The 457,642-nt window shown below is 71.8% G+C and carries 409 protein-coding genes, 4 tRNA genes, 3 pseudogenes and 2 riboswitches (1 of these 418 only partly in view); of the genes and pseudogenes, 170 read left to right on the plus strand and 246 right to left on the minus strand.

Going from position 1 to position 457,642, the window contains the following annotated elements; all coding sequences use genetic code 11:
- Together ftsE and prfB are read right to left on the minus strand one after the other, a co-directional pair.
- Positions 1–517: the 5' portion of a cell division ATP-binding protein FtsE gene (ftsE, locus tag J3P30_RS01340; RefSeq protein WP_210479169.1), read on the minus strand. The gene continues 812 nt to the left of window position 1, outside the view; 517 of the gene's 1,329 nt are visible here — the first part of the coding sequence; its start codon is at positions 515–517; its stop codon lies beyond the left edge, outside the window.
- 132 nt (positions 518–649) lie between these two features.
- Positions 650–1,771, minus strand: a complete 1,122-nt coding sequence (gene prfB / locus J3P30_RS01345) for a peptide chain release factor 2 (RefSeq protein ID WP_210479170.1) — start codon at positions 1,769–1,771, stop codon at positions 650–652.
- A gap of 89 nt (positions 1,772–1,860) precedes the next feature.
- Between prfB and J3P30_RS01350 the strand changes: the two genes are divergently transcribed.
- Positions 1,861–3,105 carry an MFS transporter gene (locus tag J3P30_RS01350; RefSeq protein ID WP_210479171.1) on the plus strand — a complete coding sequence of 415 codons (1,245 nt, stop codon included), beginning with the start codon at positions 1,861–1,863 and terminating at the stop codon, positions 3,103–3,105.
- Positions 3,106–3,154: 49 nt separating this feature from the next.
- Here J3P30_RS01350 and J3P30_RS01355 read toward each other — a convergent pair whose 3' ends face one another.
- From J3P30_RS01355 to J3P30_RS01365, 3 genes are all read right to left on the minus strand, one after another.
- Positions 3,155–4,423, minus strand: coding sequence for an RNA polymerase sigma factor (locus tag J3P30_RS01355; protein ID WP_210479172.1), 1,269 nt, complete (start codon positions 4,421–4,423; stop codon positions 3,155–3,157).
- A 107-nt stretch (positions 4,424–4,530) separates the two neighbouring features.
- Positions 4,531–4,956, minus strand: coding sequence for a YciI family protein (locus tag J3P30_RS01360; RefSeq protein ID WP_246852679.1), 426 nt, complete (start codon positions 4,954–4,956; stop codon positions 4,531–4,533).
- 89 nt (positions 4,957–5,045) lie between these two features.
- Complete coding sequence (locus J3P30_RS01365; RefSeq protein WP_210479173.1) at positions 5,046–5,462, minus strand: YciI family protein; 417 nt, start codon at positions 5,460–5,462, stop codon at positions 5,046–5,048.
- Positions 5,463–5,648: 186 nt separating this feature from the next.
- Here J3P30_RS01365 and J3P30_RS01370 point away from each other — a divergent pair, with 186 nt between their 5' ends.
- A complete protein-coding gene (locus J3P30_RS01370) occupies positions 5,649–6,701 on the plus strand; it encodes an LLM class flavin-dependent oxidoreductase (protein WP_210479174.1) in 1,053 nt (350 codons plus the stop codon).
- A gap of 314 nt (positions 6,702–7,015) precedes the next feature.
- On the opposite strand, the gene J3P30_RS01375 is transcribed toward J3P30_RS01370, so the two are convergent.
- On the minus strand, positions 7,016–8,092 hold the full coding sequence (locus J3P30_RS01375; protein ID WP_210479175.1) for a Gfo/Idh/MocA family protein: 1,077 nt from the start codon (positions 8,090–8,092) through the stop codon (positions 7,016–7,018).
- Between the two features lie 233 nt (positions 8,093–8,325).
- Between J3P30_RS01375 and J3P30_RS01380 the strand changes: the two genes are divergently transcribed.
- Positions 8,326–8,814: a DUF6220 domain-containing protein gene (locus J3P30_RS01380; RefSeq protein ID WP_210479176.1), complete on the plus strand. Its 489-nt coding sequence runs from the start codon at positions 8,326–8,328 to the stop codon at positions 8,812–8,814.
- Complete coding sequence (locus J3P30_RS01385; protein ID WP_210479177.1) at positions 8,811–10,700, plus strand: multicopper oxidase family protein; 1,890 nt, start codon at positions 8,811–8,813, stop codon at positions 10,698–10,700. Before J3P30_RS01380 ends, J3P30_RS01385 begins: the two co-directional genes overlap by 4 nt.
- A gap of 1,127 nt (positions 10,701–11,827) precedes the next feature.
- Here J3P30_RS01385 and J3P30_RS01390 read toward each other — a convergent pair.
- Genes J3P30_RS01390 through J3P30_RS01405 form a run of 5 tightly spaced genes read right to left on the minus strand, consistent with a single transcriptional unit; the run spans position 11,828 to position 13,271 of the window.
- Positions 11,828–12,277, minus strand: coding sequence for a pilus assembly protein TadG-related protein (locus tag J3P30_RS01390; RefSeq protein ID WP_210479178.1), 450 nt, complete (start codon positions 12,275–12,277; stop codon positions 11,828–11,830).
- A complete protein-coding gene (locus tag J3P30_RS01395; RefSeq protein WP_210479179.1) occupies positions 12,274–12,711 on the minus strand; it encodes a TadE family protein in 438 nt (145 codons plus the stop codon). The genes J3P30_RS01390 and J3P30_RS01395 overlap by 4 nt, the downstream gene beginning before the upstream one ends.
- Positions 12,683–12,826: a hypothetical protein gene (locus J3P30_RS14995; protein WP_246852680.1), complete on the minus strand. Its 144-nt coding sequence runs from the start codon at positions 12,824–12,826 to the stop codon at positions 12,683–12,685. The genes J3P30_RS01395 and J3P30_RS14995 overlap by 29 nt, the downstream gene beginning before the upstream one ends.
- A gap of 35 nt (positions 12,827–12,861) precedes the next feature.
- Positions 12,862–13,083, minus strand: coding sequence for a TadE/TadG family type IV pilus assembly protein (locus J3P30_RS15000; protein WP_307807351.1), 222 nt, complete (start codon positions 13,081–13,083; stop codon positions 12,862–12,864).
- A 14-nt stretch (positions 13,084–13,097) separates the two neighbouring features.
- Positions 13,098–13,271: a hypothetical protein gene (locus J3P30_RS01405; protein WP_210479180.1), complete on the minus strand. Its 174-nt coding sequence runs from the start codon at positions 13,269–13,271 to the stop codon at positions 13,098–13,100.
- 150 nt (positions 13,272–13,421) lie between these two features.
- Here J3P30_RS01405 and J3P30_RS01410 point away from each other — a divergent pair, with 150 nt between their 5' ends.
- The 5 genes from J3P30_RS01410 (at position 13,422) to J3P30_RS01430 (ending at position 18,910) form a co-directional block, all read left to right on the plus strand.
- A complete protein-coding gene (locus tag J3P30_RS01410; RefSeq protein WP_210479181.1) occupies positions 13,422–13,760 on the plus strand; it encodes a YciI family protein in 339 nt (112 codons plus the stop codon).
- 272 nt (positions 13,761–14,032) lie between these two features.
- A complete protein-coding gene (locus J3P30_RS01415; RefSeq protein WP_246852681.1) occupies positions 14,033–15,319 on the plus strand; it encodes a sugar ABC transporter substrate-binding protein in 1,287 nt (428 codons plus the stop codon).
- The gene (locus J3P30_RS01420; RefSeq protein WP_210479182.1) at positions 15,319–16,245 is read left to right on the plus strand and encodes a carbohydrate ABC transporter permease; all 927 of its coding nucleotides are present in this window, start codon (positions 15,319–15,321) and stop codon (positions 16,243–16,245) included. Before J3P30_RS01415 ends, J3P30_RS01420 begins: the two co-directional genes overlap by 1 nt.
- 9 nt (positions 16,246–16,254) lie before the next feature.
- The gene (locus J3P30_RS01425; RefSeq protein WP_210479183.1) at positions 16,255–17,157 is read left to right on the plus strand and encodes a carbohydrate ABC transporter permease; all 903 of its coding nucleotides are present in this window, start codon (positions 16,255–16,257) and stop codon (positions 17,155–17,157) included.
- 16 nt (positions 17,158–17,173) lie between these two features.
- The gene (locus J3P30_RS01430) at positions 17,174–18,910 is read left to right on the plus strand and encodes a SidA/IucD/PvdA family monooxygenase (RefSeq protein ID WP_210479184.1); all 1,737 of its coding nucleotides are present in this window, start codon (positions 17,174–17,176) and stop codon (positions 18,908–18,910) included.
- 43 nt (positions 18,911–18,953) lie between these two features.
- On the opposite strand, the gene J3P30_RS01435 is transcribed toward J3P30_RS01430, so the two are convergent.
- Entirely contained in the window at positions 18,954–20,621 is a 1,668-nt protein-coding gene (locus J3P30_RS01435) for a GTPase (protein ID WP_210479185.1), read from the minus strand.
- Positions 20,618–22,327: a GTPase domain-containing protein gene (locus tag J3P30_RS01440; RefSeq protein ID WP_210479186.1), complete on the minus strand. Its 1,710-nt coding sequence runs from the start codon at positions 22,325–22,327 to the stop codon at positions 20,618–20,620. The genes J3P30_RS01435 and J3P30_RS01440 overlap by 4 nt, the downstream gene beginning before the upstream one ends.
- 142 nt (positions 22,328–22,469) lie before the next feature.
- On the opposite strand from J3P30_RS01440, the gene J3P30_RS01445 reads away from it, so the two are divergent.
- Together J3P30_RS01445 and J3P30_RS01450 are read left to right on the plus strand one after the other, a co-directional pair.
- On the plus strand, positions 22,470–23,093 hold the full coding sequence (locus J3P30_RS01445; protein WP_210479187.1) for a DUF4126 domain-containing protein: 624 nt from the start codon (positions 22,470–22,472) through the stop codon (positions 23,091–23,093).
- A gap of 20 nt (positions 23,094–23,113) precedes the next feature.
- Positions 23,114–23,944, plus strand: coding sequence for a hypothetical protein (locus J3P30_RS01450; protein WP_210479188.1), 831 nt, complete (start codon positions 23,114–23,116; stop codon positions 23,942–23,944).
- A 15-nt stretch (positions 23,945–23,959) separates the two neighbouring features.
- Here the strand turns inward: J3P30_RS01450 and J3P30_RS01455 are convergent, their stop codons facing one another.
- A complete protein-coding gene (locus J3P30_RS01455) occupies positions 23,960–25,735 on the minus strand; it encodes a DEAD/DEAH box helicase (RefSeq protein ID WP_210479189.1) in 1,776 nt (591 codons plus the stop codon).
- A 120-nt stretch (positions 25,736–25,855) separates the two neighbouring features.
- Here J3P30_RS01455 and J3P30_RS01460 point away from each other — a divergent pair, with 120 nt between their 5' ends.
- Positions 25,856–26,698: a hypothetical protein gene (locus J3P30_RS01460; RefSeq protein WP_210479190.1), complete on the plus strand. Its 843-nt coding sequence runs from the start codon at positions 25,856–25,858 to the stop codon at positions 26,696–26,698.
- Here J3P30_RS01460 and surE read toward each other — a convergent pair.
- The 3 genes from surE to J3P30_RS01475 form a co-directional block, all read right to left on the minus strand.
- Positions 26,695–27,447: a 5'/3'-nucleotidase SurE gene (gene surE / locus J3P30_RS01465; RefSeq protein WP_210481808.1), complete on the minus strand. Its 753-nt coding sequence runs from the start codon at positions 27,445–27,447 to the stop codon at positions 26,695–26,697. The genes J3P30_RS01460 and surE overlap by 4 nt on opposite strands.
- A 2-nt stretch (positions 27,448–27,449) precedes the next feature.
- Positions 27,450–28,379 (minus strand): PfkB family carbohydrate kinase, encoded by a 930-nt coding sequence (locus tag J3P30_RS01470; RefSeq protein WP_210479191.1) that lies wholly within the window; start codon positions 28,377–28,379, stop codon positions 27,450–27,452.
- 107 nt (positions 28,380–28,486) lie between these two features.
- Positions 28,487–29,191: an alpha/beta fold hydrolase gene (locus J3P30_RS01475; RefSeq protein WP_210479192.1), complete on the minus strand. Its 705-nt coding sequence runs from the start codon at positions 29,189–29,191 to the stop codon at positions 28,487–28,489.
- Positions 29,192–29,370: 179 nt separating this feature from the next.
- On the opposite strand from J3P30_RS01475, the gene J3P30_RS15495 reads away from it, so the two are divergent.
- From J3P30_RS15495 to J3P30_RS01495, 4 genes are all read left to right on the plus strand, one after another.
- Positions 29,371–29,871, plus strand: a complete 501-nt coding sequence (locus tag J3P30_RS15495) for a hypothetical protein (protein WP_210479193.1) — start codon at positions 29,371–29,373, stop codon at positions 29,869–29,871.
- Between the two features lie 71 nt (positions 29,872–29,942).
- Positions 29,943–30,533, plus strand: a complete 591-nt coding sequence (locus J3P30_RS15500) for a sigma-70 family RNA polymerase sigma factor (protein WP_307807352.1) — start codon at positions 29,943–29,945, stop codon at positions 30,531–30,533.
- Position 30,534: 1 nt separating this feature from the next.
- On the plus strand, positions 30,535–31,377 hold the full coding sequence (locus tag J3P30_RS01490; protein WP_210479194.1) for a hypothetical protein: 843 nt from the start codon (positions 30,535–30,537) through the stop codon (positions 31,375–31,377).
- Between the two features lie 173 nt (positions 31,378–31,550).
- Positions 31,551–32,180, plus strand: coding sequence for a hypothetical protein (locus J3P30_RS01495; protein WP_210479195.1), 630 nt, complete (start codon positions 31,551–31,553; stop codon positions 32,178–32,180).
- A 41-nt stretch (positions 32,181–32,221) separates the two neighbouring features.
- Here the strand turns inward: J3P30_RS01495 and J3P30_RS01500 are convergent, their stop codons facing one another.
- From J3P30_RS01500 to J3P30_RS01515, 4 genes are all read right to left on the minus strand, one after another.
- Positions 32,222–32,479: a hypothetical protein gene (locus J3P30_RS01500; RefSeq protein ID WP_210479196.1), complete on the minus strand. Its 258-nt coding sequence runs from the start codon at positions 32,477–32,479 to the stop codon at positions 32,222–32,224.
- 86 nt (positions 32,480–32,565) lie between these two features.
- Positions 32,566–33,501, minus strand: coding sequence for a type II secretion system F family protein (locus tag J3P30_RS01505; protein ID WP_307807353.1), 936 nt, complete (start codon positions 33,499–33,501; stop codon positions 32,566–32,568).
- Positions 33,489–34,343 (minus strand): type II secretion system F family protein, encoded by an 855-nt coding sequence (locus tag J3P30_RS01510; RefSeq protein ID WP_210479197.1) that lies wholly within the window; start codon positions 34,341–34,343, stop codon positions 33,489–33,491. The genes J3P30_RS01505 and J3P30_RS01510 overlap by 13 nt, the downstream gene beginning before the upstream one ends.
- Positions 34,340–35,569: a CpaF family protein gene (locus J3P30_RS01515; RefSeq protein WP_210479198.1), complete on the minus strand. Its 1,230-nt coding sequence runs from the start codon at positions 35,567–35,569 to the stop codon at positions 34,340–34,342. Before J3P30_RS01515 ends, J3P30_RS01510 begins: the two co-directional genes overlap by 4 nt.
- A gap of 739 nt (positions 35,570–36,308) precedes the next feature.
- Here J3P30_RS01515 and J3P30_RS01520 point away from each other — a divergent pair.
- The gene (locus J3P30_RS01520; RefSeq protein WP_210479199.1) at positions 36,309–37,094 is read left to right on the plus strand and encodes a hypothetical protein; all 786 of its coding nucleotides are present in this window, start codon (positions 36,309–36,311) and stop codon (positions 37,092–37,094) included.
- 102 nt (positions 37,095–37,196) lie between these two features.
- Here J3P30_RS01520 and J3P30_RS01525 read toward each other — a convergent pair whose 3' ends face one another.
- A complete protein-coding gene (locus tag J3P30_RS01525; RefSeq protein WP_246852682.1) occupies positions 37,197–37,466 on the minus strand; it encodes a hypothetical protein in 270 nt (89 codons plus the stop codon).
- A 547-nt stretch (positions 37,467–38,013) separates the two neighbouring features.
- The gene (locus tag J3P30_RS01530; protein ID WP_210479200.1) at positions 38,014–38,808 is read right to left on the minus strand and encodes a hypothetical protein; all 795 of its coding nucleotides are present in this window, start codon (positions 38,806–38,808) and stop codon (positions 38,014–38,016) included.
- A 294-nt stretch (positions 38,809–39,102) separates the two neighbouring features.
- On the opposite strand from J3P30_RS01530, the gene J3P30_RS01535 reads away from it, so the two are divergent.
- Positions 39,103–40,350: a hypothetical protein gene (locus J3P30_RS01535; RefSeq protein ID WP_210479201.1), complete on the plus strand. Its 1,248-nt coding sequence runs from the start codon at positions 39,103–39,105 to the stop codon at positions 40,348–40,350.
- 63 nt (positions 40,351–40,413) lie between these two features.
- On the opposite strand, the gene J3P30_RS01540 is transcribed toward J3P30_RS01535, so the two are convergent.
- Positions 40,414–41,226: a DUF1206 domain-containing protein gene (locus J3P30_RS01540; protein WP_210479202.1), complete on the minus strand. Its 813-nt coding sequence runs from the start codon at positions 41,224–41,226 to the stop codon at positions 40,414–40,416.
- 49 nt (positions 41,227–41,275) lie between these two features.
- Positions 41,276–42,376: an alpha/beta hydrolase gene (locus J3P30_RS01545; protein WP_246852683.1), complete on the minus strand. Its 1,101-nt coding sequence runs from the start codon at positions 42,374–42,376 to the stop codon at positions 41,276–41,278.
- A gap of 91 nt (positions 42,377–42,467) precedes the next feature.
- Between J3P30_RS01545 and J3P30_RS01550 the strand changes: the two genes are divergently transcribed.
- Positions 42,468–42,552 (plus strand) — tRNA-Leu (locus J3P30_RS01550).
- A gap of 442 nt (positions 42,553–42,994) precedes the next feature.
- Entirely contained in the window at positions 42,995–43,741 is a 747-nt protein-coding gene (locus J3P30_RS01555; RefSeq protein WP_210479203.1) for a DedA family protein, read from the plus strand.
- A gap of 57 nt (positions 43,742–43,798) precedes the next feature.
- Here the strand turns inward: J3P30_RS01555 and J3P30_RS01560 are convergent, their stop codons facing one another.
- From J3P30_RS01560 to J3P30_RS01580, 5 genes are all read right to left on the minus strand, one after another.
- Positions 43,799–45,043, minus strand: coding sequence for an Nramp family divalent metal transporter (locus J3P30_RS01560; RefSeq protein WP_210479204.1), 1,245 nt, complete (start codon positions 45,041–45,043; stop codon positions 43,799–43,801).
- A gap of 125 nt (positions 45,044–45,168) precedes the next feature.
- Positions 45,169–45,759: an RdgB/HAM1 family non-canonical purine NTP pyrophosphatase gene (rdgB, locus tag J3P30_RS01565; RefSeq protein WP_307807354.1), complete on the minus strand. Its 591-nt coding sequence runs from the start codon at positions 45,757–45,759 to the stop codon at positions 45,169–45,171.
- Positions 45,756–46,496: a ribonuclease PH gene (rph, locus tag J3P30_RS01570; protein ID WP_210479205.1), complete on the minus strand. Its 741-nt coding sequence runs from the start codon at positions 46,494–46,496 to the stop codon at positions 45,756–45,758. Before rph ends, rdgB begins: the two co-directional genes overlap by 4 nt.
- Positions 46,493–47,338 carry a glutamate racemase gene (gene murI, locus J3P30_RS01575; protein WP_210479206.1) on the minus strand — a complete coding sequence of 282 codons (846 nt, stop codon included), beginning with the start codon at positions 47,336–47,338 and terminating at the stop codon, positions 46,493–46,495. Before murI ends, rph begins: the two co-directional genes overlap by 4 nt.
- A gap of 9 nt (positions 47,339–47,347) precedes the next feature.
- Positions 47,348–47,572, minus strand: coding sequence for a hypothetical protein (locus J3P30_RS01580; RefSeq protein WP_210479207.1), 225 nt, complete (start codon positions 47,570–47,572; stop codon positions 47,348–47,350).
- Positions 47,573–47,809: 237 nt separating this feature from the next.
- Here J3P30_RS01580 and J3P30_RS01585 point away from each other — a divergent pair, with 237 nt between their 5' ends.
- Entirely contained in the window at positions 47,810–49,126 is a 1,317-nt protein-coding gene (locus tag J3P30_RS01585; RefSeq protein WP_210479208.1) for a nicotinate phosphoribosyltransferase, read from the plus strand.
- A gap of 89 nt (positions 49,127–49,215) precedes the next feature.
- Here J3P30_RS01585 and J3P30_RS01590 read toward each other — a convergent pair whose 3' ends face one another.
- Genes J3P30_RS01590 through J3P30_RS01600 form a run of 3 tightly spaced genes read right to left on the minus strand, consistent with a single transcriptional unit; the run spans position 49,216 to position 51,954 of the window.
- A complete protein-coding gene (locus J3P30_RS01590; protein ID WP_210479209.1) occupies positions 49,216–49,470 on the minus strand; it encodes a DUF3039 domain-containing protein in 255 nt (84 codons plus the stop codon).
- Positions 49,471–49,514: 44 nt separating this feature from the next.
- Complete coding sequence (locus J3P30_RS01595; RefSeq protein ID WP_210479210.1) at positions 49,515–51,086, minus strand: hypothetical protein; 1,572 nt, start codon at positions 51,084–51,086, stop codon at positions 49,515–49,517.
- A gap of 22 nt (positions 51,087–51,108) precedes the next feature.
- Positions 51,109–51,954 carry an ABC transporter ATP-binding protein gene (locus tag J3P30_RS01600; protein ID WP_307807535.1) on the minus strand — a complete coding sequence of 282 codons (846 nt, stop codon included), beginning with the start codon at positions 51,952–51,954 and terminating at the stop codon, positions 51,109–51,111.
- A gap of 1,019 nt (positions 51,955–52,973) precedes the next feature.
- Between J3P30_RS01600 and J3P30_RS01605 the strand changes: the two genes are divergently transcribed.
- From J3P30_RS01605 to J3P30_RS01620, 4 genes are read left to right on the plus strand one after another with little or no spacing between them, the layout of a single operon-like run.
- The gene (locus J3P30_RS01605; RefSeq protein WP_210479211.1) at positions 52,974–53,666 is read left to right on the plus strand and encodes an NTP transferase domain-containing protein; all 693 of its coding nucleotides are present in this window, start codon (positions 52,974–52,976) and stop codon (positions 53,664–53,666) included.
- A gap of 54 nt (positions 53,667–53,720) precedes the next feature.
- On the plus strand, positions 53,721–54,527 hold the full coding sequence (locus J3P30_RS01610; protein ID WP_374058538.1) for an ABC transporter permease: 807 nt from the start codon (positions 53,721–53,723) through the stop codon (positions 54,525–54,527).
- A gap of 1 nt (position 54,528) precedes the next feature.
- Positions 54,529–55,308 carry an ABC transporter ATP-binding protein gene (locus tag J3P30_RS01615; protein WP_307807355.1) on the plus strand — a complete coding sequence of 260 codons (780 nt, stop codon included), beginning with the start codon at positions 54,529–54,531 and terminating at the stop codon, positions 55,306–55,308.
- A gap of 50 nt (positions 55,309–55,358) precedes the next feature.
- Positions 55,359–56,207, plus strand: a complete 849-nt coding sequence (locus tag J3P30_RS01620) for a hypothetical protein (protein ID WP_210479212.1) — start codon at positions 55,359–55,361, stop codon at positions 56,205–56,207.
- Positions 56,208–56,231: 24 nt separating this feature from the next.
- On the opposite strand, the gene J3P30_RS01625 is transcribed toward J3P30_RS01620, so the two are convergent.
- The 7 genes from J3P30_RS01625 to J3P30_RS01655 all read right to left on the minus strand — a co-directional run bounded on the left by J3P30_RS01625 (position 56,232) and on the right by J3P30_RS01655 (position 63,948).
- The gene (locus J3P30_RS01625) at positions 56,232–57,509 is read right to left on the minus strand and encodes a CDP-glycerol glycerophosphotransferase family protein (RefSeq protein ID WP_307807356.1); all 1,278 of its coding nucleotides are present in this window, start codon (positions 57,507–57,509) and stop codon (positions 56,232–56,234) included.
- A 91-nt stretch (positions 57,510–57,600) separates the two neighbouring features.
- On the minus strand, positions 57,601–58,482 hold the full coding sequence (locus J3P30_RS01630; protein ID WP_210479213.1) for a glycosyltransferase family 2 protein: 882 nt from the start codon (positions 58,480–58,482) through the stop codon (positions 57,601–57,603).
- Positions 58,469–59,299, minus strand: a complete 831-nt coding sequence (locus J3P30_RS01635; protein WP_210479214.1) for a CDP-alcohol phosphatidyltransferase family protein — start codon at positions 59,297–59,299, stop codon at positions 58,469–58,471. Before J3P30_RS01635 ends, J3P30_RS01630 begins: the two co-directional genes overlap by 14 nt.
- Before the next feature lie 2 nt (positions 59,300–59,301).
- Complete coding sequence (locus tag J3P30_RS01640; protein ID WP_246852684.1) at positions 59,302–60,384, minus strand: glycosyltransferase family 2 protein; 1,083 nt, start codon at positions 60,382–60,384, stop codon at positions 59,302–59,304.
- Positions 60,385–60,931: 547 nt separating this feature from the next.
- Positions 60,932–62,494, minus strand: coding sequence for a trypsin-like peptidase domain-containing protein (locus J3P30_RS01645; protein WP_210479215.1), 1,563 nt, complete (start codon positions 62,492–62,494; stop codon positions 60,932–60,934).
- A 96-nt stretch (positions 62,495–62,590) separates the two neighbouring features.
- Complete coding sequence (locus J3P30_RS01650; protein WP_210479216.1) at positions 62,591–63,103, minus strand: hypothetical protein; 513 nt, start codon at positions 63,101–63,103, stop codon at positions 62,591–62,593.
- Positions 63,104–63,405: 302 nt separating this feature from the next.
- Positions 63,406–63,948, minus strand: a complete 543-nt coding sequence (locus tag J3P30_RS01655) for a hypothetical protein (RefSeq protein ID WP_210479217.1) — start codon at positions 63,946–63,948, stop codon at positions 63,406–63,408.
- A 71-nt stretch (positions 63,949–64,019) separates the two neighbouring features.
- Here J3P30_RS01655 and J3P30_RS01660 point away from each other — a divergent pair, with 71 nt between their 5' ends.
- Positions 64,020–65,219 carry a pyridoxal phosphate-dependent aminotransferase gene (locus J3P30_RS01660; RefSeq protein ID WP_210479218.1) on the plus strand — a complete coding sequence of 400 codons (1,200 nt, stop codon included), beginning with the start codon at positions 64,020–64,022 and terminating at the stop codon, positions 65,217–65,219.
- A gap of 27 nt (positions 65,220–65,246) precedes the next feature.
- On the opposite strand, the gene J3P30_RS01665 is transcribed toward J3P30_RS01660, so the two are convergent.
- The 5 genes from J3P30_RS01665 to J3P30_RS01685 all read right to left on the minus strand — a co-directional run bounded on the left by J3P30_RS01665 (position 65,247) and on the right by J3P30_RS01685 (position 71,278).
- Positions 65,247–66,098 (minus strand): carbon-nitrogen hydrolase family protein, encoded by an 852-nt coding sequence (locus J3P30_RS01665; protein WP_210479219.1) that lies wholly within the window; start codon positions 66,096–66,098, stop codon positions 65,247–65,249.
- Between the two features lie 64 nt (positions 66,099–66,162).
- Positions 66,163–67,023, minus strand: a complete 861-nt coding sequence (locus tag J3P30_RS01670) for an Fpg/Nei family DNA glycosylase (protein WP_210479220.1) — start codon at positions 67,021–67,023, stop codon at positions 66,163–66,165.
- 118 nt (positions 67,024–67,141) lie between these two features.
- Positions 67,142–67,450 carry a Dabb family protein gene (locus J3P30_RS01675; RefSeq protein WP_210479221.1) on the minus strand — a complete coding sequence of 103 codons (309 nt, stop codon included), beginning with the start codon at positions 67,448–67,450 and terminating at the stop codon, positions 67,142–67,144.
- Positions 67,451–67,530: 80 nt separating this feature from the next.
- The gene (locus J3P30_RS01680; RefSeq protein WP_210479222.1) at positions 67,531–68,892 is read right to left on the minus strand and encodes an FAD-binding oxidoreductase; all 1,362 of its coding nucleotides are present in this window, start codon (positions 68,890–68,892) and stop codon (positions 67,531–67,533) included.
- 157 nt (positions 68,893–69,049) lie between these two features.
- The gene (locus tag J3P30_RS01685) at positions 69,050–71,278 is read right to left on the minus strand and encodes a glycoside hydrolase family 3 C-terminal domain-containing protein (RefSeq protein ID WP_210479223.1); all 2,229 of its coding nucleotides are present in this window, start codon (positions 71,276–71,278) and stop codon (positions 69,050–69,052) included.
- 172 nt (positions 71,279–71,450) lie between these two features.
- On the opposite strand from J3P30_RS01685, the gene J3P30_RS01690 reads away from it, so the two are divergent.
- A complete protein-coding gene (locus J3P30_RS01690) occupies positions 71,451–72,524 on the plus strand; it encodes a LacI family DNA-binding transcriptional regulator (RefSeq protein WP_210479224.1) in 1,074 nt (357 codons plus the stop codon).
- A 16-nt stretch (positions 72,525–72,540) separates the two neighbouring features.
- Here the strand turns inward: J3P30_RS01690 and J3P30_RS01695 are convergent, their stop codons facing one another.
- The 7 genes from J3P30_RS01695 to J3P30_RS01725 all read right to left on the minus strand — a co-directional run bounded on the left by J3P30_RS01695 (position 72,541) and on the right by J3P30_RS01725 (position 80,747).
- On the minus strand, positions 72,541–73,389 hold the full coding sequence (locus J3P30_RS01695; protein WP_246852685.1) for a fumarylacetoacetate hydrolase family protein: 849 nt from the start codon (positions 73,387–73,389) through the stop codon (positions 72,541–72,543).
- A 42-nt stretch (positions 73,390–73,431) separates the two neighbouring features.
- Positions 73,432–74,916 carry a carboxylesterase/lipase family protein gene (locus J3P30_RS01700; protein ID WP_210479225.1) on the minus strand — a complete coding sequence of 495 codons (1,485 nt, stop codon included), beginning with the start codon at positions 74,914–74,916 and terminating at the stop codon, positions 73,432–73,434.
- A 64-nt stretch (positions 74,917–74,980) separates the two neighbouring features.
- The gene (locus J3P30_RS01705; RefSeq protein ID WP_210479226.1) at positions 74,981–76,444 is read right to left on the minus strand and encodes an aldehyde dehydrogenase (NADP(+)); all 1,464 of its coding nucleotides are present in this window, start codon (positions 76,442–76,444) and stop codon (positions 74,981–74,983) included.
- Entirely contained in the window at positions 76,441–77,517 is a 1,077-nt protein-coding gene (locus J3P30_RS01710) for a mandelate racemase/muconate lactonizing enzyme family protein (RefSeq protein ID WP_210479227.1), read from the minus strand. Before J3P30_RS01710 ends, J3P30_RS01705 begins: the two co-directional genes overlap by 4 nt.
- Positions 77,514–78,428, minus strand: a complete 915-nt coding sequence (locus tag J3P30_RS01715) for a 5-dehydro-4-deoxyglucarate dehydratase (protein WP_210479228.1) — start codon at positions 78,426–78,428, stop codon at positions 77,514–77,516. Before J3P30_RS01715 ends, J3P30_RS01710 begins: the two co-directional genes overlap by 4 nt.
- Positions 78,421–79,332, minus strand: a complete 912-nt coding sequence (locus tag J3P30_RS01720; protein ID WP_210479229.1) for an NAD(P)-dependent oxidoreductase — start codon at positions 79,330–79,332, stop codon at positions 78,421–78,423. The genes J3P30_RS01715 and J3P30_RS01720 overlap by 8 nt, the downstream gene beginning before the upstream one ends.
- Positions 79,329–80,747 carry a Gfo/Idh/MocA family protein gene (locus tag J3P30_RS01725; RefSeq protein ID WP_210479230.1) on the minus strand — a complete coding sequence of 473 codons (1,419 nt, stop codon included), beginning with the start codon at positions 80,745–80,747 and terminating at the stop codon, positions 79,329–79,331. The genes J3P30_RS01720 and J3P30_RS01725 overlap by 4 nt, the downstream gene beginning before the upstream one ends.
- 137 nt (positions 80,748–80,884) lie before the next feature.
- Here J3P30_RS01725 and J3P30_RS01730 point away from each other — a divergent pair, with 137 nt between their 5' ends.
- On the plus strand, positions 80,885–81,550 hold the full coding sequence (locus J3P30_RS01730) for an alpha/beta hydrolase (RefSeq protein WP_210479231.1): 666 nt from the start codon (positions 80,885–80,887) through the stop codon (positions 81,548–81,550).
- Here J3P30_RS01730 and J3P30_RS01735 read toward each other — a convergent pair.
- The 6 genes from J3P30_RS01735 to J3P30_RS01760 form a co-directional block, all read right to left on the minus strand.
- Entirely contained in the window at positions 81,539–82,519 is a 981-nt protein-coding gene (locus J3P30_RS01735; protein WP_210481819.1) for a LacI family DNA-binding transcriptional regulator, read from the minus strand. The genes J3P30_RS01730 and J3P30_RS01735 overlap by 12 nt on opposite strands.
- Before the next feature lie 132 nt (positions 82,520–82,651).
- On the minus strand, positions 82,652–83,665 hold the full coding sequence (locus J3P30_RS01740) for a M24 family metallopeptidase (RefSeq protein ID WP_307807357.1): 1,014 nt from the start codon (positions 83,663–83,665) through the stop codon (positions 82,652–82,654).
- Between the two features lie 61 nt (positions 83,666–83,726).
- Positions 83,727–84,482, minus strand: coding sequence for a cupin domain-containing protein (locus tag J3P30_RS01745; RefSeq protein WP_210479233.1), 756 nt, complete (start codon positions 84,480–84,482; stop codon positions 83,727–83,729).
- Positions 84,479–85,420 carry a PmoA family protein gene (locus J3P30_RS01750; protein ID WP_210479234.1) on the minus strand — a complete coding sequence of 314 codons (942 nt, stop codon included), beginning with the start codon at positions 85,418–85,420 and terminating at the stop codon, positions 84,479–84,481. The genes J3P30_RS01745 and J3P30_RS01750 overlap by 4 nt, the downstream gene beginning before the upstream one ends.
- A complete protein-coding gene (locus J3P30_RS01755) occupies positions 85,417–86,529 on the minus strand; it encodes a Gfo/Idh/MocA family protein (RefSeq protein WP_210479235.1) in 1,113 nt (370 codons plus the stop codon). Before J3P30_RS01755 ends, J3P30_RS01750 begins: the two co-directional genes overlap by 4 nt.
- A gap of 215 nt (positions 86,530–86,744) precedes the next feature.
- On the minus strand, positions 86,745–87,677 hold the full coding sequence (locus tag J3P30_RS01760) for an aldo/keto reductase family oxidoreductase (RefSeq protein WP_210479236.1): 933 nt from the start codon (positions 87,675–87,677) through the stop codon (positions 86,745–86,747).
- A 201-nt stretch (positions 87,678–87,878) separates the two neighbouring features.
- Here J3P30_RS01760 and J3P30_RS01765 point away from each other — a divergent pair, with 201 nt between their 5' ends.
- Positions 87,879–88,607 (plus strand): hypothetical protein, encoded by a 729-nt coding sequence (locus J3P30_RS01765; RefSeq protein ID WP_210479237.1) that lies wholly within the window; start codon positions 87,879–87,881, stop codon positions 88,605–88,607.
- A 49-nt stretch (positions 88,608–88,656) separates the two neighbouring features.
- On the opposite strand, the gene J3P30_RS01770 is transcribed toward J3P30_RS01765, so the two are convergent.
- Complete coding sequence (locus J3P30_RS01770; RefSeq protein ID WP_246852870.1) at positions 88,657–90,516, minus strand: amylosucrase; 1,860 nt, start codon at positions 90,514–90,516, stop codon at positions 88,657–88,659.
- A 260-nt stretch (positions 90,517–90,776) separates the two neighbouring features.
- On the opposite strand from J3P30_RS01770, the gene J3P30_RS01775 reads away from it, so the two are divergent.
- Entirely contained in the window at positions 90,777–92,264 is a 1,488-nt protein-coding gene (locus tag J3P30_RS01775; RefSeq protein ID WP_210479239.1) for an NAD(P)/FAD-dependent oxidoreductase, read from the plus strand.
- Complete coding sequence (locus tag J3P30_RS01780; protein ID WP_210479240.1) at positions 92,261–93,118, plus strand: alpha/beta fold hydrolase; 858 nt, start codon at positions 92,261–92,263, stop codon at positions 93,116–93,118. Before J3P30_RS01775 ends, J3P30_RS01780 begins: the two co-directional genes overlap by 4 nt.
- On the opposite strand, the gene J3P30_RS01785 is transcribed toward J3P30_RS01780, so the two are convergent.
- Entirely contained in the window at positions 93,115–94,521 is a 1,407-nt protein-coding gene (locus J3P30_RS01785) for an LssY C-terminal domain-containing protein (RefSeq protein ID WP_210479241.1), read from the minus strand. The genes J3P30_RS01780 and J3P30_RS01785 overlap by 4 nt on opposite strands.
- A gap of 252 nt (positions 94,522–94,773) precedes the next feature.
- On the opposite strand from J3P30_RS01785, the gene J3P30_RS01790 reads away from it, so the two are divergent.
- From J3P30_RS01790 to msuE, 6 genes are all read left to right on the plus strand, one after another.
- Positions 94,774–96,408: an ABC transporter substrate-binding protein gene (locus tag J3P30_RS01790; RefSeq protein WP_210479242.1), complete on the plus strand. Its 1,635-nt coding sequence runs from the start codon at positions 94,774–94,776 to the stop codon at positions 96,406–96,408.
- Positions 96,386–97,405 (plus strand): ABC transporter permease, encoded by a 1,020-nt coding sequence (locus tag J3P30_RS01795; RefSeq protein WP_210479243.1) that lies wholly within the window; start codon positions 96,386–96,388, stop codon positions 97,403–97,405. Before J3P30_RS01790 ends, J3P30_RS01795 begins: the two co-directional genes overlap by 23 nt.
- Positions 97,402–98,253, plus strand: coding sequence for an ABC transporter permease (locus J3P30_RS01800; RefSeq protein ID WP_210479244.1), 852 nt, complete (start codon positions 97,402–97,404; stop codon positions 98,251–98,253). Before J3P30_RS01795 ends, J3P30_RS01800 begins: the two co-directional genes overlap by 4 nt.
- Positions 98,254–99,957 (plus strand): ABC transporter ATP-binding protein, encoded by a 1,704-nt coding sequence (locus J3P30_RS01805; protein WP_210479245.1) that lies wholly within the window; start codon positions 98,254–98,256, stop codon positions 99,955–99,957.
- A 14-nt stretch (positions 99,958–99,971) separates the two neighbouring features.
- Positions 99,972–101,396 carry an LLM class flavin-dependent oxidoreductase gene (locus J3P30_RS01810; RefSeq protein WP_210479246.1) on the plus strand — a complete coding sequence of 475 codons (1,425 nt, stop codon included), beginning with the start codon at positions 99,972–99,974 and terminating at the stop codon, positions 101,394–101,396.
- Between the two features lie 205 nt (positions 101,397–101,601).
- On the plus strand, positions 101,602–102,264 hold the full coding sequence (msuE, locus tag J3P30_RS01815) for an FMN reductase (protein WP_210479247.1): 663 nt from the start codon (positions 101,602–101,604) through the stop codon (positions 102,262–102,264).
- A gap of 70 nt (positions 102,265–102,334) precedes the next feature.
- Here the strand turns inward: msuE and J3P30_RS01820 are convergent, their stop codons facing one another.
- From J3P30_RS01820 to J3P30_RS01860, 9 genes are all read right to left on the minus strand, one after another.
- Entirely contained in the window at positions 102,335–103,219 is an 885-nt protein-coding gene (locus J3P30_RS01820; protein ID WP_210479248.1) for a carbohydrate kinase, read from the minus strand.
- Between the two features lie 22 nt (positions 103,220–103,241).
- Entirely contained in the window at positions 103,242–104,486 is a 1,245-nt protein-coding gene (locus J3P30_RS01825) for a glycoside hydrolase family 32 protein (RefSeq protein WP_210479249.1), read from the minus strand.
- 1 nt (position 104,487) lies between these two features.
- Positions 104,488–105,486: a glycosyl hydrolase family 32 gene (locus tag J3P30_RS01830; protein WP_210479250.1), complete on the minus strand. Its 999-nt coding sequence runs from the start codon at positions 105,484–105,486 to the stop codon at positions 104,488–104,490.
- Positions 105,486–106,538 (minus strand): LacI family DNA-binding transcriptional regulator, encoded by a 1,053-nt coding sequence (locus tag J3P30_RS01835; RefSeq protein ID WP_210479251.1) that lies wholly within the window; start codon positions 106,536–106,538, stop codon positions 105,486–105,488. The genes J3P30_RS01830 and J3P30_RS01835 overlap by 1 nt, the downstream gene beginning before the upstream one ends.
- Positions 106,539–106,868: 330 nt before the next feature.
- On the minus strand, positions 106,869–107,801 hold the full coding sequence (locus J3P30_RS01840) for a carbohydrate ABC transporter permease (RefSeq protein ID WP_210479252.1): 933 nt from the start codon (positions 107,799–107,801) through the stop codon (positions 106,869–106,871).
- Positions 107,801–108,760: a sugar ABC transporter permease gene (locus J3P30_RS01845; protein ID WP_307807358.1), complete on the minus strand. Its 960-nt coding sequence runs from the start codon at positions 108,758–108,760 to the stop codon at positions 107,801–107,803. Before J3P30_RS01845 ends, J3P30_RS01840 begins: the two co-directional genes overlap by 1 nt.
- A gap of 74 nt (positions 108,761–108,834) precedes the next feature.
- A complete protein-coding gene (locus J3P30_RS01850; protein WP_307807359.1) occupies positions 108,835–110,127 on the minus strand; it encodes a sugar ABC transporter substrate-binding protein in 1,293 nt (430 codons plus the stop codon).
- 357 nt (positions 110,128–110,484) lie between these two features.
- Positions 110,485–111,504, minus strand: coding sequence for a LacI family DNA-binding transcriptional regulator (locus J3P30_RS01855; protein ID WP_210479253.1), 1,020 nt, complete (start codon positions 111,502–111,504; stop codon positions 110,485–110,487).
- 320 nt (positions 111,505–111,824) lie between these two features.
- Positions 111,825–112,775 (minus strand): helix-turn-helix transcriptional regulator, encoded by a 951-nt coding sequence (locus tag J3P30_RS01860; protein ID WP_210479254.1) that lies wholly within the window; start codon positions 112,773–112,775, stop codon positions 111,825–111,827.
- A 125-nt stretch (positions 112,776–112,900) separates the two neighbouring features.
- Here J3P30_RS01860 and J3P30_RS01865 point away from each other — a divergent pair, with 125 nt between their 5' ends.
- On the plus strand, positions 112,901–113,734 hold the full coding sequence (locus J3P30_RS01865; protein ID WP_210479255.1) for an aldo/keto reductase: 834 nt from the start codon (positions 112,901–112,903) through the stop codon (positions 113,732–113,734).
- 31 nt (positions 113,735–113,765) lie between these two features.
- Positions 113,766–114,359 carry a hypothetical protein gene (locus tag J3P30_RS01870; RefSeq protein ID WP_210479256.1) on the plus strand — a complete coding sequence of 198 codons (594 nt, stop codon included), beginning with the start codon at positions 113,766–113,768 and terminating at the stop codon, positions 114,357–114,359.
- Positions 114,360–114,374: 15 nt separating this feature from the next.
- On the opposite strand, the gene J3P30_RS01875 is transcribed toward J3P30_RS01870, so the two are convergent.
- Entirely contained in the window at positions 114,375–115,406 is a 1,032-nt protein-coding gene (locus J3P30_RS01875; RefSeq protein WP_210479257.1) for a 6-phosphofructokinase, read from the minus strand.
- Positions 115,407–115,438: 32 nt separating this feature from the next.
- The gene (locus J3P30_RS01880; protein WP_210479258.1) at positions 115,439–116,110 is read right to left on the minus strand and encodes a helix-turn-helix domain-containing protein; all 672 of its coding nucleotides are present in this window, start codon (positions 116,108–116,110) and stop codon (positions 115,439–115,441) included.
- 94 nt (positions 116,111–116,204) lie between these two features.
- On the opposite strand from J3P30_RS01880, the gene J3P30_RS01885 reads away from it, so the two are divergent.
- The 3 genes from J3P30_RS01885 to J3P30_RS01895 all read left to right on the plus strand — a co-directional run bounded on the left by J3P30_RS01885 (position 116,205) and on the right by J3P30_RS01895 (position 120,340).
- Positions 116,205–117,005, plus strand: a complete 801-nt coding sequence (locus J3P30_RS01885; protein ID WP_210479259.1) for an alpha/beta fold hydrolase — start codon at positions 116,205–116,207, stop codon at positions 117,003–117,005.
- Positions 117,006–117,071: 66 nt separating this feature from the next.
- The gene (locus tag J3P30_RS01890) at positions 117,072–117,983 is read left to right on the plus strand and encodes a PfkB family carbohydrate kinase (RefSeq protein WP_210479260.1); all 912 of its coding nucleotides are present in this window, start codon (positions 117,072–117,074) and stop codon (positions 117,981–117,983) included.
- Complete coding sequence (locus tag J3P30_RS01895; protein ID WP_210479261.1) at positions 117,980–120,340, plus strand: glycoside hydrolase family 65 protein; 2,361 nt, start codon at positions 117,980–117,982, stop codon at positions 120,338–120,340. The genes J3P30_RS01890 and J3P30_RS01895 overlap by 4 nt, the downstream gene beginning before the upstream one ends.
- Positions 120,341–120,378: 38 nt before the next feature.
- Here the strand turns inward: J3P30_RS01895 and J3P30_RS01900 are convergent, their stop codons facing one another.
- The 3 genes from J3P30_RS01900 to J3P30_RS01910 form a co-directional block, all read right to left on the minus strand.
- A complete protein-coding gene (locus J3P30_RS01900) occupies positions 120,379–121,047 on the minus strand; it encodes a histidine phosphatase family protein (protein WP_210479262.1) in 669 nt (222 codons plus the stop codon).
- Between the two features lie 229 nt (positions 121,048–121,276).
- The gene (locus tag J3P30_RS01905) at positions 121,277–121,921 is read right to left on the minus strand and encodes a histidine phosphatase family protein (RefSeq protein WP_210479263.1); all 645 of its coding nucleotides are present in this window, start codon (positions 121,919–121,921) and stop codon (positions 121,277–121,279) included.
- 55 nt (positions 121,922–121,976) lie between these two features.
- Complete coding sequence (locus J3P30_RS01910; RefSeq protein ID WP_210479264.1) at positions 121,977–123,215, minus strand: ROK family protein; 1,239 nt, start codon at positions 123,213–123,215, stop codon at positions 121,977–121,979.
- A 117-nt stretch (positions 123,216–123,332) separates the two neighbouring features.
- Between J3P30_RS01910 and J3P30_RS01915 the strand changes: the two genes are divergently transcribed.
- The 4 genes from J3P30_RS01915 to J3P30_RS01930 all read left to right on the plus strand — a co-directional run bounded on the left by J3P30_RS01915 (position 123,333) and on the right by J3P30_RS01930 (position 128,300).
- Positions 123,333–124,610 (plus strand): extracellular solute-binding protein, encoded by a 1,278-nt coding sequence (locus J3P30_RS01915; protein WP_307807360.1) that lies wholly within the window; start codon positions 123,333–123,335, stop codon positions 124,608–124,610.
- 33 nt (positions 124,611–124,643) lie between these two features.
- A complete protein-coding gene (locus tag J3P30_RS01920; protein WP_210479265.1) occupies positions 124,644–125,612 on the plus strand; it encodes a carbohydrate ABC transporter permease in 969 nt (322 codons plus the stop codon).
- Between the two features lie 58 nt (positions 125,613–125,670).
- Positions 125,671–126,588, plus strand: a complete 918-nt coding sequence (locus J3P30_RS01925; RefSeq protein ID WP_210479266.1) for a carbohydrate ABC transporter permease — start codon at positions 125,671–125,673, stop codon at positions 126,586–126,588.
- 74 nt (positions 126,589–126,662) lie between these two features.
- Positions 126,663–128,300 (plus strand): glycoside hydrolase family 13 protein, encoded by a 1,638-nt coding sequence (locus tag J3P30_RS01930; RefSeq protein ID WP_210481823.1) that lies wholly within the window; start codon positions 126,663–126,665, stop codon positions 128,298–128,300.
- Between the two features lie 16 nt (positions 128,301–128,316).
- Here the strand turns inward: J3P30_RS01930 and J3P30_RS01935 are convergent, their stop codons facing one another.
- From J3P30_RS01935 to J3P30_RS01960, 6 genes are all read right to left on the minus strand, one after another.
- Positions 128,317–128,682, minus strand: a complete 366-nt coding sequence (locus J3P30_RS01935; protein WP_210479267.1) for a UBP-type zinc finger domain-containing protein — start codon at positions 128,680–128,682, stop codon at positions 128,317–128,319.
- A gap of 194 nt (positions 128,683–128,876) precedes the next feature.
- Positions 128,877–130,925, minus strand: coding sequence for an acyl-CoA dehydrogenase (locus J3P30_RS01940; protein WP_210481824.1), 2,049 nt, complete (start codon positions 130,923–130,925; stop codon positions 128,877–128,879).
- Positions 130,926–131,243: 318 nt separating this feature from the next.
- A complete protein-coding gene (locus J3P30_RS01945; RefSeq protein WP_210479268.1) occupies positions 131,244–131,981 on the minus strand; it encodes a glutamine amidotransferase in 738 nt (245 codons plus the stop codon).
- Between the two features lie 39 nt (positions 131,982–132,020).
- The gene (gene rlmN / locus J3P30_RS01950) at positions 132,021–133,226 is read right to left on the minus strand and encodes a 23S rRNA (adenine(2503)-C(2))-methyltransferase RlmN (RefSeq protein ID WP_210479269.1); all 1,206 of its coding nucleotides are present in this window, start codon (positions 133,224–133,226) and stop codon (positions 132,021–132,023) included.
- 155 nt (positions 133,227–133,381) lie between these two features.
- Positions 133,382–133,957: an NADPH-dependent FMN reductase gene (locus tag J3P30_RS01955; protein ID WP_210479270.1), complete on the minus strand. Its 576-nt coding sequence runs from the start codon at positions 133,955–133,957 to the stop codon at positions 133,382–133,384.
- A 101-nt stretch (positions 133,958–134,058) separates the two neighbouring features.
- Entirely contained in the window at positions 134,059–135,450 is a 1,392-nt protein-coding gene (locus J3P30_RS01960; RefSeq protein WP_210479271.1) for an HNH endonuclease signature motif containing protein, read from the minus strand.
- 258 nt (positions 135,451–135,708) lie between these two features.
- Here J3P30_RS01960 and J3P30_RS01965 point away from each other — a divergent pair, with 258 nt between their 5' ends.
- Both J3P30_RS01965 and J3P30_RS01970 read left to right on the plus strand, forming a co-directional pair.
- Positions 135,709–136,608 (plus strand): alpha/beta hydrolase fold domain-containing protein, encoded by a 900-nt coding sequence (locus J3P30_RS01965; protein ID WP_246852687.1) that lies wholly within the window; start codon positions 135,709–135,711, stop codon positions 136,606–136,608.
- Between the two features lie 185 nt (positions 136,609–136,793).
- Entirely contained in the window at positions 136,794–137,108 is a 315-nt protein-coding gene (locus J3P30_RS01970; RefSeq protein WP_210479273.1) for an L-rhamnose mutarotase, read from the plus strand.
- 81 nt (positions 137,109–137,189) lie between these two features.
- Here the strand turns inward: J3P30_RS01970 and J3P30_RS01975 are convergent, their stop codons facing one another.
- Genes J3P30_RS01975 through J3P30_RS02000 form a run of 6 tightly spaced genes read right to left on the minus strand, consistent with a single transcriptional unit; the run spans position 137,190 to position 143,254 of the window.
- The gene (locus J3P30_RS01975) at positions 137,190–137,864 is read right to left on the minus strand and encodes an HAD-IA family hydrolase (protein ID WP_210479274.1); all 675 of its coding nucleotides are present in this window, start codon (positions 137,862–137,864) and stop codon (positions 137,190–137,192) included.
- Positions 137,865–137,870: 6 nt separating this feature from the next.
- Positions 137,871–138,299, minus strand: a complete 429-nt coding sequence (locus J3P30_RS01980; RefSeq protein WP_210479275.1) for a MarR family transcriptional regulator — start codon at positions 138,297–138,299, stop codon at positions 137,871–137,873.
- A gap of 38 nt (positions 138,300–138,337) precedes the next feature.
- A complete protein-coding gene (locus J3P30_RS01985) occupies positions 138,338–139,090 on the minus strand; it encodes a maleylpyruvate isomerase family mycothiol-dependent enzyme (protein ID WP_210479276.1) in 753 nt (250 codons plus the stop codon).
- Between the two features lie 15 nt (positions 139,091–139,105).
- Positions 139,106–141,334 carry a glycoside hydrolase family 3 C-terminal domain-containing protein gene (locus tag J3P30_RS01990; protein WP_210479277.1) on the minus strand — a complete coding sequence of 743 codons (2,229 nt, stop codon included), beginning with the start codon at positions 141,332–141,334 and terminating at the stop codon, positions 139,106–139,108.
- Complete coding sequence (locus J3P30_RS01995) at positions 141,324–142,166, minus strand: fumarylacetoacetate hydrolase family protein (RefSeq protein WP_210479278.1); 843 nt, start codon at positions 142,164–142,166, stop codon at positions 141,324–141,326. The genes J3P30_RS01990 and J3P30_RS01995 overlap by 11 nt, the downstream gene beginning before the upstream one ends.
- The gene (locus J3P30_RS02000; RefSeq protein ID WP_210481825.1) at positions 142,163–143,254 is read right to left on the minus strand and encodes a cupin domain-containing protein; all 1,092 of its coding nucleotides are present in this window, start codon (positions 143,252–143,254) and stop codon (positions 142,163–142,165) included. Before J3P30_RS02000 ends, J3P30_RS01995 begins: the two co-directional genes overlap by 4 nt.
- Before the next feature lie 72 nt (positions 143,255–143,326).
- On the opposite strand from J3P30_RS02000, the gene J3P30_RS02005 reads away from it, so the two are divergent.
- The 3 genes from J3P30_RS02005 to J3P30_RS02015 are packed head-to-tail and all read left to right on the plus strand — an operon-like array spanning position 143,327 to position 146,345.
- Complete coding sequence (locus J3P30_RS02005) at positions 143,327–144,214, plus strand: carbohydrate ABC transporter permease (protein WP_210479279.1); 888 nt, start codon at positions 143,327–143,329, stop codon at positions 144,212–144,214.
- A complete protein-coding gene (locus tag J3P30_RS02010; protein ID WP_210479280.1) occupies positions 144,211–145,029 on the plus strand; it encodes a carbohydrate ABC transporter permease in 819 nt (272 codons plus the stop codon). Before J3P30_RS02005 ends, J3P30_RS02010 begins: the two co-directional genes overlap by 4 nt.
- Positions 145,026–146,345, plus strand: a complete 1,320-nt coding sequence (locus J3P30_RS02015) for a sugar ABC transporter substrate-binding protein (RefSeq protein ID WP_210479281.1) — start codon at positions 145,026–145,028, stop codon at positions 146,343–146,345. Before J3P30_RS02010 ends, J3P30_RS02015 begins: the two co-directional genes overlap by 4 nt.
- Before the next feature lie 99 nt (positions 146,346–146,444).
- On the opposite strand, the gene J3P30_RS02020 is transcribed toward J3P30_RS02015, so the two are convergent.
- Positions 146,445–147,905 (minus strand): DUF1593 domain-containing protein, encoded by a 1,461-nt coding sequence (locus J3P30_RS02020; RefSeq protein ID WP_210479282.1) that lies wholly within the window; start codon positions 147,903–147,905, stop codon positions 146,445–146,447.
- A 103-nt stretch (positions 147,906–148,008) separates the two neighbouring features.
- Between J3P30_RS02020 and J3P30_RS02025 the strand changes: the two genes are divergently transcribed.
- Positions 148,009–148,683 carry a MerR family transcriptional regulator gene (locus J3P30_RS02025; protein ID WP_210479283.1) on the plus strand — a complete coding sequence of 225 codons (675 nt, stop codon included), beginning with the start codon at positions 148,009–148,011 and terminating at the stop codon, positions 148,681–148,683.
- On the plus strand, positions 148,680–149,852 hold the full coding sequence (locus tag J3P30_RS15680; RefSeq protein WP_374058539.1) for a hypothetical protein: 1,173 nt from the start codon (positions 148,680–148,682) through the stop codon (positions 149,850–149,852). Before J3P30_RS02025 ends, J3P30_RS15680 begins: the two co-directional genes overlap by 4 nt.
- Positions 149,853–149,954: 102 nt before the next feature.
- On the opposite strand, the pseudogene J3P30_RS02030 reads toward J3P30_RS15680, so the two are convergent.
- The 4 genes and pseudogenes from J3P30_RS02030 to J3P30_RS02045 form a co-directional block, all read right to left on the minus strand.
- A pseudogene (locus tag J3P30_RS02030) lies at positions 149,955–150,746 on the minus strand (Gfo/Idh/MocA family protein); the annotation flags it as partial.
- A 108-nt stretch (positions 150,747–150,854) separates the two neighbouring features.
- Positions 150,855–152,219 carry a PP2C family protein-serine/threonine phosphatase gene (locus tag J3P30_RS02035; protein ID WP_210479285.1) on the minus strand — a complete coding sequence of 455 codons (1,365 nt, stop codon included), beginning with the start codon at positions 152,217–152,219 and terminating at the stop codon, positions 150,855–150,857.
- Between the two features lie 241 nt (positions 152,220–152,460).
- Positions 152,461–152,826: a hypothetical protein gene (locus tag J3P30_RS02040; protein ID WP_210479286.1), complete on the minus strand. Its 366-nt coding sequence runs from the start codon at positions 152,824–152,826 to the stop codon at positions 152,461–152,463.
- A 150-nt stretch (positions 152,827–152,976) separates the two neighbouring features.
- On the minus strand, positions 152,977–154,194 hold the full coding sequence (locus J3P30_RS02045) for an MFS transporter (RefSeq protein WP_210479287.1): 1,218 nt from the start codon (positions 154,192–154,194) through the stop codon (positions 152,977–152,979).
- Positions 154,195–154,276: 82 nt separating this feature from the next.
- Here J3P30_RS02045 and J3P30_RS02050 point away from each other — a divergent pair, with 82 nt between their 5' ends.
- Positions 154,277–155,347, plus strand: coding sequence for a LacI family DNA-binding transcriptional regulator (locus tag J3P30_RS02050; protein ID WP_210479288.1), 1,071 nt, complete (start codon positions 154,277–154,279; stop codon positions 155,345–155,347).
- A 5-nt stretch (positions 155,348–155,352) separates the two neighbouring features.
- Here the strand turns inward: J3P30_RS02050 and J3P30_RS02055 are convergent, their stop codons facing one another.
- Entirely contained in the window at positions 155,353–156,015 is a 663-nt protein-coding gene (locus J3P30_RS02055) for a class I SAM-dependent methyltransferase (RefSeq protein ID WP_210479289.1), read from the minus strand.
- An 87-nt stretch (positions 156,016–156,102) separates the two neighbouring features.
- Between J3P30_RS02055 and J3P30_RS02060 the strand changes: the two genes are divergently transcribed.
- Positions 156,103–156,594 (plus strand): hypothetical protein, encoded by a 492-nt coding sequence (locus tag J3P30_RS02060; RefSeq protein WP_307807362.1) that lies wholly within the window; start codon positions 156,103–156,105, stop codon positions 156,592–156,594.
- Positions 156,595–156,603: 9 nt separating this feature from the next.
- Here the strand turns inward: J3P30_RS02060 and J3P30_RS02065 are convergent, their stop codons facing one another.
- Positions 156,604–156,843 carry a hypothetical protein gene (locus tag J3P30_RS02065; protein ID WP_210479291.1) on the minus strand — a complete coding sequence of 80 codons (240 nt, stop codon included), beginning with the start codon at positions 156,841–156,843 and terminating at the stop codon, positions 156,604–156,606.
- Positions 156,844–156,874: 31 nt separating this feature from the next.
- Between J3P30_RS02065 and J3P30_RS02070 the strand changes: the two genes are divergently transcribed.
- The gene (locus J3P30_RS02070; protein ID WP_210479292.1) at positions 156,875–157,330 is read left to right on the plus strand and encodes a MarR family winged helix-turn-helix transcriptional regulator; all 456 of its coding nucleotides are present in this window, start codon (positions 156,875–156,877) and stop codon (positions 157,328–157,330) included.
- 15 nt (positions 157,331–157,345) lie between these two features.
- Here J3P30_RS02070 and J3P30_RS02075 read toward each other — a convergent pair whose 3' ends face one another.
- On the minus strand, positions 157,346–158,362 hold the full coding sequence (locus J3P30_RS02075; RefSeq protein WP_307807363.1) for a LacI family DNA-binding transcriptional regulator: 1,017 nt from the start codon (positions 158,360–158,362) through the stop codon (positions 157,346–157,348).
- A 134-nt stretch (positions 158,363–158,496) separates the two neighbouring features.
- Here J3P30_RS02075 and J3P30_RS02080 point away from each other — a divergent pair, with 134 nt between their 5' ends.
- The 5 genes from J3P30_RS02080 (at position 158,497) to acs (ending at position 166,557) form a co-directional block, all read left to right on the plus strand.
- Positions 158,497–160,530: a beta-galactosidase gene (locus tag J3P30_RS02080; protein ID WP_246852689.1), complete on the plus strand. Its 2,034-nt coding sequence runs from the start codon at positions 158,497–158,499 to the stop codon at positions 160,528–160,530.
- 104 nt (positions 160,531–160,634) lie between these two features.
- Entirely contained in the window at positions 160,635–161,870 is a 1,236-nt protein-coding gene (locus J3P30_RS02085; RefSeq protein ID WP_210479295.1) for a maltose ABC transporter substrate-binding protein, read from the plus strand.
- Positions 161,871–161,941: 71 nt separating this feature from the next.
- Positions 161,942–163,552, plus strand: coding sequence for an ABC transporter permease subunit (locus J3P30_RS02090; RefSeq protein ID WP_210479296.1), 1,611 nt, complete (start codon positions 161,942–161,944; stop codon positions 163,550–163,552).
- Positions 163,549–164,433 (plus strand): sugar ABC transporter permease, encoded by an 885-nt coding sequence (locus tag J3P30_RS02095; RefSeq protein ID WP_210479297.1) that lies wholly within the window; start codon positions 163,549–163,551, stop codon positions 164,431–164,433. Before J3P30_RS02090 ends, J3P30_RS02095 begins: the two co-directional genes overlap by 4 nt.
- 126 nt (positions 164,434–164,559) lie before the next feature.
- Positions 164,560–166,557, plus strand: a complete 1,998-nt coding sequence (acs, locus tag J3P30_RS02100) for an acetate--CoA ligase (RefSeq protein ID WP_210479298.1) — start codon at positions 164,560–164,562, stop codon at positions 166,555–166,557.
- A gap of 29 nt (positions 166,558–166,586) precedes the next feature.
- Here the strand turns inward: acs and J3P30_RS02105 are convergent, their stop codons facing one another.
- The 4 genes from J3P30_RS02105 to J3P30_RS02120 form a co-directional block, all read right to left on the minus strand.
- Positions 166,587–167,057, minus strand: a complete 471-nt coding sequence (locus J3P30_RS02105) for an iron chaperone (RefSeq protein WP_210479299.1) — start codon at positions 167,055–167,057, stop codon at positions 166,587–166,589.
- A 155-nt stretch (positions 167,058–167,212) separates the two neighbouring features.
- Entirely contained in the window at positions 167,213–168,043 is an 831-nt protein-coding gene (locus tag J3P30_RS02110) for a CoA ester lyase (protein ID WP_210479300.1), read from the minus strand.
- A gap of 221 nt (positions 168,044–168,264) precedes the next feature.
- Positions 168,265–168,648: an NAD-binding protein gene (locus J3P30_RS02115; protein WP_210479301.1), complete on the minus strand. Its 384-nt coding sequence runs from the start codon at positions 168,646–168,648 to the stop codon at positions 168,265–168,267.
- Positions 168,645–169,172 carry an NAD(P)-binding domain-containing protein gene (locus J3P30_RS02120; protein WP_210479302.1) on the minus strand — a complete coding sequence of 176 codons (528 nt, stop codon included), beginning with the start codon at positions 169,170–169,172 and terminating at the stop codon, positions 168,645–168,647. Before J3P30_RS02120 ends, J3P30_RS02115 begins: the two co-directional genes overlap by 4 nt.
- Before the next feature lie 226 nt (positions 169,173–169,398).
- Between J3P30_RS02120 and J3P30_RS02125 the strand changes: the two genes are divergently transcribed.
- Positions 169,399–169,638 carry a hypothetical protein gene (locus J3P30_RS02125; protein ID WP_210479303.1) on the plus strand — a complete coding sequence of 80 codons (240 nt, stop codon included), beginning with the start codon at positions 169,399–169,401 and terminating at the stop codon, positions 169,636–169,638.
- Here J3P30_RS02125 and J3P30_RS02130 read toward each other — a convergent pair.
- From J3P30_RS02130 to J3P30_RS02145, 4 genes are all read right to left on the minus strand, one after another.
- Positions 169,599–170,276, minus strand: coding sequence for a DUF998 domain-containing protein (locus J3P30_RS02130; RefSeq protein ID WP_210479304.1), 678 nt, complete (start codon positions 170,274–170,276; stop codon positions 169,599–169,601). The two genes, J3P30_RS02125 and J3P30_RS02130, sit on opposite strands and share 40 nt — an antisense overlap.
- A 146-nt stretch (positions 170,277–170,422) precedes the next feature.
- The gene (locus J3P30_RS02135; RefSeq protein ID WP_210479305.1) at positions 170,423–172,168 is read right to left on the minus strand and encodes an alpha/beta hydrolase domain-containing protein; all 1,746 of its coding nucleotides are present in this window, start codon (positions 172,166–172,168) and stop codon (positions 170,423–170,425) included.
- 64 nt (positions 172,169–172,232) lie between these two features.
- On the minus strand, positions 172,233–172,697 hold the full coding sequence (locus J3P30_RS02140; protein ID WP_210479306.1) for a GNAT family N-acetyltransferase: 465 nt from the start codon (positions 172,695–172,697) through the stop codon (positions 172,233–172,235).
- Positions 172,698–172,744: 47 nt separating this feature from the next.
- The gene (locus tag J3P30_RS02145; RefSeq protein ID WP_210479307.1) at positions 172,745–174,058 is read right to left on the minus strand and encodes a UDP-glucose/GDP-mannose dehydrogenase family protein; all 1,314 of its coding nucleotides are present in this window, start codon (positions 174,056–174,058) and stop codon (positions 172,745–172,747) included.
- 252 nt (positions 174,059–174,310) lie between these two features.
- Between J3P30_RS02145 and J3P30_RS02150 the strand changes: the two genes are divergently transcribed.
- The 16 genes from J3P30_RS02150 to J3P30_RS02225 all read left to right on the plus strand — a co-directional run bounded on the left by J3P30_RS02150 (position 174,311) and on the right by J3P30_RS02225 (position 194,174).
- Complete coding sequence (locus J3P30_RS02150) at positions 174,311–175,699, plus strand: Coenzyme F420 hydrogenase/dehydrogenase, beta subunit C-terminal domain (protein WP_210479308.1); 1,389 nt, start codon at positions 174,311–174,313, stop codon at positions 175,697–175,699.
- A 242-nt stretch (positions 175,700–175,941) separates the two neighbouring features.
- The gene (locus tag J3P30_RS15010) at positions 175,942–177,396 is read left to right on the plus strand and encodes an O-antigen ligase (RefSeq protein WP_210479309.1); all 1,455 of its coding nucleotides are present in this window, start codon (positions 175,942–175,944) and stop codon (positions 177,394–177,396) included.
- On the plus strand, positions 177,393–178,412 hold the full coding sequence (locus tag J3P30_RS02160; RefSeq protein ID WP_210479310.1) for a glycosyltransferase: 1,020 nt from the start codon (positions 177,393–177,395) through the stop codon (positions 178,410–178,412). Before J3P30_RS15010 ends, J3P30_RS02160 begins: the two co-directional genes overlap by 4 nt.
- Complete coding sequence (locus tag J3P30_RS02165) at positions 178,409–179,908, plus strand: lipopolysaccharide biosynthesis protein (RefSeq protein WP_210479311.1); 1,500 nt, start codon at positions 178,409–178,411, stop codon at positions 179,906–179,908. The genes J3P30_RS02160 and J3P30_RS02165 overlap by 4 nt, the downstream gene beginning before the upstream one ends.
- Entirely contained in the window at positions 179,905–181,188 is a 1,284-nt protein-coding gene (locus tag J3P30_RS02170) for a polysaccharide pyruvyl transferase family protein (RefSeq protein WP_210479312.1), read from the plus strand. Before J3P30_RS02165 ends, J3P30_RS02170 begins: the two co-directional genes overlap by 4 nt.
- 42 nt (positions 181,189–181,230) lie before the next feature.
- Entirely contained in the window at positions 181,231–182,343 is a 1,113-nt protein-coding gene (locus tag J3P30_RS02175) for an acyltransferase family protein (RefSeq protein WP_210479313.1), read from the plus strand.
- Entirely contained in the window at positions 182,340–183,218 is an 879-nt protein-coding gene (locus J3P30_RS02180; RefSeq protein ID WP_210479314.1) for an alpha/beta hydrolase, read from the plus strand. The genes J3P30_RS02175 and J3P30_RS02180 overlap by 4 nt, the downstream gene beginning before the upstream one ends.
- Before the next feature lie 19 nt (positions 183,219–183,237).
- A complete protein-coding gene (locus J3P30_RS02185) occupies positions 183,238–184,596 on the plus strand; it encodes a polysaccharide biosynthesis tyrosine autokinase (RefSeq protein ID WP_210479315.1) in 1,359 nt (452 codons plus the stop codon).
- A complete protein-coding gene (locus J3P30_RS02190; RefSeq protein ID WP_210479316.1) occupies positions 184,596–185,732 on the plus strand; it encodes a glycosyltransferase in 1,137 nt (378 codons plus the stop codon). Before J3P30_RS02185 ends, J3P30_RS02190 begins: the two co-directional genes overlap by 1 nt.
- Positions 185,729–186,808, plus strand: a complete 1,080-nt coding sequence (locus tag J3P30_RS02195) for a hypothetical protein (RefSeq protein WP_210479317.1) — start codon at positions 185,729–185,731, stop codon at positions 186,806–186,808. Before J3P30_RS02190 ends, J3P30_RS02195 begins: the two co-directional genes overlap by 4 nt.
- Positions 186,805–187,767 (plus strand): glycosyltransferase family 2 protein, encoded by a 963-nt coding sequence (locus J3P30_RS02200; protein WP_210479318.1) that lies wholly within the window; start codon positions 186,805–186,807, stop codon positions 187,765–187,767. The genes J3P30_RS02195 and J3P30_RS02200 overlap by 4 nt, the downstream gene beginning before the upstream one ends.
- A gap of 19 nt (positions 187,768–187,786) precedes the next feature.
- Complete coding sequence (locus J3P30_RS02205; RefSeq protein WP_210479319.1) at positions 187,787–189,334, plus strand: Ig-like domain-containing protein; 1,548 nt, start codon at positions 187,787–187,789, stop codon at positions 189,332–189,334.
- A 140-nt stretch (positions 189,335–189,474) separates the two neighbouring features.
- Positions 189,475–190,809 (plus strand): right-handed parallel beta-helix repeat-containing protein, encoded by a 1,335-nt coding sequence (locus J3P30_RS02210; RefSeq protein WP_210479320.1) that lies wholly within the window; start codon positions 189,475–189,477, stop codon positions 190,807–190,809.
- A gap of 176 nt (positions 190,810–190,985) precedes the next feature.
- Positions 190,986–191,957, plus strand: a complete 972-nt coding sequence (locus tag J3P30_RS02215) for a glycosyltransferase (RefSeq protein WP_210479321.1) — start codon at positions 190,986–190,988, stop codon at positions 191,955–191,957.
- A 25-nt stretch (positions 191,958–191,982) separates the two neighbouring features.
- On the plus strand, positions 191,983–193,113 hold the full coding sequence (locus tag J3P30_RS02220; RefSeq protein ID WP_210479322.1) for a polysaccharide pyruvyl transferase family protein: 1,131 nt from the start codon (positions 191,983–191,985) through the stop codon (positions 193,111–193,113).
- The gene (locus J3P30_RS02225; protein WP_210479323.1) at positions 193,110–194,174 is read left to right on the plus strand and encodes a glycosyltransferase family 4 protein; all 1,065 of its coding nucleotides are present in this window, start codon (positions 193,110–193,112) and stop codon (positions 194,172–194,174) included. Before J3P30_RS02220 ends, J3P30_RS02225 begins: the two co-directional genes overlap by 4 nt.
- Before the next feature lie 7 nt (positions 194,175–194,181).
- On the opposite strand, the gene J3P30_RS02230 is transcribed toward J3P30_RS02225, so the two are convergent.
- Positions 194,182–194,364 carry a hypothetical protein gene (locus J3P30_RS02230; RefSeq protein WP_210479324.1) on the minus strand — a complete coding sequence of 61 codons (183 nt, stop codon included), beginning with the start codon at positions 194,362–194,364 and terminating at the stop codon, positions 194,182–194,184.
- 215 nt (positions 194,365–194,579) lie between these two features.
- Here J3P30_RS02230 and J3P30_RS02235 point away from each other — a divergent pair, with 215 nt between their 5' ends.
- Positions 194,580–194,870 carry a hypothetical protein gene (locus J3P30_RS02235; protein WP_210479325.1) on the plus strand — a complete coding sequence of 97 codons (291 nt, stop codon included), beginning with the start codon at positions 194,580–194,582 and terminating at the stop codon, positions 194,868–194,870.
- A gap of 37 nt (positions 194,871–194,907) precedes the next feature.
- Here J3P30_RS02235 and J3P30_RS02240 read toward each other — a convergent pair whose 3' ends face one another.
- A complete protein-coding gene (locus J3P30_RS02240; RefSeq protein ID WP_210479326.1) occupies positions 194,908–196,395 on the minus strand; it encodes a sugar transferase in 1,488 nt (495 codons plus the stop codon).
- A gap of 210 nt (positions 196,396–196,605) precedes the next feature.
- On the opposite strand from J3P30_RS02240, the gene J3P30_RS02245 reads away from it, so the two are divergent.
- The 3 genes from J3P30_RS02245 to J3P30_RS02255 are packed head-to-tail and all read left to right on the plus strand — an operon-like array spanning position 196,606 to position 200,926.
- Positions 196,606–197,202 (plus strand): TetR/AcrR family transcriptional regulator, encoded by a 597-nt coding sequence (locus J3P30_RS02245; RefSeq protein WP_210479327.1) that lies wholly within the window; start codon positions 196,606–196,608, stop codon positions 197,200–197,202.
- On the plus strand, positions 197,202–198,932 hold the full coding sequence (locus J3P30_RS02250) for an ABC transporter ATP-binding protein (RefSeq protein WP_210479328.1): 1,731 nt from the start codon (positions 197,202–197,204) through the stop codon (positions 198,930–198,932). The genes J3P30_RS02245 and J3P30_RS02250 overlap by 1 nt, the downstream gene beginning before the upstream one ends.
- A 44-nt stretch (positions 198,933–198,976) precedes the next feature.
- On the plus strand, positions 198,977–200,926 hold the full coding sequence (locus tag J3P30_RS02255) for an ABC transporter ATP-binding protein (RefSeq protein WP_210479329.1): 1,950 nt from the start codon (positions 198,977–198,979) through the stop codon (positions 200,924–200,926).
- Between the two features lie 18 nt (positions 200,927–200,944).
- Here J3P30_RS02255 and J3P30_RS02260 read toward each other — a convergent pair whose 3' ends face one another.
- Positions 200,945–201,757 (minus strand): alpha/beta hydrolase, encoded by an 813-nt coding sequence (locus J3P30_RS02260; RefSeq protein ID WP_210479330.1) that lies wholly within the window; start codon positions 201,755–201,757, stop codon positions 200,945–200,947.
- A gap of 131 nt (positions 201,758–201,888) precedes the next feature.
- Here J3P30_RS02260 and J3P30_RS02265 point away from each other — a divergent pair, with 131 nt between their 5' ends.
- Together J3P30_RS02265 and J3P30_RS02270 are read left to right on the plus strand one after the other, a co-directional pair.
- Entirely contained in the window at positions 201,889–203,139 is a 1,251-nt protein-coding gene (locus J3P30_RS02265) for a flavin-dependent oxidoreductase (protein ID WP_210479331.1), read from the plus strand.
- Positions 203,136–203,600 carry a DUF3237 domain-containing protein gene (locus J3P30_RS02270; protein ID WP_307807364.1) on the plus strand — a complete coding sequence of 155 codons (465 nt, stop codon included), beginning with the start codon at positions 203,136–203,138 and terminating at the stop codon, positions 203,598–203,600. Before J3P30_RS02265 ends, J3P30_RS02270 begins: the two co-directional genes overlap by 4 nt.
- Before the next feature lie 6 nt (positions 203,601–203,606).
- Here J3P30_RS02270 and J3P30_RS02275 read toward each other — a convergent pair whose 3' ends face one another.
- Positions 203,607–204,716 (minus strand): ROK family protein, encoded by a 1,110-nt coding sequence (locus J3P30_RS02275; protein ID WP_210479332.1) that lies wholly within the window; start codon positions 204,714–204,716, stop codon positions 203,607–203,609.
- Between the two features lie 205 nt (positions 204,717–204,921).
- On the opposite strand from J3P30_RS02275, the gene J3P30_RS02280 reads away from it, so the two are divergent.
- The 6 genes from J3P30_RS02280 to J3P30_RS15505 are packed head-to-tail and all read left to right on the plus strand — an operon-like array spanning position 204,922 to position 212,536.
- A complete protein-coding gene (locus J3P30_RS02280; RefSeq protein ID WP_210479333.1) occupies positions 204,922–206,193 on the plus strand; it encodes an ABC transporter substrate-binding protein in 1,272 nt (423 codons plus the stop codon).
- Positions 206,194–206,217: 24 nt separating this feature from the next.
- Complete coding sequence (locus tag J3P30_RS02285; protein WP_210479334.1) at positions 206,218–207,132, plus strand: carbohydrate ABC transporter permease; 915 nt, start codon at positions 206,218–206,220, stop codon at positions 207,130–207,132.
- Complete coding sequence (locus tag J3P30_RS02290; RefSeq protein ID WP_210479335.1) at positions 207,129–207,980, plus strand: carbohydrate ABC transporter permease; 852 nt, start codon at positions 207,129–207,131, stop codon at positions 207,978–207,980. Before J3P30_RS02285 ends, J3P30_RS02290 begins: the two co-directional genes overlap by 4 nt.
- A gap of 3 nt (positions 207,981–207,983) precedes the next feature.
- Positions 207,984–209,279: an ADP-ribosylglycohydrolase family protein gene (locus tag J3P30_RS02295; RefSeq protein WP_210479336.1), complete on the plus strand. Its 1,296-nt coding sequence runs from the start codon at positions 207,984–207,986 to the stop codon at positions 209,277–209,279.
- Position 209,280: 1 nt separating this feature from the next.
- Entirely contained in the window at positions 209,281–211,470 is a 2,190-nt protein-coding gene (locus tag J3P30_RS02300; protein ID WP_210479337.1) for an alpha-galactosidase, read from the plus strand.
- 25 nt (positions 211,471–211,495) lie between these two features.
- A complete protein-coding gene (locus J3P30_RS15505; protein WP_210479338.1) occupies positions 211,496–212,536 on the plus strand; it encodes a zinc-binding alcohol dehydrogenase in 1,041 nt (346 codons plus the stop codon).
- Between the two features lie 124 nt (positions 212,537–212,660).
- Here J3P30_RS15505 and J3P30_RS02310 read toward each other — a convergent pair whose 3' ends face one another.
- Both J3P30_RS02310 and J3P30_RS02315 read right to left on the minus strand, forming a co-directional pair.
- Complete coding sequence (locus J3P30_RS02310) at positions 212,661–213,422, minus strand: hypothetical protein (protein ID WP_210479339.1); 762 nt, start codon at positions 213,420–213,422, stop codon at positions 212,661–212,663.
- Between the two features lie 238 nt (positions 213,423–213,660).
- A complete protein-coding gene (locus J3P30_RS02315) occupies positions 213,661–214,254 on the minus strand; it encodes a dihydrofolate reductase family protein (RefSeq protein ID WP_210479340.1) in 594 nt (197 codons plus the stop codon).
- 177 nt (positions 214,255–214,431) lie between these two features.
- On the opposite strand from J3P30_RS02315, the gene J3P30_RS02320 reads away from it, so the two are divergent.
- Positions 214,432–215,361 (plus strand): DMT family transporter, encoded by a 930-nt coding sequence (locus J3P30_RS02320; RefSeq protein ID WP_210479341.1) that lies wholly within the window; start codon positions 214,432–214,434, stop codon positions 215,359–215,361.
- Between the two features lie 73 nt (positions 215,362–215,434).
- Entirely contained in the window at positions 215,435–217,141 is a 1,707-nt protein-coding gene (locus tag J3P30_RS02325) for an FAD-dependent oxidoreductase (RefSeq protein WP_210479342.1), read from the plus strand.
- A 45-nt stretch (positions 217,142–217,186) separates the two neighbouring features.
- On the opposite strand, the gene J3P30_RS02330 is transcribed toward J3P30_RS02325, so the two are convergent.
- From J3P30_RS02330 to J3P30_RS02355, 6 genes are all read right to left on the minus strand, one after another.
- On the minus strand, positions 217,187–218,677 hold the full coding sequence (locus tag J3P30_RS02330) for an NAD(P)/FAD-dependent oxidoreductase (protein WP_246852690.1): 1,491 nt from the start codon (positions 218,675–218,677) through the stop codon (positions 217,187–217,189).
- A 254-nt stretch (positions 218,678–218,931) separates the two neighbouring features.
- A tRNA-Met gene (locus J3P30_RS02335) sits at positions 218,932–219,005 on the minus strand.
- Positions 219,006–219,178: 173 nt separating this feature from the next.
- The gene (locus J3P30_RS02340; RefSeq protein ID WP_210479343.1) at positions 219,179–220,159 is read right to left on the minus strand and encodes an aldo/keto reductase; all 981 of its coding nucleotides are present in this window, start codon (positions 220,157–220,159) and stop codon (positions 219,179–219,181) included.
- Positions 220,160–220,182: 23 nt separating this feature from the next.
- Positions 220,183–221,046, minus strand: coding sequence for an aldo/keto reductase (locus tag J3P30_RS02345; RefSeq protein WP_210479344.1), 864 nt, complete (start codon positions 221,044–221,046; stop codon positions 220,183–220,185).
- A gap of 186 nt (positions 221,047–221,232) precedes the next feature.
- Entirely contained in the window at positions 221,233–224,199 is a 2,967-nt protein-coding gene (locus tag J3P30_RS02350) for a UPF0182 family protein (protein WP_210479345.1), read from the minus strand.
- Between the two features lie 10 nt (positions 224,200–224,209).
- Positions 224,210–225,313 (minus strand): S16 family serine protease, encoded by a 1,104-nt coding sequence (locus tag J3P30_RS02355; RefSeq protein WP_307807365.1) that lies wholly within the window; start codon positions 225,311–225,313, stop codon positions 224,210–224,212.
- A gap of 207 nt (positions 225,314–225,520) precedes the next feature.
- On the opposite strand from J3P30_RS02355, the gene J3P30_RS02360 reads away from it, so the two are divergent.
- Together J3P30_RS02360 and J3P30_RS02365 are read left to right on the plus strand one after the other, a co-directional pair.
- Entirely contained in the window at positions 225,521–226,843 is a 1,323-nt protein-coding gene (locus tag J3P30_RS02360; RefSeq protein ID WP_210479346.1) for a zinc-dependent metalloprotease, read from the plus strand.
- A gap of 203 nt (positions 226,844–227,046) precedes the next feature.
- Positions 227,047–227,901 (plus strand): TOMM precursor leader peptide-binding protein, encoded by an 855-nt coding sequence (locus J3P30_RS02365; protein WP_210479347.1) that lies wholly within the window; start codon positions 227,047–227,049, stop codon positions 227,899–227,901.
- A 31-nt stretch (positions 227,902–227,932) separates the two neighbouring features.
- Here the strand turns inward: J3P30_RS02365 and J3P30_RS02370 are convergent, their stop codons facing one another.
- From J3P30_RS02370 to nudC, 3 genes are read right to left on the minus strand one after another with little or no spacing between them, the layout of a single operon-like run.
- Entirely contained in the window at positions 227,933–229,426 is a 1,494-nt protein-coding gene (locus J3P30_RS02370; RefSeq protein WP_210479348.1) for a DUF2252 domain-containing protein, read from the minus strand.
- Between the two features lie 56 nt (positions 229,427–229,482).
- A complete protein-coding gene (locus J3P30_RS02375) occupies positions 229,483–231,189 on the minus strand; it encodes an ATP-dependent helicase (protein WP_210479349.1) in 1,707 nt (568 codons plus the stop codon).
- Between the two features lie 31 nt (positions 231,190–231,220).
- Positions 231,221–232,168, minus strand: coding sequence for an NAD(+) diphosphatase (gene nudC, locus J3P30_RS02380; protein WP_210479350.1), 948 nt, complete (start codon positions 232,166–232,168; stop codon positions 231,221–231,223).
- A gap of 63 nt (positions 232,169–232,231) precedes the next feature.
- Here nudC and J3P30_RS02385 point away from each other — a divergent pair, with 63 nt between their 5' ends.
- The gene (locus J3P30_RS02385) at positions 232,232–233,281 is read left to right on the plus strand and encodes a phosphotransferase (RefSeq protein WP_210479351.1); all 1,050 of its coding nucleotides are present in this window, start codon (positions 232,232–232,234) and stop codon (positions 233,279–233,281) included.
- A 138-nt stretch (positions 233,282–233,419) separates the two neighbouring features.
- On the opposite strand, the gene J3P30_RS02390 is transcribed toward J3P30_RS02385, so the two are convergent.
- Both J3P30_RS02390 and J3P30_RS02395 read right to left on the minus strand, forming a co-directional pair.
- A complete protein-coding gene (locus J3P30_RS02390) occupies positions 233,420–236,587 on the minus strand; it encodes an ATP-dependent DNA helicase (protein WP_210479352.1) in 3,168 nt (1,055 codons plus the stop codon).
- Complete coding sequence (locus J3P30_RS02395) at positions 236,584–239,688, minus strand: ATP-dependent DNA helicase (RefSeq protein WP_210479353.1); 3,105 nt, start codon at positions 239,686–239,688, stop codon at positions 236,584–236,586. The genes J3P30_RS02390 and J3P30_RS02395 overlap by 4 nt, the downstream gene beginning before the upstream one ends.
- Positions 239,689–239,789: 101 nt before the next feature.
- Here J3P30_RS02395 and J3P30_RS02400 point away from each other — a divergent pair, with 101 nt between their 5' ends.
- Together J3P30_RS02400 and J3P30_RS02405 are read left to right on the plus strand one after the other, a co-directional pair.
- The gene (locus J3P30_RS02400; protein WP_210479354.1) at positions 239,790–240,014 is read left to right on the plus strand and encodes a DUF3107 domain-containing protein; all 225 of its coding nucleotides are present in this window, start codon (positions 239,790–239,792) and stop codon (positions 240,012–240,014) included.
- Positions 240,015–240,021: 7 nt separating this feature from the next.
- Positions 240,022–240,339 (plus strand): hypothetical protein, encoded by a 318-nt coding sequence (locus J3P30_RS02405; RefSeq protein WP_210479355.1) that lies wholly within the window; start codon positions 240,022–240,024, stop codon positions 240,337–240,339.
- 114 nt (positions 240,340–240,453) lie between these two features.
- Here the strand turns inward: J3P30_RS02405 and J3P30_RS02410 are convergent, their stop codons facing one another.
- Positions 240,454–241,098, minus strand: coding sequence for a ferritin-like fold-containing protein (locus J3P30_RS02410; protein ID WP_307807366.1), 645 nt, complete (start codon positions 241,096–241,098; stop codon positions 240,454–240,456).
- 206 nt (positions 241,099–241,304) lie between these two features.
- On the opposite strand from J3P30_RS02410, the gene J3P30_RS02415 reads away from it, so the two are divergent.
- Together J3P30_RS02415 and J3P30_RS02420 are read left to right on the plus strand one after the other, a co-directional pair.
- The gene (locus J3P30_RS02415) at positions 241,305–242,738 is read left to right on the plus strand and encodes a DEAD/DEAH box helicase (RefSeq protein WP_210479356.1); all 1,434 of its coding nucleotides are present in this window, start codon (positions 241,305–241,307) and stop codon (positions 242,736–242,738) included.
- Between the two features lie 28 nt (positions 242,739–242,766).
- On the plus strand, positions 242,767–244,626 hold the full coding sequence (locus tag J3P30_RS02420; RefSeq protein WP_210479357.1) for a glycoside hydrolase family 2 protein: 1,860 nt from the start codon (positions 242,767–242,769) through the stop codon (positions 244,624–244,626).
- Here the strand turns inward: J3P30_RS02420 and J3P30_RS02425 are convergent.
- On the minus strand, positions 244,599–245,459 hold the full coding sequence (locus J3P30_RS02425; RefSeq protein WP_210479358.1) for a PHP domain-containing protein: 861 nt from the start codon (positions 245,457–245,459) through the stop codon (positions 244,599–244,601). The genes J3P30_RS02420 and J3P30_RS02425 overlap by 28 nt on opposite strands.
- Before the next feature lie 92 nt (positions 245,460–245,551).
- On the opposite strand from J3P30_RS02425, the gene J3P30_RS02430 reads away from it, so the two are divergent.
- From J3P30_RS02430 to J3P30_RS02440, 3 genes are read left to right on the plus strand one after another with little or no spacing between them, the layout of a single operon-like run.
- Positions 245,552–246,415 carry an LLM class flavin-dependent oxidoreductase gene (locus J3P30_RS02430; protein WP_210479359.1) on the plus strand — a complete coding sequence of 288 codons (864 nt, stop codon included), beginning with the start codon at positions 245,552–245,554 and terminating at the stop codon, positions 246,413–246,415.
- Positions 246,416–246,460: 45 nt separating this feature from the next.
- Positions 246,461–247,471, plus strand: coding sequence for an endonuclease/exonuclease/phosphatase family protein (locus J3P30_RS02435; protein WP_210479360.1), 1,011 nt, complete (start codon positions 246,461–246,463; stop codon positions 247,469–247,471).
- Positions 247,472–247,493: 22 nt separating this feature from the next.
- Positions 247,494–248,945, plus strand: coding sequence for an aminopeptidase P family protein (locus J3P30_RS02440; RefSeq protein ID WP_210479361.1), 1,452 nt, complete (start codon positions 247,494–247,496; stop codon positions 248,943–248,945).
- A gap of 109 nt (positions 248,946–249,054) precedes the next feature.
- Here J3P30_RS02440 and J3P30_RS02445 read toward each other — a convergent pair whose 3' ends face one another.
- A complete protein-coding gene (locus J3P30_RS02445) occupies positions 249,055–249,582 on the minus strand; it encodes a general stress protein (protein WP_210479362.1) in 528 nt (175 codons plus the stop codon).
- Positions 249,583–249,659: 77 nt separating this feature from the next.
- On the opposite strand from J3P30_RS02445, the gene J3P30_RS02450 reads away from it, so the two are divergent.
- From J3P30_RS02450 to J3P30_RS02460, 3 genes are read left to right on the plus strand one after another with little or no spacing between them, the layout of a single operon-like run.
- Complete coding sequence (locus J3P30_RS02450; protein WP_210479363.1) at positions 249,660–250,991, plus strand: magnesium transporter MgtE N-terminal domain-containing protein; 1,332 nt, start codon at positions 249,660–249,662, stop codon at positions 250,989–250,991.
- Positions 250,975–251,538 carry a DUF1003 domain-containing protein gene (locus J3P30_RS02455; RefSeq protein ID WP_210479364.1) on the plus strand — a complete coding sequence of 188 codons (564 nt, stop codon included), beginning with the start codon at positions 250,975–250,977 and terminating at the stop codon, positions 251,536–251,538. Before J3P30_RS02450 ends, J3P30_RS02455 begins: the two co-directional genes overlap by 17 nt.
- Positions 251,535–252,680: an Mrp/NBP35 family ATP-binding protein gene (locus J3P30_RS02460; protein WP_307807367.1), complete on the plus strand. Its 1,146-nt coding sequence runs from the start codon at positions 251,535–251,537 to the stop codon at positions 252,678–252,680. Before J3P30_RS02455 ends, J3P30_RS02460 begins: the two co-directional genes overlap by 4 nt.
- Before the next feature lie 201 nt (positions 252,681–252,881).
- On the opposite strand, the gene J3P30_RS02465 is transcribed toward J3P30_RS02460, so the two are convergent.
- Positions 252,882–253,253: a Sec-independent protein translocase TatB gene (locus tag J3P30_RS02465; RefSeq protein WP_210479365.1), complete on the minus strand. Its 372-nt coding sequence runs from the start codon at positions 253,251–253,253 to the stop codon at positions 252,882–252,884.
- Positions 253,254–253,359: 106 nt separating this feature from the next.
- Between J3P30_RS02465 and J3P30_RS02470 the strand changes: the two genes are divergently transcribed.
- The gene (locus tag J3P30_RS02470) at positions 253,360–253,986 is read left to right on the plus strand and encodes an O-methyltransferase (protein WP_210479366.1); all 627 of its coding nucleotides are present in this window, start codon (positions 253,360–253,362) and stop codon (positions 253,984–253,986) included.
- Positions 253,987–254,236: 250 nt separating this feature from the next.
- Here the strand turns inward: J3P30_RS02470 and J3P30_RS02475 are convergent, their stop codons facing one another.
- The 3 genes from J3P30_RS02475 to dapE all read right to left on the minus strand — a co-directional run bounded on the left by J3P30_RS02475 (position 254,237) and on the right by dapE (position 256,800).
- Complete coding sequence (locus tag J3P30_RS02475) at positions 254,237–254,410, minus strand: DUF3117 domain-containing protein (protein WP_210479367.1); 174 nt, start codon at positions 254,408–254,410, stop codon at positions 254,237–254,239.
- Between the two features lie 102 nt (positions 254,411–254,512).
- A complete protein-coding gene (locus tag J3P30_RS02480) occupies positions 254,513–255,742 on the minus strand; it encodes a hypothetical protein (RefSeq protein ID WP_307807368.1) in 1,230 nt (409 codons plus the stop codon).
- The gene (gene dapE / locus J3P30_RS02485; protein WP_210479368.1) at positions 255,718–256,800 is read right to left on the minus strand and encodes a succinyl-diaminopimelate desuccinylase; all 1,083 of its coding nucleotides are present in this window, start codon (positions 256,798–256,800) and stop codon (positions 255,718–255,720) included. The genes J3P30_RS02480 and dapE overlap by 25 nt, the downstream gene beginning before the upstream one ends.
- A gap of 75 nt (positions 256,801–256,875) precedes the next feature.
- Between dapE and dapD the strand changes: the two genes are divergently transcribed.
- Positions 256,876–257,835, plus strand: coding sequence for a 2,3,4,5-tetrahydropyridine-2,6-dicarboxylate N-succinyltransferase (gene dapD / locus J3P30_RS02490; RefSeq protein WP_210479369.1), 960 nt, complete (start codon positions 256,876–256,878; stop codon positions 257,833–257,835).
- A gap of 166 nt (positions 257,836–258,001) precedes the next feature.
- Here dapD and J3P30_RS02495 read toward each other — a convergent pair whose 3' ends face one another.
- From J3P30_RS02495 to J3P30_RS02515, 5 genes are all read right to left on the minus strand, one after another.
- Positions 258,002–259,300, minus strand: a complete 1,299-nt coding sequence (locus J3P30_RS02495) for a citrate synthase (protein ID WP_210479370.1) — start codon at positions 259,298–259,300, stop codon at positions 258,002–258,004.
- A gap of 110 nt (positions 259,301–259,410) precedes the next feature.
- Positions 259,411–259,734, minus strand: a complete 324-nt coding sequence (fdxA, locus tag J3P30_RS02500; RefSeq protein ID WP_210479371.1) for a ferredoxin — start codon at positions 259,732–259,734, stop codon at positions 259,411–259,413.
- Positions 259,731–260,177, minus strand: coding sequence for a hypothetical protein (locus J3P30_RS02505; protein WP_210479372.1), 447 nt, complete (start codon positions 260,175–260,177; stop codon positions 259,731–259,733). Before J3P30_RS02505 ends, fdxA begins: the two co-directional genes overlap by 4 nt.
- Before the next feature lie 158 nt (positions 260,178–260,335).
- Complete coding sequence (locus J3P30_RS02510) at positions 260,336–260,800, minus strand: hypothetical protein (RefSeq protein ID WP_210479373.1); 465 nt, start codon at positions 260,798–260,800, stop codon at positions 260,336–260,338.
- 108 nt (positions 260,801–260,908) lie between these two features.
- Complete coding sequence (locus J3P30_RS02515; protein WP_210479374.1) at positions 260,909–261,301, minus strand: VOC family protein; 393 nt, start codon at positions 261,299–261,301, stop codon at positions 260,909–260,911.
- 184 nt (positions 261,302–261,485) lie between these two features.
- On the opposite strand from J3P30_RS02515, the gene J3P30_RS02520 reads away from it, so the two are divergent.
- The gene (locus J3P30_RS02520; protein ID WP_210479375.1) at positions 261,486–261,818 is read left to right on the plus strand and encodes a YciI family protein; all 333 of its coding nucleotides are present in this window, start codon (positions 261,486–261,488) and stop codon (positions 261,816–261,818) included.
- Between the two features lie 252 nt (positions 261,819–262,070).
- Here the strand turns inward: J3P30_RS02520 and typA are convergent, their stop codons facing one another.
- From typA to J3P30_RS02560, 8 genes are all read right to left on the minus strand, one after another.
- Positions 262,071–263,978 carry a translational GTPase TypA gene (gene typA / locus J3P30_RS02525; protein WP_210479376.1) on the minus strand — a complete coding sequence of 636 codons (1,908 nt, stop codon included), beginning with the start codon at positions 263,976–263,978 and terminating at the stop codon, positions 262,071–262,073.
- A 255-nt stretch (positions 263,979–264,233) separates the two neighbouring features.
- The gene (locus J3P30_RS02530) at positions 264,234–266,282 is read right to left on the minus strand and encodes a fructose-specific PTS transporter subunit EIIC (RefSeq protein WP_210479377.1); all 2,049 of its coding nucleotides are present in this window, start codon (positions 266,280–266,282) and stop codon (positions 264,234–264,236) included.
- Positions 266,283–266,293: 11 nt separating this feature from the next.
- A complete protein-coding gene (locus J3P30_RS02535; RefSeq protein ID WP_210479378.1) occupies positions 266,294–267,265 on the minus strand; it encodes a 1-phosphofructokinase family hexose kinase in 972 nt (323 codons plus the stop codon).
- Positions 267,262–268,050, minus strand: a complete 789-nt coding sequence (locus J3P30_RS02540) for a DeoR/GlpR family DNA-binding transcription regulator (RefSeq protein WP_210479379.1) — start codon at positions 268,048–268,050, stop codon at positions 267,262–267,264. The genes J3P30_RS02535 and J3P30_RS02540 overlap by 4 nt, the downstream gene beginning before the upstream one ends.
- 224 nt (positions 268,051–268,274) lie before the next feature.
- Positions 268,275–270,032, minus strand: a complete 1,758-nt coding sequence (locus tag J3P30_RS02545; protein WP_210479380.1) for an ABC transporter ATP-binding protein — start codon at positions 270,030–270,032, stop codon at positions 268,275–268,277.
- Complete coding sequence (locus J3P30_RS02550; protein ID WP_210479381.1) at positions 270,029–271,000, minus strand: ABC transporter permease; 972 nt, start codon at positions 270,998–271,000, stop codon at positions 270,029–270,031. The genes J3P30_RS02545 and J3P30_RS02550 overlap by 4 nt, the downstream gene beginning before the upstream one ends.
- Positions 270,990–271,919 carry an ABC transporter permease gene (locus J3P30_RS02555; RefSeq protein WP_210479382.1) on the minus strand — a complete coding sequence of 310 codons (930 nt, stop codon included), beginning with the start codon at positions 271,917–271,919 and terminating at the stop codon, positions 270,990–270,992. Before J3P30_RS02555 ends, J3P30_RS02550 begins: the two co-directional genes overlap by 11 nt.
- 119 nt (positions 271,920–272,038) lie before the next feature.
- On the minus strand, positions 272,039–273,685 hold the full coding sequence (locus tag J3P30_RS02560; protein WP_210479383.1) for an ABC transporter substrate-binding protein: 1,647 nt from the start codon (positions 273,683–273,685) through the stop codon (positions 272,039–272,041).
- 181 nt (positions 273,686–273,866) lie between these two features.
- Between J3P30_RS02560 and J3P30_RS02565 the strand changes: the two genes are divergently transcribed.
- Entirely contained in the window at positions 273,867–274,232 is a 366-nt protein-coding gene (locus J3P30_RS02565; RefSeq protein WP_210479384.1) for a thiol-disulfide oxidoreductase DCC family protein, read from the plus strand.
- Positions 274,229–275,005, plus strand: a complete 777-nt coding sequence (locus J3P30_RS02570; RefSeq protein ID WP_210479385.1) for a CPBP family intramembrane glutamic endopeptidase — start codon at positions 274,229–274,231, stop codon at positions 275,003–275,005. The genes J3P30_RS02565 and J3P30_RS02570 overlap by 4 nt, the downstream gene beginning before the upstream one ends.
- A 16-nt stretch (positions 275,006–275,021) precedes the next feature.
- On the opposite strand, the gene gcvP is transcribed toward J3P30_RS02570, so the two are convergent.
- From gcvP to cutA, 7 genes are all read right to left on the minus strand, one after another.
- Positions 275,022–277,958 (minus strand): aminomethyl-transferring glycine dehydrogenase, encoded by a 2,937-nt coding sequence (gcvP, locus tag J3P30_RS02575; RefSeq protein WP_210479386.1) that lies wholly within the window; start codon positions 277,956–277,958, stop codon positions 275,022–275,024.
- Positions 277,955–278,326: a glycine cleavage system protein GcvH gene (gene gcvH, locus J3P30_RS02580; protein WP_210479387.1), complete on the minus strand. Its 372-nt coding sequence runs from the start codon at positions 278,324–278,326 to the stop codon at positions 277,955–277,957. Before gcvH ends, gcvP begins: the two co-directional genes overlap by 4 nt.
- Entirely contained in the window at positions 278,323–279,525 is a 1,203-nt protein-coding gene (gene gcvT, locus J3P30_RS02585) for a glycine cleavage system aminomethyltransferase GcvT (protein WP_210479388.1), read from the minus strand. The genes gcvH and gcvT overlap by 4 nt, the downstream gene beginning before the upstream one ends.
- Positions 279,526–279,569: 44 nt before the next feature.
- A riboswitch (glycine riboswitch) is annotated at positions 279,570–279,665 on the minus strand.
- Positions 279,666–279,760: riboswitch (glycine riboswitch) on the minus strand.
- Positions 279,761–279,790: 30 nt separating this feature from the next.
- Positions 279,791–280,378, minus strand: coding sequence for a copper resistance CopC family protein (locus tag J3P30_RS02590; RefSeq protein WP_210479389.1), 588 nt, complete (start codon positions 280,376–280,378; stop codon positions 279,791–279,793).
- A gap of 84 nt (positions 280,379–280,462) precedes the next feature.
- Positions 280,463–280,831, minus strand: a complete 369-nt coding sequence (locus J3P30_RS02595) for a VOC family protein (RefSeq protein WP_210479390.1) — start codon at positions 280,829–280,831, stop codon at positions 280,463–280,465.
- A gap of 36 nt (positions 280,832–280,867) precedes the next feature.
- On the minus strand, positions 280,868–281,332 hold the full coding sequence (locus tag J3P30_RS02600) for a hypothetical protein (protein ID WP_210479391.1): 465 nt from the start codon (positions 281,330–281,332) through the stop codon (positions 280,868–280,870).
- 254 nt (positions 281,333–281,586) lie between these two features.
- Entirely contained in the window at positions 281,587–281,958 is a 372-nt protein-coding gene (gene cutA, locus J3P30_RS02605; protein ID WP_210479392.1) for a divalent-cation tolerance protein CutA, read from the minus strand.
- 67 nt (positions 281,959–282,025) lie between these two features.
- Here cutA and J3P30_RS02610 point away from each other — a divergent pair, with 67 nt between their 5' ends.
- Positions 282,026–282,691 carry an alpha/beta family hydrolase gene (locus J3P30_RS02610; protein WP_210479393.1) on the plus strand — a complete coding sequence of 222 codons (666 nt, stop codon included), beginning with the start codon at positions 282,026–282,028 and terminating at the stop codon, positions 282,689–282,691.
- Positions 282,692–282,851: 160 nt separating this feature from the next.
- Positions 282,852–283,427 carry a GNAT family N-acetyltransferase gene (locus tag J3P30_RS02615; protein WP_210479394.1) on the plus strand — a complete coding sequence of 192 codons (576 nt, stop codon included), beginning with the start codon at positions 282,852–282,854 and terminating at the stop codon, positions 283,425–283,427.
- Between the two features lie 46 nt (positions 283,428–283,473).
- Here the strand turns inward: J3P30_RS02615 and J3P30_RS02620 are convergent, their stop codons facing one another.
- Together J3P30_RS02620 and J3P30_RS02625 are read right to left on the minus strand one after the other, a co-directional pair.
- Positions 283,474–284,115 (minus strand): LON peptidase substrate-binding domain-containing protein, encoded by a 642-nt coding sequence (locus tag J3P30_RS02620; RefSeq protein ID WP_307807370.1) that lies wholly within the window; start codon positions 284,113–284,115, stop codon positions 283,474–283,476.
- A 349-nt stretch (positions 284,116–284,464) separates the two neighbouring features.
- The gene (locus tag J3P30_RS02625) at positions 284,465–284,809 is read right to left on the minus strand and encodes a hypothetical protein (protein ID WP_210479395.1); all 345 of its coding nucleotides are present in this window, start codon (positions 284,807–284,809) and stop codon (positions 284,465–284,467) included.
- A gap of 506 nt (positions 284,810–285,315) precedes the next feature.
- On the opposite strand from J3P30_RS02625, the gene J3P30_RS02630 reads away from it, so the two are divergent.
- Positions 285,316–287,193 (plus strand): S8 family peptidase, encoded by a 1,878-nt coding sequence (locus J3P30_RS02630; RefSeq protein WP_210479396.1) that lies wholly within the window; start codon positions 285,316–285,318, stop codon positions 287,191–287,193.
- Positions 287,194–287,203: 10 nt separating this feature from the next.
- Here J3P30_RS02630 and J3P30_RS02635 read toward each other — a convergent pair whose 3' ends face one another.
- Positions 287,204–287,482 carry a hypothetical protein gene (locus J3P30_RS02635; RefSeq protein ID WP_210479397.1) on the minus strand — a complete coding sequence of 93 codons (279 nt, stop codon included), beginning with the start codon at positions 287,480–287,482 and terminating at the stop codon, positions 287,204–287,206.
- A gap of 510 nt (positions 287,483–287,992) precedes the next feature.
- Between J3P30_RS02635 and J3P30_RS02640 the strand changes: the two genes are divergently transcribed.
- On the plus strand, positions 287,993–290,626 hold the full coding sequence (locus J3P30_RS02640) for a DUF4062 domain-containing protein (protein ID WP_210479398.1): 2,634 nt from the start codon (positions 287,993–287,995) through the stop codon (positions 290,624–290,626).
- 102 nt (positions 290,627–290,728) lie between these two features.
- Here J3P30_RS02640 and J3P30_RS02645 read toward each other — a convergent pair.
- Positions 290,729–291,151: pseudogene (locus tag J3P30_RS02645) on the minus strand (DUF933 domain-containing protein); the annotation flags it as partial.
- Between the two features lie 520 nt (positions 291,152–291,671).
- Here J3P30_RS02645 and J3P30_RS02650 point away from each other — a divergent pair.
- A complete protein-coding gene (locus J3P30_RS02650; RefSeq protein ID WP_210479399.1) occupies positions 291,672–292,232 on the plus strand; it encodes an NYN domain-containing protein in 561 nt (186 codons plus the stop codon).
- 406 nt (positions 292,233–292,638) lie between these two features.
- On the opposite strand, the gene J3P30_RS02655 is transcribed toward J3P30_RS02650, so the two are convergent.
- The 4 genes from J3P30_RS02655 to ychF form a co-directional block, all read right to left on the minus strand.
- Positions 292,639–293,391 carry a nuclease-related domain-containing protein gene (locus J3P30_RS02655; RefSeq protein WP_210479400.1) on the minus strand — a complete coding sequence of 251 codons (753 nt, stop codon included), beginning with the start codon at positions 293,389–293,391 and terminating at the stop codon, positions 292,639–292,641.
- Positions 293,392–294,516: 1,125 nt separating this feature from the next.
- On the minus strand, positions 294,517–295,833 hold the full coding sequence (locus J3P30_RS02660; RefSeq protein ID WP_210479401.1) for a hypothetical protein: 1,317 nt from the start codon (positions 295,831–295,833) through the stop codon (positions 294,517–294,519).
- Positions 295,834–295,903: 70 nt separating this feature from the next.
- Positions 295,904–296,476: a sigma-70 family RNA polymerase sigma factor gene (locus J3P30_RS02665; protein ID WP_307807371.1), complete on the minus strand. Its 573-nt coding sequence runs from the start codon at positions 296,474–296,476 to the stop codon at positions 295,904–295,906.
- A gap of 85 nt (positions 296,477–296,561) precedes the next feature.
- Positions 296,562–297,632: a redox-regulated ATPase YchF gene (gene ychF, locus J3P30_RS02670; protein WP_210479402.1), complete on the minus strand. Its 1,071-nt coding sequence runs from the start codon at positions 297,630–297,632 to the stop codon at positions 296,562–296,564.
- A gap of 114 nt (positions 297,633–297,746) precedes the next feature.
- On the opposite strand from ychF, the gene J3P30_RS02675 reads away from it, so the two are divergent.
- A complete protein-coding gene (locus J3P30_RS02675) occupies positions 297,747–298,346 on the plus strand; it encodes a 3'-5' exonuclease (protein WP_210479403.1) in 600 nt (199 codons plus the stop codon).
- A 159-nt stretch (positions 298,347–298,505) separates the two neighbouring features.
- Here the strand turns inward: J3P30_RS02675 and J3P30_RS02680 are convergent, their stop codons facing one another.
- A complete protein-coding gene (locus J3P30_RS02680) occupies positions 298,506–299,999 on the minus strand; it encodes a CoA-acylating methylmalonate-semialdehyde dehydrogenase (RefSeq protein ID WP_210479404.1) in 1,494 nt (497 codons plus the stop codon).
- A gap of 196 nt (positions 300,000–300,195) precedes the next feature.
- Between J3P30_RS02680 and J3P30_RS02685 the strand changes: the two genes are divergently transcribed.
- The 6 genes from J3P30_RS02685 to J3P30_RS02710 all read left to right on the plus strand — a co-directional run bounded on the left by J3P30_RS02685 (position 300,196) and on the right by J3P30_RS02710 (position 306,513).
- Positions 300,196–301,668 (plus strand): DNA recombination protein RmuC, encoded by a 1,473-nt coding sequence (locus J3P30_RS02685; protein WP_210479405.1) that lies wholly within the window; start codon positions 300,196–300,198, stop codon positions 301,666–301,668.
- Positions 301,669–301,862: 194 nt separating this feature from the next.
- Positions 301,863–302,456: an XRE family transcriptional regulator gene (locus J3P30_RS02690; RefSeq protein WP_210479406.1), complete on the plus strand. Its 594-nt coding sequence runs from the start codon at positions 301,863–301,865 to the stop codon at positions 302,454–302,456.
- A gap of 263 nt (positions 302,457–302,719) precedes the next feature.
- Positions 302,720–303,352, plus strand: coding sequence for an acyl-CoA dehydrogenase (locus J3P30_RS02695; protein ID WP_210479407.1), 633 nt, complete (start codon positions 302,720–302,722; stop codon positions 303,350–303,352).
- Positions 303,352–303,858: a signal peptidase I gene (locus J3P30_RS02700; protein ID WP_246852907.1), complete on the plus strand. Its 507-nt coding sequence runs from the start codon at positions 303,352–303,354 to the stop codon at positions 303,856–303,858. Before J3P30_RS02695 ends, J3P30_RS02700 begins: the two co-directional genes overlap by 1 nt.
- Positions 303,855–304,769, plus strand: coding sequence for a hypothetical protein (locus J3P30_RS02705; protein WP_210479409.1), 915 nt, complete (start codon positions 303,855–303,857; stop codon positions 304,767–304,769). The genes J3P30_RS02700 and J3P30_RS02705 overlap by 4 nt, the downstream gene beginning before the upstream one ends.
- Complete coding sequence (locus J3P30_RS02710; RefSeq protein ID WP_210479410.1) at positions 304,762–306,513, plus strand: choice-of-anchor G family protein; 1,752 nt, start codon at positions 304,762–304,764, stop codon at positions 306,511–306,513. The genes J3P30_RS02705 and J3P30_RS02710 overlap by 8 nt, the downstream gene beginning before the upstream one ends.
- A 19-nt stretch (positions 306,514–306,532) precedes the next feature.
- Here the strand turns inward: J3P30_RS02710 and glpX are convergent, their stop codons facing one another.
- Positions 306,533–307,465, minus strand: a complete 933-nt coding sequence (gene glpX / locus J3P30_RS02715) for a class II fructose-bisphosphatase (protein ID WP_210481834.1) — start codon at positions 307,463–307,465, stop codon at positions 306,533–306,535.
- Positions 307,466–307,688: 223 nt separating this feature from the next.
- Between glpX and fbaA the strand changes: the two genes are divergently transcribed.
- Positions 307,689–308,714 carry a class II fructose-bisphosphate aldolase gene (gene fbaA / locus J3P30_RS02720; RefSeq protein ID WP_210479411.1) on the plus strand — a complete coding sequence of 342 codons (1,026 nt, stop codon included), beginning with the start codon at positions 307,689–307,691 and terminating at the stop codon, positions 308,712–308,714.
- A gap of 45 nt (positions 308,715–308,759) precedes the next feature.
- Here fbaA and J3P30_RS02725 read toward each other — a convergent pair whose 3' ends face one another.
- Positions 308,760–309,266, minus strand: a complete 507-nt coding sequence (locus J3P30_RS02725; protein ID WP_210479412.1) for a DUF6264 family protein — start codon at positions 309,264–309,266, stop codon at positions 308,760–308,762.
- Positions 309,263–310,300: a 4-hydroxy-3-methylbut-2-enyl diphosphate reductase gene (locus tag J3P30_RS02730; protein WP_374058563.1), complete on the minus strand. Its 1,038-nt coding sequence runs from the start codon at positions 310,298–310,300 to the stop codon at positions 309,263–309,265. The genes J3P30_RS02725 and J3P30_RS02730 overlap by 4 nt, the downstream gene beginning before the upstream one ends.
- A 62-nt stretch (positions 310,301–310,362) precedes the next feature.
- Between J3P30_RS02730 and xseA the strand changes: the two are divergent.
- From xseA to J3P30_RS02755, 5 genes and pseudogenes are all read left to right on the plus strand, one after another.
- Positions 310,363–311,683 (plus strand): annotated as a pseudogene (xseA, locus tag J3P30_RS02735) (exodeoxyribonuclease VII large subunit).
- Positions 311,623–311,847, plus strand: coding sequence for an exodeoxyribonuclease VII small subunit (locus J3P30_RS02740; protein ID WP_210479415.1), 225 nt, complete (start codon positions 311,623–311,625; stop codon positions 311,845–311,847). Before xseA ends, J3P30_RS02740 begins: the two are co-directional and overlap by 61 nt.
- A complete protein-coding gene (locus J3P30_RS02745; RefSeq protein WP_210479416.1) occupies positions 311,844–312,488 on the plus strand; it encodes a DUF4245 family protein in 645 nt (214 codons plus the stop codon). The genes J3P30_RS02740 and J3P30_RS02745 overlap by 4 nt, the downstream gene beginning before the upstream one ends.
- A gap of 38 nt (positions 312,489–312,526) precedes the next feature.
- Positions 312,527–313,147, plus strand: a complete 621-nt coding sequence (locus tag J3P30_RS02750; protein WP_210481835.1) for a carbonic anhydrase — start codon at positions 312,527–312,529, stop codon at positions 313,145–313,147.
- Positions 313,148–313,180: 33 nt separating this feature from the next.
- Positions 313,181–314,575, plus strand: coding sequence for an aspartate ammonia-lyase (locus J3P30_RS02755; RefSeq protein WP_210479417.1), 1,395 nt, complete (start codon positions 313,181–313,183; stop codon positions 314,573–314,575).
- A 7-nt stretch (positions 314,576–314,582) separates the two neighbouring features.
- Here J3P30_RS02755 and trxA read toward each other — a convergent pair whose 3' ends face one another.
- The 9 genes from trxA to J3P30_RS02800 form a co-directional block, all read right to left on the minus strand.
- Positions 314,583–315,020, minus strand: coding sequence for a thioredoxin (gene trxA, locus J3P30_RS02760; protein ID WP_246852693.1), 438 nt, complete (start codon positions 315,018–315,020; stop codon positions 314,583–314,585).
- 2 nt (positions 315,021–315,022) lie between these two features.
- Positions 315,023–315,316: a glutaredoxin family protein gene (locus J3P30_RS02765; protein WP_210479419.1), complete on the minus strand. Its 294-nt coding sequence runs from the start codon at positions 315,314–315,316 to the stop codon at positions 315,023–315,025.
- A complete protein-coding gene (locus J3P30_RS02770; protein ID WP_210479420.1) occupies positions 315,313–316,032 on the minus strand; it encodes a peroxiredoxin in 720 nt (239 codons plus the stop codon). The genes J3P30_RS02765 and J3P30_RS02770 overlap by 4 nt, the downstream gene beginning before the upstream one ends.
- A 53-nt stretch (positions 316,033–316,085) precedes the next feature.
- The gene (locus J3P30_RS02775) at positions 316,086–316,574 is read right to left on the minus strand and encodes an Hsp20/alpha crystallin family protein (RefSeq protein WP_210479421.1); all 489 of its coding nucleotides are present in this window, start codon (positions 316,572–316,574) and stop codon (positions 316,086–316,088) included.
- A 121-nt stretch (positions 316,575–316,695) separates the two neighbouring features.
- Positions 316,696–317,241: an OsmC family protein gene (locus J3P30_RS02780; RefSeq protein WP_210479422.1), complete on the minus strand. Its 546-nt coding sequence runs from the start codon at positions 317,239–317,241 to the stop codon at positions 316,696–316,698.
- A gap of 87 nt (positions 317,242–317,328) precedes the next feature.
- Complete coding sequence (locus tag J3P30_RS02785) at positions 317,329–317,877, minus strand: prepilin peptidase (protein ID WP_246852909.1); 549 nt, start codon at positions 317,875–317,877, stop codon at positions 317,329–317,331.
- A 97-nt stretch (positions 317,878–317,974) separates the two neighbouring features.
- A complete protein-coding gene (locus J3P30_RS02790; protein ID WP_307807538.1) occupies positions 317,975–319,291 on the minus strand; it encodes a PhoH family protein in 1,317 nt (438 codons plus the stop codon).
- 235 nt (positions 319,292–319,526) lie between these two features.
- Positions 319,527–320,657, minus strand: coding sequence for an aminotransferase class V-fold PLP-dependent enzyme (locus J3P30_RS02795; protein WP_210479424.1), 1,131 nt, complete (start codon positions 320,655–320,657; stop codon positions 319,527–319,529).
- A gap of 23 nt (positions 320,658–320,680) precedes the next feature.
- Positions 320,681–321,466, minus strand: coding sequence for an isoprenyl transferase (locus tag J3P30_RS02800; protein ID WP_210481837.1), 786 nt, complete (start codon positions 321,464–321,466; stop codon positions 320,681–320,683).
- Positions 321,467–321,603: 137 nt separating this feature from the next.
- Between J3P30_RS02800 and J3P30_RS02805 the strand changes: the two genes are divergently transcribed.
- Positions 321,604–322,341 (plus strand): hemolysin III family protein, encoded by a 738-nt coding sequence (locus tag J3P30_RS02805; protein WP_246852912.1) that lies wholly within the window; start codon positions 321,604–321,606, stop codon positions 322,339–322,341.
- A 23-nt stretch (positions 322,342–322,364) separates the two neighbouring features.
- Here J3P30_RS02805 and J3P30_RS02810 read toward each other — a convergent pair whose 3' ends face one another.
- The gene (locus J3P30_RS02810; RefSeq protein WP_307807372.1) at positions 322,365–322,670 is read right to left on the minus strand and encodes a hypothetical protein; all 306 of its coding nucleotides are present in this window, start codon (positions 322,668–322,670) and stop codon (positions 322,365–322,367) included.
- 24 nt (positions 322,671–322,694) lie between these two features.
- On the opposite strand from J3P30_RS02810, the gene J3P30_RS02815 reads away from it, so the two are divergent.
- Together J3P30_RS02815 and greA are read left to right on the plus strand one after the other, a co-directional pair.
- Positions 322,695–323,117, plus strand: coding sequence for a DUF4307 domain-containing protein (locus J3P30_RS02815; protein ID WP_210479426.1), 423 nt, complete (start codon positions 322,695–322,697; stop codon positions 323,115–323,117).
- Between the two features lie 102 nt (positions 323,118–323,219).
- A complete protein-coding gene (gene greA / locus J3P30_RS02820) occupies positions 323,220–323,711 on the plus strand; it encodes a transcription elongation factor GreA (protein WP_210479427.1) in 492 nt (163 codons plus the stop codon).
- Positions 323,712–323,749: 38 nt separating this feature from the next.
- On the opposite strand, the gene J3P30_RS02825 is transcribed toward greA, so the two are convergent.
- A complete protein-coding gene (locus J3P30_RS02825; protein ID WP_307807373.1) occupies positions 323,750–324,256 on the minus strand; it encodes an ASCH domain-containing protein in 507 nt (168 codons plus the stop codon).
- Between the two features lie 76 nt (positions 324,257–324,332).
- Here J3P30_RS02825 and J3P30_RS02830 point away from each other — a divergent pair, with 76 nt between their 5' ends.
- Positions 324,333–326,414 carry a TPM domain-containing protein gene (locus J3P30_RS02830; RefSeq protein ID WP_210479428.1) on the plus strand — a complete coding sequence of 694 codons (2,082 nt, stop codon included), beginning with the start codon at positions 324,333–324,335 and terminating at the stop codon, positions 326,412–326,414.
- Positions 326,415–326,460: 46 nt separating this feature from the next.
- Positions 326,461–327,201, plus strand: coding sequence for a PspA/IM30 family protein (locus tag J3P30_RS02835; RefSeq protein WP_210479429.1), 741 nt, complete (start codon positions 326,461–326,463; stop codon positions 327,199–327,201).
- Between the two features lie 49 nt (positions 327,202–327,250).
- On the opposite strand, the gene ilvA is transcribed toward J3P30_RS02835, so the two are convergent.
- Complete coding sequence (gene ilvA, locus J3P30_RS02840; RefSeq protein WP_210479430.1) at positions 327,251–328,498, minus strand: threonine ammonia-lyase; 1,248 nt, start codon at positions 328,496–328,498, stop codon at positions 327,251–327,253.
- Complete coding sequence (locus J3P30_RS02845) at positions 328,491–329,732, minus strand: AI-2E family transporter (RefSeq protein WP_210479431.1); 1,242 nt, start codon at positions 329,730–329,732, stop codon at positions 328,491–328,493. Before J3P30_RS02845 ends, ilvA begins: the two co-directional genes overlap by 8 nt.
- A gap of 88 nt (positions 329,733–329,820) precedes the next feature.
- On the opposite strand from J3P30_RS02845, the gene J3P30_RS02850 reads away from it, so the two are divergent.
- Complete coding sequence (locus J3P30_RS02850) at positions 329,821–331,020, plus strand: winged helix-turn-helix domain-containing protein (RefSeq protein ID WP_210479432.1); 1,200 nt, start codon at positions 329,821–329,823, stop codon at positions 331,018–331,020.
- A 198-nt stretch (positions 331,021–331,218) separates the two neighbouring features.
- On the opposite strand, the gene J3P30_RS02855 is transcribed toward J3P30_RS02850, so the two are convergent.
- From J3P30_RS02855 to eno, 8 genes are all read right to left on the minus strand, one after another.
- Entirely contained in the window at positions 331,219–332,100 is an 882-nt protein-coding gene (locus J3P30_RS02855; RefSeq protein ID WP_210479433.1) for a M48 family metallopeptidase, read from the minus strand.
- Between the two features lie 32 nt (positions 332,101–332,132).
- Positions 332,133–332,699 (minus strand): LemA family protein, encoded by a 567-nt coding sequence (locus tag J3P30_RS02860; protein ID WP_210479434.1) that lies wholly within the window; start codon positions 332,697–332,699, stop codon positions 332,133–332,135.
- A 257-nt stretch (positions 332,700–332,956) separates the two neighbouring features.
- A tRNA-Leu gene (locus J3P30_RS02865) sits at positions 332,957–333,031 on the minus strand.
- Between the two features lie 5 nt (positions 333,032–333,036).
- Positions 333,037–334,458: an NAD(P)/FAD-dependent oxidoreductase gene (locus J3P30_RS02870; protein WP_210479435.1), complete on the minus strand. Its 1,422-nt coding sequence runs from the start codon at positions 334,456–334,458 to the stop codon at positions 333,037–333,039.
- A 49-nt stretch (positions 334,459–334,507) separates the two neighbouring features.
- On the minus strand, positions 334,508–335,782 hold the full coding sequence (locus J3P30_RS02875; protein WP_307807374.1) for a S8 family serine peptidase: 1,275 nt from the start codon (positions 335,780–335,782) through the stop codon (positions 334,508–334,510).
- Positions 335,779–336,318, minus strand: coding sequence for a DUF501 domain-containing protein (locus J3P30_RS02880; RefSeq protein ID WP_210479436.1), 540 nt, complete (start codon positions 336,316–336,318; stop codon positions 335,779–335,781). The genes J3P30_RS02875 and J3P30_RS02880 overlap by 4 nt, the downstream gene beginning before the upstream one ends.
- On the minus strand, positions 336,315–336,857 hold the full coding sequence (locus J3P30_RS02885; protein ID WP_307807375.1) for a septum formation initiator family protein: 543 nt from the start codon (positions 336,855–336,857) through the stop codon (positions 336,315–336,317). The genes J3P30_RS02880 and J3P30_RS02885 overlap by 4 nt, the downstream gene beginning before the upstream one ends.
- A gap of 17 nt (positions 336,858–336,874) precedes the next feature.
- Positions 336,875–338,155 (minus strand): phosphopyruvate hydratase, encoded by a 1,281-nt coding sequence (eno, locus tag J3P30_RS02890; RefSeq protein ID WP_210479437.1) that lies wholly within the window; start codon positions 338,153–338,155, stop codon positions 336,875–336,877.
- Positions 338,156–338,253: 98 nt separating this feature from the next.
- Between eno and J3P30_RS02895 the strand changes: the two genes are divergently transcribed.
- The gene (locus tag J3P30_RS02895; RefSeq protein WP_246852694.1) at positions 338,254–338,667 is read left to right on the plus strand and encodes an MmcQ/YjbR family DNA-binding protein; all 414 of its coding nucleotides are present in this window, start codon (positions 338,254–338,256) and stop codon (positions 338,665–338,667) included.
- 230 nt (positions 338,668–338,897) lie between these two features.
- A complete protein-coding gene (locus tag J3P30_RS02900) occupies positions 338,898–339,734 on the plus strand; it encodes an aldo/keto reductase (protein WP_210479438.1) in 837 nt (278 codons plus the stop codon).
- Positions 339,735–339,975: 241 nt separating this feature from the next.
- Here the strand turns inward: J3P30_RS02900 and hisS are convergent, their stop codons facing one another.
- From hisS to J3P30_RS02930, 6 genes are all read right to left on the minus strand, one after another.
- Positions 339,976–341,214, minus strand: coding sequence for a histidine--tRNA ligase (gene hisS / locus J3P30_RS02905; RefSeq protein ID WP_210479439.1), 1,239 nt, complete (start codon positions 341,212–341,214; stop codon positions 339,976–339,978).
- 584 nt (positions 341,215–341,798) lie between these two features.
- Positions 341,799–342,437 carry a MazG family protein gene (locus J3P30_RS02910; protein WP_307807376.1) on the minus strand — a complete coding sequence of 213 codons (639 nt, stop codon included), beginning with the start codon at positions 342,435–342,437 and terminating at the stop codon, positions 341,799–341,801.
- A 62-nt stretch (positions 342,438–342,499) separates the two neighbouring features.
- On the minus strand, positions 342,500–343,297 hold the full coding sequence (locus tag J3P30_RS02915) for a GNAT family N-acetyltransferase (RefSeq protein ID WP_210479440.1): 798 nt from the start codon (positions 343,295–343,297) through the stop codon (positions 342,500–342,502).
- Between the two features lie 45 nt (positions 343,298–343,342).
- Positions 343,343–343,837, minus strand: a complete 495-nt coding sequence (locus tag J3P30_RS02920; protein ID WP_307807377.1) for a GNAT family N-acetyltransferase — start codon at positions 343,835–343,837, stop codon at positions 343,343–343,345.
- 9 nt (positions 343,838–343,846) lie between these two features.
- Positions 343,847–344,410, minus strand: a complete 564-nt coding sequence (locus J3P30_RS02925; RefSeq protein ID WP_210479441.1) for a TetR-like C-terminal domain-containing protein — start codon at positions 344,408–344,410, stop codon at positions 343,847–343,849.
- Positions 344,403–345,203: an alpha/beta fold hydrolase gene (locus tag J3P30_RS02930; RefSeq protein WP_246852695.1), complete on the minus strand. Its 801-nt coding sequence runs from the start codon at positions 345,201–345,203 to the stop codon at positions 344,403–344,405. The genes J3P30_RS02925 and J3P30_RS02930 overlap by 8 nt, the downstream gene beginning before the upstream one ends.
- Before the next feature lie 107 nt (positions 345,204–345,310).
- Here J3P30_RS02930 and J3P30_RS02935 point away from each other — a divergent pair, with 107 nt between their 5' ends.
- The gene (locus J3P30_RS02935; protein ID WP_210479442.1) at positions 345,311–346,489 is read left to right on the plus strand and encodes a Na+/H+ antiporter NhaA; all 1,179 of its coding nucleotides are present in this window, start codon (positions 345,311–345,313) and stop codon (positions 346,487–346,489) included.
- A gap of 37 nt (positions 346,490–346,526) precedes the next feature.
- Here J3P30_RS02935 and mfd read toward each other — a convergent pair whose 3' ends face one another.
- From mfd to J3P30_RS02960, 5 genes are all read right to left on the minus strand, one after another.
- Positions 346,527–350,099: a transcription-repair coupling factor gene (gene mfd, locus J3P30_RS02940; protein WP_210479443.1), complete on the minus strand. Its 3,573-nt coding sequence runs from the start codon at positions 350,097–350,099 to the stop codon at positions 346,527–346,529.
- A 151-nt stretch (positions 350,100–350,250) separates the two neighbouring features.
- Positions 350,251–350,832, minus strand: a complete 582-nt coding sequence (gene pth / locus J3P30_RS02945) for an aminoacyl-tRNA hydrolase (RefSeq protein ID WP_210479444.1) — start codon at positions 350,830–350,832, stop codon at positions 350,251–350,253.
- Positions 350,833–350,846: 14 nt separating this feature from the next.
- Positions 350,847–351,464: a 50S ribosomal protein L25/general stress protein Ctc gene (locus J3P30_RS02950; protein ID WP_210479445.1), complete on the minus strand. Its 618-nt coding sequence runs from the start codon at positions 351,462–351,464 to the stop codon at positions 350,847–350,849.
- A gap of 172 nt (positions 351,465–351,636) precedes the next feature.
- Positions 351,637–352,149: a gluconokinase gene (locus J3P30_RS02955; protein WP_307807378.1), complete on the minus strand. Its 513-nt coding sequence runs from the start codon at positions 352,147–352,149 to the stop codon at positions 351,637–351,639.
- Positions 352,150–352,175: 26 nt separating this feature from the next.
- Entirely contained in the window at positions 352,176–353,204 is a 1,029-nt protein-coding gene (locus tag J3P30_RS02960; RefSeq protein WP_210479446.1) for an SDR family NAD(P)-dependent oxidoreductase, read from the minus strand.
- A 56-nt stretch (positions 353,205–353,260) separates the two neighbouring features.
- On the opposite strand from J3P30_RS02960, the gene J3P30_RS02965 reads away from it, so the two are divergent.
- Positions 353,261–353,833: a helix-turn-helix domain-containing protein gene (locus J3P30_RS02965; RefSeq protein ID WP_307807379.1), complete on the plus strand. Its 573-nt coding sequence runs from the start codon at positions 353,261–353,263 to the stop codon at positions 353,831–353,833.
- 10 nt (positions 353,834–353,843) lie between these two features.
- On the opposite strand, the gene J3P30_RS02970 is transcribed toward J3P30_RS02965, so the two are convergent.
- A complete protein-coding gene (locus J3P30_RS02970) occupies positions 353,844–354,377 on the minus strand; it encodes a gluconokinase (protein ID WP_307807380.1) in 534 nt (177 codons plus the stop codon).
- A 108-nt stretch (positions 354,378–354,485) separates the two neighbouring features.
- On the opposite strand from J3P30_RS02970, the gene J3P30_RS02975 reads away from it, so the two are divergent.
- The gene (locus J3P30_RS02975; RefSeq protein WP_210479448.1) at positions 354,486–355,487 is read left to right on the plus strand and encodes a Gfo/Idh/MocA family protein; all 1,002 of its coding nucleotides are present in this window, start codon (positions 354,486–354,488) and stop codon (positions 355,485–355,487) included.
- 7 nt (positions 355,488–355,494) lie between these two features.
- Here J3P30_RS02975 and J3P30_RS02980 read toward each other — a convergent pair whose 3' ends face one another.
- The 16 genes from J3P30_RS02980 to uxaC all read right to left on the minus strand — a co-directional run bounded on the left by J3P30_RS02980 (position 355,495) and on the right by uxaC (position 381,456).
- The gene (locus J3P30_RS02980; RefSeq protein WP_210479449.1) at positions 355,495–356,469 is read right to left on the minus strand and encodes a Gfo/Idh/MocA family protein; all 975 of its coding nucleotides are present in this window, start codon (positions 356,467–356,469) and stop codon (positions 355,495–355,497) included.
- A gap of 42 nt (positions 356,470–356,511) precedes the next feature.
- Positions 356,512–357,327 carry an SDR family NAD(P)-dependent oxidoreductase gene (locus J3P30_RS02985; RefSeq protein WP_210479450.1) on the minus strand — a complete coding sequence of 272 codons (816 nt, stop codon included), beginning with the start codon at positions 357,325–357,327 and terminating at the stop codon, positions 356,512–356,514.
- A gap of 35 nt (positions 357,328–357,362) precedes the next feature.
- A complete protein-coding gene (locus J3P30_RS02990; RefSeq protein WP_307807381.1) occupies positions 357,363–360,017 on the minus strand; it encodes a family 78 glycoside hydrolase catalytic domain in 2,655 nt (884 codons plus the stop codon).
- A gap of 53 nt (positions 360,018–360,070) precedes the next feature.
- Positions 360,071–361,429, minus strand: coding sequence for an MFS transporter (locus tag J3P30_RS02995; RefSeq protein ID WP_307807382.1), 1,359 nt, complete (start codon positions 361,427–361,429; stop codon positions 360,071–360,073).
- 39 nt (positions 361,430–361,468) lie between these two features.
- Positions 361,469–362,707, minus strand: a complete 1,239-nt coding sequence (gene manD / locus J3P30_RS03000) for a D-mannonate dehydratase ManD (protein ID WP_210479452.1) — start codon at positions 362,705–362,707, stop codon at positions 361,469–361,471.
- Positions 362,708–362,738: 31 nt separating this feature from the next.
- Entirely contained in the window at positions 362,739–364,532 is a 1,794-nt protein-coding gene (gene uidA, locus J3P30_RS03005; RefSeq protein ID WP_210479453.1) for a beta-glucuronidase, read from the minus strand.
- Between the two features lie 163 nt (positions 364,533–364,695).
- Complete coding sequence (locus tag J3P30_RS03010) at positions 364,696–367,131, minus strand: glycoside hydrolase family 3 N-terminal domain-containing protein (protein ID WP_210479454.1); 2,436 nt, start codon at positions 367,129–367,131, stop codon at positions 364,696–364,698.
- 35 nt (positions 367,132–367,166) lie between these two features.
- Positions 367,167–370,232 (minus strand): glycoside hydrolase family 2 TIM barrel-domain containing protein, encoded by a 3,066-nt coding sequence (locus J3P30_RS03015; RefSeq protein ID WP_210479455.1) that lies wholly within the window; start codon positions 370,230–370,232, stop codon positions 367,167–367,169.
- Complete coding sequence (locus J3P30_RS03020; protein WP_210479456.1) at positions 370,229–371,464, minus strand: glycoside hydrolase family 1 protein; 1,236 nt, start codon at positions 371,462–371,464, stop codon at positions 370,229–370,231. The genes J3P30_RS03015 and J3P30_RS03020 overlap by 4 nt, the downstream gene beginning before the upstream one ends.
- A complete protein-coding gene (locus tag J3P30_RS03025) occupies positions 371,461–372,948 on the minus strand; it encodes a glycoside hydrolase family 43 protein (RefSeq protein WP_210479457.1) in 1,488 nt (495 codons plus the stop codon). Before J3P30_RS03025 ends, J3P30_RS03020 begins: the two co-directional genes overlap by 4 nt.
- A gap of 2 nt (positions 372,949–372,950) precedes the next feature.
- Positions 372,951–373,814, minus strand: coding sequence for an ATP-binding cassette domain-containing protein (locus J3P30_RS03030; RefSeq protein ID WP_210479458.1), 864 nt, complete (start codon positions 373,812–373,814; stop codon positions 372,951–372,953).
- The gene (locus J3P30_RS03035) at positions 373,811–375,595 is read right to left on the minus strand and encodes a dipeptide/oligopeptide/nickel ABC transporter permease/ATP-binding protein (RefSeq protein WP_246852696.1); all 1,785 of its coding nucleotides are present in this window, start codon (positions 375,593–375,595) and stop codon (positions 373,811–373,813) included. Before J3P30_RS03035 ends, J3P30_RS03030 begins: the two co-directional genes overlap by 4 nt.
- The gene (locus J3P30_RS03040; protein ID WP_210479459.1) at positions 375,592–376,533 is read right to left on the minus strand and encodes an ABC transporter permease; all 942 of its coding nucleotides are present in this window, start codon (positions 376,531–376,533) and stop codon (positions 375,592–375,594) included. Before J3P30_RS03040 ends, J3P30_RS03035 begins: the two co-directional genes overlap by 4 nt.
- Positions 376,534–376,817: 284 nt before the next feature.
- A complete protein-coding gene (locus J3P30_RS03045; RefSeq protein ID WP_210479460.1) occupies positions 376,818–378,392 on the minus strand; it encodes an ABC transporter substrate-binding protein in 1,575 nt (524 codons plus the stop codon).
- A 266-nt stretch (positions 378,393–378,658) separates the two neighbouring features.
- A complete protein-coding gene (locus tag J3P30_RS03050) occupies positions 378,659–380,059 on the minus strand; it encodes a mannitol dehydrogenase family protein (RefSeq protein WP_307807383.1) in 1,401 nt (466 codons plus the stop codon).
- Positions 380,056–381,456, minus strand: a complete 1,401-nt coding sequence (gene uxaC, locus J3P30_RS03055) for a glucuronate isomerase (RefSeq protein ID WP_210479461.1) — start codon at positions 381,454–381,456, stop codon at positions 380,056–380,058. Before uxaC ends, J3P30_RS03050 begins: the two co-directional genes overlap by 4 nt.
- 106 nt (positions 381,457–381,562) lie before the next feature.
- On the opposite strand from uxaC, the gene J3P30_RS03060 reads away from it, so the two are divergent.
- The 3 genes from J3P30_RS03060 to J3P30_RS03070 all read left to right on the plus strand — a co-directional run bounded on the left by J3P30_RS03060 (position 381,563) and on the right by J3P30_RS03070 (position 384,893).
- Complete coding sequence (locus tag J3P30_RS03060) at positions 381,563–382,591, plus strand: LacI family DNA-binding transcriptional regulator (RefSeq protein WP_210479462.1); 1,029 nt, start codon at positions 381,563–381,565, stop codon at positions 382,589–382,591.
- An 83-nt stretch (positions 382,592–382,674) separates the two neighbouring features.
- Positions 382,675–384,129, plus strand: coding sequence for an NADP-dependent phosphogluconate dehydrogenase (gene gndA, locus J3P30_RS03065; protein WP_210479463.1), 1,455 nt, complete (start codon positions 382,675–382,677; stop codon positions 384,127–384,129).
- Positions 384,129–384,893, plus strand: a complete 765-nt coding sequence (locus J3P30_RS03070) for an SDR family NAD(P)-dependent oxidoreductase (RefSeq protein WP_210479464.1) — start codon at positions 384,129–384,131, stop codon at positions 384,891–384,893. Before gndA ends, J3P30_RS03070 begins: the two co-directional genes overlap by 1 nt.
- Before the next feature lie 31 nt (positions 384,894–384,924).
- Here J3P30_RS03070 and J3P30_RS03075 read toward each other — a convergent pair whose 3' ends face one another.
- The 5 genes from J3P30_RS03075 to J3P30_RS03095 all read right to left on the minus strand — a co-directional run bounded on the left by J3P30_RS03075 (position 384,925) and on the right by J3P30_RS03095 (position 390,312).
- Positions 384,925–386,313 carry an FAD-binding oxidoreductase gene (locus J3P30_RS03075; RefSeq protein ID WP_210479465.1) on the minus strand — a complete coding sequence of 463 codons (1,389 nt, stop codon included), beginning with the start codon at positions 386,311–386,313 and terminating at the stop codon, positions 384,925–384,927.
- Between the two features lie 22 nt (positions 386,314–386,335).
- Entirely contained in the window at positions 386,336–387,313 is a 978-nt protein-coding gene (locus J3P30_RS03080; protein ID WP_210479466.1) for a ribose-phosphate diphosphokinase, read from the minus strand.
- Positions 387,310–388,737 (minus strand): bifunctional UDP-N-acetylglucosamine diphosphorylase/glucosamine-1-phosphate N-acetyltransferase GlmU, encoded by a 1,428-nt coding sequence (glmU, locus tag J3P30_RS03085; RefSeq protein ID WP_210479467.1) that lies wholly within the window; start codon positions 388,735–388,737, stop codon positions 387,310–387,312. Before glmU ends, J3P30_RS03080 begins: the two co-directional genes overlap by 4 nt.
- A gap of 196 nt (positions 388,738–388,933) precedes the next feature.
- Entirely contained in the window at positions 388,934–389,335 is a 402-nt protein-coding gene (locus J3P30_RS03090) for a type II toxin-antitoxin system VapC family toxin (RefSeq protein WP_210479468.1), read from the minus strand.
- Positions 389,336–389,589: 254 nt separating this feature from the next.
- Complete coding sequence (locus J3P30_RS03095) at positions 389,590–390,312, minus strand: hypothetical protein (protein WP_210479469.1); 723 nt, start codon at positions 390,310–390,312, stop codon at positions 389,590–389,592.
- 212 nt (positions 390,313–390,524) lie between these two features.
- On the opposite strand from J3P30_RS03095, the gene J3P30_RS03100 reads away from it, so the two are divergent.
- Complete coding sequence (locus J3P30_RS03100; protein WP_210479470.1) at positions 390,525–391,019, plus strand: GNAT family N-acetyltransferase; 495 nt, start codon at positions 390,525–390,527, stop codon at positions 391,017–391,019.
- On the opposite strand, the gene J3P30_RS03105 is transcribed toward J3P30_RS03100, so the two are convergent.
- From J3P30_RS03105 to J3P30_RS03120, 4 genes are all read right to left on the minus strand, one after another.
- Positions 391,016–391,942 (minus strand): hypothetical protein, encoded by a 927-nt coding sequence (locus tag J3P30_RS03105; RefSeq protein WP_210479471.1) that lies wholly within the window; start codon positions 391,940–391,942, stop codon positions 391,016–391,018. The two genes, J3P30_RS03100 and J3P30_RS03105, sit on opposite strands and share 4 nt — an antisense overlap.
- Positions 391,943–392,192: 250 nt before the next feature.
- Entirely contained in the window at positions 392,193–392,378 is a 186-nt protein-coding gene (locus J3P30_RS03110; protein ID WP_210479472.1) for a hypothetical protein, read from the minus strand.
- Between the two features lie 73 nt (positions 392,379–392,451).
- Positions 392,452–393,246, minus strand: a complete 795-nt coding sequence (locus J3P30_RS03115; RefSeq protein WP_210479473.1) for a hemerythrin domain-containing protein — start codon at positions 393,244–393,246, stop codon at positions 392,452–392,454.
- A 172-nt stretch (positions 393,247–393,418) separates the two neighbouring features.
- Positions 393,419–393,490, minus strand: a tRNA-Gln gene (locus J3P30_RS03120).
- Between the two features lie 88 nt (positions 393,491–393,578).
- On the opposite strand from J3P30_RS03120, the gene J3P30_RS03125 reads away from it, so the two are divergent.
- Positions 393,579–394,076, plus strand: coding sequence for a MarR family winged helix-turn-helix transcriptional regulator (locus J3P30_RS03125; RefSeq protein ID WP_210479474.1), 498 nt, complete (start codon positions 393,579–393,581; stop codon positions 394,074–394,076).
- Positions 394,077–394,119: 43 nt separating this feature from the next.
- Positions 394,120–394,413, plus strand: coding sequence for a DUF4287 domain-containing protein (locus J3P30_RS03130; RefSeq protein WP_210479475.1), 294 nt, complete (start codon positions 394,120–394,122; stop codon positions 394,411–394,413).
- An 18-nt stretch (positions 394,414–394,431) separates the two neighbouring features.
- On the opposite strand, the gene J3P30_RS03135 is transcribed toward J3P30_RS03130, so the two are convergent.
- The 6 genes from J3P30_RS03135 to rsmI form a co-directional block, all read right to left on the minus strand.
- Entirely contained in the window at positions 394,432–396,246 is a 1,815-nt protein-coding gene (locus J3P30_RS03135; RefSeq protein ID WP_210479476.1) for an ABC-F family ATP-binding cassette domain-containing protein, read from the minus strand.
- A gap of 71 nt (positions 396,247–396,317) precedes the next feature.
- Complete coding sequence (locus J3P30_RS03140) at positions 396,318–397,247, minus strand: 4-(cytidine 5'-diphospho)-2-C-methyl-D-erythritol kinase (protein ID WP_210479477.1); 930 nt, start codon at positions 397,245–397,247, stop codon at positions 396,318–396,320.
- Positions 397,248–397,299: 52 nt separating this feature from the next.
- The gene (gene rsmA / locus J3P30_RS03145) at positions 397,300–398,157 is read right to left on the minus strand and encodes a 16S rRNA (adenine(1518)-N(6)/adenine(1519)-N(6))-dimethyltransferase RsmA (protein WP_210479478.1); all 858 of its coding nucleotides are present in this window, start codon (positions 398,155–398,157) and stop codon (positions 397,300–397,302) included.
- On the minus strand, positions 398,154–399,110 hold the full coding sequence (locus J3P30_RS03150) for a TatD family hydrolase (RefSeq protein WP_210479479.1): 957 nt from the start codon (positions 399,108–399,110) through the stop codon (positions 398,154–398,156). The genes rsmA and J3P30_RS03150 overlap by 4 nt, the downstream gene beginning before the upstream one ends.
- Positions 399,107–400,702, minus strand: a complete 1,596-nt coding sequence (metG, locus tag J3P30_RS03155; RefSeq protein ID WP_210479480.1) for a methionine--tRNA ligase — start codon at positions 400,700–400,702, stop codon at positions 399,107–399,109. Before metG ends, J3P30_RS03150 begins: the two co-directional genes overlap by 4 nt.
- 70 nt (positions 400,703–400,772) lie before the next feature.
- The gene (rsmI, locus tag J3P30_RS03160; protein ID WP_210479481.1) at positions 400,773–401,591 is read right to left on the minus strand and encodes a 16S rRNA (cytidine(1402)-2'-O)-methyltransferase; all 819 of its coding nucleotides are present in this window, start codon (positions 401,589–401,591) and stop codon (positions 400,773–400,775) included.
- Positions 401,592–401,667: 76 nt separating this feature from the next.
- Here rsmI and J3P30_RS03165 point away from each other — a divergent pair, with 76 nt between their 5' ends.
- Positions 401,668–403,284, plus strand: a complete 1,617-nt coding sequence (locus J3P30_RS03165) for a dolichyl-phosphate-mannose--protein mannosyltransferase (protein ID WP_210479482.1) — start codon at positions 401,668–401,670, stop codon at positions 403,282–403,284.
- Between the two features lie 28 nt (positions 403,285–403,312).
- On the opposite strand, the gene J3P30_RS03170 is transcribed toward J3P30_RS03165, so the two are convergent.
- Genes J3P30_RS03170 through J3P30_RS03185 form a run of 4 tightly spaced genes read right to left on the minus strand, consistent with a single transcriptional unit; the run spans position 403,313 to position 408,004 of the window.
- Positions 403,313–405,160: a thioredoxin domain-containing protein gene (locus J3P30_RS03170; protein ID WP_210479483.1), complete on the minus strand. Its 1,848-nt coding sequence runs from the start codon at positions 405,158–405,160 to the stop codon at positions 403,313–403,315.
- Positions 405,157–405,978: a sulfite exporter TauE/SafE family protein gene (locus J3P30_RS03175; protein WP_210479484.1), complete on the minus strand. Its 822-nt coding sequence runs from the start codon at positions 405,976–405,978 to the stop codon at positions 405,157–405,159. The genes J3P30_RS03170 and J3P30_RS03175 overlap by 4 nt, the downstream gene beginning before the upstream one ends.
- A complete protein-coding gene (locus J3P30_RS03180) occupies positions 405,975–407,168 on the minus strand; it encodes an MFS transporter (protein ID WP_246852931.1) in 1,194 nt (397 codons plus the stop codon). Before J3P30_RS03180 ends, J3P30_RS03175 begins: the two co-directional genes overlap by 4 nt.
- Positions 407,165–408,004, minus strand: coding sequence for an aldo/keto reductase (locus tag J3P30_RS03185; protein WP_210479485.1), 840 nt, complete (start codon positions 408,002–408,004; stop codon positions 407,165–407,167). The genes J3P30_RS03180 and J3P30_RS03185 overlap by 4 nt, the downstream gene beginning before the upstream one ends.
- A 238-nt stretch (positions 408,005–408,242) precedes the next feature.
- Between J3P30_RS03185 and hrpA the strand changes: the two genes are divergently transcribed.
- The gene (hrpA, locus tag J3P30_RS03190) at positions 408,243–412,094 is read left to right on the plus strand and encodes an ATP-dependent RNA helicase HrpA (RefSeq protein ID WP_210479486.1); all 3,852 of its coding nucleotides are present in this window, start codon (positions 408,243–408,245) and stop codon (positions 412,092–412,094) included.
- Positions 412,095–412,173: 79 nt separating this feature from the next.
- On the opposite strand, the gene J3P30_RS03195 is transcribed toward hrpA, so the two are convergent.
- From J3P30_RS03195 to J3P30_RS03210, 4 genes are all read right to left on the minus strand, one after another.
- Positions 412,174–412,695: a DUF1697 domain-containing protein gene (locus tag J3P30_RS03195; protein ID WP_210479487.1), complete on the minus strand. Its 522-nt coding sequence runs from the start codon at positions 412,693–412,695 to the stop codon at positions 412,174–412,176.
- Positions 412,696–412,699: 4 nt separating this feature from the next.
- Positions 412,700–414,229 carry an MDR family MFS transporter gene (locus tag J3P30_RS03200; protein ID WP_307807384.1) on the minus strand — a complete coding sequence of 510 codons (1,530 nt, stop codon included), beginning with the start codon at positions 414,227–414,229 and terminating at the stop codon, positions 412,700–412,702.
- Positions 414,230–414,407: 178 nt separating this feature from the next.
- Positions 414,408–415,397, minus strand: coding sequence for a ribonucleotide-diphosphate reductase subunit beta (locus J3P30_RS03205; RefSeq protein WP_210479488.1), 990 nt, complete (start codon positions 415,395–415,397; stop codon positions 414,408–414,410).
- Between the two features lie 154 nt (positions 415,398–415,551).
- Positions 415,552–418,056, minus strand: a complete 2,505-nt coding sequence (locus J3P30_RS03210) for a ribonucleoside-diphosphate reductase subunit alpha (protein WP_210479489.1) — start codon at positions 418,054–418,056, stop codon at positions 415,552–415,554.
- 361 nt (positions 418,057–418,417) lie between these two features.
- On the opposite strand from J3P30_RS03210, the gene J3P30_RS03215 reads away from it, so the two are divergent.
- On the plus strand, positions 418,418–419,626 hold the full coding sequence (locus J3P30_RS03215) for an MFS transporter (RefSeq protein WP_210479490.1): 1,209 nt from the start codon (positions 418,418–418,420) through the stop codon (positions 419,624–419,626).
- 259 nt (positions 419,627–419,885) lie between these two features.
- Positions 419,886–420,716, plus strand: coding sequence for an aldo/keto reductase (locus tag J3P30_RS03220; RefSeq protein WP_210479491.1), 831 nt, complete (start codon positions 419,886–419,888; stop codon positions 420,714–420,716).
- Positions 420,717–420,739: 23 nt separating this feature from the next.
- On the opposite strand, the gene J3P30_RS03225 is transcribed toward J3P30_RS03220, so the two are convergent.
- Positions 420,740–421,561 (minus strand): SGNH/GDSL hydrolase family protein, encoded by an 822-nt coding sequence (locus tag J3P30_RS03225; RefSeq protein WP_210479492.1) that lies wholly within the window; start codon positions 421,559–421,561, stop codon positions 420,740–420,742.
- A 91-nt stretch (positions 421,562–421,652) separates the two neighbouring features.
- Positions 421,653–422,636 carry an aldo/keto reductase gene (locus J3P30_RS03230; protein ID WP_210479493.1) on the minus strand — a complete coding sequence of 328 codons (984 nt, stop codon included), beginning with the start codon at positions 422,634–422,636 and terminating at the stop codon, positions 421,653–421,655.
- 132 nt (positions 422,637–422,768) lie between these two features.
- Here J3P30_RS03230 and J3P30_RS03235 point away from each other — a divergent pair, with 132 nt between their 5' ends.
- On the plus strand, positions 422,769–423,653 hold the full coding sequence (locus J3P30_RS03235) for a DUF4349 domain-containing protein (RefSeq protein ID WP_210479494.1): 885 nt from the start codon (positions 422,769–422,771) through the stop codon (positions 423,651–423,653).
- A 34-nt stretch (positions 423,654–423,687) separates the two neighbouring features.
- Here J3P30_RS03235 and J3P30_RS03240 read toward each other — a convergent pair whose 3' ends face one another.
- Both J3P30_RS03240 and J3P30_RS03245 read right to left on the minus strand, forming a co-directional pair.
- Positions 423,688–424,476, minus strand: coding sequence for a hypothetical protein (locus J3P30_RS03240; protein WP_210479495.1), 789 nt, complete (start codon positions 424,474–424,476; stop codon positions 423,688–423,690).
- Positions 424,477–424,595: 119 nt separating this feature from the next.
- Positions 424,596–425,006 (minus strand): hypothetical protein, encoded by a 411-nt coding sequence (locus tag J3P30_RS03245; protein WP_210479496.1) that lies wholly within the window; start codon positions 425,004–425,006, stop codon positions 424,596–424,598.
- 64 nt (positions 425,007–425,070) lie between these two features.
- On the opposite strand from J3P30_RS03245, the gene J3P30_RS03250 reads away from it, so the two are divergent.
- Positions 425,071–425,973, plus strand: coding sequence for an aldose 1-epimerase family protein (locus J3P30_RS03250; protein ID WP_307807385.1), 903 nt, complete (start codon positions 425,071–425,073; stop codon positions 425,971–425,973).
- 26 nt (positions 425,974–425,999) lie between these two features.
- On the opposite strand, the gene J3P30_RS03255 is transcribed toward J3P30_RS03250, so the two are convergent.
- The gene (locus tag J3P30_RS03255) at positions 426,000–426,161 is read right to left on the minus strand and encodes a hypothetical protein (RefSeq protein ID WP_210479498.1); all 162 of its coding nucleotides are present in this window, start codon (positions 426,159–426,161) and stop codon (positions 426,000–426,002) included.
- Positions 426,162–426,283: 122 nt separating this feature from the next.
- Between J3P30_RS03255 and J3P30_RS03260 the strand changes: the two genes are divergently transcribed.
- The 3 genes from J3P30_RS03260 (at position 426,284) to J3P30_RS03270 (ending at position 430,150) form a co-directional block, all read left to right on the plus strand.
- Positions 426,284–426,463: a DUF2795 domain-containing protein gene (locus J3P30_RS03260; protein ID WP_210479499.1), complete on the plus strand. Its 180-nt coding sequence runs from the start codon at positions 426,284–426,286 to the stop codon at positions 426,461–426,463.
- A gap of 179 nt (positions 426,464–426,642) precedes the next feature.
- Positions 426,643–428,076, plus strand: a complete 1,434-nt coding sequence (locus J3P30_RS03265; RefSeq protein WP_210479500.1) for a lipase maturation factor family protein — start codon at positions 426,643–426,645, stop codon at positions 428,074–428,076.
- A gap of 67 nt (positions 428,077–428,143) precedes the next feature.
- Complete coding sequence (locus J3P30_RS03270) at positions 428,144–430,150, plus strand: glycoside hydrolase family 15 protein (protein WP_307807386.1); 2,007 nt, start codon at positions 428,144–428,146, stop codon at positions 430,148–430,150.
- 3 nt (positions 430,151–430,153) lie between these two features.
- On the opposite strand, the gene J3P30_RS03275 is transcribed toward J3P30_RS03270, so the two are convergent.
- Positions 430,154–431,509: a glucose-6-phosphate dehydrogenase gene (locus tag J3P30_RS03275; protein WP_210479501.1), complete on the minus strand. Its 1,356-nt coding sequence runs from the start codon at positions 431,507–431,509 to the stop codon at positions 430,154–430,156.
- Positions 431,510–431,643: 134 nt separating this feature from the next.
- Between J3P30_RS03275 and J3P30_RS03280 the strand changes: the two genes are divergently transcribed.
- Positions 431,644–433,425: a thiamine pyrophosphate-requiring protein gene (locus J3P30_RS03280; protein ID WP_210479502.1), complete on the plus strand. Its 1,782-nt coding sequence runs from the start codon at positions 431,644–431,646 to the stop codon at positions 433,423–433,425.
- A 14-nt stretch (positions 433,426–433,439) separates the two neighbouring features.
- Here J3P30_RS03280 and J3P30_RS03285 read toward each other — a convergent pair whose 3' ends face one another.
- Complete coding sequence (locus tag J3P30_RS03285) at positions 433,440–434,003, minus strand: mismatch-specific DNA-glycosylase (RefSeq protein ID WP_210479503.1); 564 nt, start codon at positions 434,001–434,003, stop codon at positions 433,440–433,442.
- A gap of 73 nt (positions 434,004–434,076) precedes the next feature.
- Complete coding sequence (locus J3P30_RS03290) at positions 434,077–435,792, minus strand: hypothetical protein (protein WP_210479504.1); 1,716 nt, start codon at positions 435,790–435,792, stop codon at positions 434,077–434,079.
- A gap of 248 nt (positions 435,793–436,040) precedes the next feature.
- On the opposite strand from J3P30_RS03290, the gene J3P30_RS03295 reads away from it, so the two are divergent.
- The 3 genes from J3P30_RS03295 to J3P30_RS03305 are packed head-to-tail and all read left to right on the plus strand — an operon-like array spanning position 436,041 to position 437,724.
- A complete protein-coding gene (locus J3P30_RS03295; RefSeq protein WP_210481853.1) occupies positions 436,041–436,334 on the plus strand; it encodes a DUF503 domain-containing protein in 294 nt (97 codons plus the stop codon).
- 16 nt (positions 436,335–436,350) lie between these two features.
- On the plus strand, positions 436,351–437,148 hold the full coding sequence (locus J3P30_RS03300; protein ID WP_210479505.1) for a polysaccharide deacetylase family protein: 798 nt from the start codon (positions 436,351–436,353) through the stop codon (positions 437,146–437,148).
- 48 nt (positions 437,149–437,196) lie between these two features.
- Positions 437,197–437,724, plus strand: a complete 528-nt coding sequence (locus tag J3P30_RS03305) for a hypothetical protein (RefSeq protein ID WP_210479506.1) — start codon at positions 437,197–437,199, stop codon at positions 437,722–437,724.
- A gap of 48 nt (positions 437,725–437,772) precedes the next feature.
- Here J3P30_RS03305 and J3P30_RS03310 read toward each other — a convergent pair whose 3' ends face one another.
- Positions 437,773–438,021, minus strand: coding sequence for a zinc-ribbon domain-containing protein (locus J3P30_RS03310; RefSeq protein ID WP_210479507.1), 249 nt, complete (start codon positions 438,019–438,021; stop codon positions 437,773–437,775).
- 141 nt (positions 438,022–438,162) lie between these two features.
- Between J3P30_RS03310 and J3P30_RS03315 the strand changes: the two genes are divergently transcribed.
- Positions 438,163–438,837, plus strand: coding sequence for an endonuclease/exonuclease/phosphatase family protein (locus J3P30_RS03315; protein ID WP_210481854.1), 675 nt, complete (start codon positions 438,163–438,165; stop codon positions 438,835–438,837).
- 29 nt (positions 438,838–438,866) lie between these two features.
- On the opposite strand, the gene J3P30_RS03320 is transcribed toward J3P30_RS03315, so the two are convergent.
- From J3P30_RS03320 to J3P30_RS03335, 4 genes are all read right to left on the minus strand, one after another.
- On the minus strand, positions 438,867–439,322 hold the full coding sequence (locus J3P30_RS03320; RefSeq protein WP_210479508.1) for a VOC family protein: 456 nt from the start codon (positions 439,320–439,322) through the stop codon (positions 438,867–438,869).
- 71 nt (positions 439,323–439,393) lie between these two features.
- Positions 439,394–439,888, minus strand: a complete 495-nt coding sequence (locus J3P30_RS03325) for a hypothetical protein (RefSeq protein ID WP_210479509.1) — start codon at positions 439,886–439,888, stop codon at positions 439,394–439,396.
- A 37-nt stretch (positions 439,889–439,925) separates the two neighbouring features.
- Positions 439,926–440,354: an OsmC family peroxiredoxin gene (locus J3P30_RS03330; protein WP_210479510.1), complete on the minus strand. Its 429-nt coding sequence runs from the start codon at positions 440,352–440,354 to the stop codon at positions 439,926–439,928.
- Between the two features lie 101 nt (positions 440,355–440,455).
- The gene (locus tag J3P30_RS03335; RefSeq protein ID WP_210479511.1) at positions 440,456–441,310 is read right to left on the minus strand and encodes an SMP-30/gluconolactonase/LRE family protein; all 855 of its coding nucleotides are present in this window, start codon (positions 441,308–441,310) and stop codon (positions 440,456–440,458) included.
- A 112-nt stretch (positions 441,311–441,422) separates the two neighbouring features.
- On the opposite strand from J3P30_RS03335, the gene J3P30_RS03340 reads away from it, so the two are divergent.
- The 7 genes from J3P30_RS03340 (at position 441,423) to J3P30_RS03370 (ending at position 450,145) form a co-directional block, all read left to right on the plus strand.
- Positions 441,423–442,607, plus strand: coding sequence for a fumarylacetoacetate hydrolase family protein (locus J3P30_RS03340; RefSeq protein WP_210479512.1), 1,185 nt, complete (start codon positions 441,423–441,425; stop codon positions 442,605–442,607).
- 119 nt (positions 442,608–442,726) lie between these two features.
- Positions 442,727–444,439, plus strand: coding sequence for an IlvD/Edd family dehydratase (locus J3P30_RS03345; protein ID WP_307807387.1), 1,713 nt, complete (start codon positions 442,727–442,729; stop codon positions 444,437–444,439).
- Positions 444,439–445,848 carry a glycoside hydrolase family 5 protein gene (locus J3P30_RS03350; RefSeq protein WP_210479514.1) on the plus strand — a complete coding sequence of 470 codons (1,410 nt, stop codon included), beginning with the start codon at positions 444,439–444,441 and terminating at the stop codon, positions 445,846–445,848. Before J3P30_RS03345 ends, J3P30_RS03350 begins: the two co-directional genes overlap by 1 nt.
- A complete protein-coding gene (locus tag J3P30_RS03355; protein WP_210479515.1) occupies positions 445,848–446,942 on the plus strand; it encodes a zinc-binding dehydrogenase in 1,095 nt (364 codons plus the stop codon). Before J3P30_RS03350 ends, J3P30_RS03355 begins: the two co-directional genes overlap by 1 nt.
- Positions 446,939–447,712 carry an SDR family NAD(P)-dependent oxidoreductase gene (locus J3P30_RS03360; RefSeq protein ID WP_210479516.1) on the plus strand — a complete coding sequence of 258 codons (774 nt, stop codon included), beginning with the start codon at positions 446,939–446,941 and terminating at the stop codon, positions 447,710–447,712. The genes J3P30_RS03355 and J3P30_RS03360 overlap by 4 nt, the downstream gene beginning before the upstream one ends.
- A gap of 13 nt (positions 447,713–447,725) precedes the next feature.
- Positions 447,726–449,174: an aldehyde dehydrogenase (NADP(+)) gene (locus J3P30_RS03365; RefSeq protein WP_210479517.1), complete on the plus strand. Its 1,449-nt coding sequence runs from the start codon at positions 447,726–447,728 to the stop codon at positions 449,172–449,174.
- A 23-nt stretch (positions 449,175–449,197) separates the two neighbouring features.
- A complete protein-coding gene (locus tag J3P30_RS03370; protein ID WP_210479518.1) occupies positions 449,198–450,145 on the plus strand; it encodes an aldo/keto reductase in 948 nt (315 codons plus the stop codon).
- A 522-nt stretch (positions 450,146–450,667) separates the two neighbouring features.
- On the opposite strand, the gene J3P30_RS03375 is transcribed toward J3P30_RS03370, so the two are convergent.
- A complete protein-coding gene (locus J3P30_RS03375; RefSeq protein ID WP_210479519.1) occupies positions 450,668–451,747 on the minus strand; it encodes an NAD-dependent epimerase/dehydratase family protein in 1,080 nt (359 codons plus the stop codon).
- 62 nt (positions 451,748–451,809) lie between these two features.
- Entirely contained in the window at positions 451,810–452,169 is a 360-nt protein-coding gene (locus J3P30_RS03380) for a tautomerase family protein (protein ID WP_210479520.1), read from the minus strand.
- 490 nt (positions 452,170–452,659) lie between these two features.
- Here J3P30_RS03380 and J3P30_RS03385 point away from each other — a divergent pair, with 490 nt between their 5' ends.
- From J3P30_RS03385 to J3P30_RS03400, 4 genes are all read left to right on the plus strand, one after another.
- Complete coding sequence (locus tag J3P30_RS03385) at positions 452,660–454,021, plus strand: ABC transporter substrate-binding protein (RefSeq protein WP_210479521.1); 1,362 nt, start codon at positions 452,660–452,662, stop codon at positions 454,019–454,021.
- Between the two features lie 128 nt (positions 454,022–454,149).
- Entirely contained in the window at positions 454,150–455,103 is a 954-nt protein-coding gene (locus J3P30_RS03390; RefSeq protein WP_210479522.1) for a carbohydrate ABC transporter permease, read from the plus strand.
- Positions 455,104–455,105: 2 nt separating this feature from the next.
- Positions 455,106–455,894, plus strand: coding sequence for a carbohydrate ABC transporter permease (locus J3P30_RS03395; protein WP_210479523.1), 789 nt, complete (start codon positions 455,106–455,108; stop codon positions 455,892–455,894).
- Positions 455,881–456,588, plus strand: coding sequence for a ThuA domain-containing protein (locus J3P30_RS03400; RefSeq protein WP_210479524.1), 708 nt, complete (start codon positions 455,881–455,883; stop codon positions 456,586–456,588). The genes J3P30_RS03395 and J3P30_RS03400 overlap by 14 nt, the downstream gene beginning before the upstream one ends.
- On the opposite strand, the gene J3P30_RS03405 is transcribed toward J3P30_RS03400, so the two are convergent.
- Complete coding sequence (locus J3P30_RS03405; RefSeq protein WP_210479525.1) at positions 456,552–457,604, minus strand: LacI family DNA-binding transcriptional regulator; 1,053 nt, start codon at positions 457,602–457,604, stop codon at positions 456,552–456,554. The genes J3P30_RS03400 and J3P30_RS03405 overlap by 37 nt on opposite strands.
- Between the last annotated feature and the right edge of the window lie 38 nt (positions 457,605–457,642).

Raw genomic sequence — 457,642 nt, forward strand, 5'->3', positions numbered from 1 at the left:
TCGCCGGGTCCAGGTTGCCCGTCGGCTCGTCCGCGAGGAGGATCGCCGGCTTGTTGACCACCGCGCGGGCGATCGCCACGCGCTGCTGCTCACCGCCGGAGAGCTCGTGCGGGAGCCGCTCCTCCTTGCCGGCGAGGCCGACCATCTGCAGGACGTCCGGCACGGCCTCCTGGATGAAGCCGCGGGACTTGCCGATCACCTGGAGGGTGAACGCCACGTTCTGGAACACGGTCCGGTTCGGCAGGAGCCGGAAGTCCTGGAAGACGACGCCGAGCTTCCGCCGGAAGTACGGCACCTTCCGGTTCGAGATCGACGCCAGGCGCTGCCCCAGGACGTGGATCTCGCCCGCGGTCGGCTTCTCCTCCTTGAGGATCAGCCGCAGGAAGCTGGACTTGCCGCTCCCGGACGCGCCCACGAGGAACACGAACTCCCCGGCGCGGATCTCGACGTCGACAGCGTTCAGCGCGGGCCGTGACGTGCCCGGGTACAGCTTGGTGACGCGATCGAAGCGAATCATGGCGTCTCCCACCGTATGCAGGGGGCCTGGCTATTCCCGGAGCGACACCCGGGAACAGCCCGTTCCTGCCCCGCCCTCACCTGGAGCCGAGCCGGGTCGATCGAGGAGCGGACGACCTCCGCCATGGGCTCCTCAGGCTGCGGCCTTCTGCTTCCGCCAGCGGATCCCCGCCGTGAGGAAGCCGTCGAGGTCGCCGTCGAAGACGGCGCTCGGGTTGTTGACCTCGTACTCGCTGCGGAGGTCCTTGACCATCTGGTAGGGAGCGAGGACGTAGGAGCGGATCTGGTCGCCCCAGCTCGCCGTGATGTTGCCGGCGAGCTCCTTCTTCTTGGCGTTCTCCTCCTCGCGCTTCAGCAGCAGGAGGCGCGACTGCAGGACGCGCATGGCGGCGGCCCGGTTCTGGATCTGGCTCTTCTCGTTCTGCATCGACACGACGGTCCCGGTCGGGATGTGCGTGATGCGGACCGCGGAGTCGGTGGTGTTGACCGACTGCCCGCCGGGCCCCGACGAGCGGAACACGTCGACGCGGATCTCGTTCTCCGGGATGTCGATGGACTCGGTCTCCTCCATCAGCGGGATGACCTCGACCGCGGCGAAGCTCGTCTGCCGCTTGCCCGCGGCGCCGAAGGGCGACATCCGCACGAGGCGGTGCGTCCCGGCCTCGACCGACAGGTTGCCGAACGCGTAGGGGGCGTCGACCTCGAAGGTCGCCGACTTGATGCCCGCCTCCTCCGCGTAGCTCGTGTCCATGACCTGCACCGGGTACTTGTGCTGCTCGGCCCAGCGCAGGTACATGCGCAGCAGCATCTCGGCGAAGTCCGCGGCGTCCACGCCGCCCGCGCCGGCGCGGATCGTGACGACGGCCGGGCGTGCGTCGTACTCCCCGTTGAGGAGCGTCTGGACCTCGAGCTCGCCCAGCATGCTCTGCAGCGCGGCGAGCTCCGCCTGCGCCTCCTCCCCGGTCTCGGCCGCGATCTCGTCGTCCGGCTCCCCGTTCGCGAGCTCGACGAGCACCTCGAGGTCGTCGAGGCGCCGCTGGATCTCCGTCAGCTTGGCGAGCTGGGACTGGGCGTGGCTGAGCTCGCTCGTCACCTTCTGGGCCCGCGCCGTGTCGTCCCACAGGTCGGGGGCGCCCGCCTGCTCGGAGAGGGTCGCGACCCGGGCGCGGATCGCATCCACGTCGAGGACCGCTTGGATGTCGGAGAAGGTGGAGCGAAGATCCGCGATCTGAGCGGAGAAATCCAGTTCGGCCATGTCCCGACCAGACTACCCGCCGCCTCCCTGACCGCTCCGGCCCGCGAGGACCGGAGCGCCCTCGGGCGACGCGTAGGGTCGAGGAAGACATGACGGCGAACGGCTCCTCCTTCTCCTGGCGGTCGACCGTCCTCGCGGCGTTCCTCCCGACGGTCCTCTTCTCGATCGGCGAGGGAGCCATCCTCCCGGTCATCCCCCTCGTCGCCGACGATCTCGGCGCCTCGCTCGCGATCGCGGGCGTCATCGCCGCGATGATCACGGTCGGGGAGCTCATCGGCGACATCCCGAGCGGAGCCATCGTCGCGAAGATCGGCGAGCGGGTCGCGATGATCGGGGCCGCGGCCCTCGCGGTCGGCGGATCCGTGCTCGCGCTGCTCGCGACCTCTCCCCTCGTGCTGGCGATCGGCATCCTCCTCGTCGGACTGGCCACCGCGGTCTTCGCTCTCGCGCGCCACGCGTTCCTCACGAGCTTCGTGCCGATCCAGTACCGCGCCCGTGCCCTGTCGACGCTCGGCGGGACGTTCCGGCTCGGCTACCTGGTCGGCCCGTTCCTCAGCGCGGGCGCCATCTCGCTCACGGGATCGCCGGCCGTCGCGTTCTGGATCTTCGTCGTCAGCTGCGGCGCCGCGACGATCGTGCTGCTCACCCTGCCCGACCCCGAGTCGACCTTCGGCGCCGTGCGGCTCGCCCGCACGGAGGAGCGGACCGAGGGACGCCGCCTCGTCTCGGCGGAGGCGCACGGACTCTTCCGGACCCTCGTCCGCAGCAGGGCCGTCCTGCTCCGGCTCGGCTCGGGGGCCGCCCTCATCTCGGCCCTGCGCGCGAGCCGGCAGGTGATGCTGCCGCTCTGGGCGGTGAGCATCGGCGTCGGCGAGGTCGAGACCGCCGCGATCATCGGCCTCGCGGGCGCGGTGGACTTCGCGCTGTTCTACTCGGGCGGGCACATCATGGACCGGTTCGGCCGGCTCTGGGTCGCCGTTCCGTCGATCGTCGGTCTCGCCGTCGGGCACATCGCGCTCTCGCTGACGCACGACGTTCCGGGCCGGGTCGGCTGGTTCATCGCCCTGGCCGTGTTCCTGGCGCTCGCGAACGGCATCGGGTCCGGCATCCTCATGACGCTCGGAGCGGACCTCGCGCCGCCCGCGAACCCGGCTCCGTTCCTCGGCGCGTGGCGCTTCACGAACGATGCCGGAGGCGCGATCGCGCCGCTGCTGATCGCGGGCATCACGGCCGTCGCATCCCTGCCGGTCGCCGTGGCGGTGCTCGGCGTCCTCGGATTCGGCGGGGCCGCGTCGCTGCTGCGCTACGTCCCGCGGTACTCGTCGCACCGCTGACGCCTCCCGGCGCGCCGCCGGCCACCGTCCGGTCCCTGTCCGGCGAGGGTCAGCGCCGGCCGACTGCCGCCCGGGCCAGCAGCACGGCCCGCGTCCGCTCGTTGCCGGCGAGCTCCGCGGCCCGCGCGAACTCGGCCGACGCCTCCTCGCCGCGCCCGAGGCGCTCGAGCAGATCCGCTCGGACGCCGGGGATCAGGTGCCACGATCGGAGCGTCTCCCGCTCGGCGAGCCGGTCCACCACGGCGAGCGCGCCGGCGGCATCGCCCGCCATCGCGACCGCGACCGCGCGGTTGAGCTCGACGACCGGGGACGGCGCCGCCGCCAGGAGCCGGTCGTACACGGCGACGATGCGTCCCCAGTCGGTGTCCGCGGCGGTCGGCGCGACCGCGTGGCTCTCGGCGAGCTCGGCCTGGAGACCGTAGGGCCCGAGCTCTGGGGCGAGGCGCCGAGCCCGCTCCAGCGATGCCCGTCCGCGGGCGATCGCGCTGCGGTCCCAGCGGCGCCGGTCCTGGTCAGCGAGCAGCACGGGCTCCCCGCTGCGGTCGACGCGGGCGGCGAACCGGGACCCCTGCAGCTCCATGAGCGCGACGAGGGCGTGGACCTCGGACTCGCGCGGCAGCAGGCCCGCCACGATGCGCGCGAGGCGGAGCGCCTCACGGCAGAGGTCCGGCCGGAGGACGTCGGGCCCCGCGGTGGCCGAGTACCCCTCGTTGAAGACGAGGTAGAGCACCTCGAGCACGGCGCCCAGCCGCACGGGGAACTCCGCGGGGTCCGGCACCTCGAACGGCACCCCCGCGTCCGCGATCGTGCGCTTGGCGCGGGAGATCCGCTGGCCCATCGTGGCCGAGCCGACGAGATACGCCCTGGCGATCTCGTCGGTGCTGAGGCCGCCGACGACGCGGAGGGTGAGCGCGACCCGCGAGGCCCGGGACAGGACCGGGTGGCACGCGGTGAAGATGAGCCGCAGCACCTCGTCGTCGAGAGGTTCGAGCGCGTGCTGCTCCGGTCCGTCCTGCTCCTCCTCCTCGAGGCGGTGGGCGAGCTCGGCGACGTGCTCGCCGAACCGGTCGGCACGCCGCCAGGAGTCGATCGCGCGGCGCCGGGCCACCGTCGTGAGCCAGGCGGCCGGACTCCGGGGAACACCGGTCCGCGGCCACTGCTCGAGCGCGTCGAGGAGGGCCTCCTGGGCGAACTCCTCCGCGGCGTCGAGGCTGCCGAGGGAGCGGGTGAGGACCGCGACGACCTTCGCGGACTCGATCCGCCAGACGGCGTCGATCGCCGCCCGGCTCGCGTCGGCCGCCCGGGCGGGAGCGGTCACGGCGCCGGAGCCGACGGCCGCATCGTCGCCGAGGCCCTCGGCGGCAGCGCGGAGCCGGGCCGCCTCCGATGCGGAGGACGGCCCGGACGGGCTCGGCGGCGGCGTGCTCAGTCGAGCTTCTCCCCCTGCGCGATCCGGTACTCGCGCTCCTTCTGGATCGCGGGGAGGTCCTGCGGGAACTCGTCGATCGACGGGATGCGGCGGACCACGATGTTGCCGCTGCGCAGCGGCGCCTTCCGCGCCCACTCGACCGCCTCCTCCTGCGTGGCGCACTCCAGGATCCAGAAGCCCTGGAAGACCTCCTTCGTCTCCGCGAAGGGGCCGTCGGTCACGGTGCGCTCGTCACCCTCGAAGTCGATGCGCGTGCCCTCGTCGTCGGGTGCGAGTCCGTCGCCGCCGGCCATGACGCCGGCCGCGATGAGCTCGTCGTTGTACCGGCCCATCTCCTCGATGATCTGAGCCATCTCCTCGGGCGACATGTCCTCGGCCGACACGGCGGACCGGGGCTGCGACATCACCAGCATGTACTTCATCTTCTCTCTCTCCTTCGTCGGTTGTCGGGGCGGTTCCCGCCCTCACCTCTACGTCGATCGGGCGGACCCGATTTCGACATGGCCTCGGCTCAGGCCGTGCGGACCTCGCCGTGCTCCTCGCGCCACTGGCGCTCCTTCTGCACGTACTCGTCGTCCTGATCGAACTCGTCGACCGTGAACACCTGGCGGACCTCGACCTCGCCGGACGTGAGCGGCACCCGGCGCGCCCACTCGACGGCCTCCTCCTTGGAGGCGACCTCGAGGATCCAGAAGCCGGCGAGCAGCTCGGTCGTCTCGGCGAACGGGCCGTCGACGACGGAGCGGTCTCCGCCGGAGAAGCGCACGCGGGCTCCGTCCGCGCTGGAGTGCAGGCCCTCGCCGGCGAGCAGGACGCCCGCCTTGATGAGCTCGTCGTTGTAGCGGCCCATGTTCGCGATGGCCTCGGAGTCCGGCACCGCGCCCGACTCGCTCGCCTCGTCCGCCTTGAGCAGCAGCATGTACTTCATCTCGTGTCCCTTCCGACGGGGCGGCGGTTCCCGCCCTCACCTCCACGTCGATCGGACGTCGCGCTTTTCGACACGGACTCGGACACCCGCATCAGTCTGCCCTGACTTCCGCCCCGGCGACGGGAGCGGTAGGACGGAGGTTGCGGCCGGCAAGCGCCCGGCCGGACGGGACGGAGAGAGGCAGTCATGGCGGACACCCTGGAGCTCGGGCTCGACACCTTCGGCGACGTGACGCGCGGCCCGGACGGCGCCCCGACCTCGTATGCGCAGGTGATCCGCGACGTGATCGAGGAGGGGGTCCTCGCCGACGCCGTCGGGGTCGACTTCTTCGGCGTCGGGGAGCACCACCGTGCCGACTTCGCGATCTCCGCGCCGGACGTCGTGCTCGCGGCGATCGCCGGACGGACGACGCGCATCCGCCTCGGCTCCGCGGTCACGGTGCTGAGCTCGGACGACCCCGTCCGGGTCTTCCAGCGCTTCGCCACGCTGGACGCGGCATCCTCGGGACGCGCGGAGGTGATCCTCGGCCGCGGCTCGTTCACCGAGTCGTTCCCGCTCTTCGGCTACGACCTGAGCCAGTACGAGGAGCTGTTCAGCGAGAAGCTCGACCTGTTCACCGAGCTGCTCCGCGAGGGACCCGTCACCTGGAGCGGCACCGTCCGGGCCGGCCTCGTGAACCAGGAGGTGTACCCGAAGACCGAGTCGGGGCACCTCAAGACGTGGATCGGCGTGGGCGGGAGTCCCGAGTCGGTCGTGCGGGCGGCCCGGCACCGCATGCCGCTGCTGCTCGCGATTATCGGCGGCGACCCGCGCCGCTTCGCCCCGTACGCCGACCTGTACCGGCGGGCCCTCACTCAGCTCGAGGTCGAGGAGCTGCCGATCGGCGTCCACTCGCCCGGCCACATCGCGGAGACGGACGAGCAGGCGCGGAAGGAGTTCTTCCCGCCCTACAAGGCGATGCGCGACACGATCGGCCGCGACCGCGGGTGGCCGCCGATGCGTCCCGAGGAGTTCCAGCAGGAGATCGAGCACGGCTCGCTCTACGTCGGCTCCCCGGAGACGGTAGCGGCGAAGATCGCGCGGACCGCCCAGGCCATCGGCATCGCGCGCTTCGACCTGAAGTACAGCGCGGGACCCCTGCCGCACGCGGCGATGATGCGCAGCATCGAGCTCTACGGGACCCAGGTCATCCCCCGCGTCCGCGAGCTGCTCGCCGAGCACGAGCCGATCGCGCTCTGACGCCGTCTCCTCGCGCTCGGCCGTCGGCATATCTCCCCACGACTCGCGCTCAACAGGCGAAGTCGCCGTCAACAGGCCGACGCGCCGCCGTTCCACCTGTTGGGCGAGAGAACGCCTGTTGAGCGCCAGGAAGGACGGTTAGCCTGCGGCCACGAGGGCGCGGAGGAACTCTGAGGACCGGCGGGTGTCCTCGGCCACCGACCGCTGCGGCGCCATCTGTCCGGATGCCTCAGCTCGAGGGTGAGCCCGTGTAGCCGGGGAGGGCATCCGCGAGTGCGCTGAAGTCGAGGAGCGCCGTGGCCACTCCCGCCGGATCACCGGCGCACCTCCACGACCGTCGGCCGCCCGGTGCGCGCGGTGTCGTAGACGCCACGGACGCAGCGGAACTCGTCGACCGCGATCGGGCCGATCGCCGCCAGGGACGGCCGGCCGCGCAGCGCGGCTACGAAGTGGACGAGGGGCCGGTCGAAGATGCTGAGGTCGTCCCGCTCGGGCGGCTCCACGGTCTCCTCACGCGGCTCGCCCTCGGCGTCCGTCCGCAGCTGGACGGGCTGATGCGAGTCGAACGGCGTCCACCGCAGCGCTGCGAGCGTGCCCTCGAGCTCGGCGCGCGCGAACTCCTCCCCGTGCGTCGCGTTCGCCCGCTGGTAGTTGACGCGCAGCACCGACCCGTCCTGCCGGGTGACCCGAAGGGCGGCTCCCGCCGTCGACTCGGTGTCGTGCACCACGCCTTCCGGGTCCGCTCCCGTCCTCGTCTTCGCCATCCAGGCGTCCACCATCTCGACGCGCGTGGGCTGCAGCAGGTCGAAGAGGGTCGACATGTCATAGGGCCCCCAGTCCATGACGACACCTCCGCCGCTCATGCGGCTGTCGAGGAACCACCGGCTCGACGGCTGGTACTCGATCCCCGCCCGGCTGCGGGGCGATCGGGTCACGAAGTCGAGGTGCACGAGGTCACCGAGGACGCCGGTCGCCATCACCGCCTTCACCGCCTCGTTGTGCGGAAGGCCGCGGAAGCGGGTGCTGCACGAGCCGAACAGGACGCCGTGCTCGGTCGCCACCCGCAACATCTCCTCGGCCTCGTCGACAGTCATAGCGAGGGGCTTCTCGCAGAGGACGTGCCGGCCGCTGCGGGCGGCGGCGACCGCGGGCGCGAAGTGGAATCGCGGCGGGGTCGCGACGATCGCGACGTCGTCCTCCCGTGCCTGCTCGGCCGCCAGCATCTCCTCGGCGGAGGCGTAGCCGGTGGCCTCGGGGAACGCCTCGAGGAAGCCGGCGAGCGTCTCGGCGTTCGGGTCCGCGACCCGGAGCTCGACCGGCTCGCCCAGCTTCGCGGCCGCCGCGACGTGGGTCCTGGCGCTCACGCCGGCGCCGATCAGGTACAGCCGCATCCGGTCCACTCCCTCGTGTCCGCGGCGTGGTCACGATCCCACACCGCGCCGATCCTAATCCCGCTCACGACGCGGAAGGAGGGGGAGGAACGATGCCAGGTTAAAGGCACATTGCAGGCCCTTCGGTCTCTGTACCGGAGCGCCGTGCACGAGTACCGTGCGGTGCTGTCCGTCGGCGTGACGGGCCTCTTCGGGGCGAGAGGATGCCCCGCCCAGACCCGGATCGAGGGAAGATGCGCAAGGTTTTCTTCGTCGTCACCATCCTGCTCACGGCCGCCACCGCGCTGCAGATCTACTTCGCGGCGATGGGGGTGTTCAGTGTCCCGGACGACCACCTCTTCGGCATCCACGCGACCAACGGCCGCATCGTGCTGCCGATCCTCGTGCTGCTGACCATCCTGACGGCGGCCCTGGCCCGCGCCGGCAAGCGCACCATCTGGCTGAGTGTCATCGTGCTCGGCCTGCTCATCCTCCAGACGCTGATCTTCATCATTGGCGGCATGGTCTTCGGCATCGGCCCCGAGAGCACCGAGATCCCGCTCGCCGCGACCCTCTTCATCAGCCTGCACGGCCTGAACGGCCTCGCGATCATCGCCCTCAGCGCGACCCTCATGAACCGAGCCCGGCGCCTCGTGAAGACCGGGGACACCGGACGGCCCTCCGCTCCCGGCGCAGCCGCGACTACGGCCCCCGCCGAGGTGAACACCGTTCCCAGGGCGTGAGCACCTCCCTCCTCCTCCTGCTCGACCTCGCGGTCGGCGCCCTGTGCGCCGCCGCGTGGATCGGCGCCGCGGTGCTCGCCGCGATGCCGGCCGCGCGGCGGCGCACCACCGCGACGGCGAGCCTCGCCGGTCTCGGGGTCCTCCTCGCCCTCGGACAGCTCGGGACCGGGCTCCTGCTCGCGGCCCGCGGCTGGGGCTTCGCGCAGGAGAAGCTCGTCTTCGCCGTCCCCCTCCAGCTCGCGGTGGGCGTCGCCGCGGCGGCGATCGCGGTCCCCGCGCTGCTGCGAGCGCGGTCGGCTCCCCTGCCGGCGCTCGCCGTCCCCGCCCTGGTCGGCGCCGCGGCCTCCGCGGCGGCGGGCATCCTGGCCCGCGTACTGATCGGCTACCCGCTCTCGCCGCTCGCGGCCGTCGGACTGGCGCTCCTCGTGCCCCTCGCCGTCTGGCTCACCTGGGCCGTGCTGCGCCGCGAGCGCCGGCAGCTGATCGGAGCCTCGGCACTCGTCACCCTGCTGCTCGCCGGCTCGCTCGGCTTCGCCTGGCTCACGGACGTCGCCGCACCCGGCGCGCTCTCGAGCCACGCGCACGCCGCCGCCGCGGCCCCCGACGGCGTCTCCGTCACCGACCTGCGGACGCCGGCGGACGCCCCCGGCACGCTCCGCCACTTCGACCTGACCGCGCGCCACGAGACGGTGACCTCCCCCGGCGGCACGGAGATCACGGCGCAGAGCTTCGGATCCCTGCCCGGGCCGGAGCTGCGCGTCGCGGTCGGCGACCTCGTCGAGGTGACCCTCCGCAACGAGGACATCGAGGACGGCGTCACGCTGCACTGGCACGGGTACGACGTCCCGAACGGAGAGGACGGCGTCGCCGGCGCGACTCAGGACCCTGTGCTTCCCGGCGAGTCCTTCACGTACCGTTTCGTCGCGGACGAGCCGGGCACGTACTGGTACCACACCCACCAGTCGTCGGCCGAGGGCATCCGGCGCGGTCTCTTCGGCATGCTCGTGGTGCTGCCGGCCGACGGCATCCTGGAGGCCGTGGACCTCACCGTTCCGCTGCACACCTTCGGCTCGAGCGTGTGGCTCGGCGAGGCGGACACGCACCGAGTCCGGGAGACCGCCGAGGGCTCCAGCGTCCGGCTCCGGTTCGTCAACACGGACCAAGTGCCGCACCGCTTCCGGGTCACGGGAGCGGCGTTCCGCGTGGTCGCGGTCGACGGCCGGGACGTCCCGGGGGGCACGGAGGTCACCGACTCCGCTCTGCGCGTTCCTGCGGGCGGCCGCATCGACGTCGCGCTCGAGGTCCCCTACGACGGCGTACTCGTGACGACGGACGCCTCCACCCGGGCGTCGCTCGCCCTCGCGCCCGAGGGATCCGACCCGTCCGCGCTCGAGGCGCCGAGAGGGCTGCCCGATCTCGACCTCCACGCCTACGGGGACCGCGCGGGCCTCGTCCTGCCGGAGCGGATGACCGAGGAGACCCTCGTGCTCGATCGGCTCCCCCGTGTCTTCGGCGGGCTGCCCGCCAACGCCTACGTCGTCAACGGCGCCGTGTTTCCGCACATCCCCAACATCGAGGTGACGGAGGGGCAGGTCCTCAAGCTGACCGTCCTCAACCGGGGCCGGGACACCCATCCCATGCACATCCATGGGCACCACGTCCTCGTGCTCTCCCGCAACGGCGTCCCCGCGACGGGCGCGCCCCTCTGGCTCGACACGTTCGACGTCGAGCCGGGCGACAGCTGGGAGGTCATGCTCGTGGCGGACAACCCGGGCATCTGGATGGACCACTGCCACAACCTCGATCACGCGGAGCAGGGCATGGTGATGGCGATCGCGTACGACGGGGTCACGACGCCGTTCGAGCACAAGCAGATCTCCGGCTGACCGCGGTTCGGGCGACGGGCGCGCTTGCGTGACGGGGTCTTCTCTCGGACTTTGGTCCCTGTGGATCAGTCGGCTCGAGTGCCAATCTCGTCAGCTTCAGGTAGCACCGGCCCCTCGAATCGGCCGAGCTCCGACAGGCGCGCTGGCGTCGGCGTCAGCGCTGCTGAGGGGGTCCTGGCCGCGTCCGCACGGGCACTTCCGTCGTGCAGACAGGGGCCACGAGGGCGACGGGGAAACCGATGGAACAGCCGCAGTCAGGCAAGGACGACCGGATCAGGAGGCGCCCGGGCGCCGCCGGGCCGCAGAGCAAGGATTCGCCACCGCAGCACGGCGAGACCGACGAAGGCGTATTCGAGGATCCCAGGTCGGGCGGCGGCTCAGACTTCGACGGCCCTCCGACGGCTGGCGACGGAGGCGCGGGCGGGGGAACGGGCACCACGCCGCAAGATACCCTGGGCGAGGGCGGAGACCCACGCCGCATTGCCCATGAGGTGCTCGGACAGACTCACGCCCTGTTCGACACGGCGCACCGGGAGGAGGTCGCCGACTACTGGTGCCCCGTCGAGCTTCAACCGGTGGTTCGTGCGACTCGGGCGCCTCTGGCGGAGGCGATCGGTCGCGCTCACGCAGCGGTCGCATCGGGCGAACATGACGCTGCGCTTGCCGAAGCCGGTTTGGGAGGGGCTCTTGCGCAACCTAAGCGGCGACCCTCCGCTTGATTCTGGAGCGACTGCATCAGGCATGGACCGACAACGACGGGGAAGGCGTGCGGAGATTCCTCAAGGTGGGTGCCGGGGCGGTACAGACCGTGATCGGAAGCGTCGCCCGAGAAGTCCCTGGCGGCGAGGTGATCGCTGAAGCTGCTGGCGGCATCGTCTCTGCCATCGACTTCTTCGAAGCCAGAGGCACCAAGGACGGGGCTCGAGGCTTTGGAGACGGATGACCGACGCCTCGTGGGGTGTCGAGGAACACCAATGAGGAGGGCACCAGCATCGGTCGGTTCGCGGCCCCCGGTGCCGTTCCAGCTCCTGAGCTGGGCCGACTCACTGAGCCGGGGGCGAAGATCCGGGCGTTGAAAGAGCGGACCTCGTCGTCGGGATTGAGAGTTCCCCTGGCCCGCTCGCACCTCAGCGGAGAGCGGTGCGGGCCGTCGAGGTGACGCTGATCCGGATGCCCTCCGGAAGTAGCGGCGACCCCAGCGGCGGACGCCAGACGGCGGACAGGGTGACCTCGGCGCTCGTTCCGTCGGGGCTGCCCGCGCCCTCGAGCTCGAGACCCTCGACGGGCGCCGGGACCGAGGTCAGGTAGCTGCGCGCCGCCTCCCGCACCTGAGTCGACGTGAGAACGGGCCGGACCTCGCCGTCCTCGCCGACCGCGACGGAGTCGAGCGGGAACGACTGAGCCGCAGTGAGCGCGGCCGCGTCCGCCAGCGTGTAGAGGCGCTTGCGCTCGAGGTAGAGCGAGCTCGCTCCTGCGACGACGACGATCAGCGCGAGCGCGATCGCGACGAAGCCGGCGAGCAGCGGAAGGATCGATCCCTCGTCCGGTCCCAGCGGTCGGGGCGGGCGTGCGGTCATCGCTCGCCGGCCTCGAAACGGGCGACGGGAAGGGTCGCGGTTCCCTCGACCGGGATCGTGACCGGCAGCCCGTCGGGAACGAGAGGCAGGGCGACGGCCGCCCTGACGAGGACCATGATCTCGGCCCCTCGCTCGCCGCACTCCCCCGCGGGCCTGCAGGTGACCTCGACCTCGGCTCCGTCGCGCACCCCGAAGTCCTCGAGGGCGAGGGCGACGACCTGCTCCGCCTGCTCGCCGACGGCCGGGTCGCCGACGCCCCGGGAGAGCACCAGGGCCGCGCCGCGCGCCGCTCCCTCGGTCGCGAAGGCCGCGGCCTGCAGCGCGCCGAGGGTCACCACGAGGTAGACGAGAGGGACGAGGAGGAGCACAGCGCCGGCGAGGAACTCGATCCCCGCGGATCCCTCCTCAGGGTCCGCTGTCCTCGAGCGGGGCACGGCCTTCCACCTCCACAGCATCCTCGATGCCGAACAGCCCGAGCACCGGAAGCGGCGCCGTCACCGCCACTTGCGCGATCGCCATGCCCGCAAGGTCCGACTGCTCGGCCGTCACCTCCACCGGATAGGCGGGCCCGAGTGCCGCCTCGATCAGCTGCCGTGTCCGCTCGGCCCCGCTCTCGAGCGATCCTCCGCCGAGCGCCGCATGCCGGCCCCCTCGGCGGCCGCATCCGTCACCGTGTTCCGCACGTGGAGGGCGAGTCCGAGCTGCAGCACCGACAGCACGAGCAGGACGAGCACGGCGCCGACCATCACGAACTCGGCCGGGGCCGAGCCATCGTCGGACGCTCGGCCAGTGTGCCGATCGGGCACGGCCAGGACGCGGCTCAGAACGAGCTGACGCGGTCGATCGCCTGCTCGAAGACTGTGGTGAGCGCCGGTCCGGCGACACCCCACAGCACGAGCACGAGACCCGCGGTCATCAGGGTGATCAGCACCCACCCGGGGACGTCGCCGCGGTCATCCGCGAGTCGATCGGCAGTGCGGTTGAGGAAAGACATCGGGCACCTCCGCCGACATGATGTCGTCGTGCCCGGTCCGACTGCCGCACCTCTCCACAGGTGCGCCCGCGGTGGGGCGATGGTCTGCCGGGGTGCCGGACTCGCCATCCTGCCGTTGCCGCACCTGCCCCTCACGGGCACCATCGACACGTGACCAAGTACCTCATCTCCTTCCCGAGCCGGGCGATGGTGATCACGGAGGAGGAGCTCCCGATCGTGAGCGCCGAGTCTCACGCCGCGATCGAGGAGGCGAAGGCCGCGGGCGTCTACGTCTTCGGCGGAGGAATCGCGGAGCAGGTCGAACCGGTGCTCGTGTCGGCCGACGGCGCGGTCACGCCCGGGACCTACCCGGGCAGCGACCTCACGGGTGGGTTCCTCGTGCTGGAGCTGCCGAACCGGGAGGACGCGGTCGAGTGGGCCAGGAGGATCGCGGCGGCCTGCCGCTGCTCACAGGAGCTGCGCGAGTTCGGATACGACCCCGCGAGCTAGTGCCGAACCCGGCACCACCACCTCTTCCTCTGTCGGTGCCCCCTTTCGTAGGCTGAGACCTCCCAGCCCCGCCTCTTTCCCCCAGAGAGGACGGACCACCCCTTGCCGCACCGCGACCCCCTCGGAACTCGCGCGAGCGCCTCCGCCGCAGCGCCATTCGTGCCGCTGGCCCACCTCGTGAGCGATACCTGACGCCGACCGACGAGCTCGGACGGGCGGGATCCATCCGCTGATCCGCCGAGCCACGAAGAACAGGATGGGAAGGGGCGATGATGCCGAAGAGAAGAGTCATGCTCGCGGCGGCGATGGCGCTGCCGCTCACCCTCGCGGGCTGCGCGGGGTTCACCGGAGGTGGCGGGAACGACGAGGAGGAGGGGAGCCTCACCTTCACGACCTGGGCGAGCGAGGCCGAGCAGGCCGCGTTCGAGTCGCTCATCGAGGACTTCGAGGCCGCCAACGAGGGGACCGACGTCAAGCTGAACGTCGTCCCCTACGAGCAGATGTTCACCAACATCGACGCCCAGTTGAGCTCGGGCGAGGCGCCGGATGTGTGGCGCGTCGACTACGGCAACCTCGGCGTGTACTCGAGCCAGGAGCAGCTGCTCGACCTCAGCGAGTACTTCAGCGACGACGAGATCGACGCCTTCGTGCCGGCGATGTGGGAGGCCGTCTCCTACGACGGCGTGCCCTACGGGGTGCCCCACCAGACGGACGTGTCCGCGCTGATGGTCAACGTGCCGCTCCTCGCGCAGGCGGGGATCACCGACATCCCGACGTCGCTCGAGGACGCGTGGACGTGGGAGGAGTTCGCCGACGTCGCGACGAAGCTCCGGGCGGCGCTGCCGGCCGAGCAGTTCCCCTTCGCCTACAACTGGCAGCTGGGCGGCACGCCCCGGTGGTTGAGCTGGCTGTTCCAGGCCGGCGGCGCGCTGCTCGAGGAGGACGGCACGACCCCGGCCATCGACTCGCCCGAGGGGGCGAAGGCGCTCGACTTCACGAAGAGCTTCTTCGCGAACAACTGGGTGCCGCCGACGAGCTCGGTCAAGTCCTCCACCTACGCCGACTCGCTCTTCGTGGAGGGGACGACCGCGATGGCCTTCGTCGGGTCCTTCCTGGTGCCGGACGTGGAGAACCTCGCCGACTTCGAGTGGGCGGTGACGCCGATGCCGGTGGACGAGCGCGGCGCGACGGACCTCGGCGGCAACGCCCTCGTCGCGACGGCGGACACCGACCAGCCGGAGCTGGCGGCGGAGTTCCTCAAGTTCATGGTCGAGGCCGAGAACATGACCGCCTTCTGCGCGGCGACGAACGAGCTGCCCACGCGCGTCGACATCGCACCCGACTCGATCGAGTTCACCGTCCGTCCCGACGTGATGCCCGTCTTCGTCGAGCAGGCGACGACGCTCGAGCCGAGCGACGTGAAGCAGCTGACCTCTCCCTACCTGGCCGAGATCGCGGTCGCCCTCCAGGATCAGCTGGAGCTGGCGTTCGTCGGCGGGCAGAGCACCGAGGAGACCCTCGCGAACATCAGCGCGGCGGCCGCCGAAGCCACCAGCTGATGACCGTCGCCTCTGGTCGCGTCCGGGAGGGGAGCCGAACCCCCTTCCGGACGCGAGCGCGGTGGCGTGACTGGCTCGCGGGCTACGGGTTCCTCGCCCCGAACCTGCTGCTCATGGCGGTGTTCCTGTTCCTGCCGATCGTCTGGGCCATCCAGCTGTCGTTCCAGGAGTCGCGCGGCTTCGGGACGCCGGAGTGGGTGGGGCTGGACAACTACGCCAAGATGGCGGCCGACCCGGTCTTCTGGCAGAGCCTCGGCAACACGCTGCTGTTCACCGCGGTCACGGTGCCGCTGGAGCTGGCCGCCGGGCTCGGCCTCGCCGTCGTGCTCAACTCGGTGCTGCCCGCGCGAGGACTGTTCCGCACCATCATCGTGCTCCCCCTCGTGATCAGCGGCGTCGCCTCCGGGATGATCTCGGTCATCCTCTTCTACGAGTCGAACGGGCTGATCAACAAGGTCCTCAGCGCCGTGGGTCTGTCGCCGGTGGGCTGGCAGTCGGACGGCGGCGCCGCGATGGTGTCGGTGATCCTCACCGCGGTCTGGCTCCGCGTCGGCTTCAACATGATCATCTACATCGCCGGCCTGCAGAGCGTCTCCCCGGAGCTGTACGAGGCAGCGCGCATCGACGGCGCGTCCGCGTGGCAGCAGTTCCGATCGGTCACGGTGCCGCTCGTCGGCCCGTCGACCTTCTTCCTGCTGATCATGAACGTCATCGCGTCGTTCCAGGTCTTCGACCTGGTCTTCGTGATGACCGGCGGCGGCCCCGGGTACTCGACCTCGGTCCTCGGCACGTACGCGTACCGGAACGGCTTCCAGATCCGCGAGCAGGGGTACGGAGCGGCACTCGGCATCGTCATCCTGCTCGTCACGCTCCTCTTCACCTGGGTGCAGTGGCGGACGAGCCGCACCCGCGACCTGGTCGAGTAGGAGAGCGCCATGACGACATCGACCCTGTCTCAGATCGCCCCCGTCGGCCAGCCGACGACCGAGGTGCAGCGGGGCCGCGGACCCGTCCGTCGACACGGCTCCACCGCGGGCCTCGTGGTCCGCATCGTCATCGCGGCGGTGGCCTCGGCCATCGTCTTCTTCCCGCTCTACTGGATGCTCGTGGTCGCCTTCTCCCCGCCCGGGGAGGTGTTCGAGCGGGGCGTGCGGCTCTGGCCGAGCACCCTGACGCTCGAGAACTTCGCGAGCATCTTCGAGCGCTACCCGGTCGGCGAGTGGTTCGTGAACTCGGTCGTGATCGGCGCCTTCGTCACGGCGCTCACCGTGTCGCTCAATCTCATGGCGGGCTACGCGTTCGCGAAGATCCGCTTCCCGGGCAGCACGGCGCTGTTCCTCCTCGCGCTCGCGACGATGATGATCCCGGTGCAGGCGATCATGGTCGCCCAGTTCCGCGTCGTGAACGGGCTCGAGATCTACGGCACGTACTGGTCGGTGATCCTGCCGAGTGCCGCGGCCGCGTTCGGGATCTTCCTCGCCCGCCAGTTCATCCTGTCGATCCCGCAGGAGCTCATCGAGGCGGCCCGGATCGACGGCGCCGGTCACGTCCGGGTGTTCCTCCGGATCGTGCTGCCGCTGAGCAAGCCGCTCGTCGCCGTGCTGACCCTGCTGACGCTGCTCGGCAGCTGGAACGACTTCGCCTGGCCGCTGATCGCCCTCAAGGACAACGCACTGTTCACGCTCCCGGTCGGGCTGCTCTACATGAAGGGACAGACCACGCCGGACTACAGCGCGATCATGGCGATGGCTCTGATCTCCGTGCTCCCGATGGTGATCCTGTTCCTCGTCTTCCAGCGCTACTTCGTCCAGGGCTTCGCCCGGAGCGGCATCCGGTGACCGTATGGTCCGCTCCATGGCGGCGAAGCGAGGACGCAGCCCGACGCCGCCGGAGCGCTTCCCGCAGCCGCCTCAGCTCATCACCCCGTACTCGCAGCTCGGGATGCCGAGCGAGCGGCGACCGTGGTGGGCTCCCGCCGGCTGGCTCCTCGTCGCGGTGTCCACGCTGGTGTTCTACGCGGTGTTCCTCGTGCTGTCCCCGCTGATCCTCATCTGCGTCGTGGCGCGGCGGATGTGGGCACGGCGACTGCGCTACCGCAGGGACCCCCGGAACCTCCGCATCGCGATCGTCGGCGGCGGCTGGAGCGGGCTGCAGTGCCTGCAGCGGTTCAAGGCGCTCGGCGTGCACGACGTGGACGTGTTCGAGCGGTACGACGAGATCGGCGGGACCTGGTCGAGAAACCTCCGCTATCACGGGCTGCAGATCCACGGCAGTATGACGGTCACCTCGTTCGACGGCCTTCCCTACAGCGACGACCCCGACGTGCAGGGCGGGAAGGTGATGGCCGAGGAGGTGGAGCGGTACATCCACCGCTACGCCGACGCGTTCGACCTGCTCCCCCACGTCCGGCTGCACTCCAACGTCGACTCGGTCCGCTACCGGTCGGCGGATCGCACCGGCACCTTGACGATCACCGACACCCGGACCGGGGCGGTCCGGACGTCGCGCCCGTACCACCTCGTGATCTGGGCCTCGATGTCCGCGTACGGCGAGGTGCCGCGCCTCCCGGGCGCCGAGGAGTACCGGGGCCGGCAGCTGCACACGACGCAGTTCTCGCCGGAGGAGTTCGAGGACATCGTGCGCCACAACCGCCGGGTGGTGGTGGTCGGTGGCGGCAAGGCGGCGTGCGACGTCGTACTGGGGTTTCGGCGAGCCGGCTACGAGAACTTCGAATGGGTGATGCGGAAGCCCTACCTCTTCTACAAGTTCGAGGCGCTGCTGCACGACGCGTCCCCGATGGACCGGATCCGCGGTCTCTCCTACCTCGCCACGGTCCTGTGGCTGGGCGTCAGCAGGCGGCTGGGCGCCGTGCTGCACTGGTCGTCCGGCCACCTGTGGACCTTCGGCGCGCCGCACACGGACTTCACCCACTTCCACGGCGGCGTGCTCTGCGCGACCCAGCGCCGGGACCTCGACGGCGCCCCGCACACGGTAGGGGATCCGGTCCGCTTCGATGCCGACGGCATCGTGCTCGCCGACGGCCGGAGCGTGCCGGGCGATGTGGTCGTCTGGGCTACCGGCAACAGGAGCGGGATCGACACGCTCCGCCTGGAGAAGGACGGCGAGCCGTTCACCCTGAGCCCGCGGGCGAAGCTCTACAACCACTTCATCGTGCCCGACCTGCCGGTCCTCGCCTCGTCGACGGCGCTCTGGACGACGTGGGGTCCGATGCGTGCCACCAACTCCGCGGACCTCGCCGTGTACCACCTCTGCGTGCGCGAGGAGCGCAGCGAGCAGGAGATGCAGCGCGCCGCGCGGCGTCAGCTGAGCGACAACAGCATCCTCCACTCCTTCATCTGGGCGAAGGGGGACTGCTGGCTGCAGCAGTGGGTCTACTTCCACATCGACCTGATGCTCCAGGGGGTCACCCCGGTGGACGCATTCCTCAAGCACGCCATCGAGATCTTCGTCCTCGCGAAGGAGACACCGCTCGCGTTCGACATCCTGCCTCGCACCGGGCCGTTCACGAGGAGTGACCGATCCGCTCACGGGCGGCACGCGGCCGGCGTCCCGCTGGGAGCGCCCGAGTAGCGGCCCGCTTCGAGGGCGGGTCAACGAGTGGGCGGGAGGCCCGTCAGCTGCCCGCGCGGTCCAGGTTCTCCCGCGTCGATCGGTGCCGCTCCAGCACGCGGGCGATGGGCGCGACGATGCGGGCCTCCGCGACCTCCCCGACCGACGTGCGGAGCCGCGCGCCGATCATGCGTCGGCGGCGCCGGGCGCCGACCCGCGCCCACCAGCGCGCGAGCCCCGCGAGCAGGATCCCGAGCACCGCTCCGCCGATCAGCAGGATCAGCGGCCAGGGCACGATGCCGACCGCCGGCGTCTCGGGACGCGGCAGGCCCAGGAACCCGAGGACGTTGAGGCCGAGCAGCCAGAGGAGGCCGGCGATCGCGACGAGGCCGAAGAGCCACTGCAGCACGTTCGCCACCCCCCACCAGACCGGGCGGCGCGCCCGCAGCGAGGTGCCGACGACCGCCTGGTCGAGCGCGTCGGAGAGCTCGTCGCTGTGCCCGGTCGCGGCGTCGTCGACCGCCCGCTCCCACGGGTCGGGGAGGCCGTCGGAAGCGCTCCGCACGAACGTCCGCGTGGCGACCTCGACGGCGGATCGAGCCGAGCCGGTGGGCGTCGGGATCGACGACCGCGCCAGCACCGCCCGCACGTCGTCGCTCTCGCTGCCGTCCACGGTCCCTCGCGGCGCGGCCGAGCTGTCCAGCCGCAGCCGGCGCAGCGGGTCGGTGCGGAAGCGGCCGACCCAGCGCGTGAAGAGCCAGCCGGAGGAGGCGACGGCGGCGCGCCGGTAGTCGCGGCTCACGGCGTCGAGCACCACGGGCACGCCGGCGGCCCGGCCGAGGGACCGGTCGAGGTCGTCGCGCGGCAGGCGGTCGACCCTCTTCTCGGTGTCGGCCACGCCGGTGCGCAGCGAGCGGGCCACGGTGACGACGTCGGCGGTCAGCCTCCGCAGGTAGGCGGCTCGGGTGGCGACGTGGTCCGCGATGCGCCGCTCGAGGTCCCCGACGCCGGCGCCCGTGCGCACCGACGTGGTGAGGACCCTCGCACCGGAGATGCCGTCCCGCGCGAGCAGCCGCCCGAGGTCGGCCGCGCACTCCTCGACCGCGTCCGGCGGGAGCCGGTCGGCCTGGTTCAGCACCGCGAGCGTCACCGCCTCGTGCTGGGCGAGGAGCCGCACGAAGTCGTCGTGCAGGCGGGCGTCCGCGTACTTCTGCGGGTCCGTGACCCAGACGAAGACGTCGACCAGCTGGAGGACACGTTCCGCCTCGATGCGATGGGACACCTCGCGGGAGTCGAAGTCCGGCAGGTCGAGCAGGACCAGGCCGTCGAGGGCCTTCCCGCCATCGGCTGCGGAGTCGACGACGTGCCGGGCGTCGACCTTCAGCCAGTCGAGCAGCGCGGACGCGTCGCCGCCGCCCCACACCGCTGCGGTGGGCTTCGAGGTCGTCGGACGCCGGGCCCCGATCCTCGCGACGTCGGCTCCGACGAGCGCGTTGAACAGGGACGACTTCCCGCTTCCGGTCGCCCCGGCCAGCGCCACGACCGTGTGACTGCCGGAGAGGGTCGTCCGCTCCCCCACCTTGTCCACGACCGCCCTGGCGCGGGCGACCTCGGCGGGGTCCAGCTCGCCCCCGCCGGACTGCAGAGCGGCGTCCAGTGCGGCGACGCGCGTCCCGAGGTCCTCGCCCGAGTCCGGACCCGCCTTGGCTCTCCCGGCGCGGATGGGGCTCACCGCGCCGCCTGAACTGCCGCGGCGGCGGTGGCGAGCGCCTCGCTCTGATCCGGGGAGACCCCGACGCCCTCCACGGCGTCCTCGAACCTGTCCAGCTCGTCGGCGTACACGTCGGCGACCCGCTCGATGAGCCGCTCGCGGGCCTTCTGGGCCAGCTCGCGCACCGCCTGGTCGCCGAAGATCGCCTCCAGCAGCTTCTGCCCGGCGACGGCGGTGCCACCCGCGATCCCGACCTCGATCAGCGCGAGCCCCGCGGTGCTCGCGAAGGCCACGAGCATCAGGACGACGCCGAGGCCGTTCACGCCGTACGCCATGAGGCGGGCTGTCACGCGGCGGTCCTTGCCCTCCTCGCGGACCATGTCGAAGATGTCGCCCTGCCAGTCCCGCACCAGGCGCTCGATGCGCGCGTCCAGCCCTGGACTGGCGCGGCCCAGCGCCGGATGGATGGCGAGCAGCTGCTCACCGCCGGGCAGCGAGCGCCAGGCCCGGGCGGCCGCGGTGGCGGCGAGCTCCGCGTGGTTGCTGACGAGCAGCGCAGCGCTCGACTGGAGCGCCTCGCCCAGCACCTCGGTCTTCGGCGGCTCGCCCTTGAAGAACGAGGTGACCCGGTCGCGCAGCCGGGAGACCGTGGACTCCACCTGGCGGAAGAACTCGCCCGTGCCGACGAACTCCTGCCAGCGCGCGAGCACCTCGCCGCGCAGCAGGGTGCCGTCCTGCATGCCGTCCCGGACCTGGACGAGTGCGTCGTCGTAGGCCCTTCGCGCGGCCTCCGTCAGCTCGCGCGCGGCGGCGCTCTGCTCGATGGACGCCGCGACGAGGGACGCGACCCGCGCATCCAGCGACTCGAGGGCGCCCTGCAGGGTCTGGCGGACGACCGCTGCGCGCGCCTGCGCATCCCCCGCGAGCCCGCCGAGCCAGCCCCGGATCGCGGCCGCCTGGTCTCGCGGCAGGAGCCCCTGTTCGAGCCGGGACTCCGCGATGGCGAAGATCGGCGCCTGCTCGAACCCCTGGTCGCGCAGCATCTCGGCGAGGTGCGTGCGGATCTCGTCCATCGCCTCGGCGGGGACCCGGTCGAGGACGATCGCGACCGACGTGCCGCGCTCCCCGGCCTCGCGCAGCAGGTCCCAGGGCACCGCGTCGGCGTACCGGGCCGCCGTGGTCACGAAGATCCACAGGTCGGCGGCGGCCAGCAGCTGCGCGGCGAGGTCCCGATTCGCGGCCACGACGCTGTCGATGTCGGGAGCGTCGAGGATCGCGAGACCCCGGCCGATCGCGTCGGTGGCGACGAGCCGGACGGAGCCGGTGCCGGAGTCGGCAGTCGAGGCCCCGGTGACCCGGGCGAGCCCCGGCAGTATGCGCTGGTCGAGGAACCAGTCGGCGTCCGCCGGATGGTGGATCAGCACGGGCGACCGGGTCGTGGGACGGAGCACGCCCGGCTGGGTGACCTCGCGGCCGACGAGCGAGTTGACGAGGGTCGATTTGCCCGCGCCCGTCGAGCCGCCGACGACGGCGAGCAGCGGGGCGTCGATCGACGACAGGCGCGGAAGGATGTAGTCATCGAGCTGGTCGAGCAGGCGGGTCCTGATCGGGCGAGCGGCGCGGCTCGCGGGGAGGTCCAGGGGAAGGGTCGCCTGGTCGAGCGCGTCCCGGAGGCGCCCCACTGCAGAGAGGAGCGGAGCGCTGCCGACCGCGGAACCCTGGGACACGTCGCCATCCTCCCCCGCCGCGCGCGCCCCCGGACACCCCTAGACTCGCGCCCTGGGACCCTCCACCGGCTCACGATCCGGGTTGCCGCGTGCCCAGCGCTCGCGCACCCTGCATCCGTCAGGATGGGGACGGAGGTCGACGATGCTCGAGGCCCTGACCGGCACAGGACTGGCGGCTGCCGCCGGGCTGAACGCCTACATCCCCATGCTCGCCCTGGGCCTGCTGTCGCGGTTCACCGACGTGATCGGGCTGCCGGCGGGGTGGGCGTGGCTCGAGAACGAGTGGACGCTCGGGATCCTCGCCGTCCTCTTCCTCATCGAGGTGGTCGCCGACAAGGTGCCCGCGGTCGACCACGTCAACGACGTGGTGCAGACCCTTGTCCGTCCCGCCTCGGGCGGCATCGTGTTCGGCTCCGGCACATCGGCCGCGACGCCGGCCGTCAGCGACCCCGGCCAGTTCTTCTCCTCAGGCAGCTGGGTGCCGGTCGCAGCGGGGGTGGGCCTCGCCCTCCTCGTGCACCTGGCGAAGGCCGCGACCCGTGCGGCGGCGAACGCCGCGCTCGCGGGCATCGGCGCACCGGTGCTCAGCACGGCCGAGGACGTCGTGAGCGTCGTACTGGTGATCGCCGCCCTCCTGCTCCCCGCGCTCGTGCTGCTCGTGCTCGCCGCGCTCGTCGTCGGACTGGTCCTCCTCGTCCGCCAGACGCGTCGACGGGTGCGGCGGCGCCAGGACGCGCCCCTCGGCATCGCCGGCCCATGGCGCTGACGCGCCCCTAGCATGGCGACGTGACTGCGCCCGCCGAACGAACCTCCCCCGTCCGGCTGCGGGCCGCGCGGGTGCTCGCCGCGGTCCTGTGCCTCGTCGCCGCGGTGCCGTACTTCGGCGTGATCGACCTCGTGACGCTCGTGGGCTGGGTGAACCCGGAGTACCTGTGGCCCGTCCCCCTCGACGTGAGCTGGGGCGCTCTCTTCACCTTCTTCCTCGCCGGCGGGTATGCATGGGTCGCCCTCGCCCCGCACCGGTCGGCGCCCGGCCTGGCGGCGCTGGTGGTCGGCGGCCTCTCGCTGGTCGCCGGGGCGGCGGGAGGGACGGATTTCCGGCCGCTCCCCGTCGCGATCGCGGTGCTCGTCTCCGCGGTGGCGCTCGCCCTCCTCACCGGACTCCGCTCGGATCCTCCGGCATGGCGCATCTCCTGGCCCTACCTGGCGCTCGCGCTCCTCGGCGCGGCCCTCTGGGTGCCGTACGTCCTCTCCGCGCTCGAGCAGTCCCGGCTCGGCATCGGCCGGGAGATCACCAACGGTGTCGACCACTGGCCCGTGCAGGCGGCCGCCGGGCTGGCGATCCTTGCCGGGAGCGCCGGACTCGCCGTCTGGCGTCCGGGACGCTCGATGCTCCGCGTCGCGACAGGGCTGTCCGCGGGCCTCATCGGCGTCGCCGCGCTCGCCTACCCGGAGCGGGAGGGGGCGACGGAGGGCGTGCTGTGGGCCATCGTCGCGGTGCTCTGGGCCTTGGCCCTCATGGTCGTCCCGGTCGCCCCGACCTCGCGGAAAGCCGCAAACCCGTCGCCGCCGGTCGACGACTCGCAGCGCGAGCCCGATCGGACGCTGCAGGTCTGACGGCACCGCCCCGCGTCAGTGCTGGCGCGGCTTCCGCCCCGGACGCTCCGCACCCGCTGTCCGCCGCGGTCCACGATCGGGACGGAGCTGGATCAGCTTCCCGCTGATCCGCGTGCCGCTCAGCCTGTCGAGGACGTCGTCCGGCAGGTCCGCGGGCAGCTCGACGAGGGAGAAGTCGGGGCGGATGTCGATCCCCCCGAGGTCGTCGCGGTTGAGGCCGCCCTCGTTCGCGAGCGCGCCGACGATCTGCCGCGGCTCGACCTTCTGCCGCCGTCCGACCTCGATCCGGTACGTCGCTCGGGGCGAGCCGCCGGCGCGTGGCCGGCGCTCCCGCCGCTCGCCGTCGTCCCGCCGCTCCCCGTCGTCCCGCCGGTCTCCGCGGTCTGCCCGGCCGCGGTCGTCCCGCTCGACGCGTGCGGCGCGGTCCTCCTCCGGGGAGAGCAGCAGGGGCGTCTCGCCCTGGGCTACCACGGCGAGCGCGGCGGCGACGTCCGCCTCCGGCACGTTGTGGTGCTCCACGTAGTGGCCGATGATGTCGCGGAACCGCGCGATGCGGTCGCTCTGCTCGAGCGCCGCGGTGATCTGGTCGTCGAAGCGCGCGAGCCGGGTCGCGTTCACGTCCTCGGCGCTCGGCAGCTGCATCTGGGTGAGCGGCTGACGCGTCGCCCGCTCGATGGCGGTCAGCATCCGGCGCTCGCGCGGGGTGACGAAGCTGATCGCATCTCCGGAGCGTCCCGCGCGGCCCGTGCGCCCGATGCGGTGCACGTACGACTCGGTGTCGATCGGCAGGTCGTAGTTGACGACGTGGCTGATGCGGTCGACGTCGAGGCCGCGGGCGGCGACGTCCGTCGCGACGAGAATGTCGAGCTTGCCCGCCTTGAGCTGGTTGACGGTCCGCTCGCGCTGCGCCTGGGCGACGTCGCCGCTGATCGCCGCCGCCGAGTAGCCGCGGGCCCGCAGCTTCTCGGCGAGCGCCTCGGTCTCGTTCTTCGTGCGGACGAAGACGATCATCGCCTCGAAGTTCTCCACCTCGAGGATCCGGGTCAGCGCATCCACCTTCTGCGGGTACGAGACCACGAGGTAGCGCTGCGTCGTGTTCGCCGAGGTCGTCGTGGTCGTCTTGACCGTGATCTCCTCCGGATCCCGCAGGTACTTCGCGGAGATCCGCCGGATCTGCGCGGGCATGGTGGCCGAGAACAGGGCGACCTGCTTGTCCTCGGGCGTCTCGGCGAGGATCGTCTCGACATCCTCGGCGAAGCCCATCCGGAGCATCTCGTCGGCCTCGTCGAGCACGAGGTACTTGAGCTCGGACAGATCGAGGGTGCCCTTGTCGAGGTGGTCCATGATCCGGCCCGGCGTCCCGACGACGATGTGGACGCCGCGCCGCAGCGCGGACAGCTGCACGCCGTAGCCCTGGCCGCCGTACACCGGGAGGACCCGGACGCCGCGCAGGTGCGCCGCGTAGCTCTCGAACGCCTCGCACACCTGGAGCGCGAGCTCACGGGTGGGGGCGAGCACGAGCGCCTGGGGGCTGGACTGCGCGAGGTCGAGGCGGGAGAGGATCGGGAGCGCGAACGCCGCGGTCTTCCCGGTGCCGGTCTGGGCGAGGCCGACGACGTCGCGGCCGGCGAGGAGCGTGGGGATCGTCGCGGCCTGGATGGCCGACGGCGTCTCGTATCCGACGTCCCTCAGGGCCTTGAGGACCGGGTCGGCGAGTCCCAGGTGGGAGAAGGAGAGCTCGGGGCCGGCCGAATCGGCCTCGCCCTGCTCGCTGGGTTCAGGTGACGACACTGTCCAACGGTACTCGCCGCCGCCTCTCGTGGTCAGGCCGGTCGCCGATCCATGTGCACCGCCTCGCACTGCAACGGCCGGGCGGCGGCACCGGCTCGCGCTCATCGCTAGCCTGGCGGCATGACGACCGGGACAGCGGACACCAGGACGGTTCCCGCGCGCCGGGTGCGCATCGCGCAGGTCCTCGCGTGGACGCTGGCGGTCGCCGCGGCCGTGCCCTTCTTCGGCCTGATCGACCTCGCGACCCTGCCCGGATGGGTGAACCAGGAGTACATCTGGGAGGTCCCGCTCGAGGTGAGCTGGGGCAGCCTGTTCACCTTCTTCGTCGCGCTCCCCTACGTGTGGATCGCACTCGCCCCCGGCCGTGCGCTGCCGGGTCTCGCGCTGCTCGCGATCGCGGCGGTCGCTCTCGCTCTCAGCGCGGCGGCCGGCCTCGATCCCCGCCCCGCGGTGCCGGCCGCGGTGATCGGCGCGTCGGTGCTCGGGCTGGGGTGGCTGCTCGGGACGCGTCCCACTCGCGGAGTGCCGGTCTCGGTGAGCCGGCCTCTCGCGATCCTGGCCGTCGCCGGTGCGGGTCTCTGGCTGCCGTACGTGCTCGCGGCGTTCGAGCAGTCGCGAGCGGGCGTGCTGGGCAGTATCACGAACGGGATCGAGCATTGGCCGGTCCAGGGAGCGGCGGGCGCCGCCGTGGCCCTCGCCACCGGCCTGGCCGCGGTGTGGCCGCCCGCGCGTCGACTGTTCCGGGTGGCCATCAGCCTCTCGGCCGCGCTCATCGGACTCTCGGTCGCCGCCTACCCCGAGCGCGCCGGAGGCACGGAGGGCATCACGTGGTGCACCCTCGCCGTCCTGTGGGGACTCGCCGTCGCCCTGATCCCCTCGCGCGAGGCGCCGGGCACCCAGGAGCGACGGGACGCGGAACGGCGGACGGGCGACGAGGCCCGAGCCGGCAGCGCCGCCGCCTAGCTGGGCAGCTCGAACCCCAGCGGCGCGTCGTCGACGGGCTCGATGCGCGTGACCGGCGCGATGCCCTCAGCCAGGCAGGCGGCATCGCTGCCCGGCTCGGCGGGCGCCTCGGTGTCGGCCACCGCGAGGCGCACGTCGCCCTCGAACGGCTCGGTCATCGTCGTCTGGACCACGCCGAATCGGGCGAGGCGGGCCTCCCGGAGCTCCGGAAGGGTGTCGGGCGGCACGTTCGGCACGTTGAGGTTGAACACCGCGCCGGGCTTCTCGTCGGCGAGGAAGGGCAGCAGCCGCCCCGCCAGCGCCGCCGCGGTCCCCCAGTGGTGCTCGGCCGGCCGCAGGCCGACGTCGAGGGAGACGGCGAGGGCCCGGATGCCGTTGACCGCAGCCGTGAGGGCCGCGCCGACGGTGCCCGAGTGCAGGACGACGCGGCCGATGTTGGCTCCGCGGTTGATGCCCGAGAGGACCACGTCGGGAACGGCGCCGAAGTTCCCGTGCGCGGCGACGAGGGCGATGAGGGCGGGCGCCGCGTCCACGGCGTACGTCTCGATGCCGTCCAGAGCCGGCACATCGTGCCGGCGGAAGCGGATCCGCCCGTCCTCCTGCTGCGCGATGATCGAGGCGCTGCTGCCGCTGAACTCCGTGGACGGCGCCGCGACCACGACGTCGAGGCCGGCATCCCGAGCAGCGTTCGCCAGCGCCCAGATGCCCGGCGAGTCGATGCCGTCGTCGTTGGTGATGAGCGCCCGCATGCTCACGATCCCTCCTCCTCGAACGGCCGGATCTCGACCTGCGCCGTCATCGCCTGGATGGCGTCGGCGCGCGCGGAACCGAGCCCGTGCCGGGTGACGTTGAGCGCGCCCGCCGCCGCGCCCAGCCGGACCGCGTCCTCGATCGAGCCGCCGTCGGCGAGCACCGCCGCGACGGCGGCCGTCAGGGAGTCCCCCGCGCCCTTCGTGTCGACGACCTGCAGCGACGGAGTCCGGAACCGGAGCAGACGATCGCCGGTCAGCAGCAGGGTCGTGCCGGTCGAGCTCGAGACGATGACGCTCTCGGCGCCCTGGTCGCGCAGGCGGTGCATGGCCTCGCGCACCGATCCCGGCTCCGCGTCCGCAGCGCGCCCGTCCTCGACCAGCTCGGAGTCGCTGACCTTGAGCACGGTCAGGCCGCCCTCGAGCGCGGCATCGAGCCGCTCGCCGGCGAGGTCCGCGACAACCGGCTTGCCCGCCGCGCGGAGGTCTGCGGCCAGCCGCCGGTAGGTGTCGGCCGGCAGCACCTCGTCGCCCGCCGGACCGGAGAGGACCGTGAGGTCGGACTCCAGGCCGGAGTGCAGCGTCAGGTTGTAGAGCTCGTCGAGGTCGTGCCGGATGAGCACGTCCCCCGCGGTCTCGACCACGGGCTCCCGCTCGCCCTGCCGCCGGTCGTGCACGTAGGCGGCCCCGCGCCCGTCCCGCTCGACGGCGCGCACGCGGATGCCCTCGCCTTCGATGAGGTGCCGGAGGATGTCGCCGACCTCGCCGAGGAGGACCGAGCAGATCGTGACGGAGGCGCCGAGCGACTCCAGCATCCGCGCCTGCCACACCCCCTGTCCTCCCGCATGCACGTGGACGTCCGGTCCGGTGGGCGACTCCTCGACCGTCACGGTGAGAAGCGGAGACGGGGCGAAGACGGCGACGGTTCCCACGGGCCTCCCTGGTGCACGCCGCGGTCGCGGCTCGTCTCCTCAGTCTGGTCGGCGCCCGGGGATGCCCGGCAGAGAATCCGCCGAGTTCCCCTGCGCTCTCCGGCCGGTCATCCCGGCGGGTTCGCGAGCGCCTCGGCGATCACCTGACCCAGCTCGGTCGGGCGGGTGAACTGCGGCCAGTGGCCCGTGGGCAGCTCGACGATCCTCCGGTGCCGCATCCGGGCGAGCTCGGTGACAAACGGATGACCCTGCTCGAGCAGCTGCTCGAGCACGGCCGCCGGCATCGACGTCGTGATGACGGTGGTCGGCACGTCGTAGCGCCGTTCGTCCGTCAGTCGCGCGGGATCGGACGCCACGGCAGCGGGCTCCGGGATCGCTCGGGAGCGGAACTCGGCGCGCAGCTCCTCCGTGAGACCGACGAGCTCGGACTCGTCGAACTCCGACCAATCGGGCAGGGGGATCTCCCCGTCGACCGCGGCGAAGCCCTCGTTGATCGCCGCGCCCTCGGGCAGCGGGCCGGCGTCCACGTAGACGACGTGAGCGACGCGCTCCGGCCGGGCATCGGCTACGGCGGCCGCGACCGCGCCGCCGCCCGAGTGCCCGACGAGCGCGACCGGACCCGGGAGCGCGTCCACCGCGGCGACCACGGCCGCCACCTGGTCGGCGAGCCCGATGCCGCGCCGATCGGCGTCCCGCTCGAGTCCGGGAAGGGTGAGCGGGTGGACGGTATGCCCGGCCTCCACGAGGGGCGGTGTCACACGCTCCCACGATGTCGCGTCGAGCCAGAAACCGGGAAGCAGCAGCACGTCCATGGCGGCACGATACGGCGAACCACCGACATCGCGTCCCGCGGATTGCACCGGGATTGCGCGGGGCTTGCCGCCCCGGTCCGGCGATCGGCACCAGGTCGGCGCGCCAGTAGCGTCCCCTCAGCCGGCGCGGCCGGCGTCCGCCGCCGGTCATGCGCCCGGCCGAAATCGAAAGGCTTCCCGTGACCCTCCGCCGGGCGTTCCTCTCCGTCTCGCTCCTGTGCCTCATCCTGCAGGTGGTCGGGGCGCTGCTGTCCATCGCCCTCGCGATGCCGGCTCAGGTCGCGTTCGGCGACGCGCCCACCCCGCCGTCGGCTGCGACGCCCGGCCTCGTGGCCCAGGAGTTCCTGTCCAAGGGGACAGCGCTCGCTCCCCCGCTGGCTCCGATGGTCGCGTTCGCGGTGTTCCTGCTCCTCGCCACGCGGGCGCGCGCGCTGGGCGTGATCGGCACCGTCCTCCTCGTGCTGCTGGGGATCCTCTTCACCGCCGCGACGATCGGCGAGTACCCCGAGCCGGACCGGTTCGTCGGGATGCCCGCGGCCGCGTATCTCGCTCTGCTGCTCCTGAACCAGGTCGTCGTCGCCGGCGTGGTCATCCTCGGAATCCTGCGGCTCGCGCGCTGGCGCTCCGCCGTCCGGGCGCCCCAGGAGGAGTCGCCGGCTCTGGAGCGCATCGGAGGCTGACGCGCTGCGTTTCTGGCTGCGTCGCGCGCGCCGCCGCTGCCGCGGCTCACACGGTGGCTAGCGTGCCCCGGGTGAGCAGAGCGGCGACCCAGGACGACGTCTTCGACGCCGTTCTCGCCGCGGCTCGGGTTGGAGCACCGTGGGCGCTCGGGAAGGTGTGGAACGGCTACTCCCCTGCCGTCCACGCCTTCCTGCGCGCTCGAGGAGCCGCGGAGCCCGAGGACCTGACGAGCGAGGTGTTCCTCGCCGTCTTCGAGGCCCTGCCGACGTTCGACGGAGGCGAGGCGGGGTTCCGCTCCTTCGTCTTCACCATCGTGTACCGCCGGCTCGTCGACGACTTCCGGGCCCGCTCCCGGCGTCCTCTCGAGGTCGAGTGGGATCCCGAGAGTGACGGCCGCTGCAGCGCGAGCGCCGAGCATGAGGCCCTGAGCGGCATCGGGGACGCCGAGACGCGGAAGCTGCTCGACACCCTCGCGCCCGACCAGCGGGACGTGCTCGTCCTCCGGATCGTCGCGGACCTCTCGATCGAGGAGGTCGCCGCCATCCTCCGCAAACGTCCCGGCGCGGTGAAGGCGCTCCAACGCCGCGGGCTCGAGGCTCTGCGGAAGAAGTTGTCTCCGACCCGTACCCTTTCCGGCCGCTCCGGCGATAGCGAGGATTGAGATGAGGAACAACCGACTGTCGGACGACGACATCACCGCGCTGCTGGCCGGGACGGCACTCCATGGCCGTCCCGACCTGCAGCCGCTCGCGATGCTCGTCGACGACCTCCGGTCCGCCTCCTCGGAGTCGTCGCCGCGGCCGTCTGCTGCGGTGACGACTCTCCTCGACCTCGATCGAGTGCCGGGGATCTCGACGGCTGCGCTGGGGGGTCTGGCGCAGCGATCGGATCGGGGCAGGGTGCCGGCAGGACCGGCGGCCGCTTCGCGGAGGGGGATCGCATCCATGTTTCTCACGTGGTTCACCGGGCTGGGGCTCGTCGCCAAGCTCGGGATCGGGGCTGCCGCGGCAGCCGTCGGCGTGGTCGGAGCCGGGGCGGCACACGCGCTGCCGCCCGGCATCCAGGCCGGCTTCGACACGGTCGTCGAGACCGTCGTGCCGCTTCCCGCGGACGACGTGTCCACGACGGACGACGACGACACGGGAACCGACGGGACGGCGCCGACCGGTGACGCCGTTGCGGACACGGAGACCGACGACAGCGGAGCGGACGGCGTCGGCGGCGTCGACGGCACCGCCGACGCTGGCCCCAAGACCGAGCACGCGCAGGGTGTGGTCGAAGCCGCGCACGACGACTCGACCGTGGGCCGGGAGCATGGCGAGGCCGTGTCCGAGGCCGCCCACCAGAACCGCGGGCAGGGCGGCTCGGGCGACGACTCCGCGGAGGACTCGGGCGACGAGGTCGAGGACGAGGGCGCCGACGACAGCGGCACCTCGAACTCGGGGTCCGGCAACGGCAACTCGGGCTCCGGCTCCGCCAACAGCGGCCGCGGCGGCAGGGACTGACGGGACCGCCATACTCAGGAGTGATCGCCGGGGTTCCGTCAGGGGACCCCGGCGATCGTCATTCCGCGAGCCTTCCCCGGCCGGGAAGTGGACCCACCCGTCGACGCGCGAAGTGGGGTCGACGCGCCGTCTCCCCCACTGCTTGAGTTGACGCAAACATCCCGAGGGAAGCGATGACTCCGCACGATCCGACCGTCTCCACGCCGCCCGAGGTCCCGCCCGCCCGCGGACGCACCGTGTCCGTGCGGCTCACAGCCGTGACCGCGGCGGGAGCCCTCCTGCTCGGCGCTGCCGTTGCCGGCGGAATCGGTGCTGCAGTGGCGTCGAGCGCTGCCGAGAGGTCCGCCGCGACCGCCGCCGAGCTGGACCGCGCCGGACGCCAGATCGAGGACCTCGGAAAGCGGCTCACCGAGGCGGAGGACGAGCTCGAGGCGGCAGAGGCAGCGGCAGCCGCGTCCGAGGCCAGGGCGGTCGCGGCCGAGGAGGCCCTCGTCGGGAAGGAGGCGGAGCTCTCCCAGTACACGGAAGCGGCGCGGCAGGCCTACGAGCCGAGCGAGGCCGACATCATCGCCGCGGCGACCCAGCGGTTCCACGACGCCGCCGAAGCGATGGGGATCAGCGTGGGCCCGATGAAGGAGGGGTGCTCCACCAGCCCCGAGAACTCGGGAACGCTGCGGTCCTACAACACCGCCCCGCCCCGCTTCGGGTTGACCGACTCGCTGTACGCGTCGGCTCAGATCACCGTCTCCACCAGCGCGGAGGACTCCATCGACTACGCCTGGTACGTCTGCGAGAAGGGCTGAGCGCAGCGCCCTGCGGGTGGCTGTCGTCCTCGAGGGAGGGCCTAGTCCGCGTCGCGGACGGCGTTGTCGATGATGACGCCGCCGAAGGGACTGCTGGTGCGCTTCCCGCAGACGAGACCGTCGCGGTTCAGGTCCACGATCTCGACGACGTCCGGCGGGAACATGCTCGTCGGGAACAGCTCGAAGCCTCCCCCGCTGGGACAGCCGCCGACCGGCGGAGCTGCCGCAGCCGGCCCGGCCGCGGAAGCGAAGGCCAGGGCGGCCGTCGCAGCGAGGAACCAAATCGAATGCCGAGCCATGTCGACTCCTCGGGTCCGGGGATCTTCGGCCATTGTGCGACGCCGCCGGCGCCGGCGCCACGGCCAAACGGACGATCTGCCGAGAGTCAGAATCCGGTCTGCAGAACGAGCAGGCCGGGGAAGATCGCGATGACGACGGTCGTCGGCAGGATCAGGAACACGAGCGGCACGAGCATCGCGATCTCCTTCCGGCCCGCGCTCTCGAGCAGAATTCGGCGTGCCTCGTTCCGGCAGTCCTCGGCCTGAGCGCGGAGCACCTCCGCCAGCGGTGAGCCCCGCTCGAGCGCCGCGATGAGGTGGTCCACGGCGCGGGACAGCGGGGGCAGGCGCAGCTCCCGGGACATGCGCCCGAGCGCCGTGGCGAGCGGGACGCCGCTGCCGACCTCCGCCATCACGACGGCGAGCTCCTTGGCCACCGCTCCCGACCCGATCCGCGAGACGCGCCGGATGGCGTCCTGGAGTCCCTCGCCCGCGGACAGGGACAGGACGAGGAACTCCAGCACGGTCGGCAGCTCCTCGCGCATCCGCTGCAGCCTCCGGCGTGCTGCACGGCCGAGCAAGTGATCGCGTCCGAACAGCCCGATCGCCGCGCCGAGGAGCGGCAGCGCGAGCCGGACGCCGGGCGGCGCTCCGAGGAGGAGCATCGTCGGCACTCCCCCGGCTGCCGTCCCGAGCAGCAGCGCGAGCAGCTGCTGGGACCGGTATCGCTCGACGGTGAGGTCGAGACCGGCGGCGCGGATGCGCCAGAGGAGCGTGTCCCGTCCACCGAGCACACGGTCGAGCGCCTGGCGCAGCGCCTCGATCAGCGGCGCGCCGAGCTGTCCGAGCAGGGGCAGCGGATCGGACGGGCGGCGCGCGACGAGCCGCCGCGCCTCGGCCGACACGTCGACGAGATGCGGCGCGAGGCGCTGCGCCAGTCGAGGGGCGCCGATGCGCGGAACGGCACTCGCCAGGGTCCAGAGCCCGAGCCCCAGAAAGGCGCCGAGGACGAGGGCCCACCCCACACCGGTCACCGGAACCACCGCCGCTCCTCCGGGAGCCTGCCGGCGGCGAGCATCAGCCGGTAGGCCACGACGGACACGGCGAGCGCCCCGGCCAGGAGCGCGACGCCCTGCGGACTGGCGTACGCGGCGGCCGCCTCGGCCCTGGTGCTGAGCAGCGCGAGGACCACCCAGGGCGCGGCCACCCCGAGCCGAGCGGCGCCGCGCACCCAGCTCTGGCGCGCGTCGATCTCGCTCCGCGCGGCCGCCTCCTGCCGCAGGTGCGAGCCGAGGGTGCGCAGGACGCCCACGAGCTCGGTGCCGCCCACCTCGCGCGCCATCCGAAGGGTCTCGATGAGACGGTCGGCGACGGGATCCGCCAGCCGCTCCTTCAACTCGTCGAGGCACAGTCCGGCGTCCCCGGTCGCTCGGAATCCGGCGCCGAAGGAGGCGAACGCCTCGCGGTACGCGGCGGGAGCCGGCGCGGCCAGCGCCGCCACGGCCTCCGGGAGCGGGATGCCGGCCCGCAGCGACGCCACGAGGTGATCGATCAGGTCGGGCCACGAGGACCGGGCCGCTCGCCGCGCGGCCGCCGCCCGGGACGCGGCGAGCATCGCCGGGATGGCGAGGGCGACGACGCCGGCGAGCAGGCCATAGGCCGGCACACCGGTCATCGCGACCGCGAGACCCCCGCCCGTCAGCGCCGACAGGACCGACAGCGCGACCAGGGTGCGCAGCGGCACGCCCGCGAGTCCTGCCCGAGCCAGCCGCTCGGCGAGCAGATTCGGCCGCGGCGTCCTCGTCCGTCGCCCCGTCGGCCACAGCCAGGGAGCGGCGATAAGCAGCAGCCCGGCCCCGAGGGACGCCCCGAGGAGCAGCCTCATGCCGTCGCCTCGAGCAGCGGTCGCGGATCCAGACCCGCGTCCCGGAACTTGCCCGCTCGCGTCAGCGGCGCCCCGGTGCGGCGCATCGCCTCGCGATCGAGGGCGAAGAGGTCGACGGCCCGCAGCGGCTCGCCGTCGGCTCCCCCGATGGGCTCCGCGATGGCCGCCACCCGCCGGCGTCCGTCGGGCAGCATCCGGCAGTGCACGACGAGGTCCACGGTCGACGCCACAGTGGGCACGACGAAGGACGAGTCGATGTTCCGGCCCGCGAGCAGAGGCAGCGTGCACAGCTTCCGCAGCGCGTCGTCGGCGCTGTTCGCGTGGATGCTGCACATGCCCGGGATCCCGCTGTTGAGGGCGATGAGCAGGTCGAGCGCCTCCGCCTCGCGGACCTCGCCGACGACGAGCCGGTCGGGCCGCATCCGCAGCGCCTCCTTGACGAGGCGACGGAGGGTGATCTCGCCCGTGCCCTCGAGGCTCGGCTGCCGGCACTGCATCGCGACGACGTCCCGGGCGGCCGGGGCCAGCTCGAACGTCTCCTCCGCCGTCACGATGCGCTCGGACGGCGCCGCGGCCGACAGGAGCGCGCCGAGGAGGGTCGTCTTGCCGGCCTGGGTCGCGCCGGAGACGAGGATGTTGAGGCCCGCGAGCACGGCGAGACGCAGGAACTCCGCTGACCGGCGGTCGAGCGACCCGAGCGCCACCAGGCGCTGGAGGTCGCGGGGACGGCGCGAGAACTTGCGGATGTTCACCGCCCAGTGTCGCGAGGTCACCTCGGGGATCACGACGTGCAGCCGCGAGCCGTCCGGCAGCGACGCGTCCACGAACGGGGACGAGAGGTCGAGCCGGCGGCCGGAGTGCTGCAGCATCCGCTCGACGAGGTCGCGCACCTCGGCGTCGGTGAGGACGACCGGGGTCAGCTCCGCGACGCCGCCGCGGGCGGCGAACACGCGGTGCGGGGCGTTGATCCACACCTCCTCGACCTCGTCGTCGTCGAGCAGCGGCTGCAGGGCGCCGAACCCGGTGAGGGAGGCGAGCACCGCCGACTCGGTCGCCGTCTCGTCACCGAGCACCGGCTCCGCTCCCCCGAGCGCCCGCTCGGCGTAGCGCTGCACCTCCTCCCGCACGTAGCGGTGCGCCAGCGCCCGGTCGCCGGCGAGGTCGACGCCCTCCCGCCGGACCCGCGCGCGCACCCGCTCGGTGATCGTCCCGACGGCGCTCGGCATGCCGACAGTGTCGGCGGCGAGAGGCACAGCGCGCGTGCCTTGTCCACAGTCTCGGCAGCCTGCACCGCTCATCCAGGCGCTGCGACGACAGACCGAGTGGCCGGTTGACCCGGCCGCGTGGGGCGGCATGTCGACGCTACCTACCGATACCGGAAGCCAGCTTGGGCGCACGGCTGACGCCGGTGGTCGAAATGGAGCCGGGAAGGGGCTCACGCAAGCCGTGGGCTCTCCTGACGGAGCACCAGCATCAGCACTCGCGTATTACGTTTGCAGCACTGCTGAAGGCGCGCACTGAGGTCCCCGTCCGGGTGGCGGCGCCGAGGACGGACTTCGCGGTGCATGCTCTGCGGCGTCGGCAGCGTGCGGGTGCTGCCCAGTGAGGCGGAAGGAGCCTGGTGCCTGCTGAGCAGTGTGGACACCTGGGTGCTCGGCGGCCGAGACAACTCGCGGAAGGTGAACGGCTACAATCTGCGGCACCTGCACAAGCGCCTCCGCCGCCCTGCCAGGCGAGCCTTTCGCGCTCGGGATGACGGCGATCGAGCGAGCCCTGCTCGCCCACCTGAGTGTTAGCCCGCCGCCGTGGCAGGAGTGGCAGCCGCGGGGCATCCGGGCGTGGGCGGCACTGCCGCCCGGGCACTCCCCCGAACGCCTCCCCTTGGCGCATTCGCCCATCGAGCAGCCCACCCACCAGTTGCTGGAGCCTTGGAATCGGTCCGGTCGTGGCGGATACCCTGACCGCGTGCTTCTCCTCGCTTTCGCCCGCGACGTCATCTACGTCGAGAGCCCCCCGGACGGTTGGGACGTCGCGGCTGTCCTCGCTTCCATAGTTGCCGCCCTCCTTGCCGGTGTCGGAGCGATCATCGTCGCCAGACAGACGGTATGGACGAAGGAGGCGGTCAAGCAAGCAGCTAAGTCCCTGGAGGAACAGCAGATCGCGCGTATTGAAGTCGGATTGCCGCGGCACAGGCTCGTCTATGGCGGCACTTACCCCGGGGGCCGCATCTCCGGCCCTGAGGGCACCCTGGGCGATGACCGGTTCTTCCATCTCCCAAACGACGACGACGCGCTGGTGGTCGTGCAGTTGGTTGGGACTGTAAGGAATGATGGCCCCGGGGCGGTCTACCTGAAGCCGAACCCGAACTCGCCCCCGCTAGGCCTTCTTCACATTGCGGAAGCTGGGCACGCCGATTGGGACGTAGACGCCGCCCACGAACTGCACGTACCGAGCGGCAGCGAGGAGAGCTTCTTGTTCGCTATCCAGCGCACCGTGAGGGAATGGGTCGAGATCACAGAGGGCCGAGCAAGCGGCGCGTACCGCGTAGACATGGTTTACGCGGGTCCCGGAGACACGGATGCCGACGTCCACCACGCTCTCGTAGTGCGTGGATCGGTGCTGCAGCAGGCGCACGCCAAGAACATCTACGTACTGAACGACGTGGAGAACTTTTCGCTGTCCGTGATCAGCGAACCCGCCCGGAAAATCTATTGGAGGTCCCGGGCGAAACAGTTGCAGATCCCGACCTAGGCGACGTCGCGTTAGCCTCTCTTTCCAGCGTCGGACCGACTGGTCCCTCGCCGTCTCGTCCTGCAATCTAGAAAAACCGAAGAAGACGTGCTCGGATATCTGTCAAAGTGCGGGTTTTGACAGGTCGAGTCGCCTTCCAGAGTGCTGCAGCATCCGCTCGACCAGGTCGCGCACCTCCGCGTCGGTGAGGACGACCGGGGTCAACTCCGCGACGCCGCCGCGCACGGCGAACACGCGGTGCGGGGCGTTGATGCACACCTCCTCGACCTCGTCGTCATCGAGCAGCGGCTGCAGGGTGCCGAAGCCGGTGAGGGAGGCGAGCACCGACGACTCGGTCGCCGGCTCGTCCGCGGGCACCGGCTCCGCTCCCACGAGCGCCCGCTCGGCGTAGCGCTACACCTCCTCCCGCACGTAGCGGTGCGCCAGTGCCCGGTCAGTGCCGAGGTCCACGCACCCGCGCGCACCCGCTCGGTGATCGTCCCGACGGCGCTCGGCAGTCCGACAGTGTCGGCGACGGCTCGGGGGACGGCGCTCTCCACACCCCCGCGCCGGCGGCAGTATTTCCGGGCCACGGCGCCCCTTCTTAGCTGACGCGCGTTGGAACCGAGCCGTTGCAAGGGGAAGGATCCTCGCGTTCCCTCTCATCGGTGTAGGGACGCAACGACAAGGCACGGCGCCGCTAAACGCTCACCGCCCTCCTCGACTTACTGCAACCGAAGGAGCATGCTTCTGTGACGCTGGCGCTGTGCCCCGCGCGTTCTGCCAGGATCAGATTCTTGCCGGCGACCTTGCAGAATCGATGCTCCTGTTCGCGTCTTCAACCCCGATGCCCTCCCTCGTTTCCTGCGGCAGGTATCTCAGAGCCTCGATGGTGCAGCCAAATGGGGCCATCCGAAGCGGTACTTGCGAGTGTACATACCTAACGAAAGAACGTGAGCCCATATTGAGCGAATATCCTTCGCAAGGTTACCTCGGAAGCGACCACCATGATAATCCCGACGACTAATCCTCCAGCGCTGGCGAATGGAGATATCCACTGCTCAGCAGGAGCACCGTTTAGCCACGCCCATCCAAAGACCGCGACCCCGCCGCTCGAAGAAGCGAGCAACATGAGAAACAGAAGTAGTTTTCGAATCGACACGAACACCGAGACGTGTTCAAACAGATCCGGTCGAATCCGCAATATCGAGTGCAAAAAGGCAGCAGATCCGGCCAGCTGAACCAGCGCCAGGAATAGAATCCAGGCGGTCGACCCGACCTGTGAAACCAGCGCGATCTCGGACATCCCGAGCACGAGAGGAACTAGCGTATCGAAGATGGTAGGAGTCCACCTAGCGACCAGGACGAGCCACGAGTACATGTAGAACACTACCGTTATAGTCACCAAAGACGTAAAGGCCTGCATCCATACAGGAATCGCGCCCGCACCATCATCGCCCTCGAAGATTTTCGCGACGAGCGCGCCGAGCGCGAGGCCTTGTACGACGCTAAGGAGAGCCGAGTAGGCGGTCGGAAACACCTCCACCGACCTTGCTCGGAGATTGCTTCGATCGAGGATGTCCGGCGCTAGGGGCCTCTCGAAGGAGCCCGTTGACGCGCCATGCTGGGATATTGCCGTCGGGCTCTGATGCTGTTTCCGTACGGATATGGCGACCACGGCCCCAAGAAGAGCAACGAGCACCGACAGAACGAAGGCCCTCGGTTTTTCCCTCACCAGCGCGCCCCGTCATTCACGAAGCGGGGCGGAGGCCCACGTCGGACACGTAGTCCCCTCGCAAGGACGGTCGGCTGCTGCATCAACCTCACCTTGACGCGCTGGTACGCACGAGCTCCCTCGCATGGGCACGGTTCTCCATCGCGGGAAGTATCCACTGATCCTGGCACCTCGCGCTCCCGTTCCCCACAGCCGAGCCTCGGCTAGTCCCACTGTCGGGCGTCGTCCTGGCCTGGCTCGGCGCGGCGCGGCGAACGCCTATCCGCTGCCCGGCGGGCACCCTATCCTCGGCCCATGGCGGTGCAGGGCGGCGATCCTCTCGGTGCTCCTGCCCCGGCCGACGCGGCCGCGGAACTCGCGATCGCGCGGGCCCGGCGAGCGGCCCGCCGGAGCGTCGAGCGGGGTGTGGGGCGGATCCTCCCCCTCGCCGCCCTCCTCTTCGTGGTCATCGAGATCGCGGGCAACCTCGACCGCTTCACCGACGTTGATCTCGTGGTCGGAGCGCCCGACGTGACGACGTCGCCCCGCCTGGACGTCACGTTCGACCTGTTAACCGGCTGGGACCTCACCGCCGGCATCACGGCCGCGGATGCGACGGTGATCGTGACGGCGCTCCTCGTCTTCGCCGCGACCTTCGGCGTCGCCTTCATCGCGACGTTCCTGGTCCCGACCGAGGCGACGGACCTCGACTACCTACGGGTGGACTGGGCGCAGACCGTGCAGCAGCTCGTGGCCGCCGCCACCGCTCTCGCGGCCGCGGTGACGGCGACCCGCGTGGCGGACCAGCCGGCGCTCGCCGTCGCCCTGCTCCTCGTGACGATCGGCACGTTCGCCGCCTACGGGCTCCTTCACGAGGGCTTCCTCGGGCAGAAGCTCGCCCGCGTCCGCCTGCTCCACGCGCGGGAGGACGTCCAGGCGGCGGCACTGGCGTTCGAGGCCTTCCGCGGCACGATCAGCGAGACCGCACGGGAGCCGCTCGGCGTCGGATCGGCCGGGGACCCCGAGCGCGCGCCGAGGGGTCAGGGTCGGTGCCGGGCGCTGATCCTGGTGCTGCTCCTCGGGGCGCTCGTCCTCGAGACGGTGATCCTCTGGCTCGCGCTTCTCTGGCTGGTGGCCACGCCCCCGCCGAGCGCCGGGGCGTGGGCGGCGATCGCCCTGAACCTCCTCCTGGTCAGCACGATCACGACCGCGATTCCCATCGCGGTGGCGACGTTCGGCCTGGCCGCCGTCTGGGCGGCTTTCGCCCGCCGCGACCGCTTCCTCGCGATCCGGGTGGCGGGCCTCGCCCTGATCGGCGCCGGACCCCTGGCGCTGCCCGTGCTGTCGTACGGCGACACCGAGCCTTTCACCGCGGCGATCTTCACCGTCGGCGCGATCGTGGTCGTGGCTGCCGCGGTGGTCGCGGTGGCTGTTGCGCGGCGGACCGGCCGCGGGCCGGGGACGGTCGTCCTCCAGCTCGCTGCCGCGAAGCTGGCCGCCTCGCTCGCCGCGGCCCGGCAGCTGCGCGACAGATACGAGGCGGAGCTCGACCGGCACCACTGAGGGACCGGCGGCTCGACGGCTCCGGTACCGGCTCCCGTCCCTTCGCCCGCGCCTGGAGCGGCGTCAGAACCGCGGGCGCCAGGCCCGGACGAAGAAGAACAGCCCGTACGCGACGAAGCCGAGCCCCACTACGACGAGGACCACGACGCCGAAGGGAAGCGCGGCGAGCGCTTTGAGCGCGCCGTCCAAGCCGCCGGCTCGGTTCGGGTCGTGGGTGAAGGCGGCCGCACCGAACAGGAGCCCGATCACGACGACGGCGACGCCCTTCGCGACGTAGCCGACCTGGCCGAGCAGGGGAACCGCCCTGCCGGCACCGCCCGGGGGCACGGACACGTGCTCCAGGAACTTCTTCCTGACGCCCGAGGCGATGAAGGCGACTCCGATGCCGATCGCGATGAGCGCCACGGCGAGCACGGCCGCGACGCCGAGGGGACTCGCGAGAAGCCCCGCTGCGGCTCCCTCCGCGCTCTGCTCGCTGCTCTCCCCGCCACCCGTCGCGAAGCGGAGAGCGGTGAGGCCGATCGCGAGGTACGCGATCGCCTTGCCCGCCTCCTTGACGCGCTTGCCGACCCGCTTCTTCCGATCGGGATCGGACACCGTGAGCGCCTCGAGGACCTGCCAGAGCCCGAGCGCGACGAGGCCGACGACGATGATCCAGAGCAGGAGGGCACCGCCGGGGTTCTGCGCGATCGTGGCGAGTGCGCCGGACTGGTCCGCCTGGCCTCCTCCCCCGAGGGCGACGGTGATCGCGAGGATCCCGATCAGGATGTGCAGGAGCCCGGCCACCAGGTAGCCGACTCGTGCGCCGGTCCGGAAGCCGAAGCTCTGGCGGAGACGGCTCAGGCCCTGTCCGGCCTGAGCCGAGGATGTCGCCATGGGCACACGCTAGGGCCGCGCCGTCCGCTCCCGGCAGGGGTTGCGGAGGTCACGCGACGTAGGCGGCGAGCCACCGCCGCAGCTGGTCCTCGGCCTTCGCCCGCACGCTCGCCCGGGACAGCATCACGTCGTGGACCGCATCCTCGATGCGCGTCACCGTCACCACGGAGCCGAGGCGCATCGCCCGCTGCGCCACCTCGTCGACATCGATCGCCACGTCGGCGGTGCGCATCCGCTCGCTCCAGAAGGGGCCGAGCGCGCTGCGGCGCGACAGCCAGACGAAGACGGGCGCATCGATGTCGAGGCCGCGCGCCACCGCGGCGTGGCCCTCGAGGATGGCGGCGAGCCAGGCCGGTGTCACCGGGAACCCCTGCTCCGGGCGCCACAGCCGGTCGTAGTCCCACTCCCCGCCGTAGTCGCGCAGCAGGGTCCGGGCGTAGTGGCCCAGGTCGATGCGCGGAAGCACATCCTGAGGACGGAACCGCGCCCGGAGCGTGACCATCGGCGTGATCGCGAGCCGGCCCACGGAGTCGCCCTGGAACTCCAGCCACGGACTGTTGAGCACGACGGCGGCAGCGCGGCCGGGATGGCGGTGCGCCCACAGGCTGAGCGTGAGGCCGCCGGTCGAGTGACCCACGAGGACGATGCGGCGGTCCCGGGCGCCGCCGGCGCCTTGTCCGATCGCGGCGAGAGCGGCTTCGAGGTCCGCGTCGTACACGGCGAGGTCGTTCACGAACCCGGGCGTCTGCCAGCTCCGCAGGCTCCTGCCGTACTTCCGTAGGTCGAGGGCGTGGAAGCGCGCCCCGAGTCCCGCCCACCACTCCGCGACGTGGGTCTGGAAGAAGTAGTCCGACCAGCCGTGCACATAGAGCACGTCCACGTCCGCCAGGGGCCCGGCGACGGGACGCGCCGGGGTGTGACGCACGAGAGTCGCGGCGACCTCCCCCTCGTCGTCCTCGCCGAGCGGCAGGGTGAGTTGCTCGTAGCCGGCGCCGAGCACGTCCGGCTCCCACTCCTCGGGAGCGTGGCGGCCCTCGCGGCCCGGCCGGGCATCCGCCACCTCGCCGCGCGAAGGAGCGAGGACGGCCGGAAGCGTCACGTCGGCGTCCATGAGCGGAGGCGCGCCGGCGAGGGTGAGATCCGCGGTCATGCCCCGAACGCTAGGGATCCTCGTGCTTCCCGCGGCGCCCGCTCCGCGCCTGCAACCGCTCTGCAACGCCCCGATACACTGAACGCGCCTCGCGGGAGTGGTGGAACTGGCAGACACGCAGGATTTAGGTTCCTGTGCTTCCGAGCGTGCGGGTTCAAGTCCCGCCTCCCGCACCAGCACCGCACCCGCGCCTCTCTCGGCCGGCGGAGGCGGACACCAGCCTCTCGAGCGCGATCTGCACAGGACTTGTGGCCCTTGTGCCGATATGACGTCCCCGTGCTAGTGCGGAACTGCGGCGATAACGTGAGGCCCGCTCATTTTGACCTGGACGCAGCGCGGGACCGCGGCTAGCGTGGTCGCACGGATTCCGATTCGGGTGAGAGGGATCCAGCGGCGTTCCGCATTCGGGTAGCCGGAACGCCACGGGGGCCTCAGCGGCCGCCCTGGCCATCTGAGCGCCGGGGCGGCCCCGGCCCCGTCAACTGCGGCGCACACCGCTGTCCGCTTTCTGTGCGCGCCCCGGCAATGTCGGCTCCCGGCGAGATTCCCCCGCTACCCTGATCGGGACCCACTGATCGCCGTCTTGTCGCGCGCCCGCTCGCCGACGTCAGGAGCCCTGTGCACACCGCCCTCATCCCCTGGCTCGACCCGGACACCCTCATCACGAGCTTCGGCCCCTGGGCCCTCCTCGGAGTCTGCCTGATCGTCTTCGCGGAGACCGGCCTCCTGATCGGCTTCCTGCTGCCGGGCGACACGCTCCTCGTGATCACCGGTCTGCTCACGTTCTACGGGATGCACGACCTCGCGACGGAGGGCGGCATCCGCATCGACATCTGGTGGGTGTGCCTCGCGATCGGCCTGGCGGCGTTCCTCGGCGGTGAAGTGGGCTACCTGATCGGCCACAAGGCCGGCCCGAGGATCTTCGAGCGCAAGGAGACCGGGCTCTTCAGCATCGAGAACGTCCGCCGCACCAACCGCTTCTTCGAGCGCTTCGGCGGACTCGCGGTCATCCTCGCGCGCTTCGTGCCGATCGTGCGGACCTTCGCCCCGGTCGCCGCCGGCGTCGGGCACATGAACTACAAGAAGTACTCCCTGTACAACCTGATCGGCGCCCTCATCTGGGGCGTCGGCCTCACGTTCCTGGGCTACCTGCTCGGGTTCATCCCGCCGGTCGCGACGTTCGTCCGCGAGTACATCGACGTCATCCTCATCGGCGCGGTCATCCTGACCCTGATCCCGACCGTGTACCACTACGTGCAGTCCTCGCGGAAGGCGAAGAAGGCGCGCGAGGAGGGCCTGGCGGAGAGCGCGAAGCCGGAGGAGCTCGCCCTCGAGCCCGACGCCTTCGACCAGAAGTTCGACTGAGCCTGGATCTGCGGCCCTGGTCGGCCGCGGTCGGTCCCGTGGGGCTCGCGGCTGGGCTCAGCCGCCGGTGAAGACCAGCCAGAGCAGCGTCAGGTTGAGCGCGATCAGCAGCACCGCGGCGACGATCGCGAGACCCGTCGTCGCGGCGCGATTGGTGGAGTCGCCCATGATCGAGCGCCGGCTCGTCAGCGCGACGAGCGGAACGAGTGCGAACGGGATCCCGAACGACAGCACGACCTGACTGATCACCAGGGCGAGCGTGGGGTCCACGCCGAGCACGAGGAGCGCGAGCGCGGGCACCAGCGTCACGAGCCGGCGGGCGATCAGCGGCACTCGGACGCGCAGCAGGCCCTGCATGATCTCGGCGCCCGCGTAGGCGCCCACCGAGCTCGACGCGAGGCCGGACGCCAGCAGCGCGACCGCGAACAGGGTCGCGACGACGGGGCCGAGGGTGCCGGCGATCGAGGCGTGCGCGCCCTCCAGTGTGTCGGTGCCCGGCACGCCACGCAGCGAGGCGGCGGCGATCAGCAGGATGACGATGTTGACGGTGCCGGCCACGGCGAGGGCGATCGTCACGTCGACCCGTGTGGCGCGGATCCTCGCCCGGCGGTCACCGACCGTGAGCGACTCGCCGAAGCGGTCCCGCGTGAGCGCCGAGTGCGCGTAGATCGCGTGCGGCATCACCGTCGCGCCGAGGATCGAGGCCGCGAGGAGCACCGAGCCGCTGTCGGTGAAGCGGGGCACGATCCCCTCGAGCGCCGCCGCCGGGTCGGGCGGGCCGACGACGATGCCGGCGCCGAACCCGATCGCGATGACCAGCACGAAGCCGGTGATGATCCGCTCGAACGGTTTCGGACCCCAGCTCGTCTGCAGCGCGAGCAGCAGGAGCGAGACGATGCCGGTGATGACTCCGCCGAGCAGCAGCGGCAGCCCGAACAGAAGTTGCAGCGCGATCGCGCCGCCGATGACCTCCGCCACGTCGGTGGCCATCGCGACCAGCTCCGCCTGCACCCAGTAGGCGTAGCGGGCGGCCCTGCTCTTGAACCGCCGGCCGAGGTTCTCCGGCAGGCTGCGGGCGGTCACGATGCCGAGCTTCGCCGAGAGGTACTGGATCAGCCACGCCATCGTGTTCCCGGCGACCACGACCCACACGAGCAGGTAGCCGTAGCGGGCGCCCGCCGTCATGTTGCTCGCGACGTTGCCGGGGTCGAGGTAGGCGACCCCCGCGACGATCGCGGGGCCGAGCATCGTCCACAGGCGGACCCGCGTGGGCACTGCGCTCACCGCGGTCGCCAGTCCCATGCGCCGACTCTAGTGACGGCCGGTGACGCCGTCCGCCGAAGTGCCACGTGGTGCCGTCAAAACGCGGAGATGACAGCACCAAGTGGCACTTCGACGGGAACGACGGCCGGGACGGACGGCGGAGGTCAGGAGAGGTGCGCGTGCAGCCAGGGCAGCAGGGCGCTGAAGGCGCGGCGGCGGTGGCTCAGAGCGTCCTTCTGCTCCGGCGTCAGCTCCGCGGCGGAGACCTCGACCTCGTCCGGGCGGAACACCGGGTCGTACCCGAAGCCGCCGGAGCCCGCGGGGGCCTCGAGGACCCGGCCCGGCCACTCGGCGCGGACCACGTGCTCGGTTCCGCCAGGCAGGACGGCCGCGGCGGCGCACACGAACTGTGCCCGCCGGTCCTCGACGCCGCGGAGCCGCTCCAGGAGGAGCGCGACGTTGTCCTCCGAGCGGCGGGTGCCGGCGTAGCGGGCGGAGTGGATGCCGGGAGCGCCGCCGAGGGCGTCCACGGCGATGCCGGAGTCGTCGGCGATGGCGGGAAGGCCGGTGTGCCGGGCCGCCGCCCGGGCCTTGATCAGGGCGTTCTCCTCGAACGTCTCGCCGTCCTCGACCGGCTCCGGACCGTCGTACGCGACGAGCTCGATCGGCCCGAGATCCGGGCCGAGGATGCGCCGCAGCTCGAGCACCTTGTGCTCGTTGTGCGTCGCGAGCACGACCTGCACGGCCTCGGTCACGAGGAGACGGCCGCCAGCACGTCGCGCTGGATCTCGGCGAGGCGGCCCGTGCCGACGAGGGCGAGGTCGAGGAGCCGGTCGAGCTCCCCGCGGTCGAACGGCGCCCGCTCCGCGGTGCCCTGCACCTCGACGAAGAGGCCGCGTCCCGTCGCCACGACGTTCATGTCGGTCTCGGCACGGACGTCCTCGGTGTATGCGAGGTCGAGCATCGGCTCACCGTCGACGATGCCGACCGAGATCGCCGCGACGCTGTCGACCAGAGGCTCGGCGCGCTGGGCGATCAGCTTCTCGCCCCGCGCCCACGTGACGGCCTCGGCGAGGGCGACGTAGGCGCCGGTGATCGACGCCGTGCGGGTTCCGCCGTCGGCCTGGAGGACGTCGCAGTCGAGCACGACGGTGTTCTCACCGAGGGCCTTGAGATCGATGATGGCGCGGAGGGACCGGCCGATCAGCCGCGAGATCTCGTGCGTCCGGCCGCCTATGCGCCCCTTCACCGACTCGCGGTCGCTCCGGGTGTTGGTCGCGCGCGGAAGCATCGAGTACTCGGCCGTGATCCAGCCCGTCCCCTTGCCCGTCATCCATCGCGGCACCCCCGGGGTGAACGAGGCGGTGCAGAGCACGCGCGTCTGACCGAACGAGATCAGCGCGGACCCCTCGGCCTGGCGGCTCCAGCCCCGCTCGATGACGACCTCGCGCAGCTCGTCGCCGGCGCGGCCGTCGATCCGGGTGCCCGTCATGGGGCTCCTCTCAGTTGGGGAAGCGGTATGGACCCGGTGAGCACGGCATCGGCGACGGGCGCCTCGAGCCCGAGGAACCGGCGGGCGAGGCGCGTGAACTCGGCTGCGTCGTCGCCGGTCGCCTCGAAGACGCGGCGCGGCGGGGACGCGTCGGTGCGAAGCATCCCGTGCTCGACGAGGCGCCGGTACACGTCCCGTGCGGTCTCGTCGGCGCTCGACACGAGCCGGACGTCCGGCCCGACGACGTACTGGATCGCCGCGGACAGCATCGGGTAGTGGGTGCAGCCGAGCACGAGGGTGTCGATGTCGGCGGAGAGCAGCGGCGCGAGGTACTCCCGGGCGGCCGCGAACAGCTCGTCGCCGGTCGTCACGCCCGCCTCCACGAACTCCACGAACCGCGGGCAGGCCGCCGAGAAGAGCTCCAGGTCGGGCGCCGCCGCGAACGCGTCGTCGTACGCCCGAGAGGTGATCGTCGCGACCGTGCCGATGACACCCACCCTGCGGTTGCGCGTCTGGTGCACTGCGGCGCGCACGGCGGGGAGGATCACCTCGACCACCGGGATGCCGTAGCCCTGCGTGAAGCGCTCGCGTGCATCCCTCAGCACTGCCGCCGACGCCGTGTTGCAGGCGATGACGAGGAGCTTCACCCCCTCGTCGACGAGGTCGTCCATGATCCCGAGGGCGTGCTCGCGGACGGCGGCGAGGGGCTTCGGCCCGTACGGACCGTTCGCGGTGTCGCCGACGTAGAGGATCGACTCGTTCGGAAGCTGGTCGAGGATCGCCCGGGCCACGGTGAGCCCGCCGACACCGGAGTCGAACACTCCGATCGGTGCGTCAGCCATCGGTTCAGTCTAGGCGTCGACCCTCTGCGGTCCGCGGAGCGCGCGCTCGTCGTCGGCCGCCAGCGCCTCCCGCTCGGCATCGCTGCGGCGCATCGCGGTGATGACGAGCGCGGTGCCGAGGGCGGTGAGCACGGCGGCGGCGACGCCTGCAGGGATGAGGTCGAGGCCGCTGAGGGTCAGTTCCGCGGCGAGGGTGCTCGGGGAGGCGTCGGCGGGCAGGGGGAGGTAGGGCATGGGAGCCTCTCGGGCGGGAGGAGGGGGCCGCTGTGGGTGCAGCGGTTTTCCGGGCCGGGTAGCGCGGAACGCATGGGCCCATGCTAGGGAGCGGCCGAACCCGCGAGGTAGGCGGCCCCGCTCCCCAGTTGGGGGGCCGACCGAGGGGTGCACGGCGGCGCGGCGCGGCGTCTGCACCGGCTGGCACCCGCCGTCCAGGCCGCGCAGCGCGAGTTGGCGCCTCAGTAGGCTGACCGGGTGACGGACAGCACGGCGCTTCTCACCGACCGCTACGAGTACACGATGGTGGACGCTGCCCTTCAGGCGGGCACGGCCGAGCGGGAGAGCGTGTTCGAGGTCTTCGCTCGGCGCCTTCCCGGCGAGCGACGCTACGGCGTCGTCGCGGGCACGGGCCGCCTGGTGCAGGCGGTCGCCGACTTCCAGCTCGGGGACGACGAGCTCGCCTGGCTGGCCGATGAGGGCGTAGTCAGCGCGGGAACCGTCGACTGGCTGGCGGACTACCGGTTCAGCGGCCGCATCACCGGCTACCGCGAGGGCGAGATCTACTTCCCCGGCTCGCCGATCCTCGTCGTCGAGGGGACCTTCGCCGAGTGCGTCCTGCTCGAGACCGTGGTGCTCAGCATCCTCAACTACGACAGCGCCGTGGCGACCGCCGCCGCTCGCGTGGTGTCCGCGTCCGCGGGGCGCCCGGTCGCCGAGATGGGGTCGCGCCGCACGGGCGAGCGTTCGGCCGTGGCCGCGGCCCGTGCCGCCTGGATCGCCGGCTTCTCGTCCACCTCGAACCTCGAGGCGGGGCGAACGTGGGGGCTGCCCACGATGGGGACCGCCGCGCACGCGTTCACCCTGCTGCACGACAGCGAGGAGCAGGCGTTCCGCGCGCAGATCGCCGCGCAGGGCAAGGGCACGACCCTGCTCGTCGACACCTTCGACGTCCCCACTGCCGTCCGGATGGCGGTGGAGATCGCGGGTCCCGAGCTGGGCGCGGTGCGCATCGACTCGGGCGACCTCGCCAGCCAGGTGGCCGAGGTGCGCCGGCAGCTCGACGGGCTCGGGGCGACGGGCACGCGGATCACGGTCACGAGCGACCTCGACGAGTACAGCGTCGCGGCCCTCAGCGCCTCCCCCGTCGACTCGTACGGGGTCGGCACGTCGGTCGTCACCGGATCCGGGCACCCCGCCGCGGGCATGGTCTACAAGCTCGTCGCCCACAAGGACGACGACGGCGCGTGGGTGTCGGTGGCGAAGAAGTCCAGCAACAAGGCGAGCGTCGGCGGACGCAAGCACGGCTTCCGAAATCTCGCCCGCGACGGCATCGCCACGGCGGAGGTCGTCCGCGTCGAGGCGCACGGCGCCGCATCCGCTCCCGCGGCGGGCGAGACGGAGCGTGCCCTGCACGTCCCCCTCGTGAGCGACGGGGTCGCCGACACGCAGTGGCTGGGCGCCGCGGGCACGCAGCGGGCCCGGGAGCACCACGCCGAGGTCGTCCGCGAGCTGCCGCCCGAGGCGTTCCGGCTCAGCGCGGGCGATCCCGTCCTGCCCACCGTCTACCGCTGAGCGCACCCGCCTGAGCCCGCTTCAGGAGAACGCGAGCCGAGCCCGCTGCGCCGCTCCGCGCCGTCGGCCGAACGAGCGCGGGAGCGCCCCTACTCGGCGAGGGACTCGTAGATCTCCTTGCAGGTCGGGCAGACCGGGAACTTCGACGGGTCGCGGCCCGGCACCCAGACCTTGCCGCAGAGCGCGATGACCGGCTTGCCGGTGACCGCCGACTCGACGATCTTCTCCTTGCGGACGTAGTGGGCGAACCGGTCGTGGTCGCCCTCGTCGACCTGCTCCCGCTCGAGGAGCTCCTGAAGCTCGCGATCGAGGGTCGAGGTGCCGCCTCCGGTCTCATCCGCCATGCCGGAAGTCTACGCCGGGACACCAGCGCGGAGCCGGACGACGGTCAGTTGAGGAGGGCGGCGCTCAGCAGCTCGGGCCCGCGGCGCTCGAAGATGCGGGCGCCGAACCGGACCCCCGCCCAGAGCGCGAGGAGGCCCACGACGAGGCCGGCGGCGAGCGACGCCCAGAACCAGCCGTCCGGTCCGAACAGGCCCAGGGCGGCGAACCCGAGAGCGGGAAGCGCGAGCACGACCGACACGAGGAACGCGACCGACTGGACGACCGCGCTCGTCGCGCCCGTGCTCTGCGGCGAACTGAAGGGGCTGTCCCCCGGCCGGACCACCGGGTACGGGAAGCGCGCCGACAGGACGCTCGAGAAGCCCATGCCGCCGAAGAGGAGGGCGGCACCGACGCCCAGCAGGCCGCACACGACGATCCAGTCGCCATGGACGGCGGCGCTCACGACCGAGCCGACGATGAGGAGCGGGATGCCGAGCACGAGCGCGGGGAACAGGCGTCCCCAGCGGTCCGCGCGCCCCGGCGTCCCCGACGCGACGTGCAGCCAGATCGCCGTGTTGTCGTAGGCCACGTCGTTGTGCACCGACCAGCCGAGGAGGAGGCAGATGACAGGCACCGGGATCAGCGCGAGCGCCTCGACGGGCACGCCCACGAACAGCAGCGGCACCATCATGAGGAACGGCGTGATCGGGATCATGAGCAGGGACACCCGGTAGCGGGGGTCGCGGATCCAGTACGTCGCGCTGCGCGCGGCGACCGCGCCGCCCGGCGTGGCCGGGAGCCGGTCGAACCAGCCGAGACCGGTGTAGGCCTTGACCCTCGCCTCGCGCTCGGGCGTGACGAGCATCCAGGCGACGAGCGCCCGCCAGGCGAGCCAGAGCACCCCGACGAACGCGGTTGCGAAGAGGAGGTGCAGGATCGCGCCGCCCCAGTCACCCCGGGCGGCGTCGCCGGGGAAGGCCCACGCCGCGCCGAGCGGCGTCCAGGCGAGGATGTCGGCGAGCGTCCGGGCCGGTGCTCCCCCGTTCGCGCTCCAGTCCGCGTTGGCGAGCACGACGCCCGCCGGGGAGAGCAGGACGAGCACGAGGATGCCGACCACGGCCATGAACTCGCGGGCGCGGCGGGACGCGAGCAGGAACGCCGCGACCGACGTCGTGACGCGCGCGCCGAGGACGCACGTGGCGAGGATGAGCGCCGCCGAGAGGACGGCGAGCACGAAGGATCCCGGATCCCGGGACCAGGTCACGACCGAGGCCAGCGCGATGATCGCGAGGGCGATCGACGGCACGCTGATCAGTGCGGAGACCGCGAGCAGCGTCGCGAGGCGCGTGTTCGGGATGCCGAACAGCGAGAAGCGTCGCGGGTCCAGGGTGTCGTCGACCCCGAACACGAGCGGCACGAGGAGGAAGCCGAGTGTGATGGCGGACCCCGCGATCACGACGATCGTCCTCGCCCCGTCGGCGTCCACGAGGCGCAGCGCGGTGAGCCCGACGGCGCCGAACACCGCGACGCCGAGCCCGTAGAGCACGCCAACGGCGAGGCCGACCGCCTGCCACGGGCTGCGCCGGAACGAGTTGACGAGGAGCCGCAGCTTCAGGCGGAGGAATACGGGGAGCACGAGCGTCTGAGGTCCGTCCGGGTCAGTCGGAGAAGTGGTGGAGCCACTCCATGCCCTCGGCGGCCTTGCGACCGCCGGCGAGCTCGACGAAGCGATCCTCGAGGGACTCCTCGCCGCGGACCTCGTCCATCGTCCCGGCGGAGAGCACCCGTCCGGCGACGATGATCGCGACGTGGTCGCAGACGCGCTGGATGAAGTCCATGCCGTGGCTCGAGAGCACGACGGTGCCGCCCGCGGCCACGTACTTCTGCAGGATCTCGTTGAGGTTGGCGGCCGAGACGGGGTCGACGGACTCGAAGGGCTCGTCGAGCACGAGCAGGCGCGGCGAGTGGATCATCGCGGCGGCGAGGGCGATCTTCTTCGTCATGCCCGCTGAGTAGTCCGCGACGAGGCGGTCCACCGCGTCCTCGATCCCGAACGCCGTGACGAGGTCGTGCGAGCGCTGGCGGACGGTCTCCCCGTCGAGCCCGCGCAGCGTCCCCGCGTAGTACAGGAGCTGAGCGCCCGTGAGGCGGTCGAACAGCCGGAGCGCGTCCGGGAGGACGCCGATCGCCCGCTTCGCCCGCACCGGGTCGCCCCAGACGTCGATGCCGTGCACGGTGACGCGGCCCGCATCCGGGCGCAGCAGCCCGGTCAGCATCGACAGCGTGGTCGTCTTGCCCGCGCCGTTCGGACCGACGATGCCGTAGAACGACCCCTGACGCACCTGGAGGTTGAGGTCGTCCACCGCGACCGTCTGACCGAACCGCTTCGTGAGCCCCTCGATCGAGAGCACGACCTCGCCGAGCTCGCGCGTCGGCGCGGCGGGGCGCTTCGGCGTCCGCTTCGGCCGGGGCTTCGGTGACGCCGGCGGCGCCTGCACGGTGATGGGAGGCGGAAGCAGGGTCTCCGAGGCAGGAGCGGCGGCGGCCGGAGCGGCGGGGGGCTCAGCGACCGCGGCGCGGGAGGCGTCCGGGGCGGGAGCGACCGTCGTCTCGACGGCGTCCTCCGCAGCGGTCTTCGTCCGCGCGCGCGTCGCGCCTGCCCTGCTCGCGGAGGCCGGGCGCGCACCCGCTCCGGATCGCTTGGGCGCGGCCTTGGCTCCGCTCTTCTTGGGTGCGCTCTTGGCCGCCGGCACGGGTTCCGCGGCGGTGTCGCCGGCGTCCGCGGCCGCAGGCGCGTTGTCCGCAGCCGTAGGGAGCGCGGTCGGTGCCTGCCGAACGGCGTTCGCGTCGACGGTCGTCGGCTCGGTGGCGGCAGTCCCGACAGTGGCGGAAGTCGTGCGGACGCTCGCCTCCCTGACGCCCGCCGTGTCGGTGTCAGCAGTCCCGTCGGTGGCAGCCGTCACGTCGGCGGTGGCGGTCGCCGGGGCGGCGTCCGTGGTGGGGGCGCTGTCAGCGGCGGCGACCTTGGCCGTGGCGACACGCTTCCGGGGGGCGGCCTTCGGACGCGCGGCACCGCCGGTGCTCTTCTCGGCACTCGCCGCGCCGGCGCTCTTCGTTCCGGCGCTCCTCGCGCCGGCCGCGGTGGCGCCCGAGGCCTTCGCGGCGGCCGACTTCGCTCCGGCAGGCTTCGCAGAGGCGGCCTTCGCGCCACCGGTCTTCGCGCTCGCTCCGGCTGTCGCGGCCCGCTCCGCGGGGCTCGCCGGGGAGGATGAGGTGGAAGCGGGGGCCTGGGCGCCCGCGTCGGAGGACGGAAGCTGCTCGGGCACGTCACTCACCTGCTCAACGCTACCAACCGCTCCGCCCTGGTTTCCGGCGAGGTGCGTTCCGATGTGACGCCGATGCTAACGATCCGGACACGGAAGGGGGCGAGAGCATACCCCACACGCGGACCCCCCGGTTACCATGGTCAGGGCCAACAAGGGTGTCGGTTCGACTTTGACTGCATGAACTTCAGGAGAACACCGTGAGCACCCAGATCGTCATCCTCGCCGCCGGAATGGGATCGCGGCTCGGTCGCTCCCTCCCCAAGCCTCTCACCGAGCTGAGCGACGGCCGCACCATCATGGGGCAGCAGTTCGACAACATCCGCTACGCGTTCGGCAAGGACGCCACCGTGACGACCGTCGTCGGCTACAAGCTCGAGCACATCATCGAGGCGTTCCCCGACGCGAAGTACGTCTACAACGAGCGCTACGACGAGACCAACACGTCGAAGAGCCTCCTCCGCGCCCTCCAGGCGTCCGGCCCCGGCGGCGTCCTCTGGATGAACGGCGACGTCGTCTTCTCGCCCCAGGTCCTGGTCCGCTGCAAGGAGTGGATCGAGCGCGACCAGTCCTTCGTCACCGTCAACACCTCCTCGGTGTCCGACGAGGAGGTCAAGTACACGACGACCGCGGAGGGCTACATCAAGGAGCTCTCGAAGTCCGTCAAGAACGCGCTCGGCGAGGCCGTCGGCATCAACTACGTCTCGAGCCGGGACAAGGCGGCGCTGATCCGCCAGCTCGCCCGCGTGGGCGCCCAGGACTACTTCGAGCGCGGCATCGAGCTCGCGATCGAGCAGAACGGCATGCTCGTCGAGCCCGTCGACATCTCCGACCTGTACGCGGTCGAGATCGACTTCGCCGAGGACCTCGAGCGGGCGAACCACTTCGTCTGATCCGACCCGGTCCCGGATCGCGGTCCCGTCGGGGCCGGTGGGTAGAGTTTCGGCGTGACAACGGCCGCAGTCCAGGCTCCCGCACGGGTGCGCGCGACGGGCGGCCGGCGCTACCGGCAGATCCTCTGGCTGCTCACGACACGTGACCTCCGGGTCCGCTACTCGACGTCCGCTCTCGGCTACCTGTGGTCGATCCTGGACCCGCTCGTCATGGCCGGGATCTACTGGTTCGTCTTCACCCAGGTGTTCCAGCGGCAGGTCGGCGAGGAGCCCTACATCGTCTTCCTGCTGTCGGCGCTGCTGCCGTGGATGTGGTTCAACGGCGCGGTCAGCGACGCGACCAGGGCCTTCCTGCGGGAGGCGAAGCTCGTCCGCTCCACCAAGATCCCGCGGACGATCTGGGTGAACCGCCTCGTGCTCTCCAAGGGCATCGAGTTCCTCCTGAGCATCCCGGTGCTCGCCGCGTTCGCGATCGTGAGCGGCGCCTCGCTCACCGCCGGCGTCGCCCTGCTGCCCCTCGCGCTGCTCATGCAGGCGGTCCTGACGGCGGGGGTCGGGCTGATCGTCGCTCCGCTCGTCGTCTTCTTCCGCGATCTGGAGCGCGCGGTCAAGCTCATCCTCCGCTTCCTCTTCTATGCCTCGCCGATCATCTACAGCGCGCGCGACCTGCCGGAGGGACTCCACGCCTGGGCGGCCTTCAACCCGCTGTTCGGCCTGTTCAGCCTCTACCGCTCGAGCTTCTTCGGGTCCGAGTTCGACCCCTACCTCGTCGGTGTCGGAGCGGCGATGTCGGTCGCGCTCCTCGCGATCGGCCTGCTCGTGTTCGCCCGGACCGAGCGCGCCGTCCTGAAGGAGATCTGACGTGACGAGCGAGGTCAGGGCGGCGAGCGCCGCGGCACTCGATGCCGGAGCGCCCGTGATCGAGGTGCGCGGTGCCGGGATCCGGTTCCGCAGGAACCGCCGCGGCCGTCGGACTTTCAAGGACCTCTTCTCCGGGCGCAACCGCCGCCTCCGCCCCGACGAGTTCTGGGCGCTCCGCGACGTCTCGTTCACCGTGCGCCCCGGTGAGGCGATCGGCGTCGTCGGGCGGAACGGCCAGGGCAAGTCGACGCTGCTGAAGCTCGTCGCCGAGGTCGTGCTCCCGGACGAGGGCACCGTCGCCGTGCGGGCCGGCGTCGCGCCGCTGATCGAGATCACGGGAGGTTTCGTCGACGACCTCTCCGTGCGGGACAACGTCTACCTCACCGCCGGCCTCCACGGCATGTCACGGCGGGAGATCGACGAGCGGTTCGGCGAGATCATCGACTTCGCCGAGATCGGCGACTTCCTCGACACGCCCTACAAGCATCTCTCCAGCGGCATGAAGGTGCGGCTGGCTTTCTCCGTCATCTCGCGGCTGGAAGAGCCGATCCTCCTCGTCGACGAGGTGCTCGCCGTCGGCGACCGGGCGTTCCGCGAGAAGTGCTACGCGCGCATCCAGGAGCTGCTCGACGGGGGACGCACCCTCTTCTTCGTCTCCCACAGCGAGCGGGACCTCCGGCGGTTCTGCACCCGCGGCCTGTATCTGAACAAGGGGCGGCTCGCGCTCGACGGCCCCATCGAGGACGTCCTCGCCCGGTACTCGAAGGACAGCGGGAGCTGACCCTGTCCACCCCCCGCGGGGTGCCCGGGGGCGTTTCGTAGACTTCGGGCATGGCCGAAGAGAACGAGGTGCCCCAGGTCGTCGTCAAGACCTTCGACGGACTCATGGCCGTGCACCGGCCGCTCGTCCTCGCGAACATCCGCCGGATCCGCCGACGTCACCCCAACGCGACCCCGGAGCAGCTGATCCGCGTGCTGGAGCGCGACTACCTGAACGCGGTCACCGCGGGAGGAGCGGCGGTCGGCGCCAGCGCGGCGGTTCCCGGCGTCGGCACGGGCGCGTCGCTGGTGCTGAGCGGGGCCGAGACCGCGGCGTTCCTCGAGGCCAGCGCGCTGTTCGCGCAGTCGGTGGCCGAGATCCACGGGATCGCCGTCGTCGAGCCGGAGCGCTCCCGGGCTCTCGTGATGGCGCTCATGCTCGGTGCCAGCGGGAAGGACCTGGTGCGGCAGTTCGCGGGCCAGGTCGGCCGCGGCGGTCAGCCCCTGAACGCCTACTGGGGCGAGCTCATCACGAACAGCCTGCCGAAGGCGGTCGTGGGCCAGCTCACCGACAGGATCAAGAAGAGCTTCATGAAGCGCTTCGTCGTCCGCCAGGGCGGCTCGGTCCTCGGCCGGCTGGTCCCCTTCGGGATCGGCGCGGTCGTCGGCGGCACCGGGAACCGCCTCCTGGGTCGCAAGGTCGTGCAGTCCGCGCGCGAGGCGTTCCCGCCCCCGCCGCTCGTGCTCCGGGCGGAGCTCGAGCCGCAGGACCGCGGGCCGACCGGTGAGGCGCCGAAGCGCTTCCCCGGGCTCGTGGGGATGGCGCGGCGCCGCAAGGAGGCGCGCCAGACACCGGCACTTCCGGCGGCCGACGGCACCGACGAGGCGGCCTCGGCGACCCCGTCCTCCACCGGCTCCTAGCGCTCGACCGGAGAGCAGCGACCGCTACTCCTCGGCCGGGTCGTCCGGGTCCGGAGTGTGGCTCGAGGGGCCGTCCCCCGCGTGCAGGCGGGCGTGCCGCTCCCACTCGTCCAGCAGGTGCTCGATCGCGGCGTGGAAGCGGGCGGTCGTCGCACCCGGTGTCGTGTCCCCGAAGTAGTGCTCGACCCAGGCGGCGAGCCGCGCCGCAGCGGCCTCGTCGTGCTGGAGCTCGTCGAGGCGGTCGACGATCCCGCCGGCGTCCGCCGCATCCAGCCACTCGGCGTCACCGAGGTAGCCGCCGGCGTCGATCTCGGCCTCGGGACTCACGGGTCGGGCCACGAGCAGCGGCTTGCCCGCGGCCAGCCGGTCGTAGACCATCGCGGAGATGTCGGAGATCATCACGTCGGCGGCCCCCAGCTGCCAGCCGAGGTCCGGTCCCGTGTCGTGCACGTGCTGCGCGCTGGGGTCGGCCGCGTTGGCGCGGCGGAGCATCTCGATGATCTGCCGGTTCGCCGCGCCGTACGCGCGATCCACCACGCCGCTGCGCGGGTGGGGGCGATACACGACGCGGTGGCGCCCGGTGGCGAGCAGGGCCCGGACGAGCGCGACGCCGTGCGAGGCGATGGACCCGTACGCGGCCGCCCCCCGGTCGCCCTCCCACGTCGGCGCGTACAGGACGACCATGCGATCGTCCGGGGTGTAGGGCAGGTCCCCGGAGTAGTGGTCGGCCTGCGGACGCCCGATCTGGATCGCCCGCTTGTCGAAGTCGTAGTCCCAGAGGACCCGGCCCAGGCGCTCCCGAGCGGCCCGACCGGCGATGAGCGCGTAGTCGTAGGCCTTGAACTGGTTCGTGGTCATGTACATCTTGTCGCTCTCGCCGTGATTGATGAACACGTGCCAGCGGCGGCCGTACCGCATCATCTGGAAGTTGCGCGCGTTCTGGTTCACGTAGAGCACGAGCTTGAGCGGCTGCTCGGCGACCACCTGCTCGAGGTCGGTGACCCGGCGCACGAAGGCGACGGGAAGAGGCGCCTCGTCGAGCATCGTGAGCGCCGACGGAGCCGACCGGCTCAGGATGAGGACGGGGTGGGCGGCGCTCAGCTCCAGCAGCGGCTTGTACCACTGGCGGATCTGGTACAGGTTCACGGGACCGTCGGCGAAGTACACCCCGATCTCGTAGTGCCCCTTCGGCAGGGGCGCGGTCGCCGCGAGGCGCCGCTCGAGCCGCCGATGCAGGATCCTTCCGCGAACGAGGCGCTTCGCCATCCCCCACGCCAGCCCCGCGTCCCGCAGCAATCCCACTCGTTCAGGGTAGCCCGGCCGGGTCGCCGCTCCGGTGGGTGGGCCAAGGGCGAGGGCCGTCGGGGCGAGCCCTGCCGCCAGGGGCTGCGCGTCAGACGATCGGCGGCCGTCCGGCGAGGGTCATCCGCCAGACCGTGGCCCACCGCAGCGGGCGGCGCTCCCCCGGGTCGGTGCGCCACCCCTCCCACCATCCGCTCAGCCACGCCCGCGCCCCGGACGGCCGGCGGGCGAAACGCAGCGCGTGGATCAGGGTCCAGGAGGCGACGTAGAGCGGCACGAGCGGTGCGGGGAGGTTGCGGCGCGCGAGCCACACCCGGTTCCGGGCGTTGAGCCGCCAGTAGTAGGGGTGCCGGGTCTGCTGGATGACGGGGTGGTTCGCGACGAGCTCGCCGGCGTACCAGGCGCGCGCTCCGGTGTCCCAGACCCGCCACGCGAGCTCGATCCCCTCATGCGCATAGAAGAACGGGTTCGCCCAGCCGCCCGTCGCGTCGAACACCGGACGCGGCAGCAGCACCGCCCCCTCCCAGCAGGAGAAGACGGGGCTGGACCTCGCGGGGTCTCCCTTGCGAATCCGGGGGATCCAGCGCCGGGGCGAGGCGACGCCGGTCGGATCCACCACTCGCGGCTGTACGAGGCCGATGGTCGGGTCGGCGCGGATCAGCTGCACGGCGTCGCGGAGGAAGGCCGGCGACGGGAGCGACGCGTCGTCGTCGAGGAAGAAGAGGTAGTCGCCGGCGACGTGCGGCACGCCGGCATTGCGCCCGGCCGGGATGCCGACGTTCTCGGGGAGCGCGAGCGTGCCGACCTTGCCGGGAAGGGCGTCCGTGGCGGGATCCCAGCCGTTGCCGACGATCACGACGTCGACGGCGACGTCCCTCTGCGCGAGGACGCTCTCGATGCCGCGGCGGAGGTCCGCAGGCCGTGTCCCCTGGGTCAGGACGACGACGCCGACGGCCGGCTCAGCCCCGGACACGCTTCGACGCGAGGATCGCCACGAAGTGGCCGGCGAGGGCGAGCATCGAGAGCGGAACGAGCAGCCCGACGAGCCAGCGATCCGCGAGGAGCTGGCCGTCGTCGACGCCGGCCAGCGTGAGGATCGTGCCGACGATCGCGGCGCCGAGGGCGAGGAGGGTCAGCTCGACCGAGTGGTACAGGCGGTGGAACGGGACGAACCGCGCGGCGCGGCGCAGCCGGGCAACGAGCGCCTGGGACGGCACCGCCTCGTCGCGGTGGTCCGCGAGCTTGTCGAGGCCCGCGTTCGCCCGGGCGACGTGGACCATGTCGTTGAGGGCCTTGTTGAGCACGATGACGAGGGCGAGCAGCAGCCCCAGCGTCGTCCAGAGGAAGTCCTCGGGCGCCTCGAAGGGGTAGCCGGCCGCGCGGATGCCGAGGGCGATCGGGATCAGAGCTTCGGTCGTGTAGTGCCCGACCTTGTCGAGGAAGACGCCGGCGGGTGACGAGGTGCCGCGCCAGCGGGCGACCTCGCCGTCACAGCAGTCGACGAGCATCTGCAGCTGGCCGAGGATGACCGCGAGGGCGGCCCCGCCGAGGCCCGGGATCAGGAGGGCGGCGGCCGTGCTCCAGCCGACGACGATCATGAGGCCGGTCACGCCGTTCGCCGAGATCGAGGTCTTGAGCAGCAGCCAGGTGAGGTACGGGGAGAGCGAGCGGAGGTAGAGCGACGCGGTCCAGTGCTCGGCGTTCCGGCGGAGCCGGACCTCCGGCGGCTGCGCGATGCGCTTGAGCTCGGCGATAGAGGAGGGGCGGGAAGGGGAGGCGGCCGTCGCCATCGTCACCTTCCCGTGTAGGCCTGGATGTTGCGGGTCAGCTTGGCGACGCCGAAGAAGAACCCAGTGCCCCAGCAGAAGTGGATGCAGGGCAACACTAGAAGAAACCACAGGGCGGTACGAAGTCCCGACCTCGCCGCGACGAGGAGCGTGGCGGCCACCACGAACAGGAGATAGACCGCGGGCGCCGCGAACCCGAGGAGCGGCCAGCGGGAGCCCCGACCGGCCGCGGTCCGGACCAGTCCGAGGATGCCGAGGAGCAGTCCCGCCGTGACGCTCAGCACCATGGCGGGCGGCACGAAGTAGCGGATGCCGTTCTGCGAGGGATGCCGGCGCGCGAGCTCGCCCCGCCACAGTCCCGTGCTGAGGAACTGCCGGGCGAGCTTCCGATAGCTGGACCGGGGCCGGTAGGTGACGTGCAGGGCCGGGTTGAACCACACGACGTCGCCGAGCTCGCGGAGGCGGCGATTGAGCTCCCAGTCCTGGCCGCGCCGGATGTTCTCGTCGAACAGGCCGGCGGCTTCGAGCCGGTCGCGCCGGAAGACGCCCAGGTAGACCGTCTCCGCCGGTCCCTCCTGGCCGCCGACGTGGTGCGGGGTGCCGCCGAGTCCGACCCGGGAGCCGTACGCGAGCGCCACCGCCTTCTCGAACGGGGTGACGCCCTCCGCGGCCATGACGCCGCCGACGTTCGCGGCACCGGTCCGGAGGAGGGTCTCGACGGCGATGCGGGTGTAGTCGGTCGGCAGCACCGAGTGCGCGTCGACGCGGATCACGATCGGGTTCGCGGTGGCACGGATCGCCAGGTTGAGCCCTTCGGGCGTCGTCCCGAGCTCGTTGATCGTCGTGCGCACACGTGGGTCATCCCGCTGGATGCGCGCGACGACCTCGTCGGTGCCGTCCGTGCTCGGGCCGAGGGCCAGCATGATGTCGAAGTCGCCGGCGTAGTCCTGGCCGATGAGACTCGCCACGGCGGCCTCGATGTGATCCGCCTCGTTGAGCACGGGCATCACGTAGGAGACGGCGGGCAGGGGGCCGAGATCCCGGTTGCCCTCAGGGCGCGGAGGGGTCTTCGGGCGATGCTCAGCCATCGTTCGGAGTGTATCAGCGGCCCCGGATGGCGGACCCGGGGGCCTTCTTGCCCGGGGGTCGGCTCCCGACTCCTCCCGCTCAACAGGCAATCTGTCGTCCAGCAGGCAAAATCGGTCCGATTCTGCCTGCTGACGGCATTCCTGCCTGTTGAGGGTCATGAGCGGACGCTCGAATCGGCAATTGGCCCGGGACTTCCGTCCGGGAGGACCTCGGCTGCTCTCGCTCAGCAGGCAGTTCGTCGCCCAGCAGGCAGAAACGGGCCGCTTCTTCCTGCTGACGTCATTTCTGCCTGTTGAGGGCCAGGAGTGGATACGGGAGTCGGCGGGAAACCCCGGACGCCTCCCTCGCCCCGCACGGCCGACCCGGGCTTCTCTCGCTCAACAGGCAATCTGTCGCCCAGCAGGCAAAAACGGGCCGACTTTGCCTGCTGACGGCATTTCTGCCTGTTGAGCGCGAGGAACGGGTGCCGGGGCGGCGAGAGGCAGACAGGAGGGGTCCGGCGCTGTCGTTACCCTCCCGCGCCGGACCCCGCCTCCGTAGGAGCGATCAGAGCTGGAGCTCGCCCAGCGTGACTCTGACCTCCGTCCGCTCGCCGTCGCGCACGTAGGTGAGCTCGGCGTCGGCGCCGCCGGCGAGGTAGCGCACCTGCGCGGTGAGGTCCGTCTGAGACGTGATGGGCTTGCCGTTGAACTCGGTGATGATGTCGCCCTGCCGCAGGCCCGCCTGGTCGGCGGCACCGCCGGCCGTCACGCTGTCGATGTAGGCGCCGGCGAGCTGCGCGTCGGGCACCTCGGTGCCGGCATCCGCCACCGTCGCACCGAGCAAGCCGTGCGAGGCCTGGCCGTCCTCGATGAGCTCGTCCGCGACGCGCTCCGCGAGGTTGGACGGGATGGCGAAGCCGACGCCGATGCTGCCGGCGCCTCCGCTGGACGAGCCCGCGCTGGCGATGGCCACGTTGATCCCGATGAGCTCGCCGTCCGTGTTCAGCAGCGCGCCGCCCGAGTTGCCGGGGTTGATCGCGGCGTCCGTCTGGATCACGGGGAGCGAGATGCTGCTCGACGCTCCGGCGCTGCCGCCCTCCTGGCCGGGGATGTCGAAGTTCCAGAAGTCGAACGGGTCGCTGGGGTCCGGCTCCGTCTCCTCGCTGTCGTCGCCCGGCTGCTCGGGGACCGCGGAAGACGCCACGGTGATGCTGCGATTCAGGGCGCTGACGATGCCGTCCGTCACGGTGCCGCTCAGCCCGAGCGGCGCACCGATGGCCACGGCGCCGTCACCGACGTTGAGCTCGTCGGAGTCCGCCCACTCGATCGGCGTGAGCCCCGACGCGCCCTCGATCTTGATGACCGCGAGGTCCACGATCGGGTCCGTGCCGACGACGCTCGCGCTGAAGATCTGGCCGTCGCTCGTCGTGACCTGGATCTCGGCATCGGCGGTGGCGCCGTCGAGAGTCACGACGTGGGTGTTCGTGAGGACGTATCCGTCCTCGGTCAGGATGACGCCGGAACCGGTTCCGCCAGAGTTGTTGCCGTTCACCGCGATGGTCACGACCGACGGCGCCGCCTTCGCTGCGACGGCCGTGGTGTTCGTGGCGTCCTCGGATCGGTTCACCGTGATGTTCGGCGCCGTGGTGGTGCTGACGGTGCGCGTGCCGTCCGCTCCGGTCGCGAGCGCGTAGATGCCGGCGCCGGATCCACCCCCGATCAGCGCACCGAGCGCGAGGGCGCCGATCACCGGGAGGAGCAGGCCGCGTTTCGCAGGCTTCTGCTCAGGGGCAGTGGCGTCCGCGGCCGGGTACTGCGCGGTCGCGGCGGAGCCGAAAGCGGCGCCGGAGTCGTGCGCTGCCGATGGCTCCGCGTTCGGGTAGGAGGCGGCCGGCCCCGCTGGGTATGCGCCGTTCGGGTCCTGCTGACCATAGGGCTCCACGCCCGGCGCCTGGGCCGGCTGCTGCTCGGCCGGACTGCCGTGTCCGGATGCAGCGGTGACCGGGGTCTCGGGAGAGGCAGGGCTCTCCGGGATGCGCTCGGTGGGGGCGTTCTCGGATCCCGCAGCCGGAATGGAGGCGGGGCGCTCGCTCGGCTGACCCTCGGGGGTCTGCGGGTTCTCGGTCATGTGGAGCTCCTCTCAGTGCCCCTCCAGCATGACTGCACTCCCTGGGCGTACCGCTAATCGACGCTATGGCGGCCCACAGGATCACCTATGAACCGCCTAGCAGCCCGGCCCGCCGGCCGAGTGGCAGTCGCCCACGACCAGCATCGTGTCCGCGGTCACGACGGAGATCGGCGTCGGTGACGTCGTCACCTCGAGCGTGCCGACCACGGGGATCCACTCCGGGCCGAGGAAGCGATACTCCGCACCGTACGTGACGGTGAGCTCGGCCTGGACGCGTCCGCGCTCGTGATAGGCATGGCTCGTCGACGTGGCCGTGAGCTCGGGGACTCCCAGAGCGCTCCAGGAAGCGCCGGGCTCGCTCGTCGTGCGGCTCTCTCCGTCGCCGTAGTCCCAGGTGAAGGAGACGGGCGTGAATCGCACCTCCGCCGGCTCGCCGAGGAGGATCCCGGAAACCACCTGCTGCTCCGCGTGCGCCACGAAGTTCGCAGGAAGGTCCACGACGGCCCAGCCCGCCGGCTCGGCGGACAGCAGCGGCAGGTCGGGCCGGAAGCTCTCGAGGTCCGCGATCGTGATCGGCTGCCAGGGAATGTCCGTCCCGTCCAGCGTCACGCTGAGGTCGTCACGGCAGGCGACATCGGCGGCGATCGGGTCCGAGGAGGAACAGGAGTTCGCGTCGCGGTATACCCACTCGACCTCTGGAGCGCCGCCGCCCGTCGAGGACCCATCAGAGGAAGGTCCGCGCCCCCCGGTGCGCACCTCAGCGGAGACATCCACCGCACCGCCGTTCACCCGGGCTGCCGAGGTGGGAGGAGAAGGATTCCCGCAAACGCCTGACAGAGCTTCGATACGGCCGCAATCCGCCGACGACGTCAGCACCAGTTGCGGGGATGTAACGAGCAGGAATGCTGTGGCTAGCAGAAGTTGTCGCCGGCCCATACGGAGTTCCTGCTAATCAGCACTTGACCTGTCGGTTCCCGCACGAAATTCACCTCGAAGGGTTGCCGGTCAACTCTGTCCGGTGGCGTCACATCATTGCCTGCGCGATCCACCAGCCGGACAGCTGATAGGTCGAGGCAGAGGTACGTTTCGACCGTGGTCGCATCCCAACGCTTGACTGAGATGGAGTCGTAGGAGCTAGCGCCCTGAAGCCGCAGTCCGTTGCTGGACAGATACTCGAAACCCTGCAGCTCCTGCCCGTAAGCCTCCTCGGAAAGCAGTCCGCGCACCCTTTCCGGACTCTCCCCGCCCTCAGCAGCTATCTGGTCGCTCACCGTTATGTAATCGGCGTATGCGTGCTGGGCGGCTTCAAGGGCCTCTTCCTCTGAGCTGAAACCATCGGCTGCGGCAGCGCTGCTGGTGGCCGGTGACGCGACGGGCCCCGGCTCCCCCGCACACCCACCGAGGGCGATAACGGCGAGCAACGCCGCCGCCACGCGCACCCTCGGTCGGAACATGCCAACACGGTAGGCCCTCCGTCGCGGCCTCCGGACTGCTGTCCACAGTCGGCGCTGTAGCGTTTCCTTCCGTGGCTGTGCAGGGATCGTGGCAGCGGGCGGCGCACGGCGCGCTCCTGCTCGGGGCGGACGGGTCGGTCAGCAAGACGATCTTCGCCGAGATGACCGAGCTCGCGGTGCGCACGGGCGCCATCAACCTCGGGCAGGGGTTCCCCGACTACGACGGGCCCCGGGAGGTGCTCGAGGTCGCGCGGCAGTCCATCGCCGAGGGCCTCAACCAGTACCCGCCGGGGATCGGCATGCCGGTTCTGCGGCAGGCCATCGCCGAGCACCAGAAGCGGTTCTACGGGCTCGACTACGACCCGGACACCGAGGTCCTCGTCACCGCCGGCGCCACCGAGGCCCTTGCCGCGACGATCCTCGCGCTCGTCGACGAGGGCGACGAGGTGCTCACGTTCGAGCCCTTCTACGACGCCTACGGGGCCGTGATCGAGCTCGGGCGCGGCGTGCACAGGACAGTCCCGCTGCGCGGCGCGGACTTCCAGCCGGATTCCGAAGAGCTGCGTGCCGCCGTCAGCGACCGCACCCGGCTGATCATCGTCAACGATCCGCACAACCCGACCGGGATGGTCCTCTCCCCCGAGATCCGGCAGCTGCTCGTCGAGCTCGCGGAGCGGCACGACGCCGTGCTCGTGACCGACGAGGTGTACGAGCACCTCGTCTACGGCGGGGAGCGGCACGTCCCCCTCACCACGCTGCCCGGGGCCCGTGAGCGCACCGTCTCCATCTCCTCGGGCGGCAAGACCTTCAACACGACCGGCTGGAAGATCGGCTGGATCACCGCGCCCGCAGAGCTGGTGCGCGCGATCCTCGCGGTGAAGCAGTTCCTCACGTTCGTCAACGGCGGACCGTTCCAGCCCGCAATCGCCGCCGGCCTGCGCCTCCCCGACTCGTTCTTCCAGGAGCTCGTGGCGGACCTCGAGCGCAAGCGCGACCTGCTGGCGAGCGGTCTCGAGGCGGCGGGCTTCCGCCTCAGCCTTCCGGCGGCGGGGTACTTCGTCGTCGCGGATGCCGCGCCCCTCGGCTACGAGGACGGGGCCGAGTTCTGCCGCCGGCTCCCCGAGCTCGCGGGAGTCGCGGCCGTGCCGATCTCGGCCTTCTGCCACGCGGAGCTCGCCGGCCAGTACCGCTCGCTCGTGCGCTTCGCCTTCTGCAAGCGGATGGACGTCCTGGAGCAGGCGGCGACGCAGCTCGCCGGCCTCAGGCCCTGACGCGGCTGCTGCGACCGGCGGCGGGGCCTACAGCAGCGGGCCGAGGCTCGACCCGGCGGCGCCCACCGTCGCGGGCGCGAGCGGCTCGACCCGGAAGCGGCGCAGGGACAGCGCCGGGTTCTTCGCGCGCACGTCGGCGAGGCGCTGGCGGGACACCCAGGCGACCGCGACGTCCACGGCCTCGCCGATCTCCACCATGTGCACGCCCATCGGCCCGACGATGAGGCTGTTGCCGACGCCGATCGGCGGGGCGTGATCCGCGGCGGCGACGTACACGGTGTTCTCAATCGCTCGGGCGGTGACGAGGGTCCGCCAGTGGTGCTCCTTGAGCGGCCCGCGCACCCACTCCGCCGGGATGAGCACGAGCTCGGCGCCCGCGTCGACGATGCGGCGGGTGACCTCGGGGAAGCGGACGTCGTAGCACGTCTGCATCCCGACCCGGATGCCGTTCACCTCGAAGACCTGCGGGTCCTCGATGTCGCCCGGCACGACCCACTCGCTCTCCCGCTGGCCGAACGCGTCGTAGAGGTGCAGCTTCCGGTAGGTGGCGACGATGCCGTCGCCGGTGACGGCGACGAGCGTGTTCGAGAACTTCGAGCCCTGCCGCTGCTCGACCATGCCGGCGACCAGCGTGGCGCCGAGCCGGCCGGCGACCTGGACCAGGTGCGCGACGAACCGGCCGTCGAGCGGCTGGGCGTTGCGGGCGAAGCTGCCGTCCATCGGGTCCGAGAAGTACGACGAGTACTCGGGGAACACGATGAGGGATGCGCCACGCTGGGCGGCGAGGTGGGCGAGACCGGTGATCCGGTCGATGTTCTGCACGTAGTCGCGGCCCGGCGCGAACTGCGCCACCGCCACGCCGAGCTGGGCGTCGCTCATGGGGCCAGCCTAGCCGGGGCGCCCCGGCGGCCCGCCGGGCGCCTCGAGCAGGTCGGCTGCGGGACTACTTGAGCAGGCGGGACAGCACCCGGTCCGCGAGCGGCTTGCCGCCCGTCTGGCAGGTCGGGCAGTACTGGAACGTGGAGTCGGCGAAGATGACCTCGCGGATGGTGTCGCCGCAGACCGGGCACGCCTCCCCTGTCCTGCCGTGGACCCGGAGTCCGGACTTCTTCTCCCGCTTGAGATCGGATGCGGCGAGCCCGTCGGAGCGCGCGATGGCGTCCCGCAGCGTCGACTGCATCGCCTCGAACAGGCGGTGCCGCTCGTCCTCGGACATGGCCGCGGGCTTGTACGGCGACATCTTCGCCACGTGCAGGATCTCGTCCGAGTACGCGTTGCCGATCCCCGCGAGCAGCGATTGGTTCCGCAGGACTCCCTTGATCTGGGCCCGTCCGGCGCCCGCCAGGATCCGGGCGAGATCGTCCTCGGTGAAGCCGTCGGCGAGCGGATCCGGCCCGAGACTCGCGACGCCGGGCACCTCCTGCGCATCGTTCACGACGTAGATCGCGAGGCTCTTCTTGGTGCCGGCCTCGGTGACGTCGAACCCCGACCCGTCGTCCAGCACCAGCCGGGCGGCGAGAGGGCCCTTGCCCGGCCGGGTCGACGCCTTCGGCTCCGCCTCGCGCCAGCGGATCCAGCCCGCGCGAGCCAGGTGCATGACGAGGTGCAGGCCGTCGGCGTCGATGTCCAGGAACTTGCCGTGCCGGTGCACGCCGGACACCGTGCGCCCGGCCAGTGCGGACGGGGGCGGGTCGAACGTCTTGAGCACGGCGAAGGAGACGAGCTCCAGGCGATCGATCGTGCGGCCGGTCAGGCGCGCGCCCAGGTCGGTCGCGAGCGCGTGGACCTCGGGGAGTTCGGGCACGGGTCCAGTGTCGGGCGTACCGCCGACGTCCGTCTACGCCGTTGTGGACCGCGGGGCTCGTGACCCGGCGGGCCGGTCCCGCTGCTCGACGGCCGAGGGAGGGGCCGGCGGAGCGCCGTCAGCCCGCGGAGGGGAGGTCGAACACGACGACCCGCTCGGCCCCCGCGCCGATCTGCTCGGCGAGCACGCGGTGCACGGGATGCGGGAGGTACCCGTCGCGCGCCTCCTCGCTGTCGAACGTGATGACGAGGCCCCACTCGAAGCCCTGCTCGAGGCCCTCGGGACTCACGCTCGGGCCCTCGTCGAGGCGGAGGATGCCGGGGATCCGGCCCACCATCGCGCGGGCCGCCTCGCGCACGCGCTCCTGGGCATCCGCGGACACGTCGTCCCGCCACTCGACGAGGACGACATGGATCACATTCGACATGGGACCTTTCTACCGGCCCGTGCCCCCCACGCCGACTCGAACCCTCCGACCCCTGCCACCGACGAGCGGTCGGCGCCGCCCTAGGCGCCCACGCCGGCGAGGACCCCTTCCGCTGGGCGGACGTTATGGTTGCGCGCGAAGAGGTTGCCGGGGTCGTAGTCCCGCTTGACCTCGCGCAGCCGGGCCAAGGTGTCCGGCGGGTAGATCCGGGCCGTGGTCTCCTCGCCCGCGAGCATCGAGAAGTTGCTGTACATGCCTCGCGTGTACTCGTCGAGAGCCGACCAGCGCCGGCGGACCGTCGCCACGTCCTCCGGGGCCGCGTCCACGGGGAGGAACGCGGCGAGGATCAGCAGGACCTCGCTATCCCGGTGCGCGAAGGCGGTCTCCGACGCCGGAACCCGGTTCAGCGCTCCGCGGAGGTACCGAATCATGAGGACGGACGCGTCGACCTGCTCCCGGGCGGCGGCGAGGGCATCGATCGTGCGGTCGTCGAAGTCGGCCGCGAAGCTGTTGTAGTCGACGATCGTCACGCCCTCCGGCTTCTCGGGCTCCTCGAGCACGTCCGCGTATGCGGTGCGGGCGAGCTGCTCGTCGCGCAGGCCGGGGAGGGCGCGCAGGGGCGCCACCACCTCGTCCGCCTGCTCCGGGTCTCCGGTCCAGCACACGAGGATCTGCACGCCGGGAGGCTGATCCCCGAAGGGCGGCATGGCGAGGACCGTGGTGTTGAGCTCCTCGGGTGCGCCCCGCATGACGTCCCGCCAGCCGCGCAGCAGACCCGGCAGATCGTCGACGCCGAAGGTCAGGGCTCCGAACACGACCTCGCCGACGGGGTGCGCCTGGAACGTGAACTCGGTCACGACGCCGAAGTTGCCTCCGCCGCCTCGGAGCGCCCAGAACAGGTCCGCGTGGTCGGATGCGGTCGCCCGGACGATGCGGCCGTCGGCGAGCACCACTTGCGCGCCGACCAGGCTGTCGAGTGCGAGGCCGTACTGCCGGACCATCCAGCCGATGCCGCCGCCGAGAGTGAGGCCGCCGACGCCGACGCTGCGGGTGTCCCCCGACGACAGGGCGAGCCCGTGCCGGCCGAGTGCGGCGGCGATCTCGCCCCAGGTGGCGCCGCCGCCGATCCGGACGAGGCCCGCCTCACCCACGGCCACATCCCGGAGGCGGGCCAGGTCGATGACGACGCCGCCGGGGTTGGCGAAGGCCGCCGCACCGTGGCCGCCGCTGCGCACGGAGATCGGCAGCCCGTGCTCGGCGGCGTAGCGGACCGTCTCGGCCACGCCCTCGGGCGAGGACGGCCGGACGATGAGCGCCGGCTCCCCTGCCACCATGTAGTCCGGCCTCAGCCGTTCGTACTCGTCGTCGCCCGGGCGGAGCACCTCGGCTCCTGCCCGACTCGACAGCTCGCTGGTCCCCGGGACCGCAGCACCGTCCGCCATCGTCCACCTCGATTCCGCGCCACTCTGCACGACGACGTCACTGTACAAAGGGGCACCGACACCCGTCGCGGACTGTCCTCAGGTCGCGCCTCCGCAGCTCCGGACACGCGAAGGGGCGGGGAGCCGCAACTCCCCGCCCCTCCCGGACTGCGTCAGCTCACCGGATGCGGAAGCTGCTCGCCGCCTCGGCGTCGAAGGATCCGCCGACGGTCACCGTGTAGGTGCCCGTCGCGGTCGTCCAGGCGCCCGCGCTCTCGTCCCAGTACTCGAGGAGGTGCAGCTCCGCGAGATCCTCGGGGCTCAGCACGATCTCGACGTTGGCGTGCTCGCCGGGGGCGAGGGTGACCCGCTCCCAGCCGACGAGGCGCTTCGACGGCTCACCGGTGCTCGAGGGGAGCTCGACGTAGGCCTGCGCCACCTCGGTGCCCTCGCGGTCGCCGGTGTTGGTGAGGCGGAACCGGATCCGGATCTCCTTCTTCCCGTCCGTCGACTGCGGCGTTACCTTGACGTGGCTGTAGTCGAAGCTCGTGTACGAGAGGCCGTGGCCGAACTCGAACAGCGGCTCGATGCCCTGCGCGGCGTACCAGCGGTAGCCGACCTGCAGCCCCTCCGAGTACTCCACCTGGCGGATGCCGTTCGCGTCCACGATGCCCGGGTACTGCTCCGGGGTGCTGGTCGGGGTGTCCTCGACCGACTTCGGGAACGTCATCGGGAGCTTGCCCGACGGGTTCACGTCGCCGTAGAGCAGGTTGGTGATCGCCGGGCCCATCCGGTCGCCGGGGTACCAGGTCGCGAGGACGGCGTCGACGCTGTCGATCCACGGCATCTCGACCGCGGTCCCGTGCCCGAGGACGACGGCCGTGCTGTCGTTCGCGGCGGCGACCGCCTCGACGAGCTGGTCGCCGTTGCCGTCCAGGCGGAGGTCCGGCGTGTCCGCGAACTCGCCGGTGCGGAGGTACCCGAAGACGAGCGCGACGTCCGCCTGAGCCGCCAGGGCCGCGGCCGATGCCACGTCGTCGCCGTCGTCGAACAGCACCGTCTGGCCGTTCTGCGCCGCCCGCTCGGTGAGCGCGGTCAGCGGGTCGATGAGGTGATCGCAGGACAGCACGCCGGCTCGGCGGAACTGGAAGTAGGCGGAGCACACGGACTTGGCGCTGACGCCCTCGGCGTTGAGCTGGGCGGACGCCGTCGGGCCGATGACGGCGATGGTCAGGCCCTCCTCGTCGCTCAGGGGCAGCACGGCGTCGTCGTTCTTCAGCAGCACCGAGCCCTGCTCCGCGATCTGCTGGGAGATGGCGCGGTTCGCCTCGCTCGACACGTCCGGCAGCGGCGTCGCCGGAGCGGGGATGTCGAACAGCCCGCCCTCGATGTAGGCGTGCACCACGTTGAAGGCCGCGGCGTCGATCTGCTCCTCCGTGATCTCGCCGGCGGCCAGGGCCGCGTCGAGGCGCTCGGGGGTGTACCAGACCGGCCGGTTGAGCTCCTGGTCGAGTCCCGCGTCGAGCGACGGCGCCGTGGAGTGCACCGACCCGAAGTCGGACATGATGTAGCCGTCGAACCCGTAGTCCTCGCGGAGGTGGGTCGTCAGGATCGGGTTCTCGCACGCGTACACGCCGTTGATCTGGTTGTACGAGCACATGAGGCTGTGCGGGTCGCCCTCCTTGATCGCGATCTCGAAGGGCAGGTCGTAGATCTCCCGCAGCGTCCGCTCGTCCATGTTGGACGAGCTCTCCTCGCGGTCGGTCTCCTGCTCGTTGGCGACGTAGTGCTTCAGGTTGGCGAGCACCGGCTTGTCCTCGTTGCCCTGCATGCCCTGGATGTTCACCGCCGCCGAGAGCCCGGACAGCAGCGGGTCCTCGCCGAAGTACTCGGCGTTGCGGCCGGAGAGCGGCGTCCGCGCGCTCGCGACGCCGGGGCCGAGCACGACGGCGCTGCCCTTGTCGAAGGCCTCCTGGGCCTGCGCGGAGCCCTTCTCGTAGCCGAGCTCGAGGTTCCAGGTGGAGGCCACGGCGATGGGTCCCGGGAACGCCGTGGTGCCCGGTGCTCCGTGGACGCCTTCGGGCCCGTTCGAGTAGACCACCGTCGGCGTGCACTCGAGCTGAGCCGGGTAGACGACCCCGCGGAACTCGGTCTGCTGCGGCGAGTTGGCCGCCTGCTCGTTGAGCCAGCGGTACTTCTGGTGCAGCGTGCTCGCCTCGAGCAGCGCCGTCGCCCTCTCCTCGGCGCTCTTCGTCGTGTCCATCCAGGGGACCGTCGTGCAGTCGACGGCCGCGGCGGGGCCGGCGATGCCGAGGGCACCCGCGGGCACGAGAAGGGTCAGCGCGGTGAGAGCGGACGCGACGGCGGGACTCCTCCGCCGTCGCGCCCTCGGTGCGGTTGTGGACATGGGGATCCCCTTCCCTCTCCATCGAGAGATCGTGTTGCGCTTCTTGGAGCGCTCCAATCCCTGGCAACCTACGAGGCGCTCGCGCTCTCGTCAACCGATCTACGGCGCGTCGCCTCTGCTGGGGCGCCTCGCGGATCCCTGCTGGTGAAGGGGGAGTCACTACAGTCGCTCCATGGCGACCGACAGGCCTCAGCGGGACAAACCCCTGATGGAGGACGTGGCCCGGCTGGCCGGCGTGTCCCGCGGAACGGTCTCCAATGTGCTCAACAACCCGGCGATCGTGTCGCCGGACACCCGCGAGCGGGTCCTGCGCGCCATCGAGGAACTCGGCTTCGTCCGCAACCAGGTCGCCCTCGCCCTCGCCTCGGGCCGAACGCGGACGATCGGATACGTCGGAACCGACCTCGCGAACTCCTACTTCCTCGACATCGCCCGCGGCATCGAGGAGCGGGCGGACGAGAGCGGCTACCGCGTCGTGCTCGCCAACAGCGACGTGGACGCCGCGAAGCAGCGCGGCTACCTCGAGCTGTTCGACGAGTCGCGCTTCGCCGGGGTGATCGTCGCTCCGCTCGAGGCGACGCACGACGAGGTGGGGCACCGCCACCGAGCCGGATTCCCCATCGTCCGCGTCAACCTCGCCGACCCGCGGGGAGAGGGCTGCGCCGTGGTCGTGGACGAGGAACACTCCGGGTACCTCGCCGCCCGCCACCTGCTCGACCTCGGGCGCCGGCGGCTGGTCTTCGCGGGCGGCTTCCCGAGCCTGTCCGCGGTGCGGTCCCGACTGCACGGGGCGGAGCGGGCGGCGGCGGAGGTGGCGGGCGCCGGCTTCGCCGCGATCGGCGCCACAGGGCTCCGCGTGCCCGCCGGGCTCGCCCTGGGCCGGGAGCTCGCCGCCCTGGCTCCGCACGAGCGCCCGGACGGCGTGGTGGCCGTGTCCGACGCCTTCGCGGCCGGCCTGATCCAGTCGCTCCTGAGCGCTGGGATCCGCGTCCCGGATGAGGTCGCCGTCGTCGGGCACGACGACAACACCTTCGCCACCGAGCACGTGCTGCCCATCTCGACCGTGAGCCAGCCCGGCGTGGAGATGGGACGGGTCGCCGCCGACCTCCTGCTCGAGGAGCTCGCGGGCGACGGGCACGCGCACCGGACGGTCGTGCTCGAGTCCCGCCTCATCGTGCGCTCGAGCAGCGTCGCCGACGACTCCGGCGTGCATGGCACGCCGTTCCCGGAGCCGGCCGGGGCGTGACTCTCCTCCCCCCTGCTCAGGCGGAGCGGAACCTGGTCCGGATGGATCCGATGCCCTCGATCGTGCTCACCAGCTCGTCGGCGGGCGTGAGGAAGCGCTTCGGCGTCCGGGCGTTCCCGACCCCTGAGGGAGTCCCCGTGAAGATCAGGTCGCCGGGCAGCAGCGCGCAGACCGCGGACAGCCGGGCGATCAGCTCGGGCACGTCGTAGATCATCTTGGCGGTCCTGCTCGACTGCATGGTCTGGCCGCCGATCGAGCAGGAGATGGCCAGGTCGTCGCGATCGGGAAGCTCGTCCGGGGTCACGAGCCACGGTCCGGTCGGGCCGAATCCCTCGTGCGACTTGGCGAGGCTGTACTGGGGGCGGCTGCCCGCCATCTGGGAGGTCCGCTCCGACAGGTCCTGTCCCACCGTCACTCCGGCGACGTGATCCCACGCCGCGGCCCTGGCCACGTCCCTCCCGCCGCGGCCGATCACGACCACCAGCTCGACCTCCCAGTCCACGGTCGCGGTCGGGAGCGTCACCTCGGCATCGGCGCCGGTGAGACAGGACGCGAACTTGGTGAACGTCACCGGCAGCGAGTCGGGCGGGTAGCCGGCCTCGTCCGCGTGCTCGCGGTAGTTGACCCCGATCGCGAAGACCTGGGTGGGCCGGGGAACCGGCGGGCCGAGGTCCGAGGGCGTGAAGGAGACGTCGCCCTCGTCGTAGCGCAGCCGGCTCAGCCAGTCGATGAACGCGTCCCAGTTCCCGACGACCTGCTGGGGGTCGGGCCCGAAGCGCCCTCCGCTCGCGGTCGCGATGTCGAGCCCGGACCCCTGGCCCAGGACGAGGACGGAGCGGCCGGCGACGTTGGCGAGCTTCACCATGCGCTCAGTATGGCCTCGCGACCGCTCCGGCGCCGCTCCGTGTCACGAGCCGACGAGCACCTGTGCCGAGTCGTACGTGCCGGTCTCGACGTGCGGCTGCGCATCCCACACCATGACGGCGCCCGCCTCGTCGTAGGCCTGCCAGCCGGGGAGGCCGTCGCGGATGAAGGCCGCGTACGCGCCGTGCACGGTGTCCGCGAGCGACTGCGGAGCGTCCGCTCCGGCGATCGTCGCGACGTGCGGGTGCGCGAGCACGTCGAACACGAACGGCACGTCCAGGCAGTGGCCGGAGATGCCGCCGATGCCGGAGGGCCACGCGAAGTCGTAGACCCACGTCGGGGCGGGGCCGCGCCGGGCGTCCGCCCAGGCCCTCGTGTGCCGCCGGAAGACGAGGTCGGTCGTGTACTGGCCGAGCGCCTCGGCCGCGTGGTCGCCGTTCAGGGAGCCGACGTAGGCGGCGGCCGTGGCCGCGTCCAGCCCGAGCTGCCGGAGCAGCTCCTCGGGCTCCCACGAGTCGAACAGGCTCCTGTGCCCGAGGGCGAGACCGCTGAACTCGTCGCGCGTGCTGCCGATCAGCAGCGGGATGTCGGCCCCGGCTCCGGCTCGCACGCTCTCCCCGATCGGGGCGGGGACGAGGTCGCCGTCGACCACGGGACCGAAGGTGATCAGTCCGCCCATGCCGCGGCTCGCCGCGATGAGGCTCTCCGCGGTCGGCCTCTCGAGCGGCGAGAAGCCGCCGCCGATCGCGTTCAGGAGCTCCGCCTCGGGCACTGACGCGAAGCCGGCGCGGTCCCCCTCGATGCCCAGCCGCTCGGCCAGCGTCGTGGTCGCGAGCTCGGCGACGGCGAGCGTGATGTCCGCGGGCGCGGGCGAGAGCGCCGCGACGCGGGAGAACAGGCCGCGGGCGCCCGGCAGGGTGAGCAGGGTCATGACCGCGCCGCCGCCGGCGGACTGGCCCGCAATGGTGACCTGGGCCGGGTCCCCCCCGAACGTCCCGATGTTGTCGCGGACCCACTCGAGGGCGAGGATCCAGTCCAGGATGCCGCGGTTCGCGGGAGCGTCGGGCAGCCAGCCGAAGCCCTCGAAGCCGAGCCGGTAGGAGATCACGACGAGGACGACGCCGTCGCGGTTGAAGGCCGCGCCGTCGTACCAGGGGCTCGCGGGTGAGCCGGCGACGTAGCCGCCGCCGTGGATGTACACGAGGACCGGGAGGCCGCTGCCGTCGGCGGGACGGGCGCTCGGCGTGAAGACGTTGACCGAGAGGATGTCCTCCCCGGGGATGCTCGGCTCCGGGATCGCGGTCACCTCGGCCAGCGCCTTGCGCTGCGGGGTGGGCCCGTACTCGAGAGCGTCGCGCACACCGCTCCAGCGCGCGCGGGGCTCGGGCGCGAGGAACCGGCGCTCGCCGAAGGGCACCTCCGCGTAGGGGATGCCGAGGAACACGTCCGAGTCGCCGCGGCGGAAGCCGCGGACGGCCCCCGCCGTCGTCTCGACGATGGGGTACTGCGCTCCGGCGTCGGTGGTCATCGCTCTCCCGTCGGCGTCCCGCGGTGGACGCCCCGGCCATCCTGGCACGACCGGGCGCTCGCGCTCAGCGGACCGGCGACGCCTCCGGGACCTGCAGGACGCCGTCCACCCGGCGGGGGACGCGCAGGGGGTTGTCGTCCTGCAGGGCGGGCGGCAGGACGGCGGCCGGGGCGTCCTGGTACGCGATGGGGCGCAGGAAGCGGCGCACCGCGGTCGCTCCGACGGACGTGTGCTGCGACGTCGTCGCGGGCCAGGGCCCGCCGTGGTGCTGCGACCAGGTCACCGCCACGCCCGTCGGCCAGCCGGCGAAGAGCACCCGACCGGCGATGCGTTCGAGCGCCGCGACCAGCTCCGGTCGGGCCTCGCCGTCCTGCGCGTGCAGCGTCGCGGTGAGGCTGCCCTCGAGCTCGGCGAGTGCGGCCAGCACCTCCTCCTCGTCGCCGTACTCGATGAGCAGGGTGAGCGGGCCGAAGACCTCCTCGAAGAGCTCGGACGCGTGCTCGCGGAGCTGTTCGGCGCCGACCCGCAGGACCACGGGAGCGACCTCCTCCCCGGCCGCCTCCCCGCTGCCGGCGACGACCGTCACGCCGGGCACGGACCGGAGGTGTTCGAGGCCGCGCGAGAAGCCCGCGGCGATCGACTCGGTCAGCATCTTGTGCGGCGAGGTGCCGACGAGGCCCGGCAGCCGGGACTCGACGCCCGACCCCCGAGGCACGAAGACGACGCCGGGCTTCGTGCAGAACTGGCCGTTGCCGAGCTGGAACGACCCGGCGAGCCCCTCCGCCAGCGCGGAGCCGCGTGCAGCGTCCGCACCGGGCGTGATCACGACCGGATTGATGCTGCCGAGCTCCCCGAAGAACGGGATCGGGGCCGGACGCGCCGCGGCCCGCTCGTGCAGCGCCCGGCCGCCGCGGACGGACCCGGTGAACGCGACGGCCTGGATCGCGGGGTGGTCGACGAGCGCGAGTCCCGCCTCGAACCCCTCGATCATCGCGAAGACGCCCTCCGGGGCGCCCGCGTCGGCGAGGGCCGAGGCGACGAGGCCGGCGGTGAGGCCGGAGGTCTCCGGATGGCCGGGATGGGCCTTGACGATCACCGGGCAGCCGACGGCGAGTGCGGACGCGGTGTCGCCGCCGGCGATCGAGAACGCGAACGGGAAGTTCGACGCCGAGAACACCGCGACAGGGCCGATCGGCCGGAGGATGCGGCGCAGGTCCGGCTTCGGCGGGGTCGCGTCCGGATCGGCGTGGTCGATGACCGCCTCGAGGTAGCCGCCCTCCTCGACGACGTCGGCGAACAGCCGGAGCTGCCCCGTGGTGCGCGTCACCTCGCCGCGCAGGCGCGGGTCGCCGAGCGCGGTCTCGTGGTCGCCGGCTCGCGTGAGCTCGTCCGCGTGCTCGTCGAGCCGGTCGGCGACCGCCCGCAGCCATCCGGCGCGCTCCGCCCCGGACGAGCGGACGGTGAGCTCGAACGCCCTCGCGGCCGCCCGCGCGAGATCGTCGACCTGGTCGATGGTGGTGTCCGTCATGCCTTCTCCTCCTCGGCGAAGCGGATGCCGAGTCCCTCGGGCGGTCCGCCCGTGACCCAGCCCTTCTCGATGCGGAGGCCGGGCGCCTCGACGAGCGACCCTAGCTGCTCGAACCCGGCGTCCTCGACGTCCTCGACCCACGTCGACTCGGGAAGGGCGAAGGCGAGCTGCGCGGAGAGCTCCGGCAGGAGGTGCGGGGCGAGCTCGACGCCGCGCTCGCGGGCGAGCTCGGCGATCGCGAGGAACGGCGTGATGCCGCCGACGCGGATCACGTTGGGCTGGACGACGTCCGCGGCGCCCGCGTCGAGCCAGTCGCGGAAGCGGTGGACGGTGTGCAGGTTCTCGCCGACGGCGAGCGGGAGGGGCACGCGCCGCTTGAGCTCGCGGTGCGCCGCGAGGTCGTCGGCGCGCATCGGCTCCTCGAGCCAGCGCACCCCGAGCTCCAGCAGAGCCTCCGCGGCGCGGGTCGCACGGTCGAGCTCCCACCGCTGGTTGGCGTCGACCATGAGGGCGCGGCCGTGGCCGAGGACCTCGCGCACGGCCTGGAGCCGGTCGAGGTCTTCCGCGAGGTCGGGCTTGCCGATCTTGACCTTGACCGCGCCGTAGCCGGCCGCCACCCACCGCCGGACCTGCTCGACGAGCTGCTCCTGCGAGTAGTGCAGGTTGACGCCGCTGCCGTACACCGGCTGCCGGTCGTGCCGCCGACCCAGCAGGTCGGTCACCGAGCGGTGCGCGCGGCGGCCCGCGAGGTCCCAGAGGGCGAGGTCGAGCCCGGCGAGCGCGATGGTGGTGACTCCCCCGCCGCCGGCCTCGTGGATCCGCTCCCACACGTCCCGCCAGATGGAGGGCTCGGCGGGCAGGCCGGCGGCGAAGGGCGCGATGTCGTCCTCGAGCAGCGCCTGCACGGCGCGGCCGCCGATCGTCGGCGTCCAGCTGAATCCGTGGCCCTCGGCGCCGTCGGACGCCGTCACGGCGACCTCCACGACGCTGAGGTCGCGCACGTCGGCGCCCCAGGGCCGGGTCAGCGGGATGCGGATGCGGCGGGTGCGGAGCTCGCGGATCGTCGCGGTCACGCGATCAGCGCCCGGCCCTGCTCGAGCAGTCCCCGCAGTCGCTCGAGCTGATCCGGGTTCGGGTCCACGAGCGGCGCGCGCACCGGCCCCACGTCGACTCCGCGGAGGCGGAGACCCGCCTTGATCAGGGCGACCGCGAAGCCGGGCGTCTCGTCGCGCAGGCGGACGAGCGGCGCGTAGAAGCCGTCGAGCAGCCGGGCCTGGATCTCCTGGTCCCCCTCCCGGTAGGCGCGGTAGAAGGCCGTCGCGATGTCGGGAGCCATGGCGAACACGGCCGACGAGTAGAGCGGGACCCCGATCGCGGCGTACGCGGCCTGACTCAGCTCCGCGGTGAGCAGCCCGTTGAAGAACAGGACGTCCGAGCGGCCGGACCGCCGGGCCGTGAGCACGAACTCCTGGGCGAGGGCGACGTCCCCGACGCCGTCCTTGATGCCCGCCACCCGCTCGTCCTCGAGCAGTCGCGCGATGGAGGCCGTCGAGAACTTCGCCGTGCCGCGGTGGTAGACGATGACCGGCAGCAGGCTCGCGGCGGCGATGGCCTGCACGTAGGCGACGAGTCCCTCCTGCGGGCCCTGCACGAGGTAGGGCGGCAGCACGAGGAGCGCGCGAGCGCCGGCCCGCTCGGCGATGCGCGCGCAGGCGACCGCCTGGCCGAGAGGGCCGCCGACCCCGGCGACGACCGGAACGCGGCCGGCCGTCGCACGGACGGCGGCCCGCACGACGATCTCGTACTCGTCGAAGCCCAGGGCGTGGTACTCGCCGGTGCCGCAGGCCGCGAACACCGCGCCGGGACCGTGCTCGACGCCCGTCGCGATGTGCTGCTCGACGACCTCGGAGTCGACGCGATCCTTGCCGTCGAACGCCGTGACGGGGAAGAAGAGGACGCCGTCCGCGAATCCGAGCTCAGCCATGTGAAGCCTCCGTGTTCGTCGCGGCGAGCTCGGTGCGCCAGGTGCGCCGTGCTCGCCAGCCGAGCAGCTCCTCGGCATGGGTGCTGGAGAAGACCGCCGCGTCGGGAGCCAGGTGCCGTCCTGCGCCGCCGACGCCGGGCACGAGCCGCTCGAGGGCCTCGCCGACCGGCTCCCGGACCAGCGAGTCCGGGGCCCCGACGAAGAAGACCTCGCCGTTCGGGATGCGGTCGGCGTTCTCGATCCAGGTCCGGACGAAGTCGCCGGCGTCACGGGCGTCCAGGTAGTTGAACAGGGCGACCGCCGATAGCGAGGGGTCGTCGAGCCGCTCGAGGACGGTGTGCCCCTGCTGGGTGGGCGCCCCCTGCCACTCCTCCGGGGAGATCACGTAGCAGGGCCGGAAGGCGCCGAAGCGGGCGCGGTGGCCGTCGCTGCGCACCGCCTTCGCCATCAGCTGCTCGACGGCGACCTTGGACAGGGCGTAGGCGTTCCACGGAGCGACGGGATGCCGCTCGTCGAGGGGCAGGTAGGCGGGGCTCCAGCCGCTCGGCGAGTTGTAGCCGATCACGGTCGGGCTGCTCGCGACGAGGAGGGAGCTCGCTCCGCTCTCGAGGGTCGCCTCGAGCACCGCGTACGCGAGCGAGGTGTTCGTGATGAACGTCTCGGCCTCGGGCGCGCTGAACGGCACGGCGATCGCCGCGAGGTGCACGACCGCCTCAGGGCGGACCTCCCGGAAGAGGCGGGAGGCGGTTCCGGGGGCGAGCAGGTCGGCCTGCAGCTGCCGGGCCGGCAGCCCCTCGAGCGCCTCCCGGTCCACCGAGACGACCCCGTGGCCGGCCTCCGCGAGGACCCGGACGACGCTGCGGCCGAGGCGTCCGGAGCCGCCGGTGACGAGGACCCGCGTCATCGGGCGCCCTCGCGCAGCACCGCGGACGCCGGGCCGAGGTCGAGCTCGGAGGTGGGGACGGGGCGTCCCTCGGCGAGGGACCGGTTCCCGGCGAGGCCGACCGCGACGGAGCGGACGCCGTCCGTCCAGGACGCCGCCCGCGCCAGCTCGTCCTCGTCGCCGCCGACGAACACGTCGCGGAGGAGCTGCTCGTCGCCGCCGCCGTGCCCGCCCTCGCCGGTCGGGATCTCGACCTGGCGGGCGGGCTCGAAGTGCTTCTGCACGACGAGGCGCTCGGACACGGGCCGGCCGCTCTCGTCGACGACCCCCTCGGGGCGCGCGCTGGGATCGACGACCCTGCCGCCGTCCCCGTCGAGCAGGACGGCGCCGCGCTCGACGACCGTGAGCTCCGCGCGGCCCCTGGTGCCGTTCACCGCGACGATGTACCCCTCCCAGGGCGAGTGCGCGTTGAGCGAGTACGACATCGTGGCGCCCGACAGGTAGTCGACGATCAGGGCGAGGTTGTCCTCGATCGTGATGCCCGGATCGAACACGTCGCGATCGCGGAGGTACCCGTCGTACTTCTCCTGCTCGAGGTAGAGGCCGCGCAGGTGGTCGTCGGTGCGGAGGTCGAGGCTGAACGCGTCACGGTGCGGGGAGTCGACGGAGCCGCGCTCGGGCCGCGGGCCGAGGCCGCGCTTCGCCGCGTTCTCGGCGCCGTAGAAGCGGAGCCCCCCGCTCGCGTACACGCGGGTCGGGGCGTCCTGCAGCCACCAGTTGACGAGGTCGAAGTGGTGCGACGACTTGTGGATCAGCAGTCCGCCGGAGTTCTCCTTCACCCGGTGCCAGCGCCGGAAGTAGTCGGCGCCGTGCGCCGTGTCGAGGACCCACTCGAAGTGCACCGAGGTGACCTGCCCGATCTCGCCGGACTGGATCACCCGCCGAAGGGCGGAGTTGCGGGGCGAGTAGCGGTAGTTGAACGTCACCGTGACCGCGCGGCCGGTTCGCTCCGCGGCCTCGGCGATGCGCCGCACGCCCTCCTCGGTCGTGGTGAGGGGCTTCTCCACGACGGCGTCCGCGCCGGCCTCGAGGGCGGCGACGGCGTAGTCGGCGTGGGTGAAGTCGGGGGTCGTGACGATCACCCGGTCGATGCGGTGGGCGCGGACGGCGTCGCCGAGCTCGGCCGGATCGAAGCGCGCCGGAGCCTCGAGTCCCGCCGACCGGAGCCGCTGCTCGGACCAGTCGAGCCGGCCCGGGTTGGTGTCGCCCCAGGCGACGAGCTCCGCCACCTCGGCGAAGGGGCCGGCGATGGCGCCGACGTACATCTGGGCCCTCGAGCCCGTTCCCACGACGGCGTACCGGCGGCGCTCCCCCGCCTGCCCGCGCGTGTCCCCGGCCGTCCCCTCGATCGTTCCGGGAGTTCCGGAACCGCTCATGCTGACCTCCTCGTCGGGCGCCCGCGAAAGCGAGAAAGCGCTTTCTCGACGCTCGTCTATTGTGGTCTCCGCGCGTGCGAGGGTCAAACGCGCCGCGCGGGACGACCCGGCGGGGACCAGGAGGAGGGGACGGCGGGATGCGCGATCTGCACATGATCGTCCTGCCCGGCGGGGGCTACCGGAACCTGGCCGACCACGAGGCGGAGCCGGTGGCGGAGTGGCTCGGCTCCCTCGGCTGCTCGGCCGAAGTCGTGCGGTATCCCGTGCAGACGCGGCATCCCGCGCCCCTCGACGCGGTGCGCGCCGCCGTCCGCAGTGCCCGGGAGCGCGGCGCGGCGCGCGTGGGCCTGCTCGGCTTCTCGGCGGGCGGCCACGCCGCCGGTCTCGGCGCCCTCGCGCCCGGCGCCACGGCCGAGGAGCGGGTCGACGTGCTCGTCCTGTGCTACCCGGTCACCTCGATGCGGCTCGACACGCACGCGGGATCCCGTGCCATGCTCCTCGGGCCGGCCCCGTCGGACGAGCTGCGCGCATCCACCTCGCTCGAGACCCTGGTCTCGTCCGATGCCCCGCCCGTCTTCGTCTGGCACACCGCGGACGATGCCACCGTGCCCGTCGAGCACTCCTACCTCCTCGGGTCGGCGCTCGCCCGGCACGGGGTCCCGCACGCGCTGCACGTCTACCCCTCGGGGCGGCATGGGCTGGGCCTGGCCCGGGAGGGCGGCGACGCCGGGGTCTGGACGCGCGACTGCGCGGAGTGGCTGGCGAGCCTGGACCTGCGGGACGGAGGGGGATCAGCGCGCTGAGGGCGCCGGCCCGGTGCTGCCGCGGATGCGCGCGCGGGGCCGCAGGTAGACCGACTCGGGCGCGTCCCGGGCCTCGATGAGCCCGGACATGCCGAGCCACGCCTTCTCGCCGAGCTCCTCGGCCGGCACGGTCGCCGTGGTCAGGGGCGGCGAGGTGTACGCCGCGAACGGGATGTCGTCGAAGCCGGCGACCGAGACGTCTTCCGGCACACGGACGCCGCTGGCGGCGAGGGCGCTCAGCAGGCCCATCGCGACGAGATCGTTGAAGGCCAGGACGGCGGTGGCCCCGCTCGCCAGCACGTCGTCGAGCACGGCGGCTCCCGCGTCGAAGTCGACTCCGCAGGGGACCTCGTCGACCCTGGCGCCGGGGTTGGCACGGCGGAAGTCCTCCACCGCCTCGAGGCGGTGGGCGTTCGATGCACTCCAGGGCACGCCCGCGAGGTAGAGGATGCGGCGGTGACCGAGCGCGGCGAGGTGCTCGAGGAGCTCCGTGAGTCCCGACCGGTAGTCGGCCGCCACGACCGGCACGCCCGCCCGCGGGTCCCGGTTGACGAGGACGACGGGCGCGAGCTCCGGGAGCAGCGTCGCGAGCCGCTCCTCGGGCATGCGGGGAGCGCAGAGCACGATGCCGTCGGTGCGGCGGCGGCTCGCGACGGCGAGGACCTCCTCCTCCTCGACCACCTCGGCCGAGTCGGCGACGAGCACGTGGTAGCCGCTCCGTGACGCCGCTCGACTGAGACCCCGGAGGATCGCCTGGAACGTCGGGTTGCCGAGGTCCGGCACCACGACGCTCACGGTCTGGGTCCGGCCGGAGACGAGGCTGCGGGCGAGCGGACTGGCCGTGTAGTTCAGCGAGGCCACGGCCGCCCGCACCCGGTCGGCGAGCGCGGGGTCGACGGAGGGATTGCCGTTCATCACCCGCGACACGGTGGCGAGGGACACACCGGCGTGCCGGGCGACGTCCGCCATCGTCAGCGGCTTGGGGGCAGGGGTGGCCACGTCGGCGCTCTCCTCTGCTTCCGGGGACGGCCGGGCGCGATCAGCCTAGTGTCCCGCCAGAAAGCGCTTGCTGCTTCCGGGGTGGACGGGGACGCGGGATCGCTACCCGAGCTGGAGCACGGACGGGCGGGCGACGCCTCGGACCGGCGTCGTCGGCCACCGCGGGTCGACCGTCAGCGGGGTGACGATGCCGCCCTCGATCACCACCGTGTCCTCGACCTTCGCGCCGGCCGCGGAGGGGTTCCAGGTGACGTGCGCCCGCGGCGCGAACACGTCGGGCAGACCCGGCACCGCTCGGGGGTCGCGGCCGTCGTAGCCCGCGGGGCCGCCCTGATGGTGGCGTGTCCACTCGACCGGCGGGAAGCCGTGTCGCGGGTAGGCGGCGGCGATCTCGGCGAGCGCGTCGCTCACGGCCGCACCCGCCCGGGTCACGGCGAAGGCGTCGGCCTCCACCTCGAGGATGCGCGCCTCACTGTCCTCCTCCTCCGCCGTCGCCGGCCCGAACCGGATCCAGCGCGTGAGGTTGGCGATGAGGCCCCAGCGGCGCGCGCAGAGGACCACCATCGCCCGGCGCCCGATCGGCGACGGCGTCGGGAGGGGATGCCGGTGCTCGGAGCGCGACTCGCCGCCGACGAGGACGACGAGGGAGTCCATGCCGCGGGAGGCCACGAGGCCGGTGACGCGCGCGGCGAGGGCGGCCTCCGTCATGTCCGGCGTCGCCCCCTCCAGCGCATCCGTCAGGGCCTCGGCGGCACGCCGCCCGAGCGCCGCGAACCGCGCGCTCTCCGTCGGGAGCAGCGCGGAGCGGGCGGCGCGGAGCTCGGCGGCGATCGCCGCCTCGGCGATGCCGTCCGCGGGCGCCGGGAGCCACCAGTCCCGGGCACGGACCTCGACGTCCTCCGGCAGCTCCTCGCGCAGCATCCGGTCCCGCTCGTTGCCGGTCAGGTGCACGACGTCCCCGTGCCGACCCACCCGGACCGCGACGATCGGCGGCGCGGCCAGGCTGACGTGGGTCCGGGCGCCGTCGAGGTACCAGTTGACGGCTGCGGCGGTCGTGAGGAGGACGGAGTCGGCCTTGTGACGGTCGAGGATCTCGAGCACTCTCGCACGCTTCACGGTCCGGTCCTCGCGACTGGGCGAGAGATCTCGCGTCCCGTCGGCGGGCGCTTCGGTGGGATCAGGACGCACGGGTGCCCTCCTCAGGACGGACCGGGTTCGCGACGTCGAAGGCGCGCAGCCGGCCGCACATGCCGAAGCCGCGCAGGGTGCCCGGCGTCTCCGCCTCATGAACCGCTGCGGCGGCCAGGTGCGGCGCAGCACCGGCCGCGAGCGCAGCGACCGCGGAGAGCGTCTCGGACGCCTGCGCCAGGGGTCCCTCGCGCACGATCGCCTCCCAGGAGGGTGCGAGCGGCGCGACCAGCGCCGCCGCCGCGTCGTGGAAGGCGCGCAGCGGACCGAGGTCCCCCGCCCGCGCCGCATCGCGGAGCCGGACGAAGCCGGTGACGGCGAGGTCGCGGCGCCGGGCGGCATCGACGGCCCGCTCCGCCTCGGTGGTCCGCTGCGGCAGGCGTGCCGCCGCCCGGTAGGCGTCCGGGTCGGCGAGGACCTCCGGCGGGAACGTGAGCACCGCGTCCCCCGCCTCCGGCAGACCCGCGTTCTGCATGAGGACGACCACCTGCAGGCCGCCGAGATTGACGGCACGGTGGATCGTGCCCGGCGTGAACCAGACGACCGATCCCGGCTCGAGGGGCGTCTCGCGGTAGCCCTCGAGGTTCAGCGTGTGCAGCTCCCCCGCCCCGGCGACGACGATGTAGCACTCCGTTGACGCCAGATGCAGGTGGGGGCTGCCGCCGACGATCCCGTCCGGCGCGGCGTCGTCGTACACGTCGAGCAGGCTCACCGAGGTGCCGCCCGGGAAGCTGCTCCGCGTCATCCCGCCGCCTCGACGACGGAGCGGCCGGAGGTCCGGGCGAGCACGTCGCGGGCGGCCGTCAGCAGATCGTCCGCGACGTCCTCGGCCGCACCGTCCGCGACGCCGACCGCGTACCGGAACGCCACCGTCTCGCCGTCGCCGATCTCGAGCTCCTCGCTGAAGAACGGCGCGGGGTTGAGGCACGCGAACTGCTCGCTGCGCGCGAACCACTGCGGAGGATGGTGCGGGTTCGCCTCGTCGTCGACCATGAGGATCGTCGACGCCGCGTCCGACTCGTCGTGCCGCCCGGTGAAGGCGAGCCACTCCGCCCTCCGCCCGCGCAGCTCGTCGCCTCCCGACCCCTCGGCGCCCACCAGCCGGCCGCCGGTGAAGGACCTCGGCCCGCGCCAGAAGAGCCCGCCGTACCCGGCGTTCTCGCGTCCCTTCGTGGTCGGGGACCCGATCGAGACGCTCGCGCCGGACGCGTTCGTCATCGCCGTCTCGAACACGAGCACCCAGGCGGCGTCGGAGACCAGCTCCGCGCGCAGGCTGCGCCGCTCGGTGAAGTACGGTGCTCCCGCCTGCGTGATCCAGTCGAGCTCGTGCGTGAACTCGGCGCCGCCGCCGTCGCGGCCGAGGCCGACGACTCCCCGGTGGCGCTGGGTGCCGTTGTTGTCGAGCTGCACATAGGAGCGGCCGTGGACGTAGGTCGGGCCGCCCCAGAAGTTCTGGTCGCCGACGTTCGGGAGGGACCAGGCGATGCCCTTGTGCCACACGTGGTCGTGCGGGCGGTAGAGACTGACCACGTGGCCGGCCCTGGTCCGGACGGGATGCACGTACGGCTTGGGCGACTCGAGCTGGACCGTGTCCGGGGCGTAGACGTAGCGGAGGAGCGGGTTGTCGCCGTCGCGCACGGTGACGGCGACGTCGACCTCGTGGTCGAGCGCGAGCCCGCTCATCCGACCGGCTCCTTCAGACGCGGCCACGGCACCGCGCCACCGTCCATGCTCCGCGTGAAGGGGTCGTCGCCGGAGAGGTCCCCGGCCGCCACCGGGAGGCCGCGGAAGGCCGACGCGTAGGTCGCCGCTGCGAACTCCATCGTGCGGCGGGCGTCCGCCAGGGAGACCCCCGGCTCCTCCCCGGACTCGAACGCGTCGAAGATGGCCTGGAGCTGCACCAGGTGCCCGCTCTCGTCGTCCACGGCGTCGCGCGTCCAGAGCTCGGCGAGCTCCTCGTGCCCGGCGACAGGCGTGAAGCGCCAGTCCTCGTTCCGGTAGCCATAGACGTGCTCGAGCTCGACCGTGGCGTGCTCGAAGTCGAACCGCAGCCGCGAGCTCTGCCGCGGCGACACGATCGAGTTGACGACCGTCGCGAGCGCGCCGTTCTCGAAGCGCGCGATCGCCATGGAGACGTCCTCGGTGTCGGTCGGCCGGCTCTGCCGCGCCGCCATGGCGGTGACGAGGCTCCACGGTCCGAGGATCGACAGCAGCAGGTCGAACTGATGGATGCCGTGACCCATCGTGGGCCCGCCGCCCTCGACCTCCCACCGGCCCCGCCAGGGCACATCGAAGTAGCCGTCGTCGCGGTACCAGAGGGTCTCGCAGGTCGCGACGAGGGGCCGCCCCAGGGCGCCGCTGCCGACGAGCCGCCGGAGCCGGACGGCGCCGTCGCCGTACCTGTGCTGGAAGACCGTGAGCATGGGCACGCCGGTCTCCTCCTCGACGACGGCGAGCTCGTCGAGCTCGCGCAGGCTCAGGGCCGGGGGCTTCTCGACGAGCGCCGGGACCCCGGCGCGCATCGCGGCGATCGCGAGCGGCACGTGGGTCTTGGGCGGCGTGCAGATGTGCACCAGGTCGAGCCGCTCCGCCGCCAACAGGTCGGCCGCGTCCGTGTACACGGCGGGCACCGAGAACTGCTCCGCGAAGGCCGTGGCTCGGCTCTGGTCGACGTCGACGACGGCGACGAGCTGCGCCCGGTCGGGCAGCTCGCGAAGGGCGTTCGCATGCGCGTGCGCGATCGCCCCGGTGCCGATGATGGCGGCGCGGAACGGCGGTCGGGAGGTGGACATGAGGTGGGAGGTCTCCTTCTCCTGCGGGTCGGCCCCGCCGCGAGCCGGCGGGGCGGCGGCCGTCTCCCCGCGGTCGTCGACGACCGCCTCGGGGCCCTCCGATCTCGTGGCCGGAGCGCCTCTCCCTCAGTTCTAATGGCTCCCGGCCGATTGGGGAAGCGCTTTCCCGACTTTCCCGAGATCGTTCCGCGCGCGCCCGCCCTGCCGCGGAAGGGTCAGGGCACGGTGTAGCCGGCGGCCTTGAACAGCCCGTACCACTCCTCCCGGGTGAGGCGGATGTCCGACCCGGCGGCCGACTCGCGCACGCGCTCGGGCTTCGTGGTGCCGAGCACCACCTGGATGTTCGCGGGGTGACGTGTGATCCAGGCGACGGCGATCCCGGTCGGCGTGACCTCGTACTTCGCGGCCAGCTCGTCCAGCAGGTCGTTGAGGTCGGCGAACTTCTCGCGGTCGCCGATGAACGTCCCGGTGAAGAACCCGGCCTGGAACGGCGACCACGCCTGCAGCGTGATGCCGTGCAGCCGGGAGTAGTCGAGGATGCCGTTGTCGCGGTCAGTCGACTGGTCGAGCGCCCCCATGTTCGGAGCGATGCCCTGCGCGATCAGCGGGGCGTGCGGGATGCTCAGCTGCACCTGGTTGACGAGCAGCGGGCGGCTCACGGAGCGCTTGAGCAGCTCGATCTGCCCCGGCGTGTGATTCGACACCCCGAAGTGGCGGACCTTGCCCGCGCTGTGCAGCGTGTCGAAGGCCTCGGCGACCTCCTCCGGCTCGACCAGGCTGTCCGGGCGGTGCAGCAGCAGGATGTCGAGGTAGTCCGTGCGCAGCGCCGAGAGGGATTCATCGACCGAGGAGAGGATGTGCTCCTTCGAGAAGTCGAAGACCCCACCCGGCCGGATGCCGACCTTGCTCTGCAGGATCATCTCCCCGCGCTCCGCGGGCGACAGGTCGAGCGCCTCCGCGAAGCGGGCCTCGCAGCCGTGCAGAGGGTCGCCGTACACGTCGGCGTGGTCGAAGAAGTTGATGCCCTCCTCGCGGGCCGCGCCGACCAGGGCCCGCACCTCCTCGTCGCTGAGCGACTGGATCCGCATGAGGCCGAGGATGATGTTGGAGGCGACGAGGTCGGTGCCGGGGAAGGTCAGAGTCTTCATCCCTCCGTCTTACCCCCTCCGACGGTCGGCCGCCCGAACCGGGCGTCTCTTCGGATAGGAGGGCCTCTCCGGTGGCGTGGACTCTTATCCAATCGACAAGGAACGGTCAGCCCTTCTCCATCCGCCCCGTGGGCTCCGGATAGCCGCCGCCGCGAGCGTGAGCGGCAGCCCCTCATCGGGAGGGGCGGAAGGAGCACAACCATGGAGACGAGAAGGAAGCTGACGGTCGCAGGGGTCTCCCTCGCCGCGGTCATCGCCGGCGGCGCGCTCACGGCGGCCGCCATCCCGGCCGTGGCCGTGACCGAGTCCCCCACGTCGAGCGAGACCCGGCCCGACCGCGGCCCGCACGAGGCGAACGGCATCACCGAGGAGGAGCTCACCGGCGACGTCGCGGAGCAGGTGGAGGCTGCGGTGCTCGCCGAGTACCCCGACGCGACGATCGAGCGGATGGAGACCGACGCCGACGGGGCCGCGTACGAGGCGCACATCACGCAGGCGGACGGGACGCGGGCGACCGTGAAGCTCGACGAGTCCTTCGCGATCACGGGCACCGAGACCGGCGGCCCGGGCGGCGGCCACCGCGGGGGCGGCCCCCGCGAGGGCGAGGAGGAGCTCACGGGCGACATCGCCGACCAGGTCGAGGCGGCGGTGCTCGAGGAGTACCCGGACGCCACCATCGACCGGATGGAGACCGACGCGGACGGCGCGACCTACGAGGCGCACATCACGCAGGCCGACGGGACGCGGCTGACCGTGAAGCTCGACGAGTCGTTCGCCATCACCGGCACCGAGGAGGGGCGCACCGGCGGCGGCCCCCGAGGGGACCGGCCGGGCCGGGACGGCTTCGACGACTCGGGTTCCGACGACACGGACACCGACGACACGGACAACGGCACCGACCCCGACACGGAGACGGGCGCCGCGAGCTGATGCCCGGCCTGCCCGCGTCCGCCTCCGGGGTGCCGGCGGACGCGGGTAGCTAGCCGGCGCGCACCACGCGGAGCCAGACGAAGCCGTGGGGCGGAAGGTCGATCCCCGCACTGAGCGTGACCGCCTTCCCGGACACGAGCTCCACCGCCTCGGAGGGCAGTCCGGACAGCGTCACCTCGTTCACGTGCTCCCGCCGGTCCCCGAAGTTGGCGAGCACGACCACCGTCGACTGCTCGGCGCCGATGCCCGGCCGCTGATAGCCGAGGACCTGCGGGTTGTTGGAGTGGAACGGCACGAGCGCGCCGTCCCAGAACTCGGGCGTCGAGGACCGCACCTCGATGAGCCGCCGCAGCCGCTGGAAGATGCGCCCCGCCGGGGTCGAGGGATCGCCCCGGTCCGCGTACGCCTCGGCGGGATACCGCGGCCGCCCGACCCAGCGGCTGTCGTCCGCGTGGCCGGGCTCGAAGACGTAGCCGTAGTCGTTCAGCTGGCCCACCTCGTCGCCGAGGTAGAGCAGCGGGATCCCGCCCGTGCTGAGGACGACCGAGTGCATCAGGACGATCCGGTCGACGGCTCCCGGGTCGCCCGCCTCGAGCCCCGCGAGCGAGGCGGTCGCTCCCGAGATGCGGCAGTCGCCGGTCCGGGGATTGTCCTGGAAGGGGACGCCGCGGGCGAAGCTGCCCGGGAAGCGGTTGACGTAGAACGCGTTGAGGAACCTCCGGTGGTCGTAGCCGTTGATCCCGAGCTCGGCGGCGTCCTCGTCCGCGAACGTCCACCCGATGTCGTCGTGGCTCCGGACGTAGTTCACCCACGCGGTGCCCGCGGGAAGGGCATGCCGCCGATCCAGTGCCTGCTGGAGCAGCCCGACGTCGCGCGTGGCGAGGGTGCTCCAGAGCAGCGCCATCTGCAGCGGGTTGTAGCTGAGCTGGCACTCCTGAGGACTGATGTACTGGATGACCTCGTCCGGGTGGACAATCGCCTCCGACTTGAACAGCATCGACGGCGCCGCGATCCGGCAGACGGCGTTGAATGCCTGCAGCAGCAGGTGCGCCTCGGGGAGGCTCTCGCAGGGGGTTCCGAGCTCCTTCCAGATGAACGCGACCGCGTCCATCCGCAGGATGTCGATGCCGACGTTGGCGAGGAACAGCATCTCGCGTGCCATGGCCCGGAACACGGCGGGGTTCCGATAGTTGAGGTCCCACTGGAAGGTGTGGAACGTCGCCCAGATCCACCGGCCGTCCGGCAGCTGCACGAAGGATCCCGGATGGTCCTCGGGGAAGATCTCGCGCACGGTCTGCTCGTAGGCGTCGGGCAGCTCTCGATCCGGGAAGATCCAGTAGTACCCCTCGTGCTCCGGGTCGCCGGCCAGGGCCCTGCGCGCCCACTCGTGCTCGTTCGAGGTGTGATTGAAGATGAAGTCGACGACGAGCGAGATCCCCGCCTCGCGCAGGTCCGCCGCGAGCGCCCGGAGGTCGTCCATGGATCCGAGCGCCGGGTTCACCTCGCGGTAGCTCGACACCGCGTAGCCGCCGTCCGAGTTCTCCTCGGGGGCGAGGAACAGCGGCATGACGTGCAGGTAGGTCATGCCGAGCTCGCGGAAGTAGGGGATGCGGTCGCGCAGCCCGGCGAGGTTCCCCGCATACCGGTCCGCGTAGCAGACGCCGCCCAGCATGCGGTTGGACTGGAACCACTCGGGGTCCTCGACCCGAAGGGCGTCCCGCCGCTTGAGCTCCGGGTCCCTGTCGGCCCACGACGCCGCGGCGTCCGCGGCGAGCCGCCGGAGCTGCTCGCGCACCTCGCCGCTGTCGCCGTAGACGCGGAGGAACAGGGCCTGCAGCCTCGGGAACTCCGCGTGGAAGCGCTCCTCGAAGGCCCGCCAGTCCTCGTCGGGCACCCTCTCGGGACGCAGTCCGGTGAGCAGTTCCGCACTCGAGGACACCGACTCCGCCTCTCCGTCGAGATCGCGGCCGGATGACCGCACCACCGCATCATGACCGGTTGGGGAGCGCGGCGGGAGAGGTTGCCCCGAAGTCGCTGCGCCCCCGTCGGCCGCTCCGCCGATACCCGTCCCCGCCCTTCGGCCCGATGTCAAGAGGGCGGGCATCCGAGCCGTCCCACCGCGACGAATTGCTACCGTCGGCACACGGACTGGCACCCCCGGGGGGAGCGATGGCGATCGAACACCTCGACGTGGTGGTCGTCGGCGCCGGCATCTCGGGAATCGGCGCCGCCTGCCACCTCGTCACCGAGTGCCCGGACCGGAGCTACGTTCTCCTCGAGTCCCGCGAGGACATCGGCGGCACCTGGGACCTCTTCCGCTATCCCGGCATCCGCTCGGACTCGGACATGTTCACCTTCGGCTACTCCTTCGAGCCGTGGCAGGACCCGAAGACGATCGCGGACGGGGAGTCGATCCGCCGCTACCTCGCCTCGACGGTCGCCAAGTACGGGGTGCGCGACAGCATCCGGTTCCGGCATCGCGTGACGAGGGCGGAGTGGTCGTCCGAGCGCGCCCGCTGGACCGTGACCGCCACCCGGACCGACACCGGTGACGAGGTCCGGTTCACGTGCTCCTTCCTCCTCGTGTGCTCGGGCTACTTCCGCTACGACCGGGGCTACACCCCCGACTTCGCGGGCAGCGGCGACTTCCGGGGCGCCCTGGTGCATCCTCAGCTCTGGCCCGAGGACCTGGACTGGACCGGGAAGCACGTGGTGATCATCGGCAGCGGTGCGACGGCGGTCACGCTCGTCCCCGCCCTCGCCGAGCGCGCCGCCTCCGTGACCATGCTGCAGCGCTCCCCCACCTACATCTCGTCGCGCTCGAGCCGGGACCGGATCGCGGACCTCCTCCGCCGGGCCCTGCCCCCGCGGCCGGCCTTCGCCCTGATTCGGTGGAAGAACGTCGCCTACTCGGCGCTCACCTACCGGCTGAGCCGGCGGCTCCCCGGGATCGTCAAGTGGGCGGTGCGGCGGGATCAGCGCAAGCGCCTCCCGGAGGGCTACATCGAGCGCCACCTCACGCCGTCCTACGAGCCGTGGGATCAGCGGTTCTGCGTCGCGCCCGACGGCGACCTGTTCGCGGCGATCCGGTCGGGCACGGCCCGCATCGTGACCGACCACATCGAGCGGCTCACCGAGGACGGCGTCCTCCTCCGCTCGGGGGACCACCTCCCCGCCGACGTCCTCGTCACGGCGACCGGGCTCCAGCTCCTCCCCCTCGGCGGGATCTCGCTCGCGGTCGACGGCACCGAGGTCGAGATCGGCCGCACCGTCGCCTACAAGGGCATGATGCTCTCCGGCGTCCCCAACTTCGCGCTCGTGATCGGGTACACCAACGCCTCCTGGACGCTGAAGTCCGACCTGGTCGCCGCCTACGTGTGCCGGCTCCTGAACCACCTGACGCGGACCGGACAGGACATCGTGGTCCCCGTCGCGCCCGAGCTCGACGAGGCCTCGCTCGAGCCCCTCATCGACTTCACCTCCGGCTACGTGCGCCGGAGCATCGCGACCCTGCCGAAGCAGGGCCCGGCCGCGCCCTGGCGGCTGCACCAGAACTACTTCCGGGACCTCCGGATCCTGCGGGACGGGCCGCTCACGGACGGGGTGCGGTTCGCGCAGGCGGGAGCGCGGCTGCCCCTGGAGGAGGTGAGCCGATGACCACCTCGCTGGCGCGGTCCGCGGAGCTGCGCGTCGCCGGTCGCCGCGTCCGCTACCGCGACACCGGTCGCGGCGAGCCGGTCCTGCTCGTGCACGGCATCGGCCGGAGCCTCGAGGACTGGGACGAGCAGCACGACCTGCTGTCCGAGCGCCACCGGGTGATCAGCGTGGACCTGCCGGGCTTCGGCTGGTCGGACCGACTGCCGCACACCACGACGCTCGACCGGCTGGCCCGGTGGATCGCGGTCTTCCTCGACGAGCTCGGGGTCCGCGAGCCGGTCCACCTCGTGGGGAACTCGCTCGGCGGCGCCGTCGCGATGACCTTCGCGGCGGAGCATCCCGACCGGGTGCGTGACCTCGTGCTCGTCAACAGCGCCGGCTTCGGCCGCGAGGTCACGCTGGGCCTCCGGCTGCTCGCCCTGCGCCCTCTCGCGCGCCTGCTGCTCAAGCCGAGCCGCACGAGGGCCGCCCGCGGCCTCAAGGGCATCTTCCACGACCCCGCCTTCGTGACCGAGGAGCGGATCGCGCACGCCCACGCTCTGGCTCAGCGGCCGGCCGACGCGATGCTCGAGACCGCCCGGCAGCTCGGCACCTTCCGCGGGGTCCGGGAGCCGTGGCGCAGCGAGCTGCTCGCCCGCATGGCGGACCTGCACTTCCCCGTCCTCGTCGTCTGGGGCGCGAAGGACCTGATCCTGCCCGCGGTCCACCTCGAGGCCGCGAGGACGGCGCTCCCCCGCGTCCGCACCCACCTCTTCGACGACACGGGCCACATGCCGCAGATCGAGCAGGCGGAGCGGTTCGCGGAGCTGATCGAGCGGTTCTGGTCCGCGGAGAGCGACGAGGGGCGCGCCTAGGACCGGGACGCCCCGCGCTCCTCCACGAGCTCCCGGTGCGCCGTGCTGTGCAGGTGGAAGTCCCGCACGTCGCCCGCGGAGAGCGTGAGCAGGATGCCGATGTCCAGCACGAGGTTGAGCACCCACAGCTGGAACGCGAGGCCGGACGGCGCCGGCGGGCCGCTGCTCAGGCCGATCGCGATCCCCACCACGCTGAGGGTGAGGGCGACGAGCCGGGCGGCGGGGTGGCCGGTGAACGTGAAGTGACCGAGCAGCACGTAGATGAGCGCCGCCAGCAGCATGCCGGGCAGCAGCACCGAGAGCCGCTCGGGCGACCCCGGCAGGTCGAGCCACCAGGACTGCTCCGGCGCGGAGAACGCGGCGACGCCGAGGACGCCCGCCATGCCCGTCCCCACCGCCACCGCCGCGCGCGCGAGGATGAGGGCGTAACCGAAGTAGAGCGTCATCGGACGCTTGATCCGGTTCGAGGACGCGGTGTCCTTGACGGCGTCGATCAGGGATCGGGCGGACCCCAGGGACGCCTCGAGGCGGCCGCTCGGCACCGAGGGAGCCGCCTCCGGGACCCGGATCCCGCGGAGGTCGACGACGGGCAGGTCGCCGTCCGTCTCGATCGCGTCGCCGCCGCCGTTGCGGGAGTGGTAGCCGGAGGAGAAATGGCGGATGACCGTCGTCTCGGCCTCGGGGTTGGCGGCCGACAGCGTGCCGACGATGTGGTCGCGCTCCTGGTCGGTGTCGCCCGCGATCTTGTGCGTGATCTGGAGGGTGAAGATCGAGAGCCCGACCCGCCGGTCGTAGGTGCCCGCGGCGAGCCAGTCGACGGCGGCTCCGCCGGGGAGGAACCACCCCTCGGGCGTGCGCCAGAAGCGGACGTGGTGCCGCCGGGCGGGGCTGCCCTCGACCTCCTGCTGGTAGGTGAACGCCTGCATCCGGCCGAACAGGAACAGCGGACTCACGGGAGCGGTCGGGTAGGTGCGGCGGGTCAGCGTCGACGTGACGATCCGGAGTCCGCTCCGGAAGCCCAGCTCGTCGGCCAGCTGCCACCCGGCCCGTGACATGGCGGTGTGGATCTGCTCCTCGGACCCGAGGAAGGCCACGTTGACCGGATCGCCGAGAAGCCCCTCGTAGGTCCTCGTCCTGCCGATGAAGTAGTCGGGGACGTAGATGATCGTGAGCATCGTGTGGATGCGCGGCAGGAGCAGGTAGGCGAGCACGACCCACAGGACGAGCACGAGCCACCAGTCGCTGATGCCCCCGAGCACCATCTGCCGCACAGTGAGCACGGCGAGCCAGCCCGCGGCGATCGCCCCGAGCAGGAAGAAGACGCCGTCGAGGACGACGACGACGGGCTCCGACAGCCGGGGAGCGTGCGGCAGCGCGTGCCTGTGCCGGCTGGGCCTGCCCATCCCGCCTCCGCTGGTCCTCGGTCCGCCTGCCGGACGTCCCTGACGAACCTACCGCCCCGCGCTCCGCCCCTGAGCATCCCTCGCATAGCCCATGGGCAGCCGACCCGCCAAGTCCGGGGCTCGTCATATTTCCCCGCGTGGCGCCGTGTTGAGGAGTGTGCCGGTTCGTGTCACGAGCGGTGTCGGCACCGTTCGACCGCTCCCTAGCCTGAGCGGGTTCCTGCCCCTGCATCCCCTCGAGGAGACCGCGTCATGCGCCAGCGTCCCCGCACCACTCTCCCGCTCGCCCTCGGGCTCACGTCGATGATCGCGCTGAGCGGCTGCGCGGCCGGCAGCGCCTCGTCCTCCTCCGGAGAGCGGGTCGAGGGCGGCACCATCGTCTACGCCCACCAGCAGGAGCCGCCCTGCGTGTTCGGCGGGTGGATCGAGCAGGCCTACCTCTCCTACCAGGTGCTCGACAACCTCGTCTCGCTCGACGAGGACGGCGAGGTCGTCCCCTGGCTCGCCGAGGAGTGGTCCGCGTCCGAGGACGGCCTGACCTGGACCTTCACCCTTCAGGAGGGCGTGCAATTCACGGACGGCACCCCGGTGGACGCGGAGGCGATCGCCTACAACTTCGACTACTGGGTCGCGGGCGGCAACAGCACCGCGCAGGTCTGGCTGCAGGACTACTACGAGTCCGCGAACGCGGTGGACGAGCGGACGGTGGAGATCCACCTGAAGGCCCCCTACCCGCGCCTCGCCGACAACCTCACCCAGGGCTACTTCGGGATCCAGTCGCAGCACGCGCTCGAGACGCGCAGCGACGAGGAGAACTGCGCGGCTCCCATCGGCTCTGGGGCCTTCACCGTCGAGCACTGGACCCGCGGCCAGAACATCACGCTCGTCCGCAACGACGAGTACACGTCCTGGCCCGCGAACGCCGAGCACACCGGCCCCGCGTATGTGGAGCGCATCGACTGGCGCTTCGTGCCGGACGGCACCACGCGCGTCGCCGCGCTGCAGAGCGGCGAGGTCGACGCGGTGTACGACGTGCCGGCGGTCCAGTGGCAGTCGGTCGAGGACGGCGGCTTCGAGCTCCACCGGTACATCACGCCGGGACGCCCCCAGCAGCTGTCGTTCGACACGAAGGAGGGCCCGTTCACCGACCAGCTCGTGCGCCAGGCCTTCGCGTACAGCCTGGACCGCGAGGAGATCGTCGGGACGATCGGCCACGGCGTCATCCCCTGGGAGGGCAACGGCGGCGTGAGCCAGGCGACGCCCGGCTACAGCGAGAAGGCCGCCGGCTGGTACTCGTACGATCCCGACCGGGCGAACGAGCTGCTCGACGAGGCCGGCTGGACGGAGCGCAACTCCGACGGCGTCCGGCTGAAGGACGGCGAGCCGCTGAAGGTCGTCCTGCCCTACGGCGCCGGATCGATCCTCAACGCCGACGGCGCGGCGATCCTGCAGGGCGTCAAGGAGCAGGCGTCCGAGGTCGGCTTCGACGTGGAGCTGGTCCCGGTTCCGCAGAGCGAGCTCTTCGCGGGCGCCTACTCGACGCCCGAGGAGCGCGACTTCGAGGTCGGCTACTGGACCTCGGTGACCGCCGGGATCCTCTACATCAACTGGCGCCCGAGCACGGAGGAGGCCCCGAACTACAACAACGGCGCCTTCTACGACGACCCGGAGCTCGCGGCGATCATCCTCGAGGCGAACTCGACGGCCGACGTCGAGGCGCAGAACGCGCTGTACGCGAAGGCCCAGGAGTACATCGCCGAGCGGGCGCTCGCGATCGGCCTCTACGACCGGCTGAGCACCCTCGCGGTGGACCCCTCGCTGCGCGGGGTGTGGCAGGAGCACGCACAGGGAGGGCCGACGTTCTATGACGCGCACTTCGTCCAGTGACGCGCCGGTCGTCGCGGGGGCTCCGGCCCCCGCGGCGGCCCGCCCATCCCGGCTCCGCTCAGCCGGCCGGCTCCTCGCGGGCCGCGTCGTCTCCGCCGTCGTCGTCCTCTGGGGCGCGGCCACGGTCGCGTTCTTCGCGCAGCAGCTCCTGCCGGGCGACCGCGCGACCGTGATCCTCAACATCCGCACGGGCCGCGCGCAGCGCCGTACCCCCGAGGAGCTCGAGCCGATCATCGCCCAGTTCGGGCTCGACCGCAGCGTCCTCCAGCAGTACCTGGACTTCCTCCGGGGGCTCGTGGTCGGCGACTTCGGCACCTCGTACCAGCAGTTCCGCCCGGTCACCGCGATCCTCGGCGAGCAGCTCGCCGCCACGGTGACCCTGTCCCTGGTCGCGATCGCGATCTCGTGGGTGCTGATGGTCGTCTGGGTCACCCTCACCGCCGGGCGGGGACCCCGCGTCGGCGCGGTCGGCTCGGGCGTCGACGTCGTGGCCGCGGGCCTGCCGCACTACTGGCTCGGCATCATCCTCCTGCTCGTCTTCGCGCTGGGGCTGCGGTGGTTCCCGGTGATGGGCGGGACGGGCCCGGCCGGCATCGTCCTGCCCGCCCTGACCCTCGCGATCCCGCTCGCGGGCTTCATGGCCCAGGCCACGCGCACCGAGTTCGAGCGGGCGCTCGAGCAGCCGTTCGTCGTGAGCGCGCGGATGCGGGGCATGGGCGACACGGCGGTGCGGCTGCGGCACGTGCTGCGGCACGCGGTGCTGCCCGCCGTCACGCTGTCCGGCTGGGCCCTCGGCGCGACGCTGTCCGGGGCCGTGGTCGTCGAGTCGATCTTCTCGCGGCCCGGCATCGGCTCGGTCCTCGTCACCGCCGTCAACTCGCAGGACCTCCCGGTGGTCGTCGGCGTGGTCACGCTCGTCGCCGTCGTCTACGTCGTCGCGAACCTCGCGGTCGACATCGCCTACACCCTGATCGATCCGCGAGTGAGGCTCTCATGACCGCTCTCCGCCCCGCCCGCTCCCCCTCGCGCCCGTCCCGCAGACGCGCACCGTGGTCGCTGGCCCCGGCTGCCGCCCTGGTCGGGTTCCTCGGGATCGCGCTCGTCGCACCGCAGGTCCTCGCGACCCACGACCCGTTCGCGCTCGACTACGCGGCCGCGCTGCAGCCGCCCTCGCTCGCGCACTGGTTCGGCACGGACGAGTCGGGACGCGACCTGTACAGCCGCGTCGTCTTCGGCACCCGGGAGTCCCTCGCGATCGGTCTCGGCGCCGCGGCGGTCGGGCTCGCCGGCGCCATCGTCCTCGGTGCCCTCGCCGCTCTCGGGCCGCGGCCGGTCGCCGCGGCCGTCGACCGCCTGCTCGAGGTGCTGTTCGCCTTCCCCGCGCTGCTGCTCGCCCTGCTGCTCATCGCCATCGCCGGACCGAGCGCGCTCACCCAGATCCTCGCGGTCGGCGTGGGCACGGCGCCCGGCTACGCGCGCATGGTGCGGGGCCAGATCCTCGCGGCGAAGAACTCGGGCTACGTCCAGGCGGCCGTCGCCCTCGGCCATACCCGGTGGCGCATTCTTCGCGCCCACGTGCTGCCGAACGCCCTTCGGCCCCTCGTCGCGGTCTTCGCCCTGTCGGTGGGTCAGTCGATCGTGTGGGCCTCGAGCCTGTCGTTCCTCGGCCTCGGGGTCGCGCCGCCCTCGCCCGAGTGGGGCGCCCTGCTCGACGCCGGGCGCACGTACATCGTCCAAGCGGGATGGCTCGTCGTCATCCCGGGACTCGTCATCGTCGCGCTCGCGCTGACCGCGACCACTCTCGGCCGCCACCTCCAGGCCGGCCTCGAGCGAGGGGAGAAGTAAATGACCGCGATCGACACCGCCGTCCGGTTCGAGCGGGCGGAGCGCCGGGACGTCCCGCCGGCCCCGCGGCTCCGGGTCCGGGGGCTCGACGTCGGGTTCCGGGTCGACGGCGCCGTCCGCCGGATCGTCTCCGGCGTGGACCTCGACCTCGCCCCGGGCGAGTGCGTCGCGATCGTCGGCGAGTCCGGATCGGGCAAGAGCGTGACGGCGCGATCCCTCGTCGGCCTCACGGGGCGCGGCGCCGTGGTCGAGGCGGAGGAGCTCTCGCTGCACGGCCGGGACGTCCGGCGCTTCCGCTCCCGCGACTGGCGCCGCGTCCGGGGACGCGAGGTCGGGTTCGTGCTGCAGGACGCCCTCGTCTCCCTCGACCCGCTGCGGCCCGTCGGCGCGGAGATCGCCGAGGCGCTCCGCCTGCACGGCGTGCCCCGCGGGGAGCGGCGCGCCCGCGTGCTCGAGCTGCTCGCGGCCGTCGGCGTGCCCCTCCCCGAGCTGCGGGCGCGGCAGCGACCCGGCGCGCTCTCCGGCGGGCTCCGCCAGCGCGCGCTCCTCGCGTCCGCGATCGCGCTCGATCCCGACGTCATCATCGCCGACGAGCCCACGACGGCGCTCGACGTCACGGTTCAGGCGCAGGTCCTGAGCCTCCTCGAGGAGCGGAAGCGGCGCGGCGCGTCGATCGTGCTCATCAGCCACGACCTGTCCGTGGTGGCGCGGCTGGCCGACCGGATCCTGGTGATGCGCTCGGGCTCGGTCGTCGAGCAGGGGCCCTCCACGGACGTGCTGCGCAACCCCGTGCACGACTACACGAGGGCCCTCATCGCCGCCGTGCCGAGCGCCGCGACGCGTGGCCGCGCCCTCAGTCCGGTGGCGCCGCCGGCCGCGGCGCTCGGCTCGTCCCGGCCCGCGCCCGCCGCGGCCGACGCCCCCGTTCTCCGCGCCCGCGGGCTCGTCAAGCGCTTCGTGCGCCCGGACGGCACGGAGACGCGGGCCGTGGACGGCGTCTCGTTCGACCTCGCGCCCGGCGAGACGCTCGGGATCGTGGGCGAGTCGGGCTCGGGCAAGAGCACGACCGCGAAGCTCGCGCTAGGCCTCGAGGAGCCCGACGCGGGCACCGTCGAGGTCCTGGGCGAGCCGTGGTCGCCGCTGCCGGAGAGCCGCCGCCGGGAGCGACGCCGGCTGATCTCCGTGGTGGACCAGGACCCGCTCAGCTCCTTCGACCCGCGCTGGAACGTCGAGCGCATCCTCGTCGACGCCCTCCCCGAGGCCGAGCGCCGGGATGCGGCGCGGCGGCGGGCGCGGGTGCGCGAGCTGCTCGAGCTGGTGGGCCTCCCCGAGGCGGTGCTCGCGCGGTTCCCGCTGCGGCTCTCCGGTGGCCAGCGCCAGCGGGTGGCGATCGCCCGGGCGCTCGCGCCCCGTCCGTCCGTGATCGTCCTCGACGAGGCGGTCTCCGCTCTCGACGTCACGATCCAGGCGCAGATCCTCGACCTGCTCACCGCCCTGCAGCGCTCGTCCGGTGTCGCGTACCTGTTCATCTCGCACGACCTCGGCGTGATCAGCCACCTCAGCGACCGGGTGCTCGTGATGAAGGACGGCGTTGTCGTCGAGGAGGGCACGGCCGAGTCGGTCTTCGAGCGGCCGGCGCACCCCTACACGCGCGAGCTCGTCGCCTCCATCCCCGATCTCCCCCTGGCCGCGTCCGCGTCCTGACGAAAGGATCCCTCATGGCCGAGCGCAAGCAGCTGTTCCTCAACCTGTTCGAGATGGCGTGCGTGAGCCACATCACGCACGGCCTCTGGTCCCTTCCGGGCAACAACCGGCACCGCTTCGGCGACCTCTCGTACTGGACGGAGCTCGCGCAGCTGCTGGAGCACGGCGGGTTCGACGGGCTGTTCCTCGCGGATGTCATCGGCGCCTACGACGTCTTCCGCGGCGGACCCGAGACCGCGCTGCGCGAGGGCCTGCAGAGCCCCAACCTCGACCCGCTGCTGCTGATCCCCGCGATGGCGACCGTGACCGAGCGGCTCGGCTTCGGCGTCACCTTCTCCACGACGTACGAGCCGCCGTTCGCCTTCGCCCGCCGCATGTCGACGCTCGACCACCTCACGAGGGGCCGCGTCGGCTGGAACGTCGTGACCTCCTACCTGCCCAACGCCGCGCGCAACTTCGGGCTGGAGGGGGAGGTGCCGCACGACCTGCGCTACGAGTACGCCGACGAGTACCTCGACGTCCTCTACAAGCTGTGGGAGGGCTCCTGGGACGACGACGCGATCGTCGCCGACCGGGAGCGGAAGGTGTACACGGATCCCGCCAAGGTCCGCTACATCGACCACGTCGGCGAGCGGCACCGGGTGGCGGGCCCGCACATCGTCCACCCCTCGCCGCAGCGCACCCCCGTGGTGTTCCAGGCCACGGGATCGCCGGCCGGCATCGAGTTCGCGGGTCGGCACGCCGAGGTCGTCTTCACGGGCGGGCGGACGTCGGAGGAGTTCCGGCGCAACGCGGACTCGATGCGCCAGGCGGCGGTCCGGCACGGCCGCGAGGCGGACGACGTCAAGTTCATCGCGATGGCGGGCGTGATCGTCGGGAGGACGCAGGAGGAGGCCGAGGACAAGTGGCGGCTCTACCGGGAGAACGCGTCCCTCGACGGCATCCTGGCGCATCACAGCCTGCCGGTGGACCTCACCGCCTTCCCGCGGGACATCACCGTCGGCGAGGCGCTCATCCGCGCGGACGTGCGGCCCGAGGCGGTGCCGTTCCTGCCGCTCGGCCGGACCGTCGGGCAGGCGCTCGACTTCATCGCGGGCGTCCGGGACGACCGGTTCCTCGTGGTCGGCACGCCGACCACCGTCGCCGACACCATCGAGAGGTGGCTCGACGAGGACGGCCTCGACGGGATCAACCTGCGCCAGTACCACTCGTTCGACACTGCACGGGACTTCGCCGAACTCGTCGTGCCGGAGCTCCGCAAGCGGGGCCGGCTTCCGCAGGAGGGCGAGCGCTTCGGCACTCTGCGGGAGCGCCTGTTCGGCGCGGGCCGCGCCCGGCTGCCGGAGCGCCACATCGGCGCTCGCTACCGCGGGGGCGCGAACCTCGACGACCCGGTCCCGCCGCTGCGGCTGCAGGCCGGGAACGTCGCGTCGTTCTGATGCCCGTCCGGGCCCGCTGCTTACCCGAGGCAGGCCGCCGGCGACGATCGCCCGGCGGTCTGTTGCGGCGCATGACGCCGCGTGAAGCGGCGCGGCTCCATGTTTCGCCGCGACTGCGAGCTCGCGCGATCGCGTCCCTAGCCTGGCGGAATCCTCCCTCCGAGGACCGCACCGCCCCGTTCCCCCGACTTCAGGAGAAGCACCGATGACCGTCCTCCCGACGAGCCTCTCCCGCGACCCGGCCCGCCTCGCGGCCCTCGCCACCGCCGCGACGCCCCTGCCGAGGCCCCCGCACATCGTCGCCGTCAGCGGCAGCCCGACCCGGCCGTCCCGCACGAGCGTCCTCGTCTCCGAGGTCGCCGGCGCGTTCGCGTCGCGCCTCGGCGGCACGTCGACGGTCATCGAGCTCTCCGGCCTGCTCGGCGAGCTCGGGGCGGGCCCGTACCGCGATGACCTCGGGCCGGCGGCGCAGGACGCACTGGCGACGGTGGAGGCCGCGGACCTGCTCGTCGTCGGCTCCCCCGCCTACCGGGCGACCTACACGGGCCTGTTCAAGCTCTTCTTCGACCACATCGGCCAGTACGCTCTCGTCGACAAGCCGGTGGTGCTGACGGCGACCGGCGGCAGCGACCGCCACGCACTCCTCGTGGAGCACCAGATGCGTCCGCTGTTCGGCTTCTTCCAGGCCCTCACCGTGCCGCTCGGCATCTTCGCGAACCAGGGCGACTTCGACGGATACGAGCTCCGCTCCGACCAGCTGCGCGGGCGGATCGACGCCTCGGTCGCGCGGACGGTCCCGGTCGTGCTGGCCCAGCTCGACCCGACCGCCACCGCCGTGCAGGACTTCGCCCGCCCCGACGCGTTCTGAGCGGGCGCGGGTCCTGCGGACAGGCGCGGGTTGAGGACGAGGCGGCTGTCCGCACGACCCGCGCGGGGCGTCAGGCGAGCGCCGCCTCCACCTCGTCGCGCGTCGGCGGGTTGGCGCCCGCGCGGGAGACGGTGATCGCGGCGGCCGCCGCGGCGAACCGGCCGAGGTCTGCGAGCTCCTCCTCCGTCAGCGAGCCGGGACGCCGTGTCGCGAGACGGGCGATGAGGGCGGACATGTACGAGTCGCCGGCGCCGATCGTGTCGGCGACGGTCACGTGCGGGGCCTCCGTCTCCGTGGACGCCTCGGCGGTCGCGAGGAGGGAGCCGTCCCCTCCGGCGGTGAGCGCGACCAGCTCCGGGCCGAGCTCCAGGATCCGGTCGAGGACCGCGCGGGGCGCGAGCTGCGGGTAGAGCCAGGAGGCGTCCTCGTCGCTCAGCTTCACGACGTGCGCGAGGGCGGCGGCCTCCTCGAAGCGGCGCAGCGCCGTCTCGTGGTCCCCGACCAGGTCGGGACGGATGTTCGGGTCGAACGTGACGGTCGCGCTCGCCCGCCACTCGCCCATCTTCTGCAGGACGACGGCATCCCCGGGGTGCAGGAAGGCGGCGATGGATCCGGTGTGCAGCACGTCCGCGCGGGGCAGCTCGTGCGGCAGCCCGGGATCCCAGCCGATCTCGAACGTGTAGGCGGCGCTGCCGGACTCGTCGAGCACGGCCTCGGCGGTCGAGGTCCGGTGCTCGGGGCGCGTGGCGAGCACGCGCACGCCGGCGCCCTCGAGGTGCCGGCGCACCGCCCCGCCGCGCTCGTCGTCGCCGAGATCCGTGAGCAGCGACGTCCCCACGCCGAGCCGCGCGAGCCCGAACGCGACGTTCGCGGGGCTCCCGCCAGGGTGCTCGCGGCTCCCCTTCGCATCGCGGACGATGTCGACCAGGGCCTCGCCGATCACGAGAGCGTCCACGCGCGGGCTCCTTCCTGCCGCCTCAGCGGAGCGGCCATGCTGTCAGGAGCCCTCCCGAGCTCTGAACCACATAGTCGGACGCCGGGGCCGCGAGCGCAACGCCGAGCAGACCGGACGAGGTGGACACCTCCGCGACGGGACCGTCGAGGATCAGCCGGACGGTCCCGCCCTCGAACGGCATCGCCTCCGGCCCGGCGTCGCTGTGCAGCGTCAGCTCGCCGGGCGACGTGGTGAGTGCCATCCTCACCCGGCCTCCGCTGCGCACCTCCAGTCGTGCGGCGTCGCTCTGCGGATCCCAGACGACGTCCGCGGCCGTTCCGAGCGGCGTCCCCTCGGAGGCCTCCGGCGCGCGGTACCTCTCGAGGTCCGGGTGCGGCGCGGCGCTCGTCCGGTCGCCGGTGACGGTGAGGACGTGCGGGACGCTGTGGGCGCTCGCCCAGCCCGCCTCCACGTCCGAGACCCCGCGCATCCAGAACAGGAGGCACGGCCGGCCCTCCGCATCGCGGAAGAACGACGGGGCGTAGTAGCTGGGCCCGTACGTGAGGCGCCCCCAGTGCTCCGCCCGGAAGGAGCCGTCGGCGTAGGTCCCGATGCCGTACGCGGCGTAGTGCAGGGCGTCCGCGTCCCACACCGAGGAGACGAGGACCGAGCTGCCGTCCACGTCGACCACCTGGGGGCACTCCCAGAGCGCGCCCGTCCAGATCGGCTCCCGCTCGTGCGTGGAGCGGGATGCGGCGATCCCCTCGTAGCTCCAGGTCGCGAGGTCCGGCGAGGTGTAGGAGAGCCCCGCGGCGGTGCCGTCCGTGAGCGCCGCACCGACGAACATGCGCCAGGTCGCCGCGTCGCGGCGGAGGAAGGGGTCGCGGTAGGCGACGAGGTCGAGGTCGGCGGGGGCCTCCGCGACGATCGGGCCCTTCCGCCACTCGATCCAGTCGTCGTCGACGGGGGTCGCGGTCCTGATCCTTCCCATCCCGAGGTCCGGCCGGGCCGTCGAGGTGTAGAAGATGGTGGCGGCGCCGGCGTCGTCGAGCGCGAGCGACCCCGTCCAGATGCCGTCGTCGCCGTCTCCGGGAGCGAGGGCGACCGGGAGCTCCTCGAGCGAGAAGAGGTCCTCGCCGCGCGCGTGCCCCCAGTGGCAGTTCGGTCCCCAGATGGTGCTGTCCGGAACGTACTGGAAGAACACCTCGTAGCGGCCGTCCCGGTACGTGATGCCGTGCGGGTCGTTGATCCAGCCGCTGCGGGCGGTGAAGTGATACCGGGGCCGCATGTCAGTCCCGCCCGGGCAGGGACCCGCTCGCGGCCCGTCTCGCCTCCGCGGGCACCGCGCGGGGCTCCTCGTCCGTCAGCAGCGTGAGCCTCCCGTCCTGCCAGCCGACCGGGAGCGGGTCGGTGATCTCGCCGACGAACCGCCCGTCCACGTCCTCGTTGCGGAAGGCGAGCATCGCCCAGCCGCCGTCCCTGCGCTGGACGAGCCGTCCCACGTAGACGCTCTCGTCGGCCAGGCGGTAGGCGGACCGGACGTCGAAGGGCCCGACCCCGGCTCCGGACACGTTCACGGCCCAGACGCCGCCCCGGCGGCCCGGCTCGCTCAGATCCTGCCCTCCGCAGGAGAAGAGCAGCACCCGCCTCCCGTCGACCTCCGCCAGCTGGGTCACCTCCAGCTGGCCGAATCCGCTGCCGGGTTCGCTCGCGGGTGGGAGCACCGTCCACTCCACCAGGTCGTCGGAGCGCGCGTGGCCGACGACGCCGCGCTCGGCGGGATCTCCGGTGCGTGCGCGGGCCGTGATGAGCATGTGCCAGCCGTCGTCGCCGCGGAACACCCACGGATCGCGCCATGCCTCGTCCCTCCAGGCATCCTGCTCGAGGGTCTCGTACCAGCGCGGGTCGGCCTCCAGCACGAGCGGCGGATCGGGCTTGGTCCAGGAGTAGAGGTCCGGCGAGGTCGCCATCCCGATCCGCTGGACCAGGCCATGACCCCGACGGTCGACGCCGGTGTAGAACATGCGCCACGTCCCGCCGTCGTGGACGACCGATCCCGTCCACGTCGCGCGGTCGTCCCAGGCGGGCTCGTCCGCCGGGACGATCGCGTCGACCTCCTCCGTCCACTCCACGAGATCCCGGGAGGTCGCGTGACCGATGGAGGCACGCAGGTGACGGCGGTCCGGGTCCACGAGGGCTCGGGACGCCTTCAGGAAGTACAGGTGATAGGTCTCGCCGTCGTCGGCGAACCAGAAGTCCCAGACCCAGGACGACGTGAGACGGAACATCACTGCCTCCGGTCGGACGGGGAGGCGACGGACTCGCGCCGGACGAGCGGGCACGGCATGAGGACGGGGCCGTCGGCGAGCTGCCGCGCCTCCTCCCCTCCCTGCAGCAGGGCGACCAGGGTGTCGACCGCCCAGGCGCCCATCTCGTAGTGCGGGAGGGCGACGGTGGTGAGCCCGGGCGACAGATTCGCGGCGATGAGCTCGGAGTTGTCGAACCCCACGACGGACAGGTCCTCGGGAATGCCGAGGTGTCGCTCGGCGGCGGCCCGATACGCCCCCATCGCGGTCGCATCGTTGAAGCAGAAGAGCGCGGTGGGGCGGTCGGGCAGGTCGAGGAGGCGGGACGCGCTCCGGTAGCCGCCCGGAACGTCGGGCAGCGCCTCGGCGACGAGTGCGGGATCGAAGGGGACGCCGGCGGATGCGAGGGCGGCGGTGTAGCCCCGGAGCCGTCCGTGCGGGGCAGGCAGGTCCTCGACGTTGTTGGCGAAGCCGATGCGCCGATGCCCCGCCTCGAGCAGCGCCGACACCGCCGCGCGCGCACCCCTCTCCTCGTCGGGCACGACCGAGGGGATGATGCCGGCGCGGTCCCGCGCGTCGATGAGGACCGCGGGAACCTCCTGGAGGTTGGCGGGGAGCGACACCTCCCGGTGGAACATCGTGGCGTAGAGGATGCCGTCCACCTGCCGGTCCAGCAGCGCCGCGACGTCCCGCTGACGGTCCTCGACCGCGTCGGTGCGCGGGGCGCTGAGGATCACGAGGGTGAAGCCGTGCCGCCGGGCCGCCTCCTCCGCCCCGAGGATGATCCGGCCGGCGTGCGGGGTGGTCGCGATCTCCTCGCTGATGAGCCCGATCATCGTCGACCGCTGGGTCCGCAGCCCCTGGGCCATCCGGTTCGGCCCGTAGCCCAGCTCCCGGGCCGCCTTGCGCACCCGGAGCCTCGTCTCCTCATTGATGCGCGCCTGCGGGAAGTCGTTCATCACGTGCGACACCGTCGTGATCGAGACGCCCGCCGCCGCAGCGACGTCCCGGATTCCCACTCCCCGTCGAGCCATCTCGCTGCCCCGCGATCCCTCAGGAGGACCGCCCGGTTCCCGTGCGGCCTCGCCCGTCCGATAAAACGTTTTGTCATCACGTTTCGGCGGAAGGGTAGGCCGCCGCCAGTGGACCGTCAAGAGGGGCCGGAGCCCCCACCGCCGCGGCCGCGGCGGCTGCCCGGAACGGCTATGGCGGGCGCCCGCCAGGACGCGGGCGCGTCGCGGCGGGCGGCTGCGGTCGGGACTTGCGGGCATGGGATCTCCCTAGAACGGCGGATGGCGCGACGGCGGAGACGGACACGGCCGTGCCCGACGACGGGTGCTGCGGGGAGCCCTGGCGGCTCGGCCTCAGCCCTTCACGCCCGACGAGGCGATCGAGTTCACGAACGACCGTTGGAACGCGATGAAGAGGATCAGGATCGGCACCGTGATGATGCTCGCGTAGGCCATGATCTGACCCCACGACACGTTGAGCTGCTTGAAGTAGTCGATGCCGACCATCACGGGGCGCACGGCCTCGCTCTGCGTCACCATGAGCGGCCACAGGTACTGGTTCCATGCGGGCAGGAACATGAGGATCGCGACCGTCGCGACGGCGGGACCCGCGAGCGGCATGACGATGCTGCGGTAGATGCGGAACCAGCCGGCGCCGTCCACGGTCGCCGCCTCGTCCAGCTCCTTCGGAATGGAGTCGAAGTACTGGTAGAAGAGGAAGATCGAGAAGGCGTTCGCGATGAACGGCACGATCTGCACCTGATAGGTGTCCAGCCAGCCCTGGTAGAAGCCGAGGCTGTCCACGTTGGGCAGCAGGTTCACCTCCCACAGCAGCGGCAGCGCCATCACCTCGAACGGCACGATGAGCGTCGCGAGGATGATGCCGAGAGCGAGCTTCTGCCCCCGGAATCGCAGCCGCGCGAGGGCGAACGCCGCCATCGAGTTCACGATGATCCCGAGGCCGACCGTGAGGACCGAGATGAGGATCGAGTTGAACAGGAACGTCGCGAACGGCACGCGCTCGAAGACGCCCGTGTAGTTGTCCAGGCTCAGCGCCCCGACGGGGAGGAACGCCTGGATGCCCCCGAGGTCCGCGAAGATCTGCGTGTCGGGCTTGAAGCTCGAGATCACCATGAACAGCAGCGGAAGCCCGAACACGAGGGCGGCGACGATCCTCACCGCCATGCCGACGACGCGGCGGAGGACGGGCGGGCGCGTCCTGCCCGCCTCGTGCTCGAGCGGGGCGGGGGCCGTCCGGTCGGCGACGTGGGCGATCACCTCGGTCATCACCGCACCTCCTTGTCACGGGTCAGGTAGCGCTGGATCAGGGTGACGATGAGGACCAGGACGAAGAACACCAGGGAGATCGCCGAGGCGTAGCCCGTCTGCTGCTGCCGGAAGCCGGTCTGCACCGCCTGGTAGACGAGGGTCGTCGTCGCGTTGAGCGGACCGCCCTGCGTCATGAGGTTGACCTGCGTGAAGAGGCCGAAGGCGGCGATGGTGATCGTGATGAGGATGAAGGTCCTCGTCTGCCGCAGGCCCGGCCACGTCACGTTGGCGAACTGCTGCCACTTGGACGCTCCGTCGAGGTCGGCCGCCTCGTACAGGTCCGCCGGGATCGTCTGCAGTCCGGCGAGCCACACCACCATGTGCAGGCCCATGGCCTGCCATGCGGACATCAGGATGATGGCCAGCAGGGCTGTCGCCGGGTTCCCCAGCCAGTCCGGCCCCTGGATCCCGAACCTCGCCAGGATCGAGTTGATGAGGCCGTTCGGCTGGTACATGAACAGCCAGAGCATCGACACCACCACGATCGACGTCACGAGCGGCAGGAAGTAGATCGTCCGGAAGAAGTTCGTCCCGCGCATCTTCGTGTTCACGAGCAGCGCCAGCCCGAGGGCGAGCCCCGACTGGAACGGGACGATCACGATCGTGAAGATGATCGTGTTCCGCAGTGACGCCCAGAACGTGCCGTTCTCGAAGAGACGGACGAAGTTGTCGACGCCGATGAACTGAGCCGGCCGGGGCGAGATCAGCTTGGCGTCCGTGAACGCGAGCACGAAGGTGAGCCCGATCGGCACGATGAGGAAGGTGATGATGAGGACCGCCGCCGGCAGCATCATCAGCCACGCGATGGTGCGCTGATTCCTGCTCCCGGCCGGTCCTCGCCTCCTCGGCGGCGACGGTTCGAGGCGCGCGGCGACGACCGCCGGCGTCACGGCGCTGGTGCCTGCTGGAGTGGTCACGGGACGCCCTTTCTCTGCTGAACCGGAGGCGACAGGGGTCCGGGCCGGGACCCGGACCCCCGCGCCGCGCGGGATCACTCGAAGTAGTTGTTCGACTCCTGGTTGGCATCGATGTCGGCGACCGCCTGGTCCAGCGTCTGCTGGGGGTCGGCGCCGTTCAGGATGTCCTGTGCGGCCGTCTGGAAGGTCGTCGCGATGAACGGGTAGCCCGGTGTCGGAGGCCGGACGAGAGCGAACTCCTCCGAGTAGGTCCGGAAGATGTTGTTCTCGCCGTCCGGACCGTAGCCCTCCACCTCGGCCGCAGCCGACTCGGTGGTCGGGATGTTCTGCGTGTCGCCGGCGACCTTCGCGACCCACTCGTCCGCCGCCGCGAACTTCAGATAGGCGAGAGCGCCTTCCTGGTCCTCGCAGGTGGCCGACATCCCCCACTGCCAGGAGCCGCCGCCGATCTTCGGTCCGTTCCCCGCATCGATCGAGGGCAGGAAGACCACGTCGTCGAAGGCGTCGCGCGTCGCCGTCGCCGTCCACGTGCCGTTGTAGAGGATGGCCGACTTGCCGTTGATGAAGTCGGCCGCGGGGTCGGCTCCGGACTTCAGCGGGATGTAGCCGTTCGTGACGAGGCTGCGGAACCACGTGGCCCACTCGATCGCCTCGGGACCGTTCAGGACACCGTCGGCCGACCGGTAGTCGTCACGGTTGATCAGGTCGCCGCCGAAGCTCTGCAGAAGGGGCGAGTAGGCGTACGGCCACCACTCCCCGGTGAAGCTCGTCGCGAAGTCCGCCGGGTACTCGAACTGGCCGGTGGCCTTCAGCGTCTCCAGCGCGGCGTTGAACTCGTCGACGGTCCAGGGCTGCTCGACGGTCGGGATGCGGATCCCGTTGTCGTTCAGATACGACTCCCGCGAGACCATCGTGAGCGCCACGTCGTAGTAGCCGTACGAGTAGATCTGGTCCTCGTAGGTGCCCACCGTCGACGGGAGGTAGTCGGCCACGAGATCCTCGATCCCTTCGAGCGGTGCGAGGTAGCCCGCCCACGCCCAGTTCGGGACGTTGGGACCGTCGATGTCGAGGATGCAGGGCAGGCTCTTGGACGAGGCGGCCGCGACCACCGACTGGTTGTAGGAGTCCTGCGGAAAGGCCTGCACCTTGACCGTGTACTCCTCCTGGCTCTCGTTGAACGCGTCGACGATCGCCTCGATCGCTGCCAGCTCGGCTTCGTTGCCGGCGTTGTGGGTCCACATGGCGATCTCGCCCTCGGCGGTGCCCCCGCCGCCTCCTCCACGCCCGGAGGCGCACGAGGCGAGGGCGATCGGGATCGTGAGAATGGCGACGAATGTGCAGGCGCGCTTTCTTGCTGTGGTTGACACGGGGAATTCCTCGGAATAGTCGGGCGCACTGAAAAGCGCGCGGTGGCATGCGCAGGGAGGCGAGCGGAAAACGGCGCGGCGGAAAAAGGCTGAGCCGAGGCGTCGGATCGGCCCGGATTTACAGGGGAGGCGGGCCGAACGGTGCGGACAGGACCGGCTTCTCTGCGTCGGTTCCTGCCAAACAATTCGAGACTTGTCTTTCTCGAAACGAGGAACTTATCACCGGGCCGTCCGCGCCACAAGACGGAGATTCCGGCCATTCATTCGTTGCCGGGAAGCACATTTCCGACCCGTCGAGATGCCACCTGGTGCTCCTATCGGCGGCGGATGGGAGCACCAGGTGTCACTTCGACGGGATCAGGCGGGCGGGGCCGCCGTCGTCGAGCGGATCACGAGGTCGAAGCCGAGGGGCTCGTTGCCCTCGCCGTCCTCGCTCGGGGCCGCATCCCTGCCGAGCTCGGAGAGCAGGAGCTCGACCGCCCTCGCGCCCTGGTTCCCGGGGTACTGCGCAACGGTCGTCAGCCCGAAGAACGGCGCGAGCTCGTGGTCGTCGATGCCCACGACGGACAGGTCCTCGGGGACGCGCAGGCCGATCTCGCGCGCGGCGAGGATCGCCCCGATCGCCATCTCGTCGGACGCCGCGAAGATCGCCGTGGGGCGCCGCTCGGGATCCGCGAGGAAGCGCGCGGCCACCGCGTGGCCGCCGGCGATGGTGAAGTCGGCGGGCTCCACGAGGCCCGGATCCGGCTCGATCCCCGCGTTCCGCAGCGCGAGCTCGTACCCCACGCGCCGGTTGAGCGGCAGGTGGAAGTCGTATCCGCCGCCGCCGCCGGCGATGTGCGCGATGCGGCGGTGCCCGAGCGCGGTCAGGTGATCGGTCGCGATCCTGGAGATCTCGATGTCGTCGATGCTGAGCGTCCGCAGGCCGGGGATCGGCCCGCCGACGCACACGATCGGCTTGCCGATCTCGTGCAGCCTCCGGACCTCCTCGGTCGTCACCTCGAGGCTGATCGCGATGAGGCCGTCCACCCGCTGGCGGAACAGGAACTGCTCGAAGACGCTGCGGCGCGTGTCGACGCCGCCGCCGAGGTTGTAGAGCGTCAGGTCGTACCCCGCCGCGAGCAGGGCGTTCTGCGCGGCCTCGAGCACCTGGGCGTAGAACCACCGGTTGAGGAAGGGGACGATGACGCCGACCGCCCGCGTGCGGCCGGACGCCAGACCGGAGGCGTTCGACGACACCACGTAGCCGAGCTCCCGCGCCGCCTCGAGCACCTGCTGCCGGGTCGCCTCGGACACCGGCCCTCGACCGCTGAGGGCTCGGGAGACGGTCGCGGGCGAGACGCCCACGGCCCGCGCGACGTCGTCGATGCCGATCACGCAGACCTCACCGCTTCAGCGTAGCGGCGGCGGCAGGGCGTCCCGCGCCCGCCGTCGCCCGCTCGGCGACGGCGCATGGTAGCGCCGTCGCGCCGGGAGGCAACCCCCTTCGAGCGGAGTTGCAAGCGCTTCCAGTTCGGACCACGGTGTTCGGCATGAACCGTCCCTCGTCCTTCCCCACCCGCTGCGAGTGCCGCCACCTGTGCAGCAACCCGAGCTGCCAGCACGGGCCGGAGTGCGACTCCTGCATCGAGTGACGCCGGCATCTCCGGTCTCGTCGCACTGATCCCAGTGGGACTCCTGGACGCCGTCCTTCGTGCTCAGGCGTGGAGGACGGTTCGCGGATTGACGCCGTAGGCCTCCCGGTGGTGCCGCGCGAAGCGGCCGGCGTCGGCGAAGCCCCAGCGGAGCGCGACCGCTCGGACGGTGTCGCCGCGGGACGGGTCCCCGCGCTCGAGGTCCGCGTGCGCCGCGCTGAGGCGCACGGACCGGAGGTACTGCGCCGGTGTGACCGCCGAGAACACGGCGAACGCGCGGAGGATCTCCGTTCCGGAGACCCCGACGAACTGGGCGGCGTCCTCGACCGTGATGGGCAGGGACGCGTAGTCCTCGAAGAAGCGGCGGGCGCGACGGTGCACCACGGCGAGGCCCGCCACCGAGAAGGCCCGGGTGTCCCGGTCGCCTCGGAGCTGGAATCCCTCGAGCACGGCCACGGCGAGGCTGCGGTACAGGGACGCGCGGACGAGGGGGCTCTCGAACGCGTCGCCCGCCATCATCTCGCGCGCGCGCTCCACGACGCCCCGGAAGTAGCGGGCAAGGCGCTCCGACGCCGGGAGCGGGGACTCGAAGCGGACCCTGCCCGCGGACCCGCCGTACAGGAGGGCCGCCGTCCGCGCGACGGCCGCCCGGTCGAGGCTGAGCATGACGGCGTCGAGAGGACCCCACTCCGCCGCCATCGCGTCCCCTGCCTGGAGCAGCACGGCATCGGACGCGGTGCCGCGTGTGCCCCGGACCTCCCAGTCCAGCCGCCCCGACACCGCGAAGCCGGCGGTGAGGTAGTCACCGAGGACGCTCGTCCCCGTCATGCCGCCCGTGAAGACGGTCCGGCCGATCGACACGCGGTCGGTCCCGTGGAACTCCTCCTCGAACCGGAAGGGCGTCCCGGGCGTCGCCGGGCGCATGCGCGCCTTGAGGTAGGAGCCCAGGAGCGCCTCCTCGGCCACCTCCGGATCCGCCGTGCGGAACTCGTGGTGGAGCACCTTCGCGGTCATCGCATCGCCTCTCGGACAGAAGGTACGCGCCGGATCCCGCCGGCGTAACGCCTGAGGCGGAACTGTGCCGGAATCGGCTTCCGGTCCCCACCGACTCCCCTGCCGGGAGGCGTAGCCTGCCGAGCATGGCTTCCCCTGTCCCCCTGCTCTCCCTCACGAGCGGCGCACTGATCCCCCAGATCGGCTTCGGAGTCTTCCGGGTGCCGCCCGAGGAGACGCAGCGCGTCGTGGAGGACGCGCTCGAGGTCGGCTACCGCCACATCGACACGGCGACCGGCTACGAGAACGAGGCGGAGGTGGGCGCCGCGATCCGCGCCTCGGGGCTCGCGCGCGAGGACGTGTTCGTGACCACGAAGCTGCGCAACGACCACCACAAGGAGCAGGACGTCGACGGCGCCTTCCAGCGCAGCCTGGACGCCCTCGGCCTCGGCTACATCGACCTGTACCTGATCCATTGGCCGATGCCGGCGAACGACCGCTACGTGAACACCTGGCGACGCTTCGAGCACTTCGCCGCCGACGGGCGGGCACGGAGCATCGGCGTGAGCAACTTCCTGATCCCGCACCTGGAGCGCGTTCTCGCGGAGAGCGACACGGTGCCCGCCGTGAACCAGGTGGAGCTGCACCCCGTCTTCGCTCAGCCCGAGCTGCGGGCGTTCCACGAGCGGCACGGGATCCGCACCGAGGCGTGGGGGCCCCTCGGGCAGAACAAGTACGACCTCTTCGGCCTCGCGCCGATCCGGGACGCCGCGGCGGCGCACGGCGTCACACCCGCGCAGGTCGTGCTGCGCTGGCACCTGCAGCTCGGCAGCATCGTCATCCCGAAGTCGAGCTCGAAGCAGCGGATGGCCGAGAACATCGCCATCACCGATTTCGAGCTGTCCGCCGGGGAGATGGCGGCGATCGGCGCCCTCGACGAGGGGCGCCGCGTCGGCGGGAACCCGGAGGAGGTCAATTGATCCGCCCTCCGAGCGCTGAGCGGAGCCCGCCATGGTGTGGAGACTGAGGCGGCGGGCGCGCAGCGGGGCCGACGGAGCGGGCCCCGCCGCGGCCGAGCCGTCATCCGAGACGCACACCGACGAGGGGCTCCTGATCGCCGCCACCGCGATCCGCCTCGGAGCGAAGAACCGCCTCATCGTGCACGCCCTGCGCGACGGCGAGCCCTTCGACCGTGAGTGGTTCACGGAGACGCTGCGCGAGGACGTCGAGGCGCTGGCGGAGGAGCGGGAGTCCGACGCGCAGAGGCTCGCGGCGGCCCGCGCCTCCGCCCGACGCCGGCTCGGCCGTCCCCGGCACTTTCACGACTACCGCCACGCGGATGTGCGCAGGCTCGCGCTGCGCGAGCAGGCGGATCTCGAGCTCGCGCAGCGGCTCCGGGCGCTGCTCGGCGAGGAGGAGTTCGTCGGCGAGACCCTGACGGCAGCCCAGGAGTCGGCGCTCGACGAGATCCTCAGCGCCGAGCAGGCGCGCCGAGCGGAGCTCGCCGGCTTCGTCGCGGACGACCGGTACATCGCGGAGCGGGAGGAGCGCCTGGCCGCGCTGCGGAGCGACCTCGAGGCCCTGCAGCGAGCCAGGAGCTGGTGAGCCTCGCCTGCGCCGTCAACCGAAGAGGAGCGCAGCCTCCTCGTAGCGGCTGCTCGGCACGGTGTTGAGCGCCGACGTCGCGTCCGAGATCGGGACGGTGACGATCTCGCGGCCGCGCAGGGCGACCATGCTGCCCCAGTCCTTGCGCTCGATCGCCGCCATGGCGTGCATGCCGAGGCGCGTCGCGAGCACGCGGTCGTAGGCGCTCGGGACGCCGCCGCGCTGCATATGGCCGAGCGTCACCTCGCGTGACTCGATGCCCGTCCGCTCCTCGATCATCGGAGCGAGGATCTCGCCGATGCCGCCGAGCCGGGGCCGGTGGAAGGCGTCGAGGCCCTTGTGCGAGTGCGGCTGCTCCATGCCGGTCAGGCGGAAGCCCTCGGAGACGACGATGACGGGCGCCCGTCCGCGGTCCACCACGCTCGTGGCCCAGCCGCAGATCGTCTCGATCGACTCCGGCTGCTCCGGGATGAGGATCGCGTGCGCTCCGCCCGCCATGCCGGCGTGCAGGGCGATCCAGCCCACGTGGCGGCCCATCACCTCGACGACGATGCACCGCCGGTGGGACTCGGCGGTGGTGCGCACCCGGTCGATGGCCTCGGTCGCGATCTCGACAGCCGTGTCGAAGCCGAACGCGTAGTCGGTGGCCGCGAGGTCGTTGTCGATGGTCTTGGGCACGCCGACGATCGGGATGCCCGCGTCGGAGAGCCGGAGCGCTGCCGTCAGGGTGCCCTCGCCGCCGATCGCGATGATGCCGTCCAGGCCGTGCGACTCGAGCACCTTGCGGATGTTGTCCGGCCCGCCGTGCTCGCCCTCGAAGGGATTGGTGCGCGAGGAGCCGAGGATCGTCCCGCCCTGGCGCGCCAGTCCCCGGACCGAGTGCCGGTCGAGGTGCATCCAGTCGTTCTCGACGAGTCCCTTCCAGCCCCAGCGGAACCCGACGAACTCGTGGGCGTCGTACGAGCGGTCGCCGACGAGCACCGCCCCGCGGATGACCGCGTTCAGTCCCGGACAGTCTCCGCCCGAAGTCAGGATCCCGACCTTCACGCTGCTCGCCTCCCTCGCCGCCGACGGCGGTCCTATGAGTCCATTCTGGCGAGCGGAGCACGTGCCTCCGTCACACTGCGCTGGAGAACGGCCGAACGGAGCGCCTCCCGGGCGAAGGCGGGATCCCCGGAGAGGGCCCCCTCGGCGTACGCTCCGGTCGCCATCGCCCGAAACAGGAGCGGAAGGGCGGGCGTCGTCACGGTCGCCCGCGACCCCGCTTCCTCGCCGCCCTCCTGCTCGACCCGCACCCGCCGGCCGGAGGCGCCCATCTCGACCACCACCGAGCTGCTTCCGCTTCGGATCAGGAGGATCCCCTCCTCGCGGCGCGGTTCGTCATCCTGGAGCAGGGCCTTGAGCGCCAGGAGGATCCACCGATCCTCCGACCGGTCGCCGGCAGGACCGGTCAGCATGTAGGGCGTCCCCCAACGGATCAGCTCGAGGAGGACGGCCTCCAGTCCTCGCCCGCGCTCGGTCAGCCGGTACACGCCGCCTGCGTCCTGCACGACGAGACGGTCCTCGCGCATCCTGCGCAGCCGCTCGGCCAGCAGGTTGGACGCCATGCCGGGAAGGGTGCGCTGCAGCTCGCTGAACCGCTGCGGGGCGAGCAGCAGCTCCCGCACGAGCAGGAGCGTCCAGCGGTCGCCCACGAGATCCAGGGACCGGGCGACGCCGCAGTACTGCGCATAGCTCTTGCGGTCGGTCACGCGGCGAGTATAGCGTCGGGGCACTTTAGAATCTAAAGCGGAAGGGTGGGCGATGCACTCCCGAACAGTGGAAACGCCTCACGGCCGGGTTGCGATGACCGTCCGGGGCTCCGGGCCCGCGGTGGTCCTCGTGCACGGCATCCCGGGGAGCGCCCGGACCTGGGACCGGGTCGCCGAGCAGCTCGAGGACCGGTTCACCGTGTTCACGCCCGACCTCCTCGGCGTCGGAGGCAGCGACAGGCCCCGCGACCTCCGATCGCTGCTGGCGCCGGCGCAGGCAGCCGCGCTCGCCTCGGCACTCGGGAGCCAGGGGGTCGAGGACGCCACGGTCGTCGGGCACGACTTCGGCGGCCCTGTCGCGCTCACGCTCGCCGGTGCCGCACCCGGCACGGTGGCGCGGATCGCCCTGCTCGCGACGAACGCGTTCCCGAACACGCCCATCCCGATGCCGATCCGGGCGGTCACCTGGCCGGTGGCGGGGACGGCGCTCAGCCGACTGCTGTTCTCCCGGCCGTCGCTGCGGATGCTCCTCGGTCAGGGCACCGGCATCGGAGCCGCCCGCCTCACCGCGGCGTCCTACCTCGGCGACCGCGGTCAGGTGCGCTCGATCCGGCTCGTGTTCGCGGCCTGCCTGCAGAGGATGGAGGAGGTGTTCACGCCGGTGGAGCGAGCGCTCCGCGATTGGGAAGGCCCCGCCGCGGTGATCTGGGGCGAACGCGACCCGTTCTTCCCGGTGGAGCAGGGCGAGCGGACGGCGGTGCTCGCCGGGACGCGGCTCATCGTCCTGCCGGGAGCCGGGCACTTCCTGCCGGAGGAGCGGCCCCGCGAGGTGGCGGAGGCGATCGCACGGCTGGTGGCGAGCAGCCCCGGCGTGCGGTCGGGGCGCGCCTCCTGACTCCTCCGGCCTCTGCACCGTGGCGCCGGAGCAGGGCACCAGGACTCATGTGATAGCCCTTGATGCATGGCTGGAACCCGCTCGCGCACCGTGCTGGTGGTCGGGCAGGCCGCCCGTGACCTCGCGCTCCGCATCGAGGAGCTGCCGGAGTCCGGCGGCAGCACCGATGTCCGCGAGCGCCTCGAGATGCTCGGCGGGAAGGGCGCCAACCAGGCGGTCGGACTGCGGCAGCTCGGCTCCCGCGTCGCGCTGCTCGCGGTCTTCGGTGAGGACGCCGTGGGCGAGCGCATGCGGGACGAGGCGATCGCGAGCGGCATCGACGTCTCCCCCGCCGTCCGCCGGGGCGCCACTGCGCTGCTCGTCGACGTCGTCGAGGCCGCCGGTCACCGGCGGCTGCTGGAGGACGTGCCACGCTCCTCGCTGCTGACCGCCGCGGACGTCCGCGGCGCCTCCGCGGCGTTCGGGCAGGCCGACACCGTGTGCCTCCAGCTGCAGCAGCCCGCCGAAGCCCTGCTCGCGGCCGCGGACCTGGCCCGGGAGAACGGCGCGCGGGTCGTGCTCGACGGGGGCATCGACGGCGACGCCCGCGACCGGCTCCTCGAGCTGGCGGACGTGGTGCGCGCCGACGCTCCCGAAGCCGCCGCCCTGGCCGGGATGGAGGTCCAGGACCAGGACGACGCCCGATCCGCGGCACAGCACCTCCTCGCCGCGGGTCCGTCGGTCGTCGCCCTCGCCGTGCCGGGGCAGGGCGATCTCGTCGCGTGGGCGGGCGGCGGGCGCTTCTTCCCCTACGGCGAGGAGAGCGTCGTCGACCCGACCGGCGCGGGCGACGCGTTCCTCGCCGGACTCGTCACCGGCCTCCGAGAGGGGCTCGAGCCCGAGGCCGCCGGGCGCCGCGCCTCCGCCGCCGCGAGCGCCACGGTCGCCCGCCTCGGCGGCCGCCCCGACCTCGCGTTCCTCGCGGCGGAGCCCTCGTGATCGGCAGTCCCGGCTTCACGGTCGAGCCGTGGGGACTCACCGCCTCCGGCCCCGATCCGTCGGTCCTCGCCCAGACCGAGTCGCTGTTCGCGCTGTCCAACGGGCACATCGGGTGGCGCGGGAACCTCGAGGAGGGCGAGCCGCGCGGGATGCCCGGCTGCTACCTCAACGGCTTCTTCGAGGAGTACCCGCTCTCCCACGCGGAGCCGGGCTACGGCTATCCCGAGACGGGGGAGCTCCTCCTCAACACCGTGAACGGCAAGCTGCTGCGGCTCCTCGTGGACGACGAGCCGCTCGACGTGGACGAGGGCACCGCCCAGCGGCACGAGCGGCGCCTCGACTTCCGGGACGGCACGCTCCGCCGGGAGCTCGAGTGGACCTCGCCCTCCGGCCGCACGGTCCGGGTGCGATCGGCGCGGCTCGTGTCCCTCGTCGAGCGCTCGCTCGCCGCCATCGAGTACGAGGTCGAGGCCGTCGACGCCTGCCGGGTCGTCGTCCAGTCCGAGCTCCTCGCGAACGAGCCGCTGCCGTTCGAGCATCCCGACCCGACCGTCGCCGCCCGGCTGGCGCGACCGCTCGTCCCGGTCGCCCACGCCGCCGACGGCACGCGCGCCGAGCTCGTCCACCGCACCGCGGCGAGCGGTCTCATGATGGCGGCCGGGATGGATCACCACATCTCCGCCCCGGCGGGGGCCGTCGTCGAGGCCGAGGGACTGCCGGACCTCGCGCGCACGACGATCGCGGTTCAGCTCGCCGCGGGCGAGCGCCTCCGCATCGTCAAGTTCGTCGCCTACTGCTGGTCGCCCTCGCGAGGGGAGGCAGCGTTGAGGGACGAGGTCGACGGAGTCCTGTCCGTGGCTCGGCGCAGCGGCTGGGAGACGCTGCTCGAGCGACAGCGGGCGTTCCTCGACGGGTTCTGGCGCACCGCCGACGTCGAGGTGGAGGGCGACGCGGAGCTGCAGCAGGCGGTCCGCTTCGCCCTGTTCCACGTGCTGCAGGCCGGCGTCCGCGCCGAGGGACACGCCATCCCGGGCAAGGGGTTCACCGGCCCGGGCTACGACGGCCACGCCTTCTGGGAGACCGAGACCTTCGTGCTGCCGGTCCTCCTCGCCACCTGCCCCGAGGCCGCCCGCGATGCCCTGCGATGGAGGCACTCCACGCTGGATGAGGCCCGGCGACAGGCGTGCCTGCTGCGCCAGCGAGGCGCGGCCTTCCCCTGGCGCACGGTGAGCGGCCGGGAGTCCTCCGGCTACTGGCCGGCCAGCACGGCGGCGTTCCACATCAACGGCGACATCGCGGATGCCGTCCTCCGCTACGTGCGGGCGACGGGCGACCGCGAGTTCGAGGAGCGGTTCGGCGTCGAGCTGCTGGTCGAGACCGCCCGGCTGTGGATGGCCCTCGGCTACACCGGCGAGGACGGCGGCTTCCACATCGACGGGGTGACGGGGCCGGACGAGTACTCCGCGGTCGTCGACGACAACCTGTACACGAACCTGGTGGCTTGGCAGAACCTGCGCGGCGCGGCCGAGGCGGCCACGAAGCACCCATCACGGGCTGAGGCGCTCGGAGTCGGCGACGCCGAGCTCGCCGAGTGGCGCCGGGCCGCGGACGCGATGGCGGTGCCCTACGACGCGGTGCGGGAGGTCCACGCCCAGTCCCGCGACTTCACGCGGCGGGAGCGCTGGGACTTCGAGGCGACCTCGCCGGACGACTACCCGCTGATGGAGCACTTCCCCTACTTCGAGCTCTACCGGAAGCAGGTGGTGAAGCAGGCGGACCTCGTCCTCGCGATGGCGCAGTTCCCGGACGCCTTCAGCGGGGAGGAGAAGCTCCGCAACCTCGCGTACTACGAGGCCATCACGGCCCGGGACTCGTCCCTGTCGGCCGCGACCTCCGCCGTGCTCGCCGCCGAGGTCGGCGACCTGCGGCTCGCGTCCGAGTACGCGGCGGAGACCGCGCTCATCGACCTCGACGACATCCACGACAGCGTCCAGGACGGGCTCCACCTCGCGGCCCTCGCGGGAGTCTGGACGGCGATCGTCGCCGGGTACGCGGGGATGCGTCACGAGCCCGACGGGCTCCGCTTCGCTCCGCGGCTTCCCGACGGGCTGACCCGGCTCTCGTTCGGCCTCCGCCTTCCGGGCGGAGCGCTCCGGGTTGACGTGCGCCCGGACACGACGACGTACGCCTGGAACGGCGACTCGCCCCTCGTGCTGCGGCACTTCCGGGACACCGCGGAGGTGCGCCCCGGCGAGCCGGTCACCCTGCCGACCCCGCCGCTGCGGGCGCCCGGGATCCCGATCAGGCAGCCGCCCGGCCGCGCTCCGCGCACCCTCATCTCCCGCAACGGCGACTGACGGAGGCGGCACCTGCCGCGCTCAGCTGCAGGACGCGATCACCGCTGCTCCATCGGCTCCCCGGTGGGACCGGCGGGCTCCTCGACGCCGACGCCGGTGACCGGGTCGCCCATCCAGGTCCGGCACGTCCAGCCGCCCGCGGTCCGCTCGAGCACGGCGACGCCCGTGTTGTCCAGCCAGTGGTGCCGGGCCTCCTCGAGTCCGAGGTTGTCCGCCCGCAGGGACGCCCAGCAGCGGATGGCCGCGCCGTGGCTCACGACCGCGACCGTCCCGTGCCCGTCGTCCCCGGCACGGAGCAGCGCCTCGTCGATCACCGACTCGAACCGCTCGACGAACTCGTGCCCGTCCTCGGCGCCGGGCATCCGGACGTCGAGGTCACCGCGCGCCCACGACAGCACCACCTCGACGTACTCCCGCACCGCAGCGTGGCTCCCCTTCCGCTCGAGCGTGCCCGCGGCGATCTCGCGGATGCCGTCCCGCTCGGCCGGCTCGAGCGCGAGCGCCCGCGCGAGCGGCGCGGCCGTCTGCTGTGCGCGCAGCGCGGTCGACACCCAGATCGACCCGATGTCCTCGCCGTCGAGAGCGGCGGGCAGGAGGGCCGCCTGCTCCCGGCCGAGGCCGGTCAGGGCGGGCCCGGGAACCACCGTGTCGAGGATGCCGTCCACGTTCGACTGGATCTGGCCGTGGCGGATGAGCAGGAGACGCATCCTCCCACCCTGCCCCATCCGCCAGAGGGTTCCCCGGGCGCCGGCCGGCGAGCGCGGAGAGCGATCGCAGGAAGGCGGTGCGGCCGCCGTCGTCGAGCGCGTCGAACAGGTGCTGCACATCGAGCGCCGGGAGCAGGGCCAGTCGCCACCTGCCGCGTCCTGCACTGCACGGTCGACGCCGTCGTCCTCGCCGCACTGCTCGGCGGGATGCTGCAGCGGTGACCACCGGTCACCGTCCCGGGACCCGATTCCAGCCGACGAGCACCCGCCGGCCGTGCTCGAAGCCCAGGACGCTGATCGCCGCGGTGTCGAGGGCGAGGAGCCGCCCGTCGCGGACCTCGAGCGCGAGCCACACCGCGGCGAGCGCCCGGAGGAAGTGGCCGTGCGAGAACAGGAGCGCCTTCTCCCGGCGCTCGAGGACGGGCTCCGTGCGCTCCAGCACGGCAAGGGCGCGACGCCGGATGTCGCCGGCCGTCTCGCCCGGGGTGTCCCCCGGCGGGACCCCGTCCGTCCAGATCGTCCACGCGCCGCCGCGGCGCTCCCGGATCTCCCTGCTCGTGATCCCCTCGTAGGCGCCGTAGTCCCACTCGGCCAGGTTCTCGTCCTGCACCGCGTCACCGAAGCCCGCGAGCCGGGCGGTCTCCCGAGCACGGGTCAGTGGGCTGGTCAGGACGAGGCCGAACCGGATCCCGGCGAGCGCCTGACCCACCAGCTCGGCCTTGTACTCGCCCGCCTGCGACAGCGGGATGTCGGTCCGGCCGGTGTGCCGGCCGGTGCGGCTCCACTCGGTCTCGCCGTGCCGCACCAGGACGATCTTGGGGTCGTCCGGCCCGTGTCCGGTGTCGGGCGCGATCGCCGTGCCGTCCTCCTTCATCGCGCCTCCAAGGCACTCGTCGGGCTCGTCGGGGACCCCGGCTCCGCCTCGGATGTCAGGCGACGTGCCGGGCGCCGGGGGCGAGATCGAGCGCCCGCTCGCGGACGAGCCCGAGCGCGTAGTGGATGGCGCCGGTTCCGACCGCTTCCGGTCCGAGCCGGGAGGCGACCAGCTCGGGCGCGGTCGGATCGTCGCTGTCCGCCAGGGTGGCCCGGGCGCGACGGATCACGGCAGGCAGCGCGTCTGCGATCGCGCCGCCGACGATGACCAGATCGACATCCAGCAGGTCCCCGACCACGAGGCAGATCACGGCGAGCCGGTCGCCGAGGCGGTCGAGGATCGCGATGGCGGCGGCATCGCCCGCGTCCGCCGCCTCCTCGACGTCGCTCTCCCGTAGCGTGTCCGGATCGAGACGGCCCAGCAGGCTCCCCTCGGGCAGCGTGCCCGATCGGATCGCCTCGATCGCCCAGGCCCTGCACAGCAGCGCGAGCCCGTCCGGCGATCCGACGCCCTCGACCCGGTCCAGGAAGCGCATCTCGCCCGCGCCGCCCCGCCGGCCGCGGATGAGCCGGCCGTCGATCATGAGCCCGGATCCGATGCCCTCGCCGACCACCATCGCCACGTACGAGTGCACCCCCCGACCGCGCCCCTCCTCGACCGCGCCCTCCGCGATGGCGAGGAGATTGGCGTCGTTCTCGATCTGGACGATCGGCGCGAGCCCGGCCAGGGTCGAGCCGAAGCCGGGGTTCACGAGCTCCCAGAACCAGTGGTGCCCGGGCGAGCGGCCGGCGTCGTCCACCGGAGCCGGCACGCCGACCGTGATCGCGAGCACCTGCCGCGGGTCGACACCCGACGACGCGATCGCCTGCTCGATGGTCCGCCTCGCGAAGGCCCTCCGGGCCTCGGCGTCGGCGAGGCGGTCGATGCTCTCCGGAGTCCGCGCGGGGATGCCGACCGTCGAGCGGGCGAGCGGGGTGCCGCGAAGATCGGCGACGGTCGCGGTCATGTGGTCGTAGCCCGCGTCGAGCCCCACCACGACTGCGGCGCGGTCGCTCAGCGCGTAGCGGCGGGCCGGGCGCCCCTTCCGATAGTCGCCGACGGCACGGGCATCGTCGACCTCGTCGAGCCATCCCTGCCGGACGAGGTGGTCGCACACGCCGATGACGGTCGACCGGGTGAGCCCGGTCCACGCCATCGCGTCGGACGCGGTGAACGCGTCGACGTCCCAGGCGTGGTCCAGGACGCGGCGGGCGTTGAGCGCGCGGAGGACTTGAGGGGACGACCCGGTGAGCACGCGATCCACTCTTGACCTTTCCTGTGGTTCAGGAGCACTATTACCACGCCGAATAGATCTAGAGCCTAGATTTATCCGTTCCCGGCGTCCAGCGCCGCTTCCCAGGGAGACGATGACGTGCCCGGCAAGAAGAGAACGCGCTCCTCAGCGCGCGCAGTCCTCGGCGTCGGGGTCCTCGGCGCAGCACTCGCACTGACCGGATGCGCCGGTGCGGCCGGCGCCGGCAGCGGCCCCGCCGAGATCACGTTCCACATGAGCAAGCCCGAGGCGATCCCGTACTTCCGGGACCTGGTCGAGCGGTTCAACGACGAGCAGACCGAGGTCGAGGTGACGCTCGACACCGCCTCGAACCTGTCCGCCGGGTTCCTCCGCGGCAATCCGCCCGACGTCGGCCTGCTCAACTACAACATGGAGATGGCGCGCTTCATGGAGCGCGGCGCCCTCTCCGACCTCGGCGACATGCCGGAGGCGGAGCGCATCCGCCCCGACGTGCAGGAGCTCGTCAACCAGTACGCGACCTACCCGGGCCGCACGAGCGTGCTGCCGTACTCGGTGGCGGCGGCCTCCGTCATCTACAACATCCAGATGTTCGAGGACAACGGGCTCGAGGTGCCGACGACCTACGAGGAGCTCATCGAGGTCTGCGAGACCCTGCTCGACGCCGGCATCACGCCGTTCTACAGCACCTACCGCGATGCGTGGACGGTCGCTCAGGGCCCGTTCGACTACACCGTGGGCGGGAGGATCGACGTCGCGGACTTCTACGAGCAGATGAACGAGCTCGGCACGGAGGTCGGGCCCGACTCCCCGGTCTCCTTCGAGAAGACGTTCGCGGAGCCCGTGGCCCAGATGAAGGAGCTGCTCACCTACACGAACGACGACGCCGAGAGCCGCGGCTACGGCGACGGCAACGTGGCCTTCGCGAACGGCGAGGCGGCGATGTACATGCAGGGACCGTGGGCGCTCGGCGAGATCGCGAAGACGAATCCCGAGCTCGAGCTCGGCACCTTCCCGCTCCCCGTCACGGACGACCCCGAGGACCTCAAGGTCCGGGTGAACCTCGACCTGGCCCTCTGGATTCCAGAGGTCGGCACGAATCACGAGGCCGCCCGGACGTTCGTGTCGTACCTCATGCAGCAGGACGTGATGGACGACTACAACGCCAGCTACCTCGCCTTCGGCACCACCGAGGAGGCCGCGCCCGTCACCGATCCCCGCATCATCGGCATGCAGGAGTACTACGACGAGGGCAAGTTCTACCAGGGCCCCTCCCGCGCCATCCCGCTGACCATCCCGGTCGACAACTACATCCAGTCGATGGCCACCGGGGACGACCCCGAGGCCGAGCTCCGACGGCTCGACGCCGACTGGGCCCGCCTCGCCCTGCGCGGCTGACCTCCGCGACCACCACGCCACGAGGAGAAACGAATGACGACTCCCATCGCTCCCGCGTCAGCCGCCGCCGGGCGCCTCGTCGACGCCGCCGAGCACGGCCAGAGCGACCACCTGGCGGGCGGTCGGCACGACAAGAAGGGGCGGTCGCGCGTCGACCCGGTCTACTACGCCTTCCTGCTGCCGACCCTGATCCTGTTCACGCTCGCGATCACGGTTCCGGCGGTCCTCGGGATCTTCTACAGCTTCACGAACTTCATCGGCTTCGGCGACTGGCAGTTCACCGGGCTCACGAACTACATCGCGGTGTTCCAGGACCCGGCGGTCCTCTCCGGCTACCTCTTCACGTTCGGCTTCGCGATCGTCACGGTGGTCCTCGTGAACGTCATCGCGTTCATGCTCGCCGTGGCGCTCACCTCCCGCATCCGGCTGAAGGTGCCGCTGCGGGCGATCTTCGTGATCCCGATGGTGATCTCGGGCATCGTCATCGCCTACGTCTTCCAGTTCCTGTTCTCGAACTCGCTGCCGGCCCTCGGCAACGGGCTCGGCATCCCGCTGCTGCAGGAGTCGATCCTCGCGAACCCCGACCTCGCCTGGATCGCCATCGTCATCACGGCGACCTGGCAGTCGGTGCCCGGCACGCTCCTCATCTACATCGCCGGACTGCTGTCGATCCCCGGCGAGGTCTACGAGGCCGCGGACATCGACGGCGCGACCGCGCGCGAGAAGCTGTTCCGGGTCACGCTCCCCCTCGTCGCCGGGTACGTCGTCATCAACGTGATCCTCGGCTTCAAGAACTACCTCAACGTGTACGACATCATCGTCGGCCTCACGAACGGCGGCCCGGGAACGGCGACCCGGAGCATCGCGATGACGATCTTCACGGGCTTCACCGGCGGCGACTACGCCTACCAGATGGCGAACGCGACGATCTTCTTCATCATCGCCGTCGCGATCTCGATCCTCCAGCTGCGGCTGACCCGCAACCGCGCGGCCAGCGCATGACCCCGACTGCATCCTCCGACCGCGGCGACGCCGCACGCTTCAGAAAGGCGATGACCTCATGACTCAGGCAGCCGCGAGGCCGGTCACCGGCACCCCACCGCGGGCGCGCGAGGAGGCGGTCGCGACCACGCGCCGCCGGCGCGGGAAGGTCGGCCAGGAGACCACCAACTGGTCGACCATGGTGATCCTGTTCCTCTGCTCGCTCACCATCCTGGTCCCGCTGTACGTCACGATCACGATGTCGCTCAAGACGACGGCGCAATCCGTCGACGGCAACGCGTTCTCGCTCCCCTCGCCCATCTCGTTCGACGGCTTCGTGCAGGCGTGGACCCTCACCGACTTCCCGCTCCACTTCGCGATCTCGGTCTTCGTGACCGCGACCACGGTGATCGGCACGGTCGTCCTCGCGGCGCTCGCGTCCTACGCGATCGTGCGCAACTGGGAGCACAAGTTCTTCCGCTGGTCGTTCTTCTACCTGCTCGCGGCCATGTTCCTGCCGTTCCCGGTGGTCGCACTGCCGCAGATCCAGCTGACGGGCCTGCTCGGCCTGGCGAACCCGGTCGGCGTCGCGATCCTGCACATCATGTTCCAACTGTCGTTCAGCATCCTGCTGTTCACCGCGTTCCTGCGGTCGATCCCGCTGGAGCTCGAGGAGAGCGCCCGCATGGACGGGGCGACGACCTGGCAGACCTTCCGGCAGCTGATCTTCCCGCTGCTCGCGCCGATGAGCGCGACGGTCGCCATCTTCGCGTTCCTCTACGCCTGGAACGACTTCATGATGCCGTCGCTGATCATCGCCGACCAGGCGCAGCAGACGGTGCCGGTCGTGCAGAGCATCTTCCAGACGCAGTTCAGCAGCAACTACAACGTGGCGTTCGCGTCGTACCTCATGGCGATGGCCCCGGCGATCATCGTCTACCTGTTCACCCAGCGCTGGGTCATGGAGGGCGTCACCCAGGGCGCGGTGAAGGGTTGAGCGGCCGGCACGCGGCTCCCGGACCCGCCGACAGGACGGCGTCGGAGCTCACGAGCGACAAGACCGTCCCCGCGGTGTCCCTCGCGGAGGACCCGGAGTGGTGGCGCCATGCGGTGGTCTACCAGATCTACCCGCGCAGCTTCGCGGACGCGAACGGCGACGGGATCGGCGACATCCCCGGGATCCTCTCCCGGGTCGGCTACCTGCGCGACCTCGGGGTGGACGCCGTCTGGCTGAGTCCCTTCTACCCCTCGGCGCTCGCCGACGGCGGCTACGACGTCGACGACTACCGGGACGTGGACCCCCGGCTCGGCACCCTCGACGACTTCGACGCCATGGTGGCCGCCCTGCACGAGCTCGGCATCCGGGTCATCGTCGACATCGTCCCCAACCACACCTCGAACCGGCACGAGTGGTTCAGGGAGGCCCTCGCCTCGCCTCCCGGATCGGCCGCGCGGGACCGCTACATCTTCCGGGACGGGCTGGGGCCCGACGGCTCCCAGCCCCCGGCGGACTGGATCAGCCTCTTCGGCGGCCCGGCGTGGGAGCCGGTCGGCGACGGCCAGTGGTACTTCCACCTGTTCGCCCGGGAGCAGCCCGACCTCAACTGGGACAACCGGGAGGTCCGCGACGACTTCCTCACCACGCTCCGGTTCTGGTCGGATCGCGGGGTCGACGGCTTCCGGATCGACGTCGCTCACGCCCTCGCCAAGCACCTGGGCGAGGAGCTCCCCGACCAGGCGACGCTCGACGAGCTCCCCCGGGAGGGCGGTCATCCGCTGTGGGACCGGAACGAGGTGCACGACATCTACGCCGAGTGGCGCCAGGTGTTCAACGAGTACTCTCCCCCGCGAACGGCGGTGGCGGAGGCGTGGGTGGAGCCCCACCGCCGTCCCCGCTACGCGAGCCCGGAGGGACTGGGACAGGCGTTCAACTTCGACCTCCTCGAGGCCGACTTCGACGGCGACGCCTTCCGCAGGGTCGTGGACTTCAACCTCGACCTCGCCGCCCAGTCCGGCTCCTCGAGCACCTGGGTCCTGTCCAACCACGACGTCGTCCGGCACGCCACCCGCTACGGGCTGGCCCTGCCCGACGATCCCGACGAGCGACGGGGCGCCGCCTGGCTGCTCGCCGGCGGGCCCGAGGACGAGCTCGACCGGGAGCGCGGGCTGCGGCGCGCTCTCGCCGCGACCCTGTTCCTGCTCGGCCTTCCCGGCTCCGCCTACCTGTACCAGGGCGAGGAGCTGGGCCTGCACGAGGTCGCCGACATCCCGGCGGATCAGCGGCAGGACCCCACCTTCTTCCGGAACCCCGGCGTCGACGTCGGGCGTGACGGGTGCCGCGTGCCGATCCCCTGGGAACGGGAAGGGCCGTCCTTCGGGTTCGGCGCCGGCGCTCCTCATCTCCCGCAACCGGCCTGGTTCGAGGACCACGCGGTGTCCGCGCAGGACGGGGACCCTGATTCCCCGCTCGCCCTCTACCGCGCCGCGCTCCGGCTCCGCCGGGAGCTGCGGACCGCGGAGGAGCTCGAATGGGTCGAGTCGAGCGGGCAGCTGGTGCACTTCCGGCGCCCGAACGGGTGGGAGGTCGCGACCAACTTCGGTTCGGAGCCGGTCGCTCTGCCGGAGGGCGAGGTGCTCCTCGCCAGCAGCCCGGTCCAGGGCTTCCTCCTGCCGGCCGAGACGACCGTCTGGCTCCGCCGGTCCCGGTGATCGTCCCGGAGGCGGATCACCCGCCTCCGGGGAACCGGTGCAGCTTCAGCCTCCAGTCGGCGGGCACCCGTCCCTCGGGGCCCGGCGACCGCTGGTGGATCGGCCGATGCTGCGGCGGCGCCAGCTCGAGACCGTCGACGTACCGTCCCGCGGAGTAGTCCCAGAACCAGCTCTCCCCCGGCTCGAAGCTGCGGGCGATCGCATGACCCGTGGACTCGAAGTGGGCGCGCGCGTGCTGCTCCGGTGAGGAGTCGCAGCAGCCGACATGGCCGCACGCGGCGCATCGTCGCAGGTGCAGCCACCACCCGCCGCCCTGGTCGCATTCGACGCAGCCGGCGCCGCTCGGCGCCGCTGCCGGGTTGATCCCCGCCGTGCTCGACATCGGCCACTCCCTCGTCGACGGTCCCATCACAGCAGGCTCCGGTGCGATCGCCAAGGTCCCGGCCCGGATCCGTCCGAATCCAGGAGCGCCGTCCCGGACCCGTGCAGGAGGCGACCCCCGAAGGACGGGAGCCGTCGGGAGCGGCCGGCGACTCGGACCCCGTGATCGGGGACGGGGTCCGAGCCGAGTCCGGGTCAGCGGGCGTGACGCGCCGCTCTCGCCTCGTCCTGCCGACGACGCTCCGCGCCCGAGGCGATGGGTGCGCGGAGGTGTCCCTGCTGGTAGCCGAACGCCCCGACCAGGCCGACGGCGTGCGGCCGGAGACCGGCGAGGAGCTGGTCCAGGGTCTCCGTGACGGACCGGGCACGCTGGGCGCTCAGCAGTCCGCGCATCAGGTACCAGGCGAGGTCCTTCTCGAGGAGGTCGAGCGCGAAGACGTCGCGCACCTGCTCGAGGAGACGGCGGGTCGGAACGTCCTCGATCCGCTCGACGCCGCGGGTGAACGCCTGCCACTGCCGCAGCCGCGCGTAGGCCCGGGCCGTCTCGATGAGCTCGTGCTGGTTGCGGGCGAACAGCTCCGCCGACTCCTCGGGAGCGAGCCGGGAGACGTTGCGCAGCCGGCCCCCGAGGTCGGCCACCGCGAGCTCGACGCGGCTCGTGAGCAGCGCCTCCTGCACGTCCGCGTCCCGAAGCGAGTGCGAGGCTCCGGCTCGGAGGTCCGCCACGCGCTGGGCGAAGGCGGTGAGCCCCGCTGCGGCGACGACCGTGCCGCCCACCTGCCGCGCCATGATGCCCGCCATGCGGGCCGCGGACAGGCCCTTGAACCGCTTCCCGAAGTCTCCGAGCAGGCGCTTGCCGACGAGCTGCAGCAGGACGGTGTTGTCGCCCTCGAAGGTCGCGTAGATGTCGAGGTCGGACTTCAGCTGCCCGAAGCGGTTCTCGGCGAGGAAGCCGGCGCCGCCGCAGGCCTCCCGGCACTCCTGGAACGTGTCGAGCGCGTGCCAGGTGGCCTCCGCCTTCACCGCGGCGGCGAACGTCTCGAGGTCCTGTCTCGCCTCGTCGGTGTCGTGCTCGCCGCTGAAGACCGAGTGGAAGTCCGCGAGCAGCTCGTCCTGGGTGAAGGCGGCGGCGTAGGTCGTGGCGACCCGCGGCAGGAGCCGGCGCTGGTGCCGCGGATAGTCGAGCAGCACGGTCTCCTCGCCGCCGGCGCCCGCGAACTGGCGCCGCTCGTCCGCGTACCGCACCGCGATCTGCAGGGCGACCTTGGCGCTCGCGATGGCGGCGCCCGCGAGCGAGACGCGGCCCTGGACGAGCGTGCCGAGCATCGTGAAGAAGCGGCGGCCGGGGCTCGCGATCGGCGAGGAGTAGGTGCCGTCCGGCGCCACGTCGCCGTAGCGGTTGAGGAGGTTCGTGCGCGGGACGCGGACCGCGGTGAAGTGCAGCCGCCCGTTGTCGACGCCGTTCAGGCCCGCCTTGGCGCCGTCGTCCTCACCGCCGATGCCCGGCAGGAAGCGGCCCTCGTCGTCGCGGATCGGCACGTAGAAGGCGTGCACGCCGTGCCGCTCGCCGAGGGTCTCGAGCTGCGCGAACACGACCGCCGCCCGTCCGTCGATCGCCGCGTTGCCGATGTAGTCCTTCCACGCGGCGCGGAAGGGGGTGTGGATCACGAACTCCTGGGTCTCCGGGTCGTAGGTCGCTGTCGTCGCGATGGAGGCGACGTCCGAGCCGTGCCCGGTCTCGGTCATCGCGAACGCCCCGAGCGTGCGGAGCTCGATGGCGTCGGCCAGGAACCGCTCGTGCTGCGTCGCGGTGCCGAGGTGGAGGATCGCCGCGGCGAACAGGCCCCACTGGACGCCCGCCTTGATCTGCAGCGACGGGTCGGCGGTGACGACCTCCTCGAACGCGGCGAGGTTGCCGCCGGCGTCGTTGCTGCCGCCGTACTCGGGCGGGTAGGGCAGACGCGGCGCACCGGAGGCGAGGAGCGCCTGCAGCTGGGACGTCACCCGGGCCCGCCGCTCGGCGAGGGTCAGGTCGTCGCGGTAGTGCAGCTCGGGGTCGAGCATCCGTCGCCGCGCGTCGAGCCGGAGGTCCTTCCAACGCCCGAGCAGGGCGTCCTCGAGGACGGCGAAGTCCGGCTGTCCCTCCTCCGTCTCCAGTGCAGGGGCAGTCCGCCGCGGCTCCTGCACCGTCGCGCTCCGCGACGGCCGCCGCAGCGGCTTGCGCTGCTCCGTCTCGGCCACCATCGGCTCCGCTGTGGACTGCTCGGTGCTCACTGCCGCCTCCCTGCGTGCTGGACGCCGGGATGCTATGCCCGGGTGCGATCCGGATCCACGTCGATGTGAGGGAACCGAGAGGCGGGGCGGGGCGGAAGCCGCCGCGGTTTGCAGAACTGCACAAACGGCCGTTTTCAGTGGCCGACGCGGGGCGAACCGGCGTCTGCGGGAAGGCTTCCGCGCGGGCCGGTGGGGTGTCGGTGGCGCCGGGCGGCCCTCGGCGTCAGAGCAGGACCTCCCGGCGGACCTCCCAGGGCCACAGCTCGGCGGTGAACTCGACCACGAGACTCACGCGGCCCGGCCGTACCTCTCGATGAACCGGCGGAGGACGGTCGGCGGATGCTCGACCGAGCTCAGGCGGACCAGCTCCTTGAGAGCGTCCGCCTCGTCGGGATCGAAGTAGCCCGCGTGCCGGTACACCTCGATCCTGGTGATGATGCCGTCGACGTCGAGCTCGGGGTGGAACTGCGTGGCGTAGACGTTCTCGCCCACGCGGAACGCCTGGACCGGGCAGCCGGGTGACGATGCCAGGCGCACGGCGTGGGGAGGCAGCTCGCGCACGGCCTCCTTGTGTCCCACGAAGGCGTCGAACACCGGCGGGAGCGCACGGAACAGGGCGTCGCGCCGTCCCTCGGACGTGAGGGTGACCGGGACCGGACCGACGGGCTCGCCGTACGTGCGGTCGATCACCGCTCCCTCGTGCGTGCCGAGGGTCCCGATCCCGTAGCAGGCGCCGAGCAGCGGGAAGTCCTCCGCCACCACCACGTCGAGGAGCGCCGCCAGCTCGCTCTCCACGCGGCGCTGGACGTCCGACTTCGAATCCTCGGGATCCGAGTAGTTGAACGGGCTGCCGCCCATGATCAGCCCCGAGTAGTCCTCGAGCCGGATGTCGCCGAGCGGCCGCTGCTCGAGCCGGACCCTGCGCAGCTCGGACTCGCGCAGCCCGCCGAAGCGGAGGAACGCCGAGTACTCGTCGTCGGCCGCGACGTCCTCGGGCCGCGTGGCCAGGAGGAGGAAGGGCTTCATGGCCACAGGGTAATGAGGTCGGTCGCGGCCTGGTCGAGGTCAGTCGGCGGCGGCGAGCTGCCCGCAGGCGCCGTCGATCTCCTTGCCGCGCGTGTCCCGGATGGTCGTCGCGACGCCGGCGGCGGTGAGGCGGCGCACGAACTCCTGCTGCACGTCGGGCTCGGATGCCGTCCAGATGGACCCGGGCGTGGGGTTCAGCGGGATCGGATTGACGTGGACCCAGCCGTGGCCGCGGGCGTTCAGCTTCTCCGCGAGGAGGTCGGCCCGCCAGCCGTGGTCGTTCATGTCCTTGATGAGCGCGTACTCGATCGACACGCGCCGGCCGGTCTTCTCGAAGTAGGCGTGGGCGGCATCCAGCGCCTCGTCGACCTTCCAGCGCGAGTTCACGGGGATCAGCTCGTCCCTCAGCTCGTCGTCCGGAGCGTGGAGGGACAGGGCGAACGTCACCGGCACGTCCTCATCCGCCAGCTTGCGGATCGCCGGCACGAGCCCCACCGTCGACACCGTGATGTGCCGAGCGCTCATCCCGAGGCCCGCGGGCTGCGGCGCGACCATCGTCCGGACGGCGTGCATCAGGCGGGCGTAGTTCGCGAGCGGCTCCCCCATCCCCATGAAGACGATGTTGCTGACCCGCTCCGGAGTCGTCTCGCCCTTCCGCTTGCCGCCGAGCTCGCCGTTGGCGAGAGCGCGGTTGGCGCGCACGACCTGGTCGAGGATCTCGGCCGCGGAGAGGTTGCGGGTGAGGCCCGCCTGGCCGGTGGCGCAGAAGGGGCAGTTCATGCCGCAGCCGGCCTGCGAGGACACGCACAGCGTGATCCGGCCCGGGTAGCGCATGAGGACGGATTCGACGAGCGCGCCGTCGTGCAGCCGCCAGAGGAACTTGATCGTGTCGCCCTTGTCGGTGCTGAGCCGCCGGACCTCGGTCATCAGCGGCGGCAGCAGCCCGGCGACGAGCTCGGCGCGGTTCGCGGCGGGCAGGTCGGTCATCTCGGCCGGATCGCTCGTGAAGTGCGTGAAGTAGTGGGTGGCGAGCTGCTTGGCGCGGAACGGCGGCAGGCCGAGCTCGGCCATCTTCGCCTTCCGCTCCTCGGCGGTGAGGTCGGCGAGGTGCACCGGCGGCTTGCCGCGCTTGGGGGACGCGAACTGGAGGAGCGGCCGGCCCTCCGAGTCGAGCTTCTGCGACCAGCCCTCGGTGGCGGGACGCACCTGGGGGCGCGCGGTGAGGGAGACGGGCTCGGCAGGCATCCCTCAAGGGTACGCAGGAGGGGGTCCCGTTATTCCCAGCGCGGATCAGGAGATCCCGTGAGACACGCCGCCACCGGTCCTGAACGGCGCCGGATACGGCACGTGGATCCTGAACCGCGGCGAATCTCCTGATCCGCGCAACTCCCTCCGCGCGGCTACGCCGTGCGCGGGAGGACCGTGAGCACCCGCTGGATGTGGTCGCGGAACTCCTCCATGTAGCTGCGGAGGAACATCTCGGTGTCCTCGCGGGTGACCTCGCCGTCCTCGCGGAAGACGTCCGGCGAGAAGTGGATGTATGCCTCGGGCGCGGTCATCTGGCGCGCATTGCAGAAGCTGAGGACGCCGCGCAGACTCTGCTGCGCGACCGCGGTGCCGATCTGGCCGATCGAGGCGCCGATGACCGCCGCGGGGATGTGGTCGAACGAGTTCTGGCCCCAGGGCCGGGATGCCCAGTCGATCGCGTTCTTGAGCGCGCCGGGGATCGACCGGTTGTACTCGGGCGTGATGAAGAGGACGGCGTCGGCTCGGCTGATCGCCTCCTTGAGCGCGACCGCCTCGGGCGGGTAGTCGGCGTCGTAGTCGGGACTGTAGAGCGGCAGATCCTTGATCGGGATCTCGGTGAACTCGAGCTCCTCGGGGGCGACCCTGATGAGCGCCTTGGCCAGGATCCGGTTGATGGACTTCGAGTAGAGGCTTCCGACGAAGTAGCCGACCTTGTACGTGGTGGTCATGTGAACTCCTTTACCTGCCTGCAGCGTGAGCGCGCAGTGGCCTGGGCACGACGCTACGTCGCGACGCCGGGATGCAGGAGGGGTTGCGGTACGGGTCGGAGTCAGAACGGCGCAGGGGTCTCCGACCGACTCCGCTGGACGATCGGCCGGCTGCCCGGCGGTCCCGTCCGACGTCCGGGGGGAGGCAGCTTCGTCGCCGGGCGGCTGGTGTAGGTCCGTCCGGTGGGCGAGGTCCAGGTGATCGTGCCGTCACCAGTGGCGGACTGCGTCGCTCGCCATCGGCTGCCTCCTTTGAGGCGGTGGTGGCCGCGGCACAGATGCGCCAGGTTGTGCGCCACGGTCTCGCCGTCCTCGGCCCAGGGGACCGTGTGGTCGACGTCGCATCGGCTCGCCGCGCGGGTGCAGCCCACGAACCGGCACACCTCGTCGCGCACCCGGAGGTAGCGCCTGAGCTCCGCCGGCACGCGGTAGGTGGCGCGCCCGAAGGAGAGCGCGGCTCCCGTCTCGGGGTCGGTGAGCATCCGGAGGAAGCCGGTCGCGCAGCCCGCCACGCGCCGGGCGGTCTCACCGTCGATGGGCCCGTATCCCTCGAGGACGGCGGGAGCGTCGGAGCGCCCCATCGCGGTGAGGACGGGCACGTGGACGAGCACCTCCGGGCTCACCCCTCGCCTCGCCGCCGGGGTGGGGACAGGCTCGGTGCCCTCGACGGTCGGAAGCGTGACCCCGGCGGCGTCGATGAGGAGGTCGCGGAACACGTCCGCCTCGATCTGCGCCAGGGTGCGCTCCTCGCCGTCGACCAGGAGGCTCCGGGCCAGACCGTTCACGGCTGCGGCCGCGCCGATCGCCTCCGGCGCCGGCAGCAGGGCCCCGTACCACGCCATGCCGTCGGGAGCCGCTTCGAGAGCGGTGCGACGCTGCTGCGCCGCCTCCCGGTGTCGCTCCTCGAGGTCGGCAGGAGCGAGGTCGGCCCGGATGGTGGCGGCCACCTTCTCGAAGCGGGAGGGCACCAGATCGGCGTGCGGGAGGAGGCGCCGTTCGTACTCCCCCGTCAGGTTCTCGGGAAGCCCGACCGCCTGCTCGACCACGATCTGGGCGTGACGCTCGGTGAAGAAGGCGTGGTGCAGCCCGTCCAGCGTCGCCGGGAAGCGATGCACCAGGTCGCGCGCGAAGTCGAGCCTCCGCTCGGCCGCCTTCTCGTGCACGCGGAGGAGTGCCGCGACCTCCGCCCGGAGCTCGCGCCACGCCAGCGAGTCGCGCTGCGTCCAGCTCGCGCCGGTGAGCCGCTCGGTCTCGAGACGGAGATCGTCGAGGAACGAGAGCTCCTCGGCGATGAAGCGCGTCGTCATGGCGCGGCGCTCCTCGATCCGGTCCGCCAGTCGCCGCTCCAGGGGCAGGGCGTCCAGGACGGCGTCCAGCCCCTGCCGGTCGTCCTCCGCCCGCGGGTTCGAGTGCCGCCCCCACCACTCGGGGTCGATCGGCGGCTCCTCGAACATGCCTCCATCGAAGCACCAGCCACCGACACCGCCTCCGTTCGCGCCCCCGGTTCTCCACAGCTCCGGAAGCCCGGTTCGACGATCCGCGGATCGAGTCGAGTGCGCCCTGCCGTCGAGGCGGGAGCGCCATCGTCGCGAACACCTCCTGCGCATGTGAGCAGTGCGCGGGCGGCACGCGGACGCCTCCCTCGACCCTCAGCCGGTTCTCGAGGAGCCCGGAGTCGGACGACGGACGACGCCGGCAGGAGAATGAGCGCGATGAGGACCTCCCCGCACTCCCGCCTGCTGCCCCCGCTGATCACGCTGCTCGGCTTCAATCGCGAGTTCTCCTCGGCGGAGGCGACGCTGCGCAAGGTCGCGCAGCAGCAGCTCCGTCCCGAGCCCTTCGCCCCTCCGCGCGCGCTCGACCGATCCGTCGACATCTCCGTCCACCGGCCCTACGGCTGGCCGGTCTACACCGTCAGGCCGAAGCGAGGACGGACCCAGCGGCGCGTGCTGTACGTGCACGGCGGCGCCTGGATCCACGAGATCTCGCCCTACCACTGGCGGCTCGTGGCCTGCCTCGCCTCGGCGGCCGGGAGCGAGTTCACCGTGCCGATCTACCCGCTCGCGCCGGTTGGGACAGCGGGAGCCGTCGTGCCCGAGATCGCCGACCTGGCCGCGGGGCTCGTCGCCGCCGCGGGGCCCGAGAACGTCACCCTGATGGGCGACTCGGCGGGCGGCACGATCGCGCTGGCCGCCGCGATGACGCTCCGGGATCGCGGGATCCCGTCCCCCGCCGAGCTCGTGCTGATCTCGCCCGCGCTCGACCTCACCCTCACCGATCCGGGGATCGCCCGGATCCAGCCGCGGGACCCCTGGCTCGCCGTTCCCGGCCTGCGCGCCGCCATCGACCTCTGGCGGGGCGACCTGCCGGTCGAGGATCCTCTCGTCAGCCCCATCTTCGGCTCCCTCGCGGGGCTCGGGCGCATCACCCTCTTCACCGCCGGACGCGACATCACGAACGCCGACGCCGCCACCCTCGTCCGCAGGGCGCGCGACGAGAGCCATCCGCTGGATGTCCACGAGGAGGCGCACCTCGTGCACGTCCATCCGCTGCTGCCCATCCCCGAAGGTGCCCGAGCGCGGCGGGCGATCGCGGACGTCCTCCGTCGCTGACTCTCGCAACCTCCGCCCCGGGCCCCGCCCCGTGGGGATCGAGGACGCCGTCGAGCTGGCCCCACCCTCGCCACCCGCGGACCTCCCGGACGGCAAGTCCGGGTGGTGATGCTGACGGGGGCGACGCCCGGAAGAATCGGGACGGCGGCGCACGACCCCGCCGAGGCCGACCGAAGGAGAACCGAATGCAGCGCGTCTGCTTCCTCATGCACCTGAAGCCCGAGCGCGTCGAGGACTACCTGACGGCGCACGAGACCGTGTGGCCGGAGATGCTCGACGCCCTCCGCGAGACGGGATGGACCAACTACTCGCTCTTCCTCCGGCGCGAGGACGGCCTCGTCGTCGGGTATCTCGAGACGCCCGACTACGAGCGGGCCACGTCGGAGATGGCGCGCAAGGAGATCAACACGCGCTGGCAGGCGACGATGGCGGAGTACTTCGAGACGGGCCGCCCGGACGAGGCGGTCGAGGTGCTGGAGGAGTACTTCCACCTCGACTGAGCCGCCGGCGAGCCGCCGCGGGAGCCGAGGTTCGCGGAGCAGATCAGCCGCTCGTGGAGCGGGACGCGAGCGCGCTCGAGGTCAGCCGGCGGCCGACGACGGCAGGGACACGCGGAGCAGCCCGTCCCCCTCCTCGACGGCCGTGACGCCGGTGTAGTCGGCGATCCTCGGCAGGTCGGGCGCATCCGGGCTGACGTGGTCGCCCACCACGACGACTCTCATGCCGGCCGCGAGCCCGGCCTGGATGCCCGCCTCGGCGTCCTCGAACACCAGCGCCTCCGCGGGATCGACGCCCAGCATCTGCGCCGCGAGCAGGTAGACGTCCGGGGCGGGCTTGCCGTGCGGCACGTCCTCCGCGGTCACGACGAACTGCGGGAGCCGCACTCCCGCGCCCTTCATCCGCGCGACGGCGAGCGGCAGGGCCGCGGAGGTCACCAGCGCGTGCGACGTCACGGGGAGCGCGTTGAGGAACTCGACCGCACCGGGGACCGCCACCGTCTCGGCGGCCGCCCCGATCTCGAACTCCGTGAGCTCCTCGACCAGCGCGTCGATGTCGGAGCCGGGCGGGGCCCAGCGGCGGATGCTGTCCACCGCGCGGACGCCGTGGATGCTCGCCAGCACGACGTCGGGGTCCACGCCGAAGCGCTCGGAGAGCCGGTGCCAGGCGGTCTCGACGACGGCCGTCGAGTCGACGAGCGTCCCGTCCATGTCGAAGAGGAGAGCGCGGGCGGGGAACGTGAGGAGCTGGGATGGCATCGCTCCTCATCCTCCCCGACCGTCGGAGGCGGCCAGCACCTCGGCGAGCAGGCGGGCGAGTTCCTCCCGCTCCTCCTCGCTCAGCCGCGACGTGAGGAGGTCGTTCATCCGAGCGACGCGCGGAGCCAGGAGCCGGTGCTCCTCCTCGCCGCGAGCGGTGAGGGTGACCACGTTCGCACGCAGATCCCTCTCGTCCCGTCGGCGCGCGACGAGCCCGCGTCTCTCGAGGCGCGCCACGAGGTCCGCGATGGTGGACCGGTCCAGGTCCAGGGCGTCGCCCAGCTCACGCTGCGACTTGCCCTCGTTGTCGGACAGGCTGGCGAGCACGCCGAACTGCACGCTCGTGGTCTCCGCGGAGACCTCGCGCACCCACGCCGCGACGTGTGCCTGGGCGGCACGCCGGATCAGGTAACCGGCGTACTGGCTGAGGTCCACCCGGCCATCCTCCCCCGAGCGGGCCCCGCCGGCAGGACTCACAGCCAGGTGGGCGCCGTCGGTGCCGGCTCGCCGTCCGCGGTCAGCACGCCGGCGCTTCCGCGCCCGGTGCCCCAGGTCACGAGCTGGACCGCATCGCCGCGGACGACGAGCGCATCCGAATCCGCCTCGTCGAGGATGCGGTAGGCGCGGTCCCGGTCGACCGGCTCGAGCACGACGTTGCGATCGGCCGGGCCGCGCTTGCGCCGCCACACCTTCACGAGGTCCTCGAGGAGCGCATCGATCAGCTCGTTCGGGAAGTCGCGGAAGGTGCCGCCGTTGTCGAGGTCCACCGCGTGGATCCAGACCTCGCGCGTGCGCATCCACACCGTCTCCCGCACGGGCACCAGGCGCCCCTGGGCCGTGCGGACCTCGTGCGACCAGGCCTCCTCGGTGAGGTCGCGCCACTCGACATTCAGGTGCACGGCCGCGTGCGCGGAGAGGTTGCGGAGCGCCTCGATCGGCAGGGTCGCCCCGAACTCGATCTCGTCCTCACGCTGCGTCGGCGACGCGTACATGGGCGTCTCGACGCCCGTCGCCGCCCACTCCACGAGACGGGCGTTCGCTCTCGCGTTGTAGCCGACGTGGGCGACGAGGTGCCGCCGGGTCCAGCCGGGCAGGAGGGAGGGCGCGTCGAACTCGTCGTCGCGGAGCTCGTTGAGCTTGCGCGAGAAGTACGCCTGACCCCGGCGGGCCAGCAGCAGGGCATCGGCCAGCTGCTGGTCGGGAACGCTGTCGGTGCGAGCGGGCATCGTCGTCCTCCTGGATCAGGGAAGCGTCACGTCGACGGAGGCGGCAGCGGGATCGCCGGCGTGAGCCGCGGCCTCGAACCGGTACGCGCCCCGCGGATGCTCCCAGTTCCGGTTCCCGCTGACCCGCCGGGCGAGGGGCCGGAGCGAGACGTCCGTCTCGACGCTCGCGGATTCCCCGGGCTCGAGCTCCACCGTGGCGAAGCCGACGAGCGCAGGCACGGCGTCCTCGCCATCGGCGTCCAGCGCGCGGGCGTACCACTGCACGACGTGCCGCCCGGCCCGGTCGCCGGTGTTCGTCACCGTGGCCCACGCCGAGGCGGACTCGGGGCCGGTTCCCTCGACGCGCGCGGACGCGACCCGGAAGGTCGTGTAGCCGAGCCCGTAGCCGAGCGGGAACGCCGGGGCGATCCCGTCCCTGTCCAGCAGGCGCTGTCCGTGCCACCGGTCGTACGTGATGACGTCGGCGTCGCGGTCGAAGAACGGGAGGTGCTCCTCGCTCGTCGGGACCGCGAAGGGAAGGCGTCCCGAGGGGCTGCGGCGGCCGAGCAGGATGTCCGCGAGAGCGCTGCCGCCCTCCATCCCGGCGTACCAGGAGTAGAGGATCGCGGGCGGCTCCTCGCGCCACCGGTGCATCAGGACCGCGCTGCCCGCGACGATGGCGACGACCGTGCGCGGGTTCGCCTCGGCGACGGCGAGGATCAGCTCCTCGTCCTGGGCGGAGAGGGTGAGGTGAGCCCGGTCCCCGCCGGCCGAACCGCCGAACGGCGAGAACCCGGCGTTCTCGCCCGCGAGCGCACGGCCCTTCGCGGTCATGCTTTCGCGGGCGACGTCGTCCTCGAGCGGAGGGAAGACGACCTGGAGGTCGGGCCGGGCGAAGATGCCCTTCTCGAGGAACTCGCCCTCGTCCTCGGCGGTGTAGCCCACCACGACGAGCGCGACGTCGGCCCGCCGCGCGAGCTCGACGGCATCCGCCGTGCTGTCGGAGGACGGCCGAAGGACCTCGGTGTCGGGAAGCGCCGCCTGCAGCCCCTCGAGAGGCGTCACCACGTAGGGCGCGGGCACGTTGGACGACCCGTTGTCGCCCATGTTGGGCAGGTCGGCGAGACGCCCGAGCACCGCGATGCTCCCGGTCGCGCCGGGGTCGATCGGCAGGACGGGAGAGCCGTCCACCGGCTCGTTCCTCAGCAGCACCATCGATCGGGCCGCCACTTCGCGCGCCAGCGCGGTGTGCTCGGGCGAGGCGACCACGTCGAGCGGGATGTGCTCGTCGGGCGCCTGAGCGGCCCACCGCAGCTGCGCGCGGAGCACCCGGATGGCCGTCTCCTCCACCTCGGACCACTCCAGGTCGCCGTCGCGCAGTGCGATCGGCAGGCGGTGCGCCCGCTGCTGGGCGTAGGGCGCCTCGATGTCGAGTCCGGCGCGCACGGAGGCGACGGGGTCGCGGAGGCCGAAGATGAAGTCGGAGATCGTGACGCCCTCGAAGCCCCACTCCCGGCGCAGGATGTCGGTGAGCAGCGTCCGGCTCTCCCCGCACCATTCGCCGTTGACCCTGTTGTAGGCGCTCATGACGCCGTCGGCGCCTGCCTCGATCACCCGGCGGAAGTGGGGCAGGTACACCTCGTGCAGCGCGCGCTCGTCGGCGTGCACGTCGACCGTGAAGCGGGCGTTCTCCATGCTGTTGAGCGCGTAGTGCTTCACGCAGGCCATGGCGTGCTCGCGAACGCCGCGGGTGAGAGCGGCCCCCATCTCGCCGAGGTGGACGGGGTCCTCGCCGTAGGTCTCCTGCGCACGGCCCCACGCGGGATGCCGGAGCAGGTTCACGCACACACCCGCGAAGAAGTTGCCGCCCTGGGCCACGACCTCGCGGCCGATGACCTCGCCGACGCGGCGCTCGAGCTCGACGTCCCAGGACGCTCCGCGTGCCATCGGTACGGGGAACGCCGTGGAGTGACCCATGACGACGCCGCGGGGGCCGTCGCTGAAGCGGAAGCCGGGGATGCCGAGGCGGTCGACCGCGGCGAAGACGTAGGGCGTCCGGTTGTACCCGTCGGGCGCGGACCAGAACGGCTCGTCGCCGTCGAGGAGGCCGAGGGTCTCCTCCCGCGACAGCAGGGCGAGGAGGTCGCGGGCGACCTCGAGCGCCGGCGCACCCTCCCGCACCCGTCGGGCGGCGTCCGCGAAGACGCCCGGCTGCTCGGTTCCGGCCGCCGGCCGGCCGCCCGCGTCGTCCGTCCTAGTCGGCATCGCGGGGAACGACGATGTCGTTGCGCTGCCGACCGAGGCCCTCGATCACCGTCTCGAGCACGTCGCCGTCGCTCAGGTAGCGAGGAGGCTTGCGCGCGTGGCCCACCCCGCCGGGCGTGCCGCTCGCGATCACGTCGCCGGGCTGCAGCGGGAAGACCTGGCTGATGTAGCTGACGAGCGCCTCCGGTGCGAAGACGAGGTCGTCCGTGCCGACCTGCTGCACCGTGTCGCCGTTGACGACGGTGCGCAGCTCGGGGCCGGGTGTCCACTCGTCGCTTGTGACGAGGTACGGGCCGAAGGGCGTGGTGTTCTCGAACGACTTGCCCTGCAGCCACTCGGGCGTGCGGTACTGCCAGTCGCGCATCGTGAGGTCGTTCAGCACCGCGTAGCCCGCGATGGTCGATGCCGCCTCATCCTCGCTCGCCCGGCGGGCGGTCGCGCCCATGATCACCGCGAGCTCACCCTCCCAGTCGAGGGCTCCCCCGGCATACGACGGCACCTCGATGGGGTCGCCGGCGCCGATGAGTGCCTCGGGGTACTTCGAGAAGAGCGTCGGATGCTCCGGGAGCTGGCGTCCCATCTCGAGGATGTGTGCGCGGTAGTTGAGCCCGATGCAGACGACCTTGCCCGGGTTCGGCACGACGGGCGCCCAGTCGGCGAGCGTCAGGTCGGCGAGCGGGTGCCGGGCGCCGTCGCCGTCCGCGGCGCGCGTCCGCCAGTCCGGGTCCTGGAGCAGGGCGCCGACATCGGGGACGCCGAGCTCCACCGCCTCGTCGGCGTCGATGCGGACGGCGACCGTGCCGCCGTCCCGTCGGAGGGTTCCGAGCTTCACTGGGGGGCTCCGTTCTGGCGGTTGGGGATGTAGGTGCGCTCGAAGCCGAGGCGCTCGATGACGGGTCCGTCGTTGAACCGGAAGAGGTCGAACTCGGTCTCGGCCTGCAGGGACCAGGGCACCCAGCTCGGCACCACGAAGAGGTCGCCCTTCTCGAGCCGGTGGGTGGTGTCGCCGAGGACGACGCTGCCGGAGCCCTCGAACACCTGCCAGACCGACGAGCCGACCTCGTGGCGGAGCGCGGACGCGGCGCCGGCGCGCAGGCGGTGGAACTCGCAGCGGATCGTCGACATGACGTCGCCGCCGGTCGTCGGGTTCGTGTAGCGGATCGCGGCATGGCCCTGCTCGACGGTCGCGGGGTAGCCCTCGTCCTCCAGCTCGAGCTGGGAGCGCAGCGCCCTGTCCGTGTACTCCCAGCGGTAGGCGCTGATCGGTGAGGACGGCTTCGCGTCGAGCGAGGACAGCGGACGCAGCCCGGGGTAGGCCCAGAGGCGCTCGGCGCGGGAGACGTCCGGCGACGCCTCGTCGGTCACGCGCTCGGTGCCGTACTCGAAGAATCCGACGTCGGTGTAGCTGGAGAAGGGGATGTCGAGCCCGTCGATCCACGCCATAGGCTCAGCCGTGTCGTTGTGGTGGCCGTGGAAGTTCCAGCCCGGCGTCAGCAGCAGGTCGCCGCGGCGCATCGCCACGGGGTCGCCGTTCACGACCGTCCACACGCCTTCGCCCTCGACCACGAAGCGGAACGCGTTCTGGGAGTGGCGGTGCTCGGGCGCCGTCTCGAACCCGCCGAGGTACTGGATGGCGCACCAGAGGGTCGGCGTCGCGTACGCCGTCCCCGGGAGGCCGGGATTGGTGAGGCCGATGGCCCGCCGCTCCCCGCCGCGGCCGACGGGGACGAGCTCGCCGGAGCGCTCGGCGATGTCGAAGAGGGCCTTCCAGCGCCACACGTGCGGGATCGCCTTCGGCGCGGGGGTCAGCGGCATCAGGTCGTCGCGCTGCGTCCACAGCGGCGCGAGTGACTGGGCCTCGAAGTCGCGGTACAGCTGCTCCAGCTCGGGCGTGTCGGCCGTGCCGTCCATCTGCTGCATTGCAGGGGTCCCTCCCATGACTGAAAATACTCAGTACACCAACCATCTTGTGGGAACCGGCGGCGGATTGCAATGACGGCGAACCAGGCGGCGATGCGCCGCAGCGGCTCCGCCTCGCGCGCCGACCGGCGGGCGGCCGCCATCCTGCTCGCACCGAGCACCGCCGGCCTCGTCGCGTTCTTCCTCGTCCCGATCGGCGTCGTCCTGTGGCTGGTCACCCAGTCGTGGGACCTGCTGGGAGAGCCGACCTGGGTGGGACTCGGCAACCTCACCGCGCTCCTTCGCGACGAGGGGTTCGGCCGGTCCCTGCTGGTGACGCTCGGCATGGGGCTGATCGCGGTGCCGCTCCAGGTGCTCCTCGGACTCGCGCTCGCCGTGGCGCTCGCCCGGCCGGTGCCGGGGTCCGCGCTGTTCGGCGCGGCGCTCCTGCTGCCGTGGCTCGCCGCGCCCCTCGTCGTCGGGGTGCTGTGGCGGTGGATCCTCTCCCCCGTCGGCGGCGTGATCCCCGAGCTGACGGGCCGGACCGTCGACCTGCTCGGCGACCCGGTCCTCGCCCCCGTGCTCGTCTCACTCGTGGTGGTGTGGAGCAACGTCGGCTACGTGACGCTGTTCTTCGTCGCGGCGCTCGTCGCGATCCCGCGGGAGTACGAGGAGACCGCGATGCTCGAGGGCGCCGGCCGGCTGCGGCGGCTGTGGAGCGTCGAGCTGCCGCTCATCCGGCCGACGCTGTTCTTCGTCCTCATCACGAGCTGCGTCTCGTTCTTCGGCCTCTTCGACACCGTCGTCGCCCTCACCGGCGGAGGGCCGGGAGCGGCGACGGACGTCGTCGCCCTGCACGTCTACCGGGCCGCGTTCGAGGAGTTCGATCTCGGCCGGGCGGCCGCCATGGCCCTCGTCCTCGGAGGGATCCAGGCGGTCCTGCTGGTCGTCCAGTGGCGCCTGCTGCGGAGCGAGCGATGAGGCGCCGCTCCTGGTGGATCGTCTATCCGCTGCTCGGCCTCGCCGCCGTGCTCACTCTCGCGCCGTTCGCGCTCGCGATCCTCGGGGCGTCGACCTCTCCCGCGGCCTTCGCGGCGCGCGGGCCCTTCGCGCTGCCGGATCCCTGGACGCTCGAGAACTACGCCGAGGTCTCCGGCGGCCGTGCCGACCTCGCCGGGGCGGTCGCGCGGACCGCCCTGGTGGCGCTGTTCCTGACCGCGACCCAGCTGCTCACCTCCGTCATGGCGGCGTATGCGTTCGCGAAGCTCCGCTTCCCCGGGCGGCGTGCGCTGTTCGCCGGGTTCCTCGCGACGCTCCTCGTGCCGCCGATCCTCACCGTGATCCCGCTGTACCTGATGATGACCGCGGCCGGCCTGCGCGGGACCTTCTGGGGGATCGTGCTGCCGTTCGCGCTCGCGTCGCCGTTCGCGATCTTCCTGCTGCGCGAGCACTTCCGGTCGCTGCCCGACGCGCTCCTCGATGCGGCGCGCATGGACGGCCTCGGTCCCATCGCGGTGCTCTGGAGGATCGTCCTGCCGCTGTCCCGGCCCGCACTCGCCGCGATCGCGCTCGTCACCGTCGTGAGCCAGTGGAACTCCTTCCTCTGGCCGCGCCTCATCGCGGGGCAGGCGTACCCGCTCGTGACCGTGAGCGTCGCCTCGCTGCAGACGCAGCACCGCAGCAACTGGACCCTCGTGCTCGCCGGGGGGACCATCGCTCTGGTGCCGCTGCTCGCCGCCGCGTGGCTCGCGCACTCCCGGTTCAGCAGGGCCTTGGCGATCGGAGCAGGACGATGACCGTCCGCCGGGCCGCTGGGGCCGCCTCGGTCCTGGCGCTCGCGGCGGCGCTGCTCGCCGGGTGCGCGCCCGCCTCGGAGAGTGCCGTGACCTTCCGACTCTGGGATCCCCAGGCCGCCGACGCGTACGAGGCGTCGTTCGAGGAGTTCAGGGAGGAGACGGGCGTCCCGGTCGACGTCGAGCTCGTGCCGTGGGCGGACTACTGGACCCAGCTGCGGGTGGACATCGCGTCCGGCGCCGCGCCCGACGTCTTCTGGACGAACGCGACGGCCTTCCCCGAGTACCAGCGGGCCGGGAGGCTGCTGCCGATCGGGAGCGTGCTCGGCTCCGACGCGGCCGACGGGTGGGAGCCGAGGGTGGTCGAGCAGTACACGGCGGACGGGGAGCTCTGGGGCGTGCCGCAGCTCACCGACCCCGGGATCGGGATCTTCTACAACGCCGACGCCCTGGCCGCCGCGGGGGTGACGGCGGACCAGGTCGCGGACCTCTCGTGGGACCCCGCCGCGGAGACGGATCCGCTGCGCGAGGTCGCGGCTGCACTCACCCGCGACGCCGCGGGTCAGTCGCCCGGGAAGCCCGGCTTCGATCCGGAGCGGGTCGAGCAGTGGGGCTACAGCGCGTCGAACGACCTCAACGCGATCCTGCTCCAGTTCCTCGGCTCCAACGGCGCCGCCTGGCAGGACGGGGACGAGTTCGTGTTCGACTCCCCGGCCGCGGTCGAGGCGCTCGCGTACGTCGTCGACCTGATCAACGCCGACCGGGTCGCCCCGCCCGCATCGGCGACCAATCCTCCCGCCGGCGGCGACGCCGCACGGGACCTCTTCCTCCAGGGCCGGATCGCGCTGTTCCAGACCGGCGCCTACAACCTCGCGAACATCGCCGAGGCCGCGCCCTTCGACTGGGGCATCGCGCCCCTCCCCGCGGGTCCCGCCGGCGCCATCAGTGTCACCAACGGCGTGGTCGCGGCGGCGAGCGCGGACAGCGACGCCCCTGACGAGCAGCGCCGCGTGCTCGAGTGGATCGCGAGCCCGGAGGGGCTGCGGCACCTCGGCGCGGACGGCAGCGCGCTGCCCGCGGTGCTCGACGCGCAGGACGCGTACTTCGGGTTCTGGGCCGACCAGGGCGTCGACGTCTCCCCGCTCCTCGACGTGCTGGACAACGGCATGGTCCAGCCGCCGCAGGGCGCGGACTATCCGGCCGCGGAGAACGCCTACCGCCCGATCCTCAACGAGGTGTTCGCCGGTCGCGAGCCGGTGGAGGAGGGTCTGCGGCGCGCAGCGGCGGCCGCGAACGAGGCGATGCGGCGCGACGGATGACGAGGAGCCCCGCCGAGGAAGCGGGCGGGAAACGGCAACGCCGGCGACGAAAGGCAGCCGTGCACGGCTGCCTTTCGTCGTTCCGGTTGCCGTTCCGGGTCAGGCGACCGTCACGATGACGCGGGCGTAGCGAGTGAGCGGCATGGGGGCGCCGTCCCGCACCTCGAGGATCACGTGGATCGTCTGGCCCGGCGCCGCGTCCGCGGGCACGTCGAGCGTCGCCTCGGCGCGGTCCGCACCGGTCAGCTCGACGGTGCCCGCGTAGGTGCCCGCCTCGGCGTACTGCCACCAGCTGTAGAAGAGGTCGTCCCCGTCCCGATCCACCGCCCTCGCCGTCAGGGCGAGGGACTCCCCCGGCGCCGCGGTCAGGTCGAGTCCCGGCTCGACCCCGACGACCGGGTGGTGGTTGGCGTCGTCGTACTGAGGCGTGACCGACCACTGCAGGCGCGTCGCGAAGTCGCGCTGGGCGTGCCCGAACCACCGGGTCATGGAGTACTCGCCAGGCGTGCTGCCGTCGGGGGCCCGATCCGCCGAGGAAGCGGTCGTCCAGGTGTCCGGTCCCTCGTCCTCGGTACGCACGCCCCGGCCGCCCCACCCACCGAAGCTCGGGTGCTCGTGTCCTCGCAGGCCGTTCTGGACGAGGTTGAGCATGTTCGGGGTGTCGCCCTCGGAGACCCACTCCCCGGCCGGCTGCGGGTCGATCCAGACCGTGTAGCCCATCTCGCGGAGCTCCTCCGCTGACTGGCCGCTCAGGTGGAAGAAGTCGGTGTAGTCGCCCTCGACCATCTGCCGGCCGTCGCCCCACACCCGGTACAGGGCACCGAGGGGCCCGACCGAGGTGATGTGCTCGCGCATCCATTCCGCTCGCAGCATGTGCGCATCCTCGGGGCGCACCACTCGCCGGATGCCGTAGCCGTACGCCATGCCCCCGATGTCCGTGACGCGGATGTCCGGCCAGTTCGGCCGGATGTAGCCGTCGTAGGTGCCGTCCTGGGACCAGAACTTCGTGATCACCGCCTTGCGGCTCACGCGAGCCCGGACATCGTCCCACTCGGCGGTCCCCGCGAAGCGGTCCTCGATCGCCTTCAGGGCGCGGGCGATGGTGCTCGTGCCCGCCCAGACCTGCAGGTGCAGCGGCGCGGGATCGTCGTCGAGGAGCGCCTCCTCGATCAGCCGCGACCCCGGCGTGTCCCGCTCCATCTCGCCCTCGAACTCGATGTTCCCGTCGCGGATCACGGAGCGGAGGGAGTCCGGCGACGGATAGCGGGGGTCGTGCACGACGAGGTTCGCATGGACCTTCGCGTAGGCCTCGACCGCGTCGTGGATGAATCGCTCGCCGGGAGCCCACCGGAACGAGGACACCGGCTCGTCGTACTCACGGTCGGGCAGGAAGAACGTCGTACCCCTGCCGTCCCCCTTCCAGTGGAAGCGGCTGCTCGCGTACACGAGGCCGTCGATGCGCAGCTCGTTGCTGAAGAGCAGGAGCCGGATCATCGAGTTCAGGTCGTCCAGCTCCGGATCCGCCGTCACGATCGTCCTGGGCCTGTCCTCGCGCTGCATCCACTTCTCCCTTGTCGGTGTCCGCCCAGTATTCCGGTCGGCAGCGGACCGTCCCGACCATACGGTGCTTGATAGTGCCACTCTCGATAGTCATACTATCGGCGTGCGCATCTCGGAGCTCAGCCGGCGGTCGGGCGTCTCCGCCGCCTCGATCAAGTACTACGTCCGAGAGGGCCTCCTGCCCGCCGGGGAGTCCACCGGACCGACCGCATCGGTGTACGGAGACGAGCACGTGCGCCGACTCCGGATCATCCGGGCGCTGATCGAGGTCGGCGGGCTCTCCATCGCGACAGCTAGGGACGTCCTCGGCGCCGTCGACTCTCCGGACCTGTCCCTCCCGCACGTCTTCGAGCGCGCCCAGGTCGCCGTCTCCCGCACGGACCTGTATATGAGGGAGAGCTCGGACCCCGCACGCATCCGCGTCGACGAGCTCGTGAACCAGCGGGGATGGCACGTTCACCCGGGCAACCCGGGACGGACCGCGCTCGCGAACGTGCTCGACACACTCGCCGACCTGGGCCACCCGGAGCTGCAGGACCTCCTCGAGCCCTACGCGGACGCGGCCGTCATCGTCGCGGAAGCGGATCTGCGAGCGGTCGCGGCGCAGCCGGACATCGAGGGGATGACGGAGACGGTCGTCGCGGGGACCGTGCTCGGCGACGCCATGCTCGCCGCCCTGCGCCGCATCTGCCAGGAGCACATGACCTCGCTCGTCTTCCCCTCCGACGGCCCCGACACCGCGCGCCCTTCCCGACCCGACGACAGGAGCACCCCATGACCGCCGCGACTCCCGCCGGCCCCCGCCGGCTTCCCTTCCCCCTCGACTGGCATCGGCCGCTCCTCCTCGTCGCCGGGCTGATGGCGCTGCTCGCACTGTTCGCCCTCGGCGCGCGGTTCCTCAGCACGACCGAGGTCACCGGCCTGAACCAGTGGGACAAGCCGCTCAAGTTCGCTCTCTCGTCCGTGATCTACACCGTCACCTGGTCCTGGCTGATCGCGCAGGTGGCGCGGGGGCGCCGTGCGGCCCGAGCGGCGGGAACGCTCATCGCGGCGATGCTCGTCGTCGAGGTGGCCGTCATCGCGGGCGCCGCCGCGGCGGGCACGACGAGCCACTTCAACGTGTCGACGCCGCTCAGCACCACACTGTGGGCCGTGATGGCGGGATCGATCGGCGTCCTGTGGCTCGCGAACTTCGTCGTCGCGGCGATGCTGTTCCGTGATCCGCTCGGGGATCGCGCCCGCACCCTCGCCATCCGGCTCGGAGCCCTCATCTCCCTGGTGGGCCTCGGGCTCGGGTACCTCATGACGAGCCCGACCGCGCAGCAGCTCGCGGACTTCGAGGGCATCGCAGGTGCCCATACCGTGGGACTGCCGGACGGAGGCCCGGGCCTGCCCGTCCTCGGATGGAGCACCGTGGCCGGCGACCTGCGCATCCCGCACTTCGTCGGGATGCACGCGCTGCAGGCCCTCCCGCTCGGGCTCCTGGTGCTCGAGCTGCTGTCCCGCCGGGTGCGCGCCCTCGCCGACGTGAGGGTGCGCGTGGAGCTCATGTGGCTGGCCGCCGCCGGATACTCGGCGGTCGTCGCGCTCGTCACCTGGCAGGCCCTGCGGGGTCAGTCGATCGTGCGCCCCGACGTCGTGACGTGGACCGCCGCAGCGGCGATCGTCGCCGGCACGACGCTCGCGGCGGCTGTTCTCCTGCTGCGCCGCCGCCCGCGGCCGTCGCCCGCTCCGGCAGCCGGCTCCGCAGAGGTTCCCGCGACCGCCGCCGGCGGAGCGGGGTCAGCCGAGGTGCAGCGGCTGACGCGTGGTGGCCGACTCGATGGATCCGAGCGCGAGGGCGAGCGTGCCGAGGTTGCCCTCGCCGCTCGTGAGCGGAGCACGCCGCTCCCGGATCGATCGCCAGAACTCCTCCATCGACCCGGCCCGGTCGATGCGCGTCAGTGACGGCAGCTCGAGCGCCTTCGGCTCGCCTCCGACGGGATGCACCACGACGGAGTCCGCGGTGGAGGTCCAGTCCCCGCGGCTCGTCCACGCGATGGAGCCGCGCTCGCACTCCATGACCCACTCCCCCGCCCACGCGGTCGGAGGTGCGGTGCTCACCCAGCTGCCCTGGTAGTCGACGACGATCCCGCCGGTGAACTCGATGGTCGCCACCGCCGCTGCGGCCCCGACGAAGTGGCTCCACACCGGGTCCCGGGTGACGGTGTGGACCCGCGTCGGCTCCTGGCCGAGGACGAAGCGCATCAGGTCGAAGTGGTGGATCGACATGTCGAGCAGCAGCGGGTCGGGCAGGAAGTAGTGGCGGTGCTTCTGCGGATCCTCGGCGATCTCGCCCTTGCGGAACGCGACGCTGACGGGCCCGACCTCCCCCAGCGTCCGCTTGGCGACGAGGTCCGCAACGACGCGCGGCGCCGGGAAGAACCGGTAGTTCTGGCTGACCATGAGGACGCGGTCCGCGCGCTTCGCGGCCGAGACCACCGAGCGCGCCTCGGCGACGGAGGGCGCGAACGGCTTCTCGACCAGCACGTGAAGACCCGCCTCCAGCGCCTCGAGCGCGACGGGCACGTGGCCGGGGAGGGCGGTGGTCACGAGGACGGCTTCCGCGTCCGACGCGGCCAGCGCGTCCTGGAGCGACGGGAAGCAGGCGGCCTCCTCGATGGGCAGCTCGTCCCGCAGCAGCGCGAGCATCTCCGGCACCACGTCGACATAGGCGACGGTCGTCGCGATCTCGGGGTGCTTCCGCAGCTCGGCCGCCCAGAACCTGCCCCACATGCCCATCCCGACGTGGATGATCCTGAGCGGAGGAGTGCGCTCTTCGTCGTTGCGGCGGCGGATCATCGCGTCCCCTCGAAGAGGCAGGTCGAACGGGTCACCCTCCGATCCTCGCCGTTCGCACCTCCGCTCGGCGCGGGTTGTCTGCGCCCGGCGGCCCTGGTAGGCGGGCGCTCAGGCGGTGCGGCGGATCGCCACGACCGTCACGTCATCGTCGAGGGAGACGCGGGAGGCCAGGGCGGTCACGCTGCCGACCGCTCCCGCCGCCGTCGGCGAGGTCCGCGTCGCCAGGTCGGCGGCCTGCCGCAGGGAGTCGAGCGACCCGTCGAAGAGATCGAGCACTCCGTCGCTGAACACGAGCACGAGGTCCCCAACGCCCAGCCGGTACGTCCGCGTCCGCCACTCCTGGTCCGGCACCACGCCAAGCGGGAGATGCTGGGACGACATCAGCTCGTCGCTCCCGTCGGCCCGCAGGATGACGCCCAGTCCGTGACCCGCATCGGTCACGGTGAGCTCGCTGCGCGCGACGCACAGGCGTGCGTGGAACAGCGTCACGAACGCCTGCGTGCTCGTGAGGTCCTCGGACAGGACGGAGGAGAGGGTCCCGACCGCCTCGGCCGTCCCCCTGTGGGGCAGCGTGCCCCGGACGGCCGCCCGAGTGGTGGCCGCGATCATCGCCGCCCCGAGCCCCTTCCCCATCACATCGGCCACGGTCAGGGCGAGGCCGTCGTCCGTGCGCTGCCAGTCGAAGAAGTCGCCGCTCACGCCCCGGCTCGGCACGACGGCGCCGGAGATCTCGTAGCCGGGGACCGCCGGGGAGGACTGGGGCAGCAGGCTCCGCTGGACCTCGGCCGCCTGAGCCAGCTCCTCGCTGCTGCGCGTGGCGCGCGTGGTGAGATCCCGGGCGAGCTGCTCGCCGCTCAGCCCCGCCATGCCGAACGAGACGACGACGAGGAGCACCATGGTGACGAGCGTCGTCACCTCGGTCCCGAACCAGGTCGTGAACAGAGGCGCCCGGGGGCCGACCGTGACGAACGCGATCAGGCGAAGGGCGTAATAGACCGACAGGGCACCGGAGACGGCGACGAGCGGCCACCGCACCCTCGAGTACCCGGGATCGAGGAGGAGGAGCTCGCGGGAGGAGAGCCCGATCAGAAGGCTCATGGACGCCAGAAAGACGGGGCCGCCGGACCAGTCGTTGGTCGCGGGATGGTCCAGGACCGAGGCCACGAGCGTGACGAGCGGCGCCGCCGCCAGCCACCACGCGCGCGCCGGCGCGCGGCGGAGAGAGCGGGCCCCGGACCACACTCCGACCGCGCCGGCGACGAGCAGGACGTTGCCCAGCGGGTTCGCCCACACCTGGTGCTCCGTGCCGTCGAGCAGGTAGGCGGACGAGCCCGTGAGGAACAGCGCGAGAGCGATGCACCACCAGAGGCTGTACCGGGATCTCGTGCCGCGGAAGGTGACGAAGAAGAACAGGAGCAGCAGGGTCAGCGCCGCCACGGCGAAGGCGACGCGGAGCGTCAGCGCGTCCAGCACGATCGGCCGCCGATCCCGGCCGGACGGTCGTCCGCGACCGTTCCCGTCCCGTCCACGCGCACGGCATGCGGCAGCATTCCGCCCCCCAGCGCTTCCCCACGGGCCACCCCCGCGATGCTGCCGTCACGCTAGCCCTCGCCGGCACCCTCCGGACAGACCCCGTTCGGGTGGCCGCCCGACGCCTCAGGCCCTGGTGAACGGTCCCCGGCGCTGCGCGCCGGTCCCGCGGCGCACCGGGTCGCTAGTGGTGGGACGCGGAGGCCGCGTCAGCCGCGCCGGACTGCTGCACGGGCTCCGGCACGACGTGCAGACCACCCGCGCTGTTCGACGCGCGCATGAGCACCTCGAGCCACTCGCGGTTCAGCACGTGGCCGTCACGAGGTCCGTCGTAGCGGAAGTACAGCTGGGACGCGGGCCCGATCCAGACCGTGCCGTGAGCAGCGGCCTCGTCGGTGGCCTCGTCCTCGCCGACACCGGGCTCCTGATCCCAGTTGAACGAGAAGCTCTCGCCCCGGCGGAGCTTGCCGACGATCACGGCCTGCAGGTGCCGGAGGACCCGATCCTCGATGCGGATCGCAGGAGCGACGCCGTAGATGAGGGACCCCATGGGCAGTCCTTCCGCTGTCGGGTGGGAAGCGCGGGGGTGGGAACCACCCCGGCATCAGTATGGGCGCTGAGTCGGCCTCAGGTCCATGGCCTTGGGCCCTCGCGGAGCTCCCGACCGGCGGTCCTGCAGCGTCATCCGCCTTCGTCCTCCTCAGGCGGCCGGGTCCTGCCGGCGCGGCTCCCGCACCGCGGACGAGACGAGACCGCCCACCGTCACGAGCACCAGCACGACGAGCAGCGCCGTCAGGATGCCCAGCTGCTCGCCGAGGAAGCCGATCACCGGCGGCCCGACGAGGAACGCGAAGTAGCCGACGGTGGCCACCGCGCCCACGCGCGTCGCGGCCTTCGCCGGGTCGTCCGCGGCCGCCGACATGCCGACCGGGAACCCGAGCGCGGAGCCGAGACCCCACGCGACCGCGCCGACCGTGGCGAGGACGGGATCCGGGGCGAAGATGACGGCGAGCAGTCCCAGGACCGCGAGGGCGAACGAGACGCGCACGACCGGGACACGACCCCACTTGTCGAGGGCACGCACCCCGAGCAGCCGGCCGAGCGTCATGGCGGTGAGGAACACGCCGAAGACGATGGCGCCGGTCTCCTTGGTCACGTCGTGCCCGTCCACCATCGCGAGCGCGAGCCAGTCGTTCGCGGTGCCCTCGCTGAACGCCGCGGCGAGCACGACCAGGCCGATGAGCAGGGTGGGGAGATCGATACGGAGTCCACGCCGCGGGCCCGAGGACTTCGGCTCCTGCTCGGCACCGAACTGCTCCGACTGCATCGGGCGCACCGCGATCAGCACGCCGACGACGGCGACCGCCGCGATCACGCCGAAGTGCAGTGCGACCGGGACGTCGAGGGCTTCGGCGACCACTCCGAGCCCGGCGCCGATCATCGTCCCGAAGCTGAAGAAGGCATGAAAGATCGGCATGATCGCCCGGCCCAGCGCGCGCTCGTTCGCCGCGCCCGAGACGTTCATCGCGACGTCGCAGATGCCGCTGCCGGCTCCCACGACGGCCAGACCGGCGAACACCACCCAGAAGGCGCCGGCGGTCGCTCCGATCCCGGTCACCGTGAGCCCGACGGCGGCCAGGATCATCATCACGACCATCGTCGGGCGGGCGCCGAAGCGCGCCACGATGCGCCCCGAGGCCAGCAGGCCGATCACCGAGCCGATCGCCATGCCGCTGATGATCACGCCGACCTCGTTCGTGCTCGCGCCGAGGGAGTCGCGGACCGCGGGGATGCGGGATGCCCAGGTCGCGAAGGCGATGCCGGGCAGCGCGAACATCAGGAAGACCGCATTGCGCCAGTCGACGACCTGGCGGCGCGACAGCTCCTGCACGGCGGCGGGAGGCGACGAGACGGACATGCGGGACCCCTTGAGTGAGAACTGCGAAGCGAGAGAACCTCGAATCGATTCGATCGAACCGATTCGACTAGGCTAGGGCCTCGTGTCCGACACGGCAACCTCAGGAGCCCGCCCCACACTCGCGGCGGTGGCGGAGCTCGCCGGCGTGTCCGCGTCGACCGCCTCCCTCGCGTTCAGCGGGAGCGGCCCGGTGTCCGCAGCCACTCGCGAACGGGTGCTCGCGGCGGCCGAGCAGCTCGGCTACGGAGGACCGGACCCCCGGGCGGCCGCTCTGCGTCGAGGCCGGAGCGGGGTCGTCGGCGTCGTGATGGAGGACCGTCTCGCCGACGCGTTCCGGGACCCGATGAACGTCGCCATGCTGGACGGGGTCGCCGACGAGGCGGGCGCGGCCGGTGCGTCCCTGCTGCTCCTGACGGAGTCGGGCGGCGAGCTCAGCCACCTCACGTCCGCTCCGATGGACGCCGCGATCCTCGTCGGGTGCAGCACGCGCATCGACGAGTCGGTCGACCGGCTGCGGCTTCGCGGCCTGCCGGTCGTCGCCGTCGAAGCCGAGGAGCGCGCCGGCGTCTTCACCATCGGGCTCGACAACCGCCGGGCGAGCGCCGAGGGCGCCCGCCATCTGCGCTCCCTCGGCCACGAGCGCGTCGCGGTCGTGGCGCTGCCGCTCCAGCCCTCGAGCGGGTCGGCTCCGCTGCCCGCGGACTGGGAGACACGGACCACCTCGCACACCGCGCTCGAGCGGCTGCGCGGTGTGCGCGACGTCTACCCGGAGTTCGACGGCGCCGTCGCGACGGGCAGCACGGTCGACGCGGGGCTCGAGGCGGGCCGCCTCGTGCTCTCCCTCTCCCCCCGGCCGACCGCCGTGATCGCGCAGAGCGACCTCCTGGCCGTCGGCGTCCTCCGGGCCGCGGAGGAGGCGGGGCTGAGCATCCCCGACGACCTCAGCGTCCTCGGCTTCGACGGCATCCGCCCGGAGCTCGTCCGGCCCTGGGACCTCACGACGCTCGTCCAGCCCGCCCAGGAGAAGGGCCGAGCGGCGGGAGCCGCCGTCGTGCGCCTGCTCGCGGGCGAGGAGCCGGCGGCCGCGAGCTTCACCTGCCAGCTGCACGTCGGCCGCACGACGGGTCCCGTCACGCGCTCGCTTCCGTCCTAGCCGCGTCAGGACGGGGTCTCGTCGCCGCCCACGACCGCCGCGCCGAGGATGTGCGCGAGGGGCGGACCGAGCGAGGCCGGCGCGAACCCGAAGCGGCGGACGCCGACGACGCGGAAGCCGCCGTCCCGGATCACCGCGAGCGTGTCCCGATTCGGGTGGCAGTTGCCCGCCATGCGCCGCCACAGCGGCGTCACCAGGTCCTCGACACCGGCGAGGAGCGGGTGCTCGGACCGCACGTGCTCGTAGAACAGGAGAGCGCCGCCCGGACGGAGAACGCGCCGGAACTCGCGCAGCGCCTGCTCCTGGTCGGTGGCGCTGCAGAGCACGAGACTCGCGACCACCACGTCGGCCGCGCCGTCGGCGACGGGCAGATCCTCGGCGAGCCCGCTCCGGACCTGGACCGGCACCGGCGCCCGCCCGGCGGCCTGCTCGGAGAGCCCACGGAGGTAGGGGTCGGGCTCGACGGCGACGACCCGGGTCACTGCCGGCGGGTAGTGCGGGAAGCTGCTGCCGGCTCCGGATCCGACCTCGACCACCGTTCCCGTCGCCGGCGCGAGGAGCTCCCGCCGATGCCGACCCGCGCCGCGGCGGTCCATCTCGGGGACCGCCTTCGCGAACGCGCGGGCGAACCCCGGATGCGGGGACCAGGTGGGCGGGGTCCGCGGCATGCCGACATTCTGTCGAGACAGGCTCCCACCTGGCGACCAGTTCCCCGCCCTACCGTGGCGCAGGGATCCATGGCGAGAGGAGCCATCGTGTCGACTCGCACCACGGCGCTGGGACGCGCCGCACTGATCGGTATGGCGTGCGGACTGGCAGGAGTGGCCGCCATGACCGCCGGCGAGAAGGCGGAGCAGGCCATCACGAAGCGCCCGAACTCCTACACCCCGGCTCGGACGCTGCTGACCCTGATGGGCCGGCGGCCGGGGGACGGGCCGCAGTCGCCCGTGTGGAACCACGTGATGCACTGGGGCACCGGCGCCGTGCTCGGCGCTCTGCGCGGCGTCTGGGCGGTCACCGGCATCCGGGGAGGGCTCGCCAACGCCCACCACACCGCGGTCCGACTCGCCTTCGACCAGACCCTCGAAAACGGCACCGGGGCGGGCGCCCCGCCGCCGACGTGGCCCCGTTCGGAGCAGCTCGTCGACGTGGCGCACAAGACCGTGTACTCGATCGTGACCGGGATCGCCGCCGACCGGCTGATCCGGCCCGTCCTGGCCTCGCGCCGCGGCACGGTGAGCCATTGACCTCTGGGCTCAGCGCGGGCAGTGCACCCGGGTGGGGACGGTCGCGGTGCCGCGCTCGATGCGGTGCTCAGCCATGAGCCGCCCGCAGATGGGGCAGCGGGGATCCCCCGTGGGCTCGTACGGCTGCTCCTTCTTGCCCCGCCCGACCCCGACCTGCGCCGCTCCCGAGAAGTTGTACGTGATCCGGTTCCACAGGTTCCAGAACCCGGGAAGGCCCCGGTAGGGGTTGGTATCGTCTCGTTCGCGCACGAATAGTTAGTGTACTAGCTAAAGTAGGAGGGTGGACCTCCTCGCCCTCGACCGCCAGGTCTGCTTCGCCCTCGCCGCGGCGAGCCGATCCGTTGTCGCCCTCTATCGCCCCGTACTGGAGCCGCTCGGGCTCACCCACCCGCAGTACCTCGTGATGCTCGCGCTCTGGGAGAAGAGCCCGCGACGGGTCCGGGACATCGCGGACCAGCTCCTCCTCGACTCCGCGACGCTCAGCCCGCTGCTGAAGCGCCTCGAGGCGGCGGGACTCATCGAGCGCATCCGCGACCCGAAGGACGAGCGCGCCCTGAACGTGACGCTCACGCCGGAGGGCGCAGCCCTCCGGAGCAGAGCGGAGGAGGTCCCGGCTCAGATCGTCGGCCGGCTGGGGATGCGGGTCGAGGAGCTCGAGGAGCTCCGCGACCGGCTCAGCCTCCTCCTCGCCGCCACCGAGCGGGCCGGGATCGCTGGCTCCGCGACGTCCGCGTGAGGGAACGGGGCCACCTCAGGCGCTCTCGCGCACGACGAGCTCCGTCGACAGGGTCATCGCCTCGCGCGGCACCCCGTCGATGACGTCCACCAGCAGCGCGACCATCTCCGCGCTGATCCGCGCCCAGGGCTGGCGCATGGTGGTGAGAGCGGGCTCATGGCGGGCCGCCTGGCCCGAGTCGTCGAACCCTGCCACCGCGAGGTCCTCAGGAACTCGGAGCCCGCGCTTCTGCAGCACTCCCATCGCGCCGATCGCCATCCGGTCGTTCGCCGCGAACACCGCGTCGAGCCGCGGCGACCGCTCCAGCAGCCGGGACATGGCCGCGGCGCCCGACTCCTCGCTGTAGTCCCCCTCCTCCACGAGCTCGGCGACGAACAGGTCGCCCATCTCCTCGCGGAACCCCTCGAGCCGGTACTTGCCCCCGGGAGTGTCGTGAGGACCCGCGATCGTGGCGATGCGCCGATGCCCCCGGTCGAGGAGGTAGCGCGTCATCCCCCGGGCCGAGCCCGCCTCGTCCACGGAGACGGCGGGCACCACGGCCTCGTGACCGAGGGGCACACCACAGCAGACGGTCGGCACCCCGGCCCGCAGGAGCGACTCGAGCAGCGGATCGGACTCGTGCGACGAGATGAGCATGACCCCGTCGACGTGGCCCGCTCCGACGAAGTGCTCGACGTTCGCCCGCTCGCTCGCCGTGCCCGCGACGAGCAGGACGAGCGTCATGTCCCGCTGCGCGAGGGCCTCCGCCGCTCCGCGGAGCAGCAGCGCGAACGTCGGATCCTCGAACAGCAGATGCTGCGGCTCGGTCAGCAGGAAGGCGAGGGATCCGGCCCGGCCCCGAGCGAGGCTCCGCGCGTGATGGTTCGCGGTGTACCCGGTGACCCGGATGGCCTCCTCCACCGCCGCGCGCGCCTGTGGGGAGACCCAGTGGCCGCCGTTGATGACACGCGAGACCGTGCCGTGGGAGACGCCTGCAGTCCGCGCGACATCGCGGATGGTGGGCCTGCGCCCGAGGGCCGCGGTGTCGCTCACGGCGGTGACTCTACCGCGCGGACGCTCGGTTTTGGGACCGGTCACAGTCGCGTAACGGCGTGTGGCGGAGGTGGCGCTCGCCGAAGCGGTGGGGTAGAACTGTGACCGGTCCCAGCCTGATCCGATGGAGTATCTTGAGCGCCTTCCCTGCATTGCCGGGCATCGCCTACGGCGGCGACTACAACCCCGAGCAGTGGCCACGCGAGACCTGGCGCGAGGACGTCGCGCTGATGCGCGAGGCGGGGGTGAACCTCGTCAGCGTCGGGATCTTTTCGTGGGCCCTCCTCGAGACCAGTGAGGGAGTCTTCGACTTCGCGTGGCTCGACGAGGTGCTCGACCTGCTGCACGAGAACGGCATCGCGGTCGACCTCGGCACGCCGACGGCCTCCCCGCCCGCCTGGTTCTTCGCCGCCCATCCCGATGCCCGCGTGAGGAACCGCGATGGCGTCGTGATGGGCTTCGGCTCCCGCGGGATGGCCTCCCACTCCTCCCCCGCGTACCGGTCCGCGATCGTCCGCATCGCCCACGCCCTCGCCCGTCGCTACGCCCGCCATCCCGCGGTGGTGCTGTGGCACGTGCACAACGAGTACGGCGTCCCGGTCGGGGAGGACTACTCGGAGCAGTCGGTGCGCGCCTTCCAGGGCTGGCTGCTCGACCGCTACGGGAGCCTCGACGGCCTCAACCGCGCCTGGGGAACCGCCTTCTGGGGCCAGCACTACACCGACTGGGAGCACGTGGGCGCGCCCGCGGCGGCGCCCTCGGTCGTCAACCCCGCGCAGCGGCTCGACTTCGCCCGCTTCACCGACCACCAGCTCCGCGAGTGCTTCGTCGCCGAGCGCGATGCGATCCGCGCGCACGCGACGCAGCCGATCACTACGAACTTCATGGCGAACCAGGCCTGGGCGACCGACCTGTGGAAGTGGGCTCCGTTGGTCGACGTGGTCGCCGACGACCACTACCTGTGGGCGGCCGACCCCGACGCGCACCTCGGCCTCTCGATCGCCGCCGACCTCTCGCGCTCCCTCGGCGGCGGCGCACCGTGGATCCTGATGGAGCACTCGACCTCGGCCGTCAACTGGCAGCCGCGCAACATCGCGAAGCGCCCCGGTGAGATGGCCCGCAACTCGCTCGCGCACCTCGGGCGCGGCGCGGATGCCATCCTCTTCTTCCAGTGGCGCGCCGGCCGGTCCGGCGCTGAGAAGTTCCACTCGGCGATGCTCCCCCATGCCGGCACCCGGTCGCGGGTATGGCGGGAGGTCGTCGACCTGGGCGCCAAGCTGGAGCGCCTCGCGGAGGTCCGGTCCTCCGAGGTCGTGGCGGACGTCGCGATTCTGTGGGACTTCGAGTCGTTCTGGGCCCAGGACCTCGAGTGGCGTCCCTCGGTCGACCTCAGCCACAACGAGCGGATCCGGGCGTACTACGAGCGGCTCTGGCGTGACGGCATCACGGCGGACTTCGTCCTCCCCGGTCACGACCTCTCCCGCTACAAGCTCGTCGTCGCGCCCGCGCAGTACCTGCTCAGCGTCGCCGACGCCGCCAACCTCACTCGCTACGTCGAGCAGGGCGGCACGCTCCTGGTCTCCTACTTCTCCGGGGTCGTCGACGAGAACGACGCGGTCCACGAGGGCGGCTTCCTCGCTCCCCTGCAGGACGCGCTCGGGGTCCTGGTCGAGGAGCACCTCCCGCTGCGCGAGGGCGAGCGCTGCAGCGTGCGCTGGACCGGCGACGACGCCGCGACGCTCCCCGCCGACGTCTGGCAGGAGGCCCTGCAGCTGCACGGGGCGGAGGTCGTCGCTCGCTACGCCGACGGCCCGGGCGCCGACGGTCCCGCGATCACGCGCCACCGCTTCGGGTCGGGGACGGGCTGGTACGTCAGCACCCGGCTCGACGCCATCGCCCTGCGCAGGGTGATGACCGACGTCTACGCGGACGCCGGCCTGGTTCCCCGCGGCCTGCCGGAGGGCCTCGAGGTCGTCACGCGGCACGGCGCCGAGGCCGACTACGTCGTCGCGATCAACCACCTCGAGGTGCCGGCCCGGCTCCCCGCCGACGGCGTCGAGCTGCTCACGGGCGCCGAGGTGCGCACCTTCCTGGACGTGCCGGCCGGCGAGGTCGCCGTGATCCGCACCGCGCGCAGCGCCGGAGGAGGTGGTCGCCCGCCCGAGTGACCTGCCCCACAGCACCCTGCGCCCGGACCGTCCGGTCCGGCGCCACCACGGTCGTAACGGCGCGATCGACCAGACGCGCCGACCACATCTGGAAAAGGAAGAACATGCGTAAGCACTTCGGATTCGGCGCCCTTGCCGTGGCGTCGGCCGCGATCCTCGCGGGCTGCAGCAGCAGCCCGTCGACCGACTCGGGCGAGTCCGGCGGCGGGAACGGTGAAGGCGGAGCGGAGATCGTCATCTGGACCGACGCGGAGCGCGAGGAGGCCATCAAGGACGCGGCCGCCGCCTTCGAGGAGGAGTCCGGCGCGACGGTCACGCTCGTGCAGAAGAACTTCGAGGACCTCCGCGCGGACTTCATCGCGCAGGTGCCCACGGGCGAGGGCCCGGACATCACGGTCGGCGCGCACGACTGGCTGGGCGCCCTGGTGGCGGCCGGCGTGGTCGACACCATCGACCTCGGCGACAAGGCGGGCGAGTTCGAGCAGGTGGCGCTCGAGGCCATGACCTACGAGGGCCAGCTGTACGCGCTCCCCTACTCGCTCGAGACCGTCGCGCTCCTTCAGAACACGGCGCTCGTGGGCGCGGAGGCTCCGGCGACCTGGGACGAGATGATCCAGCGCGGGCTCGAGGCCGGCACGGAGCGTCCGTTCGTCATCAACACGAACGCCGAGACGGGCGACGCGTACACGATGTACGGCTTCCAGACCTCGTTCGGCGCTCCGGTGTTCGTGCAGGACGAGTCGGGCTCGTACACGACGCAGGTCGGCATGGGCGGTGCCGCGGGCGAGGCCTTCGCGCAGTGGCTGCACGCCAACGGCTCGGCCGGCACGGGCTACATCTCCACCACCGTCGACTACGACATCAACAACGAGCTGTTCAACTCGGGCCAGGCGCCGTTCACCATCCAGGGCCCCTGGGCGGTCAGCGCTCTGCCGGACGTCGACATCACGGTGAACCCGATCCCGTCCGCGGGCGGTCAGACCGCCGCGCCGTTCGTCGGTGTGCAGGGCTTCTACCTCAGCTCGCAGAGCGAGAACGCGCTGCTCGCCACGGAGTTCCTGGTGAACTACCTCGCCACCGAGGAGGCCCAGCGCGCCCTGTACGAGGCGGACCCGCGCATCCCGGCCTACACGGCCCTCGCCGAGGAGGTCGCGAGCGACCCGATCATCGCGGGCTTCCTCGCGTCGTCCCAGAACGGCGTGCCGATGCCGAGCATCCCCGAGATGGGCTCGGTGTGGGACTTCTGGAACGCGGCCCAGTCGCAGATCATCAACGGCGCCGACCCGGTCGCGACGTGGAACCAGATGATCACCGACCTCGAGGCCGAGCTCGCCGGTTGAGTCATCGGGCGGCCGGGGCGGGACGCGAGTCCCGCCCCGGCGGCCCGGACCCGAGAAAGAGGAGGAGCAGGATGACTGCGCAGATGGAGCGCCCGCAGGCGACCGAGACGCCCGGCGGCGAGTCGCACGCGCGGAAGTGGCGCGGGCCCGGCTGGGGCTTTCTGGTCAAGCTCGCCCTCCTCGCCCTCGTCAACGCCTTCGGCATGACCGCGATCCTCTCCGCCTGGCGCGCGGAGTCCTGGGTCATCCTCGGCGCGGCCGTCGCGCTGCTCGTCATCGTCGACGTCGTCTACTTCGTGAAGCGCGCCCTGCCCCTGAAGTACCTCGTGCCGGGGCTCGCGTTCCTCCTCATCTTCCAGATCTTCAGCTTCCTCTACACGGGCTACGTCGCCTTCACCAACTACGGGACCGGGCACGCCGGCTCGCAGGCGCAGGCCGTGGAGGCCGCCCTGATCCAGGGCGAGCGCCGGGTCGCGGACTCCCCCGACTATCCGCTCGCCGTCGTCCAGCGCGGCGGCGAGCTCGGCTTCGCCATCAACGACGACGGCGACGTCCGCGTCGGCTCCGCGACCGAGCCGCTCACCGAGGTCGACGGCGCCGAGGTCGGCCAGAACGGCGCCCCCACCGAGGTGCCGGGCTGGACCGTCGTGCCGCGAGCCCAGGTGCTCGCGGACACCGCACTCCAGGAGCAGGTGGTGGGACTCCGGGTCCCGGTCTCCGACGACCCCGAGGACGGCTCCATCCGGACGCGCGAGGGCAGCACGGGAGTCGTCTACAGTTCGTCCCTCACCTGGGACCCCGAGGCGCAGACGATCACCGACACCGAGACCGGCACGGTCTACGAGGCGACCGAGCGCGGCAGCTTCGTCTCCGAGGACGGCGAGCGGCTCGCCGCCGGCTGGTACGTGAACGTCGGCTTCGACAACTTCGTCCGCGCGGTCACCGACCCCGGCCTCGCGGCGCCCCTGCTGCAGGTGACGCTGTGGACGTTCGCGTTCGCCATCCTGTCCGTCGTCATGCCGTTCGCGCTCGGACTCCTCTTCGCGATCATCTACAACGATCCCCGCGTGCGCGGCCGGAAGATCCTGCGCACGCTGTTCCTCCTGCCGTACGCGTTCCCCGCGTTCATGTCCGCGCTCCTCTGGCGCGGCATGATGAACTCCGAGTTCGGCGTCATCAACGACCTGTTCTTCTTCGGCGCCGACATCAACTGGCTCCAGGACCCCTGGCTCGCCCGCTTCGCCGCGCTCTGGGTCAACCTCTGGCTGAGCTACCCGTACTGGATGCTCGTGTGCACGGGCGCCCTGCAGGCGCTCTCAGGAGACACGCTCGAGGCCGCGAAGATCGACGGGGCCGGCCGGTGGCGGCAGTTCCGGTCGATCATCCTGCCGCTGCTGCTCGTCTCGACGGCGCCGCTCGCGATCTCGTCCTTCGCCTTCAGCTTCAACAACTTCGTGATCATCTACATGCTCACCGGCGGAGGGCCGAACTTCGCCGGCAGCTCGGAGGGCCTCGGCGCCACCGACCTCCTGATCACGGCGATCTACCAGATCTCCGGGGTCGCCGGCGGAGCAGCCGACTACGGCCTCGCGAGCGCCCTGTCGATCCTCGTCTTCCTCGTGATCGGCGCCGTCTCCGCGCTCGCCTTCCGCCAGACCCGCAAGCTCGAGGAGTACCAGTGACATCTCCGCAGCCCCGCGCCCTCCGCTCCCCCACCCGCCGCGGCCGCTGGTGGTCCGAGGTCGGGTGGAAGTACCCCGTCGCCGCGGTGATCCTCTTCTACGCGGTGTTCCCCCTGGTGTACGTGCTGTCCGCGGCCTTCAACCCGCGCGGCAGTCTCGCCGCGAGCAACGCGCTCTTCAGCTCGGTGAGCCTCGACAACTTCGCAGCCCTCGGCACGACGCAGTTCTGGACCTGGATGGGAAATACCCTCCTGATCGGCGGCGTCGCCGCGATCGGTGCCGTCCTCATGGGCGCCGCGGCTGCCTACTCGTTCTCGCGCTTCCGCTTCCGCGGCCGCCGCGCGGGCCTCACCGCGCTGCTCATCGTCCAGATGTTCCCGCAGACGGTGGCGTTCGTGGCGCTGTTCCTGCTGCTGCTGGGCCTCGGCGAGGTCGTCCCCGAGCTCGGCATCAACTCGAAGATCACGCTCATCTGCGTGTACCTGGGCGGCGCACTGGGGGCCAACACGTTCCTGATGTACGGGTTCTTCAACTCGATCCCGACGGAACTCGACGAGTCCGCGAAGATGGACGGCGCCACTCACGCCCAGGTGTTCTGGCGGATCATCATGCCGCTCGTCACCCCGGTGCTCGCGGTCGTCGGCCTCCTCGCGTTCATCGCCGCGTTCGGCGACTTCGTCCTCGCGCGGATCGTGCTCACTAGCGAGGACAACTGGACGCTCGCGGTCGGCATGTACCAGTGGGTGTCGAACCAGCTCGCCTCGCGGTGGGGCCTCTTCGCGGCCGGGACGGTCGTGGCGGCGATCCCGCTGATCGCGCTGTTCCTGGCGACGCAGCGGTACATCGTGGGCGGGCTCACGCAGGGCGCCGTCAAGGGATAGGAATCCGGGAGCAGCAAGGAGGGCGCCCGCGCAACCGCGGCCCCCTCCGGCAGCCCGGCCCCTCCTGTTGCGCCGGATGACGGCGCGCACGCGGTCGTGCCGAGGCACTCACCTACCGTCGGAACGGTGACCGAGACCGCAGCCGGCCCCATCCACGAGCTCCTCCGCGAGACCCGCAGCTATCCGCCCCTCCCCGAGCACGCGCGGAACGCCAATCTTGACGCGGACGCGTGGGACCGGGCGGCCGCGGACCCGATCGCCTTCTGGGAGGACGCAGCCCGCCGCCTCCGCTGGGACACCCCGTGGCACACGGCGCACCGCTGGGAGCCCGCGCTTCAGGCCGACGGCAGCCTCGCTCCCCCGCGCGCCGAGTGGTTCTCCGGCGGAACGCTCAACGTCGCCGTCAACTGCGTGGACCGCCACGTCGAGGCGGGGCTCGGCGACAAGGTCGCGTACCACTTCGAGGGAGAGGCGGGCGACACCAGGACCCTGACGTTCGCGGACCTGCAGCGCGAGGTCGCGAAGGCGGCCAACGCGCTCGAGCAGCTCGGCGTCGGTCAGGGCGACCGCGTCGTCATCTACCTGCCCGTGATCCCCGAGACGGTGATCATCACGCTCGCCGTCGCCCGGATCGGCGCCATCCACTCGCTCGTCTTCGGGGGCTTCTCCGCGGAGGCCCTCCGCTTCAGGGTGGAGGCCACGGGAGCGAAGCTGCTCGTGACGAGCGACGGCCAGTTCCGCCGGGGACGCGCCGTGCCGGTCAAGCCGAACGCGGACGCGGCCGTCGGGGGAATCGAGCACATCGAGACCGTCCTCGTCGTCCGTCGCACCGGCGACGAGGTCGCGATGACGCCCGGCCGTGACGTCTGGTGGCACGACCTGGTGGACAACCAGGCCGAGACGCACGAGGCGCGCTCCTTCGACGCCGAGACGCCGCTGTTCATCATCTACACGTCGGGGACGACGGGGAAGCCCAAGGGCCTCGTCCACACCAGCGGGGGCTTCCTCACCCAGGCGAGCTGGACGCACTGGGCCGTTTTCGACGCGAAGCCGGACGACGTCCACTGGTGCACAGCGGACCTCGCCTGGGTCACCGCGCACACCTACGCCCTGTACGGGCCGCTCTCGAACGGGACGACCCAGGTCATCTACGAGGGGACGCCGGACGTCCCTCGGCGGACGCGGCACCTCGAGATCATCGAGCGCTACGGCGTGACCGTGTACTACACCGCGCCGACCCTCGTCCGCACCCTGATGAGCTGGTTCCCGGACGGACTCCCCGCCGGATCCGACCTGTTCAGCCTGCGGCTGCTCGGGTCGGTCGGGGAGGCGATCAACCCCGAGGCCTGGGTCTGGTTCCGCGAGCACTTCGGCCGGGGCGAGGCCCCCATTATCGACACCTGGTGGCAGTCGGAGACCGGAGCCGCGATCATGGCCCCCGTCCCGGGCCGGTCGACGCTGAAGCCGGGGTCCGCGACCCGCGCGCTTCCCGGCCTGCGCACGCTCGTCGTCGACGCGCACGGCGAGCGGGTGCCGCCGGGCGCCGGCGGCTGCCTCGTCGTCGAGGGCACCTGGCCCGCGATGGCGCGGACGGTGTGGGGCGACCCTCAGCGCTACCTCGACTCCTACTGGAGGACGTACGCGGACCGCGGGTACTTCCTCTCCGGGGACGGCGCGAAGGCGGACGCCGACGGGGACATCTGGGTACTCGGGCGGATGGACGACGTCATCAACGTGTCCGGGCACCGGCTCTCGACCATCGAGATCGAGTCGGCGCTCGTCGCGCATCCCGCCGTCGGCGAGGCCGCCGTGACCGGCGCTCACGACGCGATGACCGGGCAGGCGGTCGTCGCCTTCGTCATCCCGGTCGCATCTCAGGAGGACCCGGGCTCCCTGAGCTCCGAGCTGCGGTCGCACGTCGCCACCATGATCGGCCCCATCGCTCGGCCCCGCACCCTGCACCTGGTGTCGGAGTTGCCCAAGACGCGGTCGGGCAAGATCATGCGGCGGCTGCTCCGCGACCTGGTCGAGCACCGCCCCCTCGGCGACACGACGTCACTGCAGGACCCGTCCACGCCGGGGCGGATCGCCGCGGCCCTCGCCGCGGGGAGTCCCGGCCGCTGAGGCGGTCCGTTCCCCGCGGCTCCGCCCTGTCAGCCCACGGCCTTCCGAAGGAGTGCGGCGATCCTCTCCTCGTCCTCGGCGGTCAGTCGCGTCAGTGCGAAGGAGGTCGGCCACATCGTGCCCTCGTCGAGGCGGGCCTCGTCGTTGAAGCCGAGCGTGGCGTACCGCGACTTGAACTTGTGAGCGCTCTGGAAGAAGCAGACGACCTTGCCGTCCTTCGCGTAGGCCGGCATGCCGTACCAGGTCTTCGGCGAGAGAGTGGGCGCGGCCGTCCGAACGATGGCGTGGATGCGCTCGGCCATCACCCGGTCCGGCTCCGGCATCTCGGCGATCTTGGCGAGCACCTCGCCCTCGTCGTCCGCCTTCGCGCGGCCGCGCCGCCCCGCCGATCTGAGCTCCCGCGCGCGCTCCTTCATGGCCTCGCGCTCCTCCTCGGTGAAGCTGTCGGACGCCGTGTCGGTGCGGGCGGTGCTCTTCGCCGCCTTCGTCGTGTCTGCCATCGCTGTCTCCTCCGGTCTCGCTCGAGATGCCCTCATGCTAGGGAGACGCTCGCGGCGGCGGCTTCTCCGAAACTGACCGGGTCCACGTCGCCAGCATCAGGCGGCGCGCGACCGCCCGCCGGCGGAGGTCGAGCTGACGGACAGCCGTCGCACCGCTAGCGGGGCTCGACCCCGAAGGCCCGGGCGAGCCGGTCGATCTTCTTCGCGCGGCCGAGGCGAGGCAGGTCCGAGCCGTCCCGGATGACTCTGCCGCGGCGCTCGAAGTCCTCGAGGAAGTCCCGTGCCCACGCCACCTCGGAGGGCGTGGGACTGATGACCTCGTTGATGACCGGGAGCTGGTCGACGTCGAGGCACAGCTTCCCGGTGAGTCCGAGGCTGACCGTGACCTCCGCCTGCTCCCTCAGCACGCGGTGGGCTGTACCCACCGTCGGTCCGTCGATGGGACCCGGCAGTCCCCCGATGCGACTCGCGACAACGAGCCGGGATCGCGGGTAGGCCATCGCCATGTCGTCCGCGCTGGTCCCGGTGTCCCGCCGGTAGTCTCCGGAGCCGAAGGCCAGGCGGAATGCGCCACGAGCACGGGCGATCGGGACGGCCTCCTCGATGCCCAGAGCGGATTCAACGAGCGGGAGGACCGGTGTCGCCCCGCCCAGTCGGTCGAACGTCTCGGTGACGTGCTCGGCGGCCTCCGTCTTGGCGAGGACGACACCGGCGAGGCCCGGAAGCCCCTTCAGCCGGTCGACGTCGTCGGACCAGAACGGCGTCGACCGGTCGTTGATCCGCACCCAGACGCGCTTCTCGGGGTCCTCGAGCCACCGCGCCACATCCTCACGGGCGGCATCCTTGAGGCCGGGATCGACGGCGTCCTCGATGTCGAGGATCACCTGATCGGCGCGGGAGGAGTACGCCGCATCGAACGTCTCCGTCCGGACGGCGTTGACGAGCAGCCACGAACGCGCGATCCCCGGATCGATGTCGCCTGTCATGACCTCATGCTCCTTCTGGTGGCCCCGAACCGGAAGGCAGGGGTGGAAAGCCGCGGCCGGAGAGCCGGCGGAGGTCTGCGACGCCCCGCCTCGGACCGGCTAGGCAATCTATCGCATGCGGTTCGCCCAGCCCCTCCGCCGTCGCCGGTGCAGCCCGAGGAGCCGCGGCAAGGCTCACTGAGCCTCCGGTGCAGATTGTTCCGGAGGTCGGCATCGCAGCTCTATTCCGAGGAATCCGAGGTCCGGTCGCGGGCCTGGATCGCCTCCAGCACCGAGGTCATGTCCCGGCGCCCGTTGCCGAACTCGACGCTCTCCCGGTAGAGCTCGGAGGCGAGGTCGAGCAGCGGAGTCGCGATGCCGGCGGCGCGCGCCGCCGCTGCGATGAGGCGGGTGTTCGCGTAGGCGTCGCTCGTCGCCGCCTGCACCGAGAAGTCACGGGCGATGAGCATGGGGGTCTTCACCCGCGTCACGTCGCTCGCCATCGGTCCGGCCTCGATCGCAGCCCGGAACGATTCCAGCTCGAGTCCGTTCGCGTCCGCGAAGTGCACCGCCTCCGCCAGTCCGGCGAGCATGGTGTCGAGGTACAGGTTCACGGCGAGCTTCATGAGCAGCCCGCTTCCGGTCGGGCCGCAGGAGATGGTCGCACGGCACGTCGGCGCCAGGGCAGCGCTCGCCTCGGCGATGTCGGCCGGATCCCCGCCGAGGAGCGCCACGAGCCGGCCGGCCTCTGCGGGCTCCGGGAGCCGGAGACCGGAGCCTCGGCGTAGCGGCCACCGGCAGCCGCGATGTCGGCGCCGAGACCGCGGGAGTACTCGGGGGACGTCGACGCGGTGGAGATCACGAGACGACCGGCGACGAGCTCCGGAAACGCCGGAGTGCTCCGCCGCAGCACCTCGTCCGTGGCGGCCTCGTCGACGAGCATGAGGATCACCGTGCCGGCCGCGGCGAAGAGCTCCTCGACGCTGGTGGCGACCCTTGCCCCGAGCGCCTGCAGGCCGGCAGTCCGCCCGGCCGTCCTGTTCCAGACCACGAGGTCCGCACCGGCTCGCAGGAGGTTCGCCGCCATCGGCTCCCCCATGTTCCCGATGCCGGCGAATCCGATCGTCGGGTTCTTGCGCTGGTCCGCCATACCTCAGCATCCTGCTCGTTCCCGGCCTCCACCTCACACCGGGCACCCCGGCCCGGCTTCCCGGACTGGCCGTGAACGGTCCTGTGGCTCGGCGTCCCCGCCATCGCGGTGCTGGCCGCACCGCTGTTCGCCGGCGGCGCTTCCCGTTCGGCGCACCCGCCGCCTACTGGGTGCTCGCCGCCGCGAATCCCTCGTCGACCCGGGGCTGGTCCCCTTCGTGAAGAGCGTGTTCGTGCTCTTCCGCGGGCTGCTGCTCCTGTCTCACCCGACGAAGCGCTACCGGAGCGCAGTGCTCTCGGTCATCGCGCGCAGCTCGCAGACGGTGGTGTTCACCGCCCTGCTCCTCCTGCTCGTCCCGAGGTGGCGGGCCGGACCCGCAGGCTCCCCGGAGTCACCGATCACCCTCGGCTCCGGCACGGCCGGGGCTCAGCGGCCGGTCCCGTTCGGATGGGGAACCGTCCGGTAGGCGAACAGGCACGCCCCGAGCAGCCAAGCGAACCCCGCGACCACGGCCGCCCAGAGCGCGACGACCCCGATCGGAAGGGCTCCGAGTGCACCGCCGCCGACGAAGCCGAGGATCACGACGATGCCGGCGATCAGGGACAGTGTTGCGGCGATCCCGGCGCCTCGCGCTCGAGCCCAGCGCGAGAAAACGATGGCGGCGGCGCCCAGGCAGAGGAACCCGATCGCCCCGAGGAGCAGGTGCAGGATCCCGCTGACGCTCGCCGTCGCCTCGGCGCCCGGCGGGAAGCCGGCCAGGGGGTCCGGCGGGAAGATCCCGCTGCCGATCATCCCCACTCCGAACACCGCGACGAGCACGGTCAGCACACGGGCTCGCGTTCCCGGCATCGCCGCCCGGCCGAGGCCCACCGCCGCGGCGATGACCATGAGCCCGGTCAGGATGAGGTTGGCGCGGTGGATCCAGCCGGTGTCGGTGAGCATCAGGAGGCTCAGCGGGTGGCGCGAGAAGTCGAAGCCCGGCTTGAGCAGGGCGTGCACGACTCCGACGAGCAGGTAGAACGGGCCCGCCACCACGCCCCAGCCGAGCAGCGATCGGGTGACCGCCGCTCGGGTGTCGAACGCTATCGACCTCGGCCGTTCCATATGATCCCGCCCTCGCCTCGTCGCCTGCTCCTAATATCCAGCCGAACGCCTGCCCAGGACCGGGACCGGCGGCGGCGCGCCGCGCCGATCGGGTCGCGACGCGCGGGGCGTATCGCTCAACGACGTCGAAGGACGGCGCCGTCTGCTCAGACCGGAGGAGGGGCGACGGCCTCCTGCACCGTCCGATCGACGTCCTCCGGCAGCAGGAGGCCCTGAGCGACCAGGCGCTCGGCCGCGGCGCGCGCGAGGAGCCGGGCCGCCGTCGGATCCGGGGCCGGACGCCCGGACTGAAGCGGGAGACGGCTCCCGACGAACTCGTAGAGCACGTCGGGAAGCCCCGGCACGTTCCTCCTCGGGTTCCATCCGGTGTAGGCGGCTGTCGCCGCCTCGACTGCGGGCAGCCGGACGCCCGCTATCTCGTTCCCGTCCTCGTCCACCTGGCTCACGAGCGCGGTGACCGGCTCGGCCGCGCTGAGCTCCCACGCCGGCGCGGTCGGATCGTCCACACGCGCCTGCTGGGGCAGGGCTGCCGAGTCGGGCAGTGCGGCCGAGCGGAAGCGGCGGAGGACCTCGTCCCGCGTGACGGCGGTGCCGTCGTCCCTCCGCGGCACCCGGCTGGAGGGCGGCTCGATCCCGTCGCAGACCCACTGCTCGAGGCGCAGGAAGAGCGCGCGAAGCAGGGGCATCGGGTCGAGGGGGTTGGGCTCGTTCTCCAGGGGCAGCTGTCCCTTGATCGGATGCGGTCCGACGTGATCGACGCCGCTCAGGAGGAACGTCCGCGCGTCGTCATCCTCCGGGAGGTCGGCGCCCGTCCTCGCGTCCTGGTGGACGAGCCCGGCGTCGCCGCGCCAGTACTCCGCGGAACTGTTGGTGAGGACGATCTTCGGCGCGGGGAGGATCCGGCGGTGCTCCGCGAGCAGCTCCGAGGTCGGGTAGGGCGGGCCGTACGCGGGCGTCATGGGATGGGTGAGGGAGGGCTGGCCGTACCGGGAGTTGAACTCGCCGCGACGGGCACCCGCGATGTGCACGAACACGCCGTCGAACACCCGGTCGCCGCGCTCGTCGATGTTGCGGGCCTCGAGCAGGAACTGGCGGAGGAAGCGCCCGGACTGGGACACCCCGAAGGCGAAGGCGGCGTCCATCCCCTGCCGGAGCGACGCCGCGACGTCACGGAGAGCGAGCAGTCCGGTCCCGACGACGGGAGCGAACGTGCTGCGGTAGCGCAGGGTGTACCAGTGGAAGGGCTGGAATCCGCCGTCCAGCTCGACCGTGGCCGGGGCAGTGAAGCGCCACCGCTCTCGGGGCACGACGGTGCCCGGACCGTGCGGCGTGGTCCGCCATGTGAGCACGGCGTCCGGGTCCTGCTCGTCCCACGTCGGGATGTCGGCGAAGCTCGCGAACTCGGTCGAGTCGCTGAGGGAGTGGCTCGCCATCGGCGCGTCGGGGCGGAACTCGAGGCGCAGCCACCCCGGCTCCACCTCGGCGACGGGGGCACGGAGGCCGAGCCGGTCGTCGCCGGGGAGGACGTCCCACTGCCAGCCGACCCACGCGATCGTCCACCCCCTGCTCAGCAGCAGCCCGTCGCCTTGGTCCGGAGGCTCCCCGGCGGCGAGCGGATCGGTGCCCACGCTGAACGGGACGGCACCGGTCGTCCCGCGGTTGGGCACGACGACCAGCAGCCGGCGGTTGCCGCCGTCGCGCGGGCGGAGGATCCGCACGTCCGCGTCGTACCGGACCGCGCCGTGCGCTCCTCGGGGAGCGAGGTCGAGGTCGGCGATCCCGGCGTTGGCAGCAGCATCCGGATCGAGGGCGCCGTGGGCGACCGCCCGCTTCCACTCGTAGCCCGGGTAGGGGCCGGGTCCGGTCTCGCCGAACTCCATGCGCTCGAGCATCGTTCCTCCCCCGCCACGGTATCCGCTGCGTGCGACGGCCCGGCAGCAGGGCGAGTCGTTCGGCTCAGTCGATCCCGAGCGACTCGAGCGACCTCCGCATCGGCAGGTGCGGGATGCCGTCCTCGAGGTACCGCTCGCCGGAGACCTCGAACCCGAAGCGGGAGTACCAGGGCACGAGATGGGCCTGAGCGTCCAGCAGGATCGGGGCGCCCGCATCCAGCTCGGTGCACCTCTCCAGCGCACGCCGCATCAGCTCGGAGGCGACGCCCCGGCTGCGGGCGGCGACCGCGGTGGCCACCCGGCCGATCCGCAGGGCACCCGGCTCCCGCAGGATCCGCACCGTCGAGAGCACCTGGCCGTCCTCCTCCGCCCAGAGGAGCTCGGCGCCCGGCTCGAGATCGCGCCCGTCGAGGTCCTCGTACGCGGCGTTCTGCTCGACGACGAACACCCGGACCCGCAGCCACAGGATCCGGTAGAGGGTCTCGGGATCGCAGTCGGCGAGGACGCGGTGGTGGTACTCGAGAGGCACCGCCTCACTATAAGAGCGGCCGGAAGCACCGGGGTGGAGGTCAGCCTCTAGGGCCGTCCCATGCCGTGGTAGGTCCAGCCGGCGGCGCGCCAGGCGGCGGGGTCGAGGACGTTCCGGCCGTCGAGGAGGATCTTCTCCCGCACCAGCTGCCCGGTGGCGATCGGGTCCAGCTCGCGGTACTCCTTCCATTCGGTGACCAGCACCACCGCGTCGGCGTTGTGCAGCGCGTCATGGGTGTCCGTGGCGAAGCCCAGCTGCGGATGCAGCCGGATCGAGTTCGGGATCGCCTCCGGATCGGTGGCGATCACGTGCGCACCCAGACCGTTCAGCCGCACGGCCACATCGAGCGCCGGCGAGTCCCGCACATCGTCCGAGTCCGGCTTGAAGGCGAGCCCCAGCACGGCCACCTTCTTCCGGTACACCTGCCCGCCGAGCGCCTGGATCACCATCTGCACCATCCGCTCGCGGCGGCGCATGTTGACCGCATCCACCTCGAGCAGGAACCGCACGGATTCGCCCCGGCCGAGCTCCTCCGCCCGCGCCGCGAACCCCCGGATGTCCTTGGGCAGGCAGCCGCCGCCGAATCCGATCCCCGCGTTCAGGAAGCGCCGACCGATCCGGGCGTCGTAGCCAATCGCGTCCGCGAGCGCCGTGACATCCCCGCCGGAGACCTCCGCGATCTCGGCCATCGCGTTGATGAAGGAGATCTTGGTGGCGAGGAACGCGTTCGCGGCCACCTTCACGAGCTCGGCCGTCGCGTAGTCCGTCACCACCACCGGGGTGTCGTTGGACAGGGCGACCGCGTACACCTCGTCGAGCAGCTGCCTGGCCTGCACCCCCTTCTCCCCCGCCGGCACCCCGTACACCAGCCGGTCCGGGCTGATCGTGTCCTTGACCGCGAACCCCTCGCGCAGGAACTCGGGGTTCCAGGCGAGTGAGGCCCCGGATCCGGAGCGCTCCATCTTCTCCGCCAGGCGGGCGGCCGTGCCGACGGGAACCGTGGACTTGCCCACGACGAGATTGCCGTCCGCCAGGTGCGGCGTCAGGGCATCGAGGGCGGCGTCCACATACGAGAGGTCGTACGCGCTCTCCCCCTTCTTCTGCGGGGTCCCGACGGCGATGAAGTGGACCTGCGAGCCGCCGGCGGCGGCGATGTCCGTCGAGAACGACAGCCGGCCGGACGCCATGGCGGACTCGAGGATGTCGGTGAGCCCGGGCTCGAAGAACGGCGCCTGCGCGGCCTGGAGCGCCCGGATCTTGCCCGGATCCACATCGATCCCGACCACCTCGTGGCCGAGCTCGGCCATGGACGCGGCGTGGACCGCGCCGAGGTAGCCGCAGCCGATGACGGACATGCGCATGTGTGAGCTCCTTCGGGTCGGAGGGCGTCACCACGCTGTGCGGAGTTCCCATTCCTAGCAGGCGGATGCCCCCGCGGTGTTAACGGGAGGAAAACCATTGTGGCCTTCCCCTTGTCCCTGCACGGGGAGGCGCCGCTACTGTCGAGGACACCGTCCACCGCGGCACCCGCCCGCGGGCTTGCAGCGTCGCCTGGCGCGATGCCCCGATCGCTCGAGCCTTCCGGGCTCGTCCATCCCCTGAGAGGCGATGTCATGCCCTTCACCATCGAGGAAGTCGTCGCCGGCGGGACCTGCGTGGGCTGCGGCGCGTGCTCGGTCGCCACGGGAGGCAGGATCCCCGTGACGATCGGCCGGTACGGCGCTCCTCAGGCCCGCCTCGACGGCGTGCCGGCTGCGGCGCGAGCGGTCGGCAGCCGGGTCTGCCCGTTCTCGGACGACTCGCCGAACGAGGACGTCCTCGCTGACGCGCGCTTCGGGCAGCTCCCCCACGACGGGCGGGTCGGGAGGTTCCGCGCGGGATACGCCGCCCGGGTGACCGACGAGGAGTTCCTGCTGGGCAGCAGTTCTGGCGGATTGACCGGGTGGGTGACGGCCCGGCTCCTGGAGCGCGGCGAGGTGGACGGCGTCATCCACGTCGGGCGCAGCAGCGAGGAGGGCGGGGCGCTCTTCGAGTACCAGGTGTCCTCGACGCCGGCCGAGGTGGTCGCCAAGCGGAAGTCCCGCTACTACGCGACGAGTTTCGCAGAGGCTCTCGCGAGCATCCGCGGACGCGAAGGACGCTTCGCCTTCGTGGGCGTACCGTGCTTCGTCCGCGCGGCGCGGGCGGTCGCGGCGCAGGACCCCGAGCTGAATCGGCGCCTCGCGTTCTACCTGGGTCTCGTGTGCGGGCACCTCAAGACGCCGGGCTTCGCAGAAGCCCTCGCCTGGCAGCTCGGCGTTCCACCCGGTGAGCTCGACGAGGTCGACTTCCGCGTCAAGAACCCCACGCGCAGCGCCTCGCGGTACGACTTCGGCGCCCGTGCGCAGGGCGCCTCCGAGATGGTCACGGCCGCGACCGCCGACCTGCTCGGCGGCAGCTGGGGACACGGGATGTTCCAGCTGAACGCGTGCAACTACTGCGATGACATCTTCGCCGAGACCGCCGACGCCGTCTTCGGGGACGCCTGGCTGCCGAGGTACGTCGCCGACTACCGCGGGACCAACCTGGTCATCACGCGGTCGCCGCTGATCGACGCGATAATCGAGGACGGACTCGAGAGCGGAGCGATCGTCGGAGAGGCCCTGAGCGTGGACGATGCGGCCGCCAGCCAGGCCGCGAACTTCCGTCACCGCCGTGACGGCCTGCGGGTGCGCCTGGCGGATGATCTCCGGGCCGGTCTCCCGGTTCCGCGGAAGCGGGTCGAGCCGGGATACGAGGGCGTTCCTACGCAGCGGCTCCCGCTGATCCGCCAGCGCCGCGCCATGTCTCCGATCAGCGAGCGGGCCCTCGAGGAGGCCAAGCGCAGCGGTCGGCTCGGCCGGTTCCTCCGCATCATGCGCCGGGAGGTCATGACCTACCAGCGCCTCGAGGGCAAGTCCCTCCGGACGCGGCTCGCGACCTTCGTGCGGCACACCTCCGTCGGGAGGGGGCTGGGAGTTTGATCACCGAAGGGGTCGGTCCGCGGGTTTGCGACTGTGTTAATAGACCGTTACGCGCCTTGTGACCCCTCTTCGGGGGCGGGTAGTCTCCCAACGTCCAGCCGCCGGGCCGACAGCCGAGCGGCTTCTGTCCAGCGTCGGTCAGCACCGCACCTGAACGATCGAGGACCCATGCCCCGCAGCGATCGGACGCCGAGCGTTCCCGCCACCGGGGATCCCGCCGCCTCTCCCGTCGGCGGCGCGCGGTGAGGCGCTGGGTGGGCCGGTACGGGATCGGCAGGACCGTCGTGCTCGGGATCGGCCTCGCGGCGGCTGCGCTCGCTCTGTCTGCTGCCTGCGTGTACGTGCTGGCACCCTCCGGGATCAGCGCTCTGCCGATGCTCGGCGCCGGCGCCGCCGCCGTCGCGGTCGCTCTCCTCGTTCCCGTCCATTGGCTCCCGGCCCTCGCGCTGATCGCGTTCGCCGTGCTGCCGCTCCAGCTCGTGCCCTCCGAGGGCATCGCGAACGTCGTCCGGCCGACCTCGATCCTCCTCGGCATCTGGATCCTGCGGCGCTGGACCTCGCCGAGACGCGACAGCGAGGATCAGCATCCTGCCGTCGCCCGCTTCGGGAGCCGCTTCACCGTCTACGTGCTCGCCGGCCTGCTGATCGTCTGGATGGGCCTGACCCTCGCCTACTCGACGGCCCTCACCACGAGTGCGGCGTGGCTGTCGAGCTTCCTGATGGGCGCGTTCCTTCCTCTGCTCGTGTTCGACGCCCGCGCGGAGGCGCAGACGCTCAAACGGGCCTTCCTGTGGCTGGGCGGTCTCTACGGCGCCTACGCCGCGGTGGAGCAGGTGGTGCGGGCGAACCCGCTCTTCGACACGATCTATGCGCTCCTCGGAGCCTCGGTGAGCAGCCCCTGGGCGGTGTACCGGTCCGAGGCGTCCTTCGGGCATCCGCTGTTCCTGGGGGCCTTCCTCGCCATCCCGGCGGCCCTCGGCATCGGCGACTGGCTCACGAACGGCCGCCGGTCGAGCCTCGTCCTCGGTCTCCTGAGCGCCCTCGGCGTCGTCATGACCGTCTCCCGGGGGTCGATCCTCGCCGTCGGCGTAGCCGGGGTGTTCGCCGTGCTCGCCGCGGTCGTCGTGCGCGGCGGGCACGGTCTGCCGCGGGTCCTCGGGCTGGGTCTCATCGGCGCCGTCGCCCTCCTCGCCCTCAGCAGCTTCGCGCCCCTCGAGGAGCGCCAGTCGTCGACGGAGTCCGACCTGTCGGCAGGGGTGCGGGAGCAGGCGGTCGACGTCGCGCTCCGCGCGGCCGACGCGAGCTCCTGGATCGGCAGCGGACCCGGCACGTCCGGGATCACCGGCCGGCTCTTCAGCGACGTGGTGATCGAGAACTCGCTGCTGCAGCTGCTGATCAGCATCGGCGTTCCCGGGCTCCTCCTCTTCCTCGCGCTCTTCGGGGCGGCGATGCTCGACAGCCTCCGTCGCGGCGACCTCGGCCCCGCCGCCGCGATCGTCGCGTACGTCGTCGCCATCACCGGCTTCAACTCCCTCGACGCCGTCCGCAGCATGCACGCCCTTCTCGGCCTGCTCCTTCTCCTGGCCCTGAACGGGCCGGCGATGCGGGAGCGCCTGTCACCTGCTCCGCCTCCCGTCCGGTCCCCCCGCGCGGCGACTCGGCCCCGTGCCGTCCTGCGGGAGGTGGCACCGGCATGATCGCCCCGGTCGTCGACTCCCGCACCCGCATCCGTGTGCTGCACTCCCTCGCTCCACCGGACGGCACCACCAAGTACGTCAACCAGATCACCGAGGGGGCGGCGGACGACGTCACCGTGCGCTACTTCTCGTGGCGGGAGGCCCTCTCCGGACGGTATGACGTGCTCCACCTGCACTGGCCCGAGCTCCTCCTGCGCGGTCGCTCCGCCAGGATCCGGCTCGCGAAGCGGCTCTGCATGCGGCTCCTGCTGCTGCGGACGAGGCTGCTGCGGATCCCGATCGTGAGGACCGTGCACAACCTCGACCCGCACGAGCGCGGAAGCAGGGCGGAGCAGCGGCTGCTCGCGGCGATCCAGTCGCGCACCTCGCTCTTCATCCGGCTGAACCCGACCACGGAGCTTCCCGGCGGGGCTCCGGTCGAGAGCATCCTGCACGGGCACTACCGGGACCGGTTCGCCGCACATCCGCGGGAGAGCCGGCGCACCGACCGCGTCCTCTACTTCGGCATCATCCGGCCCTACAAGGGCGTCGACCGGCTGCTCGAGATCGCGCCCGAGCTGGGCGCCGCCGGGATCGAGGTCCGCATCGTCGGCAGCCCCACACCGGAGCTGCGGGACGAGGTCCGGCAGCGCGCCGACGAGCTCGCCAACGTGAGCGCCCGCCTCGCGTTCGTGGCGGACGCCGAGCTCGTCGCCGAGGTGAGCGCGGCGGACCTCGTGGTGCTGCCGTACCGCGAGCTGCACAACTCCGGCGTCGCCCTCGTGGCGCTGTCCCTGGACCGTCCGGTGCTCGTCCCCGACGGCCCCAGCACCCGGGCGCTCCGGGACGAGGTCGGCTCCGACTGGGTGATCCCCTACGAGGGCGAGCTCGGGCCGGAGCAGGTGATCCGCGCACTCGACCTCGTGCACAGGCCCGGACGATCCCCGCGCCCTGCGCTCGAGGGCCGCGATTGGGCGAGCATCGGCGAGGCCCACTCGGCGGCGTACCGGCGAGCGATCGAAGGGGCCGAGCGGTGACCGCGCGGGTCGCGGAGCGCGGGCTCGCGTCGTCGGCCACGCGCGGCGCCGCCGTGACCTTCGCCGGGCAGGGCTTGCGCATCGCGATCCAGCTGGCCGGGATCGTGATCCTCGCCCGGCTCCTCGATCCCGCCGACTACGGCGTCCTCGCCATGGTGCTCGCGATCCTCGGCGTGGCGGAGGTGGTCCGCGACTTCGGCCTCTCCTCGGCCGCCATCCAGGCACCCGTCCTGCTGCCCGGCCAGAAGACGAACCTGTTCTGGATCAACGTCGCGGTGGGTCTCGGGCTCACGCTCGTCGTCCTCGGCCTCTCCTGGCCGATCGCCGCGCTCTACGACGACGCGCGACTCCAGCCGGTCGCGGCTGCGCTGGCGTTCACGTTCCTCCTGAGCGGCTCCGCCACCCAGTTCCGCGCCGACCTCAACCGGAATCTCCGCTTCACCGCCCTGACGGTGTCGGACGCGAGCGGACAGGTCGCCGGCTTGACGCTCGCGATCCTCACGGCCTCGCTCGGCTGGGGGTACTGGGCCCTCGTCGTCCAGCAGCTCGTCGCGGCGGCCGTCCAGCTCACGGTCGCCGCCGCCGCGACCCGCTGGCTGCCCGGGCGCCCGATCCGCGGAGTCCCGATGAAGCCGTTCCTCGCCTTCGGCTCGAACCTCGCCGGAGTGCAGCTGCTCGGCTACGTCAGCCGGAACGTGGACTCGGTCGTGATCGGCGCCACCCTCGGAGCCACGGCGCTCGGCCTTTACAACCGCGCCTTCCAGCTGATGCTGCTCCCGCTCAACCAGATCAACGCACCCTCGACGCGGGTCGCGCTTCCCGTCCTCTCGCGGCTCCAGGACGACCGGGAGCGGTTCGAGGACTTCCTGCGCGTGGGCCAGACCATCCTCCTCAACGTCGTCGGTCCGGTCCTGGCCCTGTGCGCCGCGCAGGCGCCCGCGATCGTCGACCTCGCGCTGGGGCCGCAGTGGTCGGGCGCCGTCCCGATCTTCCAGATCCTCAGCATCGCCGGCTTCTTCTCCACCGCGGGGTACGCCGCCAACTGGGTCTTCCTCGCCAAGGGCCTGACCGGGGCGCATCTGCGCCTCGCGCTGATCACCCGGCCGCTCATGGTCGGCATCATCCTCGCGGGCGCCGCGTGGGGGGTCCTCGGCGTTGCCGTCGCGTACTCGCTCGCCAACGTCCTCCTGTGGCCCGTCCAGCTCCTCTGGCTCCGGCGGGTCTCGGATGCGCCCGTCCGGATGATGTTCGCCGGCGGGCTGCGCACGCTCCTCATCCACGGAGCGGCGACGGCCGGCTCCTTCGCCTCGACGCTCGCCCTCCCCGCCGGCGCGCCTCTTCTCCGGATCCTCGTCGGCGGGCTCGCGCTGCTCGGCGTGCTCACGCTGGCCGCGGCCGTCGTTCCGCCGTTCCGACGCGACGTCGTGTCGATCCTGTCCGTCCGCAGGCACCTGCGGCGCCGTTCCGCCGTCCCCGCCTCGAAGGAGACCGCATGAACCTCACCAGGCTGCGCCGGCGCGCGGAGCGCTTCGCCGGCGACGCGTGGGCGTCCACCCGGCTGTCCTCGGCTGGCCTCCGCCGCGCGTTCGCGTCGGCCCCGTCCGCCGGCCGCGGACGGACCCACGTCCTCGTCGCCCCTCCGGGCGGCGGCAACATCGGCGACCAGGCGATGTTCGAGGCGTTCCTGGAGAACACCGAGGGCCGAGTCGCGGTGGTGGTCACGAGCGAGGACGACCTGGTCGTCCCGCCGTGGGCCTCAGGCCGGGTGCGGGTCGTCGTGCTGCCCGGCGCGGTCTACGGCCGCGGTTCCGCTCGGCGGCGCGATCTCGCCCGATACCGCGAGCTGCTCCAGGAGGCGTCCGCGGTGTCCGTGATCGGCGCCGACATGATGGACGGGAAGTACACCATCCGGGCGGCGGTCCGGCGGGCGCTGCTCGCGGAGCTCGCCGCCCTGTCCGGGGTCCCCGCCCGCATCCTCGGCTTCAGCTGGAACGCCTCGCCCGCACCTGGTGCCCGTCGCGCCCTCCGCTCGGCGGCGGCGGCGGGCGTCGTGCCTCTGCTCCGCGACCCGCACTCGGCCGCGCGAGCCCGCGGCGACGGCATCCCCGGGGTGGTCGAGACGAGCGACATGGTGTTCGCGGCGTCCTCGACGGATCCGGCGCTCCTCGAGGAAAGCGGGGAGCTGTCCGGACTGGGCCGCCCCTATGTCGTCGTCAACGCGAGTGCGCTCGTCGGCAGGAGCGTCGACCAGGTGCCCGAGTACGAGCGCATCCTGTCCTTCCTCTCGAGCGAGGACTACGAGGTGGTGCTCCTCCCGCACGTGCTCCGCGGCACGAGCAACGACCTCGACGCCTGCCGGGCGGTGGCGGAGCGCGCCGCGGCGCCCGGAGTGCACCTGATCGAGCGAGCGCTGTCCCCCGCAGAGGTCCGGGCTCTGACCGCGGACGCGGCGTTCGTCGTGACCGGCCGGATGCACCTCGCGATCATGGCGTTCTGGAGCGGGGTGCCCGCGATCACCTTCTCGACGCAGGGGAAGGTGAGCGGCCTGATGGAGCTGCTCGGCGTCCCCGAGCTCTGCGTCGACCCCGAGCCCGGCCTGGCCGGGCGCACGATCGAGCTCGCGCGCGAGCTCGGCGAGTCCGATCGGATCCGCTCCGCCGTCCGGGCACGACTGCCGCACCTGCGGTCGCTCGCCCGCCGCAACTTCCGCCGGAATCCGCCCGGCCCGGTCGTCGCCGCGGACCCGCCCCAGCCCGTCGAGACAGTGGCCCCGTAGCGCGTGGAAACGCCGCTGCCCGAGACCGAGCGAGGACCCGTCATGCTCACACGCAGACTCCGAGGACTCGTCGCCGACGACGTCGGCGGCAAGGACTGGGTGAACTTCGCCAAGGGCGTCGCCATCATCCTGGTCGTGCTGTACCACTCGATGCTCTTCCTGCGCTCCATCGAGTTCGAGGGCGGCGGGATGGGGCGCGCGAAGACGGCGCTCGAGATGTTCCCCATGCCGGTCTTCCTCGCGATCGCCGGGATGTACCACCAGCGCGTCGTGACCTGGACGCTCGGCGAGACGTGGCGCCGGCGGCTGCTCGGCTACCTCTATCTCTACGTGCTGTGGTCGGTGATCCGGTTCGCCTTCTACCTCGTCGTGCCGAACGTGCGCTCCGACGGTGCGGGGAGCTACGCCTCGGACCCGCTGGCGCTCCTCACCATCCTCGTGTGGCCCATCAGCAGCTACTGGTTCATCCTCGCCCTCGCCGTCTTCACCCTCGTCCTCTGGCTCGTCCGGAAGCTCCCGCCCTGGATCCCGATCACGGGCGCGGCCGTCCTCTCGATCGCCTTCTCGACGGGCTTCGTGACCGTCCGGAACGTCGGCTGGGACCGCATGGGCGAGTACCTCGTCTTCTTCCTCGTCGGTGCGCTCGCCGCGCGGAAGCTGTTCGCGGCGGTCCCGAAGGCGCCCTGGTGGGTGGTCCCCGCCTCCCTCGCGGTGTACGGCGCGTCCGCCGCCGTCGCGGCCTTCGTCCCGGCCGGCAGCCGCGTCCCCGGCGTCGTGCTCGTCGGCCAGGTGGCCGCCGTGGTCTTCGGGGCCACCGCATCGCACCTCCTCGTGCGGCTCCGGCCGCTCTCGTGGGTCAGCTACCTCGGCACCCGGAGCCTGCACCTGTACCTGATCCACGTCTTCGTCATCGCCGGTCTGGCGGCCGTGGTCCAGGCGCTCCCGCAGCTCAGCCTGCTGCCCGGCCGGGGCTTCCTCGTGCTCGGCGCCATGGTCGTCCTCGTGATCGCGATCTCCGCGCTGCTCGGGCGCCTCCTCAGCAGGGTGTCGTGGCTCTACGTGCCGCCCCGGCTTCGGCGCCGCACTCCACCGTCGTCGCGCACCGACGGTTCCGCCGTCCCTGCGTCGGAGCCGGCCCGGAGCGTCCGATCGTGATCCGGCGCCTCGCTCCCGCGGCCGCCCTGCTCGTGGCGGCCTGCCTCGCCCTGGCCGGCTGCCGTCCCGTGCCGGAGCCGTCGCTCACGCCTCCGGCCGAGACCAGCAACCCCGACGTCGCCGTGACGGCCGACATCGAGTACCGGTCGGAGGGCGGAACGCCCCTGACCCTTGACGTCTGCCGGCCTGCGGAGCCGGCGGGTGCGCTGCCCACGATCCTCCTGCTGCACGGCGGCGGCTTCGAGGCCGGCGACAAGTCGGCGATGCGCTCGCTCTGCGAGAGGTTCGCGGAGAACGGCGCGGCGGCCGTCTCGGTCCAGTACCGGCTGCTGCCCGACTACCACTTCCCCGCGCAGGTGGAGGACGTCGCCGCGGCGGTGGCGTGGGTGGGCGCACCGGAGAACGCGGAGGAGTACGGCTTCGATCCCGCGCGGATCGGCGTGCTCGGCAGCTCGGCGGGCGCGATCATCGCCATGTCCGTCGGGGTCGGCATGGGAGGCGCGCCTGTGGCCGCGGTGGTCGCGCTCTCCGGCGCCGCGGACCTCACCGAGTCGGGCCTGAGGCTGGGGGTGCCCGCCAAGCAGGCCCAGGAGATCGTCCTCGGCTACCTGGGCTGCGAGGACATCCGGGCCTGCCCGACTGCGCAGGACGCCTCGCCGCTCCTGCATGTGACGGCGACCAGCGCGCCGATGCTCCTCCTGGCGGGCTCGGACGAGCTCGTGCCGAGCGCGCAGAGCGTCGCGATGAGGGACGCCCTCCGCGCCGCCGGAGTAGCCTCCGAGGTTCTCGTGGAGGAGGGCACCAACCACGGGCTCGCCCTGCTCTCGAGCGACAATCTCCGGATCGTCCAGGACTTCTTCCTCGCCAACCTCTGACCCACCGTTAGGAACCGACATGGATCTCACCAGCATCCTGAGGACGATCAGGACCACCTGGCCGCTCATCCTCGGGCTCACCCTCCTCGGCGGAGGGGCGGGCGCCCTCGTCGCGGCAGTCACGACCCCGACCTACACCGCGACCACCCGGATGTTCTTCGCGTTCGAGGCGACCGCCGGGGCCCCGGCGGCGGAGCTCGTGCAGGCGAACAACTTCGCGATCCAGCGGGTCTTCTCCTACACGGAGGTGGTCGAGACCCCGCGCGTCCTGGACCGGGTGATCGACGAGCTCGGGATGGACACGGACGCCGAGGAGCTCGCGCGCGACATCTCCGTCTCGGTCCCGACCAACAGCGTGATCCTCGACATCTCCGCGAGCGCGGCGAACCCGCAGGACGCCGCGACGCTGACCGGGGCGATCAGCAGCACCTTCATCGACGTCGTCGTGAACGAGCTCGAGTCGCCCTCGACGGGCGGGGCCGGTCCGGTGCGGGCCGAGATCCTCCAGGAGGCGACCGCTCCCGAGCTGCCCGCCAGCCCGAGCTACCCGCTCTACATCGCGCTCGGCCTCTTCTCCGGACTCGTCCTCGGGCTGCTCACCGCCACGATCCTCGCCCTCGCCGACCGGCGGGTGCACAACCGGGCGGAGGTCGAGCGCCTGAGCGGCCTGCCGGTGCTCGCGGGCATCTCCGGAGCCCCCGGGAAGGGCCTCGTGCTCAACTCGCGGGGACTGGGCGTCGCGGCGGACGGGTACCGCGGGCTCGCCGCCGCGATCGTGCTCGACCCGGAGGTCGTCGCGGGCAAGACGCTGACGCTCCTGTCGCCCAGCACTCGGGAGAACTCGGCGGCCGTGGCGGCGAACCTGGCCATGGCGCTCGCCAAGGCAGGCGTCCGGACGGTCGTCGTCGACGGCGACCTCCAGCGGAAGGGGCTGTCGAAGCTCCTGGGCGTCGAGGAGCGCCCGGGACTGGCCGAGCGGCTGGCCGGGGACCCCGGCGTCGCGCCGATCAGCACCGGAACCCCCGGACTCTCGGTGCTCCCCGCGGGCCAGGGCGGCGCCGCCTCCGCCGAGCCCTTCGCGGCCGGGCGCTTCGGAGCGCTGGCTCAGGAGCTCGCGAGCGACTGCGACATCGTCCTGGTGGACTCGCCTCCGGTGCTGTCGAGCCCGACCGCCGGCTTCCTCGCGGCCGCGTCCGGCGCGACGACGCTCGTCGTGCAGACCGGCCGCACGACCGGACCCGAGGTCCGGTCCGCACTCGACACCCTGACCAGGGCGGGCGCCAACGTCATCGGGCTCACGCTCACCGACGTCCCGACGTCCGGTCCCGACGCCGACGCCCACTCCCGCGCTCTGGTGACGGCGGGAGGCAAGGGCTGATGGTTCTCACGACCCCCGCTGATGCGGCCGCGACGGCGACTCCGGCGCCCCGCCCCCTGTCCGTGATGGTCGTCGTGATCTCCCTGCACGGCGGCGGCGCCGAGTTCGTGGGCCGCACGTGGATGGAGTGGCTGGTGTCGCAGGGCCACTCGGTGACCGCGGTCACCACGTCGAGCAAGGACACCGACCGGTACCTCCCGGCGGGTGTCGCGGCGGTGTCCCTCGGCGGGGTCCGGGGCCACGCGGCCAAGGCGCGGGCGCTCAAGCGGCTGTTCGAGGAGCGGAGGCCGGATGCCGCGGTCGGACTCCAGGCCTACGCGAACCTCGTGCTGGTCGCCGCCGCCGAGCTGATGCCGAAGTCCTCGCGCCCGGCGGTGGTGGTGAGCGAGCGCAACCTGGTGGCCTACGGTCTGCCCGGGTCCCCGCTGTCCCACCGGGTCAAGCACCTGCTGACGCGCCGCGCCTACCGCCGCGCCGATCACGTCATCGCGATCTCGCATCCGATCGCGGGCGAGCTCGCCGGCGGCTTCGGGATCCCCGAGGGCCGCTGCACCGTCGTGCCGAACCCGGCCGCCGCGAAGGTGCCCGGCAGGAGCGTCCGCCGCAGCGCGGACGACATCGACATCGAGGTGATCATCGCGCACCGGCTGGTCCCGCAGAAGCGCCCTGCCCTCGCCGTCCGCACAGCGGCGGAGCTCGCACGCCGCGGCCACCGAGTCCGGCTCACCGTGTTCGGCACGGGGCCGCTCCTCGACGAGCTCGTCACGCTCGCCGGCGAGTTGCAGGTCGATCTCAACCATCGGGGCTGGGTCGAGGACTGGTTCGCCGAGTGCTCGGACAAGGCGGTGTTCCTGCTCGCCTCCCACCGGGAGGGCTTCGGCAACGTGCTCGTGGAAGCGGCGGCGGCGGGCGTGCCGTCCGTCGCCCTCTCCGGCGCGCTCGGCGTCGCCGACGCCCTGGTGCCGGGCATCACGGGCGAGCTCGCGATCGACGACTCCCCCGCCCGCGTCGCCGACGCACTGGAGCGTGCCGCGGGCATCTCGATCCCCGACATCTCGGCCTGGCTCGATCACTTCTCCTCCCGCTCCAGCGGCACGACCCTCGAACACGTGCTCCGGAAGGCCATCGCCACGTGAAGGTCTTCGCCTCCGCCATCGGCCAGCACGACAACATCGGCGACACCGTGCTGCGGCGCGGCTTCCTCGACGCCGTGCGCGGGGCGGGGCCGCTCCACCTGTACGTCGGGCGCCAGCAGGAGGACCAGCTCAGCGCGCTCGGGCTGCGGGAGGACGACACGCTGTACCGCAGGTCGCAGGAGTGGCGCGCGAAGCTGTCCACGACCATGGGCCGGGAGCCGTCGGTCTACGCCTTCGACACCGGCGAGACCGAGCTGCAGCGGGGCTTCGCCCTCCGATACGCCCGGCTCGCGCCGCTGCTCATCCTGAACCGCCTCCGCGGCGGAGGCGCCGCGCACGTCGGCGTGGGGATCCGGGAATCGACCCCCTGGCGTCACCCCATCCGGGGTGTGCTCCGGCTCTGCGACGTCGTGACGTGGCGAGACGCCCACAGCAGGTCGGTCATGGGGCTCGGCGGCATCTCACCCGACTGGGCCTTCCGCCTGGGATCCACCGATGCCGACCTGAGGGCGTCCCTGCCGATCCCGCGGAGGAAGCTCGCGGTCGCCGTGCGGGCGAGCCTGCAGCACGCGCAGAAGAGCGAGCCGTCGGCGCGCTGGACGGAGGCGGTCGCCGAGCTCGCGGATCGGCACGGCCTCGAGCCCGTCTTCGTCGCGCAGATCCGCCGCGACGGGCCGCTGGCGGATTCCCTCGCGGAGCGGGTGGGCGCGCAGTCCCTCACCTGGGAGAGCGGGCACCACGGCGCCTTCGAGGAGCGGCTCCGGGCGCTGTACCGGGAGTCGGCAATCGTGCTGAGCGACCGGCTGCACGGGCTCGTGATCGGGGCGACCGAAGGGGCGGTGCCGCTCGCGCTGTCCGCGGACCCGCTCGACAAGTCCACGAGGACGCTGGCCGCCGCCGGAATCCGGAACGCCTCGGTCGACCCCGAGCTCGCGACCGGCGGGGCGGACGAGATGATGGCCCGCGCGCTCACCCGCCGGGCGGAGGTCGCGCGTGCCGTGGAAGAGGCCCGGCGCGCGCTCGATGCCGTCGCGACCGCCATCGCGCGCATCGGCCGGAAGCGAGGGTCTCGATGATCGTGAGCGTGATCCTCCCGTCCTTCAACGATCAGGCTCATCTCGGCGACGCCCTCGCCCGCCTCCGCCGCCAGCGCGGGATCGACATCGAGGTGATCGTGGTGGACGACGGCTCGAACGACGCGAGCCCCGCCATCGCCGAGCGCGCGGCGCGCGACGACCGCCGCATCCGCGCGCTGCGCCTCGAGGCGAACGGGGGCGTGGCCCTCGCGCGCCGCCGCGGAGTGCTCGAGGCGCGGGGCGACTACGTCTGGTTCGTCGACTCCGACGACGACTGGCCCGACGACGCGGCCGCGGTCCTCGCCGCGAAGGCCGAGGCGACCGGCGCGGACGTCGTGGTGGCGGGCGCCCTGTTCCGGCTCGAGTCGGGCCGGACCAAGCAGCTCGCTCCACCCTCCGGCGATCCCGTCGACGGGCGGATCGCCTTCACCCAGCTCCTCACGGGCGGGATCACGGGCCACCTCTGGAACAAGCTGTTCCGGCGGAGCCTGCTCACACAGATCGAGTACGTCCCGGCTCGTGTCCAGTCCGACCTCGCCATGGTCGCGGGGGCCCTCGCTCGCGCGGGCAGCGTGGCCTTCCTCGACCGCACGGTCTACGAGTACCGGATCCGCCCCGGCTCCATCATCACGAGCCGATCCCGGCGGGCCGACTCGCTGCGGCTGATCGAGGCGGGAGTGCGCCGGGCCGCGTCCCTGCTGCCCGGGGTCGTCGACGGTCCCGCGCACCGCTACTTCGTGACCCGCTACATCCTGCTCTCCGGGATCAAGGACGCCACCTTCGGCGACTACTCGGACGAGGAGCGCGGCGCCCTTCTCGCCGAGCTCCGTCGCCGGCTGACGCTCCGCGAGCTGCGGCTGCTGGCCTCGGCTCGGGACGTCCGGCGCCTCGCTCTCGCCGCCACGGCCAAGTGGTCGCGGCCCCTCTACCGCCGCCTTCTCGTGATCGCGGACCGATGACCTCGACAAGGGAGACCCCATGACCCCGTTCCCGGAGGACGCGACCACGCCGGAGCGCCGCTCGCCGCTCGACTCGGTCAGCCCGGTCACACGCCGCCTCTTCCTCGGCGGAGTCGCCGGAGCAGTGGGCTGGTCGGTCCTGTCGGGAGGGCAGGCCGTGTCCGCCGCCACCCCCTCCCCCAGCCCCCTGCTTCCGGGCGAGTACACCCGCAAGAGCAACCAGGTCACCGCCTACGGGGGCACCCTGTACGACAACATCGTCGTCAAGATCAAGGGCGACCCCGCACGGCTCTACGTTCCGCAGTCCATCAAGCCGGGTCAGCAGACGCCGATCCGGGTGGTCTGGCTGTACCACGGCTCCGGAAGCGACCACAACGCGCTCGACGGGGGCTTCAAGCAGACCGGGGAGCGCACCGTGGACGAGGGGGCGATCGCCATCTGCCAGAAGGCCGGGGGCACCCTCTACTCGCATCCCTTCGCCCAGGCCTGCCAGGTGAACGGCTATGCGTGGGTGGCGGCGCTGTACAGGATCGCCGGGAACTACTTGCGGGGCACCTCCGGCGGAGGCGCCCTCTCGTGTGAGACGTACGGCTCGCGGCTCATCCCGGACATCCTCGGGATGTACAACGTCAACGGGTCGTACGACCTCATGGCGATGTACAACGCGGGCGGGAGCTCCCGCGACACCGTGGTCGCCGCGTTCGGCGACGATCCGGCTGCCATCCAGGCCGCGAATCCCGCTCGTCACCGGCAGGCGACGTGGGCCGGGACGAGGATGCGCATCGTCGTCTCCCAGCCGAACGAGACGGACCGGACGGTTCCGCCGGAGCAGCACGGCCTGGCTCTGCTCGCCCTCGCTGCGCCGGTGGCCGCCGAGGCCTCCCTGCGCACCCATGCCCACGGCCACAGCACGCCGGGCTTCGCGCACCTCGACTTCGTGGACGCCATGCGGCGATGGGCGCCGACCGCTCCTGCGCCGGACACGACCGCTCCGAGCGTCGCGGTCACCTCGCCGAGCGACGGCGCCGCCGTCGCGGGCAACGTCACCCTCGCCGCGACCGCGACCGACGACTCCAGCGTCACCGGTGTCCGCTTCACGTGGGGCTCCGTCGACGCCGGCGCTGCGACCCTCGCGAACGGCGTGTGGACGCTGCCCTTCGACACCCGCACAGCCGCCACTCCGGACGGGAGCTATGCGATCACCGCCACGGCCACGGACGCCGCCGGCAACACGGGCGTGAGCGCTCCCGTGACGGTGGCCGTGCGCAACACCGACACGCGCGCGCCCAGCGTGGTGATCACGTCCCCGGCGCAGGGCGCGGTCGTCTCCGGAGTCGTGACGGCGACGGCGGCCGCCTCCGACGACGTCGGGGTGACAGGCGTGAGCTTCTACTCGGGGAGCCGCCTGATCGCCCCCGCGAGCCTCGTCGACGGGGTCTGGACGCTGACCTTCAACACGCGGACCAGCGTGACGCCGAACGGCACGTACAGCATCACCGCACGCGCCGGTGACGCCGCGGGCAACGTAGGCGTGAGTCCTGCCGTCTCCATTCGGATCGCCAACTGACGGCGGCGGTCCGCCGGCGGTCCTCCGCCCGGCGGACTGCCTCCGCGGGGACCGGGAGGTACCCTGTCAGTCACGGCACGTCCGACGGCGAGCGTCCGGGGGGTTGTCTCGCTGTCGGTTTTCATTGGGGGCTCACGCGCATGCGCCGTTTCACTCGTTTCCGCTCACTGCTGCTGCTCGCGGTCGGGGCGCTCACGCTGCAGGTCACGCTGATCGGCTGCTTCACGGCCACCGCGCAGCCTGCTCCGTCGACGATCGGCGGCTCACTCGCCACCACGTCGGGCATCACGGCGACGCCCAAGTCCGACGGCGCCGTGGTGACCTGGACCGCCGCGAGCGGGGCAGCCGCATACAAGGTCTACCGGAGGACCGGGACCTCCGCCGCCGTGGTGGTCAACACCGTCCCCGTGACCGGCACCCGGCTCTTCGACGCGGGCCTCACCGCCGGAACGAGCTACACGTACTCGGTCGCCGCGGTGTCGTCCTCCGGCGCGGAATCGCCGCTGCCGGGGTCCGTGACGGTGAGGGCGGCCGATCCGCTGGCGAGCTACGCCGGCGCGATCGCCCGCGAGTGCCCGGCCGCGACCAAGCGGGTGTCGACGGCTGAGCAGCTTCGCACGGCCCTCGCGGGGGCCCGCGCCGGCGAGGTCATCTGGCTCCAGCCCGGCGTCTACCGCGGGAAGTTCAAGCTGGAGCGCAGCGGCACGACCACGAGTCCCATATGGCTCTGCGGCACCGAGGACTCCGTCCTCGAGACCGGCTCGATCTCGGACGGGTCCGCCCTCGTCCTGGACAAGGCCTCCAACGTGGGCCTCAGCGGCTTCGCGGTCCGCAACTCGCTGCAGGGCGTCATGGTCAAGTTCTCGAGCAACGTCACGATCGCTCGGCTGACGGTCACCGACATCGGGTACGAGGGGATCCACGTCTACGCCCTCAGCTCGAACGCCGTCATCCGCGACAACACCATCCGCAACACCGGAGTGGTCGACGTCGCATACGGCGAGGGCATCTACATCGGAACGTCCAACCGGAGGTGGGACGTCGTCACCAGCGGTCAGCCCGACACCACGCGCCGCGTGGTCGTGCTCCGCAACACCATCGTGAACGCCGGCGCCGAGCCCATCGAGGCGAAGGAAGGCACGTCCGACGGCGTGATCGAGGGCAACGTGATCACCGGGCACCAGACGGCGTCGCGCGCCATCGGCTGGGTCCTCGTCACGGGGAACAGCTGGCTCATCCGGGACAACACCGGCAGCGACGCCGTCACCAACGCCTACGCGCTCATGAAGAACGGGACGCAGTGGGGTCTCGACAACTCGGTCGTCGACAACAGCGGCGAGGCCGGCTCGGCCGCAGGCTGGGGAGTCCTCGTGCACCATCCCGGATCTCCCGTCCCTGCTGGCACCGTCGTCGGCTGCGACAACAGGGTGTCGGGCACCGCGTCGGGCGTGACGCACGTGCCCTGCCAGAACTGAGACACTCCGCCGCAGTCGCGGCGCCTGCCCCCCGAACGGGTTGTTGCGGGCCCGTGAAATTCCGGTAACAGGGTGCCCCCGGCGTCTAGAGCGCCGCAGAGGGGCCGCGCTAGGGTGATCGCGCGGCCACGGATGTCTGCACCTTCATTACCAGAGACAGCACCCGGGGAGCCGTCATGGGAAGCACGACCGCCAATCGCAAGCTGCTGCTCGTCGCCTCCACCGGCGGCCACCTCGCCGAGCTCGTGCGGCTGCTGCCCGTGCTGAACGCCTCCGACGACTCCCTCTGGGTCACCTTCCGGTCCCCGCAGAGCGAGGCTCTCCTCAGAGGGCGCCGCGTCTTCTACGTGCCCTACGTGAAGCCGCGGGACGTGCTCGCGGTGCTCCGCGTGATGGGGATCACACTCCGCCGGCTCCGCCACGAGCGCTTCGACGGCGCGGTCAGCACCGGGTCGGGCATCGCCCTCGCCTGCTTCCCGGCCGCCATCCTGCGCGGGATCCCGACGAAGTACGTCGAGAGCCTCGGTCGCGTCTCCGCGCCGTCCGCGACCGGCCGGATCCTCGCCGCCCTGGGCGCTACGGCGATGTTCACCCAGTCCGAGCGGATGGCTCGCGGCCGGTGGTCGCCGCACCCGAGTGTGCTGAGCACCTACCGCGCGGTCCCCCGGCCGACCGACTCCCGGCCCCCGCGGCTCTTCGTCACCCTCGGCACCATCCGCGGCTACCGCTTCGACGCGCTCGTCGACGCCGTCCTCGCCTCCGGACTCGCCGACGAGCGGACGGTCTGGCAGGTGGGCGAGACGGTGCGGCGCGACCTGCCCGGCACGGTCTACCAGTACCTGTCGGCCGAGGACTACGTCGCGGCCGCGCGGGACGCGGACGTCGTCATCTCCCACGCGGGCGTCGGCTCGCTCCTGGTCCTTCTCGAGGCCGGCGTGTACCCGATCCTGGTCACTCGCCGGGCCCACCGGAACGAGCACGTGGACGACCACCAGCTCGAGCTCCGGGAGGTGGTGCGCGGCCGAGGCGTGGCGCGGGTCGTGGACGTCGAGGAGCTCGACGCCGCGCTCATCCAGAGGGTGCGCGCGCTCGAGGTCACCGACCGGCTGGAAGGGATCTCCGACCGCAGAACCGCCCTCGCCGGCTGATCCCGCCCACCACGAAGGAACGCGCGTGAGAACCGTCTTCGCGATCGGCCGCGGCCAGTACGAGAACATCGGCGACATCATCCTGCGACGACAGCTGCTGGACTGGGTGCGGCCGATGGGACCGCTCCATGTATATGTGGGCCACTCGCCGGACGGCTACGACGAGGGCTTGCGGCTCGGCCCGGACGACGTGGTGTACCGCTCCCTTCTCCGCTGGTACCGGGCAGCGCTCTCCGCAGCACTGCAGGGGAACGCCGCCTACGTGTTCAAGCCAGGCGAGATCCAGCTGACCCTCGTGGGCATGAAGGAGCACCTCTCGATGCTCCCGCTGCTCGCCGCGCTCCGAGCCAGGGGCGGCAGGGCCGTCCGTGCGGGAGTCGGCACCCGCAACTACGCCCCGCTGCCTCGGGCCCTGATGCGGCCGTCGATCGCGCTGTCCGACCTCACGCTCTGGCGCGACGTGACGACGGCCTCCTACATGCGCACCGGGCAGGCGATGCCGGATCTCGCGTTCGCCGAGGGGGCCGGCGACGAGGAGATCGAGCGCTTCCGCGAGCACGACCCCGAGCGGAACGTGCTGGTCGTCTCCATGCGCGCCGATGACCACATCCGGCCCTACCCGAGCCGGCAGTGGCTCGACGGCGTCCGGCAGTATGCCGCGTCCCGGGGACTCGAGATCTGGGCGGTCACCCAGGTCCACGTCGACGACGAGCGCACCCGCCGGCTGGCGCGCGACCTCGGGGGGCGCGCCCTCACCTGGGAGCACCTCGGCGACCACGCGGGACAGGAGCGCCGCCTGCGCGAGCTGTACCGGCGCACCGCCGTCGCGCTGAGCGACCGGCTCCACGTCATCATCGCGGCCTTCACCGAGGGAGCTGTGCCCGTCGGCTCCCTCGTCGACGGCTCGGACAAGGTGGACCGCCACTTCCGCACCATCGGGATCGACGGCGTGTCGGTGGCCACCCGCGGCCTCTCCGCCGACGAGTTCGCATCCGCCATCGGCACCCTCGAGACGCAGCGTCCCGCCATGTTCGAGCGTCTCCTCGAGGCCCGATCCCGGCTGGGACGCCATCGTGCGGACGTCCAGAGCGTCCTGGCATCCGGCCCGTCGGGAGCGCGCCGGCCGGCTCCCGAGAAGGTCCCCGCCACCTCATGACGGGCGTCCGCCCCGTCGTCCACCACCTCGGAAGGGCGGGCGACATCGCAGGGGGCATGACCCAGGTCCTCAACGGCTACCTGGAGTGGCCCTTCCCCCGTGTGGACGTCGCGGTGATCACCTCGCGGGGGGATCCGCACGACATCCGGGCCGGGGTCCGCCGCGCGGCGAGCGCAGCCGGCCGAGTCCTGCAGCTGCCGCGCAGTGGCACCGTCGTCGTGGCCCACCTCTCGGAGCGAGGGTCGTTCCTGCGTGAGGGCTCGCTGCTGCGGGCGGCCGCCGCGCGAGGCGTGGCCACGGTGGCGCACCTGCACGGAAGCTCCTTCGCGTCGTTCGCCGAGGCCCGGCCGCGCCTCGTACGGTGGGCGCTGTCGGCCGCGGACCGGGTGGTCTCGCTGTCGGAGGAGTCGAGCAGGGTCGCCGCACGCTTCGTGCCGGCCGACCGCATCTCGCTCATCCCGAACGCCATCCCGTCCGGAGCCCCCGCGACGAAGGAGCGGCTGGTCGTCTTCGGCGGCGTCGTGACCCATCGGAAGGGCATCGACGTCCTCCAGGCCGCGTGGGACGCGGCCCGTCAGCCGGGCTGGGAGCTGGTGGTCGCCGGACCGCCCGTCGACGGGCACCTGATCCGCCCCGACCTGCGTCAGGCGCGCTTCCTCGGGGCCGTCTCCCATGCCGAGCTGATGGCGCTGCTCGACCGCTCCGCGATCGCCGTGCTGCCCTCGCGCGAGGAGGCCATGCCGATGTTCATCCTCGAGGCGATGGCCCGGAGGAACTGCGTGATCGCGACGCGCGTCGGCGGGATCGCGGCCGTGCTCGGCGGAGGCGAGGGCATCGTCCTTCCGCCCGGTGAGGTCGAGCCCCTCGCCGCCGCGCTGGGGAACGTGATGACCGACGGCGCGGCTCGCGGCCGGTACGCGGACGCCGCGGCGAGCGCCTTCGCCGACCGCTTCTCGGCGGAGACGGTCTTCCCGATGCTCGAGGAGCTCTGGCTCACGGCTCTCGAGGATGCGAACACTCGCCGTGCTGTGCCGCGGCGGAGTCAGGTCGCTCTGGACTGAGCGGCCGCTACCGCTCGTCGAGGCGGCGGGTCCTCGTGGTGCCGTCCGGGTTGATGAGCCCGCGCCGAAGGGCGCGCCGGTACGCCCTCCCGCGCAGGTGCCGGAACTCCTGGCCGGGCGGCAGGTCACCGGGATCCGCGCCATGACGAGCGCGGAAGACCCGGACGAGGAGGCGCCTCAGCAGCGTCACGTCACCTCTTCGCCTCGCTGGAATCGGCGCTGTCCGCACCTGTGGCCCCCGGTCGCCCCAGCAAGAGCGAACGCATCATTCTACCCGCGGCGGGAAGCGCCGCCTATCGCGCATCACCACAGGGAGCCCGATCCGATTGTGGGCCCTCGACAGGAGGCGATCCTCCGCGCAGCGGAACTAGCGTGGGGGCTTCGCGAACAGCAGAAGGAGGCACGATGAGTGCCAGCTCCGCCGTCACCTCCCCGCGTCTCGTCCCGTCGTCGCCCGCCGACGAGAGCCGTGAGCTGTCCCGCGACCGCCTCTGGTGGTGCCGCCTCCCCCGTCCCCTGAGCTCCGGGGTGCTCAGCCCGGGCGCGGAGGACTGGCCGTGGCGACCGGTCCGGCTGATCGATGCCTATGCCGACCGGTTCATCGTCGTCCTCGAGATCCCGGGTCCCGACGAGTCGGCCGCCCCGCTGATCCTGACGGGCGAGGCGGCACGCCTGCTCGCCGCCTCGCCCTGCTGACCCTCGGCACCCCATGGAAGGACCGATCCGGGCGGCATCAGTAGGCGCCGGCGGGCGCGACGACGGCTCGCGCCGTCTTCCAGAGGATCGCGAGGTCCCCGGTCATCGACCAGTTCTCGACGTAGTAGAGGTCGAGCCGCACCGACTCCTCCCAGGAGAGGTCGGAGCGACCGCTGACCTGCCAGAGGCCGGTGATGCCCGGCTTCACGAGGAAGCGGCGGTTCACCCGCGCCTCGTACCGCTCGACCTCGCGCGGAAGGGGCGGCCGGGGCCCGACGAGTGACATCTCGCCCCGCCAGACGTTGATGAGCTGGGGCAGCTCGTCGAGGCTGTAGCGCCGGAGGATCCTCCCGACGGGCGTGACCCGAGGGTCGTCCTTCATCTTGAACAGGATCTCGTTCCCGCGGTCGCGGGCGGCCGACTGCAGCGCGCTCAGGCGCTCCTCCGCGTCCGTCACCATGGAGCGGAACTTGAGCATGCGGAACTCCGTCCCCTTCTTGCCGACCCGCAGCTGACTGAAGAGGACGGGCCCGGAGCTCGTCGCCTTGATCGCGATGGCGATCGCGAGGAACAGCGGCGCGAGCGCGACGAGCAGCGCGGACGAGACCACGATGTCGAAGACCCGCTTGGAGTACAGCGGGCGCCCCTCGTACCGCGGCGTCTCGACGTGCAGGAGCGGAAGGCCGGACACCGGACGGGCGTGCACACGAGGGCCCGCCACGTCCGTGAGGCTCGGGGCCACCACGAGGTGGCGTCGGCCCGGCTCGAGCTCCCAGCTCAGCTCGCGCACGCGCTCCGGCGGCAGGTCGTCCGAGCTCGTCACCGCGACCGTGTCCGCTCCCGACTGCTCGACGATCGCGGAGATGTCCCCGAGGTCGGACCAGAGCGGAATGTCGGTGCCGGGCAACGTCCCGCCGCCGCGCGCGTTCAGGACGCAGGCGCCGACGACCCGGTACCCGGCCGACGGGTTGCGGCGCAGGTCCTGCTCCAGGTGCCGCACGCTCGCCTCGGAGCCCACGAGGAGCATCCGGTACGAGTACTCCCCCGCCGCCCTGCGGGCGGTGAGCCAGCGGCGCCAGAGCCAGCGGGACGTCAGGAGCGCCGCCAGCCCGGCGCAGAAGGCGGTGAGGACGTAGACCCTGCGGAGGTCGCCCTGGTACAGGTAGGCGGCGACCGCCAGCAGCCCGAACACGATCACCGTCGCGTTGATCACCCGTCGGTACTCCGTGGCGTCCGCACCGACGATGCGGTGGTCCCGCGTGCCGAGGGTGTGCAGCGCGGTCCCCCAGGCGAGCGACACCACGACCGACACGAGTCCGTAGCGGACGACCATCGGGAGCACGGCGGCCGCCGGCAGCTCCCGGGAGTCGAGGGCGACGGCGACGAGGAACGAGGCGGCGACGGCCAGCCCGATCGCGAGGGCGTCGGTGAGGGCGAGCCGCCATCGGTAGTCGGACTGCCAGGTGGCTGTCCGAGCGACGCGTCGCGTCGAGATCGGACGCGCAGCGGTCAGAGAGTCGAGCATCGAAAATACCCCCGTGGTCGAGAGCCCCGTCGCTCGAGGAAGACCTGTGGGGGCAGGGTATCGCCCCCTTTTCGGGGGGTGCTAGGTCCTTCACAGACTGTTTACAAACCGGCGAGCCGCGCGTCACCACGGGTGGGGCACGCGGCCGAAAGCGCCTGCTGCGTCCAGTGTGCGCTAGTGGAGTGAGTGCTCACTCACTATGGTGATCGGGTGACCCTCACCGCCGACCACAACTCCCGCGAGCGCGCGAGGCCGCTCGCGCCGGGCGACCGGCGGGAGGCGATCCTCGACGCTGTCCTACCGCTTCTTCGTCAGCACGGCCGGGACGTCTCCACCCGTCAGCTCGCCGAGGCGGCCGGAGTCGCAGAGGGGACCCTGTTCCGGGCCTTCGGCGACAAGGAGTCGCTCCTCGAGGCCGCCGTCGCCAAGCTCCTCGATCCCTCGCCGCTCATCGCGGACCTGCGGGCGATCGACGCGTCCCTGCCGCTCGAGCGGAAGCTCGCGGAGATCCTCGCGCACGTCCGCGCGCGGTTCAGCGGGATCTTCCGGGTGATGGCGCTCCTCGGCATCAATCACCGGCCGCCGGCCGGTCCGGACCAGGGGCGCTGGATCGAGACGGTGTGCGAGCTCCTCGCGCCGCACGAGCACGAGCTGTCGGCGCCGCCCCGCACGGTCGCCTACTGGCTGCGGATGAGCGCCTTCGCCTCGACGCTCCCCTCGTTCAACGATCCCTACGAGTTCACGACCGACGAGCTCGCCCACCTGATCACGTCCGGGGTCGCGTGCAGCGACGGGAGGGCCTCCTGATGCTCGGCCGGCTGCTCGTCCGCTTCCTCCGCCCCGCGTGGCCGCTGCTGGTCGCGGTCGTCGTGTTCCAGTTCGCCCAGGCCATCGCGTCGCTCTACCTGCCGGCTCTCAACGCGGACATCATCGACGAGGGCGTCGCGGTCGGCGACACGGGGTTCATCCTCCGCACGGGCGCGCTCATGCTCGCGATCACCCTCGTCCAGATCGCCTGCTCGATCGCGGCGGTCTGGTTCGGCGCCAAGGCCGCCATGGGCCTCGGCCGGGATCTGCGCGGGGCGGTGTTCGCCCGCGTCGGAGACTTCTCGCAGCGGGAGGTCGACAGGTTCGGCGCCCCCTCGCTCATCACCCGCAGCACCAACGACGTGCAGCAGGTGCAGATGCTCGTGCTCATGAGCTGCACGATGCTCGTCTCGACGCCGATCCTGGCGATCGGCGGGATCATCATGGCGCTCCGCGAGGACGTGCAGCTCAGCTGGATCATGGTGGTCGCCGTGCCGGTCCTGCTGCTCGCAATCAGCCTCATCATCGCTCGCATGGGGCCGCTGTTCCGGCAGATGCAGGACCGGATCGACACCGTCAACCGCGTGCTGCGGGAGCAGCTGACCGGCATGCGGGTCGTCCGGGCGTTCGTCCGCGAGCCGGATGAGACGATCCGCTTCGGAGACGCGAACGCGGCGCTCACGGACACCGCACTTCGGGTCGGGCGGCTGTTCGCGCTGATGTTCCCGATCGTCCTGCTCGTGCTCAACGTGTCCAGCGTCGCGGTGCTGTGGTTCGGCGCCTTCCTCATCGAGGGCGGCAGCCTGCAGGTCGGCTCCCTCACCGCCTTCCTCAGCTACCTCGCGCAGATCCTCTTCGCGGTCATGTTCGCGACGTTCATCGCGGTGCTCCTGCCCCGCGCCATGGTGTCGGCCGACCGCATCGGCGAGATCCTCCAGACGGAGCCGACCGTCGTCCCGCCGGCCGACCCGATCCGCACGATGCCGGCGCCGGGCACGGTCGAGCTGCAGGGGGCGACGTTCGCCTACCCCGGCGCGGAGCAGCCGGTGGTGCGGGACGTCAGCTTCCTCGCGCGTCCGGGCACGACGACCGCGATCATCGGCAGCACCGGCGCGGGCAAGACCACGCTCGTGAACCTTCTCCCCCGCCTGTTCGACGTCACCGGCGGCGCGGTCCTCGTCGGCGGCGTGGACGTGCGCGAGGTGGATCCCGAGCTGCTGTGGAGCGTGATCGGGCTCGTCCCGCAGCGCGCGTACCTCTTCTCCGGCACGGTGGCGAGCAACCTCCGCTACGGCAATCCCGACGCGACCAACGAGGAGCTGTGGGCGGCGCTCGAGATCGCCCAGGGCCGGGACTTCGTCGAGGCCATGGCCGACGGGCTGGAGTCCTCGATCGCGCAGGGCGGGACGAACGTGTCGGGCGGGCAGCGCCAGCGGCTCGCCATCGCCCGCGCCCTCGTGAAGCGCCCGCCGATCTACGTGTTCGACGACTCGTTCTCGGCGCTCGACACCGCGACCGACGCCCGTCTCCGGGACGCGCTGTCCCGCGAAGTCGGCGACGCGACAGTGATCGTCGTCGCGCAGCGGGTGTCGTCCATCCTCGGCGCCGACCAGATCCTGGTCCTCGAGGACGGCGCCGTCGTGGCTCGCGGGACGCACGGGGAGCTGCTCGCGAGCTCGCCGGAGTACCGCGAGATCGTCGCCAGCCAGCTGACGGAGGAGACGGCGTGAGCACCGGAAACGCACCCGCGAGGCCCGCCGGGCCTCCTCGTCCCATGGGCGGCCGCCCCGGCGGACCGTTCGGCGGCCCCATCCCGGTCGAGAAGTCGATGAATTTCGGGCCGTCCGCGCGGCGCCTCCTCCGGCGCCTCCGGCCGGAGCGCGGCCGCGTCGCGCTCGTCATCCTGCTCGGCGTCCTCAGCGTCGTGCTCGCGGTGATCGGGCCGAAGCTCCTCGGCGAGGCGACCAACATCGTCTTCGAGGGCGCGATCTCGGCCGACCTGCCTCCGGGGGCGACGAAGGCGCAGATAATCGCGCAGCTCGAGGCGGCGGGTGAGACGCAGCGCGTCGACCTCCTCCGCGGGATGAACCTCACCCCCGGCCGGGGCATCGACTTCGGCGCGCTCGCCGGGGTGCTCGGCGTGACGCTCGCGGTCTACGTCCTGTCGTCGGTCTTCGGGTGGCTGCAGGCGCTCATCCTCAACGTGGTCACGCAGCGCACGGTCCTCCGCCTCCGCGAGGACGTGGAGCACAAGCTGCACCGGCTGCCGCTGTCCTACTTCGACCGGATGCAGCGCGGCGAGCTGCTGAGCCGGGTCACCAACGACATCGACAACATCTCGCAGTCGCTGCAGCAGACCGTGAGCCAGCTGCTCAACTCGCTGCTCACCGTCATCGGGATCCTCGTGATGATGTTCGTGCTGTCGCCGCTGCTCTCGCTCATCGCGCTCATCACGATCCCGCTCACCCTCCTCGTGACGACCCTCATCGCGAGGCGGTCGCAGAAGCTCTTCGTGCAGCAGTGGACCCACACCGGCACGCTCAACGCGCAGATCGAGGAGGGCTACTCCGGGCACTCGCTCGTCAAGGTGTTCGGCCGGCACCGGGAGGTGCGCGCCCGATTCGCCGAGAAGAACGAGGAGCTCTACCGGGCGAGCTTCGGCGCGCAGTTCGTCAGCGGCATCATCATGCCGTCGCTGATGTTCATCGGGAACCTCGTGTACGTCGCCATCGCGGTGGTCGGCGGCCTCCTGGTGGCGAACGGATCGATGCGCCTCGGCGACGTGCAGGCCTTCATCCAGTACTCGCGCCAATTCACCCAGCCGCTCAGCCAGCTCGGCGCGATGGCCAACCTGCTCCAGTCCGGCGTCGCGAGCGCCGAGCGCGTCTTCGAGCTGCTGGACGCGAGAGAGCAGAGCCCGGACCCGGAGCAGCCCGCGCGGCCGGCGCACGCCACCGGACGGCTCGCGTTCGAGCAGGTGTCCTTCCGGTACGAGGCCGACAAGCCGCTGATCGAGGACCTCTCGCTCGTCGCGGAGCCCGGTCACACGGTCGCCATCGTCGGGCCGACGGGTGCCGGCAAGACGACCCTCGTCAACCTCATCCTGCGCTTCTATGAGCTCGACGGCGGGCGCATCACGCTCGACGGCGTCGACATCACGACGATGTCGAGGTCGGAGCTCCGCTCCCGCATGGGGATGGTCCTGCAGGACACCTGGCTGTTCGCCGGCACCATCCGCGACAACATCGCGTACGGCCGCCCCGACGCCACCGAGGAGGAGATCCTCGAGGCGGCTCGCGCGGCGTACGTGGACCGCTTTGTCCACTCCCTGCCCGACGGCTACGACACCCTGCTCGAGGACGAGGGCGGCAACGTCAGCGCCGGTGAGAAGCAGCTGATCACGATCGCGCGCGCCTTCCTCGCCCGGCCCAGCGTCCTCATCCTCGATGAGGCGACGAGCTCGGTGGACACCCGGACCGAGCTCCTCGTGCAGCGGGCGATGAGCTCGCTGCGGAAGGACCGCACGAGCTTCGTCATCGCGCACCGGCTCTCGACGATCCGGGACGCCGACCTCATCCTCGTGATGGAGAAGGGCTCGATCGTCGAGCAGGGCACGCACGCCGAGCTGCTCGCCGCGGGAGGCGCCTACGCCGCCCTGTACGCCGCCCAGTTCGCGGCGCCCCTGGAGCTCGAGGAGCCGCTCCCGGCCGCCGGCTCCCGCTGACGCGGCGCCCGGCGCCGCTCAGCCGGACGCATCCGATGCCAGCCAGCTCATCCCCTCCTCGGCGATCTCCGGGGGAACGAGGTGCGGACCGGGGAACTCGCGGTAGGTCACGTCGAGACCCTCGTCCCGCAGTACGGGCACGATCCGCCGGCTCGTCCTGTCGATCGGCAGGACCTCGTCGCCGGTGCCGTGGCTGATGAAGACCGCCGGGTCCCCGCTGCGCCGGCCGGGCGGCACGAAGCCGGGCGAGAAGGCCACGATCCGGCTGAACAGGGCGCCGTTGGCGAGTCCCAGGCCGAGCGCGTAGGAGGCTCCGTCCGAGAACCCCGCCACCGCGATCCGCTCCGGGTCCACGGCGACCGTCCGGAAGACCTGCTCGAGCGCCAGGTCGATCAGGCGGAGGTCGGGACCGTAGCCCCCGCCCACGGCGTCCCAGGTGCTGCCGCGCGACGCGGGGGCGAGCAGGAGCAGGCCGCGTCCGTCCCCCTGACCCTGCAGGAGCGCGACCCCCGCCCACGCGTCCCCTCCTGCTCCGTGGAGCGAGACGACCAGCGGCGCCGCCCGGTCCTGCTGGATGCCGGCGGGCACGTGGAGCAGCGCGTCCCGCTCCGGATCCAGTCCGAGGGCGTGGGTGCCCGGGCCGGGGAACTGCTCCGCGGGATCCGCGGGACGCGCCGACAGGACCCCGGCCCCGGAGTCCCCGCCGCTCCTCCCGCGCTCGTCGCCGCGGACGGCGCAGGCGCCCAGCAGGCCGACGAGGGCCCCACCGACGGCGGTCGCCAGGAACGACCGGCGGGCGGGATCGGGCACGGCATCCGCGACATCGAGCACGGCCCTCAGCATGTGCGTGGGCGGCTCGCCCGTCCACCCGGTGGACGTCCGGCGGCGGCTGCCGGCCGGTTGCACGGCTCGGGAGCGAGGCTCCGTGCGGCGCCGCTGCGCCGGCTGGATAGCCTGGCGTCATGAGAATCGTCGTCGCCGGAGCGGGCATCGGCGGGCTCGCCACCGCCCTCAGCCTCGCCGCAGCCGGCTTGAAGGACGTGACGGTCTACGACCGCGTCGACGAGCTGACCGCCCTCGGCGTCGGGATCAACCTGCTGCCGCACTCGATGGCGGAGCTCACCGACCTCGGTCTCGGAGAGGAGATCGCCTCCCTCGGCGTCGCGCCGTCGGCCCTCTCGTACTGGAACCGCTTCGGGCAGCTGATCTGGAGCGAGCCGCGCGGGCTCGAGGCGGGCTACCGCTGGCGGCAGGTCTCCATCCACCGGGGCGAGCTGCAGCTCGCGCTCGCCCGCGCCGTCCGGGACCGCCTCGGCGCCGGCGCGATCCGCCTGAGCCACGCCCTACAGCGCGTCGAGGAGGGGACCGACTCGGACGTCGCCGTCTTCGCGACGCCGAACGGCGAGGTCAGGGAGAGCGCAGACCTTCTCGTCGCCGCCGACGGCATCTCCTCCTCGTTCCGCCGGCAGCACTATCCGGACGAGGGACGCCCGGTCTGGAACGGCCTCACCCTGTGGCGCGGCACCGCCGTCGCCCCCGCGTTCCTCGACGGGCGGGCGATGATCATGGCGGGCGACGGCGAGCAGAAGTTCGTCGCCTACCCGCTCACCGCCCCCGACGACGCCGGGAGCGCCCGCATCAACTTCATCGCCGAGCGCCGCGTCGGCGGCGACCAGACGGTCGACTGGAACCGCGCGGTGGACCCCGAGCCGATCGTCGAGCTGTTCCGCGACTGGCGCTTCGACTGGCTCGACGTGCCGGGGGTCATCGCGGCCGCGGACGAGATCCTCGAGTACCCGATGGTCGACCGCGACCCGATCCCCCGCTGGACGTTCGGACGGGCGACGCTGCTCGGCGACGCCGCGCACGCGATGTACCCGAACGGGTCGAACGGCGCCTCCCAGGCGATCCTGGACGCCCGCACGCTCGCCTTCCACCTGGCGACGGCCCCCGACGTGCCCTCGGCGCTCGCGGCCTACGAGGGCGAGCGCCGTCCGGCGACCGAGGCGCTCGTGCGCAGCAATCGGCAGCAGGGTCCGGAAAGGGTCATGCTGCTCGCCCACGAGCGCGCGCCGCAGGGCTTCGCCGACGTGCACGACGTCCTCCCCGAGGCGGAGCTCGCCGAGATCGCCGCGGGCTACAAGCGCACCGCGGGCTTCCTCCCCGAGATCCTCAATGACCGGCCGCCGCTCACCCCTCCGGTGCGACGGTGACGGGCGTGCAGCCGCCGGTCCCGGCTCTCGAGCCCGCGTTCCAGGTCGAGGTCGAGCTCGGCCCCCTCGAGGACCACGGCAGGACCCGCGCCGGTCACCGGAGGGTCGTCCCGATCCTCGGCGGCACCATCCGCGGCGCCTTTGACGGGACGATCCTGCCCGGCGGAGCCGACTGGCAGCTCGTGCGCGACGACGGCTCGATCGAGATCGACGGACGATACACCGGGCGCTCGGCGGACGGGTCGCTCGTGTACCTGCACGCGGTGGGCGTCCGCAGCGGGTCCCCCGACGTGCTCGAGGCCCTGCTGCGCGGAGAGGACGTCGATCCGCGCTCCTACTACTTCCGCACCGCGGTGACGATCGAATCGTCCAGCCGCCCGGAGTTCGAGCGGTCGCTCTACGTCGCCTCGTGCATCCGGGACGCGAACCGGGTGAGGTACGTCGCGTACCGCGTCACCTGACGCGCACTAGCGGCGCCCTCGCGGGAACTCGCGCCGGATGGCGACGACGGCCGCGCCGCGGGCCCACTCGAAGAAGTCGACCGGGTGCGTCACCACGTCGACCGCCTCCGCCTCGCCGGAGTGGTAAGCGGTGAGCCCGGCCGTGAGCGGTTCGTGCGCGGACTCCGCCAGCACCGCCTCCCCGGAGAGGATGATGCGCCGGACGGACGTGACATCGGCGATGATCTGGGCCGCCCGTCCCACCGCCCAGGCCGCCTCGCTGAGCACGCGCAGCGCGATCGCGTCGCCGCCGTCCGCGAGCGCGACGACCTCGGGAAAGGCCAGCGGCCGGCGGTGACCGACCGAGACCGCCGCGGTGATCGCGCCCGTGGTGGCGAACGACGCGAGGCAGCCGCGATGCCCCTCAGGGCACGGCGGCCCGCCGGCGTCGATCGGGAGATGCGCGGCGGGACCCGTCTCGACCGGGACGAGGGTCCCGCCGAGGACCAGGCCGTATCCGATGCCGGCCCCCACGGTGAGCAGTGCGAAGTCGGCATGCCCGCGGCCCCGGCCGAACCAGTGCTCGGCCTCGGTCAGACCGACCACGTCGTTCTCCACGTGCCCGGCCTCGCCGAGCGCGCCGTTCAGGAGGCTCTTCAGGGGCACGTCGCGCCACTGCAGGTACGGCGAGTGCACGACGACCCCGTCGCGGACCCGGCCGCCCAACGTGAGCCCGACGCCGTCGAGGCTGCGCCCCTCCGACGCCTGCAGGTCCTCGACCACGCCCCGGACGGCGCGGACCACGCTCTCCGGATCCGTCCGCGGCGGGAGGGGCACCGAGAGCTCCGCGAGCACCGTCGCCCGCAGGTCGGTGAGCACCGCGTAGGCCGTGTCCTGCGTCAGCTTGACCCCCGCGAACCGGTAGTCGTCGGCCAGGACGTCGAGCGGCATCGAGGAGCGGCCGAGCTGCGAGGTCCGCACGGCCCCCGCCTCGACGAGCACTCCGCTGCTCACGAGCGGCTTCACGAGGCGGGTGAGGCTGGCGGGCGACAGCCCCATCCGCGCGGCGAGCCGGGCGCGCGACTGGGGACCGTGGACGAGCACCTCGACGGCGACGGCGCGTGCCGTCCGGGGCATGGGAGAAGAGCGGTCGAGGTCCTCTAGAAAGTTTTGCTCCGGAATGATTTACTCCACGTTCATCGGGCGTTGCCCTGCTGTGAGCCTTCCGCGATCAGAGTCGAGGTGCTGAAGGACGTTGTCAACATTCCGACGCGAAATCAACGGTGGGCGCCGCCGAGCCACCCACACACTCACATTCCGCATCCCGTCTCCTAGGAGAGTCATGTCCCGCCGTTCCGTCCTGCCCGCCGCCGCGGGCATCGGTCTCGCTGCGCTGCTGATGAGCGGCTGCACGCCCGCCACGACGTCGTCCTCCGAGCAGGACGGCAGGCTCCGCTACCTCATCGAGGAGCAGGAGGATCCCGAGTTCCTGTCGACGATCGAGGCCCACATCGACGACTTCGAGGAGGAGAACCCCGGCATCACGGTCGAGGTCGAGGCCATGCCGTTCGACACCATGCGGACCGTGCTGCAGACGCAGCTGCAGGCCGGCGACGCGCCCGACGTCTTCAACTGGGGCTCCGGTCCGAGCTTCGCCGGGGCCCTCGCCGAGGCCGGGCTGCTGTACGACCTCACCGACGCGTACGAGGAGTACGACTGGCCGATCTACGAGTTCGCCAAGGAGCGCGTGACGGTGGACGGGAAGCTCATCGGCATCCCCGGCGACCTCGAGACCATCGGCATCTACTACAACAAGCAGATCTTCGAGGACCTCGGCATCGACGAGCCGCAGAACCTCGGGGACCTCGAGGCCGCCGCGGCGACGATCCTGGAGGCCGGCATCATCCCCTTCGCGGTCAGCGACCAGGAGGGCTGGCAGGCCGGTCACCTGCTCAGCATGACGCTCTCCAGCAAGGTGGGGTCCGAAGGCATCGCCGCGCTGGTCGAGGGCGAGGAGTCGTGGACGTCCCCCGACGTGCTGGAGTCACTGAGCCTCTGGAAGGAGTGGCAGGACGCCGGATACCTTCCGGAGTTCCCGACATCGATCTCCTACGACTCGGGAGCCGCGCTCTACTACTCCGGCGAGGCCGCGATGCTGCCGACCGGCAGCTGGTTCATCCCCGAAGTCGCGGCGAACACCGAGTTCGAGTCCGGATACATCCCCTTCCCGAGTGAGGACGGCAGGGGCATCTTCACCGCGGGGCTCGGCTCCGGGCCGCTCGTCGCCGCGAACACCGACAACGCCGAGGCCGCGCTGACGTTCGTCGACTTCATGGTGTCCGAGGAGCACGGACGGTGGGCCATCGAGAACCTCGGCACCATCCCGCCGTACCCGGTGGACACCGAGGGCGTCGAGGCGCTGCCGCTGCTGAAGCAGGTCATCGAGGACACCGCCACCTTCGCGAGCGGGGACGCGGACCTGGGGACGAACATCGACGTGGTCGCGAGCGACGCCTTCAACCAGGCGATGTACGACGGGTTCCAGGGCATCTTCACGGGCCAGCAGACCCCTGAGGACGTCGCCGCGGCTCTCGAGGCCGCTGCCCGGTCCTGATCGCCGAGGGGGAAGGGGACGAGCATGCGCACCTCGACCACGCCGCCCGTCACCCGCCGCGCCCAGGCGCGCCTGGGGCTGGCTCTCGTCGTGCCGCTGGTGCTCATCATCGCGGTCTTCTTCCTCTTCCCCCTCGGGAACGCCCTCTACTACTCGCTGCTCGACTACAACGGCGTCAACCCGACGCCGCCGTTCGTGGGGCTGGCCAACTACGTCGAGCTCGCCACGGATCCGGCGCTCCTCCCCGCGCTCGCGAACAACATCCTGTGGATCGTGGTCGGCACGGCGGCACCGATGCTGATCGGCTTCGCGCTCGCACTTCTCATGTGGCGCGTGAGGCGAGGGAGCACGTTCTACCGGATCGCGCTCTTCCTGCCCTACATCCTCCCGACCGTCGCGGTCGGCGTGGTGTGGGGCTGGATCTACGACCCCATCCGCGGCTGGCTCAACGCAGCCCTGCGCGGGATCGGACTCGGCGGCCTCGCCACCGGATGGCTCGGCAACCCGGACACGGCGCTCTACGCGGTCCTCGCGACGGCGGTCTGGACCGCGACGGGCTTCGTCTTCGTCGTGCTCCTCTCCTCGCTCCAGAACGTCGACAGCGAGCTGCTCGACGCCGCCCGGATGGACGGCGCGAACGGGGCGCAGCGGGTGTGGTACGTCGTCCTTCCGCAGATCATGCCGGTGTTCCTCATGATCCTGACCCTGACGCTCGTCGGCGGGTTCAGCGTCTTCGACATCATCTTCGTGATGACGGGGGGCGGTCCGGCGAACGCCACCGAGGTCCTCGGCACGTACGCCTACAGCAGCGCGTTCCAGCTCAACCGGATCAGCTACGGGACCGCGCTCGCGCTCGTGATCAGCGTCCTCGCGATCCCGTTCGCCGTCGCCCTCAACCGGCTCCAGCGCCGCCTGTCCCTCCAGGGAATGGGAACATGACCGCCGCCACGTCACGCGTGTCACCCCGTCGCCGGACCGGCACGATGAGCAGGCACGCGCTGCTCATCGTCCTGTCGCTGCTCACGCTCTTCCCGGTGATCCTCATCGTGTCGACCACGCTGAAGACGCGGCAGGACGTCAAGGTGAACCCCTTCGGCCTCTTCTCGACGTTCTCCTTCGAGAACCTCGAGAGGGCCTGGACCGTCGGCGACTTCGGCTCCTACCTCCTCGACAGCGTGCTGCTCACCGTCCCGAGCACGGCGCTCGCCGTCGTGCTGTCCACCATGGGGGGCTACGCCTTCGCGCGCCTGCCCTTCCCGGGACGCTCCGTCGCCTTCTACCTCGTCGTGCTCGGGCTGCTGGTCCCGTTCTTCGCGTACATGATCCCCCTCTACTTCCAGCTGCGCAGCATGGGGCTGCTGGACACGCTCATCGGGGTCGTCCTCGTCCTCACGAGCACGGGGCTCTCCTTCGGCACCTTCTTCATGCGCGCCTTCTTCTCGGACCTCCCCGAGGAGCTCGACCAGGCGGCCCGCATCGACGGAGCCTCGGAGGCGCGCATCTTCACGCAGGTCATGCTTCCGCTCGCGACCCCGGGCATCGGCACGCTGACGGTGTTCACCTTCCTGCAGAACTGGAACAACTTCCTCGTCCCCCTGCTCTACCTGCCGGGCGGCGAGTACCGCCCGCTCACCACGGGCCTCTACCTGTTCGCCGGCGGCCGGTCGGTGGACATCGGCCCTCTCGCCGCCGGCGCCCTCATCACGATCCTGCCCGTGGTGGTGCTCTTCATCGGGCTGCAGCGGCAGGTGACGGAGGGGTTCCTCTCCGGCGCCGTGAAGGGCTGACCCGTGCACGACGTCCTCGATCTGCGCGATCTCGTGCCCGACGAGGCGGAGGAGCTCCGAGTGAGCGGCTTCCCCGTGGGCGACCTCCTCGACCGGGCGCGGGCCGCAGCGGCGGCGGACGACCTCGAGGGGCTCGTGGAGGTGGAGGCGGAACTGGGATCGCTGCGGCGGTCCGGCGACTGGCCCTACGAGGAGCCGACCGAGGAGGCGGAGCTGCGGAGGCTCTGCGAGGGCGCCCCGGTGCTCCCGGTCGACGGCTCCGCACTTCCGCGGCGCATCCGCGGCGCCTGGCTCGGGCGGGCGATCGGCAACACGATCGGCAAGCCGGTCGAGGGTCTGACCCGGCATCAGGTGGGGCTGTACCTCAGCGCCGCGGCGCACTCCCCGCTGCGCGGATACCTGCCCCTCCTGGACCCGCTGCCCGCCGGCGTCGAGACCCTGCATCCCTCGGCCCCGATCGCGACGGCCGGCCGGTTCACCGACGTGCCGAGGGACGACGACATCGACTGGACGATCCTGGCCCTCCACGTGGTCGAGCGGCACGGACGCGGCTTCAGCACCGAGCAGCTCGCCGCGGCCTGGCTCGACCGGCTCCCCTTCCTGCAGACGTACACCGCGGAGCGGGCCGCCTACCGCAACCTGATCACCGGCGACAGGCCGCCCGTCACCGCGGTCCGGCGCAACCCGTACCGGGAGTGGATCGGGGCCCTGATCCGGGTCGACCTCTACGGGTACCTGAACGCGGGGCGTCCCGGTGCGGCGGCCGCCCTCGCCCTCACGGACGCGCGCCTGTCGCACACGGGCAACGGCGTGTACGGGGCCATGTGGGCCGCCGCGCTGGTCGCGTCGGCGCTGGGCGCGGACTCGCCGCGCCAGGCCCTCGACGCGTCCCTCGCCGTGGTCCCGGCGGGCTCCCGCCTCTCGGCCGGCCTGCGCGGAGTCCTCGAGCTGCGCGACAGCGGCGCCTCGCACACGGCGGCGCTCGACCACGTGGACCGCGAGCTCGGCGAGTACAGCTGGGTGCACACCCTCAACAACGCGGCGCTCATCGCGATCGCGCTGCTCTGGGGCGAGGACTTCCTGAGTTCGGCCGGCATCGTGCTGCAGGGCGGCAGGGACACCGACTCGAACGGCGCGACGGTCGGCAGCGTCCTCGGAGCGCTGCACGGCGACTCCGTCGTGCCGGCATCCCTGATCCAGGCGGAGCCGCTCCGGGTGCGCAGCGCGGTCCGTGACTTCGATCGCATCGGGATCGACGAGCTGGCACAGCGCACCCTGCGCCTCGCCCAGGAAGGCTGACATGCCCCCCACCTCCCCGCAGCTGCTTCCCGACGACGCCGAGACGCTCGACGTCTCGGTGCCGGTGCACCTCACCGCCGCGGGCGTGAGTCTCGTGATCGACCCGTCGGCCGCCGTCCCGCGGATCCTCTACTGGGGCCGCGAGGGGGAGTTCGCGCGGGACGACCTGCTCGCCCTCCGGCAGGACGCCGAGGGCATCCGCATCACGGAAGGCGTCACCGCGCCCCTCGCGGCCTCCGTCCTGGGCCTGCCGTCCGCGGGCTGGGTCGGCGCTCCGGGTCTCGAGGGGCACCGCGAGGGCACACGGTTCTCGCCGCTGTTCGAGCTCGCGGAAGCGGGGCTCCACGCCCTGCCGACGGGAGCAGCCGTACGCACGGCCGGGGTGGACTCGGACGCAGGACTGCGGCTCGAGATCACGATCGCGCTCCTCGAATCCGGGCTGGTCCGTCTCGAGGCGGAGCTCACCAGCATCGCGACGGGGACCTACGACCTGGAGGGGATGCGGCTGAGCCTGCCCGTGCCGACGGAGGCTCAGGAGGTCCTCGACTTCGCCGGACGGCACCTGCGCGAGCGGTCGCCGCAGCGGTCGCCGTTCCTCGTCGGGTCGCACCTCCGGGAGGGCCGGCGCGGCAGGACCGGATCCGACGCCACGCCGGTGCTCGCGGCGGGCGAGACCGGGTTCGGGTTCGGAGGCGGCGAGGTCTGGACGATCCACACGGCGTGGAGCGGCAATCACACGACCTCCGCCGATCTCGGCCTGGGCGGCGTGCGCGTGCTGAGCGGGGGCGAGCTGCTGCTGCCCGGCGAGGTCCGGCTCGCCGAGGGCGAGTCCTACCGCACGCCCTACGTCTACGGCTCGTACGGCTCCGGTCTCGACGAGGCGGCCCAGCGCTTCCACCGGCACCTCCGCAGCAAGCCCGGCGCGCCGGCCTCCTCACGGCCGGTCGTCCTCAACACCTGGGAGGCCGTGTACTTCCGGCAGGACCTGGCGAGCCTGGTGGCGCTGGCCGAGCGCGGCGCCCGCGTCGGGGCGGAGCGCTTCGTCCTCGACGACGGCTGGTTCCGCGGCCGCCGCAACGATCGGGCGGGGCTCGGCGACTGGCAGGTCGACGCCGGCGTCTGGCCGGACGGCCTCGGACCCCTGGTCGAGAAGGTCCGCGCCCTCGGCATGGACTTCGGGCTCTGGTTCGAGCCCGAGATGGTCAACGAGGACTCGGACCTCGCGCGCGCACATCCCGAGTGGATCCTCGCCCCCGGCGAGCGCCTCCCCCTCCCCGGCCGCAACCAGCAGGTGCTCAACGTCGCGAACCCGGAGGCGTACCGCTACCTGCTCGAGTCGATGAGCGAGCTGATCGAGCGCTACTCGATCGACTACCTGAAGTGGGACCACAACCGTGACCTGCTCGAGCCGGGCGACCGGGTCACCGGCCGACCCGGGGTGCACCGGCAGACCCGGGCCGTGTACGCGCTGATCGACGAGCTCCGCGCGCGCCACCCGGGCATCGAGATCGAGTCCTGCTCCTCCGGAGGCGGCAGGGTGGACCTCGGGATCCTCGAGCGCACGGACCGGGTCTGGGCGAGCGACTGCATCGACGCGCTCGAACGCCAGCAGATCCAGCGCTGGACGGGGCAGCTGCTGCCGCCCGAGTACGTCGGGTCCCACGTCGGGTCCCCGGTGGCGCACACGACGAAGCGGCGGCACACCCTCGCGTTCCGCGCGGCGACCGCCCTCTTCGGGCACTTCGGCATCGAGTGGGACCTGCGCGACGCGAGCGACGAGGAGCTCGAGGAGCTGGCGGCGTGGGTCGAGCTGTACAAGAGCGAGCGCGCCCTCCTCCACAGCGGGCGGACCTGGCGCGCCGACCATCCCGACCCGGCGTACTGGGTCCACGGAGTGGTGAGCGAGAGCGCCGACCGCGCCCTCTTCGCCTTCGTCGCGACGGGCACCGGCGTCGCCGCCCACCCGGGGAAGGTGCGCCTGCCCGGCCTGCGGGACGACCAGCGCTACCGACTGGAGGCCGTCGACCTCTGCCGGGAATCGCTCATGAAGGGAGGCGCCGGGCAGCCCGGGTGGACGGCCTCCCCTCAGTGGCTGCACGGAGGCACCCTCACGCGGGCCGGGACCCAGGCCCCGCGCCTCTACCCGGAGCAGGCGTTCCTGCTCCGCCTCGTGGCCGACGATCCCTCCTGACACCGCGACCGGAACGGAGAGCACCGTGCCCCACCTCGTACGCTTCGACTCCCCCCGCTCCGCATCGGTGGTGGAGTTCGAGCCCCCCGCCATCGGCCCCGGCGAGGTGGGACTCAGCACGCTCTACTCGGGCATCAGCGCGGGCACCGAGCTGACCGCGTACCGCGGCAGCAATCCGTACCTCACCTCACGCTGGGAGGCGGAGAGCCGGCTGTTCGTCCCCGGGACCACGACGCACGCGTACCCGCTCGACGGCTGGGGCTACGAGGAGGTCGGCATCGTCTCGGAGGTCGGCGAGGGCGTTCCGGACGACCTCGTGGGCGCGCTCGTCTGGGGTGCCTGGGGTCACAGGTCCGCCGCGGTGCGCCCCGCCGAGTACGTCCGGGCGCGGCGGATGCCCGACGTGGACGACCCCATCGTGGGGATCTTCGGCAAGATCGGGGCGATCGCCCTGAACGCGGTGCTCGACGCGGACATCCACGTCGGCGAGACGGTCGTCGTCTTCGGCGGCGGAGTCCCGGGCCAGATCGTCGCCCAGCTCGCACGCCTCAACGGCGGCCGGGTCCTCCTCGCCGACCCTCTGGCGGAACGCCGCGCGCTGGCCGAGCGGCTCGGAGCCTGGCGTGCCGTGGATCCCACGGCGGGCTCGGTCGCGGAGCAGGTGCGGGCGGTGACCGAGAACCGCGGCGCCGACGTCGTCATCGAGATCAGCGGCAGCTACCAGGCCCTGCACGAGGCGATCCGCACCGTCGCCTACAGCTCGCGCGTCGTCGTCGCGGGCTTCTTCCAGGGCGGCGCGGAGGCGCTCCGCCTCGGTGAGGAGTTCCACCACAACCGTGTGCAGCTCGTCGGGTCGCAGATCTCCGGCGTCTCCCCCGCACTCGCCCACCGGTGGAACGAGCTGCGCATGTCGAAGACCGCCCTCGAGCTCGAGAGCGCGGGGTCTCTCCGGCTCCGCGAGCTCATCAGCCACGTGGTGCCCGCCGCGGAGGCGCCCGACGCGTTCCGGATGCTCGACGAGCATCCGGGGAACGCCCTGCAGGTGGTCCTCGACTACCGGGCCTGAGCCCGGTAGCGAGGCGAAGCTCCGGCGGCGCCACCGCTCGAGTGCCGCAATCCGCGTTGCTCGGGCGTCCTGCTCAGCACGGGCGCACCGGCTGCCGCAGCAGCGTTTTCAGCTTCGCGGCGTCTCACCCGGGAACGCGCCTCGTGCGAGCGAGCGCAGCGACGGGTCGTTTCATGGAGCGCGCCCAGGAATCGACCGCCCCGAGGGTCACCGCGTCAGCGGTGTCCTCCGATTCGATCGCCGTCTTGGTGCCGGCCCCGCCCCGGCGAAGATCGACGAGCGAGAGCCCGTAGATGATCTCCAGACGGAAGGCGGACGTACTGGTGAACAGCTTCCCCTCGACGTTGATCCCGTACGCGTTGACCTTGGCTTCACCGGAGAACTCGGTGTACCGCTTCACGGTTATGTACTTCTGCACGACACCGACGACGACCGAGATCTTGCGGACGTCCGGGTCGGCGAGTATCTCCTGGGCCTCCGGAAAATCCTCCCATTCCTGGATGGCTGTTCTCCACGCGGGCCCTGTGTCCACGCGCGAGGAATAGTTGTCGATGATGCGGAGCTCGGCGACGTCCTTACCGCTCAGATCGAGGTTCGCGAGGCTGAGTACGTCCAACCCCGCACTCGCCTGCCGGTCGACGACGATCTCGCCGCGGACGAGTGGCGCCTTGAGGACGGTGGAGGGCTTCACCGTCACGTCCACCGGAAAGACGAAGGGACTGCTCTTGCTCGAGCCTCTCCGGGTGACGAAGACCTGTCCCAATGCCACCGAGGGGTCTGCGGTGAAGCTGTCGTCTTTCAGGAAAGCCATGCCGTCCTCGATCTGCATGGCTTTGCGGACCTCGTCCTGGGTGGCCCGCGCGGCGCCCTCCGAGAGCTCGTTCATGGCTTCGTTCACGTGCTTCGGCGACCTGTCAATGCCCATCCGACCCTCCGGTGCAACGTCGCGATCGATGGCTCTGGAGTAGCAGAGCTGCACATGAGGGTCAAGCGTGTTGGGACGCCGGGGTGTTCGGATCCTCACGTCCGGACGACCTCGCGAACCGGGATCGAGGCACCTCGACCGCGGTGAACCGCGGCACTCGGCGCGGAGAGGTCTCGGCGCTCGACCCGGTAGTCGGTCTTCAGGCTCCGGATCGACCGGACGCGTCGTAGCGATGCAGCACGAGCTGCGAGTCCGGCAGGACGCGCGCCTCGAGCAGGCGCAGCGGCGTGCGCGCGCCCGTGTACAGCTTCGTGCCCTCACCGAGCAGCGCCGGACCGACCAGGACCCGGAGCTCGTCGACGAGCCCCGCCTCGAGCAGCGGGTTCCACATGGTCGCGCTGCCGAAGACCACGATGTCCCGGCCCTCCTGGCGCTTGAGCTCAGTCACCTCGCCCGGCGCCTCGGCGACCGGCACCACGCGGGTCGTCGAGGCCCAGGGATCGCCCGGATCCAGCCGGAGGGTGTCCGACACCACGATCTTCTCGATGTCGCGGTTGCGGCGCCCGATCTCGCGCTCCAGCGGGGGCTCGTCCGGATCGTCGACCACCCGCGACCAGTAGGACGCGAACCCCTCGAACCCCCGCCGGCCGAGCAGGAGCGTGTCCGCGCCACGGAGGAGCTCGAGGTTGTGCGGGCTGAAGGCGTCGTCGAAGGGCAGCGCCATGACATCCCTCCCTGGTCCCTCGTGGAACCCGTCGAGCGAGGTGATCATGGAGACCACGAGCTTGCGCACCACCGCCTCCTTCTGCCGCAGACCCCGAGTGTGGCACCGCGACGCGGATGGGCAGAAGCCCGGAGCGCCAGTCCGCGATGCACTTGGAACCGTCGCTGATGCACGAGGAAGCGTCATCCCTCGCGCAGAACCTGCCGAACCCGGACCGGTGTCGGCGGGGTCGGCCAGGATGGTGTCGTGACGGGTCGTGGCTTCGTGTTGTTCGCGTCCCTGTCGCTCGCCTGGGGCATCCCGTACCTCCTGATCAAGGTCGCCGTCGAGGAGCTCGACCCCTCGATGGTCGTGTTCGGCCGCAGCGCGATCGGCGCTCTGGCCCTGCTGCCGCTGGCGCTGCTCCGCCGGCAGGTGCTCCCGGTGCTGCGCCGCTGGAGGCCGCTGCTGGCCTACACGACGGTCGAGATCGTCGTGCCCTGGTACTTCCTCAGCTCGGCGGAGACGCGGCTGCCGAGCTCGACGGCGGGTCTGCTGATCGCCGCGGTGCCGCTCGTCGGAGTCGCGGTCGCCTTCGCCTTCGGCCGGCCCGAGCGGCTCAGCCGCGGCAACTGGCTGGGCATCCTGTTCGGCATGCTCGGGGTCGCAGCCCTCGTCGGACTCGACGTCGCGGGCTCCGACCTTGTCGCCGTCGGTGAGGTCGCGGTCGTCGTCATCGGCTACGCGATCGGCCCGGTCATCCTCGCGCGCTGGATGACCGATCTGCCGGGCGTGGGAGTCGTCGCCGTCTCGCTGGCGCTCACCGGGGTCGTGTACGTGCCGATCGTGTCCCTGACCGGCGGCTGGCCGGCGGCCGTCCCGTCGGCGCCGGTGATCGGCTCAGTGGTCGCGCTCGCACTCGTCTGCAGCGCGGCGGCCTTCCTCATGATGTTCGCGCTCATCGCGGAGATCGGGCCGGTGCGGATGACGACGATCACCTACGTGAACCCGGCGGTCGCCATCCTCGCCGGCGTCCTGGTGCTGGGCGAGCGGCTCACCGTCTGGACGGTCCTCGGCTTCGTGCTCGTGCTCGCGGGGTCGTACCTCGTCACGCGACGCCGGGAAGCGGCAAAGACCCCACCGGAACCGGCCGCCGCGCCCGTCCTCGTCGAGGAGCCGAGCGTCCGGGTCCGCTGACCACACGGCCCCGATGCCCCCACCGCAACCGGGCCATACTTGTGCCACCGAGGGCTACCGACGAGGGGGCACCATGAGTGACGGCACCGGCGACACGCGTACGACGGTGGCCCCGCAGCCCTTCCGCACGACGAGGGGACCCTCGCCGCTGCAGGAGGACCAGATCGAGGTCCTCCGGCGCTACGGACGGACCCGGGAGGCCGAGGCCGGAGAGATCCTCTTCCGAGCGGGCGACACCAGGAACGACTTCCTCGTCGTCCTCCGGGGCGAGGTGCACGCCGTCGACGACTTCGCCGGCGAGATGCGCACCATGGGGGTGTTCGGCCCCGGCACCTTCCTCGGCGACCTGCACATGCTGACGGACCAGGGCGTGCCACTCTCGGCGGTGATGAGCGTCGGCGGGGAGCTGCTCGCCGTTCCCCGCCAGCAGCTGAAGAAGGTCGTCACGGAGGAGGCCAACCTCTCGAACGTGCTCCTCGACACCTTCATGGCTCGGCGCTCGTTCCTCGTGAAGATCGGGGTCGGACTGCGGATCATCGGCTCGCGGCACTCGCGCGACGCCACCCGCCTGCGCGAGTTCGCGACCCGCAACCGCCTCCCCCACGTCTGGATCGAGCTCGAGGAGGACAGCGACCGGGCGGACGCGCTGCTCGCACGCTTCGGCGCGACCCGGTCCGAGACGCCCGTGGCCATCTGGCAGGGCCAGGAGGTGCTGCGGAACCCGACGAACGCCGAGCTCGGCCGCGTCATGGGTCTCACCGTCGACTTCCCCCGGAACCGGACCTACGACCTGGTCGTGGTCGGCGCCGGCCCCGCCGGCTTCGGCGCCGCGGTCTACGGCGCGTCCGAGGGGCTCTCCACCCTCGCCCTCGAATCCGTGGCCCTGGGCGGGCAGGCGGGCACGAGCTCGCGGATCGAGAACTATCTCGGCTTCCCCGTCGGTCTCTCCGGCTTCGAGCTCGCCACCCGCGCTCTGGCCCAGGCCGACAAGTTCGGCGCGCAGACCGCCGTGCCCGAGGAGGCCGTCGGCATGACGAGGGAGGAGGGCGGCTTCCGCATCAGGCTCGCGGACGGGGGCGAGATCCTCGCTCGCAGCGTCATCGCCGCCACCGGCGCCCGCTACCAGCGGCTCGATGTGCCCGGCCTGGAGCGGTTCGAGGGCGTGAGCATCCACTACGCCGCCACCGAGGCGGAGGTCCAGCGCTTCGAGGGCGAGGAGGTCATCGTCGTCGGCGGCGGGAACTCGGCGGGACAGGCCGCCGTGTACCTGGCGGGACGCACGCGCAAGGTGCACCTGCTCATCCGCGGCGGCGACCTCCGCAAGGGCATGTCGCAGTACCTCGTGGACCGCGTGGCTCAGGCAGGGAACATCGACCTGCTCCCTCACACCGAGGTGAGAGAGCTCCTCGGCGAGGACCGCCTCGAGGGGATCGTGGTCGAGGACAACCGGTCCGGCGAGCGCCGCATCCTCGACGTGGCGGCGGCCTTCGTGTTCATCGGCGCTCAGGCCAACACGGCGTGGCTGCGCGGCATCGTGGAACTCGACAAGCGGGGCTTCGTCCTCACGGGCCGCAACCTGGACGCCGCCGTCCTCGAGAGCGAGGCCTGGCGAGGTCTCTCGCGCCCGCCGTATCGGCTGGAGACGAGCCTGCCGGGCGTGTTCGCTGCCGGCGACGTGCGCAGCGGCTCGATCAAGCGCTGCGCCTCCGCCGTCGGCGAGGGAGCGATGGCCGTGTCTCTGGTCCATCAATACCTGACCGAGACCGGACGGGCGAGCTAGCGCGGTCGCCCGGCTGAGGTCCCGCCCGCCGCAGCTCCTGGGTCCTCACCCGAGGAGGGCCGCGTCCGTCCTCTCGGAGAGGAGCGCGCGTGCCGCCATCCCGATGACCGCGCTGTAGGTCGGGTAGGCGAAGCGGACGCCGGCGAGCGTCGACACGTCGATCCCGGCGGCCATCGCCGTCGTCACGGACTGGATGACCTCGACGGCGTTCTCGCCGACCGCATGCGCGCCGAGGATCAACTCGCGGCGACGGTCCGCGATCAACTTGAGGAACCCGCGCTCGCGGTCGTCGATGACGGCACGGTCGACGTCGCGGTAGGAGACCGTCGCGACCACGCACGAGGCGTCCCTGCTGCGCGCCTCCTCCTCGGAGAACCCGACCCCGGCGTAGTCCGGATCGGTGAAGCCGCCGGCGGGGAGCAGGTGCTGCGGCCTCCGCCGGTTCGCGCCGAGGACCGCGTTCTCCGCCGCCGCCTCACCCTCCGACTGAGCGCCCTGGACGAGCATGTCGCGCCCGTTGGCATCGCCGACCGCGAAGATGTGCGGCACCACGGTGCGGAAGTACTGGTCGACGGGGATGAACGAGCGCTCCCGCTCGACCCCGGCGTTCTCGAGGCCGAGGTCCTCGACGTCGGCCGGCCAGCCGGTGGCCATGATCACCGCGTCGAACTCGGCGGTTCGGCTCTCGCTCCCCCGCCAGGTCATGGTGATCGATCCGTCGTCCGTCCGGTCGAGGCGCTCGACCGTCTCGATGCCGGCCTGCACCTCGATCCCCGCATCGGTGAAGGCGGCGGCGACCGCCTCCGAGATCGAGGCGTCGGAGGCCACCAGCACCCGCGGGGCGACGTCGAGCAGCGTCACCTCCGAGCCGAAGGAGTGGAAGACGGTCACGAGCTGCGCGCCCGTGTTTCCGGCGCCGATGACGGCGACGCGGCGCGGAAGCTCCGGCAGCGAGAGCACGTCCTCGGGCACCGTCGCGAGCTCGGCCCCGGGGATCGGCAGCCGCCTCGAGTGCCCACCGACGCAGATCAGGATGGACTCGGCGGTGACCCGACGTCCGCTGTCGAGCACCAGCGTGGTGTCGTCCTCGAAGCGCGCCCGGCCCTCCTGGATCAGCGTGACGCCCGCCTCCTCGAACCGCTCGGCCTCCCGCTTGATGGACCGGACGGCGTCCACGCGCGCTTGCACGCGGGCCACGATCGCGGGCCAGTCGACCTGCGGGGCGCCGACTCCGATGCCGTAGTCGCCGGCGCTGCGGGCCTCGCGGATGAGGCGGGCCGTCTTCGCAAGGACCCGGGTGGGGACGCACCCGGTGTTGACGCACGTCCCGCCGAGGCGCCCGGCCTCCAGCACGACGACCTTCGCCCCCAGCTCCGCGGCACGCAGGGCGGCGGCGGTGCCGGCGGGCCCGGCGCCGATCACAGCCACGTCGTAGCGGTCGGGTGCCCGGTCTCCGGTGCCGGCTGCCGTCGCTTCCGAGTCGGCGGAATCGTCTGCGCGAGCGTCGTCGGGCTCGGTAGAGCGGGGCATCTCCATGTCGTTGCTCCTTCGTCGTAGCGACGCGGCCGCGGGACGGGCACGTGCCGACGCTCCTCATGGCCGCCGCTCGGGCAGGAGAGGCGGCCGAAGCGGGCCCTCGCTGCCGCGACGCGCGTCAGCGCCCGCCCGGCCCACGCTACCCACCCGGGTCGCATGACGACTGCCCTTGCGCTGAGGCCAGCCGGACGTGATCATCGTGCCCCGGGAACGACGAAGGCCCCCGCTTTCGCGAGGGCCTTCGTCGTTCTTCGTTGCGGGGACAGGATTTGAACCTGCGACCTCTGGGTTATGAGCCCAGCGAGCTACCGAGCTGCTCCACCCCGCGGCACGGTTGTTAACACTACCAGAGTCTCGGAGGGGGTCCGACCGCGGGGCCGGAGGCGGGCCGGATCGGCGTTCGCGGGCCGGTACGCCGGCCCGGATCCGCCGGACCGGCCCGGGTTGCCGAACCCGGGCCCCGCACCGTCGGCCGCGCACGGCCGTCCGGACTGCCGTCGGTCAGGCGGACTGGCGGGCCTGCTCCACGCGGGCGTAGTCGTCCTCGGTGAGCTGGAGCGACGCGGCGGGCAGCCAGCCGTCGATCTGCTCGGGGCTGCGGGCGCCGACGATCGCACCGGTGACTCCGGGGAAGCCCAGCGTCCACGCCACCGCGGCGGCCGCGGCACTCACCCCGTGCTTCTCCCCCACCTCGGCGAGCGCAGCGGCCACGGCGAGGTTCCGGTCGAGGTTGGTCGTGAAGTCGGGGCTGCGGCGGCGCCAGTCGTTCTCGGCCAGCGACTCGACCCGCTCGCGGGTGAAGGCGCCGGTGAGCAGGCCGGAGCCCATGGGGCTGTAGACGATCACGCCGGTCTCGTGCTCCGCGCACCACGGCAGCAGGTCCTCCGCGGTCTCCTGCCGGATGGCGGAGAACGGCGGCTGGAGCGTGTCCACGTGACCGACCGCCTCTGCGGCCTCCAGCTGCTCGACGCCGTGGTTGCTGAGCCCGATGGCGCGCACCTTGCCGCTCTCGCGCAGCTCGACGAACGCCTGCCAGTACTCCTCGACCGGCGTCCCGTCCTCAGCAGGCCAGTGCATCTGGTAGAGATCGATGCGGTCGACCTGCAGCCGGCGCAGCGAGTCCTCGACGCGGGTTCGGATCGACTCCGGATCGCCGACGCGCTTCGACGCAGCGCGTCGGTTCTCCTCGTCCCACACCAGGCCGCCCTTGGTGAAAACAAGCGGGCGGTCGGCCGCGGGCAGGTCCTGCAGTGCCCGCCCGACCACTTCCTCCGAGTGGCCGGTGCCGTAGATGGCGGCGGTGTCGATCCAGTTGATCCCTCGCTCGACAGCGTGGTGGATCGCCGCGATCGACACCTCGTCGTCCTGCGGACCCCAGCTGTTGGCGCCCTCGGTGCCGCCGAGGGCCCAGGCGCCGAAGCCGACCCGAGTGATCTCCATGTCGGTCCGCCCGAGCCGGGCGACGGGAAGTGACGTCTGCATGCTCTTCCTCCTCCTGCTCGACGCTATCGGGCCGCCGACAGCTCCGCGACGTCCTCGTCCGTCAGCTCGAGCTCGGCGGCCTTCGCCGAGTCCCGGATGCTCTCGGGGCGCGAGGCGCCGGGGATCGGAATCACGACGTCCGCGAGGGCGAGCTGCCAGGCGAGGCAGACCTGCTGCGGGCTCACGTCGTACTTCTGCGCCACGCGGGCGAAGGCCTCGTACGCGGTGCCGAGGCCACCCGCCTTGCCGATGCCGCCGAGCGGGCTCCAGGGCAGGAAGGCGATGCCAAGCTCGGTGCACAGCTCGAGCTCGGGCTCGCTGCTGCGGAACGCCGGCGAGAACTGGTTCTGCACCGACACGAGCCGTCCGCCCAGGATCTCCTGGGACAGCCGGATGCGCTCCGGGTTCGCGTTCGAGATGCCGGCCATGCGGATGACGCCCTCGTCCAGGAGATCCCGGATGGCGCCCACCGAGTCCTCGTAGGGCACCTCGGGGTCGGGGCGGTGGAACTGGTAGAGGCCGATCACGTCGACGCCGAGCCGGCGGGCGGACTCCTTCACCGCCTCCTTGAGGTACTCGGGACGCCCGTCGAGCGTCCAGGACCCGTCGCCGGGACGGAGATGGCCGCCCTTCGTGGCGACGAGGACGTGCGACGTGTCGGAGCCGTAAGTGGCGAGCGCCTTGGCGATCAGGCTCTCGTTGTGGCCGACGTCGTCCGCGTGCAGGTGGTAGGAGTCCGCGGTGTCGATGAGGGTGACCCCCGCATCCAGCGCGGCGTGGATGGTCGCGATGGACCGCTCCTCGTCCGGGCGTCCCTCGATCGACATGGGCATCCCGCCCAGTCCGATCGCGCTGACCTCGACGTCTCCGATGACCCTGTTGCGCATCCTCGCACTCCCCTTCGTCGGTTCGACGCTAGGCGGGGCCTTTCGTACTGTCAAACGACAAATCAGGGTTGACGAGGCGGCGGAGCGGCCGTCGCCCTTGCCCTCGCGCCCTCAGGCAGCGCCGGCTCGGATCCCCGGGGAAGCCGCCACCAGGGCGGCTCAGGGACCGGGGATCCGAGCGTGCTGCTACTGAGTGGCTGCGGTGTTGGCCGCCGCTCCGGACGCGGCGACCGCGCGCTCGATCGCATCCTGGAGGCGGGCGTCCGCCTCGGCTGCGGCGACGAGGTCGTTGTTGCGGTAGGCGGCCTCACGGTCCTGGAGCGCCTGGTTGGCGTCCTGGAGGGCCTGCTGCAGCTCCGGGTTGTCGACGGGCACGGCGGGCGGCGTGTCGGTGCCGCCGTCAGTCCCTCCGTCGGTGCCGTCGGTGCCGCCGTCGGTCCCTCCGTCCGTGCCACCGTCGGTCGTGCCCTCGCCCGCCTCGGGCGGCACGTCCTCGTCCCCGGCGTCCGCGCCGGAGTCGCCGCCGAAGAGGCTGTCGAGCGCCGCGTCGAGGGTGTCCTCGAACGCGATCTCGTCACCGAAGGAGACGAGGACCTTGCGCAGCAGCGGGAACGCGGTCTCACCGCTCGACCGGACGTAGACCGGCTGCACGAACAGCAGGCCGCCGCCGACGGGCAGGGTCAGCAGGTTGCCTCGGTCGATGGACGTGTCGCCCCGGGTGAGCAGCGCCAGCTGGTTGGCCACATCGGTGTCCGAGTTGAAGGCGTTCTGCACCTGACCGGGACCGGGGACGTTGTTCGGGAGGGTGAGCAGCCGCAGCTTCCCGTAGTCCTCCGCGACCGAGCCCTCCTCGCCTCCGGCGTCCGAGTTGACCGCGAGGTACCCCGTGAGGATCGACCGGCTCTCGGCGCCGGTCCTGTTCGGGATGAACGTCGAGTACAGCGAGTACGCGGGGCTCTCGGCGCCGGGGATCTGCATCGTCAGGTAGTACGGCGGCTGCAGCGTCGGGTTCGAGGCCGGCGAGGTCGGGTCGTTCGGCGCCCGCCAGGCGTCGTCCCGCTGGTACCAGGAGCCGGCGTCGGTGACGTGGTACTGACCGAGCACCGAGCGCTGCACCTTGAACAGGTCAGCGGGATACCGCACGTGGCTGATCAGAGCCGCGGACATCTCGGTCATAGGGCGCAGCTCGTTCGGGAAGACCTTCTGCCACGACGCGATGATCGGGTCCTCCTCGTCCCAGACGTAGAGGGTGACCGAGCCGTCGTAGGCGTCCACGGTGGCCTTCACCGAGTTGCGGATGTAGTTGATGTCGTCGACGGCATACGCCGGCGCGGGCGTGTAGGTGTCGGCGATCGACTCGCTGAGGCTCCGCGTGCTCGAGTACGGGTACGCCGACGACGTGGTGTAGCCGTCGATGATCCACTTGATCCGGCCGTCGACGACCGCCGGGTAGGCGTCGGAGTCGAGGGTGAGGTAGGGCGCGACCTTCTCGACGCGGGTCTTCGGGTCGCGGTCGTAGAGGATCTGCGACTCGGAGCTGACCGCGTTCGAGAGGAACACCTGCTCGGACTGGAACTTCAGCGCGTAGACGAGCCTCGTGAACCAGTTGTTGAGCTGGGGTCCGCCGTCGCCCTCGAAGGTCGTGTAGACCTGCGTGTCGTCCTCGCCGCCGCCCGACGGGTAGTCGAGCTCGATGGGCTCGGTGCCCTCGGGGGCGCCGACGATCGAGTAGGTCGGCGAGTTCTCGCCGAAGTAGACGCGCGGCTGGTACTCGCCGAGCTCGCCGCTCGTCGGGATGCCGGACTCGAGGAACACCGGCTGCCCGTCCGCCGAGCGCTGGTTGCCGTAGGCCGCGACGACGCCGTAGCCGTGGGTGTAGACGACGGTGCGGTTGTACCAGGTCTGGCCCTCGCCGAGCCCGTCCTGGTTGAGCTCGCGGACGGCGACCACGGTGTCCTGCGTGGTGCCGCCGATGTCGTACCGGTCGACGTCGAGGTCCCGGGCGAACGCGTAGTACTGCCGGAACTGCTGCAGCTGGCCGAAGGAGGGCGACACGATGGCCGGGTCCAGGATGCGGATGTTCGCCGTCGTCTCGGCGTCCTCGCGGAGCGCGCCGGGCGTCGCCTCCGTCGTCGCCTCGTAGGGGATCTCCTCGACGTCGTCGACGCCGTACGCCTGGCGCGTCATGTCGATGTTGCGCTGGATGTACGGGCGCTCGAGGCTCAGCTCGCTCGGATCGACCTGGAAGCGCTGGATGACCCAGGGGTAGATCGAGCTTGCGATGAGGCTCGTGACGATCAGGAGCGCCGTGCCGATAACCGGCAGGCGCCAGCGGCCGATGACCGCCGTCACGAGGAACAGGAGGGCGACGATGCCGGCGACGAGTGCGACGATCACGCGCGCCGGGATCGTGCCGTTCACGTCCGCGTAGCTCGCGCCCGTGATGAGTCCGCCGCTCTGGGAGAGCGTGAGGAACTGGTCGAGGTAGATGCTGAGCGCCTGCAGCCCCACGTAGAGGGCCGCGATCACGGCGATCTGGATGCGGGCCGCCTTCGAGATCCGCACCTCGCGTCCGCTGACCCGCACCGCCCCGTACAGGTAGGTCGTCGCGAGGGTGGCGAGGCCGGCGACGAGCACGACCGCGGACGCGAAGGCGACGAGCCCGTGCAGGAACGGGAGCTCGAACAGGTAGAAGGAGACGTCGAGGCCGAACTGGGGATCCGTCGTGCCGGTCGGCGTCCTGTTCAGGTAGAGCAGCACGGGCTGCCAGCGGGTCGACGCGGACACGCCCGCGAAGAGGCCGACCACCGCGGGGATGCCGAACATCGCGAGGCGGCGCAGCGGCTCGATCACCTGCTGGTAGCGGTCCAGCTGCGAGTTGAGGCGCGCGTAGATCGGCCGGAACCGGTAGGCGAAGAAGATCGCCAGGAAGACCGGCACCGCCATGCCGAGGAAGCCGGCGAAGAAGAGCCCGATCCCGGCTCCCCACTCCGTGAGCAGGACGGGCAGGAAGCCGAGCTGGTCGAACCAGAGGATGTCGGCGTAGAGTCCGGCGAAGACGAAGAAGAGGATCAGGAGACCCGCCACGATGCCCGCCGTGATGGCGAGTGTGGCGCGGTTCCTGCGGCGTGGCGCGGCGGCTGTGGTCGTCACGGTGCTGAGCCTATCTCGCGTCACATGTGGGTAATCCGGACGTGCCTGCGCCCTCAGCGATCACGTTCAGCGCCTCGAGCGCGTCGTCCAGCGTGGCCACCGCGACGACGTTCAGACCGTCGGGAACGTGGCCGACGACCTCGGCGCAGTCCCCCTCCGGAGCGAGGAACCAGGTGGCGCCGGCCTCGCGTGCGCCGTACATCTTCTGCCGGATCCCGCCGATCTCGCCGATGACGCCCTCGGCGTCGATCGTGCCCGTCCCCGCCACGCGCTCGCCGCCGGTGAGGGAGCCGGGCGTGAGCTTGTCGTAGATGCCGAGGGCGAACATCATCCCGGCGCTCGGGCCGCCGACGTTCGGCAGCTCGATGTCCACCTCGAAGGGGAACTCGTACGAGATGGCCACGCCGACTCCCATGATCACCTGGCCCTCGCGCTCGACCGGCGTGAGGGTCTCGGTGCGCGGGGCCCCGTCGCGGAGGACGCCGAGGCTCAGCGGCGACTCCGTCCCGTTCTCCGCGACCAGGCGGCGCAGCTCCGGCAGGCCTTCGACGGGCTCGTCGTTCACCGTCACGATCTGGTCCCCGTCCTCGAGGACGCCTTCGGCGGGCAGCCCGGCCTCGACCGCCTGGACCGTGAGCGTCCGCGGGATCTCGTAGCCGAGCTCCGTGAGCGACGCGGCGACGGCCTCCTGCTGCGAGTTCTCCATCTGCAGCCGGCTCTGCGTCTCGCTCTCCTCCACCGAGTACCCCGTCGGGAACGCCGCCTCGAGCGGCTTCACCGACCGGCGCGGATCGAACCAGGCGAGCGCGACCCGGAGGAGGTCGGGCGTGCGGACGGGACTGCCGACGACGGTCACGGTGAGCACGTCGAGGCTGCCGTCCGTCTCGTAGGTCTGCTCGCCCTCGATCGTGATGAGGGGGTCGCCCTCGAGGCTTCCGAGGGCGTCGTACACGGGCCCCGGCTGCTCGATCACGTACCCGGACGGGCTGACCCCCAGCCCGACGACGAGGGCGACGGCGACGCTGACCAGCACCCAGCCGAGGCGGCTGCGGTCGCGCCGGGGAGGCAGCGAGCGCAGGGGGACCGCCTGGCGCAGGTCGGTGGGGCTGGTCACGGCGGCTCTCGTCGATCGGGTCCTTCCCTCGGGTGCCGCGCGGACGGCGTCGCGGAAGGACGGTGCGGGGTGTTCGCGGTGGGCAGAAGGACCGGGACACGGCCCGGACGTGCGGCCCAGGGTCCCGCACTACCGTAGATCCTGCGCGAGCGCCCCTGAGAACCCGCCACGAAGCGTTTCCGGGGACCTGAGCGGAAGGAGCGCACGATGCCGGCCGAGGACCAGGACCCCGAGGACGACCTGCAGGAGATCCTCCGCGAGCTCCTGTCGGGCGGCGCGGGCGTCGACCCCGCGAAGTTGGCCGGAGCGGCCGGGCTCCCCGCGGACCCCGAGACGATGGCGCGGCTGATCGCCCAGATCCAGGGCGCGATGAGCGGCGCCGCGGACGGCATCAACTGGCAGGTCGCCACCGACCAGGCCAAGGCCGTCGCGTCCCGCACGAGCTTCACGCCGACCGACCAGCAGCGCCGCGACCTCGACCAGGCCATGCATGTGGCCTCGCTCTGGCTCGACGAGGCGACCACCGTCTCCGCGCTCCCCGAGGCGCCGCGCATCATGACCCGCGTGCAGTGGATCGAGCAGACCATGCCGTTCTGGTCGCAGCTCGCAGAGCCGGTCGCGACCAGCATCGCCGACGCCCTCACCGGGGTGCTGCAGGAGCAGGCGCCCGAGGGCCTGGCCGGGATGATGCAGAACGCGGGACGGCTCGTCCGCGGCGTGGGCGGGACCCTCTTCGCGGTCCAGCTCGGCCAGGTCGTCGGCGCGCTGAGCGCCGAGGTGATCTCGGGCGGCGACGTCGGCATCCCCCTCCTGGAGGACCGGGCCGCGATGCTCCCCCAGAACCTGGAGGCGTTCGGCAGCGGGCTCGACATCCCCGCCGACCAGGTGGCGCTGTACCTCTCGGTCCGCGAGATGGCGCACGCGCGGCTGTTCCGGCACGCGCGGTGGCTGCGCATGCGGCTCGTGACTGCGATCACCGAGTTCGCGCGCGGCATCCGCATCGACACCGACAAGGTGGAGGAGCTCGCCTCGAGCTTCGACCCGAGCGACCCCGAGACGCTGCGCCAGGCGCTCGTCAGCGGCGCGCTCATCCCGCCGAAGACGGACGCGCAGCAGACCGCGCTCGCCCGGCTGGAGACGATGCTCGCCCTCGTCGAGGGCTGGGTCGACGTCGTCACGGCGCACGCCACGGCCCGCCTGCCGAAGTCGGACGCCATCGCCGAGACGGTGCGGCGCCGCCGCGCCGCAGGCGGTCCCGCGGAATCCGCCTTCGCGACGCTCGTCGGTCTGGAGCTGCGGCCCCGGCGCCTCCGTGAGGCGGCCGCCATGTGGCAGATCGTCGGCGACACGCTCGGGCCCGAGAGGCGCGACGAGCTGTGGTCGCACCCGGACCTGCTCCCCGGCTCGGCCGACATCGACGACCCGGAGGCGCTCGTCCGTCGGCTCCAAGAGCCGGCGGCGTCGGACGACGTCGACCAGGCGCTCGAGGACCTGCTGCGCGACGACGGACCCGACCGCCCCCAGGAGTAGCGGGCCGCCCTTGCCGCCGCCGGGCGGTTTGCGCCGATCAGGAGTTCCGGCTGCGCGCACGGCGTGTCGTCCTGAGCCGCGCGGAAAACCGGCCGCGCGTCCTGAACGGCGTCGGATCTCCTGATCCGCGCAGGTGCGGTTCGGTGAGGGGCGGGGCTGGGGATAACCGTGGGAGCCGTCGCGGATGGGGCACCATGCCCGCCATGGTTCTCCGCGTCGACCCCCGCCTCAGCCTCGTGTGGCGCACGCCGCACACCCTTCAGATCGGCGCAGATCGCCCGGGCCGGCTCCTCGAGGTGACGCCCGGCGAGGAGCATCTCCTCGCGGCGCTGCGCATCGGCACGACCCGCGGCGGCCTCGCCGTCGTCGCGCAGGCGGCGGGACTGCCACCGGACGCCGCGGAGTCCCTGCTCGTGCGGCTGGGTGACGCCGTCGTCGCCGGCCCGCCGCCGCAGCAGGACCTCGCGGTCGTCGTCGAGCACACCGGGCTCGGCAGGGCGGCGGGCACGATCGCCGCCGCCCTCACGTCGGCCGGCGCGCGGCTCGTCGGTCGCGACGATCCGGACGTGCAGCTCGCCCTGCCGCTCGCGGCGCACGTCCTCGCCCCCGGCAGCGGCGCCGGCTGGCTCGGACGGGACGTGCCGCACCTCCCCGTCGTGTTCGGCGACGCCGAGGTGGAGGTCGGGCCGCTCGTGCTGCCCGGGCGGACCGGCTGCCTCGCCTGCGTGACCCGGCGGCGCCTCGCGGAGGACCCGGGATGGGCGGCGGTCGCGGCCCAGCTCCTGCACGGCGGGCATCCGGCAGCGGCGGCTGGATCCCCGGTTCTCGTCCACCAGGCGGTGGTCGTGCTGCTGCGCGCCGTCGGCGAGATCGCCGCGGGGCGCCGCAGCGGGTTGGAGGGCAGGTCTGTGCGGCTGCGAGCGGAGGGACAGGTCAGCGAGCGGCGCTGGCCCCCTGCTCTCGGCTGTTTGTGCGGCGCTCTTCCGGATGCGCACGCCGAGCGGCCGGCGACGGCGGGGCCGCCGAGGACGGCAGCCGCCCGGATCGCTCACGCCTGACGGCGCGGCTGCATGGGGGTGCTTCGGCCGGTCAGGCCGGGCGGGATGCGCGAGCGGAGACGTGCTCGTCAGCGGGCAGGTCGCCGCGCCTCACCGCCTGCACCAGCCGTGCATGGTCCGCCTCGGTCTGGTCCGCGTAGGCCCGGGCGAAGCGGGCCATCGCCCGATCGACCCGGTCGGAGGATCCGCAGTAGCCCGCGATCATCGACGCGCCGCTGGTCCTCGCGTGGCCCTTCGCGAGGAGCCGGCCGACGATCCCGGCGTAGTCGGTGAGCGCGGGCGCGTCGATGGCGTCCACCGCGATCGCGCCCTTCATGTTGCGGAACTGCCGGACGTAGTACTGCCGATCGCCGATGCTCGTCCAGCCGAGGAGCGGATCCGACACGGTCTGGAGGGCCTGCTGGTACTCGACGACCCGCTGGCCCTGGTGCGCGTGCCAGGCGGAGTCGCCGTGGACGTGCGGTCCGAGCACCGACCGTCGCGCCTGCTTCAGCTGCAGGAAGAGCACGTCGTCGGGGCTGCTGCCCTCGAGCAGCGCCACGTACGCGCGCAGGCCCACGCTGCCGACGCCGACCACCTTGTGGGCGACGTCGATCACGGTGTAGCCGCCCACCACGCGACGCCAGTGCGGGGCGAGCGTCCGCAGGTAGTCGTCGAGGGCCGCCCCGATCTGCTCCTGCTCCGCCTCGGGCAGCCGGGTGATCAGGGGCGGGTCGGCGACGATCTGCCGTCGGCCCTCGCTCTCGCGGGTGAAGCGGGGAAGGGCGCGGTCGTTGGTCCGCTTCCGCGCGCGACGCACCGACCGCTCGATCTCGTCCCGCAGCGACTGCTCGCGAGTCGTCTCGTGCAGGCGCCCGGCATCGAGACGGGTGAAGGATCGGGTCAGCAGCGGCTGGTCGGCGAGGAAGCGGACCTCCTCGCGATAGGAGGCGACGCAGAAGCGGACGGACTCCTCGCACTGGTCCTCGCTCGCCCCGTTCTCCCGCCCGGCCACCCAGACGCTCGCGACGAGCCGGCGCAGGTCCCACTCCCAGCTGCCGGGGTGCGCCTCGTCGAAGTCGTTCAGGTCGAGGACGAGGTCGCCCTCGGGCGATGCGTAGAAGCCGAAGTTTCCGAGGTGGGCGTCGCCGCAGACGACCGGAGTGATCCCGGTGGCCGGCAGGCGGGCGACGTCCTCGGCCATCACGTTCGCGCTGCCGCGGAGGAAGCTGTACGGGGACGTGACCATGCGCCCGATGCGGACGGGGATCAGCCAGGACAGCCGGCCCTCGTGAGCCGAGCGGACGAGGTCGACCGGGTCCGGCCGGTCGTGCGACGGGGACCAGGCGCCGAGGCTCGAGCGCGGGACGGAGTGCCGCAGCGCGCGTCCCATCGCATACCGCTCCTTACGGGAGGTCGGCCTGCGCCGGACGGAGGCGAAGGCGTCGCTGTCCGCGGAGGCCAGGACGATGTGGCCGTTCGCCCGCTCCGGGCTCGACGGCGCCCGGCCCTCGAGATCGATCCCGTGCGCGTGCTCCTCGCCCATGCCGCCTCCTCGAAGCGTCACAGTACCGGCGACGCCGCACCGTCCGCGGCCGCGGGTCAGGGCGCGGCGGTCGCGACCCGCTCGCGGATGCCGCTGCCGAGCTCCTCGAGGAAGCGCGACGGCTCCCGCACGGAGGACCGGTGCGGTCCCGCCGCCGCCCAGGACAGCCGCAGCGCGGAGCGCGCCCGGGTGATGCCGACGTAGAGGAGGCGGCGCTCCTCCTCGATCGCCGCCGGCGTCTTGGCGTACGCGATGGGGAGGTATCCCTCCGACAGGCCCGCGAGGTAGACGCGCTCCCACTCGAGGCCCTTGGCGGAGTGCAGGGTCGCGAGCGTCACCGCGTCGACCGTCGGCTCGTGCTGTGCCGCCTGACGCTCGGCGAGGTCCTCGACGAACTGGGGCAGCGTCGTCCCGGGGGGCGCCTCCTCGGCGAGGCCCATGAGCGTGTCGAGCGACTCCCACCGGTCCCGGACCGCGCCCGCGGCGTCCGGCGGCGACTGCGACCAGCCGAGCGAGCGGAGGACGTCGCTCACCGTCTTGAACAGCGGCTCCTGGGAGAGGGTCAGGGCGGCGGCGCGGAGCATCATCAGCGCCTCCTTCACCTCCCGCCGCTCGAAGAACCGCTCGGAGCCTCGGACCGCGCAGGCGATCCCGCGCTCCGCGAACGCGGACTCGAACGCGGCCGACTGCGAGTTGACGCGGTAGAGCACGGCGATGTCGCGGGCCCGCTCGCCCGCCGCGATGCGGGCGGCGACGTCGTCCGCGATCGACCGGGCCTCCGCCTGCTCGGTCGGGTACCGCTCGAGCTCCGGCTCGCCGCCCGATCCGCCGGTCGAGACGAGGGTGAGCGCGCCCGGCCTGTCGCGCATGAGCCGGTTGGCCGCGGCGATCACGCCCGGCGCGGAGCGGTAGTTCCGCTCGAGCCGGATGACCGCGGCCTCCGGGTAGCGGGCGCCGAAGTCGAGCAGGTAGTCCGCGCGTGCCCCGGCGAAGGAGTAGATGGTCTGGCTCGCGTCCCCCACGACGCAGACGTCGCGCCGGTCGCCGAGCCAGACCGCGAGCAGCTGCTGCTGCAGCGGGGATACGTCCTGGTACTCGTCGACGACGAAGAACCGGTACTGCTCCCGGACGTGCTGGGCAACCCTCGGCTCCTCCTCGATCATCCCGATCGTGGCAAGGAGCACGTCCTCGAAGTCGAGCTGCCGGCGGGCGTCCTTGAGGTCCTCGTAGGAGCGCTGCACGGCCGTCGCCCGGCGCGGGTCGAGCCCCTCGGGCAGCGCCCGGCGCTCGGCGCGCTCCTCGTACTGCTCGAGCGAGAGGCCGCTCACCTTCCGCCACTCGATCTCGGCCGCGAGGTCGCGGAGGGCGGCGGTGTCGACGCGGACGCCGACGCTCTCGGCCGCCTGGGCGAGCAGGCGCGCCTTGCTGTCGAGGACGCGCGGCAGCGTCCCGCCCACGACCTGCGGCCAGAAGTAGCTCAGCTGGGCGAGTGCGGCGGAGTGGAAGGTCCGCGCCTGCACGCCCGCGGCGCCCAGCGCGCGGAGCCGCGACTTGAGCTCGCCGGCGGCGCGGGTCGTGAACGTGAGCGCCATGACGCGGCTCGGCGGGTACGCGCCGGACGCGACGCCGTAGGCGATGCGATGGGTGATCGCGCGGGTCTTGCCGGTGCCCGCACCGGCCAGCAGGCAGACGGGTCCGAGGAGCGTCTCCGCCGCCACCCTCTGCTCGGGGTCGAGTCCGGCCAGCAGGTCCTCGGCGGTCACCGGGCCCCTCCCGGCGAGCGCCGCGGAGGCCTCACGGAGCGTCGAGGGGGCCGCCGAACCACTGCTCGATGATCGCACGAGCGATGGACGTCCGGCCCGGGATGCCGATGGTGCGGTTCGCGTCCGTCAGCTCGTCCCGGCTGAACCAGCGGAGGTCGATGAGCTCGACCCCGTCCGGCACCGGCTCGGCCGGGCCCGCCGGGTCGAGGCGGGCGCGGAACCCGATCATGATCGAGGCGGGGAACGGCCACGGCTGCGACCCGACGTAGACGGGATCGACGACGGTGAGACCCGACTCCTCGCGCACCTCGCGGATGACCGCACTCTCGAGCGACTCCCCCGGCTCGACGAAGCCCGCGAGGATCGAGTACCGCTCCCCGCCCCACAGCGCGTTGGCGCCGAGCAGCAGCCGGTCCTGCCCGTCGACGACCCCCATGATGACCGCGGGGTCGGTGCGCGGGAAGACGTGGTGACCGCCCGCCTCGTCGTCCTGTCCCTCGGGATGCCGGACCCAGCCTCCCTGCGCCGGGAGCGTCGGCTGCCCGGTGCGCGGCGAGTAGCCGTGGGACGCGTGCCAGTTGGTGATCGCGAGCGCCTGGGTGAAGAGTCCCGCGTCGAGGGCGTCGAGGTCCGCGCCGAGCCGGCGGAGGTCGCCCCAGCGCTCGGGGTCCGGTTCGAGGGCCGCGGCGGCCGCCTCGTCGACGACCGCGGCGACGATCGGCGCGCCGGAAGCCTGCCCCTCGAGGGCGCGGCCGAGGTAGACGAGCAGGTCGGCGCCCGGCAGCGACGCGAGCGGGACGAGGCGGAGGCGGGGCCGGTCGCCGTCCTCCATCAGGGCGGAGCCGCGACGCAGGACGACCGCGCGGGTCAGCGGATCGGCGCGGAGCTCGTCGACCAATCCGGGGCGTGACCGGGTCAGATAGTCCCGGTCGACGGCCGAACGGGACAGCGCGAGGCGCGAGGTGAGCGATCCGGTCATCGACCTGCGCATTCTGCGTGGCGAACGGCTGGGGAGAGGGGGTGCAGACCTACCCTTGGCGGTATGGCCAGATCCCACCTCACTCTAGCCGCGCTGGCCACATCGGCCGTCGAAGGGCTCGATGTCGCGGCGGCGCAGCCCTTCAGCTCGAACCGTCACGGCGACTTCGACACCGCCCTGATCACGGCCCGGGACGGCAGCCACTACCTCGTCCGCGTCCCCAACTCCGACGCCGCCGAGGCGGCGCAGAACGCGGAGCTCACGGCTCTGGCCTCGCTCAGCTCCGGCGTCCGGTCCCGGCTGCCGTTCGCGCTGTCCTCCTTCGTGGGCCAGACCCTTCTGCGCTCCCCCGACGGCCGGCCCGCGCGCCGCGCGACGGTCTACGAGTTCGTCTACGGCCGGCGGGTGCGGCTCGAGCGCCTGTTCCCCGGTCCGCTGCCCGCGTCCATCGGCCGGGCGATCGGCGCGATCCACTCGCTGCCCTCGGGCTTCATCGTCGACGCCGGGCTCCCGGTCGTGACGGCGATCGACAGCCTTCGCTCGGTCGTCGGCGTCATGGACCGCGCGGCCGCGACCTCCCTCGTTCCGGCACAGCTGCTGTCTCGCTGGGAGAGCGCGACCGACGACACGACGCTGTGGCAGTACCAGCCGACCGTGATCCACGGCGCGATGAACGCGGACGCGCTGCTCCAGTCGGACGACGCGGTCGTCGGTGTCCTCGGCTGGTCGGACCTGCGCGTGGGCGACCCGGCGCGCGACCTGTCCTGGGTCCTGTCGGCGCCGAGCCCCGAGACGGTCGACCAGGTCTTCGAGGCGTACGGGGACACCCGCCACGGCACCGACATCGGCGAGCTCCGCCGCCGCGCCATGCTGTACGCCGAGCTCGAGCTCGCGAAGTGGCTGCTGTTCGGCTTCGACACGAAGGACAGCACCATCGTCGACGACGCGGTGCAGATGCTCGATGTCCTCGTGAAGAGCGTGCAGGGCCACACGGCGGCCGGCCTGGCGCACGAGACGGGCCCGATCCTGGACGTCGAGGAGGTCGAGCGGATGCTCGACCAGCGCCCCCAGGTCGCGTTCGACCACAGGACCCGCAGCTCCCTCTCGGAGTAGTCCTCCTCACGGGGACCGTCGCTCAGCAGGAACTTCGCTCGTTCAGCAGGAACTGCGCTCGTCCAGCAGGCGGGATCACGCCGTTCCCGCCTGCTGTAGCGGCATTCTTCCTGCTGAGCGAAAGGGACCGACGCGGGATCAGACGGCGGCGACCCACCGGTCGCGGAGCTCGGCCTCCGAGTACAGCCGCTCCGGGCGGATGATGCGGTCCTCGGCGACGAAGTAGAAGGCCGCGTCGATGAGGTCCGGGTCCACCCCGCGCCACTCGGCGAAGGCCAGCCGGTACAGGGCCAGCTGGAACTGCTTCTGCTCGAGGTCCGCGGCGTCCTTCGGCGCGCGGCCCGTCTTCCAGTCCACGATCTCCCAGCGGCCGTTGCGCTCGAACACCGCGTCCATCTTGCACACGACGATCCGGTCGGCGAACGGCAGATGGATCTCCAGCTCGACCGCCTCAGGACGCAGGTCCGCCCAGGGTGAGCGCTCGAAGGTGCGCTGCAGCGCCTCCAGGTCCGCACTCTCCGCGAGGTCCTCGAGGTCGAGGTCCCGGTCGCCGGGCAGCGCGTCGACGAGCTCGTCGAGCCCGCCCAGCCCGTACCGCTGCTCCACCCAGGAGTGGAAGAGCGTGCCGAGCCGGGTCTGCCGATAGGGGCGCTGCGGCATCGGACGGCGAAGCGCCGCCGCCATCGCGGACGGATCCGAGACGTAGTCCTTGAAGGCGGAGGCCGAGATGCGCACCGGCAGCTCGACGAGCTCCGCGTCGCGCCGCCGCCGCTCGCGCTCCGCGACGAGGAGGTCGATGCGCTCGCTCCACGGGGTCTCCACGGCAGGATCCGCGGCGCGGACGGCGTCCGCGGCCGCGAGCACCCGCCGGGCGCGGGCGCCGAGCGGGTCGCTCGGCCAGGGCACGTGCGTGACGAGCTCGTCGAGGGGGTTCTCCTCCGACTGCGGTCCCTCCGGCAGCGCGTCGTCCGAGATCAGGCCGGCGCTCTGCAGCTCCCGGAGGAACAGGCCCGGCCCGCGCGGCTTCCGCTGCGTCCACCAGAAGGATCCCGTGAGCAGCAGCGCCCGGCGGGCACGGGTGACGGCGACGTAGGCGAGTCGGCGCTGCTCGTCCGCGAACGCGGCGGTCACCGCCGAGCAGTAGGTGCCGTGGGCCTCGTCGAAGTCCTTGCCCGTCGCCGCCGCACGCCACGCGAGGGCCGGGAGGTCCGCGGCGTCGCCGCGGAACTCGTACGGCAGCTCCCCGAATGCGAGCCAGCCCTTGCTGCTGCGCGGCGGAGCGGGGAGTTCGCCTTCGACGAGGCGGGGTACCGCGACGAGGTCCCACTCGAGGCCCTTCGAGCCGTGGATCGTGAGCACCTGCACCGTGCCCGGCTCGGCCTCCTCGGTCCGGGGGCTCAGGTTCTCCCGCTCCTCGGCGAGCTCGAGCCACGACAGGAACGACCCCAGGCCGGCCGACGCGTCGCCGGCCACGAAGTCCGCGACGAGCTCCGTGAAGCCGTCGAGACCCGCGCGCCCGATCGGAGCGGACTCGTTCGCGGCCACCTCGACGTCGAGCAGCAGCTCCTGCTGCACGAGCGCCACGAGGTCCAGCAGGTCCAGGCCGACCCGACTGCGCAGCCCTGCGAGCTCGCGCGCGAGGGTGCGCATCCGGCGCAGGCCCTCCTCGCTGAAGTCGCGGAGTGCGCCATGGCCTTCGCGGGCGGTCGCGACGAAGTCGAGCGCGTCGACGATCGACGCGCCCTCGTCCGCGACCGTCGAGGCGCGAAGGAGATCCCGCACGCCGTCCGCGAGCTGCTGCTGTCCCGCGTCCCGGCCGGACAGCCAGCTCGCGAGCTCCCGCAGCGCCTTGATGTCGCGGACACCGATCCGCCAGCGGGCTCCCGTCAGCAGACGCAGGAGGTAGGGGCCGGCGGTCGGGTCGTGGAGCACCCGGAGGGTCGAGACGAGGTCGACGACCGCGGGGTCCTCGAGCAGACCGCCCACGCCGAGGACCCGGAACGGCACCCCGTGCTCGGCGAGCGCGCGGGTGAAGACGGCGACCTTCTTGAGCGAGCGGCACAGCAGCGCGGCCGTCGGCGGCGCCTCGTCGGGCCGCTCGCCCAGGCGCTCCTCGAACCAGCAGGCGACGGCGTCCGCCTCCTCCAGCACCGTCTCGCGGAACGCGACCGTCAGCTCCCCGTCGCCGGATCCCGGACGGCGCTCGAGCCGCTCCACCGGGATGGGCGAGGCGAGCGAGAGGGGCGCGACGAGGGTGTTCGCCGCGTCGAGCACGCGACCCGGGTTCCGCCAGCTGGTGGACAGAGCGTAGGTGCGGGCGCCGTCCGGCCCGCTGAAGTCGCGGCCGAAGCGCGCGAGGTTGCTCGCGCTCGCTCCCCGCCAGCCGTAGATGGACTGGTGCGGATCCCCGACCGCCATGACCGCGGTGCCGCGGAAGAGCTCCGCGAGCAGCCGTGTCTGGACGACGCTCGTGTCCTGGTACTCGTCGAGGAGCACGACCCGGTACCGCGCGCGGTACGCGGCGGCGACGCCGGGCACGCGGCGGACGATCTCCAGCGCCAGCGCGATCTGGTCGGAGAACTCGATGAGCCCGCGCCGGATCTTCTGCCGCTGGTACTCCTCAGCCAGGGCGAGCAGCGGCGGGAGCGTGCCGACGACGGCGATCGCCTCGCGCAGCGTCCGGTACTGCTGCTTCACGCGGGCGTTGCCGTACGGCAGGTCGGCGAGGCGGGCGAAGTCCTCGATCATGCGCCGGACGTCGGCGGGATCGGCGATGTTGTCGGCCAGCGCCCGACTCAGGGTCAGCACGCCCTCGGTGACGGTGTCCACCGACTTCCCGAGCTCGACGAGCCGCTCGTCGTCGCTGCCCACGACGACCCGGCGGGCGAGCTGCCAGGCGGACGCGTCGCCGAGCACGAGCGCGTCAGGCTCCCGGCCGATCGCGAGGGCGTGCTCACGGAAGAGGGTGCTCGCGAAGGAGTTGTAGGTCGCGATCGCGGGCGCGTCGAAGGGATCCGACTCGGCGGGGGCGAAGGCGGTGCCGTCGAGCCCGGCGACGCGCCGGGTTACGCGCTCGGCGAGCTCCCCTGCCGCCTTCCGCGTGAAGGTCAGACCGAGGATCTCGTTCGGGGCGACCTGCCCGTTGGCGAGCAGGTAGACCACGCGGTTCGCCATGGTCTCCGTCTTGCCGCTGCCGGCCCCCGCGAGGACGAGGCTCGGCACGAGGCCCGCCTCGATGACGGCCTTCTGCTGCGCGGTGGGCTCCGGCAGACGGAGCGCCGCCGCGATCTCGGCGGCCGACGTCATGCGGACACCGCCGGCACCAGGTGGATGCGATAGGCGTACCGCGCGTACGGGTCGCGCTCGTCGAGCCCGTCCACGCCGGGGAAGAGCGTGCCGGCCATCGTCTCGGCGGCGGCGCGGACCCGGCACCGGAACTCCTCGAGCGCCTCGTCCGTCAGCGGCTCCTGCGCGGCCTCGCGGAACAGGCGGCCCCCGACGCCGTCGGCGACGAACAGCAGCTTCGCGCCGCCGCCCACCCCGTCGGCGGGGATCGCGGGAAGGGCTCCCGAGGCAGCGGCGAGCTGGTACATGCCGAGCTGCGCGTGCCCGGGCAGCTCGTCCTTGGCGGGCCACCGGCGCCCCGTCTTGAGGTCGACGATGACGACCGCGCCGTCGGCGGTCAGCTCGACGCGGTCGATCGTCCCGCGCACCAGCGCCCTGTCGACCTCGAACTCGAACTCCGACTCGGCGCCCAGCAGGCGGTGGCCGTCCCGCTCGAAGGCGGCGAGGTAGTCCGCCAGACCCTCCGCGAGGCGCCCGGTGCGGCGCCGCTCGTACTCCTCGAGCCACGGCGACTCGAACGAGAACTCGTTCCAGCGCTCGTCCACCGCTGCCATCACCGCCTGCGCCGACAGGTCCGCGCCGGGGGTCGTCGACAGCTTCTCCATGGCGGCGTGGAGGACCGTGCCGATGCTGGCGGCGAAGCCGGACGGCGTCGCGGCCATCACGTCGACGAACCAGCCGAGCGGCGACTTCTCGACCGTCGCGAGCTTCGAGGGCGACACCGAGACCCGCACCTCGGGGTCCTCGAGGTCGGCGAGCGGACGCTGGGTGCTCGGAGGGAGGACGCCGTACCAGGAGTCCGGGTCGGCGCCGGGAACAGCTTCGTCCCGCAGCCGCGCGAGCGCCGACGCGCCGGCAGAGGAGGGGTCGGACGACAGGGTCCGCCGGAGGGCGCCCACAAGCCCGCGCAGGGTGAGCGGAAGACGCTCGCCCCCGCGCTCGGGAGGGATGTCCGGCAGCAGCCGCAGCAGCGAGGAGGGCTGCTCGTCGACGTTGGACACGCACGTCAGCACCAGGTGGGTGCGGGCGCGGGAGACGGCGAGCGCGAACATCCGCAGCTCGTCGTCCAGCACCAGCTTCCGCGCGTCGACGTCCTCGCTCGGGATGCCGTCGAGGGCGTCGGCGAGCTTCCCCGGATGCAGCAGGGTGCCCCGCAGGCGGAGGTTCGGCCAGACACCGTCCTGCAGCGCGGACACGGCGACGACGTCGAACTCGGCGCCGAGGACTCCGGTGGGCGCGCACACGAGGACGGAGTCCTGCCGGGAACGCGGCGCGAGAGTGTCCTCGGGGAGGTCCGCTCCGAGGACCTCGGCGAGGAAGTCGGTGGCCGGCTGACCCGGGGATCGCTCGACGAAGCGCTGCGCCGCCGTGAAGAGCGCGACGGCCGAGTCGAGGTGCCGGTTCGCCTCGTCGGCGAGGACCCCGGTGCCCTGTGCCTGCGCTCCCCAGGTGCGGGCGAGGCCGCTGCGCTCCCACACCAGCCAGAGGAGCTCCTCGATGGATCCTCCCGCCGCGTGGGCATCCCGCACTCGGCTGAGGGTCTCGGCGAGGGACCCGGCACGGCGGGCGGGGGCGGCATCGATGGTCGAGAAGCGCCCGGGCGCCGACATGGCCTCCACGAGCAGCTCCTCGGCGGAGCGTGCGCCGCCGCCCGCCAGCTCCTCGTGGCGCAGCGCGAGGCGGAGGCGGCGGAGACATACGGGGTCGAGCCCGCCGAGCGGGCCGAGGAGGAGGCCGGCGAGCGTCGGCGCGTCGAAGGGCAGGGCGCCCACCGCGACCGCGACCGCGTCGACGAGGTGACGGGCGGCCCACTCCTCGCGCAGCGGCCGCGCCGCGAGGCTCGTGCGGGTGGGCACCTCGGCGACCGCGAGGCCGCGGGCGAACGAGGGCACCAGGCGCCCCGACCGGACCACAACGGCCATGCGGCTCCACGGGACGTCCTGCTGGACGTGCAGTTCCCGGAGGCGGGACGCGAGGCGCGCGATCTCCTCGGGGCGACCGGAGGCGTCGATGCGGAGGACGCGGGGCTCCTCGACGGGGTCCTCCCGCTCCTCGGGACGGCGGGCGCGGTGGGTGCCGAAGCCGGCGGCGCCGATCCGGGCCGTGACCCTCGCGGTCACGCTCCGCAGGTCGGGGTGCGCGCGATGGTCGGCTGTGAGCTGGAGCACCGGGAGCGAGGGCAGGCCCAGCGTCTCGCCCAGCCGGGACAGCAGGTCCGCGCGGCCGCCGCGGAACCCGGTGCTCGCGATGTCGGGGTCGCCGAACGCGACCACGGACGTGCCGCGGCCGACCCAGGCGGCGACGAGCTCGGCGGTTCCGCTGCCGAGCTCCTGCGCGTCGTCGAGGAGGACGAGACGGGGACGCAGCGTCGCGACGCCGGAGCGCACGAGGGCGGTCGCCTCCGCGAGGAGCTCGCCCGAGTCGTAGGAGGACGACCGGAAGCTGTCGACGACCCGCTGGTACTCGTCGGCGAAGCGCGCCGCGGCCTCCCACTCCGGGATTCCCGAGCGCCGGCCGAGCCCGGCGAGGTCCGCGGGCGACAGGTTGGCCTCCGTCGTGCGCGCCATCAGCTCGCGCAGCTCGGTGCGGAACGCGGGGAGGCGCCGGACGTCGGCGTCGAGCCCCTCCGGCCAATCCGGGCCCTCGCCGCTCTCGGCGTGCCCCTCCAGCAGCGCGGCGATGATCGAGTCCTGCTCGGCGCCCGTCAGCAGCCGGGGCGGGACGTCGCCGCGGCGGGCCGCGTCCTCCCGCACGATCTCGAACGCGACCGAGGCCGCGGTGCGGGCGACGGGCCCCCCGGTCGGGACGCCGAGACGGAGCGCGATGCGGTCGCGCAGGGCGGAGGCCGCCTGGCGGGCCGGGGACAGCACGAGGATCTCGGACGGGCGCCATCCGGACGCCACGCGGGCCGCGACGAGCTCCACCATCGCGGTGGTCTTGCCGGAGCCGGGCGGACCGACCACCACGCCGCTCTCGTCGTCGCCGAGCCCCAGCACCGCCTGCTGTGCCTCGTCGAGCTCGACCCCCTCGAGCTGCTCGATCGTCGCTGCGTGCCCTCCCACGGCGCCAACGGTAACCCGGTGCGCCGACAGAGAACGGGCGACGGGCCCGGGAACGGCCTGCCGTAGGCTCTTCCCGAACGTTCGGCGTCAGGAAGGTCCCCGTGGAGATTCGCATCGGCATCGTCAACAGCGCACGTGAGCTGAGCTTCGAGACGAACCAGCCCGCGGCCGAGATCGAGAAGACGGTCTCCGAGGCGCTCGAGAGCGAGGCGAAGGTCATCCGCCTCGCGGACGACGCCGGCAAGGTCTACCTCGTGCCGTCGGCGACGCTCGCCTACATCGAGGTCGGTTCGGAGAAGACCCGCCGCGTCGGCTTCGTCGCCTGAGGACGCGATGGAGCTGCTCTTCGTCGTCCTCGGCGGACTGATCCTCGGCTTCGTCGCCCGCTACACCCTCCCCCGCCGCAGCACCAACGGCGTGCTTCTCGTGCCCGCGATCGGCGCGGCGTTCTCGGCGGCGCTCTGGGTGGCCCTGACCTGGGCCGGCCTCGCCTGGGACGCGGGCCTCATCTGGTGGATCACGCTCGTCGCGACGGCGGCGGTGTGCGCCGCGGCGGCGCTGCTGCTGGGACGCGCCCGCGAACGGCAGGACTCCGAGCGCCTCGCGGCCCTCACCCGTGCCCGAGCTCGCGCTCGCACGACCCGCTCCTAGCCCCCGGCGTCACTTCCGCTCAACAGGCAGGAACGGCCTCCAACAGCAAGATCGGGCCCGTTTTCGCCTGCTGAAGCCCTCTTTTGCCTGTTGAGCGACAGGGCGCCGGCGCGGTCAGGCGGTGAGGCCGAGCCGGTCCATCCGCCGCGTGTGCTCGGCCATGAGCTCGGTGAGCACCGGCTCGATCCGATGCTCCGCGTTCGGCTGCGTCTGCGGCAGCGCCGAGCGGGCGACCAGCAGCGTGTCCCCGACGAGCCGGCGGCCCCACACCGCGAGGCGGGACCCGAGCTTCGGATTCTCGGCCATCGCATCCGCGAGCATGTCGACGATCGCCTCCGCGCCGTTCTCCCCTGCGATGACCGCCGACAGCTTGGCGCCGCCGTCCTCGATGCCCGCGGCGAGCCGGGAGAAGAAGTCGTCGAGCAGGCCCGACGTGAGGTAGATGCTCGCGAGCGCCTCGTACCAGTCGGCCCCGGCGACCATAACAGCGAAGGCGTCGATCGGCTCGCGGTACGGGGCCATGGCCTCCGCGGGCTCCACGCCGCGGCGCCTCAGCTCCGCGGTCAGCGCGCGGTGCTTGGCGAGCACGAGTCCCGCCGCGTTGGACAGCGCCTCCTTCGCGCGCAGGTCCGGGGCTGCGGATGCGGCTCGCGACAGCGCCTCGAACTCCGACAGCTCGAGATATGCCGCTTGGGCGATGACTTTGACCGGATCCGGTCGCAGCGCCTCGATGCTGACGCGGTCGATGGTCTGCGGCACCGCACGACCTCGTGGCCTCGATGACTCGGCGCCCGTGCCGTGTCGTCCGAACCAGGAGATCACACGCCCCAGCTTAGGGGGAGGCGCCGTCCGGCCCCCGCGGAAAGGGGACCGGCTAGGATGGGCGGATTCCGCGCAGACTCGCCGGAAGAGACGAGCGCCTAGAACCGACAGGCGCACACACTACCGACAAGGCGCTCCGCTTCGTGACTTTCACCGAACTCGGCGTCGACCAGGACATGGTCGACGCCCTCGCCACCAAGGCGATCACCGACCCCTTCCCCATCCAGACCCAGACCATCCCGCTGGCGCTCTCCGGTCAGGACATCATCGGCCAGGCCAAGACCGGCACCGGCAAGACCTTCGGCTTCGGCCTCCCCATCATCCAGCGTCTCGGCCCGGACCCCGCGCCCGGCGTGCAGGCGCTCGTCGTCGTCCCCACCCGCGAGCTCGCGGTGCAGGTGACCGAGGACCTCGAGCTCGCGACGTCCAACCGCCCGACGACCGTCGTCTCCATCTACGGCGGCAAGGCGTACGAGGGCCAGATCGAGCAGCTGAAGGCGGGCGCGCAGATCGTCGTCGGCACCCCCGGCCGTCTCCTCGACCTCGCCGGCCAGCGGCTCCTCTCGCTGTCGAACGTCCGCGAGATGGTGCTCGACGAGGCCGACAAGATGCTCGACCTCGGCTTCCTGCCGGACATCGAGAAGCTCTTCGCGCAGACGCCACCGACGCGGCACACCATGCTGTTCTCGGCGACCATGCCGGGCGCGATCGTCGCGCTCGCCCGCCGCTTCATGAACCGGCCCGTCCACATCCGCGCGACGGACCCCGACGAGGGCCTCACGCAGGCGAACATCAAGCACCTGGTCTACCGGGCGCACGCGCTCGACAAGGACGAGGTCATCGCCCGCATCCTCCAGGCGGAGGGACGCGGCAAGACCGTGATCTTCACCCGCACCAAGCGCGCCGCGGCCAAGCTCGTCGAGGAGCTCACCGACCGCGGGTTCAAGGCCGCCGCGGTGCACGGCGACCTCAGCCAGGAGCAGCGCGAGCGCGCCATGGCGGCGTTCCGGGCCGGCAAGAAGGACGTCCTCATCGCGACGGACGTCGCCGCCCGCGGCATCGACGTCGACGACGTCACGCACGTCATCAACCACACGATCCCGGACGACGGCGAGGCCTACCTGCACCGTGTCGGCCGCACCGGACGAGCGGGCAAGACGGGCATCGCGGTCACGTTCGTCGACTGGGAGGACCTGCACAAGTGGTCCCTGATCAACCGGGCCCTCGAGTTCGGCCAGCCGGAGCCGGTGGAGACGTACTCGTCCTCGCCGCACCTCTTCTCGGACCTCGACATCCCGCAGGGCACGAAGGGACGAGTGGTGGCGCCCCGCGCCGCCGCCCCCGTCACGGCGCCCGCAGCATCGGAGCCCACGGAGGGCGAGGCGACCGCTCCCGCGGAGAAGACCGCCCGCTCCCGGAGCCGGCGCCGCACCCGCAGCGGCGGCGCGACGCAGTCGAGCGGCCCGCAGCAGCAGGCCCACGCGGAGCACGCTCCGGGCTCGGGAGCGCACGACGGATCGGGGCCGCAGCGACGCCGCCGGCGACGCGGCGGGTCCCGCCCCACGCCCTCCGCCTGACCCGCGGACTGCCCCTCAGGGAACGGACATGGACAGCCCCGATCATCCCCGTCCCGAGCATCCGCGGCCGCAGTTCGTCCGCGACCGCTGGCTGAGCCTCAACGGCTGGTGGGAGTTCCAGCTCGACCAGGGTGACTCGGGGCTCGAGCGCGGCCTCGCGGGCCGGGAGCTGGACGACCGCATCCTGGTGCCGTTCGCGCCCGAGTCGGAGGCGTCCGGCGTCGGCAACACGGACTACCTGCAGGCGGTCTGGTACCGGCGCACCGCTCGCGTGCCGGACGACTGGACCGGCCGCGTCCTCCTGCACTTCGGGGCGGTCGACTACGACGCGACCGTCTGGATCGACGGCGTCGAGGCGGGCCGCCATCGCGGCGGGTTCAGCTCCTTCACCCTCGACCTCGGGCACCGGGAGCCGGGGACCCTCCTCACGATCACCGTGCGGGCGCGCGACCTGCGGGATCAGCCGCAGGCGCGCGGCAAGCAGGCCCGGCAGTTCCTCAACAACCTCGCCTACTACACGAGGACGACGGGCATCTGGCAGTCCGTGTGGCTCGAGTCGGTGCCGAGCACGTACCTCAAGCGCGTCGCGATCACGCCCCGGGTGGCGGACGGCGTCCTCGCCCTCCGCGCGACCGTGAACAGGAACCTCGCGGGCTCGCGCTTCCGGGCGACGGTGCTCGCCGAGGGGCGCCCCGTCGCGGAGGCCGAGACGCGCGCCGACCTCGACCTCTCCCCCGGCGTCGAGGTCGCGCTCCCCGCCGAGTCCGTGCGGCTGTGGTCCCCGGAGGACCCGTACCTGTACGACGTCCTCCTCGAGCTCCTCGACGCGGACGGCGACACGATCGACAGCGTCCGCAGCTACGCCGGGATGCGGTCGATCGCGATCGACGGTCAGGCGCTGCTCCTCAACGGCCGACCCGTCTTCCAGCGTCTCGTGCTGGACCAGGGCTACTGGCCGGACACCCTCATGACCGCGCCCTCGGACGCCGCGCTTCGGCAGGACATCGAGCTCGCGCAGGAGGCCGGGTTCAACGGCGCACGCCTGCATCAGAAGGTGTTCGAGGAGCGGTACCTGTACCACGCCGACCGGGCGGGATTCCTCGTGTGGGGCGAGTACGGCGACTGGGGGATCAACGCGCTCGGCCCGACCGGCAACAACCAGCAGCCCACGGCGGCGTTCGTCGGTGAGTGGCTCGAGGTGGTCGCGCGGGACGTCAGCCATCCGTCGATCATCGGCTGGTGCCCGCTCAACGAGACGCACCAGCAGCTGCACGACCGCACGACGGCGCTCGACGACGTCACCCACGCGATGTTCCTCGCGACGAAGCTCGCCGATCCGTCCCGCCCCGTCATCGACGCGTCCGGCTACGCGCACCGCGAGCCTACGGACGTCTACGACTCGCACTCCTACACGCAGGCGCCGGCGGAGTTCGCGCTGCAGCAGCAGGGCCTCGCGGACGGCAACCCGTACGTGAACCGCGGCGCCGACGGCGAGTGGTCGCAGCCGTACGCGGGACAGCCGTACTTCGTCTCGGAGTTCGGCGGGATCTGGTGGAACCCCGAGCGCGCCGCCGAGGGCGAGGCGGGGTCGGACGTCCTCGACTCCTGGGGCTACGGGCAGCGCGTGCGGAACCTCGAGGAGTTCTACGAGCGCTTCGAGGGCCTGGCCCGGGTGATGCTCGAGAACCCGCTGATGTTCGGCTACTGCTACACCCAGCTGACGGACGTGTTCCAGGAGGAGAACGGCATCTACCGCTTCGACCGGTCGCGGAAGCTCGACGTCGAGCGGATCCGCCGGATCCAGCAGGTCGAGGCGGCGTACGAGCGGGAGACGCCCGGAACGGCGGCCCCCGATCTCGGCTACGCGGGCCGGGTGACCGGCGCGTAGCCCGTCGCGGCGGCGACCAGCCGCTCCACGACCTCGGGCGCCGTCGTGTTCTCGCCGAGCCGGTTCGGCTTGCCCGCGCCGTGGTAGTCGCTCGACCCGGTGACGGCGAGGTCGTACTTCTGCGCCAGCTCGAGGAGGCGGCGGGCGCCATTCGGACTGTTGTCCCGGTGGTGCACCTCGACCCCGAAGAGGCCGGCGTCGATGAGCCGGCGGAGGTAGTCCTCCGGCAGGATGCGGTCGGTGCTCACCCCGGGATGGGCGAGGACCGGGACACCGCCGGCGGCGACGATGAGCCGGATGCCCTCCAGGGGCTCGGGCGCGTAGTGCGGCTCGTAGTACCCCGCACGCCAGTGCAGGATGGTCGCGAACGCCTCGCCGCGGTCCCGGACGTGCCCCTTCGCGACGAGCGCGTCCGCGATGTGCGGCCTGCCCACGGTTCCGCCGGGCGTGGTCTGCGCGACGACGTCGTCCCACTCGAGCTCGTAGTCGTGCCCGATGCGAGTCACCATCGTCTCGGCACGTGTGACGCGATCGCGGCGGATGCGCTCCGTCTCGGCGAGGATCCCCGCATCGGTGGGATCGAACAGGTACCCGAGCACGTGCACGCTCGCCCAGCCGTGCCGCGTGCTGAGCTCCATCCCGGGGAGCAGCGCGACTCCGTGCCGCAGGGCGGCGGTCCGCGCGTCCTGCCAGCCGGCCGTCGAGTCGTGGTCCGTGAGCGCGATCCCGTCGAGGCCGGCCGCGGCCGCGGCGGCGACGAGCTCGCCGGGGGTCTCGGTTCCGTCGGAGACGCTGGAGTGCGTGTGCAGATCGAACCGCCCGCGCACACCCATGGACCCATGCTAGGACCGGTTCTTCAGGCGGCGTGGCGTCGGGCCCCCTCTCCGGAGGAGCATTCCCGTGACGGCATCGGAAGGAGGGGTGCATGCCGGATTACGGAGCCGACCTGCGGTTCGGCGCCTTCCTCACCCCGTCGGCCGCGGACCCCGAGGGGACCGTGGCACTGGCCGTCGCGACCGAGCGCGCGGGGCTCGATCTCGTCACGTTCCAGGACCACCCGTATCAGCCGCGGTTCCTCGACGCCTGGACGCTGCTGTCGTATGTCGCCGCCCGGACCACGACCGTGGGGCTCTCGGCGAACGTGCACAGTCTGCCCCTGCGGCCGCCCGCGGTCCTCGCCCGCGCGGCGGCCTCCCTCGACCGCCTCAGCGGAGGCCGGGTCGCGCTGGGACTCGGCGCCGGCGCCTTCTGGGACGCCATCGCGGCGATGGGCGGCGAGCGCCGCTCCCCCGGCGAGGCGGTCCAGGCGCTCGAGGAGGCCGTCCTGCTCATCCGGGACCTCTGGAACACCGACGAGCGCGGCGGGGTGTTCCGCGACGGGCGGTTCTACCGGGCGCACGGCGCGAAGCGGGGCCCGCGGCCGGCGCACGAGATCCCGATCTGGATCGGCGCGCTGCGACCTCGGATGCTGCGCCTCATCGGGCGGATGGGCGACGGCTGGCTGCCGTCGCTGGCCCGACTCGACTCGCTCGACGACCTCCGGACCGGCAACCGGATCATCGACGAGGCGGCCGTCGAGTCCGGACGCGACCCGGCGGCCATCCGGCGTCTGCTCAATGTCCCGGCCGAGGTCGCAGACGTCGACTCCATGGTCAGCCTCGCGCTCGAGTACGGCATCTCCACCCTCATCGTGGCGACCGACGACGAGGACACGATCCGGCGGTTCGGCGAGGAGCTCGCCCCCGCCGTCCGCGCAGCCGTGGCGGCGGAGCGGCGTCGGGCCCGCTAGCGGCGCCTCCGCGGGAGGGCGCACCCCCTCGGCTACGGTGAGGCGGTGATCCGTCGCGTCCTGGCAGCCCTGATCCTGCTGGCGGTCGCCGGAAGCCTCCTCGCCCTCGCCTGGCCGCAGCTCTTCGGATGGCATCGCGTGACGCCCGTCGCCCAGGCGGTGTCGCTGCGCTCCGCGGCCGTGGTCGTCGCCCTGATCGCCGCTCTCCTCTCGACCGTGCTCGCGCTGCTGATCGCCGCCGGGCGCCGCTTCTTCGCGGTCATCGCGGTGCTGCTCCTCGCCTTTTCCGGACTGCAGGTCGCGGTCCTCTCCTCCCGGGGGTTCAGCGGGTCCGGGTTCGAGACACCGTCCGCCACCAGCATCCGCGTGCTCTCCTGGAACACCCTCGGCGATGCCCCGGGCGCCGAGCGGATCGCACAGCTCGTGATCGACTCCCAGGCGGACGTCGTCGCCCTGCCCGAGACCACCAAGGCGACCGCGGACGACGTCGCGGCGCGCGCCCGCGCGGCGGGCCTCCCCCTCGTGGCGTACACGGTCGCCTACGACCAGGTGTCGAAGGCGCGGTCCACGTCGCTGCTGATCAGCTCGGACCTGGGGTCCTACGTCATCGGCACCGGCGCGTCCAACACCTCGGTCCTGCCGAGCCTCGTCGCGATGCCCACCGGCGGCGGGCCCGTGCTCGTCGCGGCTCACGCGGTCGCGCCGCTGCCTCAGTACACGTCCGAGTGGCGCAGCGACCTGGCATGGCTCGCCGCGCAGTGCGAGGGCGCGGACGTGATCCTCGCCGGGGACTTCAACGCGACGCTCGACCACTTTCCGGGACTGCAGGCCGAGCCCGGTATGGATCTCGGCCGGTGCCGCGACGCCGGGAGGCTCGCGGGCGCCGGCGCGGTCGGCACCTGGCCCACGGCCGTGCCGGCGCTGCTCGGCGCCCCGATCGATCACGTCCTCGTCACGTCCGCCTGGCGTGTGAGCGGGTACCGGGTGCTGACCGACCACGAGGGCGCGGGCAGCGACCACCGGCCCGTTCTCGCCCAGCTCACCCGCGCGGGCTGACGAGCAGGGGGACAATGGACCCATGAACGACGAGACGGAGCGACTGGCGGAGCCGGACCTCGAGGCGCCGGAGGCGACGGGGCCCGTGGAGGGCCAGGCCGAGCAGCCGCGCGCGACGGCGAACCGGGCTGCGCCGTGGCCCGAGTCCTTCGCGGCCTACATCGGCAGCGGCTGGGCGGATCGAGCGCTCGTCACCCCGCCCCAGCGGGACCAGGCGCCATACGCGGCGGAGCGGCGCCGCCGCCTGTCGGGCCTGTTCCCCGGTCAGCGGCTCGTCGTGCGCGCCGGCAGCCGCAAGGTGCGCTCGAACGACACGGACTACCCGTTCCGGGCGGACTCCGCCTTCTCCTGGCTCACCGGATGGGGCGCGGACGCGGAGCCGGACGCGGTGCTCGTGCTCGATCCCGCAGGCGACGGCCACACCGCGACGCTCTACTTCCGGCCTGCGGCCGGGCGCGACTCCGACGAGTTCTACGCCAACCCCGAGATCGGCGAGTTCTGGATCGGACCCCGGCCGACGCTCGACCACGTCGCCGCCGACCTCGGCATCGCGACGCAGCCGCTCACGGAGTTCCGCTCCCAGGACGACGACGTCGACGCGGACACCTCGGACGAGCTCGCCCGGGCGCTCAGCGAGTTCCGGCTGGTCAAGGACGATTACGAGATCGCGCAGATGCGGCTCGCGATCGAGGCGACCGCCCAGGGCTTCGACGACATCATCGCCGACCTGCCGCGGATCCAGCGGCATGAGCGCGGCGAGCGGGTCGTGGAGGGCGTCTTCTACACGCGGGCTCGGATGGACGGCAACGCCGTGGGCTACGACACGATCGCCGCCTCGGGACCGCACGCGTGCATCCTGCACTGGACGCGCAACGACGGTCCCGTCGTGCCCGGCGACCTCATCCTCATCGACGCCGGGGTGGAGCTGCCGAGCCTCTACACCGCGGACATCACCCGGACGCTGCCGGTCGACGGCCGCTTCACCCCCACCCAGCGCATGGTGTACGAGGCCGTGCGGGAGGCGGCCGACGCGGCCTTCGCGGTCGTGCGGCCCGGCATCCGCTTCCTCGACGTGCACGAGGCGGCGATGGCGGTCATCGCCCGGAAGACCGCCGAGTGGGGCCTGCTGCCGGGGACCGCCGAGGAGGCGCTGCAGCAGGAGAACCAGCAGCACCGCCGCTACATGGTGCACGGGACGAGCCACCACCTCGGCATCGATGTCCATGACTGCGCGAAGGCGCGGCGCGAGCTGTACCGCGAGGGGCTGCTGAAGCCCGGCATGGTGTTCACGATCGAGCCCGGCCTCTACTTCCAGCCCGACGACCTCACGGTCCCCGAGGAGTTCCGCGGCATCGGCGTCCGCATCGAGGACGACGTGCTCGTCACCGAGAACGGCGTCGAGAACCTCTCCGCGGCGATCCCGCGCACGGCGGACGAGGTCGAGGCCTGGATCGCCCGCCTCTCCCGCGCCTGAGCGCCGCGCTTCGCGCCGTGCTACGCGCCGTGCCTACTCCCGCCGAGATGCCACTTGGTGCTCCCAAATCGCGGGAATGGGAGCACCAAGTGGCACTTCGGCGGACGGACTACGCCGTGGGAGGGTACGGCGACTCGGGAGCCGCAGGCGGCGTCGAGCCGAGGATGCTCTGCGCCCGGCCTGAGCTCTCCGGCTTGACGACGAGGGTGTAGTTGGACGCGATCACGGCCCGCGTGGACGTGAAGTCGCGGATGCGGCGGGTGGCGGCGTAGCTCGCGAGGCCGAACAGCATGCCGAAGCCGGCGCCGATCAGCATCGCCGCGAGCGCGACGCCGAACACGTTCGGGCTCGCGGGCGAGAAGAGGAGCAGGACGACGCCGAAGAACACGCCGAGCCACAGGCCGGACAGCGCGCCCGCGCCCGCCGCCTTCGCGTAGGTGAGGCGCCCGGTCACATGCTCGACGCTCTTCAGGTCGTTGCCGACGATCGAGACGTCCTGCACCGAGAAGTCCGCCTTCACGAGCCGGTCCACCGCCTGCTGCGCCTGCGTGTAGGTCTCGTACGTCCCGACCACCTCGCCGCGGGGCAGCGCGGGCTCGACCGCCGGGCGGCCGCTGAACGGGGAGGGTGAGGTCATGTGAACAATTCTGGCCGAAACACCTGACAGATGGCGGCATCGGCGTCGCCGGGAGGTCGCGCCGGTAGCCTGGTCGTGTGAGTGTGAGCAGGGTCTTCGTCGCCCGGCTGGTCGGCTGCACGGTCTTCGACCCGCTGGGCGATCGCGTCGGGAAGGCGCGCGACGTGGTCGTCGTGTACCGCCGAAGCGACCCTCCGCGCGTCGTCGGCCTCGTCGTCGAGATTCCCGGCAAGCGGCGCGTGTTCCTCTCGATCGGCCGGGTCACGAGCATCGGCGCCGGTCAGATCATCACGACGGGTCTCATCAACCTGCGCCGCTTCGAGCAGCGGGCGAGCGAGACCCGCGTCATCGCCGAGATGCTCGGCCGCCGGGTCGTGCTCGCGGACGGATCCGGCGAGGCCACGATCGAGGACGTCTCCATCGAGGAGGTCGCCCCCGGCGAGTGGGAGGTCGGACAGCTCTTCGTGCGCAAGCCGAAGACGAGCCCCAGCCCGTTCGCCAAGGGCCCGACGATGTTCGTCCGGTGGGACGAGGTGCGGGAGCGCGTCGGCAAGGGCCAGAGCCAGTCGGCGAGCCAGCTGATCCAGACCTACTCCGACCTCAACCCGGCGGACCTCGCGAACACCCTGCTCGACCTGCCCGAGCAGCGCCGCCAGGAGGTGGCCGAGGAGCTGCCCGACGAGCGCCTCGCGGACGTGCTCGAGGAGATGCCGGAGACGGATCAGGTGCAGATCCTCGCGAAGCTCGACGACGACCGGGCCGCTGACGTCCTCGACGCCATGCAGCCCGACGACGCCGCCGACCTCATCGCCCAGCTGCCCGGTGAGCGCGGCGAGGCCCTCCTCGATCTGATGGAGCCCGAGGAGGCGGACGACGTCCGCCGGCTGCTCGAGTACGAGCCGGACACCGCGGGCGGCCTCATGACGCCCGAGCCGATCATCCTCTCCGCGGACGCGACCGTCGCCGAGGGGCTGGCCCTGATCCGCCGGCACGAGCTCGCGCCGGCGCTCGGCGCGGCCGTGTGCGTCACGCTGCCGCCGTACGAGCCGCCGACCGGTCGCTTCCTCGGCATGGTGCACTTTCAGCGGATGCTCCGCTACCCGCCGCACGAGCGGCTGGGCACGCTCCTCGACCAGGGGCTCGAGCCCGTGCGCGACGACACCTCCGCCGCCGAGGTGTCGCGGATCCTCGCGACCTACAACCTCGTCAGCGTCCCCGTCGTGGACAAGAACAACCGACTCGTCGGCGTCGTGACGGTCGACGACGTGCTCGACCACCTGCTCCCGGAGGACTGGCGGAACCCCGACTCCGCACGGGCGCCGCGGACCCGCGCCGCCGCACTGAGGCGGGGGCTCCCGGTGCCCGCCGGACGCCGTGGAAGGAGGGCAGGAGATGGCGCGACCCGTTGAGACCACGCCACGGCAGGAGCCGCGGCTGGACGCCCCGAAGGGCCTCCGCACCTCGGTCCTGTCGTTCCGCAAGCGGGCGAGCCGGGACCGCTTCGGCCGCGCCACGGAGTTCATCGCGCGCGCGATGGGAACACCCTGGTTCCTGATCGGCCTGACACTGTTCGTGATCGCCTGGATGGCGTACAACACCTACGCGCCGGAGCAGTGGCGCTTCGACTCGGCCGAGATCGGCTTCACGGCACTCACGCTGATCCTCTCGCTCCAGGCCTCGTATGCCGCGCCGCTCATCCTGCTCGCGCAGAACCGCCAGGACGACCGCGACCGTGTCGCCATGGAGCAGGACCGGCAGCGGGCCGAGCGGAACCTCGCGGACACCGAGTACCTCGCCCGCGAGGTCGTCGCCCTGCGCCTGCTCGTGCGCGACATGGCCTCCAAGGACTTCATCCGCTCCGAGCTGCGAAGCCTGCTGGAAGAGCTCGAGAAGCGCGACCACGACGAGCCGGCCGAGGCCGAGCACCGGCGGTCGACGGGATCGAGGTCCGCGTGACGGCGGGCACGGCCGAGCTGGAGGACGCCGTCCGGGAGCGCCTGCGCAGCGTCATCGATCCGGAGATCCGCAAGCCGATCCCCGACCTGGACATGATCGACGGCGTCACGGTCACCGCGGACGGCACGGCGCGCGTGGGCCTGCGTCTCACGATCGTGGGCTGTCCTGCCGCGGACCGGATCGAGCAAGACGTGCGCGACGCGGCGCTCGGGACGCCGGGGGTGACCTCCGCGGTCGTCGAGACCTCGATCATGACGCCCGAGCAGCGGCACGCGCTCACGCTCAAGCTCCGGGGCGCCCGGGCGCGAGGCGCCCAGTTCGGCCGCGACTCGCTGACGCGCGTGATCGCGGTCACGAGCGGCAAGGGCGGGGTCGGCAAGAGCACCGTGACCGCGAACCTCGCGGTCGCCCTGGCCGCGCAGGGCCTGTCCGTCGGCGTGGTCGACGCGGACGTGCACGGGTTCTCGATCCCGGGCCTGCTCGGCATCCCGGCGGACGCGACGCCGACGCGGGTGGACCAGATGATGCTCCCGCCGGTCGCGCACGGCGTGAAGGCGATCTCGATCGGGATGTTCCTTCCGCCCGAGCAGCGGGGCGGCGCGGTCGCGTGGCGGGGCCCGATGCTGCACCGGACGATCGCGCAGTTCCTGACGGACGTGTTCTTCGGCGAGCTCGACGTGCTCCTGCTCGACCTGCCGCCCGGCACCGGCGACGTCGCCATCTCGGTCGGTCAGCTGCTCCCCCAGGCCGAGGTCATCGTCGTCACCACGCCGCAGCCGGCGGCCGCCGAGGTCGCCGTGCGGTCGGGTCTCCTCGCGCGCCAGACCGGTCAGCGCCTCCTCGGCGTCGTGGAGAACATGGCCGGCCTCGCTCAGCCGGACGGCAGCGTCCTCGACCTGTTCGGCTCGGGCGGCGGCGCCGAGACGGCGGCGCGCCTCTCCGACGGTCAGGCCGACGCGGTGCCGCTCCTCGGCTCCGTGCCTCTCAGTGTCGACCTCCGCGTCGCGGGGGACGCGGGCGTGCCCGTCGTCCTCTCCTCCCCGGGGGACCCGGCCGCGCGGGCGCTGCGGGACATCGCGGCGCGGCTCTCGGTGCGGCGCGAGAGCCTGGCGGGGCGCAGCCTGCCCCTCTCCCTCCGCTAGCGCCTGCACGGGTCCGGAGCGCCTGCACGGATCCGGAGGACCTGCACGGATCCGGAGGATCTGCACGGATCCGGAGAATTCGGCGACACGCCGTGCGCGGAGCCCCCGGCAGCGGCGTGTCGCGAAGTGCGCCGGACCCGTGCAGATGCTCGGGCGCCAGGGGGCGGCCGCGCGCCTCGCGGTGCGCGGCCGGGCGAGGGGCTAGGTCGCCTCGGAATCGAAGGGCGCCGGGCCGCCCGGCTCCCGGCGCACCGCCGGGGCCGGCCCCGCTCGCGGGGCGCTCCTGGCCGGCGGTCGGACGACCTGCGCCGGCTGCTCCTCGTCCTCCAGAAGGGCCTCGCGGATGATGCGGCGCGGGTCGTACTGGCGCGGGTCCAGCTTCTTCCAGTCGACCTCGTCGAACTCGGGGCCCATCTCCTCGCGCATCCGGTCCTTCGCGTTGTCCGCGAACGCCTTCACCGACTTCACGAGCCGGGCCAGCTGGCCGGCGTAGCGTGGCAGCCGGTCAGGACCGAGAAGGACCACCGCGAGCACCGCGAGAAGCAGCAGCTTCTCGAAGGTGAGGCCCATCATGCACCCCACCCTAGCTTCCGCATTCGGGGCCTTTTCGTGCGCCGGAGAAGGCTCGTCCTGGGGATTGCCGGAGCGGGAGGGGCGGGCCGCATAGGGTGGGAGGCGTATGTCAGAGAAGGAAGCGAACTGGAAGTACGCCGACGACTACGTCGTCGAGCCCGAGTCGATCGCGCGCGCCCGAGAGCACGCGCTGGAGCTGGGAGTCGAGGCCGTCTCGCCAGCGGTCGGCTCGCAGCTGGCCGTGCTGGCGGCCGCCCTCCGCGCTTCCTCCATCGTCGAGGTGGGGACCGGGACAGGCGTGTCCGGTCTCTGGCTGCTGACCGGTGCGCCGAACGCGACCCTCACGTCCATCGACAGCGAGCCCGACCACCAGGCGGCCGCGCGGAGCGCGTTCGCGGAGGCCGGGATCGGCATGAGCCGCATCCGCCTGATCTCGGGACGTGCCAACGAGGTGCTTCCGCGTATGAACGAGGAGTCATACGACCTCGTGCTGGTGGACGCCGACCCGCGCAGCGTGATCGAGTACGTCGAGCACGGCCTGCGCCTGGTGCGCCGCGGCGGACTCGTCCTCGTCGCGAACGCGCTCTGGCACGGTGACGTGGCGAACCCGGTGCGGCGCGACGCGGTCTCGACCGCGTTCCGCACGCTGCTCGAGGAGATCGGCCAGTCGAAGGCGGTGCTCAGCACCCTCTCCCCTGCTGGGGGCGGGCTGCTGCAGCTCATCCGGCTCTGAGCGCACCCGCGAACGCCGCCTGAGCCCGCCGTGCCTGGCGGAGCCGGGCGGCAATCGCCGATGCTCGCGAGCCGGGATCAACGGGTTCGGTTCGCCGCCCGAGGGCGTCATCGCGTCAGCGCGAGCGACATACGTCATCGAGCGCATCGACCACGAGACGAAGTCGGCGACAACCGGCGCCGCTCCGCGAGGGAGCGGCGGCAGGCTGACGCGGCGGGGCGCCACGGAGGCGCCCTGAGGATGCTGAGGCTCAGCTGGCCCCGACGACGGCTCCGAGCGCGTCGTGCAGTTCCCTGGCCTCTGCGTCGTTCACGGAGACCACGAGACGGCCACCACCTTCGAGCGGGACCCGCACGATGATGAGCCTGCCCTCCTTGACGGCCTCCATAGGCCCGTCTCCGGTGCGCGGCTTCATAGCGGCCATGGAGCTTCCCCTTTCTGAGGTTCAGCCTCCATTATCCCGTAGCGCGCCGACATGCGCCAAAGCGGCGGCCCATCGGGCGCTCAGGGGACACCGAGCCGGGCGTCAGGGAACGGTCCACCAGGAGCTGACCGGACCCCACGTCAGCCAGAGCCAGCCGAACTGGAGGACCAGCGAGACGACGATCACCGAGATCCGGTAGAGCACCGAGCGCGGCTGAGCGAGAGCGCCGGCGAGCGGGAACATCGGGATCAGGAGGCGGAACGTGCTGGACTGGGGGAAGAAGACGGCCAGCAGGTAGAGGGCGTAGCTCACGACCCACAGCCGCATCTCGACGCCGAGCCGCCGAACGGACGGGAGGACGAGCGAGAGCGCGAACGCCCCGACGATCAGCACGACGACGATCGCGCCGAGCGGGGCGCCGAGGTAGAAGTCGAAGGCCTGGAACCAGGGGGCGAAGGGCACCAGGTGCTGGTGCCCGATGATGGGCGCGCGCCAGGCCAGCTCGGTGTCGGTGTAGGCCGTGATGGAGCCCGTGGCGATCCAGGCGGCCGCCGGCCAGAACAGGCCCATGACGCCGCTGAACACCGCGAGACCGCCCACGACGACCTGCTCGCGCCGCGGGAACGGATCCCTGTCCCGCTGGACCAGGCGCACGAGCCAGTAGAGGGCGAGGGTCAGCGCGAAGGCGAGACCGGACGGCCGGGTCAGCGCCATCACGGCCGTGACCGGGAAGAGCCAGCCCCACTTGCGCCGGATCAGGAGATACAGCGCGAGCACGAGCAGGAACGTGTGCATCGCCTCGGCGTATGCCATCTGGAAGATGAACGACAGCGGCGACACGGAGAAGATCACGACGCCGAAGAACGCCTGGTCCTCGTCGAGGCGCAGCAGGAAGAGGCGGTAGAGCAGGACGGCCGCGCCGAACCCGAACAGCAGCGAGACCGTGAACGCGGCGACCGGCCACCACGCACCGCTGAGCGCGGCCAGCGCCGAGACGAGGAAGGGGTAGACGGGCATGAACGCCCACTGGTTCTCCGCGACGTAGCCGGCAGCGTCCAGAGGCAGTTCCGTGGGATAGCCGACGGCGGCGATGTACCAGTACCAGTAGCCGTCCCAGAGGGCGGAGTAGGAGAAGAAGTCCGGATCGGCGCCCGCCCGCGACTGCGGCGTGAGCTGGCCCGCCGTGAACGCGAGCGCGATCGTCGTGAGCGCGCGGGCACCGCCGTAGACGAACAGCACGCGAGCCCACCACGGCGTCCGTCGCCAGAGCGACTCCCGCCGCGGCGCCTCGACGGCGACGGCGGAGCTCAGCTGTCCGCCCCCGTCAGCCACGCGCGCAGCCCGCGCTCGCAGTCCGTGATCTGCTCGACCGGAACCCGCTCGTCGTCCGCGTGCGCCTTCACCGGGTCGCCGGGGCCGTAGTTGATGGCCGGGATGCCGAGGCGCGAGAAGCGGGCCACATCGGTCCATCCGTACTTCGGCATGGGCGTGCCGCCGACCGCCGCCACGAAGTGCTGGGCGATCGGGGCGTCCAGTCCGGGACGTGCCCCGGCCGCGAGGTCGACGATCTCGATCTCGAAGCCGTCGAAGACCTCGTGGATGTGCGCGACCGCCTCCTCGGCGCTGCGACTCGGCGCGAAGCGGTAGTTGACGTGCACCATGCACTCGTCCGGAATCACGTTGCCCGCGATCCCGCCGGTGATGCCCACCGCGTTGAGCCCCTCCCGGTAGACCAGGCCGTCCACCTCGACGCTGCGGGCCTCGTACGCCGCGAGCCGGTCGAGGATCGGCGCGGCCTTGTGGATCGCATTGTCGCCCACCCAGGACCGGGCGGAGTGCGCGCGGAGGCCGCGGGTGCGGATCTCGGCGCGCAGGTTGCCGTTGCAGCCGCCCTCGATCTGCGACCGGGTCGGCTCGCCGAGGATGGCGAAGTCGCCGGCGAGGAGCTCCGGGGACGTCTGGGAGAGCCGGTTGAGGCCGTTCTTCGCCTCCGACACCTCCTCGTGGTCGTACCAGATCCACGTGATGTCGGCGACGGGCTCCGCGAGCTCGGCCGCGAGCTTCAGCTGCACGGCCACCCCCGCCTTCATGTCGACCGTCCCCCGACCCCAGAGGTACTCGACGCCGTCGATCGTCTCGAAGCGGGTCGGCACGTTGCCGTTGATCGGCACGGTGTCGATGTGTCCGGCGATCACGACCCGCTGCTCCCGCCCCAGCTCGGTCCTCGCCACGATGGTGTCGCCGTGGCGGGTGACGCGCAGGTGCGGAACCGCGGACACGCTCTCCTCGATGAGGTCGGCGAGCGGTCCCTCGCGGTCGGAGACGGAGTCGATGTCGCAGATGGTGCGGGTCAGATCGATCGACGACATGGTGAGGTCGAGCGACGGCATGCGATCACCCTACCCAGCGAAAAGCGGCGAGCCCCCGCGCCCAGCCCCCGACCGGCCGATCGATACCCTGGAGCCATGGCGAAGGACGAGCGGAAGGCCTGGGGCTACGGACTGGCGACGGTGGCGTCGGAGGGGACCGTGCTCGACACCTGGTTCCCGGAGCCGAAGCTCGGCGCCTTCCCCGCAGGACGGGACCGCTGGATCGCGCCCAAGCAGCTGCAGGAGCAGGCCGGAGCCGACGCACGGCGGGATGTGCGCATCGACACCGTCACCGTGGAGATCGACCTCGACCGCGCGCCCGGCTCGACCTCCGACGCGTACCTCCGCCTCCATCTGCTGTCGCACCGGCTCGTCGCGCCCAACACCATCAACCTCGACGGGATCTTCGGTCAGCTTCCGAACGTCGCGTGGACGACGGCGGGGCCCATGCACCCGGACGCCGTGATGACCCGCCGGAGCGCCCTGCAGCGTGCGGGCATCCAGGTTCAGGGCGTCGACCGCTTCCCGCGACTGACCGACTACGTGCTGCCCGATCGCGTCCGCATCGCCGACGCGTCGCGCGTCCGGCTTGGAGCGCATCTCGCACCGGGAACCGTCGTGATGCACGAGGGCTTCGTCAACTACAACGCGGGCACGCTCGGGACATCGATGGTCGAGGGCCGCATCTCGCAGGGCGTCGTGGTCGGCGACGGCTCCGACATCGGCGGCGGCGCCTCGATCATGGGGACGCTCTCCGGCGGCGGCACCGAGCGCGTCGTCATCGGCCGGCGCGCGCTGCTCGGCGCGAACGCCGGTGTGGGGATCTCGATCGGCGACGACACCGTCGTTGAGGCGGGCCTGTACGTCACCGCCGGCACGAAGGTCGTCCTGGTCGGCTCGGCGCCGTCCGCCGACGGGACGCCGCCGACCGTCAAGGCCCGTGAGCTCTCCGGGGTGCCGAACCTGCTGTTCCGCCGCAACTCCGTCACGGGCGCGGTGGAGGCGGTCCCGCGCAGAGGCCAGGGCATCGAGCTGAACGCGGCCCTGCACGCCTAGCACCCTCGGCCGCGCCTGTGCGCGGCGAGGCGCGCTCGTAACCGGGGGCCGGTTCGGCGTTTCCGGGCCGGCGATTCGGCCCGATCTCGCCGATACGGCCCGTGTTGCGATGGGGCCCGGGTTGCCGATTGCGCCGATCCGGCCCCGGTCGCCGCGGGAAGCCGCGTCAGCGGGAGATGTGGCGCTCCGCCGGGCCGACGTACAGCTGCTGCGGGCGGCCGATCTTCGTGGCCGGGTCGTCGTTCATCTCGCGCCAGTGCGCGATCCAGCCGGGCAGCCGGCCGATCGCGAAGAGCACCGTGAACATCCGCGCCGGGAAGCCCATCGCCTTGTAGATGACGCCCGTGTAGAAGTCGACGTTCGGGTACAGCTTGCGCTGGATGAAGTAGTCGTCGGCGAGCGCGATCTGCTCGAGCTCGCGGGCGAGGTCGAGCAGGGGGTCCTGCACGCCGAGCGCGTCGAGGACCTCGTCCGCGCTCTCCTTCACGAGCTTGGCCCGCGGGTCGTAGCTCTTGTAGACGCGGTGGCCGAACCCCATCAGCCGCACGCCCTCTTCCTTCTTCTTCACCCGCTCCACGAACTTCTGGACGCCCTCGCCCGAGTCGCGGATCTGCGCGAGCATGCGCAGGACGGCCTCGTTCGCGCCGCCGTGCAGGGGTCCGTAGAGCGCGTTGATGCCCGCCGAGATGGACGCGAAGATGTTCGCCTCGGTCGATCCGACCAGGCGGACGGTCGAGGTGGAGGCGTTCTGCTCGTGGTCCTCGTGCAGGATCAGGAGGCGGTCGAGCGCCTTCGAGAGGACGGGGTTCACCTCGTACGGCTCGGCCATGGTGCCGAAGTTGAGCCGCAGGAAGTTGTCGACGAAGCTCAGCGAGTTGTCCGGGTAGAGGAACGCCTGGCCGAGCGCCTTCTTGTGCGCGTACGCCGCGATCACGGGCAGCTTCGCGAGCAGCCGGATCGTGGAGATCTCGACCTGCTTCGGGTCGTGGACGCTGAGCGAGTCCTCGTAGTACGTCGACAACGCGGAGACGGCGCTCGACAGGACGGACATCGGGTGCGCCGTGTGCGGCAGCGCGGCGAAGAAGCGCTTGAGGTCCTCGTGCAGGAGGGTGTGGCGGCGGATCTTCTCGTCGAACTCGGCGAGCTCGTCCGCGGTGGGCAGCTCGCCGTAGATGAGCAGCCACGCGACCTCAAGGTACGTGGACTGCTGGGCGAGCTCCTCGATCGGGTAGCCGCGGTAGCGGAGGATGCCCTTCTCGCCGTCGATGTACGTGATCGCCGAGCGCGTCGAGGCGGTGTTGACGAAGCCCTGGTCGAGGGCGGTCAAGCCGGTCTTCCGCGTCAGCGTCGAGACATCGATGCTCGAGGCGCCGTCCACGCTCGGGATCACCGGGAACTCGGCGGTGCCGCCGGGATAGGTGAGCGTGACGTTCTGCGCGTTCCCAGCCTGGCCGACTTCGCCCACGGCGCCTCCTCCGATTGGTCTCAGGGGACGACCCCCGCTTGTGGCGGAGGACACCGCATCAGCCTAGGGCGTGCCGGGAGTCCGGTCACATCGCCTGGGCTGCGCGGATATCAGGCGTTCGCGCCCGGCGGGACGGCGGACACGATCGGGTGGTCCTTCGGGATCACGCCGACTTTGGCGGCACCGCCCGGGGACCCGATGTCCTCGAAGAACTCGACGTTGGCCTTGTAGTAGTCGGCCCACTGGTCCGGGAGGTCGTCCTCGTAGTAGATCGCCTCGACCGGGCAGACCGGCTCGCACGCTCCGCAGTCCACGCACTCGTCGGGGTGGATGTAGAGCATCCGGTCGCCCTCGTAGATGCAGTCGACGGGACACTCGTCGATGCAGGCGCGGTCCTTGACGTCGACGCAGGGCAGTGCGATCACATAGGTCACTGGATGCCGTCCTCTCCCCTCCCAGTATCCCACCCGGTCGGCCGCGCCCCCGCACCGCGGCGCAGGGGCACCCGCGGCCAGGCCAGCACGAGCCCTCCGACGATGGCCGGTCCGAACGTCCACGCGTATCCGGGGAGGTTCGCGGGAAGCAGCGCGGACCCGCTCGGCCCCGGAAGGGCGAACAGCCCCGCGGCGGCCAGAATCCCGGCGACGGCGAGGCCCGCGTGGAGGCGCGAGTCCAGCGCCAGCCGGATCCCGACGACGAGGCACGTCACGGCCGCCAGCGCCACCACGAGCCCGAGCGGGAGCCGGAGCGGGCCGACGGCCCAGGTCGTCTGATGCGCGAACGTGCCGATCGCACCGGTCACGAAGCCGAGCACGAGGCAGGACGCCGCACCGCCGAGGCGCGCGGCGAGCGAGGGCCGATCCGGGTCCGTGAGCACGCGGCATTCTACGCCGCGGCTTCTGACCTCTCCCCGGTGGGGCAGGGCCGGTGAGACGGGCGCGGCCGGGCCGCGCTTGCTCCTGACCGTCCCGGCCCGGGGTTGAGCGGACACCGCCGGGCCCGGTTCAGGAGCAGCGCCCTCCCGAGCGCTGCGCGCTACTGCGTTCCGGCGGTCGAGTTCTTCGGGGTGACGGTGTAGTTGGCGAGCCAGCTGCTGTCGCTCTCCTGGGTCAGCACCACGACGACGCTCCAGTTCTCGCCGTCGTACGCCGCCCCGCCCTGGGAGGTCGGATCGGTGCCGCCCAGCAGGGTGAAGCCCGCCGCCTCGAGGTCGCTCCGAATCTGCTCGCCGGCGGCGGCATCCGGCACCCGGATGGTGACGTTGAACGCCTTGCCCGCCTCGTCGCCGATCGCGATGCCGTAGGTCACTTCGCCGTCATAGAGCGGCACCTCGTCGGAGGGGAAGCCCTCCGGGATCTGGTTGCCGCCCAGGTCCACTCCCCCGCCCGTCGCGCCCTCAATGAAGGACTCGACCGGGTTGAAGCCGCAGCCCGCGAGCCCGGGCAGCAGTGCGGCCCCGAGCAGCAGGGCGAGCGCGGGGCGAAGAGATCGGGAGGGCATGGTGCCGAGGATAGCCAGGGCCTCTGACAGCGACCAGGGCCGCCGGTCCCGGCAGCCGTGAGCACACTGAGGAGGGCCGTTCCAGAGCGCGCCGACCGGTTCCCCCGGTCAGGCGGGCTGGAGGCTCGCGATCTGGATCAGGTTGCCGCAGGTGTCGTCGAGGATGGCCGTGGTGAGCGGCCCATTCGTCTGGGGCTCCTGTGTGAAGCGCACGCCCAGTCCGAGCAGCCGCTCGTACTCGGCTCGCACGTCCGCGACTCCGAAGCTCGTGAAGGGGATCCCGTCCGCGACGAGGGCGGACGTGAAGGGCTTCACCGCGGGATGAGAGGCCGGCTCCAGGAGGAGCTCCACCGCATCCGGGGCCTCGGGCGACACCACCGTCAGCCAGCGGTACTCCCCGGACGGGATGTCGGTCCTCGGCAGGAACCCCAGCACCGACGTGTAGAACGTCAGCGCCTTCTCCTGGTCGTCCACGAACACGCTCGCCGTCGTGATCCTCATCGGTGCTCCCTCCGGCCAGCACTGTACGCGCGTCCTCGCCCGACCGCCGCGTGTCTCTCCCCCTTCATACGCACCGATGCTGGGCGAGCGCGCCGCCGATCGGCGAAAGTGGGAGCCCCGCGAGTGTCGAAGTGCGCGGCCGCGGATCGACGTAGGAACGACAGAACCTTCCGAGGAGGACCCCATGCGCATCCTGATGCTCGTCGCGACCGATCCCAAGGCGGAGCCGTACTCCGCCGAGGAGGACAACGTCGAGGAGTGGTTCGAGGAGGTGACCGCCCGGGGCGCCCACCTCGACGGCGACCGCCTCCGGCCCGCCGAGGAGGCCAAGACCGTGCGCGTGCGCGACGGCCGGCTCTCCGTCACCGACGGTCCGTTCGCCGAGACGAAGGAGGTGATCGTCGGCTACGACCTGCTCGAGTGCGCGGACCTGGACGAGGCGATCGACCTCGCGTCCCGGCACCCGATGGCGCGCTTCGGCCGGATCGAGCTGCGCGCCCTCTGGCCGCTCGACTGACCCCGACAGCAGCGAGTGGCTCGCGACGCGGATCAGGACAAGTGCGGCGAGATGCCGCCTTTCCTCTCGACCGGCACGGCGCCGATCAGGAAGGGCGCGCCGCGACGCGGCGTGTCCTCCTGATCGGCGCGCGGAACCGGCCGCGCGTCCTGATCGGCGTCGACTTTCCTGATCCGCGCAGTACCGCGGTCCCGGCCCCGCAGTGCCGCTTCCTGATGCCCGGTACCGCCCGGAGGGCGGACTCCAGTACGGTCAGCCGGCCTGCTTCTTCAGGCGGGAGGCCGCCCGCGCGCGGGAGGTCTGGTCGAGCTCCACCTTGCGGATGCGGATCGCCGTCGGCGTCACCTCGACGCACTCGTCCTCGCGCGCGAACTCGAGGCTCTCCTCGAGCGACAGCTTGCGCGGCGGGGTGAGGCGCTCCAGCTCATCCGCGGTGGAGGAGCGGATGTTGTTGAGCTGCTTCTCCTTGGTGATGTTGACGTCCATGTCCTCGGGACGCGAGTTCTCGCCGATGACCATGCCCTCGTACACCTCCTGCGTCGGCTCGACGAAGAAGGTGCCGCGGGACTGCAGCGCGATGAGGGCGTTCGTGGTCACGACGCCGGACCGGTCGGCGACGAGGGAGCCGCTGTTGCGGGTCGTGATCGGGCCCGCCCACGGCTCGTAGCCGTGCGAGATGGCGTTCGCGATGCCCGTGCCGCGCGTCACGGTGAGGAACTCCGTCCGGAACCCGATGAGGCCGCGCGACGGGACCAGGAACTCCATCCGGACCCAGCCCGTGCCGTGGTTCGACATGGACTCCATGCGGCCTCGGCGGCCGGCGAGCAGCTGGGTGATCGCGCCGAGGTGCTCCTCGGGCGCGTCGATCGTCAGCTGCTCGAAGGGCTCGTGCAGCTTGCCGTCGATGGTCTTCGTCACGACCTGCGGCTTGCCGACCGTGAGCTCGTACCCTTCGCGGCGCATCTGCTCGACGAGGATGGCCAGCGCCAGCTCGCCGCGGCCCTGCACCTCCCACGCGTCGGGGCGGCCGACGTCGACGACCTTGATCGACACGTTGCCGATGAGCTCGCGGTCCAGGCGGTCCTTGACCATGCGGGCGGTGACCTTGGAGCCCTTCACCTTGCCCGCGAGCGGGGAGGTGTTGGTGCCGATGAGCATCGAGATCGCCGGGTCGTCCACGGTGATCGCGGGCAGCGGCCGCACGTCCTCGGGGTCGGCGAGCGTCTCGCCGATCGTGATCTCCTCGATGCCGGCGACGGCGACGATGTCGCCGGCGGACGCCGACTCGGCGGGGAAGCGCTCGAGCGCCTTCGTCTTCAGGAGCTCGGTGATCCGGACGTTCTGGGTCGAGCCGTCGTGACGGACCCAGGCGACCGTCTGGCCCTTCTTCAGCTCGCCCTGGAAGATGCGCAGGAGGGCGATGCGGCCGAGGAACGGCGACGCGTCGAGGTTGGTGACGTGGGCCTGCAGCGGGTGCTCGGGATCGTAGGTCGGCGCCGGGATGTGGGTGAGGATCGCCTCGAACAGCGGCTCGAGGTCCGCGTTGTCGGGCAGCTCGCCGTTCGCGGGCTCGGTCCGGCTCGCGGCGCCGGCACGGCCCGATGCATACACGACCGGGACGTCGAGGATCGCGTCCAGGTCGAGGTCCGGGACCTCGTCCGAGAGGTCGCCGGCGAGGCCGAGCAGGAGGTCGTGGCTCTCCTCGACGACCTCGGGGATCCGCGCGTCCGGCCGGTCGGTCTTGTTGACGACGAGGATCACGGGAAGCTTCGCGGCGAGCGCCTTGCGGAGCACGAAGCGCGTCTGCGGCAACGGCCCCTCACTCGCGTCGACGAGCAGGACGACGCCGTCGACCATCGAGAGGCCGCGCTCGACCTCGCCGCCGAAGTCCGCGTGGCCAGGGGTGTCGATCACGTTGATGGTGATCGGGCTGCCGTCGGCGTGGGCGCCGTTGTACGAGATCGCGGTGTTCTTGGCGAGGATCGTGATCCCCTTCTCGCGCTCGAGCTCGTTCGAGTCCATCGCCCGGTCCTCGACGTGGGCGTGCTCGGCGAAGGAGTGCGTCTGACGCAGCATGGCGTCGACGAGGGTGGTCTTGCCGTGGTCGACGTGGGCGACGATCGCCACGTTTCGCAGGTCGGAGCGCGCGGCTGACGCCATGGGAAACATCCTTGGAAGAAGAGGGGCCGACGACGGCCGGAGACGCTGAAGGGCGGAACGCAGCCCCAGCAGTCCTTCAGTCTAACCCCGCCGACGCGCCCGGTGGGCCTCGTGCGGTGCGCTCACAGGCACTTCCCGCGCTCGACGCGCCGAAATCCCTCGCGCTCGACAGGCCGAACCGGCTCCAGCACGGACCCCGCCCACGACGACGGAGGGGCCGCCGCGAACGGCGAGCCCCTCCTGTCTCGATAGGGATCAGACCGTGGCGGGCACCGCAGCCGGGGAGGCGGCGGCCTGCTCCTGCTCCTCCGTCGGGCGGCGGCGCACCCAGCGCTTGAGCGCCACGACGAGGAGGGCCGAGACGACGGCTCCGACGATGATCCACAGCGCCCACAGCAGGGCGTTGTTGATCGCGAAGAACACGAAGATGCCGCCGTGCGGAGCCTGCGAGGTGAGGCCCGTGCCCATGACCAGCGCGCCGGTGAGGGCGGAGCCGACGATGCCGGCGGGCAGCACGCGCAGGGGGTCGGCGGCCGCGAACGGGATCGCACCCTCGGAGATGAAGGCGGCACCCAGCAGCCACGCCGCCTTGCCGTTCTCCTGCTCCGCGACGCTGAAGATCTTCCGGTCGATCACCGTGGCGAGAGCCATGGCGATCGGCGGGACCATCCCCGCGGCCATCACGGTGGCCATGATCTGCCAGGGCGCCTGGTTGTCGAGGCTGCCCGCGCCGAGACCCGCGACCGCGAAGGCGTAGGCCACCTTGTTGACCGGGCCGCCGAGGTCGAACGCCATCATCGTGCCGAGGATCAGGCCGAGGAGGATCGCTCCGGCGCCCGTCAGCGAGGACAGCCAGTCGCTGAGGCCCGTCATGAGGGCGGCGATCGGACCGCCGAGGATCATCAGCATGAGGCCGGACGCGACGATCGACGCACCGAGCGGGATGATCACGACGGGCATGAGGCCGCGGAGCCAGCGGGGAACCGCGGGCCGGCCGATCAGCCACGCCGCCCAGCCGGCGAGCAGGCCGCCGACGAGACCGCCCAGGAAGCCCGCGTTCATGAACGCGGCCACGGCGCCGGCGACGAAGCCGGGAGCGATGCCGGGCCTGTCCGCGATGGCGTAGGCGATGTATCCGGCGAGCGCGGCGACGAGGAAGCCCATCGAGGTGACGCCGATCGTGAACGCAACGGAGCCGAGGTACTCGCCCAGTCCTCCGGCCGGCAGGTTCCACAGCGAGTTGTTGATGACGACGTCGGTCGCCACCTCGTTGACCTGGTAGCCCGCGAGCAGGAACCCGAGGGCGATGAGCAGACCGCCACCTGCGACGAACGGGATCATGTAGCTGACGCCCGTGAGCAGCCAGCGCTTGAGCTTGAGGCCGAAGTGCTCGTTCTTCTCCTCGGCGGTGGATGCGGCAGCCGCGCTCTCACCGCCGGTCACGCGGCGCGCGTTCGGGTCCTTCGCGGCCGCGAGGGCCTCGGCGACCATCTCGTCCGGCCGGTCCACGCCGCGCTTCACGGGCCCCTGCACCACAGGCTTGCCGGCGAAGCGGGCGCGGTCGCGCACGTCGACGTCCACCGCGAAGATGACGGCGTCCGCGCGGTCGATCACGCTCTGGTCGAGCGGCTTGGCGCCCGCCGAGCCCTGCGTCTCGACCTTGAGCTCGGCGCCCGCGCGCTTCGCCGCGGCGACGAGGGCGTCCGCTGCCATGTACGTGTGGGCGATGCCGGTCGGGCATGCGGTGACGGCGACGAGCGTCGGCGCGCCCGAGCTCGCCGCCTCCGCGCTCGCCACTGCTCCGGTGGGAGCGGACGAGGCCGAGCCGGCCGGCGCGGCCTCGGGCTCCTCCTCCTCGGCGAGGGCGCGTCCGACGATGGCGACGATGTCGTCCTGCGTCGCGGCGGCGCGCAGCTCCTCGAGGAACTCGGGGAGCATGAGCGACCGCGCGAGCTTCGCGAGGAGCTGGAGATGGTCGGAGTGCGCCCCCTCGGGCGCCGCGATCATGAAGACGATGTCGGCCGGTCCGTCGAAGGCGCCGAAGTCGACCGGGGGCTTCAGGCGCGCCATCACGAGGGCGGGCTGGGTCACCGCGGCGGAGCGGCAGTGCGGGATCGCGATGCCGCCCGGGATGCCGGTGTCGCCCTTGCTCTCGCGCTCCCAGGCGTCGGCGAACAGGGAGTCCGCTTCGGTCGCGCGTCCGGCGGCCACGACCCGCTCGGCGAGCGCGTGGATGACATCGCGCCGCTCGGGTCCGAGATCGGCGTCCAGCAGGACGAGATCGCGGGTGATGAGGTCGGTCATGAGGGTTCCTTTCAGTGCCCGGCGGCGATGCCGGTGAGGGGGAGGGAGGTGACGGATACGAGGGGAAGGAGATCGTGGACGTCGGCGGGCGCCGGCATCTCGCTGCCGGGCAGGGCCGCCGCGGCGGCGCCGTGCGCGACCGCGCGGCGCAGCCGCTCGTCCGCCTGGGCGCCGCGGGTGTCGGCGAGGAGGTATCCGGCGAGGGCCGAGTCCCCCGCGCCGACGGTGCTGCGCGGCTGGATGACGGGCGCCGGCGCGTGCCAGGCTCCCGCCTGCGTGACGAGCAGGGCGCCGGCGGAGCCGAGGGTGCAGAGCACCGCGCCGACGTCGCGGCGGAGCAGTCGGCCCGCGAGCTCGGCGGCCAGCAGAGGGTCCGCCTCCACGGCGGCGGGATCATGCCGGTCGCCGGTGAGCTCGACGAGCTCCTCCGCGTTCGGCTTGACCAGGTCGACGGGGGCCTCCCCGACGGTGGCGGAGGCCGCGGCGCCGGAGGTGTCGACCGCGACGCGCGCACCGAGGGCGCTGACCGCGCGGGCGAGGCCCGCGTACGCGTCGAGCGGGACGCCGGGCGGCAGGGAGCCGCACAGGGCGACCCACGCGCCCGTGCGGGCGTGGGCGAGGACCGCCGCGGCGAGGCGCTCCCACTCCTCGCCGCTCAGCAGGGGTCCCGGCTCGTTGACCTTGGTCGTCGTGCCGTCCGCCTCGGTGAGCGTGAGGTTGGAGCGCAGCGCACCCTCGATGGCGACCGGCTCGACGGGCACCCGGGCGGCGACGAGGGCCGCGACCAGCGGCTCGGACGCCCGGCCGGGAAGCACTGCGACGGTATCTCCGCCGAAGCGGTGCAGGGCGAGGCTGACATTGACTCCCTTGCCGGCGGGCGTCGCGGTGGACGCCGTGGCGCGCAGCACGGCGCCGCGCTCGAGCCGGCCGGGAAGCTCCACCGTGCGGTCGAGCGACGGGTTCGCCGTGAGGGTGACGATCACGCGATCACCACGTCGACGTCGGCGTCGGCGAGGGCGCGGGCGAGAGCGGCGGGGGGCTCGGCGTCGGTGACCAGCACGTCGATGTCGGCGAGCCCGGCGAAGACCACGAGCGTCTCCTCCTCGAGCTTCGAGGAGTCGGCGAGGACGATGACACGGCGCGCGGCGCGAACCATGGCGGCCTTGACCGCGGCCTCGGCCTCGTCGGGAGTGGTGAGGCCGGCGGCGGCGGAGATCCCGTTCGTGCCGAGGACGGCGACATCCGGGCGGAGCCGGGAGATCTGCTCCAGCGTCGTCGGGCCGACGGCGGCGTCCGTGACCCGGCGGACCCGGCCCCCGAGCACGTGCAGGTCGATGCTGGCGGACCGGGCGAGGAGCGCGGCGACGGTGACCGAGTGGGTGATGACCGGGAGCGCGTCCTCCGGCTGTGGACCGCGCCAGTCGAGCAGGAGCTCGGCGAGAGCGCCGACGCTGGTGCCGGCGTCCAGGAGCAGCGCCGATGCCGAGTCGGCGGGGACGAACGGGAGCGCCGCCTGGGCGATGCGCGACTTGGCCGAACGGGCGACGTCGTTGCGCTGGAGCACGGGGCGCTCCACGACGCTGCCCCTGTCCGGCGCGACGGCTCCGCCGTGCACGCGGCGGATCAGTCCGGCCCGCTCGAGGGCGTCGAGGTCCCGCCGGATGGTCTCCGTCGTGACGTCGAAGCGCTCGGCCAGCTCTGCGACCCCTGCGCGTCCCTCTGCGGAGATCACGGCCGAGATGGCCGCCTGCCGCTCCGGTGCGTACATCTGCCTCACCTTTGAGTCTGTTGGTTTGCCTTCGATTCCCTCAGGCGCGCCAACTATACGCAGAAGAACCAACAGAAATCAACGGCAACAACAGTCCGTGCCCCCGGCGAATCCGGCCGCGCACTCGCGCTCAACAGGCAGAAACGACTTCAGCAGGCAGAATCGGCCCGATTCCGCCTGCTGAAGCAGGAAATGCCTGTTGAGCGCCAGGAGAGCGCCCGGGATCAGACGCCGAGCTGGATGCCGGCTCCCGGGATGGCGTCGAGGAGGTCGCGGGTGTACTGCTCCTGCGGAGAGCCGAAGACCTGGTCCGTGCTGGCCGCCTCCACGATCCGGCCCTTCTGCATCACGCACACGTTGTCCGCGATGACGCGGACGACCGCGAGGTCGTGCGTGATGAAGAGGTACGTGAGGCCGAGCTCGCCCTGCAGCTCCGCGAGGAGGCGCAGGATCTGGGCCTGCACGAGCACGTCGAGCGCGGACACCGCCTCGTCGAGCACGACGATGTCGGGCTTCAGGGCGAGTGCGCGGGCGATCGCGACGCGCTGGCGCTGGCCGCCGGAGAGCTCGTTCGGATACCGCCCGGCGATGACTCTCGGCAGGGACACCTGGTCGAGCAGCTCGAACACGCGCTCGCGACGGCTGGCGCGGTCGCCCACCTTGTGGACCTTCAGGGGTTCGGCGATCGTGTTGCCGATGTTCGTGAGCGGGTCGAGCGACCCGTACGGGTCCTGGAAGACCGGCTGCATGGCCCGGCGCAGTGAGAGCAGCTCCCGTCCGCGCAGGCTCTCGATCCGTCGCCCCTGCACCGAGATGGACCCGCTGGTCGCGTTCTCGAGCTTCAGCAGGAGCTTCGCGACCGTGGACTTCCCGGAGCCCGACTCCCCGACCAGTGCGGTCGTCGTCCCCTTCTGGATCGAGAAGGAGACGTCGTCGACCGCGGTGAAGTCGACGGACTTGAACCCCCCGGAGCGGATCTTGAACACCTTGGTCAGGTTCTCGACCACGACGGCCGGCTCGCGCGGCGCCGCCTCGACCTGCTCCGCGCGCTCCTCCGCCGCGGTGATGAGGTCGAATCCGGACGCCGGTGCGGCCTCGGTGTGCGCGAGCGAGCCCAGGTGCTGCCCGCTGGCCTGGATCCGCCGCGAGGCGAGGCTCGGCGCGGCGGCGATGAGCCGCTGCGTGTAGGGGTGGAGCGGGTTCTGCAGGATCTCGAGCGAGGGACCCGCCTCGACGATCTTGCCCTTGTACATCACGATCAGCTTCTCGGCCCGCTCCGCCGCGAGGCCCAGGTCGTGCGTGATGAAGAGCAGCGAGGTGCCGACCGTCTCCGTCAGCGACTCGAGGTGGTCGAGGATCCGCCGCTGCACGGTCACGTCGAGGGCCGAGGTGGGCTCGTCCGCGATGAGCAGGCGCGGGCTGGAGGCGAGGCCGATGCCGATCAGCACGCGCTGGCGCATGCCGCCCGAGAACTGGTGCGGGAACTGGCGCAGCCGCCGGTCCGCGTCCTGGAGGCCCGCCTGCTGGAGGACCTCGATCGCCTTCTTGCGCACCTCGCGCTTGCCGGTCGCGAGGCCGTTGGCACGGATCGTCTCCTCGACCTGGAACCCGACGCTCCACACGGGGTTCAGGTTCGACATCGGGTCCTGCGGCACGAACCCGATGCGCTTGCCGCGCACCTCCTCGAGCTCCTGACGGCTGGCGGTCGCCAGGTCGCGGCCCTCGAACAGGACCTGACCCCCGGTGATGCGCCCGCTGCCGGGGAGGAGGTTGATGATCGCGTGCGCGGTCGTCGACTTGCCCGACCCGGACTCGCCCACGATGGCGACGGACTCGCCCTGCTCGATCGTGAAGCTGACGCCGTTGAGTGCGGTCACCATGCCGCCCTGCGTGCGGAAGCCGACCTCGAGGTTCCGGACCTCGAGGAGCGGCCCACCGGGGGCGGATGCGGGGACGGCGCCCGCGGGGACGGCTGCGCTCATCGGAGAGCCCTCGCCTTCGGATCGAGTGCGTCGCGCAGCGCCTCACCGAGCAGGATGAAGCTCAGCACCGTGGTGGTGAGCGCGATGGACGGCCAGATCAGGGTCTGCGGGTCCGTCCGCAGGTCGCGCTGCGCCTGGCTGATGTCGTTGCCCCACGACATGAACTCGCTCGGGGGAAGCCCGACGCCGAGGAAGGACAGCGTCGCCTCCGCGGTGATGGCGGCGCCGAGCGACAGCGTGGTCACCACGATGACCGGCGCGATGGAGTTGGGCAGGACGTGCCGGAACAGGATCGCCATCTTGGACAGGCCCGTGGCCGTGGCCGCCATGACGAAGTCGGAGTTCTTGACCCGCAGCACCTCGGATCGCAGGACGCGCGCGGTGGTCGGCCAGGCGAACACGCCGATCGCGAGGGCGATGACGACGATGTTCCGGTTCTCCGAGAACACCGACATGATCACGACGGCCGCGAGGATGTAGGGGATCGAGAAGAAGATGTCGCCCACGCGCATCAGGACCGTGTCGAGGAAGCCGCCGAAGAAGCCGGCCAGCGCCCCGAACACGACCCCGGTGACCGTCGTCAGCGCGATGACGATGAAGCCGACCGAGAGCGACGTCGACGTCCCGTGAATGATCCGCGAGTAGATGTCGCAGCCCTGCTTCGTGAAGCCGAGCGGGTGTCCGGGGGCCGGGCCGCCGTTGCTGTTGGCGAGCAGGCAGCCGCTGTTCGGCGGCGTCGACGTGAAGAGTCCGGGGAACAGCGCGACGAACGCGATGAAGAGGATGAGCACGCCCGAGATCCAGAAGATCGGGCGACGCCGCAGGTCGCGCCAGGCGTCCCGCCACAGGTTGCTGGGCTTCTCGTCGAGCTTGACCGCGTCGACCTCGGCGACCGGGGTCTCGTCGACGTCCGCGACGTAGTGATTCGCGGACCGCGTCTTCCGGCCGATGGTCGTGTCACTTGACATAGCGGATCCTCGGGTCGAGCACGGCGTAGATGAGGTCGATCAGGATGTTGACGATCAGGTACAGCAGCACCATCACGGTGACGAAGGAGACGACCGTCGGTCGCTCTCCGCGGATGATCGCCTGGTAGAGGGTGTTCCCGACGCCCGGGACGTTGAAGATGCCCTCGGTGACCGTGGCGCCGACGATCAGCAGGCCGAAGTCGGCGCCGAGCTGGGTCGTGACCGGGATCAGCGAGTTGCGGAGGATGTGCACCGGCACGACCCGGCGGCGCCCCAGCCCCTTGCTGTAGGCCGTGCGCACGAAGTCCGCCGTGGAGGTCTCGATGACCGAGGCGCGCGTCAGGCGGATCGCCGTCGCGACCACGAAGAGGGCCAGCACGATGGCCGGGAGGATCAGCTTCGGTATGGAGGCGTCGGCCCCCACGGTGGGACTGAACCAGCCGAGCTGCACCGCGAAGAAGAACTGGGCGATGAAGCAGAGCACGAAGATCGGGAGCGAGATGAGCAGCAGGCTCACGACGAGCGCACTCGCGTCGAAGATCCCGCCCTTGCGCAGGCCGCTGATGAGGCCGACCGAGAGGGCGATGACCATCTCGATGGTGATCGCCAGGAAGGCGAGGCGGAGCGTGACGGGGAACGTGCGGGCGAGGATGTCGTTCACCGACTGACCCGAGAACGAGATCCCGAAGTTGCCCGTGACCACGTTCCCCAGGTAGTTCAGGTACTGGATGATGAACGGCTGGTCGAGCAGGTACTGCTGCTCGAGGCGCTCGAGAAGAGCGGGCGGCGGGGTCCGATCGCCGAAGAGGGTCAGCAGCGGGTTCCCCGGCATGGCGAAGACCATGAAGTAGATGAGGAACGTCGTGCCGATGAGCACGGGAATCGCCTGCAGGAGGCGCCGGACGATGTAGTACGCCAACGTTCAGCCCTGGTTTCCGCTGAGCATGAGTAGAAGTTACCTCCGGTGTACCGGCCGATCAGAACGGTGGGGCGGCAGCTTGCGCTGCCGCCCCACCTGGAGAGCGATTCGGCTCGCTGTTACGCGGTCTTGGTGATCGCGTGGTACAGCGGGACGGAGTGCCAGTCGAACTCGACGTTGTCCACGGCCTCGCTGTAGCCGCCGGTCACGTTCGAGTACCACAGCGGGATCGCCGGGAGGTCCTGGAGGAGGATCTCCTGGGCCTGCTGGTAGAGGCGGTTCGCCTCGTCCCGGTCGGTCGTCGTGGCGCCCTCGGCGAGGAGCCGGTCGACCTCGGGGTTCGAGTACGCACCGTCGTTCGAGCTGGCGTTGGTCGCGTAGAGCGGTCCGAGGAAGTTGAACAGACCCGGGTAGTCGGCCTGCCAGCCGGTGCGGAACGCCGTCTCGATCGTCTTGGTCGTGATCAGCTCGCGGGACTCTGCGAACGTCGGGATCGGGTTGCCCGATGCCTGGATGCCGAGGGTGTTCGCGATGCTGTTGGTCACAGCGTCGACCCAGCCCTGGTGGCCGCCGTCCGCGTTGTACGTGATCTGGAACGAGCCGGTGAACGGGGCGATGGCGTCAGCCTCGGCCCAGAGGCGCTGAGCCTCCTCCGGGTTGTACTCCAGGACCTCGGATCCCTCGAGCTCGTCGGTCCAGCCGTCGATCGTCGGGGAGGTGAAGTCGCTCGCCGGGGTGCGGGTGCCCTCGAAGATCACGTCCGTGATCTCCTCGCGGTTGATGGCCATCGACAGCGCCTGGCGGCGGAGCTGGCCCTCCTCGCCCACCCAGTGCTGGAAGGCGGCGGGGTTGGCGAACTGCGTGGGGTCGCTCGGGATCGTGAACGACTGGAAGATCGCGGCCGGCTGGTTGACGGCGCGGTCGCCGAGGTCCGACTCGAAGGTCGCGAAGTTCGCGTCCGGGATGGAGTCGAGCACGTCGAGGTTGCCCGCGAGCAGGTCGGCGTAGGCGGCGTCCTGCGTCGCGTAGAAGACGATGCGGAGACCGTCGTTCTGCGGCGCGCGGGGGCCGTCGTAGTCCGGGTTCACCGCGAGGTCGATCTGCACGTCGTGCTGCCACGCGCCCTCGCCGTCGAGCATGTAGGGGCCGTTGCCGATCGGGTTCTCACCGAACGCGTCGATGTCCTCGAACGCGGCGTCGGGCAGCGGGTAGAACGCGGAGTAGCCGAGGCGCAGCGGGAAGTCCGAGCGCGCCTCCTTCAGCGTCACCGTGAACTCGTACTCGTCGGTGACTTCGAGGCCCGTGAGCGGGCTGTCCACGTCGTAGGAGAAGCCCTCGATGTCCTCGAAGAAGTAGGAGTTGAGCTGCTCGTTCGACAGGAGCGCGCCGTACTGCCACGCGTTGACGAAGGACTCGGCGTCCACCGGCTCGCCGTTGGTGAACTCGTGGCCCTCCTCCACCGTGATGGTGAAGGTCTTGTTGTCCTCGGTCTCGATGGACTCGGCCATGTCGTTCTCGGGGCTGCCGTCGGCACCGTAGGTCACGAGGCCCGCGAAGATCGCGTCGAGGATCTTGCCGCCACCGGTCTCGTTGGTGTTGGTCGGGATCAGCGGGTTCTGGGGCTCCGAGCCGTTGGCGGTGATGATCGCCTCGCCGCCGCCGGACTGCTCGCCGCCGTCATCGCCTCCGGTGGCACAGCCGGCGAGCACGAGAGCGCTGGCCGACGCCAGTGCAATCGTTCCCACGCCGAAACGCCTGAATTTCACTTGTCCTCCTGGGAATGTGCAGGTTTGCGGCGCAGATCGGCACGGCCTCGCTGCGGCGCGGTTATCAGTACCCTAGGTGGGGTACAGAAGCCGCCCAAACCGCCAGGCCATATCGTTACCTCTCAGATACGAAAACTGTGGATTCTTGCAACGGGCGCACGGAAGTTGCCGAAGGGGATGTGTGGAACCCGACACCGTGCTGATCTTCGACGGCGACTGCAGCTTCTGCTCGTCCTGCGTGGACTGGCTCGAGGCGAACCTGCCGGCGATGCCCGAAGCGGTGCCGTTCCAGTGGGCCGACCTCGACCGCTTCGGCCTCTCCCGGGCGGAGGCCGAGTCGCAGGTGTGGCTCATCACGCCTGAGCGGCAGTACGGCGGAGCTTCCGCCGTGACGGCCGTCCTGCGCCGTCAGCCGGAGCCCATGTACCGCTTCCTCGGCTGGATCCTCGGGGCCCCGCCTCTCTCCTGGGTGGCGGACGGGGCGTACTGGGTCGTATCCCGGCTGCGGCATGTGCTGCCCGGCGGCACCCCCACCTGCCGCAGGTGACGGCCGAGTCCCTTCCCGCGACGGGCAAGCGGCGCCTGCGGATCGAGATCGTCCTCGTCCTCGGGCTCTCGCTCGGCGCATCCGCGGTCTACTCGATCGTCGCGCTCGCCAACCGGCTCAGTCAGCCTGTGCCGATCTCCGAGCAGACGGCGACCCTCAATCCGACGCTCAGCGAGCGGCCCGTCTTCGACCTCGTCTACCAGCTGCTCGGGATCGGGTTCGATCTCGTGCCCGTCGCTCTCGCGCTGTATCTCCTCTGGCAGCCCGGGCTCTCGGCCTTCACCCGCATCGGGTTCGACGCGACGCGGCCCCTGCGGGACGCGGGCTCCGGGCTCCTCCTGGCCGCCGCGATCGGGCTGCCCGGCCTCGCGCTCTACGCCGGAGGCCGCCTCCTCGGCATCACCCCCTCCATCGCGACCTCGGGGCTGTCCGACTACTGGTGGACGATCCCCGTGCTCGTGCTCTCCGCGCTGCGCGCCGCGCTGACCGAGGAGCTCATCGTGGTGGGGTACCTCTTCACCCGCCTCCGCGAGCTCGGCGTCGGCCCCTGGGCGACCATCCTCAGCAGCGCGATCCTCCGCGGGAGCTACCACCTGTACCAGGGAGTGGGATCGTTCGCCGGGAACGTTGCCATGGGGATCGTCTTCGGCTGGGTCTACTCGCGCTGGGGCCGCACGACGCCGCTCGTCGTCGCGCACTTCGTGCTCGACGTGCTGAGCTTCGTCGGCTACCCGCTCGCGCTGGCCTGGTTCCCGGGGCTCTTCAACACCTGATCCGGCGTGTGTCGGGTCAGGCGAAGGACTCCGGCGGGGGGCACGCGCACACGAGGTTGCGGTCGCCGAACGCCTGGTCGATGCGGCGCACCGGAGGCCAGTACTTGCCGCGGATGCGGGCGGTGACCGTGGCGGGGTCGGCCGCGGTTCCGGAGGCGAAGGGGTGGACCGCCGTGTCGCGGGCGTACGGGTGGGTCCACTCGGCCGCCGTCGCGGCGACGGCAGTGTGGGGGGCGTTGCGGAGCGGGTTGTCGTCCTGCGGCCACTCCCCCGCCCCCACCCGGTCGGCCTCGGCCTTGATGGCGGCCATCGCGTCGACGAAGCGGTCGAGCTCGGCGAGGTCCTCGCTCTCCGTCGGCTCGACCATGAGCGTCCCGGGCACCGGGAACGACATCGTCGGGGCGTGGAAGCCGTAGTCGACGAGGCGCTTCGCGACGTCGTCGACGGTGACGCCCGTGGCCGCGGTCAGCGGCCGGAGGTCGAGGATGCACTCGTGCGCGACGAGCCCGTTGTCGCCGCGGTAGAGGACGGGGAAGTGCTCGCCGAGACGGGCGGCGAGGTAGTTGGCGGCCAGCACGGCCGCTCCGGTCGCGTCGCGCAGGCCCTCCTCCCCCATCATGCGGACGTACGCCCAGCTGATCGGCAGGATCGAGGGCGAGCCGAACGGCGCCGCCGACACCGGCGCCCGCAGCGCCTCCTCGCCGCCGCGCTGAGACTCGGCGTGGCCGGGCAGGTAGGGCGCGAGGTGCGCCTTGGCCGCGACGGGGCCGACGCCGGGTCCGCCGCCGCCGTGCGGGATGCAGAACGTCTTGTGCAGGTTGAGGTGCGAGACGTCGCCGCCGAAGTCGCCGAAGCGGGCGTAGCCGAGGAGCGCGTTGAGGTTGGCCCCGTCCACGTACACCTGGCCGCCCGCGTCGTGCACGGCGTCGGTCACCGCGCGGATCTCGTGCTCGTACACCCCGTGCGTCGACGGGTACGTGACCATGAGCGCCGCCAGGTCGTCGCGGTGAGCGGCGATCTTCGCGCGCAGGTCCTCGAGGTCCACGTTGCCGAGCTCGTCGCACGCGACCACGACCACGCGCAGGCCCGCGAGCACCGCCGAGGCCGCGTTCGTCCCGTGCGCGCTCGACGGGATGAGGCAGACGGTGCGGTGGCCGTCGCCGTTCGCGCGGTGGTAGGCCCGGATCGCGAGCAAGCCGGCGAGCTCGCCCTGGCTGCCTGCGTTCGGCTGGAGCGAGACGGCGTCGTAGCCGGTGAGGTCCGCCAGCCACGTCTCCAGCTGACCGATCAGCTCGAGGTAGCCCTCGACGTCCTCCCTCGGCGCGAAGGGGTGGATGCGGGCGAACTCGGGCCAGGTCACGGGCTCCATCTCGGTCGCCGAGTTGAGCTTCATGGTGCAGGACCCGAGCGGGATCATCCCGCGGTCGAGCGCGTAGTCGAGGCCGGCGAGGTAGCGGAGGTACCGCATCATCCCGGTCTCGGAGTGATGGGTGTTGAACACCGGGTGGGTGAGGAAGTCGGACTGGCGCTGCAGCGCCGCCGGCTCGATCTCCCGCGCACGGTGGCCGTACCCGACCAGGCCGAACGCCCCGTCCTCGACCGGCTCGTGGCCGAGCGCGTGGGCGAGCAGTGGGGCGATCAGCGGATCGGCCGCCGTCACCTCGTCCAGGGAGACGCCGATGGTCGTGGCATCCACCCGGCGGAGCAGGAGTCCGTGAGCAGCGGCCCGCGCGACCGCGTCGTCCGCGTCGGGGACGCGCACGGTGAAGGTGTCGAAGAAGGCGGGCGTGAGGACCTCGAAGCCGGCCTCGCCCAGGGCTTCGGCCACGGCAGCGGCGGCGTCGTGCACCTTGCGGGCGATGTGCCGGAGCCCGTCCGGCCCGTGGTACACGGCGTACATGCCCGCCATCACGGCGAGGAGCACCTGCGCGGTGCAGATGTTGCTCGTGGCCTTCTCGCGGCGGATGTGCTGCTCGCGCGCCTGCAGGCTGAGCCGGTAGGCGGGGGCGCCGTCGGCGTCCACGCTGACGCCCACGAGCCGTCCGGGGAGCTGCCGCTCGAGTCCCGAGCGGACGGCGAGGTATCCGGCGTGGGGCCCGCCGAAGCCCATCGGCACGCCGAGGCGCTGCGTCGTTCCGACGGCGACGTCTGCGCCGAGCTCGCCCGGCGGCCGCAGAAGGGTCAGCGCGAGGAGGTCCGCGGCGACCACCGTGACGGCGCCCGCGGCGGAGGCGGCCGCGAGAACCTCGGAGGGGTCCCAGACGCGGCCGGAGGCGCCGGGATACTGCACGAGGAGCCCGAAGAGCTCCCCCTCGGGCAGCCCGTCGGCGAAGTCGGTCTCGACCAGCTCGATGCCGACCGCCTCCGCGCGAGCCGCGAGCAGCGCCCGGGTCTGCGGCAGCGCATCCGCATCCACCGCGAACCGGGCGGAGCGGGACTTCGACGCCCGGCGCGCCAGCAGCATCCCCTCGACGACCGCGGTCGCCTCGTCGAGCATCGACGCGTTGGCGGTGGCGAGGCCGGTGAGGTCGGCGACCATCGTCTGGAAGTTGAGGAGCGCCTCGAGCCGGCCCTGGGAGATCTCCGGCTGGTAGGGCGTGTAAGCGGTGTACCAGCCGGGATTCTCGAGGACGCCGCGCAGGATGACCGCGGGCGTGACCGCGTCGTAGTAGCCGAGCCCGATCATCGAGCGGCGCACTCGATTGCGGCCCGCCATCGACCGCAGCTCGGCCGCGGCCTCCTGCTCCGTCGCCGCGGCGGGCAGGGCGGAGGGCCGGCCCTCCTCGACGCGGATGCCGCCCGGGATGGCGGCGTCGAGCAGCGCCTCGACGGAGCCGTAGCCGAGGACGTCGAGCATCCGCCGCTGCGACGACTCCCCGGTGCCGATGTGCCGGCGGGAGAAGGCGTCGTAGGCGGTCGCCTCGCGGACGGGGGCGGTGGGCGCGAGAGTCATGCGCGGGTCAGCTCCTGGTACTCGGCGGCACCGAGCAGCTCCGGCAGCTCGGTGTACTGGATCTTCAGCAGCCAGCCCTCCCCGAAGGCGTCCGCGTTCACGGTCTCCGGGGAATCGGCGAGCGCCTCGTTCACCGCGGTCACGGTGCCGCTCATCGGCGCGAACAGCTCACCGACGGACTTCGTCGACTCGATCTCGCCGATCACGGTGCCCGCCTCCACGGTGTCGCCGACCTCGGGGAGGCTGACGTACACGACGTCGCCGAGCCGGTCCGCCGCGTACGCGGTGATGCCGATGGTGGCCACGCCGTCGCGGGCGTCCACCCACTCGTGCTCGCTCGTGTAGCGGAGGTCCTCGATGCTGGTCATGCTGCTGCTCCTCGCTGCCGGTCGCGGCGGTAGAAGGGAAGGGAGGTGATCGTGGCGGGAAGGCGCGTGCCCCGCACGTCGACCGACACGACGGTGCCCGGTGCCGCCAGGTCCTCGTCGACGTAGGCGAGCGCGATCGGGTGACCGAGCGTCGGCGAGAGGAGCCCGCTCGTGACGACGCCGATGCGGTCGCGATCCTCCTGGCCGTTGTAGATCGCGTAGCCCGCGCGGGGCGCCCGCTTCCCCTCGGCGGCGAGCCCGACGAGGACGCGGCCGGCGAACTCCGATGCGGGGTCGGCGGGGCGCCCGCTCTCCAGCGCGGCCCTGCCCACGAAGTCGCCCTTGCCGTCGAGGGACACCGCGCGTCCGAGCCCCGCCTGGGCGGGCAGGATGCTCAGGCCGAGCTCGTGTCCGTAGAGCGGCATGCCGGCCTCGAGGCGAAGGCTGTCGCGCGCCGCGAGTCCTGCGGGGACGAGGCCCGCGCCCGCGCCGATCTCGAGCAGCGAGGTCCACAGGGCGCGGAGGCTCTCCGGCGCTGTGTACAGCTCGAAGCCGTCCTCGCCGGTGTAGCCGGTGCGGGCGATGAGGATCCGCCGACCCTCGAACTCCCCGCGGATGCAGCGGTAGTAGCGGAGCGCGGCGAGAGCATCCGGAGTGGTGGAGCCGTCCTCGATGTCCGCCCGCAGGTCCAGGCCGTCGAGGTTCTGCAGGATCTCCAGGGCCCGCGGGCCCTGCAGCGCGAGCAGCCCGATGTCGTCGCTCTCGTCCTCGACGACCGCGTCGAAGCCCTCGACGCGCTCGCGCAGCCGCGCGGCGACCGTGCCGCGATTGGACGCGTTCGCGACGACCAGGTAGCGGTCGACGCCGGTGCGGTACACGACGAGGTCGTCGAGGATGCCGCCGTTCTCGGCGAGCAGCAGCGTGTACTTCGCCTGCCGCTCCTGCAGGGCGGACATCGGGCCGGCGAGCGCGTAGTCGAGCGCGGCGGCGGCGTCCGGTCCGACCACCAGGATCTCGCCCATGTGGGAGAGGTCGAAGAGGCCCGCCGCTCGACGCACGGCGGTGTGCTCGGCGAGGTCGCCGCTGTAGCGGACGGGCATCTGCCAGCCGGCGAAGTCGGTGAACGCCGCACCGGCCGCGACGTGCGTATCGTGCAGCGGCGAGCGGCGGACTGTCGCATCGGGCGGGAGGTCGGTCATGAGCTCTTCTCCTCGGTCGGGCGCGCTGCGCCCTCGGCAAGAACTCCCCCTCTGTCATGGCGCCTGAGAGATTCGCGCGCCGCGTCGGCGGTTCGCTTTCACCGTGGGCGAGACGCCGGGGCGCCTGCTTTCCAGAGTGGCCGGTCCGAGCGGTACGTGCACCTGAGAGATTGACGGGGAAGCTTTGCTCCTTCGGTGTCCGGCATTCCTGCCCGGACTCTCCCGCGTCGGCCCCGAAGCCCGATGTTCAGTTGTGGAGGCCAGCCTACTCCGAGGGGGACGGCGCGGCATCCTCCGCGCGCGCCGCGGACGCGGAGCGCCGTCGGGAGAGGAGGACCGCGACGAGGACGCCGACGGCGGCGAGCGCCACGACTGCGGCCGCCGCGCCGAGGAGCAGGACGTCCTCCTGCCCGCCGCTCTCGGCCGCCGCCTTCGAGCACGCGGGACTGGCGGATCCCTCCGCGGCGGGTGTTCCCTCCGCAGGCGCGTAGGTGAAGGTGTAGGTGCCCGACGTGGGGTGACCGTCCGAGGAGACGACCTGCCAGATCACCTCGTAGTCCCCGGCGCCGCCCAGGGCCACGGGTGCGGACACCGTGCGATCCGAGAGCACGGGGCATCCCGTCTCGAAGTAGCGGTCGTCCTGGCGGACCTGGATGGCGGTGGAGCGCTGGTTCGCCCCCAGCTCGAGCAGCACGTTCGAGAAGGTGAGCTCGATCTCGTCCACCGTCTCGACCGTGGACTCCGCGGACGGGGACGAGCCGGTCAGCGAGTCGTGCGCCGCGGCCGCGGTGGGAGCGCCGAGCGCGAGCGCCCCGGCGAGCCCGAGCCCGGCGAGCAGGTGTCGTCCTCGCATGGTCTCATCCTCCCGCGTCCGGCCCGCCGTCCGCTGGGAGGGCTCTCGGGGACGTTCGGTGCATCCCTTCCGCCGGATTGCGCCTCAGCCAGGAGCGGTCAGCGCGACGAGCACCACGAGGTTGCCGTCCGGGTCGCGGATGCCGGCGTGCCACTCCTCCATGCCCGCCGGTCCGAGCGCGTCGTCGGAGTGCGTGAAGATCCGCTGAGGCGGCCCCAGGCGCTCGGCCGACTCCGGGACGCGGGCGAGCGCCGCCTCGAGGTCGGGGACCTCCAGGTAGACGAGGCCCGGCGGAGCGCCGCGCTCGAGGAGGAGCCGCGCCCGCCCTACCCGGAAGAACAGGAGGCCGGGCGGGTCGAACCGTCCGGCGGGATCCGAGCCGAGCAGCTGCGTGTAGAACGCCGCCGCCCCGTCGAGGTCATCGGCGTGCAGCGCCACCTGCAGGAGCTCCATGCGTCCTTCGCGTCCCGCCCGGGATCCGCCGTGCCGTCAGCGCCAGATCGAGCGGTAGCCGCGGCGGCCGCTGATCACCCGCACCGCGAGCGCGGTGAGGGCTGTGACCGCGTAGGCGACGGGCACGGGCCAGGTCCGCGCGTCCACCCAGAGCGCGGCGGCGCTGGAGGTCAGTGTGAAGACCCCGAACAGGTACGCGGCGGCGAGGGCGACCACGTGCGTCGGACGGTCGTGCAGCTCGGCCAGGGCCGACGGCCACTCGTCCTCGCCGTCCCCGGGCGGGCGTCCCACCGGTCCCGTCCGGGTGCGAAGGGCCTGCAGGGTGAAGCCGAGGCACACGAGCGTCGCGGCCAGCGCGGCGATCGCGCCGAGCCAGGGGCGCGGGCCGCCGACGAGCAGGGCGAGCACGAGCAGCGCGAGGGTCAGGTAGCCGAGCCCCTCGGTGGCGACCAGGAGCCGCACCGTCTTCCGCGTCGCTCGAGGAGCGGGCAGGGCGATCATCGGATGCTCGCACGGGCTCGGCAGGCGTGCCGGGACGCAATCGGACAGGCGCGGGTCGCCATATCCACTCACCACCGCTTCGGGTCGACGGCTGATCGGGGAAGGCGACTGTAGCCCCGCGCCGGACCGCGTCAATAGGGCCCAAGGTTGCGATTCCGCATCGGTCCCCGGCGGGCGCAGCGGCCGGGCGCGGACCGAGCTGGGCGGAGCTCCCACGCCGTGCACGACCGAAGAAGGAGGAGCAGAGCGGCGGACTACCCCTGCGGGTCCTGGGTCTCGGCGAGCACCCACTGCGTATACGCGGGGTTCGCGGAGAGGACAGGGATGGCGAGCACGCACGGAACCTCGTACGGATGCTCGCGGAGCACGCGCTCGAGGATCGCCGGGACGAGTGAGAGGCGCGTGTGCAGCGCCACCCGGGCCTCCGTCTCGTCCTCGATCCTCCCCTGCCAGCGGTAGACGGACCGGATGGACGCGATGTGCTGCCCGCACGCCGCGAGCCGATCCTCGATCAGGCTCCGAGTGAGGGCGGCCAGCCAGTCGAGATCAGGCCCCGTGACAACGACCTCGCAGATCTCGCCCGCCGCCTCAGCGACGATCTCGGCCGCTTCCCGGTCGTCGACCATCCCGCCTCCTGCTGCGGTCTCCGCTTGCCCCTCGGCCCGATTATCGTCTCGGCGTAACGTCGGGTTCGTGGAGACGCTCGTGCCGACCTCGGCCGGTCCCGCCCGCCTCACGGTGGCGGCGGCGGGGGAACCCCGGGCCGTCCTCTGGCTCGGCCACGGCGCCGGCGGCGGCATCGGCGCTCCCGACCTCACGGCCCTGGCGGCGAGGCTGCCCGAGCAGGGCGTCACCGTCGTCCGGCACGAGCAGCCGTGGCGGGTCGCCGGCAAGCGCATCGCGTCCCGTCCCTCCGCGCTCGACGCGGGGTGGCTGGAGTCGCTCCCCGCCGTCCGCGAGCTCGCGGGGCCCCTCCCTCTTGTGGTCGGCGGACGCAGCGCGGGCGCCCGCGTCGCGTGCCGCACCGCGGCCGAGACCGGTGCGACGGGCGTGGTCTGCCTGGGCTTCCCGATGCACCCTCCGTCCACTCCGGAGAAGTCGCGCCTCCCGGAGCTGCTGACCCCCACTATTCCGGTGCTCGTGCTGCAGGGCGAGCGTGACACCTTCGGCACGGCCGCCGCCGTCGCCGAGGAGGCGCGCGACGCGCCACAGGTGCGGGTGCTGGAGGTGCCCGGGGCGGATCACTCGATGAAGACCCTGAAGGGATCCGCGCTGCGTCCCGCGCAGGTGCTCGCGATGATCACGGACGCGGTCGCCGACTTCGTGGGCGAGGTCGCGGGACGGGAGGCGGCGCGGTGAAGGGCGACGTGACGCGGGCCGCTCGTGCCTTCGCGTCTGGTTCGCGCGCGGCGGACCAGGGGCACGTCGCTCGTGATCCCCGAACCGGCCGACCACGGAACGACGGATGGGGCATAAGCGCGAACGGCTCCGGTCCCGGAGCGCGAGAGAGGTGGCACCCATGCCGATCGAGGTGAAGCCGGCGCACGACTTCGACGACATGGCGAGGATGTTCGCGCCGAAGAACCCGGAGTCGTCGGTGTGCTGGTGCCTGTCGTGGCGCCTGAGCTCGAAGGAGAACAGTGCGCTCAAGGGGACCGCGCGGGCGGAGAAGGTGCGCGAGCTGTGCTCCCGCAAGCTCGCGCCGGGCGTGCTCGCGTACCTGGACGGCGAGGTCGCGGGCTGGGCCGGGATCGCTCCCCGGGCGGAGCTGCACCCCTTCGCGAACTCGCGCAAGATCCCGCACATCGACGACCTTCCGGTCTGGTCGCTGTGGTGCATCCGCGTCCGTCCTGGCTTCCGGAAGCGGGGCATGACGGCCGCGCTCATCGACGGCGCCGTCGATTACGCGCGAACGCAGGGGGCCCCGGCCGTCGAGAGCTACCCGGTCGACAACGCGGGAGAGAAGGTCGACCTCACGATGGCCTACGTCGGCACTCGCAGCATGTTCGAGCGCGCGGGGTTCGTGAAGGCGTCCGACACGGACTCGGTGATCAACGGATTCCCGCGCATCCTCATGCGGCGGCCGCTCGACTGAGACGCGCTCAACGGGCAGTTCCGGGCTGCGGCGGCCGTCGCGCCCGTCAGTCGCCGAGCTGCTCGAGCCCGTCGCCGTCGAGGAGCGAGCTCGTGAGCGTCTCCAGCGCCTCGGTGGTGAGCCTCTGCAGGTCCGTGAGCAGTCCGTCGACCGAGGTCGCCCGGAGCAGGGCGACCTGGTCGAGCTCACCGAGCGGCGCGATGCCGGCCAGCTGCCAGGCCGCGCCGACCGGATCGTCGACGAGCTCGACGTCGGGACTCCACCGCTGCTCGGCGAACTCGCTCGCCTGAGCCAGCGCCCGCCGGACCGCCTGCTCCGTCTGGTCGAGGAGTGGGCGGAACCGCTCGTCCCACTCGAGCTCGGGCAGCAGCCGCACCTCGGCTCGCGGGTACGGGTCGTCCGGCAGCCACCGCTCGACCTCGAACCGCTGCGATCCCTCCGCGACCAGCCCGACGAACCCCTCCCCCTGCATGAGCTGGGTGATCCGCGCGAAGGTGCCGACGCCGAAGCGCTGATCGCCGCCGCCTACCTCGACGCCGCGCTCGATGAGCACGACGCCGAACTCGGACGGCTCGTCCTGCAGCACGGTCGCGAGCATCGCCAGGTAGCGCTCCTCGAAGATGCGGAGCACGGCGGGCATCGACGGGAAGAGCACTGTGCCGAGGGGGAACATCGGTCGCGCGGTCACCCCCTCAGCGTGCCACCTCGGACCTGGGCGAGCGCGGCGGTCCGCGGACGCGACGGCGGGGTGCGCCTAGGTGGCGGTCAGCGGCGCTGGGTCCGGAAATGGAGAAGGGGCCGCCGCTCGTACCCCTACGAGCGCGGCCCCGATAACTCGCCATACCCCTATGACGCGTCAGGTGCTACCAAACGCCGCTGGAGGTCGTTACCCGAAAACGAGCTCCAGTTCCGGCGTGATCTCATGTTCGCGCAGAACCGGGCGGCGCGCGCCCCCCACTGCGAGTGCCCGTCATTTGGAGGACAAGCGGGGGTTCGAGGGGTGAACAGCGGTGCGTCGCGAGCGCGTGTCCGGAGGGCTACCCGACGCCCCCGCCGCCGCCCGCGAGCGGGTGGGCGAGGGTCACGACGGCGACGACCGCCGCCGCCGCGACGACGAGCAGTGCTTCGATCAGCATCGGGCGGCGGCCGGAAGCGATCAGGCGAAGGAGATGCACCAGGACGGCTCCGCCGACGATCGCGGCCCAGACGAGCAGCGCCAATCCGACCATCCAGAGAAGCGTGAACGCGGCCTCGGTGCTCGGGTCGGCGAACCCGATCGCGTCGCCCACGGCGAACGACAGCGCGGCGCACCCGGCCAGCGCGAGCGCCAGCGCGGCGGCGACGGTCGCCGAGCGCGGCTCGGACCGGGGCACCGCTTCCATGCCACGAACGCTAGGGGAGCCGCCCGCAGCGCATCAAGAACGCGGCGGCGTCAGCGCGGTGAACGGTAGGTGCACCGAGGCCGCGCCTCCGTCACCGCTCGGCGGCTGCTCGCCCGCGGCGCCCAGGTCTTCTCGGTTTCCCGGGCGAGGTCCGCTCGCTCGGCGTCCGCAGCAGCGGCGGCGGCGGCGGCGGCGGAACGGGAACACGTCGCGGGACGCCCTCACCACGCGTATGGAGCTCGTGACGGAACGGTGACGCCGGGCTGCGAGGATCACGCTCGCGACGCATCGACGTGGTTGGTGCAGATGGAGCTCGGCGGAGGACGACGACTGAGGCGAGACCTGCCACCGCCGGGCGGCGCTGCCCCTCCTCCTTCCCCAGCAGGTGCGACACATCTCCGAGCGGATGACGGAACCTCGCCAGGTGCCGGCAGGGGCTGCCGCTTCCCGCGGCAGAGCGTGCCACCGAGGCGATCATCCCCAGGAAATGCGACAAGGAGACAGACATGGTCCGGCAGCTCAACCCGGCACTCGACCCGCGGCTCCGCCGACTGGTCTTGGCGCAGGAGGACACAGCGCGCCTCGAGAACGTGACGGCGCAAGAGATCCCCGTCCGCGACGGCGCCGTCGCTGCCGAGCGCCCGCCGAGCACGCGGGTGCTCGTGAGGGCGAGCGGTCAGGCGCCGGCGGAGGGCGCGCCGGGCAGTTCGTGGACGAGGATCGCCGAGGGCATCTACGCGGTGGATGTGCCGATCTCCGAGCTCCAGACGCTGGCCGACGACCCGCAGGTGCAGTTCGTCGAGGCCGCCCGGCTCATGGCACCCGAGCTGATCACGTCCGTCCCCGCGACCCGCGCCGAGATGCTGCATGTCGCGGCCCCACCGCGCCCCGCCTTGACAGGTAGGGGCATCATCGTCGGGATCATCGACTTCGGCCTCGACTTCACCCTCGACGACTTCATCAACCCCGACGGCACCACGCGCGTCGCGTTCCTCTGGGACCAGTCGCTCACTCCCCAGGCCGGCGAAGCGCCGCCGGCCGGCTTCTTCCGCGGCGTGGAGTACGACGCGGCCGCGATCGACATGGCGCTGTCGGATCCGGATCCCTTCTCGGTCGTCCGGCACCGGCCAGATCCCGCCAGTCACGGAACCCACGTCGCGGGCACGGCGGCGGGCAGCGGACGATCCGGCGACGCCGCCTTCCCGGCCGGCGATTACGTCGGCGTCGCTCCCGAGGCGACCATCGTCTTCGTGCAGCCCGACACGAGCGGAGACCCGGGATCCTTCACGGACTCCGTCGCCGTCGCCGAGGCGATCAGCTACATCTACTCGAAGGCCGCCGACCTGGGACTGCCGTGCGTGATCAACATGAGCCTGGGTCAGAACGGCGGGAGCCACGACGGGGAGAGCGTCGTGGAGCAGGCCGTCGACCGGCTGCTGGAGGTCCCCGGTCGCGCCTTCGTGCACGCCGCCGGGAACGAGCACGTGTGGCGCGGGCACGCATCCGGCCTGCTCGCCACGGGTGACATCCGCACCCTGCAATGGCGAACCGGAGGCGGGATCACACTGCCTGGCGGAACGCAGCCGCCGGGGCCGGACCGCACCCGGAACGACCTCGAGATCTGGTACTCCCCACGCGACGAGCTGCACGTCCGGCTGACCGATCCTGCCGGGGAATCGACCGCCGTCGTGGCGCCCGGCCAGACCGAGGTGCACGACTTCCCGGGCGGGAACAGCGCCTTCATCGACTCGGAACGGTTCTCGCCCCTGAACGGCGACGCACGGATCTTCATCGCCGTCGACCGTGGAACCGCGCTACGGGTCGCCGCCGGCGTCTGGCAGGTCGAGATCACCGCAGTGCGCGCGAGGTCCGGGCGGTTCGACGCCTGGATCGAGCGCGACGCCCGGGATCGTGCCAACAACTTCGCCGACCAGTCGTTCTTCGTCGGAACCGACTTCGACCCGGTCATGACCCTCGGCACCCCCGCGACGACTCGCCAAGGGATCGCCGTGGCGAACTTCAGCCATGTGACCGTCGCGCCGAGCGCCTCGAGCAGCCGAGGACGGACCCGTGACGGACGGGACAAGCCCGAGGTCGCGGCTCCGGGAACGAACATCCTGTCCTCGTGCGCGCTGGGCGGCCGGGCCGACGGAGCAGGCGGCGTGCATCCGATGCGCACGACCATGAGCGGCACGAGCATGGCGGCTCCCCACGTGGCCGGGATCATCGCGCTGCTGCTGGAGATGGACCCGACGCTGTCCGCCGCCCAGCTCCGCAAGGCCGTGCTCGCATCGGCCGATCCGCCGGTGGGAGTGCTGCCGTTCGATCCCGCCTGGGGCTACGGCCGCGTCGACGCGGTCGAGGCGGCGCGCTTGTTGAGTTGACGCGGTCGCGCTACGACGGGCGGTAGACGTCCCCGGCGTCGACGTGGACCACCCCGTTCAGCTCGGCCAGGTTGCCGAGCTGAGCGGCGGGCAGGTCGACGGTCAGCAGTCCGGTCTCGCGGTCCCAGGACCGCACCGTGCCGCCGAGGGCGACCACCCGGCTGGCCAGGTCTTCGGGATCGGCGACGCCGGCGGTCTTCACGAGGCTGCGAACACGCTCGTCAGCGCCCGCGCGGATCAGCCGGTACTTGGCCTGCGGGCTGAGCCTGCGCGGCAACCGCTGCGCCATGACGACCTCCTCATCCCTCGGCCTCGACTGTACGCGCCTGTCCTTGCAGGACAGCTGCCAGTAGGGCTCTGCTTGGAGGACAAGCGGGCTTCCGGCAGGCGAGCAGCGATGCGCCCCGGCGCCCTGTGCTCGCTAGCCCGTGCCCCCGCCGCTGCCCGCGGCCGCGATCTTGCTGACCTCGGCTTGGACGGTGTCACCGCTTCGAAGCGATGAACGCGAGAGGAGCCGCGGGACACCGGGCAACGGCGCTCGGGAGTCGGCATGGCGAACGGGACGCGGACGATCCGTGGGCGCTCCACACTGCCCATGTCGACCGTCGCCATGGCAGATGGAAACGGAACGCGACGCGCCAGCTCGCGGTCGGGTGGGCGGCACGCGGCGGGACCTCGGGCCCTGCCTGCGGCTCCTGTCGCCTTCTATGGTTCCGCAGATGGACCGCGAAGCGCGGGCATGAGCACGCAGGACGACCCGCCGCCTGCTCGGATCCGCACGCCGGATCAGCGGCTCCGCGTGTTCGTCAGCTCGACACTCACCGAGCTCGCCGCCGAACGGAAGGCCGCGAGACGAGCGATCGAGCGACTGTCGGCGGCTCCGGTGATGTTCGAGACCGGTGCTCGCCCGCATCCGCCACGGTCGCTCTACCGCGCGTACCTCGCGCAGAGCGACATCTTCGTGGGCATCTACTGGAACAGGTACGGCTGGGTAGCACCCGGCGAGGCAGTGTCGGGTCTGGAGGACGAGTACAACCTCGCACCGGCCGAGATGCCCAAGCTCATCTACGTCAAGACGACCGAGGGCACACGCGACCAAGCTCTCACGGAACTTCTCGACCGGATCCGGGATGACGACACCGCCTCGTACAAGCACTTCGCCGATGCGAAGGAGTTGGCCCGCCTCCTCGTCGCCGACCTTGCCGTGCTCCTTGCGGAGCGATTCGATGACAGCCGTCGGCAGCCCGCACTCAAGGCTCGGCCGCAGGCGCCGGAGTCCCAGCCCGCCGCGATCGGCGAGCCATCGACGCTTCCTGAGTCCCTGAATCCCCTCCTCGGACGGGAGGAGGACATCGAGAGACTCGCGGAACTCGTCACGTCTCCCGGAACGCGGCTCGTGACCCTCACGGGTCCGGGAGGCGTCGGCAAGACACGCCTCGCCGTAGAGCTGGCTCGGCGAATCGAGTCGGAGTTCAGTGACGGAATCCTCTTCGTGCCCCTCGCGTCCGTGCATGATGCGGCACAGGTTCCGAGCGCGATAGCGCGTGCGCTGGGAGTGAACGACGATGGAGGCGCGCCGGTAGAGGCGAAGCTCGTCATCTCCCTGCGTCATCGGCGCATGCTGCTCGTCCTCGACAATTTCGAGCAGGTCCTGCCGGCCGCGTCCGTCGTGTCGACGCTGCTCGCCGGCGCTTCCGATGTGAAGGCTGTCGTCACGAGTCGTGTCATGCTTCGGATCTCCGGTGAGCACAACTATCAGGTCGCCCCGCTGCGGCTGCCGGACCGCCTGTCGCCTCGGCATCCGAGGGACCCGCTCGCTTCCTCGGTGGAACTCTTCATCCAGCGCGCGCAGTCAGTGCAGCCGGACTTCCTGCCCACCCCCGAGACCATGACGGCGGTGGAGGAGATCGTCGCCCGACTCGAGGGGTTGCCCCTCGCCATCGAACTGGCAGCAGCTCGGGTGCGCCTGCTCACTCCGCCCGAGCTGCTGCGACGGCTCGACAGACAGCTCGCACTCCTTGTCGGCGGCCAGCGCGACGCCCCTTCCCGACAGCAGACGGTCAGGAACACGATCGAATGGAGCACTCGCCTGCTCGCTCAGAACGAGCAGAACGTGCTCTGGCGCCTCGGCGCGTTCACCGGATCGTTTTCCCTGGAAGCCGCCGAAGCGGTCGCAGGACCGGACACCGACGTCCTGGGACCCCTCGAGGCTCTGATCGACGCGAGCCTCGTGCGACACGAGGACCGCGACGGGCGCACCTACCTGCAACTCCTTGTGAACGTCCGTGAGTACGCCCTCGAGAGGTTGACGGCGCTCGGGGAATACGACCATGCGCGTCTGCAGCATGCCCAGTACTACCGCCGGTGGGCGGAACGAGTCAGCGGGGAGCTCACCGGGGCTCGTCAGCGCGATCTGTTGACGGCGCTCGACGATGAGCGCGAGAACCTCCTCTCGGCCCAGCGGTATCTGCTCGAGAGCGGGGACTGGCGTTCAGCCGCGGACTTCATGTGGAATCTGTTCGCCTACTGGGCACTCGGCGGCATGATGGCCCAGGCGCGCGGCTGGGCGGAGACGATGCTCTCCGCCGGCGAGCACCTGCCACAGCGAGCGGTCGCGATGGCGCTCGGACTGCGCAACGCCCGGCTTCTCTGGGAGACCCCGACCCCGGAGATCATCGCGGGTTTGGAGCAGAGCGCGGCGCTGTTCGAGAGTCTCGATCACCCCGAGGACACCGATGCCATCTCCAGTTTCGTCAGCGTCGTCTACTCGACTCTCGCTCAGGCGTATTTCCTGTCACCCGAACCCGACTTCACCAAAGCAGAAGCAGCCATACAGCGCGGATTCGACGCCTACCGGAAGCTGACGAATCGGTGGGGCGAGGTGATCCTCGTCCTGACTGCGGGCGCACTCGAGGCGGTCCGCGGTGACACCGAGGCGGCCGCGAAGCGATTCGACGAGGGACTCCGTCGCGCTGACGCAGGGCAGGACGGCGTCAGCCGCGGCCTCGCCCTCGATTACCTGGGCTGGCTCAACCTGGAGAGAGGCTCTCTCCGAGAGGCGGCGACCTATTTCGAGCGGGAGTTGCACAATGCACTGCCGATCCGCTCTCGCCAGGGGATCTCGATGGTGTTGGAGGGCGCGCTCGCCATCGCTGCTCGGCGTGGCGATGCTGAGCGTGCAGGGATGCTCGCCGGGGCCGCGGAGGCGAGGCGCGAGCAGCATGGCCAGGCAGCGCTTACGGAGCGCTCAGGGACCGTGCAACCGATCGACCAGCTGAGAGGTGGGCTCCTCTTGTCGACCTTCGAAGGTGCTCGCCGCCGGGGCAGAGGCATGCCACTGGAGCAGGTGCTCGGGATCGCTCGCGACGTGCTGGCCGAGACGATCGATAAGGACGTCAGCGATACGGCCCAGCTGGAAGCCAACCGGGTCTAGGCGGCAGCCACAGTCGCTCCCGCGCTCGGGGCAGTTGTACAGGCTCAGGAGAAGGAGCGCAGGCTCCGGTAGGTCGCTGCCTCTTGGGAAGCGCCGCTTCGATCACACGTTGAAACGGAACGCCACGACGTCGCCGTCCTGCATGACGTAGTCCTTGCCCTCGATGCGGGCCTTGCCCTTGGCGCGCGCCTCGGCGACCGAGCCCGCCTCGACGAGGTCGTCGAAGGAGATCACCTCGGCCTTGATGAAGCCCTTCTGGAAGTCGGTGTGCATCACGCCGGCCGCTTGCGGGGCGGTCCAGCCCTCGCCGATCGTCCAGGCACGCGCCTCCTTCGGCCCCGCCGTGAGATAGGTCTGGAGGCCCAGGGCGCCTAAGCCCACGCGGGCGAGCTGGTCGAGACCGCTCTCCTCCTGGCCCGGGCTCGCGAGCAGCTCCGCAGCATCCGCCGGCTCGAGGTCGACGAGCTCGGACTCGAGCTTCCCGTCGAGGAACACGGCCTCGGCCGGGGCGGCGAGCTCGGCGAGCTGCTGCCGCTTCCCGGGTCGGTGAGGACCCCACTCATTCACCTCGAAGAGGATGCCGAAGGACCAGCCCCGCCTGCCGCTGCAGGTGGCTCCCCCCACTGGAGCGACAGCTCGCGAGACCCCAACTTGCGGTCACCCCGAGGCGGAGGAGAGCCCGGTGGGCAAGATGGCATGTACAGCTCGGTGTCGGGTTCGTCGTAGGTGCCGAGCCGCACCAGCTGCAGAAGGTGGGCCTGCCCCGGGGAGACAGGGCCGGAGCTCTCCTCGCATGCAACCGGATGGATCCAAGGCGAGGAGCCAGACCGGCCGGGCCCCGACGCCCGGCGAGATCTGCGCAAGCGGGGCGTACCGGGATGCGCTGTCTTCGAAGCGGTTCGCCGCCACGACGTTGCCCTCAGAGGCCGTCTTCCCCGCTCGCCCTAGACTCCTCGCAGTCGCCCGAGGGCGAGGCGGTCGATCGGAGCCGCCAGGACCGAGCACGATTGCCGCTCGGTCCAGAGACTGACCGAAAGGCCGCAACGTGGTTCGATCCGCCCGCCGCACGTTCGTCCTCGTCGACGGAGAGAACATCGACGCGACCCTCGGCTCCACAGTGCTCGGGCGCAAGCCCGAGCCTGGGGAACGTCCGCGGTGGGAGCGGGTGACGGACTTCGCCCGCCGGCTCTGGGGGCAGGAGGTGAGCGGCCTCTTCTTCCTGAACGCCTCGAACGGCTACCTGCCCGGGCCCTTCGTCAGTGCGCTCATGAACATCGGTTTCCGCCCCGTGCCGCTTGCCGGTGCCGCGTCCGAGAAGGTGGTGGACATCGGCATCCAGCGCACGCTCGACGCGCTCACGGGTCGGGAAGCGGACGTGCTGCTGTGCAGCCACGACGCCGACTTCGTCGAGCAGGTAGAGCGACTGCTCGACGCAGACCAGCGGGTGGGTTTGATCGGCTTCCCCGAGCTGGTCAGCGCAGCGTACGGCGGCCTGAACGTGCCCATCTACGACCTTGAGAGCGATGTGAAGGCGTTCACATCGCCCCTGCCCCGGGTCCGCATCATCCCACTGTCGGAGTTCGATCCGGAGGTATTCCTCCGCTGAGCATCGGGGAGCTCCGATGGAGACAGACCCGGCCCGACAGCGCCCCTCGGGATGCCGTTGAGGGCCTAGCGGCGGGGCAGCCGCCGCGCGGGACTTCAGTGACGAGTGAGCGAGCTCGTGTCGTATCAACACCCCTCGCACGCTCGTGACCCATTGAGTGCTGGGCTGCGTCTGCTCGCGGCAGGCAATACTTGGGCGACCGGCCGCGCATCAATTACTCGGCGACCTCAAGGCTCCGCTATGCGCTTCTCGCGATCACCTTCTGCGTCGTCTGAATGTGAGCGCTGGGACGAAGCAACCGCAGTCGCCACGAGGGCGTGTAGGTGGCCGGCGCGCTTGCCTAGATCCTCGATGAGCAGCAATAACGATCGTTAGTCCGACGCGGCGGCGGGAGCACTCCAGTCGGTCAAGCGGGAGGAAAGTGCTCCTCGAGCTGAGCGGCGAGCTGCTCTAGCTGCGCGACTCCAAGGGGGCCGGGTCGGCGGAGAAGTTTGAGCAGACCGCGGCGTCCGCGGATCGCAATGCCGGCGATTTCTTGGTCGATCAAGGGCAGCTCCGTGCCGACGAAACAAAGAGCGCCTCGCACATTCACGTCAAATCCCGAACCGCGCAATCCAGCGGCGACGGCGTCGACCTGGCGTCTGACGCCGTCAATGAGGCCGGTTCGGTCGCGGCCGTTGATGAAGAGTCGCTCGACGCGAGGGCTGAACAGACCCCCGGAGCGCCTGACCTCGAGCTTTCCGCGGTGTGTCTTTGCGTCGATGACCCAGACGCCGGTGGGGGTTATGACGAGATGGTCGATGTTCGCCCGAGAGAGTCGCCCGTTGGGTCGGCGCACCCGTCGGTCGTTCAGCACGACCGCTTCATCGAGCCAGTCGAGACGTTCCCCGACCGCGCGCTCACCCTCCGCGCCCTGGGCCCACACCTTCGTCTGGGCGGGATCGCCCACGAGGGCGAGCAACAGCCCTCCGATCTTGGGGTGCCGAGCGCGAACCCGCTGCTCACGGGCAGCGCGACGACGCTCGTACTCCCTCTGCGCCGAGGCGCCTGCGATGCCGTCTTTCGCCAGCGCTCTATCGCCGGCGGGATCGGTCCGCGGGCCCTGTTCCGGCTCGGCGCCAATGGTCGAGGCCCCCGGCGGCTCGGGGGCACAGGCCATGCAACGGACGGTCCGGGCCTCGGCATCCCACCGTGCTCGTGTGCCAACCTGCAGGGACAGCCCACAGGCCGCGCAGACGTCTGCTCGGCGCAATGCCAGTGTTCGCGAGCCCACTAGCCCACCATGCCACTCGCGGAAGCGAGAGGAGACGCCCAGTTCGGGGAGCATCGCAACGAGCAATGCTGACCCTTGTTCTGGCAACAGCCGCTCGGCTGCTCGCTATACAAGCAGTTTCTTGCGTCCTCAGGGCTTCGCGTCCACCGCAATGGGCGTTGGATACCGGATTCAGAGCCGGTAGAAGTTTGGAGAAGGCGAATGAGGGTTGAGCCGAAGCACTTGTGCGTCAGTTCTCATGCGGTCCGCACGCCCTTGCAAGGGTAAGGGGCGCCCTTCCGAGACAATGGCCACAGGAGCGTCTAGGGCATAGTCAAAAACGAAGGGAGTGGCAGGAATCGAGGTTCCGGCGCCATAGCGGGCCTCGGCCTCCGGCCAACGTGCGTCAATACTCGACCCTAAGCGCGTCGCGGAATGGGTCGACTTGCTGCGCCTATCCGGGTTCACCATAGGGGGTCGCTGAGGTTGAGGGCGCGCTTCGGGCCTGTTGAGCCGAGGCGGGCGGTCTCGCGCTCGGTGGGAGTCGCGTGCGGGGCGCCGACTCAGACGTTGAAGCGGAACTCCACGACGTCGCCGTCCTGCATGACGTGCTGCTTGCTTTCGATGCGGCGGGGAGTTTGCGGGGATCCGAGTCTACCGCGGGACCGGGCCGCGGCACTCCCTGCCGGGCGGTGTTTCGCGACACGATCCGAGCCGGCACGGTCGACGACGCCACCCCGCCCGACTCGCGCCAGGGCCCGGCGCGCAGCCCGGGTGAAGCCCGGCCTCGCCCTCAAGGGCGAAGGGCCTGATCCCAATCGCAACGCACTCGCGCTATCACCGCGGCGATGTGCGCCCGTTTCCGGCCGCTTGGGCACGTTCCACGACCCCAGGCCTGCCGCGTGGGGCGGGCATCAGCGTGAGACGCGAGGACCCCCGAGCGAGTGAGAGACGTCAGATGTCTCCACCAAGCCTGAAGGTCTTCCTCCTTCACAAGACCCGAACCGCCACCCAGCTCCTCGCAGAGTTCGGCTAGTCGGTCGCGAAGTCGAGCTGAGAGTCGTCGACCGCGACGACCGACCACGTGCCACCGTCAGCGTCCGTGAATTCGTAGGCGGGAACGACGAGCACGCTCCCGTCCGGCTGCCACTGGCTCGCGAGCCCGAGCCGAGCGCTCACGATGCTGACAGTGTTGACGGGCCAGGCGAGCGATGTGCCGGCGACGGGAGTCGCCGGCGGCTCGGTCGGAGGCACCCACTCTGCGACGGTCGGCTCGCGCAGGGCGATAGGCATCGTCGTCATCTGGGCACCGAACCGCGGGTCAGAGAGACGCTCGAACCCTTGCTGTTCGCTGACGATGGGGTAGTCGCCGAGCGGGACTATCCCGGCGAGAGCGCCGTACGCGCTGTACACACCGGCACTCGTCAGTTCCAGGGACCAACCCTGGTCAAGGCGTTGCCCGTCGACGACGGGCCAAGCTTGAGCGTTGCGAGTGTACGAGCCCTCCCCCGTCTCTGAGGCGAACTGGAACGCCGCGGGGTCGCGCCCGGCCGCGACGATGATCGAGCGCAGGGCATCGATCGCGGCATCCTCGCCCGGCAAGTCGGAAGGCGGAGTGCACGGTTCAACTGCTGCATCCGGCGGGACCGGCTGCTCGCTGGTGCCGCACATCCACGGGTCGACCAGCGGGTCCGTGAAGTAGAAGCTGAGCATTCCATCGAAGCTCACCGAGAGATACGGCGCTGTGCCGTCCTGGGGACCCACCATCCAGGCCCCATCCTTCGATTCGACCGTGCCCTCGATGCCGAGCGCAGCGGCGAGGGCGGCGACCTTCTCAGCGTTGGACGCCGCTCGCGCGTCGAAGGCGTACGCCGACGCCGCGCCCGCTGCCGTGGACAGTCCCTCCGAGCTGAAGCTGTTGCGGCCGAATCCGTAGGGGTGCGTCATGTCGTCCGCCCACATCCTCGACGGCGCGGCGCCTTCGAGGCCACCTTGCACTGCGCCATCCCGGGCCTCCCCCGTGTCCCGTGCCATGCCGCCTGTCTGCAAGGAGATGGGCGGTGCCGCGCCGTCAGCGGGGCTCATGCCCCCACCGGTCGTGGCACCGATGCCGAATCCGGCACCGCCGACGATCGCGACCGACGCAGCGACCGCGACGTACGCGAGCCACCGGGGGCGCCGGCGCGCACGCTCGGAACCCAGATGGGCCACCTCGCGGGGGTGGGCCGGAGGCTCCGTCAGCGTTCGGGCCACGACATCGCCCGCGAACCCCGCGGGGGCTTCAACGTCGGCGGCGGGGTCGGCTGCGCGCAGTCGAGCGACCGGGTCGAACTCATCGTCGTGGTTCATGCAGGTTCACCCTCCGTGATCGCGGTTCACTTCCGGATATGTGCGCTGCGGCCCGAACCTTGCGCGTGCATCAGAACGAGAGGCGCTCCCGCCATGCGCTCCGCAGCCGTGCGCGAGCCCTGGAGAGCGCGGCATCCGCTCCGGAGCGAGAGATGCCGAGCACCTCCGCGAGTTCGGCACCGTCGAGCCCCTCCCACGCGTGCAGGAGCAGGATCTGACGGTCGCGTTCCCCGACGCTCGCGAGCGCACCTCGCAGTTCGGCGTCGAACAGCGCGCTCAGTTCCGGATCGTCGCTCACGCGTGCCGTTCCGGACTCAGGCACCGTGTCGACGGTGATGTCGAGGTGTTTGCGGCGGTGGTTAGCGAGCGTGAAGCCGGCGGTGCGGTAGAGCCAGGGCAGTACCGCGTCGCGAGGAACATCGTCGCGTCGACGCCAGGCGATCGCAAAGACCTCGGCTGTGAGATCTTCGGCATCCTGACGCGGGCCGCGGCGGGCGAAGTAGCGCACCAGCGCGGTCGAATGCTCGTGGACCACGGTGGTGAACCACGCGGCGTCCGCGGGTGTCGCGAGTGAGCCGAGGCCGTCGGGCAGCGCCTCCTCCGCGGTCGCATCTACGGGTGCGGCTGCATTGTCGGGCTCCACGACCTGAATGTGTCACAGGTGCCGCGGGTCTTGCAGGAAGTGCCGCATCCGCCCGCGTGAGCCCGCGTGATGCACCCCGAAATGCCTAACTGTGGCGGAACTCCACGACGTCGCCGTCCTGCATGACGTAGTCCTTGCCCTCGATGCGGGCCTTGCCCTTGGCGCGCGCCTCGGCGATGGAGCCCGCCTCGACGAGGTCGTCGAACGAGATGACCTCCGCCTTGATGAAGCCCTTCTGGAAGTCGGTGTGGATCACTCCCGCCGCCTGCGGGGCGGTCCAGCCCTTGCCGATCGTCCAGGCGCGCGCCTCCTTCGGGCCCGCCGTGAGGTAGGTCTGCAGGCCGAGGGCGCCGAAGCCCACGCGGGCGAGCTGGTCGAGACCGCTCTCCTCCTGGCCCGTGCTCGCGAGCAGCTCCGCTGCATCCGCCGGCTCGAGGTCGACGAGCTCGGACTCGAGCTTCGCGTCGAGGAACACGGCCTCGGCCGGGGCGACGAGGTCGGCGAGCTGCTGCCGCTTCTCGGGATCCGTCAGCACCGTCTCGTCGACGTTGAAGACGTAGATGAACGGCTTGGCCGTGAGGAGGCCGAGCTCGCGGATTGGGGAGATGTCGAGTCCCGAGGACGACAGCGTCTTCCCGGAGTCGAGCACGTCCTTGGCCTTCTGCGCCGCGTCGAGGACGGCCGGCTCGACCTTCTTGCCGCGGACCTCCTTCTCGTAGCGGGGGATCGCGCGCTCGAGGGTCTGCAGGTCGGCGAGGATCAGCTCGGTGTTGATCGTCTCGAGGTCCCCGGCCGGGTCGATCTGGCCCTCCACGTGCACGACGTCCGGGTCGTCGAAGCCGCGCACGACCTCCGCGATCGCGTCCGCCTCGCGGATGTTCGCGAGGAACTGGTTGCCGAGTCCCTCCCCCTCGCTGGCGCCGCGCACGATGCCGGCGATGTCGACGAAGGAGACCGTGGCGGGCACCGTCCGCTCGCTGGAGAACAGCTCGGCGAGCTTGTCGAGGCGCGGATCGGGCAGGCCGACCACGCCGACGTTGGGCTCGATCGTCGCGAACGGGTAGTTCGCGGCGAGCACCTCGTTGCGGGTGAGGGCGTTGAAGAGGGTGGACTTGCCGACGTTGGGCAGTCCGACGATGCCGATGGTGAGAGCCACGGGGTACAAGGCTACCGTCGGCGCTCGGCGCGTCCGGGACGCGGCGGGGGACGGTTCGGCGGAGGCACGGCGGGGCACCCCGGCGGGGTCGGAGGCCGGTGCGAGCATCGCGGCGTGCCCCTGGACTTCACCGCCATCGACTTCGAGACCGCCAACCGATCCGCCGCGTCCGCGTGCTCGGTGGGACTGGTGAAGGTGCGGGACGGGAAGGTCGTCGACCGCGCCTGGTGGTACATCCGGCCGCCGTTCGGGCACGACTGGTTCTCCGAGTGGAACACGCGCATCCACGGCATCGACGAGTCCCACATCGTGGACGCCTCGCTCTGGTGCGATCAGCTGTCGGATCTCGTCGCCTTCGCCGAGGACGACGTGCTCGTCGCGCACAACGCCGGCTTCGACATGGGCGTGATCACCACGGCCTGCGCGGCCAGCGGCGTCCCGGCGCCCGAGTACGCCTACCTGTGCAGCCTCCAGGTTGCCCGCAAGACCTACTCCCTCGACTCGTACCGGCTCCCGGTCGCCGCGATGGCCGCGGGGTTCGAGGACTTCCGGCACCACGACGCCCTCTCGGACGCGGAGGCGTGCGCCGCCATCGTCGTCCACGCGGCGAAGCGTCACGAGACCGACAGCGTGGAGGGGCTCTCTGCCGCGACGAGCGCCCGCATCCGCCGGATCGGCGCCGGTTCCGACCGTCCCGCCGTTCTCGTCGGCTGATCTCCGGGCGCCCGCCCCGCGCCCCTTGCACCCTCGCTCAGCAGGAGGATCGGACCTTCGGCAGGCAGAACCCGGCCGATTCCTCCTGCTGGACCCTCGACCTTCCTGCTGAGTGAAGGGGAACGAGCGGGAGGACGGACGGGGGGCGGGCGCCCGCCGTCAGTGCGTCGTCTGCGGGAAGCCGAGGTTGATGCCGCCGTGGCTCGGGTCGAGCCAGCGGCTCGTGACCGCCTTCTGCCGCGTGAAGAAGTGGAACGCGTCCGGTCCGTACGCCTTCGTGTCGCCGAACAGCGAGTTCTTCCAGCCGCCGAACGAGTGGTAGGAGACCGGGACCGGGATGGGGACGTTGATGCCGATCATCCCGACCTCCACCTCGTTCTGGAAGCGGCGGGCCGCTCCCCCGTCGTTGGTGAAGATCGCCGTGCCGTTGCCGTACTGGGAGGAGTTGATCAGCTCGAGCCCGTCCTCGTAGGAGGCGACGCGGACGACGGACAGCACGGGGCCGAAGATCTCGTCGGTGTAGACGCGGGACGTGATGGGCACCTTGTCGACGAGGGTTGGACCCAGCCAGAAGCCGTCCGCCTCCCCGTCGACCTCGATGCCGCGGCCGTCGACGACGACCTCGGCGCCGTCCTCCGCGGCGAGGTCCAGGTACGAGGCGACCTTGTCCCGATGCTCCCTCGTGATGAGCGGGCCCATGTCGCAGGCCTTCCGGCCGTCGCCGACCTTCAGCCCCGCCATCCGCTCGCGGATCTTGGCGACGAGGTCGTCCGCGACCGGCTCGACCGCGACGACGACCGAGATCGCCATGCACCGCTCCCCCGCCGACCCGAAGCCCGCGTTGACCGCGGCGTCCGCGGTCAGATCGAGGTCGGCGTCGGGAAGGACGAGCATGTGATTCTTCGCGCCGCCCAGCGCCTGGACGCGCTTGCCGTGCTTCGCCGCCGTCTCGTAGATGTACTTCGCGATCGGCGTCGAGCCCACGAAGGAGATCGACTTCACGTCCGGGTGGGTGAGCAGGCCGTCGACCGCGTGCTTGTCGCCGTGCAGCACGTTGAACGCCCCGTCCGGCAGCCCGGCCTTCTTGAGCACGGCGGCGAGCCAGTTGGCGGCCGACGGGTCCTTCTCGCTCGGCTTCAGGACCACGGTGTTCCCGGCGGCGAGAGCGATCGGGAAGAACCACATCGGCACCATCGCCGGGAAGTTGAACGGCGAGATGATGCCGACGACGCCGAGAGGCTGGCGCAGCGAGTACACGTCCACCCCGGTCGACGCGTTCTCGGTGAACTCGCCCTTGAGAAGGTGCGGGAATCCGGTCGCGAACTCGACGACCTCGAGGCCGCGCGCGATCTCGCCGGCGGCGTCCGTGAGGACCTTGCCGTGCTCGGAGGTCAGGATCGCGGCCAGCTCGTCCTTCCGTGCGTTGAGCAGCTCCCGGAATGCGAACAGGACCTGCGAGCGGCGGGCGATGGACGTGTCGCGCCAGCCGGGGAAAGCCGCTTTCGCGGCGGCGACGGCGGCCTCGATCTCGGCGTCCCCGGCGAACACGACCTCGTGCTGCTGCACGCCGCGAGCGGGGTCGAACACGGGGCCCGTGCGCTCCGTGCCGTTCGGGTGCGCCTTGCCGCCGATCCAGTGCTCGATGAGGGTCATGGGCACACTCTAGGACTCCGGGATCGGCGCGGTCAGGGGCGTCGGGACGGGCCGTCCTCGGCTCGTGGCACGCGGCGCGGGTGCTGCGGACGGCCGCGGGCCGGGTGCGGGGCGGCGCGTGTCCGCAGCACCCGCGGCGCCGAACTCCCGGGCGCGTCCCGCGGCCGATGTCGGACCCCCGCCGCAGACTCTCGACATGGACCTCGCGCTCTCCCTGCTCCTCGGCCTCCTCGTCGGCATCGTGCTCGGGATCCCCGCGGGCGCGCTCCTCGTGAAGCGGCGGGCGGCGGCGCCCGGGGAGGACCCCGCACTGCTCGAGGCACGGCACCAGGCCGAGATCGTGCGGATCCGCGCGGAGGAGGCCGCGGCCCGCGCGGCCCTCGAGCGCGAGCAGACCGAGCACCGGGCCCTGCTCCAGTCCGAGCACGCGTCCATCTGCGCCGCCCTGCAGGCCGACCTCTCCGGTCTCACCGCCACCGTCCAGGCGCTGCGCGGAGAGGTTGCCGGACACGAGGCGCGCTACCGGGAGCTCGTCGAGCGCCACGAGGCGGAGCTCGCGGCGCAGAAGCAGCGCGACGGCGCCGAGAGCAAGGTCCTGCAGGCGCTGACGCCGGTGCAGGAGTCGCTGCGCGCGATGCAGAGCAAGGTCGCGGAGATCGAGTCGCAGCGCTCGCTGCAGCACGGGGAGCTCGCCCAGCAGCTCCGGGCGGCCGCGGAGTCCGAGGAGCGGCTGCGCAGCACCGCGGAGTCGCTGGCCTCCGCGCTGCGCTCGAACAGCACCCGCGGGGTGTGGGGCGAGACGCAGCTGAGGAGCGTCGTCGAGGCGGCGGGACTGCTGCACCGGGTCGACTTCGACGTGCAGTCGAGCATCACGTCCGACGCGGGCGCCGGACGTCCGGACATGGTGGTGCACCTGCCCGGCGGCAAGCGCATCGCCGTGGACGCGAAGGTCCCGTTCACCTCCTACCTCGAAGCGGCCGCGATCCCGGCCACCGCGGGCGAGGCCGAGCTGGCGCGCAAGGCCACCCTGATCAAGGCGCACGTGAAGGCCGTCCGGGACCACGTGACGGCCCTCGGCAGCAAGACGTACTGGGAGGGACTCGACGGGAGCCCCGAGCTCGTGATCGCGTTCATCCCGAGCGAGTCGCTCGTGTCCTCGGCGCTCGAGGCGGACCCGTCGATCATGGAGTTCGCGTTCAGCCGCCGGGTCGCGCTCGCCTCCCCGGTGACCCTGTGGTCCGTGCTGAAGACGGTCGCCTTCAGCTGGCAGCAGGACGTCGTCACCCAGGAGGCGAAGCTGCTCTTCGACCTCAGCCGTGAGCTGTACGGGCGCCTGGCGACCATGGCGAACCACCTGTCGAAGCTCGGCCGCTCCATCGAGCGCAGCGTGAAGGACTACAACTCGTTCGTCGGCTCCCTCGAGCGCCAGGTCCTGCCGTCGGCCCGGAAGCTGAACGCCCTCGACGAGTCGAAGGTGCTGCCGAGCATCGAGGGCATCGAGGAGTCTCCCCGCGAGCTGACCGCCTTCGAGCTGACCTCGGGACCCGAGCGCGCCGAGGTCCTCGCGGTGATCGAGCACGAGCTGGAGGCGGTCGCCGACCACGAGCCGGAGCTCATCGACCTCGCTGCTGCCCGGCCCGCCGACGAATCCGCCGCCCGAACCGCCTGACGCCCGCCGCACCGCCCAACGCCGAGAGGCGGATCGGCGCGGGGCGGCGAGGGCGTCCACCGGGTCTCGTCCGGCGGGGCCGCAGGGAACCGCCCCTACTCATCCGGGGCGATCGATGCCAGCATGCCGGTGATGGGATCACTCGCCTGCCCTTCGCGGAACCCGGAGCATGACGGGCGCGCACGGGGGTGCGGATGACCGAGGTCGACGCGGGCACCGATGCTCCCGAGCGGGAGCACAGGGACGGCAGCGCCGACCTGGGCAACCGCATCCGTGCGGGCCGAACTCGCCGCGGCCTCTCGCTGCGAGCGCTGGCGGAACGGGTCGACCTCTCCGTCGGCCTGCTCTCCAACATCGAGCGCGGGGCCACGAGCCCGTCGATCGCCGCGCTCACTCGGATCGCGGAGGCCCTCGATCAGCCCGTGTCCGCTCTGCTTGCACCCGCCGAACTGAGGAGCCTCGTACCACGTGGCACGGGGGTGAAGGTGAGCCCGCCGGACGGTTCCTGGACCTCCGAGATCCTCACGCCGCAGACGTTCTCGCGGTACAACATCCTCCGGGCGACGGTGCCCCCGCGCCGCGTGAACGAGGTGGACCTGGACGGCGCGGGTGCGGAGGGCTCGCTCATCGCCGAACGCGGCACGATCATCGCCTGGATCGGCGGGACGGCCACTCCGGTCGGTCCCGGAGACTGCCTGTCCTTCTCTCCGCCCGCCCTGGCCCGGTTGGAGAATCCGGGGGACAACCCCGCCGTCTTCCTCCTCGTCGTGAGCCGCTCGACCATCTGAGCCTACGAGCCCCGGCGTTCACCGTCACGTACGGAGGACTCGGCTGCGTGAACGGCACGCTGTTGTTCGGCGCCAAGGCCACGACACGGCCGAGATGAGCGCCCCTTCGGGACTCGTCTGCTAATAGCCTCCGCCCGCTCGCCGATCGAGGCGGGCCACGGGGCGTCCCTCGGGTGGGAGGGGCGCCTTCCCGCGAACAGCCCGAACAGTGGGGGACACAGATGAACACGCACGCAGAATCGCGGCGCAGAACGCGACGACTGGTGGCGCTGGCGGCAGCCGGCCTGGTGCTGGCGGTCGGCGCGACCGCCTCGGCGATGGCGGCATGGACCGACACCGAATGGGTGTGGGGCTCCGCCGGCGGCGTGCTGGGCGGCGAGGACGGCCTCGCGACGTCCGTCTTCGCGGTGCAGCAGAACACCGGCACCGGCGACGCCGCGTGGTCGGACCGGCCCACGTCCGCGACCGCCGGCGCGATCTCCTTCACCGCGGACGCCGCGAGCCTCGCGCCGGGCGACACCGTCTACGGCTTCGTCCGGCTGAGGACGGTCGTGGAATCCGTGGCGGGGACCGTCGTGATGAAGCCCGCGCTGCCGGGGGACGGCACCGACACCGACCTCTTCGGCGCGCTGACCTTCGGCGCACGCGTGATGTCGTCGCCGACCACCTGCTCCGCCGCGGGATTCGCATCGAACGGGACCGCGATCGTCGCGCCCGGCACGCCGGTCACCTCGACGGCCGACGCCGCCTCCTTCACCCTCGCGGCCGCCGGCGACTCCGTTCCCGGTGAGGAGAGGACCGTCTGCGTCGCGCTGACTTTGCCCGCAGGGTCGCCGAGCACTCTGCAGGGACTCCAGGCCCTCCCGGTGTGGCAGTTCGTCTCCACGTCGAACTGATGCGGACCGCGCGGTCCCGCGCCCTCCGGGCCGGACGGCTGGCGGTCGGAGGGGCGGCGGGCGTCGTCGTCGTGCTCTGTGCGGCGCTCCTTACGGCTTCTGCTCTCGGCGTCCAAGTCGTGCGCCTGACGAGCGGATCGATGTCCCCGGACCTTCCGGCAGGCGCCCTCGTGCTGGTGGCCGACGTCGCGGCGAGCGACGTCCTGCCGGGAGAGGTGGTACTGGCTCAGCGGCCGGGCGCCGCCCCGGTGCTGCACCGAGTGATCGGCGTGGCGACGAGCGGCTCCCGGACAGAGCTCGTCCTCCAGGGCGACGCCAACCGGGCCGCTGACCCGCTCCCCTACACGGCCGCGCGCGTGGGCCGCCTGGTGCTCGGCGTGCCCTGGGGCGGTCAGGTCGTCCAGGCGCTCGCGTCGCCGGCCGGGATCCTGGGCTCGTCGGCGGTCGTCTCCGCGCTCACCTACCTCGCGCTCGCCCCCTCTCGACGCCGGGAGGCGGCGGCATGAGCAGTCGCGGTCGGCGCGCCGCCGCCCTCGTCACAGCCGTCCTCGCAGGACCGGCGATCGCCCTCGCCGCTCAGGCCGCTGCGGCGGCGCCCGCCGGCCCCGAGGAGGTCGGCAAGCTCCGGGTGACCACCTCGGCACCCGGGATGCGGGCGCTGCTCTCTCCCGGGGAGTCGCACGCATGGCTGCTGACGGCGGAACTCGAGGGCGCCGAGGCAGGAACCCTGTCGCTGGCGATGCAGGCCGCGGGCGACCTCACGGCGAGCGAGGACGGACTCTGGGTCATCCTCGACGAGTGCCGGGAGGAGTGGACGGACACACCGACGCCGACGTGCGCGGGCGAGTCCAGCCACGTGGTCACGACCGCCGCGAGCTCGGTGAACCACGGCGTCGCGATCCCCCTCGGCGCGATCCGCGCAAGCAGCCCGCGGCATCTCCGGCTCCAGTTCGCCCTGCCGCCCGACTCACCCGCCGAGCTCCAGGACCGGTCGGGCATCGTCGGACTCGGCTTCACCGCGACAGGGGACGGGGTGCCGCGGCCGGGAGCCACGGTCGGGAAGGAGCTCCTCGGGGACGGGGCGGCCGCCTCCGGCGCAGTGAGCGACGGGCAGGCGGGAACCGCCTGCGCGGTCACACTCGGAACGGGTGGCGGCACGTCGGACGGCAGCGGCACCCCGGGCGGCGCGACCGGACGCGGCGCGACGACCTCGGGCGACGACCTCCCCCTGTCGGGCAGCGGCTTCCAGCAGTGTCCCGTGCTCTCCCTCGGCGACTCCTCACCGCAGAGCGGGATCGCCGGCTGGGCGCTGGTCGCGGGCGGCGCGGCGACGGCGGCCGCCGCGCTCGTCGGCCTCCTCGTGACCCGACGGCGTGACGCCGACCAGGCACCCCACCTCGAGGTGACGGATGCCTAGGCGTTCCGCAGCCCTGCTGGCGGCCGGCACCGCAGCGCTCGTCGTGCTCGCCGGCACCGTCTCGCCCACCACGGCAGCGTGGGTGGTCGAGCAGTACGACCGGGGCACCGCGTCGACGCTCGACTGCGCCTCGGGCGCCGCCGTCGACGGCTCCGCCTGGTCGCAGGTGATCGGCGCCACCGGTCCGGATCCCGTTCCCGCTCTGCCGGGCCTGAGCGTGACCAACATCGCGCCGGGCCTGGAGAGCACGCCCTCGGATTCGGCCGCCGTCTCGCTCGGCGCGGACGGCTGGTCCTCGACCGTGGACATCGCGGCGCTGGATCCCTCGGGAGGCACCGGGCTCGCCGCCGGCGCAGGGCTCTATTCGCAGGTGGCGCGCGCGACGGCCGGAGGGCTGTCCGTCGCCGCGGCCGGCGCCGTGACCGCCGCGGCGGACGGCGCGGTGGCGCTCGACACGGCCGCTCCCGCCTCCTCGCGCTCCCTGACGCTCCGCCTGTCGGAGGTGCTCGCTCCTGTGCTCGCCGGGGCCGGCTCCGCGGTGGAGCCCGATGAGCTCGCCGACGTGCGCCTGACCGTCGGAGCGCTCGGCGCGCGCGCCCGGTACGACTCGTGTCCGGTTCTCTGGAGCCCGTCACAGCTGGCGAGCCACCTCTCCCGGAGCTACCTCCTCACCGACCTCACGGCCGGCTTCGACAGCAGCGCGGTGCGCACGGCGGTCGCCACCCTCGACGAGTCGCTCGCGGCGCTGCAGACGCAGCTCAACGCCCTGAGGCCGCCCGGCACGCCCGTCACGGGGGCGGCGCTCACCACGGTCACGCAGGCGCTGACGTCGGCGCTCCGCGTCACGGTCCTCGGCATCCCGGTCCAGCTGGGCCGGGTCGACTCGGTCACGGCGGGGACGGCCTTCGACCTCACCGCCGCGCGTTCCCTCCTCACCGGCACGATCAGCGACGGCTCCGTCACCATCGACCTCGCCACGGGACGGATCACCGCGGATCTCGACAGCATCTTCGCGGAGACGCACCACACGTCCCGGCTGAACGGTCTCGCCCCCAACTCGAAGGTGCTCACCCCGGAGGTCCTGGCCGCGCTGTCCACTCGGGTCGGCGCGCTCCTCACCGGCTTCGTCGACGGCGCGCTGAGCGCTGCGCTCGACACCGCCATCACCTCGGCGAGCACCGTCGTCGACACCCGCGCCTCGCTCGATGTGATCCTGGCCCCTCTGGTCCACGCGAACGCCCTGGCGCTCACGACGAGGATCTCGGGCTCGCTGGGCTCGTTCCTCGGCACCGCCGGAGAGCCCCGACCGGCGGTCGCGTCGACCGTCACGGTCCTGAACGGGCTGCTGTCGGCGGTCCTCACCCCTCTGCTCGTCCCGCTCGCGGCCGCGATCGAGATCCCGATGGCGACCACCGTCGCGTCCGCGGTCGGCTCGGCGGTCCTCGCCGGCGTGTCCTCGTCCGCCTCCCAGGCGGCGACCTCGACCACGCAGCAGGCCACGCACACGACGGTGCCGGCCCTTCTCACCGCGCTGCGGCCCGCGCTCGACGCCCTCCGCCGCGTCGTCGACGTGACGGCGAACGCCCAGCCCGACAGCCCGGGCGGCGTGGACCCGCCCGCACCGGCGGTGGAGGGCCGGTACATGGTGTCCGCGCTGAACGTCGCCGCGCTCGACCTGGCCGGTTCCCGTCTCCTCTCGGTGCACCTCGCCTCGGCCGCGGTCGGGCCGAACGCGAAGCGCTGAGCCGGGAGTCAGCGGGCGGCTACAGCCACTTCGACGCGAGGTGGTCCGCGATGACGCGGCGTACCGTGCCGGAGCGGGAACGCAGGACGACCGACTCCGTCCGGATGATGGGTCCCTTGCGGCGGACGCCCTCCACGAGTCCGCCGTCGGTGACTCCCGTCGCGACGAAGAACGTGTTCTCGCTGCGTACGAGCTCGTCCGCCTCGTAGACGTGATCCATCTTGAGGCCCGCGTCGATGCCGCGCTGGCGCTCCTCGTCGTCCTGCGGAGCGAGCCGGCCCTGGATGAGGCCCCCGAGTGCCTTGATCGCACAGGCCGTCGCGACACCCTCGGGGCTGCCGCCGGTGCCGACGCACATGTCGATGCGGGTCTCGTACCGGGCGGCGTTGATCCCGCCCGCGACGTCCCCGTCGAGCAGGAGGCGGGTGCCGGCTCCGGCGGCCCGGATCTCGTCGATCAGCTGCGCGTGACGCGGACGGTCGAGGACGGCGACCTGCATCTCCTCGACGGGCTTGTTCTTGGCCTTCGCGAGCGCCCGGATGTTCTCGCCGATCGGCTTCCGGATGTCCACGACGCCGACCCCCTCGGGGCCCGCGACGAGCTTCTCCATGTAGAAGACGCTCGACGCGTCGAGCATCGTGCCGCGCTCGGAGACGGCGATCATCGAGAGGGCGTTCTGCCGCCCCGCGGCGGTGAGCGAGGTCCCGTCGATGGGGTCGACCGCGATGTCGCACGAGGGGCCCTTGCCGGTTCCCACGCGCTCGCCGTTGAAGAGCATCGGGGCCTGGTCCTTCTCGCCCTCCCCGATGACGACGACGCCGTCGAAGTCGACGGTGCCGAGGAACTTGCGCATGGCGTCGACCGCCGCCTTGTCGGCCCCCATCTTGTCGCCCCGCCCGATCCAGGGAACGGCCCGGATGGCGGCCGCCTCGGTCGCGCGGACGAGCTCCATGGCGAGGTTGCGGTCCGGGTGCTCGTAGACGGTCGCGGCTTCCTCGGCCAATGCTGGTCCCTTCGTCGGGCCGCTCTCCGAAGGCGGAGGCGCGTGCAGGTCGAGCCTAGCGAGCGGCGATCCCGCGCCCCAGGGCCGGGGACCGGGGAGCGCGAGCGAGGGAACAGCCGCCTCGGGCCCCTCGCTAGACTGCGGCTGACCCGTCCCCGAGGAAAGAGACGCCATGCCTGTCGCCACGCCGGACCAGTACGCCGAGATGCTCGATCGGGCGAAGAGCGAGGGCTTCGCGTATCCCGCCATCAACGTGTCGTCGTCCCAGACGATCAACTCGGTGCTGCAGGGGCTCACCGAGGCGGGCTCGGACGGCATCATCCAGGTGACGACCGGCGGCGCCGACTACTTCGCCGGCCACACGGTCAAGAACCGCGCCGCAGGCGCCCTCGCCTTCGCGGCGTTCGTCACCGAGGTCGCGAAGAGCTACCCGATCACCGTGGCGCTGCACACGGACCACTGCCCCAAGAACGCCCTCGACGGCTTCGTGCTGCCGCTCATCGCGGCCTCCGAGGACGAGGTGCGCGCAGGCCGCAACCCGATCTTCCAGTCGCACATGTGGGACGGATCGGCCGTCCCGCTCGACGAGAACCTGCAGGTCGCGGAGGAGCTCCTCTCCAGAACCAAGGCGATCAACGCGATCCTCGAGGTCGAGATCGGCGTCGTCGGCGGCGAGGAGGACGGCGTCAGCCACGAGATCAACGAGCACCTCTACACGACCATCGAGGACGCGACGAGGACCGTCGAGGCCCTCGGGCTCGGCGAGAAGGGCCGGTACATGGCGGCCCTGACCTTCGGCAACGTGCACGGGGTGTACAAGCCGGGCAACGTGCGGCTGCGTCCCGAGCTCCTCGGGGAGATCCAGGCGGGTCTCACCGAGCGCTTCGGTCAGGGCCCGAAGCCGCTCGACCTCGTCTTCCACGGCGGCTCGGGCTCGACGCAGGAGGAGATCGCCGAGGCGGTCGCCAACGGCGTCGTGAAGATGAACATCGACACCGACACCCAGTACGCGTTCACCCGCTCCATCGCGGACACGATGTTCCGGAACTACGACGGCGTGCTGAAGGTGGACGGCGAGATCGGCAACAAGAAGATCTACGACCCCCGCGCCTGGGGCAAGCTCGCCGAGTCGGCGATGGCCAAGCGCGTGGTCGCGGCGACCCAGGAGCTGGGCTCGCACGGCAAGTCGCAGAGCTGAGCGGCGGACGCGGCCGGCCGGTCTCCCGCCGGCCGCGGACCGCGCTCAGCGCGCGGTCTGCTGCTCCAGGTACGCGGCGAGCGCCGGATCCCCGATCATGGCCGCGCCGATGAGGACGACCGCCACGACCAGCGCGATGGCACCGGCGACGAGTGGGATCCAGAAGGCGATCCGGCCCGCGCGCAGCTGAGGGATGGATGCCGCGACGGCGGCGATCAGCAGCAGCACGTTGACGACGTTGACCGCGATCCCGATCGCCGAGGCGAGCGCGATCGCGGTGTAGTCGCCGAACCCCTGCATGGCGTACGCCTCGTCCAGCGCGTCCGGCAGACGCAGCATCTGCGGGATGCCGGTCAGGACGTTCACGGTGCCGAACACGAGCAGCGCGATCGTCAGGACGCGGTCCCAGGTGGGCGCCGCCCGCCTCGCGGCCGTGGCGGGCGGCTGCTCGGGCGCCGGCGCTACCGGAGGGGGCAGCTCGGGCGCCGGCTCCGGCGCCGGTCCGTACTCGCCCCAGCGGGGAGCGGGACCGGATGTCGGCCGGTCGCTCACGAGTCCCGTCCGCGCCCGCCGAGGGCGCGGGAGTCCTGCCGGCCGCTCACGTCGCGCCGGAGCTCCTTCGGCAGCGAGAAGATCAGGTCCTCCTCCGCCGTCTTGACCTCGGACACGTCCCCGTAGCCGGCGTCCGCGAGGTCCTCGAGCAGCTCCTGCACGAGCTCCTCCGGCACGGACGCGCCGCTCGTCACGCCGACGGTCTCGACGCCGTCCAGCCACTCCTGCCGCACCTCGCTCGCGTAGTCGATGCGGTAGGCCGCCTTCGCCCCGTACTCGAGCGCGACCTCCACGAGGCGCACGGAGTTCGAGGAGTTGGCGGACCCGACGACGAGCACGAGGTCCGAGTCCCGGGCCACCTTCTTGATGGCGACCTGGCGGTTCTGCGTGGCGTAGCAGATGTCGTCGCTCGGCGGATCCTGCAGGTTCGGGAACCGCTCGCGGAGACGGCGCACGGTCTCCATGGTCTCGTCCACCGAGAGCGTCGTCTGCGAGAGCCACACGACCTTGTCGGGATCCTTCACCGTGATGTTCGGGACGTCCTCCGGCGAGTTCACGAGCGTGATGTGCTCCGGGGCCTCCCCCGCGGTCCCCTCGACCTCCTCGTGACCGGCGTGCCCGATGAGGAGGATCTCGTAGTCGTCGCGCGCGAAGCGGACCGCCTCGCGGTGCACCTTGGTCACGAGGGGGCAGGTCGCGTCGATGGCGCGCAGCCCGCGCTGGGCGGCGGACTGGACGACGGCAGGCGAGACACCGTGGGCGCTGAAGACGACGTGCGCGCCTTCCGGCACCTGATCGACCTCCTCGACGAAGATCGCGCCCTTCTTCTCCAGCTCGCCCACGACGTGGATGTTGTGCACGATCTGCTTGCGCACGTACACCGGGGCGCCGTAGTGCTCGAGAGCCTTCTCCACGGCGACGACGGCGCGGTCGACGCCGGCGCAGTACCCGCGCGGAGCGGCGAGGAGCACCCGCTTCGTCCCCGCGACGGGGGTATCGGTTAGCCTGTTCCGCGCCCGGGGGATCCGGGGCATGCCGAGGCCGATGGTGGCGTTGCTCATCCGCAGGATTCTAGTTCGGCATGTGTGCGCGGCCGCTGAGAGCGCGGCGAGGAGAGGCAGCCATGTCGGACGGTCGTCCCACCGCGGAGACCCCTTGGCCGGTGGGGCTGCTCGCCACCAAGCTGCGCGACTACATCGACCGGCTCGGCACCGTGTGGGTCGAGGGCGAGATCACGCAGTGGAGCGTCTCGAGCGGCACGGTCTACGGCAAGCTGAAGGACCTCGAGCAGGACGCCACCATCGGGTTCACCGTCTGGTCCTCGGTCAAGGTGCGCATCCCCGCCGACCTCAAGCAGGGCGACCGGGTCGTCGCGCTGATCAAGCCGAACTACTGGATCAAGGGCGGCAGCCTCACGATGCAGGTGTACGACATCCGGCACGTCGGACTCGGCGACCTGCTCGAGCGCCTCGAGCGCCTGCGGGCGAAGCTCGCGGCCGAGGGCCTGTTCGCGACGGAGCGGAAGCGGCGGCTGCCGTTCCTGCCGGCGCGCATCGGCCTCGTCACCGGCAAGGACTCCGACGCCGAGAAGGACGTGCTGCGCAACGCCCAGCTGCGCTGGCCCGCCGTGCAGTTCCGGATCATCCACGCGTCGGTGCAGGGCGACCGGGCGGCCGCAGAGATCACCGGCGCCATCCGCGCGCTCGACCGCGACCCGGAGGTCGACGTGATCATCGTCGCCCGGGGCGGCGGCGACTTCCAGAACCTCCTCCCCTTCAGCGACGAGAACCTCATCCGGGCCGTCGCCGGGATCCGCACGCCGCTCGTGAGCGCGGTCGGTCACGAGGCGGACCGGCCGCTCCTCGACGATGTCGCCGACCTGCGCGCCTCGACGCCGACCGACGCCGCCAAGCGCGTCGTCCCCGACGTGAGTGAGGAGCTCGCGCGCATCGAGCAGGCGCGCGCCCGGATGCGGAGCCGCGTCACGCATTTCGTGAGGATCGAGGTGGACCGGATCGCGGCCCTCCGCAGCCGCCCCTCCCTCGCCACCCCTGCCACCATCGTCGACCGCCGGGCCGACGAGCTGGCGCGGTACCGGGCCCGCGGCGGGGAGCTGCTGGACCGGGAGCTGGAGCGGGCGGACACCACGACGGCGCACCTGACCGGACGGCTCCGGGCGCTCTCCCCGCAGAGCACCCTGGCCCGCGGCTACGCCATCGCCCTCCGCGAGGACGGGCACGTGCTGAGGGAGGTCTCGGAGGCGCCCACCGGCACGGCGCTGCGGCTGCGGCTGACCGACGGGTCCCTGGGAGCCGTGAGCACCGGGCCCGTCGGCGGCCCCGAATAGACTGGGTGCATGCCCGATCCGGCCGCTCCCGTCTCCGAGCTCAGCTACGAGCAGGCGCGCGACGAGCTGATCCGGGTGGTCAACGAGCTCGAGCAGGGCGCCGAGACGCTGGAGCGCTCGCTGCAGCTGTGGGAGCGCGGGGAGCTCCTCGCGCGGCGCTGCGAGGAGTGGCTGCTCGACGCGCGGGCGAGGCTCGACGCGGCCCGCGCCGGCCAGGCGCCGCCCCGGGCATGAGCAGGCAGCGCCGACCGGCGGTCGTCGCGGAGCTCGGCCGTCCGGAGACGCCCGAGGAGACCGCCGCCCGCAAGGCCGAGGAGCGCCGCGTCCGCGCCTCCCGCCGCACCACCACGAATCTCTGGCTGTCGCTCCTCGCCGGCCTTGCGGCCGTGCTCGTCCTGGTGCTCCTCGTCCCGCGCGGCGACGCCGAGCTGACCCCCGACATCGACTACGTCGCCGTCGCCGCCGACGCGCAGAAGGACGTCGACGTGCCGCTCGCGGTGCCGCGTCCGGGATCCGACTGGCGCGCGAACGCCGCGGAGCTGCGCACGAGCGCTGCGGACGACATCGTCTCCTGGTACATCGGCTTCCTGACGCCGGGCGACGAGTACCTCGGGTTCAGCCAGGGCATCGAGGCCAACCCGAGCTGGGTGAGCGCGCTCCTGCAGGAGTCGCGACCCGACAGCACCGACCGCATCGGCGGACTGGAGTGGACCGTCTACGACAACCGGGAGACCGGGGCGAGGGGCAACGTGGAGTACGCATTGGTGACCGAGGGGCCGGACGGCCTGTACGCGGTGTACGGCACCGCGGACCCGGGCGAGGCCGCACAGCTGGCCGCCGCCGTCGCGGAGTCGATCTCGGGGGACGCCTCGTGACCCGGCCCGCCACCCCCGCGGAGGCGTGGGCCGAACTGATGCACGGCAACGAGCGCTTCGTCCGCGGTGAGCCGTCGCACCCGCGGCAGGACGTGGAGCGCCGCGCGGAGCTCGCTCACGTGCAGCATCCGTCGGCCGCCCTGCTCGGCTGCAGCGACTCCCGCCTCGCCGCCGAGATCATCTTCGACACCGGGCTCGGCGACCTGTTCGTGGTCCGCAACGCGGGTCAGGTCGTGTCCGACTCCGCGGTGGCGTCCCTCGAGTACGCCGTCGCGGTCCTGAAGGTGCCGCTCATCGTGGTCCTGGCGCACGACGAGTGCGGCGCCGTGCGCGCCGCCATCGACTCCCAGGGCGGGGAGGCGCCGCCGCTGCCGCCGCTCATCCGCCGGCACGTCGAGGGCATCGTGCCCGCGGTCCGCGCCATCGGCGTCGTCGCGGAGGACGGGACCATCGACCCGGACGCCATCGACGTCGCCGAGGTGGGCCGGCGCCACCTCCGGAACACCGTCGCGGAGCTCATGGCGCGGTCGGAGCTCATCTCGCAGGCGATCGCCGACGGTAGCCTTGCAGTCGTGGGGGCGCACTACCGCCTGGCCGAGGGCCGCGCGGGCCTCGATCTCGCCGTCGGCGACGTGCGCCGCACCGGCGACGTCGGCTGACCGCCCCGAGCCACGCAGAGAGGGAGCCACGCAGTGGTGGATAGCGAGTACCGCATCGAGCACGACACCATGGGCGAGGTGCGGGTGCCGAAGAGCGCCCTGTACGCCGCGCAGACGCAGCGGGCGGTCGAGAACTTCCCGATCTCCGGGGACAGCCTGGAGGAGGCGCAGATCGTCGCGCTCGCCCGCATCAAGCGGGCCGCGGCCCTGGTGAACGGCGAGCTCGGGGTGCTGAAGCCGGAGGTGGCCTCCGCCATCGTTGCCGCCGCCGACCGGATCATCGCCGGCGAGCACCTCGACCAGTTCCCGATCGACGTGTACCAGACGGGCAGCGGCACGTCCTCGAACATGAACATGAATGAGGTCCTCGCGTCGCTCGCGTCGGCGGACCTCGGCTCGCCGGTGCACCCGAACGACCACGTGAACGCGTCGCAGTCCTCGAACGACGTCTTCCCGACATCGGTGCACGTCGCGGTCACGGAGGCGCTCCTGCGCGGGCTCGTGCCATCGCTGTCGCACCTCGCGTCCGCGCTCGAGGCGAAGGCCGCCCTGTGGAAGGACGTCGTGAAGCCGGGCCGCACCCACCTCATGGACGCGACGCCGGTCACCTTCGGCCAGGAGTTCGGCGGCTACGCGCGGCAGATCCGCCTGGGCATCGAGCGCGTCGAGGCCACGATCCCCCGCGTCGCGGAGGTGCCGCTCGGCGGCACCGCGACCGGCACCGGGATCAACACGCCGCGCGGCTTCCCGCAGAAGGTGATCGCGATCCTCGCCGACGACACCGGGCTGCCGATTACGGAGGCCGAGGACCACTTCGAGGCGCAGGGCGCGCGGGACGCGCTCGTCGAGGCGTCCGGGGCGCTGCGCGTCCTCGCGGTGAGCCTCACGAAGATCTGCAACGACATCCGCTGGATGGGCTCCGGACCGAACACCGGCCTGGGCGAGCTGCACATCCCCGACCTGCAGCCGGGCTCGTCGATCATGCCGGGCAAGGTGAACCCGGTGATCCCCGAGGCGGTCCTCATGGTGACCTCCCGGGTGGTCGGCAACGACGCGAGCATCGCCTGGTCGGGCGCCTCGGGCTTCTTCGAGCTCAACGTCGCTATCCCGGTCATGGGCACGGCGCTGCTGGAGTCGATCCGGCTCCTCTCGAGCGCTGCGCGGCTCCTCGCCGACAAGACGGTCGACGGGCTCGAGGTGAACGCCGAGCGAGCCCGCGCTCTCGCTGAGTCGTCGCCGTCGATCGTGACCCCGCTGAACCGGGTGATCGGGTACGAGGCCGCCGCGAAGGTCGCCAAGCACGCGGTCGCGAAGGGGCTCACTATCCGGGAGGCCGTCGTCGACCTCGGCTTCGTCGAGCGCGGCGAGGTGACCGAGGAGCAGCTCGACACGGCGCTCGACGTCCTGTCGATGACGCACCCGGGCTGAGCCGGGCTCAGCCGACCGGGGCCCTCTCCAGGTTCGCGTCGAGCCAGCGCCGCAGCTCGCCCGCCGGGCGGGCGCCGACGGCCCGCGCCACCTCCTTGCCGCCCGCGTAGAGGAGCAGCGTGGGGATGCTGGTCACTCGATGGCGGGCGGACACCGCGGGGGACGTGTCGGAGTTGACCTTCGCCACCTTGAGCGTCCCGGCCCGATCCCGGGCCAGCTGCTCGACGATCGGGCCGACCATCCGGCAGGGGCCGCACCACGGCGCCCAGACGTCGACCAGCACCGGCAGGCGGCTCTGCTCGACGGCCTCCGCGAACGTGTCGTCCCCGACGTCCACGAGCCACGGCAGGTCGGCATGGCAGTTCGCGCAGCGCAGGCGGCCCTTCGCGGACACGGGGACGCGGTTGCGGCGTCCGCAGCCGGGGCATTCGACGAGGGACGCCATGCTCACATCCATACTCCGTGCCGGGCGAGGGCCTGCTGGACCTGACGCAGGCTGGGCTCCATCAGCCACTCGCCGTCGATGTACACGACCGGGGTGTGCAGGTCTCCCCCGGCGAGGTACGAGAGCTTGCGCTCCGCGTCGGGGTGCAGATCGAGGTCGACGTAGGCGTAGTCGATGCCGGCCCGCTCCAGGGCGCGCCGGATCATCTGGCTGATGCCGCACCAGCGGTTGCCGTAGACGGCGATGGGAACCGCCGGAGCAGCGCGCCGATCGGCGTAGGCGCCGAGCATCGTCATGTGGGGATCACCTCCTGCTGTCCCCGGACCCTGTCGAGGGCGTCCAGAAGCTCGTAGATATCGGGAAGATGGTGCAGCTCGGGCGACACGTGCGCCCACCGGATCACGCCCTCCCCGTCCACGAGGTAGAGGGCGCGCTCGCTGAAGCCGTCCGCGTCCCGCCAGACGCCGTAGCGCCGCGCGACCTCCCCCTTGGGAGCGAAGTCGGACAGCAGCGGGAACGTCAGCCCGCGGACCGCGGCCCAGGCTCCATGGCTGTAGATCGAGTCGACCGAGATGCCCAGCAGGGCGATGCCGCGCGAGGCGAACTCGTCGAGCTCCTGCTGGTAGAGCTCGAGCTGCTGGCTGCACCCGGGGCTCCAGTCGAGCGGGTAGAACACGAGCACGACGGGCGTGCCGCGGAAGTCGGACAGCGAGACCGGCTGGTTGCGAGCGTCAGGAAGGGTGAAGTCGGGAGCGGGAGCGCCGACGGGAAGACCCTCGTTCCGGCGCTCGCCCCGCATCGGCGGCGCGGTCCGCCAGAGGTCCGCCACATCGCCCGGCGTCTTCTCCACCGCATCCGGGTGGGCCCGCCGGATCGCCTCGCCGACGAGGGCGTGCAGCACCGAGAGCGACTCGCGCACGGGCGAGTCCGAGATCTGCGGCTCCAGCTCGGCGAAGCGCTCCTCGAGCTGGTGCAGCCGCGTGTCCGAGAAGGGGAGATCGACAGTGCTCATGATCGATGGAAGAGGAAGGGCGGGCGGGGTTCCCCCGCCCGCCGCCGATCGGATTAGGCGCCGGCCTGCCCGCTCTGCTGCGCGGGCTGCGCCTGGCGCTCCTCCTGGGAGCCGGAGCCGGCTTCCACGCTCCGCTGTCCGGTCTGCCCGGTGGCGATCTGGATCTTGCGGGGCTTCGCCTGCTCCGCCACGGGGATCACGACGCTCAGGACGCCGTTCGTGTAGTGCGCGCTGATGCTGTCCGCGTCGATGCCGTCACCCAGGGTGAACTGCCGCACGAACGAGGCGTCCGGCCGCTCCCGGGTCAGCCACTCGACCCCCTCGAGACCGCGGACGGTGCGCTGCGCGCGGAGGGTCAGGGTCTGGCCGTCGACGGACACATCAACCGAACCCGGGTCTACACCCGGGAGGTCGGCGTTGAGCACGAAGTGATCCCCTTCGCGGTAGAGGTCGACCGGCATCGCCATGCCCGAGGCCGCCCGGCGGTAGAGGGCGCCGGTGAGCCGGTCCAGCTCCTGGAAGGGATCGAAGAACATCGCCATTGCTTGGTCTCCTTTCACTCTCGTGGCGAGTGACCTCTGTTCAGTTCTGAGAGCAGTGACGCGCGGCGGTGCGCCAATATTCCCGCTTACAGCGTTCTCAGCGAACTCGAAGAAAGGCTGGTCAGGAGCGCAGGTTCGACGCTTCCTCGCCCGCCGGAGCGCTCTTCTCGATGGCGACGGTGACCGGGACGCTGCGGGTGACGGCGTCGTGCACCGGCGAGTGCGCCACCGCCCAATCGATGATGCGGCGGGTCGTGTCCTCGTCCGCGCTCGAGCGGGAGTAGCGCACGGTGATGGTCATGGAGAGCGGCCCGGGCGGGATCTCCTCGTCCATGCCGAGGGCGCCCCGATCGTCGGTCTCCGCGTGCACCACGACCTCGAGGTCCTCGAGGACCGCGCTCTCCTCGGCCGAGCGCATCGCGATGAACATGGCCACCTGGCTCGCCAGGGCCGCACGGAAGAACCAGCTGGGCGACGGCACCTCCGAGGTCCCGCCGATCCCGGCGAGGAGCTCCTTCGGCAGCCCGTCCGGCCCGCTGATCCGGATGATGAGGTCGTGCGCGATGGTGGCGCGCGCAGGCGGGTCCTGCATCTGCGCCATCGCCGGAAGCGTGCGGAGATAGCTCCGCGCCCGCCGGATGTTGGCCGCGATCTGCTCCTGGTCCATGGGCTGCTCCTTCGCTGCCTGAAAGGCCAGGTTTCTCCGCCGCGGCGGCAATCGCAAGTGCCGGGGGCGTCGCGAGTGCCGCGGACGTCAGGAGAGAAGGAGAAGGGAGGCCCAGAAGCCGCCGAGAAGGAACGGCCCGAACGCGACCCGCGCCGTTCGCCCGGCGCGCGCGAGCATCACGATCGCCACGCAGCCCCCGGCGACGAACGCGAGGAGGAGGGCGCCGAGGGACGCCGCCACGCCCACGGCTCCGAGCACCAGCCCCAGCACGCCCGCGAGCTTCACGTCACCCATGCCCATGCCACCGCCGGCACTCAGCAGGAGGAAGAGGGCGAGGTACGCCGCTCCCGCGAGCACCGCCGGCACGGCCGGCACGCCCGCCGACGCGGCCGCCGCGATGCCGGCGAGCGCGAGCGGGTATCCCGGCAGGGTGAGCCGATCCGGCAGGCGGTGCTCGGCGAGGTCGACGCGGACGAGCTCCGGTGTCGTCACAGCGAGCCATGCGACGGCGGGCAGGAGCAGCGGCGGAGCGCCCGCGACTCCGACGGCGAGCAGCACGATCGCGACGGGGGCCTGCCAGGCGAGGAGCCCCGGGCGCCACGGACGCTCCTCGCGCACCAGGACGGCGGCCCTCATCGTCACGCGGCGACCCTAGTGAGCGGGCGCCGCCGCCGCGCCCGCTCTCCACACCTCCTCTGCCGGCAGGGATCCGGCTGATCCCCTGCGGAACCGGCTACGCGAGCTCGTTCGACTCCAGCATCTCCGTCACGAGGGCGGCGATCGCGCTGCGCTCCGAGCGGGTGAGCGTGATGTGACCGAACAGCGGGTGGCCCTTCAGCGTCTCGATGACGCTCGCGACGCCGTCGTGGCGGCCCACGCGCAGGTTGTCGCGCTGTGCGACGTCGTGCGTGAGGACGACCCGCGAGTTCTGGCCCACGCGGCTCAGCACGGTGAGCAGCACGTTCCGCTCGAGGGACTGGGCCTCGTCGACGATCACGAACGCGTCGTGGAGCGAGCGCCCCCGGATATGCGTGAGCGGCAGGACCTCGAGGATGCCCCGGTCGACGACCTCGTCGAGGACGTTCTGCGACACGAGCGCACCGAGGGTGTCGAACACCGCCTGGCCCCAGGGCGTCATCTTCTCCGACTGGTCGCCGGGGAGGAAGCCGAGCTCCTGCCCGCCCACCGCGTAGAGCGGGCGGAAGACCATGATCTTGCGGTGCTGCTGCTTCTCGAGGACCGCCTCGAGTCCGGCGCACAGGGCGAGAGCGGACTTGCCGGTCCCGGCACGGCCGCCGAGGGACACGATCCCGATGGACGGATCGAGCAGCATGTCGATCGCGAGCCTCTGCTCGGCGGAGCGGCCGTGCAGGCCGAACACCTCGCGGTCGCCGCGGACCAGGCGGAGCTCGCCGGCGCGGGTGACCCGGCCGAGGGCGGAGCCGCGCTCCGACGAGACGACGAGTCCCGTGTTCACGGGGAGTCCGTCGACCTGCGACGTGGTGAGTCGCTCCCGCTCGTAGAGGTCGCTCATCTGCGCCCCGCTGAGCGCCACCTCGGCCAGGCCGGTGTAGCTCGGATCGTGCGCGAGCTCGGCGCGGTACTCCTCCGCGGCGAGCCCGATGGACGCCGCCTTCACGCGCATCGGCAGGTCCTTGGAGACCACGACGACGTCGAGGCCCTCGTTCTTGAGGTTGAGGGCGACGGCGAGGATCCGCGAGTCGTTGTCGCTCAGCTGCAGGCCGGACGGCAGGACGGAGAGGTTCGAGTGGTTCAGCTCGACGCGCAGGCTGCCGCCCTCGTCGCCGATCGCGATGGGGAAGTCGAGTCTCTCGTGCTGGAGGCGGAGGTCGTCGAGGTTGCGCAGCGCCTGCCGGGCGAAGTAGCCGATCTCGGGGTCGTTGCGCTTCGCCTCGAGCTCGGTGACCACGATCACCGGAAGGACGACGGCGTGCTCCGCGAAGCGGAAGACGGCCTTCGGATCGGACAGGAGCACGGAGGTGTCGAGCACGAACGTGCGCTCGGCCTGGCCGACCTGCCCTTCCTGGATCGCCGGCGCTTCCGCCGCGGACTTCGAACGGGCAGCCTGGGCCACGTTTCCTCCCACCTCGAGCGCGGGGAGCCCGCGCTCGCTCAGCGGGACGGCCACGGTGGGACGTCGCGAAACGTACTGGATGTGGCCGTTCCGATCAGGTGCCGTACCTGATGGCAGGAACGCTACGCATCGGGTGCGACACCGGTGGAACCGACACACCCCGGTTTCGTTACGGTCAGATGACGTCCGGTCAGCGGAGCCGCCCGCTCGTCGCGTAGTCGGTGAGCGCGGCCCGCAGGGCGGCGAAGGTGTCCTCGGTGGTGCCGGCGTGCGGCGCCACGCGCACCCGGCCCTGCCGGGAGGTCACCGCCACGCCCTGGTTGTGCAGCGCGGCGGTCAGCGCGGTGAGCTGGTCGGGGTCAGGCTCCAGGACGACGATGCCGGCGCGCTCCGCGGGATCCCGGGAGGAGACGACGGTCAGCGCGTACTCGTCCGCGAGCTCGATGACCCGCAGCGCGTTCTCGGCGACCCGTTCCGCGATGACCGGGATGCCGACCTCGGTCACCTCCTCCACCGCCGCCGCGAGGCGGGCCGCTGCGAGCGGGTCCGGTCCGCTGACCCGGAAGGCCGCGGCCGCACGGATGGGCGGCGGGACCTCGTCCCACGGGATCACGTCCTCCTCGGACGTGCCGGGATAGCCCGAGAAGACGGGCGTGAGGCGCTCGACGGCGCGGTCGCTGAGCGCGAGGTAGCCGGTGCCCCACCCCGCCCTGAGCCACTTCTGGCCGCCGCCCGCCACGATGTCCGCGAGCTCCAGCGGAGCGTCGACCGCCCCGAAGCCCTGGACGGCGTCGACGACGAGGACCCGGTCGCCGATCACGTCGCGGATCCCCTCGAGGTCGGCGACGAAGCCCGTGCGGGCGTCGACGAGGCTCACCGCCACCGCGACCGTCGTGGAGGTGAGCTGGTCGCGGATCTGACCCGGAGTGACGCGGCCGTGGTCCGTCTCCAGCCAGATCGGCGCGGTCACGCTGAGGGACTGCTCGGCGCGGACCGCGGCGAACGGGAGACTCGGGAACTCGGCCGGCGACAGGAGGATGCCGCCGGTGAGGCCGAACATCGCGTGCATGAGCGCCGTGCTCGTGTTCGGCTGGAGCACCACCTGGTCCGGCCGGAACCCCAGCGCGTCCGCGAGCGCCGCGCGCGCCCGGCCGTCCTGCTCGAGCAGCGCCGCGGTGGAGCCGAACCGGGCTCGGGCGAGGACCTCACGCTGCCAGTCCATCTCCGCGGCCACCGCGGCCGACATGGGACCGAACGCCCCGTAGTCGAGGAAGCCCGGCTCCTCGGTGAACCCCGCGAGGTACGTGTCCAGTGCGCTCATGCTCCGGCCAGCCTAGGACGGGGCTAGCCGCCGAAGCGGCGGTGGCGCTGGCCGTAGTCGCGGAGCGCGCGGAGGAAGTCGACCTCCCGCAGGTCCGGGCCGAGGGCCTCGACGAAGTAGAGCTCGCTGTGCGCGCTCTGCCACAGCATGAAGTCCGACAGGCGCTGCTCGCCGGAGGTCCGGATGACGAGGTCGGGGTCCGGCTGGCCGCCGGTGTAGAGGTGCTCGCCGATCAGCTCGGGCGTGAGGATCTCGACGAGGTCCTCGATGCTGCCGCCCTGCAGGTGGTGGGACGCGACGATGCTGCGCATCGCGGCCGCGATCTCGCTGCGCCCGCCGTAGCCGACGGCGAGATTGACGTGCAGACCGGTCCTGCCCTCGGTGCGCTTCTCGGCGGCCGCCAGGGTGCGCACGAGCTCCTCCGGCAGGCCCGCGGTGGTCCCGACGTGCTTCACGCGCCAGTTCCGGTAGTGGGAGAGGTCCTCGGCGAGGTCGCCGATGATCTCCACGAGTGCCCGCAGCTCGTCGCTGTCCCGCGCGGTCAGGTTGTCCGTCGAGAGCAGGTAGAGGGTGACCATCTGGATGCCGAGGTCGTCGCACCAGACGAGGAACTCGCGGATCTTCTCGGCGCCCGCCCGATGCCCGTGGGCGGCCGTCTCCAGTCCCACCTGCCGCGCCCAGCGCCGGTTCCCGTCGAGGATCATCGCGAGGTGATGCGGCAGCGTCTCGGGGTCGAGGGCTCTGCGGATGCGGCGCTGGTACAGCGCGTACACCGGGTTTCGCGGCGCCCTCTTCTGCCCTCGGAGCACCTTTCCCACGTTAGTCCTCCCGGTCGGGCCGAGCCGCCGAGGCGGCGCCGCCGCGCCCTCGAACGGCCGGTACGCTGAGGCCGATGACCGAGGACAGTGCTTCCCTGCGGGAGGACGGCGGGAGTCCGGAGTCCCCGATGGACAGCGAGGCGGAGGCCTCGCGCGCGGACCGGGAGCCGGGCGCCGGGCTGCCGAACCTCCCCCTCGTCGAGGACGCGGTCGAGCATCCCCTCGAGGCGAGGCCGACCTGGCGCGGCTGGATCCACGCCGGCACCTTCCCCCTCGCTCTCGTGCTCGGGGTCGTCCTCATCGGCGCGGCTCAGGGCGAGGTCGCGAAGGCGGCCTCCGCGGTCTTCATGGCGTCATCGCTGCTGCTGTTCGGCAACAGCGCGCTGTACCACCGGTTCGACTGGAAGCCGCGCACCAAGCGACTGCTCAAGCGGATCGACCACGCCAACATCTTCCTGCTCATTGCGGGCACCTACACGCCGCTGTCGCTCCTCGCGCTGCCGCCGGACAAGGGGCTGCTCCTGCTCTCCCTCGTCTGGGGCGGGGCGCTGCTCGGCATCGGCTTCCGGGTGTTCTGGATCCACGCGCCGCGCTGGCTCTACGTGCCGATCTACGTCGGGCTGGGCTGGGCCGCAGTCCTGTTCATGGGCGACCTGTTCGACACGGGCGCGACCATGATGACGCTCGTCCTGATCGGCGGGCTCCTCTACACCGGCGGAGCCGTCGTCTACGCACTGAAGAGGCCCAACCCGTTGCCCGGGCGCTTCGGGTTCCACGAGATCTTCCACGCCTGCACGGTGCTCGCGTTCGGCTGCCACTGGGCCGCCACGCTGCTCATCGCTCTCGAGCCCGCGTACAACCGCTGAGAGCCGGGACCGCGGACGGCGCGCTACGCGCCCTTCGGCGGGTCGTCCTGCTCCTGCGCCTGCTCGGGCGCCTGCTCGCGCTCGAGCCGCTCCCGCACCTCTGCCCGGTAGCGGGTCCGGCGGACGCGCCTCGTCATGTCGAGGATGAGGAGGATCGTGACGACCGCGATGAACAGGATGATGATGAAGCCCCACGGTCCGGGCGTGACGAGGTTCTCGTCGAACTCGGGAGGCGGGGTCGGCGTCGCGGCGAGCGACGCGAGCAGGATGCTCAGGGCGATCGGTCCTTCCGGCCCGGCTTCAGCCGCGCCTTGTAGCGTGGATCCCACACTAATCCGCGGGGCAGGAGCGACGTGACGTCAACAGTGGAGCCGGCGAGCGCGCCGTCGGACCTCGACGCGCGGTACGGCCGCACCCCTCGCGCGCGGCGTCGCAGGCGCTGGTTCGGCATCACCGCGGCCGCCGGATTCGCGGCGGTCCTCGCCGCCTGGGTCGTGTGGGCGGGACTGGACGGCACCGGCGACGTCCTGCAGGCCCGGGACATCGGCTACCAGAAGATCGGCGACGACCAGGTGCGCATCCGCTGGGAGCTCACGGTCGAACCGGGGACCGCGACCCGGTGCGCGGTCCACGCGCTCGACGAGCGCTACGAGATCGTCGGCTGGAAGGTCGTCGACATCCCCGCATCCGAGGAGCGCACCCGCCCCTTCGCGGAGACGATCCGGATCGTCTCCCCCGCCACGACGGGCTTGATCTCGGAGTGCTGGCTCCCGTAACGTGTTTGCTTCGCCTTCGCCATGGGCGCTGTCGCCCCGTGCGAGGGCCTGACGGCTCCGCCTTCCTCGCCGCGAGCCCCCTTCCCTTTCAGGAGTAACCCCATGTCTCAGGAAACCCACGTCACCTGGCTGACCCAGGACGCCTTCGACCGGCTCTCGGCCGAGCTCGAGCAGCTGTCGGGACCGGGCCGGACCGAGATCGCCAAGAGGATCGAGCAGGCCCGCGAGGAGGGCGACCTGCGCGAGAACGGCGGCTACCACGCCGCCAAGGAGGAGCAGGGCAAGATCGAGGCCCGCATCCGCCAGCTGACGCAGCTGCTCCGGAGCGCCGAGGTCGGCCAGGCTCCCACCTCGACGGACGTCGTGGGGCTCGGCTCGGTCGTGACCGCCACCATCGCCGGCGAGGAGAGCACGTTCCTCATCGGCAACCGGGAGATCGCGGGCGACAGCGACCTCGACGTCTACAGCGAGCAGAGCCCCCTCGGGCAGGCGATCCTCGGGCAGAAGGTCGGCTCGTCGATCTCCTACACCGCCCCGAACGGGCGCTCCATCCCGGTCGAGGTCCTCAAGGTGGAGCCCTACTCCGGCCGCTGACGGCCGTCCGCCTGGGAACGCAGCCGGCGGAGACGCGGTCAGTCGGCGTGCTCGGGCGGCCACACCACCCGGAACCGCTCGAAGACCACGTCTGCGGAGGGGTCCCAGACGCGGCCCTTCGCCGCCTCGGTGCGGCTCCAGTAGCGCGAGTGGCCCGCGAGCCAGTCGTCGCGGGTCCGGTCGCCCTCGCCCTCATCCCAGGCGAACGCGTCGTCGACGCTCTCCGCGGGGCCGAGCCGGAGCTCCATCGTCCGGACCACGAGCGCGGCCTGCCCGGACCCGTCGCACACGATCCAGTGCTCGCCGATGCGCGGCAGGGCCTCGCCGTCATCGCGGAAGTCCCGGACGAGGGAGGCCGTCGCCCGCTTCGTGCCGGCGAGCACCAGGCCCAGGAGCTCCTCGGCCAGCGAGGGCGAGTCCCCGAACACGTCGACGTAGGGGAAGCCCTCGCCTTCGGTGTCCGCCGCATGCCTCTCCCGGTATGCGTTCCACATCCCCTCGGCGGACGCGCGGTCGATCGGGACGGCGGGCGGCGATTCGGGCACGGGCACCGAATGTGGCAGAGCCTCCGGACCGCCGCAACCCGATGCCGCCCGCGGACCGGCTCGATACTGTGGGGGCGTGGCACCGAATGAGGTGAGACGCGCGCCCGCGTGGGTGCGCCTCCTCCTGACCTGCATGGTCGCTGTCCTGTTCCTGGCTCCCGCCGCGCCCGCGCACGCCGTCGACCCGGTGGACTTCGGCGGCTCCGACATCGTCGACCAGGCCGGCATCCTGGGCGCGGGCGAGGAGTCCGAGGTCCAGCGGGCGGTGGACACCCTGCAGCAGGAGACCGGCGTCACCCTCCTCGTGGCCTACATCGACACGCCCACCTCTCCGACGGACCTCGCCGCGTGGAGCGACGAGGTCGCCCTCCTCAACGGCCTGGGCAGCGACAACGCCCTGCTCGTCGTCGCGGTCGAGGACCGCCAGTACCGCTTCACCGTCGACCAGGAGATGCCCGTCACCGACGCCCAGCTGGACGAGATCCAGCGCGAGCACATCGTCCCCCGGCTCGGCGCCGGGGACTGGGCGGGCGGGGCCGTCGGGGCGGCGCAGGGCCTCCAGGCTGCGCTCACCGGCGGTGGCGGAGGCGGAGGTGGAACGGGCGGCGCCGCCGCACCGTCGTTCAACTTCCTCCCGACGCTGCTCATCCTGGGCGGCTTCGTCCTCGTCGTCGTGATCGTCCTCCGCGTCGTGCGGGCCCGGCGGAACCGGGCCGTCGCCCAGAGCCGCGAGCAGGACCAGAAGCAGCTCGACCTGCGCGCCGGGGCCCTCCTCGTGGAGCTCGACGACGCGCTGAAGACCAGCGAGCAGGAGCTGGGCTTCGCCGAGGCCGAGTTCGGCGCGGAGCAGACCGCGCCCTTCGCCGCGGCGGTCGAGTCCGCCCGCGGGAAGGTGCGGGAGGCGTTCCGGATCCGGCAGCGGCTCGACGATGCGGAGCCCGAGACGCCCGAGCAGCGCCGCGAGTTGACGATGCAGCTCATCGCGCTGTGCGAGCAGGCGGACAAGGAGCTCGACGACCAGTCGGAGGCGTTCGACGAGCTGCGGCAGCTGGGCCGGAACGCCCCGCAGGCGCTGCAAGCGATGACCGCGGAGGCCGAGCGGCTCAGCCCTCGCGTCGATGCCGCGGAGGCGGCGCTCGCAGCGCTGCGCAGCCGCTACGACGAGACGGCTCTCGCGAGCGTCGCGGACAACCCGGAGCAGGCGCGCAAGCTGCTCGCCTTCGCCGCGACCGAGGGGACCCGCGCCGCCGAGAGCATCCGGGCGGGCAAGGCCGGCGCCGCCGCGCTGTCCGTCCGGAGCGCCCAGCAGTCCCTCGGTCAGGCCGCGCAGCTGCTCGACGCCGTGGACCGCGCGGGCGGCGAGCTCGAGGCCGCGGCCGGCAAGCTGACCCCCGCCGTCACCGCCCTGCGCGAGGACGTCGAGGAGGCGTCCCGCCTGCGACCCGAGGCACGGGCGTCCGTGCCCGAGCTGGAGACCGCCGTCGTGGAGGCGCAGCAGGCGCTCGCCGCCACAGCGACCGCCCAGCGCGACCCGCTCGGCACGCTGACGCGCATCACCGGGGCCGAGCAGCGGATCGACGCGGCCCTCGCGCCGGTCCGCGAGCGCGCGCAGCGGGAGCAGCGCGCTCGGGCGGCGCTCGAGCGGGCCCTCCCGTCGGCCGCGGCTCAGGTGCAGTCCGCGCGCGACTTCATCACCACGCGCCGCGGCGGAGTCGGGCCGGGCGCACGCACCCGCCTGGCCGAGGCGGAGCGGTACCTCGCGCAGGCGCAGGGCAGCGCGGCCATCGATCCGGAGGCGTCGCTCGCGGCCGCGCAGTCCGCGTCCACGCTCGCCTCCAGCGCGATGCAGTCCGCCCAGAGCGACGTGGCCGACTTCTACAGCACGGGCATGCCGACCGCGACGTACGGCGGCAGAGGCGGGGACATGACCGGCGCGATCCTCGGCGGGATCATCGGCGGCATGCTGGGCGGCGGGGGCCGCAGCCGCGGGTACGGCGGGGGCGGCTTCGGCGGGAGCTTCGGCGGCGGATTCGGCGGAGGGGGCTCCCGCCGGGGCGGCTTCGGCGGAGGCGGGTTCCGGGGCGGCGGCGGCGGCTTCGGCGGCTCGAGGGGATTCGGGGGCTCCGGCGGACGCCGGGGCGGGGGCGGGCGCTTCTAGAGCGAACGATCCATCACCGGAAAGATCCACAGGAAAGAGAGGAACCATGGCGAAGCAGACCATCTTCGGCCGGATCGCGCAGCTGGCCCGGGCGAACATCAACGCCCTGATCGACCAGGCGGAGGACCCGCAGCTGATGCTCGATCAGCTCGTGCGCGACTACACGGCGAGCATCGCGGAGGCGGAGAACGCGATCGCGCAGACGATCGGCAACCTGCGCCTGCTCGAGGACGACCACCGCGAGGACGTGCAGAACGCGCAGGAGTGGGGACGCAAGGCCCTCGCCGCGAGCCAGAAGGCGGACGAGCTCCGGGCGGCGGGCGACACGGCGGGCGCCGACAAGTTCGACAACCTGGCCAAGGTCGCGCTGGGCCGGCAGGTGCAGTCCGAGAGCGAGGCGCGGGCGGCGGAGCCGAACATCGCCGCGCAGACCGAGGTCGTCGAGCGACTCAAGTCCGGCCTGCAGAAGATGCGCGAGAAGCTCGGCGAGCTGACCGCGAAGCGCGACGAGCTGGTCGCCCGCCAGAAGACGGTGCAGGCGCAGGCCCAGGTGCACGACGCCCTCAAGTCGATCGACATCATGGACCCCACGAGCGAGGTCAGCCGCTTCGAGGAGAAGGTGCGCCGCGAGGAGGCCCGCGTGCGCGGCCAGCAGGAGCTCTCGGCCTCGAGCCTGGACGCCCAGTTCGAGAGCCTCGAGGACCTCGGCGAGATGGCGGAGGTCGAGGCGCGGCTCGCCGCTCTCAAGGCGGGCGGGCAGCCGAAGGCCGTGACCTCCGGCAGCTGACACGGCGAAGGACGGGGGCGCGGCGTCGGCCGCGCCCCCGTCCTCGTGTTCAGGGTCCGGCGATCCTCGGGGAGTACCCCGCCTTGCGCAGCGTCTCGACCACGAGGGTCGCGTGATCGTGTCCGCGGGTCTCGACGCTCACCTCGAGCTCGACCTCGCTGATCTGCAGGCCCTTCCCGTGGCGCGTGTGCAGGACCTCGACGACGTTCGCGTTGGCGTCCGCGATCAGCCGGGAGATGACGGCGAGCTGACCCGGCCGGTCGGGGAGGCCGATGCGGAGCGTGAGGTAGCGGTCGGACGCCGCGAGGCCGCGGCTGATGACGCGCTCCATCATCAGCGGATCGATGTTCCCGCCGGAGAGCAGCACCACGGTCGTGCCGAGATTCCCCGCGATCTTGCCGCTCAGGATCGCCGCCACGCCGACCGCGCCGGCGGGCTCGACGACGAGCTTCGCCCGCTCGAGGAGGACGACCAGGGCCTGCGCGGTCTCGTCGTCGCTCACCGTCACGACGCTGTCGACCGTGTCGCGGATGATCTCGAAGTTCAGGATGCCGGGACGCGACACCGCGATGCCGTCGGCGATGGTGGGGGCGATCTCGATGACGACCGGCTCGCCCCGCGCGATCGACGGCGGATACGGGGCGGCGTTCTCCGCCTGGACCCCGATGATGCGCACCGGGCGCTCGGCCTTCTGCTTGATCGCGCTCGCGATCCCGGCGATCAGGCCGCCGCCGCCGATCGGGACGACGATGGTGTCGACATCCGGAACGTCCTCGAGGATCTCCAGGCCGAGGGTGCCCTGCCCGGTGATGACGTCGGGGTGGTCGAACGGCGGGATGAGGACCGCGCCGGTCTTCTCCGCGTACTCGGCCGCCGCGCGCAGGGGCTCGTCGACCGTGTGGCCCTGAAGGATCACCTCCGCGCCGTACGAGCGGGTGGCCTGCAGCTTCGGCAGCGGGACGCCGAGCGGCATGAAGATCGTCGCCCGGATCCCCAGCTCGCGGGCGGCGAGCGCGACGCCCTGCGCGTGGTTCCCGGCGGATGCGGCGACCACGCCGCGGAGGCGCTCGTCCTCGCTCAGCCGGGACAGCCGGTAGTAGGCGCCGCGGATCTTGTAGGAGCCGGTGCGCTGCAGGTTCTCGCACTTCAGATGCACCCGGCTGCCCAGCACGTCGCCGAGGAAGTGCGAATCCTCCATCGGCGTGTGCTGCGCGACGGCGGACACCACCGTGCGGGCGCGCTCGAAGTCGGTGAGCCCGGGACCGGCGTAGACCGGGACGGGCTGGGTGTCACGCATCGGGTACGACGTCCTCGAGCTCGGGTTTGGGGTTGGACCGCCAGCTTCCCTGGGCCACGTACTTGATCATGACGTTCAGTGTGGCCACGATCGGCACCGCGAACAGCGTGCCGGGGATCCCGCCCAGGATCCCTCCCGCCACCACCGCGAGGACGACGGCGAGCGGGTGCACCTTCACGGCGCTGCCCATGATGAGCGGCTGGAGCACGTGACCCTCGAGCTGCTGCACGAGCAGCACGATGCCGAGCATGATCAGCGCCGGGACCGGGCCGTTGTAGACGAGCGCGATGAACACCGCGAGGGCCCCGGTGACGAAGGCGCCGACCACCGGGATGAACGAGCCCAGGAAGACGAGGACGGCGATGGGGATGGCGAGCGGGACCTGGAGGATGAAGGCGCCGAGCCCGATCCCGACGGCGTCGATGAAGGCGACGAGGATCTGCACCCGCACGAAGTTGCCGAGCGTGAGCCATCCGGCCCGTCCCGCTCCGTCCACCGCCGCCCGGGCGCGGTGCGGGAACAGCCGGACCACCCAGTGCCAGATCCCCTTGCCGTCGATCAGCAGGAAGAGCGTGCTGAAGAGGACGAGCAGGAATCCGGTGAGGACGTGGCCGAGGGTGACGCCGACTGAGAGGGCCCCCGTGAGCAGGACCTGGCTGTCGCGCTGGATCGCTTCCATCGCCTGCGCGATGTAGGCGTCCAGCTCGGCCTCCGAGATCTGGAAGGGCGACGTGACGAGGTAGTCCCGGAACTGCTCGAACGACTCGACGCTGCGCTGCCGCAGGTCGTCGAAACCGCGGGCGACGAAGGTGACGACGAGGTAGATGAGTCCGGCGATCGCGACGAGGGTCCCGATCTCGGCGACGGCGACGGCCAGCCACTTCGGCCAGCCGTGCCTGCGGAGGAACTGGACCAGGGGCACGAGCAGAGCTGCGAGGAGGACGGCGATCAGCAGCGGGATCACGATCTCGCGCAGCTGGATGACGAGGAAGATCAGCAGAGCCAGGGCTCCGGCGATCGCGAGCACGCGCCAGGACCAGGCGGCGGCGATGCGCATCCCGGGCGGGACCGTGTCGTGCCGGTCGGCTCGGCGGCCCGCGACCAGGGAGGCCCCTGGGTCGCTCCGGTCGGCCTCCGGTTCGGCCGGGACCGCGCCGGCGCTCGGCTGCTCGACCGGATCCTCCTGCGGCACGGCGTCCCGGGACGCGACACCTCTGCTGCGACCGAAAGCCATCGCCCCAGTCTAGGGATGCTCCCCCCGGCGTGTCGGGGCTTGCGAGGCGCGGAGGGGGCGCGTCGGTGGGGGTGGCTAGGGTCGAAGCGTGGTCGAGACGATGAGCGCGGCTCAGGCGCGCCGCGTCGCCCTCGCGGCGCAGGGCTTCGGCCGCGAGCGTCCCGCCTCCGTCGGCACCCGGCAGCTGAATCACCTGATCCAGCGCCTCGGTCTGCTCCAGATCGACTCGGTCAACGTCTTCGAGCGGAGCCACTACCTCCCGGTGTTCGCCCGGCTCGGCGCCTACGACCGCGCGGTCCTCGACCGGCTGCTGTTCACCCCGCGCAGCGCCTATGTCGAGTACCTCGCGCACGTGGCCTGCTTCATCCCCATCGACGCCTGGCCGCTCTTCCGCTGGCGCATGCGGGCCTACCGGGAGAAGCACGCGTCCGAGCCCTGGGTGCAGGCCAACGGCGAGATGCTCGACTGGCTGCGGGCCGAGCTTGCGGAGAAGGGCCCGATGGCGGCCAGCGAGATCGAGCACGACGCCAACGTCCGGCGCGGACCCTGGTGGGGCTGGTCGGACGTGAAGGAGGGCCTCGAGTACCTCTTCTGGTGGGGAGAGGTGACGAGCGCCGGCCGGACCCGGTTCGAGCGCCGATACGCGCTGGCGGAGCAGGTGCTGGACGACCGGATCCTCTCCGCCGAGGTGCCCCGCGGGGACGCCTACCGTGAGCTGCTGCGGCGAGCCGCAGCGCTGCTCGGCGTCGGCACCGCCCGGGACCTGGCGGACTACTACCGCCTGCGCGGACCCGAGGTGCAGGTGGCGCTCGGCGAGCTCGAGGACGCGGGCGACATCGTCCCGGTGCAGGTGCGGGGCTGGGAGCGGGAGGGCCGCCCCGTGCGCGCGTGGCGGCACCGGGACGCCCGCATCCCGCGACGCATGGAGGGAGCGGCCCTGCTCTCGCCCTTCGATCCCGTCGTGTGGGAGCGGTCGCGGACGGAGCGCATGTTCGGCTTCCACTACCGCATCGAGATCTACACACCGGCGCCGCGCCGGCGGTACGGCTACTACGTCCTCCCGGTCCTCGTCGACGGCGAGCTGGTGGGCCGGCTCGACCTCAAGAGCGACCGCCAGGCGGGAGTCCTCCGCGTGCAGGCCGCGTGGTCGGAGGACGGCACGGCGGAGGACGCGGCGGACCGCATCGCGGCCCTGCTCCGCGAGGCGGCGGCGTGGCAGGGCCTCGGCGACGTCGCGGTCGAGCCGCGCGGCACCCTGGCGCCGGCGCTCGCGTCCGCCCTCGGCTGACCCGACCTTCCGCTCGGCGCGCTCCCGCTCTCAACAGGCACTCGCGCTCAACAGCCACCGCACCCCTCGCGCTCAACAGGCACTCGAGGCACTCGCGCTCAACAGGCACCGGACCCCTTCAACAGCAGGACACGACGCCGCTCAGCCTGTCGACGACGATTCCGCCTGTTGAGCGCGAGGAGGGATGCCGGCGCTCGGCTAGAAGCTGCCGCCCATCCGGTGCAGGCGCTCGATGCGCTCGGCGATCGGCGGGTGGGTGCTGAACAGGCGGTCGAGACCGCCCGGCTTGAGCGGGTTCGCGATCCAGAGGTGCGCCATCGACGAGTTCTGGCGGCGGAGCGGCTGCCCGTACGCCTCGAGCTTGGCGAGGGCGCGGGCGAGCCCGTCCGGGTAGCGCGTCGTCAGGGCGGCGGTCGCGTCGGCGAGGTACTCGCGCTGCCGCGAGATCGCGAGCTGGACCAGGGTCGCGACCAGCGGCGCCACGAGCATCGCGACGAGGCCGAACACGAGCACGACCGGGTTGTTGTTGCGGCCCCGGCCGAAGAAGGCCATCCGCAGCAGGATGTCGGAGAGGATGCCGACGGCCACCACGAGCCCGTACACGACGAGCGAGACGCGGATGTCGTAGTTGCGCACGTGGCCGAGCTCGTGCGCCATGACGCCCTCGAGCTCGTCGTCGTCGAGGAGCTCCAGCAGCCCGGTCGTGGCGGCGACGATCGCGTGCTGCGGGTCCCGACCGGTGGCGAACGCGTTGGGGCCGGGGTCCGGGACGACGTAGATCTTCGGCATCGGCGTCCCGGTCGCGATCGAGAGGTTCTCGACGGTCCGGTAGAGCCGGGGCTCGTCGGCCTTGGTGATCGGGCCGACGGCGCCGCTCATCGCGATCGCCTGCTTGTCCGCGAGGAAGTACTGGATGAGCGCGTACAGCGTCGCACCGGCGACCACGAGGATCGCGATCGACCAGTCCCCCGGGCGACCGTAGGCGTACTGCGCGAGCAGCCCGAGTCCGCCGAGGAGGACGACGAAGACCAGCAGGATGAGGACGGTGTTGCGCTTGTTGCGCGCGATGGCACGGTACACGACGACCTACCGGCCGCCTCTGGCCCGGCGGGTCAGAACTGGACCCGCGGCGGCTCTGCGATCGCCGCCGGCTCCGTGACCTCGAAGAACTCCCGCTCGCTGAAGCCGAGGGAGCGTGCGAAGAGGTTGTTGGGGAAGATCTTGATCTTCGTGTTCAGCTCGCGGACACCGCCGTTGTAGAAGCGGCGCGAGGCCTGGATCTTGTCCTCGGTGTCGACGAGCTCGCTCTGCAGCTGCAGGAAGTTCTGGCTCGCCTGGAGCTGGGGGTAGGCCTCCGCGACCGCGAAGATGCTCTTCAGGGCGGCCTGCATGTGGTTCTCGGCGGCGCCGGCCTCCGCGGGAGTGCTGGCACTGAGCGTCTCCGCCCGCGCCCGCGTCACGTCCTCGAAGACGCCGCGCTCATGGGAGGCGTATCCCTTCACCGACTCGATGAGATTGGGGATCAGGTCGGCCCGACGTTTCAGCTGCACCGTGATGTCGCTCCACGCCTCGTCGACCCGGACCCCGAGACTCACCAGCGAGTTGTAGGTGGCCCACAGGTAGATGCCTCCGATGAGGAGCAGGGCGACCACGATGAGAATCGGGATCAGGATTTCCATGAGCGTCACTATAGCGACGCACCCCCGGCCGACCGCGGACTCTCAGGGCCCTGCGAGCCTCGCCGCAACCCCCCATCGGCACCCTCGAGATGTGCTAGCGGAGGCGGCGGGCTCGCGCTCGACAGGCACTCGTGTCCTCCAACAGGAGGACACGCCGACGTAGAGCCTGTTTCGGGCGATTCCGCCTGTTGAGCGCGAGGGACGCGTCGGCAGGGCGCGGCCGGCGCACAGGGCGACGCCGGGCCGTGCCGGAACGGTGCCCCCGGTGGGAGTCGAACCCACACCTGGAACGATTTTAAGTCGTCTGCCTCTGCCGATTGGGCTACGGGGGCGGACCCTACGTGCCCTTGCTCGGCGTCGCGTACACCGGGGCGGACATGCCCTCCGCGCCGGGCAGCTTGTCCTTCGTCGTGTCCGTCTGCTTCGGCGACTCCTGCGGAGCCGGCTTCGGGCGGGACGCGAACTCCTGGAAGAACGCGCGCGGGTTGTCGAGGTTCTCGATCGGCGCGATGTCGCGGCCGAGCACGAAGCCCATCACCCAGTTGCCGATCACCCGGATCTTGCGCTCCCAGGTCGGGATCGCGAGGCCGTGGTAGCCGCGGTGCATCAGCCAGGCGATCGGGCCGGTGAGGCCGATCTTGCCGGACTGGAAGGCGCCGTGGCCCGGGCCGAGGCCCGCGACCGCGCCGAGGTTCTCGTGCCGGTAGTCCTGCGGCAGCTCCCCGCGCAGGGTGGCCGCGATGTTCTTCGCGAGGCGCTTGCCCTGGCGGACCGCGTGCTGGGCGTTCGGGACGCAGAAGCCGCCGACGCCGCCGCCGGTGATGTCCGGCACGGCCGCGACGTCGCCGGCGCCCCAGGCGCCCTCGACGATGCCGTCGTCGCCCTCGACCCGCAGGTCGGCCCGCACCCGGAGACGCCCGCGCTGCTCCACGGGCAGGTCCGTGTTCTTGAGCATCGGACTCGCCATGACGCCGGCCGTCCACACGATGACGTCCGACTCCAGGCTCTCGCCCGTCGACAGCTGGCAGACGCCGTCCACGGCGGAGGTGAGCTGGGTGTCGAGGTGCACGAACGCGCCGCGCTCGGCGAGGTTCTTCAGCACCTTGTGGCTCGTCTTGAGCGACACCTCCGGCATGATCCGGCCCATCGCCTCGATCAGGTGGAAGTGGGTGTCGTCGAAGGTGAGCTGCGGGTACACCTTGAGCAGCGCGCTGGCGAGCGAGCGCATCTCGGCGAACGCCTCGATCCCCGCGAAGCCGCCGCCGACGACGATGAAGGTGAGCAGCCGGTCGCGCTCGGGCCCCGGAGGAAGCGTCGCGGCCTTGTCGAAGTTCGTCATGATCCGGTTGCGGATCTCCACGGCCTCCTCGATCGCCTTGAGGCCGATCGCCTGGTCGGCGACGCCCGGGATCGGGAACGTGCGGCTGACCGAGCCGGCGGTGACGACGATGATGTCGTAGGTGATGTCCCAGGGGCTGCCGACCTCGGGGGTGATCGTCGCGGTGCGCGCGGAGTGGTTGATCTGGGTCACCTTCGCGGTGATCACCGTCGTGCGCTTCAGGTGCTTGCGCTGGGAGACGACCGCGTGACGCGGCTCGACGTTGCCGCCGACGACCTCGGGGAGGAACGGCTGGTAGGTCAGGTACGGGAGCGGATCGACGACGACGATCTCCGCCTCACCCTTGGCGAGATGCTTCTCGAGCTTCCACGCTGTGTAGAACCCGGCGTAGCCGCCGCCGACGATCAGGATCCTGGGCACAGTCCTGCTCTCTCCTTGTGTCGTTCTCGCCTGAGACTCACCAAGGCTACTACCTGCGTCCGGTCCGCCTGATCGACCGCACCGTGCCGACGACCCCCGCGGCGAGCAGAGCGGCGAAGCCGCCGAGCACCCCGAGGGGCAGGACGGCGTCCGTCAGCACGGCCGTCGTGGGCAGCGCCTGGCGCAGCCAGACGGGGAGCAGGTCCACCGGATCCGCTGCCCGGGGCTCCTCCGGCGGGGGCGCCGCGGCCTCCTCGTCCTCCTCGTCCTCGTCGGGGAGCGGCACCGGGGACTCCGCCTGGCGGTACAGGGTGATCCACTTCTCGAGGTCGTAGGGCACCGCGAGGGGGTTCGCGTCGACCGGCGGGACGTCGGCGGTCACGGCCGCGGCGGCGTTCACCAGCCCGTACCCGTAGATCGGCCCGGGCACGGGCTCCCCCTTGGGCGTGGCGGTCCGGATGAGCCGGTTGATCGCGTCGTCCGCGTCGAGCTCGGGATGCGCGGAGCGGATGAGGGCGACGACCCCGGACACGATGGGGGCGGCGCCGCTCGTCCCCGACCAGTAGACGGGGTCGCCGTCGGGCGTGATCCCGACCAGCTCCTCGCTCGGCGCAGCGACGGCGATGGTGATGCCCTGACTCGAGGCGTCGAAGCTGGCGTTCCCCTCGCGGTCGACTCCGGCGACGGCCACGACGCCCGGGATGGTCGCCGGCGCCCCGACGACGTCCGTGCCGGATCCGCGGTTGCCGGCCGCCGCCACGACGACGACGTCGTGCTCGAAGGCGTACAGGAACGCGTCGTCCCAGCTCTCCGGCCAGTCGAGCGTGTTCGTGGTGAGCGACATGTTGATGACGTCGGCGCCGTTGTCGACCGACCAGCGCACCGCCTCGGCGATCTGCTCCTCGACGTCCGCGGTGCCGGCGTCGAAGCCGACGGACACCGACAGCAGCGTCGCCTCCGGCGCGACGCCGATCATCCCGTCGCCCTCGCCCGTCCCGCGCCCCGCGAGGATCGTGCCGACGAGGGTGCCGTGCTCGGACCCCTGGCCGACCGGCGTCCGGCCGTCCGGCTCCCCGAGCCCGGACACGTCCGTGCCGCCGAGGACCGCGCCGGCGAGCTCGGGCACGGGTGCGATGCCGGAGTCGATGACGGCGACGGTGACGCCGGCGCCCCGGGTCGTGTTCCACGCCTCCCGGATCCCGTAGTCGTCGAGCCAGTACTCGAGGTCGCGGACCATGTCGGCGCGGGCCGGGCCTGCGGGCGCCAGGGCGAGCCCGGCCGCCACGGCGAGGATCGCTGCCCTGCAGCGGGCGGAGCGCCTCACGCTTCCTCGGAGCGGTGCTCGCCGTCCTCCGCGCTTGCGGCCTCCCCGACGTCGTCGGGACTCCAGTCCGCGAGCTCGAGCGCGAGATCCCCGATCGGGTTCACGCCCGGACCCGCCGCGAGCGAGTGCGCGGCGAGCGCGTGCAGGCACTTGACCCGGTGCGGCATCCCGCCCGCGCTGATCCCCGCGATCTCCGGCACCGACGCGATGCTCTCCCGGTCGGCGAGATAGGCCTCGTGCGCCGCGCGGTAGCGGTCGCGGAGCTCGGGATCCGATTCGAGGCGCTCGTTGAGCTCCCGCATGAGACCCTCCGCCTCGAGATGCGAGATGGCCGCGGTGGCGGCGGGATGCGTCAGGTAGTACAGGGTCGGGAAGGGCGTGCCATCGGAGAGGCGGGGCGCCGTGGCGACGACGGTCGGCTCCCCCGACGCGGTCCGTGCCGCGATCCCGAGCACGTCCCGCGCCGGTCGGCCGAGCTGCTCGGACACGAGCCGGATGTCGATCGGTGCGGGCGGCGGGAACGGGGGCCGGGTCATCCCTCGTCCTCGACGGGCGCGTCGCTCAGCCCCGCCGCGAAGTAGGACGACAGGAGGGACGACGCCCAGTCCACCTTGGTCTGCTGGAGGTCCGCGCTCGCGGGCTCCGGGTCGGCGAGCCCCTCCGCGGTGACGTCGTCGATGATGAGGTACGGGTACTCGCCCGGCATCACGTAGAACAGGCGGTCGCGCGCCTGGGCCTTGATGTACGCGGGGTCGTCCCAGCGGGCGCGCTGCTCGGTGAGGTCCTCGACGGTCTGCTCCTGCTCCTCCAGGCTCGCGCGGAGCTCCGCGATCTGCTGCCGCTGCTCGACGAGCACGCGCACGCTCGGCGCGAGCACCACGATGGCGAGGATCACGATGCCGAGCACGAGGATCGAGAAGCCGGAGAGGTGGATGCCGCGCAGCCACGACTCGGCGGTCGCGGTCCGCGCGGCGTCCTGCACGGCGCGCCGGTGCGGCACGGCCGGCCCGTCGGAGCGGTGCGGGGCACCGCGGCCGGCGGGAGGCGCGTCGTGTCCGGGAGGGCGGCGGGGCACGCTGTCCCCCTTCCGGCTCAGGCGGTGTAGCGCGGGAAGGCGGAGCGCCCGGCGTAGACCGCCTGGGTGTCCAGCTCCTCCTCGATCCTCAGCAGCTCATTGTATTTGGCGACCCGCTCGCTCCGGGCAGGCGCACCGGTCTTGATCTGACCGCAGTTCGTGGCCACCGCGAGGTGCGAGATCGTCGTGTCCTCGGTCTCGCCCGAGCGGTGGGAGAGGATCGCCGAGTAGCCGCTGCGGTGCGCGAGGGCGACCGCGTCGAGGGTCTCGGTGAGCGTGCCGATCTGGTTCACCTTGACCAGGATCGAGTTGCCGACGCTCTCCTGGATGCCGCGGCCGAGGCGGGTGGGGTTCGTGACGAACAGGTCGTCGCCCACGATCTGCAGCTTGTCGCCGAGCTGAGCGGTGAGCTCGGCGTAGCCGGCCCAGTCGTCCTCCGCGAGCGGGTCCTCGATCGTGACGAGGGGATACGCGCCCGCGAGCTCGGCGAAGTACGCGGTGAGCTCCGCGGAGGAGAGCTCCTTGCCCTCGAAGCGGTAGACGCCGTTCTCGAAGAACTCGGTGCTCGCGACGTCGAGGCCGAGCGCGATGTCCGTGCCGGGCGTGTACCCGGCCTTCTCGATCGCACGGAGCAGGAGGTCGAGCGCGTGCCGGTTGCTCGGCAGGTCCGGCGCGAAGCCGCCCTCGTCGCCGAGGCCGGTCGCGAGGCCCTGGGCCTTCAGCTCGCTCTTCAGCGCGTGGTAGGTCTCGACGCCCCAGCGAAGGCCCTCGGAGAAGGTCTCGGCGCCGAGCGGCACCAGGAAGAACTCCTGGATGTCGACGGCGTTGTCCGCGTGGGCGCCGCCGTTGATGACGTTCAGCAGCGGCACGGGGAGGACGTGCGCGTTCGGGCCGCCGAGGTAGCGGAACAGCGGGAGGTCGGCGGAGTCCGCGGCCGCCTTCGCGACGGCGAGGCTGACGCCGAGCAGGGCGTTCGCGCCGAGGCGCTGCTTGTTGTCGGTGCCGTCCAGCTCGATGAGCGTGGAGTCGACGAGGCGCTGGTCGGTCGCGTCGATGCCCTCGATGGCGGGGCCGATCTCGTCGAGGATGCCCTCGACCGCCTTGGTGACGCCCTTGCCGAGGTAGCGGCCCTTGTCGCCGTCCCGCAGCTCGTAGGCCTCGAAGGCGCCGGTCGATGCGCCGGAGGGGACGGCGGCGCGGGAGACGGTTCCGTCCTCGAGCAGCACCTCCACCTCGACGGTCGGGTTGCCTCGGGAGTCGAGGATCTCGCGGGCTCCAACTGCGTCGATGCTGGCCACGTAGTGCTCCTTCAGGTCGTCGCGATCTGGCGGTCGCCCGCCCGACACAGCAGTCTAGTGACGGGGTCCGGTACGGCCACGACACCGGCAGGAGCGCGATGACCCATCCGCTGATGTTCACCGAGGACGACTTCGGGCTCGCCGAGGTCCGCCGCATCTGCCTGGCCCTGCCCGGCGCGACCGAGACGATCTCGTTCGGCCGCCCGTGGTTCCGCGTGAAGACGGCGTTCGCGGTGTTCGGCGGGGGCACGAGCGGCCCCGAGCGACGCATGTTCCCGTCCGGCCTCATCGTCCATCCGGACGCGGACACGCGACTGGCGCTTCTCCAGGACCCGCGCTTCTTCGTGCCCGCCTACATGGGTCCGAGCGGCTGGATGGGACTCGACCTCCTCGCGGCCCCGGTGGACTGGCAGGAGGTCGCGGAGCTCGTGGACGAGTCCTACCGCAACACCGCCCCGCGCCGCCTGGTGGCCCAGCTGGACGAGCGCGCGGGTCGCGCCGCCTCCGGCTGATCCCCTTGCGCGGGCGCCCCCTGCGCGGATGCCCTCTGCGCGGATGCCCTCTGTGCGGATGCCCTCTGCGCGGATGCCCTCTGCGCGGATCAGGACTTTCGACGCCCATCAGGACGGGCGTCGCGTTTACGGCGCGGTTCAGGACGACACGCCGTTCCGCAGTCGGGGGCCCCTGAAGCGTGCGGACAACCCCCCGGCGCACCGGATACGACTCGCGCCAGGATGGGAGGATGACGATCCCCTCGATCCCCCTGAACACCGGCGCCGGCATCCCGCAGCTCGGGCTCGGAACCTGGCCCATGAACGACGCGGAGGTCGCCGACGCCGTCGTCGCGGCCGCGGAGCTCGGCTACCGGCACATCGACTCGGCCACGAAGTACGCCAACGAGGCCGGCGTGGCGGAGGGGATCCGGCGCACGGGCATCCCGCGCGAGGAGTTCTTCGTGACGACGAAGCTCGACGGCGAGTTCCAGGGCGAGGACCGGGCGGTCGGCGGCCTGCGTGCGGCGCTCGATCGGATGCGCTTCGAGTACGTGGACCTGCTCCTCATCCACTGGCCGCTGCCGCAGCGGGACGAGTACGTGTCGACCTGGCGGACGTACGAGCGGCTGCACGCCGAGGGCCTCGCCCGGGCGATCGGCGTGTCGAACTTCAAGGTCCCGCACCTGGAGCGGCTCCTCGCGGAGACGGACGTCGTCCCGGCCGTCAACCAGGTGCAGCTGGATCCCCGCGTCCCGCGCGTCGAGGAGCGCCGCTTCCACCACGAGCACGGGATCGTGACCGAGAGCTGGAGCCCCCTCGGAGGCGGCGGCGGGGTGCAGGAGTTCCTCGCCGACCCGGTCCTCACCGAGCTAGCCGAGCGGCACGGACGCACTCCCGCGCAGATCGTCCTGCGCTGGCACGTGCAGGAGGGCATCGTCGCGATCCCCAAGTCGTCGAACCGCCAGCGCATGGCCGACAACCTGGCCGTCTTCGAGTTCGAGCTGACCGAGGACGACATGTCCCGCCTCGCGACCCTCTCCCGCGGCCCGGGCGCCGGCGTCGACTCGGACGTCACCGGTCACTGAGGCTCGCCGATCCCGTCGAAGTGCCACCTGGTGCTCCCATCCGGGCGGTTCGACAGCACCAAGTGGCATCTCGACGTAAGCGACGTGCCGCGGGGCCAGCCGCGGGAGGGATGCCGAGCACGGCCGACGTGCCACTTGGTGCGCTTATCGGGCGCGTTTGACAGCACCAAGTGGCATTTCGGCGGACTGGGCGGCCGCGGTCGGTCACACCGGCTGACCGGCGGCGGGAACGGAGCGGCCGCTAGGTGAGGGGGCGAACGTCGCCGAGCGCGCCGTCGCCGTCGAGCGTGACGAAGCCCGTGTAGCCGGAGGACGCCGCGGAGTCGAGGAGGCCCTTCAGGTTGCGGGGGCGGCGCTCGAGGCGGACGCGCGGCGCCGTCTCCAGGAGCTCGCGCTTGGCCGCGATCAGGCGCTCGGGTGCGGTGTCCGCCGCATGGACGAGGACGACTCCCCCGGTATCCGAGCCGCCGTCCTCGAGGAGGTCGAGGATCCGCTCGAAGCCGATCGAGAAGCCGACCGCCGGGACGTCCGTGCCGAGGAAGCGGCCGATCATCCCGTCGTACCGGCCGCCGCCCGCCACCGAGCTGCCCGAGCCGGGGTGCGCGACCTCGAAGATCGTGCCGGTGTAGTACCCCATGCCGCGCACGAGGGTCGGGTCGAAGACGAGCGCCACGTCGGGCAGCGCCGCCCGCAGGTCGAGAAGGTGCCGGTACGCGTCGACGTCGAGCCACTCGGGCGGCGCGTCCTCGAGCTGCCACCCGGCCGACTCGATGGCGCGCAGCGACTCCGCGATGCCGTCGGTGTGGACTCCGAGCTCGCCGAGCTCCGCGACGACGCCGTCGACGCCCACCTTGTCCAGCTTGTCGATCGTGATCAGCGCACGCTCCCCGAAGTGACCCGGGATGCCCCAGTGCTCGAGCAGGCGGCTCAGGATTCGGCGGTCGTTGAGGCGGACGGTCATTCCGGTGAGACCCACCGCGGTGAGAGCCGCGACCGTGGCCGAGATGAGCTCCAGCTCCGCGAGCGGCCCGGCCTCGCCGAGGATGTCGATATCGCACTGCACGAACTGCCGGTAGCGGCCCTTCTGCGGGCGCTCGGCACGCCAGACCGGTCCGGTCTGCAGGGCGCGGAACACCGTCGGGAGCTCCGCCCGGTGAGACGCGTAGTACCGGGCGAGCGGCACGGTCAGGTCGTAGCGGAGTCCCAGGTCGGCGAGCCGGAGGGCATCACCGGCCGTCGCGGCGTCCTGGAGGTCCTCCGGACCGATGCCGCGCTTGAGCACGCTGTAGGCGAGCTTCTCGTTGTCGCCACCGATGCCCGAGTGCAGGCGCGCGATGTCCTCGAGCGCCGGCGTCTCGATCTCGTCGAACCCGTGCCGGCGGTAGACGTCCTTGATGGTCGCGAGGACCCGCTCCCGGCGGCTCTTCTCGACGGGCAGGAAGTCGCGCATGCCGCGGGGCGGGTTGACGGGGGAAGGCACGACCTCGATTCTCCCATCCGCGCTCGGCTCCCCTTCTCCGCGGTGAGAGGCGGCCCTCGACCCCTAGCGCGGATCAGGAGATCCGACGCCGTTCAGGACGGTCGGCCCGATCCGCGCGCGGATCAGGACGACACGCCGCCGCACCGCGGGCAGGTCCTGATCCGCGCAAACCCCCGGCCCCATTGCGCGGATCAGGAGATCCGACGCCGTTCAGGGCGGTCGGCCCGATCCGCGCGCGGATCAGGACGACACGCCGCGTCACTGCGGGCAGGTCCTGATCCGCGCAATTCCCCGCGCGCGCGGTTGAGGACCACACGCCACCTCCCCGAGGCCGGTCCTGACCCGCGCAAACCCCCGGCCCCCATTGCGCCGATCAGGAGATCCGACGCCGTTCAGGACGATCGGCCCGATCCGCGCGCGGATCAGGACGACACGCCGCGTCAGCGCGGGCAGGTCCTGATCCGCGCAATACCCCGCGCGCGGTTGAGGGAGGGAGCGAATGACTCGCCGCAAGCAAACCGCCATCCGCGCAGCCCGCCTCCCCGCGAGCATCCCTGAACCGCGCAATCCCGCTCAGCGGAGGTTCAGGCCGAGTCGCCCTCGACCTCGCCGGCCTTGATCTCCGCCTCGAGTCCGCGGAGGGTGGTGCGGAGGGCGCGCTCGGCGTCGAGGCCGCGCGCCCGGGACGCCATCACGAGCGCGAGGAGGAGCCCGCCCAGCTCGTCCTCCGACTCGAAGGGCAGCGCCGGGACGTCGCCCGCCGGAAGCATCCCGGACTGCTCCGCCCGGCCGAGGACCTTGTCCGCGAGCGCGAGGGCGGACATCCCGCGCGGGATGCCGTCGAGCACGCTCGCGCGCGACGCCTTCTCCTGGCGCTTCACCTCGAGCCACTGCTGCCGGATCTCGTCGGGCGTCGACGCGTCCGAGTCGCCGAAGACGTGCGGGTGCCGGCGCTTCATCTTCTCGATGGTGACCGCCGCCACGTCCTGGATGTCGAAGCCCTCCTCGGCGGCCGCGATGTCGGCGTGGAACAGCACCTGGTAGAGCACGTCGCCGAGCTCCTCGCGCATCCCGTCGACGTCGCCGGTCTCGATCGCCTCGACGAGCTCGGCGCTCTCCTCGAGCAGGTACGGGACGAGGGAGCGATGGGTCTGCTCGCGATCCCACGCGCACTCGGCGCGCAGCGTGCGCATCACGGAGACGAGGTCGTCGAGGGCCGTCACCCCCTCATCCTCCCCCGTCCCTCGCCGACCTCGAGGTCCGGACGCAGCACGAGGCGGATGCGTCAGCTCGGCGGACGCGCCCGGTAGTGGTAGCGCGCAAGCTCGGCGAAGCCCGCGCCGTCGTAGAGCCCCAGCGCCGCCCCGTTGTCCCGCTCGACCTGCAGGTAGAGGCCGGCGGCCGCGCTGTCGGCGGCCAAGCCGGCGAGCGCGGCCAGCACCCGGCGTCCGACACCCCGGCCCCGGGCGCGCGGCAGGGTGGCCATGCCGAAGACGCCCGCCCACCCGTCGTCGAGGACTGCGCGGCCCACGCCCACGACCTCACCCCGGTCGACCGCGCTTGCGTAGACGCTGCGCCCCGCGACCCGGGACAGCATCCGCTCCTCGGCGGCGACTCCGTCGTGGCGATCGATCGCGTTCCGCGCCTCGAGCCAGGACCGCGACGGGGCGGCGTCGATCCGCACCTCGCCCCCCGCACCGGACTGCGCGACCGCCGCAGCGCAGGCGGTCATCAGCGACAGGGGACCACTCGCGAGGTAGCCCCGCTCGGCGAGCACGTCGTCGAGGCGGGGATCGGCAACCCCGGGCGTGAGCTGGAAGGCCGTCCCCGCCTGGAACCGATCGTAGAAGCGCTCGGCCGCCTCGATCCGCTCCGCGAGCTCTGCGGGCTCGACGGCGCCGTGCGCGAGCACGGTCCCCGTCCACCAGGAGGGACCTCCGGTGTCGCGCAGCCACCAGTCGCCGATCCGCTCGACGTGCTCGGCGGGCTGGGCGCGCGCCGCACGCTCCTGGAGGCCGCGGATCAGATCCAGGTCGTGGCCTTGTCCAGCGACCTGGTTCCCAGAGGGCGTCCCCTCAACCATGGGCAGGACGCCGCGACGGCGCCTCCTCGGTTCCCGGGCACCCGGTCACCGCACGGGGGCGGCGAGCAGGGCGACGGTGTACTGGCCGCCCTTCGTGTCCTGCTCCCCCACGCGCTCGAACCCCAAACGCGAGTGGAACGCGAGCGACTCCGGGTTCGGCGGCTGCAGGTTCACCTCGCAGGTCACCTCGGGCCGGCCGTCCGCCCGGGCCTTGTCGAACACGGCCTCGTAGAGCGCCCGCCCGACTCCGGCGCCGCGGAGGCCGCGGTCGATCACGATGCGGTCGATGTAGAGCGAGGGGCCGCGCTCGGAGAAGAACCGGTAGTTCTCGCTCTCGTAGTCGGCGCCGGGGTCCATCGCGAGCAGGAACCCGACGACGGACCCCTCGTGCTCCGCGACGAGCGACAGGCCCGGGAAGGCGATCAGCCGTCCGAGCTCGGCGACGTCGGCGTTCGGGACGGCGGGATACGCCGCGTTGTTGAGGTCGACGATGCGACTGAGATCGACGGGGCGGACGGGGCGCAGGCGGACGGAAGCCACCGGACGACCCTACCCAGACCGCCAGCTCGTCAGAACCCCGTCGAGGGCCTGCACCATGCGGCGGAAGGAGCTCTCCGGGTCCCTCGACAGAGCGAACCCGCCGCCCTGCTCGAGCAGCACCCATCCGTGCAGGGCGGCCCGCAGGGCCCGGGTCGCATCGATCGCGTCCTCACCCTCGAGCCCGTACCCCCGGAGCGCGGCGAAGACGGTCTGCGCGGCACGCTCGGCGGCCGCCCTGTGCGCCTCGTCGGCCGGAGCCACCTGGGTGAGCGCGTAGCCGCCCGGATGCTCGCGCGCGTACCGGCGGTAGGCGTCGGCGAGCGCGGCGACCGCCTCCGCTCCGGACCGTCCGGCGACCGCCTCCCCGAGCACCCGCGCCAGCTCGTCCGTCGCGGCGACCGCGATGCGGCGGCGGAGATCCTCGAGCCCGCCGACGTGCTTGTAGAGGCTCGGCAGCGCGACGCCGAGACGCGCGGCCAGCGCCGCCAGCGTCAGCCGGTCGGCGCCCACCTCGTCCGCGAGCCGGCCGGCCTGCTCCACGACGACGGCGGGACTGAGCCCCGCCCTAGGCAACGGCCGTGGCCCGGCGGGCGAACGCCACGACCGCGGGGTTCACCTGGTCCGCGGAGTCGACCATCGGGTAGTGCCCGGCGCCCTCGACGACGAGCACCTCGGCCTTCAGCCGCTCGCCGATCCAGGCCGCCTCGGCGGCCGGATCCTTCCAGTCCCGGTCCGCGCTGCCCATGACGACGAGGGCGGGAGCGGCCACCCGCTCGAGCGCGCGCTCGGCGGGCTCATGCGTGGTCTTCGTCGTGCGCGAGAACGAGCGCCAGTGCCGGGCCAGGCTGCGCGCCATCGCCTCCTCGTGCTGCTCCTGATCGGCGGGACGGCGGGTCGGGAACAGCGACCGGTAGTAGGACCGCCACACCGCCGGCCCCCACGGCTTCAGCAGCGCCGCCCGGAAGAGCAGCCCCGAGAGGCGGGACGACGGCGGGTTTCGCACGAAGGGGCCGAGCAGGACGAGCCCGGTCACGGCCTCCGGCCGCTCGGCCGCCGCGAGCACGGCCGCTCCGGCTCCCATCGAGCTGCCGATCACGATCGCCGGTCCGCCGAGCTTCGCGATCACCGAGAGCGCGTCGCGGGCAGCGGCCTCGTCGTCGAAGGCGTCGAAGCCGTCGTCGCTGTCGCCGTGACCGCGGAGGTCGAAGGCGGCCACGCGGAACCCGGCGCCGACGAGAGCGGGGACGAGGAAGCGATACGAGCTGCGCAGCTCTCCCATCCCCGGGATGCAGACGACGAGCGGACCCTCGCCGCTCACCTCGACCGCGATGCTGCGGCCGGCGGTTCCGATCTGGCTAACTGTCATAGCCGCGAAGCTACTCTTATTAGCCGGAAGGGTCAATGGGCTACTCTGGACGGAGGGGAGCCGGGAAGTCTGGTCGGCGCTCGTCCGCCGACCCATTGCGAGGCCCCGTGCACATCTTCCGCTCCGAGCGCTACGCCGCCGCGATGCTCCTCGGGGCCGCGGCGCTCGCCCTGCTCCTCGCCAACCTGCCCTTCGGATCCGCCCTCATCGGTCTCCGCGATGCGCATCTGGAGCTCCCGGCCCTCGGCCTCGACCTCTCGATCGGGCACTGGATCAGCGACGGTCTGCTCGCGGTGTTCTTCTTCCTCGTCGCGATCGAGCTCCGACACGAGCTGACGAAGGGCGAGCTCAACTCGCTCACCCACGCGCTCGTGCCCGCCATCGCCGCGGTCGGGGGCGTCGTCGCACCGGCCGCCCTCTACCTGGCCTTCACCGCGGGAAGCGGGCTCGCGGAGGGATGGCCCATCCCGACGGCGACGGACATCGCCTTCGCGCTCGGCGTCCTCGCCATCTTCGGGTCGCGCCTGCCGGCTCGCGTCCGCGCCTTCCTGCTGGCCCTCGCGATCCTCGACGACCTGATCGCGATCCTGATCATCGCGGTGTTCTTCACGCGGGACCCGAGCCCGCTGCTCCTGCTCGCGGCCGTCATCCCGGTCGCGGCGTTCTGGCTGCTCGGCAGACTGGCGGGCGGGCGCTTGCGGCTTCCGATCGGGGCGGCGATGGTGCTCGTCGCGCTGGTCGCCTGGTACTTCGTCTACAGCTCCGGCGTGCATGCGACGATCGCCGGCGTCGCCCTCGGGCTCGTGCTGAAGCCCGACGTGGCGCACCGGGTGCACCGCGCGATCGAGCCGTACTCGAACGGGCTGATCCTGCCGGTGTTCGCGTTCTCCGCCGCTCTCGTCGCCATCCCGCAGGTGAGTCTCGCCGAGCTCTCGGCGCCGTTCTGGGGCATTCTCGTCGGCCTGCCGGTCGGCAAGCTGCTCGGCATCACCGTCGCCGGCGCGATCGCGCTCCATTTCGCCCGCCGCAGCGGTGGGACGCTCCTCAAGATCCGGGAGATCGTCGTGGTCGCGGCGCTCGGCGGCATCGGCTTCACCGTGTCGCTCCTGATGAACGAGCTGGCCTTCGCCGGTCAGGAGCTCGTCCGCGACGAGGGAACTCTCGCGGTGCTGCTCGGTTCGGCGATCGCGATCGTCGTGTCGGCGTTCGTCGTCAGGTCCGCCGCGCGGCGGACGGACCCAGCCGACGAGGCGCAGGAGGAGGACGTCCGCGAGCCGATCGTCTGATCGGCCCGCGCTCTCGTCAGCGTTCCGTCGGCCCTCGTCAGCTCGAGGCCGCGACGGGCTCCGAGACGAAGATCGCCTGCAGCAGCTCGCCGACCCACGCGATGAGCTCGGGGTCGGCCGGCAGCGCGCCGTCCCGCTCGGGAAGCGGCACGAGGATCGCGCTGCCCTGCGCGAGGATCCGGGACTTCGGGTACATCCGCTGCAGCCGCACCTGCCGCGAGTCGGGGATCGAGGCCGGCGCGATTCGCAGGTTCTGCCCCATCACCACGACCTCGGAGAGCCCGGCACGCTGCGCGGTCCGCCGCAGGCGGGAGACCGCGAGCAGGTTCTGCACCTCCGCGGGCGGCTCGCCGTACCGATCGGTGAGCTCCTCGCGGACGAGGTCGAGGGCGTCGTCGGCCGCGGTGGGGCCGCTGGCGGCGGACAGCTTCTGGTACGCCTCCAGCCGCAGGCGCTCGCTGTCGACGTAGCTCTCCGGGATCCGCGCGTCGACGGGCAGCTCCAGGCGCAGCTCGGTCTGCCCCTCGGCGACCTCGCCGCGGAAGGTGCTCACCGCCTCGCCGATCATCCGCAGGTAGAGGTCGAAGCCGACCCCGGCGATGTGCCCGGACTGCTCGCCGCCGAGCAGGTTGCCCGCGCCGCGGATCTCGAGGTCCTTGAGCGCGACCTGCATGCCGGACCCGAGGTCGTTGTTCGCGGCGATCGTCGCGAGCCGGTCGTGCGCGGTCTCGGACAGCGGCTTCGTCTCGTCCCAGAGGAAGTACGCATAGGCGCGCTCCCGCCCGCGCCCCACGCGTCCGCGCAGCTGGTGCAGCTGGCTCAGGCCGTACTTGTCCGCCCGGTCGATGATCAGCGTGTTCGCGTTGGGGATGTCGAGGCCGGTCTCGATGATCGTCGTCGAGACGAGGACGTCGAACCTCCGCTCCCAGAAGTCCACCATCACCTTCTCGAGCGTGGCCTCGTTCATCTGCCCGTGGGCGACGGCGATGCGCGCCTCCGGCACGAGCTCGGCGAGCTTCGCCGCGAGCCGGTTGATGCTCGACACCCGGTTGTGGACGTAGAACACCTGGCCCTCGCGGAGGAGCTCCCGCCGGATGGCCGCGGCGACCTGCTTGTCGGAGTACGGGCCGACGAAGGTGAGGATCGGGTGCCGGTCCTCGGGGGGCGTTGCGAGCGTCGACATCTCGCGGATGCCGGTGACGGCCATCTCGAGGGTGCGCGGGATGGGCGTCGCGCTCATCGCGAGGATGTCGACGTTGGTCTTGAGCTTCTTGAGCTGGTCCTTGTGCTCGACGCCGAAGCGCTGCTCCTCGTCGATGATGACGAGACCGAGGTCCTTGAACTTGATCCCGTCGGTCAGGATCCGGTGCGTGCCGATGACGACGTCGACGGTGCCGCCCTCGAGGCCCTTGATGATCTCCTTGGCCTCCTTGTCCGTCTGGAAGCGGCTCAGGGCGCGCAGCTGGACGGGGAACCCCGCGAAGCGCTCGGAGAAGGTCTCGAGGTGCTGGCGCACGAGCAGCGTCGTGGGCACGAGGACCGCCACCTGCTTGCCGTCCTGCACCGCCTTGAACGCGGCGCGGATCGCGACCTCGGTCTTCCCGAACCCCACGTCGCCGGCGATGAGGCGGTCCATCGGGATCGGCCGCTCCATGTCGGCCTTGACCTCGTCGATGGTCGTGAGCTGGTCGGGCGTCTCCGCGTACGGGAAGGCCTCCTCGAGCTCGCGCTGCCAGGGGGTGTCCGGCGAGAACGCGTGGCCCTTGGACGCCATGCGGGCGGAGTACAGCTTGACGAGCTCGACCGCGATGTCGCGGACGGCCTTCCGCGCCCGGCCCTTGGCGGCGGCCCAGTCGGAGCCGCCCATCTTGGACAGCTGGGGGGCCTCGCCGCCGACGTAGCGTGTGAGGAGGTCGAGCTGATCGGTCGGGACGTAGAGCTTGTCGCCCGGGTAGCCGCGCTTGGACGGGGCGTACTCGAGCACGAGGAACTCGCGGGTGGTCTTGACCGCGTTGCGGCCGCCGGTGCTCACCTCCCGGGACACGAGCTCGAGGAAGCGGCCGATGCCGTGGGTCTCGTGGACGACGTGGTCGCCGGGCTTCAGCTGCAGCGGGTCGACGACGTTCTTCCGGCGGCTCGCGAGCTTCTTGACCTGTCGGGAGTCGTAGCCGGAGGCGCGACCGAAGAACTCGCGCTCGCTGATCAGCGCGATCTTCGACTCGGCCTGCTCGAAGCCGACGTCGATCCCGGCCTGGAGGAGGTAGGCGACGCCCGGCTCGGGGTCCGCGGGGAACGCGTCCGCGATCCGGCCGGCGAGCTCGTGCTCCGCGAGGACGTCGCGGCTGCGCTCCAGCATCCCGTGGCCCGCCGCGCCGACGGCGAGGGACCAGCCGGCACCGAGAAGGGCGGCGACGTGGTCGAGCGCGTGCTCGCCCTGGATGGCGGGCACCGCCTCCCCGCGCACCCGCACGTACTCCGCCTGGTCGACGGCCGCCGCGTCGTCGTCGTCGTCGGGGCCCGCCTGGAAGGAGGTGAAGGTCCACCAGGGCCGGCCGTCGGCGGTCGCGTGCAGCTGATTCAGGGTCAGGAAGTCGCCGGCGGCGAGGTCGATGGGCGCCTGCGCGCCCTGCGTGGCCGCGGTCCATGCGGCGGTCAGGAACTCCCGGTTCGTCTCGGCCAGGTCGACGGCCCGGCTCGCGACCCGCTCGGGGGCGAGGACGGCGACCGCGCAGCCGGCGGGCAGGTACTCGGTGACGGGGACGAGGCGCTCGACCAGTGCGGGCGTCAGGGACTCCATGCCTTCGACCGGGATGCCCTCTGCGAGCTTGGCGAGCATCCCGGCGAGGCCCGGGAACTCGTGCTGCATCTCGGCCGCGCGCTGGCGGACGGCGGGCCCGAGGAGCAGCTCGCGGGAGGCGGGCAGCTCGACGGTGCGGACCTCGTCGGGCAGCGACCGCTGGTCGGCCACCGAGAAGAGGCGCATCGCGTCGACCTCGTCGCCGAAGAAGTCGACTCGGACCGGATGCTCCGCGGTCGGCGGGAAGACGTCGAGGATGCCGCCGCGCACGGCGAACTCGCCGCGCCGCGTGACCATGTCCACGCGGTGGTAGGCCAGCTGCGGAAGGCGTTCGGCGAGCTCGGTGAGGCCGGTCCCCCGTCCGCCGAGGGTGAGGACGATGGGCTCGAGGTCCGCGAGGTCGGACGCGAGCGGCTGCAGGGCCGCACGGACGGCGCCGACGACGATCAGCGGGCGCGCGCCGTCCCAGGTCCGGAGGCGGCGCAGGGCGTGGATCCGCTTGCCGACGGTCTCCGCGCTCGGGCTGAGCCGCTCGTGCGGCAGCGTCTCCCAGGCGGGGAACTCGAGGATCTCGGCCTCGGGCACGAGGCAGCCGAGCGCGGTGCGCAGCGCCTCGGCCTCGCGTCCGGTGGGCGTGATGGCGAAGAGCGCGGCGGGTTCGCCGGCCTCGGCGCGCGCCTCGAGGAGGGCGGCGAGGAGCGCCGGCTGGAGGCCGGCGGTGACGGAGAAGTCGGCCTCACGCCGGGCCCAGCGGAGGGCGTCGGCGAAGGACGAAGCACGGGTGAGGGCGCGGGTGAGCCCGGAAAGTGTCACTCGTCCGATTCTACCGGCGGCCCCTGGCGGCGGCTCGGCGTCCGCCCTGGGCTTACCGCCCCCGCTGCGGGCTTCCTCGAGATGCCACTTGGTGCCCCCATCCGCGCGGAATGACGACACCAGGTGGCATCTCGACGGAGGAGAGAGGGGCTCAGGACGGAGCGTGGAACTTCTGCTGCGCCGCCGTCAGGCCCTCGGCCGCGATCTGCTGCACCGCATCCGCCGCGTCCTCGAGGAGCGACGGCAGCACCTCGCGCTCGGCGGACGCGAAGTCCTTGAGCACGTAGTCGGCGGCCGGCTGGCGGCCCGGGGGCCGTCCGATCCCGACTCGGACCCGGGTGAAGGCACCCGTTCCCAGCGCAGCGATGATGTCGCGGATGCCGTTGTGCCCGCCGTGGCCGCCGCCGAACTTGAGACGCACGGTGTCGAACGGGATGTCGAGCTCGTCGTGCACGACGATCAGCCGGTCGGGCTCCAGCGAGTAGAACTGCAGGAGCTGCGCGACCGGCGAGCCGGACACGTTCATGAACGTGTTCGGCTTCGCCAGCACGAGCCGCGGACCGGCCGGGAAGCTGCGCCCCTCGGCCACGGCCGCGTTCGTCTTGTGCGACTTGAACCGCGCGTCGATCCGGTCAGCGAGGGTGGCGAGCACCATCTGACCGACGTTGTGCCGGTTGCCGGCGTACCCGGACCCGGGGTTGCCGAGACCGACGACCAGCCACGGATCGTCCACAGATTGAGACGGGGTCAGCCGTTGTCGGCCGCCGTGGCGGCCTCGGCCGGCTCCTCCGCACCCGCGGGCTCCTCGGCCGTCTCACCGAGGTCCGCCGCCTGCTGCGCGCTGATCGCGACGACGAGGAGCTCGGGGTCCGACGCGAGCTTCGACCCCTGCGGAAGCGTGAGGTCGGCGGCCGTGATGTGCGTCCCGGCCTGGAGGCCCTCGACGTCGACCGTGATGCGCTCGGGGATGTGCGTGGCCTCGGCCTCGAGGTTCACGGTCGTGGCGTCGAGCGCGACGATCGTGCCCTCGGCGGACTCGCCCTCGACGTGCACCGGCACCTCGACGCTGACGCGCTCGCCGCTCCGGACGACGACGAGGTCGAGGTGCTCGACGATCTGGCGCACCGGATCCTTCTGGACGTCCTTGACGAGCGCGAGCTGGCTGCGTCCCTCGATGTCGAGCTCGAGGACGGCGTTCGCACGGCGGATGATGAGGGAGACCTCGTGACCGGGCAGCGCGACGTGCTGCGGGTCGGAGCCGTGGCCGTAGATGACGGCGGGGATCTTGCCCTGGGCACGCAGCTTGCGCGCCGCGCCCTTGCCGAAGCTGCTTCGAAGCTCAGCCTTGATCTGGTTGTCGGCCATGGTGATGCTCTCCTCGCGGGCCGCTCGGCCCAAGTCTCGTGGTCGGGCGCCATGGCCCGGGGTCTGTCGTGCTCGACTCGGGCGCGCGCAGAGCGGAAGGAAGAGCCGCAGCCATCCACCGCGTCGATCACGGATGCGGGTCGCATCCCTCGCCGAAGTCCAGTCGGCAAGTTTACCGCACCGGCGGGAGGGCCGCGACGGCGGCCTCGACCAGCTCCTCGGGCCTCAGTGCGATATCGAGGACGATGCCCGCCTCGTCGTCCTGCAGCGGCTCGAGGGTCTCGAGCTGCGAGTCGAGCAGCGTGGTGGGCATGAAGTGCCCCTCGCGGTGCCCGAGCCGATCCGCGAGCAGCTCCTTGGTCCCGTGCAGGTGCACGAAGAACACCGGACCAGCGGCCGCCTCGCGCAGCGCGTCCCGGTACACGCGACGCAGCGCAGAGCACGCGACGACGATCGATCGGCCGCCGTCGGTCTCGGCCTTCATCGCGGCACCCACCAAGCCGAGCCAGGGCCAGCGGTCCTCGTCCACGAGGGGCGTCCCGGCCGCCATCTTCGCCTTGTTCGCGGCCGGATGGAGGTCGTCGGCGTCGAGGAAGTCGACCTCGAGCCTGCGCGCCAGGAGGTCCCCGACCGTGGACTTGCCACAGCCGGAGACCCCCATGACGACGATCGCGAGCGGCTGCACGCCTCGAGCCTATAGAGCGACGGGCGCTAGATGGCCGACCAGCCGCCGTCCGAGGGCAGGATGGCGCCGCTCACGTTCACGCCGTCGTCGCTGAGCAGGAACGTGATGGATGCGGCGAGCTGGTCCGGCAGGACCGGGGTCGGCAGCACGGTCATCGCCTGCTGGACGCGCTGGGCGCCGAGCTCGGAGGCGAACTTCGCCTCGATGTTCGTGATCACCGGTCCCGGAGCGACGGCGTTCACGCGGATGCCACTCGGCGTGTACATGAACGCGCTGCTCTTGGTGAGGCCGACCACCGCATGCTTCGAGGCGGTGTACGCCGCGCCGGCCGCAGACCCGCGCAGCCCCGCCTCGGACGAGACGTTCACGATCGAGCCCTTGCCGCGCGCGAGCATCCCGGGGACGACGGCCCGCATGAGCTTCATGGTGCCGGTCACGTTGACGGCGAACACCCGCTCCCAGATCCTGTCGGTCACCTCGTGCACGGGCGTCATGTCGTCCATGATCCCCGCGACGTTCGCGAGCCCGTCGATCTGTCCACCGGCCGCCTCGACGATCGCCGCGACGGACGCATCGTCGGTGATGTCGCCGGCGACCGCCACGATGTCCGCGTCGGCGATCGAGCCGGCGAACTCGTCGAGGCGCTCCTGCGAGATGTCGACGGCGATGACGCGGCCGCCCTCGCGGGCGATCCGGGATGCGGTGGCGCGGCCGATGCCGGAGCCGGCTCCGGTCACGATGACGGTCTGGCCCGTGAAGCGTCCGGGCGTGATCCTCTCGGCCCACTCCGGCGCCGCGGCCGCCGCCGAGGCGTCCTCGAACTCGTCGACGTCGTCGCCGGACTCGGCACGGACGCGCTCGACGAGCCCCTCGATCACCTCGTCGCTCATCGCGCCGCCGCTCATGGCGACGAGCTGCTTGATTGCGAGCGGCCGGACGGGGGCGAGCGCCTCGGGAGTCTGCCCGGCCTGCGCGAGCAGCTCGCGGATGACCTGACCGCCGACCGGGTGGTCGAGCCAGGCGCCGATCGACGAGTCGCGGGTGAGTGATGCCATGTGTTCTTCCTCCATCGGGATAACCGGACAACCTTGTCCGGTTCTACGCTATACCGGTGGCGGAGAGGGCGAAAGCGAATCGGGGGCCGAGCGCCGGCCCCGAGAACCGGCGAGCCCTGATCGGCGCGGCGCGCGAGGTTTTCGCCGAGTTCGGCTACTCGGCGCCCCTGAGCGCGGTGGCGCGACGTGCGGGCGTCGGGCAGGGCAGCCTCTACCGGCACTTCCCGGATCGGATCTCGCTCGCGGTCGCGGTTTTCGACGAGAACCTGGACGCCATCGAGGCGCTGGTCGCGGGCGCTGACTCGACCCTGGACGACCTGCTGGACCTTGCAGGCGAGCAGGCGATGGTCGGCACGGCGTTCGTCGATCTGGTCGGTGAACACCAGCACGATCCGCGCGTGGAGGCGCTGGGCGCCCGGGTCGGAATACTCGTCGCACGCCTGCTCGAGCGCGAGCAGAGGGCCGGTCGCGTCTCCCAGGACATCACGACGGATGACGTCGAACTCGCCCTCTTCATGCTCGCCGGAACCCTGTCCAGGTCGGACCCGGACCAGCGACCGGACGTCGCCCGCCGGGCGAAGGCGCTCTTCCACGCCGCGTTCGCGCCGGCCGACGAGCGCACGCCCTGAACGTGACCTGTCAGCGGACAGCGACCCCTGCAAGCCGGGGCAGGACGCGGTCCACGATCTCCTGCGGCGGCCGCCCGATGTCGACCATCATGCCGCCCTCGTCCGGCTCCAGCGGTTCCAGCGTGGCGAGCTGCGAGTCGAGCAGACCGACCGGCATGAAATGCCCGGCCCTGCCGCCCAGGCGACCGGCCAAGAGGTGCCGGCTGCCGTGCAGATGGACGAAGAACACCGGCCCCGCTGCGGCATCCCGGAGCGCATCCCGGTAGACCCGCCGCAGTGCCGAGCAGGCGACGACGATCCCCTGACCGGCCGCAGTCTCCCTCCTGATGGAGGCCCCGACGTCGGCGAGCCAGGGCCAGCGGTCGGCGTCGACGAGCGGCCGGCCGCTCGCCATCTTCGCCTTGTTCTCCGCCGAGTGCAGGTCATCGGCATCCCGGAAGCGCACAGCGATCCGCGCTGCCAGGAGCTCCCCCACGGTCGACTTGCCACACCCCGACACACCCATCACGACGACCGCCGCCGGCGCAGCATCAGCAGGACTCACAGGCGTGATGCTAGACCGTTTGGCAATCGGTTGCATAGACCGATCGTGACGGGCAGTATGGCGTCGGCAGGTCCGCCGCCGGGCGGGCACGGACGTGAGGGAGAACAGATGGACGACGCGGTCCAGTGGGCAGTCGTGGGCACGGGGAAGATCTCGCGATCGGTCCTGCCGGACCTCCTCCTGAGCGGAGACGCCCACGTGCGCACGGTGTACAGCCGGAGCTCGGACAAGGCGGAGTCCTTCGCTGCTGAGTACGGCGTCGGGCAGTGGACGAGCGACTACGACGCCCTCCTCGCCGACCCGGCCGTTCAGGCCGTCTACCTCGCCACCCCCTTCGCCATCCACCACGCGATGACTCGCGCCGCGCTCGAGGCCGGGAAACACGTCCTCGTCGAGAAGCCCATCGCACTGACCGCCGCGGAGGTCGGCGACCTGTTCGCCCTGGCACGCTCGCGCGGCCTCTTCCTGATGGAGGCCATGTGGATGAAGTTCAATCCCGCGTTCCGGCACCTCCTCGAGCTCCTAGCGACGGGGCGCATCGGCGAGCCCCGGAATCTGCGGGCCGGTTTCGGCCTCCCTTTCCCCACCGACGGCGGAAGCAGGTGGGACCTCGCCCGGAGCGGCAGCACGCTTCTCGACCAGGGCATCTATCCCGTGACGTTCGCGCACGCGGTGTTCGGCGAGCCGGAGTCGGTGTACGCCCGCGGAAGCGTGCGACCGGACGGCCTCGACCTCGCCGAGCACTTCACCCTGGAGTACTCGGACGGCCGATTCGCGCAGTGCGCCAGCTCGATGGTCGACTTCGCCGACCCCACCGCCTCCGTCAGCGGAAGACTCGGCTGGATCAGCATCCCGGGTCTCTTCTGGACGTCCACCTCGCTGCGGGTCCACGCCGACGGATGGGACGCCATGGTCGCCAACCCTCACCCGGTCGACTTCCCGAAGGAGGGCAACGGCTACGTGCCGATGCTCCGCGCGGTCGGCCAGGCGATCCGCGAAGGACGGACCGAGCATCCGCTCCACACCGGCGCGGACACCGAGGCCGTCTTCCGAACGATGGACGCGATCCGTGCACAGCTCGCGGCACAGCGGATCGCGGTGGGCGCGTGAAGGTCGCCTAGAGGCGGGCGACCTGCGCGCGGATCTCGTCCATCACCGCGGTCACCGACATGGTGTCCGCGAGAGGGTGAGTCGGATGCTCTCCGGCGCCGTTCAGGATCGCCTCCCCGGCGGCTCGGAGCATCGGCGCGTAGCCGTTGCCTTCGACCGCCACCTCCAGGGTTCGAGGCCAGCTGAGCGCCTGCCACACCGACCCCGACCGGACGGTCGAGGAGGATGCAGCCCAGAACGGCGCCGGGATCTGCACCCAGCCTCCGGTGCCGCTGACCGACGCGGACGGATCGATGTACTCGGTTCTGGACGCCGCGACGTAGGCGGTGCGCCCGCCGCCGTAGTCGAGGAGCACGTGGACGGCGCTGTCGAGCCCATCGGTTCCCACCACGCCGCGTGCCACGACCTCCTGCGGCTCGCCGAAGACCTTTTGGGCGAGAGTCAGCGGGTAGACGCCGCGGTCGAGGACCGCGCTGAACGGCTCCGGCCCACGTGCAGAGGAGGGCGGGAACCCGAAGGATGCCCGGACACTCCGGACCTCCCCGATCTCGCCGCCGGTGAGAGCCTCCATCAGCCGCGGGAACAGCGGACTGAACTTGGTCCACATCGCCTCCATCGCGAAGAGACCGGACCTCCGGGCGGCGTCCGAGATCTTCTCCACCTCGCGGACGTCGAGTCCGAGCGGCTTCTCCACGAGGATGTGCTTCCCAGCGGCGAGCGCCTGCATCGCCATGCGCGCGTGAGTGGCCGAGGGAGTGGCGAGGTACACCGCGTCGACATCCGGGTCAAGCAGCAGGCTCATGTAGTCGCCATAGGCGCGCTCGACCCCAAACTCCTCCGCGAACGCCTCTGCCGCCGAATGGGCACGTGAGGCGACGGCGAAGCGCGCGGCATTGCCCGCGAGCTCGAAGTCGGGCGTCACGCGGCGGGCGATCCCACCGGTGCCGACGATGCCCCAGCGGACGCTGTCGCGCTCCCTCACCGCTCCGCTCCGCTCCGGAGGTCCTGGCTCGCGCTGCCCACCTCAGGCGGTGTCGCCGCCGTCGGCGAGCAGGGTGCTGCCGGTCATGAACATGGCGAGGTCGCTCGCGCAGAAGAGGACCACCCGGGCGATGTCGTCGGGGGTGCCCGTCCGTCCGATCGGGCTGGTCATCATCAGGGCCATCTTCGAGACGTCGATGTCGCCGCCCGCCATAACGGCCGCTGCAGCGATGTTGCCCTCCGTTGGCACGTAGCTCGGAGCGACCCCGAGCACCCGGATGCCCTGGGGAGCGAGCTCGAGCGCGAGCTGCCGCGTCAGTCCGCGGACGGCGTGCTTCGAGCCCACGTAGGCGGCGAGGCCCGGGGCGCTTCCCCGGAACCCTGCGGTGGACACGACATTGACGATCACCCCACCGCTGCCGGCCTCCGTCATGCGGCGCGCGGCCTCCCGCGCCCCGGCGAAGGTTCCGCGCGCGTTCACGTCGAACACGTCGTTCCACGTGGAGTCCGACATCTCGAGCAGCGGCACGCTGGGGAAGATCCCGGCGTTGTTCACCCAGATGTCCATGCCGCCAAGCTCCTCGACCGCACGGGCAGCGGCAGCGGCGACCGTCGCGCTGTCCGTCACGTCCATCCGGCTGCCGATCGCCGCGACTCCGTGCCGCTCTGCGATCTCACGGGCGGAGGCGTCAGCGAGCTCGCCGTCGACGTCGCCGAGCAGCACATCCGCGCCCGCCTCGGCGAGGCGGAGTGCGATCGCCTTCCCCAGACCGCGGCCACCTCCGGTGACGACGGCGCGCCGACCGGCGAGCGAGAGGAGCTCGGGCAGCGTTCGGGCGGAGACGTCGGGCATGGCCATGTTGGGCTCCTTGAGAGGACGGGGGCGGTACGAGGTCAGGAAGCGAGGGCGACGGCGACCGGCCGGCGGTGCACGAAACGCCCGGGGCCGGCGGTGTGCCGCTCGCCGTCGGGGAAGACGACGGCCGCTGACGACCCCGCCGGCACGTCGACGGTGATGGACAGCTGGTCGTCCTCGAGGCGCCAGTCGACCGCGATGGTTCCATGGGGGCTCTCGAACGTGCCTTTCGCCCAGGTGACCACCTCGTCGAGGACGGGGGCGACGACGAACGATTCCCACGCGACCGACCCGGGCGTCTGACGGAGCCCCAGCGTGTGGGTGTGCAGGAAGCGGATCACGGCTCCCTTGCTGTAGTGGTTCAGCGATTCGTGCGCGTTGCCCTGCTCGTCGACGCCGTCCCAGTCCTCCCAGATGCTCGTCGCGCCGCGGTCGAGCATCCCCAGCCAGGACGGGGACGTCCGCTGGAACAGCAGCGAGTAGGCGACCTCGGCGTGACCCGTGTCGGCGAGCACCGGCAGCAGATCGGCCGTGGAGAGGAAGCCGGTGCCGAGGTGGTTCCCCGCGGCCCGGATGAGGCCGACCAGATGCTCGGCAGCGCGGGCCTGGAGGGGCCCCGGAACGAGATCGAATGCGAGGGCCCGGACATAGCTCGCCTGCGTTCCGGCCTTCGTCCTCCCGTCCGCGTCGAGGAACTCGGTCCGCCACGCGTCGCGGATCCGCTCGGCGAGGGTCGCGTAGCGCGCGGCATCCTTCGTTCTCCCCAGCACCGTCGCGATCGAGGCCACCGTGTGCACCGAGCGGAACAGGTAGGCGGTGCCCACCTCGCCCTTGTCCGCCATGAACCACGCCATCGGGTTGGACTGCACCGGGTCGATGAGCGATCCGTCCTCGGCTCGCTCCTTGGGCTCGAGCCATTCGCCCCAGTGGAAGGAGCCGTCCCAGATGTACTCCTCGTGCGGCATCGGCTCGGCGGAGCGCTCGACGCGGCTCTGGTGCCGAGCGGAACGGGCGGTCGTGAGCGCCCAATCCACCCAGCGCACCATCGCGTCCCAGTTCTCCGCCAGCGCCTCACGGTCGCCGTACGTCTCGTACAGCAGCCACGGAACGGCGACGATGGCGTCGCCCCAGCCCGCGGAGCCGGTCATCATCGCCAGCTGGTGGTCGAGCCGCTCCTTGATCCGGCGACCGTCCGGGGAGAAGTTCGCGATCCGGCCGTCGGCGAGCTGGTCGTCCCGGACGGACCGCAGCCACTTCCGGGTGAAGCCGGAGACGTCGTAGAGCCGTACCGCGGTCGGAGCGAACACCTGATAGTCCCCGGTCCATCCGAGCCGCTCCCGCGTCGGGCAGTCGGTGGGCACGTCGACCGCGTTGCCGCGGAAGCTCCACTCGGCCACCGAGTGGAGCCGGTTGAGGTCGTCGTCGCTGCACTCGAAGCTGCCGGCGCGCGCGAGGTCGGAGTGCACGACGCGCATGGCGACGCTCTCGCGGTCGAACTCGACGCCGTCCCGCTCGATGCGGGCGTACTGGAAGCCGTGCACGGTGTGCCGCGGCTCGAACACCTGCCCTGGCTGCCCGGACGACACGACCTCGTCGCGCTGCACGAACGGGACGCGGGCGTCCGGGCGCACGCCGTCGAGGTGGGCCGTGGCGAGGTCTCCGTCGGGGCCGACGTGTTCGCCGTAGTCGATCACGGTCCGGCTTCCCGCCGGACCGAGGTCGGTCAGAGTCACCCACCCCGAGGCGTTCTGACCGAAGTCCGCGATCCACCGGCCAGGCGCCACCGGGACGACCGAGACCGCCTTCCTCGTCTCGACGACACGCACAGGAGGGGCGGGCGACCAGTCGATGCGGGGAGCGTCGACGGCGTCGACAAGAACCCCCTGCGGATCGGGCGCCCCGACCGTGTAGTCGGTCGTCTGCCCGTCCATGAGGTCCGCGCGGGTGACCTCGGACAGGCTGCTCGTCCATGTCTCGTCCGTGACGACCACGGACCGGGACCCATCGGCATGGCGGAGGTGGAGTTCCGCGCGTGCAGCGAGGGTCTCACCCCACCCGGCGGGCTCGCGAAAGGCACCGACCTGACCTCGGTACCAGCCGTCCGACAGGAGGATCGACAGGAGGTTGCTCCCGCGCCTGATGAAAGAGGTCACATCCGACGCCTGGGCGTAGAGCGTGCGGTCGTAGGACGTGGAGCCGGGGCTGAGCTCTGCGGTGCCGGCGCGCTCCCCGCCCACGAACGCCTCGTAGACGCCCAGCGCTGTCGCGTACAGCCGCGCCGAGACGACATCCTCGCCGACCTCGAACGTCGTCGCGAGCCGATAGGCCGGGCGGTGTCCCTTCGGTGCGGGCTCGCCCTCCACCGGAGAGATCCACCGTGCGCCCCAGTCCTCATCGAAGAGGCCGGCCTCGAAGCGATGCCAGGCGGACCAGGCCGCGCCGCCGAGAACCCGGACCCGCCAGGCGACCGACTCCGTGCTCGCCAGTGGGCGCCAGGGCCACGCCACGAGCACATGCTCGGCCGAGGACAGCACTGCTGTGTTCCGCTGGCCCTCGATGTCGGCCTCCAGCTCGAAGCCGGCCGGCTCGGCGGCGGCCGGGACCTTCCAGGAGAGCCGAGGTCGAGGTCCGGCGACCGGGAAGCGGTCCCCGCCGTAATCGATGGACAGGCCGAACGGAACCTGCTCGCTCACGGGCACGCTTCTTTCTGCAGGGAGGCGGGTTGGACACTGCGCGACACGACGGGTCAGCGCACGGCCTTGATCTTGGTGAAGACGATGAGGCCGCCGATGAGGGCGAGCACCGCACCCGCCAGGTACAGAACCGTGTAGTTCTTCTCGTCCGCGGTCGCACCGATCGCGATGATGAACGGCGCGAGCAGCGGGGCGATCGCGCTCGGGATCTTCTGCGAGAAGGCGACCACCGCCATGTAGCGTCCGGCCTCCTCCCGGTTGGGCAGCACCGCGATCACGATCGCCTGGTCGACAGCGCTGAACGCGGCGATCGAGAGCTGCATGAGTACCGCACCGGCGACGAGCATGGTGAAGTCGTACGCGAAGGCCTCGACGGCACCGCCGGCGACGAAGAACAGCGCCCCGATGAGAGCGAACAGCTTCCGACGGCGGAGCTTGTCGGACAGGAAGCCGCCGACGAGCGCGCCGAAGATCGCGGCGAAGACGCCGAGGATGCCGATGATCGCGACGGTTCCCGCGACCTCGCGCACCGGCAGGTCGAGTCGCTGGGCATAGAAGAACGTGCCGAAGGTCGTGTTGAAGTACAGCCCCATGAAGAACACGAACCGGCCGAGCCAGTTCCACCCGAAGTCCGGGTGCTTCCGCGGGCTGAACGTGTAGCTCGAGAGCAAGGTCTTCACGGAGACAGCGTCCTTGCGCCGCAGGTTCCTCGAGTCGTCCTCCTTGCCGAAGAACAGGAAGAAGAGGAGGAGGAGAGCGCCGACGAGTCCTGGCAGCACGAACACGAGCAGCGTGCTCGACGCGACCGCGTACGCGATCCCGATGCCGAAGATCGGCGCCATCTGCCCCGTCAGCCCGGTGAGACCGCCCAGCTTCCCGCGCTGCTCCTCCGGGATCCGGTCCGCCTGCACGTTGAGGATCGCTTGTGCGGCGGTGGCCCAGCCCAGCATGGCGAAGATCCAGCCCACCCCGACAAGGAAGACGTTCGGCGCAACGGCGATGAACGCGAGTGCGACGAGGCCCAGGAGTGCGCCCGCGAGCATGAAGGGGCGACGGCGGCCGAGTGTCGACCGGAACCGGTCGCTCCAGACGCCGAGGAGCGGACTCGCAAGGATGTAGATGAGCTGCGCAGTGCCCGTCACATAGCCGAGCACCTCCTCACGACCCGGTGCCAGCTCGTCGATGCGCAGTGCGAGCGAGTACGACAGCGGAACGATGAACGCCATCGAGATGCCGAAGTTGGCGGCCATCATCCAGAAGATGTAGCCCTTGCTCGCCTTCTTGAGCGGCGTTGGATCGTCCGTCGGCGAAAGGTCGCCGTCGACGAGCGGCCCGGCCTCGGGGCCGGCGATGACCGGCATGGAGGTCGCTCCGAGGAGCTCCTCCTCGGTCGGGATCGTTTCCTTGGTCACGGACGTGACTCCTTCGTCAGTTCGAGGATGAATGCGACATCACCAGTCGTGGACGGTGCCGTCCGCGAGCCGGTTGTAGGGCAGATAGGCCTGGACGTACGGGTACTTGCCCGCCTCGTCGACGTCGAGTTCGACACCGATGCCGGGCCTGTTCCCCGGGTGGAGGAAGCCGTCCTGCCACGTGAAGGACTGCTCGAAGACCTGGTCGGTCTTCTCACCGTGCCTCATGTACTCCTGGATGCCGAAGTTGTGGATCGCGAGTCCGAGGTGCATCGCGGCGGCCATGCCGACCGGCGAGATGTCGGTCGGGCCGTGCATGCCGGACTTGATCTGGTACTGCGAGGCGTACTCGAGCACCTTCTTGAGGTGAGTGATTCCGCCCGTGTGCGTGACGGCGCTGCGGACGTAGTCGATCAGCTGCTCGCGGATGATCTGCTGGTAGTCCCAGATCGTGTTGAAGATCTCGCCGATCGCCAGCGGCGTGGTGGTGTGCTGGCGGACCAGGCGCAGCGCCTCGGGGTTCTCGGCGGGCGTGCAGTCCTCGAGCCAGAACAGGTCGTAGGGCTCGAGCGACTTGCCGAGCTTCGCGGCCTGGATCGGCGTCATCCGGTGATGCGCGTCGTGCAGCAGCGGGATTTCGGGCCCGAACTCGCCTCGGACCGCCTCGAACACGGTCGGGACGTGGCGCAGGTAGCTGCGGGTGTCCCAGTCCTCCTCGTTCGGCAGCGCCCCGCGCTGGGCTGGCTCGTGGTCGTACCGAACGCCCTTGTTGGCCTCGTAGGTGGCGTTCGACGCGATGCCGTAGATCGACTTGAGGCCGGGGACGCCGGTCTGGATGCGGATCGCGCGGTAGCCCTCCTCCTGGTGCTTCCGGACGCTGTCGAACAGCTCCTCGGTGCTCTTGCCCGAGGCGTGACCGTACGCGAGGAGCCCGTTCCGCGAGGCGCCCCCGAGCAGCTGATACAGCGGCATGCCGGCGGCCTTGGCCTTGATGTCCCAGAGGGCGACGTCGACCGCGGCGATCGCGGCCATCGTCACGGGGCCCCGGCGCCAGTAGGCGCTGCGGTAGAGGAACTGCCAGGTGTCCTCGATCCGGGACGCGTCTCGGCCGATCAGCAGCTGGACGACGTGGTCCTTGAGGTAGCTGACGACGGCGAGCTCGCGTCCGTTGAGGGTCGCGTCGCCGAGGCCGGTGATCCCCTCGTCGGTCGTCAGCTTGAGCGTGACGAAATTGCGGTCGGGACTGGTGACGATAACTTCGGCTTTGTCGATGATCATGGCGATGCTTCTGGTCCTGAGGTGAAGGGGGTCAGTCGACCGAGGGCTTGCGAGTGCCGATGCGGGTCCAGCGGGTGCGCAGGGCGTGAGCGGCGGCCTTCGGTCGGCGGTCGCGCGTGAAGACACCCTTCTTGTTGCCGTCGATGCGGTGGATGCCCGGCGACGTCTGGAAGTCGGCGAAGTTCCACACCTGCTCGCCGACGAAGCCGTCGATGCGGTCGAACACGCGGTGGTACATCTCGAGGAACGACGCCTGGTACTCCTCGCTCCACGGGGTGTCCCAGACCGAGTGCAGCCCCTGCATCGTGTCCGCGCCGTACTCGCTCATCATGATCGGCTTGCCGAACTTCGCGATCCAGCCGCGCAGCTCGCCCTCGAGCGCCTGCTCGGCAGTCGCGAGATCGCCCGTGAAGACGTACCAGCCGTAGTAGCGGTTGATGCTCAGCACGTCGAAGAGGTCGGCGATCTTGTCGTTGTTCACGAGCGCGAACATGACGAGCGCGTAGGTGACCGGACGGGTCGGGTCGAGCTCGCGGGTCAGGTTCACGAGCGGCTCGAAGTACTCGCGGGCGCCCTCCTCGTTCGACGCCGGCTCATTCGCGATGCTCCACATCACGACGCTCGGGTGGTTCTTGTCCCGGGCGATGAGCTCCCGGATGTGCTGGGCGTGGGCGGCCTGCGTCTCGTCATTCGACGTCTCCGGCGAGAAGCTCGGCTTCGGGCCCACGCCGCTGAGCCCGCCCTGGACGCCGAGATTCAGACCGACCGCAGCGGTCTCGTCGATGACGACGATGCCGTGCCGGTCCGCGAAGTCGAGGACCTCCTCGGCGTAGGGGTAGTGCGAGGTGCGGAAGGAGTTCGCGCCGATCCAGTCCAGGAGCTGGAAGTCGTGCACCAGGTAGGCGTTGTCGTGCCCCTTCCCGCGGACGGCGGTGTCCTCGTGCTTGCCGAACCCGGTGAAGTAGAAGGGCTCGCCGTTGATGAGGAAATCGGTTCCGCGGACCTCGACGGTGCGGACGCCGAACGACTGGGTGTAAGTGTCCACGACCGCGCCGTCCTCGCCGAGAACCTCGATCACGAGGTCGTAGAGGTAGCCCGCACCCGGCTGCCAGAGCGTCACGCCGTCGATGCGCACGGTGCCGGTCGCCCCTTCACCGGTTGCGACCTCAGCACCGGCCGCATCGAGGATGCGGACGCGAACGTCGGCCGATCCGGTGGTCTCGACCGTGTAGTCGACGACGCCTGCGCCTCCGTCGATCCCGGTCACCACGGTCACGTCGTCCACTCGGACGGCCGGCGCGGAGTACAGCCAGACGGAACGTGCCAGCCCTGCGTAGTTGTAGAAGTCGTGGAAGTAGGTCTGGGTCTTCTTGCCGTCCTGCCGGACCGTCACCGATCCGGGCGGGATCGTCACGTTCGTCAGCTGGTTGTTCACCCCGACCGTCAGCCGGAACTCGGCGCCGGCCTGCACGTGCTCGGTGATGTCCGCCTCGAAGGGCGTGTAACCGCCGACATGCTGCGCGACGAGCGAGCCGTCCACGTAGACCCGGCCCTCGTGGGTTGCGGCGTCGAAACGGACGAAGACCCGCTCGCCCGCCCAGCCGCGCGGCACGCGCACCTGGCGCTGGTACCAGACCCAGCCGACGTGGTCCCGGATCGCCGAGTCGACGAAGAGGTCGTTGTAGCTCGCCGGCACGGCGGCTTCGAGCGGGGTGTCCAGCACCGCGTTCCACGGCTCCGACGTGACCGCGGACTCGGTGGCGAATCGCCACAGCCCGTCGAGGTTGACGAGCTCACGGGTAGCGGTGGACTGGGGCTTCAGCATTGAAAAGGTCTCCTACGCGGCGATGCGGGCAAGTGCCCAGGCGGAGGCGGGCGGCCCCGCTCGGGATTCAGTAGACCACGTCGGCGCCCGTCTTGGCAAGCGGTTGCCAAGCCGGAGTGCCGGAGTGGCGACAGGTGGTTGACGGACTGCGAAGGAGGGCGAATCAGCCCTGAGCGAGGGGAAGCAGGAACTCGACGCGCGGCACGAAGCGGCGGTGCGCCGACACGTCCGTCCGCTCCCCGACGATCTCGACGGATGCTCGCGCGCGGAGGTCGTCCGAGGCGGACCCGACGAGGACGTCCATCGTCCCTGGATCGACCACGAAGCGCCCATCGGCTGCGGTGAAGCCGAGCTGTGGCACGTCGATCGCGAACGCGATGGTCTGCTCCTCCCCCGGCTCGAGCTCCACCTTCGCGAACGCCGCGAGCTGCTGCTCAGGTCTCGTCACTCCGAGTCCCGGAAGCCGCAGGTACACCTGCACGACTTCGGCGCCGCGCACCTGCCCCTCGTTCCGAACCGAGACCGACAGGCGCAGCTCGCCGAGCGGGTCCACCTCATGCTGATCGACGAGGACCTCGCCGTAGCCGAACGAGGTGTAGCTCAGGCCGTGGCCGTAGGCGAACAGGGGCGTATTCGGCAGGTCGACGTACGCGCTGAACATGTCCAATGACGTGCGGCGGGGTCCGCTTCCGCGCTTCTGCCCCTGGTAGACGGGCACCTGTCCCGCGTGCCGCGGCACTGTGAACGGTAGCTTGCCCGAGGGGCTGGTCCGTCCGAACAGCACGTCGGCGATCGCGGGCGCTCCCTCCGGTCCCGGGTAGTAGACGGCGAGCACGGCGGTCGCCTTCTCCACGATCCGGTCAAGCAGATACGGCTTGCCAGCGAAGAGGACCGCGATGACCGGCTTGCCCGTCGACGTGACGGCGTCGAGGAGCTCGAGCTGCCGAGCGGGAAGCTCGAGCGTCGCAGAGTCGGACCCTTCGCCCTCGGTGGCGCGGCCCGAGAACGCCGCAGACCGGCCGCCGAGCGCCAGGATCACGACGTCGGCGGCATCCGCCGCCGCCACCGCGGCATCGATGTCGTGTGGCTCGGAGTCCATCACGCCGGTTCCCGGAACCGAGGTGACACGGGCGGTGGGAACGGCGTCACGGACCGCATCGGCGAGACTCCGCGCACCGTACTGCTCGCGAACCGCGAGTTCCGGATCGAGGCGGCGCATCGCCTCCATCCGCTCCTCGACCTGCTTGCGCGCCGCCTCCGGCAGGTTGTCGAGCGCGTTCTCCCAGCCCGCCATCCGCGCCTGTCCCGTCGCGATGCCGCGCAGCATCTCGAGGACCGGCGGGTAGGTGTAATTCGCGAATCCGGCCATCACCGACTCCGCGTGCGGCCCGACCACGGCGATCGACTCGGTCTCCGGCGAGAGCGGCAGCGCCGCGTCGCGGTTGGTGAGCAGAGTGATCGACTCGGCCGCGAGCTCGCGGGCCAGCTCGCGGCCTTCCGACACGATCGGAGCGAGGCGCACGGGATCGGCGTCGACGTACGGATTCTCGAAGAGCCCCAGCGCGAACTTCTGAGTGAGCACCCGAAGGACAGCGCGGTCGAGCAGGGCGACGTCGATCTCGCCGCCGTCCACCGCCTCCGCCAGGACCTCGCCGTAGCCGTACGGCTGCGGCAGCTCGACGTCGAGGCCCGCCCCTAGCGCGAGGGCGGCGGCTCGACGGGCGTCGGGGGCTGCGCCCTGCCGCTCCACTGCATAGAAGATCGTGCGGTAGTCGGACACTACTGTCCCGTCGAAGCCCAGCCGGCCCCGCAGGAGCTCGTCGAGGATCTCGCGCGAGAGGCCGACCGGCACACCGTCGATCTCCGAGTAGCTGTTCATCACGCTGGCAAGGCCGGCGAGACGGATGGCCGCTTCGAACGGTGTGGCGAAGACGTCGTACAGCTCGCGATTCCCGAGATGGGTCGCGGCCATGTTCTGACCGCCGTCGGTGACCGAGTACCCGAGGAAGTGCTTGGCGGTCGCCAGGACGCCGGAGGCCGGGTCGTCGCCCTGAATGCCTCGCGTGTAGGCCACTCCCATCGCTGAGACGAGCAGTGGCTCCTCGCCGAACGTCTCGTGCACTCGGCCCCAGCGCGCATCGCGCGCGACGTCGAGCACGGGAGCGAGCGCCTGGCGGATGCCGATGGCGCGCATCTGCCGGCGGATGATCTCGGCCATCTGCTCCACGAGCTCCGGACGCCACGTCGCGGCCAGCCCGATCGCCGTGGGAAACGACGTGAACCCCTCGGCGAGGACGCCGTTGAGAGTCTCGTTGTGGAGGAGCGCGGGGATGCCGAGCCGGGTGTTCTCGGCGAGGTGGCGCTGGATGCCGTTCGCGAGGCGGGCCACGACGTGCGCAGGACCCGTTCCGACCGAGACGGTTCCGACCTGCCCGATCCCGTTCGCCAGGTGCCGCTCCATCTGGCGCTGGTCGAGGTCGCCCGACAGCCCGGTGATCGTGTTCGCCAGGATGCCGGTGAGCTGAGACGCCTTCTCGGCGGTCGTCATGCGACCGAGCAGGTCCGTCGCCCGGTCGGCGGCGGACAGCGAGGGGTCCATGTAGTCCACATTCATTCCACTCTGTCGAGGACTGATCAGCGGTTCGGCTGCAGGGTGAGACGCCATACCCACCGGTAGCGGTCACCGTCGAGACGGTGGTCGGGACGGGTGTCCGGACCGAGCCTCCCGGTCCCCACGCCCCGGTGCGCGACGTCGAGGTGCACGATCGTCCGTTCACTCGGCGGGAGCTCCCACCAGTGGTCGGCCTGCTCGAGCTCGTGTGGGGCGTAGCGACTCACGTTCAGATGCAGGGGATCGGCGGAGCGCGCCCGAACGACGCCGGCCGCACCGGCCAGCACCAGCTCGGTGACGCCGCCTCGCGTGCCGTTCTCCTGAGGCACGACGTAGGGCACCGCGAGGTCGTCGACGGTGCTCGTCCACCGACCGAGCAGCGCGGAGGCGCGCCGGTCGGGGTAGTTCTCCCACGGCCCGAGGCCGACCCACTCGACCTCGTCGAAGCCGGGAGGAAGCTCGAACCGCATCCCGACGCGGAGCCCGTCGCGGGTGCCGGGCGGGAGCGCGACGTCTTCAGTGAGGACCCAGTCGCTGTCCCCGACGGCGAGAATCCGCCTGCGGTGCGTCACCTCGTCGCCGAAAGCGGTGGCGTACCGGGTGGTGACGACGGTCCCCCCGTCCTCCTCCCCCACGGCGACCTCGGTCGGTTCGAGCGAGAAGAAGCCGGACCTGACGAAGCGGTTGTCGAGAGCGAAGGAGGCGTCGTTCTCGGTGAGGGCCCGCCACAGCGCGAGGCGCGGGGGTCCGGCGAGCAGAGGGTGCCGCAGCTCGCCGTCCTCGCCAAGGGTCGCCCGCTGGGTTCCCGCGGACGGCAGACTCGGGGCCGTAGTCGGGAGGACGATCTGGTGGACGGCGATCTCGGTGCCCGCAGGCGCCCACGCGGCGTCCGCTCGGGTCCGGACGGTGAGCGTGAGGGCCAGCGAGGAGTCCCGCGCCGCCATGTCGCGGATGCTCCGAGGCAGCTCGAGAACCGCGTCCGCACCGGGAGCGACGTCCGGGGTCGGAAGAACGACCGCACCTTCCGGGCCCGCCGTCGTCTCCGCCCGCAGCTCGAGCTCGTATCCGGCGAGGTCCGCGTAGGTCTGCCGGTTGCGGATCGTCAGGCCCCCGGCGAGCGCCTCCTGGGCGCCGGACGTGATGCGGAACGGGCTGAAGATGCCGCGCGCCTCGAGGAGCGCCGGCTTCGGCGTCAGATCCGGGAACGCGACGCCGTTGAGCAGGACCGGCCCGTCGTTCGGCTGATCGCCGAAGTCGCCGCCGTACCGGTAGCGGCCGTCCCCATCCGGGTCGAGCCCGTGGTCGAGGAACTCCCAGAGGAATCCGCCTTGCAGGCCGGGGAGCGTCTCGAACAGCTTCCAGTAGTGGTCGAGACCACCGGTCGAGTTGCCCTGGGAGTACGCGTACTCGCACAGGATGAGGGGCCGGTCCGCACGCTCGTCGGCTGAATACGCCTCCAGCGAGGGGAAGGAGGGATACATCGGGCAGACGACGTCGGTCGCAGCGTGCCCGCCGTGCCAGTCCTCGGAGACGGCTCCCTCGTAGTGCACGGGACGAGAGGGGTCGACGCGACGGGACCACGCCGCCATGGCGTCGTGCGCGGCGCCGTACCCGGTCTCGTTGCCGAGCGACCACAGGACGACGCTGGGGTGGTTCCGGTCCCGCAGCACCATCCGTGAGTACCGCCGCAGGAAGCTCGGCAGATACTCCGGGTCGTCGGCCATCTGAGTGGCGAAGGCGTGACCCTCGATGTCGGCCTCGTCGATCACGTAGAAGCCGAGCTCGTCGCAGAGGCCGAGGAAGACCGGGTCGTTCGGATAGTGGGACGTCCGGATGGCGTTGACGTTCATCCGCTTGAGCAGGGAGAGCTCGGCGAGCATGCGCTCCCGGCTCATCACGCGCCCGGTGCGCGGGTCGGAATCATGCCGGTTCACCCCTTGGAACAGCGGGCGCCGGCCGTTCACGAGCAGGTCGCGGCCCCGGATCTCCACTCGGCGGAAACCGACGCGCATCCGGGCCTCGTCCACCACCGTGCCGGCGCCGTTCCGCAGCCGCACCACGACGCCTTCGAGGTGCGGAGTCTCCGCCGTCCACGGTGGGACATCGAGGTCGTCGAGCGTGACCTCCGCCCATCCAGCGGGAAGACCGTGCGCGACGGTCTGGGCGAAGGCGGCGGCGACCGGCGCCAGCCGGGCGGGGATCTCCGCTCCGGCGGCCCTGAGGGACAGGAGGTCCATCATGTCGTCCGGCAGCCGGGGTTCCGGCCGGTTGCTGCGATCGCGCCGCGGCTTCGGCAGGGTCTGCGTCGCGAGTCGGCCGGTCACCGGAGCGGTCTCCGCACGTCCGACTCCCTGCACCTCGACGGTCCAGTCGACGGACGGCAGATGCGCGAGCCCCGCGGTGGACACCCGCACCCGGAGCGTCCCTCGCTCGGACTCCGGGTCGTAGTCGGCGAGCGCCGCCACATCGGCCAGGCGGACCTCCGGCACCGAATAGAGGAAGACCGATCGGCTGATGCCGCCGTGCCACCACTGGTCCTGATCCTCGAGGTAGCTCTCCGCCGAGTACTTCTGCACAACGAGGATGAGTTCGTTGTCGCCGGGCCGCACCTGCTCGGTGACGTCGAACTCGGCCGCCAGATGTGCGTCGCTGCTGACGCCGACCACCTCGCCGTTCAGGAGGACGCGCAGGACCGACTCGGCTGCGCCGACGTGCAGGATGAGACGCCGCCCGGGTTCCGGGCGCAGCTGCATCGTCCGCCGGTACACCCCGGTCGGATTCCGCTCGGGGAGGGCCGGCGGCACCTCATCGAAGGGCATCGGGACGTTGGTGTAGTGCGGCGGGTCGCTGAGCTCGGTCATCGTCCAGAGTCCCGGGACGGTCGTGGTGTCCCAGTCGGTCCCGAGCACTGCATCGGGAGAGGGAAGGAGCTGGAACTCCCATATCCCATCGAGGGACACCTCCGGCTCCCGCCGGATGCCGTGCATCGGGAGGCGCCCGACGGGATGGAACCCCGTTACGTCTCTCGGCACGCCGGCGAGGACCGTCCTGTCGACGCTTCTCTCCGCGACGGGCGCTCCGGCGCTCATCGTGCGGTCGCCTCCCTCGCGAGTTCCGGCAGAGCGCCGCCGCGGGCGACGTCGCCGAGCCAGGCGAGGCTCGGCTTGGGGGTGCGCTCGAACGTCTCCCGGTCGACGGCGATGAGCCCGAAGGTCGGCTCCCAGTGGCCCCACTCGTAGTTGTCGAGCGCCGTCCAGTGGATGTAGCCGCGCACGTCGATCCCGTCGTCCATCGCGGCGGCCAGGTGCTGCAGCGCCTCGGCGGTGTAGGCGATCCGGCGCTCGTCGTCCTTCGTCGCGATGCCGTTCTCGGTGACGATGATCGGCACGCCGCCCGTCACGTCCCTGGTGTGCCGCACGGCGATGCCGAGTGCGTCGGGACGGTACGCCGTGCCGACGAGCGTGTTGTCCGGGTGCGGCGGATAGGGCTCGATGCCCTCCGGGCCCACCCACTGGGCCGAGTAGGACTGCACGCCCACGAAGTCGTCGCCGCGCGAGCCCTCGAGGTAGAGGTCCTCCCAGATGTACTCGAGCTCCCGGCGCTTCTCCTCCGCGCCTGGCCGCGTCTCGAACGCGCGGTTCGCCACCGTCCAGCCGACGGCCGCGCCGGTGCGCTTTCGCACGATGTCGCGGACGGCGTGGTGGGCCTCGACGAACCGCTTGCCGATCTCAGGCTCGGGCGCCGGCAGCGGCTTGCGCGCTCCGTTGTCGTTCTCCACGGTCGGGCTCTGCCACTCCCCGCTCGCCTGGGCCTGCTGCATCGCCCGCGCGAGCCCCGTCATCATCGCGAGCATGTTCGGCTCGTTCATCGTGGCGACGTACGGGACGCCGTCGAGGATGCTTGTCGCGGCCTCCACGTAGGAGGTGAACCGTTCGATTGCGCGCTCGCCGAGCCAACCGCCCTCCTCCGCGAACCAGCGGGGGTTCGTGAAGTGATGCAGGGTCACGAGCGGAGTGAGACCGAGGCCGAGCGCGGTGTCGATCATCCTGCGGTAATGGGCGAGCTGCGCCTTCGAGATGAGGCCTGGGACCGGCTCGATGCGCGCCCACTCGATGCTGAAGCGGTAGGTGTTCAGCCCGGCCTCGGCCAGCAGCCGCATGTCCTCCGGGTAGCGGTGGTAGCTGTCGCACGCGTCGCCGCTGCGCTCCATGCCGGGCATCCGGCCCTCGTTCGCCCAGAAGTCGCTGTTGACGTTGCTGCCCTCGACCTGGTGGGCGGCGGTCGCTGCACCCCAGAGGAAGCCGTCGGGGAAAGAGGTCATGAGATGTTCTCCTGGTTGTCGGCCGGCGAGCCGGCGGTGTATTCGAAGCGGGTGAGCAGGGCGTCGCGGCCGAGCGCCTCGACGCCGATGACGCGGCCGGTGAACCCCCCGGCCACCTCGGTGGACAGGTAGCGGCCGTCGATCTCGGCGAGCGCGCGGAATCCGTCGCCGTCCCGGTACCCCAGCTGCAGCCGATCGGGGCCGCGACGGAAGCTGTAGCGATCGCCGTCCGCCACCGCGCGGAGGACGAGCGGCGTCCCAGCCGCCACTCCCGACTGCTCGCCGAGGACCTGGTCCAGCGGCCCGACGACCAGGCGCGCGGACACGCGATCAGCCACTCGCTCCACGGCGGCCCAGTGCGCGTCGTCGATGCGGACGACGAACGCGGCGTCACCATCGGGCACGGTCACCGCCGCGGTCCACTCTGCGTCGCGCGCTCGGACCGCGAGGAGCCTCGCGGCCTGGCGGTCCTTGGGCGAGCGACCTGCTTCGATGCGGACTCCGTCGCCGGTCGATCGCGTGAAGCTGCGGGGATCGACGCCCGGCGAGATCCAGCGGACATCGAGGGACGCAGAGGAGAAGTCGTCGACGAAGGATGTGATGGTCTCGCGCACTTCGTAGTGGTCCTCGACGACGACCGGCCAGTCGTCGATCCAGTCCACGCCCGCCAAGAAGGTCTCGCGGCCGTTGACGTGGAATCTCGGGAATGAGCCACGCGGGCGCACCCCGAGGTACACCATCGCCCACTCCCCATCGGCGAGCTCCACCAGGTCCGCGTGCCCCGTGCTCTGCACCAGGTGAGGCGTGCTGCGGTGGGAGAAGATCGGATTCGCGGGATGCCCTTCGAAGGGTCCGCCGGGCGTGCGCGACCGCGCGACCGACACGGCGTGTCCGCGGTCGGTCCCGCCCTCCGCGACCACCAAGTACCACCAGCCGTTCCGCTGGAGGAGGTGCGGTCCCTCAGGATCGGCGAGACCGGTCCCCTCCCACAGGTGCTGCGGCTCGGAGAGCAGCCTGCCGCTCGCCGGGTCCACCTGCGCCTGCTGGAGACCGAGCATTGGGTTGGCCCAGGTGAGGTAGCACGTGCCGTCGTCGTCCCAGGCGAGATCCGGGTCCATCCCCCAGGCGCCGGTCGTGTAGACCGGGTCGCTCCAGTCACCGGCGGGGTCCGCGGCGGACACGATGAGGTGCCCCCGCATGATGTCCGCGATGTTCGTGGTGATCATCCAGAACCGGCCGTCGTGGTGGCGGATGGTCGGCGCGTAGATGCCCTTGCTCGCGCCCTCGAGGCCAGGCTGCACGTTGAGCTGGCTGGGACGGTCGAGCACGTTGCCGATCTGCTCCCACGTGAGCAGATCCGTGCTCGTGAAGACCGGCACTCCGGGGAAATACTCGAAGCTCGAGTTGATCAGGTAGAAGCGGTCGCCCACCCGGCAGATTGACGGGTCGGGGTGATAGCCCGGAAGGATCGGATGCGCGCTCATCCCTAGGCGACGGCCCCGGCCTGCTCGGCCTGCTGGCGATGCACTTCCAGGAGCCGGTACCGCTCGGCACGGCGCTTCTCCTGCTCGATCGGATCGGCGATCGGCGCCGCGAGGAGCAGGCGCTGGGTGTACGGATGCTCGGGCTCCGAGGTCACGGAGGCGGCGGGACCGGTCTCCACGATGTCGCCCTTGTAGACCACGCTGACCCGGTGGCTGATGTGTCGCACGACGCTGAGGTCGTGCGACACGAACAGATAGGCGACCCCGGTCCGGCGCTGGATCTCGATGAAGAGGTCCAGCACGATGGCCTGCGTCGAGAGGTCGAGAGCGGAGACCGGCTCGTCGCAGACGATCAGCTTCGGCTCGGGGGCGAGCGCACGCGCGATGGCGACGCGCTGGCGCTGGCCGCCGCTGAACTCCCGCGGCAGCCGCTCGGCGGCGTCCCTCGGCAGGCCGACCTGATCGAGCAGGGTCCGCACCCGAGCACGGGCGTCCTTCGCGGTCGCGCCCTGGACGACGAGCGGCTCGCTCAGAATGTCCCCGACGGTCATCGACGGGTTGAGCGACGTGTACGGATCCTGGAACACGACCTGGAGCTCGCGGGCGAGCTTGCGCCGCTCGGCGGCACTGACGTGCGTGATGTCCTGGCCGTCGAAGATGATCCGTCCGCCGCTCGGCTTCACGAGGCCGAGCACCGCGCGTCCGATCGTCGTCTTGCCGGATCCGGACTCTCCCACGACTCCGAGCGTCTCGCCTTCGCCGATCGTCAGCGAGACCCCGTGCAGCACCTCCGTGGCCTTCGCGCGGAAGCCGCGGCCGGGATACGTCACGCGCAGGTCGGTGACCTCGAGCAGCGGATTCGTCATCGGGTCGTCCCTCCGGCGAGAGCGCCGGCGGAGACCGGCGGGTCGGTTCGTACGGTGGCCTCGTCGAGGATGGCGCCGAGCAGCTTCTGCGTGTACGGGTGCTTCGGCTCGCGGAAGACCTCGAGCGCCGTTCCGGATTCCACGACCTGCCCGTTCTGCATCACTGCGATCCGATCGCAGATGTCCGCGACCACACCGAAGTTGTGGGTGACGAGGACGACGGCCATGTCGAGCTCCGCCTGGAGGTCGCGGAGCAGATCGAGGATCTCGGCCTGCACCGTGACATCGAGGGCGGTCGTCGGCTCGTCCGCGATGAGCAGCTTCGGCCGGCTGGCGACCGCCCCGGCGATCAGGACGCGCTGCGCCATGCCGCCCGAGATCTGGTGGGGGTAGGAGTCGAACGTGCGCTTCGGGTCCTGGATGCCGACGCGCTTCAGCAGGGCGAGCACGCGCTCACGAGCCTCGCGCTTCGACAGGCCGGTGGTCGCCCGGATGCCCTCGACGAGCTGCGCCCCCACCGTGTAGGAGGGGTCCAGGTTCGACATCGGCTCCTGTGGGATGTACGCGATGGACCGGCCCCGAAGCTGCCGGAGCTCGCGCTCGCTCAGACCGATGAGGTTCCGGCCCTCGAGCCGGATCGACCCGCGCACGATCACCGCCTCGGCCGGCAGCACGCCGAGGATGGCGAACGCGGTCTGCGTCTTGCCCGAGCCGGACTCGCCCACGAGGCCGACGGTCTCGCCGGCGTTGACTCTCAGCGTGACGCCCTTCACGACCTCGTTGAGCTTTCCGGACGGCGTGGGATAGGCGATCACGAGATCGTCGACTTCGAGCAGGGCGTCCGACGGCCGGGACTCGGCGCGACCAGCCACCTGCTCGACCTTGGGCGCCGCGATCTTCGCGGGCTTGAGCTTCACGCCCTCGAATGCATCGCGGAGAGAGTTGCCGAGCAGCACGAGCGACGCCGTGATGACTCCAAGCAGGACGGAGGGCCACAGGAACTGCATCGGGTCGATGTAGAGGTTGAGGAACCCTTCGGAGATCATCGCCCCGAAGCTCGGGACGAGCGTGGAGCCGACACCGAGGAAGGCGAGGCCGGCCTGCACGCTGATCGCTCCTCCGAAGAGGAACGCGGCCGCGATGATGATCGGGCCCCGAATCACGAACAGCACGTGCCGGGCCAGGATGCGCAGGTTCGACAGACCCGCGACGCGCGCGGCATCGACGTAGAGCTCGTTCTTCACGCCGACGACGAGGTTCCGCACGATCCGATATATGCCGGGCGAGAGCAGCACGCCGAAGATCAGCATCGTGAACCGGTAGTCGCCCTTGGTCACGGGCATGAGGACGATGAGCAGCAGGATCCCCGGGAAGGTCATCACGAGGCTGAATACCCACTCGGTGACGCTGCGCAGGCGGCTGCCGAAGTATCCGCCGATGAGACCGAAGGTGATGCCGATCGCCAGCGCGACGCTAGCGCCGATCAGGCCGGAGATCATGCTCGTGTTGATCGAGTGCAGGAGCCGGGACATGATGTCGCGCCCGTTCTGGTCCGCACCGAGCGGGTAGCCGGGCGTGCCGGGATCGGCGTTGATCGCGCTCAGCTGCGCTTCGTTGGGGTCGTGCGGAGCGATGAAAGGGGTGAGGAGTCCCAGCAGGACGATCACCAGAAGCAGCGACGCGGTGATGACCGCCTGCGGGTCCCGGAGAAGCTTCCGGAAGGGCGACCGCCGCGGCGGCGCCGCCAGGCCCGGGTCGATGGAGAGCTCTTCGATGCTCAATAGATTCTCGCCTTCGGGTTGAGCCAGCCGTTCACGACGTCGGTGACGAGGTTCACGACGACCACGAGGATCACGCCGAACGCCGTGATGCCGAGGATGATGGGGATGTCGCCCTGGAGCGCCGCGTTGAACGCGTACTGGCCGTACCCCGGCAGCGCGAAGACGTTCTCGATGATGAGCGCGCCGCCGAGCATCTGGATGAACTCGAGCGACAGCACGGTCAGGGCGGGACCTGCCGCGTTGCGGAGCGCGTGCCGGATCACGATCGACGTGGTCGAAACCCCGCGAGTGCGGAGGGTGCGGACGTAGTCCTTGCGGAGTTCGTCGATCATCGTGCCGCGCACCTGGGCCGCCATGTTGGCGACCCCGCCGATGACGAGCACGATCACCGGCATGGCGATGGAGGCAGCCCAGCGCGCTGGATCCTCGGAGAACGGGGTGAAGCCACCGGCGGGCAGCAGCTTGAGGTTCACCGCGAGCACGACGACGAGGACGATGGCGAGCAGCAGGCCGGGGACGATGTAGCCGACGAGGGACAGGATCTGAGAGATCTTGTCGGCGACGCCGCCGCGAGATGCCGCCCAGACGCCGAGCGCGACGCTGATGACGACGGTGATGAGGAGCGCCGTGACGACGAGGGACAGCGTGACCCCGAGCCGTGCGGCGACAGCCGGCGCGACGGGCTGGCTGGTGAAGAGCGAGCGCCCGAAGTCGCCGGTGAACACGCCGCCGAGCCAGTCGAAGTACTGCACCAGGATTGGGCGGTCGAAGCCGAGCTCCGTCATCATCCCGGCGATCGTCTCGGGTGTTGCGGTGGGCCCGAGGCGCTCCCGCACGACGGACTCGAACGACGGACTCAGCAGCAGGAAGGTGATCAGCGTCACCAGGAGCGCGAGGACGAGCCCCGCGCCGAGCCGTCGGAGGACGTAGAGGGTCATGCGCCGACCCCCGACACGACGTGGGGCACCATCGAACTCCTTTGTCTTCTGTTGCCCGATCACGGGCTGCCCTGAGCGGCCGAAATCTCGGCAATCGCTTGCGGGAACCCGTCTAGTAAAACATCGGACGCGCGTTTTGACAACCGATTGCCAATACCGCGCCGGCTCACTTCTCATAGACCGCGACAGCGTCGTCAGCGGCGCTCGCGCCTTACTCTTGCGAAGGCGTCCGGACAGCCAGAAGGGCCCGGGCGGCGACCGCCCGGGCCCTTCTGGGGGAAGGATCAGCCCTCGACCACTCCGAAGTTGCGGACAGTGGGAAGCACACTGACCTCGGGGATGAAGTCGACGTCCTCAGTGGTCGCCCAGAGACCGCCGATGTAGGCGATCGGCGCATTGAGGGCGTTCTCCACCGAGAAGGCATTGAGCTCCTGGTAGAGCTCGGCCTGAGCCGCCTCATCGGCCTCGTTCGCGATGGACGAGAACAGCTCGGTCAGTTCAGGGTCCTCATAGTTGAAGGGATTGAGGAACCCCGTCGGAGCATAGAGATCCGCCACCTCGCGAGCAGGCACGTTGAGACCCATGAACCAGAGCGCGGCCGGATACTGCTTGGACGCGAGAGAGGAGGCGGTGTTCTGCGGGGGAACCGGCTCCCACTGGATGGTGATGCCGATGTCGGCGAGGGCCTGAGTGACGACCGGCTCGAAACTCTGCGAGATGACCGTGCTCGGCATCGTCAGCGAGAAGCCGTCCTCGTAGCCCGCGTCGGCCAGAAGCTCGCGAGCCGCCTCGGGGTCGAAGTCGTACGTGCCCTCGAGATCCTCGTTGTAGGCGGCCTCCGACGGATTGAAGGGCTGGACGGTCGGCGCGCCCACACCCTGGAACAGGGTCTCGACGAACTGCTCACGATCGAAGGCCATGTTGATCGCCTGACGCACGCGCAGATCCGCCAGCGGCGGGGCGAGCTCGCCGCCCCGGTCCGCGAGGATGATCAGAAGCGACGAGATCGCCTCCTGCTCATGGACGGTCAGGCCGGCTCCCTCCACCTGCGGACGCTGCTGGGGCTGGATGCGGCCCGCGTCGATCTCGCCGGCCTGCAGAGCGTTGAACGCCGCGGTGCGGTCCTGGATCACCCGGACGGTGAAGGTCTTGAACGGGTACGCCTCCGCGTTCCAATGGTCGTCCCGGCGCTCCAAGACGTACTCGCTGCCGTCGACGGTCGCGTCCGCCAGCGTGTAGGGGCCGGATCCGACCGGGCGCAGCGTGCTGCTCTCCTCGTCGAGCGTCTCGGGATCGCCGATTACGCCGGTGGCCTGGGCGAAGTAGCTGAGCAGGCCGGGGTCGGGCTCGCTGAGGTTGACGACGACGGTGCGCTCGTCGGTCGCTTCGATCGAGGAGACCTTCGCGAGCTTCGGCTGCTGGGGGCTCGGTGTCGTCCGTGTGCGCTCGAGGGTGCCGACGACGTCCTCGGCGGTGACCGGGTCGCCGTTGGTGAAAGTCAGGTCGTCGCGGAGGGTGAGCGTGAGAGTGCGCAGGTCGTCCGAGTACTCGTAGCTCTCGGCCGCGTTCGGCTGGATCTCGTTCTCCTGGTCGACCGCGAGGAGAGTGTCGAAGACCGAGGCCCAGATGAAGGCCTGCTCACCCTCGGCGAGCTGGGCCGGGTCGAGCGAGGCGGGCGGCGCCGCAACGGCGATCGTCAGTTCGGCAGTGCCGAGGCCGCCGCCTGAGCCGTTCGACTCCCCGGGCCGCTCGTTGGAGGGCGACGATGCGCACGCCGCTGTCGCCAGTACCGCCGAGACGGCCAGCGCGGCGGTCGCCGCGCGAGTCAGCGCCCGCGGACGGGACAGAAGGGAATTCATGCCTGGAGACTCCTTTGTCGGGGATTCATGATCTGAGTGCGCCGGCCGAGCGGTGATGGCTGTGGTGACACCGGCGCCTGATGCGTCAGTAAACCAGTTCTGATCGTTTTTGACAACCGATTGCCACTTGTGCCACGCCGCGGCGTGAAAGGACGGGCCCCAGCACCCGGAAGTGCGCTGATCGAGAGCGGCCAGGCGGCGGTTCGACAACCGCTTTCCGCCACTGCTGCCGGTCGACCGGGCAGTCACCCTCGGCTTCCGCCGCCCTACAGCTCCCTGACGAGGGCTGTCACGCGGCGCCGGAACGCGACGTCCTCTGCGAGCAGAGGACTGACCAGTTCGAGCAGTCCCTCAGCTCCTCCGCGCCGGTCGGCGTCGGCGATCGCCGAGGACGCGGCATCCCGGAGCGGAATCCCTGCCTGCACCGCAGCGATCCACGCCGCTATCGCAGAGGCACAGCCGGCGGCCGACCTCCCGGCCGTCAGCTCCCGGTCCGCGACGGGGACGATCCGCAGCCGCAGCTTCAGCAGCGCGTCGGTGGCGATCTGCTCCAGCTGATGCTCGATCCGTGCGTTGAGGAAGCGTGCGGCGAGAGCAGCGCGATAGGCATCGAGGTCGAGCGAGGCGGGAAGATGGCGGATGTCCTCATCCCAGAGGCGCTCGACGCCATCCCGGCACACCGGATCCGCCATGGCGTCGGCGACGGTTCGGTGACCGCGCAGCAGACCGGAGTAGGCGAGGAGCGAGTGGGCGCCGTTGAGCATCCAGAGCTTGCGCGCCTCGTACGGCTCGATGTCGTCGACGAAACGGGCGCCGGCGGTCTCCCAGGCGGGACGGCCGGAGGGGAAGTCGCCTGACAAGACCCAGTCGGAGAACGGCTCCGTGATCACAGGAGCCGCGTCGAGCCAGCCTGTCGCGGCGGTGACCCCGCGCTCCTCGCCGTGGTCGATTCGAGGCGTGATGCGGTCGACCGAGGTGGAGACGAAGGCTGCTCCTGTCGGGAGCCAGTCGGCGAGGTCCGGCGAGCAGAGTGAGGCGAGCCCCGTCAGGCCGCGTTGCAGGTGACCTCCGTTGTCGGGGATGTTGTCGCAGGACACGAGCGCGACGGGCGGCGCTCCCTCGCGGCGCCGGGCCTCCAGAGCGAGCAAGAGCCGCCCGAGTGCCGTCGACGGCTGCACAGACGGCAGCGCCTCGGATCCACGCAGCGCACCTCTGAGGAGGTCGACGTCCGACGTGACGGCGGGGTCGCTCAGGTCGGGGGAACCGTCGGGCAGCAGCCGGTAGCCGACCTCGGTGATCGTCAGTGTGACGAGGGCGGTCGAGGGCGCACTCAGAGCGGCGACGAGGGCGTCCACTCGGTTCCCAGGCAGGACGTCGACGAGGTTGCCGATAATCTCGTGTCGGTCGGCGTGAGGTCCCCGCTCCACGAGCGTGTAGAGGCCGTCCTGCGGACCGAGGCGGTCGGCCATGTCGGGACTCCGGCCCGTGAACCCCACGATGCCCCAGTCGCTCGCGTCCGTCGAGTGCGCGGTGTACCAGACCTGGTGAGCCCGGAAGAAGGCACCCACCCCGAGATGGACGATGCGGACGGGCGGAGTCGGGACGGAGCGCCCGGCGTCTCGAAGGGCGCCTCGCGACAGGCGCAGCGACGGGAGGACTGCGCTCACAGCTTGAAGGCCCGTCGGGGGATCGAATCGACGAGATCATCTGCGATCTGCTCGGCGGTGGACACCGTGAGGCGTCCCTCCCGCACGAGCCGCGCGAGGAAGGCCGAATCGGCCCGCCGAGCCGTGTCGTGGCGCGCGGGGATGGAGAGGAACGCACGCGTGTCGTCGATGAAGCCGGAGGTCCGGTAGAAGCCGGCGGTCTCGGTGACGGCGGATCGGAACCGGGCGATCGAGTCCGGAGCGTCGAGGAACCACCAGGGCGCGCCGACGTAGACCGAGGGATAGAAGCCGGCAAGCGGTGCCAGCTCTCGCGAGAACGTCGTCTCGTCCACCGTGAAGAGGACGAGGTTGAAGTCCGGCTCGAGCCCGTAGCGCTCGAGGAGCGGGCGGAGACCTTCGACGAAGGTGGTCGGCAGGGGCACGTCGTGACCGGTGTCGGCTCCGTACCGCTGGAATGTGGCGGTGCTGTGGTTGCGGAAGACCCCGGCGTGAACGGTCATGACGAGCCCGTCCTCCACGCTCATCCGCGCCATCTGCAGGAGCATGTGCGCCCGGAAGAGCCGGGCGGTGTCGGTGTCGGCGTCACCGGACAGAGCGACCCGGAAGAGCCGCTCCGCTTCGACCGCATCCAGTTCCGCAGAGAGGGGCTCGACGACGCCGTGGTCCGCAGAGAAGGCGCCGTGGTCCACGAAGTACGCCCGGCGATCCTCCAGGGCAGCGAGGTACCCGGCGAACGTCGCCGCGGATCCCGTTGCCGCGAGGAGCCGCTCGACGCGTTCCGGGAAGCCCGGGGCCGACGGGTCCAGGTACGCGTCCGGGCGGAACGTCGGAACGACCCGGCCCGGCAGACCGGCTTCGGCCAGTGCGCGGTGATGGGTCAGATCGTCGAGCGGGTCGTCGGTTGTGGCAAGCACCTCGATCCCGAAGCGCTCGAACAGAGCACGGGGCCGGAACTCCGGTCGGGCGAGCCGATCGGCGATGTGGTCGTAGACACGGTCGGCGGACTCCTCGGTGAGCTGCTCGTCGACCTCCAGTACCTCGGAGAGCTCCTCCTGGAGCCAGTAGCCGGACGCAGTGCCGGCGAACAGGTGCCAATGGCGAGCGAGAGTGCGCCAGATCTCGCGAGGTTCGGCAGAGCGCTCTGATCCGACGCCCAGAACGTCGAGGCCCACTCCCTCTGCGTGAAGGAGGCGCGTCACGTAGTGGTCGCGGACGACGAACAGCTCCGCCGGATTCCCGAAGGGCTCGTCCTGGGCGAGCAGCTCGGCGGGCACGTGGCTGTGTGGCGACAGGATCGGCCGATCGGCCACCCGCCGGTAGAGGTCGCGGGCGACGGCGCGGGTCTCCGGATCCGCGGGAAGGAGGCGGTCGGGGTCGCGTCGCTGCAGGCCGAGCATGTTCCCATTGGAGCGCCTCGCACGGTAGTTTGTCAACCGATTGCCACCGCGGCGCCCGCCAGCGCGCATGCCACTATGGGTGCAATCCGAACAGCGAGGGGAAGTCGTGGTCGACGCCGAGAACGCCGCCCCCGCGTCCATCGGGGCGCGGAAGGTCCCGGCGACCATCTACGACATCGCGCGAGTGGCCGGCGTCAGTCCATCGACGGTGTCTCGCGCGCTGAACAAGCCGGGGCGCATCAACGCCAAGACGGAACAGCGCATCAAGGAGGCGGCGGCCTCCCTCGACTACCGGCTCAACCCGATGGCACGCGCGCTCCCGACCGGACGGACAGGGACGCTCGGCCTGCTGCTGTCCGACATCACGAACCCGGTGTACTTCAACCTCGTCCGCGGAGCGGAGAGAGTGACCGCCGAAGAGGGCTACACCCTCGTGCTCGCGGAGTCCCAGGAGTCGGCCGAGGTCGAGATCGAGACGGCGGAGCGGCTGCTGCCTTCCGTGGACGGACTCGTACTCGTGTCCACGCGCCTCGCCGACGAGGATCTCCGGGAGCTCGCGGAGCGGAAGCCGCTCGTCCTGGTGAACCGGGAGCTCGACGCCGTCCCCACGATCGTTCCCGACGTCGCGCCCGGCATCCGGGACGCGCTCGACCACCTCGCCGAGCTCGGTCATCGGTCGCTCGCGTTCCTCGCCGGCCCGCCCGCCTCGTTCATGAGCCGGCTCCGCTGGGAGACGCTCCTGGACGAGGCGCCCAGTCGGGGCATGACCATCGTAGAGATCGGGCCCGGCGCTCCCACTCTCGAGGGCGGCCGGGAAGGGCTTCGGCGCGTCCGCGCGTCGGGCGTCACAGCCGTGATCGCGTACAACGACCTCATGGCCATCGGCCTGCTCCGTGCATGCCAGGACGCGGGCATCGCCGTGCCCGAGCAGCTCAGCATCATCGGATTCGACGACATCTTCGGGTCCGACTTCACGACGCCCCCGATCAGCACCATCCGCACTCCCCTCGACCTCGCGGGCGAGGCGGCGGTCCACCGGCTGATCGCGGCTGTGGACCGTTCGGGGAACGGGGATGGACGGGAACTGGCGACCGAGTTCGTCCTGCGAGGATCCACGGCCGCCGCCCGGTCCTGAAGTGGGTCAAGGCCGTCATACGCATCAGGGCGTTCACCCTCGCCGACTACGCTCGAACAGGCTCTAATCAGCAAGGAGAGAACGTGGCGGACACGACAGCGCAGGCGAACATCGGAGTGGTCGGACTGGCGGTGATGGGCTCGAACCTCGCCCGGAACCTGGCCAGCCGCGAGGGCAACCGGGTCGCGGTCTACAACCGGACGTGGGAGCGGACCGAGGGCGTCGTCGAGGCGTTCCCCGACGCGGAGTTCATCCCCGCGAGGACGATGGAGGAGTTCGCCGCGTCGCTCAAGAAGCCGCGCGCCGCGATCATCATGGTCAAGGCCGGCCGCCCCACCGACGCGGTCATCGAGGAGCTGACCCGCGTCTTCGAGCCCGGCGACATCATCGTCGACGGCGGCAACGCGCTGTTCACCGACACCATCCGCCGCGAGAAGGCGGTCCGGGAGACCGGGATCAACTTCGTCGGCGCCGGCATCTCCGGCGGCGAGGAGGGCGCCCTGAAGGGCCCGTCGATCATGCCGGGCGGCAGCGCCGAGGCGTGGGAGACCCTGGGCCCGATCTTCAGGTCCATCGCGGCGATCGCCGAGGGCGAGCCGTGCGTCACGCACGTCGGCACGGACGGCGCAGGTCACTTCGTCAAGATGATCCACAACGGCATCGAGTACGCCGACATGCAGCTCATCGCCGAGGCGTACGACCTGATCCGCCGCGGCACCGGCAAGAGCCCCGCCGAGATCGCCGAGATCTTCGCCGAGTGGAACAAGGGCGAGCTCGAGAGCTACCTCATCGAGATCACCGCCGAGGTCCTCCGCCAGGTCGACGCCGAGACCGGCAAGCCGCTCGTCGACGTCATCCTCGACCAGGCCGGCGCCAAGGGCACCGGCGCGTGGACCGTGCAGACGGCCCTCGACCTCGGCATCCCCGTCTCGGGCATCGCCGAGGCCGTGTTCGCGCGGTCCCTGTCGTCGAAGCCGGCACAGCGCGCCGCCGCGTCGAACCTGCCCGGCCCCGCGGAGGAGTGGACCGTCGACGACCCCGAGGGCTTCATCGAGGACGTCCGCCAGGCGCTCTACGCGTCGAAGATCGTCGCCTACTCGCAGGGCTTCGACGAGATCGTCGCGGGCGCCGAGCAGTACGGCTGGGACATCAAGAAGGGCGAGATCGCCAAGATCTGGCGCGGCGGCTGCATCATCCGCGCCCAGTTCCTCAACCGCATCACCGAGGCGTACGAGGACGACCCCGGCCTCGTCGCGCTGCTCACCGCGCCCTACTTCCGTCGCGCGCTCACCGAGGCCGAGCCGGCCTGGCGCCGCGTCGTCATCGCGGCCGTGCAGGGCGGGATCCCCTCCCCCGCGTTCTCGTCGTCGCTCGCCTACTACGACGGCCTGCGGGCCGACCGGCTTCCCGCCGCGCTCGTGCAGGGCCAGCGCGACTTCTTCGGGGCGCACACCTACCGCCGGGTCGACAAGGAGGGCACCTTCCACACGCTGTGGAGCGGCGACCGCTCCGAGGTCGCGGCGACCGACACCCACTGATGCCGCAGCCGCCGGCCGATCTCGCGGGCCGGGTCGCCCTGGTCACCGGGGCCTCCCGCGGGATCGGGCGCGGCCTCGCCCTCGCCCTCGCCGGTGCGGGGGCGACCGTCGCGGCGACCGCCCGGACGCTGGAGGATCTCGAGAGCCTGGCGGAGGAGGGCCGTGCGGCGGGCGGTCGCATCGTGCCCGTGGAGGCGGACCTCGCCGACGTGCCCTCTCTGCGCCGCGCGGTCGAGGAGGTCGGGCGCGAGCACGGACGGCTCGACGTGCTGGTCAACAACGCCGGTCTCGGGTTCAACCACGACGCCCTCGAGGTCACCGAGAGCGACTGGGACCGGATGATGGACGTCAACCTGAAGGGGCTCTTCTTCGCGAGCCAGGCGGCCGTCCGGCTGATGGCCGACCGCGGGTACGGCCGCATCATCAACATGAGCTCCCAGGCCGGGCTCGTGGGCATCCGGCGTCACGCCGTCTACTCGGCGAGCAAGGGCGGGGTCAACATGCTGACCAAGGTCCTCGCGCTCGAGTGGGCGCCGCTCGGGATCACGGTGAACGCCGTCGCGCCCACCTACATCCGCACCCCGGGGACGGCGGAGCGGCTGGACCAGCCGGAGATCGCGGGCGACATCCTCGCCCGCATCCCGGTGGGCCGCTTCGGCACCATCGACGACGTGGCGGCGGCGGTCCTCTACCTCGCCTCGCCGGCGGCGGGGCTCGTCACCGGCACGGTGCTCCCGGTCGACGGCGGCTGGACGGCCCAGTAGGGGTTCCTCCGCCGCATCCCGCGCTCTCGGGTCAGAAGACCTTGCCGGGGTTGAGGATCCCGAGCGGGTCGAACACCTCCTTGATGCTGCGCTGCAGCTCGTGCTGCACGTCGCCGAGCTCCCGCCGCAGCCACCGCTTCTTGAGGAGCCCGACCCCGTGCTCGCCCGTCAGCGTCCCCCCGAGGCGCAGGGCCTCCTCGAAGAGCTCCCCGGCGGCCGTCCAGACCGCCTCCGGCACCTCCTCGCCCTCGAAGATGAACGTCGGGTGCAGGTTGCCGTCCGCCGCGTGGGCGACCACCGGGAGCAGGATCCCGTGCCGGTCCGCGATGGCCGTGACGGCGTCGAACATCTCGGGGAGGGCGCTGCGAGGCACCGCGATGTCCTCGATGAGGCCCGTGCCGAGGGCGTCGAAGGCGTAGTGGGCGCTCCGCCGGACGGCGAACAGGCGCTCCGACTCGACCGGATCCGTGGTCATCTCGGTGTCCACGGCCAGGGCGCCGAGGACGGCGAGGGCCTGCTCCGCCTCCACCCGCGCGCCGGGACCGTCGAAGCTCACGAGCAGGTAGCTGCCGCGGCCGGTCAGGTCCAGGCCGAGGTAGGCGCCGATCGCGGCCAGGCCGCGCTCCTCGATCAGCTCCATGACCGCGGGCGTGAGCTGGGCCGCCGTGACGGCCGCCGAGGCCGCGGCGGCGTCGCGGACGGTGCGGAAGTAGGCGCCGATGGTGGCGACGCCCGGCGCCGGGAGCGGCAGCAGCTTGAGGGTCGCCTCGACGATGACGCCCAGGGTGCCCTCGGAGCCGATCATCAGAGCGGTGAGGTCGTATCCGGTGACGCCCTTCACCGTGCGGTGGCCGAGCGTGAGCAGGGTGCCGTCCGCCAGCACGACCTTGAGGCCGAGCACCGACTCCCGGGTCACGCCGTACTTGGCGCAGAGCAGCCCGCCGGCGTTGGTGGCGATGTTGCCGCCGATCGTCGAGATCGCCCGGCTCGCGGGGTCCGGCGCGAACCAGAGGCCGTGCGGGACCAGCTCGGCGTTGAGCCCCGCGTTGAGGATCCCGGGCTGGACGACCGCCAGCTGGTCGGGGACGCTGACCTCGAGGATCCGGTCCATGGCGAGGGTCGACAGGACGATCTCGCCCTCCCCCGCGGTGGCGCCGCCGGCGAGGCCGGTTCCGGCGCCGCGCGGGATCACCGGGATGCGGTGCGCGGTCGCGAACCGGAGGGTGGCCTGGACGTCGGCGACGTCCCCAGCGGTCACCAGCGCGAGGGGCGGACCCGAGGATCGATGGCCCGACCGGTCGACCCGGACCTGCTCGAGCTCGGGACCGTCGGTGACGACGACCGGCGACGCGGCGTCGACACCGAGCGCGTGACGCAGGGCCGAGGCCGGCTCCACGCCGCGGAGAGCCTCCGTGTCCATTCGAGCCGTGGTCCCGTGCGGGTCAGGCGGCGCCGTCGAACATCGAGGTCACCGAGCCGTCGTCGAAGACCTCGTGGATGGCCCGCGCGATGAGCGGGGCGATCGGCAGGATCGAGAGCCGCTCGAAGCGCTTCTCCGGAGGCAGCGGCAGGGTGTCGGTGACGATGACGGAGTCGATCTCCGGGGTGTCGAGCAGCTCGACCGCCGGCGGCGAGAACACGGCGTGGGTCGCGGCCACGATCACGCCGATGGCACCGTTCGCCTTGAGGGCCGCGGCGGCCTTCGCGATCGTGCGTCCCGTGTCGATCAGGTCGTCGACGATGAGGCAGACCTGCCCCTCGACGTCGCCGACGATCTCGTGGACGGACACCTCGTTCGGCACCCGGGGGTCGCGCCGCTTGTGGATGATCGCGAGGGGCACGCCGAGCTTGTCGCTCCAGATGTCGGCCACGCGCACGCGGCCCATGTCCGGGGAGACGACCGTCAGGTTCTCCTTCGGCACCGTCTTCTCGATGTGCTCGAGCAGCACGGGCATCGCGAAGAGGTGGTCGACGGGGCCGTCGAAGAAGCCCTGGATCTGGGCCGCGTGCAGGTCGACCGACATGATGCGGTGCGCGCCCGCCGCCGCGTACAGGTCCGCGACGAGACGGGCGGAGATCGGCTCCCGCCCGCGGTTCTTCTTGTCCTGGCGGCCGTACGGATAGAACGGGGAGACCACGGTGATGCGCTTCGCCGACGCCCGCTTGAGCGCGTCGACCATGATCAGCTGCTCCATGAGCCACTGGTTGATGGGCGCGGTGTGGGACTGGATGACGAAGGCGTCCGCTCCCCGGACGCTCTCGTCGTAGCGGGCGTACAGCTCGCCGTTCGCGAAGGTCCGCGCGTCGGTGGGAAGGACCGTGGTGTCGAGCTCCGCAGCGATGCTCTGTGCGAGTTCCGGATGGGCTCGGCCGCTCACGATGACGAGGTGCTTCTCACCGTGGGTCTTGATGCCCGTCACGCGTTCCCGCTCTCCGCCGCGGCCCGCGCGGCTTCGGTGCCGGGCCGGTTCGTGGCCACCCAGCCCTCGATGTTGCGTTGCGGAGCCACGTTGATCGCCAGCGCTCCGGACGGCACGTCCTTCCGGACGACGGTCCCGGCACCCGTGTACGCTCCGTCGCCAATCCTAACGGGGGCCACGAAGACGTTGTGCGAGCCCGTGCGCACATGGGAACCGACCACCGTCGAGTGCTTGTGGACGCCGTCGTAGTTCGCGGTGATGGTCCCCGCGCCGACGTTGGAGCCGACCCCGACCTCGGTGTCGCCGATGTACGACAGGTGCGGCACCTTCGACCGCTCGCCGATGTGCGCGTTCTTCGTCTCGACGAAGGTGCCGATCTTGCCGTCCGGTCCGAGGACCGTGCCCGGACGGAGGTACGCGAAGGGACCGACGGATGCTCCTGCGCCGATGACCGCGAGGGTCGCGTCGGTCCGCTTGACGACGGCGCGCTCGCCGATCTCGCAGTCGACGAGCGTCGTGTCGGGGCCGATGACCGCGCCGGTGGCGACCGTGGTCGCGCCCTGCAGCTGGGTGCCGGGGAGGATCTCGACGTCGGGGGCGAGGGTCACGGTCAGGTCGATCCAGGTGGTCGCCGGGTCCTGGATGGTGACGCCGTTGAGCTGCCAGCCGCGCACGATCAGCGCGTTCAGCTTCGCGGCGGCGTCCGAGAGCTGGGCGCGGTCGTTGATGCCCTCGACGAGCCACGGCTCCGCGACCGGGACAGCGGACACCGAGGACCCGGCCTCGCGGAGCGCGGCGACGATGTCGGTGAGGTACTTCTCTCCCTGCGCGTTCGCGGTCGACAGCGACGCGAGCAGGTCGCGCAGCCCCGACAGGCCGAGCGCGTAGACGCCCGTGTTGATCTCGTCGACGGCGAGCTCGTCGTCGTTCGCGTCCTTCTGCTCGACGATGCGGTCGATCGCGCCGTCGGAGCCGCGGATCACTCGCCCGTACCCGGTGGGGTCGGGCAGGACCGCCGTGAGGACGGAGGCCGCCGCGGCGGAGCCGCGATGAGCGGCGAGGAACTCGCGGAGCGTGGCGGCGTCCAGCAGCGGCACGTCGCCGTTGAGCACGAGGACGTCGCCGTCGAAGCCCTCGGGCAGCGCGGCGAGCGCCACCTCGACCGCGCGTCCGGTGCCCGCCACCTCGTCCTGGTCGACGATGATCGCGTCCGGCAGAGCGCCCGTGATCGCCTCGGCCACCCGGTCCCGCTCGTGCCGCACCACAGCGAGGACGTGCGCGGCGGACAGCTCCCGGGCTGTGGCGAGCACGTGGGCGACGATCGGCAGGCCGGCCAGCTTGTGCAGGACCTTGGGAGTCGCGGACTTCATCCGGGTGCCCTGGCCTGCAGCGAGGATGACGACGGCGAGACGGGGGTCGGTCACGGGGCTCCCTTGGTTGTTGCGGCCGGACGTCCATCGGATGCGCGGGCTCGGGACGGACCGCCCCCTGCGCCACCGACTCTGTCGAGCCTAGTTGAGCCGTCGGAACCGGTCCGGCGGCGAGGAGCCGCCCGGGTGGGCCCGGCCCGGGCCCACCGGCTCTCACTGCCGGCGCCGCGCCCGGCCCGGACGGGCGCGATCACGGCGCGAGGAGGGCCTCGGTGCCGACCGTGACGACGATTCCTCGCACGCTCTCCACCAGGTCCGCGTCGAGCGTCACCAGCGCGTCCGCCTGCAGCTGAGTGAGTGCGACGTACTCCGCGGCGTACGTCGACGCCCAGCCGAGCCGGTCCGCGACCTCCCACGCGCGCCGGCGCAGAACCGCGTCGCCGAGGAGGCGGATCGGCATCCGCGCGATCCCCGCGAGGCGGGCGCGCGCCTCGCCCTCCGCCAGCTCGCCGCGATGCACCGCCTCATGGAGGGCGGACAGCGTCTGGGATCGCAGCAGGGTCGGCGCCAGGAGCTCATGCCCGGGCGCCACCTGAGCACCGGTGCTCACGAGCTGCAGGACGACCCCGGCGTCGACGACGAATCTGGTCATGACCCTCCCTCGGTCCAGCACTCCGAGCGCCGCCAGGGTACGCCCGGCACCCTCCCGCCGCTGCGGGGCCGTTCCTCGCGATGAGCGCCTCCCGAAGCGCCCAGCCGCGCCAGCGGTCCCAGAGCGCTTCCGGCACCGCGAGCTCCGGGAACTGGTCCGCCAGGAGCGCTGCGAGCGTGCGCTCGGCGATCTCGAGGGGCATCGCGGCTAGCCGGCCACCTCCGTCCGACTGCGCGCGAGCAGGAGGGCGCGGATCACCACCAGGGGATGAACGGCACGCTGGCGGTCATCACGAGTGACACCGCGTAGATCGCCATGGCGACGCCGATGAGGATCAGCTGCACGCGCAGCTGGCGGGCGACCGCCGCGACACCGAGCAGGAAGAGCGAGATGGCCATCAGCACCGTGGTGAGCGTCAGGGCGTCGCCGCGCTTGTCGGCGGCATCGCCCGCCTCGAACGCCGCGATCGATCGGTCGTCCTCCGCGGCCCACGCCCCGTAGAGCGCGTTCTGGTAGTCCTCGGACTCGAAGGGGCTCGTGAACGCGCTCGGGTCCGCGACGTTCTGCTCGGCGGACCAGAGGATCGCCCTGTTGAGGTTCTCGGACACGGACGTGAACAGCAGGGTGTCGTACTTCAGCTGCGACGCCTCGGCCTGCTCGGGGACGTTGTCGATCTCGATCTGCAGCTCGGTCATCCGGTCCCAGAGCTGGACGTCGCGGATGTACTGCTGGTTCGCCTCGAGGTAGAGCGACTCGGCCTCGGTCTGCGAGCTCTGCCCAGCACTGAACTGCTTCGCCGTCTCGCCGTCGTAGAGCGAGGCCTGGAACGACGCGTACGCGGTCGTCACGGACACCACACCGAGCAGGATCGCCGTGAGGAGCTCGACGTTGCTGAGCAGCCGGCCGAGCCGGGGCTCGCTGCGGCTGCGCCGACGCGGTTCGGTGGACGGTTCGTCGATCGTGGCGGTGTTCGTCACGCAGGGCACTCCGATGCTGTGGACGCGCGTTTCCTGTGAGGAGGTGCGCAGGGCGGCGCAATCGTAGCGACGGCCGAGCGCCTTCCTCGGGAGGCACCGCCGCGCGTCTCACCGAGTGTCCTCCCGATCCGAGCGGCCGATCCGGAGCGGCTCCTACGATGGGTCGGCCGGGTGCCCGCCCGGCTGCACTCGACGGGAGAAGAGGAGACGCCGTGGCCTGGCTGCCCGAGGGGTGGGAGCATCCCGCGAAGGTCCCCCTTCCCACCGGGCATCACCTGCGCCCGATCCGCGCCGACGACGTCGACCTCGACATGCCCGCCGTCATGGGGTCGCAGGAGCGCCTGTGGTCCATCTACGGCCGGGCCTGGGGCTGGCCGCCTTCGACGATGACCCGGGACGCGGACCGGGAGGACCTCCAGCGGCACGCCGAGGAGATCGAGCGCCACGAGTCGTTCAACTACGCCCTCTTCGACGCGGGCGAGACGGAGCTGATCGGCTGCGTGTACATCGATCCGCCCGAGAAGCCGGGCGCGGACGCCGAGGTGTCGTGGTGGGTCCGCGACGAGTACGTCGGCTCCGCGGTGGAGGAGGCGCTCGACCGCTTCGTGCCGCAGTGGCTGGCGGCGGACTGGCCCCTGCGGAGGCCCCGGCTCATCGGCCGGGACATCACCTGGGACGACTGGCTGGCTCTGCCCGAGGGGAGCTAGCCGCGGCGCCGCCGACGGAGCACGACGGACCCCGCCAGGGCGACCACGACGGCGACGGCGAGCGGCGGGAGCACCAGCTCCGGCATCCCGAGGCGGAGGAGGAAGACCCCGAGGCCGTAGTCGAGCATCTCGAGCGGATGGGCCGCGAGGACGCGCGTTCCCGCCGCAGCCGACACGGCAGGAATGGCGGCGGCGCCCACCCATAGGACCAGCAGCGCACCGACCGCACCGGCGATGCGGCTGAGACTTCGGACTCCGCACCACGCGACGGCGAGGCCGACGAGGATCGGCGGCACCCAGTTCGTGAGCGCGAGCAGCTCGTACGCGCCCGCCGGCGGGAGGGACCCGAACGGCGCGACGAGGCCGTTGAGCCAGATCCCGGCCGCCAGCGCGCCGACGGCGAACCCGACCGCGGCGCCGGGCACGGGCGCTCGCGCCTCGAGCAGCAGCACGGCGAGGCCGATCGCGATCGACAGGACGACGACGCCGACCACCGCCGCGAGATACAGGCGTCCGCGCGCGCTCTGCTCCACGCCGTCGCCGACGACCACCGCGCTCTGCACGCCCGCGACCGCATGGACGAGCAGCACCCCGAGCGCGGGCCAGAGCACGCTTCCGCGGGCGCGCGCGGACCGGGCGACGAGTCCGGCGACCGCCGACCCGGTCACGACCAGCCCTGCGATGAGGGTCACGGCGTACTGGCTGAGCGGCAGGAGCGCGATCGGCATCGCGTCGGCGGCCGTGCTCTCCGCCCAGAGGTTCTGCAGCGGGAGCCGCATCCCGGTGAGGAGCCAGGGAACGAGACCCAGGAGGCCGGCGCCGACCCCGATCGCGAGGAGGGCTGTCGGGCCGAGGGGACGCCGGCCGCGCTGCTCGGGCCTCTGCTCGAGCGCGTCCGGATCCGCGTGCGGCGCCTCGCTCATCGAACCCCCGATCCCGCCCATCCTGGCAGAGCCCGGCCCCCGCGGATTCGTGCCCGGCGTCGCTGACGAGCCCGAGGCCGACGACGCAGCCGGCGAGCACGGAGGGAGCAGCACCTCGAGCACGCCCGGGACAACGAGGATGACCGAGACATGACTCGTCCGGGCCCCGATCCCGGCGCCGGAGTCGACCACGCGGGCTCGCTCCGAGCAGACCCTGATCAGCAGTGCGCCGTGACGGCGACGCCGCGCCTCAGCTGTCGCACTCGCAGATGCGGTTGAACGACACCACCCGGTCGCCCTCGTCGGGGCGGGCCCACGCCTCGGCGGCGGCACGGTCGGCGAACGCCCGCGGGGCCAGGCGGCCGTTCGCCATCAGGACGCTCCACTCGATGTCCTCGCGCGGGTCGGTCCATGCCGCGGGTGCCGGCTGTGCCATGTCTCCAATGTACGCTCGGGCGGCCGCGCCGGCTCGGGTTCCCGTGACGACGGTGACGGCGGCCGTCCGCCTCCTACCTGCGCCGGCGCAGGAGCGCGACGACGGCGAGCACGAGCGCGGCCGCACCGGCAGCGGTCCCCCACGGGAAGCCCGCCGCCCGATCTCCTCGCCGGGTCGACGGGTCCTCCCCACGGCCCAGGAGAGGCAGGTGCTCGATCGCGTGCGCCGTACGGGTGAGGCCGCGGCTGACCCAGTCGAGAGCGGGGCGCGGGGCGGCACCGCCCCGGAGGCGGCGGGCGTCGACCGCGTCCCGGAGGCGGTCGACCGCCGTGAGCGGCAGCGCGGCGACGACGTTGCCGGGAGGGCGGCGGGCGACCACGGGATGCGCCCGGGTGGGCGCGATCCGCCGCACGACCTCCCACGCCACGCCGAGGAGCTGGAGCTGCCGCCGGCCCACACGGGTCTGGAGGCGCGGGAAGAGCTCGTCCTCCTCGTCGCGCACGTCCTCCCGGAGCACCTCGACGAGCCGGTCGAGGACGGGCACCCGCCGCGCATCGCCGACCGGAAGCGTCTCCAGTGTCGTGACGAGCTCGTTGACCTCCTGATGCTCCCGCTCCACCTCGAGGGTGAGCTCATCCCCCTCGGGCAGCGCGCGGCGGATCACGGGCCAGAGCACCGACTCCTCGGCGAACGCGTGCGGGAACACGAGCCGGTAGATCCGCAGCAGCGCGTGCTGCTGGGCGGAGCCGGAGGACCCCTGCAGCTCCTCGAGCAGCCCGTTCAGAACGACGTGGTCGCTCTTCTGCCGAGCGAGGACGCTCATCCGTCCTCCCAGCTCGTCCGTGCTCTGCTCCGCCACCGACCGCATCGCGGCCTCCCTTCGTCCTCGACTCGTCAGTGAACGGGACGGGCGCCCGGAAGCGGAACCGGGTTGACGGAGACGCAGATCGGCGACGCGAGCCGGGCGGGGGCGTCGATGCACCGGGACGGAGCGCGAGGAGGCTCTCGCGGCCTTGCTGCAGCCGCTCGAGGCGGCCCGGCTCCGCCTCCAGGATTCGAACCTGGTCCTCACAGCTCCAAAGGCTGTCGTGCTGCCGTTACACCAAGGCGGACCGCTTCGCGGGGCACGGCGAAGCACACGCCAGTCTGCCAGACGGGTTCCGCCCGAACGGGGTCGCGGGGGCTCGCCATAATGGGGGCATGCCGAGCCACGACGAGGTCGATCGCATCGTCGCGGCATGGGAGCGGGAGCGCCCCGAGCTCGACTTCACGCCGCTCCAGGTGCTGTCCCGGGTCACCCGCCTCGCGCGGAAGCTGGAGCGGGCGCGGAAGGCCGCGTTCGCCACGGCGAGGCTCGAGCCGTGGGAGTTCGACGTCCTCGCCCCGCTCCGCCGGTCGGGGTCGCCGTACCAGCTGAGTCCCAAGGAGCTGCTGTCGCTGACGGGCGTCTCCTCGGGGACGATGAGCAACCGCATCGACCGCCTCGTCGAGCGGTCGCTCGTGGAGCGGCGCATCGACCCGCGAGACGGCCGGGGCGTGCTCGTCGTCATCACGCCCGAGGGCCGCTCGCGGGTGGACGCCGCGATCGAGCGGCTACTCGTCGCCGAGGCGGACCTGCTGGAAGGGCTCTCCCGCAGCGACCAGGAGCGCGTGGCGTCGCTCCTGCGCAAGCTCAGCCACTCGTTCGACTCCGCCTGAGACGCAGGCGGCCGAGCCAGACACCGATCAGGAGAAGACGCGGATGTCCTTCCAGGCCTATCTCGACGCGGTCGAGAAGAAGACGGGGCTGACCCCGCGGCAGCTGCTGGAGCTCGCCCGCGAGCGCGACTTCGGCCCCGACTCGAAGGCCGGACCGATCCTCGAGTGGCTCGCGCAGGACTACGGCCTCGGCCGCGGGCACGGCATGGCGATGGTGCACGTCATCAAGAACGGGGCGAGCATCGATCCGAAGTTCGTGGGAACGACGGGCACGCATCGGGATCCGAAGGACCACCTCTGGCTGGACGGGGTGGCGACGAAGCCGGAGGGGTACTGACTCCGCGATCCGGCGGAGTCAGGAGAGGAGCTCGCTGAGCTCCAGCCAGCGCGTCTCGAGCTCGCCCTCGCGGGCGTCGAGGTCGGCCAGCCGCTCCTGCAGACGCAGCAGGCCCTCGTAGTCGGACTGGTCGTGCTCGGCGAACGCCGCGTGCAGCTCGTCGCGCTCCTTCTGCACCCGCTCCAGTCGGCGGTCCACGGACGCGAGCTCCTTCTCGGCTGCTCGCCGGTCGGCCCCGGTCAGGTCCGAAGCGAAGGCCGGAGCCGCCCCGCCAGGGGCCAAGCGCAGGGCGTCGGCAGCGGCTCGCTCCTCCGCCCGGCGCAGGGAGAGGTACTCCTCCACTCCACGCGGGAGGTGGCGGAGCCGTCCGTCGAGCACCGCGTACTGCTGGTCGGTGACCCGCTCGAGCAGGTAGCGGTCGTGCGAGACGACGAGCAGGGTCCCCGGCCACGAGTCGAGCAGGTCCTCCATGGCGGCGAGCATGTCGGTGTCCAGGTCGTTCGTGGGCTCGTCCAGGATCAGGACGTTCGGCTCCTCCAGCAGGATCAGCAGCAGCTGGAGGCGCCGCTTCTGCCCGCCGGACAGGTCCCGCACCGGCGTCGACAGCTGGGCGCTTGTGAAGCCGAGCCGCTCGAGCAGCTGCCCGGGGGTGAGCTCGACCGCGGACGACCCGGTCCCGCTCACGTAGCCGCGGCGGAGCCGCCCGACGACGTCGCTCACGCGGTCGTCGCCCACCTCGTCGAGCTCGTCCAGCTGCTGGGACAGCTCGGCGACGCGCACCGTCTTGCCGCGCTTGACCCGTCCCGTGGTGGGCGTCAGCGAGCCGTCGATGAGCCGGAGGAGGGTGCTCTTGCCCGCGCCGTTGCGGCCGAGGATGCCCGTGCGCTCGCCGGGCGCGATCCGCCACTCCACGTCGCGCAGGACCTCTCGGGGGGTGTCGCCGTCGTACCGGTAGGAGACGTGCTCGAGGTCGACGACGTCCTTGCCGAGGCGGGCGGTGGCGAGCCGGGCGAGGGAGACCGAGTCGCGGAGAGGCGGCTCGTTCTCGATGAGCTGATTGGCGGCGTCGATGCGGAACTTCGGCTTCGAGGTGCGGGCAGGAGCGCCACGCCGGAGCCAGGCGAGCTCCTTGCGCATGAGGTTCTGGCGCTTCGTCTCGGCGGCGGCCGCCATCCGGTCGCGCTCCACGCGCTGCAGCACGTAGGCCGCGTACCCGCCCTCGAACGGCTCGACGATGCGGTCGTGGACCTCCCACGTCGCGGTCGACACCTCGTCCAGGAACCAGCGGTCGTGCGTGACGACGACGAGCGCCCCGGTGTTGGCGGGCCAGCGGGACCTGAGGTGCGTGGCGAGCCAGTCGACGCCCTCGACGTCGAGGTGGTTCGTGGGCTCGTCGAGGAGGAGGACGTCCCAGTCGCCGACCAGGAGGGCCGCGAGGGAGACGCGGCGGCGCTGGCCTCCGCTCAGCTCCCCGAGCGGCGCGTGCCAGTCGAGGTCGGCGACGAGGCCCGCGATGACGTCGCGGATGCGCGGGTCGCCCGCCCACTCGTGCTCGGGCGTCTCGCCGACGATCGCCTGCGAGACCGTGCCGGCGGCGCCGAACTCGTCGCGCTGCGTGAGGACGCCCACGCGGATGCCGCCGCGCCGGGTGACGCGTCCGCCGTCCGGCTCCTGCTCGCCCGAGAGGAGGCGCAGCAGGGACGACTTGCCGTCGCCGTTGCGGCCGACGATCCCGACGCGGTCCCCGTCCGCGAGACCCAGGGTGACCTCGTCGAACACGACCTTGGTCGGGTACTCGAGGTGCAGCCGTTCGGCGCCGAGGAGATGTGCCACTGGTCCAACGGTAGGCGATGGGACACGCGGACCCGGCCGGTCCCGCTCAGGGCGAAACGGTGGGAAGCGCCTCAGTCCGCGACGACGCGGGCGCCGGACACCGGGCCCGTCACCCGGGCGACCGTGAGACGGGCCGCGGAGAGCGCGATCTGGAGCGAGATCGCACCGTCGAGGTCGGGCGTGAGGAACGCGATCGTCGGGCCTGAGCCGGAGACGATGCCGGCGAGCGCGCCGTTCCGCTCGCCGAGCTCGAGCACGCTCGCGAGGGCGGGGGCGAGGTGGAGCGCCGGCGCCTGGAGGTCGTTGTGCAGGGACTCGGCGAGCATGTGCGGATCACCGGCCCGCAGGGCCTGGAGGACGCCGGTGTCGATCATCGGCTGGCCGCTGGCGGGGAAGATGTCGAGGGCGTGACGGGCCCGGTGCTGGTCGAGCTCGTCGTAGACCTGCGGCGTGCTCATGCCGAAATCGGCGAAGGCCAGGACCCAGTGGAACTGCCCCTTCGCGAGCGCGGGGCTCAGCCGGTCGCCACGTCCGGTCCCGATCGCCGTGCCGCCCATCAGGGCGAACGGCACGTCGGCGCCGAGCCGCGCCGCGAGCGTGTGCAGCTCCTCGCGTCCCACGTCGGTGCCCCACAGGGTGTCGCACGCGAGCAGGGTGGCGGCCGCGTCGGCGGAGCCTCCGCCCATGCCTCCCGCGATGGGCACGCGCTTGGTGATCTCCAGGCGCACGCCGCCGCGGAACCCGGTGCGCCGCGCGAGCGCCCGGGCGGCCTGGATCGCGATGTTCGTGCCGTCGGTCGCGAGCTGCGAGCAGTCGATCGGTCCGTCGAAGCCGACCGAGAAGTCGGGTGCGGGGAACGCGCGGACCTCCTCGCAGAGGGAGACCGCCTGGTAGGCGGTGGACACGTCGTGGTAGCCGTCCTCCTGCAGGGCCCCCACCCGGAGGAACACGTTGATCTTGCCCGGCGCTCTCACGCGCACGGGCGAGGCCGACGTGGTCATGGATCCAACCTAGCGGCGTCGCAGAACCGGCTCCGACGCTGCTGAGCGGACCTCAACTGCGAGCGGCGAGCGCGATGTCCAGGAAATCCCCGACGGTCAGGCGTTCTCCGCGGGCGGAGGGATCGACTCCGGCGGTCGCGAGTATCCGGGCGGCGCTGTCGGCGCCGCCCAGGACCCCGGACAGCGACTGCCGCAGCGTCTTGCGTCGCTGGCCGAAGGCGGCGTCGACGAGCCGGAACGTCTCGGCCCGGAGGTCGGGCGGACCGGGCTCGGCCGAGTGGCGGACGAAGGACACGAGCACCGAGTCGACGTTCGGCACGGGCCAGAACACCTGCCTGCCGACCTGGCCGACCACCCGGAACAGCCCGTACCAGGCGGCCTTCACGCTCGGCGACCCGTAGACCTTGGACCCCGGGACGGCCGCGATCCGCTCCCCCACCTCGGCCTGCACCATCACGACGCCCGCGCGGATGCTCGGGAAGGTCTCGAGGAAGTGCAGCAGGACGGGCACGGACACGTTGTACGGCAGGTTAGCGACGAGCCGGACGGGGGACGGCAGCTCGGTGACGCGGAGGGCGTCGGCGTGCACGACCGTGAGCCGGGCGACGGCGTCCTCTCCGCCGACCTCCCGCACGGTGGCGGGCAGCTGCTCGGCCAGGCGCCCGTCGATCTCGACCGCGACGACGGAGGCGCCCGCCTCGAGGAGCCCGAGCGTGAGGGAGCCGAGCCCCGGCCCCACCTCGACGACCGTCTCCCCGGCCTGCACCCCGGCGGTCCGGACGATCCGGCGGACCGTGTTCGGGTCGAGCACGAAGTTCTGGCCGAGCTTCTTCGTCGGGTTCACGCCGAGCCGGGTCGCGAGCTCGCGGATCTCCGCGGGGCCGAGCAGCGCCGAGGGCCGGTCCGTCATGCGAGGGCGCTGGGGCGAGGGGCGTCGGCGTCGGGGACGGGCGGGTCGTCGCCCCACGACCCGTAGACGAGCTCGGTGTTCGACGAGATCTGGGCGGCCAGCATCGACACGTCCGCGCCGAGCCGGGCCGCCATCGCACGCAGCGTGTACGGGATCAGGTAGGGCGCGTTCGGGCGACCCCGCAGCGGGTCGGGCGTGAGGAACGGCGCATCCGTCTCGACCAGGAGCAGGGCCCGCGGCATCACGTCGAGCGCCTCGCGCAGCCGCTCGGCGTTCTTGAACGTGATGTTGCCGGAGAAGGAGGCGTACCAGCCGTTGTCGGCGCAGATCCGGGCGAGCACCTCGTCCCCCGAGAAGCAGTGGAAGACCGTGTGCTCCGGCGCACCTACGCGCTTCAGCGTCCGCACCACCTCGTCGTGCGCGTCGCGGTCGTGGATCTGCAGCGCGAGGCCGTTGCGCTTGGCGATCTCGATGTGCGCCTCGAAGCTCTCGTACTGCGCGGCGCGGCCGTCCTCCCCCGTGCGGAAGAAGTCGAGGCCGGTCTCGCCGATCGCGCGCACCCGGGGCCGGGTCGCGAGCTCCGCGATCTCCTCGAGGGCGCTCTGCAGCGCTCCCGCGGCGGCGTACCTCGGCGCCTCGTTGGGGTGGATCGCGACCGCGGCGAGCATCCGCGGCTCGTTCGCCGCCACCTCGGCGGACCAGCGGCTCGTCTCGAGGTCGCCGCCCACCTGCACGACACCGCGGACGCCGACGCTCGACGCACGGTCGAGGTGCTCGAGGTAGGTCAGCGGCTCGACGCCGTCCGCGATCTCGAGGTGGGTGTGGTTGTCGTAGACCGGGACGGTGAGCCCCTCCGGCAGCGGCGGATAGGTGAGGTCGCGGGACGTCCCGTTGACCTCGGTCGTGTTCCGCTGGCGGACGTAGGCGGACGGGCTCGAATCCTGCTCGCTCACCGGGCGGCCCCGACGCCCGCCTCCTGCTCGATGCGCGGGAACAGCGCCTCGAGCGCCGACACCGTCGCCCCGGCGGGAAGCCGGCCCCAGGTCCCCGCCTCGCGCAGCGGCTGCTCGAGGAGCGGGCCCAGCGTGGCCTCCGCACCGAGCGCCGACCAGAGCTTCGCGGTGGAGGCCGGCATGACCGGCGACAGGAGCACGGTGAGCGCACGGAGCCCCTCGGCGGCGGTGTACAGGACCGTCGACAGCCGCTCCCGCTGCTCCGGCTTCTTCGCGAGCACCCACGGCTCCTGCTCGGTGATGTAGCCGTTGAGTTCCTCGACGATCGCCCAGATCGCGCCGATCGCCTCGTGGATGGCGAAGCGCTCGATCGCCGCATCCGCCTCCGCCGCGGCCGTGGCGACGGTCGCTCGGATCCGCTCGTCCGCCTCGGCGAGGGCGCCGGGCTCGGGAACGCGCCCGTCGAAGTAGCGGGTGATCATCGCGACGACGCGGGAGGCGAGGTTGCCGAAGCCGTTCGCGAGCTCCGCCTGGTAGCGGGCGGAGAGGTCCTCCCAGCTGAACGAGCCGTCCTGCCCGAAGGTGATCGACCGCATGAAGTAGTAGCGGAACGCGTCCGAGCCGAAGACATCGGTGATCTGGCTCGGCGCGATGCCGGTCAGCTTCGACTTCGACATCTTCTCGCCGCCCACGAGGAGCCAGCCGTGCGCGAACACGTGCTTCGGGACGTCGAGGCCGGCGGCCATCAGCATCGCGGGCCAGATGACGGCGTGGAAGCGGAGGATGTCCTTGCCGACGAGCTGGATGCCCGGCCAGCGGCGGCGGAAGTTCTCGTCGTCCCGCCCGTAGCCGATCGCGGTGATGTAGTTGAGCAGCGCGTCGAACCACACGTAGACCACGTGCTGCGGGTCCCACGGGATCTGGATGCCCCAGTCGAAGCTCGACCGGGAGATGGACAGGTCGGCGAGCCCCTGCCGGACGAAGGACATGACCTCGTTGCGGGCGCTCTCCGGCTGCACGAAGTCCGGCCGCTCCTCGTACAGGGCGAGCAGCCGGTCCTGGAACTCGCTCATCCGGAAGAAGTAGTTCCGCTCCTGCAGCAGCTCGACCGGCTTCGAGTGGATGGCGCACACCAGCTCGCCCTCGAACGGACCCGTGCCCGGGACGAGCTCGCTCGGCTGCTTGTACTCCTCGCAGCCGACGCAGTAGTAGCCCTCGTAGTCGCCGGTGTAGATGAAGCCGGTGTCGTAGAGGTGCTGGAGGAACGCCGCCGCGCTCGTCTCGTGCCGCTCCTGGGTGGTGCGGATGAAGTCGTCGTTCGCGATGTCGAGGGTGTCGAGCAGCGGCAGCCAGGAGCTCTCGACGAGCCGGTCCGCCCACTCGCGCGGCGTCATGTCGTTCGCCGACGCGGTCCGCAGCATCTTCTGCCCGTGCTCGTCGGTGCCGGTGAGCAGCCAGGTGTCGTCCCCCGACTGGCGGTGCCAGCGCGCCAGCACGTCCGCCGCGACCTCGGTGTACCCGTGTCCGATGTGGGGCACGTCGCTCGGGTAGAAGATCGGCGTGGTGATGTAGAAGGACGCGCCGGAGGACATGCCGACAATCCTAGGCGCGCGGGTTCGGCGGCCCCGGCCGGGTTACGGCGGCCCCGCGTGCTCGACGCGGTCAGGGGCGGCGGCGCAGCGCGGCCTCGTACAGCGAGCGCCGGGACAGGCCGGTCGCCTCCGCGACCTCGGCCGACGCCTCGCGGAGGCGGACGCCCTCCCCGACGAGGGCGAGCACCTGGCCGACCGCGTCCTCCTCGGACACCTCGACGGGCGCCGCGCCCGCCACCACCACGACGATCTCTCCGCGGACCCCGTCCGCCGCCCACGCCGCGACCTCGGCCGCGGTGCCGCGCACGACCTCCTCGTGCAGCTTCGTGAGCTCGCGGCACACTGCGACCCGGCGCTCGGGGCCGAAGGCGGCCGCGAGGTCGGCGAGGAAGTCCGCGAGGCGCTGCGGCGACTCGAAGAACACGAGCGTCCGGGGCTCGCGGGCGAGGGCTGCGAGGGCGGCCCGACGCTCGGCGGGGCGCCGCGGCGGGAAGCCCTCGAACGCGAACCGGTCGGTCGGCAGCCCGGATACCGCGAGGGCCGTCGGCACCGCAGACGGTCCGGGCAGCACCGTGACCCGGATCCCGGCCTCGACGGCGGCGGTCACGAGCCGGTACCCGGGGTCGGACACGGTCGGCATCCCGGCGTCGCTCAGGACGAGGACGTCGCCCTCCTCGGCGAGCGCGAGGAGCTCGGGGATGCGGTCGCGCTCGGTGTGCTCGTTGAGCGACACGAGGCGGGGCCTGTTCTCGACGCCGAGCCCCGCGAGGAGACGCTGGGTGACCCGCGTGTCCTCGGCGGCGACGACGGAAGCCGTCGACAGCGCGTCGACGAGGCGTCGTGTGGCGTCGCCGAGATTCCCGATCGGCGTCGCCCCCAGCACCAGCATGACCCTCAGTCTGCTCCACCACCCCGGCGTCCGCATGGCGCGGAGGTCCCGGAGGGGCCGCGCCTATCATGGGGCGGTGCCGCGCGCGACCGTCCTCTTCCGGCGCGCCCCGCGGGACGCGCCCGCCGCTCAGGACGACGCGGTGGCGGCGCTCCCGGCGGCGGACCGCGCGGCGGGGTGGCCGGGCTGGCGCTGGGCGGCACCGCTCGCGGTCACGCTCCTCGCGGCCGTGCTCCGCTTCTGGAACCTCGCGCATCCCGCGACCCTGATGTTCGACGAGACGTACTACGTCAAGGACGCCTGGACGCTCCTCAACCTCGGCTACGAGGGCGCCTGGCCGGAGGACTACACCGACGCGGACTTCAGCGCCGGGAAGGTCGACGAGTTCACGGGCGCCCCGTCCTACCCCGCGCACCCGCCCCTCGGGAAGTGGCTGATCGCGGTCGGCCTCGCCCTGTTCGGCGCGGAGAACCCGGTCGGCTGGCGCTTCTCGGTCGCGCTCGCCGGCACGCTGGCGGTCCTGCTGCTCACGCTCATCGCGACGGCCCTGTTCCGCAGCACCGCCCTCGGGGTCCTCACCGGGGCGCTCCTCGCGATCGACGGACTGGCGATCGTGCTCTCGCGGGTGTCCCTGCTCGACACCTTCGTGATGCTCCTCGCCCTGCTCGGCTTCGGCGCGGTGCTCCTCGACCGCCGAGAGCGGGATCGCCGCCTCACGCAGTGGCAGGAGTCCCGCCCGCCGGACGGAGCGACCGGGTGGGGTCCGCTCCTCCTCTGGCGCCCCTGGCTGCTCGCGGCGGGGATCGCGTTCGGCCTCACCTGTGCCGTGAAGTGGTCCGGGATCTACTTCCTCGCGGCCTTCGGCCTCTACGTGGTCGTCACGGACGCCCTCGCCTGGCGGCGGGCCGGCGCGGACGGCTGGCTGCCGGCGACCCTGCTCCGCCAGGCGCCGCTCGCGTTCGTCACGATGGTGCCCGCGGCCTTCGCCGCGTACCTCGCGAGCTTCACCGGCTGGCTCGTGACCTCGGGCGGGTACGACCGCAACTGGATCGCGCAGGGCGGCGAGCGCTGGACCGGTGTGCTCGCCTGGGTGCCCGACGTGCTGCAGAACCTGTGGCACTGGCACGCCGGGATCTACTCCTTCCACACCGGGCTGAGCGCGACGCACGCCTATGCGACGCCCGCGATCCTGTGGCCGCTGCTCGCGCGTCCGACCCAGGTGTACTACGTGGGCAGCGCGGCGGGCGAGAACGGGTGCGCCTTCGACTACTGCTCCGAGATCGTGTGGTCGATCGCCAACCCGATCCTGTGGTGGGCGGCGGTGGCCGCCACGGGATATCTCGTCTACCGGTTCGCCCGCTACCGGGACTGGCGGCACGGGCTGATCCTGATGGGCGTCGCGGCGGGCTACCTGCCCTGGCTGCTGTACCCGACTCGGACGATGTTCCAGTTCTACTCGATCGCGTTCGAGCCCTACCTCCTGCTCGCGCTCACCGCGGTCATCGCGGCGGTGGGGACGGGACGCCGCGGCGAGACCGTGTCGGAGGAGCGGGCGATCGTCGCGCGCCGCGTCATCGCGGTGTTCCTCGTCGTGGTCGTGCTCGTCAGCGCGTTCTTCTACCCGCTGTGGACGGGCGTGCAGACCCCGTTCTGGTTCTGGCAGATGCACGTCTGGCTCGCCAGCTGGGTGTGACCCGCCACTGCAGCGTGCCCGTGCCGCCTCAGGCCGCGGTGCTGAGCGCGGTGCGGAGCTCGGACGCCTCCTGCACCGGGAGGCGGCAGACGAAGCCCTCGCAGAGGTAGGCGGTCGCCCGGCCGTCGCGTGCCGCGCGGTCGGCGAACAGCGGGAACCCCGACTCCGCGAAGGCCGCGGCCTGCTCCTCGGACGCGCGGACGACGATGTCGATCGGCGCCGAGCGCGCCACGTCCTCGAGCTCGGGATCCGGCGGCCCGATCAGCAGCAGGGCCGCGCCGGCGCTCCGCATCCGCAGGAGCGCCTCGAGCGCCGCCCCGAGCGAGACGGGGCGCGACTCCGCGAGCGCCGCGAAAGGAGCCAGTGCGCGCTCGGCGGCCTGGAGGTAGAGGTCCTCCCCCGTGAGCTCGAACAGCAGCATCGATGCGACCGCGATCTCGCTGGTACCCGAGGGGTAGGCGCCCTCGCCCGGGTCGCTCGGCAGGGCCAGCCCTCGACGGGCGAGCGTGGAGTCCGGACCGCCGGGCACGGCGAAGGCACCGCCCCGACCCGCCGAGAGGCAGTCGTCGACGAGCTCCCGTGCGGCGACCGCATAGCCCGGCTCCGCCGTCGTGATCGCGAGCTCGAGCAGTCCCCGCGCGAGCATCCCGTAGTCCTCGAGCGTCGCCGGGGCGGGCGACGCGCGACCGTCGAGGGTCGCCCGCAGGAGCCGGCGCCCCTGCCGAGCCGAGGCGAGCACGGCGTCCGCCGCGGTGCGGGCGAGCTCCGCCCACTCGGGCCGGCCGAGCCGGAGCGAAGCGGTGGCGAGGGCGCCGATCGCGAGCCCGTTCCACCCCGTCAGCACCTTCCCGTCGACGGCGGGTGCCGGCTGGCTGCGCCTCGCCTCGGCGTCGAGCGCGTAGTAGCCGCCCTCGCTGCGCTCTCCGTCGATGTAGCTCTCCGAGTCCTGCGCCGACCCGAAGGCACCGGACGGACGGCGGAGGATGCTCTGCAGGAAGGACACGATGCCTGCCGCGATCTCCTCGTTCCCTGCTTCGGCGTACGCGCGCAGGAGCTGGGCGTTGTCGTAGAGCATCCGCTCGTAGTGGGGCTCGGTCCAGTCCCGCTTGGTCGCGTACCGGAAGAATCCGCCCTCGATCGGGTCGCGGAGGCCGGAGTACGCCATGGTGCGGAGGGTACGGCGGGCGAGGTCGGCCACCGCCCCGCGCGCCGGCTCGTGCAGCACGTCGGAGGCTCCGAGGCGGAGGGCCATCAGGACGACCGGCGCGATCGGGAACTTCGGCGCACCCCCGAAGCCGCCGTGCTCGCGGTCCTCGTACGACAGGAGCTGCTCGGCGACCGCGGCGAAGTCGACCGCCGCGGGTCCCTCCGGCGGCAGCACCGGCTCGACCAGGGCCGCGGCGAGGCCCGCCGCGCTGCGCTCGACCTCGTCCCGGCGATCGCGCCAGGCCTCGTCGACCGCCTGGAGCACCTGACGGAAGGACGGGTGGCCGAGCATCGGGCTCGGCGGCGAGTAGGTGCCCGCGTAGAAGGCCCGCCCCTGCGGGGTCGTGAACACGTTGAGGGGCCAGCCGAGGTTCGGCGTGAAGACGGACGCGGCCGCCATGTAGGTGGAGTCGACGTCCGGGTGCTCCTCGCGGTCGATCTTGATCGCGACGAACCGCTCGTTCAGGTACTCGGCGAGGTCCGGGTCGGAGAAGCTCTCGCGAGCCATGACGTGACACCAGTGGCAGGTGGCGTAGCCGATGGACACGAGCACGGGGACGTCGCGCCGGGCGGCCTCCTCGAACGCCTCCTCGCCCCAGGGCCGCCAGTCCACCGGGTTGTCCGCGTGGCTGCGCAGGTACGGGCTGACGGCGTCGGCCAGGCGGTTCATTCCGACACGGTAGTCCCGCGCTTGCGGCGTCGTCTCCCCCCTTGACCCCGCAGCGAGCGGATCGCGAGCTGAGCCGCGCTCAGCAGGAGCAGCGCCGCGAACGCGATCGCCGAGACCTCGGGCGAGAGGAGGAACGCGCACGCGACGCCGGCGAGCGACAGGAGCGAGGCCGCGACCCCGACGACGAGCGCCTCGCGGAGACGGACGAGACCGCCGCGCACGTTGGTCACGGTGCCCATCGCGCTCGAGGCGATGATCACCGTGAGGGACGTCCCCTTCGCGAGCAGGTCGCCGATCCCGAACCCGGCGACGAGGACGGGGACGATGATGATCCCGCCTCCGACGCCGAACAGCCCGGACGCGATGCCGACGAGGAGCCCGATCCCGGCCAGGATCACGAGGAGCCACCACTCGAGCTCGATCTCGGCGCCGCGCTCCGGCACGACGAGCACCATGCGCAGCGCGACGAGCAGCAGCAGCGCGATGAACATCCAGCGCAGCAGTCCCAGGTGGATCCGCCGCAGCAGGCGGGCCCCGAGGAGCGCCCCCGGGATCGCCCCCGCCGCGAGGGCGATCGCCGCCGGCAGGTTCACTTGACCGTTCACGAGGTAGCCGGACGCGCCGACGATGCCGGCGGGGATGATCGCGGCGAGGGACAGGGCGGAGGCCCGCCGCTGGTCGAAGCGCGCGAGCGCGACGAGGAGGGGCACCATGACGACGCCTCCGCCGACCCCGAAGAGGCCGGAGAGGAAGCCCCCGATCACCCCGACACCGATGAGCGCGAGCCAGGGTGTGCGAGCGGGAGCGGTCGTCGTCATTCGTAGGCCTCCGAGATGCCGCGGGGAAGGAGCAGGATGGCGGCACTCGCGATCCAGACCGCGCCGACGAGGACTGTGAGCGGGACGGCCCCGATCAGGCCGAGTCCCCCGGCGATCGCGGCGCCCGCCGCCGCCGCCGATCCTCTCAGACCGGCGCCCACCGTGAACACCTGCGACCGGACTGTCGGTGGACTCTCCCGCTGGCGGATGGTGAGCATGGCGGCGACGCCGGGAGCCGTGAACAGGCCCGCGAGCCCCATCGCGATCAGGGTCAGCGTGTAGTTCGGCGCGAACGCGCTCACCACGGTGAACCCGCCGGTCGCGGCGAAGCTGCCGAGCATGACGGTGTGCGGCGCCCAGCGCCGGACGGGGCGCCAGGCGCTCACGAGCGCGCTCACCAGTCCGCCGATCGAGAAGGCCGTCATGATCCAGCCCGCGTCCGCGACGGTGCGGGCGCGCTCCGAGGCGAGCGCGACGGCCGCGATCGGCAGGGCGCCGCCGCCGAGCTGGGTGAGAGTCCCGGACAGGGTCGACAGGGCCAGCGGCCGGTGGCTCACGAGGTGCCGCATGCCCCGGCCGACGTCGCCCACCACGGACGACGGCTCGTCGGGAACGGGCCGCGCCGGCAGCTTCAGGAGCAGGACGCCGACGGCGCCCGCCGCCGCGATGACCGCGAGGAGCTCGAGCGCGAGCCTCCCGGATCCCGCCGCCATGGCGAGCGCCGCGAGGCCGGGACCGGCGACGCCCGCGATGTTGTAGGACAGGGTGTCGCTCGCGAACGCGCGCTCATGGCCGGGCACGACGTCGGCCGCGAAGCTGCTGAGCCCGCCGGAGAACGCCGGCGTGCAGCATCCCGCGACGAGCAGCGAGATGACGACCACCCATGTCGGGAGGATGCCGAGCAGCCCCGCGATCGCCAGGGCGACCGCGGTGCCGAGCGCGCCGCCGAACACGAGGACGCGGGGCGCGCGCGACCGGTCGAGGGCGACGCCCGCGAGCGGGGCGAGCACGACGCTCGGCGCGAGCAGCGCCGCGATGAGCGCACCGCCCAGCGCCACGCTGTCCGTCTCCTCGACCGCGAGCACCGCGAGCGCCACTCCGGCGCCGGAGACGGAGAGCCGCAGCGGGATCGAGGCGAGCAGGTAGGCGGCGACCCGGGCGCCGAGGCCGGCGCCCGCCTCCGCGCTCAGCGGAACGAGGCGGTGGCGGGGTCGGCCCCCACCCGCCGGCCGGAGTCGAGGGCGTCGAACACGGCCAGCTCCTCGGGCGTCAGCGAGAAGTCGAGGATCTCGAAGTTCTCGCGCTGGCGGCCCGGGTCGTTCGACTTCGGGAAGATGATCCGGCCCTCGTCGAGGTGCCAGCGGAGGGTCACCTGCGCCGGGGTCTTGCCGTACTTCCGGGCGATCGCGGCGACGTCCTCGCGGTCCACGATCTGCCCGGACGCGAGCGGGGACCAGGCCTCGATCGCGATCCCGTGCTGCGCGCAGAAGTCGACGACGTCGCGCTGCTGGAGCTCCGGGTGCAGCTCGATCTGGTTCACCGCGGGCACGACGTCGCTCGCGTCGAACAGGGCCTGCAGGTGCTCGGGGAGGAAGTTGGAGACGCCGATCGTCTTCGTGCGGCCGGTCGCGAGGATCTCCTCGAGGGTCTTCCACGCCTCGACGTACTCGCCGTACATCGGGACCGGCCAGTGGATGAGGTAGAGGTCGACGTAGTCGAGGCCGAGCTTCTCCATGCTCGCATCGAAGGCGGCGAGCGCCCTGTCGCGCTTGTGGTTCGCGTTCCAGAGCTTGGTCGTGACGTAGAGCTCCTCGCGCGGGATGCCGGAGGCGGCGATCGCCCTGCCGACACCCTTCTCGTTGCCGTAGATGGCGGCGGTGTCGATGTGCCGGTAGCCGATCTCGAGGGCGCTCTCCACGACCTCCTGGGTCCGCTCGGGCTCCACCTGGAACACCCCGAAGCCCAGCTGCGGGATCTCGGTTCCGTCGTTGAGGGTCACGGTGGGGACGGTGCTGGTCGACGTCATACGTCAACTCTTCCATCGGGGTCGGCGCATCCTGAAACCGGCGGTCGGGGCTTGCGCCAGCCGCACGCCCGGTCCGCGGTTCAGGAGATGCGAAGCGGATCAGGACAGACGGCCGCTTTCGCCCCCGGTTCAGGACGACACGCCGTGCCGGTCGGCGGATCTCCTGAACGGCGCAACCCCGGGCATCCCTCTCACCGGTCACGGACGCGAGGCATGCCGGAATTACCATGGAGGGCTCATGTCTCTCGACGCGCTCGCCATCACCTACCCCGCGGAGCTGCCCGTCTCCGCGGCGAAGGACGAGATCGCGGCGGCCATCCGGGACCACCAGGTCGTCGTGCTCGCGGGCGCGACCGGCTCGGGCAAGACGACGCAGCTGCCGAAGATCTGCCTCGAGCTGGGGCGCCAGTCGATCGGCCACACGCAGCCGCGGCGGATCGCCGCCCGGACGATCGCGGAGCGCATCGCGGAGGAGCTCGGCGTCGACCTGGGCGGCCTCGTCGGCTACCAGGTGCGGTTCACCGACAAGGCGAGCGCCGACACCCGGATCAAGCTGATGACGGACGGCATCCTGCTCAACGAGCTGAGCCACGACCGCATGCTCAGCCGCTACGACACGATCATCATCGACGAGGCGCACGAGCGCAGCCTCACCATCGACTTCCTGCTCGGCTACCTGAAGCGCCTCCTCCCGCAGCGTCCCGACCTCAAGCTCATCGTGACGTCCGCGACGATCGACCCGCAGAGCTTCGCGGAGCATTTCGCCGCGGCGGACGGCACTCCCGCGCCGGTGCTCGAGGTCTCCGGCCGCACCTATCCGGTCGAGATCCGCTACCGGCCCCTCGTGGGCGAGGAGTCCGAGGACGGCGAGCGCCGCGAGGACCGCGACCTCTTCGACGGCATCGTCGCCGCCCTCGACGAGCTCGCGGCGGAACCACCCGGCGACGTCCTCGTCTTCCTGTCCGGCGAGAACGAGATCCGCGACGCCGAGGACGCGATCCGCGCCCGGAACCTGCCCGGGACCGAGGTGCTCCCGCTCTACGGGCGCCTGTCCGCCGCCGAGCAGCACCGGGTCTTCGACACGTCGCGGGCGCCGGGGATCCGGCGCCGCATCGTGCTGGCGACCAACGTCGCCGAGACGAGCATCACCGTGCCGGGCATCAAGTACGTCGTGGACGGCGGGACGGCGCGCATCTCCCGCTACGGCGCGCGCTCGAAGGTGCAGCGGCTGCCGATCGAGCCGATCTCGCAGGCCTCCGCGAGCCAGCGGGCCGGCCGCGCCGGACGCACGAGCGAGGGGATCGCGATCCGCCTCTACTCCGAGGAGGACTTCGAGCGCCGGCCGGAGTTCACGGATCCGGAGATCCTCCGCACCGGGCTCGCGGCCGTCCTCCTGCAGATGCTCGACCTGGATCTCGGCGACATCGAGGACTTCCCGTTCCTGCAGCCGCCCGACAAGCGCGGCGTCCGGGACGGGTTCGAGCTGCTCCGCGAGCTGGGCGCGCTGACGGGCGACGGCCGGCTCAGCCGCACGGGACGCGACCTCGCGCGGCTGCCCATCGACCCGCGCTTCGGCCGCATGGTGCTCGAGTCGAAGCGCAACGGCGTCGTGCGCGAGGTGCTCGCGATCGTCGCCGGCCTGAGCATCCAGGATCCGCGGGAGCGGCCGGCGGAGAAGCGCGAGCAGGCGGACCAGTCGCACGCGCGCTTCGCCGACCCGACGAGCGACTTCCTCTCGCTCCTGAACCTCTGGAACCACCTCGAGGCACGGCAGCGCGAGCTGTCGTCGAGCGCGTTCCGGCGGCTCTGCCGCAGCGAGTTCCTCAACTACCTGCGCGTCCGGGAGTGGCAGGACGTCTACCGGCAGCTCGACCGGCTCGCGCGCCGCATCGGGATCCGCTCGGGCGAGCCGCGGGTCGATCCGGACGGGATCGCGCGCTCGCTGCTCTCCGGGCTGCTGTCGCAGATCGGGGTCGTGGACCAGCGCACCGCCGCGAAGGACGGGCGCAGCGGCGGCAAGGACGCGAAGGACAAGCGCCGCCGCAACGTCGAGTACCTGGGGGCGCGCGGCGTGAAGTTCGCCGTCTTCCCCGGCTCGCCGCTCGCCAAGAAGCCCCCGTCGGCCGTGATGGCGGCGGAGCTCGTCGAGACGTCGCGGCTCTTCGCGCGCACCGTCGGCGCGATCGACCCGGCCTGGGCGGAGCGGCTCGCGGGCGACCTGGTAAAGCGGAACCATTCGGAGCCGCACTGGGAGGCGCGGCAGGGCGCTGCCGTCGGGTACGAGACGGTGACCCTGTTCGGCGTCCCCCTCGTCGTCCGCCGGCGCATCCAGTGGTCGCGGGTGGACGCCGCGGAGGCGCGGGAGCTGTTCCTGCGGCACGCGCTCGTGCAGCAGGAGTGGCCGTCGCACCTCGACCGGTCGAAGGATCCGGCGTTCGAGTTCGAGCGCGCGAACGCCCGCCTCGTCCGGGAGCTCGGCGAGGTCGAGGAGCGGACGCGGCGCCGCGACATCCTCTCGGGCGACGAGTCGATCCTCGACTTCTACGACGCTCGCGTCCCGTCGGACGTCGCGAGCGTCACCGCGTTCCAGGCGTGGTGGGGCGAGGCCCGCAAGGAAGCGCCCGGCCTCCTGACCATGAGCCGCGCCGACCTCCTCGAGGAGGAGGACGAGGGGATGCCGGACGTCCAGGCGTTCCCCACCACCTGGCGCACCGGCGACCAGCGCCTCACGCTCCGCTACCGGTTCGAGCCGGGCGCCGTCGACGACGGCGTCACCGTCGAGATCCCTCTCCCCCTTCTGCCGAGGATGAGCGCGGCCGGCTTCGACTGGCAGGTCCCGGGGCTGCGCGAGGAGCTCGTGGCGGCGCTGCTCAAGACCCTGCCGAAGGCGATCCGCCGGACCGTCGTGCCGGCCGCGCAGTGGGCGGAGAAGCTGATGGCCGAGCTGCCGCCGGGACCCCACGACGAGCCGATCGCCGCGGCGCTGGCCACCGCGATCCGCCGAGCGGCCGGGACGGCGGCGGCAGCGGAGGACTTCGACCCCGAGCGGCTGCCGGCGCACCTGCGCATGTCGTTCGCGGTCGTCGACGACCGCGGACGCCGCCTCGGGATCTCCAAGGACCTCGCCGAGCTGCAGGAGCGCTTCTCCGAGCGCGCCCGCGAGTCGGTGTCGAAGCTGTTCGACGCGCGGGCGAAGCGGGACGAGTCCCCGGCGCCGTCCATCGAGCGGACCGGTCTCACCGTCTGGGACGTCGACGAGCTGCCGCGCGAGCTCGACCTCCGCCGCGGAGGCAGCCGCGTGCACGCCTACCCGGCCCTCGTGGACCGCGGCACGACCGTCGACGTCCGCCTCTTCGGCACGGCGGCCGAGCAGGCCGCGATGCACCGCCGGGGCGTCCTGCGTCTCCTGCAGCTCGCGATCCCCTCCCCCGTCTCCTACCTCAACGAGCACCTCACCGGGGCCGAGAAGGTGGCCCTGGCCACGAGCCCCTACCCGAGCGCTCGAGCGCTGTTCGACGACGCGCTGGCGGCGGTCATCGAGGCCCGGCTGCGGGCGCGCATCCCGGACGGCCTGCTGTGGACGCGCGCCGAGTTCGACGCGGTGCGCGAGGACGTGTCCGGGCACGTCGTCGACGACCTGTTCGCCGCCGTCGCCCTCGCCGCGCGGGTGCTCACCGGCGCCCGTCAGGCCGACGCCGCCATCCGCGGCGCGACGAGCCTCGCGCTGCTGCCCGCCCTCACGGACGCCCGCGCGCAGCTGGACGCGCTCGTGCACCCCGCCTTCGTCTCGGTCACCGGGATCGAGCGCCTCCGCCGCGTCCCCGTGTACCTCGAAGGGATCACCGCGCGGATCGCGAAGCTGCGCGAGAACCCGGGGCGGGACCGGGTGTGGCTGAACGAGGTGCAGGCCGCGACCGAGCGGTACCTGGCTGCGGGCGGCACCCTCCCGCTCCGGGCCGACGCCGAGCCGCGCCTCGCGGAGGTCCGCTGGATGCTCGAGGAGCTGCGGCTCAGCCTGTTCGCGCAGCACCTCGGCGCCGTGGGCCCGGTGTCCCTGCAGCGCGTCACGCGCGCCCTCGGCGCCTCCTGATCCGGCCGCGGCAGCAACGCCATCCGCGCGGCAGGAACAACAGCTGTGGCGAGGCTGCATCCGCCGGGGCGAGCGCGGTTCAGCCGGCGGCGAGGACCTTCTCGAGCGTCTGGAGGTTGCGGGTCGTCACGATCCCGGCGTGCTTCCTGCCTGTCAGCGTGCCGAAGGGGCTGGACAGCGTGCTGCCCTTCTCGACCTCCCAGTAGAGGAGCCCGTCGGCCGGCCGGACCCGCTCGAGGTCCGAGTCCTCCGGCGCCGCTGCGGCGAGCGTCCGCAGCGTCGCCGGGTCCGTGACGAACACCGCGTACGCGTGCCGCTCCGGCGACCGGGGGAACGGGTATCCCTCGACCGCCGCGCGGACCGTCTCGAGCGGCACGACGTGGATCGCGGCGTCGTAGCCGAACGCCTCCCCGACCGCCCGCTCGAGCACGCCGGCGGACTCCGCGGGGTCGGTTTCCGCGTCGAACACGACGTTGCCGCTCGCGAGCACGGTCCGCACGTTCGTCATCCCGGCCTTCTCGACCACGGCGCGCAGCTCCGCCATCGGGACCTTGTTGCGGCCGCCGACGTTGATCCCGCGGAGCAGCGCGACCTGACGCATCAGCTCAGTGGCCGACGGGCCCCGAGACGGCGTTGTCCGGCTTGCGCACGAACAGGACGGCGACGATCAGCCCGAGCGACATGATCGCCCCGACCAGGAACGCGGCGTGCGTGCCGGCGACGGTTCCCGCCACCTCCATGGTGTCGCTCCCGGCCGCCGACGCCCCCACCGCCATCACGGTGATGAACAGCGCCGTGCCGGCCGCCGCGGCCACCTGCTGGAACGTGCCGAGCACGGCGCTCCCGTGCGAGTAGAGCCTGCGCTGGACCGAGCCCAGTCCGGACGTCATGAGCGGGGTGAAGGTGGCCGACAGGCCGACGCTCAGCCCGATGTTGGTGAGCACCAGGGTCCAGATCGACGTGGACTCGTTCACCGTGGTGAGGAGCCACATCGCGCCGCTGATCAGGAGCGTGCCGGGAATGAGCAGGAAGCGGGGCCCGTGCCGGTCGTAGATCCGGCCGATGAAGGGGCTCGCGATGCCCATGAGCAGTCCGCCGGGGAGCGTGATCAGGCCGGTCGCGAGCGGGTCCAGCAGGAGGGCACGCTGCGCGAAGAACGGCAGGAGGATGAACGCCCCGAACATCGTGGCGGTCGCGATGACCATCGATACCATCGCGATCGTGAAGATCGGCGAGGTGAACACGCGCAGGTCGAGGAGCGCCCGCTCGTGGCGCTGCAGGAGGATCTGGCGCAGGAGGAACAGCGCGAGGAACACGCCGCCCGCCGTGAACAGGATCCAGACGGGGATCGCCGCGCCGCCCTCGGCCGACTCGCCGATGCTCGCCAGGCCGTAGACGAGGCCGCCGAAGCCGAGCACGGCGAGAGGGATCGACAGGACGTCGACCTTGGCGCGCGTCGTCTCCGAGACGGAGACGACCCACTTGGCGCCGATCGCGAGCGTCGCGATCGCGATGGGCAGCACGATGCCGAAGATCCAGCGCCAGCCGAAGTGCTCGATCACGAAGCCGGACACGGTCGGACCGAGAGCCGGCGCCACGGCGATCACGACCGAGATGTTGCCCATCATCGCGCCGCGGCGCGCGACGGGCACGAGGTTCATGACCGTGGTCATGAGAAGCGGCATCATGATCGCGGTTCCGGACGCCTGCACGACCCGCGCGGCGAGCAGCACCTCGAAGACGGGCGCGATCGCGGCGACCGCGGTGCCGACGCTGAACAGCGACATGGCGCTGATGAACAGCGCCTTCGTCGGGATCCGCTCGATCAGGAAGCCCGTGATCGGGATGACGACGGCCATCGTGAGCATGTAGGCGGTCGTCAGCCACTGCCCGATCGACGGGGCGACGCCGAGATCCTCCTGGAGGACGGGCAGCGCGACGCCCATCACGGTCTCGTTGAGGATGACCGTGAACGCGGACACCATCAGCACGAGGATCACGTTGCGGTGGTGTCGCGCGAGCTTGTGCGGCGCGCGGACGACGGGGATGCCCCCCGTGCTGGCGGAGACCACGTCGCGCGCGGCGGTGCTCGGGTAGTCGTCGGTCTCGGGCTGGTCGGTGTCGGTTCGGCTCACAGGGCGGCTCCGGTGGTCGCTCGAGCTTGCGCCTTGGATTCGGGACGCGCTTGCTGCCCCTGGAGGAAAAACAGTACAGAGGGCGCCAACACGTGACGCCCTCTCTTTATGCCGAGGTCAGCGCGCATGCCCACGCCGGCCGGGGCGAATCGGATTCGAGCCCCGGCCGACGGGCGGTTCAGGAACGCGCGGTGGCCTGCGCGTTGACCTCGTACGAGGTGTTGGTCGACTCGAAGAAGTTCACCAGCTGCAGCGTGTCGTTCGCGGTCGCCATCCACTTCGCGGGGTTGGACACGTTGTACTCCGGCTCGAAGCCGAGCTCCTCGAGCCGGCGGTCGGCCAGGTACTTGACGTACTGGTTGATGTAGTTCGCGTTGAGGCCGAGGATGCCGTTCGGCAGGAGGTCGCGGTTGTACTGCTCCTCCATCTCGACGGCGTCCGTGATCATCTTCTTGATCTCGGCGGCGAACTCCGCGGTCTGCAGGTCGGGGTTCTCGTCGAGCACGGTGAGGATCAGGTTGATGCCGAACTTCAGGTGGAGGCTCTCGTCGCGCACGATCCAGTCGACGAGCGAGCCGAAGTTGCGCAGCAGGTTCCGCTGGCGGAACGAGAGCGCGACCATGAAGCCCGAGTAGAACCAGATCCCCTCGAGGATGATGTTGTACGCGACGAGGTTCCGGATGAAGTCCTTCTTGCCGGCCGTCGTCGTGATGTCGAGCTGCTGCTCGGTCATCCGCTTGATGAAGCTGACCTCGAACTCCTCCTTGCGGGCCATCGACGGCACGTCGATGTGGGAGTTGTAGGCCTCGTCCCGGTCGATCGGGAACGTCTCGAGGACGTACTCGAACGACATGCAGTGGTTCGCCTCCTCCCACATCTGCTTCGCGAGGTAGAGGTGCGCCTCGGGAGCGTTGATGTAGGGGTACACGCCGAACGCGAGGGCCTTGTTGACCAGCAGCTCGCTCGGGTTGAAGTAGGACATGAGGAACGTGATCGCGTGGCGCTCCTCGTCCGTCATGCGCTTGAAGTCGGCGATGTCCTCACCGAGCTGGATCTCGTTCGGGAACCACGTGTTCGCCACGGCCTGCTCGTACAGGTCCATCGCCCACTTGTACCGAACGGGCTTCAGGAGAAGCCCCTCCTGGATGCCGGTGCCGAGGATGCTCATATGTTGTTCCTAACGCTGGGCCGTGGCCGTGGATTCCCTGGTGACGGCGATTATTGGCAGGAGTCGCACTGGAGGAGGTCCATCGGGTCCATCGGCACGATGTAGATCGATCCGGTGGCCGTGGACACCCCGTCGCCCCCGAAGTCGCGGGCGCTCACGAGTCCGCCTTGGGAGCGAGACCGCCGAAGCCGAAGCCGCGGCGGGCGGGAGCCGGGACGGCGGGCTCGGCCTCGGGCACCGCCGACACCGCGGACGCCTTCTCCGGCGTGACCGGCTGGGCGGCGCCGAAGCCGCGCTTCGTGCCCTCGGTGATGGTCTCCGCCTTGTTGACGCGCACCGTCGACTGCTCGGCGGTGTGCCGCGGCTTCATGTGCAGGTAGTACGTCGTCTTGACGCCCCGCTCCCACGCCGCGTAGTAGATGTCCATCATGTCGCCGAGGTCGCGCGTCTCGAGGTACATGTTGCGGCTGATGGCCTGGTCGATCCACTTCTGAGCGCGGGCCGCGACCTCGAGGAAGGCGTACGGCGAGAGCTGGAAGCTCGTCTTGTACGCGGCCTTCACGCTGTCCGGGATCTCCGCGATGTTCTGGATGTCGCCCTGGCTGCGCAGGATCGACTCGCGGACGCGCTCCCAGAGGCCGAGCTTCTGCAGGTCGGCGACCAGGTTGCGGTTCACCTCGAGGAACTTGCCGGACGAGGTCGCGCGGCTGAAGATCTGCGAGAACTGCGGGTCGAGGCCGGGGGTGGTGCCGGCGACGAGGCCGATTGACGCGGTGGGCGCGATCGCCATGAGCGTCGCGTTGCGCATCCCGCCCTTGACCTTGGCGCGGAGCGCATCCCAGTCGAGCCGGGTCTTGCGGGTCACCTTGACGGGGACCCCGCGGTCGGCCTCCGTGAGCGCGATCGAGTCGAGCGGCACCATTCCCTGGGACCAGCGCGAGCCCTGGAAGTTCTGGTACGCGCCCCGGCTCTGCGCGAGGTCGGCCGACTCGTCGATCGCCGCGTAGGAGACGTGCTCCATGATCTCGTCGATCAGGTCGTAGGCCTCCTCGCTCTCGTACGAGAAGCCGAGCTTCTCGACGACGTCGGTGAATCCCATCACGCCGAGGCCGATCGCGCGGTTCTGCTGGTTCGAGAAGTCCGCCTCGTCGACGCTCGAGAGCGTGATGTCGATGAGGTTGTCGAGCTGCCGCACCGCGAGGCGGGCGCTCTCCTCCATCTGCGCCCAGTCGAAGGCGAGCTTGCCGTCGACCTCGACGAGGTGCCGGGACAGGTTGATCGACGCCAGGTTGCAGACGGAGACGTTGTCGCGGTCCTGCGGGAGGCAGATCTCGGTGCAGAGGTTGGAGAGGTGGATCGTGCCCGTGTTGTTGTTGAGGGCGCGGTTGTTGATCGTGTCCTTCCAGGTGAGCCAGGGGTGGCTCGTGGTCTGGAGGGCGATGAGGATCGCCTTGAACTGCTCGCGCGCCTTGATGCGCTTGAACATCCGGAGCCTGCCGGCCTCGGCCTCCGCGATGTAGTGCGCGTAGCGGGCCGAGAACTCCTTGCCGTAGAGCTCGTTGAGGTCGGCGACCTCCAGCGGGTCGAAGAGGTACCAGTCCTCGTCGTTCTGGACCCGCTTCATGAACTCGTCCGAGATCCACACGGCGGTGTTGGCGGTGCGGGTGCGGCGGTACGGGTCGCCGGAGTTCTGGCGGAGGTCGAGGAACTCGGGGAAGTCGAGGTGCCAGTTCTCCATGTAGAAGCAGAGGGCGCCGAACTTCTTGCCGCCGCGGCTGACCGCCCGCAGGATCGAGTCGATCGTGTGCATGAAGGGGATCGGCCCGGTCGAGGTGGTGTTGTTCGACCGGATGGGCGAGCCCTGCGCGCGCAGCTTGGTGACAGAGAGGCCGATGCCGCCCGTGCCCTTCGTGAGCCACATGACATCGCGGGTGGTCTTCGCGATGTGCTCGATGTCGTCCTGCATCTCCATGACGAAGCAGTTGGACAGCTGCGGGTACTTGGTGCCGGCGTTGACGAGCGTCGAGCCCGCCGCGAGGTAGTCGAGCGTCGACATCTTGCGGTAGAACGCGATCGCGGTGGAGGTCGGGTCCTGCTCGTTGAGCGAGAGACCCATGGCGATGCGCATCCAGAAGTACTGCGGCACCTCGAGCGGCTCGCCGTTGCGCGCCTTGATGCCGTACCGGTTGTTCAGCGTGACGACGCCGATGTACTTGAGCAGCTCGTCGCCCGCGGGCTCCAGCGCCTCGGCCAGGCGGTCCAGGTCGAACAGCGTCGCGAGACGGTCGTCGAGGAGGTCCTCCGCGACGCCGCGCTCGATGTACGGGCGGAACTTGAGCGTGTGCAGCGCCTTGAGCTCCGCGGCGGTCTCGTAGTCGCCGAGCACGCGCTTGTAGATGGTCTTGAGCAGCAGCCGCGCGGCCACGGTGTCGAATGCAGGGTCGTCCTTGACGTTCTGCAGCGCCACCTGGATGACGGCCTCGTCGAGCTGCTGGGTGGTGATCCCGTCGAAGAGGGTGAGCTCCAGCTCCGACGCGATCTGGGTGACCCAGGTGATGTTCTCGTCGAGGCCGGCACTCGCGTGCTCGATCGCGAGGTTGATCTTGTTGGCGTCGTAGGGCTCCCGGTCCCCATTGCGCTTGACGACGGTTATAGACACGACTGCCTCCCACTGTCCGGTCGACGAACGACCACGAGCGACCTCGTATGAGGTCGCATCCCCCCAGAACCCCGCACTGCCGGCGGGGCAACAACCGGAACGTCTCCGGACCCCGGGCCACCCGAAGGCCGGGGTCCGGAGAACGATTCCGTACAGTCGTCCGCCTGGGATTCCAGAGCCACCCGAAGACCTGGATTCCGTGCGGCGAGCCGACCGAAAATCACTATATATGGGGCTCTGAACATGGCGGCAACCCTAGATGTGGCGGCGTGTCGTGCACAGAGTGTGCACAACCCAGGACTACTTATCCACACGCTACGCCGCACCCCTGACACTTCCTGGGCTCTAGGATTCTTGCCCTGTGAGTAGTTACGCCGGCCTGCTGAGAACGAGGGGCGTCGCTCGCATCATCTCGGCGCAGCTGCTGGCCCGATTCCCGAGCGGCATGCTCTCGCTGGGCTTCCTGCTGCACATCGAGCGGACCACCGGGTCGTACGGCGCGGCGGGTCTCGTCCTCGCCTCGCTGAGCGTCGGGCAGGCGGTCTCGGGACCGCTCACGAGCAGGCTCATGGGCCGGTTCGGGATGCGCCCGGTCATCGCGTCGGCGGTGGTCCTCTGCAGCCTCGCGATCGTGGAGATCGCGCTGGTGCCGCAGCCGGTCCCCGCGTCGATGGCGGTCGCGCTCGTCGCGGGCCTCACCTTCCCGCCCATCCAGCCGGCGGTCCGGACGATCTACCCGAAGATGGTGAACTCGCGACAGCTGACCCCGCTGTTCTCGCTCGACGCGTCGGCGCAGGAGCTGATCTGGATCGGCGGGCCGGTGCTCGTCACGTTCGTGTCGACCCAGATCGGGACCGTCGAGGGCGTCCTGCTCTCCGTCGTGATGATGACGGGCGGCGGGCTCTGGTTCCTCGCCTCGCCCGAGGTGGGACGGGTGCGCATCCCCCGCAGCAAGCGGCGGCTCGGAGCGGTCCTCGCGAAGCCCACCGTGCTCCTCGCGACGATCGTCGGGTTCCTCCTCATCGCCTCGTGCGCGGCCGTCGAGGCCTCCGTCGTCGCCGCATTCGGCGAGGAGGGGCCGCAGGCGGGCATCGTGCTCGCGATCTGGGCGCTCGGCTCGCTCGCGGGCGGGCTCCTGTTCGGACACATCCCGATCGGCCCGTGGGCGCTCGCGCGCCGCGTGCTGCTCGTGACCGTGGGGCTCGCTGCGGCGGTCGCGATCCTCGACTTCTGGTGGCTCTCCCTGACCCTGGTGATCTCCGGCCTGGGTCTCGCGCCGGCGCTCGCGGTGCTGTCCGCGATCACGTCCTCGAGCGTGAAGTTCAGCGACACGGCCGAGGCGTACGGCTGGATCGGCACGGGCCAGCTGATCGGGGCCGCGCTCGGCTCGGGCGTCGCGGGCTTCCTCATCGATGCGCAGGGAGCACTCGGCGGGTTCTGGACCGGCTTCGCGTTCGCGGCGGCGGCCACCCTCGCCGCGGTCGCGGGCAAGCGCTGGCACCCCGACCTGCGCCACCGCGACCCCAGCCCGCTGCCGGACACCGACTCGATCCCCGTCCAGCCCAGCTGACGCGGCCGGCGACCGGTTGCGCGGCCGACCCCTTTCGCGGCCGCCCCCCCCTAGCCGCTGACGCCCTGCGCGGATCAGGAGATCCTGCGCGGATCAGGACACTCGGCGGGTTCCCGTCGCCGTTCAGGAAGAAACGCCGCCCGGCGCACGGGAAGTCCTGATCCGCGCAGCAGCACCGACCCGTCTCCCGCCGACCGGACGTCCTGATCCGCGCGAACCACCGCCGCCTCGACCGCGATCGGCCTGCGGATAATGGACCGTGACCTCGGACGCGCTCGCCCCCTCCGTGCCCCTCAACGACGGGCACTCGATCCCGCAGCTCGGATTCGGCGTCTACAAGATCCCGGACGACGAGGTCGAGCAGGCGATCGCGGAGGCGATCCGGGTCGGCTACCGCCACGTCGACACCGCGACCCTGTACCGCAACGAGCGCGGGGTGGGACGCGCGATCCGGGATGCCGAGGTCCCGCGCGACGAGCTGTTCGTGACCACGAAGCTGTGGAACGACGACCAGGGCTACGACCGCGCCCTCCGCGCGTTCGACGAGAGCATGGCCCGGCTCGGGCTCGACTACGTCGACCTCTACCTGATCCACTGGCCGGTCCCCAGCCGGGACCTGTACGCCGAGACGTGGCGCGCGCTCGAGCGGATCCGCGAGGAGGGGCGAGCCCGCTCGATCGGCGTCTCGAACTTCGCCACGGCGCACCTGCAGCGCATCCTCGACGAGGGGAGCGTGCCGCCCGCCGTCAACCAGGTCGAGCTGCACCCCTGGCTTCCCCAGTCGGAGGTGCGCGCGTTCGACGCGGAGCACGGCGTGGTGACCGAGGCGTGGTCCCCGCTCGCGCGCGGCCGGGTGCTCGGCAACGAGGTCCTCGAGGGGATCGGAACCAAGCACGGCAGGACCGGAGCGCAGGTGGTGCTGCGCTGGCACCTGCAGCTCGGAGTGGTCGCGATCCCGAAGTCGGTGACGGCGTCCCGCATCCGGGAGAACTTCGACGTGTTCGACTTCTCGCTCGACGACGAGGACCTCGCCGCCATCGCGACCCTCGACAGCGGTGTCCGCACCGGCCGCGACCCCGCCCAGGACTGACGGGGCCGCGGCCCGCGCGAGCCTCAGGCGGCCGGGATGACGCCCTCGTTGACGAGCGCCTGGAAGTAGCCGAGCTGGTAGCCCTCGGCGGTCGGGTGCAGGAAGCCGATCGGATCGGTCGGGCCGCCGATCCACGAGTCCTCGCTGCCGAGCTCGTGGTGCCGGAACTCGTCCCGCACGTCGACGTAGATCACGCCGGCCTCGTGTGCGGCCTTCCGCACGGCCTTGTTGAGCTCGTCCCCGCCCTTGAGGAGCGCCCTCGTGAAGTCGTCGCCGTGGGCGTCCGGGCTGAAGAGGTTCGGGTAGCCGAGCACGACGATGTCGGCCTCCGGGAAGACCCTCTGCAGCTCGGTGTACACCGCGACGAGCGAGGCCGTCAGGGCGTCCGCCTCCTCCTTGGTCACGGTGAGGAGGGCCTGGCACAGTGCGGGATCCGCGGTCGGGCCGAAGCACGCCGGCCCGAGGGCCGAGAAGCCGAGGTCGTTGCCCCCGAGCGTCAGCGTGACGAGGTCGACGGTGGGATCCGGCGTCGCGGTCGCGAGGACCGCGAGCACCTGCGCCGTGGTGGCGCCTGCACAGGCCGTGTTGGCCACCAGCTCGACGCCCTCGACGGCGTCGACCAGGTTGGGGTAGCCGAGCGGGCTCTGATTGCACGGGAGGTTGGCCGGGTCGAAGGGGATCGACCCCTGGCCGGCGGTGTACGAGTCGCCGATGGCGACGTACAGGGTGGGCTCCGGGGCGGCGACCGCGGGAGAGGCGGCCGCCGCGACGAGTCCCAGCGCGAGGGGGACGCCGGCGACGATGCCGGCCAGGCGGCCCTGACGGCCGCGTCGCTGAGTCAACATGGCGCGCAAGGTACTCCCCGGCAGCGGATACCGGGAAGGGCGCTTGGACCCCTCCCGGCCCCGCATGCCGAACGCGAGACCCCCTAGGCCCTCACCAGCGGGAGTGGACGGCCTCGCGGAAGTACCTGTCGTAGATCTCCCGGGCGCGACGACGGAAGTCGTCGCCGAGGTCCGACAGGGAACCGGCGGCCGCGTTCATCCGGGCCTGCCGGGGGTTGCGGGCTCCCGGGATGACGGTGCTCACCTCGGGCAGCTGGGCGACCCACGCCAGCGCCGCCTGCGCCGCGGTCATGCCCTCCGGCACCAGCTGAGCGAACTCGCGCGACGCGGCCACCCCGGACTCGAACTCGACCCCGGAGAACGTCTCCCCCACGTCGAACGCCTCGCCCCGCCGGTTGTAGGTGCGGTGGTCGTTCTCCGCGAACGTCGTGTCCTCCGTGTACTTCGCGCTGAGCAGACCGGACGCGAGGGGGACGCGGGCGATGATGCCGACGCCCGCCTCCGCCGCGGCGGGCAGGACCTCGTCGAGCGGCTTGAGGCGGAAGGCGTTGAGGATGATCTGCACGCTCGCCACGTTCGGGCGCGCGATGGCGGTGAGTGCCTGCCCGGTCTCCTCGACGCTGACGCCGTAGGCGGCGATCGCCCCCTCCTCGGTGAGCGTGTCCAGGGCGTCGAACACGGCGTCGGACTCGTACACCGGCGTGGGAGGGCAGTGCAGCTGGACCAGGTCGAGGGTGTCCACCCCCAGGTTGCGGCGGGACCGGTCCGTCCACTGCCGGAAGTTGTCGAGCGTGTAGTTCTCCGGCTCCTGCGGCACACGACGGCCCATCTTCGTGGCCACGGTGATGCCCGCGTCGGGGTGCGCCGCGAGGAACTCGCGCAGGAACCGCTCGCTGCGGCCGTCGCCGTACACATCGGCGGTGTCGTAGAAGGTGACGCCCTCCTCGAGCGAGGCCTCCAGGACGGCGCGGGCGTCGGCGGGATCGACGTCGCCCCAGTCCGCGCCGAGCTGCCAGGTGCCGAGGCCGATCACCGACACGGGACGCCCCTTGCGGCCCAGAATGCGCGTCTCCATGTGTCCTCCGTCCGGGCGGCGAGCTCCCGCCGCTCCTCCCTTTCTACCCGCTCCGGGAGGCGGCGGACTCGGATCGGTAACGATCCCGAGGGCACCTGCCGCGCGGGAGCGGGCGGTCCTAGTGTGTGCGCCATGAGGACTCCCCTGCGCGTCGCAGCCGTGGCGGCGCTCGTGCTCGCGCTCGCCGGCTGCACCGGCCCGCTCGGCGGCTCCAGCGGCTCCGACGGCGGCGGCGTCTCGGGACCCGGCGTCGTCGCACCCGAACAGCCCGCCACGGGCGAGGACTCCGACCGCGGCGAGAGCCGGCAGGAGATCATCACCGGCACGCTGAGCATGGTCGCGGCGGATCCGCTCGAGTCCGCGGACCGGGCGCGCGACCTGGTCGAGGGCGCCGGCGGACGGCTGGACGGCTTCGTCAAGGAGCCGAAGAGCCAGTACCAGGAGGCGAGCGCGCAGCTGATCGCGCGGATCCCCTCCGACCGGCTGGACGAGACGATCGAGGAGCTCGAGGGCCTCGCGACGGTGCAGTCGCTGTCCACGAGCTCGGCGGATGTCACCCGGCAGAAGACGGACCTCGACTCCCGCATCCGGAGCCTGCAGGCGTCCACCGATCGGCTCCGCCAGCTCATCACGACGGCGGCGACGACCGCGGACCTGATCGCGATCGAGACCGCGCTGAGCGACCGCGAGGCGCAGCTCGAGTCGCTCATCGCCGAGCGGGACTACCTCGCCGACCAGATCGAGTACGCGACGCTGACGATCATCATCACGACGCCCGCGAACGCCCCGACTCCCGCGCCGACGGACTTCTGGAGCGCCGTCGTCGCCGGCTTCACCGCGCTCGTCGCGGCGCTCAGCTGGACCGTCATCGCGTTCGGGGCGGCGCTGCCGTGGCTCGCGTTCCTGGCGCTGCTCGCGCTCGCGGTGATCGGGATCATCCGGCTGCTGCGCTCGCGCCTCCGGGGACGCCGGCCGGCGACACCGGCGACGGCGGAGGGGCCGCCTCCGGAGGCCTAGCGGGCAATCGGCGGAGGGGCCGCCTCCGGAACGGTCAGCGGGCCAGGTGCCGCGGCCGCGAGCGGTGCCGCAGCGCGCCGGCGGTGACCGCGCAGCCGAGGCTCGCCAGGCTCATGCCGACGATCAGGGCGAGCAGCCCCGAGTCGTCGGCGGACGGGATCAGCGACCCGCGCGACGAGGCGTTGCCGGCGAGGAGCCGCGTGTTGGGCTCGACCGCGGTCGGCAGGGTCTCCCGGGCCTCCTCGAGCGCACGGTTCGCCGCCCGCTGCTCCAAGTTCGTGAGCATCGGCCCCTGAGGCGCGACCGGCACGGCTGGAGCGGCGGCGGCGGCGGCGGGCGCCGCGGCGGAGGCGTCCGGGGACGAGGAGGACACGCCCGCCGGACTCGAGGACACGTCTCCGCCGGAACTGGAGCCGGCCGAGCCACGCGCCGCGGCGCCGCTGGACGCCGACCCGGCGGCCGGGGCCGCGGCAGCGGGCGGGGCCGCCTGAGCCGGGGGCGCGACCGGAGCCGGCGCGGCGGGCGCGGGGGCGGCCGGAACCGGCGCGGGCGCCGGAACGGGCACAGGAGCCGCCGGGAGCGCGGGCGGCTCCGCGACGACGGGCGGCGCGCCGGCCCCGCCGCCGCCGACCGCGTTCTCCCCCGTGCCCGGGGTCGACGGCTGCGCCGGATCGGCGAGGTCCTGGAGCTGGTCCGCGACGATGGGAGGGCACCCCTCGGGCACCGACTCGCACAGCCGCTCCACCGCGGATGCGGGAGCGACCGTGGCCGCCGTCGCCCCGAGAGCCGAGAACCCGGTGACGAGCGCAAGCGACAACGCCACGCGAAGCGCGCCAGACGTACCCAACTGATCCCCCTCAGCGTGTCGCGTCCACCCCTGAATCGCGACGCTCTATCCTGCGCTCCCGCGGAGGCGACGCGCCAGAGCCTCTCAGGGGACGCTCAGAAGGAGGCCGAGGCCGCCACCAGGGTGAGCAGCGCCTCGGCGTACGCGTCCGACGCATCCTCCGACGCGTAGGACTGGTCCTCGCCCCGGAAGTGGATCCGGACCTCGAACCCGACGGGGGCGGCCGACAGCGAGCGGAACGTCGCGCCGAGCAGCTCGCGCAGCTGGTCCTCGCGCGGGAGCCAGATCGCGTCCTCGATCGCCACCGAGTCGAGCGCCCACTCGGTCGTGCCGTTGAAGCCGAGGATCGTCCCGGTCGGATAGCTGTGCGCCTCCACCGTCATCTCGCTGACCGTGAACACGTCCCCCGACACCTCCGGCCGGTCGATGCTGAAGCGGTCCCCGGAGGAGGGCTTCCAGCGCAGCCCCGCCGTGCGGAGGGCACGAGCGAGCGGCAGGGAGATCACCCGGCCATTATGCGCATCTCGTCCTGAGAGCGGGGCGGAGCATCCGACCGGGCAGAATCGGAGGGTGACCCCCCTCTCCGGCACCCAGTTCTCCCTCGCCTCCGGCGACTACCGCGCCGACATCGCGAGCGTCGGCGCGACCCTCCGCACGCTCCGCCACGGCGAGCGGGACCTCGTCCTGTCCTTCCCGGCCGACTCCCTGCGCCCGCGGTTCCTCGGGGCGACGCTCGCTCCGTGGCCCAACCGCATCGTCAACGGGCGGTACCGGTTCGCGGACACGGACCAGCAGGTGGCGATCACCGAGCCGGACCGCGGCCACGCCCTGCACGGGCTCGCGTCCTGGCTCGACTTCCAGGCGACCGAGCAGGCCGAGGACTCCGTGACGCTGGAGGCGACGGTGCCCGCGCAGCAGGGCTACCCGCACCGCATCGCCCTGTCGGTCGCCTACCGGCTCGGCGCAGACGGCCTGCTCTGCGAGACCACGGCCGTGAACACCGGCCCGTCCGCCGCTCCCTACGGCACTGCGCCCCATCCGTACCTCTCCGCCGGCCCCGGCACCGCGGACGACTGGACTCTTCAGCTGCCGGTCTCGCGACTGCTTCAGGTCGACGAGCGGCTGTCCCCGCTGGACGAGGTGGACGTCCCGGGAGAGCTCGACTTCCGCAGCCCACGCGCCATCGGCTCGACCCAGCTCGACAACGCGTTCACCGGGATCGAGTGGGCGGACGGCTCCGCCGAGGTGAGGCTCACGGCGGCGGACGGGCGGGGCACCGCGCTGCGCTGGGGCCAGGAGTACCCGTGGGTGCAGGTGTTCACGGGCGACGTCCCCGAGCCGGAGCTGAAGCGCCGCGGTGTCGCGGTCGAGCCGATGACGTGCCCGCCGGACGCCTTCAACTCGGGCCGCGACCTCCTCGTGCTCGAGCCGGGCGAGAGCTTCACCGCCTCCTGGCGGATCACCGCGATCTGAGCGAGACGCAGCCCGGCCGCGCGCGGTCAGTCGTCCCCGCGGTCCCTCTGGCCGCCCGCGGCTCCGGTGTCGAAGTCGGCGCCGGGCTCGAGGAGCGGTCCCTCGCTCTCGGTGATGTCGATGTCCCAGTCCTTCGGGTCCTCGGGGACCTGAGGCCGGTCGCGGTCCTCGCTCTCACGCTCGCTCATCCCGCGTCCTCCCGCATGCTCGGCTTCGTCGGGGGAAGTGTCGCCCGTGCCGGCGACGGGCGTCAACGGCTACCGGCGAGTGCGGTTCCCGGGCTAGCGTCGCCCCGACGGAAGGAGCCGCCATGGTGAGTCCGATCGAGATTCAGAAGGCGCTCGGAGGCATGGAGTACCCGGCCGACAAGGACGCGATCGTCCAGCACGCCGAGTCGAAGGGCGCGGGGGACGACGTGCTCGAAGCGCTGCGCGGGCTGCCCGAGAAGAGCTACGAGCGCCCGACCGACGTCAACGAAGCCCTCAGCTGACCTGACCCCCGCGCTCTCGCTCAGCAGGAAGGCCGGCCCTCCAGCAGGTGCGGCGGGGCCGCGCCCTCCTGCTGAGCGCGCAGTCCACCTGCTGAGCGAGGGGTGCGGGCAGGGAGGACGTTCCGGTCGCCGGCCGCAAGCCCGTTGAGGGGGCGCGGGGCCGGTCCTAGCGTGACCGCATGGAGTGGCTCGCCGCGACGGACTCCGAGCTCGCTCGGCAGGTGCTGCAGCGGGGCATCGCCGCCGTCTACGTGATCGCGTTCCTCTCGACGGCCGCGCAGTTCCCGGCGCTCCTCGGCGAGAAGGGGTTCCTGCCGGTCCCCCGGCTGCTCGCGTTCGCGGGCAAGCGCGTCGGGCCCACCCTCTTCCGCTGGCGCTACTCCGACGCGCTGCTGCGCGCCGTGGCGTGGACCGGAGCCGCCATCGCGCTGCTCCTCGTGATCGGGGTGCCGCAGGCCGGGCCGCCGTGGGTGCCCATGCTCGCGTTCCTCGCGATCTGGCTGCTCTACCTGTCCATCGTCAACGTCGGCCAGACCTTCTACGGCTTCGGCTGGGAGTCGCTGCTGCTCGAGGCGGGGTTCACGGCCGCCTTCCTCGGCTCGAACGAGACGGCGCCGCCGACGACGATCATGATCCTCTTCGTCTGGCTCGTGTTCCGGCTCGAGTTCGGCGCCGGCATGATCAAGATGCGCGGCGGCGAGGAGTGGCGCAACCTCACCGCGCTCTACTACCACCACGAGACCCAGCCGATGCCGAACCCGGTCAGCCGGTACGCGCACCTGCTGCCCAAGCCGATCCACCGGCTCGAGGTCCTCGGCAACCACTTCGTGCAGCTCGTCGTCCCGTTCCTCCTCTTCTTCCCCCAGCCGATCGCCACGGTGGCGGCCGCGCTCGTGATCCTCACCCAGGGCTGGCTGGTGCTGAGCGGCAACTTCGCGTGGCTGAACTGGATCACGATCGTGCTCGCGTTCGCGGCGGTGAGCGACTCGGCCGTGCACTGGCTCGTCCCCGCGATCCCCGCCGACCTCGGGCAGGAGGATCCGCTCCCCCTCTACTGGCTGGTCATCACGCTCGCGGCCACCGCACTCCTCGTCGTCCTCAGCTTCTGGCCGGCGCGCAACCTGCTGTCCCGCCGCCAGCTCATGAACGCGAGCTTCAACCGCTGGCATCTCGTGAACGCGTACGGCGCGTTCGGGAGCGTCACCCGGCGCCGCTACGAGATCGCGGTCGAGGGCACCCGCGACGAGCTGCCCTCGGCGGACGCCGACTGGCGGGAGTACAAGTTCAAGGGCAAGCCCACCGAGCCCGAGCGGATGCCGCGGCAGTTCGCCCCCTACCACCTGCGGCTCGACTGGCTCATGTGGTTCCTCCCGCTCGGCGGCGACGACCGCTGGTTCATCGCGTTCCTCCGCCGGCTGCTGGAGGCGGATCGGTCGACGCTCAGGCTGATGCGGGAGGACCCGTTCGGCGGAGAGCGCCCCCGCTGGGTCCGCGCCCGCATGTACCTCTACCGGTTCACCACCCGTGAGGAGAAGCGCGAGAGCGGGGACTGGTGGGTGCGCACCCCGATCCGGATCGTCGTCCGCCCCGTTCGGCTGGAGGACTTCCGCTGAGACCGCAACGGGTGCCGTGGATGCCTCCCGGGGAATAGCCTCGGAATCTGCGGACGAAGGAGGAGCTGTGGCGGAGAGCGCCCCCATCGAGGACTACGCGATGATCGGCGATCTGCACACCGCCGCCCTCATCTCCCGCGCGGGAAGCATCGACTGGATGTGCATGCCGCGCTTCGACTCACCGGCGATGTTCGCGGCGCTGCTCGACACCGACGATGCGGGCCACTGGACCTTCGCGCCGGCGGAGGAGGTGCTCGAGGTGACCCGCAGCTACCTCCCGGGCACGTTCGTGCTGAAGACGGTGTGGAGGACCGCCGGCGGGGAGGCGGAGACCCTCGAGTTCATGCCGCTGCACGACCGCAAGGCGAACATCGTGCGGCGCGTGAAGGGCGTGCGGGGCCGGGTGAAGTGGAACTCGCGGATCCGCATCCGCTTCGACTACGGCGAGGCGGTGCCGTGGGTGCGCCAGGTTCCGGACCGCGGCGGGAACGCCCTGCTCGCGACCGCCGGCCCCGACGCGGTCATCGTGCGCGGTCCCCGGCTCAAGGCGTCCGGCCTCCGCCACGTCGCCGAGTTCGAGGTCGGCGAGAACGAGACGGTGGACTCGGTCCTCACCTGGTACCCGTCCTTCCGCGAGCCGCCGACGCCGATCAACGTCGACCTGGAGCTCCAGCGGACGCTGGCCTGGTGGGAGGACTGGGCGGGACGCAGCAACCCGCCCTCGCCGTACGACGACCAGGTGCAGCGCTCCCTCCTCGTGCTCCGGGCGCTCACGCACGAGGACACCGGCGGCATCGTCGCGGCCGCGACCACCAGCCTCCCGGAGGAGCTCGGCGGGGTCCGGAACTGGGACTACCGGTACGTCTGGCTGCGCGATGCGGCTCTCACCATCGGGGTCCTGCAGACCCACAACTACAAGCAGGAGGCCGAGGAGTGGCGCGGTTGGCTGCTCCGGGCCATCGCCGGGGATCCCGCCGACGTGCAGATCATGTACGGCATCGGCGGCGAGCGCCGGCTCCCCGAGCACGAGCTTCCCCACCTCTCCGGGTACGGCGGCGCGAAGCCGGTCCGAATCGGCAACGCCGCCTACACCCAGCGGCAGTGGGACATCTTCGGCGAGGTCATGGTCGCCCTCCACGGCGCCCGGAAGATGGGGCTCGCCGAGACCCGCGCGTCCTGGCCGCTGCAGCTCGCGCTGCTGAACTTCCTCGAGAAGAACTGGCAGAACCCGGACCGGGGGATCTGGGAGATCCGGGGCCCGGAGAAGCACTTCGTCCACTCCCGGGCGATGGTGTGGGCGGCGTTCGACCGCGGGGCCCGCGGCATCCGTGAGTTCGGCCTGCCGGGCGACGCGGAGAAGTGGGAGCGCCTCGCGGACCAGGTGCGCGAGGAGATCTACGCGAACGGCTTCGACGAGGAGCGCAACACCTTCGTGCAGCACTACGGCAGTCCGGGACTCGACGCCGCCCTCCTCCAGCTGCCGCAGATCGGGTTCATCGAGGCGGACGATCCGCGGATGCTGGGCACGGTGGAGGCGATCGAGCGAGAGCTCATGCGCGACGGGCTGCTGCTCCGGTACCGGACGGAGACGGGAGTGGACGGGCTGGCCGGCGAGGAGCACCCGTTCCTCACCTGCTCGTTCTGGCTCGCGGAGCAGTACGCGGCGTCCGGGCGGGTCGCCGATGCGCGCAAGCTCATGGACCGGCTGACGACCCTCGTCAACGACGTCGGGCTCCTCAGCGAGGAGTTCGACCCGGCCACCGGCCGGCAGATGGGCAACACGCCGCAGGCGCTGTCCCACCTGGCGCTCGTGCGTGCCGCCGACGCCATCGCGGCCGCGGAGCGGGGGCACGTCGACGAGCTCCCGTTCGTCCGGGGCGAGGCGGAGCCCGAGGAGGCCGAGCACGCCGAGGAGGCGACACCGGAGGACGCGGGCCCCTCGCCGGAGCGACCGGAGCCGCAGTCCGGCGAGGACCTCGGGGCCACGCCGAGTCAGGCCCGGGAGGCGTCCCGCGCCGACCTCGACGGAGCGGTCGGCGCCGGCGAGGTCAGCGAGGCCCGCGGCGGCGCCTGAGCGCTACCAGCCCTCCGGTCCGCGCGACCCCGCCGGGTACTCCTCGAGCGGCACGAGGTCGTCGCGCCACACGTCGACGACGGGCTCGACGATGCGCCAGCACTCCTCGGCGATGTCCCCGCGGACGGACAGCAGGGGGTCGCCGTCGAGGATGCCCCGGAGCACCTGGCCGTACGGCAGCAGCTCGCCGGGTCCCTTCTTCACGTGCAGCGTCGTCTGCTCGACCTCGAACGGGTCGTCGCTGCCGTTCATCGTCAGCCGCAGCTCGACCTCGCCGGACTTGAGGTCGAGCATGACGCTGTCCGGCGTCGGCGCACCGCCCATGCCCGGCATCCCGGGGACGGGCTTCATCTGCACGCGCACCTGCGTGACGTACTTGCCGAGCGCCTTGCCGGAGCGCAGGACGAAGGGCACTCCGTGCCAGCGGGGGGTAGCCACCTCGAAGGTGACCTGCGCGAGGGTCTCCGTCTTCCGGTCCGGGTCGACGCCCGGCTCGTCGGCGTAGGACGGCATCTCCCGGTCGCCCACCTTGCCCGCGGTGTAGCGCGCGCGGCGGCCGGCCTTCACCGGGTCGTCGTTCCAGACGCGCGTGCTGCGCAGCACCTGCGCGATGTTCGACCGCAGCTCGACCTCGTTGAGCTGCGGCGGCTGCTCCATCGCGACGAGCGCGAGCACCTCGAGCAGATGGCTCTGGATCATGTCGGCGAGCGCGCCGGCCTTGTCGTAGTAGCGGCCCCGGCCCTCGAGGCCCAGCAGCTCGTCGTAGACGATCTCGACCCGGTCCACGGTGCCGCTGTGCCAGACCGGCTCGAGGAACTGGTTGGCGAAGCGCAGGCCCAGGATGTTGAGCACCATCGACATCCCGAGGAAGTGGTCGATGCGGAAGACCTGCTCCTCCGGGACGAGGCGGCCGATGAGCCGGTTCAGCTGCTTCGCGCTCTTCAGGTCCGATCCGAAGGGCTTCTCGAGGGCGAGCCGGGTGCCCTCCGGCAGGTCGACGCGGCGGAGCGCGGCGCACACCTTCGCGGAGACCGCGGGCGGCAGGGCGAAGTAGAGAACCGGGGTGGCGTCGCACGCCTCGAGGAGCGTGCGCAGCTCGTCCTCGTTCGTGACGTCCGCCGTGATGTAGCGCGCGTCGTGGACGTACCGGTCGGCGAGGCTCGGATCCTCGACCTTCGCGAAGCTGTCGCGGATCAGCTGCCGCCACTCGTCGTCCGTGCGGGGATCGAGGCTCGAGCCCAGGATCTGGAGGTCGTACTCGTAGCGGCTGAGCAGGCTCGCCAGACCGGGGAGGAGCAGCCGCTTGGTGAGGTCGCCCCCCGCGCCGAGGATGAGCACGCTGACCCGCTGTGACGCCATGCGACCGAGAGTAGGCGCGGGCCGCTGTTCCGGCCAGGAAGGGTCCCTCCCCTGGCGGCCGGGCGGCCCCGATGGTAAGTCAAGGCCTTACCGGGCGCCCCGGGAGTTGCGACCGTGGTCGGGGAGGCGATCGGATGAGCGAGCGCACGGTGTCGGACGTCGTCGTCGAGCGGCTGGGTGCCTGGGGCGTCGACCGGATCTTCGGGTACAGCGGGGACGGCATCAACGGCTTCCTCGCCGCGCTGCAGCGGGCGGACGACGGGCCCGCGTTCGTGCAGGCGCGCCACGAGGAGACCGCGGCGTTCATGGCCGTGGGCCACGCCAAGTACACCGGCAGCGTGGGCGTCGTCACCTCGACCCAGGGGCCCGGCGCGATCCACCTCCTCAACGGCCTCTACGACGCGAAGCTGGACGGCGTCCCGGTGGTCGCGATCGTCGGCCAGCAGAGCCGCACCGTCCTCGGCGCCGCCTACATGCAGGAGGTCGACCTGCCCGTGCTGTTCGCGGACGTCGCGGCGGAGTTCTGCCAGCTCGTGACCACGCCCGAGCAGGTGCCGCTCGTGATCGACCGTGCCTTCCGCACGGCGCTCGCGACCCGCTCGCCCTCGGTGGTGATCCTGCCGCACGACGTGCAGAAGGCGCCGGCTCCGGAGCTCGAGCAGGAGCACGGCATCGTCGTCACGGCCGCCGAGTTCGCGGTCCCCGTCGTCCGGCCGACCGACGACGACCTGGACCGGGCGGCCGCGGTGCTGAACGCGGGGCGGAAGGTCGCCCTCCTGGTGGGGCAGGGAGCCCGGAGCGCCCAGCAGGAGGTGCTCGACGTCGCCGAGCGGCTGGGCGCCGGCATCGCGACCAGCCTCCTCGGCAAGCCCTACGTCGACGAGACCCTTCCCTATGTCGCCGGCACCATGGGTCACCTGGGCACCACGGCGAGCGCCGCCCTCCTCGGCGAGTGCGACACCCTGCTCATCGTGGGCTCCAACGACCCCTGGACCGAGTTCTACCCGCCGCCGGGGGCGGCCCGCGCGGTGCAGATCGACCTCGACGGCAGGAACATCGGCAACCGGTACCCCATCGAGGTGGGCCTCGTCGGCGACGCGGCCGTCACGCTCCCCGCCCTGCTCGACCGCCTCGAGCACCGGACGGACCGGAGCTGGCGCGAGCACGTCGAGGACGAGGTGCAGCGCTGGGGACGGATCGCCGCGACGCGCGCCCAGGTGCCGGCCGACCCCGTGAACCCGGAGCTGGTGCTGCGCGAGCTGAGCGGCCGCCTCCCCGGGGACGCGCAGGTCGCGCTCGACGTGGGCAGCGTCGTCTACTGGTACGCGCGCCAGCTCACGCTGCCGCCCGGCGTTCCGGCGCACGTGTCCGGGACGCTCGCCTCGATGGGGTGCGGCCTCCCCTACGGCATCGCGGCGAAGCTCGCACGCCCCGAGCGGCCGGTCGTGGTCCTCGCCGGCGACGGCGGCATGCAGATGACCGGGATCGCCGAGCTCGTCACCGTGAGCCGCATGTGGCCGCAGTGGGCGGATCCGCGGTTCGTCGTCCTCGTGCTGAACAACGGCGACCTCGCCGAGGTGACCTGGGAGCAGCGCGAGATGGAAGGCTCGCCCCGGTTCGCCGAGACCCAGGCGCTGCCGGCGTTCCCCTTCGCGGCGTACGCGGACCTCCTGGGGCTGCGCGGCCTCCGCGTCGAGTCCCCGGACGAGATCGGGGCCGCCTGGGACGAGGCGCTCGCCGCGGATCGCCCGGTCGTCCTCGAGGTGCTCAGCGACCCGGACGTCCCGCTGCTGCCGCCGTTCCCCGCCGGGAAGCAGAAGCTCGAGCAGATGCGCGCCGGCCTGGCGCAGGAGGGCGGCGCGTCGGCCCGGGCACGCCGTCTCCTCGACGAGTACGCCTCGCACGAGGAGCGTTGAGCGGGCACACCGCCTCAGACGATGCCGGCGGCGACAGCAGGCCCACGGTAGGCCTCGCCGAGCGAGGCGAGCGTCGCGTGCGCGTTCAGTCCGCTCGGGTTCGGCACGACCCACAGCTCGGCACCCAGCAGGTCCTCGGGCTGCCGCCCCGCGAGGGCCCGAGGCCGGGCGAAGGCCTGGCGGTAGGCCGTGATGCCGGCGACCGCGACCACGGCGGGCCTCCACTCGGCCACGGTGCGCGCGAGGCGCTCGGCTCCCCCGCGCAGCTCCTCGGCGCCGAGCTCGTCCGCCCGCGCGGTCGCCCGGTTCACGAGGTTCGTGATCCCCACGCCACGGGAGAGCAGATGCTCCCGGTCGGCCGCCTTCAGGCCCTCGGAGGCACCGATCACGTACTCCGTGATCCCCGCCGCGGCGAGCGCCGGGTAGAACCGGTTGCCCGGGCGGCCGAAGTGGCCGCCGGTCGCCGCGGTCCAGAGGCCCGGGTTGATGCCTACGAAGAGCAGCCGCACCCGCGCATCCACGAGGTCGGGCACTCCCTTGTCGCGGAAGGACTCGAGGTGCTCGCGCGTCATCGCCACTCACTCATCCTCGCGGACCAGGGGGTGGCGGCGGCTGAGCGCCGCTGCCGCCCTCCGACCGTGAAGGCGCGCCCTACCTCCGGAAGCGGTCGCGCACCTCGCTCAGCTCCTCCTCCAGCGTGCGCAGCGCCAGCTCGACGCCCCGGTCGGCGCCGCGCGCCATCACCTCGGCCACCTCGTCCTCGTCGATGTCCGCCCGGTCCGGCGTCGGATCTCCGATGCGCCGGCGCAGCTCGACGAGCGCGGCGCCGAGCGCGATGTCGGCGAGGGCCGAGCCGTCCACCCAGGTCGTCTCCGGCCGCTCCTTCCGGTCGGGACGCCAGGGATCGACGTCGGGCACGAGATCGGGGATCGCGCGCTGCAGGACGAGGTCGAGCACGAGCCGGAAGGACTGGCACTGACTGGCACGGCGGCCGAGCGCGTCCCGCGCGTGCACGCCGACCAGCTTGAGAGCGAACGGGGACAGCTCGGCGAGGTCGGCGTGCGAGGTGGTGAGGACCGCCTCGAGCACATGCCCGTCGAAGACGATGTCGAGCGCGAGCCGGGTGTTCATGCAGCGGATGCGCTCGGCCCTGGTCCCCCAGACGGCGAGGTTGCGGAAGTAGGCGCGGATGTCCTCGAGGTGCGACAGCCCGCTGAGGGAGCCGAGGAAGCCCTTGTCGAACTCCGGCGCGTCCGGAGTCACCATCCCGACGAGGTTGATGTTGACGAAGTGGTGCCAGGTCGCGTCGGTGATCGCGCGGCCGACTCCGGCGCGATGACCGTCGTAGGCGCAGATCCCGCCGAAGATCTGGGCGTGGGTCGGCCTCTTATCCCCCGAGGGCAGGCCGCCTCTGTTGCCCGACGGGACGGTGCTCATCGAGATGACCTCCGGCAGGGGCCGGGAACCGCCGTCGGTGGCCGGCGGATACTCGGGACCGCCGGAGGGGAGGTTCTGCGAGGTGTCGGTGGGCTCGACGCACTCGCCCTCGTGCGGGTGGTCCGGCATGACACGGATGACCCCGCGCGGCCCGCAGAGCAGCGGGTGGGGGTAGCTGATGCGGAAGAAGTGCCCGGCGGCGTACATCTTGGGTGCGATGACCTGCGGCACGTCGTCGGACTGGTCGTTGAACAGCCCGCCGCGGTTCGTGTCGTTGCGGCGGGGACCGCCCATCGACACCGCATCGAACTCCTCCTGCGCCGAGGTGGAGCTCCAGAGGCGCATGTTGCGGACTCTGGGCACGGCGCCGGAGAGCGCGCGGCCCAGTGCGCCGTGGTCCCCGGTGGCGAACAGCCCGCCTCCGCCGTCCATGTAGGCGGTCAGTGCCTGCAGCTCGGTGTCGGCGAGCCGGTCCGCCGGGTACTCGCTGCCGTCGGCTGCGGTGCCGCGAGGGCCGAAGGCGGTCGCGATGCCGAAGAGCATGACGAAGTCGTAGCGGTCGGGCGCGAAGTGGTCGCCGACGTCGAAGCGGAACGCCGGGATGCGCCGCGCGATCCGCGGCTCTGCGGCCAGGAGCCGCGAGGCGTCGACGTCGGAGATGTGGGCGAGGGTGATCTCGTGCCGCACGTAGCGGCCGGGTGTGTTCAGCAGGGTCCGCACGAAGACGCTGAGGCCGAAGTCGGCCTCGGAGAAGTCCAGCCCGCCGTCCGCGACCAGGAGCACGCGGTTGCGGCAGGGGCGGAAGAACGGGAACAGGCGGCCGGGCTCGAGGAGGAGGTCCCGGCGGAAGCTCTCGCGCAGCAGCCGCTCCTCGAGGGCCCACGGCGGAAGCGGGTCGATCGGCAGGCGCGGGTCGGCGGCGTCGGGCATGGGTTCTCCCCCTCCTCGTGAGGCGTCCCTTCCGGTGCGGGACGCGCTGACGTGCGTTGCGGACCGGCGTGATGGCCCCCGAAGCCCTCCCGGAGCGTCCCCTGCACGCCGTGACGGGAGCCTGTCAGGGCGCTCGTCACGGCGCCGTCACGTGGTCGTCACCGACCAGCGGACCCGTGCGACGCGTCGAGCCGCCGCGGCAGCTCCGCTCCCTCTCCCTCCTCGCCGCCCGGTGGCAGGCTGGGTGCATGTGGATCGGCTGGATCGAGTTCGACCTGCTCCTCGGCGACGTCCACTCTCTCAAGGAGAAGCGGGCGTACGTCCGTCCCCTTGTCGCGGAACTCGGCCGGCGCTTCTCCGTGGCCGCTGCCGAGGTCGGCAGCCAGGACCTGCACCGGCGGAGCACGGTGGGCGCGGCCCTCGTCTCCGGGGACCCCGGGCACGTGCGGGAGGTCCTCGATGCGCTCGATCGCTTCGTCGGCGAGCGGCCCGAGGTGCAGCTGCTCTCGGCGCGGACCCGCATCCTGAGCTCCGACGACTGAGCTGACAGGAGCACCGGTGGCCACGCTGCTCATCGGCTACGACGTCGAGTACGTCGTGCCGGACGGGACGACGGCGGCCTTCCTGGAGCGGGCCGTCGAGGTGCACGAGCGCTGGGCGGCGCCCTTCACGATGTTCCTCCTCGGTCAGACGCTCGAGCGGAACGTGGAGGCGCTGCAGCGCGCGGCGGCGTCCCCGCTCGCCGACGTGGGACAGCACACGTACGCGCACAGCCTGCTCCGGCCCCTGCGGGTCGACACGGGGCGGACGGTCAGCGAGCATCGGGCGGCGGCACCCGAGCGGATCGCCGACGAGCTGGCGCGCACCGACCGGCTCCTGCGCGAGCACCTCGGCGTCGAGTGCCGCGGCCTCACCGCGCCGTACACGTACCATCGCGGGCTGCAGGGGCACCCGGAGCTGCTCGCGGTCCTCCGCGCGAACGGCATCCGCTACGTCCGCTCCGACGGCAGGGACGAGCGCGACTACCAGCCGGCTCCAGCGACGCAGCCGTACTGGTACGCCGCGGACGGGTTCCCGGAGATCCTCGAGATGCCGACCCACGGCTGGCACGACTGCGTCGTCCGGGAGGACGTCCTCGGCTGGGACGACGTCGACGGGTACGTCGCGCTCCTCCGGGACGCCCTCGACGACGCGGCCGCGGCGGATCGGATCCTGTCGATCTGCGCGCACGACTGGAGCAGCGTCCGCTGCGACCCGGAGCTGGCCCACGTGGACCGCATCCTCGGCCACGCCCGCTTCCTGGGGATGGAGATCACGAGCTACGGGGCCGTGCACGCGAGGTTCGCGGCCGGCTGACGGCGCGCACACCTGCCATCCCGGGCACCGCCGCTCTAGAATCCGGTCATGGAGCGGGCGAACAGCACGACTCTTGTGGTCGTGGGCGGAACAGCAGAACTTCTCGAGGACCTCGACCGCCTGCCGAACGTGCGGGCAGCAAGCCTCGCGGGGCGGCCGGAGCGCGCGGTGAAGTCCTTCGTCGAGGGCGCGGGCACCGCGTACGTCGCGCACGACCGCGACCCCCTCGAGCACGTGGCGGCGGCCTGGGTCGAGTTCTTCGACGATCAGGGGACGCTCGGCACTCTGGACGTCGAGGTCGCGACGACGAGCGCGAACCTTCGGCGGGGCGAGGCGTCGCTCCCCGACTACTACCTCGTCCTCGACCCCCAGGACCTGCCGCCGACCTGGAAGCACTGGTGGCTCGGGGTGCTCCCGGGAGTCGCACCCCTCCGGGTGCTGCCCACCGAGTCCGACTACCTGGCGATCCGCCGCCTGCTTCGGCGCCTGCCCTCGAGCCGCACATGGCCCGAGTCGCCGGAGTGGCTGAACGGCCTCACCCGGAGCGCTCCCGACCGCTTCGGCCTCGACTCCTGACCCGCCCCTCGGCTGTCGACCGAGCCGCGGCCGATCCTGCGGCGGGCGCTACTGCCAGGCCGGCGCCTGAGCGATCGCGTGGTTCGCCTGCTCCTCCGTGAGGAGCGTGGTGCCGCCGCAGTTGGAGCACTCGAGGAAGTGCTTGCGGGACACCGTGAAGAGCGGGATGAAGAACAGCGAGAACCTGTTCACGCGCCGGTAGACCCGCTGCGGCGCCTGCACGCGGCAGTAGGAGCAGACGAAGCGCAGCGTCGTGAGCTCCTCGAAGAAGGCGCGGGTGCCGAAGATCAGGATCACCCCTCGAGCCTAGGCAGGCGGGAACGGGCCGCCGTTCGGCTTGACGCGGTGCCCCGCATGGGCAAGGGGGCGTGCGGACGGGACGGCCCCGGCAGCCGGGGTAGGGTGGCGAGGGTCTGCTGAACGGGGAGGGACGGCACACTGAGGATCGTCAGCTACAACCTGCGCAAGCACTCGGCGGTCGGCGAGCTGATCGATCTGGCGGAGTCGCACGACGTGGACGTCCTCTGCCTCCAGGAGGCGGACACCACGGACCTCCCGCAGCGGGTCGGGCACCTCGTGCTCGCCGACGCGACGCAGAAGAACCGGCTCGGACTCGCGATCTACCTCCGCGAGGACCAGTACGAGGTCCGGGCGACGCGCATGTTCTCCGTGCACAAGTCACTGCACGACCGCATCCTCGCCCCGGCGCACGAGCGTCTCCTGGCCGCTCACCTGTACGACCGGAAATCCGGCCGCGAGGTGCTGGTCGGCGACTTCCATGCCGCTCCGCTGACCGCGTCGAACAAGCTGCGGCGCAAGCAGATCGCCGGCGCGCACGACGGCATGCGGTCGCTGGCGCCGCACCTGCCGGCGCTGATGGTGGGCGACTTCAACTACCCGTGGTTCATCAGCGCGCTGGAGCGGAAGCTCATGGTCTCGGGCTACACGCTCACCCGGAGCACCGAGCCGACCTACGTCCGGTACAAGTTCTTCTCGGGCTACTTCGACTTCGTCACCTCGACGGGCTTCACCATCGACCGGGTCGACGTCCTGCCGCCCGGTGCGTCCGACCACCGCGCGATCAGCCTCAAGGCCCACATCACCGAGCTCTGAGGCGCCGCGCGGCGGCCGGAGCGCAGGCGCTACTGCTCGGCGCCGGCGTTCTCCTGGCCCGCCGACGCGCCCTGTGCGTTGCCCGCGATGTTCACCAGCCAGTCGATGCCGTACCGGTCGGTGAGCATCCCGAAGGCGTCGCCCCAGGGAGCCGTCTCGAGCGGCACGACGATGGTCGCGCCGTCGCTGAGCTTCTCCCAGTAGCCGCGGAGCTCCGACTCGTCCTCGCCGCTCAGCGAGACCGAGACGTTGCCCGCGCCCTTGTACTCCATGTTGTTCGGCGTGTCCGCGCCCATCAGGGTCAGGCCGTTCGGGGTGTCCAGCTGAGCGTGCATGACCTTGTCCTGCTCGCTCGGGTCCTCGCTCAGCTGGTACTCGCCGAAGGTGCTGACGTTCAGCTCACCGCCGAAGACGGACTGGTAGAAGGTCATCGCCTCGCGGGCCTCGGAGCGGAAGTTGAGGTAGGGGTTCAGACGGGTCACCATGGGCACTCCTCGTTCGATCAGGTGTCGGCCCCCATGCTGGACCCCGACGGAGCCGCTCCGCCAGAGGCGATTCAGCGGTGGATCTCGACGAGGAGCACCCAGGCGTTGAGGGCGGCCCCGAGGAAGCCGACGACGAAGGCGGCGGTGAGCCAGTACAGCCCGCCGCCCGCCGCGAGCGCGAGGGTCACCCCGGCGACCAGGACGAGGACCGCGGGCAGCAGCGCCACCACGACCGGGATGAGCTTCCAGTGCAGGGGCGCCGGTCCGCTCCGGCGCTCGGCGAGGATCACGCCGGCGCCGGCCGCCACCATGACGGCGCCGAGAACCCCGAGCTCGGCTCCGAGGGCGAGCCGGGACTGGCCCGGCGTCAGCAGGAGCGTGCCGGCGACGAGGAGCGCGACGAGCAGCCCGAGGGTGGACGACGCCCGGGCCGGGAGCCGCGGGAACTTCAGGATCTGCTCGAGGTTGATCGACACCGCGACGAAGAGGAGCCCGGTCAGGGCCGCGGCGGCGCCGACGACCCCGACCGCGAAGTCGGCCCAGGCCTCCGGATCGTACGGCGCCATCGTCCCTCCGGGTGCCGCGTCTCGGTTGGCGGTGCCCCTACTGGTCGAGGACCGCCGAGTCGAGGACGATCTCGATGCCCGCCAGCGCCTTGGACACCGGGCAGTTCGCCTTCGCGTCCTCGGCGAGCTCCCGGAAGCGCTCGGGCTCGAGGCCTGGGACGGTGCCGGTCACCGTGAGAACGCTGCGGGTCACGCCCTCGCCGGGCACGAACGTCACCTTCGCCGACACGTCGAGCTGCTCCGGCGGCGTGCCGTTCTGCGCCAGGCCGAGCGAGAAGGCCATCGAGAAGCAGGAGGAGTGAGCGGCCGCGAGGAGCTCCTCGGGAGTGGTGACGCTGGTGTCTCCCTCGGAGCGCGCCTTCCAGTTGACGTCGAACTCGGCCACCGAGGAGGTCTCCAGGCGGGTGTGCCCGGACCCGGACTGGAGGTCTCCCCGCCAGACGGTGGATGCGGTGTTGTCGACCATGCTGCGTTCCTTCCGCGTCGAGGACCCGTCTCCCTGACGCGGGCGAGTCCGGCAGAGCCATGTAAGCACGCCGACCGTCCGAGCCACAGGCCCGGGCGGGCTCAGCCGGCGAACGCGTCCAAGGGCCGGCCGGCCACTCCCACCTCGGCTGCGAACAGGGCACCCGCCGCCGGCTCGCGCTCGAGGTCCACGCCCTGCTGCGACGTCGTGATGTAGAGCGTGCGGCGGTCCTCGCCGCCGAACGCGCACGAGGTGACGTTGCTCACGGGCAGCTCGATCCGCTCGGTGAGCTTTCCGTCCGGGGAGTAGCGAGCGACGGCGCCCCCTCCCCACAGCGCCACCCAGAGCCCTCCCTCGGCGTCGATCGCGACCCCGTCGGGCGCCCCGCGGTCGGGATCGAACCGGATCAGGACCTGCGGGTCGAGCAGGCGCCCCTCGGCGGCGTCGAAGCGGTACGCGCTGATCACCGCGGGTCCGGTGTCGCTGTGGTACGCCGTCGCGCCGTCCGGCGACCAGACGAGCCCGTTCGGAATCGTGACCGCGGGTAGCACCGTGGCGACGGACAGGTCCTGCTCGAGGCGGTAGAGGGTCCCCGCCCCCTCCGATGTGTCGTACGCCATCGTGCCGCAGTAGAACCGCCCCTGCGGGTCGCAGCCGCCCTCGTTCATCCGCACCTGGGGATCGTCGAGGACGCGGATGGAGCGCTCCGGCTGCCAGTCCTCGTCGAGCAGCAGGAACCCGTGCTCGACCGCGACGACGTAGCCGCCGCCCGCCCTGGCCCGGACAACCGCGGCGACGTCGCCCAGGTGGCGCCGGGTGACGGTCCCCGTCGGCAGGAGGGTCACCACGTCGCCCGCGAGCATGTCGACGAAGCGCACCCGCTGCCGGAGCTCGTCCCAGAACGCGCCCTCGCCGTGGTAGGTGCAGCTCTCGGTCACCTGCTCCGCCTGACCCATCGGGCCTCCTTCCTCGCTCGCCCAGTTCTACCGGGTGCCGGGAGCCAGGGCTACGCCTTCCGGCGCGACCGCGGATAGATTTCCCGGACGGCGACAGGAGCGAGGGAGACGCGTGGCTGACGAACAGGACTGGATCGGCCTCCTGCCGGAGGACCGCGAGGACGCCGTGCTCATCGCCCGGGTCTGGGATCCGCAGGAGGGCGGTCCGCTCGTGGCCGCGGTGCGCGGGGGCGACGTGGTCGACCTGAGCGCGCACGCGGCGACCGTCTCCGAGCTGCTCGAGCGGGAGGACGCGGTGGCCGTCGCGTCCTCGGCGCCTGGGCCGGCGCGCTGGCGCCTCCCGGACCTGCTCGACGCGTCCCTCGGCCAGGACGGCGCGCGGCCGCGCCTCCTCGCGCCCGTCGACCTGCAGGTCGTCAAGGCGTGCGGGGTGACCTTCGCCGAGAGCCTCCTCGAGCGCGTGATCGAGGAGCGGGCGGGAGGCGACCCCGAGCAGGCCGAGACCATCCGCGCGAGGGTCCTCGGCGCGATCGGCGAGGACCTCGGCTCGATCCGGCCCGGGTCGTCCGAGGCCGCGGAGCTGAAGCGCGCACTGATCGCCGAGGGGATGTGGTCGCAGTACCTCGAGGTGGGCATCGGGCCGGATCCCGAGGTCTTCACCAAGGCTCCGGTCCTGTCCTCGGTCGGCCTCGGGGACAGCGTGGGCGTGCTCAGCCGCTCGAGCTGGAACAACCCGGAGCCGGAGCTCGTGCTCGTCGCGAACAGCGCCGGGACGGCGGTCGGGGCCACCCTCGGCAACGACGTGAACCTCCGGGACTTCGAGGGCCGCAGCGCCCTGCTGCTCGGGGCAGCGAAGGACAACAACGCCTCGAGCGCGCTCGGTCCGTTCCTCCGGCTGTTCGACGGCGCGTTCTCCCTCGACGCGCTCAGGGACGAGGACATCCTGCTGACGGTGGCCGGAGCGGACGGCTTCACGCTCGAGGGCCGGAACAGCCTGGGCCGCATCAGCCGCCCCTTCGAGGAGCTGCTGGCCGCGACCTGCGGAGCGCACCACCAGTACCCCGACGGGTTCGCGCTGTTCACGGGGACCCTCTTCGCGCCCACCCAGGACCGGGGCGAGCCCGGCGCGGGCTTCACCCACCACGTGGGCGACGTCGTGACGATTCGCAGCCCGCACCTGGGCGCTCTCGTCAATCCGGTGGGACGCAGCGAGGAGCTGCCGCCGTGGACCTTCGGGATCGGATCCCTCCTCCGGTTCCTGCAGAACCGACGCGAAACTTTCCAAGTTGACGCGTGAAGATTGCTGAGGCGCAGCGGGGTGGGTAGCCTGACATGGCCGCGGGAGGCGGATTCCTCCCTGCACGCCAGCAGCTCGATGACGAGGCCGAAGGTCTCCCTAGCCGACAGTGGATCCAAGTGACCGAACAGCGCAGTTCGCAGTGGTACGCCGGGAACGACCGGAACGCCTACCTCCACCGGGCGTGGATGCGGCGGGGCATCCCGTCCGATGCCTTCGACCGTCCGCAGATCGCGCTCGCGAACACCGCGTCTGACCTGACGCCCTGCAACGCGCACCTCAACGAGGTCGCCGAGAGCGTCAAGATGGGCGTCTACGAGGCGGGCGGCATCCCGCTGAACCTCCCCGTGGTGTCCCTCGGCGAGACCCAGGTCCGTCCCACCGCGATGCTGTGGCGCAACATGGCAGCGATGGCGATCGAGGAGATGCTGCGCGCCAACCCGATCGACGGCGTCGTCCTCCTCGGCGGCTGCGACAAGACGATCCCGTCGCTGCTCATGGCGGCGGCCTCCGTCGACATCCCCGCGGTCGTCATCCCCGGCGGGCCGATGCTCAACGGCACCTTCCGCGGCGTGCCGCTCGGCTGCGGCACGGACGTGTGGAAGCTCAGCGAGGAGGTCCGGGCCGGGAAGCTCAGCGAGAAGCTCTTCCTCAAGTCCGAGTCCTCCATGATCCGCAGCCGCGGCCACTGCAACACGATGGGCACGGCTTCGACGATGGCGATCATGGCCGAGGCGCTCGGCACCGTCATGCCGGGGCTCGCCGGCACGCCCGCCCCGGACAGCCGCCTCCTCGAGACCGCGCACGAGACCGGCAAGCTCGCCGTCGAGATGGTGCGCGAGCAGCGCCGCCCGAGCGACATCATCACCAAGGAGTCGTTCCACAACGCGATCGTCGCGCTCGCCGCGATCGGCGGCTCCACGAACGCCGTCGTCCACCTCCTCGCGATCGCCGGTCGCCTCGGCATCGACCTGAGCCTCGACGACTTCGACCGCATCGGCGCCGACGTCCCGCTGCTCGTCAACCTCCAGCCCGCGGGCAAGTACCTGATGGAGGACCTCTTCCGGGCGGGCGGGCCGCTCGCCGTGCTCCAGCAGGTCAAGGACCTGCTCGACCCGACCGCCGTCACCGTGACGGGCCGAACCCTCGTCTCCTACCTGGAGGACCAGGAGATCTGGGACCGCGACGTCATCCGCGTCCGCGAGGAGCCCCTCATCGAGGAGGCCGGCATCTCGGTGCTCTACGGGAACCTCGCCGAGACGGGCGCGATCATCAAGCCCGCCGCCGCATCCCCCGAGCTGCTGCAGCACCGCGGACGCGCGGTCGTCTTCGACTCGGTCGAGGACCTCCACGAGCGCATCGACGACCCGGACCTCGACGTGGACGCGACCTCCGTGCTCGTCCTCCGCGGCTGCGGGCCGAAGGGCTACCCCGGCATGCCGGAGGTCGCGAACCTGCCGCTGCCGAAGAAGCTCCTCGAGCAGGGCGTGCGCGACATGGTCCGGATCTGCGACGGCCGCATGAGCGGCACCGCGTACGGGACCGTCGTGCTGCACGTCACGCCGGAGGCCGCGGCCGGCGGGCTGCTCGGCCTGGTCGAGGACGGCGACGAGATCGTCCTCGACGTCGAGGGGCGGCGCCTCGAGCTGAACGTGCCCGAGGAGGAGCTGCAGCGCAGGCGCGTGCCGGACACGACGGCCGGCGCCTTCGCCGCTCCGAGCCGCGGCTGGGAGAAGCTCTACGTCGAGCACGTGCAGCAGGCCGACCGCGGCGCCGACCTCGACTTCCTCGTCGGCGCCACCGGACCCGACGTCGCGCGCGAGTCCCACTGATGACGGCGAGCAGCGCGGCGGCCGAGGCGCCGCCCCGCCCGCTGCGCACGTCGGGGACGAAGATCGTCGACGGCTTCGGCGAGGAGATCCGCCTCCGCGGCGTCTGCGTCGGCGGCTGGCTCAACATGGAGAACTTCATCACGGGCTACGCCGCGAACGAGTCGCTGATGCGCAAGCGCGTCCGCGAGGCGATCGGGGAGGAGAAGTACGAGCGCTTCTTCGAGCGCCTCCTCGGCGCGTTCTTCGCCGAGGACGACGCGCGCTTCCTGGGCGAGGCCGGGCTCAACTCGGTCCGCATCCCGGTCAACTACCGGCACCTCGAGAGCGACGCGAAGCCGTTCGAGATCCTCGAGGACGGCTTCCGGCACCTCGACCGGGCGATCGAGGAGTGCGGGCGCCACGGCGTCTACACGATGATCGACCTGCACGCCCTCCCGGGCGGGCAGAACCACGACTGGCACGCGGACAACCCCACGCACGTCGCCGCCTTCTGGGAGCATCCGCACTTCCAGGATCGCGTCGTGAACATCTGGGAGGCGATCGCCACCCGCTACCGGGACAACCCGTCGGTGGGCGGCTACAACCTCATCAACGAGCCCGCGGACGAGTCCCGGCAGGTCGTCGGGCCCTTCTACGCACGCCTCGTCGCCGCGATCCGCGCCATCGACCCCGACCACATCCTCTTCCTCGACGGCAACACCTACGCCACCCAGTTCGACGTCTTCCCGGACGAGCCCGAAGACAACGCCGTCTACACGCTGCACGACTACGTGTCCGCCGGCCTCGGCCGCGGCGGCCCGTACCCGGGCACCACCATGGACGGCGTCTGGTTCGACAAGGCGAAGGTCGAGGACAAGTTCCTGCAGCGCTCCGAGTACGCGCGCCGGACCGGCACCCCGATCTTCGTCGGCGAGTTCAGCCCGATCTACACCGGCGACCCGGAGACCGACGCCCAGCGGCGGCAGATCCTCGCCGACCAGCTGGAGATCTACCGGCGCTACGACGCGGGCTGGGCGACCTGGATGTACAAGGACCTGGGCCGGCAGGGGCTGGTCGGCGTCCGCCCCGATTCGCCCTACCTGCAGCGCTTCGGCGACTTCGTCGCGAAGAAGGACCGGCTCGGCGCCGACCACTGGGGCAGCACGGGCGAGGGCATCCGCGAGGTCACCCAGCCGGTGCAGGACATGATCGCCGCGGAGTTCCCGGGCTTCGATCCGTACCCGTGGGGCCGCTTCGACTACGTGCGCCGGCTGCTGCTCAACATCCTGACCGCGCAGCCCCTCACCTACGAGTACGCGGACCTGTTCCGCGGCCTGGACGACAGCGAGCTCGACGCGCTCGCGGACTCGTTCGCATTCGCCAACTGCACGGTCCGCGAGACCCTGCTCGAGCAGCTGAAGGAGGGCTGATGCGCGCCGCCGTGCTGAGGACGCCGGGAGAGCCGCTCACCATCGAGGACATCACCCTCGCTCCGCCGAAGAAGGGCGAGATCGTGGTGCGCGTCGAGGCGGCGGGGGTCTGCCACAGCGACTACCACTACATGACGGGCGACATCACCTGCCCGCTTCCCGCCGTGCTCGGGCACGAAGGGGCGGGCATCGTCGAGGAGGTGGGACCCGAGAGCTCCGGGCGGGTCTCCGTGGGCCAGCGGGTCGCGCTCATGTGGCGTCCGCGCTGCGGTGAGTGCCCGGCCTGCATCGCCGGCAACCCCGTCCTGTGCCGGTTCGGTCCCCTGCAGGCGACGACCGGCGGGCTGCCGGACGGCACCTCCCGGCTCAGCCGGGACGGGGAGAAGGTGCACCACTTCCTCGGCGTCTCCTGCTTCGCCGACCGCGTCGTGGTGTCCGAGCGCTCGGTCGTGCCCGTTCCGGACGGGGTTCCCGCGCACATCGCGGCGATCGCCGGCTGCGCGGTGATCACCGGCGTGGGCGCCGTCTTCCACGCCGTCGGCGAATGCGCCGGCCGGTCCCTGCTCGTGCTGGGCGCGGGCGGCGTCGGCCTGTCCGCGGTGATGGGCGCCCGCCTCTCGGGCGCCGATCCCATCGTGGTCGTCGACATCGACCCGCGGAAGCTCGAGCATGCCCGCCGCCTCGGCGCGACGGCGACGATCGACGCGCGTTCCGGAGACGTCGTCGCGCAGGTGCTCGCGGAGGTCCCGGGCGGTGTGGACTTCGCCATCGAGGCGATCGGACGGCCGCAGACGCTGCAGCAGGCCTTCGACGCGCTCTCGCCCGCCGGGACGCTCGTCGCCGTCGGCCTCGGGCGCGTAGGCGAGACGTTCGCGATCCCGGTCAACCAGCTCGTGCAGCGGCAGAAGCGCATCATCGGCTCGCTCTACGGGTCCGCGAACCCCCTGATCGACCTGCCGCGGATCTTCGGGCTCTACCTGTCCGGGCGGCTGCCGCTCGACGAGCTGGTCGGCACGACGTATCCCCTGGAGTCGGTGAACGAGGCCTACGACGACCTGCGCGGTGCCGTGGGAAGAGGAGTGATCGTCCCGTGAGCGACCCGCAGTACGCCGTCTACCCCAGCCTGCGCGGCCAGGTCGCGTTCGTGAGCGGCGGCGCGACCGGGCTCGGCGAGGAGTTCGTGAGCTCCCTCGCCGCTCAGGGCGCCCGCGTGGCCTTCATCGACATCAACGAGCAGGCCGGCACAGCCCTCGCACAGCGGATCGCAGACCGGGGCGACCCCGAGCCGCTGTTCCTGCCCTGCGACGTGCGGGAGATCCCGGCCGTCCAGCAGGCGATCGCCACCGCCGGCGAGCGCCTCGGCCCGATCACGGTCCTCGTCAACAACGCGGCACGCGACGACCGCCACAAGGTCATGGAGATGGACCTCGCGCTCTGGGACGAGGAGATGGCGGTCAACCTCCGCCACCACTTCTTCGCGGCGCAGGCCGTGGTCCCGATGATGCGCGAGGCGGGTCGCGGCTCGATCATCAACCTCGGCTCGATCAGCGCACACATCGACCTGGTCGACCTGCCCGGCTACATCACCGCCAAGGCCGGCATCGAAGGCCTCACGCGCACGCTGGCGCGGGAGCTCGGGCCGTGGGGCATCCGGGTCAACTGCATCATCCCGGGCTGGATCATGACGGACCGGCAGCTGCGTGAGTGGATCACGCCCGAGGCCGAGGCGTCGATCGAGCGCAACCAGTGCCTGCCGCAGAAGCTCTACCCCGAGGACGTCGCGAGGATGCTCCTGTGGCTCGCCGCGGACGACTCGCGGTCGTGCACGGCGCAGAAGTGGGTCGTCGACGGCGGCTGGATGTGACGGAGGAGAACAGATGACGGACCTGGACGAACTGCGCAGGATCACCGCGGCCGCGGCCGCCGCCGCCCCCGTCGCCGCGGCGGCGCCGGACGCCGAGCGGGCCCGGTGGCTGCGCGCGGTCGCCGACCGCCTCGACGAGCACACCGACGAGCTCGTGCGGATCGCCGACTCAGAGACCCGCCTGGGCTCCACACGGCTCGGCGGCGAGGTCGCCCGGACCACGGGCCAGCTGCGCCTCTTCGCCGACGTGATCACCGAGGGCTCCTACCTCGAGGCGATCATCGACCACGCGGATCCCTCGGCCACCCCGCCGAAGCCCGACGTCCGGCGCGTGCTGCACCCCGTCGGTCCCGTCGCCGTCTTCTCCGCGTCCAACTTCCCCTTCGCGTTCTCGGTCGCGGGCGGCGACACCGCCTCCGCGCTCGCGGTGGGCTGCCCGGTCGTCGTCAAGGCGCACTCGGGTCACCTCGAGCTGTCGGTCCGCATGGCCGAGCTCGTGGCGGAGGCCCTGACGGAGGCCGGCGCCCCGGCCGGGATGTTCGCCCTCGTGACGGGTCGGGAGGCGGGCAACGCGCTGGTCGCGGATCCGCACATCAAGGCGGTCGGGTTCACCGGGTCGGTCGCGGGCGGCCGAGCGCTGTTCGACATCGCCTCGAGCAGGCCGGAGCCCATCCCCTTCTACGGGGAGCTCGGCAGCATCAACCCCGTGGTGCTCACGAGCGCCGCGGTGAGCGCCCGCGCCGAGGAGCTGGCGAAGGGCCTGACGGGCTCGTTCACCCTCGGGGTGGGCCAGTTCTGCACCAAGCCCGGCGTCGTCTTCGTGCCCGACGGCGGCGGTTTCGAGGACGCCGTGGCCGGTGCCGTCGCAGGGGCGGCCGGCGGGCCGCTGCTCACCGACCGGATCGCGGAGGCGTTCCCGCGCGGCCTGCAGAGCCTCGCGTCCGATCCGGACGTCACCGTCGTCGCCGGTCCCGTCGAGCAGGACGCGGCGGCGGAGGGCGCGCAGCCGGTTGTCCTCGCCACGACGGCGAGGGCCGTCCGGGAGCGGCCGGACACCCTCCTCGAGGAGGTGTTCGGTCCCACCACGCTCCTCATCCGCTACGGCTCCGAGGAGGAGCTGCTCGGCGCGCTCGCCGAGGTACCGGGGAGCCTCACCGCCACGCTGCATGCGGAGGCGGACGACGACGTCGCCTCGATCGTCGGGGCGCTGCGGGAGCGGGCCGGCCGCGTCGTGTTCGGCGGATGGCCGACCGGCGTCGCGGTCAACTGGGCGCAGCACCACGGCGGCCCCTACCCGGCGACGACCTCGCTGTTCACCTCCGTGGGCGCGACCGCCGCCCGGCGCTTCCAGCGTCCGGTCGCCTACCAGAGCGCGCCGGCGGCCCACCTGCCGCCCGCGCTGCAGGACGACAACCCGCTGGGCATCCCGCGCCGCGTCGACGGCGTCATCGTCCTGCCCTGACCCAGTTCCCCCTACGGAGACAGATGCGCACCCTGGAACGCCGCCGGCTCGGCCGCACCGAACTCGCCGTGACGGAGCTGTGCTTCGGCACGAGCCCGCTCGCCTTCCCTCAGCTCTACGGCTACGAGGTCGCCGAGGAGAGGGCCGTCGAGACGGTGCTCGCCGCGTTCGACAGTCCCGTCCGCTTCCTGGACACCTCGAACGGCTACGGTGCCGACGGCGAGAGCGAGAAGAGGATCGGGGACGCCATCCGCCGGCGCGGCGGCCTCCCCCACGACTACCTCCTCGCCACGAAGGTCGACCCCGCCTCGGATGACCCCGACTTCTCCGGGGCTCGCGTGCGCAGGTCCTTCGAGGAGAGCCTCGAGCGGCTCGGGGTCGACCGCATCGAGCTGCTGCACTTCCACGACCCGGAGCGCATCTCGTTCGAGGAGGCGATGGCGCCCGATGGCGCGGTGCCGGCCCTCGTGGCGCTCAAGGAGGAGGGCCTCGTCGACCACCTCGGCGTCGCCGGAGGTCCCATCGACCTGCTGCGCCGGTACGTGGAGACGGAGATCTTCGACGTGGTCCTGAGCCACAACCGGTACACGCTGCTCGACCGGTCGGCGGAGCCGCTGATGGAGGACGCGGCCCGGCTCGACGTCGGCTTCCTGAACGCGGCGCCCTACGGCGGCGGGATGCTGTCGAAGGGCCCCTCGACCACGGCCAAGTACGCGTACGGGGAGCGCGAGTCCGTGCGCCAGGCGGCGCTGCGCATGGAGGACGCCTGCCGCCGCCACGAGGTGCCCCTCGCCGCCGCGGCCCTCCAGTTCTCGACCCGCGACCCGCGCGTCGCCTCGACCGTGGTGGGCATCTCGGCACCGGAGCGCATCGATCAGACGCTCGCGCTGCTCGACACCCCGATCCCGGACGAGCTGTGGGCGGAGCTCGACACCCTCACTCCTCCGCGCGACACCTGGCTCGACGCGTAACGTCGACGCGCGGCGGGGGCGTACCGCCGAGTGCCCCCTGAAACACCGAGTGCACCTCGTGCACAGGGCGCACTGGGTGTTTCCCGGCGCATTCGCCGACCGCATGTGCGCCCGGTAGCGCCGGCGTGCGTGCGGTGGCACATCGCCGTAGCACTGTCTCGACGCCGCGCGACCGCCGCCGAACCGGCGGCACCGCGTGCGTACAAGATCGCCGCGGCGGAAACCGCCTCGGCGCGGGTGTCCCCTCGCCGAGTGCGATTCCCCCGTGCCGGGGGCTCGCTGGCGGCCGCGCGCGCTGTCCGCGCTGCCCCACCCCCGGTCGCCGATTCCCCCGCCGCGGTCAGGCGTTCCCCCGCGCTCTCCTCGCCTGAGCCCCCCAGCCCCAGCGTCCGAGCTTCCCCGGAACACCGCCGCGGCAACCGCGCTCCCCCCGGGACACGCATTCCCCCCGCGCCGGCATCCCCCACGCCGGCACACCCCCGCGCGGCACTCCCCCCGGAGCGCCGCGCTAGGGGCACGGCGTCAGACGGTGCGCTCCTCCACGTCCTGACCACCGGCCGCTGCCGGAGCCTGCGCCGCGAACGCGCGCCGGGCCTCGTGGTAGCCGGTCACCAGACGGTTCACGAACTCCTCGACGCCGGCATCCGGCTTCGTCTCCTCCGGGTGCTCCTCGCGCCAGCGCACCATGTTGACCGCTGCGCGGGTGAAGGTGCGGCGCGGGAAGTAGCCGGGCACGAAGTTGCGGATCTTGCTGTTGTCGAAGATCGCGCTGTGCGCGAGGTCGCCGAGGATGAGGTCCGACCAGAACCAGTCGGGCGCGGCGATCGGGTAGAACTCCGACGGCACGTGCACCAGGCGCGGCTGCACGCCGAGCGCCTCCGCGAGGATCGTGTAGATCTGGTCCCACGTGTACACGTCGTCGGACGTGATGTGGAACGCCTCCCCGATGGCCCGCGGGTTGCCGAGCAGGCCGACGAGACCCTGGGCGAGATCGTCGGCGTGAGTCAGCGTCCACAGCGACGTGCCGTCACCGTGCACGACGATCTCGTCGCCGCGGGCGATGCGGTCGACGATCGTCCAGTCGCCCGGGAGCGGCGGGTTCGCCTCGTCGTAGGTGTGCGACGGACGGATGATCGTCACCGGGAAGCCGCTCTCCATGTAGCGCCGCATGAGCAGGTCCTCGGCGGCGAGCTTGTCCCGCGCGTACTGGAGGTACGGGTTCTGGCGCAGCGTCGACTCGGTGATCGGCGTCTGCAGGATCGGCTTGTGGTAGATCGACGCGGAGCTGATGTAGACGTACTGCTTGGTGCGGCCGCTGAACAGGTCGACCATCTGCTGCGCGTCGTCGGGGCCGTAGGAGAGGAAGTTCACCACCGCGTCGAAGCGGAGGTCGCCGAGGGCGGCCTCGGTCGAGGCCCGGTCGGTGATGTCACCGGTCAGCCAGGTCACGTTCTCCGGCAGGTCGCGGCTCTTCGCGTTGCGCCCGCGGTTGAGCACGTACACGTCCATGCCCTCGTCGACGGTGCGCCGGACGCAGGACGCGCTGATCGTCCCGGTTCCCCCGATGTAGAGGACCTTGAGCGGCGCGGGATCGGTGGGCATGGGTGTCTCCTTGACGAGGGCCAGCAGGTGGGACGAGCGAGCGGGCGGCGCGAGGGCGACCGTCAGAGACGGCCGGCGTACCAGTCCTCGAAGCCGTTCTCGGTGACGCTGATGAGGATGTCCTCGGGCCGGATGCCGAGGGTGCCGAGCCGCGTCACGATCGCCGCGTAGAGGTCGCGCTTCGTGGCGACGCTGTACATGTGCACCATGACGATGCGGATGAGGACGAGACTGCGCCGGTCCACGCCGCCGAAGCCGGGGTCGAATCGCAGCTCGCCCTTGTCGTGCGGCGAGAAGACGTGGAAGAGGTCGTCGGGGACGATGCCCAGCGCGTCGACCTGAGCCTGCTGGATCTCGCGGCTGATGTCGTCCGCGGAGCTCTCGTAGAGCTCGCGCTCCAGGTCGACGTGGATGAGCGGCATCGTCACTCCCTTGTGAGTCGAGGCGCATCGGCGCCGGGGCTCGGTCATGCTAACCGGCCTTTGATGCGCCTGACAACCTTTCGGCCCGACATCGAAAAGTATTTCGGGCGCTTCCCGCCCGGACCGGGACCAAAGCCCCTAACAGCGTCGTCGTGACCGGAATCGAGGCGTACGACCCCTCCAGACCGCCGCGATCACACCCTGATAACGAAATCTTTCGAGGTGCCCCGGGAAACTTGACCGGTTCTGGGGGGCCACGTATCTTGTGCTGAATCCTGATGGATCGAGCCCACGAAGCTCGGGTTGGGGACAAAGATGTCGTTCACCTGACGACCGGTCGACGGTGCGGCTCTCCATCGTGCTCACGAGGATCGCCGCGTCGTCCTCGGCCGCAGGGTCGCGCTCCCCGCCATCGGATCGGCGGCGCCCACAGCGTCGCCGCACTCGCAGGCCCGTCACGGAGTCGTGCCGGGAAGAGGCAAGGAGAACCATGAACACAGCACGAGCAGGGCGCCGGATCCGCATCGCCGCGGGCCTCGGCGCCGTCGCCCTGACCGCCGGGCTCGCCGGCTGCGGCGCGCAGGGAGGAGGCGGCAGCGAGGGCACCGCGGACTCCGGCACCATCGACTGGTGGGGCTGGACTCCCGACGTGAACGTCGCGAACACCTACATCGAGGCGTTCAACGAGGAGTACCCCGACATCACCGTCAACTACAAGCAGGTCCCGATCGAGGACTGGGAGGCGGCGCTCCGTCCCGCCCTTCAGACCGCGAGCGGCCCGGACGTCTTCGGCGTGCAGCCGGGCTCGCGCGTCGACGCCTTCAAGACGTTCGCCGAGGACCTGACGCCGCTCGCCGAGGAGGCCCTCGGCGAGGACTGGAAGGACAAGGTGTCGCAGATCGGCATCGACGGCCTCACCGCTGACGACAAGCTCGTCGCCATGTCCGTCGGCGCGGTCTACGCCGGATCCCTGTGGGTGAACCAGGCGCTGTTCGACCAGGCGGGCCTCGAGCACCCGACCACGCTCGACGAGTGGGTCCAGGTGTGCGAGGACTTCCGCGCAGCCGGCATCGGCTGCTTCGTGCAGGGCGCGTCGCAGGAGGGCTTCGACCAGGACACGCTCCAGGCGATCGCCGAGCGCGTCGAGCCCGGCGCGTGGACCGAGGCGTCGAAGGGCGAGCGCCCCTGGAACGACCCGGCCATCGTGGAGACCTTCGAGATCTGGCAGCGGCTCTTCACCGACGGGATCATGCAGGAGGGCGCCATCGGCTACGCGCAGTACCCGGACGCCAACAACGACTTCATGTCGGGCAAGTACGCCATGATCATGATGGGCAGCTGGTACACGCAGTACGCCCCCGAGGCCGGCATGATCGGCGCGATCGAGGCCGCAGGGGTCGCGGACCCCGAGCCGTTCCCGCTCGTCCCGATCGAGTTCCCGGACGTCACCGGTGAGGGCAACCCGGCCGGGTACTTCGGCGACGCGGACTACGGGCTGGCGCTCAGCACGAAGTCGGACAACAAGGCGGCGGCCCGCACCTTCATCACGTGGCTCACCACGAACGAGGATGCTCAGCAGATCGTCGCCAACACCCTCAACAACATCCCGGCGCTCAAGGGCATCTCGGCGGACTGGGACAGCATCACCCTGCCGTTCCCGGACCAGCAGCTCACCGCGCTCCAGGAGTACACCGAGACGGTCTCGCAGGCCACCGCGGCGCGGTTCCTCCACCTGAACCAGGACGAGCAGGACGCCATCCTCGAGGCGGCGGTGTCCCTCGCCGAAGGGACTGCGACTCCTCAGGAGGCGGCCGACCGGATGCAGGAGACGGTCGCGGCGCTCGGCGAGTAGCGCCTCCCCGCCCGAGGCATCGCGCCACGGGCACGGGCCGGCCGGCCGTTCGCGGCCGGCCGGCCCTCCACCACGAAAGCACCATCCTCGGCGCGCGAAGCAGCGCCGACCAACGCAAAGGAGCGGGTATGGTCGCCACCGAACCCCGTTCGGCCCGGACGCTCGCAGCGAGCCCGGGCACGAACGCTCCCAGCACGGGACCCCGTAAACGGGAGCGCCGAGCCCTTCAGCCGCACGGGCTCCCCTGGATCCTCCCCGGGCTCGTGCTGTCCATCGGAGTCCTCTACTTCTGCATCGGGTACACCGCGGTGATCTCGACGTGGGAGTGGGACGGGCTCAGCCCGACGCCCGAGTTCGTGGGCGGCCGGAACTACGCCCAGATGTTCCGCGATCCCGTCTTCTGGGGAGCGATCCGGAACACGATCCTGTTCTTCGTCATCACGTTCACGGTGCAGACGGCCCTCGGGATGCTGTTCGCCGTGCTGCTGCACTCGCGCGTGAAGCTCGGCGTGGTCTACAAGGTCATCATCTTCATCCCGGTCGTGCTCGCGCCCGCGATCATGGCGCCGGTCTTCCGCCAGTTCTTCTCGGCGGACGGCCTGTTCAACGGGATCCTCGAGTTCTTCGGGCTCGGCGCGATCACCCAGCCCTGGCTCGCGCAGTCGAGCACCGCCCTCTGGGTCCTCATGGCGATCACCGTCTGGCAGTGGACCGGGCTCACCTTCGTGCTCTACTACGCCGCCATGGGGCAGATCGACAACTCGATCATCGAGGCGGCGCGCATCGACGGCGCCGGCAACCTCCGGGTCATCTGGAGCATCATCTGGCCGGGAGTGCGAGGGACCACCGTCGCCCTCGCGATGCTGGGGGCGATCGGCGCGCTCAAGACGTTCGACTGGCCGTGGCTCGTGACCGTGGCCGGCCCGAACCACGCCACCGAGTTCCTCGGCACGATCATCTACCGGCAGACGATCCCGAACTACGACGTGGGATACGGCGCCGCCGTGTCGGTCGTGCTGCTCGTCCTCGCCCTCGTGATGGCGATCATCCTGCAGATCCGCGGCCGGGAGAGGGCGAGGTAGTCATGTTCGAAGTACGGAGTCTTCCGGGCCGGATCGGCCTGCAGCTGCTCGTCACGCTCCTGACGATCCCCTTCCTGCTCCCCCTCGTCGCGATGGTGCAGGGATCGCTCGCCGGCGCCGGGTTCGAGAACTACGTCGCGGTGCTGAGCGTGGGCCGGATCTGGAACTTCTTCATCAGCTCCATCATCATCTCGGCCGGGGTGATCATCCTCGTCTACGTGGTGACGATGTTCACCGCGTTCGGCTTCTCGAAGTTCCGCATCCCGGGCAAGGAGGTCTACTTCTGGCTCCTGCTCGCGTGCCTGACCCTGCCGGAGGTGGTGCTGCTCGCGCCGCTGTTCGCGACCTCCGTCTCCACCGGGCTCTACGACACCTACTGGGCGGTGATCCTGCCGCTCGCCGCGCTCCAGGTGCCGTTCGCGGTGCTGCTGGTGAGGAACTTCATCAACGGGATCCCGGACGAGCTGTTCGAGGCCGCGCGGGTGGACGGCGCGAGCTCGTGGAGCGGCTTCATCCACCTCGTGATCCCGCTCACCCGGCCGATCGCGGCGGCGGTGCTGATCTTCACCCTGATCGGCGCGTGGAACAACTACCTGCTGCCGCTCGTGTTCCTGCAGGATCCGGCGAAGCAGACGATCACCCTGCTGCCGTCGTACTTCATCGGGCAGTTCAGCCACGACCAGACGAAGGTGCTCGCCTCCGCCGTCCTCACGGCGCTGCCCGAGGTGATCGCCTACCTCTGCCTGCAGCGGCTGTTCGAGCGGGGACTGTCCGCGGGTGCCATCAAGTAGCGAGGGGACGGGGTCCGCGCTCCTCCTGTCCGGAGGGCGCGGGCCCTTCACCGACCCCTGGCATCCGTTCGCGGAGACGTCGCGGCGGGTCGAGGAGATCCTGATCGAGGCGGGCTACGAGGTCGAGGTGAGCTTCGACGTGGGGGCCCGGATGAGCGACCTCACCGGCGTCGACCTCGTCGTCGCGAACGCGCCGGAGCCGGCCGACCCGCTCCCCGAGCCCGTTCTCGAGGCCGCCCGTGCCGCGCTGCGCACGCACCTGACCCGGGGAGGCGGTGTCGTCGGCATCCACGCCGCGGCCGTGGGGCTGCTGCGGATGCCGGAGTGGCGCTCGGCGCTCGGCGCCCGCTGGGTTCCCGGCCGCTCCATGCATCCGCCGCTCGGCACGGCGACCGTCCGCGTGCACCCGACCGACCTGACGCACGGCGCCGGCGAGTTCACCGTGGTGGACGAGCTCTACAGCCACCTCGGCTTCGAGACCGGCGCCGAGACGCTGGTGTCGCACGAGCTCGACGACGAGCGGCATCCGCTCGTCTGGCTCCGCCGGTACGGGTCGGCCCGTGCGGCCGGGGATGCCCTGGGCCACGACGCTCGCTCGTTCGACTCGACGGCTCACGCCGAGCTGCTCCGCGAGGTGTTCGCGTGGGCGGGCGGACGTCAGCCGACGGTCTCGGGGACGCGCGACTCGACGTAGGCCGCGGTGCTGTCGCGCACGACGAGGCTCGTCGCCAGGTCGATGCGCACCGTCTCCTGGCGCTCGCTCCCCCGCAGCTGGAGGACGAGCCGGGTCGCCTGCTCCGCCATCTCGGTCAGCGGCTGCCGCACGGTGGTGAGTGGCGGTCCCACCCACTGCGAGACCTGGAGGTCGTCGTAGCCGACGACCGAGACGTCGTCCGGCACCCGCAGCCCGAGTGCCCGCGCCGCCTCGTAGACGCCGAACGCCTGGAGGTCGCTCCCCGCGAAGATCGCGGTCGGACGGTCGGGCCGAGAGAGCAGCCGGTGGCCCTGCTCGACGCCGTCCTCCCGGTGGAAGTCGCCCGCGACCACGAGCTCCTCGTCGACCTCGAGGCCCGCCTGCTCCATCGCGGACCGGAAGCCGGAGACCCGGGCCCGCGAGCACATCATGTCGTCCGGCCCCGTGATCATGGCGATCCGCTTGTGCCCGAGCCCGATGAGGTGACGGGTCGCGAGGACACCGCCCGACCAGTTGGCCGAGCCGACCGACGGGACGTCGGGAGCGGGATCGCCGGACGGGTCGAGGATGACGAACGGGATGTTCCGCGAGCGCAGCTGGACCTTGTGCTCGGGCGGCAGGTCCGAGAACACGAGGATGACGCCCGCGGGACGGCGCGAGATGACCCCGTCGATCCATTCCCGGCCCGGCGCGTGCCGGTCCCCCGACTCGGTCAGCACGAGGCTCAGCTGGTTCTCACGCGCGACACGCTCGACGCCGCGGATGAGCTCGATCGCCCACACGCTCACCAGGTCGCTCACGACGAGCTCGATCAGGGAGGCGGCCTGCGCGACACCGCGTCGGTTGTAGCCGCTCGCCTGGAGCAGCTCCTCGACCCGCGCCCGCGTCTCCTGGGCGACGCCGGGGCGGCCGTTCAGCACCTTGGAGACGGTCGCCATCGACACGGACGCCTCGGCCGCGACGCGGGCGAGCGTGGTGCGCGGAGCACGCCCGGCCACGAAAGTTTCGTCCGTCATGGTCCTACCATACCGGCACGGTGCCCACCGCGGGCATC

Origin of the sequence: Naasia sp. SYSU D00948, from assembly GCF_017916515.1 — a bacterium.
Lineage (GTDB): Bacteria > Actinomycetota > Actinomycetes > Actinomycetales > Microbacteriaceae > Naasia.

Excerpts from the sequence above, each read along its gene's own strand:
- J3P30_RS02310 (WP_210479339.1), bottom strand. The coding sequence starts at position 213,422 with ATGAACGAGCTCTCGGAGGGCGCCGCGCGGGCCACCCAGGACGAGGTC.
- J3P30_RS02660 (WP_210479401.1), bottom strand. The coding sequence starts at position 295,833 with ATGAACCACGACGATGAGTTCGACCCGGTCGCTCGACTGCGCGCAGCC.
- J3P30_RS02730 (WP_374058563.1), bottom strand. The coding sequence starts at position 310,300 with ATGCCCCGGATCCCCCGGGCGCGGAACAGGCTAACCGATACCCCCGTC.
- J3P30_RS02225 (WP_210479323.1), top strand. The coding sequence starts at position 193,110 with ATGACGGGCGTCCGCCCCGTCGTCCACCACCTCGGAAGGGCGGGCGAC.
- J3P30_RS01925 (WP_210479266.1), top strand. The coding sequence starts at position 125,671 with ATGACTCAGGCAGCCGCGAGGCCGGTCACCGGCACCCCACCGCGGGCG.
- ilvA (WP_210479430.1), bottom strand. The coding sequence starts at position 328,498 with ATGCGTGACACCCAGCCCGTCCCGGTCTACGCCGGTCCCGGGCTCACC.
- J3P30_RS03260 (WP_210479499.1), top strand. The coding sequence starts at position 426,284 with ATGGTGAGTCCGATCGAGATTCAGAAGGCGCTCGGAGGCATGGAGTAC.
- J3P30_RS01445 (WP_210479187.1), top strand. The coding sequence starts at position 22,470 with ATGCTCGAGGCCCTGACCGGCACAGGACTGGCGGCTGCCGCCGGGCTG.
- J3P30_RS01830 (WP_210479250.1), bottom strand. The coding sequence starts at position 105,486 with ATGTTCCGTCTCACGTCGTCCTGGGTCTGGGACTTCTGGTTCGCCGAC.
- J3P30_RS03025 (WP_210479457.1), bottom strand. The coding sequence starts at position 372,948 with ATGAGCGCGCATCCGATCCTTCCGGGCTATCACCCCGACCCGTCAATC.
- J3P30_RS02175 (WP_210479313.1), top strand. The coding sequence starts at position 181,231 with ATGCTCACACGCAGACTCCGAGGACTCGTCGCCGACGACGTCGGCGGC.
- J3P30_RS01475 (WP_210479192.1), bottom strand. The coding sequence starts at position 29,191 with ATGGACGTGCTGCTGCTTCCCGGTTTCTGGCTCGACGCGACATCGTGG.
- J3P30_RS01900 (WP_210479262.1), bottom strand. The coding sequence starts at position 121,047 with ATGCGTCTCCTGCTCATCCGCCACGGCCAGATCCAGTCGAACGTGGAC.
- J3P30_RS01635 (WP_210479214.1), bottom strand. The coding sequence starts at position 59,299 with ATGGCGACGGCCGCCTCCCCTTCCCGCCCCTCCTCTATCGCCGAGCTC.
- J3P30_RS03355 (WP_210479515.1), top strand. The coding sequence starts at position 445,848 with ATGCGCGCCGCCGTGCTGAGGACGCCGGGAGAGCCGCTCACCATCGAG.
- J3P30_RS02280 (WP_210479333.1), top strand. The coding sequence starts at position 204,922 with ATGTCCCGCCGTTCCGTCCTGCCCGCCGCCGCGGGCATCGGTCTCGCT.
- J3P30_RS01460 (WP_210479190.1), top strand. The coding sequence starts at position 25,856 with ATGACGACCGGGACAGCGGACACCAGGACGGTTCCCGCGCGCCGGGTG.
- J3P30_RS02520 (WP_210479375.1), top strand. The coding sequence starts at position 261,486 with ATGCGCATCCTGATGCTCGTCGCGACCGATCCCAAGGCGGAGCCGTAC.
- J3P30_RS02700 (WP_246852907.1), top strand. The coding sequence starts at position 303,352 with ATGCGGACCGCGCGGTCCCGCGCCCTCCGGGCCGGACGGCTGGCGGTC.
- J3P30_RS02265 (WP_210479331.1), top strand. The coding sequence starts at position 201,889 with ATGAGAATCGTCGTCGCCGGAGCGGGCATCGGCGGGCTCGCCACCGCC.
- J3P30_RS01885 (WP_210479259.1), top strand. The coding sequence starts at position 116,205 with ATGACCGTCCGGGGCTCCGGGCCCGCGGTGGTCCTCGTGCACGGCATC.
- J3P30_RS01495 (WP_210479195.1), top strand. The coding sequence starts at position 31,551 with ATGACTCCGCACGATCCGACCGTCTCCACGCCGCCCGAGGTCCCGCCC.
- J3P30_RS02510 (WP_210479373.1), bottom strand. The coding sequence starts at position 260,800 with ATGCCCTCCCGATCTCTTCGCCCCGCGCTCGCCCTGCTGCTCGGGGCC.
- cutA (WP_210479392.1), bottom strand. The coding sequence starts at position 281,958 with ATGGTCGACGACCGGGAAGCGGCCGAGATCGTCGCTGAGGCGGCGGGC.
- J3P30_RS01940 (WP_210481824.1), bottom strand. The coding sequence starts at position 130,925 with ATGGTGGCCGAGACGGAGCAGCGCAAGCCGCTGCGGCGGCCGTCGCGG.
- murI (WP_210479206.1), bottom strand. The coding sequence starts at position 47,338 with ATGGCTGACGCACCGATCGGAGTGTTCGACTCCGGTGTCGGCGGGCTC.
- J3P30_RS03370 (WP_210479518.1), top strand. The coding sequence starts at position 449,198 with ATGCGCACCCTGGAACGCCGCCGGCTCGGCCGCACCGAACTCGCCGTG.
- J3P30_RS02005 (WP_210479279.1), top strand. The coding sequence starts at position 143,327 with ATGACGGCGAACCAGGCGGCGATGCGCCGCAGCGGCTCCGCCTCGCGC.
- J3P30_RS02185 (WP_210479315.1), top strand. The coding sequence starts at position 183,238 with ATGGATCTCACCAGCATCCTGAGGACGATCAGGACCACCTGGCCGCTC.
- J3P30_RS02770 (WP_210479420.1), bottom strand. The coding sequence starts at position 316,032 with ATGAGCACTGTCGATCTCCCCTTCTCGGACACGCGGCTGCACCAGCTC.
- glpX (WP_210481834.1), bottom strand. The coding sequence starts at position 307,465 with ATGGAGCTCGTCCGCGCGACCGAGGCGGCCGCCATCCGGGCCGTTCCC.
- J3P30_RS03030 (WP_210479458.1), bottom strand. The coding sequence starts at position 373,814 with ATGACGAATCCGCTGCTCGAGGTCACCGACCTGCGCGTGACGTATCCC.
- J3P30_RS02600 (WP_210479391.1), bottom strand. The coding sequence starts at position 281,332 with ATGATCGCCCTGCCCGCTCCTCGAGCGACGCGGAAGACGGTGCGGCTC.
- J3P30_RS01645 (WP_210479215.1), bottom strand. The coding sequence starts at position 62,494 with ATGACCGAGAACCCGCAGACCCCCGAGGGTCAGCCGAGCGAGCGCCCC.
- J3P30_RS02325 (WP_210479342.1), top strand. The coding sequence starts at position 215,435 with ATGAGTGACGGCACCGGCGACACGCGTACGACGGTGGCCCCGCAGCCC.
- J3P30_RS01865 (WP_210479255.1), top strand. The coding sequence starts at position 112,901 with ATGGCTTCCCCTGTCCCCCTGCTCTCCCTCACGAGCGGCGCACTGATC.
- J3P30_RS03375 (WP_210479519.1), bottom strand. The coding sequence starts at position 451,747 with ATGCCCACCGATCCCGCGCCGCTCAAGGTCCTCTACATCGGGGGAACC.
- trxA (WP_246852693.1), bottom strand. The coding sequence starts at position 315,020 with ATGGCGTCCCTCGTCGAATGCCCCGGCTGCGGACGCCGCAACCGCGTC.
- J3P30_RS02985 (WP_210479450.1), bottom strand. The coding sequence starts at position 357,327 with ATGGCCATGCCCGACGTCTCCGCCCGAACGCTGCCCGAGCTCCTCTCG.
- J3P30_RS01705 (WP_210479226.1), bottom strand. The coding sequence starts at position 76,444 with ATGACGGACACCACCATCGACCAGGTCGACGATCTCGCGCGGGCGGCC.
- J3P30_RS02630 (WP_210479396.1), top strand. The coding sequence starts at position 285,316 with ATGGTCCGGCAGCTCAACCCGGCACTCGACCCGCGGCTCCGCCGACTG.
- J3P30_RS01365 (WP_210479173.1), bottom strand. The coding sequence starts at position 5,462 with ATGAAGTACATGCTGCTGCTCAAGGCGGACGAGGCGAGCGAGTCGGGC.
- prfB (WP_210479170.1), bottom strand. The coding sequence starts at position 1,771 with ATGGCCGAACTGGATTTCTCCGCTCAGATCGCGGATCTTCGCTCCACC.
- fbaA (WP_210479411.1), top strand. The coding sequence starts at position 307,689 with ATGCCTGTCGCCACGCCGGACCAGTACGCCGAGATGCTCGATCGGGCG.
- J3P30_RS01675 (WP_210479221.1), bottom strand. The coding sequence starts at position 67,450 with ATGTCGAATGTGATCCATGTCGTCCTCGTCGAGTGGCGGGACGACGTG.
- J3P30_RS01695 (WP_246852685.1), bottom strand. The coding sequence starts at position 73,389 with ATGGTGAAGCTCGCCAACGTCGCCGGCCGCTCCGTCCTCGTCCTGGGC.
- J3P30_RS02385 (WP_210479351.1), top strand. The coding sequence starts at position 232,232 with ATGGCCAGATCCCACCTCACTCTAGCCGCGCTGGCCACATCGGCCGTC.
- J3P30_RS02625 (WP_210479395.1), bottom strand. The coding sequence starts at position 284,809 with ATGGAAGCGGTGCCCCGGTCCGAGCCGCGCTCGGCGACCGTCGCCGCC.
- J3P30_RS03140 (WP_210479477.1), bottom strand. The coding sequence starts at position 397,247 with ATGACCACGTCGGCCTCGCCCGTGCGCGTGAGAGCGCCGGGCAAGATC.
- J3P30_RS02045 (WP_210479287.1), bottom strand. The coding sequence starts at position 154,194 with ATGTCCGTCTCGTCGCCTCCCGCCGCCGTGCAGGAGCTGTCGCGCCGC.
- J3P30_RS03320 (WP_210479508.1), bottom strand. The coding sequence starts at position 439,322 with ATGGTGACCCGTCTGAACCCCTACCTCAACTTCCGCTCCGAGGCCCGC.
- J3P30_RS03105 (WP_210479471.1), bottom strand. The coding sequence starts at position 391,942 with ATGAGCGAGGCGCCGCACGCGGATCCGGACGCGCTCGAGCAGAGGCCC.
- J3P30_RS01545 (WP_246852683.1), bottom strand. The coding sequence starts at position 42,376 with ATGACCGCGGATCTCACCCTCGCCGGCGCGCCTCCGCTCATGGACGCC.
- J3P30_RS02020 (WP_210479282.1), bottom strand. The coding sequence starts at position 147,905 with ATGCAGCGCGAGGACAGGCCCAGGACGATCGTGACGGCGGATCCGGAG.
- J3P30_RS01430 (WP_210479184.1), top strand. The coding sequence starts at position 17,174 with ATGGCGGCGAAGCGAGGACGCAGCCCGACGCCGCCGGAGCGCTTCCCG.
- J3P30_RS02860 (WP_210479434.1), bottom strand. The coding sequence starts at position 332,699 with ATGGAAATCCTGATCCCGATTCTCATCGTGGTCGCCCTGCTCCTCATC.
- J3P30_RS01510 (WP_210479197.1), bottom strand. The coding sequence starts at position 34,343 with ATGAGGCTGCTCCTCGGGGCGTCCCTCGGGGCCGGGCTGCTGCTTATC.
- J3P30_RS02785 (WP_246852909.1), bottom strand. The coding sequence starts at position 317,877 with ATGAGGGCCGCCGTCCTGGTGCGCGAGGAGCGTCCGTGGCGCCCGGGG.
- dapE (WP_210479368.1), bottom strand. The coding sequence starts at position 256,800 with ATGCCGTCGCTCGACCTCACCATGTCGTCGATCGATCTGACCCGCACC.
- J3P30_RS01640 (WP_246852684.1), bottom strand. The coding sequence starts at position 60,384 with ATGGCTGAGCATCGCCCGAAGACCCCTCCGCGCCCTGAGGGCAACCGG.
- J3P30_RS03045 (WP_210479460.1), bottom strand. The coding sequence starts at position 378,392 with ATGAATTCCCTTCTGTCCCGTCCGCGGGCGCTGACTCGCGCGGCGACC.
- J3P30_RS02055 (WP_210479289.1), bottom strand. The coding sequence starts at position 156,015 with ATGCCGCGGACCCCGCCCACCTGGTCCCCGCATCCGGGGTTCGCCCGC.
- J3P30_RS02690 (WP_210479406.1), top strand. The coding sequence starts at position 301,863 with ATGACCGAGGTCGACGCGGGCACCGATGCTCCCGAGCGGGAGCACAGG.
- J3P30_RS02300 (WP_210479337.1), top strand. The coding sequence starts at position 209,281 with ATGCCCCCCACCTCCCCGCAGCTGCTTCCCGACGACGCCGAGACGCTC.
- J3P30_RS01945 (WP_210479268.1), bottom strand. The coding sequence starts at position 131,981 with ATGAAGCCCTTCCTCCTCCTGGCCACGCGGCCCGAGGACGTCGCGGCC.
- J3P30_RS03235 (WP_210479494.1), top strand. The coding sequence starts at position 422,769 with ATGAGGACTCCCCTGCGCGTCGCAGCCGTGGCGGCGCTCGTGCTCGCG.
- J3P30_RS01735 (WP_210481819.1), bottom strand. The coding sequence starts at position 82,519 with ATGGCGGACGTCGCCCGGCACGCCGGTGTGTCCCTCGCCACCGTGTCG.
- J3P30_RS01540 (WP_210479202.1), bottom strand. The coding sequence starts at position 41,226 with ATGGCGACATCCTCGGCTCAGGCCGGACAGGGCCTGAGCCGTCTCCGC.
- rsmI (WP_210479481.1), bottom strand. The coding sequence starts at position 401,591 with ATGCTGGTGCTGGGGGCGACGCCGATCGGGAATCTCGGCGACGCCACA.
- J3P30_RS02465 (WP_210479365.1), bottom strand. The coding sequence starts at position 253,253 with ATGATGGGCCTCACCTTCGAGAAGCTGCTGCTTCTCGCGGTGCTCGCG.
- J3P30_RS03205 (WP_210479488.1), bottom strand. The coding sequence starts at position 415,397 with ATGAGCATCCTCGGCACCGGCATCCAGGAGGGGCTTCTCCTGAAGCCC.
- J3P30_RS02200 (WP_210479318.1), top strand. The coding sequence starts at position 186,805 with ATGATCGTGAGCGTGATCCTCCCGTCCTTCAACGATCAGGCTCATCTC.
- J3P30_RS02040 (WP_210479286.1), bottom strand. The coding sequence starts at position 152,826 with ATGGGGTCCCTCATCTACGGCGTCGCTCCTGCGATCCGCATCGAGGAT.
- J3P30_RS01835 (WP_210479251.1), bottom strand. The coding sequence starts at position 106,538 with ATGGCTCGACGGGGAGTGGGAATCCGGGACGTCGCTGCGGCGGCGGGC.
- J3P30_RS03110 (WP_210479472.1), bottom strand. The coding sequence starts at position 392,378 with ATGGCACAGCCGGCACCCGCGGCATGGACCGACCCGCGCGAGGACATC.
- msuE (WP_210479247.1), top strand. The coding sequence starts at position 101,602 with ATGACCGTCCTCCCGACGAGCCTCTCCCGCGACCCGGCCCGCCTCGCG.
- J3P30_RS03330 (WP_210479510.1), bottom strand. The coding sequence starts at position 440,354 with ATGGTCGACAACACCGCATCCACCGTCTGGCGGGGAGACCTCCAGTCC.
- J3P30_RS01990 (WP_210479277.1), bottom strand. The coding sequence starts at position 141,334 with ATGCCGACTAGGACGGACGACGCGGGCGGCCGGCCGGCGGCCGGAACC.
- J3P30_RS02275 (WP_210479332.1), bottom strand. The coding sequence starts at position 204,716 with ATGCCCCGGACGGCACGCGCCGTCGCCGTCGAGGTGCTCGTCCACGGT.
- J3P30_RS03175 (WP_210479484.1), bottom strand. The coding sequence starts at position 405,978 with ATGACGACGACCGCTCCCGCTCGCACACCCTGGCTCGCGCTCATCGGT.
- J3P30_RS01690 (WP_210479224.1), top strand. The coding sequence starts at position 71,451 with ATGGCGACCGACAGGCCTCAGCGGGACAAACCCCTGATGGAGGACGTG.
- J3P30_RS01785 (WP_210479241.1), bottom strand. The coding sequence starts at position 94,521 with ATGGGCAGGCCCAGCCGGCACAGGCACGCGCTGCCGCACGCTCCCCGG.
- J3P30_RS03350 (WP_210479514.1), top strand. The coding sequence starts at position 444,439 with ATGACGGCGAGCAGCGCGGCGGCCGAGGCGCCGCCCCGCCCGCTGCGC.
- J3P30_RS01975 (WP_210479274.1), bottom strand. The coding sequence starts at position 137,864 with ATGCCATCCCAGCTCCTCACGTTCCCCGCCCGCGCTCTCCTCTTCGAC.
- J3P30_RS02115 (WP_210479301.1), bottom strand. The coding sequence starts at position 168,648 with ATGAAGCTCGCCGTGAACCTGTACCTCGACACCATGCTCGCCGGACTG.
- J3P30_RS01380 (WP_210479176.1), top strand. The coding sequence starts at position 8,326 with ATGCGCAAGGTTTTCTTCGTCGTCACCATCCTGCTCACGGCCGCCACC.
- J3P30_RS02530 (WP_210479377.1), bottom strand. The coding sequence starts at position 266,282 with ATGACCGACCTCATCACCCGCGATCTCGTCCTGCTGGACGCCGATCTC.
- J3P30_RS01490 (WP_210479194.1), top strand. The coding sequence starts at position 30,535 with ATGAGGAACAACCGACTGTCGGACGACGACATCACCGCGCTGCTGGCC.
- J3P30_RS02445 (WP_210479362.1), bottom strand. The coding sequence starts at position 249,582 with ATGACCTCACCCTCCCCGTTCAGCGGCCGCCCGGCGGTCGAGCCCGCG.
- rlmN (WP_210479269.1), bottom strand. The coding sequence starts at position 133,226 with ATGCCTGCCGAGCCCGTCTCCCTCACCGCGCGCCCCCAGGTGCGTCCC.
- J3P30_RS02845 (WP_210479431.1), bottom strand. The coding sequence starts at position 329,732 with ATGGCTTTCGGTCGCAGCAGAGGTGTCGCGTCCCGGGACGCCGTGCCG.
- J3P30_RS01425 (WP_210479183.1), top strand. The coding sequence starts at position 16,255 with ATGACGACATCGACCCTGTCTCAGATCGCCCCCGTCGGCCAGCCGACG.
- J3P30_RS02340 (WP_210479343.1), bottom strand. The coding sequence starts at position 220,159 with ATGCAGACGTCACTTCCCGTCGCCCGGCTCGGGCGGACCGACATGGAG.
- J3P30_RS02545 (WP_210479380.1), bottom strand. The coding sequence starts at position 270,032 with ATGAGCGCAGCCGTCCCCGCGGGCGCCGTCCCCGCATCCGCCCCCGGT.
- J3P30_RS01890 (WP_210479260.1), top strand. The coding sequence starts at position 117,072 with ATGGCTGGAACCCGCTCGCGCACCGTGCTGGTGGTCGGGCAGGCCGCC.
- J3P30_RS01745 (WP_210479233.1), bottom strand. The coding sequence starts at position 84,482 with ATGACGCGGAGCAGCTTCCCGGGCGGCACCTCGGTGAGCCTGCTCGAC.
- J3P30_RS02150 (WP_210479308.1), top strand. The coding sequence starts at position 174,311 with ATGCCCTTCACCATCGAGGAAGTCGTCGCCGGCGGGACCTGCGTGGGC.
- J3P30_RS02000 (WP_210481825.1), bottom strand. The coding sequence starts at position 143,254 with ATGCAGCAGATGGACGGCACGGCCGACACGCCCGAGCTGGAGCAGCTG.
- J3P30_RS01500 (WP_210479196.1), bottom strand. The coding sequence starts at position 32,479 with ATGGCTCGGCATTCGATTTGGTTCCTCGCTGCGACGGCCGCCCTGGCC.
- J3P30_RS02540 (WP_210479379.1), bottom strand. The coding sequence starts at position 268,050 with ATGTACGCACCGGAGCGGCAGGCGGCCATCTCGGCCGTGATCTCCGCA.
- J3P30_RS02240 (WP_210479326.1), bottom strand. The coding sequence starts at position 196,395 with ATGCTCGACTCTCTGACCGCTGCGCGTCCGATCTCGACGCGACGCGTC.
- J3P30_RS01960 (WP_210479271.1), bottom strand. The coding sequence starts at position 135,450 with ATGTTCGAGGAGCCGCCGATCGACCCCGAGTGGTGGGGGCGGCACTCG.
- J3P30_RS02895 (WP_246852694.1), top strand. The coding sequence starts at position 338,254 with ATGACCCATCCGCTGATGTTCACCGAGGACGACTTCGGGCTCGCCGAG.
- greA (WP_210479427.1), top strand. The coding sequence starts at position 323,220 with ATGTCTCAGGAAACCCACGTCACCTGGCTGACCCAGGACGCCTTCGAC.
- J3P30_RS02595 (WP_210479390.1), bottom strand. The coding sequence starts at position 280,831 with ATGGAGCTCCTGCAGGTGGCGCTGCACGCCGATGACCTCGACGGGGCG.
- J3P30_RS01840 (WP_210479252.1), bottom strand. The coding sequence starts at position 107,801 with ATGACCGAGGTGATCGCCCACGTCGCCGACCGGACGGCCCCCGCCCCG.
- J3P30_RS01715 (WP_210479228.1), bottom strand. The coding sequence starts at position 78,428 with ATGGCTGAGCTCGGATTCGCGGACGGCGTCCTCTTCTTCCCCGTCACG.
- J3P30_RS01700 (WP_210479225.1), bottom strand. The coding sequence starts at position 74,916 with ATGACCACCGACGCCGGAGCGCAGTACCCCATCGTCGAGACGACGGCG.
- J3P30_RS03015 (WP_210479455.1), bottom strand. The coding sequence starts at position 370,232 with ATGAGCGCCGGAGCGCCCGTCGCGGAGAGAAGCGTCGACAGGACGGTC.
- rph (WP_210479205.1), bottom strand. The coding sequence starts at position 46,496 with ATGACGGGCACCCGGATCGACGGCCGCGCCGGCGACGAGCTGCGCGAG.
- J3P30_RS03280 (WP_210479502.1), top strand. The coding sequence starts at position 431,644 with ATGAGCGAGCGCACGGTGTCGGACGTCGTCGTCGAGCGGCTGGGTGCC.
- metG (WP_210479480.1), bottom strand. The coding sequence starts at position 400,702 with ATGTCCTCCGGCGCGTCCTTCTACATCACCACGCCGATCTTCTACCCG.
- J3P30_RS02170 (WP_210479312.1), top strand. The coding sequence starts at position 179,905 with ATGAACCTCACCAGGCTGCGCCGGCGCGCGGAGCGCTTCGCCGGCGAC.
- J3P30_RS02215 (WP_210479321.1), top strand. The coding sequence starts at position 190,986 with ATGGGAAGCACGACCGCCAATCGCAAGCTGCTGCTCGTCGCCTCCACC.
- manD (WP_210479452.1), bottom strand. The coding sequence starts at position 362,707 with ATGATCATCGACAAAGCCGAAGTTATCGTCACCAGTCCCGACCGCAAT.
- J3P30_RS03230 (WP_210479493.1), bottom strand. The coding sequence starts at position 422,636 with ATGGAGACGCGCATTCTGGGCCGCAAGGGGCGTCCCGTGTCGGTGATC.
- J3P30_RS02290 (WP_210479335.1), top strand. The coding sequence starts at position 207,129 with ATGACCGCCGCCACGTCACGCGTGTCACCCCGTCGCCGGACCGGCACG.
- J3P30_RS01560 (WP_210479204.1), bottom strand. The coding sequence starts at position 45,043 with ATGGGACTGGCGACCGCGGTGAGCGCAGTGCCCACGCGGGTCCGCCTG.
- J3P30_RS02475 (WP_210479367.1), bottom strand. The coding sequence starts at position 254,410 with ATGGCCGCTATGAAGCCGCGCACCGGAGACGGGCCTATGGAGGCCGTC.
- J3P30_RS02550 (WP_210479381.1), bottom strand. The coding sequence starts at position 271,000 with ATGTCAAGTGACACGACCATCGGCCGGAAGACGCGGTCCGCGAATCAC.
- J3P30_RS02210 (WP_210479320.1), top strand. The coding sequence starts at position 189,475 with ATGCGCCGTTTCACTCGTTTCCGCTCACTGCTGCTGCTCGCGGTCGGG.
- J3P30_RS03290 (WP_210479504.1), bottom strand. The coding sequence starts at position 435,792 with ATGCCCGACGCCGCCGACCCGCGCCTGCCGATCGACCCGCTTCCGCCG.
- J3P30_RS02655 (WP_210479400.1), bottom strand. The coding sequence starts at position 293,391 with ATGGCCTGTGCCCCCGAGCCGCCGGGGGCCTCGACCATTGGCGCCGAG.
- J3P30_RS01515 (WP_210479198.1), bottom strand. The coding sequence starts at position 35,569 with ATGCCGAGCGCCGTCGGGACGATCACCGAGCGGGTGCGCGCGCGGGTC.
- dapD (WP_210479369.1), top strand. The coding sequence starts at position 256,876 with ATGGCGAAGGACGAGCGGAAGGCCTGGGGCTACGGACTGGCGACGGTG.
- J3P30_RS01535 (WP_210479201.1), top strand. The coding sequence starts at position 39,103 with ATGGCGGTGCAGGGCGGCGATCCTCTCGGTGCTCCTGCCCCGGCCGAC.
- J3P30_RS01720 (WP_210479229.1), bottom strand. The coding sequence starts at position 79,332 with ATGACGCGGGTCCTCGTCACCGGCGGCTCCGGACGCCTCGGCCGCAGC.
- J3P30_RS02950 (WP_210479445.1), bottom strand. The coding sequence starts at position 351,464 with ATGGCCGACAACCAGATCAAGGCTGAGCTTCGAAGCAGCTTCGGCAAG.
- J3P30_RS02205 (WP_210479319.1), top strand. The coding sequence starts at position 187,787 with ATGACCCCGTTCCCGGAGGACGCGACCACGCCGGAGCGCCGCTCGCCG.
- J3P30_RS03010 (WP_210479454.1), bottom strand. The coding sequence starts at position 367,131 with ATGGACCCCTCGCTGTCCGCCGCCGACCGGGCGACGGACCTGCTCGGT.
- J3P30_RS15680 (WP_374058539.1), top strand. The coding sequence starts at position 148,680 with ATGACCGCCGCGACTCCCGCCGGCCCCCGCCGGCTTCCCTTCCCCCTC.
- J3P30_RS01725 (WP_210479230.1), bottom strand. The coding sequence starts at position 80,747 with ATGAGCGGTTCCGGAACTCCCGGAACGATCGAGGGGACGGCCGGGGAC.
- J3P30_RS03255 (WP_210479498.1), bottom strand. The coding sequence starts at position 426,161 with ATGAGCGAGCGTGAGAGCGAGGACCGCGACCGGCCTCAGGTCCCCGAG.
- J3P30_RS03395 (WP_210479523.1), top strand. The coding sequence starts at position 455,106 with ATGTTCGAAGTACGGAGTCTTCCGGGCCGGATCGGCCTGCAGCTGCTC.
- J3P30_RS01985 (WP_210479276.1), bottom strand. The coding sequence starts at position 139,090 with ATGCCCGCTCGCACCGACAGCGTTCCCGACCAGCAGCTGGCCGATGCC.
- J3P30_RS02685 (WP_210479405.1), top strand. The coding sequence starts at position 300,196 with ATGGACCTCGCGCTCTCCCTGCTCCTCGGCCTCCTCGTCGGCATCGTG.
- J3P30_RS02975 (WP_210479448.1), top strand. The coding sequence starts at position 354,486 with ATGGACGACGCGGTCCAGTGGGCAGTCGTGGGCACGGGGAAGATCTCG.
- J3P30_RS01790 (WP_210479242.1), top strand. The coding sequence starts at position 94,774 with ATGCGCCAGCGTCCCCGCACCACTCTCCCGCTCGCCCTCGGGCTCACG.
- J3P30_RS01970 (WP_210479273.1), top strand. The coding sequence starts at position 136,794 with ATGCAGCGCGTCTGCTTCCTCATGCACCTGAAGCCCGAGCGCGTCGAG.
- J3P30_RS03130 (WP_210479475.1), top strand. The coding sequence starts at position 394,120 with ATGTCCTTCCAGGCCTATCTCGACGCGGTCGAGAAGAAGACGGGGCTG.
- J3P30_RS02835 (WP_210479429.1), top strand. The coding sequence starts at position 326,461 with ATGGCGAAGCAGACCATCTTCGGCCGGATCGCGCAGCTGGCCCGGGCG.
- J3P30_RS03185 (WP_210479485.1), bottom strand. The coding sequence starts at position 408,004 with ATGACGTCGACCAGCACCGTCCCCACCGTGACCCTCAACGACGGAACC.
- J3P30_RS02430 (WP_210479359.1), top strand. The coding sequence starts at position 245,552 with ATGCCGGATTACGGAGCCGACCTGCGGTTCGGCGCCTTCCTCACCCCG.
- J3P30_RS01375 (WP_210479175.1), bottom strand. The coding sequence starts at position 8,092 with ATGCGGCTGTACCTGATCGGCGCCGGCGTGAGCGCCAGGACCCACGTC.
- rsmA (WP_210479478.1), bottom strand. The coding sequence starts at position 398,157 with ATGACGGACCGGCCCTCGGCGCTGCTCGGCCCCGCGGAGATCCGCGAG.
- J3P30_RS02750 (WP_210481835.1), top strand. The coding sequence starts at position 312,527 with ATGCACGGCAACGAGCGCTTCGTCCGCGGTGAGCCGTCGCACCCGCGG.
- J3P30_RS02745 (WP_210479416.1), top strand. The coding sequence starts at position 311,844 with ATGAGCAGGCAGCGCCGACCGGCGGTCGTCGCGGAGCTCGGCCGTCCG.
- J3P30_RS01805 (WP_210479245.1), top strand. The coding sequence starts at position 98,254 with ATGACCGCGATCGACACCGCCGTCCGGTTCGAGCGGGCGGAGCGCCGG.
- J3P30_RS02110 (WP_210479300.1), bottom strand. The coding sequence starts at position 168,043 with ATGACAGGCGACATCGATCCGGGGATCGCGCGTTCGTGGCTGCTCGTC.
- J3P30_RS03115 (WP_210479473.1), bottom strand. The coding sequence starts at position 393,246 with ATGCGGTCGGTGGCGGAGCAGAGCACGGACGAGCTGGGAGGACGGATG.
- J3P30_RS01655 (WP_210479217.1), bottom strand. The coding sequence starts at position 63,948 with ATGTTCCGACCGAGGGTGCGCGTGGCGGCGGCGTTGCTCGCCGTTATC.
- J3P30_RS01760 (WP_210479236.1), bottom strand. The coding sequence starts at position 87,677 with ATGAAGACTCTGACCTTCCCCGGCACCGACCTCGTCGCCTCCAACATC.
- J3P30_RS01415 (WP_246852681.1), top strand. The coding sequence starts at position 14,033 with ATGCCGAAGAGAAGAGTCATGCTCGCGGCGGCGATGGCGCTGCCGCTC.
- J3P30_RS02615 (WP_210479394.1), top strand. The coding sequence starts at position 282,852 with ATGCCGATCGAGGTGAAGCCGGCGCACGACTTCGACGACATGGCGAGG.
- J3P30_RS02330 (WP_246852690.1), bottom strand. The coding sequence starts at position 218,677 with ATGGAGATGCCCCGCTCTACCGAGCCCGACGACGCTCGCGCAGACGAT.
- J3P30_RS01775 (WP_210479239.1), top strand. The coding sequence starts at position 90,777 with ATGGCGATCGAACACCTCGACGTGGTGGTCGTCGGCGCCGGCATCTCG.
- J3P30_RS02775 (WP_210479421.1), bottom strand. The coding sequence starts at position 316,574 with ATGGCGATGTTCTTCGATCCCTTCCAGGAGCTGGACCGGCTCACCGGC.
- J3P30_RS01750 (WP_210479234.1), bottom strand. The coding sequence starts at position 85,420 with ATGAGCGGGCTCGCGCTCGACCACGAGGTCGACGTCGCCGTCACCGTG.
- J3P30_RS02235 (WP_210479325.1), top strand. The coding sequence starts at position 194,580 with ATGAGTGCCAGCTCCGCCGTCACCTCCCCGCGTCTCGTCCCGTCGTCG.
- J3P30_RS02390 (WP_210479352.1), bottom strand. The coding sequence starts at position 236,587 with ATGACGTCGGCCGCCGAGATCGCGGCGGCGCTCCGTCTGCCGGAGCCC.
- J3P30_RS03040 (WP_210479459.1), bottom strand. The coding sequence starts at position 376,533 with ATGACCCTCTACGTCCTCCGACGGCTCGGCGCGGGGCTCGTCCTCGCG.
- J3P30_RS03225 (WP_210479492.1), bottom strand. The coding sequence starts at position 421,561 with ATGTTGACTCAGCGACGCGGCCGTCAGGGCCGCCTGGCCGGCATCGTC.
- uidA (WP_210479453.1), bottom strand. The coding sequence starts at position 364,532 with ATGCTGAAGCCCCAGTCCACCGCTACCCGTGAGCTCGTCAACCTCGAC.
- J3P30_RS02250 (WP_210479328.1), top strand. The coding sequence starts at position 197,202 with ATGCTCGGCCGGCTGCTCGTCCGCTTCCTCCGCCCCGCGTGGCCGCTG.
- J3P30_RS02190 (WP_210479316.1), top strand. The coding sequence starts at position 184,596 with ATGGTTCTCACGACCCCCGCTGATGCGGCCGCGACGGCGACTCCGGCG.
- J3P30_RS02365 (WP_210479347.1), top strand. The coding sequence starts at position 227,047 with ATGGTTCTCCGCGTCGACCCCCGCCTCAGCCTCGTGTGGCGCACGCCG.
- J3P30_RS03275 (WP_210479501.1), bottom strand. The coding sequence starts at position 431,509 with ATGGCGTCACAGCGGGTCAGCGTGCTCATCCTCGGCGCGGGGGGCGAC.
- J3P30_RS02795 (WP_210479424.1), bottom strand. The coding sequence starts at position 320,657 with ATGAGCGCACTGGACACGTACCTCGCGGGGTTCACCGAGGAGCCGGGC.
- J3P30_RS01765 (WP_210479237.1), top strand. The coding sequence starts at position 87,879 with ATGGAGACGAGAAGGAAGCTGACGGTCGCAGGGGTCTCCCTCGCCGCG.
- J3P30_RS01905 (WP_210479263.1), bottom strand. The coding sequence starts at position 121,921 with ATGAAGGAGGACGGCACGGCGATCGCGCCCGACACCGGACACGGGCCG.
- J3P30_RS02590 (WP_210479389.1), bottom strand. The coding sequence starts at position 280,378 with ATGCGAGGACGACACCTGCTCGCCGGGCTCGGGCTCGCCGGGGCGCTC.
- J3P30_RS01860 (WP_210479254.1), bottom strand. The coding sequence starts at position 112,775 with ATGACCGCGAAGGTGCTCCACCACGAGTTCCGCACGGCGGATCCGGAG.
- J3P30_RS03295 (WP_210481853.1), top strand. The coding sequence starts at position 436,041 with ATGTGGATCGGCTGGATCGAGTTCGACCTGCTCCTCGGCGACGTCCAC.
- J3P30_RS02780 (WP_210479422.1), bottom strand. The coding sequence starts at position 317,241 with ATGGACCAGGAGCAGATCGCGGCCAACATCCGGCGGGCGCGGAGCTAT.
- J3P30_RS02930 (WP_246852695.1), bottom strand. The coding sequence starts at position 345,203 with ATGACAGTTAGCCAGATCGGAACCGCCGGCCGCAGCATCGCGGTCGAG.
- J3P30_RS01935 (WP_210479267.1), bottom strand. The coding sequence starts at position 128,682 with ATGTCGAGCACGGCGGGGATCAACCCGGCAGCGGCGCCGAGCGGCGCC.
- J3P30_RS01825 (WP_210479249.1), bottom strand. The coding sequence starts at position 104,486 with ATGCGGCCCCGGTATCACTTCACCGCCCGCAGCGGCTGGATCAACGAC.
- hrpA (WP_210479486.1), top strand. The coding sequence starts at position 408,243 with ATGTCTCTCGACGCGCTCGCCATCACCTACCCCGCGGAGCTGCCCGTC.
- J3P30_RS02705 (WP_210479409.1), top strand. The coding sequence starts at position 303,855 with ATGAGCAGTCGCGGTCGGCGCGCCGCCGCCCTCGTCACAGCCGTCCTC.
- J3P30_RS01665 (WP_210479219.1), bottom strand. The coding sequence starts at position 66,098 with ATGAGCGACGCCCAGCTCGGCGTGGCGGTGGCGCAGTTCGCGCCGGGC.
- J3P30_RS02515 (WP_210479374.1), bottom strand. The coding sequence starts at position 261,301 with ATGAGGATCACGACGGCGAGCGTGTTCGTGGACGACCAGGAGAAGGCG.
- J3P30_RS02105 (WP_210479299.1), bottom strand. The coding sequence starts at position 167,057 with ATGGCAGACACGACGAAGGCGGCGAAGAGCACCGCCCGCACCGACACG.
- gcvT (WP_210479388.1), bottom strand. The coding sequence starts at position 279,525 with ATGACCGACCTCCCGCCCGATGCGACAGTCCGCCGCTCGCCGCTGCAC.
- J3P30_RS03325 (WP_210479509.1), bottom strand. The coding sequence starts at position 439,888 with ATGGCGCCGTACGATCCGGAGGCCTGGGCCGACTTCGCGGTCGGGGTC.
- J3P30_RS02285 (WP_210479334.1), top strand. The coding sequence starts at position 206,218 with ATGCGCACCTCGACCACGCCGCCCGTCACCCGCCGCGCCCAGGCGCGC.
- J3P30_RS02740 (WP_210479415.1), top strand. The coding sequence starts at position 311,623 with ATGCCCGATCCGGCCGCTCCCGTCTCCGAGCTCAGCTACGAGCAGGCG.
- J3P30_RS02470 (WP_210479366.1), top strand. The coding sequence starts at position 253,360 with ATGTCAGAGAAGGAAGCGAACTGGAAGTACGCCGACGACTACGTCGTC.
- gcvH (WP_210479387.1), bottom strand. The coding sequence starts at position 278,326 with ATGACCAGCATCGAGGACCTCCGCTACACGAGCGAGCACGAGTGGGTG.
- J3P30_RS02710 (WP_210479410.1), top strand. The coding sequence starts at position 304,762 with ATGCCTAGGCGTTCCGCAGCCCTGCTGGCGGCCGGCACCGCAGCGCTC.
- J3P30_RS01755 (WP_210479235.1), bottom strand. The coding sequence starts at position 86,529 with ATGTCCACCTCCCGACCGCCGTTCCGCGCCGCCATCATCGGCACCGGG.
- J3P30_RS02345 (WP_210479344.1), bottom strand. The coding sequence starts at position 221,046 with ATGCGCAACAGGGTCATCGGAGACGTCGAGGTCAGCGCGATCGGACTG.
- J3P30_RS01800 (WP_210479244.1), top strand. The coding sequence starts at position 97,402 with ATGACCGCTCTCCGCCCCGCCCGCTCCCCCTCGCGCCCGTCCCGCAGA.
- uxaC (WP_210479461.1), bottom strand. The coding sequence starts at position 381,456 with ATGCTCGGCCTGCAGCGACGCGACCCCGACCGCCTCCTTCCCGCGGAT.
- J3P30_RS03365 (WP_210479517.1), top strand. The coding sequence starts at position 447,726 with ATGACGGACCTGGACGAACTGCGCAGGATCACCGCGGCCGCGGCCGCC.
- J3P30_RS03195 (WP_210479487.1), bottom strand. The coding sequence starts at position 412,695 with ATGCGTCAGGTCGCGCTGCTCCGCGGGATCAACGTCGGCGGCCGCAAC.
- J3P30_RS01360 (WP_246852679.1), bottom strand. The coding sequence starts at position 4,956 with ATGAAGTACATGCTGGTGATGTCGCAGCCCCGGTCCGCCGTGTCGGCC.
- J3P30_RS02255 (WP_210479329.1), top strand. The coding sequence starts at position 198,977 with ATGGGCGGCCGCCCCGGCGGACCGTTCGGCGGCCCCATCCCGGTCGAG.
- J3P30_RS01795 (WP_210479243.1), top strand. The coding sequence starts at position 96,386 with ATGACGCGCACTTCGTCCAGTGACGCGCCGGTCGTCGCGGGGGCTCCG.
- J3P30_RS01420 (WP_210479182.1), top strand. The coding sequence starts at position 15,319 with ATGACCGTCGCCTCTGGTCGCGTCCGGGAGGGGAGCCGAACCCCCTTC.
- J3P30_RS03090 (WP_210479468.1), bottom strand. The coding sequence starts at position 389,335 with ATGACCAGATTCGTCGTCGACGCCGGGGTCGTCCTGCAGCTCGTGAGC.
- J3P30_RS03020 (WP_210479456.1), bottom strand. The coding sequence starts at position 371,464 with ATGACCTCTTTCCCCGACGGCTTCCTCTGGGGTGCAGCGACCGCCGCC.
- J3P30_RS01405 (WP_210479180.1), bottom strand. The coding sequence starts at position 13,271 with ATGTCTTTCCTCAACCGCACTGCCGATCGACTCGCGGATGACCGCGGC.
- J3P30_RS02765 (WP_210479419.1), bottom strand. The coding sequence starts at position 315,316 with ATGACGATGCTCGGCGCCTACGCCGATCGGCGCGCTGCTCCGGCGGTT.
- typA (WP_210479376.1), bottom strand. The coding sequence starts at position 263,978 with ATGGCGTCAGCCGCGCGCTCCGACCTGCGAAACGTGGCGATCGTCGCC.
- J3P30_RS02360 (WP_210479346.1), top strand. The coding sequence starts at position 225,521 with ATGCCGGCCGAGGACCAGGACCCCGAGGACGACCTGCAGGAGATCCTC.
- J3P30_RS01580 (WP_210479207.1), bottom strand. The coding sequence starts at position 47,572 with ATGCCCTACCTCCCCCTGCCCGCCGACGCCTCCCCGAGCACCCTCGCC.
- J3P30_RS02010 (WP_210479280.1), top strand. The coding sequence starts at position 144,211 with ATGAGGCGCCGCTCCTGGTGGATCGTCTATCCGCTGCTCGGCCTCGCC.
- J3P30_RS03265 (WP_210479500.1), top strand. The coding sequence starts at position 426,643 with ATGGAGTGGCTCGCCGCGACGGACTCCGAGCTCGCTCGGCAGGTGCTG.
- J3P30_RS01810 (WP_210479246.1), top strand. The coding sequence starts at position 99,972 with ATGGCCGAGCGCAAGCAGCTGTTCCTCAACCTGTTCGAGATGGCGTGC.
- J3P30_RS02090 (WP_210479296.1), top strand. The coding sequence starts at position 161,942 with ATGACTGCGCAGATGGAGCGCCCGCAGGCGACCGAGACGCCCGGCGGC.
- surE (WP_210481808.1), bottom strand. The coding sequence starts at position 27,447 with ATGCGGGCGCTCATCACCAACGACGACGGCATCGACTCGCCGGGCATC.
- J3P30_RS03305 (WP_210479506.1), top strand. The coding sequence starts at position 437,197 with ATGGAGCGGGCGAACAGCACGACTCTTGTGGTCGTGGGCGGAACAGCA.
- J3P30_RS01730 (WP_210479231.1), top strand. The coding sequence starts at position 80,885 with ATGCGCGATCTGCACATGATCGTCCTGCCCGGCGGGGGCTACCGGAAC.
- J3P30_RS02900 (WP_210479438.1), top strand. The coding sequence starts at position 338,898 with ATGACGATCCCCTCGATCCCCCTGAACACCGGCGCCGGCATCCCGCAG.
- J3P30_RS03125 (WP_210479474.1), top strand. The coding sequence starts at position 393,579 with ATGCCGAGCCACGACGAGGTCGATCGCATCGTCGCGGCATGGGAGCGG.
- J3P30_RS02915 (WP_210479440.1), bottom strand. The coding sequence starts at position 343,297 with ATGGTTGAGGGGACGCCCTCTGGGAACCAGGTCGCTGGACAAGGCCAC.
- J3P30_RS01590 (WP_210479209.1), bottom strand. The coding sequence starts at position 49,470 with ATGGCGGATGAGACCGGAGGCGGCACCTCGACCCTCGATCGCGAGCTT.
- nudC (WP_210479350.1), bottom strand. The coding sequence starts at position 232,168 with ATGACCGGATCGCTCACCTCGCGCCTCGCGCTGTCCCGTTCGGCCGTC.
- J3P30_RS02440 (WP_210479361.1), top strand. The coding sequence starts at position 247,494 with ATGAACGACGAGACGGAGCGACTGGCGGAGCCGGACCTCGAGGCGCCG.
- J3P30_RS01390 (WP_210479178.1), bottom strand. The coding sequence starts at position 12,277 with ATGACCGCACGCCCGCCCCGACCGCTGGGACCGGACGAGGGATCGATC.
- J3P30_RS02805 (WP_246852912.1), top strand. The coding sequence starts at position 321,604 with ATGGACAGCGAGGCGGAGGCCTCGCGCGCGGACCGGGAGCCGGGCGCC.
- J3P30_RS03075 (WP_210479465.1), bottom strand. The coding sequence starts at position 386,313 with ATGGACACGGAGGCTCTCCGCGGCGTGGAGCCGGCCTCGGCCCTGCGT.
- J3P30_RS03385 (WP_210479521.1), top strand. The coding sequence starts at position 452,660 with ATGAACACAGCACGAGCAGGGCGCCGGATCCGCATCGCCGCGGGCCTC.
- J3P30_RS02015 (WP_210479281.1), top strand. The coding sequence starts at position 145,026 with ATGACCGTCCGCCGGGCCGCTGGGGCCGCCTCGGTCCTGGCGCTCGCG.
- J3P30_RS02370 (WP_210479348.1), bottom strand. The coding sequence starts at position 229,426 with ATGGGCGAGGAGCACGCGCACGGGATCGATCTCGAGGGCCGGGCGCCG.
- J3P30_RS02455 (WP_210479364.1), top strand. The coding sequence starts at position 250,975 with ATGGCGCGACCCGTTGAGACCACGCCACGGCAGGAGCCGCGGCTGGAC.
- J3P30_RS01350 (WP_210479171.1), top strand. The coding sequence starts at position 1,861 with ATGACGGCGAACGGCTCCTCCTTCTCCTGGCGGTCGACCGTCCTCGCG.
- J3P30_RS02635 (WP_210479397.1), bottom strand. The coding sequence starts at position 287,482 with ATGGCGCAGCGGTTGCCGCGCAGGCTCAGCCCGCAGGCCAAGTACCGG.
- J3P30_RS02135 (WP_210479305.1), bottom strand. The coding sequence starts at position 172,168 with ATGCTCGAGCGCATGGAGTTCGGCGAGACCGGACCCGGCCCCTACCCG.
- J3P30_RS02120 (WP_210479302.1), bottom strand. The coding sequence starts at position 169,172 with ATGGCGGACCAGCGCAAGAACCCGACGATCGGATTCGCCGGCATCGGG.
- J3P30_RS03380 (WP_210479520.1), bottom strand. The coding sequence starts at position 452,169 with ATGCCGCTCATCCACGTCGACCTGGAGCGCGAGCTCTACGAGAGCTCC.
- J3P30_RS02405 (WP_210479355.1), top strand. The coding sequence starts at position 240,022 with ATGGAGCTGCTCTTCGTCGTCCTCGGCGGACTGATCCTCGGCTTCGTC.
- J3P30_RS01870 (WP_210479256.1), top strand. The coding sequence starts at position 113,766 with ATGGTGTGGAGACTGAGGCGGCGGGCGCGCAGCGGGGCCGACGGAGCG.
- J3P30_RS02145 (WP_210479307.1), bottom strand. The coding sequence starts at position 174,058 with ATGCGCATGTCCGTCATCGGCTGCGGCTACCTCGGCGCGGTCCACGCC.
- J3P30_RS03335 (WP_210479511.1), bottom strand. The coding sequence starts at position 441,310 with ATGGGTCAGGCGGAGCAGGTGACCGAGAGCTGCACCTACCACGGCGAG.
- J3P30_RS02420 (WP_210479357.1), top strand. The coding sequence starts at position 242,767 with ATGGACAGCCCCGATCATCCCCGTCCCGAGCATCCGCGGCCGCAGTTC.
- J3P30_RS01780 (WP_210479240.1), top strand. The coding sequence starts at position 92,261 with ATGACCACCTCGCTGGCGCGGTCCGCGGAGCTGCGCGTCGCCGGTCGC.
- J3P30_RS02960 (WP_210479446.1), bottom strand. The coding sequence starts at position 353,204 with ATGGCATCACTCACCCGCGACTCGTCGATCGGCGCCTGGCTCGACCAC.
- J3P30_RS01680 (WP_210479222.1), bottom strand. The coding sequence starts at position 68,892 with ATGGCGGACGGTGCTGCGGTCCCGGGGACCAGCGAGCTGTCGAGTCGG.
- J3P30_RS03405 (WP_210479525.1), bottom strand. The coding sequence starts at position 457,604 with ATGACGGACGAAACTTTCGTGGCCGGGCGTGCTCCGCGCACCACGCTC.
- J3P30_RS01955 (WP_210479270.1), bottom strand. The coding sequence starts at position 133,957 with ATGACCACCACGTACAAGGTCGGCTACTTCGTCGGAAGCCTCTACTCG.
- J3P30_RS02160 (WP_210479310.1), top strand. The coding sequence starts at position 177,393 with ATGATCGCCCCGGTCGTCGACTCCCGCACCCGCATCCGTGTGCTGCAC.
- J3P30_RS02425 (WP_210479358.1), bottom strand. The coding sequence starts at position 245,459 with ATGGGTGTGCGCGGGCGGTTCGATCTGCACACGCACTCCAGCGTCTCC.
- J3P30_RS03390 (WP_210479522.1), top strand. The coding sequence starts at position 454,150 with ATGGTCGCCACCGAACCCCGTTCGGCCCGGACGCTCGCAGCGAGCCCG.
- J3P30_RS03070 (WP_210479464.1), top strand. The coding sequence starts at position 384,129 with ATGCCGCAGCCGCCGGCCGATCTCGCGGGCCGGGTCGCCCTGGTCACC.
- gcvP (WP_210479386.1), bottom strand. The coding sequence starts at position 277,958 with ATGACTCTCGCGCCCACCGCCCCCGTCCGCGAGGCGACCGCCTACGAC.
- J3P30_RS01620 (WP_210479212.1), top strand. The coding sequence starts at position 55,359 with ATGGCCGAAGAGAACGAGGTGCCCCAGGTCGTCGTCAAGACCTTCGAC.
- J3P30_RS01965 (WP_246852687.1), top strand. The coding sequence starts at position 135,709 with ATGAGGACCTCCCCGCACTCCCGCCTGCTGCCCCCGCTGATCACGCTG.
- J3P30_RS02085 (WP_210479295.1), top strand. The coding sequence starts at position 160,635 with ATGCGTAAGCACTTCGGATTCGGCGCCCTTGCCGTGGCGTCGGCCGCG.
- J3P30_RS01920 (WP_210479265.1), top strand. The coding sequence starts at position 124,644 with ATGACGACTCCCATCGCTCCCGCGTCAGCCGCCGCCGGGCGCCTCGTC.
- J3P30_RS02680 (WP_210479404.1), bottom strand. The coding sequence starts at position 299,999 with ATGACCCTCATCGAGCACTGGATCGGCGGCAAGGCGCACCCGAACGGC.
- J3P30_RS02130 (WP_210479304.1), bottom strand. The coding sequence starts at position 170,276 with ATGGAACGGCCGAGGTCGATAGCGTTCGACACCCGAGCGGCGGTCACC.
- J3P30_RS02880 (WP_210479436.1), bottom strand. The coding sequence starts at position 336,318 with ATGACCCGGCCCCCGTTCCCGCCGCCCGCACCGATCGACATCCGGCTC.
- J3P30_RS01370 (WP_210479174.1), top strand. The coding sequence starts at position 5,649 with ATGGCGGACACCCTGGAGCTCGGGCTCGACACCTTCGGCGACGTGACG.
- J3P30_RS01685 (WP_210479223.1), bottom strand. The coding sequence starts at position 71,278 with ATGTCCACAACCGCACCGAGGGCGCGACGGCGGAGGAGTCCCGCCGTC.
- J3P30_RS03170 (WP_210479483.1), bottom strand. The coding sequence starts at position 405,160 with ATGAACCGCCTGGCCGACGCCGTCAGCCCGTACCTGCGCAGCCACGCG.